General features: G+C 69.9%; 421 protein-coding genes, 3 tRNA genes, 1 other RNA gene and 3 riboswitches (2 of these 428 running past the window's edge). Of the genes, 184 read left to right on the forward strand and 241 right to left on the reverse strand.

Features of this window, described 5'->3' with window-relative positions:
* The 20 genes from flhA to flgB (A4W93_RS15985) form a co-directional block, all read right to left on the reverse strand.
* A protein-coding gene (gene flhA, locus A4W93_RS15890) for a flagellar biosynthesis protein FlhA (protein WP_085751535.1) crosses the window boundary here: on the reverse strand, nucleotides 1-553 show its start. The gene continues 1535 nt to the left of window position 1, outside the view; only the first 553 of its 2088 coding nucleotides appear in the window; the start codon lies at nucleotides 551-553; its stop codon lies off the left edge, out of view.
* On the reverse strand, nucleotides 550-1698 hold the full coding sequence (locus tag A4W93_RS15895) for an EscU/YscU/HrcU family type III secretion system export apparatus switch protein (protein WP_085751536.1): 1149 nt from the start codon (nucleotides 1696-1698) through the stop codon (nucleotides 550-552). Before A4W93_RS15895 ends, flhA begins: the two co-directional genes overlap by 4 nt.
* Complete coding sequence (locus A4W93_RS15900) at nucleotides 1691-2473, reverse strand: flagellar biosynthetic protein FliR (protein ID WP_085751537.1); 783 nt, start codon at nucleotides 2471-2473, stop codon at nucleotides 1691-1693. The genes A4W93_RS15895 and A4W93_RS15900 overlap by 8 nt, the downstream gene beginning before the upstream one ends.
* Nucleotides 2474-2746 (reverse strand): flagellar biosynthetic protein FliQ, encoded by a 273-nt coding sequence (locus A4W93_RS15905; RefSeq protein WP_085751538.1) that lies wholly within the window; start codon nucleotides 2744-2746, stop codon nucleotides 2474-2476.
* A 10-nt stretch (nucleotides 2747-2756) separates the two neighbouring features.
* Nucleotides 2757-3530 carry a flagellar type III secretion system pore protein FliP gene (gene fliP / locus A4W93_RS15910; protein WP_085751539.1) on the reverse strand — a complete coding sequence of 258 codons (774 nt, stop codon included), beginning with the start codon at nucleotides 3528-3530 and terminating at the stop codon, nucleotides 2757-2759.
* Entirely contained in the window at nucleotides 3527-3886 is a 360-nt protein-coding gene (locus A4W93_RS15915; RefSeq protein WP_085751540.1) for a FliM/FliN family flagellar motor switch protein, read from the reverse strand. The genes fliP and A4W93_RS15915 overlap by 4 nt, the downstream gene beginning before the upstream one ends.
* A gap of 4 nt (nucleotides 3887-3890) precedes the next feature.
* Nucleotides 3891-4751 (reverse strand): FliM/FliN family flagellar motor switch protein, encoded by an 861-nt coding sequence (locus A4W93_RS15920; protein ID WP_085751541.1) that lies wholly within the window; start codon nucleotides 4749-4751, stop codon nucleotides 3891-3893.
* A gap of 196 nt (nucleotides 4752-4947) precedes the next feature.
* Nucleotides 4948-5601 (reverse strand): TetR/AcrR family transcriptional regulator, encoded by a 654-nt coding sequence (locus tag A4W93_RS15925; protein WP_169726549.1) that lies wholly within the window; start codon nucleotides 5599-5601, stop codon nucleotides 4948-4950.
* A 149-nt stretch (nucleotides 5602-5750) separates the two neighbouring features.
* Nucleotides 5751-6773: a hypothetical protein gene (locus A4W93_RS15930; RefSeq protein WP_085751543.1), complete on the reverse strand. Its 1023-nt coding sequence runs from the start codon at nucleotides 6771-6773 to the stop codon at nucleotides 5751-5753.
* A 7-nt stretch (nucleotides 6774-6780) separates the two neighbouring features.
* Nucleotides 6781-7692: a flagellar hook-associated protein FlgL gene (flgL, locus tag A4W93_RS15935; protein WP_085751544.1), complete on the reverse strand. Its 912-nt coding sequence runs from the start codon at nucleotides 7690-7692 to the stop codon at nucleotides 6781-6783.
* 10 nt (nucleotides 7693-7702) lie between these two features.
* Nucleotides 7703-9103, reverse strand: a complete 1401-nt coding sequence (gene flgK, locus A4W93_RS15940; RefSeq protein WP_085751545.1) for a flagellar hook-associated protein FlgK — start codon at nucleotides 9101-9103, stop codon at nucleotides 7703-7705.
* A gap of 18 nt (nucleotides 9104-9121) precedes the next feature.
* Nucleotides 9122-9502: a rod-binding protein gene (locus A4W93_RS15945; protein ID WP_085751546.1), complete on the reverse strand. Its 381-nt coding sequence runs from the start codon at nucleotides 9500-9502 to the stop codon at nucleotides 9122-9124.
* A gap of 3 nt (nucleotides 9503-9505) precedes the next feature.
* The gene (locus A4W93_RS15950; RefSeq protein WP_085751547.1) at nucleotides 9506-10603 is read right to left on the reverse strand and encodes a flagellar basal body P-ring protein FlgI; all 1098 of its coding nucleotides are present in this window, start codon (nucleotides 10601-10603) and stop codon (nucleotides 9506-9508) included.
* Nucleotides 10604-10614: 11 nt separating this feature from the next.
* Nucleotides 10615-11283, reverse strand: coding sequence for a flagellar basal body L-ring protein FlgH (gene flgH / locus A4W93_RS15955; RefSeq protein WP_085751548.1), 669 nt, complete (start codon nucleotides 11281-11283; stop codon nucleotides 10615-10617).
* A gap of 2 nt (nucleotides 11284-11285) precedes the next feature.
* Nucleotides 11286-12074: a flagellar basal-body rod protein FlgG gene (gene flgG, locus A4W93_RS15960; protein ID WP_085751549.1), complete on the reverse strand. Its 789-nt coding sequence runs from the start codon at nucleotides 12072-12074 to the stop codon at nucleotides 11286-11288.
* A 42-nt stretch (nucleotides 12075-12116) separates the two neighbouring features.
* A complete protein-coding gene (locus tag A4W93_RS15965) occupies nucleotides 12117-12845 on the reverse strand; it encodes a flagellar basal body rod protein FlgF (RefSeq protein WP_085751550.1) in 729 nt (242 codons plus the stop codon).
* A 1-nt stretch (nucleotide 12846) separates the two neighbouring features.
* Nucleotides 12847-14034 (reverse strand): flagellar hook protein FlgE, encoded by a 1188-nt coding sequence (locus A4W93_RS15970; RefSeq protein ID WP_085751551.1) that lies wholly within the window; start codon nucleotides 14032-14034, stop codon nucleotides 12847-12849.
* Nucleotides 14035-14045: 11 nt separating this feature from the next.
* Complete coding sequence (locus A4W93_RS15975) at nucleotides 14046-14714, reverse strand: flagellar hook capping FlgD N-terminal domain-containing protein (RefSeq protein WP_085751552.1); 669 nt, start codon at nucleotides 14712-14714, stop codon at nucleotides 14046-14048.
* Nucleotides 14715-14718: 4 nt separating this feature from the next.
* Nucleotides 14719-15129 (reverse strand): flagellar basal body rod protein FlgC, encoded by a 411-nt coding sequence (flgC, locus tag A4W93_RS15980; protein ID WP_085751553.1) that lies wholly within the window; start codon nucleotides 15127-15129, stop codon nucleotides 14719-14721.
* Nucleotides 15130-15133: 4 nt separating this feature from the next.
* A complete protein-coding gene (flgB, locus tag A4W93_RS15985; RefSeq protein ID WP_085751554.1) occupies nucleotides 15134-15502 on the reverse strand; it encodes a flagellar basal body rod protein FlgB in 369 nt (122 codons plus the stop codon).
* On the opposite strand from flgB (A4W93_RS15985), the gene flgA (A4W93_RS15990) reads away from it, so the two are divergent.
* Complete coding sequence (gene flgA, locus A4W93_RS15990; protein ID WP_085751555.1) at nucleotides 15501-16208, forward strand: flagellar basal body P-ring formation chaperone FlgA; 708 nt, start codon at nucleotides 15501-15503, stop codon at nucleotides 16206-16208. The genes flgB (A4W93_RS15985) and flgA (A4W93_RS15990) overlap by 2 nt on opposite strands.
* A gap of 4 nt (nucleotides 16209-16212) precedes the next feature.
* Here the strand turns inward: flgA (A4W93_RS15990) and A4W93_RS15995 are convergent, their stop codons facing one another.
* The 17 genes from A4W93_RS15995 to A4W93_RS16075 all read right to left on the reverse strand — a co-directional run bounded on the left by A4W93_RS15995 (nucleotide 16213) and on the right by A4W93_RS16075 (nucleotide 29476).
* Entirely contained in the window at nucleotides 16213-16911 is a 699-nt protein-coding gene (locus A4W93_RS15995; RefSeq protein WP_085751556.1) for a glycoside hydrolase family 73 protein, read from the reverse strand.
* Nucleotides 16898-17317, reverse strand: a complete 420-nt coding sequence (locus tag A4W93_RS16000) for a flagellar protein FlgN (RefSeq protein ID WP_085751557.1) — start codon at nucleotides 17315-17317, stop codon at nucleotides 16898-16900. Before A4W93_RS16000 ends, A4W93_RS15995 begins: the two co-directional genes overlap by 14 nt.
* Nucleotides 17314-17592, reverse strand: a complete 279-nt coding sequence (flgM, locus tag A4W93_RS16005) for a flagellar biosynthesis anti-sigma factor FlgM (RefSeq protein ID WP_085751558.1) — start codon at nucleotides 17590-17592, stop codon at nucleotides 17314-17316. Before flgM (A4W93_RS16005) ends, A4W93_RS16000 begins: the two co-directional genes overlap by 4 nt.
* A gap of 45 nt (nucleotides 17593-17637) precedes the next feature.
* Nucleotides 17638-18654 carry a flagellar motor protein MotB gene (locus A4W93_RS16010; RefSeq protein ID WP_085751559.1) on the reverse strand — a complete coding sequence of 339 codons (1017 nt, stop codon included), beginning with the start codon at nucleotides 18652-18654 and terminating at the stop codon, nucleotides 17638-17640.
* Entirely contained in the window at nucleotides 18638-19567 is a 930-nt protein-coding gene (gene motA, locus A4W93_RS16015) for a flagellar motor stator protein MotA (protein ID WP_085751560.1), read from the reverse strand. Before motA (A4W93_RS16015) ends, A4W93_RS16010 begins: the two co-directional genes overlap by 17 nt.
* Nucleotides 19568-19587: 20 nt before the next feature.
* Nucleotides 19588-20310, reverse strand: coding sequence for an RNA polymerase sigma factor FliA (locus tag A4W93_RS16020; protein ID WP_085751561.1), 723 nt, complete (start codon nucleotides 20308-20310; stop codon nucleotides 19588-19590).
* Nucleotides 20311-20314: 4 nt separating this feature from the next.
* Nucleotides 20315-20785, reverse strand: a complete 471-nt coding sequence (locus tag A4W93_RS16025; RefSeq protein ID WP_085751562.1) for a flagellar basal body-associated FliL family protein — start codon at nucleotides 20783-20785, stop codon at nucleotides 20315-20317.
* Nucleotides 20782-21828 (reverse strand): flagellar hook-length control protein FliK, encoded by a 1047-nt coding sequence (locus A4W93_RS30280; RefSeq protein WP_085751563.1) that lies wholly within the window; start codon nucleotides 21826-21828, stop codon nucleotides 20782-20784. The genes A4W93_RS16025 and A4W93_RS30280 overlap by 4 nt, the downstream gene beginning before the upstream one ends.
* Nucleotides 21825-22136, reverse strand: a complete 312-nt coding sequence (locus A4W93_RS16035; RefSeq protein WP_085751564.1) for a hypothetical protein — start codon at nucleotides 22134-22136, stop codon at nucleotides 21825-21827. Before A4W93_RS16035 ends, A4W93_RS30280 begins: the two co-directional genes overlap by 4 nt.
* A complete protein-coding gene (gene fliS, locus A4W93_RS16040) occupies nucleotides 22133-22516 on the reverse strand; it encodes a flagellar export chaperone FliS (protein ID WP_085751565.1) in 384 nt (127 codons plus the stop codon). The genes A4W93_RS16035 and fliS (A4W93_RS16040) overlap by 4 nt, the downstream gene beginning before the upstream one ends.
* Nucleotides 22517-22535: 19 nt before the next feature.
* Nucleotides 22536-23903 carry a flagellar filament capping protein FliD gene (gene fliD / locus A4W93_RS16045; RefSeq protein WP_085751566.1) on the reverse strand — a complete coding sequence of 456 codons (1368 nt, stop codon included), beginning with the start codon at nucleotides 23901-23903 and terminating at the stop codon, nucleotides 22536-22538.
* An 81-nt stretch (nucleotides 23904-23984) separates the two neighbouring features.
* A complete protein-coding gene (fliJ, locus tag A4W93_RS16050; RefSeq protein ID WP_085751567.1) occupies nucleotides 23985-24434 on the reverse strand; it encodes a flagellar export protein FliJ in 450 nt (149 codons plus the stop codon).
* Nucleotides 24431-25741 (reverse strand): flagellar protein export ATPase FliI, encoded by a 1311-nt coding sequence (fliI, locus tag A4W93_RS16055; protein ID WP_085751568.1) that lies wholly within the window; start codon nucleotides 25739-25741, stop codon nucleotides 24431-24433. Before fliI ends, fliJ begins: the two co-directional genes overlap by 4 nt.
* A complete protein-coding gene (fliH, locus tag A4W93_RS16060; RefSeq protein WP_085751569.1) occupies nucleotides 25738-26439 on the reverse strand; it encodes a flagellar assembly protein FliH in 702 nt (233 codons plus the stop codon). The genes fliI and fliH overlap by 4 nt, the downstream gene beginning before the upstream one ends.
* Nucleotides 26436-27473 carry a flagellar motor switch protein FliG gene (locus A4W93_RS16065; protein ID WP_085751570.1) on the reverse strand — a complete coding sequence of 346 codons (1038 nt, stop codon included), beginning with the start codon at nucleotides 27471-27473 and terminating at the stop codon, nucleotides 26436-26438. Before A4W93_RS16065 ends, fliH begins: the two co-directional genes overlap by 4 nt.
* Nucleotides 27466-29133, reverse strand: a complete 1668-nt coding sequence (gene fliF, locus A4W93_RS16070) for a flagellar basal-body MS-ring/collar protein FliF (RefSeq protein WP_085751571.1) — start codon at nucleotides 29131-29133, stop codon at nucleotides 27466-27468. Before fliF ends, A4W93_RS16065 begins: the two co-directional genes overlap by 8 nt.
* 7 nt (nucleotides 29134-29140) lie before the next feature.
* On the reverse strand, nucleotides 29141-29476 hold the full coding sequence (locus tag A4W93_RS16075) for a flagellar hook-basal body complex protein FliE (RefSeq protein ID WP_085751572.1): 336 nt from the start codon (nucleotides 29474-29476) through the stop codon (nucleotides 29141-29143).
* A gap of 326 nt (nucleotides 29477-29802) precedes the next feature.
* A riboswitch (cyclic di-GMP riboswitch) is annotated at nucleotides 29803-29897 on the reverse strand.
* Nucleotides 29898-30164: 267 nt separating this feature from the next.
* Here A4W93_RS16075 and A4W93_RS16080 point away from each other — a divergent pair.
* Nucleotides 30165-30629, forward strand: coding sequence for a DUF2262 domain-containing protein (locus tag A4W93_RS16080; protein WP_157782172.1), 465 nt, complete (start codon nucleotides 30165-30167; stop codon nucleotides 30627-30629).
* A 4-nt stretch (nucleotides 30630-30633) separates the two neighbouring features.
* Here the strand turns inward: A4W93_RS16080 and A4W93_RS16085 are convergent, their stop codons facing one another.
* From A4W93_RS16085 to A4W93_RS16095, 3 genes are all read right to left on the reverse strand, one after another.
* A complete protein-coding gene (locus A4W93_RS16085; RefSeq protein WP_085751574.1) occupies nucleotides 30634-30969 on the reverse strand; it encodes a hypothetical protein in 336 nt (111 codons plus the stop codon).
* A gap of 207 nt (nucleotides 30970-31176) precedes the next feature.
* Nucleotides 31177-31359 carry a hypothetical protein gene (locus A4W93_RS16090; RefSeq protein WP_085751575.1) on the reverse strand — a complete coding sequence of 61 codons (183 nt, stop codon included), beginning with the start codon at nucleotides 31357-31359 and terminating at the stop codon, nucleotides 31177-31179.
* Nucleotides 31360-31445: 86 nt separating this feature from the next.
* Complete coding sequence (locus A4W93_RS16095) at nucleotides 31446-33344, reverse strand: propionate--CoA ligase (protein WP_085751576.1); 1899 nt, start codon at nucleotides 33342-33344, stop codon at nucleotides 31446-31448.
* A 262-nt stretch (nucleotides 33345-33606) separates the two neighbouring features.
* Here A4W93_RS16095 and A4W93_RS16100 point away from each other — a divergent pair, with 262 nt between their 5' ends.
* Genes A4W93_RS16100 through mobA form a run of 3 tightly spaced genes read left to right on the forward strand, consistent with a single transcriptional unit; the run spans nucleotide 33607 to nucleotide 36084 of the window.
* Entirely contained in the window at nucleotides 33607-34341 is a 735-nt protein-coding gene (locus A4W93_RS16100; protein WP_407081687.1) for a C40 family peptidase, read from the forward strand.
* A 46-nt stretch (nucleotides 34342-34387) separates the two neighbouring features.
* Nucleotides 34388-35497, forward strand: a complete 1110-nt coding sequence (gene moaA, locus A4W93_RS16105) for a GTP 3',8-cyclase MoaA (RefSeq protein WP_085751578.1) — start codon at nucleotides 34388-34390, stop codon at nucleotides 35495-35497.
* On the forward strand, nucleotides 35494-36084 hold the full coding sequence (gene mobA, locus A4W93_RS16110; RefSeq protein WP_085751579.1) for a molybdenum cofactor guanylyltransferase MobA: 591 nt from the start codon (nucleotides 35494-35496) through the stop codon (nucleotides 36082-36084). The genes moaA and mobA overlap by 4 nt, the downstream gene beginning before the upstream one ends.
* 4 nt (nucleotides 36085-36088) lie before the next feature.
* Here the strand turns inward: mobA and A4W93_RS16115 are convergent, their stop codons facing one another.
* The 4 genes from A4W93_RS16115 to A4W93_RS16130 form a co-directional block, all read right to left on the reverse strand.
* The gene (locus A4W93_RS16115; RefSeq protein ID WP_085751580.1) at nucleotides 36089-39163 is read right to left on the reverse strand and encodes an efflux RND transporter permease subunit; all 3075 of its coding nucleotides are present in this window, start codon (nucleotides 39161-39163) and stop codon (nucleotides 36089-36091) included.
* Nucleotides 39164-39182: 19 nt separating this feature from the next.
* A complete protein-coding gene (locus A4W93_RS16120; RefSeq protein ID WP_085751581.1) occupies nucleotides 39183-40355 on the reverse strand; it encodes an efflux RND transporter periplasmic adaptor subunit in 1173 nt (390 codons plus the stop codon).
* Between the two features lie 68 nt (nucleotides 40356-40423).
* The gene (locus A4W93_RS16125; RefSeq protein ID WP_085751582.1) at nucleotides 40424-40873 is read right to left on the reverse strand and encodes a ribonuclease H family protein; all 450 of its coding nucleotides are present in this window, start codon (nucleotides 40871-40873) and stop codon (nucleotides 40424-40426) included.
* A gap of 60 nt (nucleotides 40874-40933) precedes the next feature.
* A complete protein-coding gene (locus tag A4W93_RS16130) occupies nucleotides 40934-41776 on the reverse strand; it encodes a class I SAM-dependent methyltransferase (RefSeq protein ID WP_085751583.1) in 843 nt (280 codons plus the stop codon).
* On the opposite strand from A4W93_RS16130, the gene gloB reads away from it, so the two are divergent.
* From gloB to A4W93_RS29695, 4 genes are all read left to right on the forward strand, one after another.
* Complete coding sequence (gene gloB, locus A4W93_RS16135; RefSeq protein ID WP_085751584.1) at nucleotides 41775-42548, forward strand: hydroxyacylglutathione hydrolase; 774 nt, start codon at nucleotides 41775-41777, stop codon at nucleotides 42546-42548. The two genes, A4W93_RS16130 and gloB, sit on opposite strands and share 2 nt — an antisense overlap.
* Nucleotides 42545-44158, forward strand: coding sequence for a transglycosylase SLT domain-containing protein (locus tag A4W93_RS16140; RefSeq protein ID WP_085751585.1), 1614 nt, complete (start codon nucleotides 42545-42547; stop codon nucleotides 44156-44158). Before gloB ends, A4W93_RS16140 begins: the two co-directional genes overlap by 4 nt.
* Nucleotides 44159-44556: 398 nt before the next feature.
* A complete protein-coding gene (locus A4W93_RS16145) occupies nucleotides 44557-45390 on the forward strand; it encodes a universal stress protein (protein ID WP_085751586.1) in 834 nt (277 codons plus the stop codon).
* A gap of 5 nt (nucleotides 45391-45395) precedes the next feature.
* Nucleotides 45396-45965, forward strand: coding sequence for an N-acetyltransferase (locus A4W93_RS29695; RefSeq protein ID WP_099959919.1), 570 nt, complete (start codon nucleotides 45396-45398; stop codon nucleotides 45963-45965).
* Here the strand turns inward: A4W93_RS29695 and A4W93_RS16150 are convergent.
* Entirely contained in the window at nucleotides 45929-46333 is a 405-nt protein-coding gene (locus tag A4W93_RS16150) for a DUF3224 domain-containing protein (protein WP_085751587.1), read from the reverse strand. The two genes, A4W93_RS29695 and A4W93_RS16150, sit on opposite strands and share 37 nt — an antisense overlap.
* A gap of 55 nt (nucleotides 46334-46388) precedes the next feature.
* Nucleotides 46389-47720 (reverse strand): amidohydrolase, encoded by a 1332-nt coding sequence (locus A4W93_RS16155; protein WP_085751588.1) that lies wholly within the window; start codon nucleotides 47718-47720, stop codon nucleotides 46389-46391.
* Between the two features lie 70 nt (nucleotides 47721-47790).
* Here A4W93_RS16155 and A4W93_RS16160 point away from each other — a divergent pair, with 70 nt between their 5' ends.
* Nucleotides 47791-48870 carry a GlxA family transcriptional regulator gene (locus tag A4W93_RS16160; RefSeq protein ID WP_169726550.1) on the forward strand — a complete coding sequence of 360 codons (1080 nt, stop codon included), beginning with the start codon at nucleotides 47791-47793 and terminating at the stop codon, nucleotides 48868-48870.
* 7 nt (nucleotides 48871-48877) lie between these two features.
* Here A4W93_RS16160 and recR read toward each other — a convergent pair whose 3' ends face one another.
* Genes recR through dnaX form a run of 3 tightly spaced genes read right to left on the reverse strand, consistent with a single transcriptional unit; the run spans nucleotide 48878 to nucleotide 51785 of the window.
* A complete protein-coding gene (gene recR, locus A4W93_RS16165) occupies nucleotides 48878-49465 on the reverse strand; it encodes a recombination mediator RecR (protein ID WP_085751590.1) in 588 nt (195 codons plus the stop codon).
* Nucleotides 49466-49469: 4 nt separating this feature from the next.
* The gene (locus A4W93_RS16170) at nucleotides 49470-49796 is read right to left on the reverse strand and encodes a YbaB/EbfC family nucleoid-associated protein (RefSeq protein ID WP_085751591.1); all 327 of its coding nucleotides are present in this window, start codon (nucleotides 49794-49796) and stop codon (nucleotides 49470-49472) included.
* A 24-nt stretch (nucleotides 49797-49820) separates the two neighbouring features.
* Nucleotides 49821-51785 (reverse strand): DNA polymerase III subunit gamma/tau, encoded by a 1965-nt coding sequence (gene dnaX / locus A4W93_RS16175; protein ID WP_085751592.1) that lies wholly within the window; start codon nucleotides 51783-51785, stop codon nucleotides 49821-49823.
* A gap of 104 nt (nucleotides 51786-51889) precedes the next feature.
* On the opposite strand from dnaX, the gene A4W93_RS16180 reads away from it, so the two are divergent.
* Nucleotides 51890-53020 (forward strand): AIR synthase-related protein, encoded by a 1131-nt coding sequence (locus A4W93_RS16180; protein ID WP_085751593.1) that lies wholly within the window; start codon nucleotides 51890-51892, stop codon nucleotides 53018-53020.
* Between the two features lie 44 nt (nucleotides 53021-53064).
* Nucleotides 53065-53161: signal recognition particle sRNA small type (gene ffs / locus A4W93_RS16185), an RNA gene on the forward strand.
* Between the two features lie 117 nt (nucleotides 53162-53278).
* Here ffs and A4W93_RS16190 read toward each other — a convergent pair.
* Nucleotides 53279-54406, reverse strand: a complete 1128-nt coding sequence (locus A4W93_RS16190; RefSeq protein WP_085751594.1) for an IS481 family transposase — start codon at nucleotides 54404-54406, stop codon at nucleotides 53279-53281.
* Nucleotides 54407-54925: 519 nt separating this feature from the next.
* Here A4W93_RS16190 and A4W93_RS16195 point away from each other — a divergent pair.
* Genes A4W93_RS16195 through A4W93_RS16215 form a run of 5 tightly spaced genes read left to right on the forward strand, consistent with a single transcriptional unit; the run spans nucleotide 54926 to nucleotide 60346 of the window.
* Nucleotides 54926-55696: an ABC transporter ATP-binding protein gene (locus A4W93_RS16195; RefSeq protein ID WP_237357552.1), complete on the forward strand. Its 771-nt coding sequence runs from the start codon at nucleotides 54926-54928 to the stop codon at nucleotides 55694-55696.
* Between the two features lie 30 nt (nucleotides 55697-55726).
* Nucleotides 55727-56704 (forward strand): ABC transporter substrate-binding protein, encoded by a 978-nt coding sequence (locus tag A4W93_RS16200; protein ID WP_237357553.1) that lies wholly within the window; start codon nucleotides 55727-55729, stop codon nucleotides 56702-56704.
* Nucleotides 56701-57447: an ABC transporter permease gene (locus tag A4W93_RS16205; RefSeq protein ID WP_099959920.1), complete on the forward strand. Its 747-nt coding sequence runs from the start codon at nucleotides 56701-56703 to the stop codon at nucleotides 57445-57447. The genes A4W93_RS16200 and A4W93_RS16205 overlap by 4 nt, the downstream gene beginning before the upstream one ends.
* Nucleotides 57444-58853 (forward strand): allophanate hydrolase, encoded by a 1410-nt coding sequence (locus A4W93_RS16210; protein WP_085751596.1) that lies wholly within the window; start codon nucleotides 57444-57446, stop codon nucleotides 58851-58853. The genes A4W93_RS16205 and A4W93_RS16210 overlap by 4 nt, the downstream gene beginning before the upstream one ends.
* Entirely contained in the window at nucleotides 58850-60346 is a 1497-nt protein-coding gene (locus A4W93_RS16215) for an amidase (protein WP_085751597.1), read from the forward strand. Before A4W93_RS16210 ends, A4W93_RS16215 begins: the two co-directional genes overlap by 4 nt.
* 3 nt (nucleotides 60347-60349) lie before the next feature.
* On the opposite strand, the gene A4W93_RS16220 is transcribed toward A4W93_RS16215, so the two are convergent.
* From A4W93_RS16220 to A4W93_RS16250, 7 genes are all read right to left on the reverse strand, one after another.
* Nucleotides 60350-60754, reverse strand: coding sequence for a DUF2177 family protein (locus A4W93_RS16220; protein WP_085751598.1), 405 nt, complete (start codon nucleotides 60752-60754; stop codon nucleotides 60350-60352).
* A 13-nt stretch (nucleotides 60755-60767) separates the two neighbouring features.
* The gene (locus A4W93_RS16225; RefSeq protein WP_085751599.1) at nucleotides 60768-61022 is read right to left on the reverse strand and encodes a hypothetical protein; all 255 of its coding nucleotides are present in this window, start codon (nucleotides 61020-61022) and stop codon (nucleotides 60768-60770) included.
* A gap of 109 nt (nucleotides 61023-61131) precedes the next feature.
* Complete coding sequence (locus A4W93_RS16230) at nucleotides 61132-61377, reverse strand: hypothetical protein (protein ID WP_085751600.1); 246 nt, start codon at nucleotides 61375-61377, stop codon at nucleotides 61132-61134.
* On the reverse strand, nucleotides 61367-61579 hold the full coding sequence (locus A4W93_RS16235) for a hypothetical protein (RefSeq protein WP_085751601.1): 213 nt from the start codon (nucleotides 61577-61579) through the stop codon (nucleotides 61367-61369). The genes A4W93_RS16230 and A4W93_RS16235 overlap by 11 nt, the downstream gene beginning before the upstream one ends.
* A gap of 236 nt (nucleotides 61580-61815) precedes the next feature.
* On the reverse strand, nucleotides 61816-62964 hold the full coding sequence (locus A4W93_RS16240; RefSeq protein WP_099959921.1) for an ABC transporter substrate-binding protein: 1149 nt from the start codon (nucleotides 62962-62964) through the stop codon (nucleotides 61816-61818).
* Nucleotides 62965-63136: 172 nt separating this feature from the next.
* Nucleotides 63137-65548 carry a serine/threonine protein kinase gene (locus A4W93_RS16245; RefSeq protein ID WP_085751603.1) on the reverse strand — a complete coding sequence of 804 codons (2412 nt, stop codon included), beginning with the start codon at nucleotides 65546-65548 and terminating at the stop codon, nucleotides 63137-63139.
* Between the two features lie 13 nt (nucleotides 65549-65561).
* On the reverse strand, nucleotides 65562-67409 hold the full coding sequence (locus A4W93_RS16250) for a serine/threonine protein kinase (protein ID WP_085751604.1): 1848 nt from the start codon (nucleotides 67407-67409) through the stop codon (nucleotides 65562-65564).
* 263 nt (nucleotides 67410-67672) lie between these two features.
* Here A4W93_RS16250 and trxA point away from each other — a divergent pair, with 263 nt between their 5' ends.
* From trxA to A4W93_RS16270, 4 genes are all read left to right on the forward strand, one after another.
* A complete protein-coding gene (gene trxA, locus A4W93_RS16255) occupies nucleotides 67673-68002 on the forward strand; it encodes a thioredoxin TrxA (protein ID WP_056658703.1) in 330 nt (109 codons plus the stop codon).
* Nucleotides 68003-68229: 227 nt separating this feature from the next.
* Nucleotides 68230-69492: a transcription termination factor Rho gene (rho, locus tag A4W93_RS16260; RefSeq protein WP_085751605.1), complete on the forward strand. Its 1263-nt coding sequence runs from the start codon at nucleotides 68230-68232 to the stop codon at nucleotides 69490-69492.
* A 144-nt stretch (nucleotides 69493-69636) separates the two neighbouring features.
* Nucleotides 69637-69891 (forward strand): type B 50S ribosomal protein L31, encoded by a 255-nt coding sequence (locus tag A4W93_RS16265; protein WP_085751606.1) that lies wholly within the window; start codon nucleotides 69637-69639, stop codon nucleotides 69889-69891.
* 170 nt (nucleotides 69892-70061) lie between these two features.
* Nucleotides 70062-71732 (forward strand): hypothetical protein, encoded by a 1671-nt coding sequence (locus A4W93_RS16270; RefSeq protein WP_085751607.1) that lies wholly within the window; start codon nucleotides 70062-70064, stop codon nucleotides 71730-71732.
* Between the two features lie 85 nt (nucleotides 71733-71817).
* Here the strand turns inward: A4W93_RS16270 and phoR are convergent, their stop codons facing one another.
* From phoR to pstS, 7 genes are all read right to left on the reverse strand, one after another.
* A complete protein-coding gene (phoR, locus tag A4W93_RS16275) occupies nucleotides 71818-73164 on the reverse strand; it encodes a phosphate regulon sensor histidine kinase PhoR (protein WP_085751608.1) in 1347 nt (448 codons plus the stop codon).
* Nucleotides 73165-73191: 27 nt separating this feature from the next.
* Complete coding sequence (phoB, locus tag A4W93_RS16280; protein WP_085751609.1) at nucleotides 73192-73893, reverse strand: phosphate regulon transcriptional regulator PhoB; 702 nt, start codon at nucleotides 73891-73893, stop codon at nucleotides 73192-73194.
* A 22-nt stretch (nucleotides 73894-73915) separates the two neighbouring features.
* Complete coding sequence (gene phoU / locus A4W93_RS16285; protein ID WP_085751610.1) at nucleotides 73916-74623, reverse strand: phosphate signaling complex protein PhoU; 708 nt, start codon at nucleotides 74621-74623, stop codon at nucleotides 73916-73918.
* 23 nt (nucleotides 74624-74646) lie between these two features.
* Nucleotides 74647-75432, reverse strand: coding sequence for a phosphate ABC transporter ATP-binding protein PstB (gene pstB, locus A4W93_RS16290; RefSeq protein ID WP_085751611.1), 786 nt, complete (start codon nucleotides 75430-75432; stop codon nucleotides 74647-74649).
* Nucleotides 75433-75452: 20 nt separating this feature from the next.
* Nucleotides 75453-76304 (reverse strand): phosphate ABC transporter permease PstA, encoded by an 852-nt coding sequence (gene pstA, locus A4W93_RS16295; RefSeq protein WP_085754194.1) that lies wholly within the window; start codon nucleotides 76302-76304, stop codon nucleotides 75453-75455.
* A gap of 32 nt (nucleotides 76305-76336) precedes the next feature.
* Nucleotides 76337-77314 carry a phosphate ABC transporter permease PstC gene (gene pstC / locus A4W93_RS16300; RefSeq protein ID WP_085751612.1) on the reverse strand — a complete coding sequence of 326 codons (978 nt, stop codon included), beginning with the start codon at nucleotides 77312-77314 and terminating at the stop codon, nucleotides 76337-76339.
* 105 nt (nucleotides 77315-77419) lie between these two features.
* The gene (gene pstS, locus A4W93_RS16305) at nucleotides 77420-78454 is read right to left on the reverse strand and encodes a phosphate ABC transporter substrate-binding protein PstS (RefSeq protein WP_085751613.1); all 1035 of its coding nucleotides are present in this window, start codon (nucleotides 78452-78454) and stop codon (nucleotides 77420-77422) included.
* 229 nt (nucleotides 78455-78683) lie between these two features.
* On the opposite strand from pstS, the gene A4W93_RS16310 reads away from it, so the two are divergent.
* Nucleotides 78684-79175 carry a fasciclin domain-containing protein gene (locus A4W93_RS16310; protein WP_085751614.1) on the forward strand — a complete coding sequence of 164 codons (492 nt, stop codon included), beginning with the start codon at nucleotides 78684-78686 and terminating at the stop codon, nucleotides 79173-79175.
* A 106-nt stretch (nucleotides 79176-79281) separates the two neighbouring features.
* Here the strand turns inward: A4W93_RS16310 and glmM are convergent, their stop codons facing one another.
* The 4 genes from glmM to A4W93_RS16330 form a co-directional block, all read right to left on the reverse strand.
* Nucleotides 79282-80613, reverse strand: a complete 1332-nt coding sequence (gene glmM / locus A4W93_RS16315; protein WP_085751615.1) for a phosphoglucosamine mutase — start codon at nucleotides 80611-80613, stop codon at nucleotides 79282-79284.
* Nucleotides 80614-80675: 62 nt separating this feature from the next.
* A complete protein-coding gene (gene folP, locus A4W93_RS16320; protein ID WP_085751616.1) occupies nucleotides 80676-81521 on the reverse strand; it encodes a dihydropteroate synthase in 846 nt (281 codons plus the stop codon).
* A 94-nt stretch (nucleotides 81522-81615) separates the two neighbouring features.
* On the reverse strand, nucleotides 81616-83517 hold the full coding sequence (gene ftsH / locus A4W93_RS16325; RefSeq protein WP_085751617.1) for an ATP-dependent zinc metalloprotease FtsH: 1902 nt from the start codon (nucleotides 83515-83517) through the stop codon (nucleotides 81616-81618).
* A 152-nt stretch (nucleotides 83518-83669) separates the two neighbouring features.
* Nucleotides 83670-84368, reverse strand: a complete 699-nt coding sequence (locus A4W93_RS16330; RefSeq protein ID WP_085751618.1) for an RlmE family RNA methyltransferase — start codon at nucleotides 84366-84368, stop codon at nucleotides 83670-83672.
* Nucleotides 84369-84400: 32 nt separating this feature from the next.
* Here A4W93_RS16330 and A4W93_RS16335 point away from each other — a divergent pair, with 32 nt between their 5' ends.
* Nucleotides 84401-84874 carry a YhbY family RNA-binding protein gene (locus A4W93_RS16335; RefSeq protein ID WP_085751619.1) on the forward strand — a complete coding sequence of 158 codons (474 nt, stop codon included), beginning with the start codon at nucleotides 84401-84403 and terminating at the stop codon, nucleotides 84872-84874.
* A 31-nt stretch (nucleotides 84875-84905) separates the two neighbouring features.
* Here A4W93_RS16335 and A4W93_RS16340 read toward each other — a convergent pair whose 3' ends face one another.
* The 4 genes from A4W93_RS16340 to carA form a co-directional block, all read right to left on the reverse strand.
* Entirely contained in the window at nucleotides 84906-85355 is a 450-nt protein-coding gene (locus tag A4W93_RS16340; RefSeq protein WP_085751620.1) for a DUF4149 domain-containing protein, read from the reverse strand.
* A 2-nt stretch (nucleotides 85356-85357) separates the two neighbouring features.
* On the reverse strand, nucleotides 85358-85834 hold the full coding sequence (greA, locus tag A4W93_RS16345; protein WP_085751621.1) for a transcription elongation factor GreA: 477 nt from the start codon (nucleotides 85832-85834) through the stop codon (nucleotides 85358-85360).
* Nucleotides 85835-85939: 105 nt separating this feature from the next.
* Complete coding sequence (carB, locus tag A4W93_RS16350; RefSeq protein ID WP_085751622.1) at nucleotides 85940-89194, reverse strand: carbamoyl-phosphate synthase large subunit; 3255 nt, start codon at nucleotides 89192-89194, stop codon at nucleotides 85940-85942.
* The gene (carA, locus tag A4W93_RS16355; protein ID WP_085754195.1) at nucleotides 89187-90344 is read right to left on the reverse strand and encodes a glutamine-hydrolyzing carbamoyl-phosphate synthase small subunit; all 1158 of its coding nucleotides are present in this window, start codon (nucleotides 90342-90344) and stop codon (nucleotides 89187-89189) included. Before carA ends, carB begins: the two co-directional genes overlap by 8 nt.
* A gap of 296 nt (nucleotides 90345-90640) precedes the next feature.
* On the opposite strand from carA, the gene bfr reads away from it, so the two are divergent.
* From bfr to A4W93_RS16370, 3 genes are all read left to right on the forward strand, one after another.
* On the forward strand, nucleotides 90641-91117 hold the full coding sequence (bfr, locus tag A4W93_RS16360) for a bacterioferritin (RefSeq protein WP_085751623.1): 477 nt from the start codon (nucleotides 90641-90643) through the stop codon (nucleotides 91115-91117).
* Between the two features lie 146 nt (nucleotides 91118-91263).
* Complete coding sequence (locus tag A4W93_RS16365; RefSeq protein WP_085754196.1) at nucleotides 91264-91476, forward strand: (2Fe-2S)-binding protein; 213 nt, start codon at nucleotides 91264-91266, stop codon at nucleotides 91474-91476.
* A gap of 110 nt (nucleotides 91477-91586) precedes the next feature.
* Nucleotides 91587-92288, forward strand: a complete 702-nt coding sequence (locus A4W93_RS16370) for a Bax inhibitor-1/YccA family protein (RefSeq protein ID WP_085751624.1) — start codon at nucleotides 91587-91589, stop codon at nucleotides 92286-92288.
* Between the two features lie 51 nt (nucleotides 92289-92339).
* Here the strand turns inward: A4W93_RS16370 and rlmD are convergent, their stop codons facing one another.
* The 5 genes from rlmD to surE form a co-directional block, all read right to left on the reverse strand.
* The gene (gene rlmD / locus A4W93_RS16375; protein WP_085751625.1) at nucleotides 92340-93692 is read right to left on the reverse strand and encodes a 23S rRNA (uracil(1939)-C(5))-methyltransferase RlmD; all 1353 of its coding nucleotides are present in this window, start codon (nucleotides 93690-93692) and stop codon (nucleotides 92340-92342) included.
* 51 nt (nucleotides 93693-93743) lie between these two features.
* Nucleotides 93744-94748, reverse strand: coding sequence for an RNA polymerase sigma factor RpoS (rpoS, locus tag A4W93_RS16380; protein WP_085751626.1), 1005 nt, complete (start codon nucleotides 94746-94748; stop codon nucleotides 93744-93746).
* A gap of 46 nt (nucleotides 94749-94794) precedes the next feature.
* Nucleotides 94795-95658 carry a peptidoglycan DD-metalloendopeptidase family protein gene (locus A4W93_RS16385; RefSeq protein ID WP_099960068.1) on the reverse strand — a complete coding sequence of 288 codons (864 nt, stop codon included), beginning with the start codon at nucleotides 95656-95658 and terminating at the stop codon, nucleotides 94795-94797.
* A gap of 98 nt (nucleotides 95659-95756) precedes the next feature.
* Nucleotides 95757-96638 (reverse strand): protein-L-isoaspartate(D-aspartate) O-methyltransferase, encoded by an 882-nt coding sequence (locus A4W93_RS16390; RefSeq protein WP_085754197.1) that lies wholly within the window; start codon nucleotides 96636-96638, stop codon nucleotides 95757-95759.
* Nucleotides 96635-97393, reverse strand: a complete 759-nt coding sequence (gene surE, locus A4W93_RS16395; protein WP_085751628.1) for a 5'/3'-nucleotidase SurE — start codon at nucleotides 97391-97393, stop codon at nucleotides 96635-96637. The genes A4W93_RS16390 and surE overlap by 4 nt, the downstream gene beginning before the upstream one ends.
* A gap of 96 nt (nucleotides 97394-97489) precedes the next feature.
* On the opposite strand from surE, the gene A4W93_RS16400 reads away from it, so the two are divergent.
* The 3 genes from A4W93_RS16400 (at nucleotide 97490) to A4W93_RS16410 (ending at nucleotide 101673) form a co-directional block, all read left to right on the forward strand.
* Nucleotides 97490-98467, forward strand: coding sequence for an NADPH:quinone oxidoreductase family protein (locus tag A4W93_RS16400; RefSeq protein WP_085751629.1), 978 nt, complete (start codon nucleotides 97490-97492; stop codon nucleotides 98465-98467).
* 142 nt (nucleotides 98468-98609) lie between these two features.
* Complete coding sequence (locus A4W93_RS16405; RefSeq protein WP_085751630.1) at nucleotides 98610-99362, forward strand: LuxR C-terminal-related transcriptional regulator; 753 nt, start codon at nucleotides 98610-98612, stop codon at nucleotides 99360-99362.
* Between the two features lie 19 nt (nucleotides 99363-99381).
* Complete coding sequence (locus A4W93_RS16410; RefSeq protein WP_085751631.1) at nucleotides 99382-101673, forward strand: ATP-binding protein; 2292 nt, start codon at nucleotides 99382-99384, stop codon at nucleotides 101671-101673.
* On the opposite strand, the gene A4W93_RS16415 is transcribed toward A4W93_RS16410, so the two are convergent.
* From A4W93_RS16415 to A4W93_RS16425, 3 genes are read right to left on the reverse strand one after another with little or no spacing between them, the layout of a single operon-like run.
* A complete protein-coding gene (locus A4W93_RS16415; protein ID WP_085751632.1) occupies nucleotides 101645-103363 on the reverse strand; it encodes a RecQ family ATP-dependent DNA helicase in 1719 nt (572 codons plus the stop codon). The two genes, A4W93_RS16410 and A4W93_RS16415, sit on opposite strands and share 29 nt — an antisense overlap.
* A 5-nt stretch (nucleotides 103364-103368) precedes the next feature.
* Nucleotides 103369-103743: a hypothetical protein gene (locus A4W93_RS16420; RefSeq protein WP_085751633.1), complete on the reverse strand. Its 375-nt coding sequence runs from the start codon at nucleotides 103741-103743 to the stop codon at nucleotides 103369-103371.
* 11 nt (nucleotides 103744-103754) lie between these two features.
* On the reverse strand, nucleotides 103755-104099 hold the full coding sequence (locus A4W93_RS16425; protein WP_085751634.1) for a hypothetical protein: 345 nt from the start codon (nucleotides 104097-104099) through the stop codon (nucleotides 103755-103757).
* Between the two features lie 292 nt (nucleotides 104100-104391).
* Here A4W93_RS16425 and A4W93_RS16430 point away from each other — a divergent pair, with 292 nt between their 5' ends.
* Entirely contained in the window at nucleotides 104392-104865 is a 474-nt protein-coding gene (locus tag A4W93_RS16430) for a hypothetical protein (protein ID WP_085751635.1), read from the forward strand.
* On the opposite strand, the gene A4W93_RS16435 is transcribed toward A4W93_RS16430, so the two are convergent.
* Complete coding sequence (locus tag A4W93_RS16435; RefSeq protein ID WP_085751636.1) at nucleotides 104855-106327, reverse strand: flavin-containing monooxygenase; 1473 nt, start codon at nucleotides 106325-106327, stop codon at nucleotides 104855-104857. The genes A4W93_RS16430 and A4W93_RS16435 overlap by 11 nt on opposite strands.
* A 148-nt stretch (nucleotides 106328-106475) precedes the next feature.
* The gene (locus A4W93_RS29700; RefSeq protein ID WP_157131671.1) at nucleotides 106476-106625 is read right to left on the reverse strand and encodes a hypothetical protein; all 150 of its coding nucleotides are present in this window, start codon (nucleotides 106623-106625) and stop codon (nucleotides 106476-106478) included.
* Between the two features lie 71 nt (nucleotides 106626-106696).
* On the opposite strand from A4W93_RS29700, the gene A4W93_RS16440 reads away from it, so the two are divergent.
* Nucleotides 106697-107719: a M14 family zinc carboxypeptidase gene (locus tag A4W93_RS16440; RefSeq protein ID WP_085751637.1), complete on the forward strand. Its 1023-nt coding sequence runs from the start codon at nucleotides 106697-106699 to the stop codon at nucleotides 107717-107719.
* 9 nt (nucleotides 107720-107728) lie between these two features.
* Here A4W93_RS16440 and A4W93_RS16445 read toward each other — a convergent pair whose 3' ends face one another.
* The 3 genes from A4W93_RS16445 to A4W93_RS16455 are packed head-to-tail and all read right to left on the reverse strand — an operon-like array spanning nucleotide 107729 to nucleotide 111350.
* Nucleotides 107729-108631: a serine hydrolase gene (locus A4W93_RS16445; protein WP_085751638.1), complete on the reverse strand. Its 903-nt coding sequence runs from the start codon at nucleotides 108629-108631 to the stop codon at nucleotides 107729-107731.
* Nucleotides 108632-108691: 60 nt separating this feature from the next.
* Nucleotides 108692-109144 (reverse strand): Cu(I)-responsive transcriptional regulator, encoded by a 453-nt coding sequence (gene cueR / locus A4W93_RS16450; RefSeq protein WP_085754198.1) that lies wholly within the window; start codon nucleotides 109142-109144, stop codon nucleotides 108692-108694.
* 19 nt (nucleotides 109145-109163) lie between these two features.
* Nucleotides 109164-111350 carry a heavy metal translocating P-type ATPase gene (locus A4W93_RS16455; RefSeq protein WP_085751639.1) on the reverse strand — a complete coding sequence of 729 codons (2187 nt, stop codon included), beginning with the start codon at nucleotides 111348-111350 and terminating at the stop codon, nucleotides 109164-109166.
* A gap of 137 nt (nucleotides 111351-111487) precedes the next feature.
* On the opposite strand from A4W93_RS16455, the gene A4W93_RS16460 reads away from it, so the two are divergent.
* Both A4W93_RS16460 and A4W93_RS16465 read left to right on the forward strand, forming a co-directional pair.
* Nucleotides 111488-111694 (forward strand): heavy-metal-associated domain-containing protein, encoded by a 207-nt coding sequence (locus tag A4W93_RS16460; protein ID WP_085751640.1) that lies wholly within the window; start codon nucleotides 111488-111490, stop codon nucleotides 111692-111694.
* A 394-nt stretch (nucleotides 111695-112088) separates the two neighbouring features.
* Entirely contained in the window at nucleotides 112089-114269 is a 2181-nt protein-coding gene (locus A4W93_RS16465; protein WP_085751641.1) for a mechanosensitive ion channel domain-containing protein, read from the forward strand.
* Nucleotides 114270-114285: 16 nt separating this feature from the next.
* On the opposite strand, the gene A4W93_RS16470 is transcribed toward A4W93_RS16465, so the two are convergent.
* Nucleotides 114286-114444 carry a hypothetical protein gene (locus A4W93_RS16470; RefSeq protein ID WP_169726551.1) on the reverse strand — a complete coding sequence of 53 codons (159 nt, stop codon included), beginning with the start codon at nucleotides 114442-114444 and terminating at the stop codon, nucleotides 114286-114288.
* Between the two features lie 234 nt (nucleotides 114445-114678).
* On the opposite strand from A4W93_RS16470, the gene A4W93_RS16475 reads away from it, so the two are divergent.
* Nucleotides 114679-116130, forward strand: a complete 1452-nt coding sequence (locus A4W93_RS16475; protein WP_085751643.1) for a patatin-like phospholipase family protein — start codon at nucleotides 114679-114681, stop codon at nucleotides 116128-116130.
* Between the two features lie 5 nt (nucleotides 116131-116135).
* Here the strand turns inward: A4W93_RS16475 and A4W93_RS16480 are convergent, their stop codons facing one another.
* A complete protein-coding gene (locus tag A4W93_RS16480) occupies nucleotides 116136-116597 on the reverse strand; it encodes an Lrp/AsnC family transcriptional regulator (protein ID WP_407081688.1) in 462 nt (153 codons plus the stop codon).
* Nucleotides 116598-116743: 146 nt separating this feature from the next.
* Between A4W93_RS16480 and A4W93_RS16485 the strand changes: the two genes are divergently transcribed.
* Together A4W93_RS16485 and amaB are read left to right on the forward strand one after the other, a co-directional pair.
* The gene (locus A4W93_RS16485) at nucleotides 116744-117835 is read left to right on the forward strand and encodes a saccharopine dehydrogenase family protein (protein WP_085751644.1); all 1092 of its coding nucleotides are present in this window, start codon (nucleotides 116744-116746) and stop codon (nucleotides 117833-117835) included.
* Nucleotides 117836-117853: 18 nt separating this feature from the next.
* Nucleotides 117854-119356, forward strand: a complete 1503-nt coding sequence (amaB, locus tag A4W93_RS16490) for an L-piperidine-6-carboxylate dehydrogenase (RefSeq protein WP_085751645.1) — start codon at nucleotides 117854-117856, stop codon at nucleotides 119354-119356.
* Here amaB and A4W93_RS16495 read toward each other — a convergent pair whose 3' ends face one another.
* Complete coding sequence (locus A4W93_RS16495; RefSeq protein ID WP_085751646.1) at nucleotides 119357-119977, reverse strand: TetR/AcrR family transcriptional regulator; 621 nt, start codon at nucleotides 119975-119977, stop codon at nucleotides 119357-119359.
* Nucleotides 119978-120117: 140 nt separating this feature from the next.
* On the opposite strand from A4W93_RS16495, the gene A4W93_RS16500 reads away from it, so the two are divergent.
* Nucleotides 120118-121143 carry an MBL fold metallo-hydrolase gene (locus A4W93_RS16500; RefSeq protein WP_085754200.1) on the forward strand — a complete coding sequence of 342 codons (1026 nt, stop codon included), beginning with the start codon at nucleotides 120118-120120 and terminating at the stop codon, nucleotides 121141-121143.
* Here the strand turns inward: A4W93_RS16500 and rbsD are convergent, their stop codons facing one another.
* From rbsD to A4W93_RS16530, 6 genes are read right to left on the reverse strand one after another with little or no spacing between them, the layout of a single operon-like run.
* Nucleotides 121144-121539: a D-ribose pyranase gene (rbsD, locus tag A4W93_RS16505; protein ID WP_085751647.1), complete on the reverse strand. Its 396-nt coding sequence runs from the start codon at nucleotides 121537-121539 to the stop codon at nucleotides 121144-121146.
* Nucleotides 121536-122435, reverse strand: coding sequence for a ribokinase (gene rbsK / locus A4W93_RS16510; RefSeq protein ID WP_237357554.1), 900 nt, complete (start codon nucleotides 122433-122435; stop codon nucleotides 121536-121538). The genes rbsD and rbsK overlap by 4 nt, the downstream gene beginning before the upstream one ends.
* Nucleotides 122432-123445, reverse strand: coding sequence for a LacI family DNA-binding transcriptional regulator (locus A4W93_RS16515; protein ID WP_085751648.1), 1014 nt, complete (start codon nucleotides 123443-123445; stop codon nucleotides 122432-122434). Before A4W93_RS16515 ends, rbsK begins: the two co-directional genes overlap by 4 nt.
* A 44-nt stretch (nucleotides 123446-123489) precedes the next feature.
* The gene (locus tag A4W93_RS16520; RefSeq protein WP_085751649.1) at nucleotides 123490-124500 is read right to left on the reverse strand and encodes an ABC transporter permease; all 1011 of its coding nucleotides are present in this window, start codon (nucleotides 124498-124500) and stop codon (nucleotides 123490-123492) included.
* Nucleotides 124497-126059 carry a sugar ABC transporter ATP-binding protein gene (locus A4W93_RS16525; RefSeq protein ID WP_085751650.1) on the reverse strand — a complete coding sequence of 521 codons (1563 nt, stop codon included), beginning with the start codon at nucleotides 126057-126059 and terminating at the stop codon, nucleotides 124497-124499. Before A4W93_RS16525 ends, A4W93_RS16520 begins: the two co-directional genes overlap by 4 nt.
* A gap of 43 nt (nucleotides 126060-126102) precedes the next feature.
* Complete coding sequence (locus A4W93_RS16530) at nucleotides 126103-127056, reverse strand: sugar ABC transporter substrate-binding protein (RefSeq protein ID WP_085751651.1); 954 nt, start codon at nucleotides 127054-127056, stop codon at nucleotides 126103-126105.
* Nucleotides 127057-127316: 260 nt separating this feature from the next.
* Here A4W93_RS16530 and A4W93_RS16535 point away from each other — a divergent pair, with 260 nt between their 5' ends.
* Entirely contained in the window at nucleotides 127317-128489 is a 1173-nt protein-coding gene (locus A4W93_RS16535) for a benzoate/H(+) symporter BenE family transporter (protein WP_099959923.1), read from the forward strand.
* On the opposite strand, the gene A4W93_RS16540 is transcribed toward A4W93_RS16535, so the two are convergent.
* From A4W93_RS16540 to A4W93_RS16550, 3 genes are all read right to left on the reverse strand, one after another.
* Nucleotides 128480-129397, reverse strand: coding sequence for a 3-hydroxyacyl-CoA dehydrogenase family protein (locus tag A4W93_RS16540; RefSeq protein ID WP_085751652.1), 918 nt, complete (start codon nucleotides 129395-129397; stop codon nucleotides 128480-128482). The genes A4W93_RS16535 and A4W93_RS16540 overlap by 10 nt on opposite strands.
* Nucleotides 129398-129438: 41 nt before the next feature.
* Nucleotides 129439-130869 (reverse strand): DUF3237 domain-containing protein, encoded by a 1431-nt coding sequence (locus tag A4W93_RS16545; protein ID WP_085751653.1) that lies wholly within the window; start codon nucleotides 130867-130869, stop codon nucleotides 129439-129441.
* A gap of 78 nt (nucleotides 130870-130947) precedes the next feature.
* Entirely contained in the window at nucleotides 130948-132180 is a 1233-nt protein-coding gene (locus tag A4W93_RS16550) for a poly(ethylene terephthalate) hydrolase family protein (protein ID WP_085751654.1), read from the reverse strand.
* A 271-nt stretch (nucleotides 132181-132451) separates the two neighbouring features.
* Here A4W93_RS16550 and A4W93_RS16555 point away from each other — a divergent pair, with 271 nt between their 5' ends.
* From A4W93_RS16555 to A4W93_RS16565, 3 genes are all read left to right on the forward strand, one after another.
* On the forward strand, nucleotides 132452-132874 hold the full coding sequence (locus A4W93_RS16555; RefSeq protein WP_085751655.1) for a hypothetical protein: 423 nt from the start codon (nucleotides 132452-132454) through the stop codon (nucleotides 132872-132874).
* A 121-nt stretch (nucleotides 132875-132995) separates the two neighbouring features.
* Nucleotides 132996-133643: a CoA transferase subunit A gene (locus A4W93_RS16560; protein WP_085751656.1), complete on the forward strand. Its 648-nt coding sequence runs from the start codon at nucleotides 132996-132998 to the stop codon at nucleotides 133641-133643.
* A 1-nt stretch (nucleotide 133644) separates the two neighbouring features.
* The gene (locus tag A4W93_RS16565; protein ID WP_085751657.1) at nucleotides 133645-134298 is read left to right on the forward strand and encodes a 3-oxoacid CoA-transferase subunit B; all 654 of its coding nucleotides are present in this window, start codon (nucleotides 133645-133647) and stop codon (nucleotides 134296-134298) included.
* 14 nt (nucleotides 134299-134312) lie between these two features.
* Here the strand turns inward: A4W93_RS16565 and A4W93_RS30065 are convergent, their stop codons facing one another.
* Entirely contained in the window at nucleotides 134313-134516 is a 204-nt protein-coding gene (locus tag A4W93_RS30065) for a DUF3606 domain-containing protein (protein ID WP_157782173.1), read from the reverse strand.
* 147 nt (nucleotides 134517-134663) lie between these two features.
* Between A4W93_RS30065 and A4W93_RS16575 the strand changes: the two genes are divergently transcribed.
* Together A4W93_RS16575 and A4W93_RS16580 are read left to right on the forward strand one after the other, a co-directional pair.
* Nucleotides 134664-134867 carry a hypothetical protein gene (locus A4W93_RS16575; RefSeq protein WP_085751659.1) on the forward strand — a complete coding sequence of 68 codons (204 nt, stop codon included), beginning with the start codon at nucleotides 134664-134666 and terminating at the stop codon, nucleotides 134865-134867.
* Nucleotides 134868-134886: 19 nt separating this feature from the next.
* The gene (locus A4W93_RS16580; protein WP_085751660.1) at nucleotides 134887-135189 is read left to right on the forward strand and encodes a hypothetical protein; all 303 of its coding nucleotides are present in this window, start codon (nucleotides 134887-134889) and stop codon (nucleotides 135187-135189) included.
* Nucleotides 135190-135238: 49 nt separating this feature from the next.
* Here A4W93_RS16580 and A4W93_RS16585 read toward each other — a convergent pair whose 3' ends face one another.
* The 9 genes from A4W93_RS16585 to uvrC all read right to left on the reverse strand — a co-directional run bounded on the left by A4W93_RS16585 (nucleotide 135239) and on the right by uvrC (nucleotide 142395).
* Complete coding sequence (locus A4W93_RS16585; RefSeq protein WP_085751661.1) at nucleotides 135239-135508, reverse strand: hypothetical protein; 270 nt, start codon at nucleotides 135506-135508, stop codon at nucleotides 135239-135241.
* 94 nt (nucleotides 135509-135602) lie between these two features.
* Nucleotides 135603-135678: transfer RNA gene (locus tag A4W93_RS16590), tRNA-His, on the reverse strand.
* Between the two features lie 31 nt (nucleotides 135679-135709).
* The gene (locus tag A4W93_RS16595; protein WP_085751662.1) at nucleotides 135710-137656 is read right to left on the reverse strand and encodes a SurA N-terminal domain-containing protein; all 1947 of its coding nucleotides are present in this window, start codon (nucleotides 137654-137656) and stop codon (nucleotides 135710-135712) included.
* A gap of 207 nt (nucleotides 137657-137863) precedes the next feature.
* A tRNA-Val gene (locus tag A4W93_RS16600) sits at nucleotides 137864-137939 on the reverse strand.
* A gap of 74 nt (nucleotides 137940-138013) precedes the next feature.
* Nucleotides 138014-138286: an HU family DNA-binding protein gene (locus A4W93_RS16605; RefSeq protein WP_085751663.1), complete on the reverse strand. Its 273-nt coding sequence runs from the start codon at nucleotides 138284-138286 to the stop codon at nucleotides 138014-138016.
* A gap of 203 nt (nucleotides 138287-138489) precedes the next feature.
* Complete coding sequence (locus A4W93_RS16610) at nucleotides 138490-139392, reverse strand: DMT family transporter (protein ID WP_237357555.1); 903 nt, start codon at nucleotides 139390-139392, stop codon at nucleotides 138490-138492.
* 13 nt (nucleotides 139393-139405) lie between these two features.
* The gene (pgsA, locus tag A4W93_RS16615) at nucleotides 139406-139975 is read right to left on the reverse strand and encodes a CDP-diacylglycerol--glycerol-3-phosphate 3-phosphatidyltransferase (RefSeq protein WP_085751664.1); all 570 of its coding nucleotides are present in this window, start codon (nucleotides 139973-139975) and stop codon (nucleotides 139406-139408) included.
* Nucleotides 139976-140018: 43 nt separating this feature from the next.
* Nucleotides 140019-140477: a hypothetical protein gene (locus A4W93_RS16620; RefSeq protein ID WP_237357556.1), complete on the reverse strand. Its 459-nt coding sequence runs from the start codon at nucleotides 140475-140477 to the stop codon at nucleotides 140019-140021.
* Complete coding sequence (gene uvrC, locus A4W93_RS16625) at nucleotides 140464-142395, reverse strand: excinuclease ABC subunit UvrC (RefSeq protein WP_085751666.1); 1932 nt, start codon at nucleotides 142393-142395, stop codon at nucleotides 140464-140466. The genes A4W93_RS16620 and uvrC overlap by 14 nt, the downstream gene beginning before the upstream one ends.
* Nucleotides 142396-142431: 36 nt before the next feature.
* Between uvrC and earP the strand changes: the two genes are divergently transcribed.
* The 3 genes from earP to mnmC all read left to right on the forward strand — a co-directional run bounded on the left by earP (nucleotide 142432) and on the right by mnmC (nucleotide 146013).
* On the forward strand, nucleotides 142432-143472 hold the full coding sequence (gene earP, locus A4W93_RS16630; RefSeq protein WP_085751667.1) for an elongation factor P maturation arginine rhamnosyltransferase EarP: 1041 nt from the start codon (nucleotides 142432-142434) through the stop codon (nucleotides 143470-143472).
* 106 nt (nucleotides 143473-143578) lie between these two features.
* Entirely contained in the window at nucleotides 143579-144133 is a 555-nt protein-coding gene (gene efp, locus A4W93_RS16635) for an elongation factor P (protein WP_085751668.1), read from the forward strand.
* 71 nt (nucleotides 144134-144204) lie between these two features.
* Nucleotides 144205-146013, forward strand: a complete 1809-nt coding sequence (gene mnmC, locus A4W93_RS16640; RefSeq protein ID WP_085751669.1) for an FAD-dependent 5-carboxymethylaminomethyl-2-thiouridine(34) oxidoreductase MnmC1 — start codon at nucleotides 144205-144207, stop codon at nucleotides 146011-146013.
* Here the strand turns inward: mnmC and A4W93_RS16645 are convergent.
* Both A4W93_RS16645 and rpiA read right to left on the reverse strand, forming a co-directional pair.
* Nucleotides 145998-146195 (reverse strand): hypothetical protein, encoded by a 198-nt coding sequence (locus A4W93_RS16645; RefSeq protein ID WP_085751670.1) that lies wholly within the window; start codon nucleotides 146193-146195, stop codon nucleotides 145998-146000. The two genes, mnmC and A4W93_RS16645, sit on opposite strands and share 16 nt — an antisense overlap.
* Before the next feature lie 84 nt (nucleotides 146196-146279).
* The gene (rpiA, locus tag A4W93_RS16650; RefSeq protein ID WP_085751671.1) at nucleotides 146280-146939 is read right to left on the reverse strand and encodes a ribose-5-phosphate isomerase RpiA; all 660 of its coding nucleotides are present in this window, start codon (nucleotides 146937-146939) and stop codon (nucleotides 146280-146282) included.
* A gap of 52 nt (nucleotides 146940-146991) precedes the next feature.
* On the opposite strand from rpiA, the gene A4W93_RS16655 reads away from it, so the two are divergent.
* Genes A4W93_RS16655 through A4W93_RS16665 form a run of 3 tightly spaced genes read left to right on the forward strand, consistent with a single transcriptional unit; the run spans nucleotide 146992 to nucleotide 150378 of the window.
* Nucleotides 146992-148032: a quinone-dependent dihydroorotate dehydrogenase gene (locus A4W93_RS16655; protein WP_085751672.1), complete on the forward strand. Its 1041-nt coding sequence runs from the start codon at nucleotides 146992-146994 to the stop codon at nucleotides 148030-148032.
* Nucleotides 148033-148088: 56 nt separating this feature from the next.
* Complete coding sequence (cls, locus tag A4W93_RS16660) at nucleotides 148089-149477, forward strand: cardiolipin synthase (protein ID WP_085751673.1); 1389 nt, start codon at nucleotides 148089-148091, stop codon at nucleotides 149475-149477.
* 34 nt (nucleotides 149478-149511) lie between these two features.
* Nucleotides 149512-150378, forward strand: coding sequence for a hypothetical protein (locus tag A4W93_RS16665; protein ID WP_085751674.1), 867 nt, complete (start codon nucleotides 149512-149514; stop codon nucleotides 150376-150378).
* Nucleotides 150379-150384: 6 nt separating this feature from the next.
* Here the strand turns inward: A4W93_RS16665 and A4W93_RS16670 are convergent, their stop codons facing one another.
* Genes A4W93_RS16670 through A4W93_RS16680 form a run of 3 tightly spaced genes read right to left on the reverse strand, consistent with a single transcriptional unit; the run spans nucleotide 150385 to nucleotide 152436 of the window.
* On the reverse strand, nucleotides 150385-151035 hold the full coding sequence (locus A4W93_RS16670) for a LysE family translocator (protein ID WP_085751675.1): 651 nt from the start codon (nucleotides 151033-151035) through the stop codon (nucleotides 150385-150387).
* Between the two features lie 43 nt (nucleotides 151036-151078).
* Complete coding sequence (locus A4W93_RS16675) at nucleotides 151079-151717, reverse strand: 3-oxoacid CoA-transferase subunit B (RefSeq protein WP_085751676.1); 639 nt, start codon at nucleotides 151715-151717, stop codon at nucleotides 151079-151081.
* 2 nt (nucleotides 151718-151719) lie between these two features.
* On the reverse strand, nucleotides 151720-152436 hold the full coding sequence (locus tag A4W93_RS16680; protein WP_085751677.1) for a CoA transferase subunit A: 717 nt from the start codon (nucleotides 152434-152436) through the stop codon (nucleotides 151720-151722).
* A gap of 95 nt (nucleotides 152437-152531) precedes the next feature.
* On the opposite strand from A4W93_RS16680, the gene A4W93_RS16685 reads away from it, so the two are divergent.
* From A4W93_RS16685 to A4W93_RS16695, 3 genes are all read left to right on the forward strand, one after another.
* Nucleotides 152532-153095 (forward strand): PAS and helix-turn-helix domain-containing protein, encoded by a 564-nt coding sequence (locus A4W93_RS16685; protein WP_085751678.1) that lies wholly within the window; start codon nucleotides 152532-152534, stop codon nucleotides 153093-153095.
* A gap of 77 nt (nucleotides 153096-153172) precedes the next feature.
* The gene (locus A4W93_RS16690) at nucleotides 153173-154561 is read left to right on the forward strand and encodes an MATE family efflux transporter (RefSeq protein WP_085751679.1); all 1389 of its coding nucleotides are present in this window, start codon (nucleotides 153173-153175) and stop codon (nucleotides 154559-154561) included.
* Between the two features lie 47 nt (nucleotides 154562-154608).
* Nucleotides 154609-154935: a thioredoxin family protein gene (locus A4W93_RS16695; RefSeq protein WP_085751680.1), complete on the forward strand. Its 327-nt coding sequence runs from the start codon at nucleotides 154609-154611 to the stop codon at nucleotides 154933-154935.
* Here the strand turns inward: A4W93_RS16695 and A4W93_RS16700 are convergent.
* On the reverse strand, nucleotides 154920-155963 hold the full coding sequence (locus tag A4W93_RS16700; RefSeq protein ID WP_085751681.1) for an RNA methyltransferase: 1044 nt from the start codon (nucleotides 155961-155963) through the stop codon (nucleotides 154920-154922). The two genes, A4W93_RS16695 and A4W93_RS16700, sit on opposite strands and share 16 nt — an antisense overlap.
* Before the next feature lie 133 nt (nucleotides 155964-156096).
* Here A4W93_RS16700 and A4W93_RS16705 point away from each other — a divergent pair, with 133 nt between their 5' ends.
* A complete protein-coding gene (locus tag A4W93_RS16705; RefSeq protein ID WP_157782174.1) occupies nucleotides 156097-156624 on the forward strand; it encodes a PEP-CTERM sorting domain-containing protein in 528 nt (175 codons plus the stop codon).
* Nucleotide 156625: 1 nt separating this feature from the next.
* On the opposite strand, the gene A4W93_RS16710 is transcribed toward A4W93_RS16705, so the two are convergent.
* From A4W93_RS16710 to A4W93_RS16730, 5 genes are read right to left on the reverse strand one after another with little or no spacing between them, the layout of a single operon-like run.
* Complete coding sequence (locus tag A4W93_RS16710) at nucleotides 156626-156979, reverse strand: SRPBCC family protein (RefSeq protein WP_407081717.1); 354 nt, start codon at nucleotides 156977-156979, stop codon at nucleotides 156626-156628.
* On the reverse strand, nucleotides 156976-157434 hold the full coding sequence (locus A4W93_RS16715) for an ArsR/SmtB family transcription factor (protein WP_157131812.1): 459 nt from the start codon (nucleotides 157432-157434) through the stop codon (nucleotides 156976-156978). Before A4W93_RS16715 ends, A4W93_RS16710 begins: the two co-directional genes overlap by 4 nt.
* Nucleotides 157435-157487: 53 nt before the next feature.
* A complete protein-coding gene (locus tag A4W93_RS16720; RefSeq protein WP_085751684.1) occupies nucleotides 157488-159956 on the reverse strand; it encodes an ATP-binding protein in 2469 nt (822 codons plus the stop codon).
* A 45-nt stretch (nucleotides 159957-160001) separates the two neighbouring features.
* Nucleotides 160002-160667, reverse strand: coding sequence for a YceH family protein (locus tag A4W93_RS16725; protein ID WP_085751685.1), 666 nt, complete (start codon nucleotides 160665-160667; stop codon nucleotides 160002-160004).
* Nucleotides 160667-161449: an SDR family oxidoreductase gene (locus tag A4W93_RS16730; protein WP_085751686.1), complete on the reverse strand. Its 783-nt coding sequence runs from the start codon at nucleotides 161447-161449 to the stop codon at nucleotides 160667-160669. Before A4W93_RS16730 ends, A4W93_RS16725 begins: the two co-directional genes overlap by 1 nt.
* Nucleotides 161450-161615: 166 nt before the next feature.
* On the opposite strand from A4W93_RS16730, the gene A4W93_RS16735 reads away from it, so the two are divergent.
* Nucleotides 161616-163301 (forward strand): electron transfer flavoprotein-ubiquinone oxidoreductase, encoded by a 1686-nt coding sequence (locus A4W93_RS16735; protein ID WP_085751687.1) that lies wholly within the window; start codon nucleotides 161616-161618, stop codon nucleotides 163299-163301.
* 40 nt (nucleotides 163302-163341) lie between these two features.
* Here the strand turns inward: A4W93_RS16735 and A4W93_RS16740 are convergent, their stop codons facing one another.
* Entirely contained in the window at nucleotides 163342-164778 is a 1437-nt protein-coding gene (locus tag A4W93_RS16740) for a glycoside hydrolase family 16 protein (protein WP_085751688.1), read from the reverse strand.
* Between the two features lie 192 nt (nucleotides 164779-164970).
* A riboswitch (glycine riboswitch) is annotated at nucleotides 164971-165085 on the forward strand.
* Between the two features lie 10 nt (nucleotides 165086-165095).
* A riboswitch (glycine riboswitch) is annotated at nucleotides 165096-165220 on the forward strand.
* Nucleotides 165221-165265: 45 nt separating this feature from the next.
* Here A4W93_RS16740 and gcvT point away from each other — a divergent pair.
* The 5 genes from gcvT to A4W93_RS16765 all read left to right on the forward strand — a co-directional run bounded on the left by gcvT (nucleotide 165266) and on the right by A4W93_RS16765 (nucleotide 171697).
* Nucleotides 165266-166387, forward strand: coding sequence for a glycine cleavage system aminomethyltransferase GcvT (gene gcvT / locus A4W93_RS16745; RefSeq protein WP_085754203.1), 1122 nt, complete (start codon nucleotides 165266-165268; stop codon nucleotides 166385-166387).
* An 86-nt stretch (nucleotides 166388-166473) separates the two neighbouring features.
* Entirely contained in the window at nucleotides 166474-166848 is a 375-nt protein-coding gene (gcvH, locus tag A4W93_RS16750; protein ID WP_085751689.1) for a glycine cleavage system protein GcvH, read from the forward strand.
* Nucleotides 166849-166906: 58 nt separating this feature from the next.
* Entirely contained in the window at nucleotides 166907-169816 is a 2910-nt protein-coding gene (gene gcvP, locus A4W93_RS16755; RefSeq protein ID WP_174694889.1) for an aminomethyl-transferring glycine dehydrogenase, read from the forward strand.
* Nucleotides 169817-169820: 4 nt separating this feature from the next.
* Nucleotides 169821-170747 carry an alpha/beta hydrolase gene (locus A4W93_RS16760; RefSeq protein WP_085751690.1) on the forward strand — a complete coding sequence of 309 codons (927 nt, stop codon included), beginning with the start codon at nucleotides 169821-169823 and terminating at the stop codon, nucleotides 170745-170747.
* Between the two features lie 11 nt (nucleotides 170748-170758).
* A complete protein-coding gene (locus A4W93_RS16765) occupies nucleotides 170759-171697 on the forward strand; it encodes a TIGR03571 family LLM class oxidoreductase (protein WP_085751691.1) in 939 nt (312 codons plus the stop codon).
* Between the two features lie 4 nt (nucleotides 171698-171701).
* Here A4W93_RS16765 and A4W93_RS16770 read toward each other — a convergent pair whose 3' ends face one another.
* Complete coding sequence (locus A4W93_RS16770) at nucleotides 171702-173153, reverse strand: SulP family inorganic anion transporter (RefSeq protein ID WP_085751692.1); 1452 nt, start codon at nucleotides 173151-173153, stop codon at nucleotides 171702-171704.
* Between the two features lie 254 nt (nucleotides 173154-173407).
* Here A4W93_RS16770 and A4W93_RS16775 point away from each other — a divergent pair, with 254 nt between their 5' ends.
* Nucleotides 173408-174124: a YebC/PmpR family DNA-binding transcriptional regulator gene (locus A4W93_RS16775; RefSeq protein ID WP_085751693.1), complete on the forward strand. Its 717-nt coding sequence runs from the start codon at nucleotides 173408-173410 to the stop codon at nucleotides 174122-174124.
* Nucleotides 174125-174154: 30 nt separating this feature from the next.
* Here A4W93_RS16775 and A4W93_RS16780 read toward each other — a convergent pair whose 3' ends face one another.
* The 14 genes from A4W93_RS16780 to A4W93_RS30085 form a co-directional block, all read right to left on the reverse strand.
* Nucleotides 174155-174376: a hypothetical protein gene (locus tag A4W93_RS16780; RefSeq protein WP_085754205.1), complete on the reverse strand. Its 222-nt coding sequence runs from the start codon at nucleotides 174374-174376 to the stop codon at nucleotides 174155-174157.
* Nucleotides 174377-174420: 44 nt separating this feature from the next.
* The gene (locus A4W93_RS16785; protein WP_085751694.1) at nucleotides 174421-175056 is read right to left on the reverse strand and encodes a LysE family translocator; all 636 of its coding nucleotides are present in this window, start codon (nucleotides 175054-175056) and stop codon (nucleotides 174421-174423) included.
* Between the two features lie 22 nt (nucleotides 175057-175078).
* Nucleotides 175079-176062 carry a quinone oxidoreductase family protein gene (locus tag A4W93_RS16790; protein ID WP_085751695.1) on the reverse strand — a complete coding sequence of 328 codons (984 nt, stop codon included), beginning with the start codon at nucleotides 176060-176062 and terminating at the stop codon, nucleotides 175079-175081.
* 107 nt (nucleotides 176063-176169) lie between these two features.
* A complete protein-coding gene (locus A4W93_RS16795; protein WP_085751696.1) occupies nucleotides 176170-176451 on the reverse strand; it encodes a hypothetical protein in 282 nt (93 codons plus the stop codon).
* Complete coding sequence (locus A4W93_RS16800; RefSeq protein ID WP_085751697.1) at nucleotides 176448-177914, reverse strand: type IV secretion system protein; 1467 nt, start codon at nucleotides 177912-177914, stop codon at nucleotides 176448-176450. Before A4W93_RS16800 ends, A4W93_RS16795 begins: the two co-directional genes overlap by 4 nt.
* Entirely contained in the window at nucleotides 177911-178687 is a 777-nt protein-coding gene (locus A4W93_RS16805) for a hypothetical protein (protein WP_085751698.1), read from the reverse strand. Before A4W93_RS16805 ends, A4W93_RS16800 begins: the two co-directional genes overlap by 4 nt.
* Nucleotides 178680-181187 (reverse strand): VirB4 family type IV secretion system protein, encoded by a 2508-nt coding sequence (locus A4W93_RS16810; protein ID WP_157131674.1) that lies wholly within the window; start codon nucleotides 181185-181187, stop codon nucleotides 178680-178682. The genes A4W93_RS16805 and A4W93_RS16810 overlap by 8 nt, the downstream gene beginning before the upstream one ends.
* Entirely contained in the window at nucleotides 181181-181486 is a 306-nt protein-coding gene (locus A4W93_RS30070; RefSeq protein WP_157782175.1) for a VirB3 family type IV secretion system protein, read from the reverse strand. Before A4W93_RS30070 ends, A4W93_RS16810 begins: the two co-directional genes overlap by 7 nt.
* Nucleotides 181483-181857, reverse strand: a complete 375-nt coding sequence (locus A4W93_RS30075; protein ID WP_157782176.1) for a hypothetical protein — start codon at nucleotides 181855-181857, stop codon at nucleotides 181483-181485. The genes A4W93_RS30070 and A4W93_RS30075 overlap by 4 nt, the downstream gene beginning before the upstream one ends.
* Entirely contained in the window at nucleotides 181854-182831 is a 978-nt protein-coding gene (locus tag A4W93_RS16820) for a TadA family conjugal transfer-associated ATPase (RefSeq protein WP_085751701.1), read from the reverse strand. The genes A4W93_RS30075 and A4W93_RS16820 overlap by 4 nt, the downstream gene beginning before the upstream one ends.
* Nucleotides 182832-182928: 97 nt before the next feature.
* Entirely contained in the window at nucleotides 182929-183546 is a 618-nt protein-coding gene (locus tag A4W93_RS16825) for an IncC plasmid conjugative DNA transfer DtrJ family protein (protein WP_085751702.1), read from the reverse strand.
* Nucleotides 183543-185426, reverse strand: coding sequence for a conjugative transfer system coupling protein TraD (gene traD / locus A4W93_RS16830; RefSeq protein WP_157782177.1), 1884 nt, complete (start codon nucleotides 185424-185426; stop codon nucleotides 183543-183545). The genes A4W93_RS16825 and traD overlap by 4 nt, the downstream gene beginning before the upstream one ends.
* Nucleotides 185423-187006, reverse strand: coding sequence for a MobH family relaxase (gene mobH, locus A4W93_RS30080; protein WP_157782178.1), 1584 nt, complete (start codon nucleotides 187004-187006; stop codon nucleotides 185423-185425). Before mobH ends, traD begins: the two co-directional genes overlap by 4 nt.
* 44 nt (nucleotides 187007-187050) lie before the next feature.
* Nucleotides 187051-188346: a hypothetical protein gene (locus A4W93_RS30085; RefSeq protein WP_157782179.1), complete on the reverse strand. Its 1296-nt coding sequence runs from the start codon at nucleotides 188344-188346 to the stop codon at nucleotides 187051-187053.
* Nucleotides 188347-188557: 211 nt separating this feature from the next.
* On the opposite strand from A4W93_RS30085, the gene A4W93_RS16840 reads away from it, so the two are divergent.
* Nucleotides 188558-189442, forward strand: a complete 885-nt coding sequence (locus tag A4W93_RS16840; protein ID WP_169726552.1) for a helix-turn-helix domain-containing protein — start codon at nucleotides 188558-188560, stop codon at nucleotides 189440-189442.
* Between the two features lie 12 nt (nucleotides 189443-189454).
* Here the strand turns inward: A4W93_RS16840 and A4W93_RS16845 are convergent, their stop codons facing one another.
* The 5 genes from A4W93_RS16845 to A4W93_RS16865 form a co-directional block, all read right to left on the reverse strand.
* Nucleotides 189455-190873, reverse strand: a complete 1419-nt coding sequence (locus A4W93_RS16845; protein WP_085751706.1) for a YncE family protein — start codon at nucleotides 190871-190873, stop codon at nucleotides 189455-189457.
* A gap of 164 nt (nucleotides 190874-191037) precedes the next feature.
* The gene (locus tag A4W93_RS16850) at nucleotides 191038-191601 is read right to left on the reverse strand and encodes a bactofilin family protein (RefSeq protein WP_085751707.1); all 564 of its coding nucleotides are present in this window, start codon (nucleotides 191599-191601) and stop codon (nucleotides 191038-191040) included.
* Between the two features lie 4 nt (nucleotides 191602-191605).
* Nucleotides 191606-192286, reverse strand: a complete 681-nt coding sequence (locus A4W93_RS16855) for a hypothetical protein (RefSeq protein ID WP_085751708.1) — start codon at nucleotides 192284-192286, stop codon at nucleotides 191606-191608.
* Between the two features lie 112 nt (nucleotides 192287-192398).
* Entirely contained in the window at nucleotides 192399-193316 is a 918-nt protein-coding gene (ppk2, locus tag A4W93_RS16860; RefSeq protein ID WP_085751709.1) for a polyphosphate kinase 2, read from the reverse strand.
* A gap of 54 nt (nucleotides 193317-193370) precedes the next feature.
* Entirely contained in the window at nucleotides 193371-194963 is a 1593-nt protein-coding gene (locus A4W93_RS16865; protein ID WP_169726553.1) for a M14 family metallopeptidase, read from the reverse strand.
* A gap of 319 nt (nucleotides 194964-195282) precedes the next feature.
* On the opposite strand from A4W93_RS16865, the gene A4W93_RS16870 reads away from it, so the two are divergent.
* The 3 genes from A4W93_RS16870 to A4W93_RS16880 are packed head-to-tail and all read left to right on the forward strand — an operon-like array spanning nucleotide 195283 to nucleotide 197661.
* Nucleotides 195283-195807: a DUF6622 family protein gene (locus tag A4W93_RS16870; protein WP_085751711.1), complete on the forward strand. Its 525-nt coding sequence runs from the start codon at nucleotides 195283-195285 to the stop codon at nucleotides 195805-195807.
* A 16-nt stretch (nucleotides 195808-195823) separates the two neighbouring features.
* Nucleotides 195824-196879 (forward strand): sensor histidine kinase, encoded by a 1056-nt coding sequence (locus A4W93_RS16875; protein ID WP_085751712.1) that lies wholly within the window; start codon nucleotides 195824-195826, stop codon nucleotides 196877-196879.
* Nucleotides 196879-197661: a LytR/AlgR family response regulator transcription factor gene (locus A4W93_RS16880; protein WP_085751713.1), complete on the forward strand. Its 783-nt coding sequence runs from the start codon at nucleotides 196879-196881 to the stop codon at nucleotides 197659-197661. The genes A4W93_RS16875 and A4W93_RS16880 overlap by 1 nt, the downstream gene beginning before the upstream one ends.
* A 1-nt stretch (nucleotide 197662) precedes the next feature.
* On the opposite strand, the gene A4W93_RS16885 is transcribed toward A4W93_RS16880, so the two are convergent.
* Nucleotides 197663-198052, reverse strand: a complete 390-nt coding sequence (locus A4W93_RS16885; RefSeq protein WP_085754206.1) for a hypothetical protein — start codon at nucleotides 198050-198052, stop codon at nucleotides 197663-197665.
* A 109-nt stretch (nucleotides 198053-198161) separates the two neighbouring features.
* Nucleotides 198162-198560, reverse strand: a complete 399-nt coding sequence (locus A4W93_RS16890; RefSeq protein ID WP_085751714.1) for a hypothetical protein — start codon at nucleotides 198558-198560, stop codon at nucleotides 198162-198164.
* Between the two features lie 246 nt (nucleotides 198561-198806).
* Here A4W93_RS16890 and A4W93_RS16895 point away from each other — a divergent pair, with 246 nt between their 5' ends.
* The 6 genes from A4W93_RS16895 (at nucleotide 198807) to A4W93_RS16920 (ending at nucleotide 204917) form a co-directional block, all read left to right on the forward strand.
* On the forward strand, nucleotides 198807-199361 hold the full coding sequence (locus A4W93_RS16895; RefSeq protein ID WP_085751715.1) for a hypothetical protein: 555 nt from the start codon (nucleotides 198807-198809) through the stop codon (nucleotides 199359-199361).
* Nucleotides 199358-200032 carry an ABC transporter ATP-binding protein gene (locus tag A4W93_RS16900; protein WP_085751716.1) on the forward strand — a complete coding sequence of 225 codons (675 nt, stop codon included), beginning with the start codon at nucleotides 199358-199360 and terminating at the stop codon, nucleotides 200030-200032. Before A4W93_RS16895 ends, A4W93_RS16900 begins: the two co-directional genes overlap by 4 nt.
* Complete coding sequence (locus A4W93_RS16905) at nucleotides 200029-201258, forward strand: ABC transporter permease (RefSeq protein ID WP_085751717.1); 1230 nt, start codon at nucleotides 200029-200031, stop codon at nucleotides 201256-201258. Before A4W93_RS16900 ends, A4W93_RS16905 begins: the two co-directional genes overlap by 4 nt.
* A gap of 14 nt (nucleotides 201259-201272) precedes the next feature.
* Nucleotides 201273-202016, forward strand: coding sequence for an outer membrane lipoprotein-sorting protein (locus A4W93_RS16910; RefSeq protein ID WP_085751718.1), 744 nt, complete (start codon nucleotides 201273-201275; stop codon nucleotides 202014-202016).
* Nucleotides 202013-203047 carry a hypothetical protein gene (locus A4W93_RS16915; RefSeq protein ID WP_085751719.1) on the forward strand — a complete coding sequence of 345 codons (1035 nt, stop codon included), beginning with the start codon at nucleotides 202013-202015 and terminating at the stop codon, nucleotides 203045-203047. The genes A4W93_RS16910 and A4W93_RS16915 overlap by 4 nt, the downstream gene beginning before the upstream one ends.
* 73 nt (nucleotides 203048-203120) lie before the next feature.
* A complete protein-coding gene (locus A4W93_RS16920; RefSeq protein ID WP_085751720.1) occupies nucleotides 203121-204917 on the forward strand; it encodes a glutamine--tRNA ligase/YqeY domain fusion protein in 1797 nt (598 codons plus the stop codon).
* A gap of 110 nt (nucleotides 204918-205027) precedes the next feature.
* Here A4W93_RS16920 and A4W93_RS16925 read toward each other — a convergent pair whose 3' ends face one another.
* Nucleotides 205028-205510, reverse strand: a complete 483-nt coding sequence (locus A4W93_RS16925; RefSeq protein ID WP_085751721.1) for an RDD family protein — start codon at nucleotides 205508-205510, stop codon at nucleotides 205028-205030.
* Nucleotides 205507-205734 carry a hypothetical protein gene (locus tag A4W93_RS16930; protein WP_085751722.1) on the reverse strand — a complete coding sequence of 76 codons (228 nt, stop codon included), beginning with the start codon at nucleotides 205732-205734 and terminating at the stop codon, nucleotides 205507-205509. The genes A4W93_RS16925 and A4W93_RS16930 overlap by 4 nt, the downstream gene beginning before the upstream one ends.
* 143 nt (nucleotides 205735-205877) lie before the next feature.
* On the opposite strand from A4W93_RS16930, the gene A4W93_RS16935 reads away from it, so the two are divergent.
* Nucleotides 205878-207005, forward strand: coding sequence for an ABC transporter substrate-binding protein (locus A4W93_RS16935; RefSeq protein WP_085751723.1), 1128 nt, complete (start codon nucleotides 205878-205880; stop codon nucleotides 207003-207005).
* On the opposite strand, the gene A4W93_RS16940 is transcribed toward A4W93_RS16935, so the two are convergent.
* A complete protein-coding gene (locus A4W93_RS16940) occupies nucleotides 207002-207949 on the reverse strand; it encodes a tRNA dihydrouridine synthase (protein ID WP_085751724.1) in 948 nt (315 codons plus the stop codon). The two genes, A4W93_RS16935 and A4W93_RS16940, sit on opposite strands and share 4 nt — an antisense overlap.
* A gap of 110 nt (nucleotides 207950-208059) precedes the next feature.
* Between A4W93_RS16940 and A4W93_RS16945 the strand changes: the two genes are divergently transcribed.
* The 4 genes from A4W93_RS16945 to A4W93_RS16960 all read left to right on the forward strand — a co-directional run bounded on the left by A4W93_RS16945 (nucleotide 208060) and on the right by A4W93_RS16960 (nucleotide 214659).
* Nucleotides 208060-208500 (forward strand): FKBP-type peptidyl-prolyl cis-trans isomerase, encoded by a 441-nt coding sequence (locus A4W93_RS16945; RefSeq protein ID WP_085751725.1) that lies wholly within the window; start codon nucleotides 208060-208062, stop codon nucleotides 208498-208500.
* A gap of 133 nt (nucleotides 208501-208633) precedes the next feature.
* Nucleotides 208634-210763, forward strand: coding sequence for an Ig-like domain-containing protein (locus tag A4W93_RS16950; RefSeq protein ID WP_085751726.1), 2130 nt, complete (start codon nucleotides 208634-208636; stop codon nucleotides 210761-210763).
* 44 nt (nucleotides 210764-210807) lie between these two features.
* Nucleotides 210808-213204: a penicillin-binding protein 1A gene (locus A4W93_RS16955; RefSeq protein WP_284293490.1), complete on the forward strand. Its 2397-nt coding sequence runs from the start codon at nucleotides 210808-210810 to the stop codon at nucleotides 213202-213204.
* 249 nt (nucleotides 213205-213453) lie between these two features.
* Nucleotides 213454-214659, forward strand: coding sequence for an acetylornithine transaminase (locus A4W93_RS16960; RefSeq protein ID WP_085751728.1), 1206 nt, complete (start codon nucleotides 213454-213456; stop codon nucleotides 214657-214659).
* Nucleotides 214660-214674: 15 nt separating this feature from the next.
* Here A4W93_RS16960 and A4W93_RS16965 read toward each other — a convergent pair whose 3' ends face one another.
* Nucleotides 214675-215217: a GNAT family N-acetyltransferase gene (locus tag A4W93_RS16965; RefSeq protein ID WP_157782180.1), complete on the reverse strand. Its 543-nt coding sequence runs from the start codon at nucleotides 215215-215217 to the stop codon at nucleotides 214675-214677.
* A gap of 107 nt (nucleotides 215218-215324) precedes the next feature.
* The gene (locus A4W93_RS16970; RefSeq protein ID WP_085751730.1) at nucleotides 215325-217973 is read right to left on the reverse strand and encodes a carbohydrate binding domain-containing protein; all 2649 of its coding nucleotides are present in this window, start codon (nucleotides 217971-217973) and stop codon (nucleotides 215325-215327) included.
* Nucleotides 217974-218180: 207 nt separating this feature from the next.
* Here A4W93_RS16970 and A4W93_RS16975 point away from each other — a divergent pair, with 207 nt between their 5' ends.
* A complete protein-coding gene (locus tag A4W93_RS16975) occupies nucleotides 218181-218795 on the forward strand; it encodes a DUF1349 domain-containing protein (protein WP_237357558.1) in 615 nt (204 codons plus the stop codon).
* On the opposite strand, the gene A4W93_RS16980 is transcribed toward A4W93_RS16975, so the two are convergent.
* From A4W93_RS16980 to A4W93_RS16995, 4 genes are all read right to left on the reverse strand, one after another.
* The gene (locus A4W93_RS16980) at nucleotides 218796-219719 is read right to left on the reverse strand and encodes a DUF808 domain-containing protein (RefSeq protein WP_085751731.1); all 924 of its coding nucleotides are present in this window, start codon (nucleotides 219717-219719) and stop codon (nucleotides 218796-218798) included.
* A gap of 68 nt (nucleotides 219720-219787) precedes the next feature.
* Nucleotides 219788-220192 (reverse strand): VOC family protein, encoded by a 405-nt coding sequence (locus A4W93_RS16985; protein WP_085751732.1) that lies wholly within the window; start codon nucleotides 220190-220192, stop codon nucleotides 219788-219790.
* A gap of 52 nt (nucleotides 220193-220244) precedes the next feature.
* Nucleotides 220245-221558, reverse strand: a complete 1314-nt coding sequence (locus A4W93_RS16990; protein ID WP_237357559.1) for an ATP-binding protein — start codon at nucleotides 221556-221558, stop codon at nucleotides 220245-220247.
* Nucleotides 221555-222256, reverse strand: a complete 702-nt coding sequence (locus A4W93_RS16995) for a response regulator (protein ID WP_085751733.1) — start codon at nucleotides 222254-222256, stop codon at nucleotides 221555-221557. The genes A4W93_RS16990 and A4W93_RS16995 overlap by 4 nt, the downstream gene beginning before the upstream one ends.
* Before the next feature lie 103 nt (nucleotides 222257-222359).
* Between A4W93_RS16995 and A4W93_RS17000 the strand changes: the two genes are divergently transcribed.
* Nucleotides 222360-223706 (forward strand): TAXI family TRAP transporter solute-binding subunit, encoded by a 1347-nt coding sequence (locus A4W93_RS17000; protein ID WP_085754209.1) that lies wholly within the window; start codon nucleotides 222360-222362, stop codon nucleotides 223704-223706.
* Between the two features lie 23 nt (nucleotides 223707-223729).
* Nucleotides 223730-225547, forward strand: coding sequence for an aminopeptidase P family protein (locus A4W93_RS17005; RefSeq protein ID WP_085751734.1), 1818 nt, complete (start codon nucleotides 223730-223732; stop codon nucleotides 225545-225547).
* A gap of 3 nt (nucleotides 225548-225550) precedes the next feature.
* On the opposite strand, the gene A4W93_RS17010 is transcribed toward A4W93_RS17005, so the two are convergent.
* The gene (locus A4W93_RS17010; protein WP_085751735.1) at nucleotides 225551-226834 is read right to left on the reverse strand and encodes a hypothetical protein; all 1284 of its coding nucleotides are present in this window, start codon (nucleotides 226832-226834) and stop codon (nucleotides 225551-225553) included.
* A 125-nt stretch (nucleotides 226835-226959) separates the two neighbouring features.
* Here A4W93_RS17010 and A4W93_RS17015 point away from each other — a divergent pair, with 125 nt between their 5' ends.
* Nucleotides 226960-227637, forward strand: coding sequence for a hypothetical protein (locus tag A4W93_RS17015; protein ID WP_085751736.1), 678 nt, complete (start codon nucleotides 226960-226962; stop codon nucleotides 227635-227637).
* Here the strand turns inward: A4W93_RS17015 and A4W93_RS17020 are convergent.
* The gene (locus A4W93_RS17020; protein WP_085751737.1) at nucleotides 227556-228479 is read right to left on the reverse strand and encodes a histone deacetylase family protein; all 924 of its coding nucleotides are present in this window, start codon (nucleotides 228477-228479) and stop codon (nucleotides 227556-227558) included. The two genes, A4W93_RS17015 and A4W93_RS17020, sit on opposite strands and share 82 nt — an antisense overlap.
* 38 nt (nucleotides 228480-228517) lie before the next feature.
* On the opposite strand from A4W93_RS17020, the gene phhA reads away from it, so the two are divergent.
* The 3 genes from phhA to A4W93_RS17035 all read left to right on the forward strand — a co-directional run bounded on the left by phhA (nucleotide 228518) and on the right by A4W93_RS17035 (nucleotide 231080).
* Nucleotides 228518-229399, forward strand: a complete 882-nt coding sequence (gene phhA / locus A4W93_RS17025; protein WP_085751738.1) for a phenylalanine 4-monooxygenase — start codon at nucleotides 228518-228520, stop codon at nucleotides 229397-229399.
* A gap of 2 nt (nucleotides 229400-229401) precedes the next feature.
* Entirely contained in the window at nucleotides 229402-230019 is a 618-nt protein-coding gene (locus tag A4W93_RS17030; protein WP_085751739.1) for a LysE family translocator, read from the forward strand.
* A gap of 71 nt (nucleotides 230020-230090) precedes the next feature.
* Complete coding sequence (locus A4W93_RS17035) at nucleotides 230091-231080, forward strand: GGDEF domain-containing response regulator (RefSeq protein ID WP_237357560.1); 990 nt, start codon at nucleotides 230091-230093, stop codon at nucleotides 231078-231080.
* Here A4W93_RS17035 and A4W93_RS17040 read toward each other — a convergent pair.
* From A4W93_RS17040 to A4W93_RS17050, 3 genes are read right to left on the reverse strand one after another with little or no spacing between them, the layout of a single operon-like run.
* The gene (locus A4W93_RS17040) at nucleotides 231077-232576 is read right to left on the reverse strand and encodes a tripartite tricarboxylate transporter permease (RefSeq protein WP_085751740.1); all 1500 of its coding nucleotides are present in this window, start codon (nucleotides 232574-232576) and stop codon (nucleotides 231077-231079) included. The genes A4W93_RS17035 and A4W93_RS17040 overlap by 4 nt on opposite strands.
* A 16-nt stretch (nucleotides 232577-232592) precedes the next feature.
* Nucleotides 232593-233075, reverse strand: a complete 483-nt coding sequence (locus tag A4W93_RS17045; protein WP_157782181.1) for a tripartite tricarboxylate transporter TctB family protein — start codon at nucleotides 233073-233075, stop codon at nucleotides 232593-232595.
* 8 nt (nucleotides 233076-233083) lie between these two features.
* Nucleotides 233084-234067, reverse strand: a complete 984-nt coding sequence (locus A4W93_RS17050) for a Bug family tripartite tricarboxylate transporter substrate binding protein (protein ID WP_085751742.1) — start codon at nucleotides 234065-234067, stop codon at nucleotides 233084-233086.
* A 143-nt stretch (nucleotides 234068-234210) separates the two neighbouring features.
* On the opposite strand from A4W93_RS17050, the gene acnA reads away from it, so the two are divergent.
* Genes acnA through A4W93_RS17065 form a run of 3 tightly spaced genes read left to right on the forward strand, consistent with a single transcriptional unit; the run spans nucleotide 234211 to nucleotide 238405 of the window.
* Nucleotides 234211-236778 carry an aconitate hydratase AcnA gene (acnA, locus tag A4W93_RS17055; RefSeq protein ID WP_085751743.1) on the forward strand — a complete coding sequence of 856 codons (2568 nt, stop codon included), beginning with the start codon at nucleotides 234211-234213 and terminating at the stop codon, nucleotides 236776-236778.
* A complete protein-coding gene (locus tag A4W93_RS17060) occupies nucleotides 236775-237674 on the forward strand; it encodes a GntR family transcriptional regulator (RefSeq protein WP_085751744.1) in 900 nt (299 codons plus the stop codon). Before acnA ends, A4W93_RS17060 begins: the two co-directional genes overlap by 4 nt.
* Nucleotides 237671-238405, forward strand: coding sequence for an ABC transporter substrate-binding protein (locus A4W93_RS17065; RefSeq protein WP_085751745.1), 735 nt, complete (start codon nucleotides 237671-237673; stop codon nucleotides 238403-238405). The genes A4W93_RS17060 and A4W93_RS17065 overlap by 4 nt, the downstream gene beginning before the upstream one ends.
* Here the strand turns inward: A4W93_RS17065 and A4W93_RS17070 are convergent.
* Nucleotides 238389-239516 (reverse strand): pyridoxal-phosphate-dependent aminotransferase family protein, encoded by a 1128-nt coding sequence (locus A4W93_RS17070; protein ID WP_085751746.1) that lies wholly within the window; start codon nucleotides 239514-239516, stop codon nucleotides 238389-238391. The genes A4W93_RS17065 and A4W93_RS17070 overlap by 17 nt on opposite strands.
* 145 nt (nucleotides 239517-239661) lie before the next feature.
* On the opposite strand from A4W93_RS17070, the gene A4W93_RS17075 reads away from it, so the two are divergent.
* Nucleotides 239662-239910, forward strand: a complete 249-nt coding sequence (locus tag A4W93_RS17075; RefSeq protein WP_085751747.1) for a hypothetical protein — start codon at nucleotides 239662-239664, stop codon at nucleotides 239908-239910.
* Between the two features lie 16 nt (nucleotides 239911-239926).
* On the opposite strand, the gene A4W93_RS17080 is transcribed toward A4W93_RS17075, so the two are convergent.
* Nucleotides 239927-241621 carry a sensor domain-containing diguanylate cyclase gene (locus A4W93_RS17080; RefSeq protein WP_085751748.1) on the reverse strand — a complete coding sequence of 565 codons (1695 nt, stop codon included), beginning with the start codon at nucleotides 241619-241621 and terminating at the stop codon, nucleotides 239927-239929.
* Nucleotides 241622-241765: 144 nt separating this feature from the next.
* Here A4W93_RS17080 and A4W93_RS30705 point away from each other — a divergent pair, with 144 nt between their 5' ends.
* Complete coding sequence (locus A4W93_RS30705; protein WP_085751749.1) at nucleotides 241766-243532, forward strand: methyl-accepting chemotaxis protein; 1767 nt, start codon at nucleotides 241766-241768, stop codon at nucleotides 243530-243532.
* A 7-nt stretch (nucleotides 243533-243539) separates the two neighbouring features.
* Here A4W93_RS30705 and A4W93_RS17090 read toward each other — a convergent pair whose 3' ends face one another.
* The 3 genes from A4W93_RS17090 to A4W93_RS17100 are packed head-to-tail and all read right to left on the reverse strand — an operon-like array spanning nucleotide 243540 to nucleotide 245787.
* On the reverse strand, nucleotides 243540-243830 hold the full coding sequence (locus A4W93_RS17090) for a DUF3325 domain-containing protein (RefSeq protein ID WP_157782182.1): 291 nt from the start codon (nucleotides 243828-243830) through the stop codon (nucleotides 243540-243542).
* On the reverse strand, nucleotides 243827-245464 hold the full coding sequence (locus tag A4W93_RS17095) for a PepSY-associated TM helix domain-containing protein (protein WP_085751751.1): 1638 nt from the start codon (nucleotides 245462-245464) through the stop codon (nucleotides 243827-243829). The genes A4W93_RS17090 and A4W93_RS17095 overlap by 4 nt, the downstream gene beginning before the upstream one ends.
* A complete protein-coding gene (locus A4W93_RS17100; protein ID WP_085751752.1) occupies nucleotides 245461-245787 on the reverse strand; it encodes a hypothetical protein in 327 nt (108 codons plus the stop codon). Before A4W93_RS17100 ends, A4W93_RS17095 begins: the two co-directional genes overlap by 4 nt.
* Nucleotides 245788-245928: 141 nt before the next feature.
* On the opposite strand from A4W93_RS17100, the gene A4W93_RS17105 reads away from it, so the two are divergent.
* From A4W93_RS17105 to A4W93_RS17125, 5 genes are all read left to right on the forward strand, one after another.
* The gene (locus tag A4W93_RS17105; protein ID WP_085751753.1) at nucleotides 245929-246273 is read left to right on the forward strand and encodes a hypothetical protein; all 345 of its coding nucleotides are present in this window, start codon (nucleotides 245929-245931) and stop codon (nucleotides 246271-246273) included.
* 52 nt (nucleotides 246274-246325) lie between these two features.
* Nucleotides 246326-246979: a TetR/AcrR family transcriptional regulator gene (locus A4W93_RS17110; RefSeq protein ID WP_085751754.1), complete on the forward strand. Its 654-nt coding sequence runs from the start codon at nucleotides 246326-246328 to the stop codon at nucleotides 246977-246979.
* Nucleotides 246980-247058: 79 nt separating this feature from the next.
* Nucleotides 247059-248537, forward strand: coding sequence for an AMP-binding protein (locus tag A4W93_RS17115; protein WP_237357561.1), 1479 nt, complete (start codon nucleotides 247059-247061; stop codon nucleotides 248535-248537).
* A 22-nt stretch (nucleotides 248538-248559) separates the two neighbouring features.
* A complete protein-coding gene (locus tag A4W93_RS17120; RefSeq protein ID WP_085751756.1) occupies nucleotides 248560-249531 on the forward strand; it encodes an NAD(P)H-dependent flavin oxidoreductase in 972 nt (323 codons plus the stop codon).
* A gap of 1 nt (nucleotide 249532) precedes the next feature.
* Nucleotides 249533-250423 carry an alpha/beta fold hydrolase gene (locus A4W93_RS17125; RefSeq protein ID WP_085751757.1) on the forward strand — a complete coding sequence of 297 codons (891 nt, stop codon included), beginning with the start codon at nucleotides 249533-249535 and terminating at the stop codon, nucleotides 250421-250423.
* Here A4W93_RS17125 and A4W93_RS17130 read toward each other — a convergent pair whose 3' ends face one another.
* Together A4W93_RS17130 and A4W93_RS17135 are read right to left on the reverse strand one after the other, a co-directional pair.
* Nucleotides 250424-251446, reverse strand: a complete 1023-nt coding sequence (locus tag A4W93_RS17130; protein WP_085751758.1) for a porin — start codon at nucleotides 251444-251446, stop codon at nucleotides 250424-250426.
* A 150-nt stretch (nucleotides 251447-251596) separates the two neighbouring features.
* Entirely contained in the window at nucleotides 251597-252337 is a 741-nt protein-coding gene (locus A4W93_RS17135) for a FadR/GntR family transcriptional regulator (RefSeq protein WP_085751759.1), read from the reverse strand.
* A gap of 146 nt (nucleotides 252338-252483) precedes the next feature.
* Here A4W93_RS17135 and A4W93_RS17140 point away from each other — a divergent pair, with 146 nt between their 5' ends.
* The 9 genes from A4W93_RS17140 (at nucleotide 252484) to A4W93_RS17180 (ending at nucleotide 261048) form a co-directional block, all read left to right on the forward strand.
* Nucleotides 252484-253638: a mandelate racemase family protein gene (locus A4W93_RS17140; RefSeq protein WP_085751760.1), complete on the forward strand. Its 1155-nt coding sequence runs from the start codon at nucleotides 252484-252486 to the stop codon at nucleotides 253636-253638.
* Nucleotides 253639-253651: 13 nt separating this feature from the next.
* On the forward strand, nucleotides 253652-255268 hold the full coding sequence (locus A4W93_RS17145) for an ABC transporter substrate-binding protein (RefSeq protein ID WP_085751761.1): 1617 nt from the start codon (nucleotides 253652-253654) through the stop codon (nucleotides 255266-255268).
* A gap of 18 nt (nucleotides 255269-255286) precedes the next feature.
* Nucleotides 255287-256354: an ABC transporter permease gene (locus A4W93_RS17150; RefSeq protein WP_085751762.1), complete on the forward strand. Its 1068-nt coding sequence runs from the start codon at nucleotides 255287-255289 to the stop codon at nucleotides 256352-256354.
* 5 nt (nucleotides 256355-256359) lie between these two features.
* Nucleotides 256360-257277 carry an ABC transporter permease gene (locus tag A4W93_RS17155; protein ID WP_085754211.1) on the forward strand — a complete coding sequence of 306 codons (918 nt, stop codon included), beginning with the start codon at nucleotides 256360-256362 and terminating at the stop codon, nucleotides 257275-257277.
* A gap of 14 nt (nucleotides 257278-257291) precedes the next feature.
* Nucleotides 257292-258140, forward strand: a complete 849-nt coding sequence (locus tag A4W93_RS17160) for an ABC transporter ATP-binding protein (RefSeq protein WP_218919151.1) — start codon at nucleotides 257292-257294, stop codon at nucleotides 258138-258140.
* Between the two features lie 15 nt (nucleotides 258141-258155).
* Nucleotides 258156-258932, forward strand: a complete 777-nt coding sequence (locus A4W93_RS17165) for an ABC transporter ATP-binding protein (RefSeq protein ID WP_085751763.1) — start codon at nucleotides 258156-258158, stop codon at nucleotides 258930-258932.
* 60 nt (nucleotides 258933-258992) lie between these two features.
* Entirely contained in the window at nucleotides 258993-260093 is a 1101-nt protein-coding gene (locus tag A4W93_RS17170; RefSeq protein ID WP_085751764.1) for a GTP pyrophosphokinase, read from the forward strand.
* A 120-nt stretch (nucleotides 260094-260213) separates the two neighbouring features.
* Nucleotides 260214-260558, forward strand: a complete 345-nt coding sequence (locus A4W93_RS17175; RefSeq protein ID WP_085751765.1) for an ArsR/SmtB family transcription factor — start codon at nucleotides 260214-260216, stop codon at nucleotides 260556-260558.
* Nucleotides 260548-261048: an SRPBCC family protein gene (locus A4W93_RS17180; protein WP_085751766.1), complete on the forward strand. Its 501-nt coding sequence runs from the start codon at nucleotides 260548-260550 to the stop codon at nucleotides 261046-261048. Before A4W93_RS17175 ends, A4W93_RS17180 begins: the two co-directional genes overlap by 11 nt.
* A gap of 9 nt (nucleotides 261049-261057) precedes the next feature.
* Here the strand turns inward: A4W93_RS17180 and A4W93_RS17185 are convergent, their stop codons facing one another.
* Nucleotides 261058-262044, reverse strand: a complete 987-nt coding sequence (locus tag A4W93_RS17185) for a DUF72 domain-containing protein (protein ID WP_085751767.1) — start codon at nucleotides 262042-262044, stop codon at nucleotides 261058-261060.
* 79 nt (nucleotides 262045-262123) lie between these two features.
* Between A4W93_RS17185 and A4W93_RS17190 the strand changes: the two genes are divergently transcribed.
* Complete coding sequence (locus A4W93_RS17190; protein ID WP_085751768.1) at nucleotides 262124-264211, forward strand: ATP-dependent helicase; 2088 nt, start codon at nucleotides 262124-262126, stop codon at nucleotides 264209-264211.
* 8 nt (nucleotides 264212-264219) lie between these two features.
* Here A4W93_RS17190 and A4W93_RS17195 read toward each other — a convergent pair whose 3' ends face one another.
* The 7 genes from A4W93_RS17195 to A4W93_RS17225 all read right to left on the reverse strand — a co-directional run bounded on the left by A4W93_RS17195 (nucleotide 264220) and on the right by A4W93_RS17225 (nucleotide 272002).
* The gene (locus A4W93_RS17195; protein WP_085751769.1) at nucleotides 264220-265359 is read right to left on the reverse strand and encodes a phosphatidylinositol-specific phospholipase C domain-containing protein; all 1140 of its coding nucleotides are present in this window, start codon (nucleotides 265357-265359) and stop codon (nucleotides 264220-264222) included.
* Between the two features lie 124 nt (nucleotides 265360-265483).
* Nucleotides 265484-266473, reverse strand: a complete 990-nt coding sequence (acuI, locus tag A4W93_RS17200; protein ID WP_085751770.1) for an acrylyl-CoA reductase (NADPH) — start codon at nucleotides 266471-266473, stop codon at nucleotides 265484-265486.
* A gap of 10 nt (nucleotides 266474-266483) precedes the next feature.
* On the reverse strand, nucleotides 266484-267806 hold the full coding sequence (locus tag A4W93_RS17205; protein ID WP_085751771.1) for a TRAP transporter large permease: 1323 nt from the start codon (nucleotides 267804-267806) through the stop codon (nucleotides 266484-266486).
* Nucleotides 267803-268297 (reverse strand): TRAP transporter small permease, encoded by a 495-nt coding sequence (locus A4W93_RS17210; RefSeq protein ID WP_085751772.1) that lies wholly within the window; start codon nucleotides 268295-268297, stop codon nucleotides 267803-267805. The genes A4W93_RS17205 and A4W93_RS17210 overlap by 4 nt, the downstream gene beginning before the upstream one ends.
* 49 nt (nucleotides 268298-268346) lie before the next feature.
* Nucleotides 268347-269375, reverse strand: a complete 1029-nt coding sequence (locus A4W93_RS17215) for a TRAP transporter substrate-binding protein (protein ID WP_085751773.1) — start codon at nucleotides 269373-269375, stop codon at nucleotides 268347-268349.
* A 200-nt stretch (nucleotides 269376-269575) separates the two neighbouring features.
* Nucleotides 269576-271300: a gamma-glutamyltransferase gene (ggt, locus tag A4W93_RS17220; protein WP_085751774.1), complete on the reverse strand. Its 1725-nt coding sequence runs from the start codon at nucleotides 271298-271300 to the stop codon at nucleotides 269576-269578.
* A gap of 63 nt (nucleotides 271301-271363) precedes the next feature.
* Complete coding sequence (locus A4W93_RS17225) at nucleotides 271364-272002, reverse strand: TetR/AcrR family transcriptional regulator (protein ID WP_085751775.1); 639 nt, start codon at nucleotides 272000-272002, stop codon at nucleotides 271364-271366.
* A gap of 106 nt (nucleotides 272003-272108) precedes the next feature.
* On the opposite strand from A4W93_RS17225, the gene A4W93_RS17230 reads away from it, so the two are divergent.
* Nucleotides 272109-272645, forward strand: coding sequence for a hypothetical protein (locus A4W93_RS17230; RefSeq protein ID WP_085751776.1), 537 nt, complete (start codon nucleotides 272109-272111; stop codon nucleotides 272643-272645).
* A 3-nt stretch (nucleotides 272646-272648) separates the two neighbouring features.
* Here the strand turns inward: A4W93_RS17230 and A4W93_RS17235 are convergent, their stop codons facing one another.
* On the reverse strand, nucleotides 272649-272954 hold the full coding sequence (locus A4W93_RS17235) for a hypothetical protein (protein WP_085751777.1): 306 nt from the start codon (nucleotides 272952-272954) through the stop codon (nucleotides 272649-272651).
* 73 nt (nucleotides 272955-273027) lie between these two features.
* Here A4W93_RS17235 and soxR point away from each other — a divergent pair, with 73 nt between their 5' ends.
* The 3 genes from soxR (at nucleotide 273028) to A4W93_RS17250 (ending at nucleotide 275748) form a co-directional block, all read left to right on the forward strand.
* Nucleotides 273028-273498 carry a redox-sensitive transcriptional activator SoxR gene (gene soxR / locus A4W93_RS17240; RefSeq protein ID WP_085751778.1) on the forward strand — a complete coding sequence of 157 codons (471 nt, stop codon included), beginning with the start codon at nucleotides 273028-273030 and terminating at the stop codon, nucleotides 273496-273498.
* A gap of 77 nt (nucleotides 273499-273575) precedes the next feature.
* Entirely contained in the window at nucleotides 273576-273851 is a 276-nt protein-coding gene (locus A4W93_RS17245; RefSeq protein WP_085751779.1) for a DUF4242 domain-containing protein, read from the forward strand.
* 55 nt (nucleotides 273852-273906) lie between these two features.
* Nucleotides 273907-275748 carry an AfsR/SARP family transcriptional regulator gene (locus tag A4W93_RS17250; protein WP_085751780.1) on the forward strand — a complete coding sequence of 614 codons (1842 nt, stop codon included), beginning with the start codon at nucleotides 273907-273909 and terminating at the stop codon, nucleotides 275746-275748.
* A gap of 34 nt (nucleotides 275749-275782) precedes the next feature.
* On the opposite strand, the gene A4W93_RS17255 is transcribed toward A4W93_RS17250, so the two are convergent.
* Nucleotides 275783-277399 (reverse strand): ATP-binding protein, encoded by a 1617-nt coding sequence (locus A4W93_RS17255; protein WP_169726555.1) that lies wholly within the window; start codon nucleotides 277397-277399, stop codon nucleotides 275783-275785.
* A gap of 244 nt (nucleotides 277400-277643) precedes the next feature.
* Here A4W93_RS17255 and A4W93_RS17260 point away from each other — a divergent pair, with 244 nt between their 5' ends.
* The 3 genes from A4W93_RS17260 to A4W93_RS17270 all read left to right on the forward strand — a co-directional run bounded on the left by A4W93_RS17260 (nucleotide 277644) and on the right by A4W93_RS17270 (nucleotide 282350).
* Nucleotides 277644-278267 carry a GAF domain-containing protein gene (locus tag A4W93_RS17260; protein WP_157131677.1) on the forward strand — a complete coding sequence of 208 codons (624 nt, stop codon included), beginning with the start codon at nucleotides 277644-277646 and terminating at the stop codon, nucleotides 278265-278267.
* Nucleotides 278268-278386: 119 nt separating this feature from the next.
* Nucleotides 278387-279814, forward strand: a complete 1428-nt coding sequence (locus A4W93_RS17265) for an ATP-binding protein (protein WP_099959926.1) — start codon at nucleotides 278387-278389, stop codon at nucleotides 279812-279814.
* Nucleotides 279815-279899: 85 nt separating this feature from the next.
* Nucleotides 279900-282350, forward strand: a complete 2451-nt coding sequence (locus tag A4W93_RS17270; RefSeq protein WP_085751784.1) for an ATP-binding protein — start codon at nucleotides 279900-279902, stop codon at nucleotides 282348-282350.
* Nucleotides 282351-282372: 22 nt separating this feature from the next.
* Here A4W93_RS17270 and A4W93_RS17275 read toward each other — a convergent pair whose 3' ends face one another.
* Nucleotides 282373-283020, reverse strand: coding sequence for a hydrolase (locus tag A4W93_RS17275; protein WP_085751785.1), 648 nt, complete (start codon nucleotides 283018-283020; stop codon nucleotides 282373-282375).
* 332 nt (nucleotides 283021-283352) lie between these two features.
* Between A4W93_RS17275 and A4W93_RS17280 the strand changes: the two genes are divergently transcribed.
* Together A4W93_RS17280 and A4W93_RS17285 are read left to right on the forward strand one after the other, a co-directional pair.
* Entirely contained in the window at nucleotides 283353-284333 is a 981-nt protein-coding gene (locus tag A4W93_RS17280; RefSeq protein ID WP_085751786.1) for an alpha/beta fold hydrolase, read from the forward strand.
* Between the two features lie 104 nt (nucleotides 284334-284437).
* Nucleotides 284438-285409: an alpha/beta fold hydrolase gene (locus tag A4W93_RS17285; protein WP_085751787.1), complete on the forward strand. Its 972-nt coding sequence runs from the start codon at nucleotides 284438-284440 to the stop codon at nucleotides 285407-285409.
* Nucleotides 285410-285435: 26 nt separating this feature from the next.
* Here A4W93_RS17285 and A4W93_RS17290 read toward each other — a convergent pair whose 3' ends face one another.
* The 3 genes from A4W93_RS17290 to A4W93_RS17300 all read right to left on the reverse strand — a co-directional run bounded on the left by A4W93_RS17290 (nucleotide 285436) and on the right by A4W93_RS17300 (nucleotide 288377).
* The gene (locus A4W93_RS17290; protein WP_085751788.1) at nucleotides 285436-287031 is read right to left on the reverse strand and encodes a 2Fe-2S iron-sulfur cluster-binding protein; all 1596 of its coding nucleotides are present in this window, start codon (nucleotides 287029-287031) and stop codon (nucleotides 285436-285438) included.
* Between the two features lie 78 nt (nucleotides 287032-287109).
* Nucleotides 287110-287652, reverse strand: coding sequence for a carboxymuconolactone decarboxylase family protein (locus A4W93_RS17295; protein WP_085751789.1), 543 nt, complete (start codon nucleotides 287650-287652; stop codon nucleotides 287110-287112).
* 83 nt (nucleotides 287653-287735) lie between these two features.
* On the reverse strand, nucleotides 287736-288377 hold the full coding sequence (locus A4W93_RS17300) for a response regulator transcription factor (RefSeq protein ID WP_085751790.1): 642 nt from the start codon (nucleotides 288375-288377) through the stop codon (nucleotides 287736-287738).
* Between the two features lie 190 nt (nucleotides 288378-288567).
* Between A4W93_RS17300 and A4W93_RS17305 the strand changes: the two genes are divergently transcribed.
* Nucleotides 288568-291414, forward strand: a complete 2847-nt coding sequence (locus A4W93_RS17305) for an ATP-binding protein (protein ID WP_085751791.1) — start codon at nucleotides 288568-288570, stop codon at nucleotides 291412-291414.
* A 5-nt stretch (nucleotides 291415-291419) separates the two neighbouring features.
* Here the strand turns inward: A4W93_RS17305 and A4W93_RS17310 are convergent, their stop codons facing one another.
* Nucleotides 291420-291992 carry a cupin domain-containing protein gene (locus A4W93_RS17310; protein WP_085751792.1) on the reverse strand — a complete coding sequence of 191 codons (573 nt, stop codon included), beginning with the start codon at nucleotides 291990-291992 and terminating at the stop codon, nucleotides 291420-291422.
* A 213-nt stretch (nucleotides 291993-292205) separates the two neighbouring features.
* Between A4W93_RS17310 and A4W93_RS17315 the strand changes: the two genes are divergently transcribed.
* Entirely contained in the window at nucleotides 292206-295052 is a 2847-nt protein-coding gene (locus A4W93_RS17315; RefSeq protein ID WP_099959927.1) for an ATP-binding protein, read from the forward strand.
* A gap of 130 nt (nucleotides 295053-295182) precedes the next feature.
* Here the strand turns inward: A4W93_RS17315 and A4W93_RS17320 are convergent, their stop codons facing one another.
* The 3 genes from A4W93_RS17320 to ettA form a co-directional block, all read right to left on the reverse strand.
* The gene (locus tag A4W93_RS17320) at nucleotides 295183-295551 is read right to left on the reverse strand and encodes a DUF2314 domain-containing protein (RefSeq protein ID WP_085751794.1); all 369 of its coding nucleotides are present in this window, start codon (nucleotides 295549-295551) and stop codon (nucleotides 295183-295185) included.
* Nucleotides 295552-295640: 89 nt separating this feature from the next.
* On the reverse strand, nucleotides 295641-297638 hold the full coding sequence (locus A4W93_RS17325; protein WP_085751795.1) for a C1 family peptidase: 1998 nt from the start codon (nucleotides 297636-297638) through the stop codon (nucleotides 295641-295643).
* Nucleotides 297639-297762: 124 nt separating this feature from the next.
* Nucleotides 297763-299427: an energy-dependent translational throttle protein EttA gene (gene ettA / locus A4W93_RS17330; protein WP_085751796.1), complete on the reverse strand. Its 1665-nt coding sequence runs from the start codon at nucleotides 299425-299427 to the stop codon at nucleotides 297763-297765.
* Nucleotides 299428-299803: 376 nt separating this feature from the next.
* Here ettA and A4W93_RS17335 point away from each other — a divergent pair, with 376 nt between their 5' ends.
* The 12 genes from A4W93_RS17335 to A4W93_RS17390 all read left to right on the forward strand — a co-directional run bounded on the left by A4W93_RS17335 (nucleotide 299804) and on the right by A4W93_RS17390 (nucleotide 317039).
* Complete coding sequence (locus A4W93_RS17335) at nucleotides 299804-301207, forward strand: DEAD/DEAH box helicase (RefSeq protein WP_085751797.1); 1404 nt, start codon at nucleotides 299804-299806, stop codon at nucleotides 301205-301207.
* A gap of 736 nt (nucleotides 301208-301943) precedes the next feature.
* Complete coding sequence (locus A4W93_RS17340; protein WP_169726556.1) at nucleotides 301944-303623, forward strand: DUF1592 domain-containing protein; 1680 nt, start codon at nucleotides 301944-301946, stop codon at nucleotides 303621-303623.
* Nucleotides 303620-305101, forward strand: coding sequence for a DUF1552 domain-containing protein (locus A4W93_RS17345; RefSeq protein WP_085751799.1), 1482 nt, complete (start codon nucleotides 303620-303622; stop codon nucleotides 305099-305101). Before A4W93_RS17340 ends, A4W93_RS17345 begins: the two co-directional genes overlap by 4 nt.
* Nucleotides 305098-308265, forward strand: a complete 3168-nt coding sequence (locus A4W93_RS17350; protein ID WP_085751800.1) for a choice-of-anchor D domain-containing protein — start codon at nucleotides 305098-305100, stop codon at nucleotides 308263-308265. Before A4W93_RS17345 ends, A4W93_RS17350 begins: the two co-directional genes overlap by 4 nt.
* A 16-nt stretch (nucleotides 308266-308281) precedes the next feature.
* Nucleotides 308282-308773: a TlpA family protein disulfide reductase gene (locus A4W93_RS17355; protein WP_085751801.1), complete on the forward strand. Its 492-nt coding sequence runs from the start codon at nucleotides 308282-308284 to the stop codon at nucleotides 308771-308773.
* 17 nt (nucleotides 308774-308790) lie between these two features.
* A complete protein-coding gene (locus A4W93_RS17360) occupies nucleotides 308791-309015 on the forward strand; it encodes a DUF4266 domain-containing protein (protein WP_085754213.1) in 225 nt (74 codons plus the stop codon).
* Entirely contained in the window at nucleotides 309002-310189 is a 1188-nt protein-coding gene (locus A4W93_RS17365) for a DUF3570 domain-containing protein (protein WP_157131679.1), read from the forward strand. Before A4W93_RS17360 ends, A4W93_RS17365 begins: the two co-directional genes overlap by 14 nt.
* Nucleotides 310190-310199: 10 nt before the next feature.
* Complete coding sequence (gene dsbD / locus A4W93_RS17370) at nucleotides 310200-312023, forward strand: protein-disulfide reductase DsbD (RefSeq protein WP_085751803.1); 1824 nt, start codon at nucleotides 310200-310202, stop codon at nucleotides 312021-312023.
* Nucleotides 312024-312050: 27 nt separating this feature from the next.
* A complete protein-coding gene (locus A4W93_RS30430; RefSeq protein WP_237357562.1) occupies nucleotides 312051-314048 on the forward strand; it encodes a glycoside hydrolase family 5 protein in 1998 nt (665 codons plus the stop codon).
* 16 nt (nucleotides 314049-314064) lie between these two features.
* On the forward strand, nucleotides 314065-315693 hold the full coding sequence (locus A4W93_RS17380) for a glycoside hydrolase family 6 protein (RefSeq protein ID WP_085751804.1): 1629 nt from the start codon (nucleotides 314065-314067) through the stop codon (nucleotides 315691-315693).
* A 38-nt stretch (nucleotides 315694-315731) separates the two neighbouring features.
* Nucleotides 315732-316403, forward strand: coding sequence for an NAD(P)H-binding protein (locus A4W93_RS17385; RefSeq protein WP_085754215.1), 672 nt, complete (start codon nucleotides 315732-315734; stop codon nucleotides 316401-316403).
* A gap of 126 nt (nucleotides 316404-316529) precedes the next feature.
* On the forward strand, nucleotides 316530-317039 hold the full coding sequence (locus A4W93_RS17390; RefSeq protein WP_157131680.1) for a hypothetical protein: 510 nt from the start codon (nucleotides 316530-316532) through the stop codon (nucleotides 317037-317039).
* 104 nt (nucleotides 317040-317143) lie between these two features.
* Here the strand turns inward: A4W93_RS17390 and A4W93_RS17395 are convergent, their stop codons facing one another.
* On the reverse strand, nucleotides 317144-317353 hold the full coding sequence (locus A4W93_RS17395) for a hypothetical protein (RefSeq protein ID WP_085751806.1): 210 nt from the start codon (nucleotides 317351-317353) through the stop codon (nucleotides 317144-317146).
* Nucleotides 317354-317438: 85 nt separating this feature from the next.
* A complete protein-coding gene (locus A4W93_RS17400) occupies nucleotides 317439-318848 on the reverse strand; it encodes an aminotransferase-like domain-containing protein (RefSeq protein ID WP_085754216.1) in 1410 nt (469 codons plus the stop codon).
* A 101-nt stretch (nucleotides 318849-318949) separates the two neighbouring features.
* Here A4W93_RS17400 and A4W93_RS17405 point away from each other — a divergent pair, with 101 nt between their 5' ends.
* Nucleotides 318950-319813 carry a DMT family transporter gene (locus tag A4W93_RS17405; protein WP_085751807.1) on the forward strand — a complete coding sequence of 288 codons (864 nt, stop codon included), beginning with the start codon at nucleotides 318950-318952 and terminating at the stop codon, nucleotides 319811-319813.
* Between the two features lie 6 nt (nucleotides 319814-319819).
* Here the strand turns inward: A4W93_RS17405 and A4W93_RS17410 are convergent, their stop codons facing one another.
* Both A4W93_RS17410 and yaaA read right to left on the reverse strand, forming a co-directional pair.
* Complete coding sequence (locus A4W93_RS17410; protein ID WP_085751808.1) at nucleotides 319820-320671, reverse strand: 2OG-Fe(II) oxygenase; 852 nt, start codon at nucleotides 320669-320671, stop codon at nucleotides 319820-319822.
* A 58-nt stretch (nucleotides 320672-320729) separates the two neighbouring features.
* Nucleotides 320730-321512, reverse strand: a complete 783-nt coding sequence (yaaA, locus tag A4W93_RS17415) for a peroxide stress protein YaaA (RefSeq protein ID WP_085751809.1) — start codon at nucleotides 321510-321512, stop codon at nucleotides 320730-320732.
* Between the two features lie 129 nt (nucleotides 321513-321641).
* Here yaaA and A4W93_RS17420 point away from each other — a divergent pair, with 129 nt between their 5' ends.
* Entirely contained in the window at nucleotides 321642-322277 is a 636-nt protein-coding gene (locus A4W93_RS17420; protein ID WP_085751810.1) for a hypothetical protein, read from the forward strand.
* 22 nt (nucleotides 322278-322299) lie between these two features.
* Here A4W93_RS17420 and A4W93_RS17425 read toward each other — a convergent pair whose 3' ends face one another.
* Both A4W93_RS17425 and A4W93_RS17430 read right to left on the reverse strand, forming a co-directional pair.
* On the reverse strand, nucleotides 322300-322482 hold the full coding sequence (locus A4W93_RS17425) for a hypothetical protein (protein WP_085751811.1): 183 nt from the start codon (nucleotides 322480-322482) through the stop codon (nucleotides 322300-322302).
* A gap of 130 nt (nucleotides 322483-322612) precedes the next feature.
* Nucleotides 322613-325828 carry an error-prone DNA polymerase gene (locus A4W93_RS17430; protein WP_085751812.1) on the reverse strand — a complete coding sequence of 1072 codons (3216 nt, stop codon included), beginning with the start codon at nucleotides 325826-325828 and terminating at the stop codon, nucleotides 322613-322615.
* A 61-nt stretch (nucleotides 325829-325889) separates the two neighbouring features.
* On the opposite strand from A4W93_RS17430, the gene A4W93_RS17435 reads away from it, so the two are divergent.
* The 8 genes from A4W93_RS17435 to A4W93_RS17470 all read left to right on the forward strand — a co-directional run bounded on the left by A4W93_RS17435 (nucleotide 325890) and on the right by A4W93_RS17470 (nucleotide 330218).
* Nucleotides 325890-326522, forward strand: a complete 633-nt coding sequence (locus tag A4W93_RS17435; protein ID WP_157782183.1) for a hypothetical protein — start codon at nucleotides 325890-325892, stop codon at nucleotides 326520-326522.
* A 35-nt stretch (nucleotides 326523-326557) separates the two neighbouring features.
* Complete coding sequence (locus A4W93_RS17440) at nucleotides 326558-326947, forward strand: PH domain-containing protein (RefSeq protein ID WP_085751814.1); 390 nt, start codon at nucleotides 326558-326560, stop codon at nucleotides 326945-326947.
* A 206-nt stretch (nucleotides 326948-327153) separates the two neighbouring features.
* Entirely contained in the window at nucleotides 327154-327417 is a 264-nt protein-coding gene (locus A4W93_RS17445; protein WP_085751815.1) for a hypothetical protein, read from the forward strand.
* A gap of 109 nt (nucleotides 327418-327526) precedes the next feature.
* Entirely contained in the window at nucleotides 327527-327808 is a 282-nt protein-coding gene (locus A4W93_RS17450; protein ID WP_085751816.1) for a hypothetical protein, read from the forward strand.
* 317 nt (nucleotides 327809-328125) lie between these two features.
* Nucleotides 328126-328410 carry a hypothetical protein gene (locus tag A4W93_RS17455; protein WP_085751817.1) on the forward strand — a complete coding sequence of 95 codons (285 nt, stop codon included), beginning with the start codon at nucleotides 328126-328128 and terminating at the stop codon, nucleotides 328408-328410.
* Nucleotides 328411-328418: 8 nt separating this feature from the next.
* On the forward strand, nucleotides 328419-328898 hold the full coding sequence (locus A4W93_RS17460) for a hypothetical protein (protein WP_157131681.1): 480 nt from the start codon (nucleotides 328419-328421) through the stop codon (nucleotides 328896-328898).
* A gap of 1 nt (nucleotide 328899) precedes the next feature.
* Nucleotides 328900-329205: a hypothetical protein gene (locus A4W93_RS17465; RefSeq protein ID WP_085751819.1), complete on the forward strand. Its 306-nt coding sequence runs from the start codon at nucleotides 328900-328902 to the stop codon at nucleotides 329203-329205.
* 107 nt (nucleotides 329206-329312) lie between these two features.
* Nucleotides 329313-330218 carry a hypothetical protein gene (locus tag A4W93_RS17470; RefSeq protein WP_085751820.1) on the forward strand — a complete coding sequence of 302 codons (906 nt, stop codon included), beginning with the start codon at nucleotides 329313-329315 and terminating at the stop codon, nucleotides 330216-330218.
* 162 nt (nucleotides 330219-330380) lie between these two features.
* On the opposite strand, the gene A4W93_RS29710 is transcribed toward A4W93_RS17470, so the two are convergent.
* Entirely contained in the window at nucleotides 330381-330863 is a 483-nt protein-coding gene (locus A4W93_RS29710) for a hypothetical protein (RefSeq protein ID WP_157131682.1), read from the reverse strand.
* Between the two features lie 509 nt (nucleotides 330864-331372).
* On the opposite strand from A4W93_RS29710, the gene A4W93_RS17480 reads away from it, so the two are divergent.
* Entirely contained in the window at nucleotides 331373-332551 is a 1179-nt protein-coding gene (locus A4W93_RS17480) for an IS4 family transposase (protein WP_085749227.1), read from the forward strand.
* Nucleotides 332552-332832: 281 nt separating this feature from the next.
* Here the strand turns inward: A4W93_RS17480 and A4W93_RS17485 are convergent, their stop codons facing one another.
* The gene (locus A4W93_RS17485; protein WP_085751822.1) at nucleotides 332833-333447 is read right to left on the reverse strand and encodes a PEP-CTERM sorting domain-containing protein; all 615 of its coding nucleotides are present in this window, start codon (nucleotides 333445-333447) and stop codon (nucleotides 332833-332835) included.
* 350 nt (nucleotides 333448-333797) lie between these two features.
* Between A4W93_RS17485 and A4W93_RS17490 the strand changes: the two genes are divergently transcribed.
* The 5 genes from A4W93_RS17490 (at nucleotide 333798) to A4W93_RS17510 (ending at nucleotide 339216) form a co-directional block, all read left to right on the forward strand.
* Nucleotides 333798-334529, forward strand: a complete 732-nt coding sequence (locus A4W93_RS17490; RefSeq protein ID WP_157782184.1) for a type 1 glutamine amidotransferase — start codon at nucleotides 333798-333800, stop codon at nucleotides 334527-334529.
* Between the two features lie 34 nt (nucleotides 334530-334563).
* Nucleotides 334564-336219, forward strand: coding sequence for a hypothetical protein (locus A4W93_RS17495; RefSeq protein ID WP_157131683.1), 1656 nt, complete (start codon nucleotides 334564-334566; stop codon nucleotides 336217-336219).
* Between the two features lie 108 nt (nucleotides 336220-336327).
* Entirely contained in the window at nucleotides 336328-336849 is a 522-nt protein-coding gene (locus A4W93_RS17500; protein WP_085751825.1) for a TRAP transporter small permease, read from the forward strand.
* Complete coding sequence (locus tag A4W93_RS17505; RefSeq protein WP_085751826.1) at nucleotides 336846-338144, forward strand: TRAP transporter large permease; 1299 nt, start codon at nucleotides 336846-336848, stop codon at nucleotides 338142-338144. Before A4W93_RS17500 ends, A4W93_RS17505 begins: the two co-directional genes overlap by 4 nt.
* A 34-nt stretch (nucleotides 338145-338178) precedes the next feature.
* Nucleotides 338179-339216 (forward strand): DctP family TRAP transporter solute-binding subunit, encoded by a 1038-nt coding sequence (locus A4W93_RS17510; RefSeq protein ID WP_085751827.1) that lies wholly within the window; start codon nucleotides 338179-338181, stop codon nucleotides 339214-339216.
* 5 nt (nucleotides 339217-339221) lie between these two features.
* On the opposite strand, the gene A4W93_RS17515 is transcribed toward A4W93_RS17510, so the two are convergent.
* Nucleotides 339222-340826 (reverse strand): bifunctional AfsR/SARP family transcriptional regulator/alpha/beta hydrolase, encoded by a 1605-nt coding sequence (locus A4W93_RS17515; RefSeq protein WP_169726557.1) that lies wholly within the window; start codon nucleotides 340824-340826, stop codon nucleotides 339222-339224.
* A 103-nt stretch (nucleotides 340827-340929) separates the two neighbouring features.
* On the opposite strand from A4W93_RS17515, the gene mddA reads away from it, so the two are divergent.
* Complete coding sequence (gene mddA, locus A4W93_RS17520) at nucleotides 340930-341712, forward strand: methanethiol S-methyltransferase (RefSeq protein ID WP_085751829.1); 783 nt, start codon at nucleotides 340930-340932, stop codon at nucleotides 341710-341712.
* Between the two features lies 1 nt (nucleotide 341713).
* Complete coding sequence (locus A4W93_RS17525; protein ID WP_085751830.1) at nucleotides 341714-342700, forward strand: NADPH:quinone oxidoreductase family protein; 987 nt, start codon at nucleotides 341714-341716, stop codon at nucleotides 342698-342700.
* A gap of 14 nt (nucleotides 342701-342714) precedes the next feature.
* Here A4W93_RS17525 and A4W93_RS17530 read toward each other — a convergent pair whose 3' ends face one another.
* The 5 genes from A4W93_RS17530 to A4W93_RS17550 form a co-directional block, all read right to left on the reverse strand.
* Nucleotides 342715-343554 carry an SGNH/GDSL hydrolase family protein gene (locus A4W93_RS17530; protein ID WP_085751831.1) on the reverse strand — a complete coding sequence of 280 codons (840 nt, stop codon included), beginning with the start codon at nucleotides 343552-343554 and terminating at the stop codon, nucleotides 342715-342717.
* 95 nt (nucleotides 343555-343649) lie between these two features.
* Nucleotides 343650-344549, reverse strand: a complete 900-nt coding sequence (locus A4W93_RS17535; protein WP_099960072.1) for a hydroxymethylglutaryl-CoA lyase — start codon at nucleotides 344547-344549, stop codon at nucleotides 343650-343652.
* Between the two features lie 8 nt (nucleotides 344550-344557).
* Complete coding sequence (locus A4W93_RS17540) at nucleotides 344558-345943, reverse strand: tripartite tricarboxylate transporter permease (RefSeq protein ID WP_085751833.1); 1386 nt, start codon at nucleotides 345941-345943, stop codon at nucleotides 344558-344560.
* A complete protein-coding gene (locus tag A4W93_RS17545; protein WP_085751834.1) occupies nucleotides 345943-346440 on the reverse strand; it encodes a hypothetical protein in 498 nt (165 codons plus the stop codon). Before A4W93_RS17545 ends, A4W93_RS17540 begins: the two co-directional genes overlap by 1 nt.
* A gap of 56 nt (nucleotides 346441-346496) precedes the next feature.
* Complete coding sequence (locus A4W93_RS17550) at nucleotides 346497-347783, reverse strand: hydroxymethylglutaryl-CoA reductase, degradative (protein WP_085751835.1); 1287 nt, start codon at nucleotides 347781-347783, stop codon at nucleotides 346497-346499.
* A 129-nt stretch (nucleotides 347784-347912) separates the two neighbouring features.
* Between A4W93_RS17550 and A4W93_RS17555 the strand changes: the two genes are divergently transcribed.
* Together A4W93_RS17555 and A4W93_RS17560 are read left to right on the forward strand one after the other, a co-directional pair.
* Nucleotides 347913-349316: an aminotransferase-like domain-containing protein gene (locus A4W93_RS17555; RefSeq protein ID WP_085751836.1), complete on the forward strand. Its 1404-nt coding sequence runs from the start codon at nucleotides 347913-347915 to the stop codon at nucleotides 349314-349316.
* 157 nt (nucleotides 349317-349473) lie between these two features.
* The gene (locus tag A4W93_RS17560) at nucleotides 349474-350001 is read left to right on the forward strand and encodes a HEAT repeat domain-containing protein (protein ID WP_085751837.1); all 528 of its coding nucleotides are present in this window, start codon (nucleotides 349474-349476) and stop codon (nucleotides 349999-350001) included.
* Between the two features lie 10 nt (nucleotides 350002-350011).
* Here A4W93_RS17560 and A4W93_RS17565 read toward each other — a convergent pair whose 3' ends face one another.
* The 3 genes from A4W93_RS17565 to A4W93_RS17575 form a co-directional block, all read right to left on the reverse strand.
* A complete protein-coding gene (locus A4W93_RS17565) occupies nucleotides 350012-351208 on the reverse strand; it encodes a GGDEF domain-containing protein (protein ID WP_237357563.1) in 1197 nt (398 codons plus the stop codon).
* 85 nt (nucleotides 351209-351293) lie between these two features.
* The gene (locus A4W93_RS17570; protein ID WP_085751839.1) at nucleotides 351294-352058 is read right to left on the reverse strand and encodes a SapC family protein; all 765 of its coding nucleotides are present in this window, start codon (nucleotides 352056-352058) and stop codon (nucleotides 351294-351296) included.
* Complete coding sequence (locus tag A4W93_RS17575) at nucleotides 352055-353350, reverse strand: hemolysin family protein (protein WP_085751840.1); 1296 nt, start codon at nucleotides 353348-353350, stop codon at nucleotides 352055-352057. The genes A4W93_RS17570 and A4W93_RS17575 overlap by 4 nt, the downstream gene beginning before the upstream one ends.
* 107 nt (nucleotides 353351-353457) lie before the next feature.
* Here A4W93_RS17575 and A4W93_RS17580 point away from each other — a divergent pair, with 107 nt between their 5' ends.
* The 5 genes from A4W93_RS17580 to A4W93_RS17600 all read left to right on the forward strand — a co-directional run bounded on the left by A4W93_RS17580 (nucleotide 353458) and on the right by A4W93_RS17600 (nucleotide 362233).
* The gene (locus A4W93_RS17580; RefSeq protein ID WP_085751841.1) at nucleotides 353458-354285 is read left to right on the forward strand and encodes a symmetrical bis(5'-nucleosyl)-tetraphosphatase; all 828 of its coding nucleotides are present in this window, start codon (nucleotides 353458-353460) and stop codon (nucleotides 354283-354285) included.
* Between the two features lies 1 nt (nucleotide 354286).
* The gene (locus tag A4W93_RS17585) at nucleotides 354287-355186 is read left to right on the forward strand and encodes an alpha/beta hydrolase family protein (RefSeq protein WP_085751842.1); all 900 of its coding nucleotides are present in this window, start codon (nucleotides 354287-354289) and stop codon (nucleotides 355184-355186) included.
* An 87-nt stretch (nucleotides 355187-355273) separates the two neighbouring features.
* Nucleotides 355274-358390, forward strand: a complete 3117-nt coding sequence (locus A4W93_RS17590) for a hypothetical protein (RefSeq protein WP_157131684.1) — start codon at nucleotides 355274-355276, stop codon at nucleotides 358388-358390.
* A gap of 5 nt (nucleotides 358391-358395) precedes the next feature.
* On the forward strand, nucleotides 358396-360084 hold the full coding sequence (locus A4W93_RS17595) for a hypothetical protein (protein WP_085754217.1): 1689 nt from the start codon (nucleotides 358396-358398) through the stop codon (nucleotides 360082-360084).
* Between the two features lie 283 nt (nucleotides 360085-360367).
* Nucleotides 360368-362233 (forward strand): reverse transcriptase family protein, encoded by a 1866-nt coding sequence (locus A4W93_RS17600; RefSeq protein WP_085751844.1) that lies wholly within the window; start codon nucleotides 360368-360370, stop codon nucleotides 362231-362233.
* 213 nt (nucleotides 362234-362446) lie between these two features.
* Here the strand turns inward: A4W93_RS17600 and A4W93_RS17605 are convergent, their stop codons facing one another.
* On the reverse strand, nucleotides 362447-363403 hold the full coding sequence (locus A4W93_RS17605; RefSeq protein ID WP_085751845.1) for a LysR family transcriptional regulator: 957 nt from the start codon (nucleotides 363401-363403) through the stop codon (nucleotides 362447-362449).
* Nucleotides 363404-363510: 107 nt separating this feature from the next.
* Here A4W93_RS17605 and uraD point away from each other — a divergent pair, with 107 nt between their 5' ends.
* Both uraD and A4W93_RS17615 read left to right on the forward strand, forming a co-directional pair.
* Nucleotides 363511-364086 carry a 2-oxo-4-hydroxy-4-carboxy-5-ureidoimidazoline decarboxylase gene (gene uraD, locus A4W93_RS17610; RefSeq protein ID WP_085751846.1) on the forward strand — a complete coding sequence of 192 codons (576 nt, stop codon included), beginning with the start codon at nucleotides 363511-363513 and terminating at the stop codon, nucleotides 364084-364086.
* The gene (locus A4W93_RS17615; protein WP_085751847.1) at nucleotides 364083-365063 is read left to right on the forward strand and encodes a Bug family tripartite tricarboxylate transporter substrate binding protein; all 981 of its coding nucleotides are present in this window, start codon (nucleotides 364083-364085) and stop codon (nucleotides 365061-365063) included. The genes uraD and A4W93_RS17615 overlap by 4 nt, the downstream gene beginning before the upstream one ends.
* Before the next feature lie 39 nt (nucleotides 365064-365102).
* Here the strand turns inward: A4W93_RS17615 and A4W93_RS17620 are convergent, their stop codons facing one another.
* From A4W93_RS17620 to mdcA, 8 genes are all read right to left on the reverse strand, one after another.
* A complete protein-coding gene (locus A4W93_RS17620; protein ID WP_085751848.1) occupies nucleotides 365103-366203 on the reverse strand; it encodes an ABC transporter substrate-binding protein in 1101 nt (366 codons plus the stop codon).
* Between the two features lie 185 nt (nucleotides 366204-366388).
* Nucleotides 366389-367315, reverse strand: a complete 927-nt coding sequence (locus A4W93_RS17625; RefSeq protein WP_085751849.1) for an ACP S-malonyltransferase — start codon at nucleotides 367313-367315, stop codon at nucleotides 366389-366391.
* A complete protein-coding gene (gene mdcB / locus A4W93_RS17630; RefSeq protein ID WP_085751850.1) occupies nucleotides 367312-368160 on the reverse strand; it encodes a triphosphoribosyl-dephospho-CoA synthase MdcB in 849 nt (282 codons plus the stop codon). Before mdcB ends, A4W93_RS17625 begins: the two co-directional genes overlap by 4 nt.
* A complete protein-coding gene (gene mdcG, locus A4W93_RS17635) occupies nucleotides 368157-368804 on the reverse strand; it encodes a malonate decarboxylase holo-[acyl-carrier-protein] synthase (protein ID WP_085751851.1) in 648 nt (215 codons plus the stop codon). Before mdcG ends, mdcB begins: the two co-directional genes overlap by 4 nt.
* Nucleotides 368805-368807: 3 nt before the next feature.
* Nucleotides 368808-369506 carry a biotin-independent malonate decarboxylase subunit gamma gene (locus tag A4W93_RS17640; RefSeq protein ID WP_085751852.1) on the reverse strand — a complete coding sequence of 233 codons (699 nt, stop codon included), beginning with the start codon at nucleotides 369504-369506 and terminating at the stop codon, nucleotides 368808-368810.
* Nucleotides 369503-370381, reverse strand: a complete 879-nt coding sequence (locus A4W93_RS17645; RefSeq protein WP_085751853.1) for a biotin-independent malonate decarboxylase subunit beta — start codon at nucleotides 370379-370381, stop codon at nucleotides 369503-369505. Before A4W93_RS17645 ends, A4W93_RS17640 begins: the two co-directional genes overlap by 4 nt.
* A complete protein-coding gene (gene mdcC, locus A4W93_RS17650; RefSeq protein WP_085751854.1) occupies nucleotides 370378-370707 on the reverse strand; it encodes a malonate decarboxylase acyl carrier protein in 330 nt (109 codons plus the stop codon). The genes A4W93_RS17645 and mdcC overlap by 4 nt, the downstream gene beginning before the upstream one ends.
* A gap of 10 nt (nucleotides 370708-370717) precedes the next feature.
* Complete coding sequence (gene mdcA / locus A4W93_RS17655) at nucleotides 370718-372391, reverse strand: malonate decarboxylase subunit alpha (RefSeq protein ID WP_085754218.1); 1674 nt, start codon at nucleotides 372389-372391, stop codon at nucleotides 370718-370720.
* A 138-nt stretch (nucleotides 372392-372529) separates the two neighbouring features.
* Between mdcA and A4W93_RS17660 the strand changes: the two genes are divergently transcribed.
* From A4W93_RS17660 to A4W93_RS17695, 8 genes are all read left to right on the forward strand, one after another.
* Nucleotides 372530-373201 (forward strand): GntR family transcriptional regulator, encoded by a 672-nt coding sequence (locus tag A4W93_RS17660; protein ID WP_085751855.1) that lies wholly within the window; start codon nucleotides 372530-372532, stop codon nucleotides 373199-373201.
* 5 nt (nucleotides 373202-373206) lie between these two features.
* A complete protein-coding gene (locus tag A4W93_RS17665; RefSeq protein ID WP_237357564.1) occupies nucleotides 373207-374169 on the forward strand; it encodes a LysR family transcriptional regulator in 963 nt (320 codons plus the stop codon).
* 156 nt (nucleotides 374170-374325) lie between these two features.
* Complete coding sequence (locus A4W93_RS17670; RefSeq protein WP_085751856.1) at nucleotides 374326-375678, forward strand: MFS transporter; 1353 nt, start codon at nucleotides 374326-374328, stop codon at nucleotides 375676-375678.
* Nucleotides 375679-375862: 184 nt separating this feature from the next.
* Complete coding sequence (locus A4W93_RS17675) at nucleotides 375863-376294, forward strand: YciI family protein (protein ID WP_085751857.1); 432 nt, start codon at nucleotides 375863-375865, stop codon at nucleotides 376292-376294.
* Nucleotides 376295-376354: 60 nt separating this feature from the next.
* Nucleotides 376355-377038: a YciI family protein gene (locus A4W93_RS17680; protein WP_085751858.1), complete on the forward strand. Its 684-nt coding sequence runs from the start codon at nucleotides 376355-376357 to the stop codon at nucleotides 377036-377038.
* A 5-nt stretch (nucleotides 377039-377043) separates the two neighbouring features.
* Complete coding sequence (locus A4W93_RS17685; RefSeq protein WP_085751859.1) at nucleotides 377044-378333, forward strand: RNA polymerase sigma factor; 1290 nt, start codon at nucleotides 377044-377046, stop codon at nucleotides 378331-378333.
* A gap of 77 nt (nucleotides 378334-378410) precedes the next feature.
* Complete coding sequence (locus A4W93_RS30710; protein ID WP_085751860.1) at nucleotides 378411-379958, forward strand: methyl-accepting chemotaxis protein; 1548 nt, start codon at nucleotides 378411-378413, stop codon at nucleotides 379956-379958.
* Between the two features lie 259 nt (nucleotides 379959-380217).
* Nucleotides 380218-381594, forward strand: coding sequence for an MFS transporter (locus tag A4W93_RS17695; RefSeq protein ID WP_085751861.1), 1377 nt, complete (start codon nucleotides 380218-380220; stop codon nucleotides 381592-381594).
* A gap of 37 nt (nucleotides 381595-381631) precedes the next feature.
* On the opposite strand, the gene A4W93_RS17700 is transcribed toward A4W93_RS17695, so the two are convergent.
* On the reverse strand, nucleotides 381632-382627 hold the full coding sequence (locus A4W93_RS17700; protein WP_085751862.1) for a Bug family tripartite tricarboxylate transporter substrate binding protein: 996 nt from the start codon (nucleotides 382625-382627) through the stop codon (nucleotides 381632-381634).
* A 292-nt stretch (nucleotides 382628-382919) separates the two neighbouring features.
* Between A4W93_RS17700 and A4W93_RS17705 the strand changes: the two genes are divergently transcribed.
* Nucleotides 382920-383993: a lactonase family protein gene (locus A4W93_RS17705; protein WP_085751863.1), complete on the forward strand. Its 1074-nt coding sequence runs from the start codon at nucleotides 382920-382922 to the stop codon at nucleotides 383991-383993.
* 33 nt (nucleotides 383994-384026) lie between these two features.
* Nucleotides 384027-385007: a Bug family tripartite tricarboxylate transporter substrate binding protein gene (locus A4W93_RS17710; RefSeq protein WP_085751864.1), complete on the forward strand. Its 981-nt coding sequence runs from the start codon at nucleotides 384027-384029 to the stop codon at nucleotides 385005-385007.
* 10 nt (nucleotides 385008-385017) lie between these two features.
* Here A4W93_RS17710 and A4W93_RS17715 read toward each other — a convergent pair whose 3' ends face one another.
* The gene (locus A4W93_RS17715) at nucleotides 385018-386184 is read right to left on the reverse strand and encodes an acetyl-CoA acetyltransferase (RefSeq protein ID WP_085751865.1); all 1167 of its coding nucleotides are present in this window, start codon (nucleotides 386182-386184) and stop codon (nucleotides 385018-385020) included.
* 199 nt (nucleotides 386185-386383) lie between these two features.
* On the opposite strand from A4W93_RS17715, the gene A4W93_RS17720 reads away from it, so the two are divergent.
* The 5 genes from A4W93_RS17720 (at nucleotide 386384) to A4W93_RS17740 (ending at nucleotide 389873) form a co-directional block, all read left to right on the forward strand.
* On the forward strand, nucleotides 386384-387781 hold the full coding sequence (locus tag A4W93_RS17720) for a M35 family metalloendopeptidase (RefSeq protein WP_085751866.1): 1398 nt from the start codon (nucleotides 386384-386386) through the stop codon (nucleotides 387779-387781).
* Nucleotides 387782-387825: 44 nt separating this feature from the next.
* A tRNA-Ser gene (locus tag A4W93_RS17725) sits at nucleotides 387826-387915 on the forward strand.
* An 80-nt stretch (nucleotides 387916-387995) separates the two neighbouring features.
* Nucleotides 387996-388424, forward strand: coding sequence for a VOC family protein (locus tag A4W93_RS17730; RefSeq protein ID WP_085751867.1), 429 nt, complete (start codon nucleotides 387996-387998; stop codon nucleotides 388422-388424).
* 78 nt (nucleotides 388425-388502) lie between these two features.
* The gene (locus A4W93_RS17735; protein WP_085751868.1) at nucleotides 388503-389081 is read left to right on the forward strand and encodes a TetR/AcrR family transcriptional regulator; all 579 of its coding nucleotides are present in this window, start codon (nucleotides 388503-388505) and stop codon (nucleotides 389079-389081) included.
* Between the two features lie 63 nt (nucleotides 389082-389144).
* Entirely contained in the window at nucleotides 389145-389873 is a 729-nt protein-coding gene (locus A4W93_RS17740; protein WP_085751869.1) for an SDR family oxidoreductase, read from the forward strand.
* Here the strand turns inward: A4W93_RS17740 and A4W93_RS17745 are convergent.
* A complete protein-coding gene (locus A4W93_RS17745) occupies nucleotides 389861-390757 on the reverse strand; it encodes a LysR family transcriptional regulator (protein WP_085751870.1) in 897 nt (298 codons plus the stop codon). The two genes, A4W93_RS17740 and A4W93_RS17745, sit on opposite strands and share 13 nt — an antisense overlap.
* Nucleotides 390758-390864: 107 nt before the next feature.
* Between A4W93_RS17745 and A4W93_RS17750 the strand changes: the two genes are divergently transcribed.
* Nucleotides 390865-392034 (forward strand): SMP-30/gluconolactonase/LRE family protein, encoded by a 1170-nt coding sequence (locus A4W93_RS17750; protein WP_085751871.1) that lies wholly within the window; start codon nucleotides 390865-390867, stop codon nucleotides 392032-392034.
* 13 nt (nucleotides 392035-392047) lie between these two features.
* Here A4W93_RS17750 and A4W93_RS17755 read toward each other — a convergent pair whose 3' ends face one another.
* On the reverse strand, nucleotides 392048-393118 hold the full coding sequence (locus A4W93_RS17755) for a class I SAM-dependent methyltransferase (RefSeq protein WP_085751872.1): 1071 nt from the start codon (nucleotides 393116-393118) through the stop codon (nucleotides 392048-392050).
* A 32-nt stretch (nucleotides 393119-393150) separates the two neighbouring features.
* Entirely contained in the window at nucleotides 393151-393348 is a 198-nt protein-coding gene (locus A4W93_RS17760; RefSeq protein WP_085751873.1) for a hypothetical protein, read from the reverse strand.
* Nucleotides 393349-393472: 124 nt separating this feature from the next.
* On the opposite strand from A4W93_RS17760, the gene A4W93_RS17765 reads away from it, so the two are divergent.
* From A4W93_RS17765 to A4W93_RS17775, 4 genes are all read left to right on the forward strand, one after another.
* Nucleotides 393473-394507, forward strand: coding sequence for a GlxA family transcriptional regulator (locus tag A4W93_RS17765; RefSeq protein ID WP_085751874.1), 1035 nt, complete (start codon nucleotides 393473-393475; stop codon nucleotides 394505-394507).
* A gap of 35 nt (nucleotides 394508-394542) precedes the next feature.
* A complete protein-coding gene (locus tag A4W93_RS17770) occupies nucleotides 394543-395670 on the forward strand; it encodes a DNA alkylation repair protein (protein ID WP_085751875.1) in 1128 nt (375 codons plus the stop codon).
* Between the two features lie 78 nt (nucleotides 395671-395748).
* Nucleotides 395749-395898, forward strand: a complete 150-nt coding sequence (locus A4W93_RS29715) for a hypothetical protein (RefSeq protein ID WP_157131685.1) — start codon at nucleotides 395749-395751, stop codon at nucleotides 395896-395898.
* A 47-nt stretch (nucleotides 395899-395945) separates the two neighbouring features.
* Entirely contained in the window at nucleotides 395946-396521 is a 576-nt protein-coding gene (locus A4W93_RS17775) for a histidine phosphatase family protein (RefSeq protein WP_085751876.1), read from the forward strand.
* A 97-nt stretch (nucleotides 396522-396618) separates the two neighbouring features.
* On the opposite strand, the gene A4W93_RS17780 is transcribed toward A4W93_RS17775, so the two are convergent.
* From A4W93_RS17780 to A4W93_RS17800, 5 genes are all read right to left on the reverse strand, one after another.
* Entirely contained in the window at nucleotides 396619-397155 is a 537-nt protein-coding gene (locus tag A4W93_RS17780; protein ID WP_085751877.1) for a hypothetical protein, read from the reverse strand.
* Nucleotides 397152-397595 (reverse strand): hypothetical protein, encoded by a 444-nt coding sequence (locus A4W93_RS17785; RefSeq protein ID WP_237357565.1) that lies wholly within the window; start codon nucleotides 397593-397595, stop codon nucleotides 397152-397154. Before A4W93_RS17785 ends, A4W93_RS17780 begins: the two co-directional genes overlap by 4 nt.
* 149 nt (nucleotides 397596-397744) lie before the next feature.
* Entirely contained in the window at nucleotides 397745-399565 is a 1821-nt protein-coding gene (locus tag A4W93_RS17790) for a sensor domain-containing diguanylate cyclase (protein ID WP_085751878.1), read from the reverse strand.
* 63 nt (nucleotides 399566-399628) lie between these two features.
* Nucleotides 399629-401893, reverse strand: coding sequence for a putative bifunctional diguanylate cyclase/phosphodiesterase (locus A4W93_RS17795; RefSeq protein WP_085751879.1), 2265 nt, complete (start codon nucleotides 401891-401893; stop codon nucleotides 399629-399631).
* 1 nt (nucleotide 401894) lies between these two features.
* Nucleotides 401895-405143, reverse strand: coding sequence for a hybrid sensor histidine kinase/response regulator (locus A4W93_RS17800; protein WP_085751880.1), 3249 nt, complete (start codon nucleotides 405141-405143; stop codon nucleotides 401895-401897).
* A gap of 149 nt (nucleotides 405144-405292) precedes the next feature.
* Between A4W93_RS17800 and A4W93_RS17805 the strand changes: the two genes are divergently transcribed.
* Nucleotides 405293-406894: a sensor histidine kinase gene (locus A4W93_RS17805; protein WP_157131687.1), complete on the forward strand. Its 1602-nt coding sequence runs from the start codon at nucleotides 405293-405295 to the stop codon at nucleotides 406892-406894.
* 160 nt (nucleotides 406895-407054) lie between these two features.
* On the opposite strand, the gene A4W93_RS17810 is transcribed toward A4W93_RS17805, so the two are convergent.
* The 14 genes from A4W93_RS17810 to flgB (A4W93_RS17875) all read right to left on the reverse strand — a co-directional run bounded on the left by A4W93_RS17810 (nucleotide 407055) and on the right by flgB (A4W93_RS17875) (nucleotide 423334).
* A complete protein-coding gene (locus tag A4W93_RS17810; RefSeq protein WP_085754220.1) occupies nucleotides 407055-407645 on the reverse strand; it encodes a response regulator in 591 nt (196 codons plus the stop codon).
* A 97-nt stretch (nucleotides 407646-407742) separates the two neighbouring features.
* Complete coding sequence (locus A4W93_RS17815) at nucleotides 407743-411360, reverse strand: PAS domain S-box protein (RefSeq protein ID WP_085751882.1); 3618 nt, start codon at nucleotides 411358-411360, stop codon at nucleotides 407743-407745.
* A 94-nt stretch (nucleotides 411361-411454) separates the two neighbouring features.
* On the reverse strand, nucleotides 411455-412660 hold the full coding sequence (locus tag A4W93_RS17820) for an EAL and HDOD domain-containing protein (protein WP_085751883.1): 1206 nt from the start codon (nucleotides 412658-412660) through the stop codon (nucleotides 411455-411457).
* Nucleotides 412661-412759: 99 nt separating this feature from the next.
* A complete protein-coding gene (gene flgL / locus A4W93_RS17825; protein ID WP_085751884.1) occupies nucleotides 412760-413956 on the reverse strand; it encodes a flagellar hook-associated protein FlgL in 1197 nt (398 codons plus the stop codon).
* Nucleotides 413957-413990: 34 nt separating this feature from the next.
* Entirely contained in the window at nucleotides 413991-415949 is a 1959-nt protein-coding gene (gene flgK, locus A4W93_RS17830) for a flagellar hook-associated protein FlgK (protein WP_085751885.1), read from the reverse strand.
* A gap of 13 nt (nucleotides 415950-415962) precedes the next feature.
* Entirely contained in the window at nucleotides 415963-416898 is a 936-nt protein-coding gene (gene flgJ / locus A4W93_RS17835; protein WP_085751886.1) for a flagellar assembly peptidoglycan hydrolase FlgJ, read from the reverse strand.
* Nucleotide 416899: 1 nt separating this feature from the next.
* Nucleotides 416900-418045 (reverse strand): flagellar basal body P-ring protein FlgI, encoded by a 1146-nt coding sequence (locus A4W93_RS17840; RefSeq protein WP_085751887.1) that lies wholly within the window; start codon nucleotides 418043-418045, stop codon nucleotides 416900-416902.
* A gap of 54 nt (nucleotides 418046-418099) precedes the next feature.
* Complete coding sequence (locus A4W93_RS17845; RefSeq protein ID WP_085751888.1) at nucleotides 418100-418780, reverse strand: flagellar basal body L-ring protein FlgH; 681 nt, start codon at nucleotides 418778-418780, stop codon at nucleotides 418100-418102.
* Nucleotides 418781-418859: 79 nt separating this feature from the next.
* Entirely contained in the window at nucleotides 418860-419642 is a 783-nt protein-coding gene (gene flgG / locus A4W93_RS17850; RefSeq protein WP_085751889.1) for a flagellar basal-body rod protein FlgG, read from the reverse strand.
* 60 nt (nucleotides 419643-419702) lie between these two features.
* On the reverse strand, nucleotides 419703-420437 hold the full coding sequence (flgF, locus tag A4W93_RS17855) for a flagellar basal-body rod protein FlgF (protein WP_085751890.1): 735 nt from the start codon (nucleotides 420435-420437) through the stop codon (nucleotides 419703-419705).
* Nucleotides 420438-420503: 66 nt separating this feature from the next.
* The gene (gene flgE, locus A4W93_RS17860) at nucleotides 420504-421769 is read right to left on the reverse strand and encodes a flagellar hook protein FlgE (RefSeq protein WP_085751891.1); all 1266 of its coding nucleotides are present in this window, start codon (nucleotides 421767-421769) and stop codon (nucleotides 420504-420506) included.
* 52 nt (nucleotides 421770-421821) lie between these two features.
* On the reverse strand, nucleotides 421822-422469 hold the full coding sequence (locus A4W93_RS17865; RefSeq protein WP_085751892.1) for a flagellar hook assembly protein FlgD: 648 nt from the start codon (nucleotides 422467-422469) through the stop codon (nucleotides 421822-421824).
* Nucleotides 422470-422513: 44 nt separating this feature from the next.
* Complete coding sequence (flgC, locus tag A4W93_RS17870; protein ID WP_085754221.1) at nucleotides 422514-422930, reverse strand: flagellar basal body rod protein FlgC; 417 nt, start codon at nucleotides 422928-422930, stop codon at nucleotides 422514-422516.
* Between the two features lie 2 nt (nucleotides 422931-422932).
* Nucleotides 422933-423334: a flagellar basal body rod protein FlgB gene (gene flgB, locus A4W93_RS17875; protein WP_085751893.1), complete on the reverse strand. Its 402-nt coding sequence runs from the start codon at nucleotides 423332-423334 to the stop codon at nucleotides 422933-422935.
* A 140-nt stretch (nucleotides 423335-423474) separates the two neighbouring features.
* Here flgB (A4W93_RS17875) and flgA (A4W93_RS17880) point away from each other — a divergent pair, with 140 nt between their 5' ends.
* The 4 genes from flgA (A4W93_RS17880) to A4W93_RS17895 all read left to right on the forward strand — a co-directional run bounded on the left by flgA (A4W93_RS17880) (nucleotide 423475) and on the right by A4W93_RS17895 (nucleotide 426972).
* The gene (gene flgA, locus A4W93_RS17880) at nucleotides 423475-424221 is read left to right on the forward strand and encodes a flagellar basal body P-ring formation chaperone FlgA (protein ID WP_237357566.1); all 747 of its coding nucleotides are present in this window, start codon (nucleotides 423475-423477) and stop codon (nucleotides 424219-424221) included.
* Nucleotides 424222-424337: 116 nt separating this feature from the next.
* Nucleotides 424338-424661 carry a flagellar biosynthesis anti-sigma factor FlgM gene (gene flgM, locus A4W93_RS17885; RefSeq protein WP_085751895.1) on the forward strand — a complete coding sequence of 108 codons (324 nt, stop codon included), beginning with the start codon at nucleotides 424338-424340 and terminating at the stop codon, nucleotides 424659-424661.
* A gap of 126 nt (nucleotides 424662-424787) precedes the next feature.
* Entirely contained in the window at nucleotides 424788-425165 is a 378-nt protein-coding gene (locus A4W93_RS17890) for a hypothetical protein (protein WP_237357567.1), read from the forward strand.
* 811 nt (nucleotides 425166-425976) lie between these two features.
* Nucleotides 425977-426972 carry an IS110 family RNA-guided transposase gene (locus tag A4W93_RS17895; protein WP_085749163.1) on the forward strand — a complete coding sequence of 332 codons (996 nt, stop codon included), beginning with the start codon at nucleotides 425977-425979 and terminating at the stop codon, nucleotides 426970-426972.
* Between the two features lie 49 nt (nucleotides 426973-427021).
* Here A4W93_RS17895 and A4W93_RS17900 read toward each other — a convergent pair whose 3' ends face one another.
* The 10 genes from A4W93_RS17900 to A4W93_RS17945 all read right to left on the reverse strand — a co-directional run bounded on the left by A4W93_RS17900 (nucleotide 427022) and on the right by A4W93_RS17945 (nucleotide 437039).
* Nucleotides 427022-427786, reverse strand: coding sequence for a flagellar brake protein (locus A4W93_RS17900; protein ID WP_237357568.1), 765 nt, complete (start codon nucleotides 427784-427786; stop codon nucleotides 427022-427024).
* Between the two features lie 47 nt (nucleotides 427787-427833).
* Entirely contained in the window at nucleotides 427834-428133 is a 300-nt protein-coding gene (locus A4W93_RS17905) for a flagellar protein FliT (protein WP_085754223.1), read from the reverse strand.
* A 50-nt stretch (nucleotides 428134-428183) separates the two neighbouring features.
* Nucleotides 428184-428603: a flagellar export chaperone FliS gene (gene fliS, locus A4W93_RS17910; RefSeq protein ID WP_237357569.1), complete on the reverse strand. Its 420-nt coding sequence runs from the start codon at nucleotides 428601-428603 to the stop codon at nucleotides 428184-428186.
* Between the two features lie 149 nt (nucleotides 428604-428752).
* Nucleotides 428753-430027: a CDP-glycerol glycerophosphotransferase family protein gene (locus A4W93_RS17915; protein ID WP_085751898.1), complete on the reverse strand. Its 1275-nt coding sequence runs from the start codon at nucleotides 430025-430027 to the stop codon at nucleotides 428753-428755.
* Between the two features lie 133 nt (nucleotides 430028-430160).
* Nucleotides 430161-430649 (reverse strand): adenylyltransferase/cytidyltransferase family protein, encoded by a 489-nt coding sequence (locus A4W93_RS17920; RefSeq protein WP_320409199.1) that lies wholly within the window; start codon nucleotides 430647-430649, stop codon nucleotides 430161-430163.
* Nucleotides 430646-432139 (reverse strand): CDP-glycerol glycerophosphotransferase family protein, encoded by a 1494-nt coding sequence (locus A4W93_RS17925; protein WP_085751899.1) that lies wholly within the window; start codon nucleotides 432137-432139, stop codon nucleotides 430646-430648. Before A4W93_RS17925 ends, A4W93_RS17920 begins: the two co-directional genes overlap by 4 nt.
* 128 nt (nucleotides 432140-432267) lie before the next feature.
* Entirely contained in the window at nucleotides 432268-433695 is a 1428-nt protein-coding gene (fliD, locus tag A4W93_RS17930) for a flagellar filament capping protein FliD (RefSeq protein WP_085751900.1), read from the reverse strand.
* Nucleotides 433696-433813: 118 nt separating this feature from the next.
* Complete coding sequence (locus A4W93_RS17935) at nucleotides 433814-434665, reverse strand: flagellin domain-containing protein (protein WP_085751901.1); 852 nt, start codon at nucleotides 434663-434665, stop codon at nucleotides 433814-433816.
* A gap of 240 nt (nucleotides 434666-434905) precedes the next feature.
* On the reverse strand, nucleotides 434906-435751 hold the full coding sequence (locus A4W93_RS17940; RefSeq protein ID WP_085751902.1) for a flagellin N-terminal helical domain-containing protein: 846 nt from the start codon (nucleotides 435749-435751) through the stop codon (nucleotides 434906-434908).
* A gap of 442 nt (nucleotides 435752-436193) precedes the next feature.
* Nucleotides 436194-437039 carry a flagellin N-terminal helical domain-containing protein gene (locus tag A4W93_RS17945; protein WP_085751903.1) on the reverse strand — a complete coding sequence of 282 codons (846 nt, stop codon included), beginning with the start codon at nucleotides 437037-437039 and terminating at the stop codon, nucleotides 436194-436196.
* A gap of 279 nt (nucleotides 437040-437318) precedes the next feature.
* Between A4W93_RS17945 and A4W93_RS17950 the strand changes: the two genes are divergently transcribed.
* From A4W93_RS17950 to A4W93_RS17980, 7 genes are all read left to right on the forward strand, one after another.
* Nucleotides 437319-439238 carry an O-linked N-acetylglucosamine transferase, SPINDLY family protein gene (locus tag A4W93_RS17950; RefSeq protein ID WP_085751904.1) on the forward strand — a complete coding sequence of 640 codons (1920 nt, stop codon included), beginning with the start codon at nucleotides 437319-437321 and terminating at the stop codon, nucleotides 439236-439238.
* Nucleotides 439239-439535: 297 nt separating this feature from the next.
* A complete protein-coding gene (gene flhD / locus A4W93_RS17955; protein ID WP_085751905.1) occupies nucleotides 439536-439859 on the forward strand; it encodes a flagellar transcriptional regulator FlhD in 324 nt (107 codons plus the stop codon).
* Nucleotides 439860-439916: 57 nt separating this feature from the next.
* Nucleotides 439917-440456 carry a flagellar transcriptional regulator FlhC gene (gene flhC, locus A4W93_RS17960; RefSeq protein ID WP_085751906.1) on the forward strand — a complete coding sequence of 180 codons (540 nt, stop codon included), beginning with the start codon at nucleotides 439917-439919 and terminating at the stop codon, nucleotides 440454-440456.
* Between the two features lie 284 nt (nucleotides 440457-440740).
* Nucleotides 440741-441601: a flagellar motor stator protein MotA gene (gene motA / locus A4W93_RS17965; RefSeq protein WP_085751907.1), complete on the forward strand. Its 861-nt coding sequence runs from the start codon at nucleotides 440741-440743 to the stop codon at nucleotides 441599-441601.
* A gap of 33 nt (nucleotides 441602-441634) precedes the next feature.
* Entirely contained in the window at nucleotides 441635-442609 is a 975-nt protein-coding gene (gene motB / locus A4W93_RS17970; protein ID WP_085751908.1) for a flagellar motor protein MotB, read from the forward strand.
* Nucleotides 442610-442636: 27 nt separating this feature from the next.
* Nucleotides 442637-443029, forward strand: a complete 393-nt coding sequence (gene cheY, locus A4W93_RS17975) for a chemotaxis response regulator CheY (RefSeq protein WP_085751909.1) — start codon at nucleotides 442637-442639, stop codon at nucleotides 443027-443029.
* Nucleotides 443030-443040: 11 nt separating this feature from the next.
* A complete protein-coding gene (locus tag A4W93_RS17980) occupies nucleotides 443041-443667 on the forward strand; it encodes a protein phosphatase CheZ (protein ID WP_085751910.1) in 627 nt (208 codons plus the stop codon).
* Between the two features lie 60 nt (nucleotides 443668-443727).
* Here the strand turns inward: A4W93_RS17980 and A4W93_RS17985 are convergent, their stop codons facing one another.
* Nucleotides 443728-444898 carry the 3' portion of a dicarboxylate/amino acid:cation symporter gene (locus tag A4W93_RS17985; protein WP_085751911.1) on the reverse strand. It continues 179 nt past the right edge of the window, so only the last 1171 of its 1350 coding nucleotides appear in the window; the start codon falls outside the window, past its right edge; the stop codon is at nucleotides 443728-443730.

Consider the following 444898-nt stretch of genomic DNA (forward strand, 5'->3'; position numbering starts at 1 on the left):
CGGCGGCCACCTCCTGGCGGCGCACCTGGGCCTTCTCCTGGTTGATGAGGCCGGCGTTGAGGTCGGCGTCGATGGCCATCTGCTTGCCGGGCAGCGCGTCCAGCGTGAACCGCGCCGACACCTCGGAGATGCGCTCGGCGCCCTTCGTCACCACGACGAAGTTGATGATCATCAGGATGATGAAGACCACGAGACCCACGACGAAGTTGCCGCCGATCACGACGTTGCCGAACGCCTCGATCACCTTGCCCGCGGCGTGGGTGCCTTCGTGGCCGTGCAGCAGCACGACGCGGGTGGACGCCACGTTCAGCGTGAGCCGCAGCATCGTGGTGGCCAGGATGACCGTCGGGAACACCGAGAAGTCGAGCGGCCGCTTGGCCGAGACGCTGACCAGGATCACGATCAGCGCGAGCACGATGTTGAACGTGAACAGGATGTCCAGCACCACCGGCGGCAGCGGCAGGATGATCATCGCCAGCACCACCATCAGGAACAGCGGGGTGGCGTACTTGTGGCGCAGGGCCTCGGCCTTGAGTCGGTTCAGGAAGTTCATGCGGGGGTCCCCTCGCTCGGGTCACTCAGGTGTTCGGGAACGGCCAGGTCGGTGGGCAGCGACGGCTCGCGCACGCGCTGGCCGGTGCGGAAGGCCTTGAGCTGCAGCACGTAGGTCAGCACCTGGGCCACCGCGTGGTACAGCGGCATCGGGATCTGCTGGTTCACCTGGCTCGTGTGGTAGATCGCTCGGGCGAGCGGCGGCAGCGCCACCGTCTCGATGCCGTGTTCGGCCGCGATCCTGCGGATGTAGAAGGCCATCTCGTCGATGCCCTTGGCAACGACGTACGGGGCTTCGGCGCGGCGGTCGTCGTACTTGAGCGCGACCGAGAAGTGTTCGGGGTTGACGATGATCACGTCGGCCGTGGGCACCGACTTGCGCACGCCGCGCTGCGCCATCTGGCGCTGCAGCTGGCGGATGCGCGACTTCACCTCGGGCCGCCCTTCGTTGCTCTTGTGCTCCTCCTTGACCTCCTGCTTGGTCATGCGCTGGCCGCGCTGGAAGAAGAAGGCCTGCACCGGCACGTCGATCACCGCGAAGATGATGAAGACCACCACCATCGCCATCACGCCGTCGAGCAGCAGGCCGGCGCCGGCGGCGATGGCGCGGTCGAGCGTCATCGCCTGCAGCGCGACGTGTTCCGCCGCGGTGCTGCGCCCCACGTGCCACAGCACGGCCAGGATCGTGCAGGCCTTCAGCACCGACACCGCGGTGTCGGACAGATGCTTCGGCGTCACGATGCGGCCGAGGTTCTTCGCCGGACTGAGGCGATCCATGCGCGGCATCCAGTGCTTGGTGGTGACCGACCAGCCGCCGGGGATCATGCTGCCGATGATGGCCGCGAGCGGGACGACCAGCAGCGGCACCATCATCTTGACGATGAGCATCATCGTCATCGTGAAGGTCTGCGACCAGACGTTGTCGATGGCGCCCTCGCTGCCGTACAGCGCGAAGCCCTGCGAGAAGAGCGCGCGGAAGTCGTCGAGGTACTGGGGCACCAGGAACACCACCAGCTTCAGGCTCACGATGATGCCGATGGCCGTGGCGAGGTCGCGGGAACGGACGATCTGCCCTTCCTCGCGCGCCTTGCGCAGCTTCTGCTGCGATGGCTTTTCGCTCTTGTCGCCGGACGACGAGTCAGACACCCGCGCCTCCCTGCATCTGCGACTGCAGCAGGTCGAGCACCCGCTCGGTCATGCGCACGTAGTGGTCCGGCACGAACTTCACCACCATCGACAGCATGAAGAGGCCGAAGACGGTGATCAGCGAGAAGCCGAGCGAGAAGAGGTTCAACGCCGGCGCCACGCGGTTCAGGAAGCCGAAGCCGATCTGCACCACCATCGTGGAGAAGATCATCGGGAGGGCCAGCAGCAGCGCGGCCGAGAAGATCCAGGCCACGTGCATCGCGAGGCCGTGCAGGTCGAGGCCGCCGTGCCCTCCCCCGACCGGCCAGGCCTTCAGGCTCGCGGCGAGCACGCCGGTGAGCACGAGGTGGCCGTCCACCGAGAAGAACACGATGATGCACATGATCGACAGCAGCGTGGACACCACGTCGGACGACATGCCGTTCATCGGGTCGTTCATGACCGCCATCGACAGGCCGATCTGCGAGGACAGCATGAAGCCGAGCACCGTGACGATCGACATCGTGAAGTGGAACGCGAGGCCCATCGCGCCGCCGATGATGGCCTGCTCGAGGGTCGCCACCACGCCGGCGAGCGAGAACGGGTCGATCGACGCGCCCGCCTGCGAAACCGGCAGCAGCACGAAGGACAGCACGAGCGACAGCAGCAGCCGCACCGTCACGGGCACCATGCCGTCGCCCAGGATGGGCGTGGCCGACAGCATCGCCATCGTGCGCACGAACGGCCACCAGAGCGCGAACAGCATCGCGAGCAGCTGGCTGAAGACGAGCTCCATCTACCCCACCAGGCGTGCGGCCCGCTCGAAGACCGACACGCAGTAGTCCATCAGGTAACCCACCATCCACCGCCCCATCACGCTGACGACGATCAGCGTGACGAGCAGCCGCGGCAGGAAACTCAGCGTCTGTTCGTTGATCTGCGTGGCGGCCTGGAACAGGGCGACGATCAGGCCCATGATGAGGCCGGGCACGACCAGCAGCACGACCAGCAGCATCGTGACGTTCAGGCTCTCGGCGATCAGGTCGACCGCGACTTCGGGCGTCAGCATCGCGATCCTCCTAGTACGCCTGCACGCTGGTCACGAGCGTGTTCACCGTGAGCGTCCAGCCGTCCACCAGCACGAACAGCAGCAGCTTGAGCGGCAGCGAGATGACGAGCGGCGACAGCATCATCATGCCCATCGCCATCAGCACCGACGACACCACGAGGTCGATCACCAGGAACGGGATGAACAGCAGGCACCCGATCTGGAACGCGGTCTTCAGCTCGCTCAGCACGAAGGCGGCGAGCTTGACAGTGAAGGCATGGTCCTGCGGGCGGGCGACGTCCTTCTCGCCGGCCAGGCGCGACATCTGCGCCAGTGCGGCCTTGTTCGTCTGCGCGAGCATGAACTTCGTCAGCGGCTCCTCGGCCTTCAGCAGCGCCTGCTGCAGCGTGATGCGGTCCTCGTCGAACGGCACGAAGGCGTCCGTCCAGATCTTGTCGCCCACCGGGCGCATCACGAGCAGCGTGAGGATCAGCGCGATGCCGGTGACGATGCGGTTGGGCAGTCCCTGCTGCAGGCCGAGTGCCTGGCGCAGCAGCGAGAGGACGATCACGAAGCGGGTGAAGCTCGTCATCATCATCACCATCACGGGCAGCAGCCCGAGCAGCGACATGATGATGAGGACCTGCGTCTTGACGGTGAACTCCGTCTTGGCGCCGCCCGCGGTCTGGCTCAGCAGTTCCACCGTGTTGGCCGCGAACGCGCCCTTCGAACAGGCGAGCAGGGCCACGCCGGCCAGCGTGGCCGCCGCCAGCGCGAGCCGGCGGTTCGGAGTCGCGGGGGTCATGACGCCAGGCTGTTGAGGTCCAGGCCGTCGAGGTCGATCACCTTCAGGCCGTGGTTCTCGCCGGAGACCACCACCTCGGCGTGGCCGATCGGCGTGCCGTTGACCTTGATCACCAGCGGTTCGCCGGCGAGGGAGTCGAGTTCGACGACGCTGTCGGCGCCGATGTCCATCAGGTCCTGTAGCGAGATGCGGGCCGAGCCCACCTCGAGGGTCAGCGTGACCGGGATCTTGCGCATCATCTGGGAGAGGTCGCGGCGGCGCGGGGCTGGGGCGACGGGGGTTTCGGTGATGCCGGCTTCGGGTTCGGCGCCTTCGGCGAGCAGGGTTTCGAGGGCCAGCTTGTCGTTCATGTCCATGGTGTCATTCCGCATCGTCGAAGGAGGTCAGGCACAACTTGCCCTTGTGTTCGGTCACGGCCGCCGTGAAAAGGCGCGAGTCGTCGACCAGCACGTCGGCCAGGCCCAGGCTCACGGGGATCACGTCGCCCGGGCGCAGGTCCAGCACGTCCCCCAGCGGGAGTTCCTTTTCCAGCAGCCGGCCCGTCAGCACGAGGGGCAGGCGCGCGGCGACCGGCAGCGCCTGCTGGGAGGCCGGCTTGGCTTTCTCGCGGGACGGGGCGATGCTGCGCAGCAGCCGGCCCATCGCCGCATCGTCGAGCACGAACCACAGCGACGCGGGTTCGGCCAGGCGCGTCTCGGCGAGGCGCACCGTCATCGTCCAGCCGCCCGGCGCGGGCGCCGCGCCGGCGGAGGCCGTCAGGTCACCGGCCTGGCCGGGTTCGATGCTGTCGAGCAGGATCTCGGTCCAGCGGGCGCACAGCGTGGCGGCGAGGCGCTCCTCGGTGGCGGTCTCGCGGACGGCATCGGTGGCCGGGGCATCGGCCGCGGCGCGCACCGGCGCGCCGTAGCGGTAGTCGAGCACGGACAGCAGCAGCGCGCGGTCCATCGAGGCGGTCACACGGCCGAACGGCGTCGCGCAACCGAACCAGCGGCCGCGCGGCGGCGTGCCGGCGGCGCGGGCGATGTCGACCGACTCGACGCGGTAATCGGCGCCGTAGCGGCGGTTCAGGCCGGTACGGAACGATTCGGCGAGCGCGGTCTTGAACTGCGACGTGAAGCTGCCCAGCAGGTGCATCGGGCGGCCGAGTGTCCCCGGATCGAGCACGACATGCGTCCCGGCGGCGGCCGGCCGCAGGGAGGAGCTCGTGGCGGAGTTCTTCATGGGTGTCTGTCGTTCGGCGTTTCAGGAGGAATTCCGGGCGCGGGAATCCCGTCGACCTGCGTGGGATGTCGGCTGCAACCGCGCCAACTTGAGCCGTGCTGACCCCCAGGGAGGGATGTTTACCGTACGCGTAGAGCGCGCAGGGAATCCGCGTGAAGAATGTCACGCGCGCCGGCCTCCCGGCCGGCCAGGACAGTCACTCGTCGGAGGCCTCGACCACCGTGTTGACGATGTCCTTGACCATGGCCTTCTTGAAGGCCTCGCGGTCGGCGATGGCGTAGCGGCGCATCGCGATGACGGTGTGGAGGTAGCCCACCGCCTTGGCGAGCATCAGGTCGCACTGCAGCCGCACCGTGCGTTCGGCCACCGGCTTGCCGTACGCACAGGCCACCACCCGCTCGCGCGCCAGGACGGCGAGCTGCTTGTAGACCGGATGGTCCCCCACCTTGATCATCGAGGCCTGGTCGGCCTCGGTGCGCAGGTCCGCCATGTAGACCATGCGGTAGCGGTCGGGGTGGCTCTCCCAGTAGGCGATGAAGGTGTGGACGTGGGCGCTCAGCACCTGCACCGGCGACCGCTTGCCCTGCCCCGCGGCCAGCAGTTCGCCCAGCAGCTCCTGGAAGAAGTCGATCCAGATGTGCCGGGCGAGGTCGTGCTTGCTCTCGAAGTACCCGTAGAACGACATGGGCGACATCGAGAACGCCTCGGTCAGCGCGCGGATGGACATGCCCTCGAAGCCCTTTTCGAGATACAGCTGCTTCGCGTAGGCCAGCAATTGCTGCTTGAAGTCGGCCTGGCTTTCCGGCGACCGGTGGCGGGCGCGCTTGGTCTGGCTGATCGAATGGGTCATCGAAGAAGGAGGGTCCTTGGGCATCCCGATGCTGGGGCGATGAAGCGCCGTTCAGTAGAAGGGAAAGTCAGGATACCCAGCAACCCCCTTCAGGCACCATGCGCCGAGCGCCGGTCCCGGCGTAGGACGGGGAGCCGAGCGCTCGGGGGTCAGCGCGCCCGGAGCACGGACTGCACGCGCGGCCGGTTCAGGCCGTCGACGGCGGACACCAGCGCGGCCCGGGTGGCATAGCCCCCGTCCGCGCCCGCGGCCTCGAAGGCTTCGGCCGCCGTGGCGGCCCAGGCCGCGCCCTGCGCGGGGCGGGTGGCCTCCACTGCGGCGGACGCGTTCGCCAGGGCCCGGCCCACGGCGGACTGGGCGTCGCGCACCCGGTCCAGCGAGCCCAGCACGCCCTGGAGCGTGGCCTTGCGCTCGTCCACGGTCCCGGTCTTCCAGCCGGCGACCGGCACGGCGTCGGCCTCGGGTTCGGCCCGGATCCGGTGGAACTGGCCGGTGGGAAAGCGCTTGCCGCCCCCCTTGACGGCCAGGGTGTCGCGCACGGCCGGCCACTGGTCCTCGGGCACCGCGAAGGTCAGTTGGCCTTCGTCGTCGCGTTGCACCGACACCCGGGCGGGCGACAAGGCCTGGCCCAGGCGCTGCACGATGGCGCGCTCCGACAGTCCGGGTTCGATGACCACGGGCATGGGGCGCTGCCCGGCGGGCCCCACCGACAGGGCCAGGGTTTCGCGGTCACCCTGCTGCAGGGACGGGAAATCGAGGCCCCGCACCGTGAAACGCCGGGAGGCGGTGGCCGGCCCCGTGTAGCGCAGCTGCGGGTCGAGCGCCCCGCCGCTGGCCGCGGGCCGGTCGGCCCAGGTGGATTCGAGTGCCGACAGCGTGTCTTCGACGCGGGTGCCGGCGGCCGAACGCCCGGCGAGGCTCGCGCTCAAGCCCGCCTTGAGCGACTGCAGTTGGCCCGCCACCCCGTCCAGGAACTCGCGCGACTGCTGCGCCTGCGCCACCGACCGGTTCAGCTCGGGCAGCCAGCCTCGCAGGCCACCGGACAGCGCCGAGCCGGCCGCCTCGACCTGGACGCGCGCGGCCGGGGCGACCGACGTCGCGCGCACGGCGCTGGCCGACGTGGTGCGGCCGGCGCCGACGGCGGTCGGCTGGAGCGTGGACGAGACCTGCATCGAGCGATCAGATCATGTCGAAGAGGGACAGCGCGCTCACCTTCGCGTAGGCCTTCTGCGTGGCCTGCACCGCGGTGGTGTAGCCGTTGAGCTTCACCGCCGCGTCGCCGTAGTCGAGCTGGCCGAGGGTCAGCGCCGCCTGGCGGTTCGACAGGCTCACGTTGCCGTGGTTGTCCTCGAGCGTCTGCAGCGTGTTCTGGGCGCCGCCGAGGGTCGCGATCTTCGTGTTGATGCTGTTGAGGCCCGTGTCGAGGCCGTCCAGCGTGGCCACCAGCACGGCCTGCACGGCCGGGTCGTTGACCTTCACGCCAGGGGTCCGCAGCGTGTCGATGGTCCGGTCGAGCAGGTTCAGCAGCGGGGCCATCTCCTGCAGCGTGGAGTTGGCGGTCTGCGTGACGCCGTTGCCCACCACGACCTTCTGCGCGTCGGCGTTGCCGGTGGCCGTGTAGCGGGCACCGGAGGCCGCGGCTGGATCGAGGGTGATGGTTTTCGTGGCGGTGGCCGTGCCCGAGAACAGGAAGCGGCCCTCCTGGTCGACGCTGTTGCTCGAATAGAAGAGGCTGTCGCGCAGCGCGGCCAGCGAGTTGGCCATCGCGCCCACGTCTTCCGTCGTGTTGCCGCCGTCGTTGGCCCAGACCAGCAGGTCGCGGGCCTGGAGGATGTCGCTCACGGAACCGTCGAGCAGCGCCTCGTTCTGCTGGAGCCGGCTGCGCAGCGCGCCGATGTTCTCCTTGTACTGGTCGAGCGCCGCTTCCTCGCGGTTCAGCCGCGCGAGGCGCACGCTGGTCACGGGGTCGTCGGACGGCACCATGATGCGGTTGCCCGAGGCCATCTGCTGCATGACGTGCTCGAGGCGGTACGACGCGTTCTGCAACGCGGTGTTCATCGTGGTGTGGTACTGGGTGCTGGCGACGCGCATCTCGATCTCCTCAGCCCGCCATCATGGCGAGGGTGCTGTCGAACAGCTGGTTGGCCACGGCGATCACCTTCAGGTTCGCCTGGTACATCTGCTGGTACTGCATGAGGCTCACCGCCTCCTCGTCCTGGTTCACGCCGCTCGTGGACTTCCAGCTCTCCTCGGACTGGTTGCGCACCGTCTCGGCGGTGGCCAGCGAGGCCTGGTTCTGCTGGCTCTGCATCGCGAGGCGCCCCACCATCTGGGTGTTGGCGTCGCCCATGCGCACCGAACCGAGCGTGCCCACCGTCACCGACAGGTTCTTGACGTCGATGACCTTCAGCAGGTTGTCGCTGTTGCCCGGTTTCGTCGGGTCGCTGGAAAAGGCGAGGTCCGCGGCGAGCACACCGTCCACCACCCGCAGCACGCCGCTCGAGCCCGAGGCGTCGAACGTGAACAGCGGGCCGTTGGGCGGTGCCGGCGTGGGCGTGGCGCCGCTCATCGTGTAGCCGGCGGCGAGCTGGGTGTTGACCCTGTCGGCCACCGAGCCCGCGAGGTCGGACACCGACTTGCGCAGCGGGTTCAGCACGTCGCGCTCGTAGTCGTCGAGGCCACCCAGCTGGCCGCCGAGGCGGGTGCTGGTGATCGTGAACGACTCGGCCGCGAACGCGAGCTTGAGCGTCTGCGAGCCGTCCGGGTTCGCCTGCACGCTCAGGCTCGACGAGCGCGACCCCACCACGAGCGGCTGGCCGTCGCGCAGCGAGACGCTGCGGGTGCCGTCGGGCTGCTCCACCACCTGCACGGCCACGAGGGAGGCCAGCGCGTCGATCTTCTGGTCGCGGGCGTCGATCAGCGACGAGGGATTGGTGCCGGTGGCCTGCGCGATGGCGATGTCGCTGTTGAGTTCGGCGATCGACTTCGAGACCGAGTTGATCTGGTCGATCGTGCTGGTGCGCTGCTGGGCGATGGACGCCTGCTGGTTCGACAGCACCTGGTTCAGGCTGTTGAACCGCTGGGCCAGCGCCTCGGCGGCGGTGATGACCTGCTGGCGCAGCGGCAGCGAGGTGGGCTCCACGCTCGCGGCGTTCAGCGCGCCGAAGAAGCCGTCGAGGCCGCTGTTGATGCTCGACTCGTCGTCGCCCATCACCTGCTCCAGCTGGGTCAGGTACGGCTGAGGGATGGCGCGCTGCGACAGCTCGGACGCGGCCTGCCACATCTGCTGGCTCTTGTACGAATCGCTGAAGCGGATCAGCGACGGCACCTTCACGCCGTCGCCCGGCGACACCGTCCCGGCCTGCGTGGCGCGCTGCGACACCATCAGCGTGCCCTGGCGGGTGTAGCCCGGCGTCATCAGGTTGGCGATGTTCTGGCTGACGGTGTTCAGCGCGATCTGGGACGCGGCCGCCCCGGTCAGCGCGTTGTTGATGATGCTCATGGAGGGAATCCGGTGGTGTTACTCGCTCTTGGCGACCGGCGGGGTCACGGCGTTAAGCGGTCTGGCCGGTGCAGTGGACGCGGCCGAGGGGAGCACCTGGCGCAGGATCACGTCGGCGATGCCGAACGCGCGCTGGCTGGCCATCTGGTCGGCCACCATCGTGTCGGCCATGTCCAGCATGTCGTCGTTCGTGCGGTCGCGGTACACACCCTCCTCGCCCGCGATCTCGCGCGACATGCTGCGCATCTGCCGCATCATCTGGGCGATGAAAAAACCCTCGAACTTCTCGGCAGCGGCCTTGGCCTGGCGTTCGAGTTCCGGGGAGACGGCCGGGGCCACCGGCGCCGCGGCGTCCGCCTCGAGGGGCTGGGCGGTGGAGAGCGAAGAAACGCGATTCATGGGTCAGAGCACCTCGAGTTCGCCGTCGATCGCGCCGGCCCGGTCCAGGGCCTGCAGGATCGCCATGATGTCGTCGGGCGTGGCGCCCGTGCTGTTGACCACGTCGATGATGGCCTGCAGGCTCGCGCCCTTCGGCCACTTGAACATCTTGGGCGCGGGCTGGTCCACCTGCACGCGGGACTGCGGCGTGACGGCGGTATCGCCCCGGCCGAAGGCATTGGGCTGGCTCACCTGCGAGCTCTCGGAGATCACCACCTTGAGCCCGGCGTGCGACACCGCGGCGGGCCGCACCGACACACCCTCGGCGATCACGACCGTGCCGGTGCGCGAATTGAAGATCACCTTCGGCGAATCGACCCCCACGTCGACCGACAGCGATTCGAGCTTGGCGACGAAGGCCACGCGCTGGGTCGGGTTCTCGGGGGCGACCACGGCGACGCTGGTCGCGTCGCGGGTGGTGGCCACGTCGCCGAAGCGGCGGTTGATGGTCTCGACGATGTTCGTCGCCGTCTGGAAATGGGGGCGCTTGAGGCTCAGCGTCACGGTGGGACTGGTCTCGAAGTCGGAGACGATCTCGCGTTCGACCTGGGCGCCGTTCGGGATGCGGCCGGTGGTGGGGGTGTTCACGGTCACGCTGGAGCCGCTCTTGCCCTGGGCGCTCAGGCCGCCCACGACCAGATTGCCCTGTGCCAGCGCGTACACCTCGTTGTCGGCCGCGCGCAGCGGCGTGAGCAGCAGCACGCCACCGCGCAGGCTCTTCGCGTCGCCCAGCGACGAGACCGTCACGTCGATGCTCTGCCCCTTGCGGTAGCCGGGCGGGAACACGGCGCTGACCATCACGGTCGCGACGTTCTTGCTCTTGGCCTCCTGGCCTTCGGGCATCTTGACGCCGAACTGCTTCAGCAGGTTGGCGACCGACTGGCCGGACGCCTTCACCTGCGTGCTGTCGCCGCTGCCGTTCAGGCCCACGACGAGGCCGTAGCCCACGAGCGGGTTGTCGCGAACGCCCTCGACGCTCACGAGGTTGCGCAACGCGGTGGCGGCATGGGCCGGCAACGCCAGGGACAGCGCCAGCGCGGCGATGGAAACGAGAAAGCGCATCGGGCGGGTCCTCAGAAGGGCATCAGCGGGCTGCTGAAGAAGCGCACGAGCCAGCCCGGGTCGTTCGCGTCGGCGAGCGCGCCGCGGCCCGAATACCCGATGCGGGCGTTGGCCACGCGCTGCGACGACACGCGGTTGTCGGACGAGACGTCCTCGGCCCGCAGGTACCCCTGCAGCCGCACGAACTCCTCGCCCTGGTTCAGCGTGAGGCTCTTCTCGCCCCCCACGCGCAGCAGGCCGTTGGGCAGCACCTCGAGCACCACCACGGTGATCGCGCCCTGCAGTGTGTTGGCCTGCGAGCTCGACGACGTGCCGGTGAAGTCGCGGCCGGCCCCGACGCCCACCTCGGTCTTCGGGTACAGCTTGCCGAGCATCACGGTCGGGTCGATGGAGATCGAGTTCTCCTTCCCGAACTTCGTGTCGGCCTTTTTCGTGGCCTGGGTGGTTTCCTGCAGCACGACGGTCACGACGTCGCCCGGGCGGAAGGCGCGACTGTCGGAGGTCAGCGACCACGGCGAATCGACGCGGTAGACCCCGCCCCCCTGCCCCTTGCGCGCCGCCTGCACGGGCACCGGTGGCGGCTCGCCCGCGGGCTGCCGGTGGTCGGGCTCGGGCTGCACGTAGGCGCAACCGCCGAGCAGCAGCGCCACGAGGGAGAGGACGAGGGTCGCACCGCGCATGGTCAACGCACCGCTTGCGAGAGGTACTGCATCATGCTGTCGGCGGCCGACAGCACCTTCGTGTTCATCTCGTACGTGCGCTGGGCGGCGATCATGTCGACCATCTCCTCCACCACCTGCACGTTCGACCCCTCGAGCGCGCCCTGCTTGAGCTTGCCGAGCGGACCCTCGCCCGGGTTGCCTTCGGTGGGCGCGCCGCTCGCGGCCGTCTCGAGGTAGAGGTTGTCGCCCACGGCGAGCAGCCCCGGCGGGTTCATGAAGCTGGCGAGCGTGAGCTGGCCCACTTCGGTGAGCTCGGTGTTGCCGGCCGTCTTGACGGACACCACACCGTTTTCGCCGATGGTCACCGAGATGGCGTTCGCCGGGATGGTGATCTCGGGAACGATGCTCAGGCCCTGCGCGGTCACGAGGCGGCCCTGGGCGTTCACGTCCAGGGCCCCGGCACGGGTGTACGCCGTGTCGCCGTTCGGGCGCTGCACCTGCAGGAACCCGGAACCCACGATGGCCACGTCCAGCGGCTGGCTCGTCGTCTGCACGTTGCCGGTGGAGAACACCTTCTGCGTGCCGACGAGGCGGGTGCCGTTGCCGAGCTGCACGCCGGTGGGCGAGACGGTGTTGTCGTCGCGCTGGGCCCCCGGCTGTTCGTTGACCTGGTAGAAGAGGTCTTCGAACATCACGCGGTCCCGCTTGAAACCGGTCGTGTTGACGTTGGCGAGGTTGTTGGCGATGGCCTGCAGCTTGGCGTCCTGCGCCTGCACGCCGGTCTTGCTGATCCAGAGGGCGGGGTTCATCGAATTCTCCTTGTTCGGTCGGGGGCGAGGGTCACTCGCGCGTCATTCGCGGATGAGGCGGTTGCCCGCCTCGGCCATGCCGTCGGCGGCCTTGTAGAGCTTCATCTGCACCTCGAAGTCGCGGGTCAGGCTCATCGTGGCCACCATCTCCTCGACGGCCGACACGTTGCTGCCTTCGAGGAAACCGCCACGCACCCCCACCGTGTCATCGGCAGGAAGTTCGTCGCCTGTACGGCTGACGATCAACCCGGCCTCGTTTTTTGTCAGATCGGCCGCATCCGCGCGCACGAGCTTGAGCTTGTCGATGACCTGCATCTGCGTCTGGCCGTCGATCTGGACCGAGATCGTGCCGTCGGCGCCGATGGACAGCGCCGTGTACGGCGGCAGCACGATCGGGCCGCCCTCGCCCAGCACCGGATGGCCCGACACGGTCAGCGCGCCGTCGGCGTCGATGGCCATCGACCCCGAACGGGTGTAGGCCTCGCCGTCCTGCCACTGCACGGTCAGGTAGCCGGGGCCGGCCAGCGCGACGTCGAGGTCGCGCCCGGTCTGGCGCACCGCCCCCTCGCGGCCGGAGATGGCGTTGGCCTGCAGTGCGCCGAGATGGCGCGCGTCGTACCCGTAGCCCCCCTTCACGGCCTGGCTCGTGGCCAGTTCCATGTTCGCGCGGAAGCCGGGCGTGTCGAGGTTCGCGAGGTTGTTCGCGTGCACCTGCTGGGCGTGCAGCGCCCGCTCGGCGCCGCTCATCGCGGTGTAGATCAGGGCGTCCATGTCAGACCGCTTGCATCAGGGCCTGGACCATCTGGTTCTCGGTCGAGATGACCTTCGCGTTGGCCTGGTAGTTGCGCTGCGCCGACATCAGGCCCACGAGTTCCGCGGTGATGTCCACGTTCGACTGCTCCACCGCGCCCGAGGTCAGCGTGCCGGCCATGCCGCTGCCGGGGGCGAAGTACAGCGGTGTGCCCGACGCGTTCGACGTGGTCCAGCTCGTGCCGCTCACGGCGATCAGCGCGCCTTCGTCGGGGAACGTGGCGAGGGCCAGGGTGCCCACGACCTGCTTCTCGTTGTTGCTGTACTTGGCCACGACCTGGCCCTCGTCGTTGATCTCCACGTCGATCAGGGTGCCGGAGGCATAGCCGTTGGCGCTGTTGGCGGACGTGGTGGCCTCGCCCGAGTAGCTCGTGCTGCCGGCGTAGTCCATCGTGACGGCGAACGGCGCGGCGCCGGCCGGGGTGGGCAGCGCCACGGCCACCGGCGCGGCGGGCGTCGAGAGCTTGCCGTCGGTGCCGAAGTTCAGCGTGCTGGTGCCGGGCACCGCGGCGCCGTCCATCGTGTAGTGCACCGTGACCTGGTTCGTGCCGGTCTTGACGAAGTACTGGGTGACGCTGTGCTGGGCGCCCAGCGAGTCGTACACCACCGACACCATCGAGCCGTTGAAGCTGCGCGGCTCGGCCGGATCGAACACCGCGACGGTCGGGGTGGTCCAGTCGGACGACAGGTTGCCGGTGTACTTCATCTGCGTGGAGGCCTGCGCGGCGATCTGGCCCGTCGGGACCTGCAGGTCGCCCATCGGGCCGAGGGCCGTGCTGCCCGGGATGGCGGCGAAGCCCTGGGCGCGGCGGCCGAGGCTGTCGATGATGTAGCCTTCCTTGTCCTTCGAGAAGATGCCGACGCGGTGGTACAGCGTGTTGCCGGCGCTGTCGCGGCTCGTGAAGAAGCCGCGGCCCTGGATGGACGCATCCATGCCCCGGCCGGTCGTCAGCACGCTGCCACCGGCGCTGATGCTCTGCGTGAGCGAACCCACTTCCGAACCCGTGCTCTGCGTGCCGGCGTACGTCGACGTGAAGTTCACGCGGCTCGACTTGAAGCCGTAGGTGCCGGAGTTGGCGATGTTGTTCGAGATGGTGTCGAGCTGGGCGTTGACCGAGTTGATGCCGGACAGGGCGATGTCGAAGCTCATGGGATTTCCCTTCAGTTGGTGGCGGCCTGCAGGCGGCCATTGAAACGGGTGACGGAGTCGGGAGCGACTTCGCCGAGGTGGCTGACGTTCAGCACGACGCCGCCGGCCATCGAGAGCTTGACGCTCTCGAGCGTGCCGGCGATCTCGATGCGGGGTTTCTGTTCGGCCGAGGTCTCGACCTTCATCGTGTAGCTGCCGGGCTTCAAGCCCAGCTTGGCCGGGTCGATCGAGAAGGCGGCTTCGCCGGGGGGGAGCGTGCCGAGGGTGATGCGGGTCTCGGCCCCGTCGGCGGCCTTGAGCACCACGGCGGTGGTGGCGCTCGCGTTCTCGAGCGTGACGACGCCGTCGATCTTCTCGGTGCCGACGGTGACCTTGTCGGTGTTGATCATCAACTGCGAGCCCACCTGCGAACCGAGGGACAGCACCTGCATGCTTTCCATCATCGAGGCCGAGGCGGCGCCCTGGCGGGCCAGGTTCTGAAGCGACTCGGTCTGGCTCAGCTGCGTGAGCTGGTTGACGAAGGCGCTCGGGTCCTGCGGTTCGAGCGGGTTCTGGTTGCGGATCTGGGCCACGAGCAGCGTGGTGAACAGCGTGGAGAGCTCGCCGTTGCCGCTGATGGCGTTGGAAACCGCGCCCGAGGAGCCGGACGTGTTGGTCGTGCCGTTGAGCAAGGTGGTCATGGGGTCAGCCTTCGCCGAGTTTCAGCAGCGATTGCTGCATGGTTTTCACACGGCTCATCACCTCGACGTTCGTCTCGAACGCACGCGATGCGGCCATCATGTCGGTCATCTCCGCCACGGGATTGACGTTGGGGTAGAACACGGTGCCGTCCTCGTTGGCGAGCGGATGGCCCGGCTCGTGCGCGCGGCGCACGGGCTCGGTGCTCTGCACCACGTCGAGCACCTGCACGCCGGCGCCGGCGCCCGTGGTGTCGCCCATCACGGCGGCGAACACGGGCTTGCGGGCGCGGTAGGCGTCGCCTTCCACGCCGGAGGCGGACTGGGCGTTCGCGAGGTTGCTCGCGATGGTGTTGAGGCGGACCGACTGGGCGTTCATGGCCGAGCCGGCGATCTGGGCGATGTTGCGGAAGGTCATGGGGTCACTGTCCGTTGATGGCTTTCGCCAGGCCGCGGAGCTTCATGTTGACGAACGTGAGGCTCGTCTGAAAATCCGACGAGTTCTGGGAGAACGCGGCCTGTTCGCTGCCGAGTTCGACGGTGTTGCCATCCTGCGAGGCGTGGTTCGGGACGCGGTAGAGCGCCTCGGCGTCGCCGTCGGTGTCCAGGCTCAGGCCGGTGGCGTCGTCGGCCATCGAGCGCTTCAGGGCCGAGGCGAAGTCGATGTCGCGCGCCTGGTAACCCGGGGTGCTCTCGTTGGCGATGTTCGCGGCGAGAATCCGGGTGCGTTCCGCCCGCAGCCGCAGCGCGTCGGGATGCACACCCAAAGCCTTGTCAAAATCGATGCCCATGGATCACCTCCGGTTCAAGTTTTCAATCGGCGCCGCGCTCGGCGCCGTCGTGTTGCAGGTGGCGGCCGCCGAGCCGCGCGGCGTGGAGCCGCAGCTGCTCGACGCGGCGCGCGAGGTGCTCGACACCCGGGCCGACCGCGAGGGCTGGCTCGAGCCGCAGTTCGAAGTGGTGCTGCAGCGGCCGCGCACGCCGCTGCTGCCGTGCCGCAAGCCGCTCGCCATCGAGCCCGTCGACACGCGGCAGGCGAGCCGGCTGCGCCTGGCGGCGCGCTGTCCCGACGCCGAGGGCTGGGAGCAGACGTTCACGCTGAAGGCCACCGTGTCGGCCAAGGTCGCCATCGCGGCCACGGCGGTGCCGTCGGGCAAGGCGCTTTCGGACGCCGACGTGGCCACCGAACGGCGCGACATCACGTCGCTGCCCGACGCGATCTCCGACCCGGCCACGGCCGTGGGGCAGTCGAGCCGGCGCGCCTTGCGCAGCGGCGACGTCCTGCGGGCGGCCTGGCTGTCGGCGCCGGTGCTGGTCAAGCGGGGCGACAGCGTGCGGATCGTCGCGCAGCGCGACGGCATCACGGTCACCGTGGCCGGCGAGGCCCAGGAAAGCGGCGCGCGCGGCGCCGTCGTGCGGGTGCGCAACAGCGGCAACGGGAAGGTGATCCGCGCGCGGGTCGTCGACGAGGGCACGGTGCAGCCGGCCGACTTGTAGCCGTTCATCGCTTGCCCCCCATCACGGACCGGGCCACGCCGGTCAGTTTGTCCGCATAGGCCGGGTCGGTGGCGTAGCCGCCGCGGGCCAGCCCCTCGGCGAACGCGCGGGCATCGCTGCCGGTGTTGAGGGCGCCGCGGTAGCGCGGGTTGTCGAGCAGCACCTGGGCGTAGTCGCGGAAGGCGGCCGTCGCGTCCGGGTAGCTGCGGAACCGTTCGGTGCGGGGCACGGCCACGCCGTCTTCCACCTCGGTGGTGCGGGCGGCGGCCACGTCGCCGGTCCAGCCACCGGTGGCCTTGATGCCGAACACGTTGTGCGTGGTGGAGCCGTCGGCCTGCAGCAGCGGCTTGCGGCCCCAGCCCGACTCCAGCGCGGCGTGGGCCACCACCAGCTCGGGGGCCACGCCGAGCTGGCGGGCGGCTTCCTCGGCGGCGGGTGTCACGCCGGCCACGAAGGCGGCCTGGTCGCCGCTGAAGGACGGCGACGCGGCGGCCGTGACCGCGTCGCGCACGCGCTGGCCTTCGAGGGTCAGCATCGGGGCGGCGGGCATCGACGGGCCGGAGCCGTTCGCGATGAAGTCCTCGACCTCGCCGCGCACGTCACCGTACAGCGCGCCGAAGCCGCGGCCGCCACCGGCCGCGGCCAGGGGTGTCGTGGCCGCGGTGGGGGCCGTGGGGCGGATCGCGAGGTCAGGCCGGATCATAGGTCGTGGCCTCGCCGTGCATCACGCGCTGCATCAGGCTGTGCTGGTCCATCATCAGCTGGCAGTTGCGCGCGTTCAGGCGCTTGCTTTCGCGCACCAGGTCCTCGAGCGCGTGCCAGCCCGATTCGAGCGCCTCGCGGCGCGCACCGTCGAGCAGCTTGAACACGCCGGTCATCGGCACGCCGTCGCCCAGCATCCCGCGCACCAGCGTGTTCCGCTCGCGCCGGCTGGCGTCGAGCGTGACGACCAGTTCGGTCACGCCGTTGGCGAGTTCGGACAGCTCCACCGCGTCGTGCTGCAGGGCCGCCTTGAACTGCGACTCCAGCAGGCGCACCAGCTCGCGGTAGCGCTGGATGTCCGCACCGACCCCCTGCATCAGCCGGGTCAGCGCCGGGCCGTGGCTCATCGCGAACCTCCGTGGAAGCGCTCGATCAGGCCGGCGAGGCGGGCCGGGTTGAACGGCAGCTCGCCCTTGGCCAGTGCATCGCGCAGCGCGGCGACCTTGGCCTCGTCGATCTCGGGCATGTCGCGCATCGCGGCGAGCGCCGGCTGCAGCGTGCTGCTCTGCAGCGCGGCGGCGGACGGCTTCGCGGCGACCGGGGCGGTCTCGGCGACCGACGTGTCGGCCACGGCCGGGGCGGCGACGCCCTGGGGCTGGAGGGGGGAGCCTGAAATTCTCATGCGAGAGCCTCTGGGTCTGGTTTGCATGGGGGATGCACTCGCGGGTCACTGCGTGACCGGCGCGCGCCCTTTCGTGTCGGTCAGCTGCGAGCGCAGGGCCCGGAGCGCGTCGGTGTCGGGGGACGTCACCGTCACGCCGTCGGCGAGGGCCACCTGGTCGGTCGGCATGCCGAACATCGAGGAGACGAGGCCGGCCTGCTGGCTGGTCAGGATGAGCAGTTCGATGCGGCGGTTGATGCCGGCGGCCGCGTCGCGGGTGTCGAGCGGCGCGCGGTCGGCCATGCCCACCACCTGCAGGATGCTGCGGGCGGGCATGCCGCCTTCCTGCAGCTGCGTGCGGGCGGCCATCGCGCGGTTGCTCGACAGCGTCCAGTTCGAGAAGGCCGAGTGGCTGCGGTCCGCGTACTGGAGCGAATCGGTGTGGCCGACGATCAGCATCTGGTTCTCCATCTGCGCGAACAGCGGCCCGAGGTTGCGCAGCAGCTTGCGGAAGCGCTCGCTCAGCATCGCGCTGCCACGGGCGAACATGCCCTGCCCTTCGGTGTCGTGCAGCATCACGCGCAGGCCGTACGGGGTCACGACGGCCTGCATGTTGTTCGCGAGACCGGCTTCCTCGCTCATGCGCGCGAGCACGCGCGACAGCGCCTGCAGGTCGCTCGGGCTCTCGTACCGCGTGCGGTCCACGTGCTGCTTGTCGGTCGGGTCCGGCACGTCGACGTCGTTGTTGCCGGGCTTGGCCGAGCCGGTCTGGCGCGGCATCGGCTCCCGGGCGATCAGGCTGCCGCGGGGGCCGCCCATCGTCTCGGGCATCACGCCCTGCCCTTCGTCCATCAGGCTGCCACCCGGGGCGCGCATGACTTCCTGAATGAGTTCCTGCTGGCGCGCGGCCATCAGCCACAGCACGAGGAACAGGCACATCAGTGCCAGGCAGAAGTCCGCGAACGCGACCTTCCACGCACCACCGTGCTCGTCGTGCTCGTGGCGCTTGCCGCCACGTTTCACGATCTGCTCGTGGTGCGCGTCGTCGCGCTTGCCCTTGGCTTTGTCAGGCTTGTTGAGCACGCTGGTCTCCGGCCCTGCGGCGCGGGGTGTCGGCGTCCGCCCCGGCGTCGTCGCCACCACCCATCGAATTGATCCACGACTCGAGCTGCGCGAAGCTCGGCTTGATGTTCAGCTGCACGAGGCGGCGGCCCGCGTCGATCGCGAGCAGCGCGGGCTTGCCCGCCACGTGCGTGACCAGCACGACCTTGACGCTCTCGAACGTCGACAGCTCCTGCTTCACGAGCTGCTTCATCACGTTGGCGATGGGGTCCAGCACGCCGTAGCAGAAGAAGATGCCGATGAACGTGCCCACCATCGCGGCGCCTACGCGCTCGGCGATCTCGGCGGAGCTGGCGCCCTCGCCCACGGTGTTCATGGTCATCACGATGCCCAGCACCGCAGCCAGGATGCCGAAGCCCGGCATCGCCTCGCCGATCTTCTGGAGCGACTTGGCCGGCTGCTGCAGTTCCTCGAAGATGGCCTCGATCTCCTGCTCCAGCACACCTTCGAGTTCGTGCGCGCTGATCTTGCCCATGGCCATCAGGCGGAAGTTGTCGACGATGAAGGCGATCAGCTTCGGCTCCTCGAGCACCAGCGGGTACCGCAGGAACAGCTCGCTCTCGTGCGGCGCCTCGACGTGGGCGTCGAGCGCCTTCAGGCCGCCGGCGGCCGTCTGCAGCAGCTCGTACATGAGCAGCAGCAACTGGCGCTGGAACTCCGAGCCCTGCAGCTTGCGCTTCATGATCTGGCGGAACTGGACGATCATCTCGCTCAGCACGTGGCGCGGGTTGCCGATGATCAGCGCGCCGAAGCCGGCACCCGCGATGATCAGCAGTTCCACGGGTTCCCAGATCAGGCGGATGCTGCCGCCCATGAGCAGCAGCCCGCCGAAGACGCAGGACAGCACGATGCCGATGCCGATGAAGAGTTGCATGGTTCCAGTCCGTCCGGGGTTCAGTTCTTTTCGAGCAGCGCCTTCATCTTCTTGAGCGCTCCCTTGTTGAGTTGACACACGCGGGCGTCGGTCAGGCCGAGCACCGCGGCGATTTCCTTGTAGCTGAGCTCATGCTCGTAATAGAGCTGGATCACGCGCTGCTCGCGTTCGTCCAGCGCCTTCAGGCCCTGCTCGATCGAGCGGCGGACCGTCATCTGTTCTTCCGGGTTCGCGCCATGCGAGGGCATCTGCACCAGGTCGCTCACGAGTTCGTCGAAGCTCGCGATGGTTTCGGCGTTCTCGGCCAGGAGGTGTTCCTGGTAGGCGTCGGCGGACAGGCCGAGGGCCGTGCGGATCTCCGCCTCGGACGGCTCGCGGCCCAGGCGGCGCGTGAGTTCGCGCACGGCGTCGCGCACGCGGTGGCTTTCCTGGCGCACGGCGCGCGGGCGCCAGTCCTGGCGGCGCAGCTCGTCGAGGATGGCGCCGCGGATCCGCAGCGCGGCAAAACCGCCGAACTGCGCGTCGGGTTCGCCGTAGCGGCGAAGCGCCTCGAGCAGGCCCATCAGGCCGATCTGCTCCATGTCGTCGCGGTCCATCGCGCCGGAGGCCTGCGAGTTGAGCTGCCGGGCGATGCGCTTGACCAGGGGCGCGTACGCGAGCAGGTGCCGCTGCTCGTCGGCAGGGCTCAGCCCCGCGTGAGCGGCGACGTCCTGGACTTCAGCGTAACCGGCGTGCAGGTCCATGCCGTCACTCGATGATGAGCTTGCCGATCATGACTTCCGAGAACGGCTTGTCGCGCTTCTCGGCTTCATAACTGTCGGCGTAGGCCTTGTTCACCTCTTCGGCGAACTGGTCGATCGACATGCCGCCCGCGGTCGCCGGCGTCAGGGCCGACAGCGAACGCACGGCGACGCTGCGCAGCATCGGCAGGTGCTCGCGGGTGACCTTCTCGTCCTTCTCGTTCGTCTTGAAGACGAGGTCGACCGCCATGTAGTGCGAGCCCGTGTCGCCGTTCTCGCGGCGCAGCATCACGATGACCTTCTCGAGGCTCACGTACTTCGGCGGGTGCTTGCGCGCCTCTTCCGCGGCCTTCTCGGCCAGCATCTCGGGGGTCGGCTCGACCTTCGGGCGCAGCGTGTACCAGGCGGCCGCTCCGCCGACCGCGGTCAGCAGCACGCCGGTCACCACCGCGGCAATGATCAGGGGCATCTTCTTCATCGCGTCTCGCTCGTGTTGTCACCCAGGCGGAAGGCCTTGGCGAGGCCGACCTCGGCCTCGGCCAGCGCCCGGTTCGGGTCTGTGTTGTCCTGCTCGGGCTGGCGGCCGCGCGAACGGCCATCGGCGTCACGCCCCATTGCCCCGGCATCGCTCACCACGACCGACACGTCGCCGTACTGGCGCTGTCCCAGGTCCTGGCGCAGCGAATCGCCGATCGTGTTCAGCTGGCGCACCACCTCGTGGTGGGTCGCGCTCAGGTGCACCTGCAGCGCACCCGCCTCATGGCGGATCGCGATCTCGATGCGGCCCAGCTGCGGCGGCTCGAGTCGGATCACCGCCTGGTCGCTGCCGCGCTGCAGGTTCAGCTGCAGGCGGTCGCCGAGCGCCTCGGCGAGCGGCTGGCGCCACTGGGTCGGGGTGGTGGGCGACAGCTTGACGGCGGGCAGGCCGTCGTCGGCCGCCTGCGGGCGCGACGCCGCACCCGCCACGGGCGCGCGGGTGTCGTCGAGGTGGAATTCGGTGGTCTTGCCCTGCTCGGCCGGGGCCACCGCCGCCGCGCGCACCGGGGTGGCAGCCGCCGGTTCCTCGGCCGGGGCGGCGGGTTCGGCGCGCACCGGGCGCACGGCCGGGTCGACGGCGACCGGCACGGGCAGCGCAGCCTGCGGCAGCGGCGCGCGGCGCGGGGCATCGAGGGCCACGCCCTCGAGCGGGGCCGATTCGGCGGCGCCGTCGGTCTCGGCCGGCTCGGCGGCAGCGGCGTCCACGGGCGCCACGGGCAGCGGCATCGCCATCACGAACGGGTTCGGCGCGGGGGCCATGGCCGGCATGGCCGGGGCCTCGTCGGAGGTGGCCTCCTCCGCGTCGACCTCTTCGGGTGCGGCATCGAGTTGCTCCTGCGGCACGGCGGCGCCGTTCAGCAGGCCCAGCATGTCGAGGAAGGCCGACACGCCTTCCGCGCCAGCGGGCGTTCCGGCCTGCGGCAGGAGCGCGTCGAGCGCGCCGGGTTGGGACGGGGCCGGGCCGGCCGCGGTACCGATGTTCATGCGAGGAGGTCCTCCGACGTGCCGCTGGCCGCGTACGCGAGCCAGCCGTCCTTGTGGTTGTTCATGTCGTTGAGGCGCACGGCCATCGCATCCGAGCTGCGCGTGCAGAACTCGAACGCGGCGCGGTGGCTCTGGCGAAGCCGCGCGAAGGCGACCTGCTCCGGGGACGACCAATTGCCGGCCGCCTGCCACACGGGCAGCGCGGCGGCGATGTCACGGTCGGCCGCGGCCAGGGCCTCCCAGTCCGACGCGAGGCACGCGTCGTCCAGGCGGTCCTTCAGCAGGGTCATCGCGCGGTGCCGGTTCATGCGCGTTCCTGAACGCCGATCCAGCCGGAGCGCAGCGTCGTCAGCAGGCGCGTCACCTCGTCGAGGATCGAGGTGTCGAGCTGCAGGCCGACGGTGTAGAGCCGGTGGGCGCAGTAGTCGTAGAGGCGGCCGAGGTTCGCGACCACCTCGCCGCCCGATTCCTCGTCGAGCGAGCTCGAGAGACCGTTGAGGATCTCGACGCACTTGTCGAGGCTCGCCGCCTTCAGCTCGTACCGCCCCGCCTCGATGTGGCCGCGGGCGCGGGCGAGTTCCTCCAGCAGGCCGTCCATCAGGATCAGCACGAGCTGCACGGGGGTCGCCCGGGCCGTCTGGGCCTCGAGGTTGACGGCGTGGTAGTTGCTGTAGGCGTCGTAGTCCAAGGTGGTCTCTCTCGTTCGGTCAGCTGCCCGTGCTCATCGCATCGAACATGTTGGTCGTCTGTTCCATCTGCGCCTGGATGGACTGGAGCACCGTGAACTGCTTGAGGTAGCGGTTGTAGGCGCTCTCGTACTGGGCATCGAGGCGGGTCTGGCGGGTGGTCTGGGCGGCCTGCGCGGACTGCACCGAGTCCTGGCGGCGCTTGATCTGGCCGTTCAGGCTGTTGAGCCAGACGTCCAGGTACTTGTCGGTGGCGCCGAGCAGGCCGGAGCTGGTGGTCAGCGTCGCGGTGCCGAACACGGTGTCCAGGGCGTCGGGCGATGCAGCGAGCTTCTTCTCGAGTTTGGTGTTGTCGAGGGTCAGCTTGCCGTCGCGGTCGGAGCTCACGCCGAAGTCGGTCAGCTTCACGCCGCCGAAGTCCTGGCGCACGATGTCGTTGAGCTTGTTGCGCAGCGAGCGGATGCTCGAGTCCGACGAGAAGACGCCGGCGGCCGTGCCGTCCTTGACGCTGCCGGCGGTGGTCAGCGCGTCCAGCGCGGTCTTGAGCGTGTTGAACGCGTCGACGAAGGTCTTCACGTTGTTGGCGGTGCCGCTCGTGTCGTTCGCCACCGTCAGGTTGATCGGCGAGCCGCCCGAGGCCTGGGCCTGCGTGAGCGTGACCGACACGCCTTCGATGCCGGTGTAGGTGTTCGAGGCCTGCTTGACCTTGACGCCGGTGTCCTTGGCGCCGAGCCACAGGATCGCGTCCTTGCCCTGCACGAGCGTCGTGCCGGCGGAGAGGTTGGACTTCAGCGCGGCGTTGCTGATCGTGGAGGCGTTCACCGTGATCTCGCCGGCCTCGCCGGTGGCGGCGGAGGTCAGCACGAGCTGGGTGGTGTTGCCGGTCGTCAGCACCGAGGCCGTGACCTTGCCCTTGTTGTCGGCGGCCGAGTTGATCGCGCGGGCCATCTCGGCCTGCGACAGCGTGCCGTTGCCGTCGATGTCGGCCGTGGAGAAGTCCACGTCGAACGCGGCGATGCCGCCCTGGCTGATCGACAGCGTGCCGGTCACCGGCACCGGCACGGCCGGCAGGTCGGTGAAGACGACCTGGCTGGCGGTGGCGACCTGCTCGATGAAGAGCGGGTACGTGCCGGGCGTGGCCTTGGTCGTCGTGGTCGCCGTGGCGAAGCCGGTGCTGCTGAACGTGGCCGAGCTCGCGACCATCGTCTTCTTGTTCGACAGGCCGGCGACGGCCGTGTCGAACGCCTTGAGCGCCGACTGCAGCTTGGTCAGGCCCGTGGCCTGGGCCTGGGAGCGCTGGGTCTGCGTCGTCAGCTGCGTCTGCGCGGCCTGGACGTAGGCGTTCGCCAGCGCGGTGGCGGTGGATGCGGGGTCAAACGAGGTGGCCATGGGGTGCTCCCGGTGGGTGGTAGACGAGGGTTTCCTCGTTCAAGGCGACCGGAATCGCCCCCATGTGAAATTGGCGGCCGTTCATCGGGTCAGCCCCCGCGCCCAGACCTGGGTCGCCATGTCGTCCAGGCGCTTCTGGTCCTGGCGGTCCCGCGCCTGGCGGATCCGTGCGGACTGCTCGTCCAGCACCTGGCCCAGCACCTCGCGCTTGAGCGAGGCGGTGTTCAGCGCGCGCTGGGTCACGGCCATGTCGGCCTCGTGCAGCGCCAGGTCCTGGCGGTGCGTGTCGACCATCGCCAGCACCGTCTGCTTGTAGCCTGCATGGTTCATCGACAGCATGGGCGACAGCGCACCCGGGCGCGTGTCGCCGCTGCTGCCGGCGCACAGGCGCTCCAGGCGGTCGAGGTTCTTCTGGTAGCGGTCGCGCACGGCCTGCTTTTCGGCCATCGTGGCGGCGAGGCGGTCGACCTCGCGGCCGCGGAGGTCCACGAGCGTCGACAGGCTGCGGGTGGTGTCGGTGGCTCCGCTCATGCCATCAGGTCCTCGAGGTGGGTCACGCAGGTGTCCATGGGAGCGGCTTCGTTGGTGCCCTGGCGCAGGAACGCGTCCATGCGGGGCGACAGTTCGACGGCGCGGTCGGTGACCGGGTCCGCGCCCGGCACGTAGGCGCCGAGCGGGATCAGGTCGCGCACGCGGGCGTGGCGGGCGGCCATTTCCTTCAGCGCGCGGGCGGCGTTCAGGTGCGGCTTGTCGACCACCTGGGCCATGCAGCGGCTGATGGACTGGGCGATGTCGATGGCCGGGTAGTGGCCGCGCTCGGCGAGTTCGCGGGTCAGCACGATGTGGCCGTCGAGGATGGCGCGGGCGGTGTCGACCACCGGGTCCTGCTGGTCGTCGCCTTCGGCGAGCACGGTGTAGATGGCGCTCATGCTGCCGGTCTCGCCCTCGCCGTTGCCGGCGCTCTCGACCAGCTGCGGCAGCAGCGAGAACACCGACGGCGGATAGCCCTTGGTGGCCGGCGGCTCGCCGAGGGCCAGCGCGACCTCGCGGCGGGCCATCGCGTAGCGGGTGAGCGAGTCCACGAGCAGCAGCACGTCCTTGCCCTGGTCGCGGAAGTGGGCGGCGATGGCGTGGCACAGGTCGGTGGCCATCAGGCGCATCAGCGGCGATTCGTCGGCCGGGGCCACGACCACCACGGCCTTGCGCAGGCCCGCCTCGCCGAGCGACAGCTCGACGAACTCGCGCACCTCGCGGCCGCGTTCGCCGATCAGGCCCACCACCACCACGTCGACCACGGTCTGGCGGGTGATCAGGCCGAGCAGCACGCTCTTGCCCACGCCGCTGCCGGCCATCAGACCCACGCGCTGGCCCTTGCCGAGCGTCAGCATGCCGTTGATGGCGCGCACGCCCACGTCGAGGCGTTCTTCCACGCGGCGCTTCTTCAGCGGGTTGACCTTCGGCGGCACGGGCTCCAGCACGTGGTCGCCACCCAGGCGGCCCCGATCGTCGATGGGCTCGCCGAGCCCATTGACCATCCGGCCGAGCCACGACGTGCCGATCATCAGCGGCGCGCGGTCCGAGATCGGCAGCACCCGTGCGCCGGCCGCGAGACCCGTGGGGCTCTTGAACGGCATCAGGAACGACGTCTTGTCGCGGAAGCCCACGACCTGCGCGTCGATCCAGCCGCCGGCGGCAGTCTCGATCTGGCAGCGCTGGCCGGTCGACAGCTGGCAGCCGACGCTCTCCAGCAGCAGGCCGGACGCGCCGACGAGGCGCCCCGTCGGCGTCGCGACCGGCACGTCACCGAGTTCGAGGCGGCGGAGCGCGGCGCCGATCATGCGGCCTCCTGCAGCGGTTGCGGCACGACCTGCAGGTGCGAGCCCTGCCCGTCCACCAGCTGCGACGCCACCTGCTGCATGCACGCGGCCAGGCGCTGCTGGCAGCCGGCATCGGCTTCGTGGTCGCCGGCGCGCACGTGGCACTCGCCGGTCTCCAGGCGGGCATCGGGCAGCAGCGACCAGCGCTGGGCGCGTTCCGGGTCCAGGTCGCGGATGCGCTGCAGGTCCTCGGGGTTCAGGAACACCTCGATCTGCTCGCGCGTGGGCGGCATGGCCGCGAGCGCCTCGTCGACGAGGGTCAGCAGCTGCGTGGGCTGCAGCGTCAGTTCGCAGCGGATCACCTGGCGCGCGACACGCGCCACGAGGTCCACCACCTCCTTGCGCTGCGCGAGCTGGTACTCGGCGTGCAGGCGGTTCAGTTCGGCGAGCACGGCGTCCACCGGGCGGGCCGCGTTTTCGAAAGACTGCTCCGCGGCGCGACGGCCTTCGTCGGCGCCCTGGCGCAGGCCTTCGCTGCGGCCCTCACCCAGGCCCTGGTTGCGGCCGTCGGTGAGGCCTGCGGCATGGCCCTCGGCATACCCCTGCGCCATGCCCTGCTGGAAGCCGTCGGCGACGGAGGCCTGCATCGGCGCGAGCGCGCTCGACGAGGCGGTCGAGACCGACAGCGGCGGGAAACGGTGGGGGCGGTAGGTCTTCATTCGACGGTGGCCTCGGCGAACAGCTGAACCTCGATCTCGCCGGCATCGGCGAGGGCCTTGACCTCGGCCATGATCTCGGCGCGGGCCTGTTCGATGCGGCTGATGGGCACGGGGCCCGAACGGCGCATCGTGTCCTCGAAGCCCTGGGCCTGGCGGCGCGGCATCGACTGCAGCACGGCGTTGCGGATCGCGGGCTCGGCGCCCTTGAGCGCAAGGGCCCACTGCTCGATGGGCACCGCCTCGATGATCCGCTGCAGCACCGCTTCGGACTGGCGCGACAGGATGAAGAAGTCGTACATGCGCAGCTCGATCTCGGACACGACGTTCGGATCGTGCGCGCGCAGCAGCTCGACGATCTGCTCGCGGTCGCCCGGCAGGCGGTTCAGGATCTCGGCGGCCTGGCGGATGCCCTCGACGTTGGCGCTCTGGTTGCCGAGGCTGCCGAGGCAGCGGGCCACCAGTTCCTCGAGCTCCATCAGCAGCTCGTGGTCGATCTCGTTCAGGCGGGCCACGTTGAGCAGCACCAGGTCACGGCCCTCGGCGGGCAGCGCGTCGATCACGCTGCCGGCCAGCGCCGGCGGCAGGAAGGCGAGGAAGACGGCCTGCATGCGCACGTGTTCGTGCGCGATGTGTTCGGCCAGCCACTTCGGCGAAGCCCATTGCAGGCGGGCCATCTTCGGGCGGATGGCGTCGCCGTAGATGCTGTTGAGCACGCTGCCGGCGATGTCGCCGCCGAGCGCGAGGTCCAGCGAACGCTTGAGGTACGCGCGCGACGCGCCGTGCACGCCGCTCTGCTCGCGGTAGTCGTCGAAGAAGCGCTGCATCGCGGTCTTCACCGCCTCGACCTTGATGCCGCTCATGCGCGACATCACCTGCGTCACCTCCAGCAGCTCCTCGCGCGAGAGGCAGCGCAACACGGCCGCGGCCGGCTCCTCACCCATGCTGAGCAGCACGATGGCGGCCTGCTCGACCGGGGTCATCGCGGAGCCGCTCACCACGGCGAGGTCGGTGGACTTGGAAGTCGCTTCAGGCATTTTTCTGCACCCATTGCTTCACGACCTCGGCGACCCGTTCGGGCTCCTTGCTCGCGAGGACCTTGAGGTGGTCGACCATCACGTCGACCGGCGAACCTGCCGGCGGCAGGTCGTAGTTCTCGAGCAGCGGCACCACCGGCATCGCGGCGGAGCCCGTGGCGACCGGCTGGGCCGCGTTCGGGAGGGCGATGGCCGAGGCGCCGGCGTCCACCGGGGCGGCCAGGGCCGGCGCATCGGCGACGGCCAGCGTGGCCGGGGCCACCGGCAGCATCCGGTTCGTCAGCAGCTTCATCAGCGGGCGCACGACCAGCAGGAACGCGAGGATCGCGCCCACCACGTAGACGAGCTTGCTGCCGATGTCGATGATGTTGTCGCGCTCCTGCCACCACGGGCCGGCCACGGGGCGCGACGGGAACGGCATCGCGGAGACCACGAGGTTGTCGCCGCGGTCGGCGTCCACGCCCAGGCCGTTGCGCAGCAGGCGGTCGATGTTGGCGATCTCGGCCGGCGTCCAGCCCGTCTCGGGCTTCGGCGCGGCGGCGGTGTTGAGCACCACGGCGACGCTCAGCTTGTGCAGGCGGCCGCGGCTGCGCTTGATCTGCGTGATGCTGCGGTCGTAGGCGTACTGGCGCGACGTGGCGTTCTTGTGGCCCACACTGCCTTCGGCGCCCGAAGCGGCACCCGCGGCAGCCACGGCCACCGGGCGGTTGCTGAGCGACCCCGGCACCCCGAGGGCCATGCGGTTCTGGTCCTGTTCGTTGCGCAGGGCTTCGTTCGTGACCTTCGGATCGTCGCCGTACTTCTCGTGCGTCTCCTCCACGCGGTCGTTGTCGACGGCGGCGGTGACGCTCAGCTTGAAGTTGTCCTCGCCGAGCACCGGGGCCAGCAGGTCGTGCACGTTCTTGCGGGCTTCGTCCTGGAAGCGGCGCGCGGCGTCGTTGCCGCCCTGCGCATCGAAGCCTTCGGTCAGGTCCACGCGGGACGACAGCAGGTTGCCCGCCTGGTCGACGAGGCTCACGCGCTGCGGCGACAGGCTCGCGACGCTGCCCGCCACGAGGTTGACCATCGCGGCGATCTGTTCGGCGCTCAGCGTGCGGCCCGGCTTCATCGCCAGCACCACGGAGGCCGAGCTCTTCTCGCCGTCGCTCGCGACGAACGACGACGACTTCGCGATCGACAGGTGCACGCGGGCGCTGTCGACGGCGTCGAGGGTCATGATGCTCTGCGCGAGTTCACCTTCGAGGCCGCGGCGGAAACGCACGTCCTGCACGAACTGGCTCACACCCAGCGGGTCGTTGCGGTCCATCAGGTCGAGGCCCGCGGGCAGCTTGGCGGTGACCCCCTTGGCCGCGAGCAGCATGCGCACCTTGCCCAGCTGGGCCTCGGGCACGAGCACCTGGCCGGTGTCGGGGTGCAGGCGGTAGCCGATCTTCTCGGCGTCGAGCACCGCCATCATGTCGTTGGCCGCGACCTTCTCGCGGGCGCCGAACACCGGCTTGTACGAGGCCTGGTCCTGCCACAGGTACATCAGCACGAGCGCGGTGATGCCGATGGCCAGCACCACGAGCGGGCCGAGGCTGCGCAGCAGCGCGGGCGGGATCGCCGGCGCCGACGGGTTGCCCCGGAAACGCTCGAAGCCGGACTTGAGGGACGCGATCATCGTGTTCTTACAGCGGGAGCTTGATGAGGTCTTCCACAGCACCCATCACCTTGTTGCGGACCTGCATCAGCATCGAGAACGAGAGGCTGGCTTCCTGGCTCGCGAGCATCGCGCCCACGAGGTCGTCGCTGCGGCCGGCATCGACATCGGCCATCTTTTCGCCGGCGGCACGGTCCTGCGCGTCGACGCGGTAGACCGCATCGCGCATCGAGCTCGCGAAGCCGCCCGCCGAGGCGGACTCACCCGCGGCCGGGGCCACCGCGACGCTGTCGGCCAGGCCCTGCGCGCTGGCGCGGATCAGTGCCAGATCCGCCTGGATGCCGCTTGCGACTTCGTACCCCATCGTTTCCCCTTCGTTTCCGTTCCACGTAACCGTACGCGTACATATCGGCGACCGGCAGTGTCGGCTTGAGGTGGAATCGCGGATCGTTTGGAAAGAGGGGTTAGTCCCGACCTGTTCCGGCTTGATGTCCGTGCGGTTTTGGTCGCATGGCATGTTGACCGGGCAGATTCACCCTCGATCCACGATCCGCGCAGGCCCGACCGCTCCAGTGCGCGCGATGTCACTGCGGGGGGCAGACTGTCGAGGGGAGAGGTCGTGAAGCGCCCGAAAAATCGGGGCCGCCTGGCGGCAGGGCACGGCCGCCCCGTGGGGCGACGAGCCTTGTTTCTGGCGGCCCCGCTGTCGTGGGCAACGTGTGGACGTTGCCGTTAGACCGGAAGCTTTGCGACCCCGCCTTTCAACGGGTGTGCCTTTGGCAGTGATTAGATTACTTGTATGGTAGACCGGACACTTCGTGACCTGCATGACATCTCGCTACACCTTGGAGCGTCACGTGCGGAAGTTCACGCAAGTTGTTTTCGGCATTGAGATTTAGAACGATCGTTCGCGTCTTGCGCACCACGTTCCGAAGCATCGGTCTGCGGCTACGATCCTCCCCACCGCGGCCGACGACCGCGGGCAGCAAGGGGGCGGACTCATGGGGTTCGGACTGTTCAGGAAGAAGCGTCCATTCGTTCGACTGGATCCCGTGGACCATCCGGTGCTCGGGCGGCTCGAACCGGACCCGCAAATCTCAGGCGAGTTGGCAGGCTCCGTCACGCTGAATGGCGCGACGATCGAACTCCGCATCGAACCCGGCGAAGACACGCTGGAGGCCACGCTCGCATCGGCGTCGCATGCCGTCACCAGCCTTGCGGACCTCGATGCCCGATGCCGGGCACTCGCCGCGGCCGAATTCCTGGGGTCGTACAACAGCGACTGGCGCTTCGGCGCGAGGGACCAAGCCGACGGCACCACGGAGACATTCGAGAAACCGCTCCTCGACGCGGCCGGGTTCGCTGCCGCCCTCCAACCCGTGGCACTCGACGTCCGGGGCGCCCGGTCGCTCGGCCTGTCGTACGGCGATGGGGACATGTTCTGGGGCCACTGGGTCCGGGTCGGTTCGTTCGATGGACCGGGCTTCGAGGACACGCACGTCAGCCTTGAAGGCTGATCGCTCACACCGGCACGCCAGTGCCGTGAACGTGGTCGATCAGCCCTGCCGCCATGTGCCCATACATCGCCGGGGTCCCGTTGTCGTCTTGGACGCATCGGATATGCGTGACGGTGTAGCGGGAGACAAGACGACAGTTCGCCTCATCCACGGCGGCCAGCACCTGGGCCGTGATCGCAGCCTGATCGAGGCAGCAACGCGCATCGCTGCCGACAGGAGGCAACTGTTCCCAGACAGGCTGGACTGGCTCTCCCCGCCCGATCCGGATCTGCAGCAGGGCGTGCCGCGGCCCCGTGATCATGGAAACGGAGAACCAAGGGTCCAGCTGGCTGAATTGCATGTGCGCCTTCGGGGTCAAGACTCTCGATGCCCGTGAAGGTAGGCGACCTCGGAGGCTGACCGCCGCAGGAGTATGGCGCCACTGCGGCGACGACATGCGTCCACCATCGGCTCATCCCGCGGCGGAAGTCTTGGTCCACACGCGCGATGGCGCGGCGCATGCGAGATCTTCGGAGTCAGGACTCCCGACAAGCCTTCGCGCGCCCTGTCACTGCGCCTGATCCATGTGCGCGTTCCAAACCTTGACACCTTCCGCATGGCTGTCTACCCCGGCAAAGAATCTGTCCGCGAGTTTCGAATAGTCCGGTTCGGCGCCGTCCACGATGATGAATTTCGGGCGGTACACAGTGAAGCTCACATCGGGTGACTTCGGCTTGTACGGGACCGCCATCTCGAAGCGCTCCGTGCCCTGGCCATACAGGCGCCCCTCAAGAATGATTGCGTCCGATCGAGGGCCGCACCGAGACGAGACCCGCGTCAGGCCACATCCAGCTGATCCCTGATCTGCTGCAACGCCGTCGGATCCTCCATCGTCGTGAGGTCCCCCGGATCGCGCCGTTCGCACACCGCCTGGATCGCGCGCCGCAGCAGCTTGCCCGACCGCGTCTTCGGCAACGCAGTGACGAAGCGCACACGCGCCGGACGAGCGAGTGAACCCAACTGCTGGTCGACGGTCTTCATCACGTCGGCCTCGAGCCCGGCGGCGCCCTCCTTCGTTCCAGCGAGCGCCGGGTCCTTCAGCACGACGAACGCGAGCGCGACCTGGCCCTTCACCGCATCGGCCACGCCCACCACCGCGACCTCGGCCACGGCCGCATGGCCCGAGATGGCTTCCTCGATCTCGCGGGTGCCGAGCCGGTGGCCCGCGACGTTGATGACGTCGTCGGTGCGGCCGAGGATGTAGTAGTAGCCTTCCTCGTCGCGCACGCCCCAGTCGAAGGTGCTGTAGACGAGGCGGCCCGGGACGGTCTTCCAGTAGGTGTTGACGAAGCGCGCGTCGTCGCGCCACACGGTCTGCATGCAGCCCGGCGGCAGCGGGCCCTCGATGGCGATCACGCCCTTCTGGTTCGCGCCGGTGAGTTCGGCGCCGGTGTTCTCGTCGAGCAGCTTCACGTCGTAGCCGTACATGGCCATGCCGGGGCTGCCGAACTTGCCCGCGGCGGGTTCGACGCCGTTGGCGATGGAGAGGATGGGCCAGCCGGTCTCGGTCTGCCAGTAGTTGTCGATCACGGGCTTGCCGATCGCGTCGGCGATCCAGCGGGCCGTGGGTTCGTCGAGCGGCTCGCCGGCGAGGAACAGCGAACGCAGCGACGAGAGGTCGTGCGCGGTGAGGTGCGCGGGGTCGTGTTTCTTCAGCACCCGCACCGCGGTGGGCGCCGTGAACATCACGGTGACCTTGTACTTCTCGACCAGCTGCCACCAGATGCCCGCGTCCGGCCGCACGGGCAGGCCTTCGTACATCAGCGTGGCCATGCCGGCGATCAGCGGGCCGTAGATGATGTAGCTGTGGCCCACGACCCAGCCGATGTCGCTCGTGGAGAAGTAGGTCTCGCCCGCGTTCCCCTGGTAGATGTGTTTCATGCTGGCGGCCAGCGCCACCGCGTAGCCGCCGGTGTCGCGCTGCACACCCTTCGGCTTGCCCGTGGTGCCGCTCGTGTAGAGCGTGTAGCTCGGGTGGGTGGCGTCGACCCAGGTGCACGGCACCTGTGCGTCGAGGTGGCGCTGCCGGCACGTGGCGTAGTCCTCGTCGCGGCCCTCCACACGGGACGCGGGCGCGAGGCCGCGGTCGACGATCAGCACGCGCGACGGCTTGTGTTCGGCGAGCCGGATGGCTTCATCGAGCAGCGGCTTGTACGGGATCACCTTGCCGCCCCGGCTGCCCGCGTCGGCGCTGACGATCACGCGGGGCACCGCGTCGTCGATGCGGTTGGCGAGGCTGCCGCTCGCGAAGCCGCCGAACACCACCGAGTGGATGGCACCGATGCGCACGCAGGCCAGCATCGCGAACGCGGCCTCGGGGATCATCGGCATGTAGATCAGCACCCGGTCGCCCTTGCGCACGCCCAGCTCGTTGAGCACCGCGGCCATCCGCTGCACCTCGGCATGCAGCTCGCGGAAGCTGTAGACGCGTTCCTCGTCCGTTTCAGTGGACACCCAGATCAGCGCGTTCTGGTCCGCCCGGGCCGCGAGGTGCCGATCCACCGCGTTGTGGCACAGGTTGATCTCGCCGCCCACGAACCAGCGGGCCATCGGCGGCTGGCTGTAGTCGCAGACCTGGTTGAACGGCCGGTGCCAGTCGACCAGGGCGGCCTGTTCGGTCCAGAACCCCTCCCGGTCGGTGATCGAGCGCTGGTGGAAATCGGCATACCGGGTCATCGGGGTCCCTCCTGGCGGAACGAAATTGCGTTCATTTGTGTCGCGCGGAAACGCGTCCGGCGCCCATTGCAGGCCGGCCGACTGACGAGCCACTGACGGCAAACACTGGGGAAAACACGGTACGAACACGTGGCGATGCATCAAATAGGCGTGCTAAGTCCCCGTTTCTGAACGCTTTTCCGGGTTGACGCGGGCAGATCGCTTCCCTATCCTCCCGGCCATGCTGTTGCTAGACCCGTCCATTCGCCGTTCCGCGAGCGCCTTGCTCACCGGAGCCCTCTTCTGCCTCGCCGCCCACGCGTCGCCGCAGCAGCCCACGGACGCCGTCTCGAAACTGATCCAGGACAAGGGCCTCGCTCCCACGTTCCTCGCGAACCCGAACCCCGGCCCGGTGGTCAACCCGTCGGCCGCCAACGCGCCTGCCACCCACGCCCCGAGCTTCGTCGAGAAGGTCCGCGACTCTGCCTCGGGCATGGTGGTCAGCGCCATGAACTTCCTGGGCGTGCGCTACGTCCGCGGCGGCAACAGCGCGGAGGAAGGTTTCGACTGCAGCGGCTTCACCCGCTACATCTTCGAGAACAGCCTCGGCCTGATCCTCCCCCGCCGCGCCGACGAACAGGCCACCGCACCGGGCCTCGTGAAGGTCAAGCGCGACGAACTGCAGCCCGGCGACCTGGTGTTCTTCAACACGCTGCGCCGCACCTTCTCCCACGTGGGCATCTACGTGGGCGACAACAAGTTCATCCATGCCCCGCGCACCGGCGGCAACGTCCGCGTGGAAGACATGCAGGTGAAGTACTGGTCCAAGCGGTTCACGGGCGCGCGCCGTCCGGCCGAAGGCCACCTGAAGACGGTCGCCTACACGCCCGCCTCTACCGGCACCCCCGCGGCCGTCGCCGCACCCGCCCTCCAGCCGGCCCCCGTGTCCGTTCCGGCCACCACCGCCTCGCCGGCACCCGCGGCCTTCCCGCTGCCGAGCGACAACGCCATCAATTGACACAACGCCTGCGCCGCGCCCCGGCGGCAGGCACAATGCGGTGATCATGGTCGCCAAAGTGATTCCGCTCGCGGACCACCGCAGTCTCTCCGGCCTCGCCGCCTATCCCGACGCCCCGGCCTCCGGCCCGCTGGCCGACACCCTCGGCCGGCCGCTGCACGACCTGCGCATCTCCGTCACCGACCGCTGCAACTTCCGCTGCGGCTACTGCATGCCGAAGGAGATCTTCGACAAGCACTACCGCTTCCTGCCGCACGACGCACTGCTGAGCTTCGAGGAGATCGCCCGCGTGGCCGGTGTGTTCACCGGCCTCGGCGTGCGCAAGATCCGGCTCACGGGCGGCGAGCCGCTGCTGCGCAAGAACCTGGAGCGGCTCGTGGAGATGCTGGCCGCCCAGCGCGCCGTCGACGGCCGCCCACTCGACCTCACGCTCACCACCAACGCGTCGCTGCTGCAGCGCAAGGCCCGTGCCCTGAAGGACGCGGGCCTGCAGCGCATCACCGTGAGCCTCGACGCGCTCGACGACACCGTCTTCCGCCGCATGAACGACGCCGACTTCCCTGTCGCCGACGTGCTCGCCGGCATCGACGAGGCGCTGCGCGTCGGCCTGGGCCCGGTCAAGGTCAACATGGTGGTCAAGCGCGGCACGAACGACCACGAGATCGTCCCGATGGCCCGCCACTTCCGCGGCATGCCGGTGACGCTGCGCTTCATCGAGTACATGGACGTGGGCGCCACCAACGGCTGGCGCATGGACGAGGTGCTGCCGTCCGACGACGTGATCGCCCGGCTGGATGCCGAGTTCCCGCTCGAACCCCTGCCCGCCCACCAGCCCGGTGAAACCGCCTCGCGCTGGCGCTACCGGGACGGCCAGGGCGAGGTGGGGGTCATCTCCAGCGTGACGAAGGCTTTCTGCCACGACTGCAACCGGGCGCGCCTCACCACCGAGGGCAAGCTGTTCACGTGCCTGTTCGGCACCCAGGGCCACGACCTGCGTTCGCTGCTGCGCGGCGGCGCCTCCGACACGCAGCTGGCCGGTGCCATCGACCACCTCTGGCGCCAGCGCACCGACCGGTACTCCGAACTGCGTGCGGCCCTGCCGCCCGCCCCGGCCGACGGGGCGCGGCGGGTCGAGATGCACTACATCGGCGGATGATCGGCCGCGCCGACATCACGGGGCTCGTGCTGGCCGGCGGCCGCGGGCAACGGATGGGTGGCGTGGACAAGGGCCTGCAGCTGCTGCGCGGCACGCCGCTCGCCCTGGTCGCCCTCGAACGCCTGCGCCCCCAGGTGGCCGGACTGATGGTCTCGGCCAATCGCCACCTCGACACCTACCGCGGCTTCGGTGCGCCCGTGCTGATGGACGAGGCGCCGGACCATCCCGGCCCGCTCGCCGGCATGCTCGCCGGCCTTCGGCACGCGTCCACCGCCTGGCTGCTGACCGTGCCCTGCGACACCCCGGCCTTCCCGCCCGACCTCGCCGACCGCCTGGCCCGTGCCGTCACGGAGCAAGGCGCCGACGTCGCGATGGCGGCGACCCTGGAAGCGGGCCGCGTTCAGCCGCAGCCGGTGTTCTGCCTCGTGCGCCGCACGCTCGAAGCCGACCTCGCCGCGTTCATCGCCGAGGGCGGTGCGAGCCCGCGGGCCTGGGCCGCGCGCCATCGCACGACCCTGGTTCCGTTCGACGATGCCGGGGCGTTCGCCAACGCCAACACCCTCGCCGACCTGCAGCGCCTGCAGTGATCGATCAGTGCGCGTGCGCCGGGTCGTCCATCGACGGCTCGGCGATCTCGCCCGGCACCTGCTTGCGCGCGAGCAGCATGTACATCGTGGGCACCACGAAGATGGTGAGCAGCGTGCCCACGGACATGCCGCCCACGATCACCCAGCCGATCTGCTGGCGGCTCTCGGCGCCCGCGCCGCTCGCGAGCGCGAGCGGCAGCGCGCCGAGCACCATGGCGCCGGTGGTCATCAGGATGGGGCGCAGGCGCAGCGAGGCGCCCTGCACCACCGCCTCGAGCGTGTCGAGGCCCTGCTGGCGCATCTGGTTCGCGAACTCGACGATCAGGATGCCGTGTTTCGTGATCAGGCCCACGAGCGTGATGAGGCCGATCTGGGAGTACACGTTCAGCGTGCCGCCGGACCACTGCAATGCACCGAGCGCCCCGAGCATCGACAAGGGCACGCTCAGCATGATCACGAACGGGTCCACGAAGCTCTCGAACTGGGCCGACAGCACCAGGAAGATGAACACGAGCGCCAGCACGAACACGAGGCCCAGCGCGCCGCTGGACGAGCGGTACTCGCGTGAGACGCCGTTGAGTTCGGTGGAATAGCCGGGCTTCAGCACCTTGGCCGCCGTGGCGTCCATGAAGTCGAGCGCCTCGCCGAGCGAGTAGCCCGGCGCCAGGTTGGCCGTGAGCGACACCGAACGCCGCTGGTTGAAGTGGTTCAGCTCGCGCGGGCTCACCGACTCGCGCACGTTGACGAGCGACGACAGCGGGATCATCGCGTCGCCGCGTCCGCGCACGAAGATGCGGTCGATGTCCTCCGGCGTGGTGCGGCCGCGGCTCTCGGTCTGCACGATCACGTCGTACTGCTCGCTCTCGCGCTTGTAGCGTGTCACGTTGCGCCCGCCCAGCATGGTCTCGATGGCGCGGGCCACCTGGTCCACGGCCACGCCGGCGTCGGCCGCGCGCTGGCGGTCCACCTGGATGAAGATCTCGGGCTTGTTCAGGCGCAGGTCGGTGTCGGGCTGCACGAGGCCGGGGTTCTTCTGCATCTCGGCCATGACCTGCTGCGACACCTTGGCGAGGTTCGCGTACGAGTCGGACGACACGATCACGAAGTTGACCGCCCGCTCGCGGAAGCCCTGGCCGAGCGACGGCGGCGTGATCGGGAACGCGTTCACCCCCGGCAGGTTCGAGAACTTCGGCTGCAGGTCGCGCGCGAGGAACTGCGTGCTGCGCGTGCGTTCGGTCCAGTCCTTCGTGCGCATGAAGGCCACGCCCTGCGACACCGTGGGGTTGCCGGTCACGACGAACACGCGATCGAACTCGGGGTACGTGAGGCCGATCTTCTCGATCTCGCGCATGTAGCGCTCGGTGTAGGCCATCGTGGCGCCGTCGGGCGCGTTGACGTTGGCCAGCACCACGCCTCGGTCCTCCATGGGTGCGAGTTCGCTCTTCGTGGTCTTGAAGAGCCACCAGCTGGCCCCGGCGGACACGACCATCACCGCCAGCACGAGCCAGCGGCGGCCGAGCGTCCAGCGCAGCACGGTCTCGTAGCGCCGGGTGATGCCCACGAGCCACGACTCCATCAGCCGGTCGAACCGGTTGGGGTTCGCGTTGTGCTTGAGCATCTTGCTGCACATCATGGGCGTGAGCGTGAGCGCGGTGAACCCGGACACGATCACGGCACCCGCCAGCGTCAGCGCGAACTCGACGAACAGCCGCCCGGTGCGGCCCGGCGTGAACGCGAGCGGGGCGAACACCGCGGCGAGCGTCATCGTCATCGCGAGCACCGCGAACGCCACCTCGCGCGCGCCCTTGAGCGAGGCCTGGAACGGCGACAGCCCCTCCTCGATGTGGCGGAAGATGTTCTCCAGCATCACGATGGCGTCGTCCACCACGAGGCCGATGGCCAGCACGAGCGCGAGCAGCGTGAGCGTGTTGACGGTGAACCCGGCCAGCGCCATCAGGCCGAACACACCGATCAGGCTCACCGGGATCGTCACGAGCGGGATGATCGACGCGCGCAGCGTGCGCAGGAACACGAACACCACCAGCGCCACGAGCACCACGGCTTCGAAGATGGTGTGGTAGACCGACTTCACCGAGCGGTCGATGAAGATCGAGTTGTCGTTGGCCTGCTGGACCGTCACCCCCGGGGGCAGGTCCTGCTGCAGCTTGGGCAGCACCTCGTACACGCCCGCCGACACCTCGAGCGGGTTGGCCGTGGCCTGGCGAATCACGCCCATCGAGACGGCCGGGCGGCCGTTCAGGCGCACGCTGGAGCGTTCGCTGGCGGCGGCCTCCTCCAGGCGCGCCACGTCGCGCAGGCGCACCGAGAACCCGTTGACGGTCTTCACGGTCACGTCGCCGAACTGGGCGGGCGTCGTGAGGTCGGTCTGGGCGGTGACGCTGAACTCGCGCTGCTGGCTCTCGATGCGCCCGGCGGGCACCTCGAGGTTCTGGCGGCGCAGCGCGTCCTCCACGTCCTGCACGGTGAGGCGGTACGCGGCGAGCTTGTCGGGGTCGACCCACACGCGCATCGAGAACTTGCGGTCGCCGTTGATCTGCACGTCGGCCACGCCGGGGACGGTCTGCAGCCGCGGCTTGACGATGCGGTTGATCAGGTCGGTGATGACCAGCGGCGACAGCGTGTCGCTGCTGAACGCGAGCCAGATGGTGGGCGTGGCGTCGGCCTCCACCTTCGCGATCACCGGCTCGTCGATGGCGTCGGGCAGCCGGGCGCGCACGCGCGAGACGCGGTCGCGCACGTCGGCCGCGGCGTCCTCCGGGCTCTTCGTGAGCTTGAAGCGCGCGGTGATCTGGCTCTGCTCGGCGCGGGACACCGAGGTGATGATGTCCACGCCCTCGATGCCGGCGATGGAGTCTTCGAGCGTCTTGGTCACCTGCGACTCGATCACCTCGGACGAGGCGCCGGTGAGCTTGGTGGTGACGTTGACGACCGGTTCGTCGATGCGCGGGTACTCGCGCACCTGCAGGCGCGAGAACGACACCGCGCCCACGAGGATGATCAGCAGCGACATCACGGTCGCGAAGACCGGCCGCCGGATCGAGGTCTCGGAAATCTTCATGTCAACACTCCGGCCGCGTTCAGCGCTGCGCCGCGCTGCCGGCCGACGCGACGCGTTCGGCCGCCTGCGGCGCCGAGGCGGCGGCTTCGCCGAACTGCACGACCTTCACCGGCAGGCCGTCGGCCCGCATCAGCCGGGCCTGGCCCGCGGTGACGACGAGGTCGCCGACCTTCAGGCCGTCCATGATCTCCACCTTGCCGGGCACGCGCAAGCCCATGCGGGCCTCGAGCCGCTCGGTGGCGGGGCCCTGGGGGCCCTCCACCACCTTGACGACGAACTGGCGGCCGCCCTGGGGCACGAGGGCCTCCTCGGGCACCACCACCGCGTCGTCGCGGGTGGAGAACACGAGCCGGGCGCGGGCGAACATGCCGGGGCGCAGCAGGCCCTCGTCGTTGGCGAGGCTGGCCCGCACGAGCAGGGAGCGGCCGTTGGCGTCGAGCTGGGAGTCGAACGCGTCGACACGGCCCTTGAACGCCTTGCCCGGCAGGCCATCGAGCGTGACGTCGACCACCTGCCCCACCTTCAGGCGGGACAGCACGCCTTCGGGCAGCCGGAAGTCCACGAGCATGCCGGCCACGTCGTCGATGCTGACGAGGTCGGCGCCGTCCTTGACGTAGTCGCCGACGTTGACGAGGCGGATGCCCGCCACGCCGTCGAACGGGGCCAGCACGCGCATGCGCACGAGCTGGGCATCGGCCAGGGCCACCTGGGCCTCGGCCACCTCCAGTGCCGCGGCGGACTGGTCGACCGCGCTCTGGCTCACGAAGTTCTGCGACGCGAGGTCGCGGTTGCGCTGCAGGTTCGTGCGGGCGATGCTGGCCTGCGCCTTGGCCTGCGCGAGCTGGGCGCGCTGGAGCGTGTCGTCCAGCTGCACGAGCAGCTGGCCGCGGCGCACGCGGGCGCCGTCGCTGAAACCCAGCTTGTCGATGCGCCCGCTGGCCTCGGGGCGCAGCATCACGCCCTGGCGCGAGCGCAGCGAGCCCACGGTGGAGGTTTCGTCCCGCAAGCGCATGGCGCCGGCGCGGGCGACTTCCACCGCCGCGGGCCCGTCGGAGCCCGCGGGGCGGCCCGCGGCCGGCGGCGCCGAGGCGGTGTCCTTTCCGCGCGAGCCGTCCTGCCGCTGGTACACGTAGGCCGCGACACTGATGCTCGCGAGCCCGACCACCGCCACGAGGGCGTGCAACTTCTTCATCGTCTTCGACCCAATGTGGCGGCCTGTGCCCGGGCCGGGGCCCGTGGTGCCGCAGGAAAACGGCGCGCTCAGCGCGCGCTGGCGGACCTCGTCGCGAGCGCCTTGTTGGCCAGCGCATCGGCCCGCTCGTTGTACACGTCCCCGTTGTGCCCGCGAACCCAGCGTGTCGTGACTTTTCTGGCATCCGCCGCCGCGAAGAGCTGTTTCCAGAGCGCGAGGTTGGCCACCTGCTCGCCCTTGGAGTTCCGGAAGCCCTTGCGCTCCCAGCCCGCGCGCCATTCGCCCAGGCCCTTGAGCACGTACTGGCTGTCGGACACCAGCTCCACCACGCCGCCCACCGGCACCCGGTTCAGACCCTCCAGCGCGGCGGTGAGTTCAGCGATCTGGTTGGTGCCGGGACCGATGAAACCGAAATGATCGGTTTCGGTGGTGTCCGGGGCGATCAGCACGCAGCCCCAGCCGGCCGGGCCGGGATTGGAAGGCGCGCAGGCCCCGTCGGTGTAAGCAACCCATTTCATGGCGTGGTGTGTCCTGTCTCGGTCAACTGCAAAAACCACACATGATGCCGTGAAAACGGGTCATTCCCGCGACTGCCGATGGCTCACCACCGCCCGCGCCGCCTTGGCCGCCTGCCGCTGCTGCCTCGCCAGCCCCACGAGCCGCATGCCACGCACCCGCTTGACCGCCACGACGAGGTACACGGCCCCGAACACCGGCCACCAGCGTTCGCCCACCCGCTCGGCCCAGTCGAAGCGCTGCAGCCAGCGTTCCGACCGCAGCGGCGGCGCGTAGCAGCCGAAACGGGCCGCCTCGACCTCGAAGCTCAGCAGGCGCAGCCAGTCGCGCATGCGCCGGTAGCCGATGAAGTCGCCGCCGCTCGGCAGGAACAGCCCGGCCCGGGGCTTGAACCCCATCTGGCGCCACAGCTGGCCGCACCGCTGGCGCACGCCCCACAGGCTGCGCGGGTTGAAACCGAGGATCACGGCCTTGCCCTCGGGCATCAGCACCCGCTCCACCTCGCGCAGTGCGAGGTGGGGATCCCGGGCCAGTTCCAGGGCGTGGGGCAGCACGATCAGGTCGAGGCTCTGGCTGTCGAAGGGCAAAGCGTCGAAATCGCACTGGAGCACCACCTGCGCCCTGGAGTAACCTCGGCGGGTTTCCTCGTCCGGAACTTCGCCGCCGGGCGGTGACTCCACCGTGTCCCCCCCCCGGTGCGGCGGCTGGTCCGTCGCCAGCCAGCGGTGGGGCATGCGGTTGTCCCGCAGCGCATCCAGTTCGGGCAGCCCGAGCTGCAGGGCGTGGAAACCGAACACGTCGGCCACGCTCCGGTCGAGCTGGGCCTGCTCCCAGGCCAGCAGGTAGCGGCCGGGGGGCGTCTCGAGCCATTCCGCCAAACTTATAATGCCGACGACTTGTGTCATGAACCTGCTTGCACTGCCTGCCTTTGCCGACAACTACATCTGGATGCTCCACGATGGCCGGCAGGCACTCGTCGTCGATCCGGGTGATGCCGCCCCGGTGCTCCAGGCGCTCGAGGCCCACGGGTTGTCGCTCGCAGCGATTCTAGTGACTCACCACCACAACGATCATGTCGGCGGGCTCGCCGCCCTGCGGCCCCGGCTGCAGGGGCCCGTGTTCGGCCCGGCCCGGGAGAGCATCCCCGGCCCGATCACGCCCGTTTCGGGCGGCGACACCGTCACCGCCCTCGGCCTGTCGTTCGAGGTGATCGACGTGCCCGGCCACACCGCGGGGCACATCGCGTTCTTCCACACGCCGCCGGACGGCAGCGCACCGCTGCTCTTCTGCGGCGACACGCTCTTTTCAGGCGGCTGCGGCCGCCTTTTCGAAGGCACGCCGGCGCAGATGCACCAATCGCTGTCCCGGCTGGCGGACTTGGCCGGCGACACCCGCGTCTGCTGCGCCCACGAATACACCCTGTCCAACCTGAAGTTCGCCCGCGCCGTCGAGCCCGGCAACACCGACCTGCTCGACTACTCGGCCCGCTGCGAGGACCTCCGCGCCCGCGGCCTGCCCACCCTGCCCGGCGCCATCGGGCAGGAGCGCCTGATCAACCCGTTCCTCCGCTGCGGCGTCCCCGCCGTCGCAGAGGCCGCCCAGCGCCATGGCGCCGGCAGCCGCGACGAAGTCGACGTGCTGGCTGCCCTCCGCCAATGGAAAAACGAATTCCGATGATCCAACCCTCCTCCCTGCGGCGCGCCGCCGCGGCCGCCGCCCTCCTGCTCTCGGCGTGGCTGGCCGGCTGCTCCACCGTCGCCCCGAACGGCGGCGCCGACGCGGCCGACGACGACGTCTCCGACATCGTCCGCGCCGCCCAGTCGGCCGCCAGCGCCGCCACGCCCGCCTCGGCCCCCCGCACGATCGACCCGAACCAGGCCGTCGCCGCCCCCATCGACCCGTTGCGCCCGAACGAGGCCGTCGACCTCAACGCCGCGGCCGCCACCGTCGACCTGTGGGACCGCCTGCGCCGTGGGTTCGCCATCCCCGACCTCGACACGCCGCTCGTCCAGAAGGGCGAACAGTGGTACTCCTCGCGCCCCGACTACGTCCAGCGCATGACCACGCGCGGCAGCCGCTACCTGTTCCACATCGTCGAGGAGGTGGAACGCCGCGGCATGCCCACCGAACTGGCCCTGCTGCCGTTCATCGAGAGCGCGTTCAACCCGCAGGCCGTGTCGTCCGCGAAGGCGTCGGGCATGTGGCAGTTCATGCCGGCCACCGGCAAGTACTTCGAGCTGCGCCAGAACGTGTTCCGCGACGACCGCCGCGACGTGCTCGCGTCCACGCGCGCCGCGCTCGACTACCTGGGCAAGCTGTACGGCATGTTCGGCGACTGGCAGCTCGCGCTGGCCGCCTACAACTGGGGCGAGGGCAGCGTGCAGCGCGCCATCAAGCGCAACCAGCGCCTGGGCCTGCCCACCGACTACCTGAGCCTCAAGATGCCGGACGAGACGCAGTACTACGTCCCGAAGCTGCAGGCGGTGAAGAACATCATCGCGCGCCCGGCCGACTTCGGCATCAGGCTGCCGCCGCTCGAGAACCACCCGTACTTCCTGAGCGTGCCCATCGAGCGCGACATCGACGTGTCCCTCGCCATCGCGCTCGCCGGCGTCTCGCGCGACGAGTTCCACACGCTGAACCCGCAGATGAACAAGCCGGTGATCCTCGCTGCCGGCACGCCGCAGCTGCTGCTGCCGTACGACAACGCGAGCCAGTTCATCCGCAACATCTCGCTGCACCAGGGGCCGCTGGCCACGTGGACGGCCTGGGTCGCCCCCACCACGCTGCACCCGGCCGAGGCCGCCAAGCGCGTGGGCATGCCCGAGTCCGACCTGCGCGAGGTCAACAAGATCCCGCCGTCGATGCTCGTGAAGGCGGGCTCGACGCTGCTCGTGCCGCGCGCGCAGACCTCGCAGCGCGACGTGTCGCCCGAACTGGCCGACAACGCCGTCATGGCCCTCACGCCCGACGTGCCGCCGCTGCGGCGCGTGACGCTCAAGGCCGGCAAGCGCGACTCCGTCGCCACCGTGGCCAAGCGCTACCGCGTGACGCCGCACCAGGTGGCGGAGTGGAACAAGACCAGTGCGAGCGCCAGGTTCAAGCCGGGCGAGACCATTGTGGTCTACCTTGCATCGAAGGCCGCGCGCGGCAGCAGCAAGGCCTCCGCGAAGGCCAGCCACGGCAGCGTGAAGGCGGGCAAGTCCACGAAGGCCGCGCCGTCGAAGAAGACGTCGGGCACGAAGAAGTCGGCACCGGCGAAGAAGACGGTCAAGAAGAAGCACTGACCAACCCTCGCGGGCATCCGGCCTACAATCGCCGCATGCCCGCCACCCTCGCCCTCCTCGACACCTCCGCCCCCGCGGCAGGCCGTGCCGTGGTGGCGACCGGTCCCCTCCCCCGCACCACGCGTCCCCCGCGGCGCCAGGGCCTGGCCGCACATCCCTAGGCCCGGCCCCTCCGGTTCACCACCGCAGGCCGCCGGGCTCTCACTGCACGACCGGAACGGTCAGGTGAGACACCTCCTCCCTCGGGCGCACTCGCGCACCGGCTCCCACCCCGCCCTCTCCGGTCGACACCCCATGTCGCCGGAATCGGCCGCGCCTGCCCTCGTGGGCTCGCGGCCGGCGCCGGCCATCGCTTTCCGCCGGTGCATCGCACCGTGCGGGCAACCGGAGTGCAGGGAATGCGCAAACTTCTTCGAACGATCGCGGTGCTGGCCGAAGGCACCGCCGGCAGCGCCATCCGCCGTGCGGCGCGGCTCGCGACGCGTGACGACGCGGCCATCGTGCTGGTGTCCGTGGGCGACGGTTCGTCCCCCGTCGCGCTGGCCGACGTGCTCGTGCAGGCCGACTGGCTTCGCACGCAACACGGCCTGACCCGCGTGCTCGTGTGCGCGGTCGCCGTGGACGACCTCGCCGCGGCCAATGCCGCCTGGGACCTGCTGGTGATGGACGGCCTGCCGCCCGGCCTGCGGGCCTGGTTCGGCACGCCCGCCGAGGTGCTCCGCACCTGTGTCTGTCCCGTGCTGCTGTCGACTCGCCGCGGCGGCGTGCGCTACACGCGCGCGCTCGCGCCGGTGGGCCTCGAAAGCCACATCGCCCCCATCGCCGAAGCGGCGACGGGCCTCACCGGCGCGGCCGAAGTGCACGCGCTGCACGTGATGCAGACGAGCGAGGAGCAGTTGATGCAGGCGCTCGGGGTGCCGCAGCACATCGTCGCCCGCCACTGGCGCGACCGCGTCGAGGCCACGCGCCGCCGGCTCGAGGCCCGCTTCCCCGACGACGGACCGAGCCGCCCGGCCCGGCTGCACGTGCGCCCGAGTGGCGCCATGGCCGCCCACCTCGTCTCGGCCACCCGCACCTTCGGCGTCGACCTCGTCGCGCTTCGGGCCTGGCGCTCTCGCCTCCCCGTGGGGCGGCTGCACCTGGGCGTGGCGCGCCGCCTGATGGCCGAGGCCGGCTGCGACGTGCTCGTCGTCCCGCCGCCCGCACATCCGCCCTGGCCGCGGGAGGGCTGAGGACCATGCGCATCGACGTCCGGCTGCCCCCGGGACAGATCGAGCTCGACCTCGCCGCGCTCGCGCGGCGCCTGCCCACGCTGCCCGGCCCGCTGAGGGCCTGGCGGCCGGCGGACCCGTCGACCGCAACCCTCCTCTGGCGGTCGGCCCCGTCGGGGGTGTACGTCTACGTCGTTCCGGCGGACCGGCCGGGCCTCGCGGGGTACGTGGCCTTCGCGCGGGTGCCAGCGCCGCAGGGCGAGGTCTTCTCGCCCCACGCGAAGTTCGCCGCGGACCACCAGCGCCTGGGCCTCGCCACACGCATCTACCAGTGGATGCTCGACGGCGGCGCCTGCCTGCTGAGCGGGGCCCGCCAGTCCGAGGCGTCGCATCGGCTGTGGCGGTCGCTTGGACGGAGCCGGCCGCTCCGATTCGCCCAGGTGACACCACGGGCGCTGCACGACCTCGGCACGGAGGCGCCGGACAACGCCTTCGTCGACCTGGACACGCGCCTGCTGCTGCTCGGCCGCGGGCGCACGGTCGACAGCGTGGTGCGCCGTCAGTCGCCGGCCGGCAGCGTGTACTCGAACTCGTAGAAGTGCTGCCCGTCCGCGATGCGGATGCGCAGGGCGCCGGTGATGCCGGCCAGGTCTCCCGTCCCCGAATCGGGCACCACCGTGATCGAGAGCTGTTGCGCGCCCTTGTCCATGGTGCCCGTGTGCTGCAGCACGAACGCGCCGGCGCGGCCCGACAAGGCGCCGGTGACGCGCTCGATGGCGACGTAGCCGGCCGAACCCTTGACCGGGGTCATCGCGGTGAGCATCTGGCCCTCGCCGGTGGCGTCGAGGTCGCCCTCGAAGCGCTTGCGCAGCGACAGGCGGCCAAGGCTCACGCCGTCGCGGGTGTCGGCCTCGCCCTGCGGGCTCATGTCGACGGTGAACGAACCTCTCGCGATCGTGGCCATGCGGCGTCCTCCTCGGGATGGAACCCCGGAGTATCGCCGCAGGTCTCGGGCCCTGTCAGGGTTTCGCGAGGTAGTCGAGGGCCAGCACGGCCAGCGTGCGCGCGCCCATCGGCAGCGCCGCCTCGTCGAAGTCGAACATCGGCGAGTGATTGGCCGGGGCGGTGGCCGCATCCTTGCCCTTCGGGGCCGCGCCCATGAAGTAGAAGAAGCCCGGCACCACCTTCTGGAACTCGGAGAAGTCCTCCGAACCGCTGACCTTCGGGATGACCGCCACCTTGCCGTTCGCGGCCTGCTTCAGCGCGGGCAGAGAAGCCTCGGTCAGCGCGGCCGGGTTCGAGGTCACGGGGTAGGCCGTGGGGCCGAAGCTCACGTCCGCCTTCGCGCCGGAGGACGCGGCGATGGACTGGGCCGTCGTCACGATGCGCTGTTTCGCCTCCGTGCGCATGGTCTCGTCGAACGTGCGCAGCGTGCCCTGCATCTCGACGAAATCCGGAATGATGTTGTCGCGGTTGCCGCCGTGGATGGACCCGATCGACAGCACGGCCGGCTCCTTCGTGATGTTGAGCTGGCGGCTGACGATGCTCTGCAGGCCCACCACGACCTGCGACGCGGCGAAGATCGGGTCCACGCCCGTCCACGGCGACGAGCCGTGCGTGCCCCGGCCGGACACCTTGATCTGCACGCCGTCCGAGCCCGCCATCAGCGGGCCCGAGCGGTAGCCCACCACGCCCAGCGGGATGTTCGACGTGAGGTGCAGGCCGAAGATGGCCTGCACGTCCTTCAGCGCGCCCTGGGCCACCATGGCCTTGGCGCCCCAGGCCTCGTCGTCGTGCGCGTGGCCGTCGCCGCTGTCGGGCTTGCCCTCCTCGGCGGGCTGGAACACGAACTTGATGGTGCCCGGCACCTGCTCGCGCAGGCCGGCCAGCACCTCGGCCACGCCCATCAGGATCGCCACGTGGCCGTCGTGGCCGCAGGCGTGCATCACCGGCGTTTCCTTGCCCTGGTACCGCGCCTTCACGGTCGACGCGAACGGGAGCCCGGTGGCCTCGGCCACCGGCAGCGCGTCCATGTCGGCGCGCAACGCCACCACCTTGCCCGGCAGGCCGCCCCTGAGCGTGCCCACGACGCCTGTGCCGCCCACACCGGTCTGCACGTCGAGGCCCAGCGCGCGCAGGTGGTCGGCCACGGTCTTCGCGGTGCGCTTCTCCTGGCCCGACAGCTCGGGGTGCGCGTGGATGTCGCGCCGCCACGCGGTGAGCTTCGGCGTCACCGCGGCGATGCGCTCGTCGAGCGTGGACAGCGTGGCCGGCGCCACCTGGGCCTGCACGTGGCAGACGGACAGCAGCAGGGACACGGCGGCAGCGGTGTGGCGGAGGGTGGCGTTCATCGGGGTCCGGTGGGAGTGGATGGAGTGCGGGTCATCGTAGTGACACCCCGCCCCGGCAGGCAGAGCGAGAATGGCCAACCACCGAGCCGATCCCGCCACCCGGATGTCCACCCCCACCCTCGCCGCCCACGTCGACGTGATGGTCTGCCCGCACGCGCTGGCCGGCGCCGCGCTGTCGTTCGTCGACGTGCTGCGCTCGGCCAACACCATCTCGACGCTGCAGCACGGCGACGCCGCGCCCCACATCGGCTGGCGGCTCGTCGACGCGGCCGGCCGGCCGTTGCGGGGGCTGCCGGCCGAGCTTCGCGGGTATGCCGACGCAGGCCTGCGGAGCGAGCGCCACCCGCGCCGGGCGCTGTTCGTGCCATCGCTGCTGGCCCGCGACATGCCATCGCTCCGCCACACGCTCGACGGGCTCGACGCGGCCGTCAAGCGCATCGCCGCGGCCTTCGACGACAGCGCACTCGTGGTCACCCTCGGGGCCGCGACGTGGCTCGCGGCCCGCACCGGCCGCATCGACGGCCTGCGCGTCGCGCTCGCCTGGTACCAGTCGGGCGGCTTCCGCCAGGACTTCCCTCACGTCGCCGTGGCACCGGGCAGTGCCTGGCTGCACGACGGACCGCTGCTGAGCGGGGCCGAGTCTGCCACGCTGATCCCCGTCGCACTCGAACTCGTTCGCCTGGCCGTGGGCCCGGAGCTGGCCCAGGCCTGCGCGAACGTGCACCAGCACGACCCCGACCGCCAGCATGCCGCCGTGCGCGCCGCCGCGCAGGCGCACCTCGGCACCACGCGTGGCAGCCCGGTGGCGCTGGCCGTCGCGTGGATGGGCGAACACCTCGACCGCCCGTACCGGCTGCGCGAGGTGGCCGACGCCGCCGCGGTCAGCCCGCGCACGCTGCTGCGCCACTTCCAGGAGGCCCTGGGTCACTCGCCACTCGACCACCTGCACGGCCTGCGGTGCCAGCGGGCGCGGGTGCTGCTCGAACTGTCACTCGACGGGGTGCCGGCCATCGGCGAGGCGTGCGGGTATGCGGACCCGGCGGCGTTCCGGCGGGTATTCCGCCGCGAGGCGGGGGTGTCGCCCGCGCAGTACCGGCAACGCTATGCGCTCCGGTCACCGCGGGTGCGGTGGAAGGTGGACGCGACCTGAAGGGGGGTCAGCGCCGCGCCACGAGCGCGTGTGCGATGGTGCCCAGGTCCACGTGTTCGAGTTCGCTGCCGATGGGCACGCCGCGCGCGAGCCGGGTCACCCGCACCTCGCGCGACTTGAGCGCCTCGGCGATCACGTGGGACGTGGCCTCGCCCTCGGCGGTGAAGTTGGTGGCGACGATGACCTCGTCGACCACGCCGTCGGCCGTGCGGTCCATCAGGGCCTGCAGCCCGATGTCGGACACGCCGATGCCGTCGAGCGGGCTCAGCCGCCCCATCAGCACGAAGTAGAGGCCCTTGTAGCTGCCGGTGCGTTCCATCGCGGCCTGGTCGGCGGGGGTTTCCACCACACAGAGCAGCTTCGGATCGCGTTCGGGGTCGAGGCAGGTGCTGCACACCGGCGCCTCGGTGAACGTGTGGCACCGCTCGCAGTGCCGCACGTCGTGCAGCGCCGTGTCGAGCGCATCCGCCAGCGTCTGCGCACCGACCCGGTCGTGCTGCAGGAGGTGGAACGCCATGCGCTGCGCCGACTTCTGCCCCACGCCCGGGAGCAGGTGCAGGGCGTCGATCAGCGCCTCGAGGGCGGATGCGGCCACGGACTCAGAACGGGAACTTCATGCCGCCGGGCAGCGGCATGCCGGCGGTGAGCTTGCCCATCTTCTCCTGGGAGACCTCTTCCGCGCGGCGCAGGCCGTCGTTGAAGGCGGCGGCCACGAGGTCTTCCAGCATGTCCTTGTCGTCGGCCAGCAGGCTCGGGTCGATCACGACGCGCTTGACGTCGTGCTTGCAGGTCATGGTCACCTTCACGAGGCCGGCGCCGGACTGGCCTTCCACCTCGATGGTGGCCAGTTCGTCCTGGGCCTTCTTGAGGTTTTCCTGCATCTGCTGCGCCTGCTTCATCAAGCCGGCGATCTGGTTCTTCATCATGGTGTGATCCTTTTGGACTGGACTTCAGTGGAATTTGACGGACCCCGGCACGATGCGCGCCGTCTTGAACTGCTGCATCAGCGACTGCACCAGCGGGTCGTTGGAAATGATCTGTTCGGCCTCCGCCTGGCGGCGGTTGCGCTCGGCCGAGGCGCGCAGGGAGGGCGTGTCCGTGGCCTGGCCGCTCTCGAACTCGAAGCGCACCGGCTGCTTCAACAGCTCCGACAGCGCGCTCTGCACCTTGTTGCACTGGGCCGGCGCGCGCAGCATCTCGCGCTCGACGATCAGGCGCCACACCATCGTGCCGTCGCGGGTCTCGACGGCCAGGCAATGCGCCTGCATCGCCATCTCGCGGGCCAGCGCCGAGATGGCGCCCGCGGCGTTGAGCTGCATCACGACGTCGTTCCAGCGCGCGCCCATCTGGGTGGGCACGTGGAGGGTCGGCGCGGGATCGGCCGGCAGCGGACGGCGCGCCACCGGGGCCACCACCGGCTCGGACGGTTCGCCGCGGTCGGGTTCGAAGTCGTCCAGGCTCATGGGCGCCTCGTTCGACGGTTCGCCGTCGAACGGCTGCTCGTCGAGCCAGGCCGGAGGTTCGTCGTCGCGCACCGGGACCGGCACACGCACGGCCGGGGCCTGGGCGACCGCCGCGGGGCGCATGGGTTCGCGGGGTGCGGGCGCCGGGACGGGCACCGGGGCCGGTGCGGCCGCGCGAACTGGCGCAGGCGCAGGCACGGGAGCGGGCATCGGCGGACGGACCGGCACGGGCGCGGCCACGGAGACCGGAGCGGACACCGGCGCCACCACGGGCGCGGCGACCGGCGCCGGCGCCGGTGACGACGCGGCTGGAGCGGAGGCCGGACGCGCCGGTGCGGGCGCGGGCGCACCACCTGCCGGACGGAACGCCAGCATGCGCAGCAGCACCATCACGAGGCCGCTGTATTCGTCGGGCGCGAGGTTCAGCTCGGCACGGCCGTGCAGCACGATGCTGTAGAGCAGCTGGATCTCGTCGGCCGGCAGCAGCGCCGAGAGGCGCACGGGCGCGGCGCTGTCGGGATCGGCCGGGTCCAGCGCGTCGGGCACGGCCTGCACCACCGCCATCTGCTGCAGCAGCGACGCCATCTCCTCGAGCGTGCCGGTGGCCGACAGGCCCAGGCCGCGCAGGTCGTTGACGGCGGCCACCACCTCGGCGCCCTGCCCCGCGGCCAGCGCGTCGATCAGGCGCACGGCGTGCGAACGGTCCACCGCGCCGAGCATCTGGCGCACGCCCGCCTCGGTGAGCGAACCGGCGCCGAACGCGATGGCCTGGTCGGTGAGGGACAGTGCGTCGCGCATCGAGCCGCGCGCGGCGCGCGACAGCAGGCGCAGCGCGCCGGGTTCGGCCTGGATCTGTTCGGCGCCCAGCACGTTGCCGAGGTGCTCCAGCACCGTCTGCGGCGCCATGGGCCGCAGGTTGAACTGCAGGCAGCGCGACAGCACCGTGGGCGGCACCTTCTGCGGGTCGGTGGTGGCCAGCACGAACTTGAGGTACTCGGGCGGCTCCTCGAGCGTCTTGAGCATCGCGTTGAACGCGGTGTTCGACAGCATGTGCACTTCGTCGATCATGTAGACCTTGAAGCGCCCCATCACCGGCTTGTAGACGGCCTGGTCGAGCAGCTGGGAGATTTCTTCCACGCCGCGGTTCGACGCCGCGTCGAGTTCGACGTAGTCGACGAAGCGGCCGGCGTCGATGTCGCGGCAGGCATCGCACACGCCGCACGGGTGGGCGGTGATGCCGCCCTGGCCGTCGGCCCCGGTGCAGTTGAGCGCCTTCGCGAGGATGCGCGACACGGAGGTCTTGCCGACGCCCCGGGTGCCGGTGAACAGGTAGGCGTGGTGCAGGCGCTGCTGCGTGAGCGCGTTGCCCAGCGCCTGCACGACGTGCTCCTGCCCCACGAGCGATTCGAAATCGCGGGAGCGGTACTTGCGAGCCAGGACGAGGTAGGACATCCGGGCATTCTACGGTCGCCGTCGGGTGCAACACGACGCGGATCGTCACCTGCCCGATAATCCGGGTTTGGCCCCTCCGCCGGCACCGACGTCCGAACCCGCTCATGAACACCAAGTCCACCCCGCCCACCGCCAACGACACCCTCAGCTACGAACAGGCCGGCGTCAACTACGACCTGATCGACCCGCTGAAGGTCGCCGCCCAGCGCGCGGCCAAGGCCACCGGCGCCCACCTGGCGACGCATGGGTTCACCGAGGTCGAGGCGTCGCGCGGCGAATCGGCCTACGTCGTCGACGTGGGCCCGTTCTACATCGCCTCCATCGTCGAATGCCTCGGCTCGAAAGCGCTCGTCGCCGACGAGATGAAGGCACTGACCGGCAAGAGCTACTACGACGGCATCGCGCAGGACACCATCGCGATGGCCATCAACGACCTGATCACCGTGGGCGCCACCCCGCTCGTCGTGCAGGCCTACTGGGCCGCCGGCGGCTCCGACTGGTTCGGCGACGCGCAGCGCGCCCAGGCCCTCGTGGCCGGCTGGAAGCGCGCCTGCGACGTCTGCAGCGTGGCCTGGGGCGGCGGTGAAACGCCCGCGCTGGCCGGCATCGTGGCCGATGGCCGCATCGACCTCGCCGCCAGCTGCACGGGCCTCATCAACCCGAAGGAACGCCTGTCGGTGGGCGACAAGCTCGGCGCGGGCGACGCCATCGTGCTGCTGGCCTCGAGCGGCATCCACGCCAACGGCCTGAGCCTCGCGCGCAAGCTGGTCGAGCGCCTGCCGAACGGCTACCTGACCGAGGTGGAACCGGGCCTCACCTACGGCGAGGCCCTGCTCGCGCCCACCGTGCTGTACTCGCCCGTCACCGAGGCGCTCTACAAGGCCGGCATCATTCCGAACTACTGCGCGAACATCACGGGCCACGGCTGGCGCAAGCTGCTGCGCCACCCGGCCGTTCACACGTACCGCATCCACACCGTGCCGCCGGTCACGCCGGTGCTGAAGTTCATCCAGCAGCACGCGAAGCAGGACGACTTCGAGGCCTACGGCACGCTCAACATGGGCGCCGGCTTCGCGCTGTTCGTGAAGGCGGAGGACGCCGAGCGCACCGTCGCCGTCGCGAAGGCCCAGGGCATCGACGCCTGGGTCGCAGGTAGCGTCGAAGCGGGCCCCAAGAAACTCGTGATCGAACCGCTGAACATCGAGTTCGGCGACGACGCCCTGCAACTTCGTTGACCTTTTTCGGGGAGAGCCCTCCGATCGACGTTACAATCGTCGGTGACGGGCCTCCCCGCATGGAAGCGCGGCCAACCGGGTCAGGTCGGGAACGAAGCAGCCCTAACCGCTGTGACCAGTGCCGGGGTCGGGCTCGTCACCCTCCGTTGAGCCCCCTACGGCGCTTCGCGCCGGTCCCCCCGAGGGGGAGCCACGGGTGTATAGACCGGGGACCTGGGTAACAGGCGTGCGAGGACCTGGGTAACAGGTTCAAGGGTATCAGGGCAGGCTTAGATCGATGCGTCCGAAGTGGTGGTGGCAGTAGTACAGGTCGTACGAGCCATCGCGATCGGACCGCGGCCTCAGTCCAATCTGCTCGCCCCGCAGGCTTTCGTAGATCCGGATCTGCCGTCCCTTGACGTCAATCCAGCCGCCTGACTGCACGCGCCTGACCAAGTCGTCGGGACCATATTCCACAGGAGGAAGCTCTGTTGGCATGGGGAGTCGGCTCGCCTGGTAGCGCTGGCTGGGCGTTTGCATGCCGATGCCTTCATGGGGCCGCACATGGTTGTAGATGTGCCTCCAGGAGTCGAAGTGCCGCTGGGCGTGAGGCATGTCAGCGAAGTTGCGGCAGCTGATCACCTCGGCTTTGAGTGAGCGGTGGAATCGCTCATCTTTGCCATTTGTCTGGGGATGGAACGGGCGACTGTGCGTCAGAGCGATGCCCAGCCGAATGAACCAAACGCCTAACCGTGTAAAGCCTTCCTGACCGGGCGCTCGCCAAGGGGAGCCGTTGTCCGTGTTGATTCGTCGCGGTAGCCCGTACTTCTCGAACGTACGCTTCAAGGTCGCTTGCACGAACTCGAAGCTCTCGGTCTCCGAGGCCTCCAGCGTCAAGTTGTAGCGGGAGTAATCGTCGAGGACTGTGAGCGGGTGGCAGCGCTGGCCGCTCACCGGAAAGTGCCCCTTGAAGTCCATCTGCCACATGTCGTTGGGCGCTTCGTGTTCGAAGCGTTGCCAAGGCTGAGCTGCCGCACTGGCCGTTGGTGAGATACAGCCGTGACGACGCAGAATCGAATTGGCGGTGCTGGGAGCCAGCTCGATGCCGTGGTCACGCTGCAGCACATGAGCGATCTTGCGCCCGCCCCAGGCAGGGTGGGCCGCTCGCATCTGAAGCACCTGCTCCTCGATGGAGGTGGGGGTTCTAGCTGGTGAACTTCCAGGTCGCGTGGACTGGTTGTCCAGCCCCGCTCTCCCTTCCTGCCGCCAGCGCTCCAGCCACTTGTAGCCCGTCTTGCGGCTGATTTGGAAACGGCGACAAAGCTCGCTCACATTGGCCGACTCTGCGCCGGCCAACCGAACAAACTCCTCACGTAGGTCTGTCACGGCAGCGGTTCTCCAGGGCACGATTGCTCCCGATGTCGCATCGGGCAAAAGTGTTACCTAGGTCCTCGCACACCTGTTACCTATGTCCCCGGTCTATACACACGGGTCGCCCGGGGGACCCGGGCTCGCGTGTGGCTTGATCTGTCGGCTTGCTTCGCTCGCCTCCCCGCATTCGCGTTTTCGCTTCAGGGCATTGCTCGCCTTGCTCGCTCGCCCTTGACGTGCTGTCGGGGGTTCTTCTCCCATTCTTCCGTCGCTGAATATCCAGCACCTCGTCTGCGTGCTGTATGGAATCGTTCATCGGTCCGTTCGGCTTCTGCTGTCTTTTCACCGATTTCGGCCGTCATGACCAGTGGCGGGCGTGGCATGGATCCTGAGTAGGAAGGGCATTGCCGGCCTCTTCCGTTGGGGCCGGTTCCTTCCGGATTCCGTGCCATGCCGTCTTCTGCCGCCGTTCGCGAGTTGCTTCCCCGCGCCTCCGCTCCTCCACTCGCCGCCGTGCCCGCGACGCCTCGGCCTGCGCCGACTGGTCAGGTCAGGTTGGAACAGATCGGCATCCGGTTCGGGGCCGGTGCGAAGGCCGTGGACGCGGTGCGGGGCGTCGACCTGTCGCTCGCGGCCGGGGAGTTCGTCTCGATCGTGGGCCCCTCGGGCTGCGGCAAGTCCACCCTGCTGAACGTGGTCGCGGGATTCACGCGACCGACCGAAGGGCGGGCCTTGCTCGACGGCGAGGCGATCACCGGGCCCGGGCCCGACCGCGGGGTCGTGTTCCAGCAGTACTCGCTCTTTCCGTGGCTCACGGTGCGGGGCAACGTGGAGTACGGGCTGCGCGTGCGCGGGCTGCCGCGGGCCGAACGCGCGGCCATGGCCTACGACCTGCTCGCGCGATGCGGGCTCTCGGCGTTCGCCTCGCACCATCCCGAGCAGCTGTCGGGTGGCATGCGGCAGCGGGTCGGCATCGTGCGCGCACTCGCGAACGAGCCGCGCGTGCTGCTGCTCGACGAACCCTTCGGGGCGCTCGACGCGCAGACGCGCGAGGTGATGCAGGCGCTGCTGCTCGACATCTGGCAACGCTTCCGCACCACGGTGCTGTTCATCACCCACGACATCGAGGAAGCCGTGTTCCTGTCCGACCGCGTGTGCGCGATGTCGGCCCGGCCGGGCCGCATCCTCGCCGACCTGCCGGTCCCCCTGCCCCGCCCCCGCGACCACGGCATGACCCGCACCAGCGACGGCGCGCGGCTCGTGGGCGAGTTGCGTTCGCTCATTCGCGCGCAGAGCCTCGCGGCGTTCGATTCCACGCTCGCCTGATTCGTTTCCCCCTCACCACCCCGGTTCCCCATGACTCGCCTCCCGCTCCGCCACCTCGCCGCCGCCCTGACCGCCGCGGCCCTGTTCACCACCACGTCCGCGTCGTTCGCTGCCGACAAGGTGCGCCTCGCCATCAACCTCTCGCCGATCTCGGCGCTGCCGCTGATCGCCCAGCAGAAGGGCTACTTCACCCAGCAGGGCCTGGACGTGACGATCCAGAACTTCACGTCGGGCCGGCAGGCGCTGGAGACGGTGCTCGGCGGCGGCGCCGAGATCGCCACCGCGGCCGAGTCGCCCGTCACGGCGGCCACGTTCGCGAACCAGAAGGTGGCCCTGCTCGCGCGCATGGAGTATTCGGAACTGAAGACGCTCGTGGCCACGCCCGGCGTCGCCAAGGTCGCCGACCTCAAGGGCAAGCGCATCGGCTACGCATCGGGCACCGGCAGCGAGGTCTACACGTTCGAGCTGCTGAAGAAGGCCGGCCTCACGAAGGCCGACGTGACGCTGGTGAACCTGCGTCCGCAGGACATGATCGCGGCCGCGGCCTCCGGCAGCATCGACGCGTACAACATCTGGGAGCCGCACGTGGCGAACGGCCGCAAGGCGCTCGGCGCGAAGGCCTCGCTGCTCGACTCGCGCGACGTGTACTCCGAGACGTTCAACGTGGTCACCACCGACACCTGGGCGCGCGACAACCCGAAGGCGGCACAGGCCTTCCTGCGCGCGCTGCTGCAGGCCGAGCAGTGGCTGAAGGCCAACCGCGACGACGCCATCACGCTGGTGGGCACCGCGGTCAACCTGAAGAAGGAAGAACTGGCCGAGGTCTGGAACGACTACATCTTCGAGCTGGTGCTCGACGACCGCACCGTGCGCGCACTGAAGAACCACGCCCAGTGGCGCCTCGACACCGGCAATGCCGCCGGCGGTGCCACGGCCCTGCCCGACTTCGGGAAGGTGATCGTGAGCGGGCCGCTGAAGGCCATCGCGCCGGAGCGGGTCAAGCTGTGACCTCCGCGGCCCTCGCGCGCTGGGCCTCGATCCCGCTGCTGCTCGCGCTCTGGCAGGGCGTGTGTTCGCTCGGGGTCGTGAACCCGGTGCTGTTCCCTTCGCCGTGGGTCGTGCTGACCGCGCTCACGGACTACGTGGCGAAGGGCGACGGCATCGCCGACCTCGCCGCGAGCCTCGGCCGCGTGGGCATCGGCTACCTGGCCGGCGCAGGCGTCGGCCTCGTCACGGGCCTCTACACCGGCACGCGGCCGGTCGTGTCGGGGCTGCTGTCGCCCGCCTTCCAGCTGCTTCGCCCGATCCCGCCCATCGCCTTCGTGCCGGTCGTGATCGTCTGGTTCGGCCTCACGGAGTGGGGCAAGTGGTTCCTGATCTTCTGGGGCGTGTTCTTCGCCGTGTGGATGGCCACGCACATGGGCGTGCAGCGCGTGAACGAGAACCTCGTGCGCGCCGCGCTGAGCCTCGGCGAGCGGCCGCACCGGCTGCTGTGGTCGGTGCAGCTGCCGGCGGCCGCGCCCACCATCCTCGTCGGGCTGCGCACCGCCGTCAGCATCGCCTTCTACACCCTCGTGGCCGCCGAACTCGCCGGCGCCTACGCGGGCATCGCCTACCGCATGGAACTCACGCAGCAGAACATGCAGATCGGCCACACCCTCGCGGGCCTCGTGCTGCTGGGCGTCGTGTCGGCCCTCGCCGACCGGCTGTTCACGTGGGGCTCCCGCCAACTCGTCCACTGGTCCTCATGAGTGCACTCCACTCCCTCAGCCTCGACGCCGCCACGCTGTCCCGCGGGTACCGCGAGGGGCGCTTCACACCCGCCGACGTCGTCGAGGAGGCCTACCGGCGCATCGCCGCCGGCGGCGACCACCACGCGTGGCTGCACCTCGCGCCGCGCGAGGAGGCGCTGGCGCGGGCCGCGGCCGTGTCCGCACGCTCGCTCGACGACCAGCCGCTGTTCGGGCTGCCCTACGGCGTCAAGGACAACATCGACGTGGCCGGCTGGCCCACCACGGCCGGCTGCGAAGCCCTGCAGTACGTACCGCAGCGCAGCGCCGCGGTGGTGGAGCGGCTCGACGCGGCCGGGGCCATCAACCTCGGCAAGCAGAACATGGACCAGTTCGCCACAGGCCTCGTGGGCGTGCGCACGGTGACGCCGGCGGCCCGCAACGCGCTCGACGCGCGGCTCGTGCCGGGCGGGTCGAGTTCCGGGTCCGCGGTGGCCGTGGCCGCCGGGTTCACGACGTTCTCGATCGGATCGGACACGGGCGGCTCCGGCCGCGTGCCGGCGGCGTACAACAACATCGTCGGGCTGAAGCCCACTCCGGGGCTCGTCAGCACACGCGGGTTCCTCTACTGCAACCGGACCTTCGACGTGCCCCCGGTCTTCGCGCTCACCGTGCGGGACGCGCAGGCGGTGTTCGACGCGATCGCCGGTCCCGATTCCGAGGACGCCGGCACGGTGCAGCGGCCGGCGGGCGAACACCGCTGGGGACTCGCCTCGCCGCCCGGCCTGTTCCGCTTCGCGCTGCCTCGGCCGGACCAGCTCGACTTCTTCGGCGACGACACGATGCGCCGCCGCTTCGACGCGGTCGTCGATCTGCTGAACGGCCTCGGCGGCACGCCGGTCGTCATCGACCTCGACCCCTTCCTCGAGGCCGGCCGCCTCGTGTTCGACAGCCCGCTGGTGGCCGAACGCTGGCTCACGTACGGCGAGACGCTCGAGCGCCACCCGGAGGCCGTCCACCCGGCCGTGGCGCAAGCCATCGGCAACGCGAAACACTACACCGCCAGCGACACGTTCCGGGCGCTGTACCGCCTGCAGGGGCTCCAGGCGCTCACGCACCGGGTGCTGGCCGACGTGGACGCCCTGGTGCTGCCGACCGTGGGCACCCTGCTGACGGTGGCGGAGGTGGAGGCCGACCCGGCGCTCAACACGCACATGGGCCGCTACACCTACTTCGCGAACCCGCTCCGCCTGCCCGCGCTCAGCGTGCCCGCCGGGTTCCGCGCGGACGGCCGGCCCTTCGGGCTGAGCCTGGTCGGCGCCCCCTTCACCGATGCGCGCCTCGGCGCCCTCGCCCACGCGCTGCAGGCCCGCGTCGGCGGTCGCCTGGGTGCCACCTCCACGTCCTTCGAGGAGATTTCCGCATGACCCGCCCGCTGCCGTTCAGCTGGGAAACCTGGGGCCGCCTCGGCGCGGTCGAACTCGCCGAACACGTGCGCCGCCGCGACGTCGCGCCGGAGGAAGTCGCCGCGCAGGCGCATGCGGCCGCGGCCGCCACGCACGAGCCGCTGCAGGCCCTCGTCGAACTCTTCGACACCCCGGCCGAGGCGCCCGACCTCGCGCTGCCCGACGGCCACCGCACCCGCGGCCTGCTGGCCGGCGTGCCGCTGTTCCTCAAGGACCTCGGTTCGTCGGTGGCCGGTGTGCTGCGCGAGAACGGCTCGGCGCTGCACCGCGGCGAACGCACCAACCGCACCGACCCGCTGATCGCCGCGTGGCTGCGAGAAGGCGCCCAGGTGCCCGGGCGCACCACGACCGCCGAACTGGGCATGGCGTACGACACCACGACGGTCTACAACGGGCTGCAGGTCACCCGCAACCCGTGGGACGTGTCGCGCACGGCGGGCGGTTCGTCGGGCGGCAGCGGCGCGCTGGTGGCCGCGGGCGTGACGCCGCTCGCGCACGCCACCGACGGGGCGGGCTCCATCCGCATTCCCGCCGCGTTCAACGGCCTGGTGGGGCTCAAGGTCACCCGCGGCCGCTCGCCGCTGCCCTGGCATGTGAACGAGTTGCTCAACACGTCGATGGTCGAAGGCGTGATCGCGCGCCACCTCGCCGACGCAGCGCTCGCGCTCGACGCGGCCACGCGCCACCGCGCCCCGGCCGGCAAGCAGTTCCTCGCGGCCGGCTTCGATCCCACGGACGCGGTCGCCGCACTGCGCGACGTGCCGCGGCGCCTGCGCATCGGCGTGACCACCGACGGCCTCGGCCGGCCCACCGCACCCGACGCCGCGGTGATCGCCCGCGTGCGGCGCGTGGCCGAGACGCTGGCCCGCGCGGGCCACGACGTCGAGGAGATTCCGTCGGCTCACCTGCCGGACTGGGGCAGCGTGTGGCGCAGCTTCGAGACCTTCTGGGCCGGCATGCGTGCCGCCTCATGGGAGGTGGCCAAGGGCGTGCCCGGTGCCGAGTTGCGTGCCGCGCTGTCGCCGATGGTGCGGGCGTACTGGGATGCGTCCGCCCGCTACGACAAGGGCGACGTGATGCGCTACCAGGCCGCGAACGTCTCGCACACGCTCGCGTTCGCGACCCTGCTGGAGCGGCACGACGTCCTGCTGATGCCCGCGTTCCCGTATGCGACGCCGCCCGCGAACGGCGACTGGTCGCCGGCCCTCGCGCACGACTTCGACACGTTCCTGCAGCGGTTCCTCGACAGCGGCCGCTACACCATTCCGGCCAACGAGACGGGGCTGCCCGCCCTCGTGCTGCCGACGGGGCCGGGGGACGACGGCCTACCCATCGGGGTCCAGCTGTACGGGCGCTGGCGGGAGGAGACTGAACTGCTGCGCGCGGGCGCGGCCGTGCAGGCCGCGATCGGCACGCCGGACGGCGTGCCGCGGGTGCACGTCAGCCGCCTGTAGCGGTCACCCCACGTGCGGGGCCACCCACCGCCCCGCGGTGGCGGCCACCGCGCTGGCGAACGTGCCCCATGCCACGTCGGCCGCGGCCAGGCCCAGCGGCCAGCCCTTGAGCGTGGCGAGGTTCGTGAGGTCGTAAGTCGCATACGCGAAGAAGCCGAAGGCGGCGCCCAGCGCGGCAGTGCGCCACAGCGGGGCGTCGGCGCCCGGGCCCACGGCGAACAGCACGAGCCCCACCGGGTACAGGAGGTAGAAGAGTCCGGCGGCCCAGAGCTTCACGTCGGCGGTCATCAGATGGCCGATGCCCTGCTGGTACCAGTTCATCGCGATCACGCGCAGCCACACCATGTCGATGGCGAACAGGACGATCGCGGTGACGGCGTACGCCGTCAGGGTCTTGGTGAGGGTCATGGGCGGGGTGCTGTCAGCCGAGGGCGAAACAGCGTACCGCATCCGGGTTGACGGCGGCCGGGGCCGGGCGCACGTCATCGAACATCAGGTCGGCCGGCTTCGGGCAGACCGTGCTGCACCGGACGAGCTGGTCGACGACCATGCCGTCGTCGTCGAACACCTCGGCGAGGTAGTGGCACTCGCCGTTGAACAGCAGCGCGCGGGGTGCGTCGGAGGGGCCCAGCAGGACCATGTAGTGGGCGCAGTGGGCCCGGGGGTTCGCTTGCATCGCGTGTCTCGAATCGCTTTTCATGATGGTCCTCATCGTAAGAACGAGGACCTTCGAGACGTAGCAGCGGCGAGCTTGTCGTGGTGTCGGAGGCCGCTGACAGAAAGCGTCACGGCCGCTTCTGCTTCTGGTACGCCTCGTTCGACGGCGTGCCCCGGTCGGTGTCGACCTTGCCGGACACCACGTCGTCGTGCGCCTGGCGCATCTCGGGACGCGGTTCGCTCTGCTGGCTGTCGGACGATTCGTCGTGCTCGTGCGGGAGGCGGGGCGCGGACTCGTCCATCGGGTCGCGGTCCTTGCCCTGGGGCTGGTGCACCGGGCGGGTCTGGCCACCCGGCTTGCGGTCATCGGCCATGGCGCCCTCCGTTGCCCTGGCGGCGCACGCTGCGGGACACCCGGGAGCCGTCGCGCCCGCCGTCACCGCCCTGTCGGCGCTGGCGGATCACCTTCGCGCGCAGTTCGTGGCGGGCCTCGTCGATGGCGGCCTCGTCGTACAGGTTGAAGGCCTCGATGTCGCTGTCGTCGCGCACACGGCCATTCCCGATGTTCAGCTTCATGCCCTGGGCTCCCGTCGTTGCAGGGGCGACGCCCCTGATGGCGCAACGATAGGCCGCAGGCGCCGGGGCGGACCAGGGGCCGCGGGGCCACGCGCGTGTAGGACATCGCCGCGTCCACCCTGCACGGACGCACGAATAAGGAGCGCCCGGCCACCGCGAGGCGGCCGGGCGCGTCCTTTCTCTTCTCCTGGGGCTCTCTCTCTACCTGCCCTCTCCTCCTCGCAAACCTGGTCAGGTCACCGCATGTACTTCCCGTTCGGACCCACGATCGTGATCTCCACGAAGTTCGAGCCGTGGTGGCGCGTGGGGCCGAAGTTGAGCGGGAAACCGCCCATGTCGAACTTGCCGATGGACTCCATGCCCGACGTCACGCCCGCCGACGTCAGGGCCTTGTTGGCCGCCGCGCGCTTGAGGCCTTCGAGGAGCACGCGCGCGTTCAGGTAGCCGTAGAAGTGGTCGTAGTCGACGTCGATGTTCGCGGTCTTCATCACCGCGTTGAAGTCGCGCGTGACGGCGCTGGTCTGGCGCCACGGGTACGGGATGATCTGCGTGTAGGCCATGCCGCGGCCGTCTTCGCCGAGGGCCGCCACGAGCTGCTTCGCATTGGCGATGGACAGCGCGTACACCGGCACGCCCACGTAGTTGCGCAGGGCCTTGATCATCGGCACGGTGGACGGACCGAAGGCCAGCAGCAGCACGGCCTGCGGCTTCGAGGCCGCGAGGGCCTGGGCCGACGCCGCGGCATCCGCGCCGCTCACCTCGAGCGACTGCTTGCCGACGATGGTGGCGCCCAGCTCCTTGGCAACTTCCTCCACCACCGGCAGCATCAGCTGGCCGAAGGCATGGTTCTGGTAGATGACGCCGATCTGGGTCTTCAGCGTGGTCACGAGGTTGCGGATCATCTGCACCACCTCGTCGCGATAGCTCGCCATCGTGGTGAAGAAGTACGGGTGCTGCTTGGCGCGCAGCACCGGCGAGCCGCCGTAGGCGCCGATCATCGGCACCTTCTTCTCGGCCAGCATGGGCAGCACCGCGGCCACGTTGGCCGTGCTGGCGTAACCGAAGAGCGCGACGCACTTCTCATCGTCGATCAGCTTGGCGGTGTTTTCCACGGCCTTCTTCGGGTCGTATGCGTCGTCCAGCGTGATCAGGCGCACCGGCTTGCCCCCGATGCCGCCCTTCTTGTTCACCTCGTCGAACGCGAGTTGCTGGCCCTTCAGGGGCAGCAACAGCGTGGGGGCCAGCGGGCCCGTCAGGTGGCAGCTCTGGCCGATGCGGATCTCCTTCGCGTCCTGCGCCCACGAGGAGCCCCAGGCCAGGGAGCCGGCGGCAGCGGCGGCGGTGGATTGAAGTGCGCGGCGGCGCGTCCAGGTCGGATGTGTCATCAACTCTCTCCGGTTGTCTGCGGTGGTCTTCGGGTTCTTGGGGTGCGGGACGGAGTGGATTCTCACAATGCTGCACACCCGTTTACCAAGGGGAATACCCGCGTTCGACCCGGCCGCGAAGGCCATAGCGTGACCGGCATCACGCGCAGTGCATGCGCGTGCAGAAAGGCGGTCAGCTCGACTGCTTGAAGGCCATCACGGCCTGGTTGCGCAAGGTGCGCAGCAGCGAGAGTTCCTTCTCGCCGAGCTCGATGCCACCGGGGGCGGACTTGTCGGCGTAGATGAGCGCGAACGGCGCGCCCTTCATCAGCAGCGGCAGCAGCAGGAAGGCCGGCGCGTTGACGGACTTGGCGTACCACGCCGGAAGGCGCGATGCGATGGAGCCCACGGAGGTGTCGGAGATGAGGGTGTCGGCGCCCTTCAGGCACACCGCGGAGAAGAGATCGGGCGGCGAGCCGGGCGCGGGCTTGAGCGCGACCTTGAAGATCGGCGACACGTTCTCGACCCCGTGCCCGAGGCCGAAGCGGCCCGTGAGCGTCTCGGTCTTCGGGTCGCGCAGGCAGAAGACGATGCGCTGGAAGCCGAGTGCGCGCAGCATGGTCTCGAGGATCATGCGCAGCACTTCGTTGAGGCGGAAGTCCTCCACCATCGTGTTCGTGATGTCCTGGATGCCGGCGGCCAGCATCTCGGCGGCGCCCTCGCCCGTGGCCATGGTGCCGGCCTGCGGCGCGGTGCCGTCGGCGGGCATCGTGGCGTGCAGCGCGTGTTCGGTGATCGTGTCGTGTGGCGCCGGCGACCCGGTGCCGTTGCCGTGCGTGGCGAGCAGGCGTCGCATGGGCGAGCCCGGCTGCACCTGCAGGCCCATCGCCCGCGCGAGGTCGGCCACGCGCTGCTGCGCGAGCGCGGCGGCGGCCTGCATGTCGCGCGCGCCGATGCCCAGCACGCGCATGTACTTTTCGGCGACCCGGGCGATGGCGGCGCTGGCCTGGCCGGCATCGGCCTGCAGCAGCACGTCGGTGACCTCGTTCGAGACGAAGGCGATCCAGCGCAGGCGCTCGCCGGGTTTGTCGCCCGCCCGCGACGGCACCTCGGCGCCCGGCTTGCGCATGCAGCGCTGCAGGCCTTCCGGCAGGCCCCAGGCCTTCGCGACACCGACCCCGAGCTCCTCGAAGCTCAGGCCCAGCACCTTGAACGACGCCGCGTCCTCGGACTCGGCGGGCAGGCCCGGCCGCGGGGGCGCGGCGCGCAGGCTGCGCACCTGGCGGGCTTCCTCGGGGAAGTAGAACTCGGTCAGCAGGCGGCCGAGGTTCTGGAACATCGCGCCGATGAACGCTTCCTCGCCGTCACGGCCGCCGCTGCTCAGCTCGTTGGCGAGCGAACCCGCCATCAGAGAGCGGAGGAACTCCTCCTTGAGCTGGTTCGCGTGCGCCTTGTCGTGCATGTGCTCCAGCAGCACGAGGCTCAGCGCCATGTTGCGGATGCCGGCGAACCCGATCAGGGCCACCGCGCGCGAGACCGTGCTGATGCTGCCGCCGCCCGCCTGGCTGTAGTGCGCGGTGTTGACCATGCGCAGCAGCTTGTTGGTGAGCGCGACGTCCTTCAGGATCTCGCCGGACAGGCTGGCGAGGCTCTCGTTCTCGGAGTTCGCGACGCGCTGGATGCGCCCCACCGAGTCGGACAGCGCGGGGAAGTCGGTCTTGTGCCGCATGCGGCGCAGCAGGAACTCGAGCGTGCCGCTGCTGCCCGCGGCCGCGTCGGTCACGGCGGCGGGGTTCAACCACTGCAGCAGTGCGTCGCGCAGCTCGGCCGCGCTGGCGTGGCGGCTCGCCGCGTCGCGCGCGATGCTGCGCTGGACGATGGCGCGCAGCGCGTCGTCCACGTCGGCGCCCATGGGTTCGGGCAGGCGCAGGTCTTCGTGGGCCACGCGGTACATCGCGCGGAACGGGTCGCGTTCGGCGATCACCGGCCGGCCCGACAGCAGTTCGGCGAGCACGAGGCCGGCCGAGAACACGTCCATGGCCGGCGACGGCTTGACGCCGTGCGTGGCCTCCGGCGACATGTAGCCGGGCGTGCCGACCACCTGCTGCTTCGCGGCGTCGGTGACCCGGGCGGCGATGCCGAAGTCCATCACGCGGGCGCGGGACTGGTCGTCGAGCAGGATGTTCGACGGCTTGAGGTCGCGGTGCACGACACCGGCGGCGTGAGCGGTCTGCAGCGCGTCGAGCACGTTGACCATCAACTGCGCCGCCTCGCGCGCGGGCATGGGGCCCTTCGACTTCAGCCGCTCGGCGAGGGTCTGCCCCGCGACGTACTCGAAGACGAGGTAGGCCTGCTGCTCGTGCATGTCCGCCTCGAAGAGCGGCACGATGTGCGGATGGTTCAGGCGGCTGACGCTGCGCGCCTCCTGCAGCCACGGGCTGGCGGCGTTGACGGTGGCGCCCACGTGCATCAGCTTGACGGCCACCTCGCGCTCCAGGCGGGGGTCGAACGCGAGCCACACGGTGGCCTGGGCACCTCGCCCGAGCTGGCGGCGCAGCTCGAAGCGGCCCAGCTGGGCAACGGGCGCGGGCGCGAGAAGAGCCATGGGAATCGGTCGATCAGTGGGCGTTGCGCGCAGCCATCGTGCGCGCGAATTCGGACGGTGCCGCCGGCGCGGCCACCGGTTCGGGCGCGAGTCCCCGGGTGCTGGCGACGGCCGGGCCGGTGCCGCCCTTCATCGCGTTGCGGGCGGCCTGCAAGGCTTCACCGATGTCGCGCGCGGTCACCTCGAGCACACGCGCATGGCGCTGCGCGACGGCGGCCAGCGCGGCGCCCACCTTCGTGGGTGGCAGCGTGGTGACGAGGTCGACCACTTCGTTGGCCAGGCTGCCGGTCAGGCGCAGCACGTCGCCGTCGCTGTCGGCACCCCGCACCGGGCGGCCGGCGGGCAGGCGGCGCACCATGTGGAGCACCTCGTCGTTGAGGCCCCAGTGGCGTGCGACGGCGGCGCCCAGTTGTTCGGTGTCGACGCCCAGCACGGCGAACGAGGCGGCTTCCTCGGTCATGCCGGCCAGTTCCGGTTCGCCCGGCGCGGGCGGCGGCAGCGTCTGCATCAGTTCGCGGATCTGCTCGGCCTCGTCCGGGAAGTGGTACTGCACGAGCAGGCGGCCGAGGTTCTGCAGGATGGTGACGAGGTAGACGACCTCGGGGTCGTAGCCCGGGGGCCGCAGCAGTTGCGCGGCGTGGCCGGCCAGGCGGACGCGGTCCATCAGGCGTTCGAGCGCGGCCGCGTTCGTCTCGTTCAGCGGCCCCGGCCACGCGCGCAGCGCGGAGGCGGCCTGGCGCAGGCCCTTGAGGCCCACGAGCGCGATGGCGCGGCGCAGCGTCAGCACGGGCGCGCCGCCGGAGGCCTGGGTGCCCTGCACCTGGGCGGAGTTCACGTGGCGCAGCAGTTCGAAGCTCAGGGCCATGTCCTGGAGCACCTGCGCGGCCATCTCGTCGGTGCGCTGGCCTTCGGCCATCGCGAGGCGGGCGACGCGGGCGCCCACACCCGGCGAGGCCGGCAGGTGGCCCACGGTGTGGAGGCGGTCGAGCAGCAGCGCGAGGGGGCCGCCCGAATCGTTCGCGGCGGCCTCGCGCCAGCCGTTGAGCGCGGTGAGCAGCGTGCGGGCGTTGTGGTAACGCTGGCGTTCCTGGCGGTCCGTCGCGCGGTTGGCGATGGCGCGCAGGCCTTCGGCCACCGGCTGCGGCGTGGTCCACGGCAGGCGGATGATGTCGCGGCCCACGGGCGGCAGGCGGTCGACCACGCGGGCGGTGTCGGGTTCGTCGAGGGCGGGCTGGCCGCTCAGCATCAGGTGCAGCAGCAGGCCCGCGGTGAGCACGTCGCGCTGCGCGGCCGCGCGGCCGGCCTGCAGGCCGTTGGCATCCACCGGGGTCGAGCGGCCACCGGGCTCGGCGGCGTAGGTGACGCCGCAGGCGGCGAGGCCCATCACGCGCACGACACCCTGGTCGCTCACGATCACCTGGTGCGGCTGGATGTCGCCGTGGGCGAGGCCGGCCTGATGCGCGAAGGCGAGGCCTTCGAGCAGCTGGATGGTCCAGTCGACCGCGTCGCCCGGGGCGAGGTTGCGCTGGGCTTCCAGGCGCTCGCCGAGGGTCTCGCCCAGCTGGCGGTCGACCGAGACGTACGGCCAGTGCTCGTGCACGCCGATCTCGACGACGTGCGCGAGGTTCGGGTGGTTCAGCCGAGAGGCACGCTCCGTCTCGCCCTTCCACACCTGCAGCGCGGCCTCGTCGGCGGGCTGCGTGCGCGGCATCGTGAGCATGACTTCCTGCTGCGCACGCGGATCGAACGCGAGCCACGACATGCTGCGCACGCTCTTGCCCAGCAGCCGGCGCAGTTCGAAGCGGCCGAACGCCCGTGTAGGGGCCGGCTTGGCAGCAGCAGTGGTTTCGGGAGCGGACATCGGGCGCAGCGGACGAATTCGAAATCTGAGGGACTGGCCTATTGGACCCCGGCTGCCGGGTGAGCAAGCGCAAATGAACTGCGTGAAACCGGCCCTAATTCCCGTTCCGACCGACCGCACGGCCGTGCTGCGAAGCCCGCGCTATCGCCACCATAGGCACGCCGCCGGGGTCGCCCGGATACGGCGGGTGAACCTTTGTGTCAAAATTGCCCAACCGTTCCACTTGGCCTCTCGCCAGGTGGCCCATGCTTTAGGACATGACCATGAGCAGCGAACTGATCAAACACACCACGGACGCTTCCTTCGACAGCGACGTGCTCCAGGCCGGCCAACCCGTGCTGGTCGACTACTGGGCCGAGTGGTGCGGCCCCTGCAAGATGATCGCCCCGATCCTCGACGAAGTGTCGAAGGACTACGACGGTCGGCTGAAGATCGCCAAGATGAACGTCGACGAGAACCGCGACGTCCCGGCGAAGTTCGGCATCCGTGGCATCCCCACGCTGATGCTGTTCAAGGACGGTCAGCTGGCCGCCACGAAAGTCGGCGCCCTGTCGAAAGCCCAGTTGACGGCCTTCCTCGACGGTCATCTATAATCCTCCCAACCGCGATGGAGCCGGGGCCCGCTGAAGCCGGCGCGCCCCTCTTCATCGCCTGAAGTTCTGCCACCCGGCCCGCCAGGCATCGATCCACGGATCACGCGGCGTTCGGGTTCGGCCCCCCTCCCCAGCTTTTCCGTTCGCCCGGGCGTTTGCCCGGAACCTTTCACCGGGCCGCGCCTGTGCGCATCCGCCCGACTGGCTTCACCCCAGGGTCCCCACCCATGCACCTGTCAGAACTGAAAGCCCTCCACGTTTCCGCGCTCATCAAGATGGGCGAGGAACTGGAAATCGACGCCGTCACGCGCATGCGCAAGCAGGAGCTGATGTTCGCGATCATGAAAAAGCGCGCCAAGGGGGGCGAGCAGGTCTTCGGCGACGGTGTGCTCGAAGTGCTGCCCGACGGCTTCGGCTTCCTGCGCGCGCCGGACGCGAGCTACATGGCGTCCACCGACGACATCTACCTGTCGCCCAGCCAGATCCGCCGCTTCAACCTCCACACCGGCGATGCCATCGAAGGTGAAGTGCGGGTACCGAAGGACGGCGAGCGCTACTTCGCCCTCGTGAAGGTCGACCGTGTCAACGGCCTGACCCCGGAGGAAAGCAAGCACAAGATCATGTTCGAGAACCTGACGCCGCTGTTCCCGAAGGAACAGTTCCGTCTCGAGCGTGACATCAAGGCCGAGGAAAACATCACCGGCCGCATCGTCGACCTCATCGCCCCGCTGGGCAAGGGCCAGCGCGCGCTGCTCGTCGCCCCGCCCAAGAGCGGCAAGACGGTGATGATGCAGAACCTGGCCCATGCCATCACGGCCAACTACCCCGACGTCTACCTGATCGTGCTGCTCGTCGACGAGCGCCCGGAAGAAGTCACGGAAATGCAGCGCACCGTGCGCGGCGAGGTCATCAGCTCCACCTTCGACGAACCCGCGGCCCGCCACGTGCAGGTGGCCGAGATGGTGATCGAGCGCGCCAAGCGCCTGGTCGAGATGAAGAAGGACGTGGTCATCCTCCTCGACTCCATCACCCGCCTCGCCCGCGCGTACAACAACGTGCTGCCGTCTTCGGGCAAGGTGCTCACCGGCGGTGTCGACTCCAACGCGCTGCAGCGCCCCAAGCGCTTCTTCGGCGCGGCGCGCAACATCGAGGAAGGCGGCTCGCTCACCATCATCGGCACCGCGCTGGTCGACACCGGCAGCCGGATGGACGAAGTCATCTACGAAGAGTTCAAGGGCACCGGCAACTGCGAAATCCACCTGGATCGCCGCATGGCCGAGAAGCGGGTCTACCCGTCGATCCTTCTGAACAAGTCGGGCACGCGCCGCGAGGAACTGCTGCTGAAGCCGGAAATCCTCCAGAAGACCTGGATCCTGCGCAAGCTGCTGTACTCGATGGACGAGATCGAGGCGATGGAGTTCATCCTCGACAAGATGAAGTCGACGAAGACCAACCTGGACTTCTTCGACATGATGCGCCGCGGCGGCTGACGCCCGCGCATCGAGGCCCCTCGCCTGCAAATAGTGGCGCGAGGCGGTTTTGTGACGCTATAATCTGCGGTTTCCCGCATTCTGGAAAGTGCGCCGAACGGTTCGGCGTGGCTTCCGGGTTCACCAGCGATAAAAGGTTTTCCGATGAAAGAAGGCATTCACCCCAACTACCGCGACGTCTGCTTCGTGGACCTGTCGAACGGTTTCAAGTTCGTGACGCGCTCGTGCGCCCAGACGAAGGAAACCATCAAGCTCGACGACGGCCGTGAAGTGCCGCTGTTCAAGCTCGAAACCACGAGCGAATCGCACCCCTTCTACACCGGCACGCAGAAGAGCGTGGACTCGCTGGGCGGCCGCGTCGAGAAGTTCCGCAACAAGTTCGCCCACCTGAAGAAGTGATTCTTCGGGCTGCGATGCAGCTTGCGGCAAAACGGAAAAGGCAGCTCAGGCTGCCTTTTTTGTTGTCCGGCGCCTGTTGCTGCTTCGCATCCGCCGTATTTCCGCATCGGCATCCGGGCCCTCCCCGCCGGCTTGCGGCATCATCACGACCTTTGTGACACGCTGACTCCTTGAACTCGCCGAACCCCGCCCTCGTCACCGAACGCGCGGCCACGCGCCTGCCGCGGGTCGCGCTGCTGCTGTTGTGCGCGGCCTACCTGCTGCCGGGCCTGTTCGGCCGCGACCCCTGGAAAAGCGCCGACATCACCGCGTTCGGCTACATGATGAGCCTCGCCAAGGGCCACGGCTCCTGGCTGATGCCCACCATCGGCGGCCTGCCGGCCGACGGCGCCCTGCTGCCGTACTGGGTGGGCGCGGGATTCATCGAACTGCTGGGGCCGTGGATCGGTGCACCGCTGGCGGCCCGCATTCCCTTCGCCCTGCTGCTCGGCATCGTGATGATGCTGACCTGGTACAGCACCTTCCACCTCGCCCGCACCGAAGCCGCCCAGCCGCTGCCGTTCGCCTTCGGCGGCGAGGCCAAACCGGTCGACTACGCCCGGGCGCTGGCCGACGGCGCCCTGCTCGCCCTGATCGCGTCGCTCGGCCTGCTGCAACTCGGCCACGAGACCACGCCCGAGCTCGGGCAGCTGGCCGGGGTCGCGCTGTTCCTCTACGCCATGGCCGCTGCGCCGTTCCGCTCGTGGGAACCCCGGGTCGCCGCACTGTGCTCGCTGCCAGTGATGGCCGCCAGCGGCGCGCCCACCATCGCCATCACGCTGGGCGTCGCCGGCATCGTGCTGTGCCGCCGGTCCAGCTACGAGTCGGTGCGGCGCCTGGTCGTCTGGCTGGTCGTCGCGCTGGTGCTCGCCGCGCTGGCCGCCACGGTGTTCGGCGCCTGGGGCCTGCGGCTCAAGGGCTACGACCGCCTCGGGTCCATCGGCTCGCTGCTGCGCCAGTTCCTGTGGTTCCTCTGGCCCACCTGGCCGCTCGCGCTGTGGACGCTGTGGCGCTGGCGCAAGCACCTGCTGAACCGGCACATCTCGGTGCCCCTCAGCAGCGCCCTGGTCGCGCTGGTGGCCTGCCTGTCGATGGGCGGCTCCGACCGCGCCCTGATGCTCGCCCTGCCCCCGCTGGCCGTGCTGGCCGCGTTCATCCTGCCCACGCTCCAGCGCAGCACCGCGGCAGCCCTCGACTGGTTCTCGGTGTTCTTCTTCACCATCAGCGCGCTGTTCGTCTGGGTCATGTACCTGGCCATGCAGACGGGCTGGCCGGCGAAGCAGGCGGCGAACATCGCCAAGCTGGCGCCGGGCTTCACGCCGTCGTTCTCCTGGATCGCGCTGGTGCTCGCGCTGCTCGGCACGGCCGCCTGGCTGTGGCTCGTGCAATGGCGCACGGGCCGCAACCGCCATCCGCTGTGGAAGAGCCTCGTGCTGCCGGCGAGCGGCGTGGCCCTGTGCTGGCTGCTGGCCATGACGCTGTGGCTACCCGCGCTCGACTACGCCCGCAGCTACCAGCCGCTCGTGAGCCGCGTCTCGCAGCACGTGCCGCCAGGGGCCTGCATCATCGCGCCGGGCATGAACCGCGGCCTGATCGCGGCCGTCGAGTACTTCGGCGGCTTCGACGTGGATGCGGTGAACAACGAGCAGTCGTCCGACTGCGAGGTGCTGTTCGTCTCGGAGACCCGCACGGACCGGCCGGCGGTCAGCGCCGGCTGGACGCTGGTGGCCCGGGAGGTGCGGCCGACGGATCGGGACACCATCGTGGCGGTCTACAGGCGCACGCGGCTCGCGGCGCGCTGACACCCCGAAATGAGTCATCCCGGCGAAGGCCGGGCCCTACCGCATCGGCCCGGGGTCCCGGCCTTCGCCGGGATGACGACAGCGTTCAAGCCGCCGCGCGTTCGCCGGCCTGCGTGCGCGGTGCCGGCACCCGGACGCGCGCCGCCGGCAGCAGCAGCGCGAACCGCGAGCCCTTGCCGATCTCGCTCGTCACTTCCAGTTCGCCGCCATGGCGCTGGATCACGTGCTTGACGATCGACAGGCCGAGGCCGGTGCCGCCCGTGTCCCGCGAACGGCTGCCGTCGACGCGGTAGAAGCGTTCGGTGAGGCGCGGGATGTGTTCGCGTTCGACACCGATGCCCGTGTCGGTCACGGCCACCTCGCCGGAGCCGTCGTCGCGGCTGCGCCAGGTCACGGTGATGCGACCGCCCTCCGGCGTGTAGCGCACGGCGTTGTTCACGATGTTGGTGAGCGCGCTGAGCAGTTCGGGCTCGTTGCCGGCGACCTGCACCGGGCAGTCGGACGGGAAGGTCAGCACGTGGCGGCCGGCCGACAGCGCGGTGGCGTCGGCCTGCGACTGGGCCAGCAGCTTCGACAGCGGCACCCAGCGGTCGCTGGGCGGGCGCGGGCTGCCTTCGAGCTGCGCGAGTGTCAGCAGGTCGGCCACCAGCGTCTGCATGCGCTGGGTCTGCTGCCCCATCAGCATCAGCACCCGCTTGCGCTCGACTTCGGTGAGCGGCAGGCTGCCCATGGTCTCGATGAAGCCGGCCACCACGGTCAGCGGTGATCGGATCTCGTGGGACACGTTCGCGACGAAGTCGCGGCGCATCGCGTCGGCACGCTCGCGCTGGGTCACGTCCTGCGACAGCACCAGGCGCAAGCCCTCGCCGTACGTTCGGATGGCAATCGACAGCGTGCTGCGCGCCCGCAGGTCGTTCACCGTGATGGGCTCGGCCGTGTCGGGCCGCTGCAGGGCCGCCACGAAACCGGGGGCCCGCACGAGGTTGGTGACGGGCTGCAGGCGGTCGCGCTCGGGGTGAAGGCCGAAATGGTCCGCGGCCACCGAGTTGCACCAGGTGATCTGGTCGTTGCTGTCCAGCAGCAGGATGCCGTTGGGCGAGGCCTCCATGGCCGACAGGAACTGCTCGAGTCGCACGCGCTCCTGCTCGGTGCCACGCTCGCGGCTGCGGATGGAGCGCTCCACCCGGTAGCCGATCTCGCCCCAGAAGCCGGTGTCGCGCGGCGCGGCCTCTTCCTGCGAGCCGGCCAGCCAGTGGATCAGCCGGTAGCCGCGGATGGTGTCGATCAGCGCGATCACGCCGACCCCCACCGCACCGCCCAGCAACGCGCCGATGAGCGGCGCATGGACGTGATCCCCCGAGAGGTAGCCGATCACGCCGCCCACCACCATGGCCAACACGCTGGCCAGGAATCGGGGAAACAACCAGGTCATCGGGTCCCGCTCGAAAAAGGAGGCATGTCAGGCCGACACGGGCTGGAGCTGCTGGGTCAGGCGGTAGCCGGCACCGCGGACCGTCTCGATCATGTTGGCGCAGTTCACCGGCGACAGCGCTTCGCGCAGCCGCTTCACGTGGACGTCCACGGTGCGTTCCTCGATGAACACGTGGTCGCCCCACACCCGGTCGAGCAACTGCGAACGGCTGTGGACCCGCTCCGGATGGGTCATGAAGAAGTGCAGCAGCCGGAACTCCGTAGGGCCCAGGCGCACTTCCTGAGATTCGCGCGACACCCGGCGCGTGGCCGGGTCGAGGCGCAGCGCGCCCACTTCCACCGCGGCGTCGAGGGCCTCGGGGGCCTTGCGGCGCAGCACGGCGCGGATGCGCGCCATCAGCTCGTGCGTGGAGAACGGCTTGGTCAGGTAGTCGTCCGCACCGGCGTCGAGACCGGAGATCTTGTCGGACTCCTCGGCCCGCGCCGTCAGCATGATGATGGGCAGGTCGCGCGTGCGCGCCTGGGAACGCCACCGCTTCGCGAGCGACAGGCCGGACTGGCCCGGCAGCATCCAGTCGAGGACGATCAGGTCGGGCAGCACGCGGTCGACCTGCAGCAGTGCCTCGTCGGCCGTGGTGGCGATGACCACCTCGTAGCCGGCGTGGCGCAGGTTGATGGACATCAGTTCGGCAATCGCCGACTCGTCTTCGACAACCAGGACTTGGCTCATGCGAAGTTTCTCCCGCGTCCGGTCATTTCACCATGGACTCGACGGCTGCCACGGTGTTGTGACGGACGTCGGTGCCCTTGACGATGTAGATGATGACTTCGGCGAGGTTCTTCGCGTGGTCGCCCACACGCTCGATGGCCTTCGCGACGAACACCAGGTCGATGCTGGAGGAGATCGTGCGCGGGTCTTCCATCATGTACGTGATGAGCTTGCGCATCAGGCCGTCGAACTCCTGGTCGATCTGGTCGTCCTGCTTGAGCACTTCGACCGCCTTCTGCGTGTCGAGGCGCGCGAAGGCGTCGAGCGCCTTGCGCAGCTGGGAGATGGCCAGCTCGGCTTCGTACGCCAGGTCGTTGACCGGGAGGCGGAGGCGGCTCGAGACGCCAGTGTTGATCAGGCGCTGCACCGTGCGGGCGATGCGGGCGGCTTCGTCGCCCACGCGCTCGAGGTTCGCGATGGTCTTCGAGATGGCGATCAGCAGGCGCAGGTCGCGCGCGGTGGGCTGGCGCCGGGCGATGATGGTCGAGAGGTCGTGGTCGATCTCGACTTCCATCGTGTTGACGCGCTCTTCGTTGCGCAGCACTTCGCTCGCGATGTCGCCGCTGAAGTGCGAGAGCGCGTAGACCGCCTGCGCCACCTGGGATTCGACCAGGCCGCCCATCTCGAGCACCCGCGTGGAGATGCCGCTCAGTTCGCTGTCGAATTGCGTGGAAAGGTGTTTGTCCGTCATGTCCGTTGCCTCCTGGTCCGGGGTCAGCCGAAGCGACCCGTGATGTAGTCCTCGGTGTCCTTCTTCTTCGGCTTCATGAAGAGTTCGGAGGTGGGACCGAACTCGATCAGGTCACCGAGGTACATGTACGCGGTGTAGTCCGAGCAGCGGGCCGCCTGCTGCATGTTGTGCGTCACGATGACGACCGTGTAGTCGTCCTTCAGCTCGTGGATCAGTTCCTCGATCTTGCCGGTGGAGATGGGGTCCAGCGCCGAGCACGGCTCGTCGAGCAGGAGCACCTCGGGCTTGATCGCGATGCCGCGCGCGATGCACAGGCGCTGCTGCTGGCCGCCCGACAGGCCCGAACCGCTCTGGTTCAGCTTGTCCTTCACCTCGTTCCACAGCGCGGCCTTCTTCAGGGCCCACTCGACACGTTCGTCCATCTCGACACGCGGCAGCGTCTCGAACAGGCGCACGCCGAAGGCGATGTTGTCGTAGATCGACATCGGGAACGGCGTGGGCTTCTGGAAGACCATGCCGATCTTGGCGCGGATCAGCGACACGTCCTGGCGGCTCTTGAGGATGTTCTCGCCGTCGATGGTGATGGAGCCTTCGGCGCGCTGTTCGGGGTAGAGCTCGAACATGCGGTTGAAGGTGCGCAGCAGCGTCGACTTGCCGCAGCCCGACGGGCCGATGAAGGCGGTGACCTTCTTCTCGGGGATGTCGAGGTTGATGTGCTTGAGCGCGTGGAAGGCGCCGTAATAGAAGTTCAGATCACGGACCGACAGCTTCGGCGCGTCGGTGACGGGGAATTCGACTTTGGTGTCCATGGAAGGTGTTCCCTCGGAAATCAGTTCTTGTGACGGAAGAGCACGCGCGCCAGGATGTTGAGCGCGAGCACACCGACCGTGATCAGGAAGACGCCGGCCCAGGCGAGCTTCTGCCAGTTTTCATACGGGCTCATGGCGAACTTGAAGATCGTCACGGGCAGGCTGGCCATCGGCTCGGTCAGGCTCGAGGTCCAGAACTGGTTCGACAGCGCGGTGAACAGCAGCGGCGCGGTTTCGCCGGCGATGCGGGCCAGGGCCAGCAGGATGCCGGTGATGACGCCGGCGCGGGCCGACTTCAGCGTGATGGTCAGGATGACGCGCCACTTGGGCGTGCCGAGCGCGTAGGCGGCTTCGCGCAGCGCGTTGGGCACCAGCGTCAGCATGTTCTCGGTGGTGCGGATGACGACCGGGATCACGATCAGGGCCAGGGCCAGGATGCCGGCGATGGCCGAGAAGGACTTGAACTGCGACACGACCACCGTGTAGATGAACAGGCCGATCACGATGCTCGGTGCCGACAGCAGGATGTCGTTGATGAAACGCACCGTGCCGCCGAGCCAGGTCTTCTGGCCGTACTCGCCGAGGTAGATGCCGGCCAGCACGCCGATCGGGGCGCCCACGAAGGTGGCGAGGCCGACCATCACGAGCGAGCCGAAGATCGCGTTGGCGAGGCCGCCGCTGTCGGCCATCGGGGGCGGGGTCATCTCGGTGAACGTCGACAGGTTCAGGCCGCCGATGCCGAGGCCGATGGTCTCGAACAGGATCCAGAACAGCCAGAAGATCCCGAAGGCCATCGCACCCATCGACAGGGTCAGCGCGACGCCGTTGACGGCCTTGCGGCGGCGGTGCTTCGAGAGCCGCGCTTCGTCCATGCGGATGAAGCCGTCGGTGGAGGGGGTGGCGCTCACGTGCGGGCTCCTTCGTTCTTCTTGAGGCGGGCCAGCAGCAGGCGCGACAGCGACAGCACCACGAAGGTGATGAAGAACAGCACGAGACCCAGGTAGATCAGCGAGGCCTGGTGCAGGCCTTCACCCGCTTCGGCGAACTCGTTGGCCAGGGCGGAGGAGATGCTGTTGGCGGCCTCGAACAGCGACAGGCTGTTGAGCTGGTTGAAGTTGCCGATCACGAACGTGACGGCCATGGTTTCGCCGAGGGCGCGGCCGAGGCCGAGCATGATGCCGCCGATGACACCGGTCTTGGTGTACGGCAGCACGACCTTGAACACGACTTCCCAGGTGGTGGACCCGAGGGCGTACGACGATTCCTTCAGCATCGGGGGGGTGACGGCGAACACGTCGCGCATCACCGACGCGATGAAGGGGATGATCATGATGGCGAGGATGATGCCGGCCGACAGGATGCCGATGCCCACGGGGGCGCCGGACACGAGGGTCGACAGCACCGGCACGCCGGCGAACAGCGATTGCAGCGGCTGCTGCACGTAGGTGGCCAGCACCGGGCTGAACACCAGCAGGCCCCACATGCCATACACGATGGACGGCACGGCGGCGAGCAGTTCGACGGCGATGCCCAGCGGGCGGCGGAGCCAGTTGGGCGAGAGTTCGGTGAGGAAGAGCGCGATGCCGAAGCTGACCGGCACGGCGATGAGCAGCGCGATGAACGAGGTCATCAGCGTGCCGTAGATCATGACCAGGCCGCCGTACTTGTTCTGGACGGGATCCCAGTCGCTGGTCCAGAGGAAGCTCAGGCCGTAGGCCTTGATGGACGGCGCGGCGCCGACCAGCAGCGACACGATGATGCCGGCGAGCAGCAGCAGCGTGAGGATGGCTGCGCCATGGGCGAGTGCCGAAAAGACCGTGTCAGCCCACGGGGCCGACTTGCGGGTCTCGGGGGGCCGCCCCGTGGGTTCGGAACGGGACATCTTGTCGTTGTCGTAATGCGATGCGGGGAGTGTAGCGGCCACGGCGCCTCCGGTATTCGGTTGTCAGGGCGCCGGACCCCCAACGGATCCGGCGCCCCGGGTCGATCACTTGAACGCGATGGCCTTGCCGTCGGCGCCCTTGATGTCGCCCCACTGCTTGCGCACCAGGTTCTTCACGGCTTCCGGCAGCGCGACGTACTCGAGGTCGCCGGCGGACTTGTCGCCGTTGGCGTACGCCCACTCGAAGAACTTCAGGGCTGCGGAGGCCGAAGCCGGCTTGTCCTGCGCCTTGTGCATCATGATGAACGTGGCGCCGGTGATGGGCCACGAATCCTTGCCCGGCTGCTCGGTCAGCACCTGGTAGAACGACTTGGCCCAGTCGGCACCGGCGGCGGCCGACTTGAAGGCGGCGTCGTCCGGCGAGGCGAAGTTGCCGTCCTTGTTCTTCAGCTGGGTGTACGTCATCTTGTTCTGCTTGACGTAGGCGTACTCGACGTAGCCGATCGAGTTCGGCAGGCGCTGCACGAAGGCCGACACGCCTTCGTTGCCCTTGCCGCCCGCGCCGGTGGGCCAGTTCACGGCGGTGCCTTCGCCGACCTTGGCCTTCCACTCGGCGTTCACCTTCGACAGGTAGTTCGTGAAGATGAAGCTGGTGCCCGAGCCGTCGGCGCGGCGGACCACGGAGATGGTGGCATCCGGCAGCGGCACGCCCGGGTTCAGCGCGGTCAGCGCCGGGTCGTTCCACTTGGTGATCTTGCCGAGGTAGATGTCGCCGAGGGCCTGGCCCGTCAGCTTGATCTGGCCGGCAGCGATGCCCTTGATGTTCACGACGGGGATCACGCCACCGATGACGGTGGGGAACTGCACGAGGCCGTCCTTGGCCAGCTCGTCGTCCTTCAGGGGGGCGTCGGAAGCGCCGAAGTCGACCGTCTTGCCACGGATCTGCTTCATGCCGGCACCAGAGCCGACGGATTGGTAGTTGATGCGGGCGCCGGTGGCCTTGTTGTACGAATCAGCCCACTTGGCATACAGGGGAGCCGGGAAGCTCGCGCCGGCGCCGGTCACGTCCTGGGCCATGGCCGCGCTGGCACCCACGGTCATTGCCAGTGCCACGGCGGTTCGGATCAGGGGAAAGTTCATTTGCATACCTTTCATGCATACTGACTGAGGGGGATGCAGCGAACTGTAAAAGTCCTCTGTGACAATGAAATGACAACTCGGATCCTCAATTGTCATAAAGCACCGGACCTTGATTGTCATTCGACATTCACGGAGTTGTCACATGGCATCCATAAGCTCCATCACAGTCCCGGGAATGAGCGTCGGGGATGGCGCCGGCCCGGGTTCTTTACCCTTAGGAGTTCCTGACATGATGAAAAAACGCTCCTGGCTCCTCGCCAGCACGGCCGCCGCTGCCCTGTTCCTCGTGGGCTGCGCCTCGACCCCCGCTCCGAAGACCGTGGCGCAGACCATCGCCGAAACCCCGCAGCTGTCCACCCTGAACAAGCTCATCGTCGACAACGGCCTGACCGACGCGCTCAACGCCGCCGGCCCGTTCACGGTGTTCGCCCCGACGGACGACGCGTTCAAGGCCGTTCCGGCCAAGGCGTGGGAATCCCTGTCGAAGGACAAGGCCCGCGTTGTCGCCCTGCTCAAGTTCCACGTGGTGCCGGGCACCATGACGTCCGACAACGTGCGCAACGGCAACGCCCCGACCCTGAATGGCGCCAACGTGGCCCTCTCCAAGTCCGGTACTTTCATCACGATCGAAGACGCTGTCGTGACGACGCCCGACCTGAAGGCCACCAACGGTGTCGTGCACGTGATCGACCGCGTGCTGACCCCGCCGGCGGCGAAGTAAGCAGAACCGAAGGACATCGGGCCGCTCCCGCGGCCCGCTTCCCTCCCCGGCCGCCTCGTGCGGCCGGTTTCGTTTCCGGCCTGCCGCCGAAGCGGCAGGCGCCGCGTCAGGCGCGCAGCAGGTTGGCCAGGCGCTCGGCGCTGGCCTGCGCCACCTTCGGGTCGCGCGCCTCCACCATCACGCGCACCAGGGGCTCCGTGCCCGACGGCCGGATCAGCAGGCGGCCGTTGTTGCCCAGTTCCTTCTCCACCGCGGCCTGCTCGGCGGCGAGGCCCGGCGTGGCCTTCCAGTCCTGGCCCGGCTTCAGGCGCACGTTGACGAGCGTCTGCGGGAACAGCGTCACACCGTCCAGCAGCTGGGCCAGCGTCTTGCCGCTGCGGGCCACGGCCTGCAGGATCTGCAGGGAGCTCACGATGCCGTCGCCGGTGGTGTGGCGGTCCAGGGCCAGCAGGTGGCCGGAGCCCTCCCCGCCCAGCAGCCAGCCGCGGCTGGCCAGCTCCTCCAGCACGTAGCGGTCGCCGACCTTCGCGCGCACGAATTCGACGTCGCGCGCCTTCAGGGCCACCTCGACGGCCATGTTGGTCATCAGCGTGCCCACGGCGCCCGGAACCCGCTGCCCCTGGAGCAGCCGGTCGGCCACCATCACGTACAGCAGCTCGTCGCCGTTGTAGAGGCGGCCCTCGCCGTCCACCATCTGCAGGCGGTCGGCGTCGCCGTCGAGCGCCACGCCGTAGTGGGCCTTGTGTTCCTTGACGGCCGCCACGAGCGCCGCCGGCGATGTGGCCCCGCAGTTGGCGTTGATGTTGACGCCGTCCGGGCTGCAGCCGATGCAGATCACCTCGGCGCCCAGCTCGTGGAACACCTCGGGGGCCGTCTGGTACGCCGCGCCATGGGCGGCGTCGACGACGATCTTCAGGCCCTTCAGGGACAGGTCGTTCGCGAAGGTGCTCTTGCAGAACTCCACGTAGCGGCCGCGGGCGGCCTCCAGGCGGCGCGCCTTGCCGAGCTGGGCCGACGCGACCCATTCGGGTTCCTGCTTCAGCGCGGCTTCGACCTGGATCTCCCATTCATCGGGCAGCTTTTCACCGCTGGCGGAGAAGAACTTGATGCCGTTGTCCGGGTACGCGTTGTGCGAGGCGCTGATCACCACGCCCAGGTCCAGACGCAGCGCGCGCGTCAGGTAGGCCACGCCCGGGGTGGGCAGCGGACCGGTCAGCAGCACATCGACCCCTGCCGAGGCGAAACCGGCCTCGAGCGACGATTCGATCATGTAGCCGGAAATGCGCGTGTCCTTGCCGATCAGCACGGTGGGACGGTCGATGCTGGATTTCAGCACCCGGCCGACGGCATTGCCGAGGCGGAGCATGAAATCGGGGGTGATGGGGGACTGGCCCACCGTGCCACGGATGCCGTCGGTGCCGAAATAGGTTCTGCTCATCTTGTGTTGTCCGCTGAAGAGTCTGGAGGCGTGGGGCGCCGTGGGCGTGGATTGTGCGGCACTCAGGAGGCCGCAGCATCCCCCGAACCGGCGGCCCCCCACACCTTGAGGGCGTCGGCCGTGGCGGCCACGTCGTGGACGCGGACGATGCGGGCCCCGTGGTTCACGCTGGCCAGGGCGGCCGCGACACTGGCGGCCACACGATCGCCCACCGGGCGGCCGGTCACCTCACCGAGGGTACGCTTGCGCGACCAGCCCACCAGCAGCGGATACCCGAGGGGCAGCAGTTCCCGCTGGCGGGCGAGCAGCGCCAGGTTGTGGGCGGACGTCTTGCCGAAGCCAATGCCCGGGTCGAGGGTGATGCGCTCCGCGGCCACCCCGGCCGCCCGCACGGCATCGGCCCGCTCCCGCAGGAACGCCGCCACCTCGGCCACGACGTCGCCGTAGACCGGCTCCTCGGCCTGCATGGTCTTGGGCTCGCCCCGCATGTGCATCAGGCACACACCACAGGACGGGTGCGAGGCCACCACCTCCAGGGCGCCCGGCTGGCCGAGCGCCGCGATGTCGTTGACGATGTCCACGCCCAGGTCGAGCGCCGCGCGCATCACGCCGGGCTTGTAGGTGTCGATGGACAGCGGCACGCCGAGCCGGGCGGCGTCGCGCAGCACCGGCAGCACGCGGGCCAGTTCGTCCTCGAGCGAGACCGGGTCCGAACCCGGGCGGCTGGATTCCCCGCCGATGTCGAGGATGTCGGCCCCCTCCTCGATCAGCCGCTCGCAATGGCGCAGCGCGGCGGCCGTGGAGGCATGCTGCCCGCCGTCGGAGAACGAGTCCGGGGTGATGTTGACGATGCCCATCACCCGGGGTCGGCCCAGGTCGATGCGAAAACGAGTGGTTTGCCAGAACATCGGGCGGAAGAAGCGAAGAGAAAACAGGGGCCGCAATGAACAACGGGGCCGAAGCCCCGTTGTGGTCAAGCGATCAGGATCGCCGTGGTCGCGCTCAGGCCGCGGCCGGGGCGCTGCCCGGGTTCACCGGCGGCGTGGGGCCGCTCGGCTTGCTCGAGCCGGTGCTCCAGTCCTTCGGCGGACGCGGCGGACGGTCGTTCATGATGTCGTCGATCTGGTCGGCGTCGATGGTTTCCCATTCGAGGAGCGCCTTGGCCATCGCGTGCATCTTGTCCTGGTTGTCCTCGATGAGCTTGCGGGCGATGCCGTACTGCTCGTCGATGATGCGGCGGATCACGCCGTCGACCTTCTGCATCGTCTGCTCGGACACGTTGACCTGCTTGGTCACCGAACGGCCGAGGAAGACCTCGCCCTCGTTCTCGGCGTAGACCATGGGGCCCAGCTCGTCGGTCATGCCGTAGCGGGTGACCATGTCGCGGGCGATCTGCGTGGCACGCTCGAAGTCGTTGCTGGCACCGGTGGTCATCTGGTTCATGAACACTTCCTCGGCGATGCGGCCGCCGAACAGCACGGAGATGGTGCTGAGCATGCGTTCCTTGTCGAGGCTGTAGCGGTCGCCTTCCGGCAGCTGCATGGTGACACCCAGGGCACGGCCGCGCGGGATCACGGTGACCTTGTGGACCGGGTCGGTCTTCGGCAGCAGGCGCGCCACCAGGGCGTGGCCGGCTTCGTGGTACGCGGTGTTGCGGCGCTCTTCCTCGGGCATGACCATGGACTTCCGCTCGGGGCCCATCATGATCTTGTCCTTGGCGCGCTCGAAGTCGACCATGTCGACCACCCGGCCGTTGCGGCGGGCGGCGAACAGGGCGGCCTCGTTCACCAGGTTGGCGAGGTCGGCACCCGAGAAGCCCGGGGTGCCGCGCGCCAGGATGTCGGCGCGGATGTCCTGGCCGACCGGCACCTTGCGCATGTGCACGGTGAGGATCTGCTCGCGGCCGCGCACGTCGGGCAGCGTCACGTAGACCTGGCGGTCGAAGCGGCCCGGGCGCAGCAGCGCGGGGTCGAGGATGTCCGGGCGGTTCGTGGCCGCCATGACGATCACGCCGAGGTTGGTCTCGAAACCGTCCATCTCGACGAGCATCTGGTTCAGCGTCTGCTCGCGTTCGTCGTTGCCGCCGCCGAGGCCCGCGCCACGATGGCGGCCGACCGCGTCGATTTCGTCGACGAAGATGATGCAGGGGGCGCTCTTCTTGGCCTGCTCGAACATGTCGCGCACGCGGGCCGCGCCCACGCCGACGAACATCTCGACGAAGTCGGAGCCGGAGATGCTGAAGAACGGGACCTTGGCCTCACCGGCGATGGCCTTGGCGAGCAGGGTCTTGCCGGTGCCCGGAGGGCCGACCAGCAGCACGCCGCGGGGGATGCGGCCGCCGAGTTTCTGGAAGCGCTGCGGGTCCTTCAGGAAGTCGACCAGCTCGCGCACTTCCTCCTTCGCCTCGTCGCAACCGGCGACATCCGCGAAGGTGGTGGTGTTGTTGGCTTCGTCGAGCATGCGCGCCTTCGATTTGCCGAAGCTGAACGCACCGCCCTTGCCGCCGCCCTGCATCTGGCGCATGAAGTAGATCCAGACGCCGATCAGCAGCATCATGGGACCCCAGTTCAGCAGGATGCTCATCAGCACCGACTGCTCTTCACGGGGCTTCACGTCGAACTTGACGCCGCTGGCGATCAGGTCGCCGACGAGGCCGCGGTCGAGGTACGTGACCGTGCTGCGCAGGCGTTTGTCGTCGGTCGTGATGGCGGTGATGTCACCACCGACCGGACCTTCCGGCAGGATCACGGACTTGATGCGCTTGGCGCGCACTTCCTCGAGGAACTCCGAGTAAGCGATCTGCTGGCCCTGTGTTCCGCTCTTGTCGAACTGCTTGAACACGGTGAACAGCACGAGCGCGATCACCAGCCAGACAGCGACTTTAGAGAACCATTGATTGTTCACCGCGTTTCCTTCATGCCATCAGTATCTTCGTCGCCGGCACACGATGTGCCACGCATCCACGGCAGATGGGGACCATTCTAGTCCAGTCAAGGGCCACGCCTGCCGTGCATGTATCACCTTCCCGCACGGCTATTCCGGCCATTCGACGGAACTCAGCCAGCCTTCCCTGCCGCCCTTCCACCCGATTTCAGACCGATTCCCACCAGAAAGGTTTCAGACGATTTGTCCCGGGAGGCCTTCGGCTTGATGGCCTTGACCACGCGGAAGGTCTTCTTGAACAGGTCGACCAGGGGGTTGTAACTGGCGCCGTGGAACACCTTGGCCACCAGCGCCCCGTTCGGCACCAGGTGGTCCTGGGCGAAATCGACGGCCAGTTCGACCAGGCCCTCGATGCGGGCGGCATCGGCGCTGCCGATGCCCGACAGGTTGGGCGCCATGTCGGACACCACCAGGTCGACCGGGCGGCCATCCACGGCGGCGTCCAGTTCGGCCAGCACGGCGTCCTCGCGGAAGTCGCCCTGGATGAAGTGCACGCCCTCGATGGGCTCGAACGGGAGCAGGTCCAGCGCGATGATGGTGCCGTTGAGCTGGCCGACGGCCGCCCCGCCCGTGCCGGCGTCCTTCGGGGCGAACTTGCGCCGGAGGTACTGGCTCCAGGCGCCCGGCACGGCGCCCAGGTCGACCACCAGCTGGCCGGGCTTCACGAGGCCCAGCTGCTCGTCGATCTCCTTGAGCTTGTAGGCGGCGCGGGCCCGGTAGCCCTCTTTCTGGGCGAGCTTGACGTACGTGTCGTTCACGTGGTCGTTGAGCCACGCCTTGTTGACCTTCTTGCTTTTTGTCTGCGTCTTCATCGAGATTCCCGTACGGCAACGATAATAGCGGCATGCCTGCCATTGAACTCACCCCCGCCCAGCGCAAGGAACAGCGCTCGGCCGCCCATCACCTCGACCCGGTCGTCCTGATCGGCGGCGATGGGCTCACGCCTGCCGTCATCAAGGAAGTCGACCTCGCCCTGAGCTCCCACGGGCTCATCAAGGTGCGCGTCTTCTCCGACGACCGGGCCGCCCGCGAGGGCATGCTCGCCAAGCTCGCCCACGACCTGAACGCCGCCCCCATCCAGCACATCGGCAAGCTCCTGCTGCTGTGGCGCCCGCCGGTCGAGAAGGAAAAAGCCGAACGGGAAGGCCGCATGGCCGGCCCGAAGGTGGTCAAGATCCTGAAGTTCTCGAAGAGCGGCAACCACCGCCCGCAGGTCAAGAAGATCACGGTGCTGGGCAACCAGCGCATCGCCGCCGGCGGCCAGGTCAAGCGCGCGCACAAGCGCGTGACCAGCGTGAAGAAGACCCAGACCGATTGAAGTCCGACCCCGACCGGGCCGCGCGGCCCGGTCAGCGCGGCGCCGTGAGGCGCCAGGCCAGGGCCAGCACGAGCAGGCCCTTCAGCCCGAAGACGGCGACCGAAATGCCATGCAGGGCGCCGAACGACAGCGCACCCTTGCCCTCCCGGGCCGCGTCCATCGCCGACCCGATGCCGAAGTGGCCGAACACGGTGCAGAACAGCGCGCCCATCACCAGCAGCACATTGGCACTCAGCACGGAGCCCTGCTTCAACCGGGCCGCCGCACGGGCCTCGGCCCGCACCACCAGGAACAGCACCACGCTCATCGCGATGCTCAGGTAGGCCTCGCGCGTCAGCATGAAGCCGGCGAGCTTGCCGGCCACGTCGCGCGGCACCAGGGCGAAGCCGGCGGGCGTGCCGATGAAGGCCACGGCCAGCACGGCACCGGCCCAGAGGCCAGCCAGCACGGCGGCGACACGCCGGGGGTCGGGGCGCGCCACGGTCAGATGTAGCGGACTTCGATGATCTCGTAGCTCTTGAGGCCGCCCGGAGCGTTCACCTCGGCCACGGCGCCGGCTTCCTTGCCGATCAGCGCACGCGCGATGGGCGAGTTGATCGAGATGCGGCCTTCCTTCAGGTCGGCTTCGTCCTCGCCCACGATCTGGTACGTGACCGCCTTGCCCGAGTCCTCGTCTTCCAGGTCGACCGTGGCACCGAAGACCACGCGGCCTTCCGCGTTCAGCGCGGCCGGGTCGATGATCTGGGCGGCGGCCAGCTTGCCGTCGATCTCGAGGATGCGGCCCTCGATGAAGCCCTGCTTGTCCTTGGCGGCCTCGTACTCGGCGTTTTCGGAGAGGTCACCCTGCGCGCGCGCTTCGGCAATGGCCTGCACGACGGCGTGGCGTTCGACGGTCTTCAGGCGATGGAGCTCTTCCTTGAGCTTCTCGGCGCCGCGTTTGGTGAGGGGAATGGTAGCCATGGTTCAACCCTGGATCACGAAGATGTGAAGCTGAAAAGAAACCGCCGCCCTCTCCCTCGCGGGAGGCCGGCGGCGGCCGACATGCAAACTGAGTGTCGGATGAGTTTAGTGCAGTTCCGCGTGCAGCTCTTGCAGGGACAACACCACCAGGTCATCCTGGTGTTTCATGCCCTCCACCGCCGCTTCGCAGCCCGCCATGCTCGTGTAGTACGTGATGCGGTTCGCGAGCGCCGCCTGGCGGATGTGGCGCGAGTCGGCGATGGCCGTGCGCGTTTCGTCGACCGTGGTGAACACGAGCTGGATCTCGCCCGCCTTCAGCATGTCGACGATGTGCGGACGGCCGTCCTTCACCTTGTTGACCACGCGCACCGGCACACCACCTTCGGTGATGGCCGCGGCCGTGCCCTTGGTGGCCACGACCTGGAAGCCGAGCTGGTGCAGTTCGCGGGCCAGCACGACGGCACGTGCCTTGTCGTTGTTCTTCACGGTGATGCAGACCGTGCCCTTCGTGGGCAGGCGCGAGCCGGCGCCGAGCTGGCTCTTGAGCATGGCCTCGCCGAAGGTGCGGCCGGCGCCCATCACTTCACCCGTGGAACGCATCTCGGGGCCGAGGATGGGGTCCACGCCCGGGAACTTGTTGAACGGGAAGACGGCTTCCTTGACCGAGAAGTACGGCGGGATCACCTCGCGCGGCGGCTTGCCGTCGCTCGAACGCTGCTCCGAGAGCTTCTGGCCGACCATGCAGCGGGCGGCGATCTTCGCGAGCGCCTGGCCGGTGGCCTTCGAGACGAACGGCACCGTGCGCGACGCGCGAGGGTTCACCTCGAGCACGTACACGATGGCGTCGGCGCCCTCGCCCTGGATGGCGAACTGCACGTTCATCAGGCCCTTGACGTTCAGGGCCTTGGCCATCAGCACCGTCTGGCGGCGCAGTTCATCCTGCAGCGACTTCGGCAGCGAGTACGGCGGCAGCGAGCAGGCGGAGTCGCCCGAGTGGATGCCGGCCTGCTCCACGTGTTCCATGATGCCGCCGATCATGCAGTCGGTGCCGTCGCTGATGCAGTCGACGTCCACCTCGATCGCGTCGTCGAGGAAGCGGTCGAGCAGCACGGGCGACTTCTCGGAGACCTTCACGGCCTCGCGCATGTAGCGCTCCAGGTCCTTGTCGCCGTGCACGATTTCCATCGCGCGGCCGCCGAGCACGTAGCTCGGGCGCACCACGAGCGGGTAGCCGATCTCACCGGCGAGTTGCAGCGCCTGCTCCTCGGTGCGGGCGGTGCGGTTCGGCGGCTGCTTGAGGCCCAGCGTGTTCAGCAGGGCCTGGAAGCGCTCGCGGTCTTCGGCGATGTCGATGCTGTCCGGGGTGGTGCCCACGATGGGCACGCCGGCGCGCTCCAGGTCGAGCGCGAGCTTCAGCGGGGTCTGGCCGCCGTACTGCACGATCACGCCGACCGGCTTTTCCTTGTCGACGATCTCGAGCACGTCTTCGAGCGTCACCGGCTCGAAGTACAGGCGGTCGGACGTGTCGTAGTCGGTGGACACGGTTTCGGGGTTGCAGTTGACCATGATGGTCTCGTAGCCGTCTTCGCGCATCGCGAGGGCGGCGTGGACGCAGCAGTAGTCGAACTCGATGCCCTGGCCGATGCGGTTCGGGCCACCGCCCAGCACCACGATCTTCTTGTTCGTGGTGGGCGCGGCTTCGCACTCGGCGTCGTACGTCGAGTACATGTAGGCCGTCTGCGTGGCGAATTCGGCGGCGCAGGTGTCCACGCGCTTGTAGACCGGGCGCACGTTCTGGGCCCAGCGGGCTTCACGCACGGCGTGCTGGTTCGTGCCCAGCAGCTTGGCGAGGCGACGGTCCGAGAAGCCCTTCTGCTTCAGGAAACGCAGCTCGGCGGCCGACAGGCTTTCGAGGGCGCGGCCCTGCAGGGCGCTCTCGGTCTGGATGAGTTGCTCGATCTGGGCGAGGAACCATGGATCGATCGAGGTTTCCTCGTGGATCTCGTCGAGCGTCATGCCGATGCGGAAGGCATCGCCCACGTAGAGGATGCGCTCGGGGCCGGCTTCGCCGATCTCCTCGATGATCTCGTCGCGGTCGGTGCTGCGTTCCGTCAGGCCGTCGATGCCGGTCTCGAGGCCGCGCAGCGCCTTCTGGAAGCTTTCCTGGAAGGTGCGGCCCATGGCCATCACCTCGCCCACCGACTTCATCTGCGTGGTCAGGTGCGAATCGGCGGCCGGGAACTTCTCGAACGCGAAACGCGGGATCTTCGTGACGACGTAGTCGATGCTGGGCTCGAACGACACGGGCGTGGCACCGCCGGTGATGTCGTTGCGCAGTTCGTCGAGCGTGTAGCCCACGGCCAGCTTCGCCGCCACCTTGGCGATGGGGAAGCCCGTGGCCTTCGACGCGAGGGCCGACGAGCGGCTCACGCGCGGGTTCATCTCGATGACGACCATGCGGCCGTCCTTCGGGTTGATGGAGAACTGGACGTTCGAGCCGCCGGTGTCGACGCCGATCTCGCGCAAGATGGCGATGGAGGCGTTGCGCAGCAGCTGGTATTCGCGATCCGTGAGGGTCTGGGCCGGCGCCACGGTGATCGAGTCACCAGTGTGGATGCCCATGGGGTCCAGGTTCTCGATGGCGCAGACGATGATGCAGTTGTCCTTGCTGTCGCGGACCACTTCCATCTCGTACTCCTTCCACCCGATCAGGCTTTCCTCGATGAGGAGTTCCTTCGTGGGGGACAGGTCGAGGCCGCGCTTGCAGATCTCTTCGAACTCTTCGGGGTTGTAGGCGATGCCGCCGCCGGTGCCGCCGAGCGTGAAGCTCGGGCGGATCACCATCGGGAAGCCCGTGCCGCCGATCTCCTGCATGATGCGCCGCTGCACCGCGAGCGCCTCTTCCATCGAGTGGGCGATGCCCGAGCGCGCGGAGCCGAGGCCGATGCCGGTCATGGCGTCCTTGAACTTCAGGCGGTCTTCCGCCTTCTCGATGGCCTTCTCGTTCGCGCCGATCATCTCGACGTCGTACTTGGCCAGCACGCCGTGCTTGTGCAGGTCGAGCGCGCAGTTCAGCGCCGTCTGGCCACCCATGGTGGGCAGCACCGCGTCGGGGCGTTCCTTGGCGATGATCTTCTCGACCACCTGCCAGGTGATGGGTTCGATGTAGGTCACATCGGCCATCTCCGGGTCGGTCATGATGGTCGCCGGGTTGCTGTTGACCAGGATGACCTTGTAGCCCTCTTCGCGCAGGGCCTTGCAGGCCTGGGCGCCGGAGTAGTCGAATTCGCAGGCCTGGCCGATGATGATCGGGCCGGCGCCGATGATGAGGATCGATTTGAGGTCGTCGCGCTTAGGCATTCTTCTTCTCCATCAGCGCGGTGAAGCGGTCGAAAAGGTACGCAATGTCATGGGGACCGGGAGAGGCCTCGGGGTGGCCCTGGAAACAGAAAGCGGGTTTGTCGGTGCGGGCCAGGCCCTGCAGCGTGCCGTCGAACAGGCTGATGTGCGTGGGGCGCAGGTTGGCCGGCAGCGACTTCTCGTCCACCGCGAAGCCGTGGTTCTGGCTGGTGATGCTGACCTGGTTGGTGTCCAGGTCCTTCACGGGGTGGTTGCCGCCGTGGTGGCCGAACTTCATCTTGAACGTGCGGGCGCCCGAGGCGAGCGCCATGATCTGGTGGCCGAGGCAGATGCCGAACGTGGGCACGCCCGTCTCGATGATCTGGCGGGTGGACTCGATGGCGTAGTCGCACGGCTCCGGGTCGCCGGGGCCGTTGCTGAGGAACACGCCGTCCGGGTTCATGGCCAGCACGTCGGCGGCGGGCGTCTTCGCCGGCACCACCGTCACGCGGCAGCCGCGGCTCGCCAGCATGCGCAGGATGTTGCGCTTGACGCCGTAGTCGTAGGCCACCACGTGGTACTTGGCGTCCTTGACCTCGCCGAAGCCGGTGCCGAGGGCCCATTCGGTCTCGGTCCACTCGGTGATGCCACCCTGCGTGACCACCTGGGCCAGGTCGAGGCCGGCCATGCTCGGGGCGGCCTGGGCCAGCTCGATGGCTCGGTCGCGGTCGGCCTGGGTGATGGATTCACCGGCGGGCAGCGTCAGGATGCAGCCGTTCTGGGCGCCCTTCGTGCGCAGCAGGCGGGTGAGCTGGCGGGTGTCGATGTTGGCGATAGCGACGGTGCCCTCGCGCTGCAGGTACTGCGACAGCGTCATCGTCTCGCGGAAGTTCGAGGCGCGGATCGGCAGGTCCTTGATGATCAGGCCGGCGGCATGGACCTTGCGAGCCTCGACGTCTTCGGCGTTCACGCCGTAGCTGCCGATGTGCGGGTAGGTCAGCGTGACGATCTGGCGGGCATAGCTCGGGTCGGTGAGGATCTCCTGGTACCCGGTGAGCGACGTGTTGAACACGACTTCGCCGACCGTGTGCCCCACTGCGCCGATGGAGATGCCTTGGAAGACTGTTCCGTCCGCGAGAGCGAGAAGAGCCTGTTCTTGTATGGGCAGCAGTGGCGCGGGCACGCGATTCTCCGATTCTGTGCGCGCCCAGCTCCGCTCGAGGAGCGAAGGTCCGGTGGAGAAAACTGGGGGAGTTTTCAGCAGGAAAACCGCGAGGGTTTTGCTGGGCGAGATGGTTGCAGGTAAACCCTCGCATTGTACTCGACATGCGACCCTTTTTTGACACTCGGTCAGGAGCAAGAACGGTTATCGTTTCTAGAGCCCTGGCTTGCCGATCCGGCTTCACCCCCGATGAACGCATCGGCGGGACAATGCCCGTCTGATCCCAACCATAAGAAGGAAAAGCCATGAAGGGCGACCCGAAAGTCATCGAGCATCTGAACGCGCAGCTGAAGAACGAGCTGACCGCGATCAACCAGTACTTCCTGCATTACCGGATGCTCAAGCACTGGGGCTTCGACAAGCTGGCCAAGAAGGAATACGAGGAGTCGATCGGCGAGATGAAACACGCCGACATCCTCATGAGCCGCATCTTCACGCTCGACGGTCTGCCCAACCTCCAGGACCTGGGCAAGCTGCTGGTCGGCGAGGACACCGTCGAGATCCTGAACTGCGACCTGAAGTCCGAGCGCGGCGCGCAGGCCACCATCAAGGACGGCATCGCCTACTGCGAAAGCGTGCGCGACTACGTCTCCCGTGACCTGCTCCAGGGCATCCTCGACGACACCGAGGAACACATCGACTTCCTCGAGACCCAGATCGACCTCGTCGACAAGGTCGGCCTGCAGAACTACCTGCAATCCCAGATGGGCGACGCCGAGTAAACGGTCCCCGCACCACCCCGGATCGGGGGCGCACCCAAAAAAGACACACTTTTGGGGCGCCCCTTTTTCATGGGGGCTTGAAGTGGGAATCATTCCTATTTATGATCACGTCCAGTGGCCAGCTGAACAGGCCCGGAGCTGAGACGATGATTGTTTGTGTCTGCCGACGCGTTTCCGACCGTGACATCGAGCGCCACGCCAAGGGTGGTTGCGCGAGCTTCGACGAACTCCAGATGGACACCGGCGTGGCGACCTGCTGCGGCAACTGCGCAGACTGCGCCCGCGAAACGTTCGAATCCGCCCGCGCCGGCGCCGTTCCGGTGCACTTCCTCCCCATCCGCGTCGCCCTCGCCGCCTGATGCCCTCCTGATCCCCCCTCGGGACGGCCGGCCAACTCGCCGGCCTGGCACGGAACCTGTAACCTCTTGTCGGGTCTGACCCAACGTTGGTTTCCACGACTGGAGGTTCCATGAACGACAACCTGCAAACCGCCTACGGCGCGTATGCCACTTCCGGCACCGCCGTGGCCGAACGCAACCGCGTGTTGCGCAACACCTACTGGCTGCTGGCCCTCTCGATGGTGCCCACGGTGCTGGGCGCCTGGGTCGGCGTCGCCACCGGCTTCAACTTCTTCGCCGCGAACCCGTTCATCGGTTTCATCGCCTTCATGGCGATCGCCTTCGGCTTCTTCTACGCGATCGAGAAGTTCAAGAACTCGGGCGTGGGCGTGGCCCTGCTGCTCGGCTTCACGTTCTTCATGGGGCTGATGCTGTCGCGCCTGATCGGCGCGGTGCTGGGCTTCAGCAACGGCAGCCAGCTCATCATGATGGCCTTCGGTGGCACCGCCCTGGTGTTCATCGGCATGGCCTCGCTCGCCTCCACGCTCAAGCGCGACATCTCCGGGCTGGGCAAGTGGCTGATGGTGGGCGTGATCGGCCTGATCGTCGCGAGCGTCGCGAACATCTGGCTGCAGCTGCCCGCGCTGATGCTCACGGTCTCGGTGCTGGCCATCGTGATCTTCTCGGCCTTCATGCTGTACGACCTCAAGCGCGTGATCGACGGCGGTGAAACGAACTACATCACCGCCACGCTCGCGATCTACCTCGACGTCTACAACGTGTTCGTCAACCTGCTGAGCATCCTCGGCATCTTCGGCGGCGACTCCGACTGAGTCGGCGACGCCGGATGAAACAACGGGGCCCGCGGGCCCCGTTGTCGTTGGTCACACCGCGTCGTCGCGCTCGAACACCGCGATGCTCTCGACGTGGGCCGTGTGCGGGAACATGTTCACCGCCCCCGCCGCGGCGGCCCGGTAGCCGCCCTGGTGCACGAGCAGGCCCGCGTCGCGCGCCAGCGTGGCCGGGTTGCAGCTCACGTAGACGATCCGGCGAGGCAGCACGAAGCCCGGTGCCAGCGACGGATCCTGGTGCAGGTCGGCCACGGCCTTGGCGAGGGCGAATGCGCCTTCGCGGGGCGGGTCCACCAGCCACTTGTCCGCGGCGCCGTACGTCACGAGGTCGGACGGCGCGATCTCGAACAGGTTGCGCGCCTCGAACGACGTCTTGGCCGCCAGCCCGTTGGCCGACGCGTTTTCGCGCGAGCGGGCCACCAGCGCCTCGCTGCCCTCGATGCCCAGCACCTCGCGCGCCTGCGTCGCGATGGGCAACGTGAAGTTGCCGAGGCCGCAGAACCAATCGATGACCCGCTCGCCGCGCTGCGCGTCGAGCAGCCGCAGCGCGCGACCCACCAGCACGCGGTTGATCTGATGGTTCACCTGCGTGAAGTCGGTGGGCTTGAACGGCATCGACAGCCCGAACTCGGGCAGTGTGTAGTTCAGCGGCGCCCCGCCCTCGTCGAGGCGGTGCACGGTGTCCGGCCCCTTGGGCTGCAGCCACCACTGGACGCCGCGCTCGGCGGCGAAGGCCCGCAGCTTCTCGACGTCGCCGGCACTGAGCGGCTCCAGGTGCCGCAGCACCAGCGCCGTGGTCTCGGCGCCCACCGCCACCTCGATCTGCGGGCAGCGGTCGCGCCCGTCCATCGACATCACGAGGTCGGCCAGCGGTTTGAGCATGTCGCTCAGGTGCTTCGGCAGCACCTCGCAGCTGTCCATGTCGGCGACGAACGTGGACTTGCGCTCGTGGAAACCCACCAGCACCTTGCCCTTCTTCGCGACGTGGCGCACCGACAGGCGCGCACGGAAACGGTAGCCCCACGCCGGGCCCTCGATGGGGCGCATCAGCCGCTCGGCCTTGACCTTGCCGAGGTGCCACAGCGCGTCTTCGAGCGCGCGCTGCTTGGTCGCCACCTGAGCGCCCACGTGGAAGTGCTGCAGCTTGCAGCCCCCGCAGGTGCCGAAGTGCTTGCACTGCGGCGTCACCCGCTGCGAGCTCTCGCTGCGCAGCGCCGCGATCGACGCCTGCTCCCAGTTGTTCTTGCGGCGGCCCACGGTGACCTGCACCTCCTCGCCGGGCAGGGCCCCGTCGATGAACACCACCTTGCCTTCTTCGTTGTGGGCCACGCCCTGGCCTTCGAGGTCGAGGGACTCGACCTTGAGCCATTCACTTGCTTGAGTCATCCCGCGATTATCCCGCGACGGCGGGAGGGTGTCCGAGCAGCCGACTCGGAATCAGAAGAGCGAGTCGCGATCCACCCCGCTGCGCGCCATGCGCCGGCGCAGCTTCACGAGCGCCTCCTGCTGGATCTGGCGGATGCGCTCGCGGGTCAGGCCCAGCCGTTCGGCCAGCACCTCCAGCGTCTCGGGCTCGCGGTCGCGCAGCCCGTAGCGGCCCGACAGCACCTCGCGCTCGCGGTCGTTCAGTTCCTCGAGGCCGTGCTGCAGCAGCACGTCGACCTCGTGGCTCAGGGTGTGGCTCATGGGATCGAGCGCGGCCTCGTCGGCCACGCCATCGAGCATGGAATCGGTGCTCTCGCGGTCGACGGGCGCATCGAGCGACGTGGGCAGCTCGGAGAAGCGCAGCAGCTCGCTCACCTCCTCCACCGGCCGCCCCACCCGCGCGGCGATGTCCTCCACCCGCACGTGGTTCTCGGCCCCGTCGACGGGCTGCCGCGACTCGAGGGCTCGGCGCGCCTTCAGCACCTGGTTGAGCTCGCGCACCACATGCACGGGCAGCCGCACGAGGCGGGCCTGGTGCATGATGGCCCGCTCGACGCTCTGGCGGATCCACCACGACGCGTACGTCGAGAAGCGGAAACCGCGCTCGGGCTCGAACTTGCCGATCGCGTGCATCAGCCCCAGGTTGCCCTCCTCGATGAGGTCGGTGAGCGGCAGGCCGCGGCCCAGGTAGTTCTTCGCGATGCTGACGACGAGGCGCAGGTTGCGCTCGATCATCTCCTGCCGCGCGGCGAAGTCGCCATCGCGGGCGCGCACCGCCGCCGCGTACTCCTCCTCGGGCGTGAAGAGCGGCGCGCGGCGGATCTCCCGCAGGTAGGTCTGCAAGGTGTTGCCCACCTCGCCCTCGCCGGCCGGCAGGCCGGCGGCGGGCACCACGATGGCGGCGTCGTCGAGATCGGGCGTGTCCGCGGGCACCTCGGCGGACGAGGTCCCGGACAGCGGCAACCCGGCCGGCTCGGCCGCGTTGCCGTTCAAACCTTCGCCGTGCTTCTTTGCCATGGTGTTGCCTGTGACAGGAAACGAGGCGAGCGCGGCGAGGTGCGCGTCAGCGCGACGGGAGCAGCTTCTCCGGGTCGACCGGCTTGCCTTGTTTGCGGATCTCGAAGTGCAGTTTCACGCGGTCCGAATCGGTGGCGCCCATCTCGGCGATCTTCTGGCCGCGCTTGACAGTCTGCTCCTCCTTCACGAGCAGAGCCTGATTGTGCGCGTATGCGGTCAGGTAGGTGTTGTTGTGCTTGAGGATGACGAGGTTGCCGTACCCGCGCAAACCCGAACCCGCGTAGACGACACGCCCGTCGGCGGCCGCGAGCACCGGATCACCGGCCTTGCCGGCGATGCCGAGGCCCTTGCTGCGGACTTCATCGAAGCGCGACACCACCTGGCCCGACGCGGGCCACAACCAATTGACGTCGTCGTCGCCGCCGTTCGAGGCGGCCGGTGCCGGTGCCGGGGTCGGCGCAGTGGCCACCGGCGGCGTGGCCGGAGCGGACGCCGCGCTGGCCGCCTTCGCGGGTTCCTTCGGCGCGTCGAGCGGACGGGCCTCGACCTTGCCGGACGTGACCGGCCGCGTCGCGGTGGCCGACGGATCGACGCCCGGCGCCACCACCCGCAGCACCTGGCCCACTTCGAGCACGTTCGGATTCTCGAGGTTGTTCCACTTGACCAGGTCCTTCCAGTTCTGCCCCGTCTCGAGGCCCACGCGGATCAGCGTGTCACCAGGGCGGACCGTGAAGTAGCCGGGTTTGCCCGCATTCTCGGCGCCCGGCGGCAGCTTGACCGGCTCGGCGGGTGCGGAGGCGGCGGCCGACGGGGCCGAGGCGGCGTTCGTCTTGCCGACCGTGCGCTCTTCCACCGGCGCGCGGCTCGTGCGCGGCGCCGCGCAGGCGGCCATCAGCGCCACCAAGGCCATGGCGCCGGCGATGCGGCACCACGATGCCGTGCGTCCCGACGAAACGTTGCGGGCGTTCTGCGCCCTGTCGAATGAGGAAACCATCGATACCAATGCCATCAATCCAATCCTGATTTTAATGGGACGAAATGCACCGCCTCGTGAACCGAGCGCGTGAATCCTTCGTCCGTCCTGTCCACCACCACGAGCACCTGGCGGGCCCCCGATGCGTCGTGCACCGGTGCCACGAGGCGCCCGCCCACGGCGAGCTGCGCGAGCCATGCGTCCGGGAGCGCCTCGCCGCCGGCCGCAGAGATGATGCTGTCGTAGGGGGCGTTGGGAGGATGCCCCCGCATCCCGTCACCATACACCAGCCGGATGTTCATCTGCCGCAAGGGCGCGAGGTTCTCGCGGGCCTTGTCGTGCAGCGGGCGCAGCCGCTCGATGCTCATCACCTGCCGCGACAGCCGTGCGAGCACCGCGGCCTGGTAGCCGCAGCCCGTGCCGATCTCGAGCGCCTGGCCGAGCGAGCGCTTCGTCCGCGCGTTCGCGCCGGCCATCAGCAACTCGATCATGCGAGCCACCACCGACGGCTTCGAGATCGTCTGGCCGAGGCCGATCGGCAGGCTCGTGTCCTCGTAGGCCTGGTTCACGAGCGCGGTGTCGACGAACACGTGGCGCGGCACCTGCGACATCGCGTCCTTGACGAGCTCGTCGCGCAGGCCGGCCGCCACGAGGCGGTCGACCATGCGCTTGCGGATGCCCGCGGAGTCCAGCCCGAGGCCGGACGGCGCGACACGGCGCGCCGAATCGAGCGCGGCCTGCTGCAGCGGCTGCTGGGGCCGCAGCACGGGCCGCGGCTCCACGCGCGGGATGGCCCCGGCCACCGGCGTGGCCACCGGCTTCGGCGACGCGACGGGCACCGACGTGGGACGCCGCACGGGCCGGTCGAGGCCCTCGAGCTGCAGTGGGAACTTGGGGCGTTGCGGGGGCTGGCTCATCGGCCGGCCCCGCGGCTCGCCCACTGGCGCCAGGCCGGTACGGCCTCGTGGTCGGTGAGGTCCACCTGCAGCGGCGTGATCGACACGCGGCCGTTCGCGGTCGCGTGGAAGTCGGTGCCCTCCCCCGCCAGGCGCGCATCTCCCGGCGGGCCGATCCAGTAGATCGGGTCGCCCTGAGGGTTCGTCTGCCGGATGACGGGCTCGCTCGCATGGCGGCGGCCGAGGCGCGTGACCTCGCGCGGCAGCTGGTCGGCGTCGGCCCGGTTCGGGATGTTCACGTTGAGCAGCCACGGGCCCGGCGCGGGCGGCGAGGCCAGCACCTGCTCGATGATCGACCGCGCGGTGCGCGCGGCGGCGTCGAGGTGGGCCCACCCCTTGGTCACCTGGGAGAACGCGATGGCCGGCACACCGAAGAGGTAGCCTTCCATGGCCGCGGCCACGGTGCCGGAGTACAGCGTGTCGTCGCCCATGTTGGCGCCCTGGTTGATGCCCGACACCACCAGGTCGGGCCGCTGGGGCAGCCAGCCGGTCAGGGCCACGTGCACGCAGTCGGAGGGCGTGCCGTTGATGTAGCGGAAGCCGTTCGGGGCGGTGTAGGCCGACAGCGGCCGGTGCAGGGTCAGCGAGTTCGAGGTGCCGCTCGCGTTCTGCTCCGGGGCCACCACATCGAGTTCGCCGAGCCCTTCGCAGGCCTGGACCAGGGCGGCGAGCCCGGGGGCGAGGTAACCATCGTCGTTGGCGATCAGGATGCGCATCCGGCGATTGTAAGGACTCGTCACCTGCGGGACGCCGGCGCGCGATGGCCGTGCTTATGATCGCCGACGCCTTCGAAACACCTCATGGAGACACACATGCAAGTCTGGTTGTGCGAAAACCCGATCGGCCCGGAAGCCCTGGTCTGGACCACCCTGCCCACGCCCGAGCCCAAGGAGGGCGAAGTGCGCGTCGCCATCAAGGCGGCGAGCCTGAACTTCCCCGACCTGCTCATCGTTCAGAACAAGTACCAGATGAAGCCGCCCCTGCCCTTCGTGCCCGGCTCGGAGTACTCGGGCATCGTCGAGGCCGTCGGCGAGGGCGTCACCGGCTTCAAGGTCGGCGACCGCGTCGTCACGTTCGGCGGCGGCGGCGGCTTCGGCACGCACGTGATCACGAAGGCCGCGCAGCTGATGCCGCTGCCCGAAGGTTTCGCGTTCGACGACGCTGCGGCCTTCCTGTGCACGTACGGCACCACCCACCACGCGCTGATCGACCGCGGCCAGCTCAAGGCCGGTGAAACCGTGCTCGTGCTCGGCGCCGCCGGCGGCGTGGGCACGGCCGCCATCCAGATCGCCAAGGCCGCGGGCGCCAAGGTGATCGCCGCCGCGTCCAGCGACGAGAAGTGTGCGCTCTGCAAGGAGCTGGGCGCCGACGCCACCATCAACTACACCACCGGCAACCTGCGCGACGAGATCAAGGCCCTCACCGGCGGCAAGGGCCCCGACGTGGTCTACGACCCCGTGGGAGGCGACCTCGCCGAGCCGGTCTTCCGTTCGATCGGCTGGCGCGGCCGCTACCTCGTGATCGGCTTCGCGCAAGGCGGCATTCCCGCGCTGCCGCTGAACCTCGCGCTGCTCAAGGGCGCGTCCATCGTCGGCGTGTTCTGGGGCGAATTCGCGCGCCGCGAACCGAAGAACAGCGCCGCGGGCCTGGCCGAGCTGGCCGCGTGGTACGCCCAGGGCAAGATCAAGCCCGTGATCGACCAGCGTCTGCCCATGAGCGCCCTGAAGGACGCGTTCGCCCGCATGAGCACCCGCAAGGTCCACGGCAAACTGGTGCTGACCAACGACTGAACGGTCGTCCACTAGCAGAAAACGAGGCCTCCGAACGCCAACCCGGCGCCCCCCTGTCAACTTTGACAGGGGGGCGTTTCCCTGTCGTTTTAGGGGCCCCGCATGCGATACGATGCAAGCCCTTACGGAACAGCATCCTGGCATGGCCATCAAGGTTCTGATCGTTGAAGACAACCCCGTCGCGCGCAGCTTCCTGTGCCGCGTCGTGCGCGAGAGTTTCAGCGACGCCATCATCATCACCGAAGCCGGCGACCTCGAAACCGCGCGTCGCCAGGTCGGTGCGATCGATCCCGACCATGTCGAGCCCACGGCGGACACGTTCAAGCTGATCCTGGTCGACCTGGAACTGCCGGACGGCAACGGCATGGAGCTGCTCACCGAACTGGTGCGCTACCCGGCCACGAAGATCGTCACCACGCTGTACTCCGACGACGACCACCTCTTCCCGGCCCTGCAGTGCGGCGCCGACGGCTACCTGCTGAAGGAAGTCCGCTTCGAGGTGCTGGTCGAGGAACTGCAGAAAATCGTGCGCGGCCAGCCGCCGCTGTCACCCGCCATCGCACGCCGGCTGCTCAGCCACTTCCGCCAGGGTCCCGGCGGCATGGGCGCGCTCGCCGGCCTCGGCGAACCCGCGCTGGTGAGCGGCGCCGGCTTCCAGAGCAGCCGCCCGCTGCCGCTCGGCCGCGGTGCACCGCTCGACCACGAACGCCTCACCCCCCGCGAGAGCGAGGTGCTCACGTACCTGAGCAAGGGCTTCACGATCAAGGAGATCGCGAACCTGATGGGCATCAAGTGGTTCACGGTCAACGACCACATCAAGTCGATCTACAAGAAGCTGAACGTCTCGAGCCGCGCCGAAGCCGCGGTGCTGGCCAGCAAGCACGGGCTGGTCTGAACGACCGCCCGGCCGGACGGTGGACTCCTCTCCGCGCCCGCACGGCGCCCCGGCGGACACGCACTCCACCCGGCGCCGCCGCAACTCCTCCCCCGATTCGCTGCTCGACTCGCGCCTGATCGAGCAGACGCTCGGGCGCGTCGAGCACCTCGCCCGCTGGATGGGCTGGCGCCTGCGCCTGCTCGTGGTCGCCGCGCTGCTGGGCTGCCTCGGCGTGCTGCTGTTCTCGAGGTGGATGGCCAACACGCCCGAACTGGCCGCCGAATGGCGCACGAACGCCGTGGGCCAGCTGATCCTCGCATCCACCACCGACCCGGCGCTGCGCCCGCACGTCGGCCGCGTGCTCGTGAGTCTCGGCCGCCCCGGGCGCCCGCCCCTGACCGCCGACTCGCTCGCCATCGCGCCGTCGGCGCGCTGGATCATCGACGACATCGACCGGGCCCGCCAGCAGCACGTGCACGGCCAGATCGACATCCTGCTGAACCAGCCCTCGGTGCGGCTGACCTTCGCGGGCGGCACCGTGGTCGACGTCGAGCCCCATCCGCGGGGCCTCGCGAGCCTCGGCGCGCTGTACTGGCTGCTGATGGCGCTCGCGCTGGTCGTCTACATGGTCGGCATGGTCGTGGTGCTCGCGAGCCCCTCGATGCGCACGCTGCTCTACGCCGCGATGTGTTCGAGCCAGGCCGGCAACCTCGTCTTCATCGCCGCCGAATCCACCATCGTGCTGGGCCTGCCCGGCCACCTTTCCCAGCTCGAACTGCCGCTGCGCGTGGCGTTCGACCTGGTGACGTGCGCGGCCATCGTCCACGCGGCGGCGCTGCACCCGCGCAAGGTGCCCGGTTTCCGCCCGATCGCCGTCTGCGCCTGGGCGGCCATGGGCCTGCTCGGCGTGGCCGCCATCTCCGGTCACCTGCCCGAGGGCTGGTGGTGGCTGCAGGGTGCGGTCGCGGTGATGGGCATCGTCACGGTCGCGCTGCTCGTGTGGTCGTACCGGTTGCTGCGCCATCCGTTCGCCATCGTGATGCGCCGGTTCGGCCTGATGGCGGTCAGCACCTGGATCCTGCTCACCTGCGCGGTGGCACTCGCATCGGCCGACCGCGTGCCGTCCGTGCAGCTGCAGGTGGCCGAGATCGGGCCCGTGATCTGGTACGTGTTCCTCGCGTCGCTGCTGCTCCTGATGCCGTTCCTGTCGAAGTCGCAGCAGGTGATGCGCGAGTTCTCGCTGCTGGCGGCCATCAGCACGGTGGCCACGTCACTCGACCTGCTCTTCGTCGCGGTGTTCTCGTTCGGCCAGTTCGCTTCCGTGACCCTGGCGCTCTTCCTGTCGCTGGGCCTGTACGCGGGCACGCGGCAGTGGATCCTGAACCGCGTGCTCAGCCGCAACATGCTCACCACGGAGCGCATGTTCGAGAAGCTCTACCGCATCGCCCGCGAGGTGGAGGCCCACCCGGACCGCACGTCGACGCTGCTCGTGCAACTGCTGCAGGAGCTCTTCGAGCCGCTGGAGGCCGTGGTGGTCGAGAAGCGCAGCCCCACGGTGCGTGTGGTCAGCGACGGCTCCACGCTGATGCTGCCGGTGCCCGCGCTGACCGACAAGCAGGCGAGCGCCCCCACGTCCATCGTGCTGCGCTTCGCCAACCGCGGCCAGCGGCTCTTCACGTCCGACGACGCCCGCCTCACCGACCGCATCGTCGAGCAGCTGTGCCGCGCCGTGGCCTTCGACCGCGCCGTCGAGCAGGGCCGCAGCGAGGAGCGCCTGCGCATCGCCCAGGACCTGCACGACGACATCGGCGCGCGCCTGCTGACGCTCATGTACAAGGCCCAGTCGCCCGAGATGGAAGACTACGTGCGGCACACGCTCCAGGACCTGAAGACCCTGACGCGTGGCCTCGCCGCACCGAACCACCCGCTGTCGCATGCCGAAGGCGAGTGGAAGGCCGACCTGACCCAGCGCCTGACCGCCGCGCAGATCCAGCTGGGCTGGAACCTCACCTTCGACCGCGACGTCTCGCTCACGGTCGTGCAGTGGTCGGGCCTCACCCGCGTGCTGCGCGAACTCGTGAGCAACGCCATCGCCCACGCGGGTGCCACCGTGCTCGACATCGAGTTCCACCTGGCCGACGACCGGCTCGATCTCTCCGTCACCGACAACGGCCACGGCCGCAACCCGCGCGCCTGGGCGCACGGCCTCGGCCTCGGCGGGGTCCGCAAGCGGGTCAAGCAGCTGGGGGGCGAGGTGGAGTGGCGTGAGGTGATGCCGCGGGGCATCTGCTGCCAGGTGGTCATTCCACGGTTGTCGGAGCGGCCCTGACCGCCGCCCGCGTGCGGCGCGGCACCACGCGGGTCACGAACTCGGCGAGGAACTCACGCTGCTTGCCTTCGGGGAACGCCACCGTCACGGAACCATTCCCCGTGGTCACGACGGTGCCGGTGCCGTAGCGGCGCACCTTCACGGCGGCCCCCACATCGAACGTCACGGGCGTCAAGACCACCGCTTCGGCTTCGGGCCCGGCCTCGACAAGCACGCTGCACACCCCCGCCAGGCGCACGCAGTTGTCGCACGTCCCGCAGGTGTCGAACGGCGCCGCCTCCCCGAAGTGTTCCAGCAACGTCCGCCACCGGCAGCGGCCGGTCAGCGCGTACGCCACCATGCGCTCGAGCGTGTCCTGCGCCTGCTCTCGCTTGCGCACGTAGCGGACCTGCAACTCCGCCAGCTCGTCCGCCACCAGGTCCGGCCGCGCCAGCCGCAACCGCCCTGCCCGGTCGACGGCGAGCACGCGGGCCTGCTTGAGCAGGCTCAGCACGGCCGTCACCTTGGTGCGAGGCCGGCGCACCGCGTCCGCGAGCGATTCGGCGGTCCACCCCTCGGGCGCCTCGTGGTGCAGCGCCTGGTAGATGGCCTCCAGGTCGGCCGCGGCGGGGTACCGTCCGGCCAGGAAGAACTGCTGCACCGACTTGTCCCCACGCAGGAACAGCAGCGTACAGTCGGCGGGTTCGCCATCGCGTCCGGCGCGGCCCGACTCCTGGTAGTAGGCATCGAGGCTGCCGGGCATCTGGTAGTGCACGACGAAGCGGGTGTCCGGCTTGTCGATGCCGAGGCCGAAGGCGTTGGTGGCCACCACCACCCGCAGCGTGCCGGCCATGTAGGCGTCCTGCACGTCGTGGCGTTCGGCCGCGGCCATCCGCCCGTGATAGCAGCGCGCGGAGATGCCCGCCACTTCCAGCGCGCGCGCCACGTCCTCGGCCGCCTTGACCGTGGCGGTGTAGACCAGGCCCGAGCCCTCCGACGCGGCCACCAGCGCCAGCAGGCGATCGAGCTTGCCGGCGTCGTCGCCCAGGTGCTCGACGCGGTACAGCAGGTTCGGACGCCACGAGCCGCTCGACAGCACACCGTCCGCCGGAATGCCGAGCTGGCCGCACACGTCCGCGATCGTGTCGGGCGACGCCGTGGCCGTCAGTGCCAGCACCGTCGGGCGCCCGAGCGAGGCGCGGGCCAGGCCGATGTCGAGGAACGCCGGGCGGAAGTCGTGCCCCCATTGGGCGATGCAGTGCGCCTCGTCCACCACCAGCATCTCCACGGGCCGCGACGCGAGCAGCCGGCGGAAGTCCGGATCGGCGATGCGCTCGGGTGTCACGAAGACGAAGGCCGCGGCACCGTCGGCCACCGCGGCGAGGGCCGCATCGCGTTCCTCGGCCGGCAGCGCCGCGTGCACGCTCACGGCGGCGAGGCCCAGCGCCGACAGCTTGTCGCACTGGTCCTTCATCAGCGAGATGAGCGGCGACACCACCACCGTGCGGCCGCCGAGCGCCACGGCCGGCAGCTGGTAGCAGAGGGACTTGCCGGCACCCGTCGGCATCACGGCGAGCGTGTCGCGGCCGGACAGCACCCGGTCGATGACGGCTCGCTGGCCTTCACGCAGCGACGGCAGCCCGAAGGTGGTGCGGAGGAGCCGCTGCAGCCGGGACGCCAGCGCGCCCTCCCCGATCGATGCGCGAACCACGCGGTTCAGCGCGAGGCCGGTTCGTCGGCGTCTTCCTCGGCCTCGTCGAGCGCGATGTCGCCGAGTTCGTCGATGTCGAGGGTGTCGGTGTCGAGCGCGTCGGCGACGTTGCCCTCGACACGGTCGGGCAGGATGTCCGCCCCGTCGTCGATGTCGTCACCGACCGCGGCGCCACGTTCACCGGTGCCCGAGGCATCGGTGTCGCTGGCCAGGTCCGCGGGGATGGCGCCGGCGTCACCGGTCTCTCCGGCGATGTGGGCGCGTTCGCCCTGCACGTCGCTGCCGCTGTCGGAGCTGTCGCTCGGGCCGAGGGCGTCGGCGTCCTTGCCGCGCGCGTGGGCGGGCGCACGCTGCCCGCCGAGAATGCTGCTTTGTGCCATGGAAGGCGCTCCTAGTTGCCGGGCTGCGCGGGTCGTCGCACGGGATCTTCGTGCGGCAGCATCGTCAGCATGCCGGGCATGGTTTCGGAAGTTTCCGAGAGGCGCCCCTGGGCGAGGTCGGCCATCACGGAATCGAGCCAGGCCGACTCGGTGTCGGTGGCGTAGACACGTTCCTCGCCGGTGGACCGCCGGCGCACGATCAGCAGGCCGCCGGCCAGCTTGAACAGCCCCGCCAGCGGCGAGCTGCGGTCCACCTCGATCTCGAAGTCCTTCGGGTCCTGCCCCTGCGCGCCGAGGGCGCGCCGGAGGGCCACGAGCTTGTCCTGGAACGTGGAGCGACGGGGTTCGAGCGGCATGGAAGTCTCCCTGGCGGCCTGGCGATGTGCCATGGTCGCAAAGGCTGCCAGCCGGACCTGTAGGACATCAGGCGATCCGAAAGTCGGGCGGCTTCGTGAGGTGCCCGGAGCGGCCGCTTCGGCCATCGCGTGCACAAGCGCACGGTGATTCGCACACAGCTGAATCATCCCGTCACCGCCTGCTCGCCCGTTTGGTGTTTTGTTCTCGGCCCGCCTCAGCACGACGTCTCGCACCCCCCTGTTCAAGGGGGTTCGTCGCATCATGCCGTCACCGATTCATCCGAGGGCCCCCATGAAGATGCTGTCCGACAAAGAGTACGAGACCCTGCTCGCCAAGGCGCGCGAGTGCGATCGACTCCACACCCTGATCAACACGCCGGAGCTGGTGGCCTTCCCCGAGGCCGTGCACCTCGAGGCCATCCACCAGGAGGAGCGCTGGGGCCGCAAGGACCGCGAGACCAAGGCGGCGATCGATTGGTTCTGGCTCGTGGGCTACCTCGCGGGCCGCGCGCTCGAGCACGACAAGGAGGCCGAGCGCCTCGCCAACATGGCCGCCGCCGAGGACAGCGACGCCGGCCGGGCCTTCTACGCGAAACACATCGCGCTGCACCGCGAGAAGGCCGTGCACCACACGATCACGACGGCGGCCGCGCTGAACCACTGGCACGCGAGCATGCTGCGCAAGGCACGCCACCAGCCGGACGAACGCGCCGCGAACAGCGACGTGGCGCCGCTCGCGACGATGCCGATGCAGCTCAGCGGCTGACCGCCCCCTCCGGGCGGGTGAACCGCAGCGCGCCGTCGTCGAGGCGGCCGCGCCGGAGCATCAGCCAGTCGAGCACGTAGTTCTGGTACAGGCGCCACGGCTTGCGCGTCCCCTGGCGGGGCAGGTCCGCGGCGGCACGCTGCACGTAGCCGGACGTGAACTCGAACAGCGGCTGCGCGTCGACGGGTCCGTCGAACCGCGGCGTGGCGACCGGCAGGCCTTCGCGGTCCATGTGCGCCAGCAGCCGGCACAGGAAGGCCGAGGTCAGGTCGGCCTTCAGCGTCCACGACGCGTTCGTGTAGCCGAAGGTCAGCATCAGGTTCGGCACGCCGTCGAGCATCATGCCCTTGTAGACGAGGTGCCGCGGCAGGTCGATGGCCTTCCCGTCCACGGACAGTTGGACCCCGTCGAACACCTTCATCCGCAGCCCCGTCGCCGTGACGACGATGTCGGCCTGGAGGTGCTCGCCCGACACGAGGCGGATGCCGTCCGCCGTGAAGGTCTCGATCTCGTCGGTGGCCACCGAGGCCGTGCCGGCCTTCAGCGCCTCGAAGAGGTCCCCGTCGGGAACGAGGCACAGGCGCTGGTCCCACGGGTTGTAGCGCGGGGTGAAGTGCTTTTGCACGTCCACCCCGGGTCCGAGCGCCTTCGCCGCCTCGCCGATCAGCCACCGGCGCACCCCGTCGGGCCGGCGTCGCGACAGCGTGAAGAACAACGCCCCGATGCCGATGTTCTTGGCACGCACCAGCTGGTACGCCACCATCGACGGCAGCCAGCGCCGCAGGGCGTTGGCGATGCCGTCCTCGGCGGGCCGCGAGAACACGTAGGTCGGCGACCGCTGCAGCATCGTCACGTGGGCCGCGGTACGCGCCATCGCGGGCACCAGCGTGACGGCGGTGGCGCCGCTGCCGATCACCACGACCCGTTTGCCGCGGTAGTCGAGGTCGTCCGGCCAGGCCTGGGGATGCACGAACCGGCCCCGGTAGTCGCCCTCGCCGGGCCAACGCGGCCGGTGGCCCTCGCCGTACGCGTAGTAGCCGCTGCAGAAGTCGAGCACGCTGCACGTGAAGGCGAGGCGTTCGCCCTGGTGTTCCGCCTCGAGTGTCCACAGCCCCTGCGCCGACGACCAGCGCGCGGCCACCACGCGGTGGCCGAAGTGGATCGTCTTGTCGAGCCCGCGCTCGCGGGCCGTCTCGGCGATGTACGCGAGGATGGCCAGCCCGTCGGCGATCGCCTTCGGATCGGTCCACGGCTTGAAGGCGTAGCCCAGCGTGTACATGTCCGAGTCGGAGCGCACACCCGGGTAGCGGAACAGGTCCCAGGTGCCGCCGAGGACGTCGCGCGCCTCGAGGATCAGGAAGGTCTTGCCGGGACAACGGTCCTGCAGGTGGGCCGCGGCGCCGATGCCGGACAGGCCGGCGCCCACGATGATGACGTCCGCGTGCCTGGGTGCCGTGGCCATGCTGTCTCCCGTCGGGGTTCTGGGTGTTCTGGCACCCATTCTGCTCCCATGGCGACCACGTCCCGGTCACGAAACCGTCAGCGGCGTTTCACGGCCTTTTCATCACACGTGCACAGCATGTGCGGGCGCCGTACCATGCCCCGATGCCTCACGCCCCCGTCCGCGACCCGCGCTGCAGCCAGCGCGCACGGAAGAGTGCCGCCAGTTCGATCGCGCCCCACAGCCACGCCTGCAGGTGCAGGCGTTTGGGCGGATGTCTGGGCGGGTGCCAGGGAGAAGGCGTGGGGGCGGTGGTCATGGGCGTGTCCGGTGGCGGAGTGCCACCACGCTAGCGGCCCTTTGTGACGGAACGATGGCACTGCCCGCACCATGCCGCTGATCGAGCCGCCGCAACTCGCCGACCTGCAGGAACTCGTCGACACCGCCGCCGGCCTCGTGGAGGTGTCGGTGCCCTGCCGCGTGGAGGCCGCCGGCCGCGACTTTCCCGTCTACGCCATCGCCGTGGGCAACCCGTCGCCCGACGTGCCCGCGGTGGGCTTCTTCGGCGGCGTGCACGGGCTGGAACGGGTGGGCGCCGACGTGGTGATCGGCTACCTGCGCAACATCGTCAACCGGCTGCCGTGGGACACGCTGCTCCAGCTGCAGCTCGAACGGCTGCGGATGGTGTTCATGCCCATCGTGAACCCGGGCGGCCTGTGGCTCGGCACCCGCGCGAACCCGCGCGGCGTCGACCTGATGCGCAACGCCCCCATCGATTCGGCCGAGCCCCTGCCCAACCTGCTCGCCGGCCAGCGCCTGAGCGCGCGGCTGCCGTGGTACCGCGGCGAGGCGGGCGCCCCCATGGAGCCGGAGAACCAGGCCGTGTGCCGGTTCGTCGAGGCCGAACTGCTGCCCCACCGGTTCAGCCTGAGCGTCGACTGCCACTCGGGCTTCGGCGTGCGCGACCGCATCTGGTTCCCGTACGCCCACACGGCCGCGCCCATCGAGCACATCGGCGAACTGCACGCGATGTCACGCCTGCTGGACCTCGGCCACCCGCACCACCGCTACGTGTTCGAGCCGCAGAGCCACCAGTACCTCGCCAACGGCGACCTGTGGGACCACCTGTACGCCACCACCCGAGACCGGCCGGACGCGCTGTTCCTGCCGCTGACGCTGGAGATGGGCTCGTGGCTGTGGGTGCGCAAGAACCCGCGGCAGTTCCTGTCGCGGCACGGGTTCTTCAATCCGCTGATCCAGCACCGCCTGGAGCGGGCGCTGCGCCGCCACATCGCGTGGCTGGACTTCGTGGCCCGCCTGGCCTACAGCCACGGGCGGTGGCTGCCCACCGGCGCGGCGCGAGACTGGCACCGCCAGCGGGCGATGGCGCGCTGGTACGCGCCCCGCCGCTGAACGCGGGGGTCAGCGCGACGCGACGTGCGTGGCGGACGGCACGCCCATCACGAGGTCGTGCAGCCGGGGCGCCAGGCGCACCAGCCAGTCGCCCCCGTGGGCGTTGTGGGCCAGGCCCACCATGATGTACTTGCGGCCGTTGGCTTCCACGAGGGCGCTGTCGGCATGGGTGTCCTGCCAGCTGCCCGACTTGCGGAACATCGCCACGCCGGGCCGCTCGAGCATGCCCTTGACGAACTTGTGGACGATGCCGGGATGCGACATCACGTCCTTCATCTTCGCGGTCAGCTCGGGGTTCACGAGCGCGTTGGCGTCGAGCATCTGGTAGAAGCGGGCCACCTGGAAGGCCGTGGCGCCGTGCGACAGGTTGTGCAGCGGGTCGCGGCGGTAGGCGCCGCCCGGGCCATAGGGCTTGCCCACCCACAGGCCACCGGCGCCGCGGGCGTCGTAGAAGCCGAACTTCGGGGACTGCAGGATGTCGATCAGGCGCTCCCCACCCACCCAGCCCAGCACCGTGGTGGCGGCCTGGTTGCTCGACACGCGGATCATCTGCGTGATGGTGGCCATGCGCTCGGCATCGAGCACGAGGCGGCCGCGTTCGGCTTCGACGAAGGCGCCGAGCAGGATCGCGATCTTCGGCAGGCTGGCGGCGTAGAGCATCTCGTCGCCGTTGAGCATCGCCAAACGCGGGTGCTGGGCGTCGGTGATGTCGACGAGGCTCAGGGCCAGGTCGCCGCGTTGCACGTCGGACGTGAGGCCGAGGTCGGCCACGACGTGTTCGAGCCCTCGCTGGAGCACGGGGTCGCCGGCCTGGCGCAGGTCGGGAAGGTCGGCCGCATGGAGGGGCCAGGCCGCCAGCGCGAGCAACGCAGGGACGGTGCGGCGCAGGGCCGCGAGCAGAACTTGGAACATCGGGGTGCGGCCTGCCGGGTCAGGAGCACCCTCGAGGCCGGAAACGAGCAGGCGCCGATTCTAGCGGCCGGGCATCTCCCCGTGCACCCGTACGGCTTCACCGGCCGACCCGGCGGGCGCGGTGGCCTCCCCGGCCAGCCCCGCGAGGATCGGGCAATCCGGCCGGTCGTCCCCATGGCAGCAGTGCACCAGTTGCTCGAGCGTGGCCTTCATCGCCACCAGGTCGTCGAGCTTGCGCTGCAGCTCGGCGATGTGCGCCTCGGCCAGCGACTTCACCATGCGGCTCGGCCGGCGGCGGTCCTGCCACAGCGCCAGCAACTCGCCGATCTGGGCGATGGAAAAGCCGAGGTCGCGCGCGTGCCGCACGAAGCGCAGCACGTGAACGTCCTTCGCGCCGTACTGCCGGTACCCCGCCTCGGTGCGGCTCGCACCGGGCAGCAGGCCCACCGACTCGTAGTGCCGGATCATCTTCGCGGAGACGCCCGAGGCCTTCGCCGCGTCGCCGATGTTCATCGCCTTGTCGTCCATGCCGTCACTCCTTCCGTGCATCCGCCGAGGCCCGCCACCGCCGCAGCAGCAGCGCGTTGCCCACCACGCTGACGCTGCTGAGCGCCATCGCACCGCCCGCCACCACCGGGCTCAGCAGCCCGAACGCGGCCAGCGGAATGCCCACCACGTTGTAGACGAACGCCCAGAACAGGCCTCGCCGGATCGTCGCGTACGTGCGGCGGGACACGTCGAGCGCGTCGGCGACCAGCCGCACGTCGCCGCGCATCAGCGTGAGGCCCGCCGTTTCCATCGCGACGTCGGTGCCGGTGGCCATCGCGATGCCCACGTCGGCCGCGGCCAGGGCCGGCGCGTCGTTGATGCCATCGCCCACCATCGCCACCACCTGACCCTCTGCCCGCAGGGCCTGCACGGCGGCGGCCTTGTCGGCGGGCAGCACCTCCGCCCGCACGGTGTCGATGCCCAGTTGCCGGGCCACCGCCTCGGCGCTGCCGCGGTTGTCGCCGGAGAGCATCACGGTGCGGATGCCCAGGTCGTGCAGTCGGCGCACCGCGGCGGGGGCCGAGGCCTTCAATGCGTCGCCGAAGGCCAGCAGGCCGAGCACCGCGGCGGTATTCCCGTCGCGGCGCAGCAGCCAGGAGACCGTGCGACCGTCGTTCGCCAGCCGCTCGGCCTCGCCCGCCAGCGCGCCGGCATCGGCGCCCAGTTCCTTCAGCAGGCGGCTGCTGCCCAGCGCGAGGCGCATGTCGCCCACCCGCGCTTCGACACCCCGGCCGGGCAAGGCGCTCGCCGCCGTCGCCTCCGGCACCGGCATGCCTTCCGCCCGGTCCAGCACCGCCACCGCGAGCGGATGACTGCTCGACCGCTGCAGCGCAGCGGACAGGCGCACCACCTCATCCTCGGTCCCCCCCGGCGCCGGCACCACGGCCACCACCGCCGGACGCCCTTCGGTGAGCGTGCCGGTCTTGTCGAAGGCGACGGTGGTGACGTTGCGGGCCACCTCCAGCGCATCGGCATCCTGGATCAGGATGCCGTGGCGCGCAGCGACGCCCGTGCCGGCCATGATCGCCGTGGGCGTGGCCAGTCCGAGCGCACATGGGCACGCGATGACGAGCACCGTCACCGCGTTGATCAGCGCCTGTTCCCAGTCCCCCGACACCACGAGCCAGCCCGCCAGCGTGACGAGGGCGATGACGAGCACCACCGGCACGAAGACCGCGCTCACGCGGTCGACGAGGCGCTGGATGGGCGCCTTCCCGGCCTGGGCCGATTCGACGAGGCGGATGATGCGTGCGAGCGTGGTCTCGGCGCCCACCGCCAGCGTGCGCACGGTCAGCACCCCCTCGGAGTTGACGGCACCGCCGGTGACCCGGTCGCCCTCGCCCTTGGCCACCGGCAGGCTCTCGCCCGTGAGGGCCGATTCGTCGACGTGGCTGCTGCCCGCGACCACCTCGCCGTCCACCGCGATGCGCTCGCCCGGGCGCACCCGCACGAGGTCGCCCACGGCGAGCTGACCGACGGGCACGTCGACCTCGGTGTCACCGCGCACGACCCGGGCGGTCGCCGGCCGCAGCGCGTTCAGCGCGCGGATGGCTTCCGTGGTGCGCCGCTTCGCCCGCCCTTCCAGCCACTTGCCCAGCAGCACGAGCGTGATCACCGCGGCCGAGGCCTCGAAGTAGAGGTGTTCGTGCCCGGGGTGTCGGAACATCAGGTAGACCGACAGCCCGAACGCCGCCGAGGTGCCGAGCGCGACCAGCAGGTCCATGTTCCCGGCCCCCGCCCGCACCGCTTTCCAGCCCGCGCGGTAGAAGCGTGCGCCGAAGAAGAACTGCACGGGCGCGGCCAGGCCCAGCTGCACCCAGGCCGACGGCATCCACGCCACCCCCGCGAGCGACAGCACCATGGGCGCGACGAGCGGCAACGTCAGCAGCGCGCTCAGCACGACGTGCCAGCCGGCCGAGTGATCCGCCTCCGGCGCGGGCTGCTCCACGCCGCTGGCGGTGTAGCCCGATTTCTCGACGGCCGCGGTCAGCTCGGCCAGCGGCAGCCCCGCGCGAGCATGGACGGTGGCCGTCTCCGTCGCGAGGTTGACCGAGGCCGACGTGACACCGGGCACCTTCATCAGGGCCTTTTCGACACGCGAGACACACGATGCGCAGCTCATGCCGCCGATGCGGAGCTGCACGCCAGGAAGGGTGTGGGAGGTGGTCATGGGATCAGCTTGAGGCTTCCCATTGTGTCAAGGTCAAGTCCTTCGTGCAGCATCGATGGAAGAAGGGCCTCACAATGGGCTTGACCTTGACACCGTAGCAAGGACCACACTGGTGTCCCCAACGAAGCTTGTCGACCATGATCACCTTCCAAGTCCAGGACATGACCTGCGGCCACTGCGTCGCCACCCTCACCCGTGCCGTGACGGCCGCCGACCCGGGCGCCACCGTCACAGTGGACCTCGCCGCCCACCGCATCGCCATCGCGCCCGTCCGTGCCGACGTCCCGGTGCTCGCACGCGCCATCGAGGAAGCGGGCTACACGCCGGTGGTCCTCCCCGGCTGAGCCGCGGCCCTGCCCTTTCGGGCAATTGACAGAAGCCGGCCCGGCCCGTTGAATCGCCGGGACCGGCGTCCGCCGGAGGGGAGCAGAGGTCCTGAGCCGCAGCACCGATCCAGCGCCGCGTTCGACGGCCGCCCGGCACCGGGGCCTCGCCCTCTGCCTGTTCGTCCTCCACGTCCCGGCCGACGCGGCGATCAACCTGCCCTCGCTGCTGCGCCCTCCCGCGCCGGCGGCGTCGGCGGCCTCGTCGCCGTCCGACACCCAGATCATTTCGCTCGGCGACATCGTCGATGCACTGGGCGCCCTCGATGCGCTCGGCGCCCGTGCGAACCAGGCGCAGGAGGCCGGCGCACGCGTCGAGTCGATCACCCCGTTCATCGCCCGCCAGGAAGAAGCGATGAACACGGCCGTGGCCGACCTCTCGCGTGCGGGGCTGCGCCTGGCGACGAGCGAACGCCTGGTCGACCTCGACACGCAGATCCTCGGCCGCCAGGGCCAACTCGACGACCAGATCGAACGGCTGAAGGACGACACCCGGACCCTCGAGACCCTGCTGAACGACCTGCGGCGCGAACGCGCGCTGTGGATCTTCCGTGCCGAGGCGGCGCGAAGCCGGGACGCCGCACCCGAGTTCCTGGCCCGGGTCGACGAGGCCCCGGAGACCCTCGACGCGCTGGCCGCCCAGGTGCGCCCGCTGCGCGACGAGACCGTCGCGCTGCTCGAACGCGCCGTGCGGCTGCGGTCCCACAGCCACGACCTGCGCGACGAACTGCGCACGCGGCGCAGCCGCATCGAGACCCGCCTGCGCGAGGCCGAGGAGGAGCCTCTGTGGACGCTCATCGGCGGCGGCCGGCACGACGTCTTCGAGTTCGTCAATGAAGTGAAGACCGAGTGGAAATCGATCTTCGCCTACTTCGCCTCCCAGGCCCCCCGCCTGGCGCTGCTGCTGGTCGTGCTGTTCGGCGGGAGTTTCGGGGCACTGCGGGTCGCGCGCCGGGCCTTGGCGGAGACCACGCTCACCAGTTCCGTGGACGCCTCGCGGGCACTGCGCGTGCTCGACCGCTCGGGCTGGGCCGCGCTTCTGCTCGGGCTGCTGGGGACCCTGCTGCTGGCCCCACGAGGACCTTTCGCGTTCTATGACCTGGTGTGGCTCTTCGTGCCGTTGCCGGCCGCGGTACTCACCCTCGCGGCGATCGGCCCGGCCTGGCGCACCACGGTGTTCGCGGTGGCCGGCGCCCTGCTGCTCCTGCCGTTCCGCTCCGTCCTCGAACTGCTGCCGGTCATCGACCGGCTCGCTGCGCTCGCCCAGTGCGCGGTCGTGATCGCCGCGGCCGCGTGGGACGTCCGCCGGGCCCACCGGGCCGGCCTCCCGACGCCGCTGCGCCTCACCCGGATCCATGTCGTGCTGCTCCTCGTCGTCCTGCTGCTCGTGGCCGCGGCACATGCGGTGGTCATCGGGCACGTGGGGACCTCCCGAACGCTGCGCAACGGCGTGCTGGTCACGCTGGGCCTCGCGATGGTCACGATGGCGGCCTACCAGGCCCTGCTGGGTCTCGGCCTGATCGCGCTGGGCAGCCGGTGGTTCGCCGGGTCGCGCGCGGTCCAGCGCCGCCGGGACGTGCTCGAACACGCCTGGCGCACGGTGCTGCGCTGGGGCGGCTGGGCGATGATGCTCGCGGCCCCGGTCTTCGCGTTCGGGGTCGCGGCACGAGCCCCCATGGCCGTGCAGGAGGTGTTGAACTCCCGCCTGACGGTGGGCGAGGCCGGCATCGCCGTGGGATCGCTGGCCGCCGCGGCGGGCTGCCTGCTGGCGACGTGGCTCATCGTCAAGGTGATCCGCTTCCTGCTGGAGGACGAGTTCCTGCCCCGGCTGAACCTCGGCCAGGGCCTGCCGTTCGCGATCTCGGCGCTGACGCGCTACGTGGTGGCGCTCGTGGGCCTCTTCTTCGCGTTCGCGGCGGCGGGCCTCGACCTCTCCAAGATGGCCCTGCTCGTGGGTGCCATCGGCGTGGGCATCGGCTTCGGCATGCAGAACATCATCAACAACTTCGTCTCGGGCCTCGTGCTGCTGGTGGAGCGGCCCATGCACGTGGGCGACCTCGTCGAGACCCCCACCGCCACGGGCTTCGTGCAGCGCATCGGCTTCCGCGCCAGCACCATCCGCACCACCGACGGCGCGGACATCGTGGTGCCGAATGGCGACCTGCTGTCGAAGGAACTGCTCAACTGGACGCTCTCGAGCCGGGAGCGGCGCATCAGCATCGACGTGGGCGTGGCCTACGGCACGGACGCCGACAAGGTGATCGAGATGCTCACGGAGGTGGCCACCGTGCACCCGGCCGTGCTGGCGAACCCGCCGCCCTTCGCCCTGTTCATCGGCTTTGGCGAGCAGACGCTCAACTTCCGGCTGCGCGCCTGGGTGGGGGACGCCACCGAGGCCGGCGCCATCGAGAGCGACGTGCGCGGGCGGGTGCTCAAGCGGCTGATCGACGCCGGCGTCACCATCCCGCTGCCACAGCGGGAAGTGAGGCTGAAAGACCCGGCCGGGACGGGCAGGCCGTCACTGCCGGCGCCCTGACGGCGGTGCCGTCAGGTCAGACGAGGAACCAGGGCGCCACCGCGGCCACGGCCAGCACCACCCCGACCAGCACCGCGGCGACGCGGCGTTCGCTTCGCTCCGCGCAGGAGGACATGGGCTCCTGCAGGTGCTGCGCATCGCGCAGGGCATCGACCGGAAGGGTCAGGAGAGACATGGGATTCATGGGGCACCTCTGCTGGACGCCGAAGGACGCCACAACGATGCCAGTGTCTCGCTTCCGTGTTTCATGCGTGCGTCGAAAAGAACCGTTTCCGTGTTTCATTTGCTACACCGATCGCCCGGAACCCCGATGAACAGCCGCTTCCCGGCCATCGGGGTGTGCCATCGCCGACAGCCGGACGGCCCCGTCGCGAACCGGTGACACGAACTCCCGGTATCGTCGAGCCTCATGCGACCGCTTTCCTTCCCCGCCTCACCCGCCCGCCTCCTCGGCGCCGTCCTGCTGGCCGTGCTGGCCGGCTGCAGCACCCCCGCTCCGGTCAACCCCCCCATCACGCGGGTCTCGCCCGACAGCGGCTACCGGGCCGCGCGGCTGCTGCGCCCCGAAACCACCCGCGTCAACGACCCGCACACCCTCGTGATGCTGGCGTTCTCCGGCGGCGGCACACGCGCCGCGGCGCTGTCGTACGGCGTGCTGGAGGAACTCCGCCGCACGCGCATCACCCTCGGCGGCGTCGAACACGCGGCCCTCGACCAGGTCGACGTGATCACGGGCGTGTCGGGCGGCAGCTTCACCGCGCTGTCGTACGCCTTGCTGGGGGACCGGCTGTTCACCGAGTTCGAGCCCCGCTTCCTCAAGCGCGACGTGCAGGGCGAGCTGCTGTCCCGCACGTTGAGCCCGTCGTCGTGGGGGCGCCTGGCCAGTGCGTCCTATGGCCGCTCGGAGCTGGCGGCCGACTACTACGACGAGATCCTCTTCGGCGGCGCCACCTACGACGACCTGCTGAAGATCGACACACCGCTCGCCATCGTCACGGGCACCGACCTGTCGACCGGCGCCCGCTTCGAGTTCACGCAGGACCACTTCGACCTGATCTGCTCCGACCTCGGCAAGGTGCGCCTCGCCCGGGCCGCGGCCACGTCGTCGGCCGTGCCGGTGGTGCTGACCCCGGTCACCTACCGCAACTACGGCGGCCAGTGCCAGGCGCCCCACCCGGCCTGGGTCGCGGACGTGGCCCGGATGGACAAGCCCAACCGCCCGGCCGGCCGGGCGCTGCTGCGCTACCGCGACATCCAGTCCCTCGAGGACAGCGCCAACCGCCCGTACCTGCACATCGTCGACGGTGGCGTCTCCGACAACCTGGGCCTGCGCGGCATGCTGGAGGCATTCGAGGAAATCGAGGCCAGCCCGCGCTTCCAGGAGGCCATCGACTTCCAGTCGCTGCGGCACATCGTGGTCATCGCCGTGAACTCCCGCTCGGCGCCCAGCACCGACTGGGACCGCAGCCCCACCCCGCCCGGCCTCGTGGCCGAGCTGCTGCAGTCGTCGAGCGTGCCCATCGACCACTTCTCGTACGAGTCGGTCGAGCTGCTGAAGGACATCGCCTACCGCTGGGCGCAGGTGCGCAAGCTGAAGATCGCCGAGGCGCAGCTCGCCGGGATGTCGAAGCCCGCGGCCGAGGCGTCGGTGCCGCACCTCTCGTTCGACACCATCGACATCAGCTTCGATGCCCTCGCCGACGAGACCGAGCGCACGTACTTCATGAACCTGCCCACGTCCTTCAGCCTGCCCGAAGAGGCCGTCGACCGGCTGCGCGAGCTGGCCGGACGGCTGCTGCGCGAATCGCCGAAGGTACAGGCGCTGCTGCGCCAGATCGACCGCGCGAACGCCCCACGCTGATCAGATCACCCCGTGCGATCGGTGCGCACCGCCAGCACCACCGACGTGGTGGTCTTCGTGACCCCGTCGATCTCGCCGATCTCGTCGAGCAGCGCGTCCAGCCGCGACATCGAGTCGGCCCGCAGCTGCGCGATGTAGTCGAACTCGCCGCTCACCGAACTCAGCTGGCGCAGCTCGGGCAGCCGCGACAGGCGCCGCGTGACCTCGCGCGCCGACTTGGGGCTGATGGTGACCCCCACGTAGGCCGACACCCCGCGGTCGGCCACGTCCTGCCCCAGCCGCACCGTGTAGCCCACGATGACCCCGTCCCGCTCGAGCCGGGCCAGGCGCGCGAGCACCGTGGTACGAGCCACGCCGAGGCGGCGCGCGAGGTTGGCGGTGCTCTCGCGGGCGTTGGCCTGCAGCAGCGCGAGCAGGTCGCGGTCGAGCTGGTCCTTCACGAACGGCATTGCGGCGGGGTCGGCCATGGCGTTTCTCCGGCGTTTCGACGATTTGCATCGTAGAGCGCGACATTCCGTCCGGCAAGCTGTCGATCTCGACGAACTCACGCTACCAATCGTCGGAGGGCGTTCCTAGACTGGATCGCAGGTCCAACCCCTTCCGGAGAAAGAAAATGCGTGTCGTGCTGCTGGGTGCAGGTCACATCGGTCAGGTCATCACCCGCCTGCTCGCCGACAGCGGCGACTACACCGTGACGGTGGCGGACCGCAGCGCCGAGGCGCTGTCGCGGCTGCCCGAGGGGGTGGCCACGCGGGTGGTCGACACGTCGGACGCCCGCCAGCTGCTGGGCGTGCTGCGCGGCCACGACGCGGTGATCAACGCGCTGCCCTACCACCTGGCCACCCTCGCCGCCACGCAGGCCCGCGAGGCGGGCTGCCACTACTTCGACCTGACCGAGGACGTGGCCGCCACCCGGGCGATCAAGCAGCTCGCGGACGGCGCGCCCACCGCGTTCATGCCCCAGTGCGGCCTCGCGCCCGGATTCGTCGGCATCGTGGCGCACCACCTCGCGCGCCAGTTCGACACGCTGCACGACGTGAAGATGCGGGTGGGCGCCCTGCCCGCCTTCCCCACCAACGCGCTGAAGTACAACCTGACCTGGAGCGTCGACGGGCTGATCAACGAGTACTGCCACCCGTGCGAGGCCATCCGCGACGGCCGTTCGCTCGAGATGCTGCCGCTCGAAGGGCTGGAGCACTTCTCGCTCGACGGCGTCGAGTACGAGGCGTTCAATACGTCCGGCGGCCTCGGCACGCTGTGCGAGACGCTCGACGGCCGCGTGCGCACGCTCGACTACAAGTCGGTGCGCTACCCCGGCCACCGCGACCTGATGAAGCTGCTGTTCGAGGAGCTGCAATTGAAGGACGACCCGGACACGCTGAAGGCGATGCTGCGCAAGTCGGTGCCCAGCACGATGCAGGACGTGGTGCTGGTGTTCGTCACCGCCAGCGGCATGCGCCACGGCACGCTGGTGCAGGACGTGTTCGCCCGCAAGGTCTTCGCCGACCGCGACGAGGCCCGGCCGCTGTCGGCCATCCAGATCACCACCGCCGCCGGCATCTGCGCCGCGCTCGACCTCTTCCGCGAGGGGCGGCTGCCCCAGCGCGGGTTCATCCGCCAGGAACAGGTGGCGCTGCCCGAGTTCCTCGCGAACCGGTTCGGCCGCGCCTACCAGCAGTCGCGCCACATCGAATCGATCGGCTGACACCCCAGGGAGACCGCCATGACCCACCCCGCCCACGACCTGCTCACGGCCCTCGGCGTGTCCCTCCCCGACGGAGGCGACCTGCCCGTCCACTCGCCCATCGACGGCGCCCGCCTCGCCATGCTGCGGTCCGCCACCCCGGACGACGCGCGCGCCGCCATCACCACCGCACACCATGCCTTCCTCGTGTGGCGCGACGTTCCCGCCCCGCGGCGCGGTGAACTCGTGCGGCTGCTGGGCGACGAGCTGCGCCGCCACAAGGCCGAGCTGGGCCGGCTCGTGTCCCTCGAGACCGGCAAGATCCTGAGCGAGGGCGAAGGCGAAGTGCAGGAGATGATCGACATCTGCGACTTCGCCACGGGCCTGTCGCGGCAGCTGCATGGCCTCACCATCGCGTCCGAACGCCCGGGCCACCGGATGATGGAGCAGTGGCACCCGCTCGGCGTGGTCGGTGTGATCAGCGCGTTCAACTTCCCCGTGGCCGTCTGGGCGTGGAACGCCGCGCTCGCCCTGGTGTGCGGTGACCCGGTCGTCTGGAAGCCTTCGGAGAAGACCCCGCTCACGGCGCTGGCCACGCAGTCGCTGCTGGCGCGTGCCCTCGCCCGGTTCGGCAGCGACGCGCCCGAAGGCCTGTCGCAGGTGCTCGTCGGCGGCGCGGCGCTGGGCGAGGTGCTGGCGGACGATCCGCGCGTGGCGCTCGTCTCGGCGACGGGCAGCACCCGCATGGGCCGACTCGTGGCGCCCCGCGTCGCGGCACGGTTCGGGCGGGCCCTGCTGGAGCTGGGTGGCAACAACGCCGTCATCGTGGCGCCCACGGCCGACCTCGATCTCGCGGTGCGCGGCCTCGTGTTCGGTGCGTACGGCACGGCCGGCCAGCGCTGCACGACCACGCGGCGGCTCTTCGTGCACGAGTCGGTGGCCGACGCGCTGCTGACCCGCCTCGACCGCGCCCGTGCGAGCCTGTCCATCGGGGACCCGCTCGCCACCGGCACGCTCGTGGGTCCGCTGGTCGACGAAGCGGCGTTCGGACGCATGCAGGCCGCGCTGTCGCGGGCCCGCGGCGACGGTGGCGAGGTGAGCGGCGGCCGGCGCATGCTCGCCGACCGGCATCCCCACGCGTGGTACGCCGAACCGGCGCTCGTGCGCATGCCCGGGCAGACGGCGGTGGTGCGCGAGGAGACTTTCGCCCCGATCCTCTACGCCATGCGCTACCGGGACTTCGACGAGGCCCTCGCGCTGCAGAACGACGTGCCGCAGGGCCTGTCGTCCGCGGTCTTCACGAACGACCTGCGCGAGGCCGAGGCCTTCGTGGCCGCGAGCGGCTCCGATTGCGGCATCGCCAACGTCAACATCGGCACGTCGGGCGCCGAGATCGGCGGGGCGTTCGGGGGCGAGAAGGAGACGGGCGGCGGCCGCGAGTCGGGCTCGGACGCCTGGCGCCACTACATGCGCCGCGCCACCAACACGGTGAACCGCTCGCGCGCGCTGCCGCTCGCGCAGGGCGTGCGCTTCGACGTGTGATCAGGTGGCGTAGAAGCCGAGGAACAGGTCGACGCTGTCGGCCAGCACCTGCTGCTGCCGCGCCGGATCGAGCGGCGGCTGCCCCATCGCCAGTTGCGGCCAGAACGCAAACGACTTGATCAGGCCCTGCAGCTGCTGCGCGGCATAGGCCGGGTCGACCCCGGCGCGCAGCCGCCCGTCGCGCTGCGCCTCGCGCACCCAGGTGGCGAGACCCTCTTCCTTCTCGGGCAGGCGCGCCACCATGTCCTGCGCCCGCTCGGGCGTGTGCATCATCTCCGCCATCGCCACGCGCGACAGGTCGATGAAGCTCGGGTCGTTGAGCAGTTGCATCTTCTGGCCGAGGAGTTCCAGCAGCTGCGCCCGCAGCGGCTGCTTCGGTGCGTACGCCACCCCCGCGAGCCCCTGGCTGCGTTCCCACAGCTGCGACAGGATCGCGGCGAACAGCTCGTCCTTGCTCGGGAAGTGGTTGTAGACGGTGCGCTTGGACACCTCCGCCGCAGCCGCGATGCGGTCCATGCTGGTGCCGGCGAACCCGTGTTCGCGGAACTCGGCGATGGCGGCGACCACGATGGCGTCGCGCTTGCGGTCGGTGAGGCGGGTGGGCACGGGTTGTGAACTCATGCCCGAATTTTACACTGCGCAGTTTACTTTTCCAAAAAGCGCACTACACTGTGCAGTGTACTTTTGATGAAGGCACGCCCATGCTGAGCCGCCTGCCACGGATCGCCCTCTACCTCTTCTTCTTCGCCGCCCTGACCGCCATGACCTGCACCCTCCTCGCCCGAGCCGCCGTCCCGGCGGCCTCCCGTGCCACGTCGCCGCAGTACGCGGACGGCAAGTTCCACAACGTCGTCCCCCACGAGGACCCCGGCTTCTTCAAGACACTGGAGATCATGTGGCGCGTGCTCACCACGAAGCGCACCGACGCCACGCCCAGCAAACCCATCCCGGTGCTGGCCCTGACCCGTGCCGACCTCGTCAACGCCCCCGACCGCAGCCTGTGGCGCCTGGGCCATTCGACGATGCTGCTCAAGCTCGACGGGAAGTTCTTCCTGACCGACCCGGTGTTCTCCGAGCGCGCCTCGCCCATGTCCTTCGCCGGCCCGAAGCGTTTCCACGCGCCGCCGCTGCGCATCGAGGACCTGCCCGACATCGAGGCCGTGGTCCTGTCCCACGACCACTACGACCACCTCGACCACGACGCGGTGCTGGCCCTCGCGCCGAAGGTCGGCCAGTTCCTCGCGCCGCTGGGCGTGGGCGACCGGCTCGTCGAATGGGGCGTGCCCGCCGCGAAGGTGCAGCAGTTCGACTGGTGGCAGGGCACGTCCATCGGCGGCGTGCGTTTCGTCGCCACGCCGGCCCAGCACTTCTCGGGCCGCAGCCTGAGCGACCGCAACACCACGCTGTGGGCCTCGTGGGTGCTGATGACCGACGACACCCGCATCTTCTTCAGCGGCGACACCGGCTACCACGCCGGCTTCAAGACCATCGGCGAACGTTTCGGCCCGTTCGACCTGACGATGATCGAGACCGGCGCCTACGATGCCCAGTGGCCCGACGTGCACATGCAGCCCGAGCAGAGCCTGCAGGCACACCTCGACGTGAACGGCAAGGTGATGATGCCCATCCACAACGGCACCTTCGACCTGGCGCTGCACCCGTGGACGGAACCCTTCGAGCGCATCACCGCGCTGGCCGAGGCCGCGAAGGTGCCGCTGACGGCGCCGCAGATGGGCGAACGGCTGGACGTGCTGGCGCCCTCGCCGTCCACCCACTGGTGGCGTTGATCAGAACACCACGCCGGCCGAGAGGATCACGTTCGCATACGGCGTGAACTCGCCGGTGCGCACGATGGCCCGGGCGCCGGCCGAGCGCGCCTTGAAGGTGCCGTGGTCGACGTGGGCCAGCGGGATGGCGCCGAGCCGCGCGCGCAACACGCCGGCCAGCGCCGGGGACCGGTCGAGCATCTCGCCCGCCGCCACGGCGCTTTCCACCTGCAACTCCGACAGCACCGCCAGCAGCACCTGATCGAACGACGGCACGCCGCCGCTCACCGCGAGGTCGATGCAGCGCGTGCCGGGCGGCACCGGCAGGCCGGCGTCGGCGATCACGAGCTGGTCGCCATGCCCCATCGCCGCGATCAGCTGAGACAGCTCGGCGTTCAGCAGCATCGTCTTTTTCATGGGTTCCCCACTTCGTGGCGGTACGGCATGCCGCCCACCGCGCCCGCCCGCGTCACGCTGAGCGCGGCGGCCTTCTGGGCGAACGCGGCCGCGGCCGCGACGGAGGCGCCTTCGACCCGCGCCGCGGCGAAGGCGCCGATGAAGGTGTCGCCGGCGCCGGTGGTGTCGACGACCGGGCCGGTGGCCGGCGCCGGGACCCGCTGGACGAGACCATCCGCGTCGATCTGCAGGCCGTCGGCGCCGAGCGTGAGCAGCACGGTGGCCGGCCCCATCGCCCGCAGGTGCGCGGCGGCAGCCGCCGCGTCGAGGTCGGAACCCGCGAGCAGGGCCGCCTCGGTTTCGTTGGGCACCAGCACGTCCACATCTGCCAGCAGCGCCGCGGGCAGGGCCTGCGCCGGTGCCGGGTTGAGCAGCACCGGCACGCCAGCCGCGCGGGCCCGGCCGATCGCATGCCGCACCACGTCCAGTGGCGACTCCAGCTGGCACACGAACAGGGCCGCGCCCGCGAACAGGGGTGCCGCGGCATCGACGTGGTCCGTGGTGAGCGCCGCATTGGCCCCGGCCGCGAGCGCGATGCTGTTCTGGCCGGCGTCGTCCACCAGGATCATCGCGACGCCGGTGGCAGTGCCCGCGACGACGTGCAGGTGGGTGGTGTCGATGCCCTCGCCCGCCAGCACGGACTGCGCGGTGCGGCCGAAGTCGTCGTCGCCCACGCAGCCGATGAACGCGACGGAAGCGCCCAGCCGCGCCGCGGCGATGGCCTGGTTCGCGCCCTTGCCGCCGGGCAGCGTGCGGAAGTCGCGGCCGTGCACGGTCTCGCCGGGCAGCGGCAGCGCCGCGCAGCGCAGCACCAGGTCGGCATTGACGCTGCCGAGCACGACGACCCGGCCCGTCACCGCGCCGCCTCCGGCACGGGCCCCGACGACTGGCGCACCAGCAGCGAGGGTTGGAGGATCGTGCGCTGCAGCGCACGCGACGGATCGGCGATGCGCTCGAGCAGCAGCTGCGCGGCGAGCTGCCCCGTCTGGTGCTTGGGCTGCACCACGCTCGTGAGCGGCGGGTTGCTGTGGGCCGCGAGCGCGATGTCGTCGAAGCCCACCACCGACACGTCCTGCGGGATGCGCAGCCCGCGCTGAGCCGCCGCGCAGATCGCGCCGATGGCCATCAGGTCGTTCGACGCGAACACCGCGGTGGGCCGGCGGGCCGAGTCGAGCAGCGAGGTCATCGCGGCCAGGCCGCCGGCGCTCGTGAAGTCGGCGCCGCGGATCAGCCGGTCGTCCACCGTGACACCGCCCTCGCCCAGCGCCCGGCGGTAGCCCTGCACCCGCTCGCGCGCGGACGACAGGCCGAGCGGCCCGGCGATGCAGCCGATGCGCCGGTGCCCGAGCTTGAGCAGGTGCTGCGTGGCGAGGAATCCCCCGGCCTCGTGGTTCACCTCGACCAGGTCGGCCGCCAGGTCGTCGATCTCGCGGTCCACCACCACCTGTGGCATGCGCGCGGCGCGCAGCGTGTCGAGCAGCTCGACGTCGCTGCCCGAGGACATCACGATCAGGCCGTCCACCTGCTTCTCCGTGAGCAGCCGCACGTAGTTGCCCTGCTTGATCGGGTCGTCGTCGGAGTTGCAGAGGATGACGTTGAACCCCGCCTCGTAGAACGTGTCCTCGATGCCGCGGATGATCTCGGCGAAGTACGGGTTCGAGCTGTTGGGGATCATCATCCCCACGGTGTGGGTCCGGTTGCTCTTGAGGCTGCGGGCGAGCGCGCTGGGCACGTAGCGCAGCGCCTCGATGGCCTCCTGCACGCGCACGCGGGTGGCCTCGCTCACGAAGCGGGTGTCGTTGATGACGTGCGACACGGTGGCCACCGACACCTGGGCATGCTGGGCCACGTCCTTGATCGTGCTCATCGGGTCGGTCTCGTCGTTCTCGTGCGGGGTGCGGCCATCATCGGTCAGTCGGCCGCGCGGGTCAGGCGCGCCCGGTACACGTCGAGCACCACCGCCAGAATGATCACGAAACCCGTGACCATCTGCCGCAGGAAGTCGCTCATGCCGATCAGGATCAGGCCGTTGGCCAGCACGCCGATGATGCAGGCGCCCAGCAGCGTGCCCACGATGGAGCCGCGCCCGCCGCTCAGGCTCGTGCCGCCGATGATCACCGCCGCGATGGCGTTGAGCTCGAAGCCGATGCCCGAGATGGGGCTCGCGATGGTCAGGCGGGTCATGTAGATCACGGCGCCCACGCCCACCGCCGCGCCGCAGATCACGAACGCGGCGATCTTCACGGCCCGCACGCTGTGCCCGGCCAGGCGCACCGCCTCCTCGTTGTTGCCGATGGCGTAGACGAGCCGGCCGAACACGGTGCGGTTCAGCACGAACCAGCCCAGGGCCACCAGGGCCAGGGCCACGAGGAAGATCGCCGGCAGGCCCAGCACGGTGGCGCTGCCGAAGTCGTTGAACGCGTCGGGGAACTCGTAGATCGAGCGGGCCTGGGTCCACTGCAGCGCCGCGCCCCGCGCGATGTTGAGCATGCCCAGCGTGACGATGAACGACGGGATGGCCCAGTACGCCGAGATCGCGCCGTTGGCCAGGCCGCACACCGCGCCCACCGCGACGCTCGCGAGCAGCGCGAGCGCGATGGCGGGCCCGACCGACAGCCCCTCGAGCTTGAGCACCGTGCCGGCCACCACCGCACAGAAGGCCATCACCGAGCCCACCGACAGGTCGATGCCGCCGATCAGGATCACGAAGGTCATGCCCACGGCCAGGATCACGTTGATCGAGATCTGCGTGAAGATGTTCGTGATGTTCGTCGACGTGAGGAAGATGGGCGACAGCATCGCGAACACCCCGACGAGCGCGACGAGGGCGACACCGATGCCGGCTTCGCGCAGCACGGCACGGGTGCGGTGGCGCAGCGAGGTGCGGGACGGGGCCGCGAGGGAGTTGGAAGGGTTGCTCATGATTGAACCGTCGCGGTCTCGCGGGCCGCGGCCCGCGTGTATTCCTGGTACGCCATCGCGAGGATGGCCTCTTCGTCGAACTGCGCGCGCGGCACCTCGCCGGTGATCACGCCGCGGCTCATCACCATCATCCGGTCGCACAGGCCCATCAGCTCGCGCAGGTCGGACGACACCACCAGCACGGCCAGGCCGCCCGCGGCCAAACGCTCGAGCAGCGCGTGGATCTCGGCCTTCGCGCCCACGTCCACGCCCCGCGTGGGTTCGTCGAGCAGCAGCACCTTCGGCTGGCGCAGCAGCCACTTGCCGAGCACCACCTTCTGCTGGTTGCCACCGGACAGCTCGCGCACCGGCTGGTCGATGGACGCGAGCCGCACCTGCAGGTCGGCCACCATGCGGCGCGCGGCGTCGGCCTCGGCGCCGGCCTGCATCAGGCCCGAGCGCGAGACGGCGGGGAGGTTCGCGAGCGACACGTTCGCGCGGATCGGCATGTCGAGGATCAGGCCCTCGTCCTTGCGGTTCTCGGTGAGCAGGCAGATGCCTTCGGCGAGCGCGCGGTCCGGGGTGTCGGTGCGCACGGGGCGGCCGTCGCGGAACACCTGGCCGGCCACCGGCGGGTCGGCCCCGAAGATCGCACGCACGGTTTCGGTCCGGCCCGAGCCCACGAGCCCGGCAAGGCCGACGATCTCGCCGTAGCGCAGGCTGAACGACAGCGGGACGGAACCCCGTTGCCCGCGGAAGCGCAGGCCCTCGACCCGCAGCGCCGGCTCGCGCGTGGTGTCGAGCACGGGGGCCTGGCGGGACGACGGACCGGCGAGGTCGCGGCCCACCATCAGCCGCACGAGGTCGTCCGTCGTGGTGCCGGCAATGGGACGCGTGTCGACCTTGCGGCCGTTGCGCAGCACCGTGACCCGGTCGCACACGTCGAACAGTTCCTGCAGGTGGTGCGAGACGAACACCACGGTCACCCCGCGGTCGCGCAGCTGGCGGATCAGCTGCAGCAGCCGGTCGGTCTCGCGCGGCGTCAGCGTGGCCGTGGGTTCGTCCATGATGACGATGCGGCTGTCGCCCGACAGCGCCTTCGCGATCTCGATCAGCTGGCGCTGCGCCATGCCGAGCGTGGCCACGCGGGTGGACGGGTCCAGGTCGTCGAGGCCCACGAGCGCGAGCAGCTCCGTCGCGCGGCGGCGCAGCGCGCCGCGGTCGAGCAGGCCCAGGCGGGTGCGCGGCAGGCGTTCGAACAGCAGGTTCTCGGCCACCGACAGCTGGTCGAGCATGTGCAGTTCCTGGTGCACCACGCGGATGCCCGCGCGCATCGCGTCGAGCGGGTTGTGGGGCGCGTAGGTCTCGCCGAACAGCACCATGCGGCCGCCGTTCGCGCGGTCGGCGCCACACAGGATCTTGATGAGGCTCGACTTCCCCGCGCCGTTTTCGCCGGCGAGCGCATGCACCTCGCCGCGCTGCAGCGTGAGGTCCACGCTGTCGAGCGCGAGCACGCCCGGATGGCGGCGCGTGATCCCGTGAAGTTCAAGGGCGGGTGCGAGGGCGGGTGTGTCGGCCATGATGATGGATCGGGTGGGCGGCCCGCGGGCCGCCCTGCCCTCGTCACTTCACGTTCTTCGCGGTCACGAGTTCGATGGGCGTCTTGACCCAGCCCTTCAGCGGCTGCTTGTCCTTGCGCGACTTGATCCCGTAGTCGATGGCGTTGGCGGCCATCTCGGAGCCGAACTGGTCGACGGTGGCGAGCACCTTGCCCTGCTTGATCAGCGGGCGGATGGCGGGGATGTTGTCGAAGCCCACCACCTTGATCTTGCCCGTCTTGCCGGCGGCATCGATGGCCTTGGCCACGCCCACCGCCATCGAGTCGTTGGCCACCATCACGCCCTGGATGTCGGGATTGGCGGTCAGGATGTTCGTGAACACCGCGTTGGCTTCCTCGGTCTCCCAGTGGGCCGTCTGCGAGGTCACGACCTTGAGCTTGCCGGCCTTGGCCGCGTCCTCGAAGCCGAGCTTGCGCTGCGTGGCGTTGTCGGCACCGGGGTTGCCTTCGATGATCGCGATCTTCGCGCCCGGGCCGAGCGCCTTGGCGAGTTCGTCGCCGGCCATCTTCGCGCCGGCGCGGTTGTCGGGGCCCACGAAGGCGAGGTCGAGGTTCGCCTTCTTCAGCGCGGCCGGGTCGAGCGCCACGTCGAAGTTCACCACCGTGATGCCGGCCTTCAGGGCCTTGGCGACGGGTGCCACCATCGCGCGCGAGTCGGCCGGGGCGATCACGATCACGTCGTACTTCTGCGTGATGAAGTTCTCCACCGCGGCGGTCTGGGCGTCGAAGTCCGTCTCGGACTGCATGCCCACGGCCTTCAGCTCGAAATCGCCGCGCTTCTTCTCGTGGGCGATGGCGCCCTCGGTCATGTTCTTGAAGAACTCGTTCGCCAGCGACTTCATCACCAGGCCCACCCGCGGCTTGGCGGTCTGGGCGTGGACGGCGGGAACCAGCGCGGGGCCCGCGAGGACCAGGGCGGCGGCCACCGCGGCGGCGCGGCGGGTGAAACGGATCGTCATGTCATGTGCTCCTCAGGAGGTGGGTCGTGACCGGACGGCGTTTCGCAATGCTGGCCGGTGGAAGCAAACGTTTGCGTAAACGTTTACGTCGATCGGCATTTCAGTCCAACGCGCCGCGGGTGAACAGGGGGATTACCCGCAAGGAAGCTGTCGTCCCGGCGGAGGCCGGGACCCCGGGCGCAGGCCGAAGGCCCCGGCCTCCGCCGGGCTGACGGGTTGTATGAAACACTCACGATCGCCCTCCCCCACGCCAGCCCACCTTGTCCCGCTCCCTCCTCACCGACCTCTCCGTCTCCGCCACCGTAGCAGGCCTCGTCGCCGTCCTGGTCGGCTTCACGAGTTCGATCGCGTTGATCTTCGCGGCCACCCAGGCCCTCGGTGCCACGCCGTCGCAGACGGCCTCGTGGATCTGGGCGCTGGGCCTCGGCACCGGCCTCACGAGCCTCGGGCTGTCGCTGTGGTACCGCAAGCCCGTCCTCACGGCCTGGTCCACGCCGGGTGCGGCGCTCATCGCCGCGACGCAAGGCGTGCCGATGGCCGAGGCCGTGGGCGCGTTCATCGTCTGCGCGGTGCTGATCGCCGCGGTGGGCTACAGCGGCCTCTTCGAGCGGGCGATGGACCACATCCCGGTCGCCATCGCGTCCGCGCTGCTCGCCGGCGTGCTGGCCCGGTTCGCACTCGAGGCGGTGGTGGCGAGCCGCACGCAGCCCCTGATCGTGTTCGGCATGACGGCCGCGTTCCTCGCGGGGCGCCGCTGGTGGCCGCGCTACGCCGTGCCGGTCGTGCTGCTGGCGGGCATCGTGATCGCCTCGGTGTCGGGCCAGCTGCGGCCCGGTCCGGTGGACTGGGGCTGGGCGCATCCGGAATGGACCACGCCCGAGTTCTCGGTGCGCGCGCTCGTGGGCATCGCGCTGCCGCTGTTCCTCGTCACCATGGCCTCGCAGAACCTGCCGGGGGTGGCCGCGCAGCGCACCGCGGGCTACGACATCCCCGTGTCCCCCACGGTCGGCGCCACCGGCCTCGCCTCGCTGCTGCTGGCGCCGTTCGGGGGCTACGCGCTGAACCTCGCCGCCATCACGGCGGCCATCTGCCTCGGCCGTGAAGCCCACGAGGACCCGGCGCGGCGCTACACCGCCTCGGTGGCCGCCGGCGTGTTCTACATCGCGGTGGGCCTGGCCGGCGGCGCGGTGGCGGGCCTGCTGGCCGCGTTGCCCAAGGAGCTGGTGATCGCGGTGGCCGGGCTCGCGCTGCTGAGCACCATCGGCAGCGGCCTCGCGAGCGCGCTGCGCGACGAACACCACCGCGACGCGGCGCTGCTGACCTTCCTCGTCACGCTGTCGGGCGTGAGTTTCCTCGGCATCGGCTCGGCGTTCTGGGGCGTGGTGGCCGGGGCCGTGGCGTCACTGGCGACCGCCCGCCGCCGTCACGGCTGACCCAGCAGCCTCAGGCGCACCTGGCGCAGCCACTCCTCCCGCGCCGCGTCCCAGGTGTAGAAGCCCTGCCCGCTCGCGCGGCCACGCTCGCCGCGGTCCGTGTGGCCCTGCAGCACGTCGAGCACGTCCTCGGACTTCGCGAGTTCGGGCATCAGGTAGCGCGAGATCGTCAGGAAGGTCTCCAGCCCGCCCACGTCGGCGCCTTCGAGCGGGCCGATGGCGGCGTACCGCCTGCCGATCGACAGCTTCATCACGCGGTCGATGGTCTCGGCGTCTGCCACGCCTTCGCGCAGCAGGTGCAACGCCTCGCGCAGCACCGCGAACTGCAGCCGGTTGCCGATGAAACCCGGCACCGCCTTCTTCAGCCGGACCGGCTCGCAGCCGGCCTGGCGCAGCAGCGATTCCACCCCGTCGAGCACGTCGGGCCGTGTCGTGGCGGTCGTCAGCACCTCGACCAGCGGCACGATGTGCGGCGGGTTCCAGAAGTGCGCCACGAGGAACCGGTCGGGACGCACCAGGGGGCGTGCCAGGTCCTCCGGCGTGAAGCCGCTGGTGGTGCTGGCGAGCGTGGTGCCGGGCGCGAGCACGGGCTCCAGCCGCGCATACAGCGCATGTTTCTCGGGCAGCACCTCGCGGATGGCCTCGAAGACGGTGCCGCAGTCCGCGAGCGCGGCAACGTCCCGCGTGACCTCGACCCGCACCAGCACGTCGCGCGCCTCGGCTTCGCCGAGCGCCCGCGCGGCCACCAGCTCGTCGAGGATGGCCGCGCAGCGGGCCGGCACACGGCCCGCCGCGGCCTCGTCGGTCTCGAACACCCGCACCGCATGACCCGCGGCCGCCATCTGCGTGGCGATGCCACAGCCCATCAGCCCGCCGCCGGCCACGCCGATCCGAACCCGATCCGTCATGAGGGAGCACTCCTTGTCGATGAGCCGACAAGGGTACCCGCTCAGCGCCGTTCGTAGACCGTGATGGTCACCCGCCCGAGGCCCGGCGTGATCGTGCCGACGTAGTTGCCGTTGTTCATCGCCGCGAACGCGCCGCCGGTCGGGGCCTCGAAGGTCACCGCCGTGAGGTCCGCCGAACCGAAGTCGCCGCAGTTGCGCACGACGATCGTCTCGCCGTTGGCGGCCTTCAGCGTGTAGCGGGCCTCGACCTGCAGGCCGCCCGACACCGTCAGTTGGTGGTCCGCGCCGCCGGGGTTCACCGAACCCGATCCGAACGAGCCGCTGTACGTGCCGCCGGTGATGGGGATGATGTTGCGGCGTCCGCGCTTGGACGTGCCCACCGCCTGCGAGCTGCCGATGTTCACGCGTGCGACGAGCACCTGCGCGCCTTGCGCTGCCGATGCCGGCGCCACCGCGCAGTTGAAGGGCTGCTGTTTCAGCGCGGCGTCGGCCGGCACACGCGTCACGGGATCCGCGGGGTTCGGCGTCGCCGAGACCGCGTTCACCGACAGGCGGATGCCCGAGGCCGTGACCTCGCGGCGACCCACGTAGGTGCCGCTGTTGAGCCACTGCCACGTGCTGCTGGTCGGTGCCTCGAAGTCGGCGACGACCCGCTGGCCCGTGCCGTCGGCCACGCCGCACAGCCGCACGTAGATCAGCGTGCCATCGGTGGCGCGCAGCGTGTAGCGCGACTCGTGCTCCTGCGCGCCGCTGGGCAGTTGCAGGTCGAAGTCGAGCGCGCCGCTGAGCACCGTCCCGCCGAGCGACCCACCCGACAGCGTGCCGCCGGTGGTGCGGATCACGCGGCGTTGCCCGTAGGGCGTGGCGCCGACGACGATGGGTGCGTCGGCCGCCAGCGTGGTGTTGAACACGGGCGTGCCGGTCGCGGGGTCGGGGATGCCGCCGGGCAGGCCGCAGGTCCACGACGCATCGGGCACGATCGTGCCGGTGCGCACCGGCGGTTCGGTGGACGTGGGCTCACCTTCCACCCGCACGCTGGCGACCGTGTACGACTCCAGCAGGCTGCTGGCGGCCACGGCGAACTGCAGCGTCACGCGGCCCGGGTTGTCGCCGAGGTCGAACGTGGCGGCGCCGCTCGCCGAACGCGCGGACTCGAGCGTGCGCGACTGGCCGTTGACCACCGCCACGATCGTGCCGGCCTCGCCGGCGTCGAGCCCCGTGGTCGAGCGGTTCACGGTGACCTTCACCTGGCGGTGCCCCGCGGTGTCGATGGCAGCGCTGGTGAGCCGGCCGGGGCTCGACCCGCCGGAGAGCCGCGCCCCGGTGCTGCCGGTCGACACGCTGCCGGTCGCGCTGAACGACCCGAGGCCCGAGGAGAACACCTGGTCCGCGAGCACCGCGGCCAGGGGCGAGGACGAGTGGAAGACCAGGGCGAGCACGGTGCAGGCCGGGGCCAGGAAGCGGTTCTTCATCGAAGGAATTCCTGAAAGGGAAATGGGAAACGCCCTGGCCGTCGGGCCAGGGCGGAGGTCAGGCCACGAGGGCGCGGACTACCAGTTCTTCTGCTGCGAGACCCACTTGCCGGTGGTGAACGCCCCACCCGGGGTCAGGAAGCTCGCGCGGCGGTCGTCCTCGTCGGCGAGGTGCCAGCGCAGCCACGCCACGATGCCCGGCAGGGCCTCGCGCGCCGCGTTGATGTGCGTGGCGCCCGTGATCACCGAGAAGAACACCGGCGTCGTGGTGGCCGTGTAGTCGCGGCGGCAGTTCGGCGTCGCCGTGGTGTCCTCCGAACCGCAGAAGTAGGCCGCGGGCTGGCGCAGGTTGCGGGAGCCCTGCCCGTCGAACGAGCCGCCGGCCACATGGATCGTGGTGGACAGGCGCGGGTCGCTCGCGATCGCGAACGTGCCCACCGAACCGCGCGAGTGGCCGCCCGCCGCGATGCGGGTGGTGTCGATCTTCTGGTAGTACGGGCTCGCGGGGCGGCCGTTCTCGGCGATCAGCCAGTCGATGGCCGACTTCATCTCGCTGCCGCTGCTGGTCGACGTCTCGGAGTACACGATGAAGCCGTGCGAGGCGATGCGGCGCAGGTGGAAGTCGTACTCGGCCGGCCCCGTCCCGGCACCCGGCCCCCAGATGAACACGGGGTGCTTCAGGCCGTTGGCGCCGAGCGTGGTGGGACGCACCACCCAGCCGTTGCGGCCGGGGCCGGTCGACGTGGTGGCCGTGGTGGCGAACGGCCCGTCGGCGTCGACGCTGCTCACCGGCGGCAGCGTGCCGCCACCTCCGGGCGGCGGGTCGCCCGCACGCTGGCCCGACAGCACGACCTCGTCGACCGTGTAGCTCTCGAGCGCGCTGTTGGCCGACACCGCGAAGCGCAGGCGCACGTCGGCCTGGTTCGACGCGCTGTCGGGCAGCGCGATCGACGTGCTGCCCGAGGCCGTGCGCGTCGACTCCAGTGTCGTGTAGGCCCCGCCGTTGACGGAGACCGAGGCCACGCCGGCCTCGCCGGTGTCGAGGCCGCTCGTGCTGCGCGTGAAGGTCAGCGTCAGCTTCGAGACGTTCGTGGTGGCGATGGGGCCCGACGTGATCACGCCCTTGCCCGATCCGATCGAGCCCGCGAGGCGGATGCCGGCGCTCGACGTGTAGACGCTGCCGGTGCCGGCGAACTGCCCGAGGCCGTTGGTGAAGCGTTCCTCGAACACGACGGTCTGCGCGCCGGCCGCGGCCGACACGAGGGCCACGCCGATGCCGACCAGCAGCCTCCTGGTGAATGCGATGTTCATGCTTGTCTCCTGTGGGTGTTGTGGTGGCAGGAATCGTTTTGCCGTTCACGCCCGCCTGCCTCGGCGCGCGAGCAGACTCTAGGAACGCGGGGATGGCCCGTCTTTCAGGATCGTGCGGCGCGTGGCGCAAGAACCCCGGCCCGGATTCCCCCGTGTGGATCGGGTCGTCCTGCCCGGCAGGAACATCGGCGCCGACGTGTCGGCAGGTGGACCGCCGGTCATGCTGCAGAATGGGCGCCCTCCCTCACTGGACCCGAACCGGAAGCTCCCCATGCGCGACGTGAACATCAAGGCCGTGACCCTCGGGGTGCTCGTGTCGCTCGCCGTGGTGCTGGTGCTCTCGGTCATCCTCTTCGCCGTCTTCGGCGGACACCTGCTCGACACCGAGATGGGCGACGCCGAGTTCGAGGCCGCCGTGAACGCGCTCGTGCTCACCCCGGCCGTGATGTTCTGGACCTTCGCCGCGAGCGCGGTCGCCACGGTGCTCGGGGCCTTCACCACCACCCGCATCGCGCAGCGGGCACTGTTCCCGAACATCGTCGCCTTCCTCGTGGTCTCGGTCGTGCTCAGCCTGCTGGTGTCCGACAACATCTACCCGCTGTGGGCCGAGGTGGTCAGCTATGTGCTGATGCTGCCCTCGGCGTACGCCGGCGTGTACCTCGCCAGCCGCCCGGGCGCGGCACGCCGCAGCTGACCGCCGCGCTTGCGCTCGACGGAGCGCGCCCGTAGGATCCACGCGAAGTCGCGGCATCCGCGTTGCTCGTTTCCAGGACCGGGATCGATGCCCGAAGCGACGCTTCTCCTGGAGGCCTGTCATGCGCACGACGAAGGTGGAGGAAGCCGCCGCCCTGGTCCCCGACGGGGCGACCGTGATGGTGGGCGGTTTCATGGGAGTCGGTTCCCCCGAGGGCCTGATCGACGAACTGGTGCGCCAGGGCCGGCGCGACCTCACGGTGATCGCCAACGACTCGGCCCAGCCCGGCGTGGGCATCGGCAAGCTGGTCACCGCCGGCGCGCTGCGCCGGCTGATCGCGAGCCACATCGGCCTGAATCCCGAAACGCAGCAGCTGATGAACAGCGGCAAGCTGCAGGTGGACCTCGTGCCGCAGGGCACGCTCATCGAACGCATCCGCGCGGCGGGCCACGGGCTCGGCGGCGTGCTCACCCCCACCGGCGTGGGCACCCTCGTCGAGGAGGGCAAGCAGAAGATCGAGGTCGACGGCCGCCCCTACCTGCTCGAGACCGCGCTGCACGCCGACTTCGCCCTGGTGCAGGCCTTCATGGCCGACTACCTCGGCAACCTCGTCTACGCGCTGACCGCGCGCAACTTCAACCCCGTGATCGCGATGGCCGGCCAGACCGTGATCGCCGAGGTCGAGCAGATCGTGCCGGTCGGCATGATCTCGCCCGACCACGTGGTCACGCCCGCGGTGCTCGTCGACTACCTGGTGGGGAGGTGCTGAGATGGATGCCCAGACGATCATCGCGCGGCGCATCGCCCTCGAACTGAAGGAAGGCATGCTGGTCAACCTCGGCATCGGCATCCCGACGCTCGTCGCGAACTACGTGCCGCCCGGCATGCACGTGTACTTCCAATCCGAGAACGGGCTGATCGGCACCGGCCCGGTCCCCGACGTCGACCTCGTGCAGGCCCGCCTCACCGACGCCGGTGGCCGCCCCGTCACCGCCATCCCCGGCGCCAGCACCTTCGACAGTTCGATCTCCTTCGGCCTCATCCGCGGCGGCCACGTCGACATGACCGTGCTCGGCGGCCTGCAGGTGGACGCACAGGGCCGGCTGGCCAACTGGATGATTCCCGGGAAGATGGTGCCCGGCATGGGCGGCGCGATGGACCTCGTCACCGGCGCCAAGCGCGTGGTGGTCGCGATGCAGCACACCGCGAAGGGTGCGCCCAAGATCGTCGAGCGCTGTGCCCTGCCCCTCACGTCGGCCCGCCCCATCGACCTGATCGTCACGGAGCTGGCCGTCATCGCCCAGGAAGGCGGGCGGCTGCGGCTGCTGGAAACGGCGCCGGGGGTCAGCGTCGAGCAGGTACTGGCGGCGACCGAGGCGACGCTGGAGGTCGCCGAAAACGTCCGCGCGATGGCGCTCGGCTGACCATCCGGCGGCCCTCAGTGGTCGCTGCCGTTGCTGGCGTGGTGCGAGTGCAGGTACTCCTGCACGTCCACCACGAGATCGCCGGCCGCCTTGACCGCGGCACGGACATCGTCGGGGGTGACGCCGAGCCGGGCGGCCCAGCGGTGCACCGCCTCGTCGTCGATCACGCGGATGCGCTCGTGATGTCGGCCACCGGTGTCAGGGGCGAGTTCTGGCATGGCGATCTCCTTCGGACTGGGCTCCCGAAGACCGGCAAGCGCCATGCCCGCCCGGCAGGGAGGCAGGCACACCAGCACAAGGGTTGTCCGGAGACGGTCCGCTGGCGACGGGGCCATACTCGCCGTCTCGCGGCAAAGGAACACGCCATGGAAAACGACGAGCAGTACGGTCTCGACCTGTCCCGCGAGGACGTCGACATCCTCCGCCGCATTGCCGAGAACGGGTCTGGCGGCTACCAGGGCCCCACGCTCGAGCGACTCGAGCGCCTGGGCTACCTCACCCACGCCGACCTCACCGGGGGCCGCCGCCTCACGCCCAAAGGCGAGATGACCCTCGCGCTCGTGCGCTGACCCGGGCGACCGAAGCTTCGTGAGCAGGCACGACCTCGACCGCCCCTACATCGACCAGGTGTCGATGCAACGCTACGAGGCGATCGACGACACGACGGCGGACGCGTACGGCAGGTTCGTGCTATCGACCGCGCTGTCGAACATGGAGTACGAACTGCGATTCCAGCGCCTGAACGCCACGCGCGCGATGAAAGCACCGCCGAGCGCGAAGCGCGTGCTTCCCGGCCACCTCGTCGTGCGGCATCCGGGGCAGCCGGACCAGTACGAGACGTGGATGCCCGAGCATGTGTTCGCGGACCTGTACCGGCCCGCGAAGGCCTGAGCGTGAAGCTGCGATTTCGCGGATGGCATCGGGCCAGGCGGCCCGGGGCTCATCGTTTGATGCCCCGCCAGCAGGCGACCGCCAGCCACATGAACCACGCCCCGCAGACCACGAACAGCGAGAGCGAGACCCAGAAGACCACGGGGTTCAGGCTGCGATGGGCCACGAACGAGGCCGCCCTGCTCGCCACGCGGATCTGCCCGGAGACGATGGCTTCCACGCCCTGGAAGATCATGTCGCAGCCCAGCGGGAAGATGCACAGCGCCGACACCCGGCACACCAGGAACAACCAGGTCGGCAGTTGCGGGGTGTGCGACATCGGGTGACCTTGCTGGAACCATCGGGGCAGGCGGCGGCACGCGGCACCTGGAAATGAAAACAGGCGCCGAAGCGCCTGTTTTCCTAACGTTGGGTGGGGTGGCTGACGGGACTCGAACCCGCGACAACAGGAATCACAATCCTGGACTCTACCAACTGAGCTACAGCCACCGCAGAGCCAATCATTATAGCCTGAGAAATCTCACTTCGACGCGACGGTGTCCGTGGTTTTTTCTTCGGCGGTGGCAGCCGGGGCCATCACCTTCACCTTGAAGCGCGACTTGAGGGCTTCGTAGTAGGCATCGGACTCGGCCGCGCCCCAGGCCTGCGCGTACTGGGCGCTCGCCTGTTTCGGGTCGGCCACGACCGGGTCGCGGCCCAGCACCTTGGTGATGCGCACCACGGCATAGCCCTGGTCGCCGAGGTCCACGCCCACCACCGCCGGCAGCGAGGCGGACGGTGCCTTCAGCGTGGCGTCGACCACGTCGCGCGGCAGGTCGCCCGGCTTGGCGCGCGACAGGGTCACGGCGGGCTTGTCGAACGCGGTGGCCGGTGCGGCCTTCGCGGCGGCGAGGCGGGCCTCGCCTTCCTTGCGGGCGAGCGCCGCGGCCTGCTGGGCCACGAGGCGGGCCTTCACCTGGTCACGCACTTCGGCGAGCGGGCGCACGGCGGCCGGATGGTAGGCGGTGACGCGGGCGGCGGTGAGCTGGTTGGCCTTCGTCTCGACAGCTTCGGTGTTGCGCTTGTTCTGCAGCGAGTCGGACGAGAACACCGCCTCCAGCAGCTTGGCCGAGGCGAGCGGGCCGTCGGCGCCCTGCTGCGGCGTACGCAGCACGCCCTTGGCGGTCTTGACCTCGAGCTTGAGCTTCTCGGCCACGGGCTTCAGGCTGTCGGACTGTTCGTAGACGGTGTTCGTGAACTCGTTGGCCGCCTCGGCGTAGCGGGACTGGGCCAGTTGCTTCTTCACTTCGTCTTCGATTTCGGCACGGACCGATTCGAAGCTGCGGACGTCGCCGCCCTTCACGGCCTGCAGCTGCAGGATGTAGAAGCCTTCGGGCGTGACGACCACCGGGCTGACCTCGTTGGGCTTGAGCGCGAAGAGCGCCGTCTCGTAGGCCGGGTCGGTGTCGCCCTTCGCGATGAAGGCATCGACGTCACCGCCGCGTTCGGCCGTGCCGGCGTCCTGCGAGTTCTTGCGCGCCACGTCGGCGAACGTGGCCGGCGCCTTCACGAGCTCGGCCTGCAGGGCCTCGGCCTTCGTGCGGGCGGCGGTGCGCTCGGCCTCGGGCGCGGACGTGCCGGCCTTGATCAGGATGTGGCGCACCTTGCGTTCCTCGGCCACGGTGTAGCGCTTGACGTTCTCGGTGTAGTACTTCTTCAGGTCGTCTTCGGAGACCGTGATGCCCTTCTTCACCGCGTCGAGGTCGAGCACGACGTATTCGATGTCGGCCTGTTCGATGGAGCGGAACTGGGCCTGGTGGGCGGCGTCCTTGTAGTAGGCCTCGATGTCGGCGTCGGTGGGGTTCACCTTCGTGGCATAGGCCTTGGCATCGAAGCGCTCGACCTGCGCCTCGCGCTGCTGGAACAGCGCGTCGAGGGCGGTGGACGTGGTGGCGTCGGGTGCGGTGACCGAACCGGTGAGGCCCAGCGTGACCTGGCGCAGCGCCAGCATCTCGCGCATGCGCTGCTCGAGGCCCTTCACGGACATGCCTTGCGCGGCCACGGCCATCTCGAGGCGGGCGCGGTCGATGGTGCCGTCCGGGCCGCGGAACGGCGCGAACTGCGGGTCGTTGCGGTAGAAGGCCAGCAGGCGCTCGTCGCTCGTGTTGTAGCCGCCCTTGTCGGCCGCCGCGCGCATCACGCGCTCGCGCACCAGCTCGTCGAGGGCCTGGCGCTTCATCTCGGGCGTTTCCAGCATGCGCAGGTCGACGTTCGGAGCCTGGGCGCGGAACTGCTCGATCTGCTGGCGGAACCACGCGTCCCATTCGCTCTGCTTGATGTCGTGGCCGTCGACCTTCGCCACCGCGTGGTTCGCCCCGTCACGCAGGTTGAAGTAGCTGTCGACACCGACCAGGACGAACGAGCCGATGATCAGCGGCACGAGCACATACATCAGTACGCGCGAATAGGAGCGGATGGTTTCGAACATCAAGACCTCGAACGGTGGGCGTCATGTCGAAGGGGGCGGCCCCTTCTGTTGTTGTTGGCGCGGCGTCTTTCCAAATGCGACAAAGGCGAACCGGGGTTCGCCCGCGGTTCGCCTTTTTGCAGAGATACGCTTGTGTGCGGCAGGGAAAACTTTTTGATTTTAGTCTACTGGCGAGGGCCGCCTGGCAGAACCGGGTGTTGACCCGAGTGGTGGGTGCTGAGGGGCTCGAACCCCCGACCTACGCCTTGTAAGGGCGCCGCTCTACCAACTGAGCTAAGCACCCCGGAGAACAACAACATCAAACCAGACCGCACAGCGAGGGGACCCGACCGCTGCGCGGTGAATTCACCTGAAGGATCAGTTCAGCGCGTCCTTGAGGGCCTTGCCCGGACGGAACTTCGGCACCTTGGCTGCCTTGATCTTGATGGCGGCACCCGTGCGCGGGTTGCGGCCGGCGCGCGCGGCGCGCTTCGTGACGCTGAAGGTTCCGAAACCCACCAGCGAGACGCTGTTGTTTTTCTTGAGTGTTGATTTCACACCACCGATCAGGGCTTCCAGCGCGCGCGTTGCCGCAGCTTTCGAAATGTCGGCTTGCTTGGCAATGTGCTCAATCAATTCGGATTTGTTCACGTAGGTACCTCGTCTTTAAGGGTGTCTCACAACAAGTCGGGCGGATCTCGCGGGCCCCGAGGCCATCCGGTCCAGCATCAGGGCGGCTCGAACGATTACAGCCGTCGGCAAACCCAGTGTCAAGCGCGGAAGGGGCATTCTATGCGTAATCACTTGCATCCGCGGGCCCTGGCGGCTCGCGCTTTCACGCTTGACAACGGGACTCACGCGGAGGTGTCCGGCCCTCTCGCCGGCGCCCTCACCACGAGCGCCACGGCCGCGGCGATCAGCACCATGCCGCACAGCATCACGGCCGTCAGGGGTTCCCCGAACAGCGCCCACGCCATCAGCGCGGTGCACGGCGGCACGAGGTACATGAGGCTCGTGACCTGCGTCGCCGCGCCACGCTGGATCAGCAGGTAGAGCAGCGAACTGCCGCCCACCGTGAGGCCCACCACCGACCACGCCATCGCACCGAGGAGGTGCGGGTGCAGGTCGATCGCACCGGCCTCGAACGGCACGAACGGCAACGTGACCACGAGGGCCGCACACAGCTGGATCGCATTCGCGGTACGCACATCGCACGGTTGCACATGCCGCTTCTGGTAGAGCGTGCCCGCGGTGATGGACAGCAGCGCGGCCAGCGCGAGCGCCAGGTTCCACGCCGTCACCTCACCCGCGCCGAGCTTGTGCCACACCACGAGCAGCAGGCCCACGAGGCCGAGCACGAGGCCGGCCCACTGCCGCGGTGAGACCCGGTGCGATTCACCCTGCCGGCTCAGCCACACCGCGGTGAGCACCGGCTGCAGGCCCACGAGCAGCGCGATGGTGCCCGCCCCCATGCCGAACCGCACCGCGGCCCACACGCCGCCGAGGTAGCCCGCATGCATCAGGATGCCGGTGGCGGCAAGGTGGCCCCACTGCGCGCGGTCGCGCGGCCAGGCCGGACGGGCCCAGGCGATCCACACGAGGAAACACAGGACCGACAGCGCGTAGCGCAGGCTCAGGAACGCGAGCGGCGGCGCATGCGGCATGCCGTAGCGCGCCACGATGAACCCCGTGCTCCACACCGGGATGAACACCGCGGGCATCGCGCGGACGAGCCAGGACCCGGCGGACGAGGACATCGCGGCCGGGGCGTCAGCGGGCCTTGTCGCGGATCTCCGGCAGCGCCTTCTGCAGGTAGTACACCATCGACCAGATCGTCAGCACCGCGGAGATCCAGATCAGTACCGATCCCCACAACTGCGTATCGATCACGCCGAACAGCGTGCCGTGGTACAGCAGGAACGGGATGGCCGTCATCTGCACCGCGGTCTTGAGCTTGCCCACCATGTGCACGGCCACGCTGCGCGATGCGCCGATCTGGGCCATCCACTCCCGCAGCGCGGAGATGGCGATCTCGCGGCCGATGATGATCAGCGCGACGAGCGCATGCACGCGCCCCAGGTGCACGAGCACCAGCAACGCCGCGCACACGAGGAACTTGTCCGCGACCGGATCGAGGAACGCGCCGAACGACGACGTGAGCTTCATGCGCCGGGCGAGGTAGCCATCGGCCCAGTCGGTCAATGCGAACACGACGAAGAGGATCGTGGCGGTGATGTTGCGGACGGGCTCCGACAGCATCTCCAGGTAGAACACCCCGACGATCAGCGGAATGGCGACGATGCGCGCCCAGGTCAACAGGGTGGGAAGATTGAAAAACATGAGGGCATTGTGCCGAAGTTCTCCGCCACGGGCGGACCGCCGGTCAGTGATCGAGGGTGCGGGGCTTGAAGCGCAGGTCCTCCTGGAACAGGAACACCTCGACGAACTTCCACGGCTTGGGCAGGTGGCTCACGTCGCCGAACGGCGCCGCGCGGTGCACCGCGTCGATGGCCATCTGGGTGGTCTCGGGCGCCTGGCCGGGGTAGCGCAAGACCGTGATGCGCCGCACCGAGCCGTTGCCGTTCAGCTCGATCTCGAGCACCGGGATGGCGAGCAGCTCGTCGGGCGGATCGGTGTCGTACGTGCCGTTCGGGTTGGCCTCGACGAGGCGCAGCGCGGCCTGCACCTGCACCTCCTTCATGGAGCGCAGCCGCGCTGGCGCCGGCAGGCGCACGGCCGGTTCGGCGATCACGGGCGGCTTGCCGGACGGCGCGCCCTCGCGGCTGGCGCAGGCGGCGAGCACCATGCACCCGACGACCACGGCCCACTCAATGCAACGCACGGTAGATCTCCTCCGCCAGGTCCCTCGAAATGCCATCGACGCTGAGCAGGTCCTCGACGCTCGCGTCCCCCACCCCCTTCACGCCGCCGAAACGCTGCAGCAGCTTCGCACGCTTCTTCGGCCCCACGCCCGCGATGTCCTCCAGCCGGCTGCCGCTCGTGCGCACGCTGGCGCGCTTCGCCCGCATGCCGGTGATGGCGAAGCGGTGCGCCTCGTCGCGGATCTGCGCCACGAGCATCAACGCGGCCGAATCGTGGCCCAGGTACACCTTGTCGCGCCCGTCGGCGAACACCAGTTCCTCCAGGCCCACCTTGCGGCCCTCGCCCTTCTCCACCCCGACGATCAGGCGCAGGTCGATGCCCAGCTCGGCGAACACCTCGCGCGCCATGCTGACCTGCCCCTTGCCACCGTCGACCAGCACCAGGTCGGGCATCCGGCCGGTGCCGGCCTCCACGGCCGCCACCATCTTGCTGTAGCGGCGCGTGAGCACCTGGCGCATCGCGGCGTAGTCGTCGCCGCCCGTGATGCCCTCGATGTTGTAGCGGCGGTACTGGCTGCTCTGCATCTTGTGGCCCTCGAAGACCACGCACGATGCCTGCGTCGCCTCGCCGGCGGTATGGCTGATGTCGAAACACTCGATGCGAAAGGTGTCGAGGTTCTCGGCCTCGAGGTCGAGCGCGTCCACCAGCGCGCGCGTGCGCGCCTGCTGCGAGCCCTCCTCCGACAGCAGCCGGGTGAGCTTCAGGTCGGCGCCCTTGATGCACATGTCGAGCCACGCGCGGCGCGGCTCACGCGGCATGGTCTGCGCCGTGACCTTGATGCCGCTCTGGTCCGACAGCGCCTCGATCAGCGCCTTGTCGACCCCATGGCTCAACACGAGCAGCGGCGGCACCGAGCTGTCGAGGTAGTGCTGCGCGATGAAGGCCTCGAGCACCTGCACCTCGGGTGCCGGCTGGGTCTCGCGGCCCGCCATCTCCTCGGCGGACATCGCGGTGGCGTCCTCCACATGCGTGGGGAAGTACGGCCGGTCGCCGAGGTGGCGCCCACCGCGCACCATCGCGAGGTTCACGCAGGCGCGACCGCCCTGCACCTTCACGGCCAGGATGTCGGCGTCCTTCGTGTCGCCGCCCCGGTTGTCCTCGACCGACTGCTGGTGCAGCACGAGGGACAGCGCCGAGAGCTGGTCGCGGATCTCGGCCGCCTTCTCGTAGGCCATGGCCTCGGCGTGTTCCATCATCTGCGCCTGCAGCTGCTCCATCACCTCGGCCTGGTCGCCCAGCAGGAAGCGTTCGGCGTTCGCGACGTCGCGGGCGTAGTCCTCCTTCGAGATGAAGTCCACGCACGGGCCGGTGCAGCGCTTGATCTGGTACAGCAGGCACGGGCGCGTGCGGTTGTTGAAGACCGTGTCCTCGCACGTGCGCAGCCGGAACACCTTCTGAAGCAGCTGGATGGACTCCTTCACCGCCCACGCGCTGGGGTACGGGCCGAAGTAGCGGTGGCGGCGGTCCACCGAACCGCGGTAGTACGCCATGCGCGGGAAGTCGTGCGACGCGATCTTCAGGTACGGGTAGCTCTTGTCGTCGCGGAACAGGATGTTGTAGCGCGGGTTGAGCGTCTTGATCAGGTTGTTCTCGAGCAGCAGCGCTTCCGCCTCGGAACGCACGACCGTCGTTTCCATCCGCACGATCTTGCTCACCATGTGGCCGATGCGCGTGCCGCCATGGTTCTTCTGGAAGTAGCTCGACACGCGCTTCTTCAGGTCGCGCGCCTTGCCCACGTACAGCACGTGGTCCTGCGCGTCGAAGTAGCGGTAGACGCCGGGAAGGCCCGGCAGCGCGGCCACGTCGCCCAGCAGCTGGCGACGCGCGGGGTCGAGGGCCGGATCGTCGGATGCCGGGAGGTCGTTCGGTTCGGTCATGAGAGCCCCATTTTGCCGCCCTCCGATAATCCGGGCATGGGCCTGCATTGGGATGTGTTCTGCCGCGTCATCGACAACCATGGAGACATCGGCGTCTGCTGGCGGCTGGCCGCCGACCTCGCGTCCCGCGGCGACACCGTGCGGCTGTGGACCGACGACGCGTCCGCCCTCGCGTGGATGGCCCCCGGTGGCGCACCCGGCGTGACGGTGCGGCCGTGGCCCGCCGAGCCCGACCCGGGTGAACCCGGCGACGTGGTCGTCGAGGCCTTCGGCTGCGAACTGCCCGACGGCTTCGTGGCCGCGATGGCCGCGCGCCCCACGCCTCCCGTGTGGATCAACCTCGAATACCTGAGCGCCGAGGACTACGTCGAACGTTCGCACCGACTGCAGTCGCCCCGCATGCGCGACCCCGGCCGCGGCCTCGTCAAGTGGTTCTACTACCCCGGCTTCACTGCGGCCACCGGCGGATTGCTGCGGGAACCGCCGCTGGCCGCCGAGCGCGAGCGGTTCGACCGCGCCGCGTGGCTCGCATCCGAGGGCATCGCCGTGCGCCCGGGCGAGCGCCTGGCCAGTGTCTTCTGCTACCCGAACCCGGCCCTGGCCGAACTGCCCGCGCGGCTGGCCGACCGGCCGACGCTGCTGCTGCTCACGCCGGGCATCCGCCTCGAGGGCCCGTTGCCCGACGGCGTGCGCACCCACGCCCTGCCCTGGCTGCCCCAGCCCGGCTACGACCGCCTGCTGTGGTCGTGCGACCTGAACTTCGTGCGGGGCGAGGATTCCTTCGTGCGGGCCCAGTGGGCGGGCAGGCCCTTCGTGTGGCACATCTACCCGCAGGACGACGGCGCCCACGTCGAGAAGCTGCAGGCCTTCCTGGACCGGTTCCTCGCCGGCGCCGACGAGGCGACCGCGGCCGGCGTGCGTGCCTGGTGGGCCGGCTGGAACGGCCTCGCGCCCCTGCCGGCCACGTTGCCATCCCTGGCGGGCTGGGGCGCCCGGTGCGAAAGTTGGCGCTCGGGCCTGGAGGCCCGCGAGGACCTCGTCACGGGTTTGCGCCAATTCGCCATCGAATCGAGCTAAAATCCAAGGCTTTGCGCGTTCCGACAGATCCGGGCCGCGCACAGAACCGCGTCAAGACCGCCAGGCATCGTGCCTGCACCCGACGCTCCCGAACACGGAAATCGCCATGAAGATCGCACAGGAAATTCGCGCCGGCAACGTCATCATGCACGGCAAGGACCCCATGGTCGTGCTGAAGACGGAATACAGCCGCGGTGGCCGCAATGCCGCCACGGTGCGCATGAAACTCAAGAGCCTGCTGAACAACTCCGGCACCGAAGTCGTCTTCAAGGCCGACGACAAGATGGACCAGATCATCCTCGAGAAGAAGGAGTGCACCTACTCCTACTTCGCCGACCCGATGTACGCGTTCATGGACGCCGAGTACAACCAGTTCGAGGTCGAGTCCGAGAACATGGGCGATGCCATCCAGTACCTCGAAGACCAGATGCCGGTCGAAGTGGTGTTCTACGACGGCAAGGCCATCTCGGTCGAACTGCCCACCAGCCTGATCCGCGAAGTCACCTACACCGAACCCGCGGTCAAGGGCGACACGTCGGGCAAGGTGCTGAAGCCCGCCAAGCTGGCCACCGGCTTCGAGATCTCGGTGCCGCTGTTCGTGGAAACCGGCGACAAGATCGAAATCGACACCCGCACGCACGAGTACCGCAAGCGCGTCTGAGCCCCGGCTCCGATGCCCGCTGCTGGCACTCTCGAAAAGGGCACTTCGGTGCCCTTTTTCTTTTTCACCTGATGGCCCACGACTCCGCCCTCGACCTGCTGCCCGCCCGCTGGGCCGGCCACGACCGCTTCACCGTGCTGCTCGACACGTTCGGGCGCGGCGAGGGTTTCGCCGCGCTGTGGGCGGCCTGGCGCGCGGATCCCGCGCGTTGCGGCACGCTGCACGTGGTCGCGCAGGGCCCCGTCGACGACGCGGCCCTGCGGGCGACGTGCGCGGCGCACGGCCTGCCGGCCACCTGGCCCGGCGAATGGCCCCCGGCCACGCCGGACTTCCACACCCTCGTGCGGGAGGGCGGGCGCGTGCGGCTGCTGCTCGCGCTCGGCGAACCGCGCCGCTTCTGGCGTGAACTCGTCGCGCGGGTCGATGCCTTCCAGCTCGAGTCGCCCGACCTCGACCCGGTGGGCCTGCCGAAGGCGCTGGTGCGGCTCTCGGCCCCCGAGGCCACGGTGAGCTCCCCCGGCGCCGCGCCGGCCTTCCGCGCCGCGTTGCGCTCGCGGGGCTTCGTGTTGGCCGACGATCCGCAGGCCGCCGTCACGGCGCAGTACCGCCCGGCTTTCACGCCCAGCCGCGCACCGGTGCGCCAGGTGGCCGCCGCGTCGACCGGGAAACACGCGCTGATCGTCGGCGCGGGCCTGGCCGGTGCTTCCACGGCCCTCGCGCTCGCCCGTCAGGGCTGGCGCTGCACGCTGATCGACCGGCACGCCGAACCCGCCACCGAGGCCTCGGGCAATCCCGCCGGGCTCTTCCACGGCATCGTCACCGCCGACGACGGGCCACACGCACGGTTCAATCGCGCCGCGTCCTTCGAGGCGCACCGTGCGGTGTCACGGGCCATCGAGGCCGACGGCCGCCTCGGCGGTGCGCAGGGCCTGATCCGTCTGGAGGACGCCGCCACGCCGGTTGCATCGATGCGGGCCCTGCTCGCCCGCCTCGGGCTCGGTCCCGGCTACGTGCAGGCGCTGGACACGGACGCCGCGAGCGCCACCACAGGCATCGCACTCCACCAGCCCGCGTGGTTCTACCCGAACGGCGGCTGGGTGCGGCCGGGCCACCTCGTGCGCTGGATGCTGGCCGAGGCCGGTGAGCGGTGCGAGTTCCGCGGCGGCATCGATGCCCGGCGCATCGAACGCAGCGGCAACCGCTGGCGCGTGTTCGATGCCGACGACACCGTCGTCGCCGAGTCGGAGGTGCTGGTGATCGCCAACGCCATCGACGCGCTGCGCCTGCTGGGCGGCCCCGCCTGGCCGCTGCAGCCGGTGCGGGGACAGATCAGCACCGCGGACGCGGCCCTCGCGGGCACGCTGCCCGCCGTGCCCATCGCGGGCGGTGGCTACGTGATGCCGCCCGTGGACGGCCGCGCGGTGTTCGGCGCCACGGCGCAGGCCGGCGACCCCGATCCCGCGCTGCGCGACGAGGACCACGCCCACAACCTCGCCCAGCTCGCCCGGCTGCTGGGCCATGGGGTGCCGCTGGCACCCGGGGCGCTCGACGGCCGCACCGCCTGGCGCTGCGTGAGCGACGACCGCCTGCCATTGATCGGAGAGGTGCCCGACGTGGCGATGGGCGCGGGCGACGCGGCGCCCACCCTGGATCAGGTGCGCTTCGTGCCCCGTCGCCAGGGCTTGTTCGTGTTCACGGGGTTGGGCTCGCGTGGCATCACGTGGAGCACGCTCGGCGGCGAGGTGCTCGCGGCCGCCATCGCTGGGGCGCCCTCTCCGCTGCCGTCCAGCCTGCTCGACGCGGTGGATCCGGCGCGATTCTTCACCCGGGCCGCGCGGCGCGCGGCGGCTCCGGGCGCGGGCGGTCAGCCCGCGGACTGATTTTCGGCCGACGGGGCCGCGGGTTCGCCGTCCTCGCCAGCAGCTTCCGCTGCCTCGTCGTCGGCAGCCGGCGCGTCGCCGTGCAACTTGCGGTCGGCCTTTTCCTTCAGCTTTTCTTCCTTCTTCTTTTTCTTGGCCAGCTCGCGCTGGCGCTTCTCGAACGAATAGTTGGGTTTGGCCATGGGCACATCCTTCCAGCAGGTTGCAAAACGGGCAACGACAACGCGAGGGTACGCGCTTTTCGCACGCGTTGCCCGATCCCGAGACTAGAAAGTCAGCGTCTTGACACCTTGCGCGGTGCCGAGCAGGCACACGCTGGCGCGGTTGCGCGCGAAGATGCCCACCGTGACCACGCCGGGCCACTGGTTGATGTCGCGCTCCATGGCCGCCGGGTCGGTGATGCGCAGGCCGCGCACGTCGAGGATGTGGCAGCCGTTGTCGGTGACCACGCCGGCGCGCAGCGTGGGCTGGCCGCCGAGGGCTTCGAGGCGGCGCGCCACCTGGGCCGCGGCCATGGGGATCACCTCGACCGGCAGCGGGAAGGCACCCAGCACGTCGACGAGCTTCGATTCGTCGGCGATGCAGACGAAGCGCTCGGCCGTGTCGGCCACGATCTTCTCGCGCGTGAGCGCCGCGCCGCCGCCCTTGACCATGTGGCCGCGGTGGTCGATCTCGTCGGCGCCATCGATGTAGACGGGGATGCTGGGCACCGTGTTGCTGTCGAGCACGGTGATGCCGTGGGCGCGCAGGCGCTCGGTGCTCTTCTCGCTGCTGGAGACGGCGCCGGCGATGCGGTCCTTCATCGTGGCGAGGGCGTCGATGAAGCAGTTCACGGTGGAGCCGGTGCCGACCCCCACCACGGTGCCGGGCACCACGTAGGCCAGCGCGGCCTCGCCAACCAGCTTCTTCAGTTCGTCTTGGGTCATGGGTCCACTCGGGTTTGAGACAATGCCGTCATTATCCAAGACCCTCGCCCGCATGGCCCTCGTTCCCTACGCCCTTACCCGCCCGGTTCTCTTCGGACTCGACCCTGAACACGCGCACGAGGTCACGCTCGGCACCCTCGCCCGCATCCAGCACACCCCGCTGATGTGCGCCGTGGCGCAACGCCGCATCGACAGCCCGGTCACCGTGGCCGGCCTGAACTTCCCGAACCGCATCGGCATGGCCGCCGGCGTCGACAAGAACGGCCGCTGCATCGACGGCTTCGGCGCCCTGGGCTTCGGTTTCATCGAGGTGGGCACCGTCACGCCGAAGGGCCAGCCGGGCAACCCCAAGCCCCGCATCTTCCGCCTGCCCGAGGTCAACGGGCTGATCAACCGCCTCGGGTTCAACAACGACGGCCTCGACGTGTTCGTCGCGAACGTCCAGCGCAGCCGCACATTCCGCCAGAAGGGCGGCATCCTCGGCCTGAACATCGGCAAGAACGCGGCCACGCCCATCGAGAACGCGCTCGACGACTACCTGATCTGCCTCGACGGCGTGTACCCGCATGCGGACTACGTCACCGTCAACATCTCGTCGCCCAACACGAAGAACCTGCGCGCGCTGCAGTCCGACGAGGCGCTCGACGCCCTGCTGACCGCCATCGAGGCCCGCGCCCGCGTGCTCGCCGGCCAGCATGGCCGCCGCGTGCCGCTGTTCGTGAAGATCGCCCCCGACCTCGACGAGACCCAGGTGCAGGTGATCGCCCGCACGCTGAAGAAGACCGGCATGGACGGGGTCATCGCCACCAACACCACCATCTCCCGCGACGCGGTGCGCCACCTGCCGCACGGTGAAGAGACCGGTGGCCTGTCGGGCGGCCCGGTGTTCGAGGCCAGCAACCGCGTGATCGCGCAACTGCGCGCCGAACTGGGCAGCGGCTTCCCCATCATCGGTGCCGGCGGCGTGATGAGCGGTGCCGACGCGAAGGCCAAGCTCGCGGCCGGCGCCGACCTCGTGCAGATCTACACCGGCTTCATCTACAAGGGCCCGGAGCTGGTCTCCGAGATTGCCCGGGCCACGTCCCGCGCCTGATTCTGCGAGACTCGGCGGGGTGCGCCGGCAGGTGCCGGCGCCTGGAGTACGCGTTCATGTCCCTGTCCCGCTGGCTCGCGCCGGGCCTCCTGCTGCTTCTGGGTGCCTGCAACACCCTCCCCACCATCGTTCCCGACATGGCCCGCAAGCCGCCCACCGTGCAGGTGGAAGGTGCCGCGGGGCCGCTCACCAAGGCCCAGAGCCAGGCGGTGCTGGACCGCCTCAAGGCGAGCGGCAAGCCCACCAGCATCTTCGACCGCCACCTGGCGTTCGAGGAAGCCGTCACCGGCACGCCGCTCGTGACCGGCAACAAGGTCACGCTGCTCGTCGACGGCCCCAACACCTACAAGGCGATGTTCGCGGCCATCCAGGCCGCGCGCGACCACATCAACCTCGAGACCTACATCCTCGAGGACGACGACGTGGGGCAGCAGTTCGCCAACGCCCTCATCGTGAAGCAGCGCGCGGGCGTGCAGGTCAACGTGATGTACGACAGCGTCGGCACGCTCGGCACGAAGAAGGAGTTCTTCCAGCAGCTGCGCGACGCCGGCATCCGCACGCTCGAATACAACCCGGTCAACCCGCTGACCGCGAAGGCCGGCTGGGACGTCAACGAACGCGACCACCGCAAGCTGCTGGTGGTGGACGGCCGCACGGCCTTCCTGGGCGGCATCAACATCAGCAGCGTCTACGAGGGCGGCTCGTTCAGCAAGCGGTCCGGGCGAAGCACCCGCACGGACGGCAAGGACGATGCGCTGCCCTGGCGCGACACCCACCTCCAGATCGATGGTCCGGTGGTCGCCGACCTGCAACGCCTTTTTCTGGAGACGTGGGCCCAGCAGAAGGGAGAGCCGCTGCCCTCCCGGAAGTACTTCCCCGACCTCCCGAAGGTGGGGGATGACGTGGTGCGCGCGATCGGCAGTTCGCCGAAGGACCCGTACAGCCTGATCTACGCGACGCTGATCTCGGCCATCGACAGCGCCGAGTCGGAGATCCTCATCACCAACGCGTACTTCGTGCCGGACCCGCAGCTGATGGCCGCGCTCAAGGCCGCCGTGGCGCGCGGCGTGAAGGTGTCGCTGGTGCTCCCGAGCAAGACCGATTCGGGCCTCGTCTTCCACGCCGGCCGCGCCTCGTACACCGAGCTGCTCGAGGCAGGCGTGCGCCTGTACGAGCGCAAGGGCGCGCTGCTGCATTCGAAGACGGCGCTGATCGACGGCGTGTGGTCCACCATCGGTTCCACCAACCTCGACTGGCGCAGCTTCCTGCACAACCTCGAAGTGAACGCCGTGATCCTCGGCCCCACGTTCGGACGACAGCTGAAAGTGCTGTTCGACCGCGACCTCGCCGAGTCGTCCGAGATCACGCTGGAGGCCTGGAACCACCGCGGCATCGGGCCCCGCGTCCGAGAAACGCTCAGCAAGGCGTGGGAATACTGGCTCTGATACAAGCGACGAACCCGTTGCCGGAGCCCTGCCGATGAAACTGTCACCGCCCGCCCGATCCCTCGCCGTCCTGTCGGCCGCCCTGCTGGCCACCGGCCTGTGCGTCGCCCAGGGCAACCCCGCCGCGCTGAAGTCGCGCCACGCCGCGCTGCAGCCCCAGCTCGCCCAGAACGCCTACGGCCGGCCGCTGCACATCGAATCGTTCGAGAGCGGCGACACGCTGCGCGGCGAGGTGCATGCCGTCGTGGACCACCCGTTCCCGGAAGTGCTCGACATGCTGAAGTCGCGCGACAACTGGTGCGACATCCTGATCCTGCCGTTCAACGTGAAGCAGTGCCTCGCGCCGAAGGACTCGTCCACCATCTCGCTGCGCGTGGGCCGCAAGTCCGACCAGCCCGTCGAGGACGCCCACCTCGTCGCGTTCACCTACAAGCTCGCGGCCAGCAGCGCGAGCCACCTCCAGGTGCAGTTGAGCGCCGAGGAAGGCCCGCTCGGCACCCACGACTACCGCATCGTCGTCGAGGCCATTCCCATCGACGCGAAGCGTTCGTTCATCCACCTCTCCTACTCGTACGGCTACGGCCTCGCCGCCAGGGTGGCGATGAAGGCCTACCTCGCCACCACCGGCAGCGACAAGGTGGGCTTCAGCATCGCGGAACGCGGCGCCAAGGGCGAGCCGGTCTACGTGAAGGGCGTGCGCGGCGTGGTCGAGCGCAACGCGATGCGCTACTTCCTGGCGGTGGACGCCTACCTGGGCGCGCCGGAGCAGACCGACCGCCGCCTGCGCGACTGGTTCAAGGCGAGCGAGCAGTACGCCGTGCAGCTGCACGAGATGGACCTGCCCGAGTACCTCTCGATGAAGACGCGGGAGATCAACCGCCAGGCGAAGGTGGGATCCTGACGAGGCTCAGGCGCCCTTGCGCGGCCCGCCCAGCGCGGTGAAGAGCCCGAGGCCGAAGTACACGCCGGCCGAGGTGTAGCGCCCCACCCGCTTCGCGCCCTGGTGGCGCGACAGCAGCGGCGCCGCGACGGACGCCGCCAGCACCCACAGCGTGTCGGTGGTGCCGGCCACCGCGACGAACAGCGCGCCGAACAGCACGCTCTGGCCCAGCGCGGAATGGGTGGGGTCGATGAACTGCGGCAGGAAGGCGGCGAAGAAGATGGCCGTCTTCGGGTTCAGCAGCGCGACGAAGAAGCCGTCGCGGAAGATGCGGCGGGCGGCGTCGCGCGGCACCTCGGCCACGTCGGCCCCCTGGCCGGAGGAGCGCAGCGCCTGGATGCCCAGCCACACGAGGTAGGCCGCGCCTGCGAACTTCAGCACCGTGAACGCGACCGCCGACACCGCCAGCAGCGCGGCCAGGCCCAGCGACGCACCGATGGCGTTGCCGAGGTTTCCGAGCGCCACCCCGCCCACGGAGGCGAGCCCGGCGGGCCGCCCCTGCGTGACGGTGCGGGTCAGGATGTAGACCACCGCGGGCCCCGGCGTGATGGCGAGCACGAGGCTCGCCAGCACGAAGGTCGCGAAGGTGGCGCCGGAGGTCGTCAGGTCGAAGGGCATGGCGGCGGTCCCGTCAGGAAGGTGCCGCCATTCTGCGCCGGGATCAGATCAACGGCACGCCCGTCTTGGCCTGCAGCTCCTCGCGGGTCACGCCCGGGGCGATCTCGACCACCTTCAGGCCCTGCGGGGTGACGTCCAGCACGGCGAGGTCGGTGATGATGCGGTCGACCACGCCCACGCCCGTGAGCGGCAGCGTGCAGGCCGGGATGATCTTCAGGTCCTCGGTGCCGTCCTTCTTCTTCGCGACGTGCTCCATCAGCACGAGCACGCGGCCGACACCGGCCACGAGGTCCATCGCGCCGCCCATGCCCTTGACCATCTTGCCGGGGATCATCCAGTTGGCGAGGTCGCCCTTGGCGCTCACCTGCATGGCCCCGAGGATGCTCAGGTTGATCTTGCCGCCGCGGATCATCGCGAAGCTGTCGTGCGACCCGAAGATCGACGAGCCGGGCAAGGTGGTGACGGTCTGCTTGCCGGCGTTGATCAAGTCGGCATCGACTTCGTCTTCCGTGGGGAACGGGCCGATGCCCAGCATGCCGTTCTCGCTCTGCAGCCACACCTCGACGTCCGAAGGGACGTGGTTGGCCACGAGGGTGGGCAGGCCGATGCCCAGGTTCACGTAGAAGCCGTCCTGCAGCTCGCTCGCGGCACGTGCCGCCATCTGGTCGTGGGTCCAGGCCATGGTCAGGCTCCTGCTTTGGCGGTGGTTTCGCGGAGGGTGCGCTTCTCGATGCGCTTCTCGGGGGTGGCGTTCAGCACGATGCGGTGCACGTAGATGCCCGGCAGGTGAACGTCGTCCGGATCGATGGAGCCGGTGGGCACGATCTCCTCGACCTCCACGATGGTGACCTTGCCGGCCATGGCGACGGCCGGATTGAAGTTGCGCGCGGTGCGGCGGAACACGAGGTTGCCGCTGCGGTCGGCCTTGTGCGCCTTCACGAGGCTCACCTCGGGCAGCAGCGCCCGCTCCATCACGTACACCTGGCCGTCGAACTCGCGGGTTTCCTTGCCTTCGGCCACCAGCGTGCCCACGCCGGTCTTCGTGAAGAAGGCCGGGATGCCGGCGCCACCGGCGCGCAGCTTCTCGGCGAGCGTGCCCTGCGGCGTGAATTCCAGTTCCAGTTCACCGGCGAGGTACTGGCGCTCGAACTCCTTGTTCTCGCCCACGTAGCTCGAGATCATCTTCTTGATCTGGCGGGTTTCCAGGAGCTGGCCGAGGCCGAAGCCGTCGACGCCCGCGTTGTTCGAGATCACGGACAGGTTCTTGCGGCCCGTGTCGCGCAGCGCCGCGATCAGCGCCTCGGGAATGCCGCACAGGCCGAAGCCTCCCACCGCGAGCAGTTGCCCGTCGCGCACGACACCGTCGAGTGCCGCTGCCGCGCTGGGGTAGACCTTGTTCATCGCCGCCTCCTGGAACGAAAAAACCAAAAAAAATCGGATGGCGGAGCGTACTACGTAACGGATTAAGTAATCAGTACGTAGAATTCAGTAAGCACATGCCCACCATCGACCTCGATTACCGCACCGCGTTCGACCTGGCCCCCGTGGGTCTGGTGATCTCGCGCAACCGCCTCATGATCGACTGCAACCAGCAGGTGCTGGCGATGTTCGGGGCCGCGCGAGAGCAGCTGGTGGGCCAGAGCTTCGAGTTGCTGTACCCCACCCACGCCGAGTTCGAACGCACCGGCGAACGCATCACCGCCAGCCTCGACGCGCAAGGATGGTATGCCGACGAGCGCGTCATGAAACGGGTGGACGGGCCGCAACGAGGGGAATTGTTCTGGTGCCACGTGTCCGGCCGGGCGCTGGACCCGGGCGAACCCCACGCAGCGGGCATCTGGTCCTTCGAGGACCTGTCGGCCCAGCGCCAGCTCAAGGCCGACCTGACCCCGCGCGAGCGCGAGATCGCCGCCCTGCTGATCGACGGCCTGACCAGCAAGCTGATCGGCAAGCGGCTCAACATCAGCCCGCGCACCGTGGACGTGTACCGGGCGCGGCTGATGCGCAAGTACGCGGCGGTGACGACGCACGAGCTGGTGCACAAGCTGCTGAGCGGCTGACCGGCGCATCGCCGTCCGGAATGACGGCTCTATTTCGGGCCCGCGAACATCCCCTTCGTGCCAAAATCCCGAACGGAATGGAACCGATCCCAAAACGCGCTCCGGCCGCGCCCCGCCCCGCCCTTTTCTCCCTCACCTGGCCGCTGTTCGCCGAATTCGGCCTGGGCATGCTGGTCGCCGTCGTGGGGCTCTGGCTCGCATCGCGCACGTCCGACGCCTCGTCGGCCGCGTTTTCGGTGGCCAACCACGTGCAGGCCACCTTCTTCCTGCTCTTCCGGGTCATCAGCCTCGGCCTGAGCGTCGTCATCACGCAGAACCTCGGGGCGGGCAACCGCCAGGGGGCCGACGAAACCGCCCGGGCCGCGCTGGGCGCCAGCGCCTGGATGGGGCTGCTCACCGGCATCCTGGTCCTCGCGCTGGCCAGCCCGCTGCTGGGCCTGCTCAACGCCCCGGCCGAGGTGATGCCGCAGGCCCTGCCCTACCTGCGCATCCTCGCGTTCGCCCTCGCGCTGGACGCCTGCAACGCCAGCATGGCCGCCGTGATGCGCGCGCACATGCACACCCGCGACGCGCTCTACAACATGCTCGCGATGCACACCGTGCACCTCGTGGTGTGCTGGCCGCTGATGAACGGCTTCGGCCCCATCCCGGCGCTGGGCCTGCCGGGCTTCGCGCTGGCGATGGTCGCCAGCCGCGCCTTCGGCATCGCCTTCCACCTGGCGCTGTGGCGCAACCGGCTGAGCCTCGTGCCGCGGCGCTCGGACTGGTGGACCATGCACTGGAAGCGCCTCGCCCCCGTGCTGCACATCGGCCTGCCCGGCGCGGCCGAGAACATCGCCTACCGCCTGGCGCTCGTCTTCACCGTCGCGATGGTCGCGAAGATGGGCACCACGGCGCTCGCCACCCACACCTACACCATGCAGGTGATGTACCTCGTGCTGCTGGCCGGCCTGGCCGTCGGTTTCGCGAGCGAGATCCTCGTGGGCCACATGGTCGGCGCGGGCCACCTGCACGACGCCCACCAGCTCGTGCGCAAGAGCCTTCGCTGGGGCCTCGCCACCTCGTTCTGCTTCGCGCTGGTCGCGGCGATCTGTGCGCCCTGGGTGCTGACCTTCTTCACGCACGACCCGGCGGTGATCTCGATGGCGAGCACGCTGCTGTGGATCACCGTGCTGCTGGAACCCGGCCGCACCTTCAACCTCGTCGTCATCAACTCGCTGCGCGCGACGGGCGACGCCCGCTTCCCGGTGATGGCCGGCATCGCCTCGATGGTGATCGTGATGGCCGGCGGCGCCTGGTTCCTCGGCGTGCACCTGGGCATGGGCCTCGTGGGCGTGTGGATCGCCTACGCGGCCGACGAATGGATCCGCGGCCTGACCATGGCGGCCCGCTGGTACCGCCGCGGCTGGGTGCCGCACGCGCGGCGCACCCACCGGCGCGTGACGGCTCAGCGCCGCCTGGCCTGATCGGCCCTTCCGGACCGCGGGTACGCGGTTTGCCGGAAGATGCCACCATGACGATGAACACCACCTACGCCGCGAGCGAGCCGTCCCGGGCCGACGTCGACGCCTTGACGGGCCCCGCGCTCGTCGAGTTCGGCGCCCCCTGGTGCGGCTACTGCCAGGCGGCCCAACCCGCGCTCGCCGCGGCCCTCGCCGACCAGCCCGGCTTCCGCCACCTCAAGATCGAGGACGGGCGGGGCCGCCGCCTCGGGCGCTCCTACGGCATCAAGCTGTGGCCCACGCTGGTGGTGCTGCGCGACGGCCGCGAGGTGGCCCGGGTCGTGCGGCCCACGGCCCAGCGCGAGATTGCGGACGCCCTGGCTCAGGCCGCTGGCTGAATCGCGATGTTCCGATGGCCGCCGCCGGCCGGCGGTTCCATGCGTGCGCGCAACTGCCCGCAGCCGCCGTCCACCTCCTGCCCGGCCGACTGCCGCAGCCGCGCCAGCACGCCGCGCCGGTTGAGGTAGTTCGACATCGCCGCCGCCCGCTCGCCCGGCGGCCGGCTGTAGCCGGTGCCTTCGGTGGTGTTGTACGGGATCATGTTCATGATCGCGTACTTGCCCGACAGCAGGCGCACCATGCCTTCGAGCTCCTCGTCGGTGTCGTTGACCCCCTCCAGCAGCGTCCACTGGTACTGGATCGGGTAGCCGGTGGCGCGGGCGTACCGTTCACCCGCCTCCACGAGGTCGGCCGGATCGAAGCGCGGCGCGCGCGGCAGCAGGTGCGCGCGCAGGTCCGCTCGCGTGGTGTGCAGCGACAGCGCCAGCGCCGGCTTCACCTTGGCGAGCGGCAGCCGCTCGAACACGCGGGGGTCGCCCACCGTCGAGAAGACCAGCTGCTTGTGCCCGATGCCCCCCTCGACACCGAGCAGCTCGATGGCCTCGAGCACGTTGTCGAGGTTGTGCGCCGGCTCGCCCATGCCCATGAACACCACCTTGCGCACCGGTCGCCGCCGGCGCGCCAGCACCACCTGGGCGACGATCTCGGCGCTGCCCACCTGGCGCAGCAGCCCGTCGCGGCCCGTCATGCAGAACAGGCAGCCGACGGCGCAGCCCACCTGCGTGGAGACACACACCCCGTCGCGCGGCAGCAGCACACTCTCCACCGTGTGGCCGCCGGCCAGCTCGACGAGCAGCCGCGCCGACCCGTCCTCGGCCGGGTGTTCCGAGCGAACCCGCGCCAGGCCGTCGAACTCGGCCATCAGCTCGGGCAGCAGCGCACGCACCGAGGCCGGCAGGAAATCCTCGGGCTTGCGGCGCCCGCTCGATTGGTCCTGCGCGGTGGACCACAACCGCAGCACACGGTGTTCGTGGCACGGCTTCGCGCCGTGCGCGCGCAGGTGGTCTCGGAAGTGGACGATGCGCATGGGAAATCGATGGAAGCGGTTTACAAGTGTAGACAACTGGCACTCGAACGCGGGGGGTGTCCGTGCAGATGTCACACCTAGACTCGGATGGAGTCGTGCCGTCAGTGCACCACCATCATCCGGGAGAGACCTCATGAACACCCTCGGCCGCGCCCTGGCCGCCGTCACGCTGTGTGCCTGCGCAGCGTCCGCTTCCGCCATGCAGTGGCAACTGCAGTCGTTCAACTACGCGATGGCGAACGAGCCCGCCACGGGCACGTTCTTCTTCGACGGCGTCACGTTCTCCGACTGGGACATCCAGACGCCGTTCTCGATGGACTACCAGCCGTACCACTACACCTCGGCGAACTCGAAGATCGACATCCGGGAAGACGGCTACCTCGTGATCGGCCTGAACATCGGCAACGGGACCTGCCTGGAGCGCGGGAACGCGCCGTTCGGCCTCGCCACGACCTGCCTGTACCTCTCGCTGCCCACGCTGTTCGACGGCACCTCCGTGAGCGGCAGCTTCATGGAGTACCGCACCACGTACGGCGGCTACACCGAAGGCCGTGGCTACGGCGGCACCTACGCCCCCATCCCCGAACCCGCCACCGCGGCCATGCTGCTGGCCGGCGCCGGCCTCGTCGGCTGGACGGCCCGCCGGCGGCGCCGCGCCTGAGTCAGGCGCCCAGGGCCAGGAAGGCGCCCAGTTTCACGAACGTGGCCGTCCAGCCGCGTTCATGGCCCTCGCGGGCGGCCTGGTCGTAGAACCGGTCCTGCAGGAACACGAGGTCGGTGCCGCTGCCGGCCGGCTGCAGCTCGATGGACACGCGCGACACCCGCTCCGGTGTGCTCTTCCAGGCCCAGCTGAACACCAGCCGGCGCGGCGGGTCCACCGTGTCGTAGTGGCCCGAGACGTCGTGCTGCTCACCGTCCTGCGTGGTGAAGCCGATGTGGTACCGGCCACCCACCCGCAGGTCGATGTCGGCCACCACCACCGAGTTGACTTCCCCCGGGCCGAACCAGTGGCTCAGCGCTTGCGGGTCGGTCCACGCCCGCCAGACTTTTTCGGGGCTGACCGGGTAGTGGCGGCGGAGCTGGAGCTGGAGGTTCGGCGCGCCGGCGTCGACGGGGGACTGGGGCTGCTGGGGGGGCATGGATTCGTTTCCTCCTGGTGGTACAGGTAGCGCCCGAGCGCATCGAGCCGGTCGTTCCAGAACGCCTCGTAGCGCGTGAGCCAGCCGGCCGCATCGCGCATGGGGGCGGCCGTCAGCTCGCACCGTACCACGCGCCCTTCCTTGACGCGGGAGATCAGGCCGGCCGTCTCCAGCACCGCCAGGTGTTTCATGAACCCCGGCAAGGACATGTCGTGGGGTTCCGCCAGTTCGCCGACGCTGCGCGCGCCGGAGCCGAGGGTGTTCAGCACCTCGCGCCGCGTGGGGTCGGCCAACGCGGCGAACACCAGGTCGAGGTCGTTTCGTTTAACCATGGAGTTAAGTCTGAAGCGCTCAGGGGAAGCTGTCAACTGCCTGCGACCATCCGTCAGGCCGGGGCCAGCGAGGGAGCGCCACCGGGGGCGGGCTCCAGCACCAGGGGCACCGAGACGGTGAAGCGGGCGCCCGACGGCAGGCACTCGGCGCCGATCTCGCCGCCCATCGCATCGACGATCTGCCGCGAGATCGCGAGGCCGAGCCCCGCCCCCTGCCGCAACCGCTGGCCGGCATGGCCCTGGGCGTACGGCTGGAACAGCGCGGCGAGGTCGTCCGCGGTCAGGCCCGGTCCGGTGTCGTCCACCACCAGCTCGAACCGGCGGCGGTCGGCCGCACCGGTCACCCGGCCGGTGACGGACACCTGCCCCTGGCGCGTGAACTTCACGGCGTTTCCCACCAGGTTGTTGACCACCTGGCGCAGCCGGGAGACATCGAGCGAGACCCGCGGCAGGTCGTCCGCGCCGTGGAGCGCCGAGACCAGCATCAGGCCCTTCGCCCGGGCGCTGAGCTCGAACGGTGCGAGCATCTGCGCCCACTGCGCACCGAGGTCCACCGACGACGGCTGCAGCACCAGCGGCCGCTCGATCTGCTGCTCGTACTGCAGCGTGGTCTCGAGCAGGGTCTGGAAACCTTCGGCGGACGACTGGATGGCGCCCAGCAGCCGTTCGCGCTGCGGCGCGTCCGTCTCCGCCTTCGCCATCCCCGCCCCCGACGCGATGGCACCGAGCGTGCCGCGCAGTTCGTGCGACAGGTAACCGAGGAACCGCCCGCGCGATGCCGTGGTGGCCTCGGCGAGGTGCCGCGCGTCGAGTTCGATCTGGCGCGCCGCCCGCAGGCGGCGGTTGCCCCGGCGCAGCAGGTACGCCCAGGTGCCCAGCCACAGCACCACGGCCGACCCCACCGCGACGATGCGCAGCACCTGCAGCACGGCCACGCCCGACTCCGGCTGGATGACGAGCCAGCGCCGCTCGATCTCGCGCGCCTCCTCGTCGGTCACCGCGTCGAGGCCCTTGCGCAACAACCGCGTGAGCTCGGGCCGGTCGCGGCGCACCGCGAAGTACAGCTCGCTGTCGGCGTCCGGCACCGTGCCGGTGACCTTCACCCGCCCGGTGAAGCGGTCGTTGATCAGCTGGTTGACCACCTTCAGGTTGCCGATGGCCGCATCGGCGCTGCCGTCGGCCACCGCCTCGAGCACGGCTTCCTGCGTCGGGAAGGTCAGCAGCTGCAGCGACGGGTAGCGCGTGCGCAGCTGCGGGATCAGGAAATGCGCCTCGAGCAGCGCGAGGCGCCTGCGCCCCAGCTCGTCGAGCCGGGTGGCGAGCAGGCCGTGCTCGGTGGCGGTGACGATGCCCGTGGGCACGCGGAGGAACGGCCCGACGAAGTCGTAGTGGGCCCGGCGGGTGCTGGTGCGGGCGGCGCCCACCAGCACGTCGAGGTCGCCGTCGATGCCGCGCTGGTAGATGTCGGCGAAGGTGCCGCCGCTTTCGCTCTCGATCACGAGGCCCACCTTGCCCGCGGCCAGCCGCATGAAGTCGGCACCGAGGCCGCGCATCTCGGTCATGTCGGTCTGCAGCGTGATGGGCGCGAAGGCCGTGTCGTAGCCCACGCGGATGCGGCCGTGGTTGTCGACCCAGTCGCGTTCGGCGGGGATCAGCGAGGCCTTCGGGCGTTCGCCGTCGAACTCGATGTCGGGCGGCAGCCAGCGCGACGCGAGGAACGCGCGGTCGCGCAGCGTGATGCGCGCGAGCGCCTTGTCGAGCACCGACTGCAGGATGGGCTCGCCGCGGGGCACCGCGGGCCCGAGCGACGACAGCCCCGGCCCGAGCGTGCCGCGCACCTGCACGTTGGCCATCAGGAGCGACTCGATGTAGTGCACCGCCACATGGCGGAAGCCGATGAAGAGGTCCGCATCGCCCGAGGCCACCGCGCGCAGCGCGAGTTCGGGGGTGTCGTGGCGAACGACCTTCGCGTTCGGGAAGCGCCGGCGCAGCAGCTGGTCGGCGCCCGACCCGGTCTCGACCGAGATCCGGTAGCCCCCGAAGTTCGAAGCCGGGGAGATGTCGGGGATGTCGCGGCGCACCGCGAGCACCATGTTCGCGGAGATCATGGGCCGGGTGGCGAGCAGGTCCGACGGGTCCTTGTCGACGGGCGCGGACACGAAGGCCACGCCGGACACCTCGCCCCGCCGCACGGCGTCGTGCACGGCCGGCAGGTTCGGGTAGCGCCGGTGCGCCACGTGGAAGCCGGCACGTTCGGCCGCCTGCACGAGCATCTCGGCGGCGAAGCCCTGGGGCTCGGGGGCATCGGGGTCGAACGTGAAGTACGGCGGCAGGCCGCCGGTCCAGCCGAACGTGACGACCGGGTGCGCGGCGACCCAGGCGGTCTCTTCGGGCGTGAACGTGGTGTCCTCGGCGAGGGCCACGACGGGCCCGGCCAGCGCCAGGCACCCGACCACGCCGGCGCGCAGCCTGCGGACGGCCCGCCCCATCAGATCCCCGAACCACCCTGCCCCAAGCTGCATGTCCAGCCTCTCGTTGTGCGGGGCACTTTAGCCGAAGGTCGAGGCTCAGGACTCCTTCGAAACCCCGAGTTCGGCATACAGGCGCTCGACCAGCGCCTGAAGCGTCTGGATTTCACGCTGCATGGTGGCCTGCTGGGCCTTCAGGGTGGCCAGCTCGCTCGCCGCGACGAAGTCGGCCGACTCGGCGGCCACGGGCAACGCACTCACGTCGACCTCGCCGGACAGCAGGTGCGTCCAGCGCGACTCGCGGGCGCCGGGGGCACGGGGCAGCTTGACGACCAGCGGGCCGCCCTTCTCTTCGGACCGTTCCGCCAGCTCGTCGAGGAAGGCCTCCACCGACCCGGTGTCGGCGAACTTGTGCAGCCGCTCGCTGTTCCCGCGCAGCTCCGACGAGGTCTGCGGACCGCGCAGCATCAGCACGGCCAGCAGCGCCACCGAGGCGGACGGCAGGTTCATCGCCCGCCCGAGGTTGTGCTCGTAGCGGGACACGCGCGAGCCGCTCGCCTCGAACACGAGGTGCAGCACCTTCAGCGCGTCCACCGTGGCCTGCACCTCGGACTCCGAGGCGTTCAGCACCGGATCGCGCGCCGTCTTCTGGTTGCACCCGCCCACGAGCGAGTTCAGCGACAGCGGATAGCTGTCGGGCACCGTGTGGGCCTTCTCGATCAGGACCCCGAGCACGCGGGTCTCGAGGAGGGACAGCGCCCGCATCAGATGGCGAACCCGTCGTCGGCCTGGATCACCGCGCCGTTGATGAAGTGGCTCTCGTTCGAGCACAGCAGCATCAGCACGGCGTCGAGGTCCTTCGGCTGGCCGATGCGCTTGCGCGGCATCATCGCGATCAGCTTCTGGCCCTGTTCGGTGCCCCAGTGGTGGTGGTTGATCTCGGTGTCGATGTAGCCCGGGCAGATGGCGTTGACGTTGATGCCGAAGCGGCCCCACTCGAGCGCCATCGCGCGGGTCATGTGCACCACGGCGGCCTTGCTCATCGCGTACACGCCGATCTGGCTCAGAGGCTTCAAGCCGGCCATCGACGCGATGTTGACGATGCGCCCGCCCGTGAAGGTGCCCGGCGCCGCGCCGCGGGCGCGGGCGAGCATGCGCTTGCCCACCTCCTGGGCCACGAAGAAGGCGCCCTTCGTGTTGGTGTCCATCACGTAGTCGTAATCCTCCTCGGACACGTCGACCAGCTTCTGCGTGGTGCTGACGCCCGAGTTGTTCACGAGGATGTCGATCGTGCCCATCTCGGTTTCGGCGTGGGCGACGGCGGCCTTGATGCTGTCGTGGTCGGTGACGTCGAGCGTCACCACGTGGGCGTCGCCGCCCGACGCCTCGATTTCGGCGCGCAGCGTCTTCAGCCGCTCGACGCGGCGGCCCGCCAGCACCACGGCGGCGCCGGCGCCGGCCAGCGTCTTGGCGAATTGGGTGCCCAGCCCGCTCGACGCGCCGGTGACCAGCGCGACGCGCCCGGACAGATCGATGCTGTAGCTCATTCGGTTCTCCTGGTTCATCAACTTCGACTTCGGGTGAGCGATGAAGATAGCACGCTCCCCTCGTGAAGAAGACACGTTGCTTGGATCGAACGACCGTTCGTTTTCGCCTTCTGCAACATTTAGAATGCGCGACAAAGTGAATTCGAGCCCGATTCAAGGAGACTGCATGACCCCCTCGGAAATTCTTGCCCAGTACGGCCCACGCGAGGCCATGGAATACGACGTCGTGATCGTCGGTGGCGGCCCCGGCGGCCTCGCCACGGCCATCAAGCTGAAGCAGCTCGCTGCCGCGCAGGAGAAGGAAATCTCCGTCGTCGTGCTCGAGAAGGGCTCGGAACCCGGCGCCCACATCCTGAGCGGCGCGGTGATGGACCCCAGGGCCCTCACCGAACTGATCCCCGACTGGAAGGAACAGGGCGCGCCCCTGAACCAGCCCGTCACGGACGACAAGGTCATGTGGCTCACGAAGACCGGTGCGATCGACTTCCCGAAGTTCATGATCCCCGACAACTTCCACAACGAGGGCAACTACGCCATCAGCCTCGGCAACGTGGTGCGCTGGCTGGCGCAGCAGGCCGAAGCCCTCGGTGTGGAGATCTTCCCCGGCTTCCCCGCCGCCGAAGTGCTCTTCAACGACGACGGCAGCGTCAAGGGTGTCGCCACCGGCAACCTCGGCATCGGCAAGGACGGCCAGCCGAACGAGAACTTCCAGCTGGGCATGGAACTGCACGGCAAGTACACCGTGTTCGCCGAAGGCGCCCGCGGCCACCTCGGCAAGCAGGTCATCGGGAAGTTCAAGCTCGACGAGGGCAAGGACCCGCAGGCCTACGCCATCGGCGTGAAGGAACTGTGGGAGATCGACCCCGCCAAGCACAAGGCGGGTCTGGTCATCCACACCGCCGGCTTCCCGATGGACGACAGCACCTACGGCGGCGGCTTCATGTACCACCTCGAGGACAACAAGGTCACGCTCGGCCTCGTCACCGGCCTCGACTACGCCAACCCGTGGATCAGCCCGTTCGAGGAAATGCAGCGGTGGAAGACCCACCCGGCCATCCTCAAGTACCTCGAAGGCGGCAAGCGCCTGAGCTACGGCGCGCGCGCCATCACCACCGGCGGCCTGCTGAGCCTGCCGAAGGTCGTGTTCCCGGGCGGCTGCCTCGTGGGCTGCGACGCCGGTTTCCTGAACGGCGCCCGCATCAAGGGCAGCCATGCCGCGATCAAGAGCGGCATGCTCGCCGCCGACGCGCTGTTCGCCGCCGTCACCGGCGGCCGCCAGCACGACGAACTGTCGGCCTTCCCGGAAGCCTTCGAGAAGAGCTGGCTGCGCGACGAACTGCACCAGTCGCGCAACTTCAAGGCCTGGTTCAAGCTGGGCAACATGGTGGGCGGCCTGATGAACGGCATCGAGTACTGGCTGCTGCCGAAGCTCGGCTTCAAGACCCCGCCCTGGACGAAGCGCCGCACGATCCCCGACCACGCCATGCTGCGCCCGGCCTCCGAGTTCCCGCAGATCGTGTACCCGAAGCCGGACGGCAAGATCACCTTCGACCGCCTGAGCAGCGTGTTCGTGAGCAACACGAACCACGAGGAACACCAGCCGGCGCACCTGACGCTCAAGGACGACTCGGTGCCGGTCAAGGTCAACCTCGCGAAGTACGCCGGCCCCGAGTCGCGCTACTGCCCGGCCGGCGTGTACGAGTTCGTCAAGAACGAGGACAACACCGACCGCCTGCAGATCAACGCGCAGAACTGCGTGCACTGCAAGACCTGCGACATCAAGGACCCCACGCAGAACATCGTGTGGGTGACGCCTGAAGGTGGCGGCGGTCCGAACTACTCCGGCATGTAAGAGACAAACGGCCCCCGCGGGGGCCGTTTCTCATGGTGCGTCAGTTCTTGCGATAGGCCCGCACCCAGTCGATGTTCAGCGCCTGCGGGAACGCCGTGTCGTCGATGCCGTTGCGGCCCGCCCACGCCCCGCCGATGCCGAGGTTCAGCAGGATGTGCGCCGGCCCGCCGGCCGTGCCGTCGTCGTAGGTCCACGTCGCGGCACGCGTGTAGATCTTCTTGCCGTCGATGTACATCGTGACGGAGGTCGGCGTCCATTCGGCACCGATCACGTGGTAGCCCTCGGTGAAGTTGAACGGGGCCTTCCAGAACGTGTACTGCAGATTGAACGCCGGGTCGGCGTACGAGACCGAGGACGGCTGGCGGTCGCGGGTCACGACGTTCGAGTGGAGCATGTCCGGCAGGTCCTCCACGCCGTTGTTCACGAACTCGAAGATGTCGATCTCGGGCGGCCACGACAGGCGACCGGTCTCGGAGACATCGGAGTTGAGCCAGAACGCCGGCCACACGCCCTTGCCCGGCGGCATCTTCACGCGGGCCTCGAAGTAGCCGTAGCGCGTGGTCCAGTCGGAGCGGATCATCCCCGACTCGTAGTTGATGCCGTTCGCGTCCGTGGTCGACACCTTGCGCGCGACGAGGCTCAGCACGCCGTTGCCCACCTGGTGGTTGTCGTTGTCGCGGTACCGCTGCTTCTCGTCGTGCAGGCGGTCCGTGGTGCCGTTGTTGTAGATCATGCGCGTGTGCCACTTCGCGCGGTTCAGCGTGGTGCCGTTGAACTCGTCGTTGAACGCGAGCGTGTAGCCGGCGGGCACGAACGAGTTCGACGGGGACGTGATCGGCTCGGTCACGGCGATGGGCGTGCGCATCTTCATCGAGACGGTGTCGACGACCGCGCGCGAGCCGTTCGCCAGCACGCTCAGTTCGCCCTTCGTGTAGGCCGGTGCGGTGAACTCGAACGTGTAGTCCGTCCACGCCGTGCCCTTCACCTGCGTCTGGAACGTGCGGAAGTTCTCGTTGTACGGCGGGATCTGGAACTTCATCGCGACGGTGGTGGTGCCGGTCGCGTTTTCGTTGCGGGCGCGGAACTTCACGGTGTACGAGGCGCCCGCGACGAGCTGGGCCGGCGCGAACGTCTGCAGCGCGCGCCAGCCGACGTTGAGCGCCTTGCCGCCGGGACGCTGCGAGCTGTTGACGAGCACGGCATCGCCCACGTTCCAGTTGTTGAGGCCGTCGGCGAAGAGATTGTTGAGCACCATTTCGTCGGGCACGACGGTGTAGGACGTGTCGTCCCCGACGTCGCCTTCGTCGGCATCGGTCGTGGCCGCGATCAGCTTGGTGCCGTCGGCCGGTGCCAGGGCGGCCGGGGTCGAAAGCGTGGTGTTCGTGTCGTCGGCGCCACCGCCGCAGGCGGCGAGCAGGCAGGCCAGGGTGAGCGCGGAAAGCAGGGGCGCCGGGGTCGGCACGTGGAGCGATTTCATGGAGCGGTTCCCGAGTCGTTTGACAAGCTGGCCACCCGTTCGCACCGGGCGTCGAGGTGGCCTCTGCCTCTCGTTTCGGCAGGCCACCTCACGTCAACACCGGAAATCCGTAAGCGATTGCGACGACACGCGACGACACGAAACGTTCGGGGTTCACGTGATGGATGCCACACGCACGCCGCGGGGGTACACTACGAGCCGTCAGGAGAGAGTGCCCGCAAGGGCGCCGCCGAAGGCGAGCCGAGGGTCGGGGTGCAAGCACCGGCCGGAGGCAGAAACGCTCAGGCAAAAGGACTGGCACACGCTTCGGTAACGGGGCGTTCCTCACTGGAGAGAGGCTGGTGACCCGCACGCGGGTGAGCCGGTCCACCGAAGGGGCAAGCGGCAGGTGTCGGCACGAACCCCCGCCAATCTCTCAGGTAAAGCGGACAGCGAGGGCATCCCCACCGAAGTCGGTGGTTGCACGATTGCCCTGCCGGAGAAACGCATGTCCCTGCCCGCCGCCCTGCTGAAGACGCCGCTCCACGCGTTGCACCTCGAACTCGGTGCCAAGATGGTCCCCTTCGCCGGCTACGAGATGCCGGTCAACTACCCCGGCGGCATCATCGCCGAACACAAGCACTGCCGAGAGGCCGCCGCGCTGTTCGACGTGTCCCACATGGGCCAGTGCCGCCTCATCGGCGACGACGCCGCGAAGGCCCTCGAATCGCTGATCCCGGTCGACGTGATCGGCCTCGGCGTCGGCAAGCAGCGTTACGGCTTCTTCACCAACAAGTCCGGCGGCATCCTCGACGACCTGATGATCACCCGGCGCGAACACGACTTGCTGCTGGTCGTCAACGCCGCGTGCAAGAAGGCCGACCTCACCCACCTCGTCACCCACATCGGCCACCGCTGCACCGTGCAGCCCCTGCCCGACCAGGCGCTGCTCGCGCTGCAGGGCCCGAAGGCGGTCGATGCGCTGCGCCGACTCAACCCCGAGGTCGCCACGCTCGTCTTCATGACCGGCAAGGCCTTCTCGCTCGACGGCATCAACTGCTACGTCACCCGCTCCGGGTACACGGGCGAGGACGGCTTCGAGATCTCGGTCGCCAATGAACACGTCGAAGCCCTCGCCCGCAAGCTGCTGGCCCAGCCGGAGGTGCGCCCCGTGGGCCTCGGCGCACGCGACACGCTGCGCCTCGAGGCGGGCCTGTGCCTGTACGGCCACGACATCAACGAGAACACCACCCCGGTCGAGGCCGGCCTCACCTGGGCCATCCAGAAGGTCCGCCGCGTCGGTGGTGCACGCCACGGCGGCTACCCCGGCGCCGCGGCCATCGACGCCCAGCTCGCCACGGGCACCACCAACAAGCGCGTGGGCCTGCTGGGCCTCGAGCGGGTGCCGGTGCGCGAAGGCGCCACCATCGTCGACGCACGGGGCCACAAGCTCGGCCACGTCACCAGCGGCACGCTCGCGCCGTCGGTGAACCAGGCCATCGCGATGGCGTACCTCGCCAGCAACCACGCCCTCCCGCACCACGAGCTGTTCGCGGAGGTGCGCGGCAAGCGCCAGCCCATGCGGGTGGCGCCCACCCCGTTCGTGCCGCACCGCTACGTGCGCGGCTGAACGCGGTCCTGTTTTCCCCCGTTCGTTCCTTTTCCCACAGACCCCGCCCGCCGCGCGAAGCGGCCGGGCCACCCAGGAGTTGACCGATGACGACCCTCTACACGGCCGAACACGAGTGGATCACCACCGACACGCCCGCTTCCGCCACCGTTGGCATCACCGTGCATGCGCAGGACGCCCTCGGTGACGTCGTGTTCGTCGACCTGCCCGCCGTGGGCGCCACGTTCAACCAGGGCGACGTCGCCGGCGTCGTCGAATCCGTGAAGGCCGCGGCCGACCTCTACATGCCGGTGACCGGCGAGATCGTCGAGGTCAACGAGGCGCTGCGCGCCGACCCGTCGCTCGCCAACAGCGACCCGCTGAACACCGGCTGGTTCTTCAAGGTGAAGGTGGCCGACGCCGGCCAGTTCGCCAAGCTGCTCGACGCCACCGCGTACGACGACCTCGTCAAGAACAGCTGACCCCGCCTACGCCCTGCCCACTCCACCCGTCACACCCCTCTTCCTGGATCCGTCCGCCATGTTGATGTCCGCCCTCAAGCCGCTCGGAGAGCTCGAGAACGCCGCCGAATTCGTCGCCCGCCACATCGGCATCGAGGACAGCGACGAACGGCACATGCTGTCGGTCATCGGGGCGGCCTCGCGCCGCGCGCTGATCGACGCCATCGTGCCGCGTGCCATCGCCCGGCCCGCGCCCATGGCGCTGCCCGCGCCGCTCACCGAAGCGCGCGCGCTGGCGGACCTGAAGCGCATCGCCGGCAAGAACCGGGTGCTGAAGAGTTTCATCGGGCAGGGCTACCACGGCACCCTCACGCCGGGCGTCATCCTGCGCAACATCCTCGAGAACCCGGCGTGGTACACGGCCTACACGCCGTACCAGGCCGAGATCTCGCAGGGCCGCATGGAGGCGCTCGTCAACTTCCAGACGATGGTGTGCGACCTCACGGGCCTCGCCATCGCCGGCTCGTCGATGCTGGACGAAGCCACGGCCGCCGCCGAGGCCATGACCCTCGCGATGCGCGTGGGCAAGAGCAAGAGCACCGTGTTCTTCGTCGCCGACGACGTGCTGCCGCAGACGCTCGAGGTGGTGCAGACGCGCGCCCGCCCGCTGGGCATCACGGTCGCGACCGGCCCGGCCGAGCAGGCCGGCACCGCGGGGGCCTTCGGCGCCCTCTTCCAGTACCCCGGCGTGGGCGGCGCGGTGCGTGACCTCGGCCCGCTGATCGACGCCGTGCACGCGGCCGGCGGCCTCGCCATCGTCGCGGCCGACCTGCTGGCCCTCACGCTGCTCAAGTCGCCCGGCGAGATGGGCGCCGACATCGCGGTGGGCAACACCCAGCGCTTCGGCATGCCCATGGGCAACGGCGGCCCGCACGCCGCCTACATGGCCACGAAGGACGAGCACAAGCGCTCGATGCCGGGCCGCCTCGTCGGCGTCAGCGTCGACAGCCACGGCAACCCGGCCTACCGCCTCGCGCTGCAGACGCGCGAGCAGCACATCCGCCGCGAGAAGGCCACGTCGAACATCTGCACCGCCCAGGTGCTGCCCGCGGTGGTGGCCAGCATGTACGCCGTGTACCACGGCCCGGCCGGCCTGCAGCGCATCGCGCGCCGCGTGGCCAGCTACACGGCCATCCTCGCCGAGGGTGTCAAGGGCCTGGGCGCGAAGGTGCTCAACGCACACGCCTTCGACACGCTCGAGGTGCACACCGCCGACACCACCGAGCAGGTGCTGGCCGCCGCGCGCGCCGCGGGCCTGAACCTGCGCCGCGCCTCGGCCGCGTCGGTGGGCATCACGCTCGACGAGACCACGTCGCGCGGCTGCCTGGAAGCGCTGTGGACGCTGTTCGCACACGGCCGCCCGCTGCCGTCGTTCGACGCGTTCGAGAAGGGCATCGTCTCGCTGCTGCCCGACGCGCTGGTGCGCACCAGTGCGTACCTCACGCACCCGGTCTTCAACATGCACCACTCCGAGACCGAGATGCTGCGCTACATCCGCAGCCTCTCCGACAAGGACCTGGCGCTCGACCGCAGCATGATCCCGCTGGGCTCGTGCACGATGAAGCTCAACGCCACGAGCGAGATGATCCCCATCACGTGGCCCGAGTTCGCGAACCTGCACCCGTTCGCCCCGGCCGACCAGCTGGCCGGCTACGCCGAACTCGACGAGCAGCTGCGCGAATGGCTGTGCCAGGCCACCGGCTACGCCGGCATCAGCCTGCAGCCCAATGCCGGCTCCCAGGGCGAATACGCCGGCCTCCTCGCCATCAAGGCCTTCCACGAGGCCCGCGGCGAAGGCCGGCGCGACATCTGCCTGATCCCCGAATCCGCCCACGGCACCAACCCCGCCAGCGCGCAGATGGCCGGCCTGCAGGTGGTGGTGACCAAGTGCGACGCCGACGGCAACGTCGACATCGACGACCTGAAGGCCAAGTGCGAACAGCACTCGGCCCGCCTGTCGTGCGTGATGATCACCTACCCGTCCACCTACGGCGTGTTCGAGACGCGCGTGAAGGAACTCTGCGCCCTCGTGCACCAGCACGGCGGCCGGGTCTACGTCGACGGCGCCAACATGAACGCGCTGGTGGGCGTGGCCGCTCCCGGCGAGTTCGGCGGCGACGTGAGCCACCTGAACCTCCACAAGACCTTCTGCATCCCGCACGGCGGCGGTGGCCCCGGCGTGGGCCCCGTGTGCGTGGTGGAAGACCTCGTGCCCTACCTGCCCGCCCACCGCGCGGCCGGCATCGGCGTGGGCACGCCGCGCGTGGGCGCCGTCTCGGCCGCGCCGCTCGGCAACGCCGCGGTGCTGCCCATCAGCTGGATGTACGTGCGCATGATGGGCGCCGACGGCCTCAAGGCCGCCACCGAAACCGCGATCCTGAGCGCCAACTACGTGGCCGCGCGCCTGGCCGACCACTACGACATCCACTACAGCGGCAACATCGCCGGCGTGAAGGGTGGCGGCGTGGCCCACGAGTGCATCCTCGACCTGCGCCCGCTCAAGGACTCGTCCGGCGTCACCGCGGAAGACGTGGCCAAGCGCCTGATCGACTACGGCTTCCACGCCCCCACGCTGAGCTTCCCGGTGGCCGGCACGCTGATGGTCGAGCCCACCGAAAGCGAACCGCTGAAGGAGCTGGACCGCTTCTGCGACGCGATGATCGCCATCCGCGGCGAGATCGCGAAGGTGGAGTCGGGCACGTGGCCGCGCGAGGACAACCCGCTGAAGGCCGCCCCCCACACCACCGAGGCGCTGCTGAAGGCCGACTGGCCGCACCCGTACACCCGCGAGGAAGCGGCGTACCCGGTGAAGAGCCTGCGGCAGCAGAAATACTGGTCGCCCGTGGGCCGGGTCGACAACGTCTACGGCGACCGCAACCTGTTCTGCAGCTGCGTGCCCCTCAGCGCCTACGACAACGCCCAGGACTGACCGCTTGAACGCTGCACGCCATCGCACACGCCGCGGGTCGGGCGTGGCGAGGGCCGTGGCGGCCGCCTGCGCAAGCGTGCTGCTGCTCGGCGGCTGTGTCCGCGCCCTCTTCTTCCATCCGAACGACCGCGAGTACTCGGAGCCCGAGAAGCTGGGCCTCGTCTCCCACGACATCGAGTTCCGCGCGGAGGACCGCTCGCCGCTGGACGGCTGGTGGCTGCCGGCCGACCCGAAGGCCGGCCCGCCCATCTGCACCGTGGTGCACGCCCACGGCAACGCGGCCAACATCTCGCGGCACCTCGAGGCCGTGGCGTGGCTGCCGCCGCTCGGGGTCAACGTGCTGATGTTCGACTACCGGGGCTTCGGGCTGTCGCTCGGCAAACCGTCGCTCGACGGGGTCGTGGCCGACACCGAGGCCGCCGTGCACACCGCGCTGCAGATGCCCGGCGCCACCCCGGGCCGGCTCTTCGTGTTCGGCCAGAGCCTGGGCGGCGCCACGGCGATCCGCGCGGTCGCCGAACTCCCGCCGGGCCTCGTGCAGGGCCTGATCGTCGACTCCGGCTTCGCCCGCTACCGCGACGTGGCCCACCACGTCGCCAACGAGATCAAGGTGCTCAAGCTCTTCGCCCCCATCGTGCGCGAGACCCTGCCGGGCAGCGAGGACGACCCGGTCACGGCGATCCCGAACGTCCACGTGCCCGTGTGGATCATTCAGGGTGATGCCGACCGCACCGTGCCGTTCTTCCAGGGCGTGGACCTCTTCGAGGCCGCGCGCGAGCCCAAGACCTGGGTGCGGGTGGTCGGCGGCGAACACCTCGACGCAATGACCCGGCCGGAGGTGCGCGCCATCGTCTGGCAGGCGCTGCGCGAGGTGTGCGGCACGGCGCCGGTGGCGTCCGCCGCATCGGCGCCGGACGGCGCGGGCCACTGAGGGCACGTCCCATGGCACGTTTCAACCTCGCCTTCGACCGCGTGTTCGTGCCAGGGCGCCTGACCCTGGGCCTCATGACACCGTTCGGCGGCCCGCCCGCGCCGATGGCCGAGCTCGGCGAAACGGCCCGGCTCGCCGCGCAGGCCGACGGCCTCGGCTTCGCGGCGCTGTGGACCCGCGACGTGCCGCTGATGGTGCCGCAGGGCCCAGACAACACCGCGACCGCGCTCGACGATCCGTTCCTGTGGCTGCTGGCCCTGGCCGGCGCCACCCGCCGCATCGCCCTCGGCGCCGCGGCCATCGTGCTGCCGCTGCGCCATCCGCTGCACGTCGCCAAGGCCGCGCTGAGCCTCGACCGGCTGAGCGGCGGCCGCTTCATCCTCGGTGCCGGCTCGGGCGACCGGCCGGACGAGTTCGCGTCCTTCGGCGCCGAACTCGACGCCCGCGCGGAGACCTTCCGCACCCATTGGGCACTCGTGCGCTCGGCGCTCTCCTCCGATCCCGAGGCACGCCGGCACCTGCTCGCCCACACCGGCGGCCACGAGCTGATGGCCGTGCCGCAGGCCGACATCCCGATGCTGGTCGTGGGGTCCGCGCGCCAGTCGCTGCAGTGGACGGCGTCGAACGCGGACGGCTGGGCCACGTACCACCGCGAGGAAGCCCGGCAGGAGGGTCGCATCCAGCTGTGGCGCCAGGCGCTGGCCCAGAAGGTCGCCGGCCAGCCGAAACCCTTCGTGCAGTCCGTCCAGCTGGACCTGCTGGACGATCCCGCGGCACCGGCCACGCCGCTCGAGCTGGGCCTGCGCACCGGCCGGCATGCGCTGCTCGCCTACCTGCACCACATGCACGGCCTGGGCGTGGCGCACGTGCTGTTCAACCTGGCCCGCGGCGCGCGTCCGCTGGACGACGTGATCCGGGAACTCGGCGAGGACGTGCTGCCGCAGTTGTAGCCCGTCAGTCCCCGTGCGGCAGGCCACCGGCCCGCCGCAGCAGCTGCCGGCAACGCTCGGACAGGTGCACCACCCGCAGGTGCTTGCCCGCCTTCTCGTAGCGCTCGCGCAGGGTCTTGAGCGCCTCGATGGCCGAGTAGTCGACGAAGCTCAGGTGCCGGCAGTCGAGGGTCACCACGGCCGGGTCGCCCGCGGCATCGAACTGGCCCAGGAAGGGTTTGACCGACGCGAAGAACAGCGTGCCGTGCACCGTGTAGAGCTTGCTGCCATCGGGCTCCGCGTGGGGCTCGGCGTACAGGTCGCGCGCGTGGTGCCACGCGAAGTTCAGCGCGGCGATCACGATGCCGCACAGCACGGCCGTCGCCAGGTCCGTCAGCACGGTGATCACCGTGACGGCCGCGATCACCACCACGTCGCTGCGCGGCACCTTGTTCAGCACGCGCAGCGAACCCCACGCGAAGGTCTGCTGCGCCACGACGAACATCACGCCCACCAGCGCCGCCAGCGGGATGCGCTCGATCAGCGGCGACAGGAACAGCACGAACATCAGGATCAGCACGCCGGCCACGACCCCGGAGAGCCGCCCGCGCCCGCCGGAGTTGAGGTTGATCACCGTCTGGCCGATCATCGCGCAGCCGCCCATGCCGCCGGCCAGCCCCGAGGCCACGTTCGCCACGCCGAGTGCCACGCACTCGCGGTTCGTGCGGCCGCGGCTCTGCGTGATCTCGTCGGTGAGGTTGAGCGTCAGCAGCGTCTCGAGCAGGCCCACGAGGGCCATCAGCGCCGCATAGGGCGCGACGATGCGCAGGGTCTCGAGGTTCCACGGCACGTCCGGCAGCGACAGCGACGGCAGGCCGCCCGCGATGTGCGCCATGTCGCCCAGGGTGCGCGTGGGCAGGTCCAGCACGTTGGTCAGCACACCCACCCCGAGGATCGCCACCAGCGCCGGCGGCACGCTGCGCGTGAGCCTGGGCAGCACGTAGACGATGGCCATGGTCAGCGCCACGAGGCCCGCCATGAGCCACAGCGCCGGACCCTGCAGCCACGCGTGCCCGTCCCTGAAGTGTTCCAGCTGCGCCATCGCGATGATGATGGCCAGCCCGTTGACGAAACCGAGCATCACCGGGTGCGGCACCATGCGCACCAGCTTGCCCAGCCGCAGCACGCCGAACAGCACCATCAGCAGCCCGCCGAGCAGCACGGTCGCGAGCAGGTAGGCCACGCCGTGCTGCACGACGAGCGCCACGATCACCACGGCCATCGACCCGGCGGCGCCCGAGATCATCCCCGGCCGCCCGCCGAACAGGGCCGTGACCGTGCAGATGATGAAGGCCCCGTACAGGCCCATCAGCGGATTGAGGTGGGCGACGAGGGCGAACGCGATGCACTCGGGGACGAGGGCGAACGACGTGGTGAGTCCGGCGAGGACGTCGGCGCGAAGGCGGGGGAAGGTCATGCGGGGCAACAGACGGCGAGGAAGGGGCGTATTGTTCTACGTCTCGGTCGCCATTCCCTCGCCGGGGGCGACGAAGGCGCCGAATCCGCCTTTCAGGGACCGAGGCACGATCCGATCATGCAGATCGCATGAACCAGGGCCGCACCGCTCCAACCACCGCCCCGACACTAGAATCCTGGGCTCGCGGTCGCGCCGCCGAAACGCGCACCCGTCCCGCCGACATCCCGCCTCGGCCATTTCAGGAATTCAACACCATGGGCGCTCAGTGGAAAGCCAAGCACAAGGACGCCGCCGCGAACGCGCGCGGCCGGCTCTTCGGCAAACTCTCGAAGGACATCATGATCGCCGCGCGCGGCGGCCCCGACCCGGCGGCCAACGCGAAGCTTCGCCTCGTGGTGGAGCAGGCCCGCAAGGTGTCGATGCCGAAGGACACGCTGGAGCGAGCCATCAAGAAGGGCGCAGGCCTCACCGGTGAAACCGTGCACTTCGAGTACGCACTGTACGAAGGCTTCGCGCCGCACCGCGTGCCGGTGATGGTCGAGTGCCTGACCGACAACCTCAACCGCGCCGCGTCCGAGATGCGCGTGCTGTTCCGCAAGGGCCAGCTCGGCACGTCCGGCTCGGTCGCGTGGGACTTCGACCACCTCGGCATGATCGAGGCCGAACCCGCGGCCAAGGGCACCGACCCCGAACTCGCCGCCATCGAGGCCGGCGCGCAGGACTTCGAGCCGACTGACGAGGAAACCGGCACCACCGTGTTCCTGACCGACCCCACCGACCTCGACGTGGTCAGCCGCGCCCTGCCCGCCCAGGGCTTCACGGTGCTGTCCGCGAAGCTCGGCTACAAGGCGAAGAATCCTGTCTCGGCGTCCACCCTCACGGCCGAGCAGCTGGAGGAAGTGGAGACGTTCCTCGCGGCGCTCGACGAGAACGAGGACGTGCAGAACGTGTTTGCCGGACTGCAGGGCTGATTCGACCCGGGCGCAGGACCCTCTGGCGGCTCAATCGAGGTGGCGAATGGCGGTGGGGGTGTCCTGGCAGTTCTGCAAGGTCGCGTAAGGCTTCCCCTCGCAGAAGCTCTTGCAGACCAGCGAGATCGGAAGCGAGGTCGCCCCATCGTCGAACGAGATCCTGACTTCCAGGGTCTGATCTTCAAATGACCGGAGTTCCTCGATCAACCCGGCAATCGTTTTGCCTTTGCTCGTCCAATCCGGATGGGTCATGAATTCCCTCATTGAGTGTTCGATGCCGCCGGGGTGACTGGGTTTCAGCGGTTGGCCACTGCGAGCGCCCCACCAGCCACCACGAACGCGCCCCCGGTGATGCGGTTGAACGCCTTGCCCAGCCGGCTGCCCTTCAGGCGTTTCGCCAGGGCCGCGCCGCCCTTGGCATAGGCCATCATCACGGTGCCGTCCACCACGAGCCAGGTCGCGCCCAGGACCAGCAGCTGGGCCACGAGGGGCCGGCCCGGGTCGATGAACTGGGGGAACAGCGAGCTGAAGAACAGCAGGTCCTTCGGGTTGCCGATGCCGACGAGGAAACCCTTGCGGAACAGCCCCCGGCCCGTGGCCGAGGCGCCGCTTCGCGCGGCAGCGTCCGCGGGGAGGTCGAACGCCTGCGGCGGTGCACGCCACGTCGACACCCCCAGGTACACGAGGTACGCGGCCCCGAGGTACTTGATGACCTGGAACAGCGTGTCGGACGCCGCGATGACGGCGCCCAACCCCAGGGCCGACAGCATCATCAGCGTCAGGGAGGCGCTCATGCCACCCACGATCGTCGACAGGGTGCGCATCGCACCATGGGCCACGCCATGGCTCACGCACAGGATGGCCGAGGGGCCCGGCGCCACGATGACGGCGAGCACGACGGACACGTAGATCAGCCAGTGATGCAGGGACATGGGGCGGTCTTCGCGTTGGCGCTCACGGAAGGATCACGATGGCGCCCGCCTGCGAGCGGGCCTCGGCCGCGCGGTGCGCGTCGGCCACCTGGTCCAGCCGGAAACGCGCGCCGATGGCCGCACGCACCGCGCCGGAGGCCATCGCGTCGAACACGTCCTTCGCGTTCGCGCGGAAGGTGGCGGTGTCGGCGTTGTGCGGGAACACCGACGGGCGGGTGAGGAACAGGCAGCCCTTCTTGTTCAGGATCTCGGGCTCGATCATCGGGGCCGGGCCCGACGCGGCGCCGAACAGCACCACCATGCCGAACGGCGCGGTGCAGTCGAGCGAACCCAGGAAGGTGTCCTTCGCCACCGAGTCGTACACCACGCGGGCCTTGCGGCCGCCGGTGGCGGCGATCACCTGCTCGACCCAGTCGGCCTGCGTGTAGTCGACGGCCACGTCGCAGCCGGCCGCCCGTGCGGCCTCGCACTTCGCGGCCGACCCGGCCGTGCCGATCACCGTCGCGCCGAGGGCCTTCGCCCAGCGGCTGAGGATCTGCCCCACCCCGCCGGCCGCGGCGTGCACCACCACGATGTCGCCCGGCTGCACGGCGTACGTCTTGCGCACGAGGAACTGCGCGGTCATCGCCTTGAAGAACACCGCGGCGGCGTCCTCGTCGGAGATGCCCGCGGGAATCACGACCACCTTGTCGGCCGGCACGTTGCGGCGGTCGGCATAGGCCCCGACGCCGCCAGCGTTCATGTAGACCACGCGGTCACCCGGCTTCAGGTCGGTCACGCCCGCCCCCACCGCTTCCACCACGCCGGCCGCCTCGAAGCCGAGGCCCGTGGGCGACGGCAGCGGGTACCGGCCCATGCGCTGGTACACGTCGATGTAGTTGAAACCCATCGCGGTCTGGCGCAGCTGGACCTCGCCGGCCGCAGGCGGCGGCACGTCGACGGTTTCCAGGCGCATGACGTCGGGGTTGCCGAATTCGGTGAGGCGGATGGCGCGGGCGGTGGTCATGGCGGCGGGGTGGGTCAGGGAACGCGAAGTCCGGAACGAACGACTGTACAGCGGCCGCGCCGGGCGTGCAGGCCGCCGCCCTCTCCCGCAGCGCCCCATCGCCCATGTCAGCCGGCCCGTGCACATCGCACCAGCATCGACACCACCGCGAGCCCCAGCAGCCACGCCACCGGACGCTGCAGCGGCAAGGGTTGCCCGAGCAAAGTCACCAGCAGGTCGAGCAGCGTGTGCCTGAGGCGCAGCACCGCGACCCGGTCCTCGACGGCCTGGAGGCCGACCCGCAGCGTGGTTTCGTCGATGCGTCCCACGATGAACCAGCGCAGCAGCCGGCGCGACCACACGAAATGCCGGACGATCTCCACGGCATCGCGCCACAGCCCGGCGTTCATGATGCCCCCGCCTTCGGACGGTTGACGGGCCGTGTGCCCGGTCTGGGCCGGAACGGCTGGTGCGGTGGCTTGGCCGAGCCCGGGGCCCCACCCGCCGGCCCGCTGGACGTGCCGCCCGTGGCGGGAGATGCCGGATACGGCTTGGGTGAACCACCCTGCATCGCACGGGCTGCGGCACCTGCGGCCATGCCGGCGCCTCGCCCGAGCGCGGCGGCCATCCCGGGCGTGTGGCGGGACGTGGGGGTCGACGCGCCGCCGCCCGAGGTGGCCGAGCCACCCCGGCCCGGTCCCGATGTGAGGCCACCCGCAGCGCCACCAGCGGCACTCCCCGCCAGCCCCCCGGCCGCCCCACCCCCGCCCCGGCCCAGGCGACCGAAGCCCTCCACCGCGCCGCGCCCGAACTTGTAGGCCTCCTTCATGACCGTGCCGGCACCGGCGCCCGCGGTGGCCAGGCCGTTGCCCGTGGCATGGCCCACGGCCGACCAGCGGTCCAGGTTCAGCGACGCGCCGCCGACGAGGCCACTCGCCAGCGAGGGCACCTTCATGAAGAGGAACCCGACCGTCACGGCCATCAGCAGCAGCACGCAGCACGTCACGAAAGACATGCCGTCGGACGGCCCCATGGCCCTCGCGACAACGACCACCTTGTCGATCGCCTGGATCGACATGGCCGCCACCGCCGCCGCCATGACCCCCTGCATGGCACCGGTCACGAGAAAGCCGAGCCACGCGTTGAACACGAACGCCGACGGCGCCCACATCGCCCAGGGAATCATCACCGGAGCGAACAGGATGGCCAGCGAGGTCTGCACCTTCGCCATCAGCATCACGCCCGCGGCGAGCGCCCCGGACACCAGCAGCACGGCAGCCGCCAGCAGCCGGAACAGCCGCCCGAGCGTCTGGTTCGCCACGGCGTTGATGACGTTCCCCCATTCGCTGCCGGGGCCCGACGGCGCCGCCGTGGCGACATCGAACGCGGCGACCGCCATGCGGTCGATGACGTCCAGCTCGGTGGGCGCTCCGGGCAGGCTCAGCGTGCCCGCGAACACCTGGGCCAGGCCGGCGACGGAGTCCTTGACCACCGGCCCCAGGTGGTCGACGGCCCAGAGCGCCAGCCCGAAGATCACGAGCGGCTGCAGGAACTCGGGCAGCAGCTGAGCCATGCCCTTGCCGAGGATCCACGACTTGACGATGCCCCATACCAGCAGCACGCCGAACAAGGTCACGGCCGTGCGCCGCCCCACGGCGACCAGCGACGCGTTGCCGGCACCGAACGCCTCGATCGATTCGGTGATCCCGGCGAACAGCGCGCGCAGCTGTCCCACGGCCGCAACCGGGTCAGCAGGCGGGACCGGCGCAGCTTCCGCCTGCGCATGGGCCAGGCCGGCTCCCAGGCACAGAAACAGGCACAGAGACAGGCACAGCGACACGCCGAACGCGAGCCGCACGATGCGGGGGCTCATGGCCGACGTCCCCGGTTCCAGGCGTCGATGGCCTGGCGGTCGGCCCGGCGGGCCGCCTCGACGGCCGCCCGCCAGGCATCTTCCTGCGCCTTGGCGCGCGCCGAGTCCTCGGCCTCCTGCATCTCGCGTTCGGCCGTGGCGCGGCCCATCGCGGTGGAGAACTGCCGCAGCAGTTCCGCGTTCTGCTGGATCACGCGGTTCATCTGCACGTTCATCTGCTGCACCGCCTCGTGGGTGCCCGAACTCTGCGGGATCTTCTGCGCCTGCTCCCGAGCGAAGTCGTAGTCGGCCTCGATGCGTTTCATCGCATGGGCCTCGGCCTGCACCCGCGCCAGCGCCGACTCCTCCTTGCGGGCGATGCGGTTGCGTTCCCACGCCACGTACTCGTGCCATGTGAGCTTCATCAACCGCGCGGTGTCGAGCCGCTCGTCGAAGCCCTGTCGGATGGTGTTCAGCGAACCGATCAGGTCGCGGTTCGCGGCGAGCGCCCGTTCCAACCGCAGCAGTTCCTCGCGGCCGGTGATGTCGCCGAGGACCCCGGCGATCTGGGACGGGTCCATCGACTTCAATTGACGCGCCATGGCCTGGGCCTGCTGCACCTGAACCTGGATCTGCGTGTAGGTGGCATGGACCTGCTCGATGGCCTCCATCGCGCTGATGATGTTCTGGATCAGGTTGACCGGGTCGATGAACACGATGGCTCGCACGGGCGGCGCCCCGAGCCCGAGCGCGAGCACCAGCGCGGCGATCACCGCGCGCTTGAGTTCAACCATGGATCACCTCCTGCATGTACCGCGCGAGCCAGTGCTCCCCGCCCCGGGCCAGCTCGCGGTGGAAGATGGCCTTCGCGCGGGCGTCGGAGCGCGTGAGGGCGAGGATCTCGGGCGGGAGCTGCACGTCGACGAGGCGCCGGCGCGTGTCCTGCACGACGTAGTAGTCGCGCTTCTGGCGCGCGCTCCGGATCACCTCGATCTCGGCGTCGCGCAGGCCCAGCATGTCGCGGTAGACGTCGCGGCTGTCGAAGGCCTGCAGGTTCGGCAGGAAGATGCGCGTCTTGATGTTGTCGTTCAGCGTGGCGCTGATGGGGCTGTCACGCACGTCCTTCAGGGACTGCGTGGCGATGCCGACGCTGGCGTTGCGCTTGCGCATGGTCTTGATCCAGTCCTCGAACATGTGCCGGAACGCCGGGTTCTGCAGCAGGTACCAGGCCTCCTCGAGGTAGATGAGCGTGGGGCGCGAGGCGTCGTCGACCTTCTCCTCCACCACCTCGAACAGGTAGGCGAGCATGGCCGGTGCGAGGCTCGTGTCGGCCAGCAGCCCGCCCACCTCGATGCCGGTGATGTCGGACAGCACGAAGCGGTCTTCCGGGTTGTCGAAGTACACGCCGTAGCGGTCCGAGGCGCGCGTCCACGCATGCAGCCGGCTCGCGAGCGCCTTGTCCTGCCCCGCGATCAGCATGTAGAGCTTCGACAGCGTGTGCGCCCCGCCCTGCCCGGCCGCCAGCTGGATGGCCTTGTCGAGCACCTGCACGTTCTCGGGTGTGAGGGGCTGAGGATCGAAGGCCCGCAGCGCCAGCTCCACCCAGCGGCGGAACTTCGGCACGGTGTCGGGGCGGGCGATCCAGCGGGCCGGGTTCATCGCGGCGTCGACCTGCCCGTCGCCCAGGCTGATGTACTCGCCGCCCAGGGCCTTGAGCGTGATGTAGTTCGAGAAGCCCTTGTCGACCACGATCACGCGGCACGGCGCGTACCGCTGCCAGTGCGTGATCAGGAAGTTCATCAGCGTGGTCTTGCCCGCGCCCGCGGGCCCCACCACCATGAAGTGGCCCACATCACCCACGTGCAGCGAGAACCGCTCGGGCACGTCGGTGCGCGTGGGCAGCAGCACCAGCGGTTCGGTGGGCACGCCGCGCTGTTCGGTGAGGTGGGGGTTGTCGAGCCGGCCGCTGTCGAGCGTGCGCACGATGGTGAGGTCGGAGAGGTTGCGGCTGCTGACGAGGCTGGTGCGCAGCACCGCGTCGGCCGCCCCCGGCACGGTGGCGGCGAAGGCCGACAGCACGTTGACGTTCTCCTTCACGAGCCCGTAGCCGGCGTTGGCCAGGATCGCATGGATGTGCTGGCACGACTGCTGATTCTCCTCGCGCGTGTCGGCGATGACCTGGACCGCCAGCGTGTGGTACCCGTACCCGACGGCATCGCGGGTGAGCTCCACCAGCGCGGCCTGCGCGTCGTCGGCCAGCGCGGCCATGCCCAGGTCGACCCGTTCGGAGACGATGCCCGTGAGCTTCTCGATGGCCTGCACCAGCGGGCCCTTCACGTTGGACCGGTAGTGCTGCTCCTGGTCCTGGATCAGCTTGCGGGCGCGAGCGGTGTCGACGAAACGGAACATGCTGACGAGCGTGAAGTCGCTCGCCACACCCAGCAGCTGTTCGATGGGTGCGTTGTCGGCCTCGCCGGGATAGGCCTTGACGCTGTGCATCGACACGTGGCGCGAACCCGCGGGCGACTCGAAACGCAGCCCGCCGCCGGACTCGCGGTAGAGGGTGTCGGTGGGCAGCAGCGTGTTCAGGAAGTAGAGGTCGTCGGGTGGCACCCCGACCGTCGGCCGGGGCGACGCGATGTTCACCCGGTTCGACAGTTCGGCCCGCAGCTCGTCGCGCAGCAGCCGCTTGAGGGACAAGTGGGCCGACAAGGTGTTGAAGAACTGGGTGAGCTGTGCCTCGAACGCCTCGACGGTGGCCACCAGGCGCCCTTCGAGGCGTTCGACCTGCGTCTTGCGCGAGAGGCGCTGCCGGGCGATGCCGGCCACGGCGGCGGCGAAGGACTGGCGGCGCGACACCACCCGGTCGCCCACCTCGTCGAAAAACCCGCCGGCGCCCGCGAACGGCTGGTAGGCGATGCACAGCACGTGCCGCACCGCGCCCAGCTGGCCGTTGTCGATGCGGGCCCGCCACGTGTCGTCGACGAAACGGGCCACGGGGTTCGCGATGCTGCTGGTGCCGCCGTACTGCTTGCGGCGCTTGTCCAGGAAGGTCCACACCGTGTTGTGCTCGTCGAACGCCCGCCATGCGATGTCGACGGCATCGAGGCACACGCCGCGTTCGTCGTCGTTCGAGCTTTCGACGTCGTGCCCCTGGTACTCGAACACGGCCAGCAGGCTGCCGTCGAGGTTCAGCACCAGGCCGGGGGTGACGTCCTTGAACCACGGCAGCAGTTCGGCGTAGCTGCGCGTGCGGTCGTTGTAGGCGGACGCGAGGTGGCGCAGGTTCAGCAAAACAGCCCCCTTCCGAACCCTTCGGGCCGTTTCGCCAGCACCGGCAGTCGCACCCACGGGTCGTAGAGGTCGGCCTGCTTCAGGTAGGCCAGGAAGGCCTTCAGCAACACCGGGTCCTTGCGGTACACCCAGCGCAGGAACAGGAACAGCGGCGGCACCGCCAGCGCGATGGGCACGCTGCGCAGGTTCAGCGCGAGCACCCCCAGCACCACCAGCAACCCGAAGGCCTCGGAGCCGATGCCGGCCACCAGCCGCGGCCGGTTGAGGCTCATGTGGAACGTGGACCCGCTGCGGATCATGATGCGATGCAGCTGGCGGCCACGCCGGTGTACGACGCGAGGGCCGAGCCGGCCCCGAGGACGATGCCCAGGCCCAGGCCGACGTAGAGCATGGTGCTCCACATCTTGCCGCTGCCGAGCCAGTGGCCCACCACCGAGAACACGAGCACGATGCCGGCGATCATGGGGGCGAGCTTGGTGCGGCTGTACGCGAAGAAGCCGCACAGCACATCGTCGACGAGCGGGAAGCCGTTGAAGACGGAGGCCGCATGGGCCTGCACGGGCCAGGCGAGGAGCAGCAGGAAGGCGGCGGCCACGAGCCATGGCAGCGCGCCGCCCGGCAGGCGCAGCGGGATCGGCGGGACGGAATGGGATTTCGGCGAAACGGTCATGCGGGCTCCTGGGTGAAGACGGATCGGGTGCGGTAGCGTTGGGTGGCGAGGTCGTAGGACTGCAGTTCGAGCACCTCGCCCAGGCCCCGGGCCCAGCGACCCTCGACGCGCCGGCGCTGCATGTGGACGATGAGGTGGAAGGTCTGGGCGATGCGGGACTTGATGGCCGCGAGCGGCATCGCGGGCCGGCCCTCGAGCACGAGGTTCTCGAGCCGGTCGATCGCTTCGAGGGCCGAGTTGGCGTGGACCGTGCCCATCGCGCCCGGGTGGCCGGTGTTGGCCGCATCCATGAAGTCGAAGGCCTCGCCACCGCGCACCTCGCCGACCAGGATGCGGTCGGGCCGGCTGCGCAGCGCCGACTTCAGCAGCCGGTGCACCGGGTAGCCCTGCTCGTCGTCGGCCTCCAGGCGCACGACGTTGCGGTGCGGCACCACGAGCTCGGGGATGGTTTCGATCAGCACGAGGCGCTCGTCGCGGTCGATCTCGTGGATGAGCGCGTTCAGGAAGGTGGTCTTGCCGGTGCTGGTGCCCCCCGCCACCAGCAGCGTGCGGTGCGCGCGCACGGCGTCGCGGAGGAACAGCGCGTGGGACGCGGCGAGGTGGCCGGCCTCGACGTGCTGGTCGAGCGTGAACGCGTGGGCGTTGTGCCGGCGGATCGAGACGTACGGGCCGTCGACCGCGACTGGCGACAGCTGGGCCTCGATGCGGTAGCCGGGCAGCCGCGCGGAGACGATGGCGAGCTTGCCGCCGTCGTGCAGGTCGACCTCGCGGCGCGAGATGTTCGCGAGGTTGACGATCATTCCGGCGAGCTGGACGGGTTCGAGCCAGAGACCGGTGAGTTCGGGGGAACGGCCCAGGCGTTCGACCCACACCTCGCCGGCGTTGATGGAGATCTCGATGACGTCGGGGTCCTGCATCAGCGGACGCAGGGGTTCGACGGACATCAGCGCGAAGGACAGGCCAGGGTGTTCCATGCGAAGAATTCTTGGGCCGGACCGCGTGGAGACTCCCTGCACACCGAGCCCCTTTCGCCGCCGGTGGGAGGCGGCCGGATGCGCGAACGGCGCGGATTCAGCGCGTGAAGACGGGCTGCATGTGGGCGAGCGTGGCCCGCAGCGGGAGCAGCACCGCGAGCAGCCAGGTGGGGGTGAGCCACGGCGGCGGGCTCACCGGCGCGACCAGCGCCAGCAGCGGGAGCATCGCGCAGGCGATCAGCGCGTGGCCCGCCAGCGAAAAGGCCGCGGGGTTCTGGTAGCCGAAGGTGTCGAACTTGATGGCGCGTTCGGCCAGCCCGTCGAACGCGGCGGCCAGCGCCAGCGGCATCAGCAGCACCCACCACGCGACCAGCGTGGCGGCCCGCAGCACGGTGCCGTGCACCTGCAGGCTCAGGGCCTCCAGGTACCGGTCGGCCTGGTCCACGGCCCGGTCCGCCAGGGTCGAACGGCCGCGAAGGGAACGATCGCCACGGGAAGGAACGCCCTCGGGGCCCGTCCGCCCGACGGCCCGCCGGGACTCGTCCGCCAGACGGGCCAGGGGCACGGCGATGCGAGGCCCGAACGTGCGGTGCAGCGTCGCCACGTCATCGCGCGCCCGCTGCGCCAGGCGCTCCGGGCCACACCACGCGGGCCAGGCGAGCAGGCCCAGGAGCCACAGCAGCAGCCAGGCGGCCAGGTGCGAGCGCCGGGTCATGGGGCCGGGGACGGCGCGGCCAGGTCCAGCACCGGGATGCGTCCCTTGAAGACCTGCGCCCGGTTGACGATGGCCACGTAGTGCAGGTCGGGCAGGCCCGCCAGCACCTGCGGGGGCACCAGCGCCAGCGCCTGTTCCGTGACACTCGCCTGCCGCGTGGCCGCGTACTCGAGGCCCGCGTCCTCGGTCTTCTGTCCGGCCCCCTGCGACACCGTGACCCGCCGCACCACCGTCTCGCCGAGCTTGCGCGTGACGAAGTCGAGGGTGTCGCTGTCGGAGGTGGCGCCCACGATCACGTTGTTCATGTTGCCCAGCACACGCCGGGCCCGGGCCTCGTCGCCGAGCTTGACGACGAGGTCGGAGACGGTCTGCCCGAACAGGTACAGCACGATGCCCGCGCCACGGCCTTTGTTCGCGAGCTGCACGACGGGCTCGCAGACCAGGTCGCCCCATTCGTCGCACAGCACGTGGACGCGCCTCGGCGCCACGCCATCGGCCGGGCCGTGGTTGTAGAGGTCCCCGGCGGTGGCGGCGAGGTCGGACAGGAACAGGGCCGCAAGGCCCTCGGCCACGGACGTGTCGGACAAGGCATCGAGCCCGAAGTACACCACCCGCCGTCCCTCGACCAGCTGGCGCGTGGTGTGGACCGGGCGCGGGTCGGCCAGGTCCGTGTGGTCGGGCGACAGCAGCGGGCCGAGGTCACCGGCCGTCAGGCGCATGAGGACCGGCGTGAGCCCCACCACCATCTTCGCGAACCAGCCCCGGTCCGCCTCGAGGGCCGCGAGGAGGCTGGTGATGTCGGGCGGCCGCTCGTGTGGCGGCACCTCGGTGCGGAAACGGTGCGCCCAATGCACGAGCCGCGGGTTGTTGAAGGGGCCGCCGCGTGCTGAAGGCGGCCTGCGAGCCGGGGACGCCGCCGCGGCCACATCGGCTTGCCCGAACCAGGCCTGCAGCACCTCCTCGGCGAGCGCCTCCGCCGCATCCTGCGAACGGACCGTGTCCAGCAGCGACTGCAGCGTCACCCGGCGCCCGAGCCGTTTCATCGCCCGCACGACGTCGGTGACCGTGGCCCAGACGAACGCGTTGAACGGATCGTCCGGCTGGCCGCCCATCAGCAGGCGGATGCGAGACGCCACCTGGGTCTCGCGGTCCCAGTTGGCCAGCGCGTCGAAGCGGAAGCTCCGCGAGGGAAACGCCGCATGGAACCGGGCGAAGCGCGACGGATCGCCCAGGCGGGCCGCCACGTCCCGGCAGACCTGCTCCAGGCCCTTGTCGCCCTTCGGGTCCAGCACGAACACCGCATCGCCACGGCTGGCCAGCTGGTACACGAGCAGGCGCGCCAGCACGGTCTTGAGTGCACCGGTCACGGCCAGCACCGCGGTGTGGCCTTCCAGCGCCGCCATCGGCACGACGACGTCGCGTTCGGGGGCCAGTCCCTGCACCCAGCCGAGGCCTTTGGCTTCGTGGGGATCGTCGTGCCGGCCGTGCAGCCGCAGCACCCAGCGCGGCGGGTACACCTCGTGCAGCGAACGCTTCAGCAGGTCGTGGCACAGCTGGGTGTGTTCGGGCTGCCAGCGAAAGCCCCAGCCCAGCCACAGCCGCCCGTCGAGCGAACGTCTCACGCGGTCGAAGCGGTCGCACGGCAGCCGAACCACGCGGCTGCCCGCGAGCCCCAGCTTGAAGCGCCAGAGGGACCGGGCCTGCGCGCCCCGCCAGAATGCCATCGCGGCGGCCCCCGCAGCGATCGCCAGGCACACCCGCCCGTCGACTCCCACGAGCAACGCGAGCGCCACGGCATGGCACGCCGCGAGGCACCACGCGGCGGCGGCCCGTGCCTCGTGCACCGGCCGGAACGCATTGAAGATGCGGGCCGGGGTCACGCGGCACGGGGCGCCAGGCCCAGCTGGACCACACCCGCGTCGTTGAGCACCAGCCCCGGCTTGACCGCACCGTCGAACACCAGCAGGCCCGCCCGCGCCGAGGACGACGGCCAGTCGCCCCGCCCGAGCCAGCGGCGGCGTTCGAGGACGGCCGCGGCCGCCGCCACGTCGTGGCCCGAGAGGGACAGCAGGTCCTGCGACAGCGCGAGCCGCCGGCCGGGCAGCCATGCGATGAGGTCGGTGCGGCCGCCTTCGAGACAACGGCGCCAGGTGTCGGCCATGGTGGCCTCGTCCGTCGCCAGATCGGTGGACGCGGGACGAGGGGCGACCGAGCGTCGCCCGGGCTCCGCAGCAGGGGCATCGTCGTCGACCCCGACGGGCCGGGTGAGGGGGCGTTCGAGCCGGGCTGCGTCGGCATGGCCGAGGAGCGCACGAGGCTCGGTCACCTTGACCGCGGTCCGCTCCTCCCCGGTGCCTGTGTGGATGCGCCAGAGCCACTGGCCCGGTGCCGACGGCGCCAGGAAGTCGGCCTGACCCAGCAGCTCGGCCAAAGTGAACGCACTCAGCGGCACACCCCGGACGCCGTTGCGGATCACATCGTGCCGTACGGCGTCGGCCGCGGCGGGCCATTCGATGAACAAGCCGTCGAGGCCGAACCACAACGGCCCCTGCCCGCACACCCACTGCCCTGTGGCCGCGCGGTGGCGCAGCGCGTCGACCAGGTGCAGTTCGAGGTGGTGGCCGATGCGCAGGTGACCGTAGCGCGAGCGCCTCGTGACCGCCTCGACCGCGAGCACCCGGGCCCGCGTGGCCAGCACCAGCGGGGCCAGTTCGTCGCCCTCGGGTGCCGCCTGGCCCAGCGCGGCACGGAACATCGAAGGCACCACCGACGGTGCGCCTTCGTTCAACCAGGCGAGCGTGGCCTTCGGGACGAGGTCACCCAGGACCCCGGCGGCCTCCGCCCCACCCGGCCCCGCCCCGTCACGCCACACGACATGGCAGCGGTCCGCCTGAACCCGTTGGAGCCACGCGTCGAGTCCGCCCAGGCAGGCGGGCCACTCGCGGCCGGCCTCGTCGGTGACGGTCAGGGAGGACAGCGTGCGGGGCAGCTCGCAGAGCAGCCCCGCCAGCAGGCAGGCGTGCCGCCAGCGGGGCTCGGCCGCGCGGCGCACCTCGGCCGGCGCCATGGGCTCGACCACGCGGGACTGCGCGGCCTGGCGGCAGAACAACGCCATCTCGAGGCACAGCCGGAACAGCCCGCCCGGGCCGGCGAAGTGTTCGTGCGAGGAGGCGGGCAGCAGCAGGATGCAGCGTGCGACCGCCTCGACCGGTGCGAGGACGTGGGCGCGGAAACCAACCTCGTCGAAGCCGCAGGATTCGCGCAGCCGTTCGATGAGTTCGCGCTGGGACGCCATGACCGCAGCAGCGGACACCACCGGCAGGCCGGGATCGACCGGCGGGTAGCGGGGCAGCTCGACCTGGGCGGGTGCGGCAGACAGAAACGCATCGAGGCTGGCGGGCGCCAGGCCGGAGGTGCCGCGAGCGCGTGGCACGAGGGTCCGTTTGAGGAAGTTCAGCATGAGGTCATCTTCCTGCCGTCCCTCCGGCGGACCACCCGCACGCCTCACGCCATAAGGGCCTCGCCCGACCGGGCCCGGGGCGCGCTGCCCCAGTTGCCGGTGCGAAACGACGACGGCCGCCCCAGCTTGTTGAACTTCGCCAGCGCACACACGGGGCATTCGATGCCGTTGTGGTGGCCGTCGTGGGAGAGGTGCATCGTGTTGCACTCGCTGCAATGCCCGAGGTGGACCAGCCCGTCCTGCAGCGGCGTGAAGACGGCACTGATCAGGCGCGACAGCGACAGCGGGTTGGCCGGGTCGCGGTGGTGGGTCGCGTAGAACTCGTAGGCCTCGACGAACGCGGCATGGGGTGGCAGCCCCAGCGAGACGAGCACCCGCTGGTGCGCGAAGATGGACGTGACGAGCAGGCGCCGCACCGCGCTGCCCCACACCGCCGCATTGCTGTCGTGGGTGCGCGGCAGCGAAGGATCGACCACGTCGTCGTCCGCCGGCTCGGGCCGCTGGTCGTCGCTCGCCTTGCGCAGGCGGCGCACCTGGGCCGAGTTGACCTCCGACCGCGTGAACTGGAGGATGGCCTTCGTGCTGACGCCGTGGGCGATCAGCTGCCGGATGGTGTCGGCCTCGCCCGGCGGCAGGAACACGGCGGTGGGGCGGCCGATCTTGGTGACCCGGACGGGTCGGGGCGCGGCGAGCTCGCGGTCCAGTGCCTCGCTGATCTCCACGCAGTCTTCCCAGCTGCACAGCGTGCGCGCCACCAGGGAACGCAGGACGGGATCGACGGGCAGGCCGCTCAGCGTGGAGAACACCCGGTCGAGGTACACCTCGTTGAGCGTGAGCGACACGAGCGGATGGGCGAGGTGCCCGGCCGACTGGACCAGCGTGCTGCACCCGGCCGACGACATGGCCTCCATGACCTCGCGGCTGCCCAGGCCGCTCATCAGGGCCGCGAGCCTCGGCTGCGTGGCGTACCGCAGCAGCATCAGCACCACCTGCTCGTTCAGGCCCTTCAGCACCGGGCGGTAGCGCTCGAGGTGCGGTGGCATGGGGGCGGCGCGGCCTCGCTGCATCTGGGTGACGTCGTCGAGGGTCATGTGCACGCGCCACAGCGCGGTGGGCGTGGTGGCCAGGTCCGCGAGCGGGTCGACCTCGCTGCGGCGGTCCTCGCCCTGCAGGGCCATCGAGGCGAAGCGCTGCGCGAGGCGCACCGTGATGCCGAAGAGCTCGGCGCAGTCGTGGAGGCTCTGGCGGGCGACCGCCGCGACGGCACCCACGACGGTTTCGTTGAGGTCCTTCTGGTCGACGACACAGGCGGCGTGGAGGCTGTTCTGAAGGGATTCCATGGGTTCTCCGGGATGACGACGGTGGAACGACAAGGGACAAATCAGAACTGCAATTCGCCCGTTCGATGCGATTCTGATGCACACGCAATCGTTTCGCAATCAAATCACTGCGACAGATACAAAACGCAACCAATTGGCAGGCGCCGGACGTTTTTTGCATTTCTTTCGCAATCATTCCTATAATCCCGCCGTCCCGTTGCCCTTGAACGCCATGAACGACGACCATGACCTCGCCGGCTCCAGCCCCGATGCCACCTCCTTCGACGACGGCCCCTACCCCGCGCTCAAGGCCTTCCTGCTGTCACGCGGCGTGCCGCGGCACAAGCAGACGGCCGAGGTCGCCGGCCTGCTCGGACTCGCGAAGACCAGCGTGTTCCGCAAGTTCAAGGGCGAGTCGTCGTTCTCGCTGCCGGAGCTGAAGGTGATCGCCGACCACTTCGCCACGGACGTCGACACGCTGCGGGGGCTGGCCCCCGGTCATGCGGACCGCGGCACGGGGGGCGCCGCCACCGAGCCGGCACGGCTTCACCTGCCCGGCCTGCCGGCGCAGGGGCAGTTGCAGCCCGGCCCGGCGCTGGCCGCCGACGACGTGTGCGACCTGGTGGCGGTGCGCATCGGCGAGCAGTGGCATGTGCACGCGGGTTCGTCGCCCGAGGTGCGCGGGCACGTGCGCCACGGCATCGCGTCGTTGCGCCTCACGAGCGCGCCGCGGCCCCGCGTGGCGCTGCTGGAGGACGACGACAACGCCGCCGCCGTGGTCGCGATGGCGCTGGAAGGCGAAGGCATGGTGGTGCAGACGCACAAGACGTCCGCGGACCTGTCGGCGTCGCTCGCACGCCGCCCCTTCCAGGGCTACGTGATCGACTGGCTGCTGGGCGCCGGCACCGCCGAGGCGGCCATCCGCCAGATCCGCGCCGGACAGCCCTCCGCGCCCATCGCCATCACCACCGGGGCCCTGCACACCGGCGCCGAGACCGAAGGCTCGCTGATCCCGTTCGCGGAGCAGTTCTCCGTGGGCATCTTCGAGAAGCCGTTCCGCCAGGCCGTGCTGGCGAGCTACCTGCGGCGCGGGATGACCGATCCCTCGCCGCGGTGATCGGCTCGAGGGTCAGGGCTTCAGGGCCCCGGACGGAATCTCCACCACGTACGCATCCACGTCCGTCTCGCTCTTCACACCCCAGTTGGAGTTGAACACCACGCGCGTGAAGTCGCGGTTCACGCTGGCGACCGGCGAGGTCCAGTAGCTCTCGCGGGTGGCCCGGTGGTGGGCCAGCGTGTAGACGACGGGATCGGCCTGGAGCTGCACGGCCATCACCTTGCCGTGCAGCCAGGCGAGCGTGCCGCTTTCGGCGTACGTGCTGACGACCACCCAGCCCGGCCGGTCGAAGGCCTTGCCGGAGACGTGCAGCGCGGTGGTGGAGCCCGAGACGTACGTGGGGAACAGCACCGTGCGCACGCCGGTGCGCAGGTTGACCATGAAGACGTCCCCGCCGTTGGTGCCGTAGTCGACCGCGACGTAGGCATCGTCGCCGTTGGCGTCGAGGGCGATGTCGGAATGGTTGGAGTTTTTCTGCAGCTGGCGGCTGCTGCCGAAGTCGCGCGTGAACGCGGTGACGCCCATCGGGCCGTCGCTCGACACCACGCAGTGGCTGCCGCTCGGCGACATGCTCACGTGGTCGGGCTGCTCCGAGCCCAGGTCGCGCGTGCCGGTGATGGTGTCGGTGTCGCGGTCCCAGGTGAACACGCCGAGCGAGGCGCCGCCGGAGGCCGCCACGAGGAAACACCAGTAGCGGCCGTCCTTCGAGGGCGATCCCTCGGAGCGGGTCCACGCCGCCGCCGACGTGGGCCAGCGGGCCTTGAGGCGGGCGCCGAAGTCGCCCACCACACGCGTGGTGTTCGTGGCGACGTTCAGTTCGTGCAGGGTCATGCCGATGCCCTGCATCGGCAGCCGGTACAGCAGGTTCGGGTTCGTGGGATGCCAGTGGGGCTCGGCATCGCCCGCCAGGCCCGGCAGCACGCCGAGGCGCTGGTGCGTGTTGGCGTCGTACAGATGCCAGAAGCCATCCTCGGCGGCCACGACCTGGCGGGTGCTGTCGGCGTTGAAGGCCTGGCGGCGCGAGTAGTCGTTGCGGGCGAAGCCGGAGGTGCCGTCGGCCGCATGGTCGGTGGTGCGCACGAGGCAGGTCTTGAACGCGGGTTCGGTGACCGCCACGCCCTTCGCGGGTTTCGCGAGCACCGCGGGAGCCGCGGCGGTGCGGCTGCTGACGAGCGCGAAGCTGCTGCCGTAGAACGTGCTGCACGCCGGGCTCAGACCCACCGCGGGCGGCGACGGCACCGAAGCCGGCGGCGATGGGGTCACCGGCACGGATGCCGCGGGTGCGGCCGGCGTGGGCGAGGATGCGGCAGGCGCCGTGGCGAGCGGCGCTTCCGCGCCGCTGTTGCCGCCACCACCGCCACACGCGGCCATCACGAGGCAGGTCAGCGCCTGCAGTCCAGCCAGCGCGTGGCGCTTGCGAAGGGGGGTCATGCCAAGGTTCTCCGACGATGTTCCGACCATGACCCGCTCGCACGGGGTCATCCGGGGCGGCAGGTCTTGCGCCGCCGGCCTCCCCGCCCGCGTGCGCGCCCCGGCCGGGAGCCTACCAGCGTCCGGACGAGGTCACGTCACAGGACGCAACCGGCCGCGGGCATTCATCGGCCCCGGTGCCGGCGGTCGAGGGCACGCAACACACCGGTGACCCGCGCACCGTCGTAGATCGCCACGACCTCGTGGCACACGGCCCCCACCACGCGGGCCGAACACGCGAGGTCGAGGCGGCCATGGGCCACCACCGCATCGTGCCCCCGGGCCGCCTGCACGAGCCCCGCGATCACCACCGGCCCGTGCCCCTCGACACCCCCGCGCACCCGTGCACCCGGTGCCACCAGCAGCAGCCCCTGCGTGGCCCGCACGCGCCCGAGCACCTCGCCGTGGACGTGGACGCTCTCCGCGTGGCAGTCGCCCCGGACGCGGGCGCCGGCGGGCACCACCAGCGTGTCGGCCCCGGCGGAATCCACCGTGAACCAGCAGGGCTGGGGTGTGCCGGCCGGGGCCGCGACCGCCTGCAGCAGCACGGGCACGTCCACCGGCTCGCGGCGTCGGCCGCGCGGAGGGACCGGGCCGGGGCGGACTTCGTCGGCCACGGGCAGCGGGTCGACAGGGGGGTTCGCATGGGCCGGCGAACCCCGCCCATCGAGATCGAGGAGGAATTTCACGGGCTCACTCCAGGCGGATCACGCCGCGATCGGTCTGGGCTTCACCCGACCGCGCGTCGACCCGCAGCAGCCGCGCCCCGGATGGCAGCAGCTCGCCCACCCGGAACGGTACCGGCAGCCCGCGGGGATCGGGCGCCACGATGGTCTGGCCGTCCTGGATGGCGACGAGCACGTCCCGCGGACGGGGCTTCGGTTCGGCGGTCGGAGGGTCGTTGAACACGACAGGCGCCACCGACTCGGAAGCAGGCCGCCGGGGCGCGGACGCGGCCGCACGCGCCGGCCGGCGCGAGGGCACGGCGACCGGGGCCGGCCGCCCGGTTGCGGCAAGTTCGACGGGCGGAGCCGGCAACGGCAACGGCAACGGCAACGGCAACGGCGGCAACGCGGCGGGTGGCACGACCACCGACGGCACCACCACAACCAGGTCCGAGGGCACCGAGGCAGGCCCCGACGGAGGAATCACTCCCATCCCGACATGGCGCGGCACCAGCAAACCGAAGAGCACTCCGAGCGGCAACAGGCAGGTCACCCACAGGGGCAACCAGCGGATGCGCCAGGGCCGCTCGGCCTCGGGCACCCAGCCCCGCATGGGGTGGTGCACCAGCCGGCGCCCCGGCACGCCCACGTCGGCATGCGCGAGTTCGCCGAGCTTCACCAGCAGCGGGGCAGAAGTCGGGATGGACACGTGTCACCTCGTGGACCGATGGCATGAGCGCCATCATCCCGCGGGGCATCCCTCCACCCCCTCCACACCCCAGGCCGAAACGCCCGTCACGGACAGGCGATGCAGCAAGGCCTCAGTAGATCTCCGGCACGATGATGTCCTGGGGCACCGGCTGACGCTGGTAGTCCTCGTGGCGCTCGCGCTTCGGCAGCTCGATGGCCGGGTGTTCGGTGGCCTCGTACGGCATCTGGCCCAGCAGGTGGTGGATGCAGTTGAGGCGGGCCTTCTTCTTGTCGACGGCCTGCACCACCCACCACGGCGCCTCGGGGATGTGCGTGCGTTCGAGCATCACTTCCTTGGCCTTCGTGTAGTCCTCCCAGCGGCGGCGCGACTCCAGGTCCATCGGGCTCAGCTTCCACTGCTTGAGCGGGTCCTGGATGCGGCCGAGGAAGCGCGAGTGCTGCTCCTCGTCGGAGATGGAGAACCAGTACTTGATCACCTGGATGCCCGAACGCACCAGCATGCGTTCGAACTCGGGCACCGAGCGGAAGAACTCCTCGTACTGCTCGTCGGTGCAGAAGCCCATCACGCGCTCGACGCCGGCGCGGTTGTACCAGCTGCGGTCGAACAGCACCATCTCGCCGGCGGCGGGCAGGTGCGACACGTAGCGCTGGAAGTACCACTGCGTGCGTTCGCGGTCGTTGGGCGCGGGCAGCGCGGCCACGCGGCACACGCGCGGATTCAGTCGCTGCGTGATGCGCTTGATGACCCCGCCCTTGCCCGCGGCGTCGCGGCCCTCGAACAGGATCACGACCTTGTGGCGGCTCGACACCACCCAGTCCTGAAGCTTGACCAGTTCGCCCTGCAGGCGGAACAGCTCGCGGAAGTACAGGCGGCGGGCCGCCTTGTGTTCGGCGTCGAAGACACCGCCACCCTCGCCGGCATACGCCTCGAGCGCACGGTCGTCCAGCTCCAGTTCCAGTTCCTCGTCGAAGCTGTCGATCAGGTCGTGGTGCATGCGCTGAAGCAGCGCGTCATCGGTCTTTTCCATGGGCGCCACCCTAGCGGACGCCCATGGCAGTTTGATGAAGGCGATCGGGTCGCCTCAGGGCACCAGGGTCCGGCGCACCTTCGGAATGACCGCCACCTTGCGCAGCTTGTTCGGCGCCGTGACCACCTTGGCGGCCAGGAACCCCTGGGCCGCGTCGGCCTCGAGGGCCGCGACCACCAGGTTGCCCCAGGGCTGGCTCAACGGCACGTAGTAGCTGCCGGCCGGTGCGGCGAACTCGATGAACTCGCGTTCGCCGGCCACCGGCGTGCCCGAGTTGGCATCGGCCTGCATGTCGAACGCCTCGCTGAGCTGCTCCACGCGCAGGCCCAGCGCGCGCAGTCGGCCCACCGCATCGGACTGGTCGGCGGCCAGCCAGTACCCACAGGGGCGGCTGCGCTGCTTGCCGTCGCGCAGCACCAGCGACGAATCCCAGTTCACGGTGACGGACTTGTCGGCGCCGGTGGCGGGGTCGAGAAGGGACAGCGTGTGTTCGGTGGCCGACGGGCGCGGGTCGATCAGCATCTGGCTGTTGCACAGGTCGGCTCGCACCGAGGCGTCGACGTACTTGCGCAGCTTGACGAGGTCGTCGGCCCGCTGGGCGCTGGTGCGCAGCACGTCGGAGATGACGGCCACCTGGCTCGCCACGCGGCGCTTGAGGTGCACGCGGCCGAGGTTGCCGCCGCGGGATTCGACGACGAAGCTGACGGCGTTGCGCAGGCCGTTCACGTTGCGTGCGCTGTCGGGGCGCGGCGAGCCCATCGCGAGCCGCTGGCCTTCGCCGGGGCGGTGCACCCATTCGCTGGTGTAGCCCGCCTCCTTCAGTGCCGCGAGCATCGGCTGGCGGAACCACTCCTCGGAGGCCTTCGAGATGAACTCGGGCAGGCGCGCCGTGGCGGCGTACTGCAGTTGCAGGTCGGCCCGCTGGGCGCCGCCGAAGCGGGTGGCGAACGAGGCGTCGAGCGGGTACTCGTGCGCGTCCACCACCACCAGCGGGCGGTAGTCGCGGGCCAGCTTCGCGAGGGCCTTCGCCTCGGGCGTGGTGAGCAGCAGGTGGTCGGTGTCGAGGTCGGTGCCGAGGGTGGTGACGGCCTGGTTGCGGCCGGCACCGTCCGGGTTGGCGCGGGGCAGGATCACCACGTTGATGCGGTCGAGCAGGCCCTGCAGGCTGCCCGTGGCGAGTTCGTCGGCCACGGCCAGCAGCGCCTCGGCGCCCGCGGGTTCGTCGCCGTGCTGCTGGCCCACCAGCAGCACCGTGGGCCGGCCGCCCCGCACGATCACCGCGGCGGACGGAGACGGGTGGCGCGTGAACAGCAGTGCCTGCAGCGGCGTGCTGTCCTGCGAATTGCCGAGCGGCACCAGCGTGATGCTGGTCGGGTTCTCGGACGGGGCCGCCGGCTGGGTGGCGGCCAGCGCGCGCAGCTTGGCGTCGAGTTCGGCGGCGGTGGTGAAGTCGGTGCGGCCGTCCTGCAGCGAGGGCAGCGAGAACGTGACGGCGGGATCCGGGAAGCGGGCCGCGACGGCCGGCGTCTCCAGCGGGCTCACTGCCGCGGGCGCCACCACCACCGGCGCGGACGCCACGGGGGCGACCGCCGGTGCGCTGGCCGGAACGGCCGCCTGCGCCGGGCGCGAGGGCACCAGAGGCGGCATCTTGGGCATCGGGCTCGACCCGCAGGCGGACAACAGCACCGCGGCGGCACACCCGAGCGCCACGGGCGCCAACGGAAGGGTGAAGGATCGGGCGGTGGAACAACGGCGAAACATGCAGGGACTCTCCGGGTTGGCCGCCGACTATAGACGCCCCCTCCCGCCCGTGCCATTCCCTCCTTCGGAGGTTGGGCGGACATCGTTCACACCCTCCGGACGGCGTTTCGCGCCGTGCCCGTGCAGCCCGTCGCGTTCCCGTCGCGCGCCATCCGGCCGCGGCGGACCATGCGTCCATCGCGTCACCGTTGCAAGGAGCCCACACATGCACGCCACCTCCACCCAGATCGTCACCCAGGCCCCCACCTGGGTCTGGTTCCTGCTGACCGGGCTGCTCGCCATCGGCCTGATGCAGGCCCGCGACCGCCTCGTGAGCCTGCGGCTCGCCACCGTGCTGCCGCTCGTCATGCTCGTGCTGTCGTTCCGCGCCGTGGTCAGCACGTTCGTGCCCTCGGCCGACAACGTGATGGCCTGGTTCATGGGCGTCGTGGTGGCCGTCGCGGTGACGCACCTGTCCGGCTGGCCCCGCGGCATCGAATGGGATGCCCGCCACCAGCGGATCGCCGTGCCCGGCAGCTGGGTGCCGCTGATGCTGTTCCTGGCGATCTTCGCGCTCAAGTTCGCGGTGGGCGCGGCGATGGCCACCCACGCGGCGATCACCGGTGACCCGGCCTTCGCCCCGGCCGTGGCCCTGGCGTACGGCGCCTTCAGCGGCATCTTCCTGCGCCGCGGCATCGCGATGTGGCGCGCGGTGCCCTCGCGCATCGGTAGACTGCAGCCGACCGCCTGAGCCCCCGACCTCGCCCATGAGCAACGACGCCTCGCCCCGCCACTTCCTCCGCCACGCGGGGCTGGTGATCTGCATCAACACGCTCATCGCGGCCTGCCTCGTGGTGTCGGACGCCGGCAAGACCTTCCTCAGCCAGTTCATCTACGCCCAGTCCATCGGGCTCGTGACCTGGGCGCTGATCGACTTCGGCCGCTTCGCCATCCAGCGCGACCCGGACAGCGGCTGGCCCAAGGGCTGGCGGGCCATCGCCCTGCCCGCCTTCGGCGTGACGGTGGGCAACATCGTCGGCAGCGTGATCGGAGACCTGCTCACGGGCCTGGACCGCATGAGCGTGCTGCACCACCACAGCACCCGCGAGATGCTGGGCCACCTGCTCTACTTCGGCACCATCGGCGGGGTCGTGGCGTACTTCTTCTGGGCCACGGGCCGCGCGAAACACTTCGCCGAGGTCATCGCCACCACCCGGCGGGAGGCCGCCGAGACCCAGCTGATGCTGCTGCAGTCGCAGCTCGAACCGCACATGCTGTTCAACACGCTCGCGAACCTGCGGGCGCTGATCTCGGCCGACCCGAACCGCGCGCAGGAGATGCTCGACCACCTGATCGCGTTCCTGCGCTCGACGCTGTCGGCCTCCCGCACGGTGCAGCACCCGCTGTCCACCGAGTTCGAGCGCACCGCCGACTACCTCGCGCTGATGAAGATCCGCATGGGCGAGCGCCTCGCCACCGACCTCGACCTGCCCGGTGACCTCGCAGGCGCGATGGTGCCCACGCTGCTGCTGCAGCCGCTGGTGGAAAACGCGATCAAGCACGGCCTCGAGCCGCACATCGCGGGCGGGCGCATCTCGGTGCATGCCCGGCGCGACGGGCGGCACCTCGTGATCGACGTGCGCGACACCGGCGTGGGCCTCGACGCCGCCGCGTCCGCCCAGGGCACGCAGTTCGGGCTCGAACAGGTGCGCAAGCGCCTGAGCACCCGGCACGGCGACCTGGCCACGCTGACCCTCTCGGCCGCCACCGACGCCGCCGGCGGCACCCTCGCCTCCGTCCGCCTTCCGCTGGAGACCCCGTGATGAACGCCACCGCCCTGATCGCCGAGGACGAACCCCTGCTCGCCGCCAGCCTGCAGGCCGAGTTGCGCGGGCAATGGCCCGAGCTGGCCGTGGCCGGCATCGCGCCCAATGGGCCCGCCGCCGTGGCGATGGCGCTCGAGCACCGGCCCGACGTGCTGTTCCTCGACGTGCGCATGCCGGGCCGGACCGGCATCGAGGCGGCCCAGGAGCTGGCGGAGGAATGGCCGGAGGGCACGCCGCTGCCACTCATCGTGTTCGTGACGGCCTACGACGAATACGCGCTGCGGGCCTTCGACCTCGCGGCGGTGGACTACGTGCTCAAGCCCGTGCGGGCGGACCGCCTCGCGCTGACCTGCACGCGGCTGAAGGAAGGCCTCGCGAAACGCCGGGGCGGTGCGTCGGACACGCTCGACCAGCTGCGCCAGCTGCTGGGCGGCGCGGTGCCGGCCGCGTCGACGCGCCTGACCGTGATCCAGGCGAGCGCGGGCAACGCGATCCACATGGTGCGCGTGGACGACGTGATCTATTTCGAGGCGGCGGACAAGTACGTGCGGCTCGTCACCGCCGAACGCGAGCACCTGATCCGCACGTCACTGCGTGAGCTGCTCCCGCAGCTCGACACGCAGCGCTTCTGGCAGGTCCACCGGGGCACGGTGGTGCGGGCGGACGCCATCGCCACGGCCACGCGCGACGAGAGCGGCAAGCTCACGCTGAGCCTGCGCGGCCACACCGACAAGCTGCCGGTGAGCCGCCTCTACAGCCACCTCTTCAAGGGAATGTGATTCACCAGCCGCCGCCGCGGCCGCCCTGCCCGTAGTGGCCGCCGCGGTCGTGGCGATCACCACCACGCCAGTGGCCGTGACCGTGGCCATGACGGTGGCGTTCCCACGAACCGCCCACGATGGCGGCACCCGGGCGGTACACCACGGCCGGCGGATACACCACCACCGGACGCGGACGGTAGTACACCGGCGGCGGGGGCGCGTAGTACACCGGCGGAGGCGGTGCGTAATAGACGGGCGGCGGGGGGGCGTAGTACACCGGCTCGGCGTACACCGGGCCCGGGACGTTGATGTTGACGGACCAGTTCACGCGGCCGGCATGGGCCGTACCGGCGAACAGGCCGCCGGCCAGGGCCAGCGCGACGATCACGGGGGACTTGCGTTCGAACATCTTCTGCTCCTTCACGGCAACGCGTTTCAGCGGCCATGGAAGGTGAACGACCGGCCGCCCCGGTTGGTGGACAGAAGCAGGCGATGGATTCCGCCTGTTACATCCGAGGTCAGTGCGCCTTGGGGTTCTGGGCCTGCGACTGCAGGTCGAACAGTTCCGTGAGCACGTCGAACGAGAAACCTTGCCGGTCCTCGCGCCCACTCAGCAGCAGGTCGGCAAAATATGCCGACAACGCCTCGGACTGACCCCACAGTTCCGCCATGCGGTTCACGATGTGCGGATGGCGGCGCGCGGTGGCGAAGGGCTGGAAACGCGGCGGGAGCCGCGCGAGCCACACATGGGCCTCGTCGGTGAGCGAGCGGCGCTGCGGTGCACGCGCGGGACGCTGCGGGCCCGGCGGGTACGACGGCGCCGGCACACCGGCTCCCGCGACATCCGGGGTGGTGGGCTGCCAGCCCGGCACGCTGCTGTGCTGGAACCGTGAATCTTCGAAGGTCGAGCGGGTCATGGCGCCATTGTTCCCGCGCGGAACCGCACCGCCCAGGGGGGCTCCCCCTCCAGGCGCGGGATAGGCAAGTGACTTCGGCCACACGGGTTCGGCCCTCCCGTGAGAAGTGTCACGGGCGCCGTCCACGCCCCCGCGGCGGCGCTTGGCGACGCCGGCGCGCCGCCCGTCGCAAACGCGGTGCCTTCCGGGAGGCGGGTCCCTAGCCTGACGGTGTTGTCCCCCTCCATCCACTCCCAGGAGCCCGACATGATCCTCCGCACGATCTCCCTCGCCGCCATCGGCCTGTGCCTGATGCACGGCGCCGCGCACGCCCTCACCGACGCCGAGTTCCAGCCCGCGAACCAGACTTTCCGCGCCGCCGCCGCCGGAGACAACGGCGCACTCGACCAGGCCGCCGCCACGTTCGCCGCGCTCCAGAAGGCCGAGCCGGCGAACCCGGTGCCGGTCGCGTACGGCGGCGCGCTGGAGGCGATGCGCGCCCGCACCACGATGCTGCCGTGGCGCAAGGTCGCCCACGCCGAGGACGGCATGGCCGCGCTCGACAAGGCGCTGTCGATGCTGACCCCGGCCCACGACACCGAACGCCTCAACGGCACGCCGCCCGCCCTGCTCGTGAAGTTCACCGCGGCCAACACCTTCCTCGCCGTACCCGCCCTGATGAACCGCGGCAGCCGCGGCCGCAAGCTGCTGGACGAGGTGCAGGCCCACCCGGCGTTCGCGACCGCACCGGCCGGCTTCCGCGACGCCGTGGCCCGCGTGGCCGAGAAGCAGGCCGAGCAGGCGAACCGGAGCGCCCCGTGAACGGCGCCGTCGTCGAACTCCGCGGCGTGACCAAGACGTACCGCCTCGACCGCCACGTGGTGCCCGCGCTGCGCGGCGTCGACCTCGCCGTGCGCGCCGGCGAGCTGCTCGCGCTGACCGGCCCGTCCGGGAGCGGCAAGAGCACCATCCTCAACCTGTGCGGCCTGATCGACACGCCCGACGAAGGCGCCGTGCACCTCGGCGGGGTCGAGGTGCCGCCGGGCGACGAGGCCGAGCGCACGCGGCTGCGCCGCGATGCGCTGGGCTTCGTGTTCCAGAGCTTCAACCTCGTGCCGGTGATGACGGTGGCCGAGAACGTCGACTACCCGCTGTTCCTCGCGGGGGTCGGGGCGAAGGAGCGGCGCGCGCGCGTGGCCGCGCAGCTGGAGGCGGTGGGCCTGCAGGACCACGCCGACCACCGGCCCGACGCGCTGTCGGGCGGCCAGCGGCAGCGGGCCGCCATCGCGCGGGCGCTCGTCAAGCGCCCTCGCCTCGTGATCGCCGACGAACCCACCGCGAGCCTCGACTCGGTCACCGCCACGCAGGTGCTCGACCTGATGCGCGAACGCGGCCACGCCGAAGGCGCGGCCTTCGTGATCGCCACGCACGACAGCCGCCTCACCGACCGCTGCGACCGTGTGCTGGCCCTGCGCGACGGGAGGCTGCAATGAGCCTCGGCACCACCTGGCGCTGGTTCGACTTCGCGGTGCGCAACACCTTGCGCAACCGGCGGCGTTCGCTCGTGACCGTGTCCGTCGCCGCGCTCGGCACCGCGGCCATCCTGGTCGCGGGCGGGTTCGCGCTGTCCACCTACGAATCGCTCGCGCAGATGTCCGCGCGCCTCTCGGGCCACCTGGTCCTCGGCCAGCCCGCGCAGTTCGAGCAGGACGAGGACACGCCGCTGCAGCACGGCCTCGACGATCCCGCGGCGCTCGGCAAGGCGTTGCGCGCCGATCCGGACGTGCGCTTCGTGCTGCCGCGCATCACGTTCAGCGGCCTGATCAGCAACGGCGACAAGTCGACCGTGATGCTCGCCTCCGGCATCGACCCCGACAGCGAGTTCGCCGTCAAGGGCCCGTTCCTGAAGGTGGTGGCCGGCGACGTGCTGTCGTCGGGTTCGAAGGACGCCGAGGTGATGCTGGGCGAGGCGCTGGCGAAGAGCCTGAAGGCCGAGCCGGGCACGAGCCTCACGATGCTCGCGAGCACCACCGAGGGTGCGCTCAACGCGATCGACGTGCGGGTGAAGGGCATCTTCGCCACCGGCACACCCGAGATCGACAGGCGCGCGGTGATGACCGACATCGCCACCGCGCAGCGCCTGCTCGTCACCGAACGGGTGTCGACGCTCGGGGTGTACCTGAACCGCATGACGGACACCCCCGGCGCGCAGGCCCGCCTGGCCGCCGCGTTCCCGACGCTCACGGTGCAGACCTGGCTGGACCAGGCCGCGATGTACAAGTCGGTGCGAGCCCTCTACAACATCATCTTCGGCGCGCTCGGGGCCATCATCGGCGTGATCGTGGTGTTCGTCGTCGCCAACGCGATGGCCGCCTCCATCGTCGAACGCACACGGGAGATCGGCACGCTGCGCACGCTCGGCACGCTGCCGTCGCAGCTGCTGCGTTCCCTCTCGCTCGAAGGCCTGGTGCTCGGCGGCTGCGGGGCGCTGATCGGCGCGGCCGTCGCCGCCGGCATCTCGGTCTTCCTGTACCTCGTGCCCGTGCAGATGCCCCCGCCCCCGGGACGTTCCACCGGCTACCCGCTCGTCGTGTCCATCGACGCGGGCCTGTACGCCGCGGTGGCCGTCGCGATGGTGGTGCTGGCGATGCTCGCCTCCGCCTGGATCGCCCGCCGCACCGTGAACCGGCCGCTCGTGGCCGCCCTCGCCCACACCTGACCCCGGAGACCGCCATGACCTCCCTCCTCCGCGCCCTCGCGGCCGCGTGCCTCGCGCTGTGCGCCTGGCACGCGCAGGCCGCCGACGCCACCGCCCTGCTCAAGGCCGCCGACCGCTACCGCGTCGCGAGCGACGACGTGCAGGTCGAGGTGCAGATCGACACGACGAAGTCCGACGGTTCGCCGGACAAGCAGCGCCGCTACACCACGTTCTCGCAGTCGGGCCACCGCTCGCTCGTGCTGATGCGCAGCCCCGCCGAACGCGGCCAGAAGGTGTTGATGCTGAGCGATGACTTCTGGCTGCTGATGCCGTCGAGCCAGCGGCCGCTGCGCATCACGCCCACGCAGAAGCTGCTGGGCGATGCCTCGACCGGCGACGTCGCGACGATGCGCTGGTCCGACGACTACACGGCCGAGGTCGTGGGCGAGGAGCGGTGCGGCGAGGTGGCCTGCATCCACCTCGCGCTCACCGCGGCGCGCAGGGGCGTCACGTACCAGCGCATCGGCCTGTGGATCGGCGCGGCGCGGCACGAGCCGCTGCGCGCGGACCTCTACGTGCAGTCCGAGAAGCTCGCCAAGCAGGCGCGGTTCGTGATGGACCGGCCCGAGGCGCCCACGACGATGACCGGCATGGTGCTGACGGACCAGCTCGCCAACGGCCGCGAGACACGCGTGCAGTACCTGTCGCGCAAGACGCGGTCGGTGCCCGAGGCGTGGCTGAACCCGATGTACCTCGCCCGCAACCCGGAACTCGAATGAACCGCGCGACGACGCTGATCGCCGCCGGCCTGCTCGCGGCCTCGGCCGCGCAGGCGGAGGCCGACTTCGGCGGCCAGGTGCGGCTGCGGGTCGACGACCAGACCACCGGCCGCAACGCCACCGCCGAGGCCGAGCTGCGCGGGCGCTGGCGGGCCGTCACCGCGTCCGGCACCCTCGCCCACGCCTGGACCGAACATGCGGGCGACACCGACCTGTCGCGGGTCAACGAGCTGTACGCCGCGGGCGAGGCGGCGGGCTGGTCGTTCGCCGCGGGCCGCCGCATCGTCTCGTGGGACGTGGGTTACGGCTTCCGCCCGAACGACGTGGTGCAGCAGGAGCGGCGGCGCACGCTGCTGCCCGTGCTGCTGCAGGGCAAGGCGGTGCTGCAGGCCGAGCGGTTCGGCACCGACGAGGCCTGGTCGCTGGTGGCCGTGGACCCCACGTCGTCGTCGAAGGAACACGCCTTCGCCGCGCGCGCCTGGCGGCGCGTGGGGTCCGCCGACTGGCACGCATTCGCACGCCAGGGCGAGGACACCGGTCCGAGCCTGGGCACGGCGGTGTCGTGGGTCGCCACCGACGCCACGGAAATCCACGCCTCGGTGCGGTACGCCCACGAGGTCAACGGCCGCTTCCACGTGCCGCAGGCCCTCGCGGGCTTCACGTGGACCGGAGAGAACAAGGTCGGCGTGATCGGCGAGGTCTGGTACGACGGCAGCGCGCCGTCGGACGCCGAATGGGCCGACCCGCGGTCGGTGCGCGGACTCTTCACCCAGGCGTCCGCACTGCAGAACCTGCGCCGGCGCAGCGTCTTCGTGCGGGTGTCGTGGACGCACGAGGGGTGGGAGCCGTCGCTCGACCACCTGTGGCTGCCGTCCGACCGCAGCCACACGACCACGGCCGCCCTCGGGTGGCAGGGCGACCGGGTGCGCGTGGACGTGGGCCTGCGCCGCCTGGGAGGACCCGCCGGGTCGGTGATGGCGGCCAGCCCCATCAACCACATCGGCTACGCGGCCGCCACGTGGTCGTTCTGAAGGAGGCCGGCGTCTACAATGGTTTTCCCATGGGCCCGGACGGGTCCGGCCCCTCGAATCACCAGCGCAATTCATGAGCGACGACAAGAGCACCTCCACTGGCGCGGACCACAAGCCGAGCAACTTCCTGCGGCAGATCATCGAACGCGACCTGAGCCAGGGAACCTACGCCTCGCGCCGCTTCGGAGGCAGCCCCGGCGACGCCGCCCACCATGCCGCCGGCCAGCCGGACCCGGCCCGCATCCGCACGCGGTTCCCCCCCGAGCCGAACGGCTACCTGCACATCGGCCACGCCAAGAGCATCTGCCTGAACTTCGGCCTCGCCCGCGAGTACGGCGGCGCCTGCCACCTCCGCTTCGACGACACGAACCCGGAGAAGGAAGAGCAGGAGTACGTCGACTCCATCCGCGATTCGGTGCAGTGGCTCGGCTTCGACTGGCACAGCTTCGGTGACGACAACCTGTACCACGCCAGCAACTACTTCGACTTCATGTACCGCGGCGCCGAGGCGCTGATCGGCGCGGGCCTCGCGTACGTGGACGAGCAGACCGCGGAAGAGATGCGCGCGAACCGCGGCGACTTCGGCCACCCCGGCGTCGACAGCCCGTTCCGCGGCCGCACGCCCGAGGAGAACCTCGCGCGCTTCCGCGAGATGCGCGACGGCAAGCACCCCGACGGCTCGATGGTGCTGCGCGCGAAGATCGACATGGCGAGCCCGAACATCAACCTGCGCGACCCGGCCATCTACCGCATCCGCCGCGCCACGCACCACAACACGGGCGACACGTGGTGCATCTACCCGATGTACACGTACGCGCACCCCATCGAGGACGCGCTCGAGAACATCACGCACAGCATCTGCACGCTCGAGTTCGAGGACCAGCGCCCGTTCTACGACTGGGTGCTCGACCACCTGTGCGAACTCGGCCTGCTGTCGCAGCCGCGCCCGCACCAGTACGAGTTCGCGCGGCTGAACCTCACGTACATCGTCACCAGCAAGCGCAAGCTGCGCCAGCTCGTGGCCGACAAGCACGTCGACGGCTGGGACGACCCGCGCCTGCCCACCATCGTGGGCCTGCGCCGCCGCGGCTACACGCCCGAGAGCCTGCAGCTGCTGGCCGAACGCAGCGGCGTCAGCAAGGCCGGCGGCTGGCTCGACTACAGCTCGCTCGAGATCGCGCTGCGCGACGACCTCGACGCGAAGGCCCCGCGCGCGAGCGCCGTGCTCGACCCGGTCAAGCTCAAGCTCACCAACTTCGCCGAGGTGTTCGGCAGCGAGTCGCACCAGGAGCCGGCGCACGCGCCCGTGCACCCGGCGCACCCGGAGCGCGGCCACCGCGACTTCGTGCTGACGAACGAGGTGTGGATCGAGCGCGAGGACTTCCTCGAGGTGCCGGTGAAGGGCTACCACCGCCTGTACCCGGGCAACAAGGCGCGCCTGAAGTACGGCTACGTCATCGAGTGCACCGGCTGCGAGAAGGACGCCGACGGCCGCATCACCGCCGTGCTGGCCACCGTCGTGCCCGACACCAAGAGCGGCACGCCGGGCGCCGACGCGGTCAAGGTCAAGGGCGTGATCACCTGGGTCAGCGTGGCCACCGGTGTGCCCGCCGAGGTGCGCCTGTTCGACCGCCTGTTCACCGTGCCGCAGCCGGACGCAGGCGGCACCGACTTCCTGACGGTGCTGAACCCGGACAGCAAGAAGGTGGTGCAGGCCGTCGTGGAGTCACCCCTCGCGCAGGCGCAGGGCGACGACAAGTTCCAGTTCGAACGCCACGGCTACTTCGTGGCCGACCGGCACGACAGCCAGCCGGGCAAGCTGGTGTTCAACCGCACCACGACGCTCAAGGACACCTGGGCGGCGAAATAACACCTCCCAGTCATCCCGGCGCAGGCCGGGACCTTGGGCGGTGGCTCACGCAGCAGCTTGCTCGGTGAACGCCGAGGGTCCCGGCCTGCGCCGGGACGACGCGCTCTTGCTCAGTTGCCGTCCGTGTCCTCGAACCGCACCGGCTCCACGCCGCGGTGCTTCGGGCGCACGACCACCGTGCCGGCGATCTTGTCGTGCCAGCCCTGCTTGCGTGCGTCGATGCCCACCCAGATCAGCCCCAGGGCGAACGGGATCGTCGACACGAAGTACCCGAGGTAACGCAGCACCGACTGGTTGAACGACGGCGGCTGCCCCGTGCGGGCGTCCACCACGCGTGCGCCGATGGCCATCTTGCCCGGCGTGGCTGCGCGGAACAGCCAGAAGAGCACCGTCGCGATGGCCGGGAACACCCAGGTCACGAGCAGGTCGGCGGGACCGGCGACCCAGCCCGTGCGGGCGGGGTCCCAGTAGGCCCAGCCATAGAACCCGTGGAGCACCGGGATCACGATCACCAGCAGCAGCAGGGTGTCGATCAGCACCGCGCCCAAGCGGGCCCAGAACCCGACGTACTCGAGTTCCTCGTCCGCGTTCATGAGCGGCGGCTGCGCGGCTTGGTCTTGTCGATCTCGGCGAACTGCTGCTTGAGCAGCGCCATCAGCACGCGCGCGTTTTCCTCGGTCATGCTGAGCCAGCTGGTGGGGGTGCGGTCCTCCGTGGGCTTCAAGGGCATCACGAGGGCGTCGACCTGGGCGTTGATCAGGCCGTTGCTGTGCGAGATGGCCTTGAACCGCTGGATTTCGATGTTGTGGGTCTTCATGGCCGAAGCGTACAGCAGCCCAAGCCCGTCGTTTATTTGCACAGCCGTGCACAAATGAGGTCCTTTGGGGTAGATTTCCCGGGTCGGACGCCCTCGACGGCATCCGGAGATCTGCACATAAAAACCCCGGGGACTTCCTTTCCATGAGCCACACCTTGAACCGGCGCGGCCTGCTGGCCGGCGCCGCCGCGCTCGCGGGCGCGCGATTCGCCACACCCGCCCTCGCCCAGCCCGCGCCCATCCTGATCGGCCAGAGCCTTCCGCTGTCGGGGCCCGTCGCGCCCGCCCTCGCCCCCATCGTGCAGGGCCAGAACCTCGCGCTGGAGCAACTCAACCGCAAGGGGGGCATCACCGGCCGGCCGGTGCAGCTCGTGCAACTGGACGACGCATACGACCCGCGCCGCACCGTGGAGAACGTGCACACGCTGATCGAACGCGACAAGGTGGTGGCCCTCACGGGCCTGGCCAGCACGCCGGGCGTGGCCGCGGTGCTGCCGCTGATCGCCGAGCGCAAGGTGCCGCTGTTCGGGGTCTACACGGGTTCGCACCTGCTGCGCCTGGCCCCGAACCCGTACTTCTACACGACCACGGCCACCTACGTGGACGAGGTGAACGAATGCGTTCGGCACCTGCTGACGCTCAAGCGGGAACGCATCGCCGTCGTGTGGCAGAACAACGAGTTCGGCAAGCTGATGCTGCCGCTCGCCGAGAAAGCCATCAAGGACCAAGGCGGCGCGCTGGTGGCCTCGGTGCCGGTGGCCGTGGACGCGTCCGACGCGCTGGCCGCCGCCGCGGCCGTCAACGCGAAGCAGCCGCAAGCGGTGCTGATGCTGTCCATCGCCGGCCCCACCGTGGTGGGCTACGTGAAGGCGCAGCGGGCCATGGGCGCCGCGCCCATCTACACGATCAGCACCGCCCTCGGCGCCCTGCCCGCGCTGGGCGACGAGGCGCGCGGCGTGGCCGTCACGCAGATCGTGCCGTACTGGCGGCAGACCGACCCGCTCGCGCGCGACTACATGGCCGAGACCCAACGCGCGAAGCAGACGCCCAGCTACGGCCACTACGGCGCGTACCTGATGTTCCGCATGCTGTTCGAGGGCCTGCGCCGTGCGGGGCCCGTGGTCACGCCGCAGACGGTGAACCGCGGCATCGAGGGCATCCGCCAGATGAAGGTCGCGACCGGCGACATCTCGTTCAGCCCCACGAACCACCACCCGGGCCGGTTCGTCGAGATGACGATCGTGGGCCCGCGCGGCGTGTTCATCCGCTAGGCGGGCACCAGGGCCTCGCCGAAGAAGGCCTCGGCGAGTTGCACCGGGTCGTTGATGGTGCGCACCCGCAGGTAGGCCTCGCCCGCCTCGGGATAGTGCCGGCGCAGGTAGTTCAGCCACTGCTTGAGCCGCCCCGCGCGGGCGCGCGGTTCGATCTTGCGGCTCACGAGGTCCCAGAACTCGGCCATCAGCGGCATCAGCGCGTCCCACTCGAGCGGCGGGCGCGAGGGGTCGAGGATCGCGAGCGCGAGACCGGGGTACGAGACCATGCCGCGCCCCACCATCAGGTCGTCACAGCCCGACTCGCGCCGGCACGCGGCGGCGTCCGCCGCGTTCCAGATCTCGCCGTTGGCCACCACCGGCACCTTCACCGCCTCGCGGATGCCGGCGATGCACTCCCAGCGTGCGGGCGGCTTGTAGCCGTCTGCCTTCGTGCGGGCGTGCACCACCAGCTCGTCGGCGCCCGCGTCGGCGATGGCCTGGGCGCATTCGACGGCGCGGGCCGTGTCGGCGATGCCCAGCCGCATCTTGGCCGAGACCGGCATCTCCGGCGGCACCGCGCGGCGCACGGCCGAGACGATGCGCGCGAGCAGCTCGGGATCGGCGAGCAGCGCCGCTCCGCCGCCGTGCCGGTTCACCACCTTGGCCGGGCAGCCGAAGTTGAGGTCGACACCGGCCGGGCCCAGCGAGGCCAGGCGCGCGGCGTTTTCGGCGAGGCACACCGCGTCGGACCCCATCAGCTGCGCTCGCACCGGCACACCGGCGGACGTGCGCCCGCCGTGCTCGAGTTCGGGCACCACGCGCGTGAACACCCGCTCGGGCAGCAACGTGCCCGTGACCCGGATGAACTCGGAAACACAGCGGTCGATGCCGCCGACCCGGGTGAGGATGTCGCGCAGCGTGAAGTCGAGCAGCCCTTCCATGGGCGCGAGCAGGATGGTCATGGGACAACGGAGCGAAGCCCGCCATTGTCCCCGATCCGGTGCCGGGCCTCCATTTGCACGAAGGGCCGTGAACGGAGATCATGGCGGCCCCTCAGGAACGGAGACATCCGATGAAAAAACTGCTCTGCCTCGCCGCCCTCGCCTGCACCCTGCCGTTCGCCTCCGCGCAGACCGCCAACGGCACGCCGGCCGCCGTCGCGAAGGACAAGGGCGCCGTCACCACGGCCAGCGGCCTCGTGTACGCCTCGATCAAGGAGGGCAAGGGCCCGAGCCCGGCCGCCACCGACACGGTCAAGGTGCACTACCGCGGCACCTTCCTCGACGGCAAGGAGTTCGACAGCTCGTACAAGCGCAACGAACCCACCAGCTTCCCGCTGAACCGCGTGATCCCCTGCTGGACCGAGGGCGTGCAGCGCATGAAGGTGGGCGGCAAGGCCAAGCTCACCTGCCCGCCGTCCATCGCCTACGGCGAACGCGGCGCCGGTGGCGTGATCCCGCCGAACGCCACGCTGCAGTTCGAGATCGAACTGCTCGAGGTCGCCGGCAAGTAAGCCGTGTGACACCGGGAGGCGGGGAAACCCCTGCCTCCGCCCGGTGGCGTCTCTTCGCGGGATGGGGAACAATCAATTCTGCACAGTTGTGCATTTTGAGGCTCGTGCTTCCCCATACCAACGAAAGAGACACATGACCTTCAAACGAATCCTCACGACCTCGGTCGTGCTGGCGGCGCCTGCGTTCGCCCTGGCGGCGGGCGTCAGCCCCCGCTTCGACCTCGCGTCGCCCGCCGGCAGCCCGTTCCCCAGCGACCGCTTCACGGTCGCCGACTTCGGCCAGAAGACCCTGCGCCGCGTGAAGCTGCCGCTGCCCGACTGCACCCAGCTGCCGTCCGACTGCGCCGACGTCCACGTGATCAACACGCTGGACGGCTTCAACGTGCAGCCGCGCCTCACGGTGCCGTTCACCGGCGCCATCGACCCCGCCACCGTCACCAGCCAGACCGTGTGGCTGCTCAACCTCGGCGACACGCTGACCGGCCACGGCTTCGGCCAGAAGGTGGGCATCAACCAGGTGGTGTGGGACGTCGCCACGCAGGTGCTGTCGTTCGAGTCGGACGAACAACTCCAGGAACACACCCGCTACGTGCTCGTGGTGACCAATGGCGTGCGCGACACGTCGGGCGCCCCCATCGAATCGGGCGCGTTCGGCAAGTTCGAGGCGGCGCTGGACGCCGCGCAGGCCCGCAACGCCGACCTCGCCGCGTACCGCAAGCTGCTGGTCGACGCGCTGCGCTCGTGCGGCACGGGCCCGCGCATCGTCGCGGCGAGCCTGTTCACCACGCAGAGCACCACGTCCGACCTCGAGAAGATCCGCCGGCAGATCCAGCGCACGAAACCGGCGCCCGTCGATTTCCAGGTCGGCCAGTCGGCCGCCGGCCCGGTGCGCGCGAACTTCGCGGTGGCCGACGTTGCCGCCATCCAGTGGGTTCGCCAGACCGGCACCGCGCCCGCCTTCACCACATCCTTCGTGCCCACGCCCGCGCTGGCCGTGGTGCCCGGCGTCGTCGGGCAGGTCGCCTACGGCACGTTCCGCAGCCCGAACTACCTGAACGCCGACATCGTGCTGCCGGCCACGCCCACGCTCACCGGCGAACCCCAGCCGCTGGGCGCGAACACGCTCACCGCGCAGGTCTTCCTGCCCGCCGGCCCGCGCCCGGCCGCGGGCTGGCCGGTCGCCATCTTCGGGCACGGGTTCAGCGACAGCGTCTACGGCGGTCCGTGGACCCTGGCCGCGGTGCTGGCCTCGAAGGGCATCGCCTCCATCGGCATCAACGCGGTGGGCCACGGAGGCGGGCCGCTCGGCACGCTCAACGTCGTGCGCAACAGCGCGGGTCCGGTGTCCGTGCCCGCGGGCGGCCGCGGCATCGACCAGGACCACAACGGCACCATCGACGCCACCGAGGGCCTGAGCGCCGTCGGCGTCAACAGCATCGTCAGCAACCGCGACGGCCTGCGCCAGACGGTCGTGGACCTGCTGCAGCTCGTGCGCCAGGTGCAGGTGGGTGTGGACGTCGACGGCGACGGCGCCCCGGACCTGGATGCCAACCGCATCTACTACACGGGCCAGTCCCTCGGCGGCATCTACGGCACGGCGCTGCTCGCCATCGAGCCCGCGCTGAAGGCGGGTGTGCCCAACGTCGCGGGCGGCTCGCTCACCGAGGTCTCGCGCCTGGGCCTCTTCCGCCCGCTCGCCGGCGCCTACCTCGCGGGCCGCAAGCCCTCGCTGATCAACCTGCCCGACCCGAGCGGCATCGCGTTCTTCGAGAACATCCCGCTGCGCAACCTGGCGCCGGTGGTGAACCAGGTCCCGGGCGCCATCGCGATCCAGCAGGTGTTCGACCGCAACGAATGGGTGCAGCAGTCGGGCAACCCGGTGGCGTACGCGGCGGCGCTGCGCAAGCGGCCGCTGGCGGGCAACGCCGCGAAACCCGTGATCGTGCAGTTCGCGCTGGGCGACGTCGTGGTGCCGAACCCGGCCAACACCGCCCTCGTGCGCGCGGGGGGTCTCGCCGACCGCACCACGATGTTCCGCAACGACCTGGCGTACGGGGCCAACCCGGCGGTCGGCAAGGCGGGCCACACGTTCCTGACGAACCTCGCCGTGCCGGCGGCCGCACCCTTCGCGCTGGCGGCGCAGGCCCAGATCGCCACGTTCTTCGCATCGAACGGGGCCACGTTCATCGACCCGGACGGTGCGGGGCCGTTCTTCGAGACCCCGGCGTCGACGCTGCCCGAGGGGCTGAACTTCATCCCCTGACGGCCGTCTTCGTTTCGTTACACGGGGATCGCGATAATCGGCGGGTGAGATTGTCCTTTCCCCTTTCCCGGCGGCGCCAGCGGGGTGTCGCCGTCCGCAGTGTCCTGCTGGCCCTCGTGGCCTTGTGCGTGGCGGTCGTGATGACCGCCGTGGTCGGCGCCACCCTGCTGTACCAGCGGCAACCCGACCTCACGGCCCTGACCGACTACCGGCCGAAGCAGCCGCTGCGCATCTACACCGAGGACGGCGCCGAGATCGGCCAGTTCGGCTCCGAGCGGCGCTACCTCGTGCCCATCTCGCAGATCCCGAAGCAGATGCAGGACGCCGTGCTCGCGATCGAGGACGTGCGCTTTCGCGAACACATCGGCGTCGACGCCCGGGGCGTGGTGCGCGCGGTGCTGACGAACCTTTGGCGCTCGCGCCGCAGCCAGGGCGCGTCCACCATCACGCAGCAGGTGGCCCGCACGTTCTACCTCTCGTCGCGCAAGACCTACATGCGCAAGATCAACGAGATGCTGCTCGCGGTGAAGATCGAGCGCCAGCTGGGCAAGGACCAGGTGCTCGGGCTCTACATGAACCAGATCTTCCTCGGGCACCGCGCGTACGGGTTCGAGGCGGCGGCCCAGGCGTACTTCGGCAAGACGATGTCGGCGCTGTCGCTCGCGGAATGCGCGATGCTGGCCGGCCTGCCGCAGAACCCGATCTACGCGAACCCGGTCGCCAACTTCGAGCGCGCGCGCCAGCGGCAGCGGCAGGTGCTCGACCGCATGCGCCAGGCCGGCATGATCACCGCCGAGGAGGAGCAGGCCGCGCGCGACGAGGTGCTGCACATCCGCACCGAGCGCGACACGCAGCTGCACGCCGAACACGTCGCCGAGATGGCCCGGCAGATCGTCTTCTCGCGCTACGGCGAGGCGGCCTACACGCTGGGCCTGAAGGTCACCACCACGCTGCGGTCCGACCACCAGCAGGCCGCCTACCGTGCGCTGCGCAAGGGCATGCTCGACTTCGAGCGCCGCCAGCCGTACCGCGGCCCGGAAGACCAGGAAGACATCCCCGCCGGCCTGGGTGCCACGGATGCGGCGGTGGTCCAGCTGCTCGGCGACTACCGCGACGACGACGACCTGCGCGTGGCCATCGTCACCGAGGCGAGCCCGCAGCAGGTGGTGGCCACGCTCGCCACCGGCGAGGTGATCCAGGTGCGCGGCGAGGGGCTGCGGGCCGTGCAGGCGGCGCTGTCGTCGCGGGCCCGCGCGTCCGAATCGATCCGCCGCGGGTCGGTGATCCGGGTGGCGCAGGACCTCGCCACGAGCGGCCAGTGGGCGGTGCGCCAGTGGCCCGACGTGGAAGGCGCCTTCGTCGCCGTGGCCCCGGGCACGGGCCGCGTGCGGGCGCTGGTGGGCGGCTTCGACTTCAACCGCAACCAGTTCAACCACGCGAGCCAGGCCTGGCGCCAGCCCGGGTCCACGTTCAAGCCCTTCCTGTACTCGGCCGCGCTGGAACACGGCGTGATGCCCGCGACACTGATCAACGATGCGCCGCTCTCGCTGCCGGGCGACGTGGCCTCGTCCGGCTGGGACCCGAAGAACTCCGACGGCGCCTACGAGGGTCCGATGACGATGCGCCAGGCGCTCGCGAAGTCGAAGAACCTCGTGACCATCCGGCTCGTGAAGCTCATGGGCCCCGAAGCGGCGCGCAACTGGACCGGCCGCTTCGGCTTCGACCCCGCCCAGCAGCCCGACAACCTCACGCTGGCCCTCGGCGCCGGGCAGACCACCCCGCTGCAACTGGCCGCGGCCTACGGCACGCTCGCCAACGGCGGCTACCGCGTGGAGCCGATGCTGATCCAGCGCATCACCGACGCCCAGGGCAACGTGCTGTTCGAAGCCCCGCCGGTCGAGATCGACGAGAGCCAGCGGTCGGTGCCCGCACGCAACGTGTTCATCACGAACAGCCTGCTCAACGAGGTGACCCGCACCGGCAGCGCGTCCCGCACCCAGGCCCAGCTCAAGCGGCCGGACCTGTACGGCAAGACCGGCACCACCAACGACGCGGTGGACACCTGGTTCGCCGGCTTCCAGCCGAGCTTGGTGGCCGTGGTGTGGATGGGCCACGACAACCCGCGCAGCCTCGGCGCGCGCGAGTACGGGGCGACGCTGTCGATGCCCGTCTGGATCGACTTCATGTCGCAGGCCCTCAAGGGCGTGCCGGTGGAAACACCCGCGGCGCCCGAGGACGTGATCAAGATCGGTGGCGACTGGACCTACATCGAGTGGGCCTTCGGCGGCGCGAAGACGAACGTGGGCTTCGACGACGCGACCGAATCGCTCGATGCGCCGCCGTCGTCACCCGCACCGGCCTCGGCGCCCTTGCCCGCCCCGGCCCCACCGCCGCAGCCGGTTCATCCCACGCGTGCGCCGTTCCAGACCGATCCCACGTGATCGCGCGACTGCGTTATGCTGTGCCCGTGAACGCACAGTCCCATCCCCAGCTTCGGGTGACCACCCGACGACCCGCTCGACGTCGACGTTGAGCGGTTTCGTCCTGCCCGAACGCCCCCGCGTTCACACGCCAAGGCCACGAGACCCCTCGTGGCCTTTGTTGTTTCTGGGAGCCGCCCGTCCGGGACTCCCGGGCCCGAGCGGTTCTCCGTGACCTTGTTCCCCCCCCACCTCACCAGGAACCAAGGCATGAAAGACCACCCTCCCCCCGCCTCCGCGCCGTCCCCATTCGCCGCGCTGATGACCGTAACGAACCGCCCTGACACCGTCTTCATGCGCGGTGAAGGCAGCTGGCTGTGGGACGACACCGGCCGCCGGCACCTCGACGTCGTGCAAGGCTGGGCCGTCAACACGCTGGGCCACGCGCCCCCCGTGATCGCCGAGGCGCTGCGCGCGCAGGCGGACCGGGTGCTGCACATCGGCCCCGGCTTCCACAACGACCAGGCCGTCGCGCTCGCGAACCGGCTCGTGGCCCTGTCGGGCCTCGACCGCTGCTTCTTCACGAACAGCGGGGCCGAGGCCAACGAGGGGGCCATCAAGCTCGCGCGCAAGTACGGGCGGATCCACCGGGACGGTGCCTACGAGATCATCACGTTCACGAACAGCTTCCACGGCCGCACGCTCGCGACGATGAGCGCGAGCGGCAAACCGGGCTTCGACACGCTGTTCGCGCCGCAGGTGCCCGGCTTCCCGAAGGCGCGGCTGAACGACCTCGCGAGCGTCGAGGCACTCGTGGGCCCCGGCACGGTGGCCGTGATGCTCGAACCCATCCAGGGCGAGGCCGGTGTCGTCGAGGCCACGCCGGCGTTCCTTCAGGGGCTGCGCGCGCTATGCGACCACCACGGCCTGCTGCTGATGTTCGACGAGGTGCAGACGGGCGTGGGCCGCACGGGCGACTGGTGGGGGCACACCGCACCGGGCGTGCGGCCGGACGTCATGACCCTCGGCAAGGGGCTGGGCGGCGGCGTGCCGATCGGGGCGCTGCTCGCGCGCGAGGCCGTCTGCTGCTTCGCGCCCGGCGACCAGGGCGGCACCTACAACGGCAACGCGCTCGTGTGTGCGGTGGCGTCCGCGGTGCTCGGGGCCGTCGCGGCGCCCGGCTTCCTCGAGAACGTGCACGCGCGCGGCCAGCAGCTGCGCGAGGGCCTCGAACGGATCGGCGCGCGGCTGGGCAGCGGTCCGGTGCGCGGGCGCGGCCTGCTGCTCGCGCTGGACCTGCCCGGTGCCGGCCAGGCTTCGCACGTCGCGGAGGTGCTGCGCACGCGGCCCGGGGACGGGGTGCTCGTCAACGCGGTGCAGCCGCAGCGGTTGCGCTTCGTGCCGGCGCTCAACGTGAGCGGGGACGAGGTGGCGCTGCTGCTGGACGCACTGGACGAGGTGCTGCCGGGCGCCTGACGGCGGCCGCGGGATTCAGGCCGCGGCGGGCGACAGGCGCAGCACCTGCCGCACCTCCCGCAACTGGACCCCGCCCACGTTGACGACCTTGCGCGGACCGGCGTCGGCCTCGAAGCCCGCGCGGCGGTAGAACCTCAGCGCGCGTTCGTTGTGCTCGATGACCCACAGCGTGACGGACCGCGCGCCGTCGTCGGCCATGCGCTCGAGGGCCTCGTTCCACAAGGCGAGGCCCACGCCGCGCGACCAGTAGGCCGGCTCCACGTAGAACGCCCAGACTTCGGCGGCGCCGTCGTCGGCATCGCCGTCGCGGGACGGGCCGAAGGCCACGAACCCGACGAGGTCGGGCCCCTCGTGGGCCACCACCAGTTCGGGACGCCGCTGGGTCATGGACGCGAGCCACATGGCCTCGCGGCGCTCGACCGACAGCAGCGACAGGTAGTTGGACGGCAGCATGTGCCGGTAGGCCTGCTGCCACGAGCGCACGTGCACCTCCGCGATGGCGCGGGCGTCGCCCAGGCAGGCCGGGCCGATGTGGAGGGGCAGGCTGGTGTCGGACATGGTTCCTGCAATGCTGACGAAACAACGAAAAATGCGCCCCCCTATGGTGTGGGGGGCGCATCGGGGGCCGGCGGCCACGTTGGCCGCCAGCATGCCGCTTGCCGCGGTCAGTTCACCGCTTCGAGCAGCACCACGCCGGCGCTGCCCACGTCGACGCTGGCCTTGCCGCCGGAGACGGAGGCGAGGGCGCCTGTGTACGCGTCACGCACCTGCTGGCCGTCGGCGAAGACGCCGCTGACCGTGATGGCCGCGCGGCCACCGGCACCGATCGCCACGACCACCTTGTCGGCATCCTTCACGCGCGAGAACGTGAAGGGCGCGTCGGCGAGCTTCGTGTGCGACCCCGCGCCCACGGCGACGTGGTTGTTGCGGAACTGGCCGAGCTTCTTCGCATGGGCGAGCAGCGCGGTGTTCGTGCTGCTCCAGTTCATGTCGCCGCGCCAGGCGTGGTCGCCGGTCCAGTTGCCCATCAGCGGACGCGCGCTCTCGTCGCCGTAGAAGAGCTGCACGCCGCCCGGGGCCAGCAGCAGGCTCGTGAGGCCGGTCTGCAGGTTGTTTCGGTCGAACAGGCCCTTGTCGTGGCTCGAGATGTACGACAGCACGTTGAACGGGATGCTGTTGTTGGCGTTCACCGTGGCGAGTTCGGTGTACGTGGCGTTGAGGCTGCCCACGTTGCCGGCCGCGCCCTGGAAGTTGAAGTTGATGATCGAGTCGAAGCCGTTGTCGAAGTAGGCGGAGCGGCCCACGCCGTGACCCCACACCTCGCCGGTCATCCAGAACGACTTGTCGCCGGACAGCACCGCGGCCTTGGCCGGGTTCTGCGCGATCCAGGCCGCACGGGCCTTCACGGCCTCGGCCTTCAGGTCCTTCAGCACGTTCATGTCCACGTGCTTGGCGGTGTCGACGCGGAAGCCGTCGATGCCGAACTCGCTCACGTAGTCGGTCAGCCACTTGATGATGTGGTTGGCCGGCGAGCGCGCCTTGCCGTTGGACGCGAACCAGGCGTCGAGCTTCTGCTGCTCTGCGGCCATGCGGCCTTCGCGGTTCCACTTCACCGACAGGATGGACGGGATGCCCACGCTGTTCGCGACCTCGGTCTTGATGTCCGGCAGGAAGCCCACGCAGCCCTTGAGGCCGTCGGTGCCTTCGCACTGGTCATAGCCCGCGACGTTGTTCAGACGCACCCAGTCGCGCGTCCAGAACGTGTTCGCCCAGTTGCTGCTCGTGTAGTCGATGAACCGGCCGATGTCGTTGTTCCAGTCGGTCAGCACGTCGGCCGACTTGTACGCCGTGGATTCCCAGCCGCTGTTGAGCTTGCCGTAGCCGTACTCGGCCATGTCCTTGATGGTCTCGTAGCCGGTGTGGTTGACGACGATGTCCATCACGACGCGGATGCCCTGGGCGTGTGCGGTGTCGACCAGTTCCTGCAGGTCGGCGCGCGTGCCCATGTTCTTGTCGATCGCGGTCCAGTCGAGCGTGTAGTAGCCGTGGTAGCCGTAGTGCTTGGCCCCGTTGCCGCCGAACACGAACCCGTGGATCTGCTCGTACGGCGCGGTGATCCACAGCGCGTTGACGCCCAGGTCCTTGAAGTAGTTCGCCTTCAGCTTCGCGGTGATGCCCTTCAGGTCGCCGCCGTGGAAGCCGCTCGGCATCTGCGTGAGGTCGTTGCCGAAGGAGACGCAGGCCTGGTTCGACTCGCGGCAGTAGCTGCGGTCGTTCGACGTGTCGCCGTTGGCGAAGCGGTCGTTCAGCAGGAAGTAGACCGTGGCGTTGTCCCACGAGAAGACGGTCGACGAGACGGTCACCTCACCGGTCTTGATCGGCGGGCTGGCGGCCGCGCCGGACGTCAGGGGCACCGTGTTGCGTGCCACCACCGAGTAGTTGTAGACGGTGTTGGGTGCGCCGGTGGTGTCGACGTAGCTGTTGGTGGCCGACGTGAAGGTCACCGTGCCACTGGTGCCGCCGGTGCGGGTGATGATGTACGAGAAGGTGCTCTTGTCCTCCGTCGACGCGGTCCACGTCAGGCTGACCGTGGTGCCGTTGACGGTGCCCACCAGGTTCGCGGGGTCGGTCGGCGGCGTGGTGTCGGGCTCGCCGCACGGGCTCGCCGCGTTGCCGGTCACGACGCCGTTGACCACGGTGGTGGTACCGGTGCCGAGCGCGTAGTTGCGGCCGCTGTTGTTGTCCCAGGTGGAGCCGTTGTTGAACGTGACGGCGAGGCCCGTGGCCTGGCCGAGCGACACCGTCTTCTTGCGCCAGCCCGTGCAGGCCGTGTCCATCGCGATGCCCGGCGGCGTGGTCCACGCGGCGCCGTTCGGGGCGTAGTGGATGTTGACGGTGGTCCACGACGTGTTCGGCTTGTAGAAGATCGTCGCGGTCTGTTCCGGCAGCACGACGCACGGGTCGCCCGCGTTCGCGGTGAGCACGCCGTTCTTCACACGGTGCACGCCCGCCGGCACGGTGTAGTTGCCGCCGCCGTTCGGGTTGTCCCAGGCGGAACCGTTGCCGTTGTTGAACACGGTCTGGAAGCTCGACCCGCCGAAGTCGAGCGTCTTCTTCGTCCAGTCCTTGCACGCGGCGTCCATCGGCACGCCGGGCACGGCGGTCCAGGTGCCGCTCGCGTTGTGGTGGATGTTCGGGCTGGTCCAGCCCTTGTACGGGGTGTAGTAGTACACGGTCGCGGTGGCCGCGAGGACCCCCGGTGCGGCGCCGGCGATCAGCAGGCCGGCCAGCGCGTGAAAGCGCCACTGTTTCATTGCGAACTCCCTTGCAGGCGCAGCCCGTCCTCGCGGTGATGCACCTCTCTGGTTGGCGAGCGCGAGCGGGTGCCTGTCCTGGCGCCTGGACGTCGCGGATCCTCGAGCGCCACGCCGTGAAGAACTGCACGGCCGGGGGGCTCGACGGAGCGCATTCTGAATTGATTCAGAATCGGTGGATGCCTGGGAGTTTCCCGGGGTGCGCTCGTGACGTATCGTCACGTGATCGCCATCGACGAGACCCGCATGTCCGAACACTTCACCTGGCTCAACGAACCCGCCCACTGGGCGTTCGAGGGCGGCCGGCTCACCGTCACCACCGGCCGCGACACCGATTTCTGGCAGGACACCTGGTACGGCTTCCAGCACGCCAACGGGCACTTCTTCGGCACGCCGGTTTCCGGCGACTTCACGTTCCAGGTGAAGGTGGAAGGTGCGTTCGACACGCTCTACGACCAGGCCGGCGTGATGCTCCACGCGGACGACCGGCACTGGCTGAAGGCCGGCATCGAGTTCAGCGACGACCAGCCGGCCATCGGCAGCGTGCTGACCGCGGGCCGCTCCGACTGGGCCACCGGCGCCTTCCAGGGCGACCCGCGCCGCTTCTGGATGCGCCTCACGCGCCGCGGCGACGCGCTGCGCCTGCAGTACTCGGCCGACGGGCGCACGTGGCCGCTGCTGCGGCTCGCGGCCATCGACACCGCCCTGCCCTGGCACGTGGGCGTGATGTGCTGTTCACCGACCCGCGCGGGGCTGTCGGTGACGTTCAGCGAGATGACGCTGTCCCCGCCGAACGGCAAGGACCTGCACGACCTGAGCTGATCAGGCCGCGGCCGGCGTGCGCTTGCGCAGCTTCGACACGACCGTGACCACGGCCACGACGATGCCGCCCGCCACCACGCCGACCGCCGCGTTCGCGAGCGCCTCGACGAGCCAGCCCACCGAACCGCCCGCCGCCTCCACGACGTGCTGGACCGCATGGTGCAGCGCCGGCACGCCGTGCACGAGGATGCCGCCGCCCACGAGGAACATCGCGGCGGTGCCGGCCACGGACAGGAACTTCATCAGCCAGGGCGCCGCGGCGAGGATGGCGCGGCCGACGGCCTGCGTGGCCGCGCCCGCGCGCTTCGTCATGTAGAGGCCCAGGTCGTCGAGCTTCACGATGCCGCCCACGAGGCCGTACACACCGATGGTCATGACGGCCGCGATGCCGGACACCACCACCACCTGCGTCATGAAGGGCTGCGACGACACGGTGCCGAGCGTGATGGCGACGATCTCGGCGGAGAGGATGAAGTCGGTGCGCACGGCGCCCTTGATCTTCTCCTTCTCGAACGCGACGAGGTCGACCGAGGGATCGTTCAGCGCGGTGGTGAGTTCGTCGTGGTGCGCGTCGTCCTCGTGTTTCGAATGCAGGAACTTGTGCGCGAGCTTCTCGAAGCCCTCGAAGCAGAGGAACGCGCCGCCCACCATCAGCAGCGGCACCACGGCCCACGGGATGAAGGCGCTGATGGCCAGCGCCGCGGGCACGAGGATGACCTTGTTCAGCACGGAGCCCTTGAACACGGCCCACACCACCGGCAGCTCGCGGTCGGCGGTGACACCCGTGACCTGCTGCGCGTTGAGCGCGAGGTCGTCGCCCAGCACGCCCGCGGTCTTCTTCGCCGCCACCTTGCTCAGCACCGCGACGTCGTCGAGGACGGTGGTGATGTCGTCGAGAAGGGCTAGCAGGTTGGCTCCGGCCATGGCGAAAGGTCCTCCGTGAATGTGGTTGTGGCCCGCATCGTAGCGGAAGCCACCCCCATGCCCCGGACTCACGCCACCGAAAGGAACTCCACCCAGTTGCCGTCCGGGTCGGCCACGATGCCGATCTGGACGCCCGGACGCAGCTCGCGCGCCTTGACCACGACCTTGTGGCCGGCGGCCTCCACCTTCGCCAGCACGTCGGCGAGGTTGTCGATGGTGATGGTCCAGTAACGGTAGCCCGTGGCGCCCTGGATGCCGCCCTTCGGGGCCACGTCGGGCGTGCTGTCGGCCACCACCAGCTTGACCATGCTGTCGCCGCACATCAGCTGGTGCATCACGCCGGCGCCGCCGGGCATGGGCATCTCGCGCAGGTAGGCGAGGCCGATCACGTCGCGGTAGAACGCCAGCATCGCCGGGCCGTTGGTGGTGACGATGCCGAGGTCGATGGCCTGTTTCTTCAGTTGCACGCCCATGTCGGTTCCAGGTGGGAGAGTGGGAAGGTGCCCACCCTAGCAGAGCCCCCGGTCAGGCGCTGTCGCCAAAGCGCACCGTGGCGCGCAGGCCACCGAGCGGCGACTCGGCGAGGTCCACCACCGCCCCGTGCCGCCGCGCCACGCTCGCGACGATGGCCAGGCCCAGGCCGCTGCCGCCCTCGTCGCCGCCGCCGTTCTGGCGGCGGTAGAAGCGGTCGAACACGCGGCTGCGTTCCGCGGGCGGGATGCCCGGGCCGTTGTCGTCGACCTGCAGCACGGGGACACCCCCTTCGCTGGCGACCCGCGCCACCACGTGCGCCCCCGGCGGCGCGTACCGCAGCGCGTTGTCGACGAGGTTGCGCGCGAGCACGCCCAGGGCCGTGCGGTCGCCCGTCATCGGCACCGGGTCGTCGGCCAGCAGCTCCAGTTCCGAGCCGCGGGCCAGCGCGAACGGCACGGTGTCGACCAGGGCCTCGCGCACCACCTCGGCGAGGTCCAGCCGCACCGGCGGCGCCGCGGCGGCACCCGGTTCGCTGCGGGCCAGCGTGAGCAGCTGGCCGACCAGGCGCGTCGACCGCTCGATGCCCTCGCCCAGCGCGGCGATGGCCGCCGCGCGGCTCGCCTCGTCGGGCGCGCGCTGCAGCAGGCGCAGCTGCAATGTGAGCGCCGTGAGCGGCGAGCGCAGTTCGTGCGCGGCGTCGGCCACGAACGCCCGCTGCGTGTCGAAGGATTCGCCCAGTCGCACGAGCAGCCCGTTCATCGCGGAGACGAGCGGTTCCACCTCCACCGGCAGGCCCTCGGTGGGCAGCGGCGACAGGCCGTGCCCGTCGCGCTCGCGCACGCCCGCCACCACGCGGTTCAACGGCAGGAGCGAGCGCGACACCACCCACGCGCCGAACAGCGCGAGCACCGGCGCCACGAACAGCAGCGGCAGCACGCTGCGCAGCGCCGCGCCCGCGGCGAGGCGCTTGCGGATCACGACCGGCTGCGCCACCTGGATGACCCGGTCGCGCGTGGCCGTGCTGAAGGTGCGCCAGACCTGGTTGCCCACCTTCACCTCGGCCAGGCCGATCAGCGCGCGCGACGGCAGCTCGGGGTGGTCGCGGGTCGCGTAGATGGTGCGGCCGTCGACGCTCCAGATCTGCACCACGAAGTCGAGCTGGCCGTCGGCCAGCGCCTGCGCCTGGCTGGGCGCGATCTCGCCCTGGTCGCGCAGGGAGAGCGCCATCTGGCGCAGCTGGTAGTCGAACAGGGCCTCGGTCTCGATCAGCACGTTGCGGTACGTGAAGCCGCCCAGCACCGCGGCCGCCGCCACGAGGATGGCGACGAGCGCGAGCACGAGCCGCCAGCGCAGCGAATTCATCATGCCCTGGACCCCGGCGCCGGGCCCACGAAGTAGCCCACGCCGCGCATGTTCCCGATGAAGTCGGCGCCGAGCTTGCGGCGCAGCTGGTGCACGTAGACGGACACCGCGTTGCTCTCGATCTCCTCGCCCCAGCCGTACAGCCGATCTTCCAGCTGCGCGCGCGACAGCAGCGCGCCGGGGCGCAGCATCAGCGCCTCCAGCACCGCGAACTCACGCGCGGACAGCAGCACCGGCACGCCGTCGCGGGTCACCTGGCGCGTGGCCGGGTCCAGCGTCACGCCCCCGTGGGACAGCACCGGCTGGGCGCGTCCGCCATGGCGGCGCAGCACCGCCCGCAGCCGCGCACACAGTTCGTCGAGCTCGAAGGGCTTGACGAGGTAGTCGTCGGCGCCGGCGTCGAGGCCCTTCACGCGGTCGCCCAGCGCGTCGCGGGCCGTCAGCACGATGACGGGCGTGGGGTCTTCGCGCGAGCGCAGCTCCCGCAGCACGGCCAGCCCGCCCTCCTCCGCCGTGCCGCCGGCGCCGGTGCCCGGTGGCAGCCCGAGGTCGAGCAGCACGCCGTCGAACCGTTCGGTGGCCAGCGTGGCGCGGGCGGAGGCCACGTCGCGCACCCAGTCGACGGCATAGCCTTCGAGGCGCAGCGCGCCGCGCAGGCTCTCGCCGATCATCCGGTCGTCTTCCACCAGCAGCAGGCGCATCGGGGCCGTCGGGGTTGTTTCAGTCTGAAAAGCATACCGCGCCCGGCCCCGCCCGTTGTATCGTGGCGAGCCGTGCCGTTGTGCGCCACCCGCCATGACCCTGATGCCCCAAGCCCTGCGCAACACCCTGCTGTCGTTCCGGGATGTCCTGGCCACCGCCGGCCCTTTCATCCTGATCACCGTGGTGCTGCTGGCCATCGCCTACTGGGTGCTCGACCCCACGCCGCCCCGCAAGGTGGTGCTCGCCACGGGCGTCGAGCAAGGCGCCTACGCCGAGTTCGGCCGCCGCTACGCCGAGATCCTCAAGACCCACGGCATCACGGTGGAGCTGCGCAACACCCAGGGCGCCGCCGAGAACCTGCAGCTGCTGCGCGACCCCGACTCGGGCGTCGACCTCGCGTTCGTGCAGGGCGGCGCCGATGCCGAACGCCCCGGCGAGGCGCCCGAGGAAGACCTGGTGTCCCTCGGCAGCCTGTTCTACGAGCCGCTGTGGGTGTTCTACCGGGAAGACTCCGCGCAGCGCCTCATCAAGGCGCCGCTGGTCAACGGCCTGTCGCAGCTCCACGGCTGGAAGATCAACTTCGGCGCGCCGGGCAGCGGCGTGCCGAACCTGATGGCGCGCCTGATCGATGCCAACCGCATCGACCCGGCGGCACTGACTCAGATGAAGATGACGCAGACCCCGGCCGTGGTCGCGTTGCTGGAAGGCCAGATCGACGCCGTCGCCCTCGCCTCGGCCCCCGAGTCGGTGATGGTGCAGATGCTGCTGCAGACCCCCGGCATCAAGCTGCTGGACGTGGCCCAGGCCGACGCCTACTCCCGCCGCTTCTCGTTCCTGACCCCCGTGATGCTGCCGCGCGGCGTGGTCGACCTCGCGTCCGACCTGCCGTCCACCGACGTGCACCTGATCGCCCCTACCGCGTCGCTGGTGGCCCGCGAGAGCACCCACCCGGCGCTGATCCAGCTGTTCCTGCAGGCCGCGCAGAAGGTGCATGGCGGCGCGGGCTGGTTCCAGCGCAAGGGCGACTTCCCGAACGCGCGCGGCGACGAACGGCCGCTCGCCGCCGAGGCCCAGCGCTACTACCGCAACGGGCCGCCGTACCTGCAGCGCTACCTGCCGTTCTGGCTCGGCAACCTGATCGACCGCATGTGGGTGGCGCTGGCGTCCATCATCGTGATCCTGATCCCCCTGTCGCGCGTGATCCCGCCGCTCTACGAGTTCCGCATCCGCTCGCGCGTGTTCCGGTGGTACGGCCAGCTGCGCGCCGTCGAGAACGCGATGGGCCGCCGTCCGGGCGACGAACTCAGCCGCGAGCTCGACGACATCGAGCACAAGGTCGAGCGCGTGAGCGTGCCGCTCAGCTACGCCGACGAGCTGTACGCGCTGCGCAGCCACATCGACATGGTGCGCCGCAAGCTCTCCGGAGCATCCGCCCCCGCCGAGGGGTGAACCGCCGAGCCTAGAATTTGCCCATGGACCAACGCACCTCCCCCATCCGGCTCCGCCTCCAGCGCGTGCGCGACACCCTCAACTCGCTCGAGGTGGCCGCGGTGCTGGTGCCGTCGAGCGACCCGCACCTGTCCGAGTACCTGCCGGAGCGCTGGCAAGGCCGGCAATGGCTGTCCGGCTTCACCGGGTCGATGGCCACGCTCGTGGTCACCACCGACCGCGCCGCGCTGTTCGCCGACAGCCGCTACTGGGTGCAGGCCGAGGCCGAACTGGCGGGCACGGGCATCGACCTCGTGCGCATCCCCACCGGCGCGGCCGTTCACCACATCGACTGGATCGTCGCCAACGTGCCGCGCGGCGCCTCGCTCGCGGTGGACGGCAACGTGCTGGGCCTCGCGGCGGCGCAGGCGCTGCACGCCGGCGTCGACAAGGCGGGCATCTCGCTGCGCACCGACATCGACGTGTTCGACACCGCCTGGCCCGACCGCCCCGCCCTGCCCGACGCGCCGGTCTACCAGCACGTCGCGCCCCACGCCCCGCTCGCCCGCGCCGAGAAGCTGCGCCTCGTGCGCGAGGCCATGGCGGCCCACGGGGCGGCGCACCACTTCGTCTCGACGGTGGACGACATCGCCTGGCTGCTCAACCTGCGCGGCTCGGACGTTTCGTACAACCCGGTGTTCCTCGCCCACCTGCTGGTGCACCCCGAACTCGCCACGCTGTTCGTCGCCGACGGCAAGGTGCCGGCCGACGTGGTCGCGGCCCTCGAAGCCGACGGCGTCGCGGTCAAGCCGTACGACGCGGCCGGCCCGGCGCTGGCCTCGCTGCCCGCCGGCGCCACGCTGCTGGTCGACCCGCGGCGCGTGACCCTCGGCCTGCGCGAACACGTGGGCGGGTCCACCGCGGTCATCGAGGCCATCAATCCCAGCACCCTCTTCAAGAGCCGCAAGAGCGCCGAAGAAGCCGCCCACGTGCGCGAGGCCATGGCGCAGGACGGCGCCGCGATGTGCGAGTTCTACGCGTGGTTCGAGAAGGCGCTGGCCGACACGAAGCGCACCGAACCCCTCACCGAGATCACCGTCGACGAACACCTCACGGCGGCGCGTGCGCGCCGGCCCGGCTTCGTGGGCCTGAGCTTCCCCACCATCGCCGGCTTCAACTCGAACGGCGCGATGCCGCACTACCGCGCCACGGCCGCGTCGCACGCCACCATCACGGGCAACGGCCTGCTGCTGATCGACTCCGGCGGCCAGTACGTGGGCGGCACCACCGACATCACGCGCGTGTGGCCCATCGGCACGGTGTCGGCCGAACAGAAGCGCGACTACACCCTGGTGCTCAAGGGCACGATGGCGCTCAGCCGCACGCGCTTCCCGCGCGGCACGCTGTCGCCCATGCTCGACGCCATCGCGCGCGCGCCGCTGTGGGAACAAGGCCTCGACTACGGCCACGGCACCGGCCACGGCGTGGGCTACTTCCTCAACGTGCACGAAGGGCCGCAGAGCATCTCGAAGGCCGTGCCCGAGCCGCACATGGCCATGGTGCCCGGCATGATCACCAGCATCGAGCCGGGGCTGTACCGGCCGGGCCAGTGGGGCATTCGCATCGAGAACCTGGTGCTGAACGTGGCCGCGCCCGGCCTGCCCGTGGAGTTCGCCGAGTTCCTCGAGTTCGAGACGCTCACGCTGTGCCCCATCGACACCCGCTGCATCGACCGTTCGCTGCTGCGCGCCGACGAGGTGGACTGGCTGAACCGCTACCACGCCACCGTGCGCGAGCGGCTGTCGCCGCTGGTGACCGGCGAGGCGCTCGCGTGGCTCGTGGAACGCACCGCGCCCCTCTGAACGTCAGGACTTGAGACTGTACCAGGTGCCACCGACGTTGATGCCGGTGCCCGAATGGAAAAACAGCTTGCGGGTGGTCTTGCCGTTGTCGATCTGGAACTCGATGGTCCAGCCGTCCAGCCGATAGTTGCCCGCATAGTCCGAGCCGTCGTTGCGCGTCTGCGTGGAGCCGCTGGACACCGTGCCGCCGGGGCCCGTCTGGGACCCCGAGCCGGAACTCCAGCTGCCCTGCTTGCTGCTGCCCCGGCTGCTGCCGCCGGTGTAGCCGTTGCCGGCCTGCACGGTGCCCGTGCCCTGGATGCCGTAGCTCGACTCCTCGTAGCGGCCGTCGCCGCGGAAGAAGATCGTCCACTGGTTGGCCGACCCGCCCAACCCGCCCCGGTTGGCGAACTTCGAGTGCACGTAGGCCTTCGAGAGCCGCTCGTCGCGCCGGGCCGGCGTGCCGAGCGTCGCCTGAGACAGCCGGCGCCACGAGTCCTTCTCGCTGCCGCGCAGCTCGTAGGCGCCGTTCCGGTACCGCCATTGCTGCCAGCGGCCGGGCTGCAGCTTGCGTGACGCGGCCACGTCGAAGTCCTCCGGCGGCAGCCACACGTCCGAGTAGGCGGTGCCGTCCTTCAGCAACAGGTACAGCGTCTCGTGGTACTGCAGGCCGCTGATCTCGTAGACCTGGCGCCAATCGTTCAGCACCCCTTCCACCTCGTCGGACCGCAAGCCCTTGCCGGGCGCGGTGCGGATGGCTTCCGCGATGGCGTTGCGCGCCTCGGCGCGGGCCTTCGCCTCCAGGTCCTTCTTCGAGGGCTCGGGCGGCGCGGGCTTGCCGCCCGCCGACGCCTTCCAGGCCTGGGTCTGCGCCTGCATCACCGCCGAGAAGCCGTCCTTGTGCGGCCGCAGCGCCGCCTCGTCGCCCTGCAGTGCCATGCGCATCAGGTGGGCCTGTCCGCCGCGCACCGGCAATTGCACGAAGGTCACGTCGAGCACGCCGTTCGAGCCGCTGCAGCGCTGGGTCACGGCACCGTTCTCCTGCTGCGGGGCGCGGCACTGCAGGGCCTCCGGCGGCATCGCGCGGGCCTTCGCCTGCTCGAACGCGGCGGACGTGGTGGCGTTGCCCACACCCACCGTCACGGCGAACAGGCTGAACTGCATGCCCGCCGGCAGCTGCGCCGGGCTGTAAAGAATGCCGCCGTCCACCTCGCGCGAGGTCCAACCCTCCGGCAAGGATTGCGCGACGGCGAGTGAGGCACCGCAGGCCAGGACCACGCAGGCGGCCCGCATCGGGAACAAGGTCATCTCGAACGCTCCATCGAAGGAGCGTCGAGGCTACACAAGGCCCCTGTCCGGTTCCACCCTCCGCGGGCTTGCAAGTTAGGGATGGCGCCTTGAAGGGTCGGCCGTCACCACCTAGGCTGCTTGCGATGAAACACCCCCACTTCGCACTCGCCCTGCTGCTGCCACTGCCGGCCGCCGCCCTCACGTTCAGCGGCACCTTCAACGGGGTGATGGCGAACGCGCAGTGGATCCCGACCAACCCGGCCACGCCCTACAGCCCCGAGGACTTCATCGGTGCCCCGGTGACCGGCGGCTTCGACGTCGACATCCCCGACGCCTGGCTCGCGATCCACCCCTTCGACACCTACGTGCCCATCGCCGAGGGCCACGCCTCGTTCAACGCCACCGTGCGCGGCCTCGACTTCTCGTACACCGCGGGCCTGCTGATGCCCGGGTCCACCGGCACGCAGCTCACCTTCTGGACCGACTACCGGCCCCGCTTCGAGGGCGGCATCCTGGAGTTCCAGTCGGACGCCGGATCACTGGTGACCGGCACGACACCCGCATCGCTGCGCGTCGACGGCACCACGGTCAGCGGCATGAGCCTCGGCTTCGCCGACCAGCACGTGTCGCTCTCCTTCCACGTGGACATCACGTCGTTCCGCTTCGACCCGGTGGCCGCGCCCGTGCCGGAGCCGCCGCTGGCCGTGCTGATGGCGCTGGGCGTGCTGGGGCTGGGCCTTCACCACAGGCGGTGGCTGCGCACCGCCTCGCGCAAGGTGCCGATCTGCACGGCCACCGTGTCGTCGATCACCCGGCCGTAGCCGCCCCCCATCGTCAGCACCGTGGGAATGCGCCGCTCGCGCGTCGCCGCGAACACGCGGCGGTCGCGTTCGGCCATGCCCGCGGTGGTGAGCTTCAGGCGCCCGAGGCGGTCGCCCTCGTGGGCATCGGCCCCGGCGAGGTAGATCACGAGGCCCGGAAGCCTGGTCTCGTGACGGTGCCACAGTTGCGCGAGTGCGCCCTCGAGGGCCTCGAGGTACGGGTCGTCGGTGCAGCCGTCGGGCAGCGGCACGTCGAGGTCGCCCGGTTCCTTGCGGAACGGGAAGTTGTGTTCGCCGTGCAGCGACAGCGTGAACACCGTGGGGTCGTCTCGGAAGATGGCGGCCGTGCCGTTGCCCTGGTGCACGTCGAGGTCGATCACCGCGACACGCAGCAGCTGCCGGTGGTGCCGGTGCCATTCGGCCTGCATCAGGCGCGAGGCCACCGCGATGTCGTTGAAGACGCAGAAGCCCCCACCCTTCGACGCGCTCGCGTGGTGGGTGCCGCCCGCGAGGTTGGCCGCCACGCCCTGCGTCAGCGCCACGCGGGCCGCCGCGATGGTGGCCCCGACGGAACGGCGCGAGCGCTCCACCATCTCGGGCGACCATGGGAAACCGATCTCGCGCTGGCGCGCGTCGTCGAGCCGGCCCTCGGCCACGTCGGTCACGTAGTCGGGCGTGTGGGCCAGCGCCAGTTCACCGTCGGTGGCCGCGGGCGCCACCTCCAGTTCGATGCCGGGCACCTCGGCGACCACCCGTTCGCGCAGGCGGCGGTACTTCTCCTGGGGAAAGCGGTGGCCCGGGGGCAGCGGAAGGCGGAACTGATCGGTGTGGAAAGCCAGCATCGCCCCATTCTCTGCCAACGCGCCACAATGGAGCCACCATGAAACGCCAACTGGACGCCCTCGCGAAACACGGGCTGGCCGCGGGCGACGCCGTCCGCCCGCAGCGGGCCGACTGGACCATCGACCAGGGGTGGGCCGACTACACCGCGGCCGACCACACCACCTGGCGCACGCTCTTCGAGCGCCAGCGCCGGCTGCTGCCGGGCCGCGCCTGCGACGAATTCCTGCAGGGCATGCGCGACCTGCCCATCGCCGCCGACCGCATCCCCGACTTCCTCGAACTCAGCGACGTGCTCAAGGGCCGCACCGGCTGGCAGGTGGTGGCCGTGCCGGGCCTCGTGCCCGACGAGGTGTTCTTCGACCACCTCGCGAACCGGCGTTTCCCCGCCGGCAACTTCATCCGCCGCCCCGACCAGCTCGACTACCTGGAAGAGCCCGACGTCTTCCACGACGTGTTCGGCCACGTGCCGATGCTGGTGAACCCGGTCATCGCCGACTACCTGCAGGCCTACGGCGAAGGGGGCCTGCGCGCGCAGCGCCTGGGCACCCTCGCGCAGCTGGCCCGCGTGTACTGGTACACCATCGAGTTCGGCCTGCTGCGCCAGGCCGACGGGCTGCGGCTGTACGGCGCGGGCATCGCCTCGTCGTTCAGCGAAACCACCTTCTCGCTCGACGACCCGTCGCCGAACCGCGTGCGCTTCGACCTCGAACGCGTCATGCGCACGCAGTACCGCATCGACGACTTCCAGGAAACCTACTTCGTGATCGACGGGTTCGAGCAGCTGCTGGAACTCGCCCGCATCGACTTCGGCCCGCTGTACGACCACGTGCGCGGCCAGCCCGAGTTCGCCCCCGGCGACGTGCTGCCGGACGACACCGTGCTCCACCGCGGCACCGGCCGCCACCACCAGCCAGGCTGACCATGGACCTCGCCACCTTCGGATTTTTCATCCCCGCCTGCTTCGCACTCAACATGGCGCCGGGCCCGAACAACCTGCTGTCGCTCGGCAACGCCACCCGGCACGGGTTCGGCACCGCGTGCCTCGCCGGCGCCGGCCGCCTGCTCGCGTTCGGCGGGATGATCGCGCTGGCCTCGGCGGGCCTGGCCGCGGTGCTGCACACGTCGGAGCTGCTGTTCCATGCCATCAAGATCGCGGGGGCGCTGTACCTGTTCTGGATCTCGTGGCAGCTGTGGCGCGCGCCCGTCGACACGGCCGAATCGGCCGAACGCCCGCCCGCGAGCCTCGTGGCCCTCGCCCGCCAGGAGTTCCTCGTCGCCGCCGGCAATCCCAAGGCGATCTTGATCTTCACGGCCTTCCTGCCGCAGTTCGTGGACCCGGCGGGTGACGTCGCGGCGCAGTTCACGGTGCTGGGCGCCTCGTTCCTGCTGCTCGAAGTCGTGGCCATCGCGATCTACGCCTGGATGGGTCGCCACCTGCGCCGCTGGTTCGCGTCGCCGCGCGGCAAGCGTGTGTTCAATCGCACGAGTGCGGCGCTGCTGGGCGGCGCGGGCGTGGGGTTGCTCCTCGCCCGCCGCTGAGGGGCCCTCAATTCCGGGCGGCTTCGGCCGAAAACGGGGGTGACGCTCCGTCCGCTCCACCCCCGAAGCCCGTGATCGACCCCTCCAACTCCCTGTCCATCCTCGTGGTGGACGACCAGCCCGACGTGCGCGTCGCCATGGCCGCCCAGCTCGACGCGATGGGCCACCGCGTGTTCGAAGCCGGGGACGCCCACTGGGGCCTGGAACTCTTCCACCGCCACAAGCCCGACCTCGTGCTGCTCGACGTGATGATGCCGGGCCACGATGGCTACTGGCTCGCCCGCGAGATCCGCGCGGCGGAGGCGGGACACTGGACGCCCATCATCTTCCTGTCCGCGATGGACCAGGCGCAGGACCTCTCGCGCGGCATCGAGGCCGGTGGCGACGACTACCTCGTCAAGCCGGTCTCGGTGGTGGTGCTGGCCGCGAAGCTGCGCGCGATGATCCGGCTCAAGGGCATGCAGGCGCGGCTCATGTCGATGTCGTCGGACCTGCGCGAGGCCAACGAACGCCTGCAGCACCTGACCGAACACGACGACCTCACCGGCCTCGTCAACCGCCGCGGCTTCGACCGCCTGCTGCACGACGAGATCGGCTCGGCCCGCCGCGAGCAGGAGCCGCTGACCCTCGTGTTCTGCGACCTCGACCATTTCAAGCGCTACAACGACACGCTGGGCCACGTGGAGGGCGACCAGTGCCTGCGCCGCGTGGGCAAGCTGCTCAACGACGCGTGCCACCGCCCGCGCGACCGCGCCGCCCGCTACGGCGGCGAGGAGTTCGCGCTGATCCTGCCGAACACGCCCAAGTCGGGCGCGATGACCTTCGCACGCGCCTTGCGCCGCATGCTGTCGACCCTGGCCCTGCCCCACCCCGCCTCGCTGGTGGCGCCCTTCGTGACCCTCACGGGCGGCATCACCACCTGCGTGCCCGACGCCACCACCACCGCCGAAGGCATGGTGACCCGGGCCGACGAGGCGCTGTACGCCGCGAAGGCCCGGGGGCGTGACCGCTTCTTCAGCTTCGAGATGCAGCTGGACACGGTCGAACAGCGCGCCCTCTAAGCGTCGTCACCCTTGAACTTGCGCAGCCCCTTGAACACCAGGGGCGCGACCAGCGCGATGACCGCCAGCGCCAGCAGCAGCGCCGAACTCGGGTGCTTGAAGAACACGAGGCCGTCGCCCAGGCTGATCTGCAGCGCGCGGCGGAACTGGTTCTCCGCCATCGGCCCGAGGATCAGGCCCACGATCATCGGCGCCACGGGGTAGTCCCAGCACCGCATCAGGTAGCCCATCGCGCCGAACACCACCAGCATGACGAGCTCGACCGGCGACGGGTTCGCGGCCAGCGTGCCCATCGCGGCGAACAGCAGGATGCCCGCGTAGAGCCACGGCTGCGGCACCTTCAGCAACTGCACCCACAGGCCCACGAGCGGCAGGTTCAGCACCAGCAGCATCAGGTTGCCGATGAAGAAGCTGGCGATCAGGCCCCACACGAGGTCGGCGTTCGACACGAACAGCAGCGGTCCCGGCACAAGGCCGTACTGCTGGAAGCCGGCGAGCAGCATGGCCGCGGTGGCCGACGTGGGCAGACCCAGCGCCAGCAGCGGCACCAGCGTGCCGGTGGCGGCCGCGTTGTTCGCGGCTTCCGGTCCGGCCACGCCCTCGATGGCACCCTCGCCGAACTGGTCGGGCTTCTTCGCGAGCTTGCGTTCGAGCGTGTACGACAGCAGCGTGGGCACCTCGGCGCCCCCCGCCGGCAACGCGCCGATGGGGAAACCGAGGCCGAAGCCGCGCAGCCACGGCTTCCATGAGCGCTTCCAGTCGTCGAGGGTCATCCACAGCGAACCGCGCACGGCCTCGATGCTTTCCTGCACACCCTTGAAGCGCGACGCGGTGTGCAGCGTCTCGCCCATCGCGAAGAGGCCCACGGCGAGTGTCGTGATGGACACGCCGTCCAGCAGCGACGGCACGCCGAAGGCGAGCCGCGACTGGCCGGTGAGCTTGTCGATGCCGACCAGGCCCAGCACCAGCCCGAGCACGAGGCTCGTCATGCCGCGCAGCACCGAGGTGCCGAACGTGGCCGACACGGTGACGAAGGCCAGCACCATCAGCGCGAAGTAGTCCCACGGGCCGAACTGCACGGCCAGGTCGACGAGCCACGGCGCGAGCGCCGCGAGGCCGATGGTGGCGAGCGTGCCCGCGGCGAACGAGCCGATGGCGGCCGTGGCCAGCGCGGGCCCGCCGCGCCCGGCGCGGGCCATCTTGTGGCCCTCGATGGCGGTGGCGATGGACGCGGCCTCGCCCGGCGTGTTCAGCAGGATGGCCGTGGTGGAACTGCCGTACATGCCGCCGAAGTAGATGCCGGCGAACATGATGATCGACCCGGTGGGGTCGAGCTTGAAGGTCAGCGGCAGCAGCAGCGCCACCGTGAGCGACGGGCTGATGCCGGGCAGGATGCCCACGAGCGTGCCGAGGATGACGCCGATGCCGGCGAACAGCAGGTTGCCCGGCTGCAGCGCGACACCGAGGCCCTGGAGGAGCAGCGAGAAGATTTCCATGGGGATGCTCCCGGGATCAGCCGCCGAACAGCGCGCGTTCGAGCGGGCCGGCCGGCAGCGACAGCGTCAGCACCTGCGTGAAGAACGCGTAGACCAGCAGCGCGAGCACGAGCCCGATCAGTGGGGCCTTGATGCGCAAAGGCTGGCCGAACGCGGTGGCGGTGGCCGCGAACAGCCACGTGGCGCCGAGGATGAAGCCCCCACCGACCTGCAGCCACACGATCAGGCCGACGAGCCCCCCGAACACCCACGCGAGCGCGACGCGGTTGGCCTTTTCGCCCGGCGTGAACGGCACGCCGCGCGCCTTCCACGCGGCCACGAAGTGCCCCGCCGACAGGACGATCAGCAGCACCGACACCACGCGCATCGCCGCGGTGGGGCCCACGCCCACCGCTTGCGGCGGCGGCAGGTTCGTCGCGTCGACCAGCAGCGCCACCGCGAGCGCGAGCAGGAAGGCCCCGACGCCGGCCAGCGCGCGCCAGCCGGGGCCGGAGGACACCTCGGCGTTCACTTGACGAGCCCGATCGTGGTCAGCACGTCCTTGACCCGTGCCTGGTCGGCCTTGAGGAACGCCGCGAACTGGTCGGCGTTCAGGTACGCGTCGTCCCAGCCGCGGGCCGTGAGCACCTTGGCCCACTCGGGCGACTTGACCGCCTTCTCGACGGCGGCCGCGAACGCGGTCTTCTGGGCCGGCGTGATGCCGGGGCCCGCGACGATGCCCCGCCAGTTCACCAGTTCCACGTCCATGCCCTGCTCCTTCAGCGTGGGCACGTCCTTGCCCTGCATGCGGGCGGCGGTGGACACGCCCAGCGCGCGCAGCTTGCCGGCCTTGATCTGGCTCTCGAACTCGTTGTAGCCCGACACCCCGGCGGAGACGCGACCGCCCAGCATCTCGGCGAGCGCCTCGCCGCCGCCCGAGAACGGCACGTAGTTCAGCTTCGTGGCGTCGCCGCCCGCGGCCTTCGAGACCAGGCCCGCGAGGATGTGGTCGGCGCCGCCGGCCGAGCCGCCCGCCCACACCACCTTCGACGTGTCGGCCTTCAGCGCGGCCGCGAGGTCCTTCAGGGTCTTGTACGGCGAGCTGGCCGGCACCACCACGACGAGCGGGTCGCCGGTCAGGCGGGCGATGGGGGTCACGGCATCGAGCCCCACCGGCGCCTTGTTGGTGAGCACCGCGCCCACCATCGTGATGCCCATCACCATCAGCGTGTGGCCGTCGCCCTTCGCGGTGTTGACGAACTGGGCCAGGCCCACGGTGCCGCCGGCGCCGGGCACGTTGACCACCTGCACGTTCTTCACGGCGCCGGTGGCCGTGAGCGTCTGCTGGAGCATGCGCGAGGCGCTGTCCCAGCCGCCGCCGGGCGCGGCGGGCGCGATGATCTTCAGGTCGGTGAGCCCCTGCGCGGCGGCGGGGGTGCCCCAGGCGGCGGCGAGGGCCAGCGCGGCAGCGGTGAACGAACGTCGGGCGAGGCGGAAGTCGGTACGGGACATGGCGATCTCTTTCGAAGGTTGTGCCGTTCGTGGCGGTGGGCCATTCTGTCGGACAGCGTGAATTTTTCTCATTGCGGGAACTACGGTCCAGCCGAGAGATGCCCCGATTGCACTTTTCACATGCAAAGTGCAAAATTGCGAAAATGAACACCCCCCTGGACATCGGCGGCCGGTCTTTGCGTTTCGTGGACCTGCCGGGCCTCTTCGGCGATCGCCTCGCCGAACTCCCGGTGGTGCTGCGCCTGCTGCTCGAGAACGCCGTGCGCCACCTCGACGGCCCGGCGCGCGACGAGGCCGTCGCCGCCGTGTTCGGCTGGCTCGCCCACGGCACCAGCGAGGCCGAGATCCCGTTCCAGCCTGGCCGCGTGCTGATGCACGACACCACGAGCACCCCCGCCCTCGTCGACATCGCCGCGATGCGTGACACGCTCGCCGAAGCCGGGTCCGACCCCGAACGCCTGAACCCGCGGCTGCCCGTCGACGTGTCGGTGGACCACTCGCTCGCGGTCGAGGTCTCGGCGCGGCCCGACGCGGCCGTGATCAACATGCAGCACGAGATCCGCCGCAACGCCGAGCGCTACCGCTTCCTCCGCTGGGCCTCGAAGGCGCTCGAAGGCGTGCGCATCCATCCACCGGGCACGGGGATCATGCACACGCTGAACCTCGAGCAGCTCGCCACCGTCTTCACCACGCAGGAGCGCGATGGCGAGACGTGGGCCGTGCCCGACACGATGATCGGCACCGACAGCCACACGCCCATGGTCAACGGCCTCGGCGTGCTGGGCTGGGGCGTGGGCGGACTCGAGGCCCAGATGGTGATGTTCGGGCTGCCCACGCCGCTCCGCGTGCCCGACGTGATCGGTGTGCGCCTGTCGGGCTCGCTGCCTCCCGGCGTGCTGGCCACCGACCTCGCGCTCGTCGTGACCCAGCGGCTGCGCGCCATCGGCGTCTCGGGCGAGTTCGTCGAGTTCTTCGGTCCCGGCGTCAGCACCCTCACGGCCGGCGAACGCGCCGTGGTCGCGAACATGGCCCCCGAGTACGGCGCCACCACCGGTTTCTTCCCGGTCGACCGCCACACCGTGCGCTACCTGGTCGACACCGGCCGCACCCGCGAGCACGCCGACTTCGTCGAGGCCTGCGCCCGGCACATGGGCCTGTGGTTCGACGCGCTGGCCGAGCCCCGCTACACCCGCCGCATCGACATCCACCTCGACACGCTCGGCCTGCAGGTGGCCGGCCCGCGCCGCCCGCAGGACCTGCTGGACCACCGCCAGACGCGGGAGGCGCTGGCCGCGCTGAGGTTCACACCGCGCGTGCCGCCGGCCGGTTTGCCCCGGCACCCCGTCGCCATCGCCGCGATCACGAGCTGCACCAACACCACCGACCCGCGCCTGCTGGTGGCCGCCGGCCTGCTCGCCCGCCGCGCCCGCGCGCTCGGGCTGTCGGTGCCGGCCTGGGTCAAGACGTCGCTCGCGCCGGGCTCGCCCGCCGCCGCGTCGTACCTGCGCCGTGCGGGCCTGCTCGACGACCTCGCCGCGGTGGGCTTCGACATCGTGGGCCAGGGCTGCACCACCTGCATCGGCAACTCCGGCCCGCTGCCGGCGCCCATCCGCGAGGGCCTCGCGAACGGCAGCATCCAGCCGGTGGCCGTGCTGTCGGGCAACCGCAACTTCCCCGGCCGCGTGCACCCCGACCTGGAACTGGGTTTCCTGATGTCGCCCCCGCTCGTGGTGGCCTTCGCGCTGGCGGGGGATGCCGAGCGTGACCTCGGCGTGGAGCCCGTGGCGGGCGACGTGCGCCTGCGCGACCTGTGGCCCACCCGCGAGGAGATCGACACCCACCTGGCCCGGGCCCTCGACCGCGACGACTTCCAGCGCGACTTCGCCGAGGCCGGCCGCAACCCCTTGTGGCACGCGCTCGACGCCCCGGACGGACCGCTGTTCCCGTGGAACCCGACCTCGACCGCGCTGCGCCGACCGCCGTTCGCGGTCGCCGACGAACCCTCGCTGCTGGGCCACTACACCGCCGACCCGCTGCTCGTGGTGGGCGACGACGTCACCACCGACCACATCTCGCCCGCGAGTGCCATCCCGCCGGACAGCCGGGTCGCCGACTTCCTCGTCGAGCGGGGCGACGACCGCCACGACCTCAATGTGTTCGCGTCCCGCCGCGGCAACTGGGAGGTGATGCTGCGCGCGGCGTTCCACAGCAAGACGCTGCGCAACGCCCTCGCGCCGCACGCGCCGGTGGCCCACACGGTGCACGTGCCGAGCGGCGACGTGATGCCGCTGTGGGAGGCCGCCGCGCGCTACCGCGCCGAAGGCCGTTCCGTCGTGCTGGTGGCGGGCGAACGTTACGGCACGGGCTCGTCGCGCGACTGGGCCGCGAAAGGCCAGCGCCTGCTGGGCATCCGGGCGGTGCTGGCGCGCAGCTTCGAGCGCATCCACCGCTCGAACCTGGTCGGCATGGGGATCCTGCCCTTGCGGCTGGACGAGTCGGTGTCCGTCGAGGCGGGCGACCGCATCGAGATCGATGCCCTGCCGGAGAATTTGACCCCTCGGGCCCGCATTCCCGTGCGCATCGTCCGCGCGAGCGGCGACACTGTGCACCTCGACGCCACCGCCGCCGTCGAGACCCGCCTCGACGTGCGCCTGCTTCAGCACGGCGGGGTGATCCCGATGATCCTGCACGAAATGCTGTCCGCTCGATGAAATCGATCAACGCTCCCCTCGCCGCCCAGGTGCTCGAACTCCTCGCCAACGACCGGGTCGCGGTCGGCAGCCACCTCGCGGCCCAGAACCTGGCCGACCGGCTGGGCGTGTCGCGTTCCCCGGTGAACGATGCGCTGCGCCTGCTGCAGGCCAAGGGCCTGCTGACCCGCGAGCCGAACCGGGGCTATTTCCTCGCCCAGCCGGTGGCGCTCGAGGTCTCCCGGCTGCGCGACGAGCTGGCCCGAGACGAACCCGACGTGGTCACGCGCTCGTACTTCCAGCTGGCCGACGACCGCCTGCGCGGCGAGGTGCCCGACGCCTTCTCCGAGGTGTGGCTGAAGAACCGCTACGGCCTCACGCCCGCGCAGGTCACCGCGCTGCTCGGCCGCATGACCCAGGAGGGCTGGGTGCAGAAGAAGGCCGGCTACGGCTGGGCGTTCTCGCCCATGCTGACCACGCCCGACAGCCTGCTGCAGTCGTACCGCCTGCGCCTCGCGCTGGAGCCGGCCGCGCTGCTGGAGCCCGGCTACCGGCTCGACCCCGACCTGCTCGCCCGCTGCCGCACCGCCGAACACCACCTGCTCGACGGCGGCATCGAGACCGACACCCCCGACCAGCTGCACGATCGCGGGGTTCGTTTCCACGAATCGATCGTCGAGGGTTCGGGCAACCCGTTTTTCATCGACACCATCCGCCGCGTGAACCGCGTGCGGCGGCTGCTGTCGTACCGCTCGATGAAGGACCGGGCCCGCTACGAGCAGCACTGCCGGCAGCACCTGCACGTGCTCGACCTGATCGAGCAGCAGCGGCTGCAGGACGCAGCCGAGGCGCTGCGCGAGCACCTGGGCCACACGCTCGACAACCTCGGGCGCATCCGCAACATCCTCACGCCATGAGCCTGCTCGCCGCCTTCTGCCCCACCGGACGGCTGCGCGCCTCCATCAACCTGGGCAACCCGATCCTCGCCGGACGCGACACCGCGGGTGCACCGTGTGGCGTGTCGGTGGACCTCGCCCGTGCCCTCGCGGCCCAGCTCGGCGCCGAACTCGACCTGGTGGTGTTCGACAGCGCCGGCAAGTCGGTCGAGGCCGTCGCGAACGAACAGGCCGACGTGGGCTTCTTCGCGGTGGACCCGAAACGCGGCGAGGCCATCGCGTTCACGAAGCCCTATGTGCTGATCGAGGGCAGCTACCTCGTGCGGGAGGATTCCCCGCTGCGCGACAACGCCGAGGTGGATGCGCCGGGCCACGACGTGGTCGTGGGCCTCGGAAGTGCCTACGACCTGTACCTGACCCGCGAACTGAAGCGGGCCACGATCGTGCGCGCGCCCACGTCACCGGCGGTGGTCGACACCTTCATCTCGGGTGACCATGCCGTGGCGGCGGGCGTGCGCCAGCAGCTGGAGGCCGACGTCCGCCGCGTGGCAGGCCTGCGGCTGCTGCCCGGACGGTTCATGACGATCGGCCAGGCGATGGGACTGCCGAAGGGCCGCCCGGCCGAGGCCGCGGCGTACCTCTCGGCGTTCGTCGAGGCACGCAAGGCCGACGGCTTCGTGGCCGAGGCCCTGCGGCGGCACGGGATCGACGGAGCCTCGGTGGCCCCGCCGGCGGTCACACCAGGCGGTTGAGCGCGTCGTCCAGCTGACGCACCGTGCGATCGACGTTGCGCAGCTTCTCGAGGCCGAAGAGGCCCAGTCGGAACGTGCGGAAGTCCGGACCTTCGTCGCACTGCAGCGGCACGCCCGCGGCGGTCTGCAGGCCGAGGCCGATGAACTTCTTCGCGCTCTGGATCTCCGGGTCCGTGGTGTAGCTCACCACCACACCCGGCGCCTCGAAGCCCGACGCGGCCACCGACTTGAAGCCCTTGCGCGCGAGCAGCGCACGCACCTCGCTGCCCAGGCGCTGCTGGGCCGCGCGCAGCGTGTCGAAGCCGTCGGACTGCGTCTCGCGCATCGTGTCGCGCAGGCGCACGAGCGCGTCGGTGGGCATCGTCGTGTGGTACGCGTGGCCGCCCGATTCGTAGGTTTCCATGATCTGGAGCCACTTGCGCAGGTCGGCGGCGAAGCTCGTGCTGGTGGTGCCGTCGATGCGCTGGCGGGCCAGCTCGCTCAGCACGACCAGCGCGCAGCAGGGCGACGAGCTCCAGCCTTTCTGCGGCGCGCTGATGAGCACGTCGACGCCAGTGGCGCGCAGGTCGACCCACATGGCGCCGGAGGCGATGCAATCGAGCACGAACAGGCCACCCACCTCGTGCACCGCATCGGCCACGGCCTTCAGGTAGCCGTCGGGCAGCAGGATGCCGGACGCGGTCTCGACATGGGGCGCAAACACCACCTCGGGACGTTCGGCGCGGATGGCGGCCACCACCTCGTCGACGGGCGGCGGCGCGAACGGCGCCTGCGGACCTTCGCCCACGCGGCGCGCCTTCAGCACGATGGCTTCGGAGGGGATGTTCCCCATCTCGAAGATCTGCGTCCAGCGGTAGCTGAACCAGCCGTTGCGCACCACGAGCACCTTGCGGCCGCTGGCGAACTGGCGGGCCACGGCCTCCATGCCGAACGAACCACTGCCCGGGACCACGAGGGCCGAATGGGCGCCGTACACGGTCTTGAGCATGCTGGAGATGTCGCGCATCACCCCCTGGAAGGACTGCGACATGTGGTTGAGCGCGCGGTCGGTGTAGACCACCGAGAACTCGAGCAGTCCGTCGGGATCGATGTGGGGCAGCAGTCCGGGCATCACGGGCTCCGTGGAGAAAGAGAATCAGGGTCGGACATCCTAACGGTTCGAGGTGACACCGTCGCCCCCGGACTTGCCCACGCCGTGGTCAGGGGGGTGGCGAGCGGCGTAGAGTGGGCCGCCCACGTCGAAGAAGGAGCCCTCCATGGAAAAGCGCATCCGCCGCCTGGAAACGTTCACCGCCCGCGGCAGCGACGGCAACACGTACTCGGTGCACGGCTACGAACACCAGCGCCGGGTCGACGCGTTCGGCACGTCGCCGGACCAGTGGGAACCCACCGGGGTCGCCGAATACAAGCTGCCGGACGGCCGGCATGTGGACCTCGATGCCGACGGCACGCTCGTCGTGGCCGGATCGGACCTGCGCCTGAAGCGCGACAGCACGGTCCATTGACCGCGCCGGCGGCCATTCAGGCCGCCTGCTCGTCCTGCCACACGGCCCGGTTGCGGCCCGAGGCCTTCGCGCGGTAGAGGCCCTCGTCGGCCCGCCGCAGCGCGTCGGTGCCGTCGTCGGCGCCCACCTCGACCGCACTCACGCCGCAGCTGATCGTGATGCGGCCCACGGTGGGCACCGTCATCGCGGCGACGGCCTCGACGAGGTCCTCGGCCACGCCCCGCGCGCGGTCACCCGCCGTGTCGGGCAGCAGCGCGACGAACTCCTCCCCGCCCAGGCGTGCCACCACGTCCGACTCGCGCAGGCGCTGCTTCAGCGCGTTCGCGATCATCGTCAGCGTGAGGTCGCCGGCCTCGTGGCCGTGGGTGTCGTTGACCCGCTTGAAGTGGTCGGCATCCACCACGATCAGGCTGACCGGGGCGTTGCGGCGCAACGCGGAGGACAGCGTGGCCTTCAGGCGTTCATTGAAGCCGCGGCGGTTGAGCAGGCCGGTCAGCGGGTCGTGGCGCGCGAGCCGGTTGAGTTCGAGGTTCGCATGTTCGAGTTCCGAGGTGCGTTCGGCCACCCGCTGCTCGAGTTCGCTGTTGGCTTCGAGCAGCCGGCGGGTCATCGCGGAGAGCGCACCCGCGAGGTCGCGCACCTCCGAGCTGCCTTCCACCTGCGGGATCTCGGCGCCCGGCGTGCCCTGCCCCACGTCGCGCGCGGCACGGGCGATGTCGCGCAGCGGGCGCGCGACGCGGCCGGAGAGCCGCCAGGCCACCGCGGCGGCCAGCAGCGCGAACACGACCCCGATCATCAGGGCCTGGGCCGCGGCACGGTGGGCCTCGGCGAACGCGAGCTCGGTGGGCTCGCGGGTCACCACCGTCCAGCCGAGGTCGCTGATGCGGCTGCGAGGCTGGACCTTCGCGACGGCCGTGAGGTAGTCGGCGCCGTCCTGCCAGGGCAGCACCACCGCGTGCACACCCTTCGGCAGGGTCGCGGGCACGGCGGGCAGGCCCTGGCCGGCGGCCAGGTGGGTGTCGAGGGTGCGGCCGGGGGCGTAGATCATCTTGCCGTCGCGGTCGAAGATGAAGGATTCGAGGTGGCGCTCGGCGGCGTTGGCCGGCGCGAGCTTCTCGATCACCGAATGGGCCCAGCGCCAGGTGCCGTGGGCGACGAGTACGCCGACGGTCTGCCCGCCGACGCGCACGGGCGCGGAGAAATCGACGAAGCGCAGCGGCTCGCCGTTGTCGGTGGGCGGCAGCATGCTCGCGAGCATCTTGGCCGAGTGCACGTCGCCGACATGGAGCCCCTTCAGGCCCGGCGCGAACCAGGGCCGTTCCTTCGCGTTGCGCCCCACCATCAAGCCGCCGGTGGCCGACTGGATGACCCCGTCGGTGTCCGTCACGCCGATCCACGTGTTGTCGGGCTGGATGCCCTTGGCTCGCTCCAGCAGGCGGCCCGCCGGGCCGGAGCCCAGGCCCTGGGCCCAGATGTCCTCGGCGCCGGACAGCACCTCGATCTCCCGGGCACGGTGGAACAGGTTGTCGGCCAGCACCTGGGCGACGTTGCCGGCCAGCGTGCGCAGCTGGTGCCCTTCCTCGCGTTCGATGCGCTGCTTCAGCAACGCCGCGAGGGACAGCGCGAGTGTCACCGCCACCGCGACGACCAGGACACCGAACACCAGGGCGAGTTGGGACCGGAGGCTGCGCGAACGGAAGCTCAAGGGCATGGGCACGGAAGGCGAGTGACGTCCGCCCGGATATCGGCAGGATTCACGGAAAGTTGAGGCGGCCGCGACGGGGCCGGGTAAGCCCGCATCCGGTCGGCCGGACGCCCGTCCGAAACCGGGGGATCACTCCTCATCGGATTTGTCATGCGCCTTCAATACCTGGGCATCCGCTCCAAACTGCTGGCCGGCTTCGGGATCGTGCTGGTGATCGCCGCGCTGCAGAGCCTGCTGTCGCTGCAGCGCCTCTCGGCGGTGGACGCCGAATCGACCACCGTCGTGAACAAGTGGGTGGCCGGCATGAAGGTGCTCGGCGACCTGGAGCAGGACCTCGGCCGATCGCGCGCGGCCCGCCTGCGCCTGCTGCTCACCGACAGCGACGACCAGGTGGTGGCCCTCGAGAAGGAGCTCGCCACCATCGCCCAGCGCGTGGACACGAACCGCGCGGCCTACGCGGCGCTGATCGCGAGCCCCGAGGAGAAGGCGCTCTTCGAGCCGTACGAGAAAGGCTGGGGCGAGTTCCAGGCCGTGCTGCCGGGTGTCATGAAGATGGTCAAGGACGTCGACATGTCGGGCGCGAAGGCCGTGCTCGCCGGCCCCGGCACCCAGACCTTCAACGCGGCCGAGGAGGCCCTCGGCCGCCTGATCGACTACAACACCGCCGGCACGGCCGCCGCCGGTGACCGCGTGAAGTCGCTCTACAGGCAGTCGCTGGGCATGCTGCTCGCCACACTCGGGCTGATGGTGGCCCTCGGCGTCGGCATCGCGCTCTTCAGCGCGCGGCGCCTCGCCGCGGGTGTGCTCGACGCGGTGCGCGACGCCGACCGCATCGCCGACGGCGACCTGAGCGTCCCCATCGTGGCCCGCAGCCGCGACGAGATGGGCCGGCTGAGCGAATCGCTCGCCCGCATGCAGGACCGCCTGCGCACCATCGTCGGCGGCGTGCGCGGCAACGCCGAAGGCGTGGCCACCGCCAGCGCCCAGATCGCCTCGGGCAACAACGACCTGAGCAACCGCACCGAACAGCAGGCCAGCGCGCTCGAAGAGACCGCCGCCTCGATGGAAGAACTGTCGAGCACCGTCAAGCAGAACGCCGACAACGCCCGCCAGGCCAACCAGCTCGCGATGGGCGCGTCCACCGTGGCCGTGCAGGGTGGCGAGGTCGTGAGCCGCGTGGTCGAGACCATGAAGGGCATCAACGACAGCTCGAAGAAGATCGTCGACATCATCAGCGTCATCGACGGCATCGCCTTCCAGACCAACATCCTCGCGCTGAACGCCGCGGTGGAAGCCGCCCGTGCCGGCGAACAGGGCCGCGGTTTCGCGGTGGTGGCCGGCGAAGTGCGTTCGCTCGCGCAGCGCAGCGCCGAAGCGGCGAAGGAGATCAAGACCCTCATCAGCGACAGCGTCGAACGCGTCGAGCAAGGCACCACGCTCGTGGACCAGGCCGGCACCACGATGCAGGAAGTGGTGGGCGCCATCCGCCGCGTGACCGACATCATGGGCGAGATCAGCGCGGCCAGCACCGAGCAGAGCAGCGGTGTCGCGCAGGTCGGCGAAGCCGTCACGCAGATGGACCAGGCGACTCAGCAGAACGCCGCGCTCGTCGAGGAATCGGCGGCCGCCGCCGAAAGCCTCAAGGTGCAGGCGGCGGCGCTGCTGACCGCGGTGTCCGTCTTCAAGCTGGGTCAAGGCGAGGTGCGCCCGGCCGCGCCGGTGCTGGCCACCCCTGCGCCGGTTGCAGCCCCCGTCGCCGCACCGAAGGTCGAGCGCCGGGGCCCGAACCGCGCGACGAACGTCGTGCGCCCGGCCTTCGCGAAGACCGAACCGAAGCCCCTGCCCGCCCCGGCGCCCATCGCACCGAAGCCCGCCGCCGCATCCAGCACCGGCACGGACGACTGGGAATCCTTCTGACGACCGGTCAGGCGTGTGGCGCGTAGGTCAGCGCCAGCACCTGGCCCACGGCCGCGACGGTCAGCACGCCGCACCACAGCACCCATCCCTGGGTGGGGCCCTGGGCGGCCAGCGAGGCGGCGAGGGACACCCCCAAGGCGCCCGTGCCCGTGAGGCGCAGCGCCCAGCGCCGCCGCCGCGGCAGGTCCGCGCCGCGGCCGAAGACCTGCTCGTGATGGCGGTCCATCGCGAGACTCAGCGCCACGAAACCGCCGAACGCGGCGACGAGCGAGACCACGGCCCACACGACCGCGCTCACCGCACGCCCTCCGCCATCTCGCCCACCACGGCCGGCGCCGGGCGCGGCGCGGCCGCCTTCCTGGTGGCACGGCGGCCCACGAACCAGGCGGCCCACAGCAGCGACAGCCCGAGCGCGCACACGACGAGATCGAAGCCCGCGATGGCCCATTGGCCGGCCGGCAACGTCACGCCGAGGTGCGTGGCCGTGGTCGCGGCGTTCAGCAGCGGGATGGTGGCCAGCAGCGTGCCGCCGACCACCAGGAGCAGTTGCCAGAGGCGACGCGTGGGCCACGCGAGGCCCAGGACCGCGGCCACGGCCCAGGCGATGAAGAAGCAGCGGATCTCCACGTCGGCGCGCGCCTCCAGGCCCACCGGCAGCAGCCGGTTCGCCCAGAAGTACGCGGCGAAGGCGATCGGCAGGCCACCGATGGCCGCCACGTTGAGGCCGTCGACGAGGCGCACCCCGAAGCCCACGCGCCCGCCCTTCGCGACCGCCTTCGCGTACTTCTGCCGTTCCTTCACGGCCCACAGCAGCACGCCCGTCGCCACCATCAGGCAGCCGGCGATGCCGGACAGGAAGAACAGGCCGCGCAGGAACGGAGACGAGAAGCGGGCGATGTGCAGCCCGTACAGCACGCCGCGGGTTTCCGATGCCGCACTGGGTTCGTCGCCGATGGTCTTCACCTGGCGGCCGCTCGCGCCGTCGAAGAACACCGTGGGCGTGTTGTAGGACATCGAGGGCGTGGCCTGCCCGATCTGCCGCGTGATGGCGATGTTGGCACGAGCGTCGTTCGGGTGGTTCACCGTGATGCGCCCCACGGGTGCGCCCTCCCAGTGCGCGCGGGTCGCCGTCACCAGGGGTTCGATGGCCGCGAGCGGCGCGGCCACGCCCGACGGCTTGGCGTTGCGCTCACCGCCCGACGGGAACGCCTCGGCGAAGAACGTGTCCTGGTCGCCCTTGTAGACGGCCTGCACGCCGGCCGGGAAGTACATGAACATCAGCGTCACGAGGCCCGTGTACGTGATCATCAGGTGGAACGGCAGCGCGAGCACCGCGGTGGCGTTGTGCGCGTCGAGCCACGAGCGCTGGCCCTTCTTCGGGCGGAAGGTGAAGAAGTCCTTGAAGATGCGGCGGTGGGTGACGATGCCGGAGAGGATCGCGATGAGCATGAACATCGCGCACACGCCCACGATCCAGCGCGCCCAGAACGCCGGCATGTAGTGCAGGTCGAAATGAAGCCGGTAGAAGAATTCGCCACCGCGCGTGGCGCGGGCCTCGCTGATCTCCTCGCCCGTGGCCGGGTCCACCATGGCCGACGAGAAGCGCCCGCGCCCGCCCGGCGACTTGGATGCGCCCGGCGGGTTGGCCCACGACACGCGCACGCCGGGTTCACGCTCGGTGGGCAGGGTGATGAACCAGCGGGGGCTGTCGGCTGCGCGTTTCTGCAGCAGGGCCACGGCGTGCGCGGCGGCCACGTCCTGCGGCACCTCCTGGTGTTGCGCCTGGTGCAGCTCCGGCTTCATCCAGAGCGTGATCTCGTCGCGGAAGTAGCTGGCGGTGCCGGCCACGAACACGAGGAACAGCACCCATCCGACCAGCAGGCCCGACCAGGTGTGCAGCCAGGCCATCGATTGGCGGAAGCCTTCCTTCATGCCGCGAACCACTGGAACGCGAACACCGCGCCGAGCACGAAGATGGGCACGGCCAGCCCGGCCCAGGCCCGCGCGGCCGAACGCGCCGCGAACGACCACATCACCGCGCACGGGAACACCAGGAGCGCGACCATCGTGCCGGTCATCACGGCGTCCACCCGTTCCATCGGCAGCATCGTTCCGAGCAGCGCGGCGGCCAGCGACGCGAGCACGTAGCCGCCGATCACGGCCGCGAGGGTGCGCATCGCCACGCCGACCCGCATGCGCGACGGTTCGTTGCGGGGCCGGAAACGGCCCGTGGGAAGGAAAACGGCTCGGCTCATGGGGGACGGTTCGCCGGTGCAACCGGGCGGTGGATTTTGCAAATGAGAATGTTTCGCATTGTAGACGAGGCCCTGTCCACCCGGCGGGAACATCCCTTGCCACCTCCAGGGCGTGGGCACACCCGCCCCGAAGGAGCCGACATGCAAGACGTCCACGCCCGCAAGAAGGAATCCCGCCGCCTCGAAGGCAAGGGGGAACACCCCGCCGAAAAGGTGCCCACCTACCAGGAGCTGCTCGACGAATCGCTCGACGAGACCTTCCCGGCCAGCGACCCCATCTCGCCCAGCGCGGCGATGCACGCCGACCGCGAGATCTCCACCGGCAAGGACCGCAAGGACTGGACGCTGAAGCCGGGCCAGTGCGGCCCGGCGAAGTCGCGGTCGGCGACCGACCGCCAGCCGAGCGGCATCGACATGGAAAGCGAATCGGCGGCCGGCGAGGAAGACCCGGGCGCCGCAATCGAGGACATGCCGCGCCGCCGGTGAGGCACGGCCGGGGCCCTATCATCGCGATCACGCCCCGCGACCCGGACCCCTCTTGAGCGACACCGCCCCGACCAGCCCGCCCGCCGTCAAGCCCGCCGGCCGCTACCACCATGGCAGCCTGCGCGACTCGCTCGTCGAATGGGGCACGCACCTGCTCGACACCGAGGGCATCGACGCGATGAGCCTGCGCGCGGCCGCCAAGGCGGCCGGCGTGTCTCCCGCCGCGCCCTCGCGCCACTTCGGCGACAAGAACGGGCTGCTCGCGGCCATCGCCGCCCAGGGCTTCCGCGACCTCGTCGCGCTCCGCCAGCAGCGGCTCGACGCCGTGCCGCCGCACGACACCCAGGCCCGCCTGCGCGCGGTGATGAGCGGCTACCTCGACTTCGCGGTGGCCCACCCCGCGCGCTTCCAGCTGATGTTCGGCCCGCAGGTCCCCCGCCAGGACCATCCCGAACTGCAGCAGGCCGCCGAAGTGTCGTTCGACCTGCTGCGCCAGTGCGTTCGTCCCCTCGTCGGCGACGCCCGCGCCGATGGCCTGAGCGCCGACGACCTCGCCTTCCTCGTCTGGGCCAGCACCCACGGCCTCGCGATGCTCCGCGTGAACCGCCAGCGCCTGCCCGTGCCCACCCGTGACAAGGACGGCGACAGGCTCACCGAGCTGATGGTCACGTTCGTCACCACCGCGCTGCAGGCTTCTTCTCGGTAGTAACCCTGGTTGCGGCGCCCGCCGAAGCCTTCAGAATCGCATCGAAGTTAACGCTGTTCACATGAACGGAGGAACACCGGTGTATCCGAACCTTCACTTCCAGGGCCGCCTGTACCCGGCCGACCACGTCGCCGCCGAAACCGCCCGCGTGTGCGCGGGCCTCGCCGCACTCGGCGTGACCGACGGCATGAGCGTCGCGGTCATGCTGCGCAACTCGCCGGCCTGCGTCACGGCCGTGCTGGCCTGCCGCCAGTCGGGGCTCTACGTCGTGCCGCTCAACTGGCACTTCAAGGCCGCCGAGGCGGGCCACGTGCTCGCCGACAGCGGCGCCCACGTGCTGTTCGTGCACCACGACCTGCTGCCGCAGATCGCGGCGGGCATCCCGGCCAACGTGAAGGTCATCCCCGTGGACGAGTCGGGCGACACCTCGCCCTGGTCCAGCTTCGGCGTGGGCGCCCCGCCCGCCCCTGCCTACACGGGCCCGCCGCGCGGCATGGTGCCGTACACATCGGGCACCACCGGCAAGCCCAAGGGCGTGCGCCGCCTGCCCGCCAAGCCCGAGCAGCGCCCGCTGGCCGAGGCGCTGATGGCCACCGTGTTCGGCGTCACGCCCGCGTCGCGCGTGCTGCTGAGCGCCCCGGTCTACCACAGCGCCCCGATGTCGTACCTGATGAACGCGTGCGCCCACGGTGCCGAACTGGTGCTCGAGTCGTCGTTCGATGCGAAGCGCACGCTGCAGCTGATCGAGCAGCACCGCATCACGCACGCCTACCTCGTGCCCACGATGTACCAGCGCCTGCTGCGCCACCGTGCCGAGGGCGGCGAGCTGTTCGACACCTCGTCCATCGTGCAGGTGGGCTCCACCGGCTCGCCCTGCGCACCCGACATCAAGCGCGCGATGATCGAATGGTGGGGGCCGGTGATCACCGAGGCCTACGCGTCCAGCGAGACCGGCTACATCACCTTCGTCGACTCGAAGACCTGGCTCGAACGCCCCGGCACCGCGGGCCGCCCCGTCAACGGCGCGGGCCTGCGCATCCTCGACGACGACGGCCGCGAACTGCCCACGGGCCAGACCGGCCTCATCTACGGCCGCCAGCCCGCGTACCCCGACTTCACGTACATCAACAACGACGGCGCGCGGAAGTCGCTCGAGCGCGACGGCCTCTTCACGCTCGGCGACATGGGCTACGTGGACGCCGAGGGCTACCTGTTCATCAACGACCGCAAGTCCGACATGGTGATCTCCGGCGGCGTGAACATCTACCCTGCGGAGATCGAGTCGGTGCTGCAGACCATGCCCGGCGTGACCGACTGCGCCGTGTTCGGCATCCCCGACGCCGAGTTCGGCGAGGCCCTCGGCGCGGCCGTGCAGCCGGCACCGGGCGTGTCGCTCGACGCCGACGCGGTCAAGGCCTTCCTGCGCGAGCGCATCGCCAACTACAAGGTGCCGCGTTCGATCGAGTTCCACGCCGCCCTGCCCCGCGAGGACACCGGCAAGATCTTCAAGCGCCTGCTGCGCGAACCGCATTGGCGCGACCAGCGCCGTTCGATCTGACGATTCCCTCGGAGACAAGAAAATGACCCTGCCCCGCATCCTGCAAGACCGCCTGCGCCTGCCCGTCGTCGCCTCGCCGCTGTTCATCATCTCGGGCCCCGACCTCGTGATCGCGCAGTGCAAGGCCGGCATCGTCGGTTCGTTCCCGGCGCTCAACGCACGGCCGGCCGCCGAACTGGAGGTCTGGCTCGAACGCATCACCCGCGAACTCGCCGAACACGACCGCCTCCATCCGGACCGTCCCTCCGCCCCGTTCGCGGTGAACCAGATCGTGCACCGCTCGAACGACCGCCTGCAGCACGACCTCGACCTGTGCGTGAAGTACAAGGTGCCCATCGTGATCACCTCGCTGGGCGCACGACCCGAGGTCAACGAGGCGGTGCACAGCTACGGCGGCATCGTGCTGCACGACGTGATCGACAACGCGTTCGCGAAGAAAGCCATCGAAAAAGGCGCCGACGGCCTGATCGCCGTCGCGGCCGGTGCGGGCGGCCACGCGGGCAAGCAGTCGCCGTTCGCCCTCATCCAGGAGATCCGCGAGTGGTTCGACGGCCCGCTGCTGCTGTCGGGGTCCATCGCCTCGGGCCGATCGATCCTGGGCGCGCTCGCGATGGGCGCCGACCTCGCCTACATCGGCTCGGCCTTCATCGCCACGCAGGAAGCGAACGCGGTGCCCGGCTACAAGGAGATGATCACGCAGTCCGCCGCGAAGGACATCGTGCACACCAACCTCTTCACCGGCGTGCACGGCAACTACCTGAAGCCCTCGATCGTCGCGGCCGGCATGGACCCCGACAACCTGCCCGAGGGCGACGTGTCCACGATGAACTTCGGCTCCGACCGCCAGAAGCCCAAGGCGTGGAAGGAGATCTGGGGCTGCGGCCAGGGCATCGGCGTGTTGAAGGACGTGCCGCCGGCCGGCGAACTCGTGGCCCGCCTCGCGTCCGAGTACGAGACGGCGCGCCGCGCCCTCGTCGACCGCGTGGCCGCCTGACATGGGCGCCTGGTTCGACGGCTTCGACGCCGGCTTCCACCCGGCCAACGGCCAGCACCTGTTCGTGCGCACCGGTGGCCGCCGCGACGGCCCGCCGCTGCTGCTGTTGCACGGCTTCCCGCAGACCCACGCGATCTGGCACCGGGTGGCGGTGCAGCTGGCCGACCGCTTCTTCCTCGTGATGCCCGACCTGCGCGGCTACGGCGCCTCGTCGAAGCCCGCGGGCGGCGGCGACCATGCGGACTACTCGAAGCGGGCGATGGCCCGCGACGTCGTCGAACTCATGCGCCAGCTCGGCCACACCACCTTCGCGGTGTGCGGCCACGACCGCGGCGGCCGCGTGGCGCACCGCCTCGCGATCGACCACCCCGGCGCCGTCACGCAGCTGTGCCTGCTGGACATCGCCCCCACGCTCGACATGTACGCCGCCACCGACATGGCCTTCGCGAAGGCGTACTACCACTGGTTCCACCTGATCCAGCCCGAGCCGCTGCCCGAACGCATGATCGGCGGCGACCCGCTCGGCTACCTGCGCGCCAAGCTCGGCGGCTGGGGCTCCGCGGGCGCGGCATTCATGGAACCCGAAGCCGTGGCCGCGTACGAGGCCGCCTTCGTGCCCGCCACCATCCATGCGATGTGCGAGGACTACCGCGCCGCCGCCGGCATCGACCTGGACCACGACCGTGCATCCCGCAGTGCCGGTGAAAAGATCCGCTGCGACCTGCACCTGCTGTGGGGCGAACGCGGCGTGGTGCACAAGCTGTTCGACCCGATGGCGCTGTGGCAGGCGCAGTGCGCCGGCACGGTCAGCGGCCGGGCCGTGCCGTCCGGGCACTACATCCCGGAAGAGCGACCCGACGACGTGGCCGCGGTGCTGCGGGCCTTCGGCTGATCAGAAGATCTGCCGCAGCGTCAGCTCGAAGCCGCTGCCGGTGCGGTCCGACTTCGTCGACCCGTCCGCGTTGAACGTCTCGTACTGCTCGCGCACGAGCGACAGGTTGAGCGACGTGAGCTTGCTCAGCAGGTACTGGTAGCCGAGGCCCACACGGTCCGACGACACGTCGGCCGTCCGGTCCACACCGTTGAGGCGGTCGTCACGCAGGCGGCGCAGCGACACGCGGATCTCGCCCGGCCCCGCCGGAACGCGCGCCCCCACGGTCAGCACACGCTCGCGCCCCTCATCGCTGGCCCCGGTGTCGTCGCTCTGGCCGTACGTGAACATCGGCTTGACCACGCCGAAGTCGTAGTACCCCGCGAGCGTGCCCGTGCGAACCGCGTTGCCCACGGGGGCGCCGGCCAGCGGATCCTGTTCGACGGCGTAGGTCATCGCCAGCAGCAGCGGGCCGCGGGCGTACTCGAGCATCCCGCCCTCGGCGCGGCGGCGCAGACCTTCGCCCGCGGCGGCAGCGAGGTGGACGGTGAATCCCCCCCGCTTCGGCGAGATGTAGAACAGGCTGTTGTCCCACTTCGCCGCGGCCTTCGCGCCCCGCGTCACGCTGGCCGCGTAGGTGTCGCCGTCGAAGGCCTCGAAGCGGCCGCTGACGCCCAGGTAGTCCTGCGGAGACATCATCCGGCCCACGAACAGCGTGCCGTACGCCTTGCTCGTCAGGCCCACGGTGGCCACCTGCTTCCAGAACGGCGAGCCGTCGACCTGGCCCGTGTCCGCCTTGAAGCGGTGCTCGAAGCGGAAGTTGGCGGAGAGGTCGGCACTCAGCGGCTCCTCGCCGCGGAAGCCGATGCGGGCGGTGGACCCGCTGGAGACGGTGCGGTCGCGCTCGTCGGACACGGCGAGGTTCTCGGGAGCGTAGCGGACGCCCAGGTCCATGCGGCCGTACACGACCGACCGGGACTGGGCGCACGCGCCTGCGGACAGTGTCAGCAGGGACAGCGCGAACGGGAGACAGAAGGTTTTCATCGGGCGACGAAGGAAGTGGCAAGGGATGTGGAAGACATCCGACGCCCTCTGCAGCGAGTCATCATATGTCGTCAGACATCATATGATTCACTGTGCGCCACCGATGTACAGTGGAAACCCTCTAACCCTTCCCGCCGAAACCGCTGTGGCTCAGCGAACGGCCGGCGACCCGACCAGGCGCCGCAGCCGCTCCCGGCTGTTGTTCAGGTGCATGAACATGGCCGCACGGGCGGCGGCGGCATCGCCCCGCCGGATGGCCTCGACGATGGCCAGGTGCTCCTGGTGCGCGAGCTCCTTGCGCTGCCCGGCGCTCGCGGGCTGGGACTCGCCCGCATCGGCCTTCGGCCGCGAGATGGTGGCCTTGCCCAGGCCCCGCAGCACGTCACCGAAGTAGCGGTTGCCCGACGCCTCGGCGATCTGCAGGTGGAACCGGTAGTCGTCCTCGACGGTGCTGGCACCCGCCTTCCAGTGCGACTCGAAGTCGTCGAGCGCCTGCTGCATGCCGGCGAGGTGCTCGTCGGTGCGGCGCGACGCGGCGAGCGCCGCCCCCTCCGACTCGACCGTGATGCGCAACTCCAGCATCTCGAGCAGCTCGGCGAAGCTGACCTCCTTGCCGCCGAGCGCGAGCAGCGTGACCGCCGCCGACGGCGCGAGCACGAACGTGCCCACGCCGTGCTGCGTTTCCACGAGCCCGGCGGCCTGCAGGCGCTGCATGGCCTCGCGGACCACGGTGCGGCTGACGCTGAACTCGCGCACCAGCTCAGGCTCGGGCGGCACGCGGTCGCCCGCGCGCAGGACACCCTGCCGGATGCGCGCCGACAGGTCGTCGACCAGGCGCTGGGTCAGGCTCTTGGCCCGGACGGGCCGCTCATCCGTGGAGGCAGGTTGCATGACGTCGATTCTACAGGTATGACGACTGATGGCCGATTCGGTTCATCATCGCAGAAATCACGAAATCCAAGGGTAAATACCAACGCAGACATCACACCTCAAGCCTAGGATGAGCCATCTCATATGATGACTGACAACGGGCTCTCATGAAAATCGAACACATTCGCGGCACCGAGTTCACGTTCCCGACCCGCCGGTCGGTCGATGCCGCCGGCCACTCCCACCCCGGCCCCGAAACCCTCGGACGCATGGCCATGATCACCGTCACGACCGACGACGGCCACCAGGGCCATGCCTTCGGCGCCCCCGAGGTGGTCCGCAAGTACGTGCTGGACGCCTACGCACGCAAGGTGCTCGTCGGCCGCGACCCGCTGCAGCGCGAACAGCTGTGGCACGACCTCGAGCACTGGCAGCGCGGCAGTGCCGGCCAGCTCACCGACCGCGCGCTCGCCGTGTTCGAGCAGGCCCTCTGGGACCTCGCCGGCCGCGCGCTGAACACCCCGGTGTACAAGCTGATCGGCGGCTACCGCGACAAGGTGCCCGCCTACGGCAGCACGATGTGCGGCGACGAACTGAAGGGAGGCCTCTCCACCCCCGACGAGTACGCCACCTTCGCCCGCAAGCTCGTGGACCGCGGCTACAAGGCCATCAAGCTGCACACCTGGATGCCGCCCGTGTCGTTCGCGCCGGACCCCGGCATGGACATCAAGGCCTGCGCCGCGGTGCGCGAGGCCGTGGGTCCGGACATCGAGCTGATGCTCGACGGCTATCACAACTACAGCCGCACCGACGCCTTGCGCATCGGCCGCGCCCTCGAGAAACTGGGCTTCTCGTGGTTCGAGGAAATGATGAACGAGCAGAGCATGGCCTCGTACACCTGGCTGTCCGGCCAGCTCGACATCCCCGTGATCGGACCGGAAAGCCTCTCGGGCAAGCACCACAGCCGCGCCGACTGGGTCCAGGCCGGCGCCTGCGACATCCTGCGCGCCGGCGTCGCCGGTTCGGGCGGCATCGGCCCCACGCTGAAGGTGGCGCACCTCGCCGAATCCTTCGGCATGAACTGCGAGGTGCACGGCAACGGCGCCGCCAACCTCGCGGTGTGCGCCGCCATCAAGAACTGCCGCTGGTACGAACGCGGCCTGCTCCACCCGTTCCTCGAGTACGACGACGTGCCGGCCTACCTCCGCAGCCTGCCGGACCCGATGGACAGCGACGGCTACGTCCACCTGTCGCAGCAGCCCGGCCTGGGCGAGGACATCGACTTCGACTACATCGCCGCCCACACGGTGTCGTCGTACTGACCGGAGGCCGCGCATGAACCCGTCCCGCACGCTGCGCGCCTGCGCGCTCGCCACCGCCCTCGCGGCCGCCCTGGTGTCCCTCGGCGCCCAGGCCCGAACGCCGAACGACCAGCTCGTCATCGGCGTCAGCATGAACAACCTGCTCTCGCTCGACCCCGCCGGCGCCACCGGCAACGACGTGGTCGAGATCGCCTGCAACGTCTACGACTACCTGGTCGAGCTGGATCCGCTCCAGACCACCACCGTGAAGCCCGGCCTCGCCGAGAGCTGGGCCATCGCGCCCGATGGCCGCCGCATCACGTTCACGCTGCGCCAGGGCGCCAAGTTCCACTCCGGCAACCCGGTGACGGCGGAGGACGCGGCCTGGTCGCTGCAGCGCGTGCTCAAGCTGAACCTCGCGCTGGCCTCGCCGTGGAAGAGCTACGGCTTCACGGCCCAGAACGTGGTCGGGCTCGTGCGGGCCACCGACGCGCGCACGCTCGTGATCGACCTGCCGGTCGCCACCGATCCGAAGATGGTGCTCTACACCCTCGGCACGTCGGTGAGCGCCGTGGTGCTCGACCGCAAGACGGTGCTGGCCAACGAGAAGAACGGCGACCTCGGCGCGGCCTGGCTCACCACCCACGCCGCGGGTTCCGGCCCGTTCAAGCTCGACGAATGGCGCGCGAAGGAAGTGCTCTTCATGAGCCGCTTCGACGGCCACTGGCGCGGCCCGGCCAAGCTGCGCCGCGTGGTGATGCGGCACATGACCGAATCGCAGTCGCTGCGCCTGATGCTCGGCCGCGGCGACATCGACATCGCGACGGGCATGTCGGTGCCCGACATCGAGGCGATGAAGGCCACGCCCGACACCGAGGTGCACTCGGTGAACCGCGGCACGCTGTACTACGTCGCCGTCAGCGCGAAGGACCCGAAATTCGCCGACAAGCGCGTGCGCGCGGCGGTGCTGCGCCACCTCGTCGACTACGACGGCATCAACAAGACCGTCATGCCGTACTACGGCGTCTACCACCAGCGCCCCGTGCCGCTGGGCCTGCCGGCCACGCTGCCCGAACCCGGCTACAAGCTCGACGTGGCCGGCGCGCGCAAGCTGCTGGCCGAGGCGGGGTATGCCGACGGTTTCAAGACCACGATCCGCGTGGTGGCCGAATCGCCGTTCACCAACATCGCCACCAACCTGCAGGCCACGCTGGCGCAGGCCGGCATCGTCGCGAGCATCCTGCCCGGCACCGGCAACCAGGTGTACGGCGCGATGCGCGAGCGCAACTTCGAGATCATCGTGGGCCGCGGCGGCGGCGGTGCCGAGCCGCACCCGCATTCGAGCCTGCGCGCCCTGGTCTACAACCCGGACAACAGCGACCAGGCCCGCCTCACCAACTTCCAGGGCTGGCGCACCTCGTTCGCCGATCCGAAGGTGAACCAGTTGATTGAGGGCGCCCTGCTCCTCACCGACCCGGCGAAGCAGACCGCCGCCTACCAGGAGGTGCAGCGCCGCTTCGACAGCGAGGTGCCGGCCATCCAGCCCATCTCGCAGATGGTCGACACCGTGGTGATGCGCAAGGATGTGCGCGACTATGTGGGCCACCCGTCGGTCACCACGCGCCTGCGCGACGTCCACAAGCAACGCTGATCAGTCGAGGAGCCTCCCGTGTCCACCGCCTCCGTCCCTGTTCCACCCGCCCCCACCGCGTCCGGCCAGACCGCGCGGCGGCTGCGCCACGCGGGGCAGCGCCTCGCCACGGTGCTGCTGACGCTGCTGGGCCTGCTGTTCCTCACCTTCGTGATCGGCCGGGTCATGCCGCTCGATCCGGTGCTGTCCATCGTCGGCCCGGACGCCGACCGGTCCACGTACGAGCAGGTGCGGCAGCAGCTGGGCCTCGACCGGCCCCTGGCCGTGCAGTTCGGCTACTACCTGCGCGACCTCTCGCACGGCGACCTGGGCAAGGCGCTGCTGACCGGCCACCCGGTGCGCGACGACCTGGCCCGCGTGCTGCCGGCCACCGTCGAACTCGCCACGCTCGCGATCCTGATCGGCACGCTGGTGGGGGTGCCGCTGGGCGTGTACGCGGCCACGCGGCGCGGCCGGCTCGGCGACCACGTGGTGCGCCTGATCAGCCTGTTCGGCCACTCCACCCCGATCTTCTGGTTCGGGATGATGGGCCTGCTCGTGTTCTACGCGTGGCTCGGCTGGGCGGGGGGCGGTGGCCGCATCGACCTCGCCTACGACGGCCTCGTCCAGTCCCGCACCGGCCTGCTGCTGGTCGACTCGGCCATGGCCGGCGAGTGGGAGGTGTTCCAGAGCGCCCTCCGCTTCATCGCGCTGCCCGCCGGCATCCTCGGGCTGCACGCGGTCGCGTACATCAGCCGCATGACCCGCAGCTTCATGCTCGCGCAGCTCTCGCAGGAGTACATCCTCACCGCCCGGGTGAAGGGCCTCTCCGAGACCGCCGTGGTGTGGCGCCACGCGTTCCGCAACATCCTCGTGCAGCTGCTGACCATCGTCGCCCTCGCCTACGGCGGCCTGCTGGAAGGCGCCGTGCTGATCGAGACCGTCTTCGGCTGGCCCGGCTTCGGCCAGTACCTCACCAGCAGCCTGCTGCTCGGCGACATGAACGCGGTGATGGGTTCGGTGCTCGTGGTGGGCATCGTGTTCGTCGCGCTGAACCTGCTCTCCGACGCGCTCTACCAAGTCTTCGACCCCCGGACCCGCTCATGACCCCGATGGCCTCCACCCTGCCCCCGCCCGCCCGCGCCGGCCGCGACCGGCACACCCACGAACCCCGCTCGGCGTTCCGCGCGCTGCTGCAGGACAGCCGCCGCGGCCTCGCGAAGCTGCTCGCGAACCCGCTGACCTTCGGCGGCGTGATGGTGATCGGCTTCCTGCTGCTCGTCGCGCTGTTCGCGCCGTGGATCGCGACCCACGACCCGTTCGCCCAGAACCTCGCCGAGACGCTGAGGGCGCCGAGCGCCGCGCACTGGTTCGGCACCGACGAGTTCGGCCGCGACATCTTCAGCCGGCTGGTGCACGGCTCGCGCATCACGCTCTACATCGTGGCGCTCGTCACCGTCGTGGTCGGGCCCATCGGCCTGGCCGTGGGCGTGACCTCCGGCTACTTCGGCGGCTGGGTCGACACCGCCTTCATGCGCATCACCGACATCTTCATCTCGTTCCCGAGCCTGGTCCTCGCGCTGGCCTTCGTCGCCGCGCTGGGCCCGGGCCTCGACCACGCGGTGATCGCCATCGCCCTCACCGCGTGGCCGCCCATCGCCCGCCTGGCGCGGGCCGAGACACTGTCGCTGCGCAAGGCCGACTTCATCGTCGTGGCCCGGCTGCAGGGCGCCTCGGCGCTGCGCATCATCGTTCGCCACATCGTGCCGCTGTGCCTGTCATCGGTGGTCGTGCGGCTGACGATGAACATGGCCTCCATCATCCTGACCGCCGCCGGCCTCGGTTTCCTGGGCCTCGGCGCGCAGGCCCCGCTGCCCGAATGGGGCGCGATGATCTCCGAAGGCCGCCGCTACATGATGGACAGCTGGTGGATGGTGGCGATCCCCGGCGGCGCCATCCTGCTCGTGAGCCTCGCGTTCAACCTGCTCGGCGACGGCCTGCACGACGTGCTGGACCCCCGCAGCGAATGATGAAGGAGCCCACCATGACCTCCCCCACCCCGCCGAAGCTCGACGTGCGCAACCTCGACGTGGGCTTCCCCGCCGGCGCGACGGTGATCCCCGCGGTGCGCGGCGTCTCGTTCCAGCTGACCCGCGAGAAGCTCGCCATCGTCGGTGAGTCCGGCTCGGGCAAGTCCACCGTGGGCCGCTCGCTGCTCAAGCTGCACCCGCGCAGCGCGCGCATCGCCGCCGACACGCTGTCGTTCGGCGGCATCGACCTGCTGACCGCCGACGAACGCACGATGCGCGGCATCCGCGGCCGCCGCATGTCGATGATCATGCAGGACCCCAAGTACTCGCTGAACCCGGTGATGCGCCTGGGCGACCAGATCGCCGAGGCCTACCTCGCCCACCACAAGGCGTCCCGCGCCGAGGCACGCGACCGCGTGCTGGCGATGCTGGAGTCGGTGCGCATCCGCGACCCGCAGCGGGTGTTCCGCCAGTACCCGCACGAGGTCTCGGGCGGCATGGGCCAGCGCATCATGATCGCGATGATGCTGATCCAGGAGCCCGAGATCGTCATCGCCGACGAACCCACCTCGGCCCTCGACATCTCGGTGCGCCTGCAGGTGCTGTCGGTGCTCGACGAACTGGTCAACGAACGCGGCCTCGGCCTGCTGTTCATCAGCCACGACCTGAACCTCGTGCGCCACTTCTGCGACCGCGTGCTCGTGATGTACGCCGGCCGGGTCGTCGAGTCCATCGCCGCCGCGGACCTGCACCGCGCCGAACACCCCTACACCCGCGGCCTGCTGGACGCACTCCCGAGCCTCGACCAGCGCCGCCGCACGCTCCCGGTGCTGCAGCGCGATGCGGCCTGGCTCACGGCCTGAACCCAAGGAAACGCCATGTCCCACATCGAAGTGAACTCCCTGTCGCTGTCCTTCGGCCACGGTCCGGCCGCGAACCAGGTGCTCGACCGCGTGTCGTTCGACGTCGCCGCGGGCGAGTCGTTCGGCCTCGTCGGCGAGTCCGGCTCGGGCAAGACCACGGTGCTGCGGTGCCTCGCCGGCCAGTACCACCACTGGCGCGGCCAGCTGCACATCGGCGGCAAGCCGCTCACCGGCAAGCTCGACCGCGAACGCTGCCGCCAGGTGCAGATGGTGTTCCAGGACCCGTACGGCTCGCTGCACCCGCGGCAGACGGTCTACACGGCGCTGGCCGAGCCGCTGCGCATCCACGGCATCGACCACGAGCCCGAACGCATCGACGCCATCCTCGACAAGGTGGGCCTCAACACCGACTTCCGCTTCCGCTACCCGCACCAACTGTCGGGCGGCCAGCGGCAACGCGTGGCCATCGCCCGGGCGCTGATCCTGCAGCCCCGCATCCTGCTGCTCGACGAACCCACGTCGGCGCTCGACGTGTCGGTGCAGGCCGAGATCCTGAACCTGCTGCAGTCGCTGCGCGAACGCGACGGCCTCACCTACCTGATGGTGAGCCACGACCTCGGCGTGGTCGCCCACCTGTGCGACCGGCTGGCGGTGATGCAGCAGGGGCGCATCGTGGAGTGCCTCACCGTGGACGCGCTGTGCAACGACGGCGCGCGCGACCCGTACACGCGCATGCTGGTGGCGTCGAGCCGGTCGCACACGCCGGACGGTGCGGTGGCCGAACCCGCCTGAGCGCTACGGCGCTACCATCGATCGTTCCGCGGCCACGGCGCCGCACCTGGAGACGGATGGATGGGTTCGGGTGATTTCGAAACGGAGAAGGCCGCGTTCCGCAAGTTCCACGGCCGCAACCTGCGACAGCTGGAAGAAGCGAAGGACGCGTTCTCCGCGCTCGTGCGCGCGCTGGTGATGCACGACGGCCAGATCGCCGTCTCGAAGGTCGAGGGGCGCATCAAGGACCCCGAGGAGTGCATCAACAAGTTCGACCTCAAGTACCGCGCCGAGCTGGAACGCAACGGCACGGCGTACGCGATCCGGGACCACGTCACCGACCTGATCGGCCTGCGCATCGTGTGCCTGTACGAGGACGACATCGAGAAGCTGCGCGACCAGCTCGCGAGCCACTTCGAGGTGATCGAGGTCACCGACAAGATCGCCTCGCTCGAGAACACCGAGAGTTCGTTCGGCTACAAGGGCCTGCACCTCGACCTTCGCCTCGGCGCCGACCGCCGCGCCCTGCCCGAGCACCGCGCCTACGCGGACCTGCAGTTCGAGGTGCAGATCCGCACGATCATCCAGGACTCCTGGAGCGTGCTGGACCACAAGATCAAGTACAAGAAGTCCATCCCGAACCACCTCAAGCGCCGCATCAACACCCTCGCCGCGCTGTTCGAACTCGCCGACCGCGAGTTCCGCGAGATCCGCGACGCCACCGACGAGGAACTCGCGCGCGTGGAGTCGGAAGTGGCCGCCGAGATCGCGGGCGAGGACCAGGCCGAGGCCACCGACGTGAAGACCGCCACGGGCAGCGGCCGCAAGAACGTGGCGCTCGACGCCTTCGCCTTCCTGCGCATCGCCCGGCACTTCTTCCGCAACGAGGAGTTCGAACCGCAGAAGGTCGACCAGTTCACCGAACGCATCGTCTCGCTCGACCCCGGCATCACGCGCAGCCGCTTCAACACGCTGCTCAAGTCCACGCTGTCACGCGTGCGCCGCTACCAGGCCCACTTCGAATCGCAGGACCGTGCCGGCCGGCTCAGCCCCTTCACGCTGATCCGCCACTGCCTGTTCCTGGGCGACCCGACGCACTTCGTCGGGCTGCTGACCAACTCGGCGCGCACCAACTTCGAGGCGTGGCTGGCGGCGAATCCGGTGGGAGAGACCAACACCTGACGGGCGCCGCCTCGGGGCGGTGAAAGCGCGGCAGGGGGCGTGAGTCCATGACCCCGGGCTCGTGGGGACTTTGCTCAAATAGTTTCCCATACGGAGAACTATCGCCCTATAGTTCGCCACATGGAGAACCATTCCCTCGCGCTCAACAACGTGTTCCATGCCCTCGCCGACCCCACGAGGCGATCCGTGATCGCACGACTCGGCCGGGGCTCCGCGTCCATCAAGGACCTGGCCGAACCCTTCGGCCTGGGCCTGCCCTCGTTCCTGAAGCACATCAAGGTGCTCGAGCTCAGCGGCCTCATCGCCTCGGAGAAGGTGGGCCGGGTGCGCACCTGCACGCTGAAACGCGAGAACCTGGCCGCGGCCGAGACGTGGTTCGAACAACAACGTCTGGCCTGGCAAAGCCGCTACGACAACCTCGATGACCTGTTGACCAACCTGAAAGGTGAAGAAAGTGAAAACTGACGCGCTGTTCGATTTCCTTGTCGACAAGGAAAAAAGCACCATCACGATCCAGAGGAAGTTCGCGGCCAGACGGCAGCTGGTCTGGGACTGCTACACGAAGAGCGAGCTCCTCGACCGCTGGTTCGCACCGAAACCCCTGACCACGAAAACCAGGTCCATGGACTTCCGGGAGGGTGGCCACTGGCTGTACGCGATGGTCGAGCCCAGCGGGCAGGAATACTGGGGCCGCATGGACTACCAGACGATCCGGCCCATCGACCACTACACCGCGCTGGACGGCTTCTGCGACAACACCGGCGCGCTGAACCCCGCGCTGCCCCGATCCACCTGGAATGTCACCTTCCTGGACGTCGGGACGCAAACCCGCGTGGAGACGGTCGTGTCCTATGCGTCGGCCGAAGCCCTCGAGCAGGTCATCCAGATGGGCCTGCAGGACGGCCTGACGTCGACGCTGGAGCGCCTCGACGAACTGCTCGCGACCTTGAACTGAGCGGCCGCATCAGGCGAACAGCGGGCTTTGCGTTTCCCCGCGGGGCCCCTGCGCAGGGGCTGCCGCCTCCGGCGCGTGCGGGGGCACCACGTCCGCCTGCAGGTCCTCCAGGGTGCGGAACAGCGTGCGTCCGTTGCGCTGCGCCTGGTCCTCGGCGTTGTTGTTCAACACGACGTGGATCTCGAGGGCCGGGCGATCGAGCGCCATCAGCTGGTGAGCGATGCCTTCGAGTTCCGCGTCGTCGTAGTCGTAGTTGAACCGGCCACCCGAGTGCCCCGAGCGGTCGTTCCACGTTGCGGCGTTGCGGCCGTGCAGACGGACGAGCGCGCGTTGCGCGTGCGTGGTCTCCCACAGGGCCGGCACGCTGTTGCTGAAGCCCTGGGGTTCGTCGACGACGGTGTGAACCACGCCCAGCTCCCGTTCGAAGGCCAGCGTCTCGTCCGCATGGCCACCCTCGAACCAATGGGCGTTCCGGAACTCGACACTCACCGTGTGGCCGGCCATGCGCTCGGCGCAATGGGCCACGTGGGCACGACCCGCGCGGTTGCGCACCAGCCACGGGGGGAACTGGAAGTGCACGAGGCCGAGGCGGCCCGCCTCGCGCAAGGGCCGCAGCGACGCGGTGAATCGCGCCCACAGTTCGGTGCGCAGTTCTTCCGGCACGTCGCGGTGGTACAGCACGGCCTTGCGCTTCAGCTCATCGGGCAGCGCGTCGCGCACGTCGGCCGGCAGCGCGCCCGGCGCCGTCTGGTGACCCGTGAACAGCCGGAATGCCTTCACGTTGACCGCGAAGCCCTGGGGCGTGCGGCGCGCCCACTGCTCCGCCGTGGCGGGCGATGGCAGCGCGTAGTAGCTCGAATCGACCTCCACGAGCGGGAAGCAGGAAGCGTAGAAACGCAGCCGCGCCTCGGGCGTGGTGACGTGCGGCGGGTAGAAGCGCCCGGTGTCGATCAGGTTCTTGTCGGCCCAGGACGCCGTTCCGATCCAGATGCTCATGAGCCGAGGTCATCCTCTACAATGGCTGTTGATTCATACAGTATATTGGCCACGGCGGCTCGTGTCAGCGAGCATTTCAATGGATGAGCCCGACACCCCTGAATCCCCCGCGCGCGGCACCACCCCGCCCTTCGCGGACCTGAACGACCGCCAGCGCGAGGCGGTCGAACACGGCCTCGCCACGGGCGGCGCAGGCCCGCTGCTGGTCATCGCGGGCGCGGGCTCCGGCAAGACCAAGACCCTGGCCAGCCGGGTCGCCCGGCTCGTCCAGGCGGGCGCCGACCCGAATCGCATCCTCCTGCTGACCTTCTCGCGGCGGGCCGCCGGCGAGATGGCGCAGCGCGTGGGCCGCGTGCTGCACCGCGTCCTGGGCCAGGCCACCACGCAGGCCCCGCCCACCTTCCCCTGGGCCGGCACGTTCCACGGCGTGGGCGCGCGGCTGCTGCGCGACTACGCCGACCGCATCGGCCTCGCCCCCAACTTCACCATCCTCGACCGCGCCGACGCGGAGGACCTGATGGGCATGCAGCGCCAGGCGCTCGGCCTGGCCGACAAGGTCGAGCGCTTCCCGCTGAAGGGCAGCTGCCTGGCCATCTACTCCCGCGTCGTCAACTCGCAGCAGCGGCTCGACCAGGTGCTGCAGCAGTCCTACCCCTGGTGCTTCGGTGCACTGCTGGAGCTGAAACAGCTCTTCAAGGCCTATGCCGAGGCCAAGCACCAGCAGCACGTGCTCGACTACGACGACCTGCTGCTCTTCTGGTCGCACATGGCCGCCGACGCCGCCATCGCCGCCGACCTCGGCCAGCGTTTCGACCACGTCCTCGTCGACGAGTACCAGGACACCAACAAGCTGCAGGCCGCCATCCTCCGGGCCCTCAAGCCGACGGGGCGGAACCTCACCGTGGTGGGTGACGACGCGCAGGCCATCTACTCGTTCCGCGCGGCCGAGGTGCGCAACATCCTCGACTTCCCCGCGCAGTTCGATCCGCCCGCCCGCATCGTCACGCTGGAGCAGAACTACCGCTCGACGCAGCCCATCCTCGCGGTCTCCAACGCCGTCATCGCGCTCGCGAAGGACCGCCACGCGAAGGACCTCTGGTCCGACAAGGCCTCCAGCGAACGGCCCCGCCTCGTCGCGTTGAAGGACGAAGCCGCCCAGGCGAACTGGGTCGCCGACGACGTGCTGCGCAAGCGCGAGGAAGGCATCAAGCTCACGCGCCAGGCCGTGCTTTTCCGCACTGCCAGCCACAGCGCTCCGCTGGAACTCGAACTGACCCGCCGCAACATCCCATTCAAGAAGTTCGGCGGGTTGAAGTTCCTCGAGAGCACCCACGTGAAGGACGTGCTCAGCGTGCTGCGCTGGGCGCAGAACCCGCGCGGCCGCCTGGCCGGCTTCCGGGTGTCACAGCTGCTGCCCGGCTTCGGTCCGGCCAGCGCCCGGCGGCTGCTCGATGCCATCGAGGCGCAGCCCGACCCACTGGCCGCGCTGAAGGCATTCAAGGCCCCGCCCGCCGCGGCCGGCGAGTGGTCGACCCTCTGCGCCCTGCTCATGGACCTGGCCGCGAACAGCGAATGGCCGTCGGACCTCGAACGTGTGGTCGAGTGGTACCAGCCGCACCTCGAACGGCTGCACGACGACGCGCCGGTGCGCCTGGCCGACCTGGACCAGATCTGCCGCATCGCCCAGGGCTACGGCAACCGCGAGCGTTTCCTGACGGAACTCACGCTCGACCCGCCGAACGCGAGCAGCGACGAATCCGGCGTGCCCTCGCTCGACGACGACTACCTCATCCTCTCCACCATCCACTCGGCCAAGGGACAGGAGTGGCAGTCGGTGCACGTGCTGAACGTCGTCGACGGGTGCATCCCGTCGGACATGAGCACCGGCACGTCCGAGCAGATCGAGGAAGAGCGCCGGCTGCTCTACGTGGCGATGACCCGCGCGAAGCAGCACCTCGCGCTGCTCACGCCGCAGCGCTACTACATCCGCCAGCAGCACCGCACGGGCGACGCGCACGTGTACGCCACACCCAGCCGCTTCATTCCCGGCCGCGTGGCGCGGATGTTCGAGCAGGTGGTGCCGGCCATGGCGGCGAGCCACGGCCTCCCCGCGTCCACGGAACCGCAAATCGACGTGGGCGCGAAGGTTCGCGGCATGTGGGACTGATCCCGGGCCTAGAACAAGCCCTTCAACGCACCTCGTTTCGGCTGACGCGCCGCGGCGATTTTCCGCGCGGCGTCGGTCAGCATCGTGGTGGCCGTGGTGTTCAATCCGTGGATGAAGGTGCCCTTCTGGATGTCGGCGAAGTCGACCATCACGATGTTGGGCATGAACGCCTTCAGCACCGCACCGTTGGCATGCGCCGTGGGTGACATGTGGGCGGGCAGCCGCTCCTCGATGGCGTCCCCGAAGCCGTCCGCCCAGAGCTGGGCCAGCAGCGACGGCTGCTTGTTCACGCCCCACATGGTCTGGTCCCGGGCGTGGATGCTTCGCTTCAGGCCCGTGGTGGTCCAGTACAGCATCCCCATCACCTCCGGGTCCGTCCCCCTGGCGCCGATGCGCATCAGCTTGCTCTGCTTGGCGATGTTGGCCGCGATCTTGCCCATGTCGCTCTTGCCGTCCAGCGGGTTGGTGCCCCCCTTGCCGATGTACTGCAGGCCGTCGTAGGTGCTGCTGTAGCTGCCGCCCTTGGTCAGGCTCTTGCAGCCCCAGATGCCCGTGGCCGCCGTGTAGCCTTGGCTCGAGACGGCATCGAGGCCGGCCTGGGTGAACAGGACCACGACCTTCTGCTTGAGGTCGTCGAGCGTCTTTTCGTTCAGGCTGCCCATGCCGGTGTAGAGGTAGCCCCCCAGCCTGCTCACGCAGATCTCGGCGATCAGCGGCCAGTTCTTGCACTTGTCGAACTTCAGGATCAGGAATTCGGTCGTGTTGTACTTGAGGAAGTCGCACGCCTGGTCGAGCATGTCCGGCAGGCCCATGCCGAAGGTGCCCCCGAGCGGCAGCTTGGTGGTCGTCACGTTGCCCTGGCGGCCATTCAAGTCGGCGAGGGTCTTGCCCGTCTTGTCCCGGTTGAACATCAGCTTCGGATCGGCATGGAAGGCCTTGAGGTGCACCGGAGCCGACGAACTGCTGGACGCCTTCGTGGCGGCGATCCGCAGGTCGAAGACCCGGACACCCGCCCGGGCCTGATCGAAGATGTCGAGGTTCTGCGTCTGCTCGTTGGCACCGCCGCTGGTGATGCCGGCGTCGTGGCTGCCGGCGACGACGATGTCGCAGAGCCGCTTGTTCCCGCCCAACTGGTAGTAGTTGATCATCGCGCGCGAATCTCCCTGGGCATGTGGGCCGTGAGCCGGCCGGCCCGGTGCGACCGTCCTCGCCCGGGACGGTCCTGGCGCGACATTCTGGCGCAGTCCTCGCCGGAAACAAAGCGGTCGCCGGTCAGGCCGTGCGCACCACCACCCGCCCCCGCACCTGCCCCGCCATCAGCCGCTGCGCCTCGCCGATCGCGTCGTCCAGGCCCACTTCGGTGGTGATGGACTCCAGCAACCGCGGATCGAGGTCGGTGGCCAGGCGCGCCCACGCGGCCTCGCGCGCCGCCTTCGGCGCCATCACGCTGTCGACACCCAGCAGCGCGACGCCGCGCAGGATGAACGGCATCACGGTGGCCGGCAGGTCGAAGCCCTGGGCCAGGCCGCACGCGGCCACGGCGCCGCCGTAGCGCACCTGCGCGCAGGCGTTGACCAGGGTGTGGCTGCCCACGGCGTCGATGACCGCGGACCAGCGCTCCTTCTGCAGCGGCTTGCCCGATGCGGACAGTTCCGCGCGGTCGATCACGGTCGTGGCACCGAGCGATTTCAGGTAGTCGGCCTCGGACGCCTTGCCGGTGGCGGCCGTCACGACGTGCCCGAGTTTCGCGAGCAGCGCGACGGCGACGGAGCCCACGCCGCCGGTGGCCCCGGTGACGAGCACCTCGCCACCGCGAGACAGGGCGCCATGGCGCTCCAGCGCCAGCACGCACAGCATCGCGGTGTAGCCGGCCGTGCCGATGGCCATGGCCTGCCGCGTGGAGAACGCCTCGGGCAGCCGCACGAGCCAGTCGCCATGCAGCCGCGCGCGACCGGCGAGGCACCCCTTGTGCGTCTCGCCGACACCCCAGCCGTTGTTCACCACGCGGTCACCCGGCTTCCATGCGGGATGGTCGCTGGCGACGACCACCCCCGCGCCGTCGACACCGGCCACCATGGGCCACGCGCGCACGACCGGCGAGCGGTTGGTGATGGCGAGGCCGTCCTTGTAGTTGAGCGTGGAGTGCGCGATGTCGATCGTCACGCCGCCACCGTCCGGCAGCGTGGGCAGGAACGTGTCGTCGACCTCGCGGACCGCGGCGGTAAAGTCGGGTGACTTCTCGAGCACCAGTGCCTTGAACATGTCGTGATCCCTAGAAGAAGGCCCTGACGAGGCCGAGGCTCAGCACCGGGAAGAACAGCAGCGCGATCACGCGCAGCACGTCGCTCGCGAGGAACGGGAACACGCCCTTGTAGGTCTCGTTCATCGACACGTCCTTCGCCAGGCTGTTGACCACGTACACGTTGAGGCCCACGGGTGGCGCGATGAGCCCGATGCCCACCGTCATCAGCACGAGGATACCGAACCAGATGGCCTTGTGCTCGGGCGTGAGGCCCCACAGGTCGAGCGCCATGATGGTGGGGAAGATCACGGGGATGGTCAGCAGCAGCATCGACAGCTCGTCCATCACGCAGCCGAGCACCACGTACGACACCAGCACCGCCACCACGATCCACAGCGGCCCCACCTGCAGGTGGCCCACCCAGTCGGCGAGCGCCGTGGGCATCTGCGTGAGCGCGAGGGCCGCGTTCATCATGTCCGCGCCGATGAAGATCATGAACACCATGGCCGTGGTCTCGGCGGTGCCCAGGAAGCTGCGTTTGAGGCCGTCGAGCTTCAGTTCGCCGCGGACCGCGCCCGCCACGAAGGTGCCGAGCGCCCCCACCGCGGCACCTTCCGTGGGCGAGAACCAGCCGCCGTAGATGCCGCCGAACACCACGACGAAGATCGCCGCGATGGGCCACACGCCCACCAGCGCACGCCAGCGGGCAGACCAGGGCAAGGGCGCCGACGGCGTCGCCAGCTGCGGGCGCAGCTTGCAGGTGATGGCGACCACGATGACGTAGCCGAGGGTGGCGATGATGCCGGGCACGAGGGCCGCGGCGAACAGCTTCGCGATGTTCTGCTCCGTGAGGATCGCGTAGACCACGAGCGGCACCGACGGAGGGATCAGGATGCCCAACGTGCCGCCGGTGGCCAGCGCCGCGGTGGACAGGCGCCCGTGGTAGCCGTGCGCGCGCATCTCCGGGTATGCCACCTGGGTGATGGTGGCCGACGTGGCCACCGACGAACCGCACACCGCGCCGAACGCCGCGGCCGACAGGATCGCGGCCATCGCGAGGCCGCCGCGCACGTGCCCGACGAAGGCGGCGGCCGCACGGAACAGGTCACGGCTCAGGCCGCCCTGCGTGGCGAACTGCCCCATCAGCAGGAACAGCGGGATCACGCTCAGGTCGTACACGGTGAGCCGCGCGACCGCGCTGCCCTTGAGCGAGTTCAGCAGCGCGAGGTCGTTCGTCATGGCCCAGTAGCCGATGGCCCCGGGCACGAACATCGCCGCGGTGATGGGCACGCGCAGCGCCATCATCAGCAGCATGCCGCCGAACATCAGCAAACCGATCGTGGTGCCGGTCATGCGGACACCTCCGGCACCGCCGCACGGCCGGTCGCATGGCACCACGCCTGCATCGCCGCCACCACCGCGGTGAGCGCGAGACCCGGCACCAGCACCGCGTAGCTCCACCACATCGGCAGGTCGAGGATCATCGTGGTTTCCATCGCCTCGCGCACCGAGACCGCGCCCACGCCCGTGCGCCACGCGAGCACCGCGGTGAACAACGCCACCAGCGCCGCGCCCGCGGCGTCGAGCCGGCGCAGCGTTCCGGCCGAGGCGTTCTGGGTGAAGAAGTCCACGATGATGTTGCCGCCGCGCATCTGGCACCACGGCAGGCACAGCGAGATGCACAGCGCGATGCCGAACTGGGTCAGTTCGACGTCGCCGGACACCGGCCGCGACAGGGCATTGCGCCCGATGATGCTGACGACGACCATCAGCGCCACCACACAGGCCGCGACACAACCGGCCACGGCGAACAGCGCCGCGAGGCGGCGCAGGAAAACTGGCATCAGGGGCTCCCCGGAATCCGCGCCCGTCCCGCGGGCGCGGACGTTGTCGTCACTTCTTGTTCTGGTCCAGCAGGTCTCGGGCGTCCTGCAGCATCTTCTTGCCGGGCAGGCCGCGCTTGTCCATGTCGGCGACCCATTCGTCGTACAGCGGGTGGCTGGCCTTGATCCACTGGTCCACCTCGGCGGCCGGCAGCGTGTAGAACGTGTTGCCGCGGTCCATGGCGGGCTTGCGGCCCACGGCCTGGCTCTCGTCCCAGATGCGGCCGGCGTTGGCCGACAGCGCGGCGCCGCTGTTCTTGTCGATCACGGCCTTGAGGTCGGCGGGCAGGCTGTCGTACCTGGCCTGGTTCATCGCGATGACGAACAGCGCCGAGTACAGCGACGGCCGCGACGGGTCGGTCTCGGTGTGGTACTTCACCATCTCCTGGAGCTTCACCGACGGGATCACTTCCCACGGCAGCAGGAAGCCGTCGATGGTGCCCTTCGTGATGGCGTCGGCCACGGCGGGCAGCGGCAGGCCCACCGGCGTGGCGCCGAGCGAGGCGAGCAGCTTGTTCGTCTGCCGTGTGGGGGCGCGCATCTTCAGGCCCTTGAGGTCGGCGAGCGTCTTGACCTGCTTGTCGCGGGTGTGCACGTAGCCCTCGTCGTGCACGCTCAGCATCAGCGGCTTCAGGCCCGGGAATTCCTTCGTGCCGTACTTCTGGTAGTACGCCCACGCGGCCTTCGCGCCGGCCTCGGCCGAGTTCGTCATGAACGGCAGCTCGAACACTTCCATGATGGGGAAGCGGCCGGCGGTGTAGCCGGGCAGCGTGAACACCATGTCGACGACGCCGTCGCGGGCCTGGTCGATCAGCTGCGGCGGCGTGCCGCCGAGCTGCATCGACGGGAAGATCTGGCACTTGATGCGGTTGTTGGAGTCGGCCGCGAGCTTGTCGCAGAACGGGGCCAGGATGCGCGTGGGCGGCATCGCACCCGGGGCCCAGAAGTGATGCACCTTGAGCGTGACTTCCTGGGCGCCGGCCTGGAAGGCGCAGGCGGCCAGGGCCGCGGCGAGGAGGGATGGCAACCTGAACTTCATTCGGCTCACTCCATGGGATGGGGGAAAAGTTGACACAAGTCTGCGTTGCGTCAACCGCGACGTCATCAGGGTTGTGCCCGAAGCGGCGCGGTTCTGGTCCGCAGATCGCCCGGATGATCCGCCCGCCGCACGGAACGGCGCCGTTCCTGCTCCGGCACGGTCGCGGGAGGCGTGGCGGGACCTCCCCGTGTCGCCGCCGCTCAGGGCCCCTTGGCGAGCCCTGAACGCCGCCGCGGATCGTTGGCGCCGTAGAAGCGCACGGGCCCGTCGCCGCCGAGGCGCGGCGAGGGGCCGATCAGGATCGCGGCGACGTGGTTCGCCTCGTGCGGCTTGCCGAGCTGGTGGCCCATGCCGGCCAGCAGCCGCTGGGTGTCGGGACTGATCGCGTACGGCTCCACGCTCGTCACGTCGGGCAGCCACTGCTGGTGGAAGCGCGGCGCGTCCACGGCCTCCTGCACGTCCATGCCGTAGTCGACGACGTTGAGGATTGTGTGGACCACCGTGGTGATGATGCGGCTGCCGCCCGGCGTGCCCAGCACCATCACCGGCTTGCCGTCCTTCGACACGACGGTGGGGCTCATCGAGCTGAGCGGCCGCTTGCCAGGCGCGATGGCGTTGGCCTCGCCCTGCACGAGGCCGTACGCGTTGGGCACGCCGCGCTTCGACGTGAAGTCGTCCATCTCGTTGTTGAGCAGCACGCCGGTGCCGGCCGCGGTCACCTTCGCGCCGAACCACTCGTTGAGCGTGTAGGTGACCCCCACCGCGTTGCCGAAGCGGTCGGCGATGGAGTAGTGCGTGGTGTTGACGCCCTCGTGCGGCGGCACGCCGGGGCGCAGGTCCTTCGACACCCCGGCCTTCGCCGGATCGATGGCCTCGCGCACCTTCGCCGCATAGCCCTTGTCGAGCAGGCGCGCCACAGGGTTCGTGACGAAGTCGGGGTCCCCGAGGTAGCTGTTGCGGTCGACGTACGCGTGGCGCATCGCCTCGATCTGGTAGTGCACCGACTGCGCCGAGCGGTAGCCCAGGTCCTTCAGCGGGTAGCCCTCGAGCACGTTGAGGATCTCGCAGACGATCACCCCGCCGGAACTGGGCGGCGGCGCGGAGACGATGCGGTAGCCGCGGTAGTCGCACGCCACCGGCTCCCGCTCCACCGCTCTGTAGGCCACGAGGTCGGCATGGCGGATCAGCCCGCCGCCGGCCTGGCTCGACGCCACCAGCAGATCGGCCGTGCGGCCGCGGTAGAAGCCGTCGTTGCCGTGGGCGGCGATGCGCTTGAGCGTCGCCGCGAGGTCCTTCTGCACGAGGCGTTCGCCGGCCTTCGGCACACGGCCGTCCTTCAGGAAGGCGGCCGCGGTGGCGTCATCGGCCTTCAGCGCGTCGCCCACCACCTCGAACATGCGGGCGTCGCCCGCGTCGAGCACGAAGCCGCGTTCGGCGAGCCCGATGGCCGGGGCCACGAGGGCCCGGCGCGGCATCGTGCCGAACTTCGCGCGAGCGAGTTCCAGCCCCGCCACCGTGCCCGGCACGCCCACCGCGAGGTGGCCCACCGTGCTGCGGCCCTTGACCACGTTGCCGTCGGCGCCCAGGTACATGTCGGCGGTGGCGGCGAGCGGGGCCTTCTCGCGGAAGTCGATGAAGGTCTCGCGGCCGTCGGCGAGGTGCAGCGTCATGAAGCCGCCGCCGCCGAGGTTGCCCGCGGCGGGATACACCACGGCCAGCGCATAGCCCACCGCCACGGCCGCGTCCACCGCGTTGCCGCCACGCCGCAGCACGTCGGCGCCCACCTCGGTCGCGAGGTGCTGGGCGGTGACGACCATGCCGCGGTCGGACACCACCGGGGCCACCGAGGCCGACCAGGAGACGGTCGACTGGAACGACAGGACGGCCGCGGTGAGGCACCAGCGGCGAACGGAACGGAGGGACATGCGGGGCTCCTGCGGCGCGTGAACGGTGCCGCGCATCTTAGGCCCCGGGGTCGCGCCTCCGGGTCAGAGCCCCTGCTCCACCATGTCGAGCAGGCGTTGCCCCAATTGCGCGGTGAACGGCGCGGGCACATGGCGCAGCGGACCGTCGATGGCGAGCAGCGCGAGGCCGTGCACCGCGGACCACGCGAGGAACTCGGCGCCTGGCCGGCGCTCGGCGGGCAGCACACCCGCCGCCACGAGCCGGTCGAGGGCCAGGCCCAGCAGCTGGAACGGGTTCAGGCCACCCGGGCCGGCCTTGGCAGGGTCGGCCTCGCCACGCGGGTCGTTCGGAAACGGGAAGGTGACCTGGAAGAGGCCGGTCTGCTCGCGGGCGAACCGGAGGTAGCCCGCCCCCACCGCACGCAGCCCGGCGCGCGCGGCCTCGGCCGGCACCGATCCGGCGGGCACGGCGGCCATCTCGGCCTCCATCGCCTGCGCCAGTTCGGCGAGCGCGGCCGCGCGCACCGCGTCGATCAGGTCCTGGCGGCTCGCGAAGTGGCGGTACGCGGCGTTGGGCACCACCCCGGCGCGGCGGGTGGCCTCGCGCAGCACGATGGCGTCGCGGCCCCCCTCGCGCGCGAGCGCGATGCCGGCCTGCAACAGCGCATTGCGCAGGTCGCCATGCCGGTAGGTCTCACGCTCCCGCCCCGCCTTCGCTGCCATCGTGCCTCCATGTGGACGCTGTCCATTATGAACGGCCGCGAAGTTCTGCTTCATTTCCAGCCGGACCGGCCGATAACCCGTCGAAACCCATTCCAAGGAGGCGCGTGTGTCAGGTTCCCAGAAGCCCAACGGCACGGTGACAACCGGCTTCCGTGCCCCCGCCGACGACCAGCGCTGGGACCGGCAGCCGATCTACCGGATCGTGGAGGTGTCGCGCGACGCCGAGGGGCGCCTGCGCCGCGAAGGCCGGGTCTGGCACAACGACCTCGAGATGCTGCGCAAGTTCGGCCGCGCCGTCGCCGCCAACACGTCGTCGCACCGGGTCATGATCACCGACTCCCTCGGCGAGGTCATCGAGGAACTGCCGGTCGCACCTCCCGACGCGCGCCACTCGGCCTGGGACACCTGGGGTGGACTCGACGTGCCGCCCGCGCCGCGCCGCAAGCCGAAGGTGGCCAGCACACCGAAGCCCGCGCCCGCGATGCACGGCTGGGCCGACCCGCCCGCCTCCACCCCGGCGCCCGCCGCGGCTGCGGCCACGCCGCCGCGCGACATTCCCAAGCTGCCGATCGACCAGGCCGCCCCGTCCTCGCCCGACGAACCGTTCAACCCGCTGCCCGAACACGAGCAGACGCTGCCCTGACCTTCACGCGCGGCTCACGCGTGCCGCGTGGGTGCCCGCGGCGTCGATGTCGACGTCGCAGCCCCCGGACGTCCCCGGGTGCGGCAGCCGCCGCCCCGCCTGCTGCAGGCGCACGAACAGCGCCCGGTGCGCCACGGCGTCCACCGGCAAGGGGTCGTGGGCCGCGGCGTACGACACCGTCGTGCTGAAGCAACCGCCGTCCCACGCGAACCGCACCGTGGCCCGCCGCCACGCTGGCGCGATCGCCTGCATCGCGACCCGCACCAGCAGCGCCACCTCCTCGGCCAGCGCGTCCTCCCGCTCCGTCATCCGCGTCCCCTCTTGCACTTCGATGGAATTCAGCTTAAAACCTCAAGCAAACTTGAGGTCAAGGCAATCCCCCATGGGCAAACTGGATCCGGCGGACATCGGCAAGACCCTCACCGTGGGGCAACTCGCCGAGCGCAGCGGCGTCGCGGTGTCGGCGCTGCATTTCTACGAATCGAAGGGGCTGATCCACAGCCACCGCAACGCGGGCAACCAGCGGCGCTACGCGCGCGAGGTGCTGCGCCGGGTCGCGATCATCAAGGTGGCCCAGCGCGTGGGCGTGCCGCTGGCCGCCATCGGCGAGGCACTGAAGGCGCTGCCCGAAAGCCGCACGCCCACCGTGGCGGACTGGTCGCGCCTGTCGGCCCGCTGGCACGCCGACCTCACCGAACGCATCGAACAGCTGACCCGGCTGCGCGACCAACTCGACGGGTGCATCGGGTGCGGGTGCCTCTCGGTCAGCGCGTGTCCGCTGCGCAATCCGCTGGACGAGCTGTCGGAGCGCGGGCCGGGGCCGCAATTGCTCGACCGCGGCGGCTGCGGCTGATCCGTCAAACGCCGGCTCACACGCCGGCTGCGCACCATGGGGCTCCCTTCACCCGAAACCACTGACAGGAGTTCACCATGCCCAAGTACGTCATCGAACGCAACATCCCGCGCCTCGGCGCCCTCAGCCCGGCCGAACTGCAGGCCGCCTCCCGCCGCTCGAACGGCGTGCTGCGCGACCTGGGACCGCAGGTCCAGTGGGTCCAGAGCTTCGTGACCGGCGACAAGATGTACTGCGTCTACAACGCCGCCGATGAAGAGGTCGTGCGCGAGCACGCCCGCCGCGGCGGCTTCCCGGCCGACAGCGTGGCGCGGGTCGTCACGATGATCGACCCCACCACGGCCGAGGCCTGAGGCCCCTCCCCCGGGGGCATCGTCCTCCGGGGACTCCCATGCCACACTCGCGCCCATGAGCGTTTCGCTGCACCTGCTGGGTCCTCCACGCATCGAACGCGGCGACGGACAACCGGTCGCGCTGCGCGGCCGCAAGGCCTGGGCGCTGCTCGCCTACCTGGCCCTGCGCCCGGCCGGCGCCAGCCGCAGCCACCTCGCGGGCCTGCTCTTCGCCGACGCCGAGGATCCGCTCGCGGCACTCCGCTGGAACCTGCGCGAGCTGCGCCGCGGCCTCGGCGACGAGGTGCTGCGCGGCGATCCCCTCACCCTGCCTCGCGACGTGCTCGCACTCGTGGACGTCGACGTGGTCGCGCACGGCCACTGGCGCGAGGCGCTCGACCTGCCCGGCCTCGGCGGCGAACTGCTCGAAGGCCTGGCGTTCAGCGGGAGCCCGTCGTTCGAAGTCTGGCTCGATGGACAACGCCGTCATGCCGCGTCGCTGACGACGGCCCTGCTGCGCGAAGCCGCGCTCGCACGGCTGGCGGAAGGCGCCGCGGCCGACGCCGCGACCCTCGCGCGCCGCCTCGTCGCCCTCGAACCGCTCGACGAGAACTTCCAGGTGCTGCTCGTGCGCTGCCTGGGCGCCGCCGGCGACGGCATCGCTGCCGCCCGCCAGGCGGCGGCCTGCCGCGCCCTCTTCGACCGCGAACTCGGCATCGCCCCCGGCCCCGCGCTGGACGACGCGCTCGCGACGGCGACGTCGCGGCCCACACAGGCACCGGCCGTCGGCCGTGGCGCCGTGCTCGCGCAACTCGAAGCCGGCGAGGCCGCGCTGCGTGCCGGGGTGCTCGAACCCGGCCTGCAATGCCTGCGCCGCGCCATGGCCGATGCCGATGCCCTCGGCGACGTGCCCCTGCGCAAGCGCACCCGCGTGGCGCTGGGCGGCGCCCTCGTGCACGCCGCACGCGGACGCGACGAGGAAGGCGCGGCCGCGTTGCACGAGGCGCTGGGCATCGGCAATGGAGACGCGCCCGCAACGGACGCCGCCGCCTGCCGCGAGCTGGGCTACGTCGAGTTCCTGGCCGGGCGCTACGAACGTGCATCGACCTGGCTGATGCGCGCGGAGCCGCTCGCCGAAGGCGAGCCCGCCGAACTGGCGCGCATCGCCACCGTCCATGGCGCCGTGCTGTCCGACCAGGCGCGCTACGGCGATTCCCTCGTGCAACTGCGCCTCGCTGCCGACCTCGCCCGCCAGGCCGGCGAACGCCGCCAGACCCTGTACGCCGAATCCATGACCGGCCGCGTCCTGCTCCTCACCGGCGACCACGGCGCCGCCGAGCCCCTGCTCGAACGCACGGTGACCCAGGCGAGGCAATCGTGGACGGCCTTCCTACCGTGGCCCCAGGCCCTCGCGGCGGAACTCCAGCTGCAACGCGGGTGCACGGACGAAGCCGCCGCCCAGTTCGAAGAGGCCTTCGCACTCGGCTGCCACCTTGGTGATCCGTGCTGGGAAGGTCTGGCCGGCCGCGGCCTCGGACTGGTGGCGGCCACCCGGGGCGAACCCGAGCGGGCCCGCACCCTGCTGCTCGATGCGATCCGGCGCTGCATGCGCTTCCCGGACACCTACCTCTGGGCCCGCGTCCACGCCCTCGAATCCCTCTGCGGGTTGGCGGTCGCCCAGGCCTGGCCGGAGGCCCACGCATGGGTGGACGAGCTGCTCGTGCTGTCACAGCGCAGCGGCATGCAGGAACTGGCTGCCAGGGCGCACCTGCACAGCGGGCACCTGGGCCGGCGTGCGGCACTGGCCGTGGCCGCCGAGCTGGCGCGCGGCATCGACAATCCGTCGCTGGCACGTTTCGTCGACACGGCGTGGGCGGAGTTCACGCAAGGTCCCGGTGCGAGTCCGACGCCGGACTGAGCCCGCCCTCCTCCCTGGGACTGCGGGTGCTGGCTCAACGACAGGGAATCCCCGCCAGCGTCAGCCGGATGCGCAGCGGCCGGCTCGACGCGTCACGGGACGTCCAGTCCAGCGCGCCGCGCAGGTCGTCGATCACACGGCCGTACGATGCGCCCCACTCGCTGGCGGGCCGCTGTACCCACTCCGACTTCGCGTGCTCCAGCACGGCGCAGATGTGCTCGGCGTGCCGCCGCCGCACCGTGGCATGGTCGCCACTTTCCATGAGCCATTCGAGGCAATAGCTGCGGGTCGTGTTCATGAGGCGGTAGATGACGCGTTCACCATCGATCTCGGCGGAGATCAGCGACTTGTCCACCAGCAGGGCCAGGTTGGCCATGGCCTCGGTGCGCGTCGTGGCGCTCACGGCCCGCGCACCCTCGGCGTCGAAGGCCCCGGGGAATACGGCCAGGGCTCGCAGGAACGCCGCCTCCGCGGGCGACAACAGGCCGAAGCTCCACGCGATGGCCGCCGCCAGGGTTCGGTGACGCTCCGGCCCCGCCCGCCGTTCGGCAAGGATGGAGAACCGGTCGTTCAACGCGGCGAGCAGTCCGGCCACCCCGAACACGTCGACGCGGGTCGCGGCCAGCTCGATCGCGAGCACCATGCCGTCGAGGCGGCGGCAGATGTCGCCCACGAGGCGCGCGTCGGCATCGGACAACCGGAAGTTCTCGACGCGCTCGCTGGCGCGCTCGACGAACACCTGGATGGCCGGATACTGCAGCGCCGCCTCGGCATCCAGCGTGGCCCCTTCCGGCGGGGACGACAGCCCCAGCAGCCGCCGGACACGCTCGCGATGAACCATGAGCGGCTCGCGGCTGGTGGCGAGGATGTGCACGCCGGGAGCGCACGCCATCAACACCTGGACGCAGTCCGCGATGGCATCGATCAAGTGCTCGCAGCTGTCGAGCACCAGCAGCGCCCGGCGGTCGCGCAGTTGCCGCCACATCGATCCGGTCCCCTCGGAGGGTGTGCCGCCCGGGCCGATGGCCGCCGCGATGGCACCGGGAACACCGCCGGGCTCGGTCAACGTGGAGAGGTCGACCAGCCACACGCCGTCGGGGAACCTGTCGAAGCACCGCTCGGCGACCGCCAATGCGACGGTCGTCTTGCCGATTCCGCCGGGGCCGACGATCGTCACCATGCGCGCGGCATCCACCTCGTCGGTGAGCGATTCGATCACTTCGGTCCGACCGAAGATGCGGATCGTGCCGATGGGCAGGTTGTGGGGGACGCGGGGCCGCCGCGACCGCGAGGCGGTCACCGCGGACAGCCCGACCGACTCGACGGCCGCGACGAACCGGTACCCACGCCCCGTCACGGTGGCGATGCACGACGCGGCGGCGTCTCCGGCGCCATCGCCCAGCGCCCGTCGCAGCGCTGCCATGTTCACCTTGAGGTTGCTCTCGTCGACGACGACGTCGGGCCACACACGGGCCATCAGCTCACGTTTTCCGATCAACTCGCCCGGGCGCTCCACCAGCATCGTCAGGAGGTCCAGGGCTCGGGCGCCGATGCGGACCGCCCCGCCCTCCCGCAGCAGCAACTGCCGCTCCGGCATGAGCACGAAAGGACCGAATCGGTAGGAGCGGGTTGGTTGGCAGTCGTCGGTCACCTCGGAATCCTTGGCAGCGGGCATGCCGCACGGGATGTGCGGGCGGTGGGAACGCCGATCTTATGAGGTACCGCAGCCGGTGCAAGGTGCGAGCCTGGCCGGTGCCGCCTTGCACACCTCCGGTTAACCGCAATTAACTGAACACGGCCTGGGAGGCTGCGCCGGGACTCAGGACGGAATGCCTGGGCAGAGACAGCAGGACACTAGAATTGTTCGATCACCCCGAGGTCAGCAACGCGTTCCCATGCCCCCCACCCACGACGACCGATCAGTGCCCACCGCGCAGGACCTGCGGTCCGCCGTCGCAACGGGCCTGACCCTGGCCGGCCAGGCGCCACGCGTGGCCAGCACGTGTGCCGCGTCGTCCCATGGTGACGTCGACGACTCTCTGGCCGCGTTCAACACCTTCTCGACCCTGCTGGCAACGGAGGGCATCCGCGCCGCGCTGTACTCCGTGCTGCGCAAGTCCGACTACCGTTTCATCGGCATCTTCCGGTTCCGCAACGGCAAGGCCACGTCCACCGTGCATGTCGACCGGATGGACCTGAACGACCTGCAGGCCGCCACGGTGGACGAAGCGGCGACCTACTGCACCCTGGTGCGCGACGGCAAGGCGCCGTTCGTCACGGCCGATGCCACGCTCGACCCCCGCACGGCGCTGCACGAGGCCCGCGACGTGGTGCGCGCCTACGCCGGCATCCCCATCGTGGCCCGCGACGGCGAATTCATCGGCACGCTGTGCCACTACGACCTGGAGCCGCGCAGCCCCGAGCAGCTCGACCTGTCGCTGCTGCTGAGGGTGGCCACGGCCCTCGGCCAATCGGGCCAGGTGCCGCCCTATCCGGGCGCGGGGAGCTGCACGGGGTGACGAAGGCCGCGGCGACGGCCCGGGTCCTGGAACCCGACCCCATTTACCGAAATTAACTGGCACCGAAGCCGCCCAGGCGGTACACCTGCGCCATCGCACATTTCCCGGATGGAGTTCGCTTGAAGGCCCTGATTTCCGAAGCGCCGAAGGCGTTCGCATTCGGACCGTTCCAGTTGATCCCCGACCAGCAGTCGCTGCTGGACGGGGACCAGCCGGTTCGCATCGGCGGAAGGGCCTTCGACCTGCTCACCGTGCTGGTCGAGCGCCATGGCGAGGTGGTCTCCCGATCCGAGCTGATGTCCCGGGTGTGGCCGGGCCTGGTCGTGGAAGAGACGAACCTCAAGGTCAACATCGCGGCCATCCGCCGCCTTCTCGGCGATGGCCCCGGCCCGCCGCGCTACATCGCGACCGTGGTCGGCACGGGCTACCAGTTCATCGGGGACGTTCGCGCCACGACCGCCTCCGCTCAGCCGCTTCGTGGCGCGAAGCTCCCGCGCCTGGGCAACCTGCCTCCGCTGAACCGGCGCATCTTCGGCCGGGACGACACCATCGAAGCGATCCTCCGCGACCTGGCGCAGGCCCGGCTGGTCACCCTCGTCGGGCCCGGAGGCGTGGGCAAGACGACCGTGGCCCTCGCCATCGCGGACCAGGCGGCCGCCGCGTTCCCCGGCGGCGCCTGGTTCGTCGACCTGGCCGTGCTGCGGGACCCGTCCGACGTCTCCGGGGCCATCGCCAGCATGTTGCGATCCAGCCGGGGCAACGGCGACAAGCCGCACTGGCCCGACGCCTCCCCGCAGGACCACGGCGTGCTGCTCGTCCTCGACAACTGCGAGCACCTCATCGACGCGGTCGCCTTGTGCGCGGAACAGTGGCTCAGGAACACGGCGAAGGTGACGCTGCTCGCCACCAGCCGGGAGCCGCTCTGCATCCGGGGCGAACGCGTGCGGCGCCTGCCCGGTCTGGGCCTGCCGCCCGACCCGGAGCGACTCGGTGCCGCGGCTGCGCTCGCCTTCCCGGCCGTGCAACTGTTCGCGGCGCGGGCGGCTGAACACTCGACGGACTTCCGGCTGGACGACACGAACGCGCCCCACGTCGCCGCCATCTGCCACCGGCTCGACGGCCATGCCCTGGCGATCGAGCGTGTGGCCGGGCGCGTGGGGCCCCTGGGCGTCGCGGGCACGCTGGACCACCTCGACCGGCGCTTCCACATGTTCGACGGTTGCCACGAGGGCCCCGCCCGTCACCGGACCCTCACCGCTTCCGTCGAGTCGAGCTACAGCATCCTGTCGCCGGGCGAGCAAGCGGTGATGCGCCGGCTGTCGACGTTCCCCGGGGCCTTCAGCCTGGCGTCGGCGTGCGCGGTCAGTGGCGCCTGCGGCATGGATCCCGCGGCCGTGGTCGACCATCTCGCCAGGCTGATCGCGAAGTCACTCGTGCTGGCCGAGATGCGGGATCACGAGATGCGGTACCGCCTGACCCACGTCGCGCGCGCCTTCGCGGCTGAAAAACTGATCGAGCATGGAGAGCAGGACCCGCATGAGTCATGAGCATGAGGCCGGGCGCCCCCCCTCCGTGTCGGCGAAGTTGCTGGACTTTCCCTCCGTTCCGAGACGCCGGCACAACCTGCCGGCGATGACGACGCGGGTGGTCGGTCGCGGCGACACGATCGAGCAGTTGCGGCAGGCGGTGCAACGACATCGGCTCGTGTCCATCGTGGGCGCCGGCGGCATCGGCAAGACCACGGTCGCCGTCTCCGTGGCGGAGCGGGCGACCGATGCGTTCCCGGATGGCGTCTGGCTCGTCGACTTCGCGACCCTGCGCGACAGCGCCCTGGTGCCTCATTCGATCGCGGGTGCGACGGGCCTCGCCGTGCATTCGGCGAACATCATGCCGGCCCTCTGCAGGTTCCTCCGCGACCGCCGGATGCTGCTCGTGCTCGACAACTGCGAACACATGGCCGCGGCCATCGGCGACTGCGTGCGGCAGCTGCTGCAGGAAGCGCCCGACGTCCACGTCATGGCGACCAGCCGCGCGGCCCTGCACGTGGGCGGAGAGCACGAACACCGCCTTCCGGGCCTGGCCGTCCCGGTGGCGTCGACCGGGCTGAACGCCGAGGCCGCGCTGGGCTACCCGGCCATCGAGTTGTTCGTCGACCGCGCCACGGATCGCCTGGAGACCTTCGTGTTCGACGACGCCGCGGCCCCCACCGTGGCCGACATCTGCCGGAGCCTCGACGGCATCGCCCTCGCGATCGAACTGGCCGCCATGCGCGTCGACGTGTTCGACGTGAAGGGCCTGCAGAAGCAACTCAGCGATCGATTCCGGTTGCTCTCGGGAACGCGTGCCGGCCTCGAACGACACCGCACCCTCGCGGCCACGCTCGACTGGAGCTACGGCCTGCTCCCGCCGGACGAGGCCCGCCTGCTGCGCACGATCTCGGTCTTTGCCGGGGCCTTCCGGGCGGAGGGCGCCGCCACCGTGGGCGACACCGCCACGGGTCCAGCCCGGCGCATGGTGGCCGAGCTGGCATCGAAATCACTGCTGTCCGTCGAGACGGATGCGAGCGGGATGTCCTACCGCCTGCTCGAGACGACCCGGGCCTATGGCCTCGAGCGACTCGCGGAGGCCGGCGAGGACGCGCCGGTGCGCCGGCGTCATGCGGAACATGTGTGCGGCGTGCTGGAGCGGGCCGCCAGCGAATGGGGGCAGCAGCCGTCACGCGACTGGGGCGCCACCTACGGGTCCCAACTCGGCGACCTGCGGGCGGCCCTCGCCTGGGCGGGCGCGGAGCCGGAACAGCAGTCCCTGATGATCCGGCTGACGTCGGTCGGCGTCCTGCTGTGGAACCACTTCTCCCTCACCGACGAGAGCCGTGCGCATCTCACGCGCGCCATCGCCGCCCTGCGCGAGGCCGGCCGGGAAGGCTCGGCGGTCGAGATGAACCTGCAGTTCGCACTGGCCGGCGCCATCCTCTACACACGCGGGGTGACCTCCGACGCACGGCTGGCCATCGCCCACGCGCTGCGTCTTTCCATGACGCTGGACGACACCGATTTCCACCTGCGTTGCCTGCGGCTGATCGGCACCATGGAACTCTTCTTCGGCCACCACGACGCCGCCATCCGCACGCTGGAGTCGTTCCTGGCCATCGCCACCGCCGAAGACCCGTCGGCCCTGGCCGAGGGCGAGAGCCACCTCGGCGTCGGAGAGACTTTCGTGGGCCGGATCGAGGACGCCCGGCTTCGCATGGCCCGCCTCCACGCGAAACACGCCCAGGACTTCAACGACACCCGCTTCGCCCGCTTCCAGTACAGCAACAGCGTCAACACCCTGGTGGTGATGTGCCACGCCGAGTGGTTGACGGGGCGCCCGGATGCCGCCGCGCGCACCGCGGAGACGATCCTCGTGTACGGACACCAGGCGGCGCATGAACTGTCGTTGAGCATCGCGCTCGCGTGGAACAGCCTCGTCTACCTGTGGCTGGGCAACGTGGAGGAGAGCCGCCGCCATGCGGCCATGCTCGACGAACTCGTCGAACGGCACGGCATCGTCACCTGGACGCCCATCGTCACGTTCTGCCGCGGCGCGGTCGCGGCCATGGAACAACCGGGGCGGCCCGAAGCGATCACCCTGCTCACGCGCGCGGTCGCGCAGTTCCGGACCCACGGGCACATGGCGAGGTTGCCCTGGTACTCCGCCGTGCTGGCGGAAGTGCTCGGCCAGGCCGGACGATTCGAGGAAGCGGAAGCGGTGGTCGGCGAGGCGAGGTCGCTGGCCACGAGCCAGAACGAGAAGTGGTGCGAGCCGGAAGTCCTGCGCATCCAGGCGTCCATCGCCACGGCCCGGGGGCGGCCGGAGGAGGCCGAACCCCTGCTCCATGCGGCCATCCACCTGTCGCAGGAGATCGGCGCGCTGTCCTGGCAGTTGCGGGCCACGCACGACCTCGCCCGGTTGTGGAGAGCACGGTCCCGCCCCGTGGAGGCGGCGGATCTGTTGACGTCCGTCCTCGCCCGCTTCAGCGAGGGTTTCGGCACACCCGACCTTCGCGCCGCCACCGGGCTGCTGGCCGAACTGCAGCGCTGAGCCGCAGTGCGGCCGCGACGACTCAACCGCCCGTCCCGCCGAACATCGCCTTGGCGTACTGGATGCCCAGACCGTAGCCCCCAGCCGTCCGCTCGGCGATGCCCGTGGTGAGGCCATAGGTCTCGCCGCGCCCCCAGTCGCGCTGGAGTTCGAGCAGGTACTGCAGCGCGGTCATGGGCTGCGCGCCCGCCTGCACCATGCGCGCGACGGCACGCTCGTGGGCCTCGGTCGACACGTCGCCGCAGGCGTCCGTCAGCACGAACACCTCGGCCCCCTGCTCCAGCGCCGACAACGCCGGCCCCACGATGCACACCGAGGTCCACAGGCCCGCCAGGACGAATCGCCGCTTGCCGATGGCGTTGACGACACGGACGACGTTCTCGTCCTCCCAGAAGTTCATCGTGGTCCGGTCGAGCAGTTCCTGGCCCGGGAAGGCCCCGGTGACTTCCTCGAACATCGGGCCCGAGAAACTGCGGGCCGCCACCGTGGTGAGGATCGTGGCCACCTCGAACCCCGCCGCCGCCTGCGCCGCAATGGCGGCATTGTTGCGCAGGCTCACGCCGTCGATGGAGTGGGTGGCGAAGGCCATCTGCGCCTGGAAGTCGATCAGCACCAGGGTGTGGTCGGACGGGGTGAGCAGCCGCGAGGCGGGTCGTGCGGTGAAGGTCATGGGATCTCCTTGGGGAAACGTTGGGGGACGAGCGAGACCCATTCTTCGAACGCCGGCGCACGCCCACCACCCGCTTGCGACCTACGGGTCCTCTCCCCTTCGAACAAGCGCACCCGTCGCAAACGTCGCTGGTGCGCCGGTGCCGGAAGGCCCTCGAAAGCGGGGCGGCGAGAACACCCTGCGCCGAAGCGGGTACGCCGTCTCTCCCGCCCGGGAGAAGTCCCCTCCAGGCTTCACCACGTTTAACCCGCGAGCCCTGTTGCCGCCGGCGCGGTCGAACTACCTTGAGGACCTGGCCGCATGTCGCGTGCCGTGACCTCGAGGAGATCTTCATGCGCGTGTTCCTTCAACGGCTGCTCGGCCTCGTGCCACTGCTGCCGATCCTGTGGCTGCTGTCCGGACCGGCCGCCGCCTCACCGCGCGCGAACGACACGACCACGGTGCGACACGCGTTCGTGGACGTCGACGGCCACCGCGTCTTCTACCGCGAGGCCGGTCCGGCGAACGCGCCGGCAATCCTGCTGCTGCACGGCTTTCCCACGTCCTCGCACCTGTTCCGAGACCTGATCCCGAAGCTCGCCACGCGCTACCACGTGGTCGCGCCCGACCTGCCCGGCTTCGGCCTGACCGAGCTGAAGGCCGGCACGTCGTTCGGCTACACCTTCGACGAGTTGACCGCCGTGGTCGACGGGTTCACCGCCGCGAAACACCTCACACGCTACGCGATGTACGTGTTCGACATCGGCGCCCCCATCGGCTGGCGGCTCGCGGTGGCGCACCCGGAGCGGATCACCGCGATCGTGTCCCAGAACGGCAACGGCTACGAAGAGGGGCTGAGCCCGGGCTGGGCCCCGATGCGCGCGTTCTGGGCCGACCCGTCGCCCGCGAACCGCGACGGCCTGCGCAAGCTGTTCACGCTCGAGACGACGACGTGGCAGTACCTCGCCGGCGTGAAGGAACCCGCCCGCATCGCGCCCGACCGCTGGCTGCTCGACCAGTTTTTCCTCGACCGGCCGGGACAGCAGGACATCCAGCTCGCGATCCTGCTCGACTACCGGACCAACCTCGCGCAGTACGACGCGCTGCACGCGTACTTCCGCCGGCATCGTCCGCCGTTGCTGGCCGTGTGGGGCGCCAACGATCCCTTCTTCGTGCCCGCCGGTGCACGGGCCTTCCAGCGCGACATGCCCCGCGCCGAAGTGCACCTGATCGACGGTGCGGGCCACTTCGCCCTCGCCTCCCATGGCGACGAGATCGCTGCACGGATGCTCGATTTCCTCGGTCGCCACCTCCGGCCGCCAGCCTCGCGCTGACGGTCGGCCCTCCCTCGTTCCCCCCGTGGTCCCGGGCCGAAGGTCCGGGGCCGTGTCCGCCCGCGCGTCGGGCATTTCCGTTCGTCCCTCCACAGGAGTTCTTCATGTTCAAGCTCTGCCAGGCCACCCTCTGGGCGGCCGCCACCGTCCTCTCGCTCGCCCCCCACGTGTCCCACGCGCAGGCCGCGGCGGCCACCCACGTCGCGAGCACCGCGGCCGTCGAGTACCGCTCCGTCAAGGTCGACGGCCTGAACATCTTCTACCGCGAGGCGGGCCCGAAGAACGCACCGACGGTGCTGCTGCTCCACGGCTTCCCCACCTCGTCGCAGATGTTCCGCAACCTGATCCCGCGCCTGGCCGACCGCTACCGCGTGATCGCGCCCGACTACCCGGGCTACGGCCAGAGCGACATGCCGCCGATGGACCAGTTCAAGTACAGCTTCGACAACCTCGCGAACGTGATCGACAAGTTCACGGTGGCGGTGGGCGCCACGCGCTTCGCGATGTACGTGCAGGACTACGGCGCACCGATCGGCTACCGCATCGCGGCCGCGCATCCGGAGCGCATCAGTGCCATCGTCGTGCAGAACGGCAACGCGTACGACGAAGGCCTCGACAACCCGTTCTGGGTGCCGGCCAAGGCGTACTGGGCGGACAAGTCGCAGGCGAACGGCGACAAGCTGCGGCCGCTGTTCGAGCTCACCGCGACGAAGTGGCAGTACAGCGAGGGCTACCGCGACCTGAAGCACATCAGTCCCGATGCGCCGTACCTCGACCAGGCCTACATGGACCGCCCGGGCAACAAGGACATCCAGCTCGAGATGTTCTACAGCTACGGCACGAATCCGCCGCTGTACCCGAGCTGGCAGGCGTACTTCCGCAAGCACCAGCCGCCGATGCTGATCGTCTGGGGCAAGAACGACAAGATCTTCCCGCCCGCCGGCGCCCACCCGTACCTGCGCGACCTGCCGAAGGCCGAGCTGCACCTGCTCGACACCGGCCACTTCGCCCTCGAGGAGGACGGCGCGCGCATCGCCGACCTGATGCGCGGTTTCCTCGGGCGCCACCTGAAGTAGGCGGCAGCGCCCGTGCCGGGCCCGCCTCAGTAGTCGAGGCGGAGCCCGGTTCCCTCGGCACGCGACACGCAGATGCACATGAGGTGCTGCACCTGGCGCTGTTCCGCGGTCAGCACCGCGTCGCGGTGCAGCGGGTCGCCGCCCACCACGCGCATCGCGCAGGTGCCGCAGGTGCCGATGCGGCACGAGGCGGGGGGACGGAAGCCCCGGGCTTCGAGGGCCTCCAGGATCGAACAGCCCGGCGGCACCACCACGTCCACTTCGCTGCGCACCAGGCGCACCGTGAACCCTTGCGCATCGGTGTCGTCACGCGGTGCGACGAATCGCTCGAAGTGCACGCGCCGGGGGTCGATGCCGGCTTCGTCGGCCCCGGTCCGGACGGCATCGATCAGGCCGGACGGACCGCAGACGTACACGTGCGCCGAGAAGCCGATCGAACGCAGCAGCGCGGGCACGTCGAGCCGCTGGCCCTCGTCCGTGGCATGCACCCGCACGCGGGCGCCGAACTGCTCGACCAGCTGCCCGAGGAACGGCGCCTGCGCCCGTGACCGGCACGCGAAGTGGAGCTCGAACTCGCGACCGGCCGCGGCCAGCGCATGCGCCATCGCCTTGATCGGCGTGATGCCGATGCCACCCGCAACCAGCACCGCGTGATGCGGTGCGGCTTCGAGCGCGAAGGCATTCACCGGCGGCGCGCAGTTCAGGCGCAGGCCGATCGCGAAGGCCTCGTGCACGGCGGCCGATCCGCCGCGGCCCTCCGGCTCGCGAAGCACCGCGATCTCGTAGGCATCGGTGCGCAGCGGGCTCGAGGCGATCGAGTACGACCGCGTGGAAACGGTGCCGTCGCCCAGCCGCACGGGCACGTCGAGGTGCGCCCCGGCCTGCACCGTCGGCAGCGGCGTGCCGTCGGCCGCGACCAGTTCGTACGCACGCACCGTCGCGGTCAGCTGCCGCACGCCGGCGACGCGCAGCGCGAGCGGTCCGTCCCCGAGGTTCTCCGCGATCCGCGGCGCGGCGGCCTTCGCGGCGGCGAGCTGGGTGCGCATCTTCTGCACCTGCGCCCTCAGCGGCGAGACAATCGTGCCCACCTCGGCCTCGGTCAGCCGCGTGGTGATGTGCTGCGGGCAATTCCAGTCCCAGCCCTCGAGATGGATGACGAAGGCGCGTTCGACGGTCGCGCCGTAGGCCTCGTCGCGCACGGCGGCGAGCAGCACCGGATCATCCTCGGCGTTCACCAGCGTGACCCGCCCCAGCAGCTTGAGCCTGCGGCGGTTGAGGTAGTCCATGACGATCAGAGAAATGCGATCGTCCTGGCGGAGGTTGCCCACGCTCAGGTACTGCACGTTGCCGCGGAAGTCGGCGAACGCGAGCGTCCTCGGGTCCAGCACCTTGAGGAAGCCCTTGGGCCCGCCGCGGTGCTGCACGTACGGCCAGCCCGTCTCGCCGACGGTGGCCTGGAAGAAATGATCGGCCTCGGCGACGAACTCCGCCTCCCGCGGCGTCAGCGTGTCTCCGCGATCGGGGTGGGCGTCCAGGAAGGCGTATTGCTCCCGGCTGCCCAGTTCGGTCTGGACCTCGCGGACGGTGGGCGTGAAGGTGATGTCTGAGTAGGCGCGTCCCATGGGGATCTCCGGCGGATGCAAGGGGCGCCCGCCGGAGACGGCGTCGAACCGCCGCGGCGGACGGAAGGGTTCGGAAAGTCAGGCGAGTTCGAGCTTCACGCTCGGGAAGTCGATCTCGACGAGGCTGGCCTTGCCGAGGATGTTCGTCAGGAAGTTCATCCCGACATGGGTGATCACCTCGACGATCTGCGCCTCGTCGACCCCCGCGCTGCGGACCTCGGTCAGTTCCAGCGCCGAGACCTCGCCGTGGCGGGCCATCAGGCTGCGCGCGAACTTCAGGATCGCGGCCGAGGTCGGGTCGTCGCTCGTGCCCTCGCGCGCCGCGGCCATCTCCTCGTCGGAGAGGCCGGTCTTGCGTCCGATCGCCGTGTGCGCCGAGACGCAGTACTGGCACCCGTTCTGCTGCGCGAGCGTGAGCGCGATGCGCTCACGGTCGAGGGGGTCCAGGCTGCCGGCGCCGGCGACGCCGTGCAGCCCGAGGAAGGCCTGCAGCGCCACAGGCGAGTTGGCGAAGACCTTGAGGAAATTGGGCACCATGCCCAGCTGCTTCTGGATGGCTTCCAGCAGCACCTTCTGCTCGGGCGTGGCGGTGGAAAGTTCGACGACGTGGATGCGACTCATGGGATGTTTCTCCGTGATGGAAGAAGCTCTTGCCTTGGTCGCCAAGGGAAGCGGGCGGCCCGGACACCGCCGGTGAAATCCGGTCAGGACAGGGCAAGGGCCTCGCGCGGCGCGACGCCGGGAATCGCGATGATTCCCAGCTCGGTCGCGATGCTGGCGGCCTCGGTGCGGGAAGACGCTTCGAGCTTCCCGAAGATGGACTTGACGTGGGCCTTGACGGTGCCCACCGCGATGCCCAACCGGCCCGCGATGGACTTGTTGCACAGGCCACGGGCGAGCAGTTGCAGCACGTCCTCCTCGCGGGTCGTCAGCGGCTCGCGGGCGAAGTCGGCGGCGATGCGTTGCGCCACCTCGGCACAGATGTAGCCGTGGCCGCCAGCGAGCGCATGCACCGCGGCCACCAGTTCGGACTCGTTGCACGAGGCCAGCACCAGCCCCCCCAGCCCGCGGCGCATCGCCGACACCAGCGGCTGCTGCCGCACCTGTGCGGCGATGACCAGCACGCACGGCGCGCAGGACCACGGGCCGCGCGGGGCGAGCAGCAGCCGCTCGGCCTGCGCCCAGTCCGTGACGACGACGTGCACGCGCTCTCCGGGTCGTGCGCCGCCGGCCTCCACGATCTGGATGCCCGGCGCGCCGGTCAGGGCGGAATGCACCCCGCGGGCCAGCAGCGGCTCGAGGTGCTGGATCGCGACGTTCACGTGCTGGGGCTTGATCTGGACCATGGCGGCCTCCTCGACATCGACGGATGTCACTGGTCCGAATGCTCGGTGCGCGCCCCGCCGCAGTCGAGTTAGGCGCGGTTAAATGTGGGGAGGCGCGGGGTCCCCGCCCTTGCTCGGCTGGCACCGCGCGGGCCTAATTCCGGTCACCCGCCCGCCTCTTCCCGCCACCTTTTCCTGAACGGACCTCGAGGTGAATGACCTCAGCGCCCCCCTCCTCCGGTCGTTTCTCTTCGGCCCTTTCGTCCTGGTGCCGGAGCAGCAGTCGCTCGTCCGGGACGGCGAGCCCGTGCGCCTCGGCACACGGGCGCTCGCGCTGCTCTCGGTGCTGGTCGAACAGGCTGGCGAGCTGGTCGGCAAGCAGGCGCTGATCGCCCGGGTGTGGCCCGGCGCGGAGGTCGACGAGAGCAACCTGAAGGTCAACATGGCCGCGCTGCGGCGCGCGCTCGGCGACGCGGACCGGTACATCGCCACCGTGACGGGCCGGGGCTACCGGTTCGTCGCGCCCGTCCGGGCCGGAACCTCGCCTCGCCGCCCCACGCGCGACGCGCCTCGCGCCGCGCACAATCTCCCGATCGGGAGCACCCGCGTCTTCGGCCGCGCCGACGCCATCGCGTCGATCGCGGACGCCCTGGAGACGGCTCGCCTGGTCTCGGTCGTCGGCCCGGGCGGGATCGGCAAGACGACGGTCGCCCTCGCCGCTGCCGAACGCATCGTGGGCCGGTTCACCGACGGGGTGTGGCTCATCGACCTCGCCCCGCTGAAGGACCCGCTGCTCGTGCCCCACGCGATCGCGGCGGCCATCGGGGTGGGGGTCACCTCCGCCGACCTGCTCGCGACGACCTGCGAGTTCCTGCTGGACCGTCGCATGCTCCTCGTCCTCGACAGCTGCGAGCACGTGCTCGAGGCCGCCACCCGCTGCGCCGAGCGAATCCTCGCGGGCGCCGTGGACGTGCGGATCCTCGCAACCAGCCGCGAGCCGCTGATGGCGGACCAAGAGCAGGTGCAGCGACTGCCCGGCCTGGCGTCACCACCCGAGGGTTCGGGCCTGAACGCCGGCGATGCGTTGCGCTGGCCGGCCGTCGAGTTGTTCGCCGAACGCGCGAGCGAACGGCTGGAGCACTACCGGCTGTCGGATGCCGATGCGCCGCTCGTGGCGGACATCTGCCGCCGGCTCGACGGCATGGCACTCGCGATCGAGCTCGCGGCCACCCGCGTCGACGTCTTCGGCGTGGCAGGACTCTTCGCGCAGCTGTCCGACCGCGTCGCGGTGCCCGCCGGGCGGCGCGCGGGCCCCGAGCGGCACCGCACGCTGGCGGCCACCATCGACTGGAGCATCGGCCTGCTGTCGCCGGAGGACGCGAGGTTCCTTCGGGCCCTCGCCGTGTTTTCCGGGCCCTTCGACGCCGCCGGCGCAGGCGCCGTCGCGGCCGCGTCGACCGCCGAGGCCCTGGCCATCCTCACGTTGCTCGCGGACAAGTCGCTCGTCGCGACGGACATCGACGACGTCCACATCACCTACCGGCTGCTCGAGACCACCCGCAGCCACTGCCTGGATCAGCTGCTCGCCCACGGCGAAACGCCCATGGCCCGACAGCGCCACGCCGAGCACGTCTGCCTCGTGCTGGAACGCGCCGCGGCGGAGCTGGCACGCCGGCCGGCGAGCGACTGGGGTGCCGCGTACGGCCGGATGATCGACGACCTGCGCGGCGCGCTCGACTGGACCGGCGGGCACGCCCGGAACCGCACGCTGCGCATCCGGCTGACACTGGCCGGCATCTCGCTCTGGAACCATTTCTCGTTGATGGAGGAGTGCCGCGTGCGGGTGTCTCAGGTGGCCGGAGAACTCGAGTCCGCCGGACTCGCGGGCACCGGCTTCGACATGAAACTCAAGCTCTGGCTGGCCGGCACGACGATGTTCACCGAAGGCCTGAAGCCGGTCGCGATGGACACGCTGCAGCAGGCGCTCCGCATCGCCGAACAGACCGGCGACACCGACTGCCGGCTCCGTTGCCTGATGATGATCGGCGTCTACGAGTTCTTCACCGGGGAACACGAGGCCGGCCTGCGCACGATCGAGGCCTTCTCGGCGCTGGCCTGTGCCGAGGACCCGACGATCCTGCCGGAGGGCGAAGTCCACCTGGGCATCGGCGAGCTGTTCCTGGGACGGCTTCCGAACGCACGCCAGCGGCTGGAAGCCCTCCGCCGCCGTGACCTCCGGTACTTCGCCAGCCACGGCGTGCGCTACCACTCCGACCCGAAGATCAGCCTCGCGTCGGTCCTCACCCAGGTGCAATGGTTGACCGGGTCGCCCGACGAAGCCCGCCGGACCGCCGAGGAGGCGATCGACGCGGCGAGGCGCGGCGGGCATCACCTCTCGCTGAACAACATCCTCTCGTATGCCTGTCCGGTGTACTACTGGTCCGGTGATTTCGATGCGTGCGCGCAGGTGGTGGCGCAACTCGAGGAGCACGTCGTCCGGCACGGCATCGCATCGCGCCGGCCGCTCGCGACCTTCTACCGGGCCGCGCTCGACGGCGCCCGCCAGGGACCGTCGGCGGGCGTGCTGGACCGGCTGCGGGCGTCCATCGACGACTTCACGCGCACCAACCACCTCGCGCGCCTGCCCTACTACCTGAGCGTCCTCGCCGAGACACGCCTGCGCGCCGGCCTCGTGGGCGAAGCGGACGCGGCCATCCAGCGTGCACTGGCCGTGGCCCATGAACACAACGAAGGGTGGGCACTGCCGGAGGTGCTGCGCGTCCACGCAGCCATCCTGCTGGCTCAGGACCGGCGGCACGAGGCCGGCCAGCGGCTGCTGAAGTCGATGGCCAAGGCCCAGGGGGCGGGCACGCTGTCGTGGCGCCTGCGGGCCGCCATCGACCTGGCGACGCTCTGGCGTTGCGGCGACAAGGAAACGGTCGCCACCGCCATCCTGCAGGCGGTGGTCGACCAGTTCACCGAAGGTTCCGGCACGCGTGACCTCCGCACCGCCACCACGCTGCTGGACACCCTCGCGGCGACCGCGCGGCCCGGCTGAGCCGTTCAGCGCCCGGCGATCAACGCCGCGATGGCCGGGTCGTACTCCCCGTCGATCTGCACGTACAGCATGCGGCAGCGCTTGCCGGAGCGGTTCGCCCAGGCATGGTTGGTGCCCCGCTGCACCACGACGCTGCCCGGGCGGAGCACCACCTCGGAATCGTCCAGCACGAGCACCAGCTCGCCCTCGATCAACACGCCGTAGTCGAACGACTCGGTGCGGTGCATCATCGGGTGCGGGGAATCGTCGCGGGTGGTGAAGCCCTTGGCCTCGTCCATCTCGTCGAACAGCTTCTTCATCTGCTGCGAGTTGGTGAACGCCGCGGAATCCGGCGGGAAGTCGACGAAGCGGATGCGCGTGCCATGTTTCGGGGCGTTGTGCATGAACGGCCCGAGGGTCGGGTCGGGACCGTTGCCCACGCGGGGCGGCGTGCCCTGGGTTTCCCACACTTCGTGGAACACCATCCCCGGCATCTCCTGGAAATCCCGGACGGTGGGCAGCGGGCCGTTCTCGACGGCAATGGCCTTGCCTTGCGCATCGTGGCCGGTGACGACACGGTGGATCGGGGGAAGGGACATGGTCGCTGGCGCTCTGGTGGAAGGGTCGGGGGAACACGGCCCGAAGGGCCACGGGCCCCCATGCTCCAGCCGCGCGCGTCGGAGGTCCAGTTAAATCCGGTAAAGCAGCGCGGCGACCGGTCGCGTGGGCGCTTGCAAATCGCGGCATCGGGAGTGCCTAATCCGAAAGGCCGCCGAGCCCCCTTCCCCCACTTCGCTTCCGAGGATCTCGAGGTGACCAACCTCCCCCACGTCCAACCGCGGTCCTATCGCTTCGGGCCGTTCGTCCTGGTGCCGGAACGGCAGCAGCTGCTGCTGGAGGGCTCGCCCGTCCGCATCGGCGGCCGCGCGCTCGACATCCTGACGGCGCTGGTCGAGCGTCCCGGCGAGGTGGTGGGCAAGCGGGCGCTGATGGACCGGGTGTGGCCCGACGTGGTGGTCGACGAAGGCAACCTCAAGGTGAACATGGCGGCGCTGCGCCGCGCGCTCGGCGACGGCTCGGGCACACCCACCGACGCCTACATCGCCACGGTGACCGGCCGGGGCTACCGGTTCGTCGCGCCGGTCGAGTCGCTCGGCGAGTCCGCGCCGCATTCGCCCGCGGCGCCCCGGCCCGGCCACAACCTTCCGATCGGCACCACGCGCATCTTCGGCCGCACCGACGTGATCGAGTCGCTCTCGGCGGAACTGGAGACGGGCCGGCTGGTCTCGATCGTCGGTCCGGGAGGCATCGGCAAGACGACCGTGGCCCTCGCCGTGGCCGAGCGGTCGCTCGACGAGTTTCCCGAGGGCGTGTGGCTGATCGACCTCGCCACCCTGACGGACCCCGAACTGGTGCCGAACGCCATCGCGGCGGCCATCGGCGTGGGAGTGACCTCCGCCGACATGCTCGGGTCCACCTGCGACTTCCTGCAGGGCCGCCGCACGCTCCTGCTGCTCGACAGTTGCGAACACGTCATCGACGCCGTGGCCGGCTGCGCCGAGCGCATCCTCGCGCGAGCCCCGGGCGTGCGCATCCTCGCGACCAGCCGCGAGCCGCTGATGGTGAACCGCGAGCGCGTGCGCCGGCTGCTGGGCCTCAGTTCTCCACCCGAGGGCGCGACGGTGGATGCGGGGGACGCCCTCCGGTATCCCGCGATCCAGCTGTTCGTCGAGCGCGCGCGCGAGCGGGTCGACTCGTACAACCTGTCGGACGCAGACGCACCCGTGGTGGCCGACATCTGCCGGCGTCTCGACGGCATGGCCCTCGCGATCGAGCTGGCCGCCACGCGCGTCGACGTCTTCGGCGTCGCCGGACTGCTGTCCCAGCTCAACGACCGTTTCTCGGTGCTGACCGGCCGCCGTGCCGGGCCGGAGCGGCATCGCACGCTGGCGGCCACGCTCGAATGGAGCTTCGGACTGCTGTCGCCGGACGAGGCTGCGTTCCTGCAGGCCATGGCCGTCTTCTCGGGATCGTTCGACCCGGAGGGCGCCCTGGCCGTATCCGCCACGGCGCGCCCGGAAGCAATGGCCCGTCTGGCGCTCCTCGCCGACAAGTCGCTCATCTCGACGGACATCGACGGCGACCGCATCGCCTACCGGCTGATGGACACGACCCGCAGCCATTGCCGGGAGCGCATGCAGTCGAACGGCGACCTCGCCGCGGTGCAGCAGCGGCACGCCGAACACATCTGCGCCGTCCTCGAACGCGCCACGGTGGAATGGGAACAGCGCCCCGCCAACGAATGGGGCGCCTCGTATGGCCGGTTCATCGACGATCTTCGCGGCGCGCTCGAATGGACGTCCCGGGACGACACGAACCGGGTGCTGCGCATCCGGCTGACCCTCGCCGGCATCCTCCTGTGGAACCACTTCTCGCTCACGGAGGAATGCCGCGTCCAGGTGTCGAGGGCGGTCCGCGAGCTGGACGCGACCGGCCTCTCCGGCACCGAACTCGAGATGAAGCTCAAGCTCTGGCTGGGGGGCTCGTCGATGTTCACCGAAGGCCTGAAGCCCGTCTCGATGGACACGCTGCGCCGGGCGCTCGAGATCGCCGAGCGGACCGGCAACGGCGACTACCGCATGCGCTGCCTGATCATGATCGGGATCTACCAGCTGTTCACCGGGGAACACGAGGCCGGGGTGCACACGGTCGAGGCCTTCGCCATCCAGGCCTCGGCGGAGGACCCGTCGGTGCTGCCGGAGGGCGAAGTGCACTTCGGCATCGGCGAGCTGTTCCTCGGTCGGCTCCGCAACGCCCGACACCGCCTCGAGACGCTGCAACGCCGCGACCTCCGGGACGGTGTGCGCTACCTGTCCGACCCGAAGGTCATGGTAGGCAGCGTGCTCACGCAGGTCCAGTGGCTGACCGGGTCACCCGACACGGCGATGCGCACGGCGGCCCAGGTGGTGGAGGTCGCGCAGCGCACACGGCACCACCTGTCGCTGAACAACATCCTCTCGTACGCCTGCCCCGTGTACTACTGGAGCGGCTGCTTCGACGCGTGCGACCGCACCGTGGGCCTGCTCGAGGAGCACGTGATGCGCCACGGCATCGTGGCCCGGCGCCCGCTCGCGCTGTTCTACCGGGCAGCGCTCGACCTGGCCGCCCAGGGGGCGTCGGCCGGCGTGGTCGAGCGGCTGCGCCTGTCGATCGAGGACTTCCGCCGCACCAACCACCTCGCGCGGATGCCGTACTACCTGGGTGTCCTCGCCGACGCGCAGCGCGCCGCGGGCGACCTGGACGACGCCGACGCGACGATCCGCCAGGCCCTCGACGTCGCACACGAGCAGAACGAGGGCTGGATCCTGCCGGAGGTGCTTCGGCTGCAGGCCGCGATCCTCCAGGACCGGGGCCACCCGCGGGACGCAGAGCAACGGCTGCTGGAATCGATGACGAAGGCCCAGATGGTCAATGCGCTGTCGTGGCGGCTGCGGGCGGCGACGGACCTTGCCACGCTGTGGCGCCACGGCCCGAAGGCCGGGAGCGCGCGGCCCATGCTCCAGGCCGTGGTCGACGAGTTCACCGAAGGGTTCGCGACACGGGACCTGGCCCGCGCGGTCCGCCTGCTGGACGACTTGCCCGCACCGCCGTCGCCCTGACCCTTCACGCCCCGGTGGGCACGCGGTGCGCCAGCACGGCGCCCTGCTCGAACGCCTTGATGCTCTCGATGGTGGTCGCCACGATCTGCCCGATGGCCTCCAACCTGGAACCGGAACTCGACGAGCTCCCTCACTCGAGTTGGGCAACGTGTTTCCACTCGAACTCGATGACGTCTCCAGGTGAGAGTGCTCCGATGAACTGCGGCTCGTTGGTCAGGTGTCCGAGGAAGGCGCCCGGTTCCATGGCGCAGATTTCGACCCACATGCGCTCCGCCCTGGGGTTCTCGGACTGCGAAGTCATCTGCGGATCGGCGAGGAGGAAATGGAGCCTCACCAGATCCCCGACGGCGAGCTTCGGAGCGCGGGACGCGGCCGGGCGCTTGAACGTCTTCGGATGGGCCCGAGCCGCCGCCTCGCAGTCTTCCAGCAGCCATCCCGGACCGGCAAAGCCTCGCCACACCGGGAAATCGTCAAATCGTTCGTCGGACTGGTTGCTCATGGGGAGGCCGCTGCGGACAAGTGTTGCTGTTCAAGCGGCTTCTGGAACCGCCGGGACGCTCGCCCGGAACACGGCCGCCCACCGCGGCATCACGCCCGTCCGAGGATGAAGTCGACGATGTGCCGCTGCGTCAGCCGGTCATTGTCGAACCCGCCATGGCTCGTGCTCGCGGTCTCCGGCCCGGGTGCGACCCGCACCGTGGTGTTCGGCAGCGACGGCCCGTAGGCCTCGAAGAACTTCTGCATCCCGAGGATCGGCGTGGTGGTGCCGCCTTCGAACGACTGGCTCACGAGGTACAGCAGCGAGCGACGGTACGGGCCGCAGGTGTGGTCGTCCTCCTCCGCGCGGTCGGTGAGGTGGAACTGCTGGTAGCGCTTCACCGTGCCGTCGGCCAGGTGGGGCCGGACCTGCTCGTCGAACGCCTTCACCGTCACGGCCGGCGCCATGAAGCTCACCGACTCGAAGCGCAGGCCGTCCTGCGCGAGCCGGTCGATCATCGCGCTGGCGACGATGGAGCCGGCCGAGTGGCCCACGAAGTGCAGGCGGATCTTCTTGTTGGCCACGCCGTGCTTGAAGTGGCGGTACAGCAGCACGCCGCCGGCCTGTTCGTCGTCGGACGCATCGGGGCGGTAGGCGCTCAGCAGGTCGGCGTTTTCCTTCATCTCGCCCCAGATCAGCGTGCCCGGGCGCGCCAGCAGCCGCTCGAGGCGTTCGTTCCACCAGCGCTCGAACGAGAAACCGCCGCCCACGGTGCGCGGGATGCCCTTGATCGCGTCCTCGATGCAGTTGAGCGCGGTGGTGAAGAAGTCGGTCTCCCACATCAGGAAGACGGGGAAGATGCGCGCGTCGTAGAGCAGCGGGATCCACTGCGCGGCGATGTCGGCCGCGGCCTCCTCGCCCACCAGGCCGCCGTGCGCGAAGATGCAGACGTCGACGGTGTCGTCGTCCTTCAAGCCCCATCGCTTGCGGGCCTCGGCCAGGTGCACGTCGACGATGGCGCGCACGTCGTCGGGCTTCGTGCGGAACACGCCGCTGTTGCTCAGCGCGCCGTTGTTGCCCATGTTGACGATGAAGGGCGAGATCTCGCGGTTGCGCAGCACCTTGTCGGCGGCGAGCGCCACCTTGCCGGTCGCGCCCGTGCGCAACGTGATCGCCTGGGAGATCGCCGTGTGCTCGTGGGTCACCACGCCCAGCTGCGCCACCCAGCAGTCCATCGCGTTGTGCAGCCAGTCGTCGTAGGTGAGCAGCGCGTAGCCGTACGAGCCCCAGTCGGTGCCCCAGGAGTTCTGGATCAGGAAGCCGCGCTCGTTGTAGCCGACGATCGCGAAGGCGTGTCCCGCGTGGGCCGCCTCGCCGGGCAGCACGGGAATCTCCCAGATGTCCTTGAACGACGTGGGGCGCTTGCGGCGCGTCGGGGCGTTGATGCCCTCGTCCCAGCCCGAGTGGCAACCGGCGCTCACGAACAGGATGCCCACCTCGTTGAGTGCCGCGTGCAGGTCGGTGATGGCCTGCGGGTCGAGGCGGTAGTACGCGCCGAGCGGACGGCGCACGGCGTCGGCCCACCAGTCGTCCTTCAGCGAGCTGCTGGCCGCGGGCATGTCGAGGCCGGGGAACAGCACGTCACGGCAGGCGCCGTGCTTGAACCAGCCCTTGAGCGCGCCGCGCGTGCTGGAGCCCTCGTCCTCGGTGGACCCCGGGAACTCGTCGTACCGCCGCGCCATCGAGTACAGCATGAACGGCGAGATCGACGGCTTGGCCTCGCGGCCGGCCGAGCGCAGCAGGTGCTCGACCACGAGCGACAGGCCGAAACCGGTGCAGGCGTTGGTGCTGCCCTGGTGACGGACGGGCAGGCCGTCCTTCGGGAACAGCGTGGGCGCCGGCGCGCGGCCGACCGACGGGCGGAACCAGCGGTCGCGGTAATCGAGCGCATCGGGGCGCGCCATGCGCAGGAAACGCGTGTCGGCCACGGGGTCCGCGGTGGGTGCGGCCACCTTCTTCGGCGCAGCCGCCTTGCGGGCGGGGGACTTTGCAGCCGCCTTCCTGGCGGACGGGGTCGAGCGCTTGGACGAACGGGAGGCGGTGGCCATGCGGGGTCCTCGGAAGACGAAGGCCGCATCGTCGGTGCCCCGCCCGGGGCCCGTCAATCCACCCGGATGAGGAGGGGTGCGCAACATCTCACGATGCGCGCACCTCCGCACCTCGGTCCGGGGCTTACTTCAGTGCCTTGTAGCGCAGGCGCTTCGGCTTGGCACCCTCTTCGCCCAGGCGCTTCTTCTTGTCGGCCTCGTACTCCTGGTAGTTGCCGTCGAAGAACACCCACTTCGAATCGCCTTCGGCGGCGAGGATGTGCGTGGCGATGCGGTCGAGGAACCAGCGGTCGTGGGAGATCACGAGCAGCGAGCCGGCGAACTCGAGCAGCGCGTCTTCCAGCGCGCGCAGGGTTTCGACGTCCAGGTCGTTCGACGGTTCGTCGAGCAGCAGCACGTTGCCGCCGGCGATCAGCGTCTTGGCCAGGTGCAGGCGGCCGCGTTCACCACCGGACAGGCTGCCGACGAGCTTCTGCTGGTCGTTGCCCTTGAAGTTGAAGCGGCCGAGGTAGGCCCGCGACGGCATCACGAACTTGCCGACGACGAGGTTGTCGAGGCCGCCGGAGACGTCCTGCCACACGGTCTTGTCGCCTTCGAGCGATTCGCGGCTCTGGTCGACGAAGGCCATCTTGACGGTCGGGCCGATCTTCACGGTGCCGCTGTCGGGCTGCTCCTTGCCGGAGATCATGCGGAACAGCGTCGACTTGCCGGCGCCGTTCGGGCCGATGATGCCGACGATGGCGCCCGCGGGGATCTTGAAGCTCAGGTCGTCGATGAGCACGCGGTCGCCGAAGCTCTTGCTGACGTTCTCGAACTCGATGACTTCATGGCCCAGGCGGTCGGCCACGGGAATGAAGATTTCCTGGGTCTCGTTGCGCTTCTGGTATTCGAAGTCGCTCAGTTCCTCGAAGCGTGCGATGCGCGCCTTGCTCTTGGCCTGGCGGCCCTTGGGGTTCTGGCGCACCCACTCCAGTTCCTTCTTCATCGCCTTCATGCGGGCGTCTTCGGTGCGCTGTTCCTGCTCGAGGCGCGCTTCCTTCTGCTCCAGCCAGGTGCTGTAGTTGCCCTTGTACGGGATGCCGTGGCCGCGGTCGAGTTCGAGGATCCACTCGGCCGCGTTGTCGAGGAAGTAGCGATCGTGGGTGATGGCCACCACGGTGCCCGGGAAACGCTGCAGGTACTGCTCCAGCCAGTCGACCGATTCGGCGTCCAGGTGGTTGGTGGGTTCGTCGAGCAGCAGCATGTCGGGCTTGGACAGCAGCATGCGGCACAGCGCGACGCGGCGCTTCTCGCCGCCCGACAGCTTGCCGATCACGGCGTCCCACGGCGGCAGGCGCAGCGCGTCGGCGGCGATCTCGAGCTGCAGGTCGGCGTTTTCACTGCCGGCGGCCGCGATGATGGCTTCGAGCTCGGCCTGTTCGGCGGCCAGCTTGTCGAAGTCGGCATCGGGTTCGGCGTACTCGGCGTACACCTCGTCGAGGCGCTTCTTCGCGGCCAGCGCGCCGCCGATGCCTTCCTCGACCGCCTCGCGGACGGTCTGCTCGGGCGTCATCACCGGCTCCTGCGGCAGGTAGCCGATCTTCAGGTCGGGCATCGGGACGGCTTCGCCCTCGATGTCCTTGTCGATGCCGGCCATGATCTTGAGCAGCGTGCTCTTGCCCGAGCCGTTCAGGCCCAGCACGCCGATCTTGGCGCCCGGGAAGAAGCTCAGCGAGATGTCCTTGAGGATCTGACGCTTCGGCGGGACGATCTTGCCGACGCGGTTCATCGTGAAAACGTATTGCGCCATGGTTTACCGTGAGAGAAGTTGGGGGGTGCCGGGAGGGCGATCCCCCGGGCGGCGCGGGCCGCTGGCGCGCGCGTGGGGATCTGGGTCGGGACCGGAAACCCGCCATTATCCCGGACAAATGCCACGATCCGGCGGCCGGACCCCATTCACCTGCACCGTTTCGCCTGTGACACGGGGCGAACAAATGGCGATATCCCATGCATTCGAAGGGGCGGGTCACTAACTCTGCCCTGTAGAATGTTCATCAGCGCAAACCCTAATGCCGTCCGGACGTTTGCAACCTTTTGGCCCGAGCCTCGCTCAATCCAGCCCCTCGACGCGTCGGATCCCCAGGGATTTCCCTCGCCACGGCAGCCGGATTTCTTGATCGCCCTTCATGTCCTTTGCTTCCCTCGGCTTGGCCGAGCCCCTGCTGCGCGCCGTTGAAGAGTACGGCTACACGACCCCCACCCCGATCCAGACGCAGGCCATTCCCGTCGTGATGTCCGGGGCCGACCTGCTGGGCGGCGCCCAGACCGGCACGGGCAAGACGGCCGGGTTCACGCTGCCCACGCTGCACCGCCTGATGGAAAAGCCCGCCGTGCGCGACGCCCGCGGCCGCCTCCCCATCCGCGCCCTGATCCTCACGCCCACCCGCGAACTGGCCGCCCAGGTCGAGGAAAGCGTGCGCACGTACGGCAAGCACACCAAGCTCACCTCCATGGTGATGTTCGGCGGCGTCGGCATGCAGCCCCAGATCGACAAGCTCCGCAAGGGCGTCGACATCCTGGTGGCCACCCCCGGCCGCCTGCTCGACCACCACCAGCAGGGCACGCTCGACCTGAGCCACGTCGAGATCTTCGTGCTCGACGAAGCCGACCGCATGCTCGACATGGGCTTCATCCACGACATCAAGAAGGTGCTCGCGGTGCTGCCGGCCAAGAAGCAGAGCCTGCTGTTCTCGGCCACCTTCAGCGACGAGATCAAGGCGCTCGCCGACCGCCTGCTCAACAAGCCGGCCCTGATCGAGGTCGCCCGCCGCAACACCACGGCCGAAACCATCGCGCAGAAGGTCCACCCGGTGGGCCGCGAGATGAAGAAGGACCTGCTGTGCCACCTCATCAAGGAGAACGACTGGCACCAGGTGCTCGTGTTCACCCGCATGAAACACGGCGCCAACCGCCTCGTCGAACACCTCGAGAAGCAGGGCATCAGTGCCATGGCCATCCATGGCAACAAGAGCCAGAGCGCCCGCACCAAGGCCCTCGCCGAGTTCAAGACCGGTGAACTGCAGGTGCTGGTCGCGACGGACATCGCCGCCCGCGGCATCGACATCGACCAGCTCCCGCACGTCGTGAACTACGAGCTGCCGAACGTGCCGGAAGACTACGTGCACCGCATCGGCCGCACGGGCCGCGCCGGCGCGCAGGGCGAGGCGGTTTCGCTCGTCTGCGTCGACGAGAACGGCTTCCTGCGCGACATCGAGAAGCTCATCAAGCGCGAGATCCCGAAGGAAATCATCCCCGGCTTCGCGCCCCCGGCCGGTGAAAAGCCGGAACCCATCGTGCTCGGCCGCATGACCATCGGCGAAGGCGCTGGCCGCGGTGGCAACCGTGGCAGCCGCCACGGCGGCGGCGGCGGCGGCGGTGGTGGTGGACGCGGCGGCAACAACGGCGGCCGCTCCGGCAACGGTGGCGGTGGTGGTGGCGCCCGCCCGCCCCGCCAAGGTGGCGGCCCGGCCCGGCCGGCCGGTGCTGCGCCGCGGCAGGATGGCCGCCGTCCGGCCCCGCCCAAGCGCTGACCCTCTCCGCACGAGGCGCCCAACCGGGCGCCTTTTTTTTGGCCCGACACCATCGCACCGGTCTCGTGCGCGAGCCTCTCGCACGTTCGTGCGACACATGATTGCTGGATTGTTAACGTGCACATCGCCGCATCTCGGGCGACATCTTGCCGAACGAACAGCGATGTAGGCGGAAGTTGAAGTCGACTTGAGCAACGAAGTTCAAGTTTCGATGATTCCGAAGCCCAACCATGCGACTGCCCGTTCGGACACGACTTTTCATGTTGTCATACGTCTTAACAGGCCAAATCCAGCCAAGGTTCGGTCACGGGAATTCGTGATTTATTCACGAACGACCCCCTAACCTAGGGGATAAGAGCCCCAAAACTGCCCAAACTTGCTCAAAACAGGGCGTTCATGGCCGATTGTGTCGAACCGAAACAATGTTTCCGGCCTGCGCCTTGAAAACGTTGTCAAGAAACCCCTCTGTGACAGAGGTCGTACAACGATCCTCAACCCGTCCCGAGCCACAAAACCCGGATACGTTCAGACACGGCACGATCGTGCGTGCTGCCGATGATCCGCCCCCATCAATCACGGCTCGGGGAAATCGAACATGGGTGTCAGGCTCGGATGGGGAGCGCTGGTGCTTGCGCTCGCGTTGCAAGGATGCAATTCGGACGACAAGCCCGGTGGTGGCGGAACGTCGGGGACGAATGCGGGCGGAGGGAACCGTGCGCCGGATGCGGCGCCGACCTTGTCGCTGCCGGTGGATCCGCATGCGCAGGGTCCGGGGGTCACCGCCCTGGCCGCGGACTCGGGCACGAACCCGGGCTGTTTCACCGCGGTGCTGCCGCGGCGGTTGACCCGCACGCAGTTCATCAACGCGCTCACCGACTGGTCGGCGACGCTCGTCACCGACGCCGGGCTTCCGGCGCGCATCCGCACGCTGGTGATCGACACCGCCCAGTTCCCCCAGGACGCGTCGATCAACCCCGAGACCACGCGCCACCAGGGGTACTGGCGCCTGGACCCCACGGTGACCACGCGCCAGGTGGGTGGCATCAACACGGTGGCGCAGGCTCTCGCCGCCGATCTCGCCAGTTCCGACACCCGCGCCGCGAGCATCCTCGGCAACTGCTCGGGTGACGCCTGCCTCACCGCGTTCATCCGCAAGGCCGGCCGCACCCTGTTCCGCCAGCCGCTGACGGACGCCGAGGTCGCGGTGTACCGCAAGGTGGCGAACGGCGCCACCGACCGCGCCGCGCTCGTGAAGGTGCTGGCCACGATGATCGCGTCGCCGCAGACCTACTTCATCGTCGAGCGTGGCAACGGCAGCGGCTCGGGCGCCTGCGTGCCGCTCTCGGCCCACGAACTCGCGGCCCGGCTGTCGCTGCACCTGTGGGACACCCTGCCCGACGCCACGCTCGCCGCGCGGGCCGACGACGGCACGCTGATGCAGCCGGCCGTCTACCAGGCCCAGGTCACGCGCCTGATGGGTGACGCCCGCGCCGACCTCGCGCTGCGCAGCTTCTTCCGGCAGTGGTTCCGCCTCGACGACCTCGTCGCCATGAACGGCAAGGTGGGCAACGCCCGCTTCGACAAGTTCGCCGGCGACTACAAGCCGCTCGCGACCACCCGCGACGCGGCCATCGACGAAGTGCTCGACATGGTCTCGTACGTGGCCTCGAACAACGGCTCGCTGCAGCAGGTGCTGACCGACCGCCATTCGTTCGCCCGCACCGCGGACATCGCCTCGCTCTACAAGACCCCGGTGTGGAACGGCAGCAACACCCCCCCCGTGTTCACCGAAGCCGACCGGGTCGGCCTGCTGACCCGCATCGCCGTGGTCGCGAACGGCTCGTCCGACACCACGCTCCCGATCTCGCGCGGCGCGAAGGTCCTCAGCGCCCTCACCTGCCAGGCGCTGCCCCCGCCGGCCATGAACCAGACGAACGCGGGCGCGGACCTGTCCGGCGTGCTCACCACCCGCGAGCGCACCACACGCGTGACCGAGATGGAAGGCACGGCCTGCGTGGCCTGCCACAAGACCGTGCTCAACCCGTGGGGCTTCGTGCACGAGCGCTTCGACGCGCTGGGCCGCGTGCGTGCCTCCGAGGTAGTGCGCAACGATGCGGGCGACGTGCTCGGCGACAAGCCGCTCGACACCGCCGTGGTCGCCAAGCTCGACGGCATCGCGAGCCGGGCCATCTCGACTCCTGCGCAGGCGCAGCAGTACGTGCTCGACAGCGGCGCCTTCGAGGCGTGTTTCGCCCGCAACTACTTCCGCTACGCGTTCGGCCGCGCCGACGGCGCCGCCGACGCGCCGGTGGTCGAGGAAGTGCGGCAGCAGGCCGCCAACGGCGCCAACCTGCGCAGCCTGTTCGCATCCATCGTGACGCGCGACGAGTTCAAGACGATCCAGAGGCCGCAATGAAACCCAAATTCGATCCGGTCTCGCGCCGGCAATTCCTCGTCGGCGCCGGTGGCGTCGCCCTGTCCCTGCCCCTGCTGCCGTCGCTGCTGCCGCGTGAGGCGGAGGCGCAGACCGTGGCCGCCGCGTCGGCCGAGCGCTACTTCGCCCACATGACGACGTGGCACGGCGTGCTGCAGGCCCAGTTCTACGGCACGCTGCTCGACCTGCCGGCCACGGCCACCACCACCCACGCCGGCGTCGGCGTGCGCAGCGCGCCGCTGCCCACCGCGGTGACCAACGGCCGTGTCGTGCTCAGCGAGATCCTGAACGCCTCGTCGGCGAACCTGACGCCGCGGATGCTGTCGATGATGAACGTCATCAACGGCATCGACATCCCCGCGGGCCCGGGCCACAACCGCGGCGGCCCGCTCGGCGGCGACGCCGCGAACCCGAGCATCGACCAGGTGCTCGCGGGATCGGCGAAGTTCTACCCGAACGGTGCGCTGCAGCCGGCCATCGTGCGCAACCTGGTGTCGCTCTCGAAGACCTCGTCGGGCATCGTGCAGACCCAGGAAACGGCGGACAGCAACGTCAAGCTCTTCGACCGCCTGTTCAAGACCACGACGACGCCCGACACCGGTGCGCCCGCGCAGCCCGTGCTGGTCGACAGCGTGCGCGAACACGCGGCGCTGGTGAAGTCGGACCCGCGCTGCTCGGCGGACTGCCGCACGCGCCTCGACGAGTACCTGACGATGCTGTCGGAGGTGCAGGGCAAGGTGCAGCAGGGTGCGAACAGCAACTTCCCCCGCCCCACCGTCGACACCCGCGCGGTCGAGAACACGGCCGGCTTCTATGGCGAGCCCCAGAACCACGCGAAGTGCGAGCAGCTGTGGAACGACATCGTCGTGGCCGCGTTCACCGCCGGCATCACCCGCGTGTACGTGTGCGGTCCCACCTCGTACACCTTCGGCCCCGAGCCCGAGCACGCGTGGCACAACAACTACGCCCACAACATCGAGGCCGAGGCCTCGAAGCGCGCGGGCTTCAGCGCCGCGGTGCAACTGCAGTTCGAGTCGGCCCAGTTGGACCTCGCCCGCAAGATGGACGCGGTGCGCACGGCCGACGGCAGCACGCTGCTCGACAAGGGCTTCGTCTTCAGCGGCCATGAACTCGGCTCGGGTGGCAGCCCCGGCAACCACCACAACCGCTGCATCCCGATCGTGTCCTTCGGCAGCGCGGGCGGCTTCTTCAAGACCGGCCTGTCGCTCGACTACCGCGACATGAACTCGTTCCTGTGGTCCATCAGCCCGACCTCGCCGCGCTGGTTCTCCGGCCTCACCAACAACCAGCTGATGGGCATGGTGCTGCGCGCGATGGGCCTCTCGCCGGCCGACTACGGCGGCGGCACGTACGGCTATCCGAACGTGAAGGGCTCGAACAGCTACACCGACGCCATCTGGGCGGCCGGCGCCGAAAACCTGCCGTGGCTCAAGGCATGAACGCACTCCTCCGACGGGCCTTCGCCCGCTTCGCCGCGCTGGCCCTCGCCGGCACGGCCCTCGCCCCCGCGTTCGCGCAGGACGCCGCGACCGGCAAGGCGCTCTACAACAAGACCTTCGTCACCGGGGTCAAGAGCTGCCAGGCCTGCCACTTCGCACCGCGCAACGCGGCCGTGATGATCCGCGGCGCGGATGCCGCGCGCATCAAGGGCGCCTCGACGACGCAGTCCGACATGGCCCCGCTGCGCGGTGTCATCACCGACGCCGAGTACAACCACATGGCCAAGTACATCGCCGACGAGTACGGCGTGACACCGACCTACCTGTCGGCGTCCGCGGCCCCGTCGGTGTCGGTGTCGGCCACCTCGCTCTCGTTCGCGAGCCAGCGCGTGGGCACCACCGGCACGGCACAGACCCTGACCGTGACCAACGCGGCCGGCGCCACCGCCACGCTCGCCCTCAGCGCGATCGGCACCGGCAACGGGTCCGACTTCGTCGTGACCGGCGGCACCTGCGCCGTCGGGATGGCCGTCGCCGCGGGCAGCAGCTGCACCGTGAGCGTCGCCTTCAAGCCGGTGGCCACCGGCGCACGCACCGGCACCCTGACGCTGGCGCACAACGGCCCCACCGGGAAGGTGGACGTGGCGCTGTCCGGCACCGCGGTGGACACCACCCCCGTGGCCGCGCTGTCGCCCACCACGCTCTCGTTCTCGAGCGTCGTGGGGGTCGACTCGACCGTGATGCGCACGACGCTCAGCAACACCGGCAACGCCCCGCTCGTGCTGTCGTCCCTCGCCGTGGCCGGCACCCATGCGAGCGACTTCCGCGTCGCCTCCAGCACCACCTGCGCCACCAGCGCCAGCGTGGCCGGCGGGAGCAGCTGCGTGGTCGACGTGGTGTTCAAGCCGACGGCCGCCGGCGCCCGCAGCGCGTCGCTCGCGATCGCACACAACGCGACTGGCGGCCCCACCTCCGTCACCCTCGGCGGCACCGGCACCCTCACGCCGGAGCCGGGCATCGCCTTCGACGCCGTCGACGTGGACCTGGGCGCGGTGCCCGTCGCCACCACAGGCACCGCGCGCACCGTGACACTGACGAACACAGGCGCCGCCGCCCTCGTGCTGTCGGACCTCACCGTCACCGGCACGGACGCCGACGACTTCGTGCGCGGGGGCACCTGCGCCAAGGGCGGCTCGGTGGCCTCGCGCGCCACCTGCACGATCACCTTCGCGCTCAAGCCCGTGACCCTCGGCGCCAAGACGGCCACGCTGACCGTCGCCAGCAACGCGCCCGGCAGCGCGGCCACGCTCGCGCTGCGCGGCACCGCGGTGCGCACGCCGGCACCCCTCGTCAGCCTGTCGCAGGCGTCCCTCGGGTTCGGCACCGTGACGTTCGGCACCACCTCGGTGGTCCGCAGCGTCGTGCTGACGAACGACGGCACCGCGCCGCTGACCGTGAGCAAGGTCGCGAGCAGTTCCACCGAATACGTCGCCTCCCACGACTGCCCGGCCACGCTCGCCACCGGCGCCTCGTGCCTGATCTCGGTCTCGTACAAGCCGACCGAGGCGGTGTCCGCCGAAGCGGTCGTGATCACGACGAACGCGCTCAGTTCGCCGAACTCGATCGTGGTGACGGGCGAAGGCTCCAGCCAGGCGCTGTCGGTGGTGGTGTGGCAAGGCAACAGCACGGCGCTGAACTTCGCCTCGACCATCGTGGGCGAGACCACCGCGTCGCAGACGCTCACGCTCGTCAACCAGGGGCCGTCCGCGGTCACGCTGACGACCCTCGGCATCGCCGGCGCGTCGGCCTCGTCGTACGCCATCGCGGGCACGTCGACCTGCAAGCTCGGGCTGTCGCTGGCCGTCAACGGCACGTGCACCACCATCGTGAACTTCGTGCCCGGCCAAGCCGGCAAACACGTCGCCAGCCTGCAGGTGGCCGGCACCGGCACCCTGCCGGGCGACATCACGCTGACCGGTGTCGCAACCGCCAAGAGCACCCCGAACGGCGCGCTGTCCGCCAGCAGCCTCGCGCTGGACTTCAGCGGCACCGTCGTCGCGCCGGGCAGCTCGTCGGCCGCGCAGGTCGTGACGGTGACGAACACCGGCACGGGCGCGGCCGCCCTCACCGGCGTGCAGGTCGCGGCGCCGTTCGCCATCGCGTCCGGCACCTCCGGAGCCTGCCCGGCCGGTGCCTCGTCGCTGGCCGCGGGCGCTTCGTGCAAGGTCGCGGTGGTCTACTCGCCCACCGTGGCCGGCACCCACACGGGGTCGCTCACCATCGGCAGCACGGCCTCGAGCCTGACGGTGACACTCAAGGGCCTGTCGCTGCCCTCCTCGGCCGGCGTGCTCACCGCCAGCACGGCCCAGCTGGACTTCACGTCGCCGATCACGCCGCCGGGCCAGGTGTCGGAAGCGAAGTCGGTCACGCTGTCGAACGGCGCCGTGGCGCCCATCTCGATCACGAAGACCGAGGCCAGCCTCCCGTTCAAGGTGACGGCCACCACCTGCGGCACCACGCTCGCGGTCAACAGCAGCTGCACGGTGTCCGTGGCCTTCGCGCCCACCGCCGCCGGCGCATCGTCGGGTTCGCTGTCGGTGACCACCGGTGCCGGCCAGGTGCTGCAGGTGAACCTCGCCGGTGCGTCGTCCACCGGTGGCGACACACCCGGCACGCCGCCCGACGGCAACAGCAGCGTGCTTGCGGCCGACATGAAGTCGCAAGGCTTCATCGGCGCGCTGGGCGTGCTGTCGGAAGCCAAGGCCACGACGTTCAGCAACACGGGCAGCACCGCCCTCGTGATCCGCGACGTCAACACCTCCGGCCCGTTCGAGGTCGTCAACGGCGCGGCCGACGCGTGCCGAACCGCGCAGACGCTGGCCGCGGGCGCCTCGTGCTCCGTCGCCGTGGCCTTCCGCGCACCGATGAGCACCGGCGACACGAGCGGCGCGCTCACCGTCACCGCCGCGGCCAGCGGCAGCAGCACGGTCGAGTCCCGCACCGTGCGCCTCGACGGCCGCGCCATGGCCACCAACGCGGGTGGCCGCAGCGACGACCCGCAAACCGGCGGCGGCGCCGCCGGCCTCGACACCCTCCTGCTGCTCGCACTGGCGGTGCTGCTTGCCACCGTCGCCCGTGCGCGCCGCGCCTCCGACTTCCACTGACTCCAAGGACATCCCGATGAAGTTCCGCTCCCTCCTCCTCGCCGCCCTCGTGGCGTTCACCGGTTCCGCCATGGCCCTCGAGGCCGGCCAGGCCGCGCCCGCGCTCGACGTGGCCGGTGCCAAGGACCCGGTCAGCCTCTCCGCCCTGAAGGGCAAGGTCGTGTACGTCGACTTCTGGGCGTCGTGGTGCGCGCCCTGCAAGCAGTCGTTCCCGTGGATGAACGAGATGCAGGCGAAGTACGGCAACCGCGGCTTGCAGATCGTGGCCGTCAACGTCGACGCGAAGCGCGAGGACGCCGACCGCTTCCTCGCCGAAGTGCCCGCGAATTTCGTGATCGGCTACGACGCCAAGGGCGACAGCCCGAAGCGCTTCCAGATCAAGGGCATGCCCAGCTCGGTGCTCGTGGGTCCCGACGGCCAGGTCATCAAGGTCCACGCCGGCTTCCGTCCGGACGAACGCAAGGCGCAGGAAGACGCGATCGTCGCGGCCCTCGCCCAGATCAAGTGACCCGCGGAGAACCCCTCGTGAGAATCCACCTCCTGATCGCCGGCCTCGCGGTGTCGGCCGGCCTGGCCGGCTGCGGCACCTTCGCGCTGCCGCAGCCCTGGGAAAAGGGCAACCTCGCCCGGCCCGAGATGACCCTCGGCGGCGACCCGCTCGAACAGCGCTACCAGCAGCACATCTACACCAGCAAGGAAGCGGCCAGCGGCGGCTACGGCGTCGGAGGAGGTGGCTGTGGCTGCAACTGACCGCAATGGCGCCGTCGCGTACGGCAACGTCGTGATGGCCGCGCTGGCCCTCCACACCGGGCTCGCGCCCGCGACGGCCCAGGCCGAGACCGCGCCCGAACACGGCGTGATCGCCCTGCGCTACCTGCACTACAAGGACCAGCAGGACGTCAAGGTCCAGTACCCCAACTACAGCGGCACCGAAGGCTCGTCGTTCAAGCGCATCACCGCCAAGTCGCCGTCGGTGTACGTGATGGCGCCCATCGGGTCCGACTGGACGATCGAGGCCTCGGCCGTGATCGACGAGGTGTCGGGCGCCACGCCGCGCAACTACTCGGACGTGTCCGGCGCGACGCCCAAGCCCGGCATGAACGACTACCGCAAGGCCGGCGACGTGCGGGTCTCTCGGCACTTCTCGCGCGGCGGCGTCAGCATCGGCGCGAGCCATTCGGAGGAGCACGACTACCGCTCCACGGCGGTGTCGGTCGAGGGGCGGGTCTCCACCCCCGACAACAACACGACGCTGACGGTCGGCCTGGCGCACGCGGAGGACGCGATCAACCCGGTCAACCAGATCGTGGTCAACGAGGCCAAGCGCACCAACGAGCTGATCGTCGGCGTGACCCAGGCCCTCACGGCGAACGACCTCGTGCAGGTCAACGCCACCTACGCCTCCGGCGAGGGCTACTACTCCGACCCGTACAAGAACAACGACCGCCGGCCCGATCGCCGCAAGCAGGCCGCGGGCCTGCTGCGCTGGAACCACTTCGTCGACACGCTGAACGCCACGGCCCGCACCAGCTACCGCTACTACCAGGACTCGTTCGGCATCGCGGCCCACACCGTCGAGGCGGCGTGGGTGCAGCCGGTGACCCGCTGGCTGTCGGTGACACCGTCCGCCCGCTACTACACGCAGAGCTCGGCCGACTTCTACTACGACCCGGTGATGGACTCGGCGTACTACCCGGGCCCGATCGTCCCGCAGATGTTCTCCACCACCGACCAGCGCATGTCGGCGTTCGGCGCCATCACGCTCGGCCTGAAGGCCGAGCTGCGGTGGGCCGACTGGACCACCGACGTGAAGTACGAACGCTACGAGCAGCGCAGCAACTGGCGCAGCTTCGGCAACGGGTCGCCCAACGTCGACAACTTCCAGGCCGACTCGGTGCAGGTCGGCGTGAGCCGCAAGTTCTGAGGACCGGACCATGCGACTTCCACGTCCCCCCGCGCTGCTCCGGGTCGCCGCCGTCCTCGCGGCCTGGGCCGCGCTGACCTCACCCGTGCGGGCCGCCGATGCCGAGTTCCTCGACCCGGAACAGGCGTTCGTGCTGTCCGCGTCGGCGCCGGCGCCCGAGGTCGTCTCGGTGCGGTTCGACATCGCGCCGGGCTACCGGATGTACCGCGAACGCTTCGCCTTCGAGGCCGATGGCGGATCCGCCGCGGTGCAGGCCGAACTGCCCGCGGGCGAACGCAAGTTCGACGAGACCTTCCAGAAGGACGTCGAGGTGCACCGCGGCACGCTCGACATCCCGGTGCGCGTGGCCGGTGCCACCGCACCGTTCACGCTGAAGGTCACGAGCCAGGGCTGCGCCGACGCCGGCCTGTGCTACCCGCCGCAGCAGCAGGCGCTGCACGTGCAGGTGGCCGACGGCCGGGTCGTGGCCGTCTCGCTCGGCTCCGGTACTGCACCGTCCGCGCCTTCCGCCACCCCCGACTCGCTTCCGGTCCAGGCCGCGCCCGCCGGGCGCATCGAATCGGCCCTGCAGTCGGGCAACCTCGTGGTCGTCGCCGGCGTGTTCCTGCTGGCCGGGCTGCTGCTGTCGTTCACGCCGTGCGTGCTGCCGATGGTGCCCATCCTGTCGTCGATCATCGTCGGCCAGGGCGCGCCGGTCTCCCGCGCACGCGGCTTCGCGCTCGCGGCCAGCTACTGCCTCGGCATGGCGCTCGTCTACACCGCGTTCGGCGTGGTGGCGGGCCTGCTCGGCGAGGGCCTCGCCGCGTCCATGCAGAACCCGTGGGTGCTCGGCGCGTTCGCATCGCTGCTCGCGCTGCTCTCGCTGTCGATGTTCGGGTTCTACGAACTGCAGATGCCGGGCTTCGTGCAGAACAAAGTCAGCGAAGCCTCCGGCCGGCTGAGCGGAGGCAAGTTCGCAGGCGTGTTCGTGATGGGCGGGCTGTCGGCGCTCATCGTCGGCCCGTGCGTGGCCGCGCCGCTCGCGGGCGCCCTCGTCTACATCAGCCGCACGCACGACGTCGTGATCGGCGGCGTCGCGCTGTTCTCGCTGGCCTGCGGCATGAGCGCGCCGCTGCTGCTCGTGGGCCTGTCCGCGGGGTCGCTGCTGCCGCGCACCGGCGCGTGGATGGAGCGTGTCAAGCACGTCTTCGGCGTGCTGCTGCTCGCCGTGGCGCTGTGGCTCGTGTCGCCGGTGCTCCCCGCGTGGGCCCTGATGTCGCTGACCGGCGCCCTGCTCACCGTCACCGCCGTCTACCTCGGCGCATTCGATCGCCTGCGCGACGGTGCGTCCGGCATGACGCAGCTGTTCAAGGGCGTCGGGGTCGTGATGGCGCTGGTCGGGGCCGCGCAGTTCGTCGGCGCGCTTTCGGGCGGCCGCGACACGTTCCAGCCGCTCGCGCACCTCGCATCGCGCGGGGGCGGCGCGGCCCTCGTCGCGGAAGGCCCGGCCTTCCGCCGGGTGAGCACCGTGGCCGAGCTGGAACAGGCGGTCGCCGCCGCCGGCCGGCCGGTGATGCTCGACTTCTATGCCGACTGGTGCGTGTCGTGCAAGGAGTACGAGCGTTTCGTGTTCACCGACGAGCAGGTGCGCAAGCGCCTCGGCGACTTCACGCTGCTGCAGGTCGACGTGACCGCGAACAACACCCACGACAAGACCCTCCTCAAGCGCTTCGGCCTCTTCGGCCCGCCGGGCATCGTGTTCTTCGGCGCCGACGGGCGCGAGAACACCGCGACCCGCGTGGTCGGCTACCAGCCGAGCCACGAGTTCGTCCGCACCCTCGACGCGGCCCTCTGACCTGATCGACCTGTTCCCCGTCCCGCCATGTCCACCTTCCTTCCCGACGAGCGCCAGCGGCTGCGTTCCGCCTGCGCCCTGCTGAGCACCGCGGTCTTCCTCGTCGCGTGCGGCGGCGGCGGCGACACCGTCAGCGGTCCCGTGCCGGCCCCCGTGGCGGCAACGCCCACGTCGCCTTCGCCTGCCACGCCCTCACCGTCGCCTGCGACGCCGACGCCTGCGCCTGCGCCCGTCGACAACGGCACCCCGTCGCCCGCCCCGGCGACACCGTCACCAGCGCCGGCGACCCCATCGCCCGCCCCCGCCACCCCGTCCCCCGCACCGACACCGTCCCCGACGCCATCCCCGTCCCCCACGCCGAGCCCCGCGCCAGCGTGTGGCGGCTCGCTGCTGTTCTGCGAGGACTTCGAATCGTCCGCGGCCGGCACCGCGACCAGCACGAAGTGGACGATCGACAGCCGCGCCGCCACCGCGGCCATCGACACGGTGCACGCCCGCGGCAAGCAGGCCCTGCACCTGACCATGACCGACAACGGCATGGCCTTCGTGGTGCCGAGCAGCTTCGCCCCCACGGGCAACAGCTTCTTCGGCCGCATGTGGGCCTGGGTCGACGCGTTCCCGGTGAGGCCGGACTACGCGCACTTCACGATGGTCGAGGCATCGGGCAGCGGCAACGGCACGCAGGTGCGCCCGGTGGGCGGCCAGTTCATCCCGGGCCAGGGCAACGGCAAGGCACTGTGGGGCGTGGGCGCCGATGGCGGGCCCACCGGCGACTGGACCGCGTGGCAGCCCACCACGCCCACCGCGGGCGGACGCTGGACCTGCATCGAATGGCAGATGGACGCCACCGACAACCGCGTGGACGTGTGGATCGACGGCGTGGCCAAGCCCGAGATGACCGTCTCCACGAAGAAGCACACCGGCACGAGCGGCGTCGACTTCGTCTTCCCCTCGTTCAACCGCATCAAGCTCGGGTGGCAGCTGTACCAGGGCGGCGCCACGCCGTCGAAGTACGACGTGTGGCTCGACGACCTGGCGCTCGGCTCCGCGCGCATCGGCTGTGGCGACGGCGTGTCGCCGCTGCCCGCCACGCTGCGCTGGCGCGGCGTCAACCTGGCCAGCGCCGAGTTCGCGCCCGAGAAGCTGCCCGGCACGTACGACACCGACTTCACCTACCCCACCGTGGCGAGCGTCGCGTACTACAAGGCCAAGGGCATGAACACGGTGCGGCTGCCGTTCCTGTGGGAGCGCCTGCAGCCGGTGCTGAACCAGGGCTTCGACGGCGCCGAGCTGGGCCGGCTGTCGAACTTCGTCGGCCAGGTGACGTCCACCGGCATGACCGTGCTGCTCGACCCGCACAACTACGCGCGCTACCGCGGCCAGCTGATCGGTTCGGCGGCCGTGCCGAACACGGCGTTCGCGGACCTGTGGACACGGCTCGCCAACCAGTTCAAGGCCAACGACAAGGTGGTGTTCGGCCTGATGAACGAACCGCACACGATGCCCACCGAACAGTGGGTCGCGGCCGCGAACGCGGGCATCGCCGCGATCCGCGCGACCGGCGCCACCCAGGTGATCACGGTGCCGGGCAACGCGTGGACAGGCGCCCACAGCTGGAACGACTCGTTCTACGGCACGCCCAACGGCACCGCGATGAAGAACATCGTCGACCCGGGACGCAACATGGTGTTCGAGGTACACCAGTACCTCGATGCCGATTCGTCCGGCAAGTCGTCGTCCTGCACGAGCGCGACGATCGGCAGCCAGCGGGTCGCCGCCTTCACCGCGTGGCTGCGCGCCAACGGCCACCGCGCGCTGCTCGGCGAGTTCGCCGGCGGCACGGACACCACCTGCCAGCAGGCCATCGGCGACCTGCTGTCCCACCTCGAAGCCAACGGCGACGTGTGGGCGGGCTGGACCTGGTGGGCCGCGGGGCCGTGGTGGGGCAACTACATGTACTCGATCGAACCCGCGAACAGCACCGACAAGCCGCAGATGACGGTCTTGCAGCAGCACCTCAAGTAACCCCAGGGAGAACAACATGACCCACCTCACCCCGCGCGCGGGCGCCCGCGCGCCGGCCTCGCTCGCCCTGCTCTTCTCGCTCGTGCTGACCGCCTGCGGCGGCGGCGGCGACAACGCCGTGCAGTCGAACTCGCCGGCACCGGCGCCCGTGGCCTCGTCGCCGACGGCTCCGACGCCCGAGCCCGGCCCGTCGGCCAGCTCGCCCTCACCCGCAGCACCGAGCCCGTCGGCCGGTTCGCCCTCGCCCGCACCGAGCCCCTCGGCAGGCACACCCTCGCCGTCCCCCACGCCGACGCCGTCGCCGTCTCCGTCCCCCGTGGAGACACCGGCCCCACCTCCGCCGCCCGCCAGCGGCGCGGCCCTCGTCACGACCGGCAACCCGTTCGCGGACGCCGCGCTCTACACGGACCCCGACTACGGGAAGAAGGTGGCGCAGTCGCTGACCCGCGTCACCGCCGGATCCGCCGACGCGACCCTGGTGAAGGCCGCCGCGGCGTTCCCGACCGCCGTGTGGCTCGACCGCCTCGCGGCGATCGACGGTGCCAAGGCGAGCGGCGGTGCGATGGGCCTCGCCGACCACCTCGACGCGGCCGTCGCGCAGCAGAAAGCCGCCAGCGGCACGGGCGCGCTGATGCCGCTCGCGATCACGATCGTCGTCTACGACCTGCCCGACCGCGACTGCGCCGCGTACGCCTCGAACGGCGAACTCAGCTCCGCGAACAACGGCCTCGCGACCTACAAGACCCAGTACATCGACCGCATCGCCGAGATCGTCGCCCGGCCGGCCTACGCGGGCCTGCGCATCGTGGCCGTGGTCGAGCCCGACTCGTACCCGAACATGATCACGAACCTGTCGGTGCCGGCGTGCGCGAACGTGAACCAGAAGCAGGTGTACGTGCAGGGCATCCAGTACGCCCTCGCCAAGCTGTCGGCCACGAAAAACGTGTACCTGTACCTCGACATCGCCCACTCGGGCTGGTTGGGCTGGGATGACAACCGGCAGAAGGCGGTGCAGGGGTTCAAGGCCCTGGTGCAAGGCGCCACGCCGTCGGGCCGGCTCGACATCATCCGCGGCTTCGCGAGCAACACCGCGAACTACACGCCGCTCGACGAACCGTTCTTCAACGGCGACGACCCCATCGTCGACCCGTCGAAGACCACCGGCTTCTACGAGTGGAACCGCGGTGTCGACGAACTGACCTTCATCGACAAGCTGCGCACCGAGTTCACCGCCGCCGGCTTCCCCTCCACGCTGTCGTTCATCGTCGACACCTCGCGCAACGGCTGGGGCGGCCCGGCACGCCCCACCGGAGCGGCTCCCGACGTGGACGACATGCGCATCGACCGCCGCGCCCACCGCGGCAACTGGTGCAACGTGAAGGACACCGGCATCGGCGAACGTCCGCGCGCGAACCCGGACGCCTCGCGCAGCTACCTCGACGCGTACGTGTTCATCAAGCCGCCAGGCGATTCCGACGGCACGAGCGACAGCACGGCCAACACGCCGAACGCCGAGGGCAAGCGCTTCGACATGAAGTGCGGCAGCACCATCGTCGACTCGCTGCCCAACGCGCCGCACGCGGGTCAGTGGTTCCACGACCAGTTCCTGATGCTGCTGCGCAATGCCCATCCGGTGCTGAAGTGATCGGCGCGGAGGCGGGCCGCGCGGCGTACATTCCGCGCATGACCGCCCCCGCCTCCGCCCCCCGCACCGCCTGGCTCGCCGGGGCCTCCGGCCTCGTCGGCTCCCTCCTCCTCGCGCGCCTGCTCGACGCGTCCGTCACCGTGCACGCCCTCGTGCGCCGGCTGCCGGACGTGCCGCGCACGGACCCGCGCCTGCACTACCACCCGGTGGACTTCGAGCACCTGCCGGAGCTGCCCACGGCGGACGACCTCTACATCGCGCTCGGCACCACCATCAAGGTGGCGGGCTCGCGCCCCGCGTTCCGCCGGGTCGACTTCGACGCGGTGGTGCGCACGGCCGAAGCCGCACGTGCCGCGGGCATCCGCCGCGTGGGGCTCGTGTCGGCGGTGGGCGCCGACCCGAAGTCCACCGTGTTCTACAACCAGGTCAAGGGCGAAGCTGAGCAGGCCCTCGCGGCACTGGGCTTCGAGGTCACCGTGTTCGCGCGTCCCGCGCTGCTGCTGGGCGATCGCACGGCCCTGGGCCAGCCCGCCCGGTTCGGCGAACAGCTCGCCGAACGCCTGATGCTGCCGCTCGGCGCCCTGATGCCGAAGGCCATCCGTCCCATCCGGGCCGACGCGGTGGCCGAGGCGCTGATGGCCGCCGTCCCGACCCGGCCCGCCGGCCTGCACATCCTCAGTTCACAGTCCATGCAACGCCGCCCCGCTTGACGCCCGGAATGTGTGCAAGTGTTTCAATAACCACTCGAAGCGAGTAGGCGCTTGCCAATTGACGCGGGTGGACACATCCTGCGCCTTCCGCCGCGTTAACGTGGTCGAAACTGTGGAGTACCTCACATGAAAACACCCTGGCATACCGCCTGGCAAGGCGCCGACGTGGTCGTCTTCCGCGACGACGTCGAGGTGGACCGTTTCACCGCCGACCAGGTCGAGCGCGTCATCTTCGTCCACCGCGGCAGCGGCGAAACGCCGGGCGACCTGTCGTTCGCCGTCGTCGAACTGCCCGAAGACACCATCATCTTCCCCGCCGACACCGGCTTCGCCGGCCGCGTGCACTTCGAGCGCACGCAGTTCTGGGAAGAAAAGCAATGCGTCTACTGGGTGCCCGAATCGCAGGCCCCGCTGCCGGGGCGCCTGCGCCGCGGCCTGTGGCTGCTGCGCCCCGGCACCCCCGCGTACCGCCGCCTGCCGCGCACGGAACTGGCATCCACCCTCGAACGCTGGGTCGTCACCGGCCCGCAGACGTGGGAACAGCGCAAGTGGCTGCGCATCGAACGCAGCCGCCCCTTCGGCAGTACCACGCAGCCGGCCGCGCTCGACAGCACGCACCAGCGCAAGCGCGCCTGAGCGCACCTTCATCCGCACCATGAAGAAGGCCCGGTCGAACCGGGCCGTCGTTGTCGCGCGCGCCTCACGGCGCGGCGCAGGTCGGGCGTCAAGCGCCTTCAGGTTCAGGTCTTGGCCGGCGTGGCAGCGGGCGCGGCTTCGGTCTTCGCCTTCTTCGCGTGCGCGTGCTTCTTCGCGGGCGCCTTCTTCGCCGGCGCTTCCTTGGCGGTGGCAGCGGAAGCGGCGGGGGCTGCCGCAGGGGCTGCGGCCGGCGCCGCAGCGAACGCACCCAGCGAGAACGTGGCAGCGATCAGGGCGGCAAACATCTTGTTCATGGGAGGTCTTTCATTCGGTTGTCGAGCAGGTCGCTCTCCTCCACAACGAGGCCTCCGGAAGCCGCGTTGACCCCCTCGAGTTTCTTTACGTTCGAGCCTTCGAACCCCGTCCGGCGGTCGAGAGCGCCCTTTCCAGCACCTCGAAAATCCGCGTGTCACGCGACTGCGCCACGTTGAACCGCAGGTAGTCCCCCGCACTCGCCGACTGGCTGAACGCGTTGCCCGGTGCGAGCACCACGCCGTCCTGAAGACACGCCCGCGCCACCGCCGCGGCATCGACCCCATCGGGCAAGCGGCACCAGAGGAACATGCCCGCCTGCGGCACGATCCACGGTGTGATGCCGAGCGTGGCGAGGCGAGTCACGGCCTTGTCCATCGCCTCCGCGAGCCGCACGCGCACCGCCTCCATGTGCTTGCGGTAACCGCTGTCGGTGATGGCGGACAGCACCACCTCCGCGCCCAGGCGCCCGCCGCCGAAGTTGGTGGCGATCTTCAGGTCGGTGAGACCGTCGATCCACTCGGGCTTCGCGGCGATGTGGCCGCAGCGCAGCGACGCCGACACCGTCTTCGAGAAGCTGCCGATCTGGATCACGCGCGAGAGGCCGTCGAAGGCCGCGAGCCGGGGGGCGGGCGTCGCCTCGAAGTCCGCGAAGATGTCGTCCTCGACAATCACGAGCCCCGCGCGGTCGGCGAGCTTGAGCAGGCGGTGGGCCACCAGCGGCGACAGCACGGCGCCCGTGGGGTTGTGGATGCCCGAGTTGGTGATGTAGAGCCGCGGCGCGTGTTCGCCGAGCGCCGCGTCGAACGCGTCGAGGTCGGGGCCCTGCGGCGTGTACGGCACGCCCACGACGTGCACGCGGTGGGCCTTCAGCAGCGCGTGGAAGTTGAAGTAGCACGGGTCGTCCACCAGCACGGTGTCGCCCGGCTCCAGCAGGAAGCGGCAGACGAGGTCGATGGCCTGCGTGCCGGACTCGGTGAGCAGCACCTGCTCGGGCGACGCATCGATGCCCGCGGCGGCCAAACGGCGCGCGAGGAACTGGCGCAACCCGGGGTGGCCCTGAGGCGTCGCGTACTCGGCCAGCTCGAGGGTGTCGGCCCGTGCGAGCGAACGCAGCGCGCGGCGCACGCCGGCCTCGTACATCCACGACGCGGGCAGCCAGCCGCAGCCGGGCTTCAGCACGCGGGCGTCGGACTCCAGCGACTGGCGCGAGACCCACAGCGGGTCCACGGCGCGGTCGACCTTCGGCCCCATCTCGGCGAGGGCGAGCGGCGCCACGGGCCCGGCCACGTAGAAGCCCGAGCCCGGCCGGGCCGTGAGCAGGCCCTCTGCCACGAGGCGTTCGTACGCCTCGACGACCGTGGAGACCGACACGCGCAAGGCCCCCGCCTGCGCGCGCACGGACGGCAGCCGTGCGCCAGGCAGCGCCGCGCGCGAGGTGATCCGGGACCGGATCTCCGACATCACCGCCTCGATGCGGGTTCCCTCACGAGCCATCGCGTCCTCCGAACCGTACTGGCCAAACATGCAACACAGTTCTTGGAAATTGTATTGGACTGTCCCTGGTGACGTCGACCCGATGCGGGTCCACTGCATCCATGGAAAAGACAACGAGCGGCTGGGTCAACGGGTTCATCGGCGTGGCGATCTTCGCGGGATCGCTGCCCGCGACCCGCGTGGCGGTCGCCGACTTCGACCCGGCCTTCCTCACCTGCGCCCGCGCCACCGTCGCCGCGGTGCTGGGCCTCGCGCTGCTGATGCTGCTCGGCGAACGCCGGCCCCGCCGCGCCGACCTGCCCTCGCTCGCGCTGGCCGCCCTGGGCGTGGTGGTCGGCTTCCCGCTGCTGACGGCGCTGGCCCTGCAGCACGTGACGTCGGCGCACGCCATCGTGTTCGTGGGGCTGCTGCCGCTGTCCACGGCCCTGTTCGCCGTGCTGCGCGGGGGCGAACGGCCGCGCCCGGCCTTCTGGCTGTTCTCGGTGGCGGGCGCCTCGCTGGTGGCGGGCTACACCGCCTGGGGCGGACTCGAGGTGTCGCTGGTGGGAGACCTGCTGATGCTGGGCGCCATCGCCGTGTGTGGCATGGGCTATGCCGAAGGGGCGCGCCTCGCGCGCACGCTGGGCGGGTGGCAGGTCATCAGCTGGGCGCTGGCCCTGTCGCTGCCGGTGATGCTGCCGGGGGCGCTGCTGACGCGGCCCGAGTCGTTCGGCCACGTGGGCGGCCCGGCCTGGATGGGCTTCGCCTACGTGTCGCTCTTCAGCATGCTGATCGGCTTCGTGTTCTGGTACCGGGGCCTGGCCCAGGGCGGCATCGCGGCCGTGGGGCAGTTGCAGCTGCTCCAGCCGTTCATGGGCCTGGGCCTCGCCGCGCTGCTGCTGCACGAGACGGTGAGCTGGAGCATGCTGCTCGTCACGCTGGCGGCCGTGGTGTGCGTGGCCGGTGCGCGGCGCTACGCCCGGTGAAGCACGTCAGTCGAAGCGCCCCTGGCGCAGCCACTTCGTGGCGACCCACTTCTCCCCCTCGATCACCGGCGCGCCGCCGTGCAGCGTGCGAGTCATGGGGTGCGGCCGGTCGTAGCTGAAGAACACGGCGTTGCCCTTCACCGGGGCCACCTCGAGGTGGACGTCGGGGAAGGTGGTGGCGCCACCCAGCGTAGGCGTGTTGAGGTACGTGACGAGCGTGCCCACGCGCTGGCCGCCGCGCTTGAGGATGTTGGGCGTGCCCGCGTGGGCCGGGTCGAAGTAGTCGTAGTGCGGCTTGTATTCCGCCCCCGGGCGGTAACGCAGGATCTGCAGGCCTTCGCCGTTCTCGATGGGCCAGTTGAGCAGCGCGGCGATGCGCGCCTCGAACCGCGCGCAGACGGCGTTCTCGCCGCGCGAGAAGAACATGCCGTCGCTGGTGCGCGCGACGTTGACCTCGCTGGAGCCCGTGCTGGTGACGACGGTCTCGGACCGTGCGAGCCGCTGGCGCGAGAGCGCGACGAGTTCGTCGCATTCGTCGTCCGTCAGCATGTTGCCGAAGACCACCACGCGCGGGTTGCGCAGGGTCATCACGATGCGGATCTCGTGGCCGTCGACGACGAGGGTCGAGGGCGAGTCGAAGAGCTCGGGCTCGGGCACGCGCACCGGCACCGGCAGGCCGTTGGCCTCGGCGTGTTCCTTCAGGAAGCCGGACAGGGTGTCTTCCAGGGCGACGAGCGCGACGTCCTCGTTCCAGCCGCTGTCCATCATCGACTTGAGCACGGCGTCGGGGTCGCGGCCGGCCTTCGCCTGGTCGACGATCCACTGCCGCAGTTCGGGGGTGACTTGCTGTTCGCTCATGCTGCCATTGTGCCGTTCATGCCGTGACCGTTCGCGTGCTGCCCCTTCTCCGCGTGTATCAAGCCGCGTCGGGCAGGCGCCGGCGGAACACCAGCCGGTCGGGTTCGGAGACCGAGGGTTCGAAGGCGTACCCGTCGGACGCGAAGGATTCCAGGTCCTTCGGCGTGGTGAGCCGCTGCGTGATGGCGTGCCGGGCCATCAGGCCGCGGGCACGCTTCGCGAAGAAGCTGATGATCTTGTATTTTCCACCCTTCCAGTCCTCGAACACACACTCGATGACCCGGGGTTTGAGCACCTTGCGGTCGGCGGCCTTGAAGTACTCGTTCGACGCGAGGTTCACGATGACCGGCACCGGGTCCGCGGCCACGCGGCGGTTGAGGTAGCGCGCCAGCGTGTCGCCCCAATACGCGTAGAGGTTCTTGCCGTGCGGGTTCTCGAGCGCCGTGCCCATCTCGAGGCGGTACGGCTGCATGCGGTCGAGCGGACGCAGCACGCCGTAGAGGCCGCTCAGGATGCTGACGTGCTGCTGGGCCCAGTCGAGGTCCGCGGCCGACAGCGAGGGCGCCTGCAGGCCGTCGTACACGTCGCCGTTGAACGCGAGCACGGCCGGCTTGCTGTTGCGCGCGGTGAAACGCTTCGACCATGCCCCGTACCGCGCCACGTTGAGCGCGGCCAGGCTGTCGGACAGGTCCATCAGGGAGGCGATCTCCTGCGGGCTCTTCGGGCGCAGCAGGTCGATGAGTTCCGCCGACTGCGGCAGGAATTGCGGCAGCGTCGGGCTGTCGATGGTCGAGGGGGTGTCGAAATCGAGCGACTTGGCAGGCGAAAGGAGGAAGTGCATCGCCGCATTTTCGTCCAGGAGTCCGCGGGTTTTCCATGAACGGCCGAAACGTGCATTCCTACCGCCTCGGCAGGCCCGCCCTTTGCCAGAATCGGCGAAGCTGTCCCTTCTCCCGCCGTCTGTTTTTCCATGCGCCACAGTCCCTTCATCAACTGGCTCGCCCGGATCCTCCTCGGTCTCGGTCTCGCGGCCATCAGCATTCAAGTGGGACTGATCTTCTGGCGGAGCTGGTGGCAGGTGGGCGCCGTGTGCGCGGTGGTGGCGGTGGGCGGCTTCGCGCTCGCCGTGCATGCCGAACTGCGCGAACGCCGCCGGCGGCTGCTCAAGCGCGCCTGCGGGGAACTGTCGCTGCCCACGCAGTGGTCCGTGAAGTTCGACAAGCGCCTGCCCGGCGGCTGGACCGCCCCCATCGCGGTGATGCGCGACGACGGCATGCGCTTCGTGGTCGACATCCAGCCGTTCCGTTCGGCCACCTGGTCGTCCGCGCCGCGCAAGGCGGGCGTGGCACCGTGGCTGGTCGACGCGAAGGACAAGCCGCTGCGCCCCGATCCGGTGACCGCGCTGGCCAAGGGTGGCCTGGCGGCCAGCGCCGCGCCGGTGCTGTGGCTGCCCCGCGCCGAGGAGGCCGGCACGTCGCGGCATCCCGACACGAACCTCGTGGTGGTGTCCGGCTCCGCGCGCGACCTCAAGCTGTGGCTCCAGAGCGCGCGCCGCGTGACGGCGAACGCCACGCCGCCGATGGACACGGTGTCCCAGGAAGCCTGACGGCGCCGGCCTCGCCGCACCGTCACTTCTTCGCGGCATCCTCGATCTTCTCGCCCGCGTTCTCGATCTTCTGGCCGGCCTTCTCGGCCGCGTTGTCGATCGACTTGCCCGCGCGTTCGGCGGGGCCCTCGTGGGGTTGGCAGGCGGCCATCGCGAGCGACAGGGCGGCGACGAAGGCGAAGAGCGAAGTCTTGAAGGTGGTCATGGTGTTGTCTCCTGACAGGGTCGGGACCGGGCACACCGTGTGCCCCGGCTGAGCGCACTGTAGAAAACGCCGCACGCCGCGTCGTTCGGCGGAAGCCGGTTCGCAGCGTGCGCGGCGTCCTACCCTGCTGTCAGCGGAAATCCCGGCTGCGCGACACCAGCCCCTGCAGCAGCGGGGTGTGGTCGATCACCTTCGTGGCCACGAGGTGCATCACCGATTCCTCGCCCTCCCCTTGCCGCTGCCACTGCCCGAACACCGTCATCAGCGTGGCGCCCAGCAGCGGCTTGCGCTGCGTCTCCACCACCTTCGGCCACACGATCACGTTGACCGCGCCGGTGTCGTCCTCCAGCGTGACGAACATCGTGCCCTTCGCGGTGGGCGGCCGCTGGCGGTGCGTCACGAGGCCGCTCGCGCGGGCGAGCCGGCCGTGCGGATGGTTCCGCAGCACGGCGGCCGGCAGCACCTTGAACGCATCGAGCTGCTCGCGCAGCAGCGCGAGCGGATGGGTCTTCAGCGTGAGGCCCACGGACCGGTAGTCGGCCAGCGTGTCCTCGACGGCGGCGGGCGCGGCGAGCTCGGCCGACGCTTCGTGCACGCGCGTGGCCCGCAGCAGTTCGGTGGGCCGGGTGTCGATGCCCGCGACCACCCACGCGGCCTGGTGTCGGTGGCCCGCGATGCCGGGCAGCGTGCGCAGCGCGTCGGCCTGTGCCAGCGCTTCCAGGTCGCCGGCGTCCAGGTGGGCGCGGCGGGCGAGGTCTTCGGCGCTGGCGAAGGGCCGCTCCGCGCGCGCGTCGACGAGGCGCCTCGCGGTCTCGCCCTTCAGCCCCTTCACGAGCTGCAGGCCGAGCCGCACCGCGCGCTGCGGCTCGCCCTCGCCTTCGAGGGCGCTGTCCCACGCGCTCACGGTGACGTCGACGGGCCGCACCTCGACGCCGTGCGCACGCGCGTCGCGCACCAGTTGCGCAGGCGCGTAGAAGCCCATCGGCTGGCTGTTGAGCAGGCCCGTGAGGAACACGTCGGGGTGGTGGCACTTGAGCCAGCTGCTGGCGTACGCGAGCAGCGCGAAGCCGGCCGCATGGCTCTCGGGGAAGCCGTATTCGCCGAAGCCCTCGATCTGCCGGAAGATGCGATCGGCGTACTCCTTCTCGTACCCCTTCTCGACCATGCGGCCCACGAGCTTCTTCTCGAACGGCCCGAGCCCGCCCTTGCGTTTCCACGCGGCCATCGCGCGGCGCAGCTGGTCGGCCTCCCCGCCGGTGAAGTCGGCCGCGAGCATCGCGATCTGCATCACCTGTTCCTGGAAGATGGGCACACCCAGCGTTCGCTTCAACGCGGGCTCGATCTCCTTGCTCGGGTACGTGATCTCCTTCGGGTCCTTCTCGCGGTTGAGCAGGTACGGGTGCACCATGCCGCCCTGGATCGGGCCGGGCCGCACGATGGCCACCTCCACCACCAGGTCGTAGTAAGTCTTCGGCTTCAGCCGCGGCAGCATGCTCATCTGCGCGCGGCTCTCGATCTGGAACACGCCCACGGTGTCGGCGCGGCAGATCATCTCGTAGGTGGCTTCGTCCTCGTTGGGGATGTCCTGCATCTCCATCGGCCGGCCGAGCTTGTCCGACAGGTATTGGAGCGACCGCCGCAGCGCACTCAGCATCCCGAGCGCGAGGATGTCCACCTTGATGAGCCCGAGCGCATCGAGGTCGTCCTTGTCCCACTGCACGATGCTGCGCCCTTCCATCGCGGCGTTTTCCACGGGCACGAGCTGCTCGATGCGGTCCTTCGCGATCACGAAGCCGCCCGGGTGCTGGCTCAGGTGGCGCGGGAAGCCGATGAGCTGGCCGGTGAGTTCGATCCAGCGGCGCGTGACCGGCGCCTCGGGGTCGAAGCCCAGTTCACCCAGGCGCGCGGGGTCGACGCTGCGGCCGTCGAACCACTGCTGGCTCTTCGCCACGAGGTCGATGGCCGCTTCGTCGATGCCGAGCGCGCGGCCCACGTCGCGCAGCGCCGAACGCGGCCGGTAGCTGATCACCACCGCGGTGAGCGCCGCGCGGTGGCGGCCGTACTTGCGGTAGAGGTACTGGATCACCTCCTCGCGGCGCTGGTGCTCGAAGTCGATGTCGATGTCGGGCGGCTCGTTGCGTTCAGCGCTGATGAAACGCTCGAACAGCATGGTGGACAGCTCGGGGCTCACCTCCGTCACCTGCAGGCAGTAGCAGACGAGCGAGTTCGCCGCGCTGCCGCGGCCCTGGCACAGGATGCCCTGCGCACGGGCCCACGAGACGATGTCGGCCACGGTGAGGAAGTAGGCCTCGTACTTCAGCTGCTCGATCAGCCCGAGTTCCTTCTCGATCTGTTCCGCGTGTTCGGTCTTCAGGCCCTCCGGGAAGCGCTTCGGCACCCCGGCGTAGGTGAGCGCGCGCAGGTGGCTGATGGGCGTCATGCCCGGCGGCACCAGCTCCTGCGGGTACTCGTACTTCAGCTCCTTCAGCGAGAACGTGCAGCGCTCCGCGAGCACCAGCGACTGGTCGAGCCATGCCGGGTCGTACAGCGCGGCGAGCCGCGCGCGCGACCGCAGGTGCTGCTCGGCATTGGGCTCGAGCTGCCAGCCGCACGCGGACACCGGGCGGTTGACGCGCGTGGCGGTGAGCGTGTCCTGCAGAGCCTTGCGCGAGCGCACGTGCATCAGCACGTCGCCCGCGGCCACGATGGGCAGGCCGGTGAGCGCGGCCACCCGCTCCACGCACGCGAGCAGGTCGTCGTCGCCGGCCCGGTGCAGCAGTTCGAGCGCGAGCACGGCGCGGTCGCGAAACCAGGTCTTGAGCCACACCGCCTGCGCGAACACGAGGTCGAACGGCTGGTCGGCGCTGACCACGAGCAAGCCCAGGCAGTCGGGCAGCCCTGCCAGCATGGGCGCCGCGGGCACGTGCCCTTCGAGGTCGGTGGCGTGCGCGAGGTAGTTGCCCTTCGTCGCCCGCCGGCGCGCCACGGTGATCCACTGCGACAGGTTGCCGTAGCCGCGCCGCGTTTGCGCGAGCAGCACGAGGCGCATCGGGTGCGTGTGAACCAACTCCTCTGGCGGATCGTCCTGCGGCGACAGCCGCATCTCCGCCCCGACGATCAGGTGCAGCGGCCGGTCCCGCGCGGCCACGTGGGCGCGCACGACACCCGCGAGCGAACACTCATCGGTGATGGCGAGCGCCGTGTACCCGAGGTCGATGGCCCGCTCGACGAGTTCCTCGGGGTGCGACGCGCCGGTCAGGAAGCTGAAGTTGCTACGGCAGTGGAGTTCGGCGTAGTCGGGGAGCGCGAAACGCGGTGCCGCTGCGTTTCGGGTGACACTGTTCATTCATACAGTATGATGCGATCCGGGCCGGTGTCAATGGTGCCGTCGGGTAAGCTCCCGCTGCATGAAAACAGGCGCCTACACAGCCGAGGCCATCTGCCGGTGCATGGGCATCGTCTCCTTCGAGCACGACCCCGCATGCACCCGTGCGGTGGAAGCGGTTCGCCTGCTGCTCAAGCCCTCGTTCCATCCCGAGATCTGCATCACGTTCGCGGACGGCATCGTCTCGGTCGCCAGTGCGCGGGGCATGATCTGGCACCAGTACGAGCCCGCGCCCATGCTGGCCGACCGAAGTGAAGCCGTCGTGGCCCAGGGGGCATTCGCCAGCCTGCTGGCGTCGATGGTGCCGGCAACCACGGCACCCGATGCGGTCCCGGGCTTCGTCATCGACGGCATGCCGACCGAGTTGCTGCACTTCAAGGCCGGCGCCCTCGCCTCGAAGGTCGGAGGAAACGGCGGCAGGAAGGGGGACTTCTCTGCCTTCATCGGGCACGCACTGGCCTTGGCCTGGGAACTCGTTCCCAGTCCGTACTGCCGCAATGCGCTCGCGGATGCCGCCGAGTACGTGGACAGGCGTTTCCCCCGCGTGCCGGAACCACCGCGCAAGCCTGTCGCCGAAACCGTGGTGCTGGGGTTGGAGGAAGACCGAGCCCAATTGATGGCGGCGCTGCGACAGCAAGATGGCCGCTCCATGTGACGGGTGGGGCCCGTCGCGGAAAGGGAAAACTCGACATGGGTGTTTCGCTCGATGAGTTCCCCTTCGACCGGCTGCGCCTGCATCCCGATGAACAAGCGCAGTGGAAAGCGCTGGGCTGGGCCGCCCATCGGAGCACCCAATACGCCATCCTCCTGACCGACCGCGCGCTCCACCTGCGTTCAGCGATCTGGTTCGCCCGCTGGCGAAGCATCCCGTTGGCCCAGGTCCGGGACGCTGTGTTCAACGACTCGTGGTGGGGCCCGAGTCTGCGTGTCGAAACGACGGCGGGGAACCAGGTCCTTCGAACGCCGTGGGACGTCCGGGTTGAAATGGACATCGACCGGGAGAACTTGAGGACGGCTGCAGTTCGGGTGCGCCACGCGCTGGCCGGCACAGCCGATGTGGTGCAGTCGCATCGAAGCTGAAGCGGTCCACGCGCCCGGCACCTCCCCCGCCCGAAAACACCGGTCAGGGGGCGATCCACTGGGAGCCCTGGCTGATCCACGGGGGCGCGGGTCTTGCGTTCGGGCTCGTGATGGGTGCCACGCTTTCGCTACCGATGTTCCTCGTGTGCACGCTTCTGCTCGGCCGTCACAGCACGGGCAGCAGGGCTGCGCCGACAATGCCGCGCATGAACAACACGCGCAGGCTGTCGATGAGCAAGGCACGCTCGCTCGCCATGCAGGTCGCCGAGGACTTCGCGCGGCACGGCGGCTGGGAAGGCGCGCTGCTCAGCGCCGAGCCGGACGCCCGCGCCGCGGACCACCGCGGGCGCACGCCAGTCCAGTGGATGGTGGCGTTCTCGACCGTGCTCCGCGGCGTGGAATACGATGGCCCGCGGCTCGTTCGAGTCGACATCGAAAATGGAACGGCCCACGAGACTCCTGACCCCTGACGAAGGCGCCGTACCTGCTTCCAGCCTGGGCGGTCGCGCTCCAGACACGGCCACCATCCCTTGGCGTTCAGTAGGATGATGGCAATTCAACTTTCCCAGCCATGACGCCATGACTGCCCTCGACCCCGATTCGGTCGTCGACCGCGCCAGCTTCTTCCGCTTCGCCGAGGCACTCGTCGCTGAGCGCGTGAGCGCTGAAGAACTGGAGCGGAGGCATCCGCAACGCTACTGCCTGGGTGGCGCGGAAGATTGGCAGAACAGCACGATCTCGAGCTACCTCGAATGTGCGCTGGCGGGCGCCGGCGCCCAAGCGGACTGGGGCACATCGTCGACGGGGCCGACGTGGCGCGACCTCGCCGTGTTCCTCTGGCTGGGCAAGATCTACGAGTAGCCGGCCGGCCCGAGCGAACGTGGACTCTCCCCAGAACGTTGTTCCCCTCGAGCGCCCGTTCGCCGAGTTTCCCGCAGGTCCTTCCGATGCGAAAGCAGTCCTCCTTGCCGGCCTGCGCTGGCCGACGGAGTACTGGGTCGAGTTGGCACTGCGATGGGTGGAGCAAGGTGTCCCGGTGGACGCAGAGGTGGCGGCGGCCTTGCAGTCGATCCCGTCCAGCCGGTTCTCCCAGAGCGTCCGGCACCGGGCTAGAGCCGCGATGAACCGCTGGAAAACGGAAAACGCCGCTCGTTGAGCGCACGACTGGAACACGGACGATGCTTCATACCATCACGCTGAACATCCGCCATGACGGGCCTGACTCGGATTGGCAAACGATCCTGGCGGTCTACCAGTCGATGCCCGGGTGGCAAGGAACTCGGCAGATCGCCTCGTGGTTCGGCCTTCACGGCGACGCGCAATACATCGTCGCCTCCGTTGAACCCTCCGGCGCCGTCTTCGAGGGGCAGGTGGATGCGGGACTCTGGACCGGATGGTTGACGATGCTCTGCGCACGCCTGTCGCTCGCCTTGAACCGAGAGATTCACGACGCAGAGATGTGATGAGTCCCATGCCATCAGACGCCTTGCCCGACATGCCTGCGACGCGCAAGCGCGCCTTGCGAGCCATCGATCCCGATGAGGCCGCCCGTCATCACGAGCTGCTGCGCGGCCTGTTCGCCGCCGAAGTCGAGTTCCGCCGACGCCTGGCCCATGACGACCTCGGCGATGCGGACTGGGACCCGGCATGGGGAGAAGACGACGACTACTTCGAGAACGTGTACTGGTGCGCCTGGCTGCTGTTTCTCGTCGGCAACCCCGCGGACGTCCCCGCCATGTGGCGTGCGAAGTACGATGTGGAATTCGACCTGCAATGCGGTTTCGACATCGAGAACATGCTCGGTGCCGGCCCGGGCCGCACCGTCGCATGGCTACGCGATCAAGGATTTCAGGAGATGGCGGATGGGCTCGCTCACTGGTGCGAGGACGATTCCACTGAACGTCTCGCCCGCTGGTCCGACGAGCGCCGCCGCTACTTTCTCGGCAGTTGAGATGGACGTCATCCACCACGGCCCCCACGCCTGGTTCCTGGTCAAGGACGGCGATGCGCTCCTGCTCGACGCGCGTTGCAGCCACGGCCCGGCCGAGTACAGCGTGGTCATCGAACTCGACGAAGCCGAACGGCAGGCGTACGCGGCGAGGTCGAGGGCCTACCTGGATCAGCTGGCCCAAGCCATCCACGAGTCCGCGCCCGGTGTGCGGGGCAGCACGTCGCCGTATCGGAGCCGGGTCCTCGGCCCTGCTCGCACGAACCAGGTCCAGCAAGCCATCCTGGCGTGGTTGCAGGCGCATCGATGAAGTCCGCCCGGCCAAGCGGAAGCGGACCTCGGCTCGGCCACGAGACCGACCGTCAGGTCCATATGATGCAGGTACGAGAGACTCCGCCGGCCTGAGCCGGTCAACCCATGCAAGACGTGATCGATGAGCTCCTTGGGCGCGGAGACGTCGCCCGGTCCGACCCGGCCTCGCAAGAGGCGATCCGCGCAGTTGCCCGCCGATGCGATGCCCCTCTGCCAGAAGCACTCGTCAAGTTGTGGTTGGTGTCTGACGGCCTCGAGATGGATTCCCTTGACGCGAGCGTTCTCGGTCCCACGCAGGTGATGGCGTGGCTTGACGCCGTCCCCTCATTGGCCGAGCGGGCCCTGGTGCCGGTGCTGGACGACCACCAGTCGAATTGCCTCGCCGTGTGCGTACAGGGCCCACTTGCATTTCGTGTTCTTCATCTGCCGCATGACGATGGTGCACGAGTCCTGTATCGCGACGTCGAGTCATGCGTTCGCTCACTCGTCGAGGCGGCCAGCCTGTGCACCAGCGCTGACTCGTTCTTGTCCGAGACAGAGGGCGACTACGCGCCAGAGGGGCCTCGTACCGCAGCGGACCAAACAGCAGCGAAAGTCCTGCTGACAGGCGCCGATGAAGGCGACGCGTGGAACCACGCGACAACGTTGCTGGACGCGACCCAGCTGGATGAGTGGGCGCGGCTGCTGGAGACGGACCACTTCGTCCGTCGCGATGTCCGCGCCCGAATGCAGAGGATGTCTTCGCCGGACATCCGGGAACTGCTTCGGAAAGATGAACAGGCCTTCGAGGCGTTCGTCTCGCATTTCATCGCAAGCGTTCGTGGTGCCGGTCGACAGGTGGGAACACGCGATGGGACGAGCTTGCGTGTGGGGAACAAGTGGTACGAACTGGAGACCTTCTTCCACCGTCGGAACGTGCCCGACGCGACAGAGCGCACGCTTGCGTGGATCAATGATCAGCTGGCTGGCAGGGACCCGCGCGGTCGATCTGACAATCTGATGGTGGATTGAGTCGCGCCGCGCGGGCCTGAAACCAGGGCAACCACGCGACAGCGCGCTGCGGCCTCACTGGATCCCGGCGTTCGCCCACTGCTGTCCGGGGAAAATCGGCGCGGTCAAGGAAGGGCTCGATGAACAGGGCGATCCGGCAGGATCAGGTCTGCGTCGACTCGATCAGCAGTTGCCACCCGCCCACCTCGTACCCGACCGCGGCTGCACATCGCCGAAGGCGATGTGCAGCTCCTCCAGCACGATGCGAAGCGAGCCGGTGCTCTTGAATCCCCCGTTGGAGGCGTCGAGAAGCGCAGCGGCGGTCGAGCCCACTTGTTTGAGCCCGAAGGGCGAGTTGTGGGCGAAGCCCCAAGCCGCGAGCATCGCAGAGCAGTCCTGACCGGCGAAGCCGGGCAGGACCGCCGGATCGGGGGCGCTCTTTGCCCACGTTCTCGCGTGAGAAAGTGGGTCGGCTGCCGGGCCGAGACCCGGCGCGGCCTCACCCGAAGAGCAAACGCCACGCCAGATCGCTCGATGCCGCGCACGTCCGGCGCCCGCGATGGGTCCCGGCTTTCGCCGGGACGACAAGTGTTTTGAGGGCGTCTCGATTTTCCCCGGACAGCAATGGGCGCAGGCCGGGACCCTGAGCAGGTTGTCCGCGCGCATGTCCGAGTCCTTGCTGGCCGTGCCGGCTGCGCGCGCCACCGTTCCCCTCGTGAGTGAGACCGCGCCGGGAGTTCGCCCCGGCGGGCGAGTCACTTATTTGCTGGTGCAAATAAGTAACCAACAAAGCACCTGAACACCAGCTTCGGCTTATTCGGCTCTGCTGCTCCTGCTCCGCGGGACTCGCGCGTCGAACGCCGAGAACTCGATGACGCCAGGACTTCTCGCCAGGCTCTGACTCGCGGGGTCTGCCTTCGCGAACGCTCGGTTCAATCGAGCCACTCGCGTCGTTCCGCGCAGGGCGGAACATCCTGCTGAGCGCAGGCGCTGGCGCCTGCACGCGGTGGCATCGGGTTCTGCGATGACGCTGTGTTCGCGCGCCAGGCCCAGGGTCCCGGCCTGCGCCCATTGCTGTCCGGGGAAAGTTTGAGTGCTGAGCGGTAAGTTGTTGCGAGGGTTGGTGATTTGGGATAAATCCCAGAGCGCCAACTCGATCAACAAACCCCCGCAACATGCAAAGCATAAGCCGGTTCCACCAGTTCCTGAAGCTGCTCCCACGCGGGGCGTTCGACAAGGCAGTCGAGAGATACGACGCTGATCGATACTGCAAGAGCTTCGACAGCTGGGGGCACTTGGTGGCGATGGTCTATGCCCAGGTGTCCAAGTCGAGTTCGCTGCGGGACATCGCGACCGGCTTCAACGCTCAGAGCAACCACCACTACCACTTGGGCGCGGGACGCCTGACGCACTCGACGCTGGGCGACGCCAACAAGCGCCGTGACTGGCGAGTGTTCGGCGACACGGCTCGAGCGTTGATGAACATGCTCAAGCCGAAGGTGCGCAGGGAGTACAGCGACCTGCTGTTCCTGATCGACTCGACGACGGTGAGCCTGAAGGGACGCGGCTTCGACGAGTGGGCGGCTCCGACGAAGGTGCGCTCCACGCAGGGCCTGAAGCTGCACATGGTGTACGAGCACGGGAGTGCAACGCCCTGGTGGCAGAGCATGACGGCCACCAACGTCAACGATCTGACGGCGGCGCTGCCCGTACCGATCGAGCGGGACGCCACCTACGTCTTCGACAAGGGGTACTACGACTTCAATTGGTGGCACGACATCGACGCTGAGGGCGCGCGGTTCGTGACCCGGTTCAAGATGAACGTGAAGTTGGAGGTGGTGGCGGAGCGGGAGATCGTAGAGGCAGACGAGGGCGTCATCCTCAAGGATCAAGTTGTTCGATTGACCAACCGCAGGCCCGGCGGTGGCCGATACAACCGCTACGTCGAACCGCTGCGTCGGATCGAAGTGCACCGGCCCGGCGACACGCCGCTGGTGTTCGCCAGCAACGATCTGAACGCACCCGCCGCAGAGATCGCAGCGCTCTACAAGGAGCGCTGGGCGGTGGAACTGTTCTTCAAGTGGATCAAGCAGAACCTGAACATCAAGAAGTTCTGCGCGCGAACAGAGAATGCTGTTCGGATCCAGGTGATGACGGCACTGATCACCTACCTGCTCCTGGTGCTGGAGCAGGCAGGAAAGCAGGGCGAGAGCAGCTTGCGAACGCGGTTGAACGAGTTGACAGCAACACTGTTCGAGCGAGTCGGGCGGCGCGAGAAAACCACCGAGAGCCGACGACGACGAACCGAGCTACGAGCCTTCAAGGCGGGCCAGATGGATCTGGCCTTTGCTTGATACAAGTTCCCCGGACAGCAATGGGCCTGCGCCGGGACGACAGTTTTGTTCTTTGCGGCGCGATCGAGTCGGGAGACCGGCAGCTTCGTTGCAGTCCGCTTCAGAGCGGGTCAATCAGTCGATGCCTCGATTTTCCCCGAGCAGCAATGGGCGAACGCCGGGATCCGCTGCATTCAGGTTCGCACATGGCTCGCATGGGTCCCGGCGTTCGCCGGGATGACGAGTCGATGGGCACTGGAGGAGCGCTTCCGCCTGAAGCAGCCGCGCCTCCGCCCGCCTCCTCAGCGGTGCCTGCGGCGCATGGCGGCGACAAGCCCCAGGCCGGCGAACATCATCGCAACGGCCGCCGGTTCCGGCACCGGCGCGGCAACCCGCACGACCAGCGTGTCCGACCACGTCTGCGACCCAGGCTGCCCCCACCACGGCGACGATTGGTAGCCCGGAACGTTCAGGCCGGGCCCGTTGGCGTAGTTGCAGGTGGTGGCCCATGCGCTGAAGTACGCGGCGGCGCAGGCCATGTCCATGCCGTTGCGTCCGGGGACGTTGACCCATGAGCCGCTGACCGGGTCCTTCGCGCCCGGCTCACCGGGCACGTTCGCCCCCTCGAACAGGAACTGCGATGCGAGCGGAGCGAACGCGAGTTCCTCGACCGTCGCCAGGCGCCAGCCGAACTGGGACTGGTAGCTGAGGTCGATGCCGGTGTAGAGCGTGGGCGCCGCGTATTCGACGAAGCTGCCGTCCGCGGCCACGGGGTTCGCCCAGGCCCAGTCGAAACCGTTGTAGGTGATGTACGCGTTGGCCGCGACGGGGGCGTCGTAGCGTGCGGCCTGGGCGCCGGCGCAGGCCAGCACGAGCGCCGCTGCGACCAGCGGCCGCAGCGAGGTGCGAATCGTCATGTCTCTCTCCGTGGGTGAATGGAACCCGGGGGTCGTCGCCCCCGTAGGCCGGATTGTGAGGTCTCGCACGCTCGGCGCCCCTCCACGACCGCGGGGGCGCGCAACAGGCACCGATGACCCACCAGGCGCAGGCCAGCGGTCCGACGACCGCGGCCAGCGCCAGCACGATGCCCGGCCCATCGAACATGTCACCCTCCCCTCGAAGCAAACCCCGCATCGTAGGCAGGCGCGCATCAAGATCGTGTCAATTCACGGGCCCCATCGAATTGACGCCGTCTTGACACGCCCGACCCTAGATTGATCGCTCCTCCACAGCCGGCGCGCCGCAACGCGCCCCATCCATGAGACCCGTGGCGATCCTTCAGCACGACCCGACCCAGCGCGGCGGCTTCCTCGTCCGCTGCCTCGAACAATGCGGCATGGAGACGAAGGTCTTCTGTCCCGACGAGGGCGACAGCCTCCCTCGCAGCGCCCCCGACTACAGCGGCATCGTGCTGCTCGGCAGCAACCGCAGCGTCAACGACCCGGTCGACTGGATCGCCGAGGAACTGCACTTCGTGCGCAGCGCCATGCACCTCGACGTGCCCGTGCTGGGCCACTGCTTCGGGGCGCAGATGATGGCGAAGTCGCTCGGGGCGCACGTGTGCCGCAACGCGTGGGCCAACATCGGCTGGAGCCGGCTGCACGTGACACCCCACGGCACCGCCCTCTTCGGCGCCGACGAGGTCGTCGGCTTCAACTGGCACTACGAGACCTTCGCCATCCCGACCGGCGCGCGCCGCCTGCTGTACGGCACCCACTGCCTCAACAAGGCGTTCGCGATCGGCCGGCACATGGCGTTCCAGTGCCACTTCGAGGTCACCGAGGACATCGTCTCGGAGTGGTGCGAGCACGCCCGCGCCGAGCTGTCCGTGGCCGGCGGGCCCGCGGTGCAGAGCCGCGCCCGGATCCTCGCGGACATGCACTCGAACCTCCCGGCCCTGCAGGCGACGGCCCGCCGCATCTACCGGCAATGGGCCCGCTCGCTGACACCGCCCGCGCGCCGTCGAACCGCCCGTGAAGGAGCCGGTGCCGCCGGGTGACAATCCCGGCGACGAACAAAAGAGGGAGGACCTGATGGAGTGGTTGAAGCGCCTGCTCGGAGGCAATGGACGCGGCGAAGGCAAGTTGGCCCCGCCGCCACCCCCGACGATGGTGAACGGCTTCCCAGCGCCCTGGGTCGACGGCCGCCCGAGCCTCTTCGGGTACCTCGCCAGCTTCCCGCTGGAGCCCGGCGGCCGACTGCCGGAGGCCGCAGCCACGCTGCCCGATGAGGAGGCGGTGGTCAGCCGCAGCGGCTCCGACCTCCGCTGGGCGGCCGGTGCCGCGGACGGGGTCCTCAGCCATCACGTGGGGCACGCGGAGCCGGATTCGGCGGACAAGGTCCTGCACATGCTGGAAGCGGCATTGAACACGCCGACGCCCGAACACGTGAAGGACTTCTACGACTTCGTGACCGAGGGCGAGGTGATGCGGCTCGCCGACGCGCTGCTGACCGCCGTCCGCGGCTCCCGCGAGATCGATGCCGGGCGGCTCCATGCCTTCGCGCGCTGGCTGGTGTGCGAAAGCCCGGACCGTGGCCCCGTCAAGATGGGCATCGCGCTGCTGGGCCTCATCCGCCCGCCGCAGGAAACCGAGGTGCTGCTGCGCCTCGGCCTGCACGACGAGTTCACGCTCTATGCATCGGTCGCGCTGAGCAACACGCTGCCGCCCGCCGAAGGGGAAGAGGCCCTGTGGAACCTCGCCCGGCGCGTGGACGGCTGGGGCCGCATCCACCTCGTGGAACGGCTGGCCGGGACGGCGCAGCCCGCGATCCGCGCCTGGCTGCTGCGCGAGGGCTACAGGAACTCGGTGATGAACGAGTACCTCGCGCATGCCTGCGCGACCGGCGGCGGCCTGCTGGCGGCGCTTCAGGCCGCGGAGGTGGATGCGCCCCTGCTCGCCGGCGCGGGCGAACTGATCCAGGCGCTGCTGCGCGGTGGCCCGGCCGCGGACATCTCCGACTACGACGACGGGGCGCAGGCCGTGGTGCGGTATCTCGCGCACGTGGCCTCGCAGGCCTCACCTCCGCTGGCGACCTACCTCGCCGTGGCCGACATCGCCGACTTCGTGGACGATGCGGAACGCACCTGGGAGCCCCTCGAAGCCATCGGGTGGACGCCCGCCCACCGCGAGCGCGTGCGCGATGCCGCCGCGCGGATCCTGTCCGCACCGCACTGGCCGGAGCTGGTGCGGGCGGCCCTCGGCGACACGGACCCGGACGCCTTCTGGGTCGCCAGCACCGCCGCGGAACGCATGGGCCTGGACATCTGGGAGACGCGCTTCGCCCGGCAGCGCGATGGCACGGGCGAACAGTGGTTCGAACTGATGCGCACGAACGACGCGGAACGGGTCGAGCGCGTCGTCGCGCTGGCGCGGGAGCGGCTCGACCTCCCCGCGATCGCCACGGGCCCCGCGAACGAGATGGGCTTCGGCGCCGCGTTCGAGAACCATCGGGCGCTGGACTTCGTGCTGCAGGCACTCGGTGTCTTCCCGGGCCAAGGCTGGCCGCTCGTGGAAGCGGGCCTGCGCAGCCCGGTCATCCGCAACCGCCACATGGCGGTCGGCGCCCTGGAGGGCTGGGGGCGCGCGCAGTGGCCCGACGCGGCGCCGGCCCTGCTGTCACAGGCGCAGCGCGAGGAGCCCGATGACCGCGTCCGCGAGCGCATGACGGCGTTGCTGGCGGCGTCCTGAACCGACGGGCCTGCCCGCGGCGACTAGGGCATGCCCTCATGGTCCCCCGCACCGCCGGGCGACAAGATCCGGGTTGACCCGAATCGCCCCCTGGCCCCCGCGCTGTCCATGTCCTCCCCCGCTCCCGGCACCGAACCGTCCCCCGCCCCCGAACCCCGATCCCTCCGCCTGGAAGACTGGCTCATCGTCCTGACGATGGCGGCCCTCGCGCTGATCACCTTCGCCAACGTGATCGTGCGCTACTTCACCAGCGCCTCGTTCGCCTGGACCGAGGAGATCTCGGTCTTCCTGATGATCGTGCTGGCCCTGGTGGGCGGCTCGGCCGCCGTGGCGCGCCAACTGCACATCCGCATCGAGTTCTTCGCCGACGGCGGCTCCGAGCGCCGGAAGCGGGTGCTGGCCGAGTTCGGCGCCGTGATGGTGGCGCTGCTGTTCGGGCTCATCACCGTGCTGAGCGTGCGCGTGGTGTGGGACGACTACCGCTTCGAGGAAACCTCGCCCGGCATCGGCGTGCCGCAGTGGTGGTACTCCATCTGGATGCCCGTGCTGTGCGCCCTGACGACCGCCCGCGCCGTGCAGGTGTTCGTGCGCCTGCGTCGCGGGCGCGCCACGCCGGGAGCCGGTGCATGATCGCCGCGCTGCTGTTCATCGCCTTCCTGGGCATGATGTTCCTCGGGGTGCCCATCGGCGCCGCGCTGGGCCTGGCCGGCGCCGCCGCCATCGCGCTGGCCAATGCCGACGCGTCCTGGTTCGGGCTGCTGGCCGTGCCGCAGAACTTCTACGCGGGCCTCGGCAAGTACCCGCTGCTGGCCATTCCGATGTTCGTGCTGGTGGGCGCCATCTTCGACCGGTCCGGCGTGGCCCTGCGGCTGGTGAACTTCGCCGTCGCCATCGTGGGCCGCGGGCCCGGCATGCTGCCGCTGGTGGCCATCGCCGTGGCGATGTTCCTCGGCGGCATCTCGGGCTCGGGCCCGGCCACCGCGGCCGCCGTGGGCGGCGTGATGATCGCCGCCATGGCCCGCGCGGGCTACCCCGCCGCGTACTCCGCCAGCGTGGTCGCGAGCGCGGCGGCCACCGACATCCTGATCCCTCCGTCGGTCGCCTTCATCGTGTACTCGGTGCTGGTGCCCGGGGCCTCCGTGCCCGCGCTGTTCTCGGCGGGCATGATCCCCGGCATCCTCGCCGGCATCGCGCTGATCGTGCCCGCCGTGTGGCTGGCCCGCCGCCACCAGATGGGTGCGGCGGAGGCCGACATGCCCCGTCCGCCCTTCTGGCGCAGCCTGCGCGAAGCCTCGTGGGGACTGGCCGCGCCCGTGGTCATCCTGGGCGGCATGCGCGCGGGCTGGTTCACGCCCACCGAGGCCGCCGTGGTCGCGGTGTTCTACGGCCTGTTCGTGGGCATGGTCATCCACCGCACGATCCAGGTGCGCGACCTGTTCGTCATCCTGCGCGAGGCGGGCGAGCTGTCGGCCGTGATCCTCGTCGTGGTGTCGCTCGCGGGCATCTTCGCGTTCTCGCTGTCCACGCTGGGTGTCATCGACCCGGTCACGCAGGCCATCGTCGGATCCGGCCTCGGCGAGAAGGGCGTGCTCGCGCTGCTGATCGTGCTGCTGCTGATCGCCGGCATGTTCCTCGACGGCATCTCCATCTTCCTGATCTTCGTGCCGCTGCTGATGCCCATCATGGCCCACTACCAGTGGGACGTGGTGTGGTTCGGCGTCGTGCTCACGCTCACCGTGGCCATCGGCCAGTTCACCCCGCCCATGGCCGTGAACCTGATGGTGGCGAGCAAGATCGCCGGCGTGCGCATGGAACACACCACGCGCTGGGTTCTCTGGTTCGTGCTGGCCATGACCCTCGCCATGCTGCTGGTGGTGGCCTTCCCGTCCCTGGCGCTCTGGCTGCCCCACCAGCTCGGCTACTGAACCCGCCCTCCCTTTCTCCAACCGGATGCAAACCATGAAACTGCGCACCTTCCTCGCCACCGCCGCCGCCACGGCCGCCGCGCTGGCCTTCACCTCGCCGGCCGCCCTCGCGCAGACCGCGTACAAGAGCGAGTACCGCATGTCGCTCGTGCTGGGCACGGCCTTCCCCTGGGGCAAGGGCGGCGAGCTGTGGGCGAACAAGGTCCGCGAACGCACGCAGGGCCGCATCAACATCAAGCTGTACCCGGGCGTCTCGCTGATCCAGGGCGACCAGACGCGCGAGTTCTCCGCGCTGCGCCAGGGCGTGATCGACATGGCCGTCGGCTCCACCATCAACTGGTCGCCGCAGGTCAAGCAGCTCAACCTGTTCTCGCTGCCCTTCCTGTTCCCCGACTACGCCGCGGTGGACGCCGTGACCCAGGGCGAGGTGGGCCAGAAGATCTTCCAGACGCTGGACAAGGCCGGCGTGGTGCCGCTCGCCTGGGGCGAGAACGGCTACCGCGAGATCTCCAACTCCAAGGTGGCGATCAAGTCGCCGGCCGAACTCAAGGGCCTGAAGATCCGCGTCGTGGGCTCGCCCCTGTTCCTCGACACCTTCACCGCCCTGGGCGCCAACCCCACGCAGATGAGCTGGGCCGACGCCCAGCCCGCATTCGCCAGCGGCGCCGTCGACGGCCAGGAGAACCCCATCGCCGTGTACCAGGCCGCCAAGCTCCACAGCGTGGCGCAGAAGCACATCACGATGTGGGGCTACGTGAACGACCCGCTGATCTTCGTCGTGAACAAGGACATCTGGAACAGCTGGACCCCCGCCGACCGCGAGATCGTCAAGCAGGCCGCCATCGACGCCGGCAAGGAAGAGATCGCCATCGCGCGCAAGGGCCTGGTCGAGGCCGACAAGCCGCTGCTGAAGGAGATCGCCGCGCACGGCGTGACCGTCACCCAGCTCAGCCCGGCCGAGCGCGAGGCCTTCGTGAAGGCCACGCGGCCCGTCTACGAGAAGTGGAAGGGGCAGATCGGTGCCGACCTGGTGAACGGGGCCGAGAAAGCCATCGCGGCGCGCAAGAAGTGACGTGATCAGCGTGCGGTGAACCGCAGGATCGCTTCGGTGACGCGGGCGCTGTCCCCGCACCACCAGAAGTGGTCCTCGCCTTCCAGTGGCTGCCAGGCCGCGCCGGGGATGTGCTTCGCGAGGTGCTCGCCCGCCTCGAAGCGCACCGCCCGGTCGCCCCGCCGGTGCATCACGAGCGTGGGCACGGCGATGCGGGACAGGTCGGCGCGCAGGTCGGCATCGCGCAGGCCGCCCAGGATCGTCTCCAGGCCGCCGGGCGAGGCCGCGTGCCGCACGATGCGCGCCCACCAGGCCCGCCACGCGGGATCGTCCACCCGGCTGGGCGCGAACGTCTCGATTCCGGCCGGGCCGCCCCACGCCGCGACGAGCCGCTGCAGCCACACGTCGTACGCGGGCGCGGGCAGCGCCCAGGGGTAATCGGGGGCGGCCGAGCCCCGGGCCAGCGAGCCGAACAGGCACAGGCCCTCGACATGGCCGGGATGGTCGATGGCGAGGCGCATCGCACCCAACCCGCCCTCGGACGACCCGAAGATCCACGCGCGCGGCACCCCGGCATGCGCGAGGATCGCCGCGACGTCGCCCGCCAGCGCGGCCGGCGTGCTCGTCGCGCGCAGCCGCTCGGACAGGCCCACGCCGCGCCGGTCGAACAGGATCACCCGGAAGCGGTCCGCCAGGGCCTCGACACACTCGCGGAACGGCGGGTGCTCCAGCGCGATCTCGATGTGGCCGACGAACCCGGGGCAGACCACCAGGGCCTGCTCGCCCGCCCCGAGCGTCGTGTAGGCGATCGCACCCGCGCCGCCTTCGGCGAAACGCACGGCTGGCCGCTCCACCCGGTTCGACAGCAGGCGCTTCAGGTCGTCCGTCAGCCGCAGGTACGCCCGCTCGGTCTGCGGTCCGGGCGGAATGCCGAACTCCGCGCGCAGCAGCTCAGCACAGCGCGTGTAGGCCGCCTCCACGCCGGCACTGTGGCCCTGGCGCGCGTGCAGCTGCATCAGCAGCACGTGGCTCGGCTCGCGGTACGGGTCGAGTGCGACCAGCCCCTCCGCGAGGGCCACCGCCGCCGCGAACTCCCCACGCTGGCCGAGCGCGTCGGCCAGGCGCTCCAGCAGCCGCGCGAGAAGGTGCTCGTGCTCCAGCGACACCGCCTTGAGCCAGTCGTCGAAAACCCCGGAACCGAAGGCGATGCCCTGCAGCATCGGGCGCCGCGCCCGCTCGATCCACTGGCGAGCTTCCGCGAGGGTGGCCTCGTCGAACGCCGCGGACGCCACCGCACGGCGGGCGAACCGCGCGAAGCGGAGGGCGTCGATTCCGACGTGCCCGGCGTCCAGGGCGAGGCCATCGCCGTCGGCCGACAGGACCGGGCTGCCGAGCGCCTCCTCGATCGTGTAGACCAGCCTGCGCAGGCGGGTGCGTCCCTGCGACTCATCCGCGTCCGGCCACAGCAGGGTCGCGAGGTGCGCCCTCGGCACGACCCCGGCATCGAAACCCAGGTACGCCAGCAGCGCGATGGCGCGCTTCAGCGGCAGCCGTGTCTCGCGCCCGGCCACCACGGCGACGGGTGTGCCGAACACCTGCAGTTCCAGCGGAGATGGCGGGGTGGACGTCATCGGGCGTTTATAGCCGGGCACGAGGCCGTTGCCCAGGGACGCTGAAGGGACGCCCGGTGCCCACGATCCTCCCATCGCTCAACCACCGGACCAGGAGATCGCCATGCGCCGATTGCTTTCGTTCCTCTACGGCGTGGCCGCCTACGCGGCAGGCCTCGCCACCCTCACCTACTTCGTGGGTTTCAGCGCCAACCTGGTCGTGCCGAAGTCGGTCGACATCGGCGCGGGTGCCCCATGGACACAGGCCCTGGGTACCAACCTCCTGCTGCTCGCCGTGTTCGGCATCCAGCACAGCCTGATGGCCCGCCACAGCTTCAAGCAATGGTGGAGCCGGATCGTTCCGCCGGTCGTGGAGCGCAGCACCTTCCTGGTCGCCAGTTGCCTCGCCCTGCTGCTGATGTTCCGGTTCTGGTTGCCGATCGACACGCCAGTCCTCTGGCAGGTCGACGACCGCGTCGGCGCCGCACTCCTGTGGAGCGTGTTCGCACTCGGCTGGTTGCTGCTGCTGGCCAGCACCTTCCAGATCGACCACTTCGAGCTGTTCGGGCTGCGGCAGGTCTTCTCCCGGCTCACCGGGCGCCCGCTGCCCGAAGCACGGTTCCGCACGCCGCTGCTCTACCGCTGGGTGCGCCACCCCCTGTACCTGGGCTTCCTGCTGACCTTCTGGTCGGTGCCGGTGATGACCGCCGGCCGGCTGCTGTTCGCCGCGGGGTTCACGGTCTACATCCTCATCGGCATTGCGTTCGAGGAGCGGGACCTCGTGCGGCAGTTCGGCGAGCGCTACCGCGCCTACCGCCGGCAGGTCGGCATGCTGATCCCCTGCCCGGGATGGCTGCGGCGGTCCGCGAACCGCACCGGCGCGGCATCCCGCTCGGTGGAGAACTGACATGCGCGCCGTCATCTGCAGCCGCTTCGACGGCATCGAGGCGCTCGAACTCGGCGAGCTGCCGGACCCGGTCCCCGCCCCGGGGGAGGTGGTGGTCGACGTGCACACGACCGCACCGAGTTTCATGGACACGCTGATGGTCGCCGGCCGCTACCAGATGAAGCCCGCCCTGCCCTTCGTGCCGGGCAGCGACGCCGCGGGTGTCGTGCTGGCCGTCGGCGACGGCGTGCGGCACGTGCGCGTGGGCGACCGCGTGGCCTGCAGCCACTGGTACGGCGGCTGGGCCGAGCGCTGGGCCGTGCCCGCCGCGAGCGTCGTGCCGCTGCCCGACCGCGTGGGCTTCGAGGTCGGCACCACCGTGCGCCATGCCTACGGCACGGCACGCTACGCGCTGGTCACCCGGGCGCAATTGCAGCCGGGGGAAACCGTGTTCGTGAGCGGGGCCGCGGGCGGGGTCGGCCTGGCGGCCGTCGACGTGGCGCGCGTGGCGGGCGCCACCGTCATCGCAGGCGCCAGCTCGGCCGCGCGGTGCGACGTGGCACGCCGCCAGGGCGCCGCCCATGCGATCGACTGCAGCAGCGAGCCGGTGCGCGAGCGCCTGCTCGAACTGACCAGCGGCCGGGGCGTGGACGTGTTCTTCGACAACGTCGGCGGTCCGCTGTTCGGCACCGTGTCGCGAGCGATGGCCTGGGGTGGCCGCGTGCTGCCGATCGGGTTCACGAGCGGCGAGATCCCGAGCCTCGCGATGAACCTGCCGCTGCTGAAGAACTACAGCGTGGTGGGGTGCTTCTGGGGGCCCTGGATGGCCCGAGAGCCACACGCCAGCCGCGCCGCCGACGAGGCCCTCTTCGCGGCGGTGGCCGCGGGGACACTCCGGCCGCAGGTGTCGGACGTGCTTCCGCTGTCGTCGTTCGCCGAGGGTCTGCGGCGCCTGGCGAACCGCGAGGTGACGGGGCGCCTGGTGCTGCGCGTCGGGCAGCGTCCCTGAAGCCCTGCCATGCCTCAGGCCGGCAGCACCGCACGCCACGCCTTGACCTGCTTGCGCCAGCCCGACGGGTTCGGGTGGATCTCGTTGACCCAGTCGCCGCTGTCACCGGTGGACGCCGGATCGGCGGGCGTGAGCAAGCCGGTGGTGGCCACCAGTTGCACGCCGCTGTGCCCGGCGGCCCAGCCCTGGATCGTCTCCTTGATCCTGGCGAACAGCAGGGCCGTCAGGTCGGCCCACAGGTGACGCGGGATGCCGTTCTTGACGTACGCGGTGAAGAGCCACGGGCCGGAGAGGTTCCGGATGGCGGGGGCGTCCCGCGCGGTGGCCGTGTCGTAGCAGTTCAGGTAGATCGTCGTGGCCTTGTTCTTCCCGCTGGTGCGGACGGCCCGGTGGATCGCGCCGAAGTTGGTGTTCAGGTAGCCGATCAGGTTCGCCAGGGCGCCGGGGCGGATGCAGGCCGCGGCATCGGCGGGCGGTGCGATCGAGCGGCAGTCCACCAGGAGACCCTGGCCCGGTGCCGGATCGAGGGCGGCGTCGATGAAGTCGTTGCCACCCGCGCTGAAGAGGATGCCGTCGTACGTGTCCTGCCGGAGCCACCAGACCAGGTCGTCGTTCATCATGTCCACGATCCGGGTCAGCGTGTGGCCGGACGTGGCGATGTTGACGATGAGGTTGTTCTTCCCGTCCCGGTTGAAGTCCCTGGCGAGGTACTCCGGCAGGGAACCCTGGTTCCAGGCGCTCATGTCCATCCACGAGTCGCCCTCGGCCAGGTAGGTTCTCTGGAACGGCCCGTTGCGCTGGACCTCCCGGTCGTTGACGCGCAGCCGCGCGCCCGAGATCGCGATGGAACCCATGCTGTCCCCTGGAAACGCGGGCCGCGCCCGCAAGGACGCACAGCATGAACGACGGCCCGCGCCGCAGGCATCCCCAAGAATGGGGAACGCCTGCGTCAGGCGCAGGACGCGGCCAGCGCCTTCGCCACCCGAGACGAGGTGGGCCGCCCCAGCGCCTCGCCGATGTACCGCCCGGCCTCGGCGAGCTTGCCGAGGTCGATGCCGGTGTCGTACCCCATGCCGTGCAGCAGGTACACCGCGTCCTCGGTCGCCACGTTGCCCGTGGCCCCCGGCGCATAGGGACAGCCCCCCAGCCCCGACACCGAGCTGTCGAAGGTGCGCACGCCCATCTCCAGCGACGCGGCGATGTTGGCCACGGCCATGCCCCAGGTGTCGTGGTAGTGGCCGGCGAGCCGCTCGATGCCCAGCCGGCGGGCCGTGGCTTCCAGCATGCGGCGTGCGCCGTCGGGCGTGCCGCGGCCGATGGTGTCGCCGAGCGAGATCTCGCCGCAGCCCATCTCGGCGAGCGCCACGGCCACGCCGGCCACCTGCTCGGGGTCGATGGCGCCCTCGAACGGGCAGCCGAGCACACACGACACGTAGCCGCGCACGCGCACGCCCTGCGCGCGCGCCGTGTCGACCACCGAGCGGAAGCGCTCGAGGCTCTCGCGGATGGAGCAGTTGATGTTCCGCTGCGAGAAGGTCTCGGACGCCGCCGCGAAGACGGCCACTTCCTCGCAGCCGGCGGCCAGCGCCGACTCCAGCCCCTGCAGGTTCGGGACCAGCGCGCTGTAGTGCACCCCGGGCACCTTCGGCACCCGCGCCATCACCTCCGCGCTGCCGGCCATCTGCGGCACCCACTTCGGCGACACGAACGACGCGGCCTCGATGTGGGTCACGCCGGCGGCCACCAGCCGTTCGACGAGCCCCACCTTCGTGTCCACGGAGATCGGCTGCTTCTCGTTCTGCAGGCCATCGCGCGGCCCCACCTCGACGATCTTGACGGAGGGTTTCACCGCGGACCTCACGCGAACAGCTTCAGCAGCGCCGGCACGGTCAGCACGGCGGTGTAGTAGCCCATGAACTGCACGCCCGCGTTGAAGCCGAGGATGCGCGACAGCAGGCCACCGGCCAGGCCCATCGTCAGGATGACGAACAGGCCGAGCAGGCCGCCCTCCCAGACGCTGATCACGATGATCAGGCCGACGAACGTGGCGATGATGGCCTCGTGGCTGATGCGGCGCGACACGAACAGCGCGGCGCGGCGGGCGAAGTTCATCGCGAACGGGTACGACACCAGGCCGGCGATCAGCACCGACAGCATGCCGTAGCCGAGGAACTCCCAGTTGTTCAGCAGCGTGTGCAGGTTGTTCACCGTGCCGGACGCGGCATCCACCGTGAAGCGCGGCGGCGCGTTGAACAGCGGCGCGGCGGGGCCGGCGGCGACCGGGCTCAGCGGCAGGCCGAACGCGATCAGCGGGATCAGGGCTTCGGCGATGTAGGTGGCTTCGGTCACGCCGTTGCGCGCGCTCAGCACCGTGGTCATGCGGTGGTAGGCGTGCTTGATGCGCGAGCCGACCACCTCGCCGAGCACCACGGTCATCGCGACGGGGCTGAACACGAAGGTCGCGCTCGAGATGCCGGCGGTGGCGAGGGTCCACTTCGTCTGCGCGATGTCCAGCACCTTCAGCGGGTTCGGGAAGTAGCCGGACCAGCCCTTCACGTCCGGCGCGAGCTGGAACGTGCGCACGCTGTCGCGCGCCATGCGCTTGCGGTCGTGCGGCGACATCACCGAGAACAGGTCGGCCACGAGCGGGCCGATGGCGATGCCGAGGAAGTAGCTGATGCTGAGCTTCACGTCGTACTTCGCGGTGAGCGTCTGCAGCGCGATGATCAGCACGACGAACGGCACCAGCACCGCCACCGAGGCCCAGCGGCCCGGCGAGAAGTAGGCGATCAGCACGGCGGCGGCCACGAAGATCCACGGCGCGGCCTTCGTGATCGTGGGGCCGAACGGCGCGATCAGCACGGCGAACAGCACCGCGAGCGGCACGGCCACGAACGCGGCGATGATGCCGCCCGACACCATCTTGCGCAACGCGATGTGCGGCACGCCGAGGTTGCGCAGCGCGTTCGCGTCCTGCATCAGCGGAGTCGCCATCGTGTCGCCGGGGATGCCCAGCAGCGCAGTGGGGATGGCGTGGGTCATGTGCTTGGCCACGGCCCCGGCGAGGAAGAACGTGAAGACGCCGGCGGGTGGCACGCCGAGCAGCACCACGAGCAGCGTGAGCGGTGCGAGCGTCGTGGTCTCGTCGGTGCCGGAGACGAGGCCGATCGCGGCGAACACGACGGCGCCCAGCAGGCCCATCGCGATCGCGACGTAGATGTCGTTGAGCAGGGAGGTGTCCATCAGGCTTTCCTCGCGGTGAGGGTCGGGGCGGCCACCGGCGTGGCGGCGGCGCGCGGCGTGCGTTGCGCCGGAGCGTTCTTCTCGTGAGCGGCGAAGAGGTCGTAGAGGCCGAGCTCCTTCATCTCGGCCACCACCACCGGCGGCAGGTCGGCGAGCTGGCCGAGCCCGCCGTGCTCCTCGTCGAGCCGCGCCAGCACTTCCAGACGCCACGTCGGGTCGACGACGGCGTCACCCTCGACCACCTCGCGCTTCGGCGGGAAGATCCGGGCGCAGATCACGCCCGACAGCACGCAGCCGGCGAGGCCCGCGAGCATCGCGTAGGCCCGCGCCAGCTCGGGCGTGGCCACGGCCGACACGAGCAGCCGGCGCGCGATCAGGAAGCCGGCCAGGCTCACGCCGAGCCCGATGGCGATGGACCAGGCGAGGTGCCGGGTGTCCACGGTGTCGCCCCACACTTCGACCAGGCGCCAGGGCCGGGTCGATGTTCTTTCTGTCATGGTGTTCTCCAGGGGTGGATCGTTCGGATGCGCCCTCCGGGGCGCACGGGCGGGCCTCAACGGCGCCGCAGTTCCTCGAGCAGCGCGACGGCGCGGTCGGTGCGCACGTCGTGTTCGCTCGCCATGCGGCGGGCGACGATGTCGATCTCCTCGCCGGTGGCACCCGCCACCAGTGCGATGTTGCGCGCATGCAGGGCCATGTGGCCGCGCTGGATGCCTTCGGTGGCCAGGGCCCGCAGCGCGCCCATGTTCTGGGCCAGGCCCACGGCCGCGGCCACCTCGCCCAGCTGCTGGGCCGACTCGACGGCCATGATCTTCAGCGACAGCTTCGCGAGCGGGTGCGTCTTCGTCGCGCCGCCCACGAGGCCCACCGGCATCGGCAGCTCGATGGTGCCCACGAGGGCGCCCGAGGTGTCCTTCTCCCACGTGGTGAGCGAGGTGTAGCGGCCGCTGCGGCAGGCGTAGGCATGGGCGCCGGCCTCCACCGCGCGCCAGTCGTTGCCGGTCGCGACGATCACGGGGTCGATGCCGTTCATGATGCCCTTGTTGTGCGTGGCCGCGCGGTACGGGTCCACGGCGGCGAAGGTGTACGCGTCGATGATGCCCTCGATGATCTCCTCGCCGCTGCGCTCGGCGGTCTTCAGGGCCTCGGGCGTCACGCGCAGCCGGGCCCGTGCCAGCCGCAGGTCGGCGAGGTTCGACAGGATGCGCAGGCGCACCGTGCCGCCGGTGAGCTTCTCGACCAGCGGCGACACCGCCTCGGCCATCGTGTTGACGGTGTTGGCGCCCATCGCGTCGCGCACGTCGACGATCAGGTGCATCACGATCATCGCGCCGCGCGCGGTGTCAGGGAACACGTGCACCTCGATGTCGCGGCAGCCGCCGCCCAGGCCGATCAGCACCTTGTCGCGGCTGTTGGCCACCGCGAGGATCTCGTCGCGGTGCTTCAGCAGCGCGAGGCGCGCGCCGTACGGGTCGGTGATGCCGAGCACCTGCACCTGGGCGCGCATGATCGGGCCGGTGCTGGACGTCTCGAAGCCGCCGCAGCCACGCACGATCTTCGCCATGAACGAGGCGGCGGCCACGACGGACGGCTCCTCGACGGCCATCGGCACGAGCACGTCGCGCCCGTTCACCTGGAAGTTGCCGGCCACGCCGAACGGCAGTTCGAACGTGCCGATGACGTTCTCGATCATGCCGTCGGCACGGGCGGTGGTGAGCGCGCCGGGCGCCGTCACCAGCGCCTTGTCCTCGGCGGACAGGCCCACGGCCGTGGCGATGTGCTCGAAGCGCTGGGTGGGCGTGAGGGCGCGGAAGTTGGGGAGTCGCGAGTCGATCGTCATCGGGGGTCCTGCAGGCAAGTTGAAGCGGTGCCGAACTGTAGGTCGGCTGTACCAGGACTGAAAGGTACAGTTCTTCGGGACAGTTGAGGAACCGAACCCACGGGTGTTCCCGCGTGTCATGATGCGGGCATGACGGCCCCGACCCGCGCCAACCCCCTTCCGGTGACCCTCGCCGACGCGATCGAGCGCCAGATCCGCGACGGCGCGTTCAAGGCCGGCGACCGCCTGCCGTCGCTGCGCGAGATGGCCGCGCTGCACAAGTACGCGAAGAACACCGTGGTGGCCGCGTTCGAGCTGCTGGTGTCCCGCGGGCTGATCGAGCCGCGCCGCGGCTCGGGCTACTTCGTGCTGCCGCAGCAAGTGCGCAAGCCCACCGACGAGGAGGCCGGCAACCTCGGCCGGGCCATGGACATCGTGTGGCTGATGCGCGAGCAACTGAAGACCGAACCCGATGCGCTGGCCGTGGGCGACGGCTTCCCGCCGGTCGAATGGCTCGCCGACGTGCGGCTCGACAAGTACCACCAGAAGGTGGTGCGCACCGGCCTCGGCGCCCTCTTCCGCTACGGCAGCCGCTATGGCTACGCGCCGCTGCGCGAGCACCTCGTGCGCAAGCTCGCCGACTTCGGCATCGGCGCCGAGCCGCGCCAGATCGTGCTGACCCAGGGCGCGAACGAGGCGCTGGACATGGTGATCCGCTACTTCGTGCCGCCCGGCGGCAAGGTGCTGGTGGACGACCCGGGCTACTACCCGCTCTTCGGCAAGCTCAAGATCCAGAGCGCGCAGGTGTTCGGCGTGCCGCGGCAGGCCGACGGCCCCGACCTCGAGGTGCTGGAACAGCTGCTGATCACCCACCGGCCGCGCCTGTTCTTCACGCAGTCGCTCGCGCAGAACCCCACCGGCTCGGACCTGTCGGCCGCCAAGGCCTTCCGCGTGCTGCAGCTGGCGCAGAAGTACAACCTGCTGCTCGTCGAGAACGACCCGCTGGCCGACTTCAAGGCCACCTCGTCGCCGCGCCTGTCCGCGCTCGACCAGCTCGAACGCACGATCTACATCGGCAGCTTCTCGAAGTCGTTCTCGGCGGCGCTGCGCGTGGGCTTCCTCGCCTGCAGCCCCGACCTGGCGAGCGACCTCGCCGACCTGAAGGCGCTGGTCCACGTGAGCAGTTCCGAGTACTGCGAGCGCACCATCGACGTGATGCTCACCGAAGGCCACTATCAGCGCCACCTGAACCGCCTGCGCACGCGGCTGCAGCAGGCCAACGAAAAGGCCGTGGCCCTCTTCGAGTCCGTGGGCGCCGAGATCTTCACGCGCCAGACGCAGTCGCTGTACCTCTGGTCGGCCCTGCCCGGCGTCGACGACTCGCTGACCCTCGCGAAGGCCTTGCTGCCCCAGAAGATCGTGCTGGCGCCGGGACGCATCTTCAGCGTCGACTCGTCGGCGGTGACACCCTGGTCGCGCTTCAACGTGGGCGCAGTCGGCGACCCGCGGTTCGCGAAGGCGCTGCGGGCGGGGTTGCGCAGCCTCGCGCGCTGACGGCGCGGCGGGTACGATCGACGGCAACACACTCGAACGTTCCCGGGAGGCCCTCATCGCCACCGAACTCCACCTCGAAGTCCGGAAGCTCAAGGCTTGGCTGGCGGCCACCGGCGCGTCCGTCGACGCGTATCCGGCGTGGTGGGCCGTCGACGGCGTGATCGCTGCACTGGACGACTTCGTCACCCGCGTGTCCCACGACACCTGGACGAACGACAACGTCGACGACCTTCTCTGCGTCCTCGAACACTCGACCACGGACCATCCGGTCGGGTTGCTCACCCGCATCGAGCCGATGGCCCTGGCCATCGCCAGGCACGCGCTCGCGCGAGGCGGCGTGGCAGGCGACGACATCGCCGAACAGCTCGGCGGTTGCGTCCGGCATCGCGAAGAGGCCGAGTCGCTCCTGATGGCGTTCGTCAAGGATCGGCACGAGCGGACACGGCGCATCGCGCTGCTGTCGCTGGCGCGATTGCAGTCGGCCGCCGTTCCATCGCTGGCCGCTGCGGCATGGGACACCGGCGACGAGTACCAACGCATCGGTGCGTTGGAAGCCCTCCGGATCGTGGGTTCGGACCTGCTGCCCGAATATGTGTCGAAGGCCGTCGAGGACGGACGGCCCCACCTGCTCGCGAACGTGCACCGACTCGCCCCGGACGCGGTTCGCCCGTCCGACCGGGCGTAGGCGGCACGCCTCAGGCCGGCAGCATCAACGGCATGTGCGCATCGAGCGTGCGCGCCCTTCCCTGCGCCTTCGCCACGTACAGCGTCGCATCGGCCCGGCGCAGCATCGCGTCCAGCGTGTCGTCGCGCGAGGCGCGCATGGCGATGCCCGCGCTGTACGTGAGGTCGTGGCCCAGCTCGCGGGGGCCGGCCTCGGCGAGGTGGCTGCGCAGGCGGCGGTCGAAGGCCTTGGCCGCGTCGTGGTCCGCGTGGTTCATCAGCACGCAGAACTCCTCGCCGCCGTAGCGGCCCACCACGTCGCCGGCCCTCACCGCGGTGCGCAAGGCCTCGGCGACGAAGCACAGGGCGCGGTCGCCGGCCTCGTGGCCGCGGGTGTCGTTGATCTGCTTGAAGTGGTCGAGGTCGATCATCAGCACGGCCAGCGGATGGTCGTAGCGCACGCTGACCGCGAGTTCGGTTTCGGCCTGCACGAGCCACGCGCGCCGGTTGAACACCCCCGTGAGACCGTCGAGCGCGGCCAGACGCTCCAGCGCGCGGGCCGCCTCGTCGCGGTGGGCGAGCAGGATGCCCACGAGCGACAGCACGGCCGTGGCGTTGGCCACCAGTGCGAAGGCGAGGTTCACGGGGTGCGGCGCCAGGAAGGTCGGGTACAGCTCGGTGTAGAACGCCCCGAGCACACCGCGCCACACGGTGACGATCATCTGCAGCACGAGCGACACCACCAGCAGCCAGCGCCAGCGCCCCACGGGCAGCGGCGGGCGGCGTGCGAGGGCCGCCGCCATCAGCGCCATCTGCAGGCCCAGCAGGAAGTTGGCCCAGCCCACGCGGAACGGGTAGCTCGCGAAGCCCATGCCGTACCCGGTCGTCATCAGCACGGCCAGCAGCACCTGCACCCGCGCGCGCACCGTGTGGCCGCACCAGAGGTCGAACGCCGTGGCGTTGAGGGCGAGCCCGCCGGAGATGCCCGCCATCGACAGCGTGGAGCTGAGGCGGTCGGACCAGGAGCCGGGCGGGAACAGCCCGGAGAGCAGCAGCAGCCCCCAGCCCACGCCCTGCAGGATGACGCCCAGCTGCGCGCGGCGGGCGGCATCGTTCACCTTGCCCATCACCGCGGGCAAGGCCACGGCCATCGTCAGCATGCTGATGGTCAGGCCGATGTGGAGGGAGGCGATGTCGATGGGCATGGGCCGCAGGGCGGAAAAATCCATTCTGCGGTACGGGGGACACCCCGGCCGTGACCGCGGGCGGGCATCCGCACCCGCCCCGGGAAAAAATCACGGGATAACCCGGAGATCAGCGGCGCCGGGCGGACTTCAGGTCGACCAGCTTCGACAGGTTGCTGAGCGACACCAGGTGCGAGTGCACCAGCGCCAGCAGGCCGCCGCGGTGCAGCTGCACCACCACCTCGTCGGGCAGCGCGCGGAGCTTCTCCTCGTCGACGACGAAGAAGCCGTCCACCGAGAACTTCTCGCCATTGGCGAGCGTGCCCTCTGCGCGCATGTCCTTCAGCAGGCCCAGCGACTGCAGGTGCGCGCCGATGGGGCGGGTGACCGCCACGGCCGACTCGAAGTCGTTCAGGAAACCGAGCACGTGCTCGAGGTACGGCGTGGGTTCGCCGTTGTCGCCGAAGAGCCGTTCGCCAGCGCCGTCCTCGGCGAGGCCCTCGAACGCACCGTCGACGGCCACGGCCTGCGTGGACGTGCCGTCCTCCTGGCGCGCCGACACCAGCGCGAACGGGTAGCGGCGCAGGAAGGCGGGTTCGTACGGCGCGGTCCAGCGGCCGCCGTCGACGAAGAGGTTCTCGCCGTCGGTCAGGCCCAGCAGGCACACCGGCGTGATCACCGGCTGGCCCTTGTCGTCGGTCTCGCCGCTGCGGATGAACAGCAGCGGGAAGGCCTTGCACGCCTCGGCGAACTCGGCCGCGGCGCAGAACACCGCGTTGAGGCCGGACGCCGCCCGGCGGTCGGTCCACTCGCGCACGCGGGTGGTCCGGTGCTTCTGGCGGTCGAGCAGCGAGAGCTGGGTGTAGAGGGTGGTGGGCGCGGTGCTCATCGTCATTCGTCTTCCGTCTGGAGGGCCGAGGCCAGCACCTTGTCGACCCGCTTGCCGTCGAGGTCGATCACCTCGAAGCGCCAGCCTTCCCACTCGACCGAGTCGGTGGTCTGCGGCAGGCGGCCGAGCAGGAGCATGACCATGCCGGCCAGCGTGTTGTAGCGCCCGCGGTCTTCCTCGGGCAGGTCCTTGAGGTCGAGGCGGTCCTTGAGTTCGGGCACCGGGATCAGGCCGTCGAACAGCCACGAGCCATCCTCGCGCTGGATGGCCCAGGCGTCGCCGTCGGCGGGGGTGGTGAACTCGCCGGTGATGGCCTCGAGCACGTCGCGCACGGTGATCACGCCCTGCACCTCGCCGTACTCGTCCACCACGAACACGAGCTGGGCGCTGGTGGCACGGAACTGGTCGAGCAGTTCCATGCCAGACAGCGTCTCCGGCACGAACACCGGCGGCTGCAGGTGGTCGGTGAGCGAGAGCGGCAGGCCCTGCAGCTGCTGCTGCAGCAGGCTCTGGGCACTGACGATGCCCAGCACGTCGTTCAGGCCGCCGCGGCACACCGGGTAGCGCGAATGCTCCTGTTCGGCCATGGCCTCGCGGATCTCGTCGGCCGTGGCCGTGACGTCGAGCCACACGATTTCCGTGCGGGGGATCATCATCGAGCCCACCTCGCGGTCGTCGAGGCGGAACACGTTGCGCACCATCTGGTGCTCCTGCGCCTCGATGATGCCGGCGTCGAGGCCTTCTTCCAGGCTGGCGGCGATCTCCTCCTCGGTCACCGACCGGGACGGCCCGCCGCGGATGCCCAGCAGGCCCAGCGTGGCCTCGGTGCACCACGACAGCAGCTTCACGAACGGCCGCGTGACGAGGGACATGATCTCCATGGGCGGCGCCACGAGGCGGGCCACGGCCTCGGGGAACATCTGGCCCAGGCGCTTGGGCACCAGTTCGCCGAAGATGATGGTCACGAAGGTGATGCACACCACCACGAAGCCGGTGGCCGTGATGCTGGCCGCGTGCTGGTGCATCTGGAAGGTGCCGACCAGCCAGACGGCCAGCGGGTCGGCGAAGGCGGCCTCGCCGACGATGCCGTTCAGGATGCCGATGGACGTGATGCCGATCTGCACCGTGGACAGGAACTTCGTGGGGTTCTCGTGCAGGTCCATCGCCGCCTGGGCGCCCGATTCCCCGGTTTCCACCATCACCTGCAGCCGCGCCTTGCGGCTGGCCGTGAGCGCCATCTCGGACATGGCGAACAGGCCGTTCAGAACGACCAGGAAAACGAGTAGGGCGATGTCCATGCGGGGCGCGTCCCGGGTACAGCCGGACGCACACGATACGAAGAGGGGGTCTAGGGTATCAGACGATGGTGACATTCCGTTTCCGACCCTGACGGTACGATGCGGGCATGAACTACCTGATCGGCGACCTCCAGGGGTGCTGCGATGCCTTCGAACGCCTGCTGGAGCGGGTCGACTTCTCGCCGTCGCGCGACCGCCTGTTCCTGCTCGGCGACCTCGCCAACCGCGGTCCGGCCACCCTCGCCACGCTGCGCCGCCTGATCGGCCTGGGCGACTCGGCCACCTGCCTGCTCGGCAACCACGACCTGCACCTGCTCGCGGTGGCCCACGGCACGCGCAAGCCCTCCAAGGGCGACACGCTCGGCGACGTGCTCGAGGCCGCCGACCGCCCCGCCATCGTCGACTGGCTGCGCCACCAGCGCCTGGCCGTGCACGAACACGGGTGGCTGATGGTGCACGCCGGGGTCGTGCCCCAGTGGGACCTCGCCACCACGCTCGCGCTCGCCGGGGAGATCGAAGCCCGGCTGCAGGCCCCCGACCTCGCCGAGTTCCTCGCCGTGATGTACGGCAACGACCCGTCACGCTGGGACGATGGCCTCCGCGGCAACGACCGCCTCCGTTTCGCCGTCAACGTGCTCACCCGCATGCGCTTCTGCTCCGCCGACGGCACGCTCGACCTCAAGACCAAGGACGGCCAGGGCGATCCCCCGCCGGGCATGCACCGCTGGTTCGAGGCCCCCGGGCGCCGCACCGCGGGCCAGCCCATCGCCTTCGGGCACTGGTCCACCCTCGGCCTGATGGACCGGCCGGACCTGCTCGCGCTCGACACCGGCTGCGTGTGGGGCGGCCAGCTCACCGCGATGCGGATCGGCCCCACGGGCCACCGCGAAGGCCTGGTGCAGGTCGACTGCGACCAGGCCCAGTCGCCGCACTGAGATGCCGGCGCCGCTGCTGGTGCATGCCCGCGACGGCGTGCCGATCCGGGGGTTCGTGCGGGCCGCGGCCGACCCGGCACCGGACCGCCCCGTCGTCATCGTCAACTGCGCCACCTCCGTGCGCTGCCGCTACTACGAGCGCTTCGCCGACGACCTGCATGCCCGCGGCGCCGACGTCGTCACCTGGGACTACCGCGGCATCGGCGAATCGAAGCCCGCCTCCTGGCGCGGCTTCGATGCCTCGTGGACCGACTGGGGCGCGCTCGACTTCGAGGCCGTGCTGTCCCACGTGATCGCCACCTTCCCCGGCCGCCCGGTCGACGTCGTGGGCCACAGCTTCGGCGGCTGCGCCATCGGCCTCGCCCCGTCGGCGCACCGCGTGCGCCGCATCGTCACCGTGGGCGCGCAGTTCGCCTACTGGCGCGACTACGCCCCGGCGCACCGCTGGCCCATGGCACTCAAGTGGCACCTGGCCATGCCGCTGCTGGCAGCACTGCTGGGCCACGTCCCGGCCAAGCGGCTCGGCTGGATGGAGGACACGCCACGCGGCGTCGCGCTCGACTGGGCCGTCTCGTGGCCCCGGCTGGAACATCGCAGGAGCCTGCGGGCGACCGGCCTGCCGCCCACCTTCGCCGCGGTGGGCGCCGACGTGCTGGCCATCGGCCTCGACGACGACCCGTTCGGCACCGAACCCGCGCTCGACCGGCTGCTGGGTTACTTCACCGGCAGCCGCCGCACGCACTGGCGCATCGCGCCGAAGGACATCGGCGTCGACGCCATCGGGCACTTCGCGTTTTTCCACAGCCGGTTCCAGAACACGCTGTGGCCCGTGGCGCGGACGTGGCTGGCCGACGGCGTGCTGCCCCCCGGTACACCCGGAAGGGTGCACGCGGCCACCTGACGGAGCACCGGAGGCAGAATGGCCCCCGGGCGCCATGGCGCCTCCCCCGGTCGGACCTTGTCGGGGACCTGACCCGGGAGAAACCCCTTGAGGAAAATCGCATCCGCCACGCTGGTGCGCGATCATCCGCGTGACCGCCAGACCACCGTCGACCTGGTCGAACTCGACCTGCCCGACGGCTCGCGCTGCATCGTCACCGTTCGCCAGGGCACGTCGGAATCCTCGCTGACGGCCGCCCCCACGTCGCGCGACGAAGCCGAACGGAAGGCCCTCGACTACCTGCGCCGCCGCCTCGCCGCGGGTGACCGGCTGGTGCGGCGCGACGGCTTCGACGCGCTCGACGTTCCGGAGGCCGCCCGGCCCACAGGAGCCAAGTCGCCGGCCGCGCCCCAGGCCGTGCCCTCCGCCATCGTCGCCCTCGCCGCCCGCTTCCACCCCGCGCCGTGGAAGCTCGAATCACCCGAACGCCGCGCCCGCGCGGCCTGGCGCGTGGCCGAGTGCAGCGTCGCCGACGACACGCCGGCCCAGCGAACGCTGCGCGCCCTCGTGCCCCGGCTCGTCGACCTGCTCGGCAGCGGCGACGACCTGCTCGACCTGTGCCTGGCCGCCGCCATCGGCCGGCTCGGCGACCCGGGCGCCGCCGAGGCGATGCGGGAACTCTCGCAACGTGGCCGCAGTGCCGCCACGCAACGCTTCGCCCACCAGGCCTGGCTCATGCTGCAGGCGCCCGAGGCCCTGCGGGCCCACACCGACGCCGTGGCCGCCGAGTGGCAGGACACGCTCGACCTCACCGACAACGGCGGCGACCTCGCCGACCGGCTCGGCGAGAAGCTCGATGCGAACCGCCGCACCTGGGCCCACCTGCTGCCGGCCTGGTACGACATCGCCCTGGTGCGCCCAGACGTGCGTGTGCGGCTGCTCGACGTGCTGCGTGCCCTGCCCCTCGAAGCGGGCACGTTCCAGGGCGTTCGCTACGTCTACAAGACCGCCGAACTCCGGCGCGACACCGAGGTGGTGGGTGTGCTGCACGCCCGCTTCGAGAACACCGGCCCGGGTGCCAGGCCCACGTCGCAGCGCCGCAAGCGCATCCGCGCCTACGGCCCGCGCACCCGCGACTACCTGCGGCTGCGCGGCTGGCGCCACCTGCGGCGCCTCGCCGCGATCGAACACCCGGCGGCCCCGGACCTCGCCGTGCAGCTGCTGCTGGGCCTCGCCGACGGCGACCAGCCCGAGGCCCGCGACGAACATCGCTGGGCGTACGTCGACGGCCGCTACCAGCGCACGCTGCGGCACCACCACGCGGGCGCCGGCTGGCTGATCGTGCCGAAGCTGCTGCTGCCCGAGATGCCGGGCCTGCAAGCGGGCGCCCGCGGCAAGCGCTGGTGGACGCAGATGCCGCTCGACGTCACCCGCCCGATGCCCGAGCGCACCGAGGGCCTGCGTGCGATGTGGGACCGCCATCCCGACGCGCTGCTGCGCCTCGCGATGGGCAGCCGCAGCGCGCTCGTGCACGCCGTGGTGGCCCGCGCGCTGCAGGACCACGCCGGCTTCGTGCGCGAACAGCCCGAACCCGTGCTCGCCGCATTGCTCCGCAGTGCCTACGACCCCACCGCCGCCATCGGCTTCGACGCGGCACGCGCCCGGGTCGAGGCCACCACCGACACGGCCGCACAGGTGCCCTGGCTGCGCCTGATGGTCACGGGCCCGCACGCCGCCGCGCGCGACTACGCGCTGCTGCACCTGGCCAGCCACCCCGCCGCGTTCGCCCGGCACACCGACCTCGTGGTCGCGATGCTGCTCGCCGCCGATGACCGCACGCGCCGCCAGGGTGGCGGCCTCGCGCTGCTGGCGCCCGCCGCGGAGCTGCTCGTCGAACTGCAGTCCGCGCTGCTGGCCGCCGATGCCGCGGCGCCCGGCCTCGCCGAAGGCGCGGCGGCCATCGAGGCGCTGCTGAAAGGATCGCTCGCCACCGCCGCGGCCGACGCCGTGCTGGCGCACCCGGGCGCGCTGCTGCCGCTGCTGGACCATCCCGCCGCGGCCGTCGTGGGGGTGGGCACCACGTGGCTGCTGCTGCACCCGGCCGGCACGGCGCTGCTGCCACCGCCACTGCTCACGCGGCTGCTGTCCGCCGACGACCTCGACCGCCGCGCCTGCGGCGTGCGCCTGCTGGCCGCGCTGCCCGACAACGTGCTGCGCGGCCAAGTGGGCCTGCTCGGCGACCTCGCCGTGCACGAACACGCCGGCATCCGCGCGGCCATCGGCCCGGCGCTGCGCCGCGTGGCCGCAGCCGACACGGAAGCCGCCCAGGCCCTCGCCCACCGCCTGCACCAGGCCCTGTTCCAGGCCGAACCCGGCGAAGGCGTGCACGACGACGCCCTCGCCTGGCTCACGCAGGACCTCGCCGCGTTCGCCCCGGCCCGCGACCCGTCGGGCACCTGGCGCGCACTGCAGGCCCGCAGCACCGGGGCCCAGCGCTACGGCGCGTGGGCGCTGGGCTCGCTGCAGCCCGCCGACTACTCGCTGCGCCAGCAGGCCACGCTCGTGAGGCATGCCGACGTGACCGTGCGCGACTGGGGCCGGCGCGCGATCGACACCACGCTGCCGGCCGTGCCCACGTCCGAGCAGTCGGCCGACCTGCTGCCGCTCGCCGACAGCACCTTCGACGATGCCGTGGCCTACACGCAGGCCCTGTTCGGCGAACGCCTGCCCGACGACGCGCTCGGCACCGAGCTGCTGATCGCGTGGGTGGACCATCCCCAGGCGTGGGTGCAGGCGCTCGGCCGGGCCCGCCTCGTGCGCCGGATGAGCGCCACCGAGGCCAGCCTGTGCCTGATGCGCCTGAGCCAGCATCCGAGCCCGCAGGTGCAGCTGTTCGTCACGCAGTGGCTGCTGGAACTGCCCGTCGACGATCCGGTGCAGCTCGCGCAGCAGATGCGCGCGCTCACGCCGTACTTCCTCGCCGTGCTGAGCCAGGTGCACCGCGGCCGGGTCGCGAAATCGCGCATCACCGCCTTCCTGCGCGCGCAGACGCAGGCGCCCGAGACCGCCGCCGTGGTAGCCGAGATCTTCGCGCGCCAGGTCGTCACCGCGAGCCTGACCGACAAACCGCAGTACATCGCGGGCCTGCGCGACATCGCCGCGAAACATCCGCAGGTCGACCTGCCCTTCCTGTCGTGGAAGGCCCCCGCCATCCGCACCGCCTGACCGCCATGCAATTCCGCTACAAGTACTACGGCAGCACCACGGTCGACGACACCGCCGCCTCGCAGGCCTTCAGCTTCGCGCCGGACACGCTGCGCCCGCCCGTGTCGTTCCGCGGCGAGCTGCGGCGCGACGCGCACGCGCACCTCGTCTTCCGCGAGGCGCTCTCCGCGCTGCACTCGGTGGTGGTGAGCGACCTGCGCTACCGCGTCCGCGACGCCACGGCCTACAAGCAGTGGCTCGCCGAGAACGAACAGGGCCTGCTCGCACAGTTCATGCAGCAGGCGCGTGACCTGAAGTCCCAGGCGGCCACGCTGTCAGCCGAGCTGAAGGAGCTGCGCAACCGCAAGGTCTCGCTGCTGGCCCCGTTCTACAAGGCACGCCAGGCCTACTTCTCGTGGCTGTACCAGGCCAACCGCGACGCGTGGTTCGTGCTGGACCCGGTCATCACCGTGCACCCCGAGCGCCTGCTGTTCGAGGCCTTCAGCCAGGACGAATCGACCTACTGCGCCGTGAGCGTGCGCCACGACTTGTTCGAACGCAGCGGCGAGATGGCCTGCGGCACCACGAACATCGACTACTCCGCGAGCCTGTACGACGAGTTCCAGAAGATCCGCGACTACAAGGCCACGTCGTTCCAGGTGGACCCCGCGGGTTTCACCGTGAAGACCGGCGACGACCCGGCCTTCGTCGAGGAAAAGATCGACCTGCCCGACAGCTGGGTGCGCGGCTTCCTGCAGGTGTCCAGCGCGATGACACTCCCGGCCACCGTGGTGGAGCTGCACCCGATGGACCTGCACAACCTGTGCAGCGCGCTGCGCGGCCGCAAGGAACGCGCGGGCCCTCGTTCGCTGCGCTTCGAGCTGGCGCCGAACCAGCCCGCGCGCCTCGTGCTCGAACCGTGGAACCTCGAACTCGTCGCACGCCGCAGCGCCATCGTGGGCGCGCCGCTCACCGACCCCCGCACCGTGCGCGTCTGGGGCCGCCGGCGCCTGCTCACGCTCGAACGGCTGATCGCGCTCGCCACCCGCGTGCGCGTTCACCTGCTGGGCTCGGGGCAACCGAGCTTCTGGGTCGTCGAGATGGGCGACGTCACGGTGACGCTGGGCCTGTCGGGCTGGACCGCGAACGACTGGTCCGCCGCCGGCCGCTTCGACCTGCTGCAGCCGCGGCACGAGGTGAGCGACACCACGAAGCAGGCGGTGGCCACCGCGCTGCAGGCGTCGTGGATGGCCTCGTCCGCCGACCTCGCCACACGCACCGGCTTGCCCAAGGCCGACGTGGACGCGGCGCTGCAGCTGTGGGTGCAGGCCGGCCGCGCGGTGATGGACCTGCCGTCGGGCCGGCACGCGTGGCGCGAACTCTCGCGCGAACCGCTGCCGCTCGACACCCTGCGCTTCGCCAGCCCCGAGGAGGAAGCCGCGCTGGCGCTCGTGCACACGAAGGCCGCGAAGCTCGAGGACATCGTGCCGCAGGGCAGCGGCGTCGTGGTCACCGGCACCGTGAAGGACCGCAGCCGCACGCTGGAGCCGCGCCTCGTGCTGAACGCCGACCAGCAGCTGCAGGACGGCCACTGCGGCTGCAACTTCTTCAGCCAGAACAAGCTGCGGCGCGGCCCGTGCGCCCACCTGCTGGCGCTGCGGCAGCTCGCGCAACCGAAACTCACACAAACGATCACGCAACGGGAGGCCGCATGACGCTGGCCGCGGTTAAACTGCCCGCGAGTGCGGTGCGCTGGCTCTTGCAACCCGGACGGTGTTTCGCCGTCCTTGCCCACTGCCGTTCCATGCGCCACGGGCGCCGTCTTCACTGTGCCGCACTGACACATGGTGCGCAATGCCGATGTGGCTCCCCGGGAGCGCATTGGCGCACCATGTGTCGTGCGGCGTCGAGTGGACGTCCCCCGTCCCGGGAGCCTTCCAGGCTCTTCGACGAGAAGCGCGCCGCACTCACCTTCTCCTCCGCCGCGGAGGCACTCGCATGAGCGAACGTGTGCCCACCCGCGCGGAACTCCTCGCCCGCATCCAGGCCTCCAGCAAGGACGCCGTCGTCCTCGCCGAGATGCAGCGGCTGGGCTTCTGGCCCGCCGGCAGCGGCACCCCGACACTCGAAGCCGCGCTGATCGAACGCGAGGTCGAACTCACGAAGGCCCTCGACGGACTGCACGCCGAACTGCGCGTGAAGGGCGACCCCGAGGCCGCGCTGCTGGCGATGCGCAAGGAGCGCATGGCCCAGGCCCGCGAACGCCGCGAGGCCACCGCGCAGGCGCGCGAACAGCGGCGCTTCGAACGCGCGCAGCGCTGGCACGAAGCGCGCAAGACCGATGCGGGCTACCTCGGCGCCGGGGTGTCCGCCGGCCTGCAGGCACCGGCCGCCGAAGGCCGCGCGCTCGCGCCCGGCCTGCCGCCCCTCGCCTCGCCGCTCGCACTGGCGCAGGCCATGGGCATCGCCCTGCCCGAACTCAAGTTCCTCTGCTTCCACCGCGAGGTGGCGCGTACCACCCACTACCGCCGCTTCACGCTGCCGAAGAAGACCGGGGGCGAACGCACGATCTCGGCTCCCATGCCGCGGCTCAAGCGCGCGCAGTACTGGGTGCTCGACAACGTGCTCGCGAAGGTGCCGCTGCACGGGGCGGCGCACGGCTTCGTGCCGGGCCGCAGCATCGTCTCGAACGCGGCGCCGCACACCGGCAAGGCCGTCGTGATCAACCTCGACCTGAAGGACTTCTTCCCGAGCGTCACCTACCCGCGCATCAAGGGCGTGTTCCGCGCGCTCGGGTACGGCGAACACGTCGCCACGACGCTCGCGCTGCTGTGCAGCGAGAACGCGGCCGACGAACTCGAGGTGGACGGCGAGCGCTTCTTCGTGGGCGGCAAGGGTCGCGACCGCGTGCTGCCGCAGGGCGCCCCCACGAGCCCGATGCTCACGAACATCCTGTGCCGCCGGCTCGACCGCCGGCTGAAGGGTCTCGCCGCGAAGCTCGGCTTCACGTACACGCGCTATGCGGACGACCTCACGTTCTCGGCTGCGCCCGAAGGCACCACACAGGTGGGCCAGTTGCTGCGCCGGGTGCACCACGTGCTGCGCGACGAAGGGTTCACCCCCCACCCCGACAAGCAACGCGTGATGCGCGCCTCGTCGCGGCAGGAGGTGACGGGCATCGTCGTCAACGAGAAGCCGTCGGTGTCCCGCACCGAACGCCGCCGCTTGCGCGCGGCGCTGCACACCGCGCAGCGCAAGGGCCTGGAGGCCGCCACGTGGCAGGGGCAGCCGGCCACGCGGGACACGCTGGTGGGGTACGCGCGCTTCGTGCAGATGGTGGATGCACGCCAGGGCGCCGCCCTGCTGCCGCGCGCGCTGGCCTTGCCGGGCTCGGCGGCCGCGGTGTCACCCTTCCCGTCGCGCTTCCGCCGCCAGGCCGCGAAGGGCGAGGCGCCCACGCTCGCGAGCGGCACCTGGTGGCAGCCGGCCGAACCGGCGGCGCCCACGCTCGCACTGACCGCGGGCCAGGTGAAGGCCGCGCGGCAGGAGCGCCTCAACGCGGAACGCGCGGCGCGGCGGGCCGATGCGGAAGCCGAGGTCGAGCGAATGTCAGCGACCGAGGACGTGGCTCACGGCGAAGATGCGGACGACACGCCGACCACGGCCCAGCCCCCCATCCGCTGGTGGTCGCTGGCGATCCAGTTCTTCCTCGTCGTCCAGTTGGCCTCCGGCGCGAAGAGCGCAATCGTGTTCACGCTGGGCATCGCGTGGCTGGTCTTCTCGCTGGTCACGCGCAAGACCGGGTGGTGGCGTTTCGTGTTCGCGATGATGTGCATCCTGGCGATCGTGGCGGGGTTGAAGTGATGCCCGACGATCGACAGGTCGGCGTAGGCGTGCCCCGAGTGGTCGCCGGGGCTGAATGTCTCGAGCGCCTCGCGCAGCTTGTCGCGGTGGACTGCGGGCTCGCGCGGCGGCGGTGCCGTTCGCCCCGCGAAAGACCGTCTCGGGTCTTGCCTGACGCGTCCTCTCAGTCGCACCCGAGGCACCACACGCAGCGGCAGCAGTCTTTTCCACTCGCTAGGAGTCGGCCCCACCCCCGCCACCGACAGCCGGTGAACGCGCTGCCACCAGGCTGGCCTCCAGCGCCACGATCAGTCGTTCGGCCACCAGCTTCACGATCGGTCCGGGAGGCCGTGCCGCGTCCACCGCCACACTGATGCCCTGCGGCTCGGCGCCACGGTCCCGTACGGGCACGAAGACCAGGCGGCCGCTCGCCAGCTCGGACGCCACATCCAGCTCGGACGTGAACACCACATGCCGGCCGCCCAGTGCCAACTGCTTGACCAGTTGCAGCGAGTTGGTCTCGATGTAGCTGCGCGAGTCCTTGAACAGCCAGCTGTACTGGGCTTCCAGGTACCGCCGGATGGTCAGTGCCCTGCTCTGCAGTGCGATGGGGTGAACGGTGGCCTCCTGGAAACTCACCGTCTGCTGGCGGGCGAGGGGGTGGCCGGATGCCACCACACAACCCAGTGGCAGTTCGCTTTTCCAAAGTGCGAACAGCTCGCGCCGGGGCGCCAGGTTGAAGATGGCCCCCAGGTCCGCACGGCCGTTCAGCAGCGCGGTTTCGGCGTCGTCGGGCGTGGCCAGCTCGATGGACAGGCTGATCTGGGGATGCTGCGCATTGAGGTCGGCCACCAAGGCGGGAAGGAAGCTGGTCGCGTGGCTGTCCATGGCCACCAGCGACACATGCCCCTGGTGTATGCCCTGGATGCGCCGCAGCTCGGCCACGACCTGGCGCTCGTCCTGCCGCCAGCGGCGCGCCAGCGTGATGATGGCGTCGCCCGAAGGCGTCAAGCGCATGCCACGCGGCAGCCGCTCGAACAGCGGAACACCCAGTTCATCCTCCAGCTGCAGGATCTGCCGGTTGATGGCCGAGGCCGCCACATGCAATTCCCGCGCGGCCTTCTGGATGGAGCCCGAGCGGGCGACCTGGTCGGCGTAGCGCAGCCCTGCGGGGACGAGTGAGTGGCGCATGATGCCTCTTCGGGGCGAGTGGAAGCCAAAGCATACTGATTTTGCGCACGCAAGATTGCCAAAGCTGAAATGGACGGCAATGGATACGCTGCCTACGATGCGTCTCCATGACGGAACGATTCAGCCTCCAACACCTCGACACCTGCGAGCCCGAGGTCTTCTGCGCGGCGCTGGCCGACATCTGGGAGCACGCGCCCTGGGTGGCTCGCAAGGTGGTCCACCAGCGCCCGTTCACGAGCATCGAGGCCTTGCACCGCGCGATGGTGACCGCGGTGGCCGCGCTGGACGAGGCCGAGCGCGTCGCGCTGTATGCGGGCCACCCGGATCTCGCCGGCGAGGCCGCCCGCCGAGGCACCATGACCGCCTCCTCCGTGGACGAGCAGAGCACGCTGGACCTGGGTCACCTGGACCTGCAGGAGGCAAGTCGGTGGGACGAGCTCAACCGCGCCTACCGCACGCGCTTCGGCTTTCCATTCATTCTCTGCATTCGCCGCCACACGCGAGCCTCGGCCCTTCACGCGTTCCTTCGACGCCTGGAAAACGACCGTGGCACCGAGCTGAACCATGCGCTCGACGAGATCGCCGCCATCACGCGGATGCGGCTGGATCGCCTGATTTCGGAGCCGACCGAACCGTCCACATCCGTTCCCGTTCAGCCCTCCACCCTGGAATCGCCACCATGAACCATCGACGCAGACTTTCGCTCCTGGCCTGTGCACTCGGCCTGTTGACCGCGGCGGGGCCCGCCAGCGCCCAGGGCGCCTACCCCAATCGGCTCGTCACGGTCATGGTGGCACTGCCCGCCGGGGGTGGCGTGGACATGATCGCCCGGCTGGTGGGACAGAAGCTGGCGGCCGTCACCGGCCAGCCCTTCGTGGTGGACAACCGCGCCGGCGCCTCCGGCCGCATCGGCCTGCCGGTGGTGGCCAAGGCCCCGCCGGACGGCTACATGCTGATGGCCTCCCCGGCCTCGTTCCTGACCACCAACAAGGCCATCTTCAAGGAGATGCCCTACGACCCGCAGGCCGACTTCGCTCCCATCACCAAGCTGGCCAACCAGGCCATGGTGCTGGTGGTGAAGGACAAGCAGAAATTCGCGACCGCCGCGGCCGTGCTCGCCGCCGCCAGGGCCAACCCCGGCGCCTTGAACTACGCCACGTCCGGTGATGGCAGCCCGCAGCACCTGGCCGCGCTGATGTTCGAGAGCCGGGCCCAGGTGCACATGACCCACATCCCCTACAAGGGCGGCGCACTGGCCATCAATGACCTGCTGGGCGGCAACGTGGACCTGCTGTTCGCACCGCTGCCCGAAGCCCTGCCGCACATCCGGGCGGGCAAGCTCAGCGCGCTGGCGCTGATGAGCGAGAAGCGTTCTCCCCTGATCGCCGACGTGCCCACCATGCGCGAGGCCGGCATTCCGAACATGGTCATGCAGACCTGGATCGGACTGCTGGCGCCCGCGCGCACGCCGCGTCCCATCATCGAACAGCTCAACCGGCAAGTGCACGCCATCCTGCAGAACGAGGACGTGAAGAACCAGCTCCTGGCATCCGGCATGGACGTGGCACCGACCACTCCCGAGCAGTTCCAGCAGATCATCGCGCAAGAAATCGCCCTGCACGCCGAACTGGTGAAAGCCTCGGGCCTGGTTCCGCAGTGAGCGCCCGGTCGTGGAACTCCGGGACGCGACGGCAATGCCTCAGCGCCGGAACCGCCCGTCCGGCCCCACGATCGACAGGTCGGCGTAGTCGAGCCCCGAGTGGTCGCTCGGGCTGAAGCTCACCTCGATGCCACCGAGGTCGTAGCGGCTGAACGTCTCGAGCGCCTTGCGGAGCTTGTCGCGCGTGGGCTGCGGGCTCGCGCGGCGCAGGCCTTCGACCAGCACCTTCGCGGACACGTAGCCTTCGAGCATGCTCGGCGTCAGGTCCACCTTGGCGGCCTTCGCGAGTTCGATCGCTTCCTTCACGAGCGGCGATGCGATGGAGCGTTCGTACGGGAACACCTGGCTCACGACCACGCCGTGGGCGACGTCGCCCAGGTCCTTGATGAAGCCGGACGACGCGTTGTTCGACAGGGTGACCATCTGCGCCCGCGAGCCGGTGGCGCGCAGCGCCTTCATGCCGTCGACGATGGCCTGGCCGGAGCCGATGAACAGCACGGCCTGCGGGTCGGCCGCGGTGATCTTCGGCATGATGGGTGCGAAGTCGGGCTTCGCGCGGTCGTACTTCTCGTGCGCGAGCGGCTGCTTGTTGACGGACGACAGGCCCTTGAGCGCGCCCACCACGGCATCCGAACCGAACGAGTCGTCCACCTGCACGATGGCGATGCGGTCCACGCCGATCAGGCTCAGGTGGGCGATGAGGCGCTCGGCCTCGCGGCGGTACGTGGCGCGCACGTTGAAGAGCCACGGGTGCACCGGGTTGTGCAGCACCATCGCGCCGGTGGACGGGCCCACGAGCGGCACCTTGTACTGGTCCAGCAGCGGCATGATGGCCTGCGTGTGCGGCGTGCCGCGGTTCAGGAACAGCGCCACCACGCCCTGGTCGATCAGCTGCTTCGCGTTCTCGGCGGCCAGCTTCGGATCGAACTTGTCGTCGAGCGACACGAGCTGGATGGGCTGCCCGCCGATGCCGCCGCGTGCATTGACGGCATCGAAGTAGAGCTTCGCGCCCGTCGTGGCTTCACCCACGCTCGCGGCCACGGCGCCGGTCCTGCCGGCGGTCTGGCCGATCTTGATCTCGGCCCAGGCGGCACCGGAAATGCCGGCCCAGAGAACACACCCCAACACAAACTGCTTCATGACGCTGCTCGTCGCCGTGGCGACGTCCCTTCGATGATGAATGACGCGATGGATGCTCGCTCTCTGGCGAGGCGACGCATTCTCTCCACTCATCGGCCGCGGGAGGTTGTATTTGCACCAGCGTCCACGTAATCAGTCGTAAGGGCCACGAAGAGCGTGATTTCCGTCTCTGGAACCGGATTCATTCAGAAGGCACGATCCAGTTGCGTCGATACCCACTTGACCACGGCCGATACGCTGTTGAACTCGTCCACCGACCGCACGGGAATGTCGGGTCGGTGGGTTCGCCACAGGCGGGACAGCGCACTGCCCGCCCCCACTTCCAGCACACATCGGGGGCCTCGTTCGGCGAGGGTCTCCATGGCCTCGCGCCAGCGCACGGTCGCGGCGATCTGCCCGACCAGCGCCCGCTTGAGCGGCGTCACGGCCCGCTGCGCGGAACCGTCGAGGTTCGTCACCACCCACGTGCCGGCAGGTCGCCACGACATCGGTGCGATCCGCGCTGCGAAGGTGTCGCTCGCGGCCTGCATCCAGCGCGTGTGCGACACGACCCGCACCTTGAGCGGCACCACGTCAGCCCCCGTCGAACGCAACTCGGCGGTGGCGTCGGCCAGCGCGTCCATCGCACCGCCGAGCACCACCCGGTCGGGGGCGACGTCGATGGCGACGGCGAGGTCCAGGCGCTCGCACAGTGCCGCCACCGCGGCCGGCGCCACGCCGCTCGCGGACAGCAAGCCGCCCTCGTGCCCCGCCGCGCACGCATCCATCGCCTGGCTCCGCGCCTCGGCCAGGGACAACGCCGTCTCGTCGTCGTACACGCCCGCGGCTCCGAAGGCGGCCAGCTCGCCGACGCTGTAGCCCGCCACGGCCACCGGCGACGGCAGATGCACCGCCAGCGCACGCCAAGCGGCGAGGCTCGTGCCGGTCATCAGGCACTGGGCGACGCGGTTGGACGTGGCCCAGGTGTCGTCGGCCAGGTGCGCGCGCCAGTCGGGCCCCAGCCGCGCCGCCATCGCGGACAGCGGTCCCGCGGCCTCGGGATGCTCGTCGATCCAGCGCAGCATGTCCGGGTGCTGCACGCCCTGCCCCGGGAACAGCAGCGCGAGGGTCATGGCCGTTCGCAGGTGCGGTCGAGCAGGCAGGCGGCGGCCAGCACGTCGGCCGCGCCACCCGGCGACAGGCGCCGCGCCACGAAGGCCTCGTGGATCGCGCGGGCATGGCCCGTGCCGTCGGGGCGGGCCGCACCACCCGCATCGAGGAAACCGCGTGCGGCGCGCTGCACGTAGCGCAGGCCCTCGAGGCCGCCGCGGTGGGCGACGGTCGTGTCGTCGAGCACGGCCATCGTGTGGAACAAGGCCTGCAGGCGGGCGGCCGGACCCGTGAGCCCCGGCGTCCTCAGCGCCGGCAATGCCGTGTCGAACAGCACCGGGAACCCCGCCGCGGCTTCGTCGCCGGCGGAACGCAAGCCATGGCGGCGGGCCGCACGCTGGCCGTTCGAATCACCGCCGCGGGACAGGCGCGCGTGCAGCGCGCCGCCCCAGTCCTCCGCGATGGCCTCGCGCACCCGATGGGCCGACAACGCCCCGCCCTGCGCGGTCACGCGGCCGAGCCCCGCACACAGCAGGCCCAGCAGGAAGATCGCCCCCCGGTGCGTGTTGATGCCGCCGGTCGCGCGCAGCATGCGGCGCTCCGCGGCAACCCCCAGCACCTCCAGCACCGGGAACCGGGCCCCGGCCGCGCCCGCCGCCGCGATCTGCGGGAAGTAGTGGCGCAGCGCGAAGAGGCTGCGCATGAAGGTGCCCGCGTCCATGTCGGTGTGACTGCCGGCGTTGGCGAACGACACGAGGCCCGGCTTCGGTTCGAGCGCGAGTTCGTCGTGCAGCGCCGCGGTGGCGGCGTGGCCGATGGACCGCGCGCGCCCGTGATGCGGCTGGGCCGAGGCGGACGCGGCGATCATGCGGGCACCGCCGGCGTCCCCGGCCGTTCGAGCGCCACGCCGTGCAGCCGCTTGACCATCACTTCGGCCACCTCGCCGCGCCGCCACTGCGCCCACTCGCGCCAGGGAACGTCGCCGCCGTCCGGGAACTGCAGTTCACCATCGATCGTCGGTGCCCACGCCGCCGCGGCCTCGAGGCACTCGACCACCGCGTCGGCGGCCCCCACGCTGCCCACGGCGATGTGCAGGTCGATGTCGGAACCGGCCCGCACATGGCGCTCGCCGGTGATCACCTCCCAGCCATGGCTGCCATGGACGCGGGTCACGACCGACAGCCGCATCAAGGTGTTGCACAAAAGCACCCACGGCTCGCGGGCGTGGACCGGCAGCATTGGCACGATCTCCCGCGCGAGCGGGAACGCGCCCAGCGTGGCGACGTGGTCGCGTGGCACCGACAGCGCGAAGCGGCGCCGGTGCCACCGCGCGGGCGCGGGCAGGCCCAGCGCGAGCTGGCTGGCATCGGGTCCCTGGCGGGTGACCACCAGCGGCAGGTGCTGGTCGGCCCAGTGCGCGACGCATTCGGCCGCCTCGGGGTCGCGCGGCTGCGACCGCACGGCCGCCCAACCCTCCGCGTCGAGCCACACCAGCTGGTGACGGCGCAGCATCGGTCAGGCGTCCAGCACGCGGTCGGCCACGGCCGCGGCCAGACGCCGCCCGCCGCGCGCCGCACCGTCGCGGTCGCGCTCGTCCTGTTGCGGCGACGACCGCAGCGCCTCGGCCAGCGCGGCACGCAGGTCGCCGTCCCACACGCTGCGCACGCCGCCCATCGCCACGTAGTTCGCGACGCCCGGGGCGAACACCGGGTTGTCCGCCGACAGTTCGGCCAGCCGCGCCTCGGGGATCTTCGTGACCCGGGCCATCGCGGGCAGGCGCATCACGCGGATCTCGGCCTCGGGCAGCGCGTGGCACGCGTCGGCGATCAGGCCCGACGTGATGAAGCCCCCCGACAGTGCCTGGTCGTACACGAGGCCGACCACGCGGTGGCCCTGGCGCCGCGCCAGGTCGACGCAGCAGCCGAGGTGGGCCATCGCGCGGTTGATGCCCAGCAGTTCGTCGCGCAGGCGCAGTTGTTGGCCCTGGGTGTCGATCAGCAGCAGGATCGGGCGGCCCGGGTGGGCGGTGACGGTGTCGAGCACCGCCCTCGCCTGCGCGAGCGCGAGGGCCACGCCGATGGGCGCGTGTCCCGTCGTGCCGATGACCTTGAGCGGCGTGCCTTCGAAGGACACGGTGCCGTCGAGGAACAGGTCCTGCTCGGTGATGCCGTGGCCGGCCCCGAACAGCGTGTCGGCGAGGTCGCGCCAGTTCATGCGGTCCTCCCGGCCACCGCGTGCACGGCCGCCACGTCGAGGTCGGGCACGCGGCGCGGGTCGGCGACGCCGAGGCCCCGCCACACCGAAAACGCATCGGCGTCCGATGGTGCCGCGGCCAGCCGGCCGGACAGCAGCGCGTGCTCGGCTTCCAGCGACGCGAGGGTCACCGGCCGCGATGCGCCCGACAGCGAGCGCACGGCCGCCGCGCGGAACGCGGCCACGTCGTCCTCGACCAGCTCGTCGCAGTCCCCCGTGAGGAAGCGGTGCTTGCCCCCGGTGGTGCGCCACACGAGCGCCCGGTCGCGCGCGTCGAACTCCTCGACGCCATGCGACGCCTCGATCACCTCGGGCCCCGACATCGACAGCCGCGCCACGTCGCTCATCACCACGCGGTCCGCGCAGCGCGCGACGATGCCCATGCCACCGAAGCAGCCGTTGGCCCCGCCGATCAGCACGACCACCGGGATGCCGGCGGCGCGCACGTCGAGCACCGCACGCATCACCTCCGACACACCGATCAATCCTGCATTGGCCTCGTGCAGGCGCACACCGCCGGACTCGGCGAGCAGCAGCACCACCTCCGGCCGCTCGCGCAGCGCACGCCGCAGCCAGCCGGTGAGCTTGGCGCCATGCACCTCGCCCACGCCGCCGCCCATGAACGCGCCTTCCTGCGCCGCGATGAAGACCGCGTGGCCATCCAGCCGGCCGCGGCCCACCGCCACGCCGTCGTCGAACGCCGACGGCACGCCGAGCTGGCCGAGGTGCGGGCTCATCACCCGCTCTGCGGGCGGCAACCACTCCTCGAACGACCCGGCGTCGAGCAGCGCGTCGATGCGCTCACGAGCCGAACACTCCGCGAAACTCGTGCTCATGGTTGCACTCCGGGAATGCCGCGCGCCGCCTGGTCCAGCCGCAGGCTGACCACCGCGGGCGTGGCGCCCATGTCGTGGATGGACACCGCGGCGTCCGCGAAGCCGTGGCGGGTGTGGAAGTCGCGCACGACGGCTTCCCAGATGGCGCCGAAGCCGCGCGCCGACGTCTCGATGCGGAAGGTGCAGCGGCCGGACCCGGGTGCGGGTTCCAGCAGCACCTCCAGGTTGCCCGACGACACCACGCCGACCAGCACCGGCGCGAACGCCGGGGGCGCGTGGTGTCCGGGAAATTCGTACTGCAGGGTTTCGATGCCCGAGGAACTCATCGCCCTCTCCTCACCAGTTGCGGAAACGGCTCGGCGGCTCGTAGAGCCCGCCCGACGCACGCACGAGGTCGCGCATGGACCGCGCCGCGAGCAGGTTGCGCGTGGCGTCGCGCACGTCGATGCCGAGGTCGGCGGGCCGGCGGATCACGCCGCGGTCGCGCAGGTTCTCGACCATGCGGTGGTCGCGCGCCAGGCCCACCGGGGTGTAGCCGGACACCCCGCGGATCGCCTGCTCGCGTTCCCCGTCGGTGCGGCACAGCAGCAGGTTCGCGAGGCCCTCCTCGGTCAGCACGTGGGTCACGTCCTCGCCGTAGATCATGATCGGCGGCAGCGCCATGCCGGCCTGCTCGGCGAGCTGCCACGCGTCGAGCCGCTCGACGAACGCGGGCTGCATGTGCTCGCGGAAGGTCTCCACCATCTGCACGACGAGCTTCTGGCCGCGCGGCGTGCCGCGCGCGCCGCCGAGGCCCGTGCGGGCTTCGCGCCCGGCCTTCAGCCAGGCCTCGCTCGCGTGGCGCCGGCCGCGTGCGTCGGCGCCCATGTTCGGCGCGCCACCGAAGCCGGCGATGCGGCCGAGCGTCGCGGTGGAGCTGTTGCCGGCGAGGTCCATCTGCAGCGTCGAGCCGATGAACAGGTCGCAGGCGTAGTGCCCCGCGGCCTGCGAGAACGCGCGGTTGCTGCGCATCGAGCCGTCGGCGCCGGTGAAGAACAGGTCGGAGCGCGCGCGGATGTAGCGCTCCATGCCCAGCTCGGAGCCGAACGAATGGATGGACTTCACCCAGCCCGCCTCGATGGCCGGGATCAGCGCCGGGTGCGGGTTGAGCGCCCAGTGCGAGCAGATCTTCCCCTTGAGCCCCAGCGACTCGCCGTAGGTGGGCAGCAGCAGCTCGATGGCCGCGGTGTCGAAGCCGATGCCGTGGTTCAGGCGCTGCACGCCGTACTCGGCGTAGATGCCCTTGATGGCCATCATCGCCATCAGCACCTGGATCTCGCTGATCTGGGCCGGGTCGCGCGTGAACAGCGGCTCGATCAGATGCGGCGTGGGCGCGGGCACCACGAAGTCGACCCAGTCGGCGGGGATGTCGACACGCGGCAGTGTGTCCACCACCTCGTTGACCTGCGCGATCACGAGGCCGCCGCTGAAGGCCGTGGCTTCGACGATCGCCGGCGTGTCCTCGGTGTTCGGGCCGGTGTAGAGGTTGCCGTGGCGGTCCGCCGCCAGCGCGGCCACGAGCGCCACCTTCGGCGTCAGGTCGACGAAGTAGCGGCCGAACAGTTCCAGGTAGGTGTGGATGGCGCCGACGCGCAGCTGCCCGCCCTGCACCAGCTTCGCGAGCCGCGCGGCCTGGGGCCCCGAGAACGAGAAATCGAGCCGCGAGGCGATGCCCAGTTCGAACACGTCCAGGTGTTCCGGCAGGGACAGCACCGACTGCACCATGTGCAGGTCGTGCACCCGCGCCGTGTCCACCTGCACCAGCGCGCGGGCGAGGAAGTCGGCCTGCTTCTGGTTGTTGCCTTCCAGTGCCACGCGGTCGCCCGGCTCCAGCGCCGCGTCGAGCAGTGCGACCGCCTTCGCGGTGTCCACCTGCTTGCCCGCCAGCGCGGGGCCCAGCTCGCGGGCGACGCGCGCCAGTCGGTCGCGGCGGTTGGTGGCGCGGGTGTTCCAGTCGCGGGGCGCGTTCATCGTGTCGGCGGCCGTTGGTTGCAGGTTCATGCAATGTAGAGCCATCTTGTATAACAAGCAAGATGTTCTGCATCACAAGGAATCCGTCGAACGCACACGCCAGGCAGCGTTTCATACAAACATCGCTAAACTTCCTCCATGAACCGACTGTCCGAAAGCCTGCGTGAGGCCATCGAAGAAGAAGTCGCGACGGGCAAGCTGTTGCCCGGCACCCACCTGGACGAGATCGAACTCGCGAAGCGGTTCGGTGTCTCGCGCACCCCCATCCGTGAAGCGCTGAGCCTGCTGGCCGGCGAAGGCCTCGTCGAGATCCGCCCGCGCCGCGGCGCCGTGGTGGCGCAGGTCACCCCGCAGCGCCTCGTCGAGATGTTCGAGGTGATGGCCGAGCTGGAGGCCATGTGCGCCCGCCTCGCGGCGCGCCGCATCACCGACGCGGAACTGGCCACCCTCGAAGCCGCCCACGAGCGCTGCCGCGAAGCCGCCGCGGGCCGCGATTCCGACGCCTACTTCTACGCCAACGAACACTTCCACCAGGCCATCTACCAGGCCGGACACAACGCTTTCCTCGCCGAGCAGGCCGTGGCGCTGCAGCGCAAGGTGCGCCCGTACCGGCGGCTGCAGCTGCGCGTGCGCAACCGGGTCAACCGCTCCTTCGAGGAGCACCAGGAGATCCTCGACGCGCTGAAGGCGGGCGATGCCGAGAAGGCCGTCACGGCCATCCGTGCCCACGTCGTCGTGCAGGGCGAACGCTTCGCCGACCTGGTGGCCGGCCTCGCGCGGCTCGAGAACGAGGCGGCGCTCGCCAAGTAGCCGCCGTGACGTCCCCCGACCCCCGGCCCGCGCCGCTCGACCTGAACCTGCTGCACATCGTGCTGGCGCTCCACGAGGAGCGCAGCGTGAGCCGCGCGGCAGAACGGCTGGGCATGAGCCAGTCCACCCTGAGCGGCGCGCTCGCGAAGCTGCGGGCCTCGCTGAACGACCCGCTGTTCATCCGCGCGGGCGGCGAGATGCGGGCCACCGACAAGGCGCTCGCCCTGCTCGGCCCCATCCAGTCGATGCTGGCCACCGTGCGCGACGACATCCTCGCCGAGGGCGAGTTCTCGCCCGCCGGGCAGACGGGCACGATCACGGTGGCGCTGTCCGACGCCGGCGAGGTGGTGTTCCTGCCGCGCCTGCTGGAGGCCGTGCGCGCAGAGGCGCCGGGCCTCGCGATCCGCTCCGAGGACATCCCGCACGAGGAGCTGGAGGCCGCCCTCGAATCGGCCCGCGTCGACCTCGCGATCGGCTACTTCCCCGACCTCGCCCGCGCCAACATCGTGCAGCAGCTGCTGATGCGCCACCACGACGTGTGCCTGCTGCGCGCCGACCACCCGATGGCCGTGGGCGACACGCTGACCCGCGCCCAGTTCCTCGAACTCGAACACGCCGTGGTGCGGCCGCGCGGGCGCAGCCAGGAGATCTTCGAGCAGCACCTGAAGCAGCAGCGCATCGAGCGCAAGGTGGTGCTGACCACGCCGCACTTCATGAGCATCCCGGCCATCATCGCCCGCTCGGACCTCGTGGCCACCGTGCCGCACGCGATCGGCCTCGTGTACGGCCGACCGGAACACGGGCTGAAGGCCGTGCGCGCCCCGTTCCAGCCGGCCCCCACGGAGCTGCGGCAGCACTGGCACCGCAAGTTCAACAAGTCGCCGCGCACGCTGTGGCTGCGGCGGATCGTCGCCGGGCTCTTCAACGAGGCGCAGGACGAGTGGAAAGAGGGCTGGGTCGCCACCTAGGTGTTTTCCCTAGACGCCTGCAGGGCGGTATCGCCGATTTACCTGGGAAGTCACCGCACTATCGAGATTCCCGATTCTGCGTATCCCGGCGTCCGTATTGATCGCCCCTACACCGGACCGGACACTCGCGGCTTGACCGATCTCAAGCACCGTCCGATGAGCTCCAAGCAACACCGCGTGAACGTCCAGACCTTCCTGGACGACCATCCCTTCTCCCCGTTCCAGTGGCTGGTCTTCGCGATGTGTTTCATCGTCGTGCTGCTGGACGGGTTCGACACCGCCGCGATCGGCTACATCGCGCCCTCGCTGCTCGGCGAATGGGGCATCCAGAAATCCGCGCTGGCGCCGGTGCTGAGCGCCGCCCTGTTCGGTCTGGCCGCCGGCGCCCTGGCCTCCGGCCCGCTCGCCGACCGCTTCGGCCGCCGCCTCGTGCTGACGGCCTCGGTGTTCGTGTTCGGTGCCGCGAGCCTCGCCTCGGCCTGGTCGGGTTCGCTGCAGACCCTCGTCGAGCTGCGCTTCGTCACCGGCCTGGGCCTCGGCGCCGCGATGCCCAACGCCGTGACGCTGATCAGTGAGTTCTGCCCCGAGAAGAAGCGCGCGCTGATCACCAACGCGATGTTCTGCGGCTTCCCGCTCGGTGCCGCGTTCGGCGGGTTCCTCGCCGCCTGGATGATCCCGCACTTCGGCTGGCGCAGCGTGCTGGTGCTCGGCGGCATCGCCCCGCTGCTGCTGGGTGCGCTGCTGCTGTGGAAGCTGCCGGAGTCGGTGCGCTACCTGGTGGCCAAGCGCCGCGGCGCGAACGACATCAAGCGCGTGCTGTCGCGCGTGCACGCCGATGCCCGCGTGATCGAGTCGATCGACATGGGTGAGTCGGCCTCGCAGGCCAAGCCCCAGAGCGGCCTGGGCGTCGTGCTGTCCAAGCGCTACGTCACCGGCACCGTGATGCTGTGGCTCGCCTACTTCATGGGCCTCGTGATCTTCTACGCGCTCATCAACTGGATGCCGATCCTGTTCCGCGAAGCCGGCCTGCAGCCCGGCACGGCGACGCTCATCGCCGCCCTCTTCCCGCTCGGCGGCGTGGGCGCGGTGTTCTTCGGCTGGCTGATGGACCGCTACAACGCGAACCTGATCATCGCGGCCGGCTACCTGCTGACCGCCGCCACCGTCTGGCTGATCGGCCAGTCGGCCGGCAACCTGGGCACGCTGATGGCCGCCGTGTTCGTCGCGGGCACCGTGATGAACACCGCGCAGTCGTCGATGCCGGCGCTGGCTGCCGCGTACTACCCGACGGCCGGCCGCGCCACCGGGGTCTCGTGGATGCTGGGCATCGGCCGCTTCGGCGGCATCGCCGGGTCCTTCCTCGTGGCCGAGCTGTCGGTGCGCCACCTGGCCTTCGGCGAGATCTTCACCGTGGTCGCGGTGCCGGCGCTGATCGCCACCGTGGCGCTGCTGGTCAAGCAGGGTTCGAGCGGCAGCTCGGGCCGCCTGCAGCCCGCGGCCGCGCACTGAGCACCACGTCCCAACTCCCGGCCCCGCAGCGGCCGCCCTGCCCGGGCGGTTCGATGCGGGGCCGGATCGCATTCTGAAACGCCTTGTTTCATTTCTCCGCGATGCGGATGTCGATCGGCGGCACGCTGCTTCGACGTCCCTTCAGAGCCCGCACTTCCGCGGCCTCCCCACTCAGGAGAAGCACATGCGTTTCATGGTCATCGTCAAGGCGAACAAGGATTCCGAAGCGGGCGTGATGCCCAGCGAAGCCATGCTCACGCGCATGGGGGCGTACAACGAGGAACTGGTGAAGGCCGGCGTGATGCTGGCCGGCGACGGGCTGCACCCGTCGTCCCGCGGCGCGCGGGTGCGTTTCGGCGGCGCGGCGCCCACCGTGATCGACGGCCCCTTCGCCGAAACGAAGGAGCTGATCGCGGGCTTCTGGCTGTGGCAGGTGCGCTCGCGCGAGGAGGCCATCGAATGGCTCAAGCGCGCCCCGTTCGAGCCGGGCGACGAGGTGGAGCTGCGCCAGGTGTTCGAGATGGAGGACTTCGGCACCGAACTCACGCCCGAACTGCGCGAGCAGGAAAGCCGCCTGCGCGCCGAGGTCGAAGCCCGCACCGCGGCGACGAAGTGAAACGGCCGCGGGCGTTGGACTATCCTTGCAGCCCCACCCCTTTCACCAGGACTGCAACGGATGAGATTCGTGATCCTGCGGCAGGCCGACGCCGGTGGCCCCGCCGGCCCGGCCCCCGCCCTGACGCCCTCGCCCGCCGTCACCATCCATGAGGCGGCCGACCTCGCGCCCCCGGGCGACGCCGTGCGCATCGTCTTCACCGGCGACGGCACGCGCGAGGAGGCCGGCTCGATCCTGCGCGACGGCCCGGCGCTGACCGGCATCGCGGTGATCGAGGCGCCGTCGCGCGAAGACGCGGTCGCGTGGCTCTCGCTGCAGCCCGAGGGCACCGCGTTCGAACTGCGGGAGACCGGCTGCGCGGCCGGCCTCGAAGGTGTCGAGCCCGGTGCGAAGGCCTCGCGCCCCCGCTTCCTCGTGGTCGTCCGCGCCGATGCCGACACCGAGGCCGAACGGGCGCCCCCGGCCGAACGCCTGCAGCGCATGGGCCAGCGCAACGACGAGGCCGTGCGCGACGGCCTGCTGCTGGCGGCCGACGGGCTGCGGTCCTCCGCGAACGGCGTGCGGGTGAGTGTCCGCTCGGGCCGCGCGCGGGTGGTGGACGGGCCGTTCACCGAGGCCAAGGAACTGGTGGCAGGCTTCTGGCTCGTGCAGGCCGACACGATCGGCGAGGTCGTGGCCTGGGTGCGCCGCTACCCCTACGCGATGGACCTCCCCGAGGTCGAGGTGCGGCCCGTGGTCGGCTGAGCCCGATGTCGGTCGCCGACACCCACCGCACCATCAACGCCGTCTGGCGCATCGAGTCGGCCAAGGTGATCGGCGCGCTCGCGCGGATGACCCGCGACGTGGGCGTGGCCGAGGAGCTGGCCCAGGACGCGCTGCTCGCCGCGCTCGAGCAGTGGCCCCGCGACGGGCTGCCCGACAACCCCGCCGCCTGGCTGATGGCCACCGCGAAGCACCGCGCGCTCGACCTGCTGCGCCGGCGAAAGCTGCATGCGGCCAAGGAGGGCGAGATCAGCCACGAGATCGACACCGCCCACGCGATGCGCGCGGCCGACCTCGCCGAGGCCGTGGACGCCGCCCTCGACGACGACGTGGGCGACGACCTGCTGCGCCTCGTGTTCATCGCGTGCCACCCGGTGCTGTCGCCCGAGGCGCGCGTGGCGCTGACGCTGCGGATGCTGGGCGGCCTCACCACCGACGAGATCGCCCGCTCGTTCCTCGTGCCCGAGGCCACCATCGCGCAGCGCATCGTGCGGGCCAAGCGCACGCTGTCGAACGCGAACGTGCCGTTCGAGGCACCGCGTGCGCACGAACTGGCGGAGCGGCTGTCGTCGGTGCTCGAGGTGATCTACCTCGTCTTCAACGAAGGTTACTCGGCCACCGCGGGGCAGGACTGGATGCGGCCGGCGCTGTGCGACGAGGCGCTGCGCCTGGGCCGCATCCTCGCGGGTCTGGTGCCCGCCGAGCCCGAGGTGCACGGGCTCGTCGCGCTGATGGAGATCCAGGCCTCGCGGGCGGCCGCCCGGGTGAACGCGGACGGCGAGCCCGTGCTGCTGCTGGACCAGAACCGCGCCCGCTGGGACCCCCTGCTGATCCGCCGGGGCCTAGCCGCGCTGGACAAGGCGGAAGCCCTCGGCGGCGCCGAGGGCCCGTACGCGCTGCAGGCCGCCATCGCCGCCTGCCACGCGCGGGCCCGCACCGCGGACGCGACGGACTGGCCCCGCATCGCCGCGCTGTACGCCACGCTGGCCGAGGTCACGCCCTCGCCCATCGTCGAACTCAATCGCGCCGTGGCCGAATCGATGGCCTTCGGGCCGGCCGCGGGTCTCGCCCGCGTGGACACGCTCGCCGACGAGCCCGCGCTGCAGGGCTACCACCTGCTGCCGGCCGTGCGGGGTGACCTGCTCGCGAAGCTCGGGCGCCGCAGCGAAGCGGCCGCGGCCTTCCGCCAGGCGGCGGCGCTCGCCCGCAACGAACGGGAGCGCAAGCTGCTGCTGATGCGGGCGTTGACCTGTTCGTCGAATCCGGACGCTTCGTGACGTGATCGGCTCAAGTTACCGTTAACGGCGACGAAGACCTGGGGGACTTCGACACGCCGGTCACCGGCCCTCCCCCGATGAAACTGAACCACTACCCCCTCGCCGTTCGACTGGGCGGCGGCTACGCCGTGATCCTGGCGCTGATCGCCGTCATGGTGCTCTCCGGCATGTGGCGGCTCCAGGCCGTCAACCGCGACACCCAGGCCATGATGGCCGTGCCGCTCGCGAAGGAACGCCTGTTCGAGGAGTGGTACCGCAACATCGCCGTGGGCGTGATGCGCTACACCGCCATCGCCAAGAGCCCGGACGAAAGCCTGGAGAAGAGCTTTGCGCCCGAGGTGAAGATCACGACGGCCCGCGGCAACGAGATCGCCAAGCTGCTGGAGGCCATGCCGCAGACCCCGGAAGAGAAGGCGCTGATCGACGACGTCTACGCCCACCGCAAGCTCTACATCGCCGCGCGCGACCAGGTGGCGAAGGCCAAGCGGGAGGGACGTGGCGCCGACGCGGAGAAGGTCCTCGCCGAGGAGTTCCGCCCGGCCGCGGCCGTCTACATGGCGCGCATGCAGGCGCTGCTCGACTTCCAGCGCAAGGCCATCGACACCACGGCGGCCCAGATCGCCGCCGCGTCCAGCGAAGGCCAGTGGCACCTGGGCGTGTTCGGCGCCGCGGCGCTGCTGCTCGGCGCCGTGTTCGCGTGGATGCTGACCCGCTCCATCACGGTCCCGATCGCCGGCGCGGTGCGCGTGGCCGACGCCGTCGCCAACGGCGACCTGACCACCCACGCGCAGGCGGCCGGCAAGGACGAGATCGCCCGCCTGATGGGTTCGCTGGAACTGATGACCGGCAACCTGCGCCAGCTGGTGAGCCAGGTGCGCGGGGCCACCGACAGCATCGGCACCGCCAGCACCGAGATCGCCAGCGGCAACATGGACCTGAGCGCCCGCACCGAACAGACCGCCTCGAACCTGCAGCAGACGGCGGCCTCGATGGAGCAGCTCACGGTGACCGTGCGCCAGTCCGCCGCATCCGCCGAGCAGGCGAACACGCTGGCCGGGACGGCCGCGCAGGTCGCTGCCCGCGGCGGCAGCGTCGTGGGCGAGGTGGTGGCCACGATGGAGGCGATCACGACCAGCTCGCGCAAGATCTCCGACATCATCGGCACCATCGACGGCATCGCCTTCCAGACCAACATCCTCGCGTTGAACGCCGCCGTGGAAGCGGCCCGCGCGGGCGAACAGGGCCGCGGCTTCGCCGTGGTGGCGGGCGAGGTGCGCACCCTGGCGCAACGCAGCGCCCAGGCTGCCCGCGAGATCAAGACGCTGATCGGCGACTCGGTCGAGAAGGTGGAATGCGGCTCGCGCCTCGTGAGCGATGCCGGCGCCACGATGTCCGAGATCGTCGCGTCGGTGCGCCGCGTGACCGACATCATGGGCGAGATCACGACGGCGGCGGCCGAGCAGAGCGACGGCATCGGCCAGGTCAACGGCGCCGTCGCCCAGCTCGACCAGATGACCCAGCAGAACGCGGCCTTGGTCGAGGAGTCCGCGGCCGCCGCGGAGAGCCTCAAGGTGCAGGCCTCGAGCCTGTCGACGCTGGTGGGCCGGTTCCGTCTGGCGGCCTGAGTGCGGAGCGGATGCGACTGCGGCTCGCATCCGTGGAACCACCAAGTTGTCCGACAACACAACCTGGACTACGCACTCCTCGCCGACGCCTTGCGGGCCGTCGCCGACGGATTGTTTACCTCTGTAAAGAAGCATTGCCTTAGGTGGAAACCCTAGGGTTCTTGGCTTGACGCTGCCAGGCTCCGCGCCGACCATCCGGGAACAGTTGTAGGACAACTGATGTCCTCGGTTTTCAGATCGTTTCGCACGCGGAGCCCCCATGACGTCCACCACCCATCCGGCCAGCCCGGCCACGGCCCGCGCCGTGCCCGCGGCCCGCCAGGCCACCAAGGTCCGCTACGGCATCCTCGCGCTGCTGTTCATCATCACGACCATCAACTACGCCGACCGCGCGACGCTGTCGATCACCGGCCCCGCGCTGCGCGGCGAGTTCGGTTTCGACGCCGTGCAGATGGGCTACATCTTCTCGGCCTTCAGCTGGGCCTACGTCGCCGCGCAGATCCCGGGCGGCTGGCTGCTCGACCGCTATGGCGCGCGCCGCGTGTACGCCGCGAGCATCTGCCTGTGGTCGGTGTTCACCGCGCTGCAGGCCACCGTGGGCCTCTACGCCGGCATGGTGAGCGCCGTGGTCTCGCTGTTCGTGCTGCGCTTCTGCGTGGGCCTCGCCGAATCGCCGGCGTTCCCGGCGAACGCCAAGGTGGTCGCGAGCTGGTTCCCCACGAAGGAACGCGGCACGGCCTCGGCCATCTTCAACTCCGCGCAGTACTTCGCCGCGGTGGTCTTCACGCCGATCATGGCCGGGCTCACGCACTGGCTCGGCTGGCACCACGTGTACCTGTGGATGGGCGCGCTCGGCATCGTGCTGGCGGCCGTCTGGATGAAGGTGATCCGCAGCCCGGCGAAACACCCGTCGGTCAACGCCGCGGAACTCGCCCACATCGCCGACGGCGGCGGCCTCGTGCACATGGGCGAAGGCGAGGAGGCGCGGGAGGCCGCCAAGGCCAAGCAGGACACGCGCGCCCACCTGCGCCAGCTGCTCACCGACCGCATGATGGTGGGCGTCTACCTGGGCCAGTTCTCCATCAACGTGCTCACGTACTTCTTCCTGACCTGGTTCCCGGTGTACCTGGTGCAGGAGCGCCACATGTCGATCCTGAAGGCGGGCTTCATGGCCTCGCTGCCGGCGCTGTGCGGCTTCCTCGGTGGCGTGCTCGGCGGGGTGATCTCCGACTGGATGATCCGCCGCGGCCACAGCCTGACCGTGGCGCGCAAGACGCCGATCGTGGCGGGCATGCTGCTGTCGGTGTCGATGATCTTCTGCAACTACGTCGACAGCGAGTGGCTGGTCGTGGGCCTGATGGCGCTCGCCTTCTTCGGCAAGGGCATCGGCGCGCTGGGCTGGGCGGTGGTGGCGGACACGGCGCCGAAGGAGATCATCGGCCTGTCCGGCAGCCTGTTCAACATGTTCGGCAACGCCGCGGGCATCGTGACGCCCATCGTCATCGGCTACATCCTGAAGACCACGGGCTCGTTCAACGGCGCGCTGCTCTTCGTGGGCCTGAACGCGCTGGTCACCGTCGTCGCCTACCTGTTCATCGTGCCCGAGATCAAGCGGATCGTGCTCAAGACGGCCTGATCGAAAAAGCGGGCCCTCTCCCGAGGGCCCGCACCGTTCACTCGATCTTCAGTCCCGTGCGCTTCACCAGCGCATCCCAGGTCTTGCGCTCGTTGTCGATGAACTTGGCCATCTCGGGCACGTTCATCGTCGACACCTCGGCGCCCTGTCCCACCAGCATCTCGCGCACGGCCGGCAGGCGGATGATGCGCAGCAGTTCGTCGGAGATGCGCTTCAGCACCGCGGGCGGCATGCCGGCCGGCGCCATCACGCCCTGCCATGTGCCGGATTCGAAGCCGGGGATGGTCTCGGCGATGGTGGGCACGTTGGGCAGCAGCGCCACACGCGTGGGCTTCGACACCGCGATCACCTTGAGGCGCTTGGCCTGCACGAACGGCAGCGTGGCCAGCATGCCGTTGACGAGCATGTCGGTCTGGCCGGCGATGGTGTCGTTGATGGCCTGCGAGCCGCCCTTGTACGGCACGTAGTCCCACTTGCCGCCGGTCTTCTCCTCGAGCAGCTTGCCCGTGAGGTGCGCCGTGCTGCCCATCGCCGTGACGGCGAAGTTCAGCGGCTTCTTCTTCGACAGCGCGATGAGTTCGGGCAGCGTGTTCGCCGGCACCGACGGGTGCACCACGACCAGGTGCGGCGAGTACGCGAGCATCGCCACGCCCTGCAGGTTCTTGGCGAGGTCGAACGGCAGCTTGTAGAGCGACGGGCTGATCGAGAGGGCCCGCACGTCGCACAGCAGCAGCGTGTGGCCGTCGGCCGGCGACTTCGCGACGAAGTCGGCACCGATGTTGCCGTTCGCACCCACCTTGTTCTCGACGATCACGTTCGTGCCGAGCGCTTCCGACAGCGGGTTCGAGATGGCGCGGGCGATGATGTCCGACGAACCGCCCGGGGTGTACGGGACGATGAGCTTGATGGGCGACCCGGCAAGCGACGGCGCGGGATCGGCCGCCCAGGCCGTGGAAGCGCCGAGCGAGGTCAGGACGGGGGCGGCGGCCAGCGCGCGCAGCGTGTCGCGGCGGCCGGAGTTGAAGCGGGTCATGGGGAAACCTTCCGGGGATCGGGTGTGTCGCTCATGGCTCGACCATCGACCCATGTTGTACGACAACGTATCTGTCCTGGCAGGTTAGCGGCCATGCCGCCACATGCACCTAGGGCAAACACGGAGGGCACCCCACCCCGGAACAGTCTCCGACCAATGGCCCGCAGGCCGCATGGCCTGTACGTGAAACCACGATCACGGGATTCACCCGAGTTGACCGGACGGGGCCATCGGCAGATTCTGCCGGTTGTTGTCCGACAACCTACAACAACCCCAAATCGGAGTTTCGGTCATGCGCTTTTCCCTCCGCCGCGTCGCCGCGGCCCTCTGCGTCACCGCCGCCTTGCCGGCCACCGCAGCCACCTTCGTCTACGTCTCCAACGCCGACAGCCAGGAGATCTCGGTGCTGGAACTCGACCGGACCGCCGGTCGCCTCAAGCCTGTCGATACCGTGGCCGTGGGCGGCACCGTGATGCCGCTGGCGGTGAGCCCCGACAAGCGCGTGCTCCATGCCGCGCTGCGCTCGCAGCCCTTCCGCGTGGTGAGCCTGTCCATCGACCCGGCCACCGGCAAGCTCGCGAAGCTGGGCGAGGCGCCGCTGGCCGACAGCATGGCCAACATCGACGTGGACGCGAGCGGCCGCTGGCTGTTCGCCGCGTCGTACCCGGGCCACAAGATCACCGTCAACAGCATCGACGCCCAAGGCAAGGTGGGTGCGATCCAGCAGTTGATCCCGATGGAGCCGAACGCCCACGCGATCCACGCCGACGCGACGAACCGCCTCGTGGTGTCGACGAGCCTCGGCGGCGACCACGTCGCGGTGTGGAAGTTCGACCCGGCCACCGGCCGCCTCACCGCGAACGACCCGGCCCGGGTGACGAACGCGCCGAAATCGGGCGCCCGCCACTTCGTCTGGGACAAGGCCCAGCGCCACGTCTACCTGCTCAACGAGGTGGACGCCTCGCTCTACGTCTACGCGTGGGACGCCACGAAGGGCACGCTCAAGGAACTGCAGCGCACCACCACGCTGCCCACCGGCTTCACCGGCAAGCCCTGGGCCGCCGACCTGCACCTCACGCCCGACGGCAAGTTCCTCTACGCGTCGGAACGCACGTCGAGCACGATCGCCACGTTCCGCGTGGCGGCCGACACCGGCCTGCTGCAGCCGCTGGGCAACACGCCCACCGAGGCCTCGCCGCGCGGCTTCGCGATCGACTCGACGGGCCGCTTCCTCGTGGCCGCGGGCCAGGAGTCGCACAGCGTGTCGGTGCACCCCATCGACCCGGCCACCGGCGCGCTCGGCACCCCGGCGCGGCTCGCGGTGGGCAAGAACCCGAACTGGGTCGAGATCGTCGACCTGCCCTGACCGATCGCCCCCAAACGTCCCGAGGAGGTTCCCATGAAGTTCCATCGCCGCACGCTCCTGGCGTTCGCCGCCACCGCCCTGCCCTTCGCCGCCGCCCACGCCCAGCAGGGCGAGCCGTGGCCGAAGCAGCAGCCCATCAAGATCATCGTGCCGTTCGCCGCGGGCGGCACGTCCGACGCGCTCGCGCGCCTGCTGGGCCAGCGCCTGTCGGAAGGCCTGAAGCAGACCGTCATCGTCGAGAACCGCGCGGGCGCGGGGGGCATGATCGGCGCCGACGCGGCGGCGAAGTCGCCCGGCGACGGCTACACCATCGTGCTCGGCACGATCTCGTCGCACGCCATCATCCCGGCGCTGCAGCGCAAGGTGCCCTACGACGCGACGAAGGACTTCGCGCCGGTCTTCTTCATCGGCAACGTGCCGAACGTGCTGCTCGTCAACGCCGAGCAGCCGATGAAGAGCGTGAAGGACCTGATCGCCGCCGCCAAGGCCAAGCCCGGTTCGCTGTCGTTCGGCACGGCCGGCGCCGGCAGTTCGCAGCACCTCTCCGGCGAGAAGTTCAAGCTCGAGGCCGGCGTCGACATCACGCACGTGCCCTACAAGGGCAGCGGCCCGTCGATGCAGGACCTGATCGCGAACCAGATCCCGATGAGCTTCGACACCGCGCTGGTGGCGCTGCCCCACATCAAGACGGGCAAGGTGCGCGCGCTGGCCGTGACCTCGGGCAAGCGCGCGAAGGCCCTGCCCGACGTGCCCACGCTCGCCGAGTCGGGCCTCAAGGGCTTCGACGTCAGCTCGTGGCAGGCCTTCTTCGCACCGGCCTCCATGCCGGCGCCGATCATCGCGCGCTTCCACGAGGAGTTCACGAAGATGGCGGGTGAAACCGCCATCGCCGCCCGCCTCCAGGCGATGGGCGTCGAGCCCGCGCCGATGACGCCGGCCCAGCTCGGCGCGTTCCAGCGCGCCGAGATCGCGAAGTGGGGCGAAGTCGCGAAGAAGGCGAAGCTCGAAATGTGAGGTCGCGGGTTCAGCGGGTGCGCTCGAGGATGCTGACGTAGTTGGCCACCGCGGCGCCCCCCATGTTGAACACGCCGGCGAGCGTGGCGCCCGGCACCTGCATGTCGCCCGCCTCGCCGCACAGCTGCATGGCCGACACCGCGTGCATCGACACGCCGGTCGCGCCGATCGGGTGGCCCTTGGCCTTCAGCCCGCCCGACGCGTTGACGGGCAGGCGCCCGCCCCGCATCACCACGCCTTCCTCCAGCAGCCGATGGCCCTGCCCCGGCGCCGCCAGGCCCATGGCCTCGTAGCTCAACAGCTCGGCGATGGTGAAGCAGTCGTGCACCTCGGCGAGCGACAGGTCGTTGACCGTGCAGCCGGCCGCCTGCAGCGACTGCGTCCACGCGCGACGCGGGCCTTCGAAGCTCGCGGCCTTGCGCGAACCAAGCGGCAACCAGTCGTTGACCTGCGCACGGGCGCGCACGGCCACCGCCCGCGGGAAGTCGGCCGCGCGGCCGTCGTCCACGATCACGAGCGCGGCGGCGCCATCGGAGACCAGCGAACAATCGGTCTTGCGCAGCGGCGCCGCGATCATCGGGTTCTTGTCGCTCACCGTGTTGCAGAACTCGAAGCCGAGGTCGCGCCGCATGTGGGCCCACGGGTTGGCGACGCCGTTGGCGTGGTTCTTCGCGGCGATGCGGGCGAGCGTGGCCGAGTGGTCGCCGAACTCCGCGAAGTACGACTTGGCGATCTCGCCGAAGATGCCCGGAAAGCCGCCGGGCGGGTTGCCGTCCTCGCCCGAATAGGCGCACTGGCCGAGGATGCGCGTCACGTCGGCACCGCTCACGGCCGTCATCTTCTCGGCACCGATCACGAGTGCCACGCGCGCGCGGCCCGCCTCGATGGCGTCGCACGCGCCGTACACCGCGGCCGAGCCCGAGGCACAGGCGTTCTCGAGCCGCACCGCGGGTTTCCAGCGCAGCGCCGGGTCGGCGTGCAACGCCAGCGACGACGCGAAGATGTCCGGCGTGAACCCGCCGTTGAGGTTGCCGAGCCAGATCCCATCGACCTGGTCGGCCGACACCCCGGCATGGTCCATCGCCTCGCGCGCGGCACGCACGATCAGGTCTTCGAGCGAGAGGCCGTCCAGGCGGCCGAACGGGAGGTGGGCCCAGCCCACGATGGAGACGCTCACGGTGAACTCCTGGGTTGTGAGGGCACCATCTTGGACCTTCCGCGCGGTCGTGGACAGTTCGCGCGAATACGCTAGGGTTTCCACCAGACCGCGTCCCCCTCGTTTGAAGCCCCCGGTCCGCAAAGCAGGCGCGCATACTTCCTTGCTCCCTGCCTGCCCGACGCATGGCCGATGCGTCCCCCACCCGGAGGTGGATGCGATGCCCTACATGCTCGAGAGCCACACGAAGCTCGCGGCCGACGAACGCCTGAAGAAGGACTCGCGGCTCCTCGGGAAGCTCGCCCAGGACATCGCCCGGGTCATCCGGGAACTCCATGCGCTCGGCAACAACGTCGTTCCCACCTCTTCCTACATGGTGCAGTTGATGTCGGACCTGCGGGCCACCAGCACCAGCACCCTCGCCACCCGCGACAACCTCATCGGCTTGGTAGAGGTGATCGGGCAGCAGTTCCCGAAACGCATCCAGCAACCCAACGCCAACCCCAACGACCTTGCCTCCACGCAGAAGGTGACCCGGGCGCGGACGCTCTGCGGGCAGGCGGCGCAGGCGATCCGGACCACGATCAGCCCGGACAACGACGCGCTCACCCGTGTCTTCGGTGCGGACCACGTCGGCACCGCCCGCAACGTGCTCCTGGCCGCAGCCACCAGCCTCGATCAGCTGGCGGTCGTGACCCCAGGCTGGGACCTCGTCTACGACACCACCCTCACGTCGGCCGACATGGCGGCCACGGGAACGCCGAAGTGCATCCGGTTCAGCGACGTCCTGTTCGAGAACGGTCGCGCGCCGCTCACGCTGCTGCTGCACGAGGCCACACACACCCTCGAATCCCACGCCTTGCAGACCCGGGACTACATCTACCGGGACCACAAGGGTTTTCTCACAGCGCCCGCCGAGATGAAACTGAAGAACGCCGCGCACTTCGAGGAGCTCGGCTGGCAGCTGCTCGAGAACAAGGATCACCGGACCTTCGTGCCGGTCACCGACATCATGGCGATCGTGACGATGACCGTCACCACGGCCTGGATCATGTCCACCTGGCTCGCCAACAAGGTGAAGGGAATCAAGGGCCAGTACGCGGGCGACTCGGAATTCAAGCGCAACGCCTCCCGAATCCTGGGATTGACTCTCCACAAGCACGCCAAGGAGACGGGATGGCCCTGGACCCTCGGCGTTCCCGAGGTCGAGTTCTCGGTCGTGGACGAGATCACGGCGACGCAGCGCAGCATGGCGCTGTCCAGTTGCATGACCGCGCTCAAGCAAAACGCCCTCGACGGGTTCGATCCAGACCCCACCTCGGTCGAGACGGCCGTCGACAGCGCCTTGCTGCGCCTGATCGGGCACGTGGGGGCGGACGCCGGGCTGAGAAAGAGCCACGACAAGTCGCTCCGCATGATCAAGGCGCTGTCGGCGCTCTACCTGCTCGACGTCAAGCACTACCTGTTGGGTCCGCAGGAGGCGTCGGAGCCGCAGGACGAGGGCCAGAGAATGCAAGAACTGCGCATGCACATGAGCAGCGGGGACGGGCCCGACGCCGTCATGGACCGCTACAACCGCCTGCTCGAGGGACACGTCCGGCGCGTCGTCGGGACCTGAGGCGCACGGGATGCCCGTGCCGGCCGCGTTACACTCGCCCCTCCGGAAGGCTGGCCGAGCGGTTTAAGGCAGCAGTCTTGAAAACTGCCGAGGGTTTACGCCCTCCGTGGGTTCGAATCCCACGCCTTCCACCAGTCACGTCGATCACCCTCCCCGGGTCCTTCCGATTCGCCGCTGACTACGATGCGCGGTCTGCCCCATCCAAGGAGACCGCATGGAAACCCAGGAACTGCACCGAGGCCGCCTGATCGACCACCTCCAGCTCGTCGTGCGCGACCTGCCCGCGAGCCGCCGGTTCTACGAGGCCGTGTTCAAGACGCTCGACATCCCGATCGGCGGCGCGGCGGAGGAGTACTTCTGGGCCGACGAGCTGTTCGTGTCGACGGCCACCAGCCAGGCCGCCCAGGGCCACCTCACGGGCCGCGTCCACCTCGCGTTCCAGGCCAAGGACCGCGCCACGGTCGACGCCTTCCACAAGGCCGCGCTGGAGAGCGGCGGCAAGGACAACGGCAAGCCGGGCGAGCGTCCGTACCACCCCGGCTACTACGCCGCCTTCGTGCTGGACCCGGACGGCAACAACATCGAGGCGGTGTTCCACGGCGAAGCGAAGCGCAGTTCGCCGTCGGTGAAGATCACGTTCTGAGCGCCGCCCGCGGCCCGTGGGCCCCCGAAAGACCCCACGATTCCAGATCGATCGTTCCAGATATGCTAAAGTGCCGCCATGGCACGCACCAAGGAATTCGATCGCGACGTGGCGCTGAACCAGGCCATCGCCACGTTCGCGCAGCACGGTTACGACGGCACGTCGATGGAGGCGCTGCTCTCGGCGATGAACATCCGCCGGCAGAGCCTCTACGACACGTTCGGGGACAAGTGGCGCCTCTACCTCGAGGCCCTGCAGCGCTACTCGTCGGACAGCATCGGCGCGCAGCTCGTGGCGCTCGAGCGCGCGCCCACCGGCGAGGCGGGCCTCGAGGCGCTGCTCGAACACGCCATCCAGCGCGCCCTCGCCGATCCCGAGCCGGCGTGCCTGGGCGTCGCGGCCATCTGCGAGTTCGGGCGCAGCGAGGCCGAGATCGTGACCCTCACCGAGGCCATGGGCCGGCTGCTGACGGGCGCCGTCGAACGCCGTGTGGCGGAGGCCGTCGCATCGGGGGCCTTCGCCAAGGACCTCGATGTCGCTACCGCCGGGCCTTTCATCCTGTCCACGCTCACCGGTCTCAAGGTGGCCGCGCGCCAGGGCGCGTCCGCCGACCTGCTGCGCGCCATCGCCCGCATGGCGCTGCGGAGTTTTCGCTGAGGGGTGTGCCCGCCCCTTTTTCTCGTCAATTCTGGATCATTCATTCCAGTAAAGGAGTTTTCCATGTCCCTGCCTCTCGCCCATCGCCGCGCGGTCGTCACCGGTGGTTCCCGCGGCATCGGCGCCGCCATCGTGCGCCGCCTCGTCGCCGACGGTGCCCAGGTCGTCTTCACCTACGCCGCATCCGCGGAGCGGGCGCACGCCCTGGCCGCCGAACTCGACGGCCGCGCCATCGCCGTGCAGGCCGACAGCGGCGACCCGGCCGCGCTGCGCGCCGCGATCTCGCGGGCCGCCGAACAGCTCGGCGGCATCGACATCCTCGTCAACAGCGCCGGCATCCTCAAGGGCGGCGACGTGGCCACCTACCCGCAGGCCGACTTCGACCGCATGCTCGACGTCAACGTGCGCGCGGTGTTCGTCGGCATCCAGGCCGCCCTCGCCCACATGGGCCCGGGCGGCCGCATCGTCACGATCGGCAGCATGGTGGGCGACGTCGTGCGCTTCCCCGGCAGCTCGGTCTATGCACTGACCAAGGGCGCGGTCGCGTCGTTCACGCGCGGCCTGGCCCACGACCTGGGCCCCCGCGGCATCACGGTCAACAACGTGCAGCCCGGGCCCACCGTCACGGAGATCGTCTCTCCCGACGTGCACGAGATGATCCGCCCGATGGTGCCCATCGGGCGCCTGGGCCACGACCGCGAGATCGGCGCGCTGGTGGCCTGGCTGTGCCGCGAGGAAGCCGCGTTCGTGACCGGCGCGTCGATCACCGCCGACGGCGGCTACTCGGCCTGACGCGCGCCGAACCAGTCCCGCAGGAAGGCCACGCAGGCCGTGACCTTCCGGGGAGCGAACCGGCGTTCCGGGTAGACGGCGTACAGCACCAGCGGCGGCCGCTCCACCCCTGGGAACAGCTCGACGAGCGCGCCCGTTCCGATCTCGGGCCGCGCCACGAAACCCGGCAGCACCGCGATGCCGAGGTCGGCCAGCACCAGCCGTTTCAGGAACACCGTGTTGTTGGCGCGGCCCTTCGGGGTCACGGCCACGTGGGTCTGGCCCTCGAAGCGCAGCGGCCAGCGCGCACCGGCCGTCGCGTAGGCGTACGCGAAGCAGTCGTGGCGGGCCAGCTCCGCGGGCGATGACGGGTGCCCCCGCCGTTCGAGGTACGCCGGCGTGGCGCACACGTGCAGCGGGAAGCTCGCGATGCGCTGGGCCGTGTAGCTCGAGTCCTTCGGGTCCGTGGTGGCCCGCAGGCCGAGGTCGAAGCCCTCGCTGAGCAGGTCGACGTGGCGGTCGCCGAGTTCGACGTCGAGTTCGATGCGCGGGTGGACCGCGGCGAAGGCAGCCAGCGCGTCTCCCAGGTCGGTGAGGCCGAGCGCCATCGGCGCGTTGATGCGCAGCCGGCCGGCCGCCTCGGACACCCCGCCACCCGCCTCCGCATCCGCCTCGTCGACGGCACCGAGGATGCCCTTGCACCGCTCGAGGTACCGCACGCCCACGTCGGTCAGCGAGACGCGCCGCGTGGTGCGGTGGATCAGCTTCGCGCCCAGCGAGGCCTCCAGTTCGGCCAGCGCCTTGCTGGCCGCCGACGCGGAGATCCCGAGTTCGGCCGCCGCGGCGGTGAAGCTCTGCAGTTCGGCGAGGCGGACGAACAGTCGGAGGGTGTGGATGCGGTCCATGCGGGGTCGATTCTTTCCTTGGCGTGGATTGTCATCGCACGCGCGGCGTCTTTTTCCGCGGGGCGCGGCTCCCTATCGTGACGGCCATCGCTTCTTCATTCGTCACCATGAAACTCAGACTGCTTCCCTGGCTGGCCGCTGCCTCGATGGCCCTCGCTGCAACCGCCCATGCCCAGCCCGCCTTCGAACGCTGGCGTGCGTACACCGGCGTGACCTGGCACACCGACGGCACCGCGCCCTTCTCCGGCTCCGTCACCGCCCCCATCGCCGGCCTGCACTTCGACGCCGCCGGCCAGGCCTACGTGAGCACGCCGCGCGTGCTGTCGGCCGGTTCCCCCGCCACCCTCAGCCGCCTCGACACGTCCCGCACCGAAGGCCCGGCACGCCTGACCGCGTTCCCGTCGACGCAAGGCAACGACGTGGCCGCCGACCCGGCGACGTCGCTGCGCTCCGTGCTCGGTTTCCACGTCGACCACCGCAACGGCTGGCTGTGGGCGCTGGACATGGGCTGGGTCGCCGGCGAGAAGGAAGCACCCGCGGGCGCACAGAAGCTCGCCGTGTACGACCTGCGCTCCGGCCGCCTGCTCAAGCACATCGGCCTCGACGGCGTGGCCGACCGCGCCGGAAGCTTCCTCAACGACGTGGTGGTCGACGAGGTGCGACGCGTGGCCTACGTCTCCGACAGCGGCCTGCGCAGCGCGCCCGACAACCGGGTGGGCATCCTCGTCGTGGACTACGCGACGGGCACCGCGCGCCGCGTGCTCGACGGCCATCCGTCGGTGCAGGTGGAACCGGGCGTGAAGGTGACCGTGCGCGGCGCCGAGGTGTGGCCGGGCAACCCGCTGCGCCTGGGCATCAACGGCATCGGCCTCTCGCCCGACGGCGCGACGCTGTACTGGACCGTCACCACCGGCACGCGCCTCCATGCCTTGCCGACGCGGCTGCTGCGCGACCCCGAGGTGTCCGCCCCCACGCTGGCCGCCGCGGTGCGGGACCTGGGCGCTGTCGGCGGCAACACCGACGGCATCGTGACCGACGCACGGGGCCGCCTCTACATCACCGACGTCACCCGCAACGGCATCGCCTCGTTCGACCCGAAGGCGAAGCGCCTGACGCTGCTGGCGAACGACGACCGCGTCCACTGGCCCGACACCCCGGCCATCGGCCCCGGCGGCGACCTCTACGTCACCGCCAGCGCGCTGAACGACCACTTCGCCGGGGCCGTGCGCGCGGGCAGCGAACGCTACGAGATCTGGCGCCTGCGGCTGCCCCGCTGATCCCCTCGGGCCCTCATCGCCGCACCTCGAACACCTGGTTGAACGGGGACGTGGCGACGGACCGGAAGTGCGAGAAGCCTGCCTTGCGGAAGACCTCGGCCAGGCGCTTCGGACCGGCCTGCGCGCCGAGCACCATCCGGCCCCCTTCGGAGATCGCGTGCGCGCAGCACATGACGGCCGACCCCGCGTAGTACAGCTGCCCCACCGGGGACAGGTTGTCCTCCAGGTGGTCGTGCGCGAAGGGCTCGACCAGCATCACCGTGCCGCCCGGGGCCAGCACCTCGGCGGCACGCCGCGCGGCGGCCACGGGGTCGCCCAGGTCGTGCAGCGTGTCGAAGAAGCAGACGAGGCCGTAGCCCTGGTCGGGCAGGTCGACGGCCCGCGCCACCGAAAACGACGTGCGCCCCGCCACGCCCGCGGCCGAGGCGTTCCGCCCGGCGGCCTCGACCGACGCCGCGTGGGTGTCGATGCCGTGGAAGCGCGAGTTCGGGAACGCTTCGGCCATCATCACCGTGGTGTGGCCGTGGCCGCAGCCGACGTCGGCTACCGAGATGCCGGCCTCGAGCCGGGCCATCACCCCGTCGAGCGCTGGCAGCCACTGCGGCACGAGGCTCGCCCGGTAGCCGTTGCGGTAGAACGCGGCGACGCCGCACGCGAGGCGCGCATCGTGGTCGCCCCAGGCCACGCCGCGGCCCGTGCGAAACGCCTCGAGGGCCTTCGGCTCGTCGGCCCACATCGCGGCCGGCACGTTCCACGCGGGCGGGATGAAGGCCGCGCTCTCCTCGTCGGCCAGCACCAGCGCGTGTTCGGGCGACAGCTCGTAGGTGTCGCTGGCCGCGTGATACCCGAGGTAGCCGCCCGCGGCCTGAGAGTTCAGCCACTCGCGCACGTAACGCTCGGCGCAGCCGGCGCGGCCCGCGACCTCGCGCGCGCTGAGCGGCCCGGCGCCGTGCAGCGCGCGGTACAGGCCCAGCTTGTGGCCGAGGCTGACCATCACGCCGGTGTAGGCGGCGGTCACGTCGGCGATGGTGCGCATCGCGAAGGCTTCGACCTTGTCCGGGTCGATGAGGGTGGAGGTGTCCATGGGAATGTTCCTTTCGAAGGGGGTCGGGGAAGTCAGCGGTGCGGGGTGCCGGGTGACGGCGCCACGCAGGCCGGCGGGCTACGCGCGGCGCCGCGGGTGTCGTCGTGCACCGCCGCGAAGTTCGTGGCGGACAGCGTGATCGCGGCCCGCGCCAGCGCCGCGGCGCTCACCGCACGCACGACGAACGATCGCCGCGGAGGATTGAGAAAGAACGGGAAGAAGGAGGTCATGGCTTAGGATTCCTTGCCTGCGTGGAAGCGGTTGAAGGTGCCGCCATGGTCGCGGGCCGGGCCGTTCCGGGGCAGTGCCGGAATCGCCCGGAAACGGTCCGTTCATGCCACGAGGATTCCCGCCATGCCCAGCGCCCCGCCCGCCTCCGGTCCCGCGCCGCGCCACGTCGCGCTGGTCGCGATCCCCGATGCCGTGGTGTCCACCCTTGCCGGCATCTATGACGCGATGACGGTGCGCGTCGGCCAACCGGGCATTGCCGCGCGCTCGCCGTTCCACGTCGAGATCGTCGGCGAGGCCACCGGCTCCATCGACCTCGCGAGCGGCCTCGCCTTCCCGGTCCAGCGCGCCATCGACACGCTGGCCGCCACCGACATCGTCATCGTCCCGTCGGTGCTGCTGCGCGACCCGGGCTGGGCGCTCGGCCGCTACCCGCGCCTCGTCGACTGGTTGCGCCGCATGCACGCGGGCGGTGCCGTGCTCTGCTCGGCCTGCTCGGGCGTCTTCCTGCTTGCCGAGACCGGCCTGTTCGACGGCCGCGACGCCACCGTGCACTACGCCTACGCCCGCGCGTTCTCGGCGGTGCACCCGGACGTCGTGGTCCATCCCGAACGTGTGCTCGTCATCTCGGGCCAGCGCGAGGACCTCGTCAGCTCCGGCGCCTCGACGACGTGGCACGACATGGTGCTGTACCTGATCGCGCGGTTCGCCGGCGCCACCGACGCGCAGGAGGTGGCACGGATGCTCGCGCTGCAGTGGCACCAGGACGGCCTCACGCCGTACATGACGTTCGAGGGCGCACGCGACCACGGCGACGCCGAGATCGAAGGCGCGCAGCGCTGGCTCGGCACGCACTTCTCGGTGGCGAACCCGGTGGACGAGATGATCAAGCGGTCGGCGCTGGCCGAGCGCACGTTCAAGCGCCGCTTCACCGCGGCCACCGGCCTCACCCCCATCGACTATGTGCAGCGGCTGCGCGTGGAGGACGCCAAGCGCCGCCTCGAACGCACCGACGCGTCGGTGGACGAGATCAGCTGGCGCGTGGGCTACGAGGACGCGGCGTTCTTCCGCCGGCTGTTCAAGCGCACGACCGGCCTGCCGCCCGGGGCGTACCGCAGGCGTTTCCGCATCCCCGACTTCGCCAGGCCGGACGGCCCCTGACAACCCCTGTCACCGGCCTGCCGCATGATGCCGGCATGGACCCCACACCCGCCCCCGCCCTAAAGGACGGCTTCGCCCAGGCCACGGTCGACTGGACCGCACGCACCGTGGCCGCCGCCCACCCCGCATTCGACACGAAACGCTTCCGCCAGATCGTGCGCGCCGGCTTCGATGACCTGAGCCTGATGGCCCGCGTGCGCCGCGTGGCCGAAGCGCTGGCCGCCACGCTGCCGGCCGACTTCGCGCAGGCCGATGCCGTCGTCGAACGGGCCCTCGGCGAGCCGCCGGAGGAATGGATCGAGGGCGAAGGCATCTCCGCCTTCCGGCTCGCGCCGTTCCTCGAATGGGTGTCCATCGCCGGGCTCGCCACCCCGGCCCTCGCATTGCCGGCCCTCGCGAGCCTCACGCGCCACTTCACCGCCGAGTTCGCGATCCGCCCGTTCCTCGCCGACCACCTCGACCTGACCTTCGAGCACGTCGCCCGCTGGGTGACCGACGGCGACGCCCGCGTGCGGCGCCTCGCGAGCGAAGGCACGCGGCCGCTGCTGCCCTGGGGCCGGCACGTGGCCGCGTTGAAGTCGCACCCCGAACGTGCCCTCGCGCTGATCGAGCCGCTCGCGGCCGATGCGTCCGAGGTCGTGCGCCGTTCGGCCGCGAACCACCTGAACGACGTCAGCCGCCTCGACCCCGACCTCGCGCTGGCCCACGCGGCTCGCTGGGCCCGCGGCCACGGCGAGGCCGGCCGCGGCGCGGTGCGGCACGCGGTGCGCACGCTCGTCAAGAAGGGCCACCCGGAGGCGCTGAAGCTGCTCGGCTTCGACGTGCACGCCACGGTGGGCCTGCGCCGGCTGCGCCTGAGCGCGAAGGCCGTGCCCATCGGCGGCGACCTCGAACTGACGGCCGACCTGCACGCCGAAGGCGACGCCCCGGTGACCGCGTGCGTGGACTTCGCCGTGCGCTACGCGAGCGCCCGCGGCGCCGAGCGCTGGAAGGTGTTCAAGGGCACCACCGTGACCATCGCACCGGGCGAGACCTGCCCCGTGCGCTTTCGCCGCGACTTCGTGCCGCGCACGACCCGGGTGCTGTATCCCGGCCCGCACGCGGTGCACGTCAGGGTCAACGGCGTGACCGTGGGCGAGAAGGCGTTCGAACTCGTCGCCTGACGCCACGGCGCAATTCCTCCGCGGCCACTCGGTCTTGCCTCGGGGTATGCTCGACGTTTTCACTCGAAAGGATCGAACATGGCACTCGCCAAGAAGAAACGCGTCGGCAAGCGAACCATCGCCGCCACCCAGGTGCGCAAGACCGCGAGCGGCCGCAAGCGCCGCAAGGCCGACGGCACCCAGCCGCGCAAGGTGGTGTTCCCGAACCCGGCACCGGCCGCGGCCTGAGCCTTCAGGCCGGCAGGGCATCGCCCTGCCGAATGAACGAGCCTGTGATGCGGGGCCTCGCCTTGCGAGCGCTGTGGCTGCTGGCCGCCTGGCTGGCGCCGGCCCTGGCCCACGCCGCCGACGAGGCGGTGTGGCGGCTGCTGCAGGGCGGTGGCCAGGTGGTGCTGATCCGCCATGCCCTCACCACTCCCGGCGTCGGTGACCCGGAGGGCATGACCCTCTCGGACTGCACGACCCAGCGCAACCTGAGCGACCAGGGTCGTGCCCATGCACGCACGCTGGGCGACGCACTGCGCACGCGCAGGGTGCCGGTGGGTGAGGTGCTCTCGAGTCCGTGGTGCCGCTGCATCGAGACCTCGAAGCTCGTGCTGGGCCGCGACCCGGTGATCGAACCCTCGCTCGGCAACCTGTTCGGACGCCCCGAGCGCTCGGATGCACAGGTGGCGGACCTCCGCCCGCGGGTGTCGCGCCAGCCCGCCGAGGGCAACACGGTGATGTTCTCGCACGGCTCCACGATCCTCGCGCTGACGGGCGTTTCGCCGGACACGTCGGAGATGGTGGTGCTGACGCCGTCGGGCGATGGACGCTTCGCACTGGCCGGGCGACTGCGCGTGCGGCCGTGAGGTCGCGCGGAACGCGTTCGAGGGCACTCCGCCAATGAGAACGGGCGCCGCGGCGCCCGTTCTTTCCGATGGCCCGCCTGCGGTCAGGCGGCCCGGGTCAGAGGTTCTGCTTGGAGACCGCCGACAGCCCCTGCGAGATGTTCTCGCGGATCGAGCGCTCGATCGCCATCTTCGCCCGCTCGGTGCCCACGAAGGCTTCGCCCGCGCCGGCCGTGCCCTGGCTCTTGATGACTTCCTGCCAGGCGGCGCTGCCATCGGCGCGCTTGAGGGCCCAGGCCATCTCCGTCTTGCAGGTGAACGACGCCCCGAAGCTGGGCATGTCGAGCGACATCAGCGTCACGGTCAGCTGATAGTCCGCGCCGGCACCCTGGATCACCTTCGAGAACGTCTTGTTCTTCTCGATGGCGGCCGTCACGGCATCGGCCATCGCGGCGTCCGTCGCCACGCCCTTGCCACCGGTGGCGGTGACCGACGTGGTCTTCGGCGACTGCTTGGCGGTCACGATGGTGTCCGGGGTCATCGAGGCCGGGGTGGACGGCGCGACGGCACAGCCGGTCATCAACGCGGCCGTGCAAGCGAAGAGGGCCACCAGGCCGCGGGAGACGAGGTTGTTCATGGTCGACAGGGGCTTCATTTCTTGGCGTTCTGGATGTTGGTCAGGACTTCGTCGACCATTTCCTCGGGCGACTTGCGGGTCAGCGACGTGTGCAGCGAGTTGCCGGTGGCCAGGGGGAAGTTGGCCGGGTCACGCACCGTGATGGTCAGCTCGATCATGTACATCGTGATGTCCCACATCCACTTGTCGATGTAGGTCACCACGGCATCGCTCTTGTACGGCGGCGTCTGTTCGGCGCCGCCCTCGACCTGGTAGCCGCGCTTGGCCAGGTCCTTCTTGATCAACTCGTCGATGCCACGGCCGTCTTGCGGCGCCTTGACCACGTAGACGGACTTGACCTTCGTCAGATCGGCATCCGGCATCAGGGTCGCGGTGGCGCGGTTGACGGCGCAGCCGGTGGTCGCCGCCAGCGTCGCGCAGGCGAAAGCCAGCGACAGCAGTCGCTTCAAGTTCAGCATCTTTCCTCCTCCCCGTTTTGAGGGATTTTTATGACCGGCACGTCGCCGGCGTCGGGGATTGTATGAAGGAAGCCCGAGCCGGCAAGGGGGTGAGCCCGAGAGAGCGAGCAACACGTCACAGTCACCTCTGCAGGGTGACCGGCGAGCGGTCACCCCACGCAGGTCTTGTTCTTCCCGGTGCGCTTGGCTTCGTAGAGCGCCTCGTCGGCCCGCTCGAGCGCCACCTCGATGCGCTCGCCCACGCGGTAGGCCGTCACGCCCGCCGAGAAGGTGACGAACACCTGCTTGGACTCGTGCATGAACAGGCTGCCGGTCAGCGAACGCTGCAGGCGGGTGAGGATCTGTTCGCCCTCGTCGAGCGGGGTGTCGGGCAGCAGCACGACGAACTCCTCGCCACCGTAGCGCGCGACGAGGTCGGTGGGGCGCAGGGCCTTGCTGACGGCGGCGGCGAGCGACTTCAGGGCCATGTCGCCGGCCGCGTGGCCCAGGTCGTCGTTCAGGCGCTTGAAGTTGTCGACGTCGAGCAGGCCGATGGACAGCGGCGCGCCCGAGCGTTCGAGGCGCGCGCGTTCGGCGTCGAACGCCTGCATCAGGCCACGCCGGTTGGCGATCTGCGTGAGCTGGTCGGTGGAGACCTCCTGCGAGAGGCGGCGCAGTTCGGTCTCGAGTTCCACCACCCGCTCGGACAGGCCGGTGGCCCGCGCATGTTCGTACTGCAGTCGACCCTGGGCCTGCTGCACGAGGGTCTGCACGGTGCGGCTCTCGGAGACCATCTCACGCACCACACCCGCCAGGCTCTCCAGCGAGTCGGCCTTCTCGATCACGCCGGCGTACTTGCCGAGGCTCTCATGGAAGCGGCCGGTCTGCGAGCCCAGTTCGCCCAGCTCGCTGAGCATCTGGTTGATGAGCGCCTTCAGCGCGTCGCGGGCCTGGCCGCGCTCCACGCGCAGCGCCTGCTGGCGTTCGCGGGTGTTGTCGAGCATCTCGCTCACCGAGCGGATGCTGCGCGCGGTGAGGCCGAACTCGATCTCCTGCGACATCGCGTCGACCTGGCCCTGCGCCCAGCTGTCATCCTCGGCGAGTTCGGCGAGGCTCGACGTGAGCTGCTTGCACAGGCCCGAGAGCTGGTCGATCAGGTGGTGGCGGTGCTGCAGCACGCGGTTGGCGCGGGCGCACAGCTGGTCCATCGCATCGGACTGCGCGGGCGTGGGGCCCTGCTCGAAGATGCGGCCGGTGAGCTGCAGCAGTTCCTCGGACAGTTCGATGCTGGGCGAAGGCGGGGGTGGCAGGGCCTGCAGCACGCTGCCGCCGAGGCTGCCGACGAGGCGCTGCCAGATGGGCGCGGTGTCGTCGGCGACCACGTCTCGGCCGAGGTGGATGGGTTCGAACGCCGGCGCGTCGAGCTGCGACGGCACGGTACGCGGGTGGTCGTCGAGCGGGGCGGCGTCGGTCTCGACGTTCTCGTCGGGCGTGTCGGTCTCCCAGCCGATCACCAGCTGGCCGAGGCGCTGCTGCAGCCGGCGCGGGTCGCTGCGGGTGCTCGACAGCACGCGGGCGAGGCTGTCCTTCTTGCGGGCGCTGGTCCACTGGCGGCCGCCCTGCTGGACACCGCGCACGATGCGGTCGATCAGGTCGGCGAGCGCCCCCCCCTGCTGCGCCAGGCCGGGCTGCTGGCCCACGAGGCGTTCGGCGTCCTCCCACAGCCCGTGCTGCAGGGCGTTCTTGAGTTCGCCGCGGGTCTCGGCCTCGCTCGCGGGCAGGGCCCGGGCGAGCAGCGCGTCGATCGCCGGCAAGGCTGCGACGGGCAGCACGGCCGGGGCGGCGCCGCCGGCTTCCAGCTGGTAGGCCCGGGCGTAGTTCTCGGGGGTGGGTTCGAGCTTCTCGAGGGCCAGGCGGCGCAACGCGGCCTTGGCCAGTTGCGGGGCATCGGGTTGTGCGGCTCGCGGGGAGGCTGCGCGGGTCGAGTCCATCGGGGCGGGAGGTGTCGCAGGAGCGCGCTTTCGCGCGGGGTGGAACGGTGTCGGTGGAGCGGATCAGCCCGGCGGGTTGTTGAAGCGGGCGCTGCGGGCCTCCGCGATGGAACGGAGGGCGTCGGCGGCCTCCGCTTCGTCGACGTTGACGATCCAGGGCGCCTTGCGCGGCAGCACGGTCTGCTGCAACCACTGCTCGAGCACGTCGGGCGGCTGGGCCTTGCTGAACAGGAAGCCCTGCATCACCCCGCAGCCGAGGCGGTGCAGCACTTCCATCTGGCGCATGTTCTCGACGCCCTCGGCGATCACCCGCAGGCCGAGCGAGCGGGCGAGCGCGATGATGGCGGTGACCACGGCCGAACTCTGCGGCGTCATGCCGAGGTCGCGCACGAAGGAGCGGTCGATCTTGAGTTCGCTGATGGGCAGCGTGGTGAGGTACGCGAGCGACGAGTAGCCGGTGCCGAAGTCGTCGATGGAGATTTCCACGCCGATCTCGTTCAGGCGGTGCAGCGACGGGATGACGTTCTGCAGGTCCTTCATCAGGCCCGTCTCGGTGATCTCGAGTTCGATCACGCGGTGCGGCACGCCGTACGTGGTCACGGCCTGGTGGATGTTCTCGACGAGGTCGGTGCGCTCGAACAGCCGGTTGGGCAGGTTGACGGCGATGGAGTCGGAGAACCCGAAGTTGTCCTGCCAGATGCGCGCCTGGCGGGCGGCCTCGCGGATGGCCCATTCGCTCAGCGGGATGATGAGGCCGGTTTCCTCGGCGAGCGGGATGAAGTCGCCCGGGGGCACCAGCGTGTTGCCACGCTGCCAGCGCATCAGCGCCTCGACGCCCACCATGCGCGCGCCGCGCACGTCGATCTTGGGCTGGTAGTGCAGCACCATCTCGTTGCGTTCGATGGCCTTGTGCAGCGCGCTCTCGAGTTCGAGCTTCTCGCGGCCCTTGCCGGCCAGCGCCGGCCGGTACAGCAGCGCCGCGTTGCGCCCCTGCGCCTTGACCGAGTACATGGCCACGTCGGAGTTGCGCATCAGGTCGGCGACGGAGTTGCCGTCGCGCGGGAACATCGCGATGCCCACGCTGGCCGTGACGAAACACTCCTGGCCGCCCACGAAGATGGGTTCGCGCATCACGTCGAGGATGCGGTCGGCCACGCGTTCGGCGTCGGTCTCGTCGGTGACCTCGGGCAGCAGCGCCACGAACTCGTCGCCGCCCAGCCGGCCCACGGCCTCGAGCGTGCGGTGCGAGCGCGAGCCCATGGCCTCGATGGAGCTTTCCATCACCTGGTCGGAGTGGCGCACGCACGAGCGCAGGCGGCGCGACACTTCCATCAGCAGCTCGTCGCCGGCGCCGTGGCCCAGGGTGTCGTTGATGATCTTGAAGCGGTCCAGGTCGATCAGCAGCAGCGCGACCGGGTGGTTCAGGCGGCGCGCGTGTTCGAGGGCCCGCTCGGCGCGCCAGATCAGCTGGCGGCGGTTGGGCAGGCCGGTGAGCGCGTCGAAGTTGGCGAGGTGCCTGATCTTGTCTTCGGCCATGCGCCGGTCGGTCACGTCCTGCACGATGCCGGTGTAGCCCGACATGTTCCCGTGTTCGTTGAACTCGGGCTCGGCCTCGACGTGGATGATGCGCTGCTGCCGGCCGTCGGGCAGCGTGACCGGGATGTCGGTGGCCAGCACCGAGCTGTGCCGCAGCACCTCGTGCACCACCATCATGAAGCCGTCGCGGTCGTCGGGCGGGATCATGCGCAGCACCTCGCGCATGCTCGGCGAGTCGCCGGCGCCCATGCCGAAGACGCGAAGGCCTTCCAGCGAGAAGATGGGGCTGCCCTGCCCGCGGCGCCAGTCGAAGCTGCCCATGCGCGCCAGGTCCTGCGCGCGGGCGAGCTTGCTCTTGCTGCGTTCCAGTTCGAGGCGGGTGCGGGAGGAGCGAAGCAGGTAGCGCAGGCGCCCGGCCAGCAGGCTCCACTGGGTGGACTTGACGAAGAAGTCGGTGGCGCCGGCCTCGTACGCGCGGGTGATGGAGGCGTCGTCGTCGAGGCCCGTGAGCATCAGCACCGGCAGGGACTCGAAGCCCGGCAGGTTGCGCAGTTCGTGACAGGTCTGGAAGCCGTCGAGGCCCGGCATCAGGGCGTCGAGCACGACGACGTCGGGCAGCCAGTCGGCGAGGAGCTGGATGGCCCGCTCGCCACTGGTGGCTTCGGTAATGGAAAACCCTCGCTCGCGCAGCGCGATGGCGGTCAGCAGGAGGTTGACTTCGTCGTCGTCGACCAGCAGCACGCGCGGCTGGACCAACGGATCGTCATCCACCAACGCGGCGCTGGAGGTCATGTCAGGCATTCAGCATGCGTTTCAGTGCGGCGCGGACGACCTCGACCTCGGCCGTGAGCTGGGCCACTCGTTCGTCCATGCCATCGGACAGACCCTGTCGGGCCATGGTTTCGATTTCGGCGCACATCTTCGACAGCTTAACGGCTCCCATGCTGGCTGACGAAGATTTTAAGGTGTGGGAAACGTGGCGAATGCCCGCCAGTTCGTTCGATTGCAACGCTTCCTGCAGTTGGGGCATCAGCCGGGCGACCGACGTCTCGAAGGCGGACACCACCCGCTCCATCAGGCGGTTCTCGCCGGTGGGGTCGAGTTCGCGCAACCGCTCGAGGGCCTGGGCGTCGAGCACGTCCGTCCCCGCGGCCGCGGCGGGGGCCGGCGCGGCGCCTCCGCCCGAGGGGGCGGATTCGGCGGGTGCCGAAGGTCTGAGGTGTTGGATCAGCATGGCGAGCAGTTGACTTTGACGAAACGGTTTGGACAGATAGCCATCGAACCCCAGCCCGAGAAAGCGCGCTTCGTCGCCTTCCAGGGCGTTGGCCGTGACCGCGATCACCGGCGTGCCCGTCGGTGTGACAAACGAGAACCTCCGGGTCTTGCCCTGGCGGAACCAGCTGAGCGCCTCGACCCCGTCCATCCCGGGCATCTGGATGTCCATCAGCACGAGGTCGAAGCGGGTCTCGCACAGGGCACGCAGCCCCGCCAGTCCGCTGGCACACACCTGGACACGGCAACCGAGCGCCCGCAACATCTGCCCGATCACCTCCTGGTTCACCACATTGTCCTCGACGACGAGGATGTGGGCATTCAGCCGGGGCGTCAACCGGGGCACGTCGGCCCGGCCGGCCGACACGGCGAGCACGCTCTGCCGCAATTCAGCCTTGCGCACGGGCTTCGAGAGGAAGCGGTCGTAGCCGCATTCGTAGGCCACACGCACGTCGTCGGGCGACGAGGTGGACGACAGCAGGATCAGCTTGAGGTCGGGGTGCCGGCCGTCGGCCCGCACGGCGCGGGCGAGCCCGAGGCCGTCGACGCGGGGCATGTGCATGTCGACCAGGGCCAGGTCGAAGCGCGGGTCCACGGCGGTGTGACCGCCCAGGATGTCGAGCGCCTGGCGGCCGTCGGTGGCGATGATCACCTGCATGCCCCACGCGCGCAGCATGTTGTCGAGCACGACCCGGTTGGTCTCGAGGTCGTCGACCACCAGCACGCGCAGCGCCGGCATGGTCACGAGGTCGGCATGGTGCGACGCGGCCTCGCCCTCGACGACGCCGAAGGGCAGCGCGAAGATGAACTGCGAGCCCTGCCCCGGCCGGCTCTGCACCTCGATGTGCCCGCCCATCAGTTCGACGAGCTGCTTGCTGATCGTGAGCCCGAGTCCCGTGCCGCCGTAACGGCGGGACATGCCCATGCTGCCCTGCATGAAGGCGCTGAACAGGCGCGGCAGCATGTCGGCCTCGATGCCGATGCCGGTGTCGCGCACGATGAACTCGAAGAGGTTGTCGGGGCCGTCGGCGCGGCGGCGCACCTCCACGGCCACCTCGCCCTGTTCGGTGAACTTGATGGCGTTGGCGACGAGGTTGGTCAGCACCTGGCGCAGCCGCAGCGGGTCGCCGTTGAGCACGGACGGCAGGCCGTCGGCCTCGCGGAAGCTCAGTTCGAGGCCCTTTTCATGCGCGCGGGGCGCCAGCAGCTCCAGCGTGTCCTCGACGACGCCCCGCATCTCGAAGTCGATGTGGGCGACGTCGAGCCGGCCGGCCTCGATCTTCGAGAAGTCGAGGATGTCGTTGATGATCTCGAGCAGCGACTCGCCCGAGCGGTACACCGCCTGCACGAAGCGCCGCTGCTTGTCCGACAGCGCCGTGCCCAGCAGCAGCTCGGTCATGCCGAGGATGCCGTTCATCGGCGTGCGGATCTCGTGGCTCATGTTCGCCATGAACTGGCTCTTGGCCTGGCTCGCCGACTCGGCGGCGTCGCGCGCGGACTGCAGTTCGAGCTGCCGCAGGCGTTCGTCGGTGACGTCGGAGATCAGGCCGTACACGCGGATCTCGCCGTCGGGCATGCGCCGCGAGCGCGTGCGCGCGCGCAGCCAGCGCAGGCCCTTGGTCGGGTGTTCGGCGCGGTAGCTGATGTCGGTGGGTTCCAGGCGCTCCTCGGCGGTGAAGCGCTGGCGCATCAGCACCATGTCGTCCGGGTGCATGTTCTGCAGGAACGTGCGGGTGCCGTTCACGAGGCCCTCGCGGGTCGCGTCCCAGCCGTCGTCGCGGCCGCGGGTGGAGAGGAAGTGGAACTTCGTGCGCTGCGTGTTCGTCACGAACAGCACGTCGTCCATCGATTCGGCGAACTCGCGGAAGCGGCGCTCGGACTCCTGCAGGTCGCGGTCGGCCCGTCGCTCGAGGGTGATGTCGCGGGCGAGCGCGATCAGCCAGCGCGGCGTGCCGTCGGGCCGCCGCAGCGCGACGTGGCGCAGGTTGATGATGCGGCGGGTGTCGCCCGCTTCGAGTTCCAGGTCGGCCTCGACCGAGACGGGCTCGGCCAGCGCCCGGTCCATCGCCGCGGCGCCGAGGTCGGCGGGGGCGCCGGGGAACGCCTCGGCCATGGTCTTGCCGCGCACGTCGTCGCGGCGCAGGCCCAGTTCCTGTTCGGCGCGCAGGTTCAGGTGGAGGATGCGGCGCTCGACGGCGTCGAACACGAACAGGCCCACCGGCAGCTGCTCGACCAGCGCGTGAAGGAATTCACGCTCGGCATCGGTCTCGGGTGGCGACGCCCAGCCATCGGCATGGCGGTCGGCCACCGCGCCCAGGTGCAGGCGGATCGTCTCGAGTACCTCGGACAGGCCACCGGCACCGGGGTCCGGCGCGACACCCGACACCACCAGGACCGCCATCGCGTGCCCGTGGTGGGCCACGGGCAGGTGCAGCACGTGGCGGCCCTCGCCCTCGGATTCGGTCACGATCTTCAGGTCGCAGAGCGCACGGCCGGCCGCGCTGCGGCGGTCGAGCGGCTGGCACTCGGCGGACGCCGGGTCGGCGGGATCGGCCGCGAAGTCGAGGCAGTCGATGCGGTCGGCCTCGAACCGGCGCACGCGCAGCACACGGACGTGCCGCGCCGGCAGGTGCTGCACCAGCAGCCGTCCCGCCTCGCCCAGCAGTTCGCCCGGGTCGGTGAGGCGGGCAGCGGCACGCACCACGTCATGCAACAGCGCCAGCCACCGGCTGGCATCGTCCTCGACGGTTCGGAACGGGGATTCGGACATCGGGGACTCTGGACGGGGGATTCGATGGTGGCCCGGGCGCGCCTGGGACGCGTTCTTCGTACTGTATTCGGTCGTACGCACGAAAACTTGAGTCCAACGTCACGCCCGCGGCCATCGAAGGTGTGCAGCAGGTACTTACAATCGATTCGATGACTCGCGCCTCGCTGCCTCCTGCGGTACCACGCGCCAGCCCGCTGCGGCTGGCGGGCGCCGCGACGGCCTTGGTGTTGGCGTGCGGTTCGGTCCACGCGCAGTCCGCCCCGGCCCCCTCGCCGTCGGTCGCACCCCTCGTCGCGCTGCTGGCCCTCGTGCTCGCCCTCGCGCTCCTGCTGTGGGGCCTGCGCGCCCACCGGCGCACGGCCGCCCTCGCCGACGACCTGCAGCGCAGCCGCGCCGAGCAGCACGCGATGCGCGGCGTGCTCGACGTGTGGCAGTGGCGCAGCGACGCCCAGCACCGCCTCGTCGAATGGCGCGCGCCCGCACTGCCCTCGGCCCACGGCCCGGCGCTGCGCCTGGGTGCCAGGCTGACCGACCTCTTCGCCGGCGGGTCGACGATGGCCTCGCTGCAGTCCCGCCTCGACCTGCAGGCGCCGATGCAGGGCTACCGTGTGAACCTCGCCCCGGGCGCCGCCGCACAGGCCGCGTCGTACCTGCTGCATGCCCAGCCGTTGCTCGATCCGTCGGGCCAGTTCGCCGGCTACGTCGGCACCGCGCGCTCAGTCAACGACGGCGTGACCTCGCTGCTGACCGACGTGCTGATGGCCCTGCCCTCCCCCGTGCTTCGCGTCGCGTTGCCCACCCGCGGCCAGCCGCCGCGGCTCCTGAAGCACAACCCGGCGAGCCAGGCGTGGATCCTGCCGCCGCCGCCCGAACGCGAACCCGACTGGGACGACGTGCTCAAGGGCGTGCCCGGCGCGCTCAAGCCCGTGCTGGAACAGGCCGTCGCCCGGCCGCCCGACACGCCCGTCGACGCGCCCGAGGGCTGGAACCTGCGCGTGCACCGCATCCCCTGCGCCCAGCCCGGGTTGCCCGAGGAAGTGCTGCTCGTGTTCCAGCGCGCTTCCGCCCCGGCCCCGGTGGAGCCGCCGTCGGACGATTCGGAGTCGTTCAGCTACACCGTCTCGCACGACCTGCGTGCGCCCATCCGCGTGGTCGAGGGCTTCACGAAGATCGTCAAGGAAGACTACGGCCACGCCCTCGACCGCGTGGGCAACGACCACCTCGACCGCGTGCTGGGCGCCGCCGCGCGCATGAACAGCATGATCGACTCGCTGCTCGCGCTGTCGCAGCTGTCGTCGCGGCCCCTCTCGCGCCAGCCGGTGAACATGTCGATGCTGGCCGGCTACATCATCGACGACCTGCGCCGCCAGTCGCCCGACCGCGACGTCGAGGTGCACATCGAGCCCGGCCTGCAGTGCCACGGCGATGCCACGCTGCTGCGCGTGGTGCTCGAGAACCTGCTCGGCAACGCGTGGAAGTACACCGGCAAATGCCGCGTGGGGCGCATCTGGATGGAACGCAGCGAACACGAGGGCCGCCCGGCCATCACGGTGCGTGACAACGGGGCCGGGTTCGACATGCGCTTCGCCGACCGGCTGTTCGGGGTGTTCCAGCGGCTGCACAGTGCCAATGACTTCCAGGGCACCGGGATCGGCCTGGCGTCGGTGCGGCGCATCGTGCGCCGGCATGGCGGGGACATCTGGGCGGAAGCGGAAGTGGACCGCGGCGCCCGATTCCAGTTCTGGATTTGATGTTGGCCCCCCAGTCGCTTGCGCTCCTGCCCCCGAGGGGCGCCACGGGTCGCCCGGGAGACCCGGGCTCGCGTGTGGCTTGAAGGGTCGGCGCCGCTACGCGCGCCTCTCCGCTTTCGCGTCCGCACTTCGGGGCATCGCTTCGCTCGCCCCGCGTCGTTCAGCTGCTCAGAAGCTCGACCGCCTGCAGCAGGCGCTCGGCCTGTTCCTGGATGGAGCGCCCATCCGCCACCGCCAACCGCTGCAACCGCTCGTACGCCACCTTGCGCGACAGCGAATAGCGGTGCATCAGCACCCCCACCGCCATGGGCACGGCCTGGGCCAGCACGTCGGCATCGGACGGCGCTGCCGGCTTCTCGGGGGCCGCGGGTGCCGCGCGCCCGCCGATCTTCGTGAAGGCGGCCTCGACCACCGGCACGATCTCGCGCACGTCGAGCGGCTTCACGAGGTAGGCCACGGCGCCGAGCGCCTTGACCTGGTTCACGGTGGCCTCGTCGGCGAAGGCCGAGAGGAACATGAAGGGCATCTGGCAGTAGTCGCGCAGGTACTCGGCCACGTCGAAGCCACTCATGCCTTCCATGCGGATGTCGAGCAGCGCCAGGTCGGGACGGTGCTGGCGCGCGAGAAGGATGGCGTCGTCGCCGTTGTCGGCGTCGAGGATTTCATACCCCGCTTGCGAAAGGCCGTGCGTGAGCGTGGCCAGCACGAGCCGGTCATCGTCGACCACGAGGATCTTGCCTTTGGGGCTCACGGAAGCATTCTCGGCGAGGAAGGAATGGGAAGGCAGCACCCCGGCATTGTGGCCCGGATGGCCCGCCCCAGGGGTCTCAAGGTGTGTGCGCCCCGCGTCATGCCGCGCCTTCCAGGCGCGTCACGCCCGGCGGCACGATGGTCACGGTCGCCACCACCCGATTGTCCTCCTGCGCCACGGTCAGGCTGGCGCTGCGTCGCGGCAATAGTGCACGGATCAGCCCCAGTCCCGACACCCCGCCGGGGTACCGGGCCAGGTTGAAGCCCTCCGGCAGCCGCCCGAGGTTGGCGATCACGATCTGCACGCTGCCCTGCCCGCTCGTCAGCCGGCAGGCCACTTCCGAGGTGGCGTCGATGGCCGCGCTGTGCTTGATGGCATTGGTCAGCAGCTCGTTCAGGGTCAGTGCGATCGGAATGGACTCGGCCTCCGGCAGTCCCCAGGCCTCGGGCGACGGGCCGTCCACCTTCAGCGTGATCGTGCGGCCGAAGGTGCGCTGCACCGACCCGGTGATGGCCTCCAGCACGCTGCGCAGCCGCAGCGGTCCGGACACGCCGACCTGCAATCCGTACACCTGCGCGATGGCCTGCACCTGCCCGCCCACCTCGGCCATCGCGTCGGCCATCTCGGGCTTGCGGGCGCCGATCTGCTGGAGCAGCCCGGCCACACCCTGCAGGTTGTTCTTGATGCGGTGGTGCACTTCCTTCACCAGCATCTCGCGCTGCGCGATGGCGGCCTCGAAGCGGGCCTCCTGGGCGGCGCGCTGCTCGGTCACGTCGGTGGCCACCAGCAGCAGCTGGTCGGGCGCCTGGCCGGGCGCGGCCAGCGGCAGGTAGCGGGCGTCCCACAGGCGCGTCTCGCCGAGCGTGGTCACGCGGTACTCGCGTTGCATCACGTTGAGGGACACGAGCGCCTGCCCCATGTCGTCGCGTCGCGCGGCGGCCACGTCCGGCGGGAAGATGTCCTCCGGCGAGCGGCCGATCATCTGGTGCGGCACCAGCTCGGCGCTGCGCGCGGCCACCTCGTTGACCTCGAGGATGCGCAGCGTGTGGGCGTCGAACAGCGTGATGGCGAGCGGCGCGGTCTCGATGATGCGCTGCAGCGACGACTGCGCCTGGGCGGTGCGGGCCTCGGCCTGGCGGCGCCGTTCGATGTCGAGCAGCGCGTAGGTCAGCTGCCGGCCGGTGCTCTCGCGCCCCGTGGCCACGGCGTTGCCCACCACCCAGAACTCGCGGCCGTCACGCGCCTTGACGCGGCACTCGAAGGTCTCGGCCTGGCCCTCGACCAGCTCGTTGAGGTACTGGGCACGGCGGAACGGATGGTCGGGGTCGGGCGTGGCCACCGTGCTGATGGACTGGTTGACGAAGTCCGCCAGGTCGCCGCCGAACATGCGGCGGGCCGAGCGGTTCATCCACTCGATCCCCGACGGGCCGACGGTGACGATGCCCACCAGCACCGAGTCGAGAATGGCCCGCGTGCGCTCGGCCTGCAGGCCCACGGCCTGCTGGGCGCGGTGCCGGTCGTCGACGTTGACGTACGATGCGATGAAGCCGCCCGCCGGGTCACCGTCGGTCACGAGGCGCTGGCTCGCCTGAACCCACACGAGCGAGCCGTCGCGCCGGCGCAGCGGATGTTCACCGCTCCAGCGGCCGGCCTGTTGAAGCCCGTGTTCGGAGAGCTGCTTGAGCCGCCGGTACTCGTGGGCGTTGACGAAGAGTTCGGACAGCGGCGCGAGCCCGAGCTGCGTCGGCTCGTAGCCGGTCAGGCGGCTGAGCGCCTCGTTGGCGCGCTGGATGCGGTCGCCGCGCACGAAGGCGATGCCCACGTCGGACACGCTGAACATCAGCTCGCGGTCCCGCGCCAGCGCCTCGAGTTCGAGCTGCTGGGCCTTGAGGCGCGTGATGTCGTTGAGCACCGCGATCACCTCGGGCGCGGCCTCGGTGCCGCCCACGCGGCGCACGGTCAGCGCGCACCACTGGCCGGGGCGTCCCGGCAGGTCCACCGGCACCTCGGTCTCGAAGGCCTCGCCGTCGGCCACCGCCTGGGCGATGCCGTCGATCCAGCGGCCCGACTCGGGCCGTCCGGAGAAGAGTTCCTGCAGCCCGCTGCCCAGCGTCTCGCCCGGCCGGAAGCCGAGCAGCGCCTCGAAGCGGCGGTTGCACCGCACCAGCCGGTTGCCGCGCAGGTAGGCGATGCCCACCGTGGTGCTCTCGAGGATGGTGGTCATCTCGCGCAGCAGCAGTTCGCTGCGCTGGTGCGACTGCTGCTGGTCCGTCACGTCGAGCGTGACGACGGACAGGGTCTGCTTGCCCGACGCCAACCGCGCCGGCGCCACCCGCGTGAGCAGCCAGCGCTGGCCCAGTTCGGGATGGCGGATGGCGTAGCGCACCTCGGCGCGCTCGGCGTGGCGCAGCGCCTGCTGCAGCCGGTCGTACTCGGGCAGCGAATCGGGCAGCACCACCTCGCGGCGGATGGACTGCAGGGCGGCCGCCGACAGCACCGCCCCACCCTCGTCCGTCCCGTCCGGGGCCCCGCCGAACGCGCTGCCGTGCTGCACCCAGCCGGCCGCCTCGTCGTAGGTCGCCAGGCCGACGCCCGCGGTGTCCATCAGCGCGCCGAGTTGCACCTGGGCGAGGTCGCGCTCCTCCTCCGCGCTGTGGTCCTCCACCACCGCCATGTAGCGGCGCTGGCCACCGGCGCTCAGGTAGCAGCGGACGAGCGAGCGCAGCCGCACCACGCTGCCGTCCGGCTGCGGGAACCACGCGAGCGACTCGACCGGCGCTGCGCCCGGGCGCAGCGCGGGCGACGGCTGGCCGTCCGCCCACGCGAGCAGCTGCTGCATCTGCGGATCGGCCTCGGCCATCACGACCGGCACTTGGCCGGCGAGGGCCTCGAACGCGGGGTTGGTGCGCACGACCAGCCCGTGTTCGTCGAACAGCACCATCGCCACCGGGCTCAGGTCGAACCAGTCGTCGAGTTCGCGCACGGACAGGTCGGCGCGGTGGCGGGCGACGTGTTCCGCAGTGCTGTCCTGCAGGACGCTGACGAGGCGGGGTTCGCCGTCGCCATCGGTGATCAGGCGCCGCGCGGCGCGGAACCAGCGTTCGCGCCCGGAGGCGTCGACGATGCGGCGCTCGATCAGCGGCTCGCGGGCAGCAGGGTCCAGCAGCCGCTGGCGCACCGAGCGGTTGGCTTCGCGGTCCTCCTCGGGCTGCAGGTCGAGCGGGTCGCGGCCGATCAGCTGGTCGGGGCGGAAACCGGTGAACTCGACGTAGGCCGGGTTCACGTGGGTGGTGCGGAACTCCCGGTCCTGCACGATCACCGGCAGCGGGGAATCCCAAAAGAGGCCCAGCAGTTCGCCCGCCCCCGGGCTGTCCGCCGACACGCCGGCCGGCGCCAGGCGCAGCGCCCAGCGTTCGCCCTCGAAGGGCACGAAGGCCACGTCGTAAGCCCGCCCGTCGGGCAGCACGAGGCGTTCGGGCACGGGCGGTTTCGGGGCCCCCAGGCGCGGCACGCCGCGGGACAGGGTCTGGGTCACGGCGTCCACCACGGGGGCGCCGAGGGCGGGCGTCAGTTCACGCAGCGGGGTGCCGGGCACGCAGCCCAGCAGGCGCACGGCGGCGGCGTTGGCGAAGTGGACCAGCGCGCCCCGGTCGAGCACGACCACGGCGTCTGACACCACATCGAGGAATTGACGCAACGCCTTGGGGTCGGCCATGGTCCGGGCATCGAGTGACAGGGAATGGGCGGACCGGCCGTCTCCGGCCGGGGAACCCACCAGTGTACGCAGGGGCGCCGATCGGCGCCCAGCGTCACTCGATCTGGGACGCGGAGGTCAGCGCGGTCAGCACCGAACGGTTGATCTCGCTCACGCTCAGCATCAGCGCGTCGGCCGCGGCGCGGAAGTCGAACAGCGATTCGTTCTCGACCGCCTGCACCACGTTGAAGTACGGCTGGTACGGGCCGGTGTTGTCCACCAGCGCCTGGTAGACGCGCTCGGGCACGGGAATGGTCTTGAGCAGTTCCGAGAACGGCTGCTGGAACATGCGGTCGAGCAGCGAGAACACGCCGCAGATGAACATCTCGTTGCGCATCTCCTCGTCGCCCGAGGAGCGCACCAGCTCTTCCATCAGCAGGCCGCGGCGCACGGCGGCGAACATCACCGGCTTCATGTTGCTGTCCTTGCCCGCGGTGGACAGCAGCAGCGCGAGCCAGCGCTTGAGGCGCTGGTAGCCGAGCATCATGATGGCGTGGCGGAACGAGCTGATCTCGACGCGCAGGCCAAAGGCCGGCGAGTTGATGTAGCGCATCAGCTTGAAGGCGAGCGACGGGTCGCGCTTGAGCGTGGCCTCGAGGCGTTCGATGGGTTCCTGGGCGTCGACGCGCTGGATCAGCTCGACGATGACCTGCAGGTCCGCCGAGGCGGCCTTGCCCTTGCTCTGGGATTCGTTGATGGCGTCATCGATGGGCCAGCCGAGCACCGCGGCCGCACCGCGGTTGAAGCTGCCCTCCATCTCGACCAGCGTGCGCACGCCCGACTGCACGTGCGGAATGCTGCGGCCCATGTTGGTGGGTGCGGTGGCGGCGGTTTCGTTGATCCGGCGGTCTTCCGACAGGTCGACGATGGAGTACGTGAAGCAGTGCAGCACCTCGCGCGGCACTTCCTTGACGGGGCGCCCCTTGATCAGCAGCGTGTTGCCGGCCTTGTGCAGCGCCTGCAGCGCCTCGACGTTCGCCGGGTCGGATGCCATGAACGACGGCACCTCGACCATCAGGTTCGGCGACGGCTCGGCCTTCATCAGGTCGCCGAGCAGGCCTTCGTTGAGCACGTTGAGCGACGCGCGGCCGCCGTCGGCGGGCCAGACGTTGCCGACCGCACCCAGCAGCTGGGCCACGTCCGGGGGGGATTCGGGGCGGAGCGGGAACACCGTCAGGCGCGTGGCCGAGACCGCACGGCTCTTGTCGATGAAGGGCGAGTAACCCAGGGCCACCTGGCCGAGGATGTTGGTGTCGTTCACGCGGACGCTCCGGAATTCGAGGAAAGAAGACTCACGCAGGGGGCCTGGAAGAGGTCACTGAGGGTACCAGCGGGTACCCTGCCTGAGGAAGCAGGCGACTCAACTCACGTAATTGAAAAGCGAAATCTTCTGCACCATCGCGTAACTCTTGAGCGCTGCATCGTAGCCGGTTTGCTTGTTCTGGAACTCGGAGATCGCCTTGACCATGTCAAGTCCTTCCGCCGCCTGGCGCTCCGTCTGGCTCGCCAGCCGGGAATCCTCGAGGCGGCCGGTCACGCTCTCGATGCGGTTCAGGGTCTCGCCCACCTTGCTGCGCGCCCCGGCCAGCTGGCTCATGGAGGCGTCGAGCGCGGCGAGGTTCGTCGAGTTCGACTGGGCGATCTGCCCGGCCGTGCGCATCGGGGTGTAGAGGTCGGCGATGGCGCGGTCCAGCACGTCGAAGGTGCTCTGGTCGGGGCGGGACGGGCTCATCGAGAAGCTGTCGCCGTGGGCCGGGTTGCCGGAGATGTTGGCCGAGATGCCCTCGAACTCGATGGCCTGGCCCGGCTTGAACGGCGCGCCGCTCACCGAGGTGGGCGCTCCGTCCTTCAGGATGGAGTACGTGGTGACACCCGCCGTCACGTCGAAGCTGATGCTGTAGGTGCTGCCCGTGACCTGGGCCGGGTCGGTCACGCGGCCGCTGTCGATCCAGGCGGTGCCACTGTTGGTGGCGGTGCCCGCGGTCTCGAACACACCGTTGCCGCTGCGCGCACGCATCCAGGCGTTCTGGCCGTCGATGGTCAACGGCAGCGATTCGCCGGAGACCGATTCCGCCTCGCCGCTGGACCCGCGGTACTGCACACCGCCCGGGGCGTCGAGGAACGGGGGCTGGTTCGTGCCCTGCCCGCCGAAGAGGTAGGTGCCCGCGCCGTCGGTGCGGTTGGAGACGGCCAGCAGCTGCTTGCGCAGGCCCGCCAGTTCGTCGGCCAGCGACTTGCGTTCGGCGTCGCTGTAGCTCGCGTTGCCCGCCTTCACGATCACGTCGCGCGCCTGCTGCAGCAGGTCGCTCGCGTCGCCCATCGCGCTTTCGGTCAGCGTCATGGCGTTCTGGCTCGCGTCGACGGCGCGCTGGTTGGCGTCCACGCGCTTCTCGTTGGCCAGGGCCCGTTCGGCCCGGGCCGCGCCCGCGGGGTCGTCGCTCGCGCGGTTGATGCGCTTGGTGGTCGACAGCTGCTCCTGGACCGAGGCCAGGTCCGTCTGCCGTTTGCTCAGGGCGTCGATCGACAGGTCGTAGGCGTTGGCGGTGGCGATGCGCATGGTGGAGTCCGGAAAGAAGGGTCGTCAGGACGGGTCACTGCCCGGCGGCTTGCAGCAGCGTGTCGAACAGCGTCTGCGCGACTTGCAGCACCTTGGCCGAGGCCTGGTAGGCCTGCTGGAACTGGATCAGGCGGGCGGCTTCCTCGTCGAGGTTCACGCCGGCCTTGTTGACACGGGCCGATTCGGCGGCTGCGGCGAACGAGCTGGAAATGTTCGACGCCGAGTTGGCGCTCTGCACGCGCACGCCGATGTTCGAGACGGCGGAGGCGTAGGCATCGGTGATGCTCTTGCCGGGCACGAGGGTGCCGTCGGCCAGCGTTTCCGCGCCCACGAAGGCCACCTTGTCGAGGTTGGCGAGGGCCAGCGCGTTGCCGTTGTTGGCGCTCGTCGCGATGGTGGGCTTGACGCTGATCGTGTCGTTGTTCTTCGGCACGCCGTTCAGCTTCAGCTCGAACCCGTTCAGCGAGATGGGCGAGCCCGGCGTCCAGGTGCCGGTGCCGGAGGCGGTCACGGTGCCGCTCGCGTCCACCGTCTCCCAGTTGTAGTCCCCGTTGTCGGACGTGAACGAGAAGTTCGCGGTGAGCGTGCGGTCGATCGACGGGTCCACCGCACCCAGCGACGCGACGGTGGCGGTGCCGGTGTTCGTGACGCCGAAGCTCGCCGACACGGGCGACGCGGCGGCGAGGCCCTTCGGGTCGGTGAGGACGGTGCGCATGTCCTGCGCGGCGTTGGTCACGGTCTGCAGCAGGAAGCGGTCGCCCGCGGCCGGCGTGCCGGCGTTCAGCTGGATCGTCAGGCCCTCGACATCGATGCCCGCGGCCAGGTCGGCGCCGGAGAACGGGCTGCCGGTGACGGGCTTGTCGTCGGACAGGCGGACGATCGAATAGTTGCTGCCGTCGTAGCGCACCTCGTAGTCGCTCGCCTGCGCGTGCGTGAAGTCGCTGATCGTGACACCGATGGACGCGTTGCCGGCGTTGGAGTTGGCCGGCAGCGTCTTGGGGGCGCCCACGGCAAAGAGCGCCGAGCCCATCGACGCGGGGGTGCCGAGGTCGAGGCCCAGGGCCTGCTGCTGGTTCAGCGCGCCACTGATGGCCACGGCCATCTGGCCGAGCAGGTTGCGGGCGTCGGTCAGGTCCTCGTTCTGGAACTTCATCAGCCCCGCGATGGAGCCGCCGGAGATGGCGTCGCCGGGCACGAGGCGGTCCACCCCGCCCTCCTGCAGCGCGAGCTGCAGCTTCGCCGGGTCGTACGGGTCGGTGGCGGCTTTCAGCGTGTTGGCGTTCGCGCCGAGCACGAGCGACATGCCGCCGCCCACGAACAGGCCCACCGAGCCGTCGCTCGCGGGGATGGTGGTGACGTTGATGTAGCTGCTGATCTGGGCGACGAGCTGGTCGCGCTGGTCGAGCAGGTCGTTCGGCGAGTGCGCCGTGCCGTTGAGCGCGGAGATCTGCTTGTTGAGGCCGGCCACCTGCTGGGCCAGGCTGTTGACCGTCTTGACGGACGTCTTCATGTCCAGCGACACGCCGCCCTGCAGCGAATCGAGCTGCTCGCCGGCCGCCTTGAAGCGCGCCGAGAGTTCCTGCGCGCGGGTCAGCACCACCTGGCGCGCCGAGGTGTCGCCGGGGTTGTTGGCCACGTCGACGAACGCGTTCAGCAGCTGGCTGGCGGCCTGGCCCAGGCCCTTCTCGCCGAGTGTGAAGACGTTCTCGAGCTGCTTGAGCTGGCTGGCGCGCGTCGCATCGTACGAGGCGACGGACTGGGCCGCGGCGGACTGCGTCGTGAGGAAGCGGTCGTACGACCGCGAGATGGTCGTGATGTTGACGCCCTGGCCGAAGAAGCCGGCGCCGGTGAACTGGCCACCGGCGGTCTCGAGCTGGGTCTCCTGCCGCGAATACCCCTTGGTGTTCGCGTTGGCGATGTTGTTGCCGATGCTCTGCAGCGTCGCCATGTTGGCGAACATCGCGCGAGTGCCGAGCCCCATCAAGCTGGACATGGTCGTTCCCCGATCAGGCGGTGGCGCGCTGCAGGCGCAGCGTGGTGTTGATCATCCGCGTCAGCTTGTCGGCGTACTGCGGGTCGGTGGCGTAGCCCGCGCGCTGCAGGCCCTTCGCGAACCCGTGCACCGACTCGCTGTTCTCGACGACCTTCGCGTACCGCGGGTTGTTCTTCATCATGTTCGCGTAGTCCTTGAAGGACTCCTCGTAGCTCGCGTAGGCGCGGAACTTCGCGACCACCTTGCGGGCCTGCCCGCCGATCACCTCGGTGGTGACCACGTCGGTGGTGGCGCCCTTCCAGCCCGGGCCGGCCTTGATGCCGAACACGTTGTGGGCGGTGCTGCCGTCGGCGTTCTTGATCTCGCGGCGGCCCCAGCCCGACTCGTGGGCGGCCTGGGCCATCATGAAGGTGGCGGGGATGCCGGTGCTGGCCTCGGCGGCCTTCGCGGCGTCCTCGTGGCGTTTCAGGAAGTCGACCTGCTTCTCGCGGCCTTCGAGCGAAATGGGCTTCTCGGCCGCCTTCGCCGCGGCCTTGTCGCTCGAGAACATGCGGCCGAGGAAGGACGTGGCCTTCGGCTCCGGCTTGGCCGGGTTCGCGGCGGCCTCGCTCGCCATCGTCGACACCGGGTCGCCCATCTGGCGGGACAGCTGCTTCTCGATCAGTTCGGCGAGCCCCCCGGCGCGGCCGGTCATCTCCTTGGCGAACTGCTGGTCCAGCATCTCGGTGCCCATCTTCGTGCCGGCGTTGTCCAGCGTGCCGGGCGACATCGTGGCGTTCGCGTCGCGCATGCCCTTGAGCATCTGCTGCATGAAGATGGCCTCGAACTGCTTCGAGGCTTCCTTGACCGCCGCGCGCGGGTCGTTCGACGCGCTGCTCCGCAGGCGGGCGATCTGGCCGAGGTCGCCGGCCAGCGCGTTGGTGGTGTTGCCGCTGCTGTTGATGGTCATGTCAGATCACCTCGATCTCGGCATTGAGCGCACCGGCGCTCTTCATCGCCTGGAGGATGGCGATCAGGTCCTGGGGCGTGGCGCCCAGCGCGCTCAGCGCCTTGACCACGTCGGCGAGCTTCGTGCTCGCAGGCATCTGGATCAGCGGACCCGGCTCCTGCTTGATGGTGATGTCGGCCTTCTCGCGCGACACGGTCTGGCCGTTCGAGAACGGGGCCGGCTGGCTGATCACCGGGGTCGAGTTGATGGTCACGGACAGGTTGCCGTGTGCCACGGCGCAGGCGTTGAGCGTGACGGCCTGGTTCATCACGACCGAGCCGGTGCGGGCGTTGATCACGACCTTGGCGGCTGCGGGGGCGAGTTCGAGCGCGAGGTTCTCGACGTCGGCGAGGAAACCCACGCGAGCGTCGAGCGACGACGGCATGCGCACGCGCACCGTGCGGCCGCTCAGCGGCAGGGCCGTGCCATCGCCCATCTTCCTGTTGATGGCGCGCGCGACCTCGCGGGCGGTGTTGTAGTCGTTGGCGTTCAGGTCGAACTGCAGGAACTCGCCCTGCATCAGGGGCGTGGGCACCGAACGCTCCACCGTGGCGCCTTCCGGGATGCGGCCGCTCGCGAGCTGGTTGACCTGGACCTTGGAACCACCCGCCGAAGCGCCGGCGCCGCTGATGACCAGGTTGCCCTGCGCGAGGCCGTACACCTGGCCGTCGGCACCCTTCAGGGGCGTGGCGATCAGGGTGCCGCCACGCAGCGACTTGGCGTTGCCCATCGACGACACGTTGACGTCGATCAGCTGGCCCGGCTGGGCGAAGGGGGGCAGTTGCGCGGTCACCATCACGGCGGCCACGTTCTTGACCTGCATGTTGGTGCCCGGGGGCACCGTGACGCCCATCTGCTGGAGCAGTGCGGCGAGGGTCTGGCCGGTGAACGGGGACGAGGTGACCTGGTCACCGGTGCCGTCGAGGCCCACGACGAGGCCGTAGCCCACCAGCTGGTTGGTGCGCACCCCCTGCACGGAGGCCACTTCCTTGATGCGCATCGCGTTCGCATCGAGCGGCCACCAGAACACCCCGCTCAGGATCACGAAGATCAGGCCGATGAGGCCTTGCAGGAGGGTCTTTCGCAGGTTGTCGGACGTCGTTTCCATGTGGTGCACCTCGGGGGCGGCAAACACCCCCCATGCACCGTATTCTGGAAAACTTTAGAACGGCAGAACGTTCAAAAAGAAGCGTCCGACCCACCCAATTCCCTGGGCATCGGCCTGGGCGCCCCGGCCCTTGTGCTCCACGCGCACGTTCGCGATCTGGGCGGACGCCACGCTGTTGCCCGGCTGGATGGACTTCGGATCCACCTGGCCGGAGAAACGCAGCACGTCCACGTTCTGGTTCACGCCGATCTGCTTTTCACCCACGATCACCAGGTGGCCGTTCGGCAGCACCTCGGTCACGACGGCGGTGATCACCCCGGAGAAGTCGTTCGTGTTCTCGGTGCTGCCCTTGCCCTGGAAGTCGTTCGTGGACGACCCGGAGGCGCTGGCGCGGGTCAGCGCCGTGGCCTTCAGCATGGGCAGCGCGGTCACGCCCGCCTCCACCGACCCCGACTTGTTGATCGAGCTGGTGCTCTTCTGGCTGGCGCTCACCTTCTCGACGATCTGGATGTTCACCACGTCGCCGACGAGGCGGGCGCGGTGGTCCTCGAACAGGGGCCGGTACTGGCTGGCCTGGTAGATGGAGCCGTTCGCGTACGTCTGCGGCGGCACCGGCAGCGGGCGGGTGTCGGCCCCCGGGGCCACCGACACCTCGGGCACCGGGTACGGGGTGGCGCAGCCGGTCAGCGCCGCGAGGGCGGCCACGGCGAGGCAGGTGAAGGCGGAGGTTTTCATCGGGCGGTCACTCAAAAATCACGACTGAGGGGGCCTGGGGTGGCGGGGGCCCGGGAGCGGGCACCCACCGTGTCATTCATCACAGCTGCGTCAGGCGCTGCAGCATCTGGTCGGAGGTCTGGATGGCCTTCGAGTTGAGTTCGTAGGCGCGCTGCGTCTGGATCATGCCCACCAGCTCCTCGACGACGTTCACGTTCGAGGTTTCGAGGGCGCCCTGCTGGAGCTGGCCGAAGCTGTCCTGGCCCGGCGTGCCGGTGTTGGGCGTGCCGGAGGCGGCCGTCTCGGTGTAGAGGTTCTGGCCGCGCGGCTCGAGGCCGGCCGGGTTGATGAAGTTGGTCAGCTGCAGCTGGCCCACCTGCTGGGGCTGGGCGTTGCCCGGCACCACCACGCTCACGAGGCCTTCCTGGCTCACGGTGATGCTGGTGGCGTTGGCGGGGATGGTGATGCCCGGCTGCACGGGGAAGCCGTTGTTCGTGACCATCTGGCCCTGCGAGTTCACCTGGAACGACCCGTCGCGGGTGTAGCCGGTGGTGCCGTCGGGCATCTGGATCTCGAAGAAGCCGTTGCCGCGGATGGCGACGTCGAGCGAACGTTCGGTGGTCTGCAGGTTGCCCTGGGTGAAGCTGCGCGACGTGGCGACGGCCCGGGTGCCGAGGCCCACCTGCAGCCCGGTGGGCAGCTGGTTCTGCTCGGTGCTGTTGGCGCCGGTCTGCCGCAGGTTCTGGTACATCAGGTCCTCGAACACCGCGTGCGACTTCTTGTAGCCGTTGGTGGCCGAGTTGGCCAGGTTGTGCGAGATGTGGTCCAGCTGGGTCTGCTGGGCTTCCATGCCGGTCTTGGCGATGAACAGGGAACGCATCATGGTTCGGTACCTCGGTGTCTCTGGGGCCTGTCGGGTGGCGCTGTGGGTGCGGCGGCGGGATCAGCGCGGCGCGTTGGAGAGCAGCTGCGACGCGGCGCGTTCGTCCTGCTCGGCGGTCTGGACCATCTTCATCTGGGCCTCGAACTGGCGGGCGGCGGCGATCATGGAGACCATGGTCTCGATGGCGCTGACGTTGGAGCCTTCGAGCGCGCCGTCCTGCACGCGAGCGTTCGCGTCGGCGTCGAGCGGGTCGCCGCCCTCGGCGCGGAACAGGCCGTCCTCGCCCCGTTCCAGCTTGGTTTCGGGCGTGACGAGCTTGAGCTTGCCGAGCGACGTGGTGCGGCCGTTGCGGTCCTTCGCGCTGACCGTGCCGTCGCCGCCGATGCTGATTTCGGTGTCCTGGGGCACCTGGATCGGGCCGCCGTCGCCCAGCACCTGCAGGCCGCTGCGGGTGACGAGGGTGCCGTCGGCCGTGATGTCGAGCGCCCCGCCCCGCGTGTAGGCCTCGCTGCCGTCGAGCGCCTGCACCGACAGCCAGCTGTTGCCCTGCACGGCCACGTCGAGGTTGCGGCCGGTGCTGGTGATGGGGCCCGAGGCGTCGTTGTAGCCCGGCGTGGATTCGAGCGCGTACACCCGCGTGCTGGCCCCGCTGCCCTGCACCGGCACCGCCCGGAAGGCCTGCAGCTCGGCGCGGAAGCCGGGCGTGGACACGTTCGCCAGGTTGTTGGCGAGCGTGTCCTGCCGCTGCATGCTGGCCTTGGCGCCGGACATCGACAGGTAGATCATGCGGTCCATGGGGAGGCTCCGGGAGGGGCGTTCAGGGGACGGGGGTCGTCAGTTCAGCTCAGGCGTCCGCGGTCATCAGCGCAGGTTCACCAGGGTCTGCATGACCTGGTCCTGCGTCTTGATGGTCTGCGAGTTGGCCTGGTAGAAGCGCTGGGCGGTGATCATGTTCACCAGCTCGGCGGTCAGGTCGACGTTCGACTCCTCGAGGGCACCGGACTGCAGCACCCCCAGGTTGCCCTGGCCCGGCGTGCCCACGATCGGGTCGCCCGACTCGAAGGTGCGCGCCCAGTTGTTGCCGCCCAGCGGTTTCAGGCCCTGGGTGTTGCGGAACGTGGCGAGTTCGATCTGGCCGGCCGGCTTCGACTGGCCGTTCGAGTACGTGGCCATCACGATGCCGTTCTTCTCGATGGACAGGCCCGACAGCTGGCCCGGCGCGTACCCGTTCTGGGCCATGTCGGTGACGCCGAACGTGGCGCCGTACTGCGTGGCGCCCGACAGGTCGAGCTGGATGCCGGCGATGGCCAGCGTCTCGGCACCGGAGGCGTTGGTGCCCGCGGGGATGTCGAGCGTGATGGGCCCGGACGGCGCCGTGGGCGTGCCGCCGTTGGCCGGGAAGTTCATGGTGGTCAGCGGCTGGGGCTGCCCCGTGCCGTCGACGTTGACCGGCGCGCCGTTGGCGGTGACGTAGACGTTCCAGGTGTCGGTGCCGGCCTTCTGGAAGTAGTACGTGAGGGCGACGTCCTGGCCCTTGTCGTCGAACACGGTGACCGACGTGGCGTTGTTGTACGTGGACGCGTCGTTGAAGTTGATCATGGGCGCGGTGGCCGGCAGCGTGGAGCCCACCCGCGAATCGAGGTTCATCTCGATGTTCATCTCGGTGGTGCGCGCCGGGTCGATGCCGGCCGTGGGCAGCTGCAGCGGACGGGCCTGGCCCGGCTGGATGTTGCCCTGGCCGTCGGCCGGGTAGCCGAGGAGCTTCATGCCGCCGCTGGTCTGCAGGTAGCCTTCCTTGTTGACCTGGAACTGGCCGTTGCGCGAGTACAGCGTCTGGCCGTCCGGGGACTGCACCTCGAAGAAGCCCTGGCCGTTGATGGCGAGGTCGAGCGAGTTCGCGGTGGTGGTGATGTTGCCCTGCGTGAACTGCTGCGTGACCGCGGCCAGGTTCACGCCGATGCCGATGTTGCTGCCGCCGCCCCCGGTCATGGCCGTGGCGTACATGTCGGCGAATTCGGCGCGCGACGCCTTGGCGCCGTAGGTGCCGGCGTTGGCGATGTTGTTGCCGATGACGTCGAGGTTCTTGCTCGATGCGTTGAGACCGGAGAGACCTTGTTGGAAGCTCATGGCGGTGTTCCTGGGGTGTTCGGGGGAAAGACGGTGGCGGTGGGGGCGGAGGTCAGGTGAACGAACGCACGTCGCTGTACGCCACGTTGCCGCCGTTCTTCAGGGTGAGGGTGAGCTGGTTGTTCGCCGTGCTGATGGACCGCACGGTGTCGCGCACGAGTTCCGTGGGGGTCAGCGTGGCGCCGTCGGCCTTGGCCGAGACGCGGAAGGACACGGCGCCGGCGGTGGAGTTGGGCTTCCAGTCGAAGTCGTTCACGCCGGCGGCGCGGGCGCCCAGCTTGAACTTCTCGATGACGTTGTTCTGCTTGTCGAGGATCTCGACCTGGACCTCGTCGGCGGCCGAGCTGAGCTCGAAGGTGCCCGTGCCCACGCCGTCCTTGATGGCGAGCGTGTTGCCCGGCACCACCACCTCGCGGCCCACCAGGGCGGCGCCCTGCAGCGCCTGCATCTGCCCGAACTGGGTGGACAGGCCACCCACGGAGGTGTTGAGCTTCTCGATGCCGCTCACGGTGTTGATCTGGGCGATCTGGCTCGTGACCTGCGCGTTGTCCATGGGACTGAGCGGGTCCTGGTTCTGCATCTGCGCGACGAGCAGCTTCAGGAACCGGTCGGCGCTGCCGGCCTCGTTCGCCGTCTGCGTCTTCGTGGTGCCGTTGATGTCGGCGAGCGTTTGCGTGTTGATGTTGCTGACGGCGGCCATGGCGGCTCCTCGGGTTCAGGGAAACGGGGGGCGGACGCGGCGCGTCAGCCCTGGCCCATCTGGAGCGTCTTGAGCAGCAGGCTCTTGGCCGTGTTCATGACTTCGATGTTGTTCTGGTACGAGCGCGAGGCGGAGATCATGTTGACCATCTCCTCCACCGGGTTGACGTTGCTGTACGTGACGTAGCCTTCGGCGTCGGCCGACGGGTGCTTCGGGTCGTGGACGCGGCGGCCGGGGGTCTGGTCTTCGGTGATGTTGCTGACCTTGACGCCGGTGCTGGCCGCGTCGCCCATCTGGCCCATGAGCTCGGACTGGAAGGTGACCTGGCGGGCCTTGTAGGCGGAACCGTCGGGACCGGCGACCGTGTCGGCGTTCGCGAGGTTGGACGCGACGACGTTCAGCCGCTGCGACTGCGCGCTGATGGCGCTGCCGGTGACGTTGAAGACCTGGAACATGCTCATGGTCATTGACCCTTGATGGCGTCGAGCGTGGTGCGCACGTTGCTGTTGATGAAGCGCAGCGTGGCCTCGAACCGGACCGAGTTGTCGGCGAAGTTGGCGCGTTCGCGGTCCATGTCGACCGAGTTGCGGTCGAGGTTGGTCTGGCTGGCGACGGCGTATTCGAGGTTGGCTTCGGCGCGGGCGCCGCCCGGCGTGGCGATGTGGCCCGGGCGGGACGCCTGCATGGCGGTGGTGGAGACCATGCCGGTGGCTTCCTTCAGCGCCTGCGAGAAGTTCATGTCGCGGGCGATGTAGCCCGGCGTGTCGGCGTTGGCGATGTTGCTGGCGATCAGGCGCTGGCGCTCGGAACGCAGGCTGAGGGCCTGTCCGTGGAAGTCGAGCGAGTCGGTGAGTCGGTTCAGCATGCTGCGTCCCTGGCGGGCACCCGGAATGGGCGATGGGACGAATTGTGGGCAGCAGGGCCCGAAACATTAGCGCGAATAACAGGCCCTTTCCTGCCCTTTTCGGAGCCCGTCCGGTCCGCCTCCCGGCCTACAGTGCGGGTGTGAACTCTCCCCTGCCCTCCGTCCGTCCTCTCCCCCGCCGCGCGCCCGCAAGCGCCGCGCTGGCGGTGCTCGCGTGCCTCGCGGCGCCGGGCGTCCGGGCTCAGGCGGCCGAGGTGCCCTCGCTGGCCGAGCCCCTGGCCAGCCAGGTCCGCCAGCTGTTCCTCGAGCGCGTCGTCGGCCCCGCCAGCCCGCGGGCCGAGGTGGTGCTGGGCCGGCTCGACCCCCGGCTGCGCCTCGCGGCCTGCCAGAAGGTCGAGGCCTACATCCCCACGGGCACGCGCGTGTGGGGCGCCAGCCGGGCCGGGCTCCGCTGTGTCGACGGCCCCACGCCGTGGAACGTGTACCTCCCGGTCACGGTCCACGTGTACGGTCCCGGCCTGGTCGCCGCCGGCCCGCTGCCCGCGGGCCACGTGCTGGCTCAAGCCGACCTCCGTCAGGCCGAAATCAACCTGAGCGAACACCGCAGCCCGGCCGTCACCGACGCCTCGGCCGTGGTGGGCCGCACGCTGACGGCGGCTCTGGCCGCCGGCCAGGGCCTTCGCGAGGCGGGCTTGAAGAGCCGCCAATGGTTCGGTCCGGGCGAAACGGTGCAGGTCCGGGCCGTGGGTGGCGGTTTCGCCATCGAAGGAACCGGCGAGGCCATGATGGCCGGCATGGAAGGCCAGCCCGTCCGCGTCAAGACGGAAAATGGCAAGATTGTCAGCGGCATGCCCGTCGGAGACCGTCTGGTGGAGATCACATTATGAAATTCGAGCCTTTCGAGAAGCTTCTGGCAAAAAATCCTAAAGTTGCCGCAGGACGGGTCGAAATACCGTTCATGTTGAAAGGATGGGGGCTCTGAACCCCTCCCAAGGAGCACACCATGAAGATTGGCAACCCTACCGACAAACCCGTCGCCGCCCCGGCACCGGTCGCGTCCGGCCAGACCGCCTCCACCGCGGCCGGCAAGACCCAGACCGCCGCCAAGCAGGAAGTCGCCGCCGAGGCCAGCACGCAGGTCGCGCTGTCCAGCGCCGCGACCCAGCTGATGTCGGGCACCGAAGGCGTCTCGGGCGATTTCGACACCGAAAAGGTGGCGCGCATCGCCCAGGCCATCGCCGACGGCAAGTTCGAGGTCAACCCCGGCGCCATCGCCGACAAGCTGCTGGCCAACGCCCGCGAAGTGCTGGGTGGTCCGCAACACTGATCCGGCGCCCCGCGCCGGCGGTGCTGCGCCCGCCCTTCCCTGACCCCGCGCTGATCCGTCCATTACCGCGTCCCTCTACTGCTTTACGCCAGGCCCCTCATGCCGAATCCGGTGAACCCGACCTCCGTGCAAACGACCACTGGTGCCGGGCTCGAGCTCGAGACCACGCTGTCCGCGGTCGAGAGCCAGCTGAGTTCCCTCGGCGATTCGCTGCGCGCGAACGACATGACGGCGGTCGATCACCATGCCACGGAACTGCACCGCGCCCTCGCGCGTGCCGTCGACCACTTCACGCACGCCGCCCGTTCCGGCCCGGTGCCCCCCGCCCTGCGCGACCGCCTGATGCGCGCGAGCGGCCTGGTCGCCTCCCAGCGCGAATCGCTGGCCCGCGCCACCGCCGCCCTGGACCGCGCCATCGACGTCCTGATGCCGCGCAGCGCGCCAGCCTCCGTCTACGGCGCCGGCAACAACGACCGCGGCTCCCGCACGAACCTGCAAGCGTAGGCCCCCCCAGTCGCCCTTCGGGCTCCTGCCCGCAAGGGGCGCCCCGGGTCGGCCGGGAGACCCGTCCTCGCGGGTGGCTTGATCGGTCGGCTTCGCTTCGCTCGCCTCTCCGCGTTCGCGTTCTCGATTCGGGGCATTGCTCGCTTCGCGTCGCTCGCCCCTCGCTGTCCGCGGCTTCCCCCTCCGCCGCGGCTCCCCCTCTACCGCGCCTTCCCCCCCTCCACCACGCCGTCATCCCGGCGAACGCCGGGATCCACTGCGGAGCGCACGAGAACGCCACTCCATCGACGACCCAAATACGTCGCGTGCAGGCGTGACCGCCTGCGCCCAGCCGGATGTTCCGCCTTCCGCGGAACGACGCGAGTGGCGCGAAGAATCTCGAACGTCCACGACGGCAGCCGCTGAGAGTCCGAGCCTGGCGCCCAAGCTTGCCCCCTCCCGTTCGCCACGGACGAAGAAGAGCGGTCACGCGAGAAGGGAGCGTCGGGCGAGCGAGCGAAGCGAGCAATGCCCCGAATCGAGAACGCGAACGCGGAGAGGCGAGCGAAGCGAAGCCGACCGATCAAGCAACCCGCGAGGACGGGTCTCCCGGCCGACCCGGGGCGCCCCTTGTATGTTTGTCTTGAGGCTTGACTGCCGCACCGAGTCGGCAGAGAACCTCGATTGTGGAGGTTTGCAGCGCCGTGCATATCCAGTCGCCCCTCTGAGACCTTGATCTCGCCCCCAAGCAGTCGTGAGTGCACGGTTCTGCGTTTGTCTCCAAGCCCGAACAGTTACCTGAACGCACTTCGTATGTTGCAAGGATGGGACTATGACAAACGCTGCTGTTTCCGACACTCCGGCAGTCGCCGCAGGTGAGTTCATCGGCATCGATGTGGCCAAGGCCAAGTTCGACTGGAACACTCATGGCTCTGCCGTTTCTCACTCTGCCTGCAACGACTCTGTCGGATTCGAGTTGCTTTGGCAGGATTTGCGCGACCGACAGATCAACTTGATCGTGGTGGAAGCCACCGGGGGCCTTGAAAACGCCCTCATCGGCTTTCTCATCGGCCAAGGCTTGTCCGTGTCCCGCGTGAACCCGCGCGCGGCCAGGGAGTTCGCTCGCAGCCAGGGTCACCTGGCCAAGACGGATGCCATCGACGCCAGGGCGCTCTCGCATTACGCCCACACCCTGGCGCACAAGGCGAATCAGGCCGGCATTCGCTTCGTACCCGTGCCAGAGCAGGTCGAGGCCTTGCGGGTCCTGATTGTTCGCCGTCACCAGCTGCTGGACATGCGAACGGCCGAAAGGAATCGCCGCGCCGGGGCCATGCGCGTGCTACGCAAGAGCATCGATGCCGTGATCCTCACGCTCAACGAGCAGATCGCCGCGCTCAACGACGACATCCACACGCACCTGAAGGAACACTTCCAGGAGTTGGACGCACGGTTGGAGAGCATCAAGGGGGTTGCGCAGACCACCAGCGCGACGATGATCGCATTCATGCCCGAACTCGGCACCGTTGGTAGTCGCCGAGCAGCCAAGCTCGCCGGGCTGGCCCCGTTGAACAACGATTCGGGCAAGCAGCGGGGCAAGCGATCGATCTGGGGTGGTCGCAGCATCGTGCGCTGCGCCCTCTACATGGCCACCCTGGCGGCGGTCAGGTTCAATCCGGTGATCAAGGCCTTCTACGTTCGGCTCGTCGGGGCGGGGAAGCCCAAGAAGGTCGCCTTGACCGCCTGTTCCCACAAGCTGCTGCGCATCCTCAACGCCATGGCCCGTACCGGGCAGACCTGGAATCCGGAGATTCACGGCCTGCCGGCTTGACTTCGAACACAGTTGCTCGGGGGCAGGAGGCGCCAGCCGACTGGGGGGCCTACAAACTCAGCATGCGCTGGCGCTTCTGCGTCTGATCGATGTAGCGCTGCAACCCGCGCAGCACATCGCTGGCCGGATTCACCATCTCGCACCCCAGCCGCACCCCTTTCGAGTCGGGCTGGATGGACGTCACGTGCTGCAGGCGCAGCGCCGTGGTGATGCGGGTGTCGACGTCGAGGTCGATCTGCACGTTGTTGATGGTCACGCCCGGCTGCAGCGGGGGCACGTCGTTCGGCAGGAACAGTGCGCAGCCGCCGATGCTCACGTCGAGCACGCGCAGCGAGAGGGCCATGTCGGGGATCATGGGATGGCGCACGCGCGCCGTGGGTGTGGCACGCAGCAGCGGGCGCACACGGAAGCCGCCGCGGCGCTGGAAGCGGAACATCTCGCGCGGGATGGCGCAGTTCAGCGCGCTGGCGCGGCCGCCGCGCACGAGCACGAGGCCGCTCACGTCGAACTGCACCTTGATGCTGTCGAGGTAGGCCACCGCGACGGCGTCCTCGCCCTCGACCAGGGCCTGCAGCTGGTTGTCGTCGGCATCGGCCGAGAAGCTCAGCGTGCCGCGGCCGGCGTCGATGGCCCACACCGTGGTGGAGTAGACGCCGGAGCTGCCGTTGAGGTTGACGAGCACGTTGCCGTCGGACAACTGCTTGAGCATCGCCAACACCTCCGCCGGGGAGGTGATGCGGAAATCTTCGAGACCACCGTGCGACGCGGCGACGGCGTCGAGCGACATCGGCTGCGTATCGAGGGGCTGATCCAAGGAACCTCCGTGGGCTGAATCCAGGGGAGTCGGTGGCAGAAGGTTCCTCAGTGGATGGACTTCGGCTTGCCCGCGAGCAGGCCGTCCAGGTCCTCGAGCCAGGGTTCGGCGAGTTGCCGGATCTCGGCGTCGTTGATCAGGATGCGCTGCATGATGCGCGACTTCAGCTGGGACTCTTCCGTGCCCAGATTCTGCGCCGAGGCGGCGTGCTTGAGCTGTGAAATCAGCACGGCACAGGCGCCTTCCAGCTTCACGACCTGGTCCCAGTCGCCGTTGCGGGCTGCCGAGAGCATGTCGGCGCTGGCGCGCTCGATGGCTTCGTAGTAGTTCAGCAAGGCGGAGTTCATGGCGGCTCCCGGCGTGTAGAGGGGATGACGGACGTTGCGGAGTTTCTGGTTCATTTGCCGGCCTCGGCGATCTGCGGGCCGATGGCCACCCAGGCGGTGTGCAGCGGCTCGATGAGCGAACGGCATTCCTCGAGCAGCTTGGCGTCGTTGCGGAGGTTGGCCTGGGTCAGGCGCAGGATCACGTAGTCGTACAGGTCGCGCAGGTCGGTGGCCAGTTGCCCACCCTCCTTGACGTCGAGGCCGGCCTTCAGGCCTTCCTCGATGATGCGGACGGCCCGGCCGATCGCCTTGCCCTTCGCCTCGATGTTGCCCTGCGCCAGGGCGCCGCGGGCCTGTGCCACGGCATCCATGAAGCCCTGGAACAGCATGCCGACCAGCTGGTGCGGCGAGCCGGTGGTCACACCCGTCTCGACGCCGACCATGCGGTAGGCATTGGCGGGGTTGTGAGGGCGACCGAAGGGCGTGGACATGGATGCGTACATGGTGTGGAGTGATGTGTGCGTCTGCTGAAGTTATCGACGTGCGCACAGCGAACTTGAGCGAGCGACTGAACCGGGTTTCATCGTCTTTTCGGACCATGCCCCGGGGGCCCGCAGCCGAGCCCCCTGCCCCTGCGTCATCAGGCGGACGGCCCCGGCATCTCGACCGTGAAATCGTCGGCCACGGCCTCGTCGACCAGGCGGTCGATCAGCGTGAGCAGCTGCTCACTGGCGCGCGACGGGTCGGTCTCGAAGATCTTCCCGGCCATCTCGGCCCGCTTCGGGCCCAGGTCGTCGTCGTGCAGCGCCTTGCGCAGCTTCACCTCGAAGTCGGCCTTCGTGAACGTGTGGCGGAACGCCACGTCGGGCACGAGGGAGAAGTCGGGCTCGAAGCGGTGGTGTTCGTCGGGGCCGAGGTCGAGGCTCAGCACCGGTTTGCCGGTCAGCAGGAAGTCGAACATGATCGACGAGTAGTCGGTCAGCAGCAGGTCGAAGCGCCGCATCAGCGGGTACACGTCGACCCCGGGGCTCAACAGGTAGAAGCCGTCCGCCTTCCGCTTCGTGTCCATGTTGTGGATGAAGTAGGTCGGGTGCATCTTGAAGAAGAAGTTGATCTTGTCGCGCTTCGCGATGGCCATCAGCTTCGTGTAGAACTCGGGGTCGTTCAGGTAGGTGTTCTGCCCCCGCTGCCACGTGGGCACCAGCAGCACGTTCTTGCGGCCCGACGACAGCGCGGCCTCCACGTCGGCGTCGATCTCGCTGCCGATCGTCTCGTGCGGCAGCGGGTCGCGCAGCAGCACCTCGTTGCGCGGGAAACCCGCACGCACGAGGCGGCGGCAGCCGAAGCAGTCGCGCCAGAAGCGGTCGAACGTGGCCGCGGTGCTCAGCACCAGGTCGGCCTGCGAGGCCATGTAGAACGGTCGGCGGATCGAGAGGTCGCGCAGGCCCAGGTGCGGGATGAGGCGCAGCAGCAGGTGCTTGACCGACACCCCGTGCCACAGCTGCAGCTTCTTCGCGCCGGCCAGGCAGCCGTTCAGGCTGAACGAGCCCTTCAGGCTTTCCGCCGGGTTGACGCAGAAGACGGCCACGGCCGCATGCAGCAGCAGGTCGATGCTGTGGTCGATGTCGTCGGCCAGGTTCACGCACGGCAGCCCGGCCGCGCGCAGCGAATCGACCAGCGGCGCGTCGAAGCTGCACCAGTACACCTCGTGGTTCCGCTCGCGGGCGGCGTCGCGCAGGTACAGGTACTTGGTGTTGTCGGCGAACGTGGCCCGGCCGAAGTACAGCACCACGCGGCGCTTGCGCGTGTGCATCGAGATCGATTCGAACTCGGTGGACAGGCGCTGCTCCTCGAGCTGGGTGAGCGAACGCTGCACGCGGTCCGCGGCGGACGGCTGGGCCTGGGGGGTGGTCATGGCTGGGGCTCCTCTCGGGTGGGCGCGCGCAGGGGCCCGCCGACACGGTCTGGCAGTGTCGTGCAGGCGCAGGCCGGGGGGAAGCGTTTGTCCCCCGCCGGCGGCACGAAAATGGAAACAGGAAGAACGGCGTTCAGCGGACGTCGGACTGGATGTGGCGCTTGAGGTCGCTGCTGGAGACGCCCTCGGTGCGCGGCAGGTAGACCACGTCGCACAGGGACTTCAGCGAGTCGAAGTGCCCCGTCCAGTCGCTGCCCATCACCATCGCATCGGCGCCGTAGCGAACGATGTCGGTCTCCTTCTGCCCCCAGCCGGCCTCGGGGATCGCGAGGTCGACGTAGCGGCAGGACCGCACCAGTTCGACGCGGTCGGCATAGGGCACCGCGGAGCGCTTGCCCTTGATGGCGTTGAACTCGTCGGTCGAGACCGCCACCACCAGGATGTCGAAACGCTCCTTGATGCGGCGGAACAGGTTGACATGCCCGATGTGGAACAGGTCGTAGGTGCCGTAGGTGATCGCCACGCTCGGGGCCAGCGTGATGCCGCCGGTCTCGGCCAGCACGGCCGGCATGGCCCGCGCGCGCAGTTCGGCCGCGGCCGTGGTCAGGGGACTGGTTCTCATCGGGTCTCCTTCTTCGCCGCCGGAACGGCCAATGCGAGTTCCTCGGCCACCACCGAGACGAGCCGGTCGGCCGAGCCGCCGTCGCGCTGCTCGAACAGGTGCTCGAGCAGGCCCTGGCGGGCGCGCACGCTGGCGCCGTTCTCGGGCTTGCCGAGCAGGTCGACCAGCGCCTGGGCGCTGGTCACCACCGGGCCCGGCGGGGTGGACAGCTTCGCGTCGAACAGCTTGCGTGAACGCGTGGTGTAGGCCTCGTGGTCCGGGCGGAACAGCATCACCGGTCGGTCGAGGTGCAGGTAGTCGAACATGATCGACGAGTAGTCGGTGATCAGCGCCGAGGTCTGCGTCAGCAGCGGGTACACGTCCGTGCGCGGCTTGACGAACGTGACGTTCGGCAGCACCTTCGCGATCTCGGGCACCTGCGGCTGCTCCACCGGGTGCATGTTGACGATCAGGCAGTCGCCCGCGTCGGCGATGGCGCGCGCGATGCGTTCGAGGCCCGCCTTCAGGATCCATTGCCCGCGGTTCGCGTCGCGGAAGGTCGGTGCGTACAGGTAGACGCGCTTGCCGCGCTTCTGGAAGTCCTGGGCGCGGCGGTACGCGTCGAGGTCGACGTTGACGAGGTCGTGGCCCTTCGGCTCGCGGTGCAGCACGTCGTTGCGGGCGTAGCCGATGGGCGCGTAACCGTCGAACGCGAACCAGCGGCGCCACTCGGCTTCCTGGTGCGTGGCCGTGCCCACGAAGCGGCTGAACGGACCGCAGGTGCGCAGCACGCGTGCGAACTGCGGCGACATGCCCTTGAGCGGACCGAGGTTGCGGTAGCCGATCTCCTTGATCGACACACCGTGCCACATCTGCACCTGGCGCGCGCCGGCGAGCAGCGCGGCGGCGTACGGGTTCGCGCCCAGCAGGTGATCGCTGATGACGGCGACCGCGGCGGACAGCGCGACGTGCAGGTGCTCGGCGCTCCAGTCGTTGTGCGTGTGCGGCAGGCACTGGCCGCCGATGGCCTTGACCTGCTGCTCCTGCTCGGCGTTGAACGGCAGGAACCAGACCTGCGCCTCGAGCGCCCTGGCCTGCGCCTGCGCGGCGAGCCACGCGTACTTCACGTTGTCGCCGAAGTAGGTGCCGCCGACGAAAACGACGATGCGCTCCTTCGGGTGCACGCGGGAGACTTCGGCCAGGTCGCGGTTGCAGCGTTCGAGATGCAGTTGCTGCTCGAGCTCGTCCACGCGGGACTGCAGCTTCTGCACGTCGTGGTTGCGCACGTGCAGGATCGTGTCCACCAGGGACTCGACCATGCCGCTCAGGTGTTCGTTGAACCCCTCGATCTGCTGGAGGCGGGCCTCGACGGAACCCGGTTCGTACACGGGCTGATCGGGCACCTCGGGAAGTTCGGGCTCCGGTGCGGAGAAGAGCGCCGGCGCGCCCTGGGGCACCATGAAGGCATCGTCGTCCAACGACGAGATCTGTGGTGTGTAGGCGTTGATCACGGGGCGCTCCTGGAACTCGTTCGGTCGCGGCCCGGCGTGGACCGCTTCACGAAAAGTCTAAGGTTCGCCGCTCCGGGAGAACGCCTGAAGAACGGGCGGAAGCCCGCCCAGTTCAGGGCTCGGCAGCGTCAGCCCAGCGAACTGAGCTGCGTGCTGACGTAGCTGTTCAGCGCGCTCAGCTTGGCCATGTTCGAGTCGAGCGTCTGGTACTGCTTGCGGATGCGCTCTTCGGTGGCCGCCAGGCGCACCTCCATGTCGGCGACGCGGTCGTTGTTCCGCTTGATGCTCGCCTGGATGCCTTCCTGGCGCGTGGTCAGCGGACCTTCGGCGGCCAGCGCATTCGTGGCCATGCTGTTGAAGCGGGAGATGAGGCCCCAGGTCGATTCGTTCGCGCTGTCGCCGCTCATCATGAGCTTCTTCATCTCGGCCGGGTCGGCCAGCGCGGCGTTGAGCTTCTTCGAGTTCACGGCGATGGTGTAGCCGTCCTTCTGCACCTCGATGCCGGCGTCCGACAGCGTGCGCAGCGTCTTCGGCGACGAGTTGACGCCGCGGATGATCTCGCGCATCTGCGCCTGCAGGCCGATGACCGTGCGATCGCCCTGCAGCTTGCCGGCGGTCTTGCTGTCGGCGTTGTACTTGGTCTGGGTCTGGATGAACGACGAAAGGTCGTTGTAGGCCTTCACGAAGTCGTTCACCGCGGTCTTCATCGACTCGGTGTCCTGCGCCACCGACAGGTCGATGGGCGATTCGGACTTCTTCAGCAGCTTGATCGTCAGGCCGTCGGCCACGTCGCTCAGCGTGTTCGAGGCCGAGGTGATGTCCAGGCCATTGAGCTTGGCCTTGGCGTCCTGGGCCTTCATGTTCTCGGTCATGCCGCCGCTGCCGCTCGCCGGGTCGAACGCGAACATCGACAGGCTCGCACCGTCGTCGCCCGGCGCCGTCTCCTCGGCGGAGATGCGGAAGCCGTTGGCCACGCCGGTGTCGGTGGAACGGATCGACAGGCGGGCGCCGGTCGCGTCGTAGATGACGGTGGCCACCACGCCGGCACCGGCCGCATTGATCTTGTCACGCACGGCGGCCAGGCTCGATTCGCCCTCGCCGATGTCGACGGTCACCGAACTCGCCCCGGCCTTCAGGCCGAACGTGGCCGGGTCGCCGGTCCAGCTGCCGAGCTCGATCGTGAGCTTGCCCTGCCCCACGTTGTGGGTCTTCGCCGGGACGGCCGTGCTGCTGGCCGTCTGCGCGACGGCGAGCTGCGACACGGTCAGGCTGTAGCTGCCCGCGGCGGTGTTCGTGCCGGTCGTGACGGATGCCACGGTGGCGTCGCTCGACGTGGCGACCGTCTGGCTCCACAACGTGGTGGACGCCATGGCGCGCGACTTGTCCTGGAGCGCCGACACATAGCTCTGCAGCTGCCCGTACGTGGACAGTTGCGACTTCATCGTGGTGGTCGCGGCTTCGAGCAACGAGGCAGGCTTGCGCTCGACCGCCATCAGCTGCGTGACGATCGATTCCACGGGCAGGTTGCTGCCGATACCAGTCGAGGAGATTGCCATGGCGTACTCCGGTTAGCTCAGGACAAAAATAGAAAACGGATCACCCGGGGGTTTCCCAGATGATCCGTTTTCGACGGGCTCTGGAGTAACTTTAGGCCGCCGTCACAAATTTTTTCGATCAACCGCCGCGGAGCAGTGACAGGACTTGCTGCGGCAGCTGGTTCGCCTGGGCGACCATCGCGTTGCCGGCCTGCTGCAGGATCTGGGCCCGGGACATCGCCGCCGTTTCCGCCGCGAAGTCCGCATCCATGATCCGGCTGCGGGCGGCCGACTGGTTTTCCACCGCCTGCTGGAGGTTGGAGATCACCGCGTCGAAGCGCGACTGCGTGGCGCCGAAGGTGGCCCGCGTGTTGTTCACGGTGTCGAGCGCGTCGTCGATGCTGTTGATCACGTTGGCGATGGCGCCGGCGGTGGCCAGGTGGTCGATCGACGTGCTGGTGCCGGTGACGATCGAGATCGTCGTGTCGTTCGCCATGTTGTTCGTCGTCACCGTGATGGTGTCGTCGGCCGTGGTGTTCGCGCCGATCTGGAACGTCAGCGACGTGGCGTCCGCACCCAGGATGGTCTGGCCGTTGAACGTGGTGCCGCCGAGCACGCGGGCGATCTCGTGCTGCAGTTCCACGAATTCCTTGTTCAGCGAGTCCTTGTCGTCGTCGCTGTTGGTGGAGTTGCGGGCCTGGACCGCGAGTTCGCGCATGCGCTGCAGCGAGTCACCCACCTTGGAGAGCGCGCCTTCGGCCGTCTGCGACAGCGAGATGCCGTCGTTGGCGTTGCGGATCGCGACGTTCATGCCGCGCACCTGCGCGTTCATGCGTTCGGCGATCGCCAGGCCGGCCGCGTCGTCCTTGGCCGAGTTCACCCGGAGGCCGGACGACAGACGCTGCATCGACGTCGCCAGCGAGCCCTGGGAAGCATTGAGGTTCCGCTGCGCGTTCAGCGATGCGATGTTCGTATTGATCGTCTGTGGCATGAAAGCACTCCTTCAAGAATCGAATGACTCCCGGTTCGATGACCGGCATTGCGTTCCGCCGCATCGGGAAACTTCCCCCGTGTGACGGCGCACAAGGCCGGCAATTCGCACCGCAGACCCGTAGACCCGATTCTGAAAGCGCCCCACCAAGACAAAAGGCGGAAATGAAGGGAAAGCCCCCTCCATTTCCGCCTTCGGTGGTTTCGACCCGGCCGGCAGGCCGGGTCACCCCCGGGACGATCAGCGCAGCAGCGACAGCACTTGCTGCGGTGCCTGGTTCGCCTGGGCGATCATCGCGTTGCCCGCCTGCTGGAGGATCTGCGCTCGGGACAGGTTGGCCGTCTCCGAGGCGAAGTCGGCGTCCATGATGCGGCTGCGGGCGGCCGACTGGTTTTCCACCGACTGCTGCAGGTTGGCGATCACCGCGTCGAAGCGCGATTGCGTGGCACCGAAGGTGGCGCGCTTGTTGTTGATCGTGTCGATCGCGGTGTCGATGTCGTCGATCACGGTGGCGATGGCGCCGGCCGTGGCGGTGTTGTCGATCTTGGCGGTGTTGACCGTCACGGCGGTGATCGTCGTGTCCTGGGTCATGTCGGTCGTGTTGACCGTGATGACGTCGTCCGTCGTCGTGTTGGCACCGACCTGGAAGGTCAGGGCCGTGGCGTCGGAGCCGAGGATCTTCTTGCCGTTGAAGGCCGTGCCGCCCAGAACGCGCTTGATTTCCGACTGCAGCTCGACGAACTCCTTGTTCAGCGAGTCCTTGTCGTCGTCGCTGTTGGTCGAGTTGCGGGCCTGCACGGCGAGTTCACGCATGCGCTGCAGCGAGTCACCCACCTTCGAGAGCGCGCCTTCGGCGGTCTGCGCCAGCGAGATGCCGTCGTTGCTGTTGCGGATGGCCACGTTCATGCCGCGGACTTGCGCGTTCATGCGTTCGGCGATGGCGAGGCCGGCGGCGTCGTCCTTGGCCGAGTTGATGCGCAGGCCCGAGGACAGGCGCTGCATGGATTGGGACAGCGACGACTGCGACGACACCATGTTGCGTTGGGCGTTCAGCGAGGCGATGTTGGTGTTGATGACTTGTGCCATGACAATTTCTCCGTTGGTTTCCGATAACTCCCGGCAACAGCGCCGGACGGTTCAGCCACTGCCTCCGCGAGGCGTCGACTGCGACTGAGTGCCCGACGCTAGTCAACCGCTGAATCGAGGTACCGGTGGGGTTCCCTTCATCGGCCGGCTAACCGGACCACGTACTCGCTTGAATGAAAGTTGGCGAGCGCGTTGATGCAGTTATCGGGGGGGTGTGGGAGAACTTGAGGCCGACATGCCGCAGCGGAGCCCTGTCAAGGGGGTCTCGGGGCAAAGTCGTGACGGATTCGGCAGAAGAAACCGGATCCGGAAAATGAGCCCTACATCCATGGAAAAGCCCGCCGAGGGGCGGGCAATTCCGCGGACCACGACACCGGGCCACCCGGGGCGGGGGCCTGGCGTGGGGGGACCTCCGGCGTCTGCGCCGGAGGGTGGCCGTCGATCAGCGCAGCAGCGAGAGGACTTGCTGCGGAGCCTGGTTCGCCTGGGCGATCATCGCGTTGCCGGCCTGCTGCAGGATCTGCGAGCGGGACAGGTTCGCGGTTTCCGCCGCGAAGTCGGCGTCCATGATGCGGCTGCGGGCGGCCGACTGGTTTTCCACCGACTGCTGCAGGTTGGCGATCACCGCGTCGAAGCGCGATTGCGTGGCACCGAAGGTGGCGCGCTTGTTGTTGATCGTGTCGATCGCGGTGTCGATGTCGTCGATCACGGTGGCGATGGCGCCGGCCGTGGCCGAGCTGTCGATCTTGGCGGTGTTGACCGTCACGGCGGTGATCGTCGTGTCCTGGGTCATGTCGGTCGTGTTGACCGTGATGACGTCGTCCGTCGTCGTGTTGGCACCGACCTGGAAGGTCAGGGCCGTGGCGTCGGAGCCGAGGATCTTCTTGCCGTTGAAGGCCGTGCCGCCCAGAACGCGCTTGATTTCGTTCTGCAGCTCGAGGAATTCCTTGTTCAGCGAGTCCTTGTCGTCGTCGCTGTTGGTCGAGTTGCGCGATTGCACCGCCAGTTCACGCATGCGCTGCAGCGAGTCGCCCACCTTCGAGAGCGCGCCTTCAGCGGTCTGCGCCAGCGAGATGCCGTCGTTGCTGTTGCGGATGGCCACGTTCATGCCGCGGACTTGCGCGTTCATGCGTTCGGCGATCGCGAGGCCGGCGGCGTCGTCCTTCGCCGAGTTGATCCGCAGGCCCGACGACAGACGGGTCATCGATTGAGCCAGGGAGGATTGCGCTTGCACCATGTTGCGCTGAGCGTTCAGCGAACCGATGTTGGTGTTGATGACCTGTGCCATTTTGAAAGTCCTTCAATTCGGTAGAAACCCCGGCGGCATCTGCCTGACCGGACCATCGCCCCATACACGTGATTGCGAGGGCCGTGGTGTGAATTTCGGAGACCGATCGCTTTACTTGAGCGCTTTTTTGACCGCTTTTCAATCGATCACATTTCTCGCCACTTGATCCACGTGCCGCACCCGGGAACTGCTCGGCATTCCGGCGCCTTCTCCGGCCTTGACCGGGAGGGGGACTGCCTAGACTCCTCGCATCCGAAGATCTTTCGACGACGCCCCCGAATGGACGCACAACGCAGCACCCACCGCGCTCACAAGCACTGGCAGGCCGGCATGGCCCACGCCCAGGCCCGACGCTGGCCCGCGGCCGCGGAGGCCTTCGAGCGCGCCACGGCGCTGTCGCCGCTCGACGCACTGGTGTGGCTGAACCTCGCTCGCGCGCAGAGCCGCATCGGCAAGCTCGACGAGGCCATCGCCTCGGCCACGCGGGCCTTCGAACTGGATCCGGCCTCGCCGCTGGCGTGCCGGCTGCTCGCCGACTGCCTGACGCTGCAGCACCGCCACGCCGAGGCCGCGGACTGCTACGGCCGGCTCTCGCCGGACGCGGTGCGCGACCATGAGTTCTTGTCGGCACACGGCATCGCCCTCTTCAGTGCCGGGCGCCTCCGCGAGTCGATCGACGTGTTTTTTCTCTCGCTTGCGCAGAAGATCGACGCCCCGCTCGTGCACTACCGCCTGGGCCTCGCCTTCAAGGACCTGCTGATGAAGGAGGAGGCCTCCGAGTGCTTCCGCACCGCGGTGTTGCTGGACCAGGGCAGCGTGCGTGCGATGGCCCTCGCGCTGCTCGTGCACGAGAGCGCCCAGGCCTGCCAGTGGGAACACCTCGCCGAGGAGACCCGCCAGCTGCGCGAGGCCATGAACACCCTCCACCGGTCCGAGGGCAACCTGCTCTCGCCGTTCGCCTTCATCGCCATCGAATGCTCGCCCGCCGAGCAGCGCCAGGTGGGCATGCTGCGCGCGCAGGCGCTCGGTGCCGCGCTGCCGAAGCTGCCCGCGCTGCCGAAGCAGCGCCAGCCGGGCCGCATCCGCGTCGGCTACCTGTCGAGCGACTTCCACAACCACGCCACGGCACTGCTGATGGCCGAGCTGCTCGAGCAGCGTGACACGGAACGCTTCGAGGTCACGCTCTACTCCCACAGCCGCCACGACGGCTCCGCGCTGCAGCAGCGCGTGATGGCCGCCTGCGACCACTTCGTCGACGTCTCGTCGCTCGGCAACACCGCCGTGAGCGAGCGCATCCGCGCCGACGGCATCGACATCGCCGTGGACCTGAAAGGCCACACCCGCGACAGCCGCTTCGAGGTCCTCGCGGCCCGCCCCGCCCCCGTGCAGGTGAGCTACCTCGGCTACCCGGGCACCACCGGCGCCGACTACATCGACTACATCGTGGGCGACCCCGTGGTCACGCCCCTGTCCGCCGAGGCCGACTTCAGCGAAAAGATCGCCCAGATGCCCTGGTCGTACCAGCCCAACGACCGCCAGCGCGCGCTGCTGCCCTCCCCCGGGCGCGAGGCCTGCGGCCTGCCGGAAGACGCGCTGGTGCTCTGCTGCTTCAACCAGGCCTACAAGATCCTGCCCGACACGCTCGACGCGTGGGCTCGCATCCTCCACGGCGCCCCGCATGCGGTGCTGTGGCTCCTCGCCTGGAACGAGCAGGCCGAGCGCAACCTGCGCGAAGAACTCCGCCTGCGCGGCATCGACCCGTCGCGCCTGCATTTCGCCCCCAAGGTCGCGATGCAGGACCACGTCGCCCGCCTGCGCTGCGCCGACCTGTTCCTCGACACCTGGCCCTGCAACGCCCACACGACGGCCAGCGAGGCCCTCTGGGCCGGCGTGCCGGTGCTGACCTTCCCCGGGGCGACCTTCGCCTCCCGCGTGGCCGCGAGCCTCGCCCGCGCCACCCACACCGGCGAGCTGGTGTGCGACAGCGTGGACGCGTACGTGGCCAAGGCCCTGGAGCTGGCCGGCGACGGCCCGGCCCTGCAGGCCCTCCAGCAGACCCTCCAGGCGCAACGCCTGGAACTGCCCCTGTTCGACAGCCAGGCCACCACCCGCGCCCTGGAAGACCTGTTCGTGCGCATGCACGAGCGCCGCGAGGCCGGGCTCGCCCCCGACCACCTGCCCGCCAGCCTGTCAGCCTGACCGTGGCCTTGTAGGGCATGTCATCCGCCTGACCCGGGTCAACCCGGGTCCGCGGGCCCCAAGGGGCACCATCCGTGAACCAGTGCACGCCGCACCCCGAACCCTCCCTCCAAAAGGGCGGATCGGGATGACGGCGTGTAGGTGTTTCCCTGACACGACCCACGGAAGAAGCTGGACTCAAGCGACAGAACTGCCCTGATGTCGGGTTGCTTCTCCGAACTTCACAATTCGTTCCACGTTGAGACACAAACCCAACGACAGACAAGTCCGAAACACCTGCCGCCTTAGGAACCCAACATGAACGCCGACCAGATCCTCTCCGAAATCCGTGAAGCCAACCTGTCCTACCTGATGCTGGCCCAGAGCCTGATCCGCACGGACCGCGAGCAGGCCCTCTACCGCCTCGGCATCAGCGAGGAAAGCGCCTCGATGATCGCGCTGCTGAGCCCGGCCCAGATGATGAAGATCGCTTCGGGCAACACCCTGCTGTGCCGCTTCCGCATGGACGACGACCTGGTCTGGGGCCTGCTGACCAACCACGGCAAGACCGCGTCGAACGACACGACCAGCCGCCTGCACGCCAGCATCCTGATGGCCGGCCGCCATCAAGAAGCCGCCTGACAGACAGACCCCGATTTCCGCGACACCCCGTTCGACCCGAGACCAGGAGCAAAGACCATGACGCGCACCAAGAGCATCCTCACCGAAGCCAAGCAGATCGAACGCGCCGTCACGCTGATCAACCTGGGCGCCCGCCTGCAGGTGCTGGAATCGGAGACGGACCTGAGCTACGAGCGCCTGCTGCGCCTCTATAAAGAAGTCTCGGGCAAGTCCCCGAGCAAGGGCCAGCTGCCCTTCTCCACCGACTGGTTCATGACCTGGCAGCCGAACATCCACGCGTCGCTGTTCATGAACATCCACGAGTACCTGAACAAGGTCGCCGAGATGGACGAGATCGACACCGTCATCAAGGCCTACCAGCTGTACCAGGAACAGACCCAGGCCCAGGGCCTGGAAGCCCTGCTGTCCGTGACCCGCGCCTGGCGCCTGGTCAAGTTCGTCGACAACGGCATGCTCACCCTGACCGAATGCAACAAGTGCGGTGGCCGCTTCGTCACCCACCCGCACGAGATCGCCAAACACTACACCTGCGGCCTGTGCAACCCGCCCGCCCGCGCCGGCAAGGGCAAGGCCGCCGGCGGCATCCAGATGCACTGATCGAGGGCCGTCCTCGAGTCTCCTCAAGTTCTTCGTCCCCCTGCCGATACACAGGGGGACCGGCAACGGTTTCTTGCTTGTCTCCTCCTGGCACCCTGAAAAGTGCTTTGACGGGTCCCCTGCGGGACCCGTTTCTTTTTGTGGTGCCGCCCAGGGTCCCCGTTTCGTTTATGCGCCGGGATCGCCCCGCTGTTGCGGGGATCGGCACCCATCGCCCCGGGCGACACTCAAGACACTTGGAGCGACGCCGATAAAGGGCGTCAGGGACACGGACTTCCAACACCATGTTTGTTCTCATCGGCTACGCAGTCGCCCTCGGGTGCATCTTCGGCGCGTACATCATCCACGGCGGCAACATCTCCGTGATCATCCACGCCTTGCCGACGGAACTCATGGCCATCCTGGGCGGCGCGCTCGGCGCCTTCGTGGTGAACAACCAGCCGAAGGTGCTCAAGGCCACCATCGCCGCCCTCCCCACGCTGCTCAAGGGCTCGAAGTACTCGAAGGCCCGGTACATGGAGCTGCTCGCGCTCATGTACGACATCCTCCAGAAGGCCCGCAAGGAAGGCCTGATGTCCATCGAAAAGGACGTCGACGCCCCGCACGAGAGCGCGGTCTTCAAGAAATACCCGACGGTCGGCACCGACCACCACGTCGTCGAGTTCATCACCGACTACCTGCGCATGATGGTCTCGGGCAACCTGAACGCCCACGAGATCGAAAGCCTGATGGACAACGAGATCGACACCCACCACCACGAGGCGCACGCCGTCGTCTCCGCCATCGCCCGCCTCGCCGGCGCGCTGCCGGCCTTCGGCATCGTGGCCGCCGTGCTGGGCGTGGTGAACACCATGGGTTCGGTGGGCCAGCCCCCCGCGATCCTCGGCGGCATGATCGGCTCGGCCCTCGTCGGCACGTTCCTCGGGATCCTGATGGCCTACGGCGTGGTCGAACCGCTCGGCGGCCTGCTCGAGCAGAAGAACGACGAATCGCACAAGGAACTGCAGTGCATCAAGACCACGCTGCTCGCGAGCATGCAGGGCTATGCGCCGCAGGTGGCGGTGGAATTCGGCCGCAAGGTGCTGTACTCCACCGAGCGCCCGACGTTCTCCGAACTCGAAGGCCACGTGAAGGGCAAGAAGTGACCCCCTTCCCTGCCCGCCCCGCGGAGGTGAACCGTGGCCGGTGATTCCAAGAAACTCCAGCCCATCATCATCAAGCGGGTGAAGAAGGGCGGCCACGCGGCGCACGGCGGCGCGTGGAAGATCGCCTACGCCGACTTCGTGACCGCGATGATGGCGTTCTTCCTGCTCATGTGGCTGCTCGGCTCCACCACCGAGGGCGACAAGAAGGGCATCGCCGACTACTTCCAGAACCCGCTGAAGGTCGCGCTGCTCAACGGCGGCAGCGGCTCGGGCGATTCCTCCCACGTCATCAAGGGCGGCGGCACCGACCTCAGCCGCTCCGGCGGCCAGGTCAAGCGCGGCGACATCGACAACACCCGCAGCACCGTCAACCTCGCGGCGATGAAGGCCGAGCAGGCCGCGGCCGAGGCCGCCAAGCTCGAGGCCGTGCGCCAGCGGGTGCAGCAGGTGATCGACAACCACCCGAAGCTCTCGGGCATGAAGTCGCAGATCCTGCTCGACATGACCAAGGACGGGCTGCGCATCCAGATCGTGGACGACCAGAACCGCCCGATGTTCGACAGCGGCAGCGCGGTCGTGAAGCCGTACATGCGCGAGCTGCTGCGCGAGATCGGCGGCGTGCTCGACGAGGTGCCCAACCGGCTCACGCTGGAAGGCCACACCGACTCCACCCCGTTCGGCTCCGGCGTGACCGGCTACAGCAACTGGGAACTCTCGGCCGACCGGGCGAACGCATCTCGCCGCGAACTGCTGGCCGGCGGCCTGCCCGACGCCCGGGTGCTGCGCGTGCAGGGCCTCGCCTCCAGTACACCCTTCGACAAGAAAGACCCCTCCAGCCCCTCCAACCGGCGCATCAGCATCATCGTGATGAACCGCGACGCCGAGGACCGCCTGTTCCACGCCGAACAGCTCGCGGATGTGGAAAGTGTCACGCCCGACCCGAAAACAGACGATTCCAACGACAACCAGCGCGCGGAGGCCTCAACCTCCGGCACCGTTTCCCGATAAACCCAGCGGACACCAGCGAGGTACGCCATGAGCACCGATATGAAATTTCTGATCGTCGACGACTTCTCGACCATGCGGCGCATCGTGCGCGGCCTGCTCAAGGAGATCGGCTACAACAACGCCGAAGAAGCCGAAGACGGCGCCGTCGCCCTGAACATGCTGAAGAACGCGAAGTTCGACTTCGTGGTCTCGGACATCAACATGCCCAACATGAACGGCTTCGAGCTCCTCGCCGCCGTGAAGGCCGACGCGAGCCTGAAGCACCTGCCGGTGCTGATGGTCACGGCCGAAGCCCGCAAGGAAGACATCGTGCGCGCCGCGCAGGATGGCGCCGCCGGCTACATCGTCAAGCCCTTCACCAAGGCCACCTTGGAAGAGAAGGTCCAGAAGATCATGCAGAAGCTGGCCACGGCCGCCTGAGGAATCGCCACATGAAAATGGAATCTGCGGCGACCCTGACGCCTGCCGCTGCGTCACCCGAAGTCTTCCAGCAACTGGGTGCCATCACCCGCCAGCTGCACGACGCCCTCACCCAGCTGGGCGTGATGCCCAAGCTCGCGAAGACGGCCGAAGGCCTGCCCGACGCGCGCAGCCGCCTGAACTACATCGCCGAGAAGACCGGCGCGGCCGCCAACAAGGTGCTGAACTCCGTCGACCAGGCCAAGGCCGAACACGCCTCGATCTCGGAAGACACCCGCCGCATGGCCGCCGCCATCGTCGCCGACCCGGTCAAGGCCGTGGCCACCGGCGCCGTGATGAACTTCGTGGGCGACGTCGAGGCCGCCACCGCGCGCATCGACCAGCACCTGACGGACATCATGATGGCCCAGGACTTCCACGACCTGACCGGCCAGGTGGTCGCCAAGGTGGTGGCCCTGGCCTCCGACCTGGAAGACAGCCTCGTCAAGCTGCTCGTGCAGGCCGCCCCGCCGGAAGCCCAGAAGGTGGTCGAACACGCGAACGTGCTGAACGGCCCGGTGGTGAACCCCGAAGGCCGCACGGACGTGGTCTCGAACCAGGGCGAAGTGGACGACCTGCTGGCCTCGCTCGGCTTCTGACCGTCCCCTTTCGGAACCTCGCAGGAAAGGCGGCCCTCGGGCCGCCTTTTTGCATTCCATTCAGGCGGACTTCGTGTGTTCCACCGGCATGTGCTGCTCGGTGGCGTCCAGCACCACCTCCGGCTCGTCCGAGGTGAGCGGCAGGCGGTTGTCGAGCACGGCCAGCAGGCGGGCGTTGTCGACGTCGCCCGTCCACTTGCCCACCACCACGGTCGCCACGCCGTTGCCGATCAGGTTGGTGAGCGCCCTCGCCTCCGACATGAACCGGTCGATGCCCAGGATCAGCGCCAGGCCCGCGACCGGCACGCCGCCCACGGCCGACAGCGTGCTCGCGAGCACGATGAAGCCGCTGCCGGTGATGCCCGCCGCGCCCTTCGACGTGAGCAGCAGCACGGCCAGCAGTGTCAGCTGCTGCGTGAGGGTCATGGGTGTGTTCGTGGCCTGGGCGATGAACACCGCGGCCATCGTCAGGTAGATGGACGTGCCGTCGAGGTTGAACGAGTAGCCCGTGGGGATCACGAGGCCCACCACCGACTTGCGCACGCCGAGGTTCTCCATCTTGGCCATCATGCGCGGCAGCACCGACTCGGAGGACGACGTGCCCAGCACGATCAGCAGCTCCTCCTTGATGTACTTGACGAACTTCCACACCGAGAAGCCGTGGAAGCGGGCGATCAGCCCCAGCACCACGAAGATGAAGAACAGGCACGTGAAGTAGAACGTGCCCATCAGCTTGCCGAGCGACAGCAGCGAGCCCGCCCCGTACTTGCCGATGGTGAACGCCATCGCGCCGAAGGCGCCGATGGGGGCGGCCTTCATGATGATGCCCACCACGGCGAACAGCACGTGCGAGGTCTTCTCGATCAGGTCGAACACGAGGGTGCCGCGTCCGCCGAACTTGTGCAGCGCGAAGCCGAACAGCACCGAGAACAGCAGCACCTGCAGGATCTCGCCCTTCGCAAAGGCGTCCACCACGGTGTTCGGGATGATGTTCAGCAGGAACTCGGTGGTCGACTGCATCTTGCCCGGCCCCGTGTAGGCCGCGATGGCCTTGGTGTCGAGCGTGGCCGGGTCGACGTTCATGCCGTGGCCCGGCTGCAGCAGGTTGATCATCACGAGCCCGACGATGAGCGCCAGGGTGCTGACCACCTCGAAGTACAGCAGCGCCAGGCCCCCGGTGCGGCCCACCTTCTTCATGTCCTCCATGCCGGCGATGCCGAGGACGACGGTG

Origin of the sequence: Piscinibacter gummiphilus, from assembly GCF_002116905.1 — a bacterium.
GTDB classification, from domain to species: domain Bacteria; phylum Pseudomonadota; class Gammaproteobacteria; order Burkholderiales; family Burkholderiaceae_C; genus Rhizobacter; species Rhizobacter gummiphilus.

Excerpts from the sequence above, each read along its gene's own strand:
- A4W93_RS16965 (WP_157782180.1), bottom strand. The coding sequence starts at position 215,217 with ATGTCCGACACCAGCCTGCCCCTCCACATCGGCCCGGCCTGCCTGGGC.
- A4W93_RS16840 (WP_169726552.1), top strand. The coding sequence starts at position 188,558 with ATGAACGACGACCATGACCTCGCCGGCTCCAGCCCCGATGCCACCTCC.
- A4W93_RS17070 (WP_085751746.1), bottom strand. The coding sequence starts at position 239,516 with ATGCCCGGACTGCTGCCCCACATCGATCCCGACGGACTGCTCGAGTTC.
- A4W93_RS30705 (WP_085751749.1), top strand. The coding sequence starts at position 241,766 with ATGCGCCTTCAATACCTGGGCATCCGCTCCAAACTGCTGGCCGGCTTC.
- A4W93_RS16530 (WP_085751651.1), bottom strand. The coding sequence starts at position 127,056 with ATGACGATCCGTTTCACCCGCCGCGCCGCCGCGGTGGCCGCCGCCCTG.
- A4W93_RS16805 (WP_085751698.1), bottom strand. The coding sequence starts at position 178,687 with ATGGTTGAACTCAAGCGCGCGGTGATCGCCGCGCTGGTGCTCGCGCTC.
- A4W93_RS17540 (WP_085751833.1), bottom strand. The coding sequence starts at position 345,943 with ATGGACACCTCCCTGCTCAACGACATCTACGTCGCGATCGCGATGGGC.
- fliD (WP_085751566.1), bottom strand. The coding sequence starts at position 23,903 with ATGGCCACCTCGTTTGACCCCGCATCCACCGCCACCGCGCTGGCGAAC.
- A4W93_RS16035 (WP_085751564.1), bottom strand. The coding sequence starts at position 22,136 with ATGAACCGGCACCGCGCGATGACCCTGCTGAAGGACCGCCTGGACGAC.
- A4W93_RS17980 (WP_085751910.1), top strand. The coding sequence starts at position 443,041 with ATGAAAATGGAATCTGCGGCGACCCTGACGCCTGCCGCTGCGTCACCC.
- A4W93_RS16025 (WP_085751562.1), bottom strand. The coding sequence starts at position 20,785 with ATGAAGAAGATGCCCCTGATCATTGCCGCGGTGGTGACCGGCGTGCTG.
- dnaX (WP_085751592.1), bottom strand. The coding sequence starts at position 51,785 with ATGTCCTACCTCGTCCTGGCTCGCAAGTACCGCTCCCGCGATTTCGAA.
- A4W93_RS15995 (WP_085751556.1), bottom strand. The coding sequence starts at position 16,911 with ATGATCCGGCCTGACCTCGCGATCCGCCCCACGGCCCCCACCGCGGCC.
- A4W93_RS17710 (WP_085751864.1), top strand. The coding sequence starts at position 384,027 with ATGAAGTTCCATCGCCGCACGCTCCTGGCGTTCGCCGCCACCGCCCTG.
- earP (WP_085751667.1), top strand. The coding sequence starts at position 142,432 with ATGGGCCTGCATTGGGATGTGTTCTGCCGCGTCATCGACAACCATGGA.
- A4W93_RS17745 (WP_085751870.1), bottom strand. The coding sequence starts at position 390,757 with ATGGACCGCATCCACACCCTCCGACTGTTCGTCCGCCTCGCCGAACTG.
- A4W93_RS17000 (WP_085754209.1), top strand. The coding sequence starts at position 222,360 with ATGCCCCAAGCCCTGCGCAACACCCTGCTGTCGTTCCGGGATGTCCTG.
- A4W93_RS17385 (WP_085754215.1), top strand. The coding sequence starts at position 315,732 with ATGACCGCCCCCGCCTCCGCCCCCCGCACCGCCTGGCTCGCCGGGGCC.
- A4W93_RS17065 (WP_085751745.1), top strand. The coding sequence starts at position 237,671 with ATGAGCCTGCTCGCCGCCTTCTGCCCCACCGGACGGCTGCGCGCCTCC.
- A4W93_RS17210 (WP_085751772.1), bottom strand. The coding sequence starts at position 268,297 with ATGCCAGTTTTCCTGCGCCGCCTCGCGGCGCTGTTCGCCGTGGCCGGT.
- A4W93_RS17280 (WP_085751786.1), top strand. The coding sequence starts at position 283,353 with ATGCGCGTGTTCCTTCAACGGCTGCTCGGCCTCGTGCCACTGCTGCCG.
- A4W93_RS16995 (WP_085751733.1), bottom strand. The coding sequence starts at position 222,256 with ATGCGCCTGCTGCTGGTGGAAGACGACCGGATGATCGGCGAGAGCCTG.
- A4W93_RS17425 (WP_085751811.1), bottom strand. The coding sequence starts at position 322,482 with ATGACCACCTTCAAGACTTCGCTCTTCGCCTTCGTCGCCGCCCTGTCG.
- A4W93_RS16865 (WP_169726553.1), bottom strand. The coding sequence starts at position 194,963 with ATGCCGCCTCTGGTGCCCTCGCGCCCGGCGCAGGCGGCCGTTCCGGCC.
- A4W93_RS16130 (WP_085751583.1), bottom strand. The coding sequence starts at position 41,776 with ATGACACAAGTCGTCGGCATTATAAGTTTGGCGGAATGGCTCGAGACG.
- A4W93_RS16675 (WP_085751676.1), bottom strand. The coding sequence starts at position 151,717 with ATGGCCTGGACCCACGACCAGATGGCGGCACGTGCCGCGAGCGAGCTG.
- A4W93_RS17625 (WP_085751849.1), bottom strand. The coding sequence starts at position 367,315 with ATGACCCTCGCGCTGCTGTTCCCGGGGCAGGGCGTGCAGCACCCGGAC.
- gcvH (WP_085751689.1), top strand. The coding sequence starts at position 166,474 with ATGACGACCCTCTACACGGCCGAACACGAGTGGATCACCACCGACACG.
- phoB (WP_085751609.1), bottom strand. The coding sequence starts at position 73,893 with ATGAGCCAAGTCCTGGTTGTCGAAGACGAGTCGGCGATTGCCGAACTG.
- A4W93_RS17390 (WP_157131680.1), top strand. The coding sequence starts at position 316,530 with ATGAAAACACCCTGGCATACCGCCTGGCAAGGCGCCGACGTGGTCGTC.
- A4W93_RS16000 (WP_085751557.1), bottom strand. The coding sequence starts at position 17,317 with ATGAGCCACGGCCCGGCGCTGACCCGGCTGATGCAGGGGGTCGGTGCG.
- A4W93_RS17190 (WP_085751768.1), top strand. The coding sequence starts at position 262,124 with ATGGATGAGCCCGACACCCCTGAATCCCCCGCGCGCGGCACCACCCCG.
- A4W93_RS17440 (WP_085751814.1), top strand. The coding sequence starts at position 326,558 with ATGGGTGTTTCGCTCGATGAGTTCCCCTTCGACCGGCTGCGCCTGCAT.
- A4W93_RS17905 (WP_085754223.1), bottom strand. The coding sequence starts at position 428,133 with ATGAACTCCGCCTTGCTGAACTACTACGAAGCCATCGAGCGCGCCAGC.
- ppk2 (WP_085751709.1), bottom strand. The coding sequence starts at position 193,316 with ATGGAAAAGACCGATGACGCGCTGCTTCAGCGCATGCACCACGACCTG.
- A4W93_RS16230 (WP_085751600.1), bottom strand. The coding sequence starts at position 61,377 with ATGGCCGATGACCGCAAGCCGGGTGGCCAGACCCGCCCGGTGCACCAG.
- A4W93_RS17765 (WP_085751874.1), top strand. The coding sequence starts at position 393,473 with ATGCCCAGCGCCCCGCCCGCCTCCGGTCCCGCGCCGCGCCACGTCGCG.
- A4W93_RS16370 (WP_085751624.1), top strand. The coding sequence starts at position 91,587 with ATGAACGACAACCTGCAAACCGCCTACGGCGCGTATGCCACTTCCGGC.
- A4W93_RS17570 (WP_085751839.1), bottom strand. The coding sequence starts at position 352,058 with ATGACGATGAGCACCGCGCCCACCACCCTCTACACCCAGCTCTCGCTG.
- A4W93_RS16680 (WP_085751677.1), bottom strand. The coding sequence starts at position 152,436 with ATGAACAAGGTCTACCCCAGCGCGGCAGCGGCACTCGACGGTGTCGTG.
- A4W93_RS16430 (WP_085751635.1), top strand. The coding sequence starts at position 104,392 with ATGAAGATGCTGTCCGACAAAGAGTACGAGACCCTGCTCGCCAAGGCG.
- greA (WP_085751621.1), bottom strand. The coding sequence starts at position 85,834 with ATGGCTACCATTCCCCTCACCAAACGCGGCGCCGAGAAGCTCAAGGAA.
- A4W93_RS17430 (WP_085751812.1), bottom strand. The coding sequence starts at position 325,828 with ATGAACAGTGTCACCCGAAACGCAGCGGCACCGCGTTTCGCGCTCCCC.
- carB (WP_085751622.1), bottom strand. The coding sequence starts at position 89,194 with ATGCCTAAGCGCGACGACCTCAAATCGATCCTCATCATCGGCGCCGGC.
- soxR (WP_085751778.1), top strand. The coding sequence starts at position 273,028 with ATGGGCAAACTGGATCCGGCGGACATCGGCAAGACCCTCACCGTGGGG.
- A4W93_RS16250 (WP_085751604.1), bottom strand. The coding sequence starts at position 67,409 with ATGTCCGCTCCCGAAACCACTGCTGCTGCCAAGCCGGCCCCTACACGG.
- A4W93_RS17670 (WP_085751856.1), top strand. The coding sequence starts at position 374,326 with ATGAGCTCCAAGCAACACCGCGTGAACGTCCAGACCTTCCTGGACGAC.
- A4W93_RS17130 (WP_085751758.1), bottom strand. The coding sequence starts at position 251,446 with ATGAAAACCTTCTGTCTCCCGTTCGCGCTGTCCCTGCTGACACTGTCC.
- mnmC (WP_085751669.1), top strand. The coding sequence starts at position 144,205 with ATGGCCCACGACTCCGCCCTCGACCTGCTGCCCGCCCGCTGGGCCGGC.
- A4W93_RS17660 (WP_085751855.1), top strand. The coding sequence starts at position 372,530 with ATGAACCGACTGTCCGAAAGCCTGCGTGAGGCCATCGAAGAAGAAGTC.
- A4W93_RS16140 (WP_085751585.1), top strand. The coding sequence starts at position 42,545 with ATGATCCAACCCTCCTCCCTGCGGCGCGCCGCCGCGGCCGCCGCCCTC.
- A4W93_RS17400 (WP_085754216.1), bottom strand. The coding sequence starts at position 318,848 with ATGGCTCGTGAGGGAACCCGCATCGAGGCGGTGATGTCGGAGATCCGG.
- A4W93_RS17105 (WP_085751753.1), top strand. The coding sequence starts at position 245,929 with ATGCAAGACGTCCACGCCCGCAAGAAGGAATCCCGCCGCCTCGAAGGC.
- A4W93_RS17580 (WP_085751841.1), top strand. The coding sequence starts at position 353,458 with ATGAACTACCTGATCGGCGACCTCCAGGGGTGCTGCGATGCCTTCGAA.
- A4W93_RS16585 (WP_085751661.1), bottom strand. The coding sequence starts at position 135,508 with ATGTCGCACACCCCGCAACTGCCGACCTGGTTGTTCCTGGTGTGCCGG.
- A4W93_RS17695 (WP_085751861.1), top strand. The coding sequence starts at position 380,218 with ATGACGTCCACCACCCATCCGGCCAGCCCGGCCACGGCCCGCGCCGTG.
- A4W93_RS17680 (WP_085751858.1), top strand. The coding sequence starts at position 376,355 with ATGAGATTCGTGATCCTGCGGCAGGCCGACGCCGGTGGCCCCGCCGGC.
- A4W93_RS17040 (WP_085751740.1), bottom strand. The coding sequence starts at position 232,576 with ATGGAAATCTTCTCGCTGCTCCTCCAGGGCCTCGGTGTCGCGCTGCAG.
- A4W93_RS17165 (WP_085751763.1), top strand. The coding sequence starts at position 258,156 with ATGTCCCACATCGAAGTGAACTCCCTGTCGCTGTCCTTCGGCCACGGT.
- A4W93_RS17290 (WP_085751788.1), bottom strand. The coding sequence starts at position 287,031 with ATGGGACGCGCCTACTCAGACATCACCTTCACGCCCACCGTCCGCGAG.
- pstS (WP_085751613.1), bottom strand. The coding sequence starts at position 78,454 with ATGAACTTTCCCCTGATCCGAACCGCCGTGGCACTGGCAATGACCGTG.
- A4W93_RS16990 (WP_237357559.1), bottom strand. The coding sequence starts at position 221,558 with ATGATGAATTCGCTGCGCTGGCGGCTCGTGCTCGCGCTCGTCGCCATC.
- A4W93_RS17140 (WP_085751760.1), top strand. The coding sequence starts at position 252,484 with ATGAAAATCGAACACATTCGCGGCACCGAGTTCACGTTCCCGACCCGC.
- A4W93_RS30075 (WP_157782176.1), bottom strand. The coding sequence starts at position 181,857 with ATGACCGTTTCGCCGAAATCCCATTCCGTCCCGCCGATCCCGCTGCGC.
- A4W93_RS30070 (WP_157782175.1), bottom strand. The coding sequence starts at position 181,486 with ATGATCCGCAGCGGGTCCACGTTCCACATGAGCCTCAACCGGCCGCGG.
- fliP (WP_085751539.1), bottom strand. The coding sequence starts at position 3,530 with ATGACCCCCGCGACTCCGAACCGCCGGCTCGCGCTGGCGGCGGCCACG.
- A4W93_RS17790 (WP_085751878.1), bottom strand. The coding sequence starts at position 399,565 with ATGGACTCGACCCGCGCAGCCTCCCCGCGAGCCGCACAACCCGATGCC.
- A4W93_RS17640 (WP_085751852.1), bottom strand. The coding sequence starts at position 369,506 with ATGAACTGGCGCGACCTCGCCGACACGCTGTTCGGGGCCGGCCACGGC.
- flhC (WP_085751906.1), top strand. The coding sequence starts at position 439,917 with ATGACGCGCACCAAGAGCATCCTCACCGAAGCCAAGCAGATCGAACGC.
- A4W93_RS17780 (WP_085751877.1), bottom strand. The coding sequence starts at position 397,155 with ATGAAGCCCCTGTCGACCATGAACAACCTCGTCTCCCGCGGCCTGGTG.
- A4W93_RS17125 (WP_085751757.1), top strand. The coding sequence starts at position 249,533 with ATGGGCGCCTGGTTCGACGGCTTCGACGCCGGCTTCCACCCGGCCAAC.
- A4W93_RS16725 (WP_085751685.1), bottom strand. The coding sequence starts at position 160,667 with ATGCGGGCGCTGTCCCTCCTCGAGACCCGCGTGCTCGGGGTCCTGATC.
- A4W93_RS17605 (WP_085751845.1), bottom strand. The coding sequence starts at position 363,403 with ATGCGCCACTCACTCGTCCCCGCAGGGCTGCGCTACGCCGACCAGGTC.
- uraD (WP_085751846.1), top strand. The coding sequence starts at position 363,511 with ATGACGGAACGATTCAGCCTCCAACACCTCGACACCTGCGAGCCCGAG.
- A4W93_RS16385 (WP_099960068.1), bottom strand. The coding sequence starts at position 95,658 with ATGGCCTTGGTGGCGCTGATGGCCGCCTGCGCGGCGCCGCGCACGAGC.
- A4W93_RS16210 (WP_085751596.1), top strand. The coding sequence starts at position 57,444 with ATGAGTGCACTCCACTCCCTCAGCCTCGACGCCGCCACGCTGTCCCGC.
- A4W93_RS16915 (WP_085751719.1), top strand. The coding sequence starts at position 202,013 with ATGAACCGCGCGACGACGCTGATCGCCGCCGGCCTGCTCGCGGCCTCG.
- A4W93_RS17250 (WP_085751780.1), top strand. The coding sequence starts at position 273,907 with ATGAGCGTTTCGCTGCACCTGCTGGGTCCTCCACGCATCGAACGCGGC.
- A4W93_RS16455 (WP_085751639.1), bottom strand. The coding sequence starts at position 111,350 with ATGACCACCTCCCACACCCTTCCTGGCGTGCAGCTCCGCATCGGCGGC.
- A4W93_RS17615 (WP_085751847.1), top strand. The coding sequence starts at position 364,083 with ATGAACCATCGACGCAGACTTTCGCTCCTGGCCTGTGCACTCGGCCTG.
- A4W93_RS17705 (WP_085751863.1), top strand. The coding sequence starts at position 382,920 with ATGCGCTTTTCCCTCCGCCGCGTCGCCGCGGCCCTCTGCGTCACCGCC.
- mddA (WP_085751829.1), top strand. The coding sequence starts at position 340,930 with ATGCGCCGATTGCTTTCGTTCCTCTACGGCGTGGCCGCCTACGCGGCA.
- A4W93_RS17420 (WP_085751810.1), top strand. The coding sequence starts at position 321,642 with ATGCGCCACAGTCCCTTCATCAACTGGCTCGCCCGGATCCTCCTCGGT.
- A4W93_RS16445 (WP_085751638.1), bottom strand. The coding sequence starts at position 108,631 with ATGTTCCAAGTTCTGCTCGCGGCCCTGCGCCGCACCGTCCCTGCGTTG.
- A4W93_RS16265 (WP_085751606.1), top strand. The coding sequence starts at position 69,637 with ATGAAAGAAGGCATTCACCCCAACTACCGCGACGTCTGCTTCGTGGAC.
- A4W93_RS17720 (WP_085751866.1), top strand. The coding sequence starts at position 386,384 with ATGCCCTACATGCTCGAGAGCCACACGAAGCTCGCGGCCGACGAACGC.
- A4W93_RS17300 (WP_085751790.1), bottom strand. The coding sequence starts at position 288,377 with ATGGTCCAGATCAAGCCCCAGCACGTGAACGTCGCGATCCAGCACCTC.
- gcvT (WP_085754203.1), top strand. The coding sequence starts at position 165,266 with ATGTCCCTGCCCGCCGCCCTGCTGAAGACGCCGCTCCACGCGTTGCAC.
- A4W93_RS17145 (WP_085751761.1), top strand. The coding sequence starts at position 253,652 with ATGAACCCGTCCCGCACGCTGCGCGCCTGCGCGCTCGCCACCGCCCTC.
- A4W93_RS17405 (WP_085751807.1), top strand. The coding sequence starts at position 318,950 with ATGGAAAAGACAACGAGCGGCTGGGTCAACGGGTTCATCGGCGTGGCG.
- A4W93_RS16980 (WP_085751731.1), bottom strand. The coding sequence starts at position 219,719 with ATGGCCGGAGCCAACCTGCTAGCCCTTCTCGACGACATCACCACCGTC.
- A4W93_RS17555 (WP_085751836.1), top strand. The coding sequence starts at position 347,913 with ATGACGGCCCCGACCCGCGCCAACCCCCTTCCGGTGACCCTCGCCGAC.
- A4W93_RS16730 (WP_085751686.1), bottom strand. The coding sequence starts at position 161,449 with ATGAGCTACAGCATCGATCTGTCCGGGCGCGTCGCGCTGGTCACCGGC.
- flgG (WP_085751889.1), bottom strand. The coding sequence starts at position 419,642 with ATGATGCGTTCCCTGTTCATCGCCAAGACCGGCATGGAAGCCCAGCAG.
- A4W93_RS16075 (WP_085751572.1), bottom strand. The coding sequence starts at position 29,476 with ATGGGGTACGAAGTCGCAAGCGGCATCCAGGCGGATCTGGCACTGATC.
- A4W93_RS16970 (WP_085751730.1), bottom strand. The coding sequence starts at position 217,973 with ATGAAACAGTGGCGCTTTCACGCGCTGGCCGGCCTGCTGATCGCCGGC.
- A4W93_RS16800 (WP_085751697.1), bottom strand. The coding sequence starts at position 177,914 with ATGAGCCCCCGCATCGTGCGGCTCGCGTTCGGCGTGTCGCTGTGCCTG.
- A4W93_RS17460 (WP_157131681.1), top strand. The coding sequence starts at position 328,419 with ATGCCATCAGACGCCTTGCCCGACATGCCTGCGACGCGCAAGCGCGCC.
- A4W93_RS17940 (WP_085751902.1), bottom strand. The coding sequence starts at position 435,751 with ATGGCACAAGTCATCAACACCAACATCGCCTCGCTGAACGCCCAACGC.
- A4W93_RS16905 (WP_085751717.1), top strand. The coding sequence starts at position 200,029 with ATGAGCCTCGGCACCACCTGGCGCTGGTTCGACTTCGCGGTGCGCAAC.
- flgM (WP_085751558.1), bottom strand. The coding sequence starts at position 17,592 with ATGAGAATTTCAGGCTCCCCCCTCCAGCCCCAGGGCGTCGCCGCCCCG.
- phoU (WP_085751610.1), bottom strand. The coding sequence starts at position 74,623 with ATGACGGACAAACACCTTTCCACGCAATTCGACAGCGAACTGAGCGGC.
- flgE (WP_085751891.1), bottom strand. The coding sequence starts at position 421,769 with ATGAGCTTCCAACAAGGTCTCTCCGGTCTCAACGCATCGAGCAAGAAC.
- A4W93_RS16540 (WP_085751652.1), bottom strand. The coding sequence starts at position 129,397 with ATGACGGATCGGGTTCGGATCGGCGTGGCCGGCGGCGGGCTGATGGGC.
- A4W93_RS17450 (WP_085751816.1), top strand. The coding sequence starts at position 327,527 with ATGACTGCCCTCGACCCCGATTCGGTCGTCGACCGCGCCAGCTTCTTC.
- A4W93_RS17795 (WP_085751879.1), bottom strand. The coding sequence starts at position 401,893 with ATGACCTCCAGCGCCGCGTTGGTGGATGACGATCCGTTGGTCCAGCCG.
- A4W93_RS16420 (WP_085751633.1), bottom strand. The coding sequence starts at position 103,743 with ATGGCACAAAGCAGCATTCTCGGCGGGCAGCGTGCGCCCGCCCACGCG.
- A4W93_RS17020 (WP_085751737.1), bottom strand. The coding sequence starts at position 228,479 with ATGCTGGCTTTCCACACCGATCAGTTCCGCCTTCCGCTGCCCCCGGGC.
- A4W93_RS16085 (WP_085751574.1), bottom strand. The coding sequence starts at position 30,969 with ATGCAATTCAGCCAGCTGGACCCTTGGTTCTCCGTTTCCATGATCACG.
- folP (WP_085751616.1), bottom strand. The coding sequence starts at position 81,521 with ATGTTCTGGCAAACCACTCGTTTTCGCATCGACCTGGGCCGACCCCGG.
- A4W93_RS17395 (WP_085751806.1), bottom strand. The coding sequence starts at position 317,353 with ATGAACAAGATGTTTGCCGCCCTGATCGCTGCCACGTTCTCGCTGGGT.
- mdcB (WP_085751850.1), bottom strand. The coding sequence starts at position 368,160 with ATGATCGCCGCGTCCGCCTCGGCCCAGCCGCATCACGGGCGCGCGCGG.
- A4W93_RS17515 (WP_169726557.1), bottom strand. The coding sequence starts at position 340,826 with ATGACGTCCACCCCGCCATCTCCGCTGGAACTGCAGGTGTTCGGCACA.
- gloB (WP_085751584.1), top strand. The coding sequence starts at position 41,775 with ATGAACCTGCTTGCACTGCCTGCCTTTGCCGACAACTACATCTGGATG.
- A4W93_RS30430 (WP_237357562.1), top strand. The coding sequence starts at position 312,051 with ATGTCCACCTTCCTTCCCGACGAGCGCCAGCGGCTGCGTTCCGCCTGC.
- dsbD (WP_085751803.1), top strand. The coding sequence starts at position 310,200 with ATGCGACTTCCACGTCCCCCCGCGCTGCTCCGGGTCGCCGCCGTCCTC.
- A4W93_RS17550 (WP_085751835.1), bottom strand. The coding sequence starts at position 347,783 with ATGACGATCGACTCGCGACTCCCCAACTTCCGCGCCCTCACGCCCACC.
- A4W93_RS16475 (WP_085751643.1), top strand. The coding sequence starts at position 114,679 with ATGCGACCGCTTTCCTTCCCCGCCTCACCCGCCCGCCTCCTCGGCGCC.
- A4W93_RS16435 (WP_085751636.1), bottom strand. The coding sequence starts at position 106,327 with ATGGCCACGGCACCCAGGCACGCGGACGTCATCATCGTGGGCGCCGGC.
- uvrC (WP_085751666.1), bottom strand. The coding sequence starts at position 142,395 with ATGACCGAACCGAACGACCTCCCGGCATCCGACGATCCGGCCCTCGAC.
- A4W93_RS16945 (WP_085751725.1), top strand. The coding sequence starts at position 208,060 with ATGAAAAAACTGCTCTGCCTCGCCGCCCTCGCCTGCACCCTGCCGTTC.
- A4W93_RS17095 (WP_085751751.1), bottom strand. The coding sequence starts at position 245,464 with ATGAAGGAAGGCTTCCGCCAATCGATGGCCTGGCTGCACACCTGGTCG.
- A4W93_RS17155 (WP_085754211.1), top strand. The coding sequence starts at position 256,360 with ATGGCCTCCACCCTGCCCCCGCCCGCCCGCGCCGGCCGCGACCGGCAC.
- A4W93_RS17465 (WP_085751819.1), top strand. The coding sequence starts at position 328,900 with ATGGACGTCATCCACCACGGCCCCCACGCCTGGTTCCTGGTCAAGGAC.
- A4W93_RS17935 (WP_085751901.1), bottom strand. The coding sequence starts at position 434,665 with ATGCCACAGACGATCAATACGAACATCGCATCGCTGAACGCGCAGCGG.
- A4W93_RS15950 (WP_085751547.1), bottom strand. The coding sequence starts at position 10,603 with ATGCGCTTTCTCGTTTCCATCGCCGCGCTGGCGCTGTCCCTGGCGTTG.
- surE (WP_085751628.1), bottom strand. The coding sequence starts at position 97,393 with ATGCGCATCCTGATCGCCAACGACGATGGTTACCTCGCCCCCGGGCTC.
- A4W93_RS17260 (WP_157131677.1), top strand. The coding sequence starts at position 277,644 with ATGCCCCCCACCCACGACGACCGATCAGTGCCCACCGCGCAGGACCTG.
- A4W93_RS15915 (WP_085751540.1), bottom strand. The coding sequence starts at position 3,886 with ATGGACATGAACGACAAGCTGGCCCTCGAAACCCTGCTCGCCGAAGGC.
- A4W93_RS16425 (WP_085751634.1), bottom strand. The coding sequence starts at position 104,099 with ATGCCGCTCGAACCCCGTCGCTCCACGTTCCAGGACAAGCTCGTGGCC.
- flgH (WP_085751548.1), bottom strand. The coding sequence starts at position 11,283 with ATGCGCGGTGCGACCCTCGTCCTCTCCCTCGTGGCGCTGCTGCTCGGC.
- A4W93_RS16895 (WP_085751715.1), top strand. The coding sequence starts at position 198,807 with ATGATCCTCCGCACGATCTCCCTCGCCGCCATCGGCCTGTGCCTGATG.
- cheY (WP_085751909.1), top strand. The coding sequence starts at position 442,637 with ATGAGCACCGATATGAAATTTCTGATCGTCGACGACTTCTCGACCATG.
- gcvP (WP_174694889.1), top strand. The coding sequence starts at position 166,907 with ATGTTGATGTCCGCCCTCAAGCCGCTCGGAGAGCTCGAGAACGCCGCC.
- A4W93_RS17585 (WP_085751842.1), top strand. The coding sequence starts at position 354,287 with ATGCCGGCGCCGCTGCTGGTGCATGCCCGCGACGGCGTGCCGATCCGG.
- fliF (WP_085751571.1), bottom strand. The coding sequence starts at position 29,133 with ATGATCGCGTCCCTCAAGTCCGGCTTCGAGCGTTTCCGGGGCAACCCG.
- A4W93_RS17600 (WP_085751844.1), top strand. The coding sequence starts at position 360,368 with ATGAGCGAACGTGTGCCCACCCGCGCGGAACTCCTCGCCCGCATCCAG.
- A4W93_RS16610 (WP_237357555.1), bottom strand. The coding sequence starts at position 139,392 with ATGTCCTCGTCCGCCGGGTCCTGGCTCGTCCGCGCGATGCCCGCGGTG.
- A4W93_RS17915 (WP_085751898.1), bottom strand. The coding sequence starts at position 430,027 with ATGACCACCCCCCAGGCCCAGCCGTCCGCCGCGGACCGCGTGCAGCGT.
- flgB (WP_085751554.1), bottom strand. The coding sequence starts at position 15,502 with ATGGGCATCGATTTTGACAAGGCTTTGGGTGTGCATCCCGACGCGCTG.
- A4W93_RS16740 (WP_085751688.1), bottom strand. The coding sequence starts at position 164,778 with ATGAAATCGCTCCACGTGCCGACCCCGGCGCCCCTGCTTTCCGCGCTC.
- mdcA (WP_085754218.1), bottom strand. The coding sequence starts at position 372,391 with ATGAACGCGCCCCGCGACTGGAACACCCGCGCCACCAACCGCCGCGAC.
- mdcC (WP_085751854.1), bottom strand. The coding sequence starts at position 370,707 with ATGAGTTCCTCGGGCATCGAAACCCTGCAGTACGAATTTCCCGGACAC.
- flgB (WP_085751893.1), bottom strand. The coding sequence starts at position 423,334 with ATGCTGAACCGACTCACCGACTCGCTCGACTTCCACGGACAGGCCCTC.
- A4W93_RS16705 (WP_157782174.1), top strand. The coding sequence starts at position 156,097 with ATGAACACCCTCGGCCGCGCCCTGGCCGCCGTCACGCTGTGTGCCTGC.
- A4W93_RS29700 (WP_157131671.1), bottom strand. The coding sequence starts at position 106,625 with ATGACCACCGCCCCCACGCCTTCTCCCTGGCACCCGCCCAGACATCCG.
- A4W93_RS16470 (WP_169726551.1), bottom strand. The coding sequence starts at position 114,444 with ATGTCTCTCCTGACCCTTCCGGTCGATGCCCTGCGCGATGCGCAGCAC.
- A4W93_RS16365 (WP_085754196.1), top strand. The coding sequence starts at position 91,264 with ATGATTGTTTGTGTCTGCCGACGCGTTTCCGACCGTGACATCGAGCGC.
- A4W93_RS16480 (WP_407081688.1), bottom strand. The coding sequence starts at position 116,597 with ATGGCCGACCCCGCCGCAATGCCGTTCGTGAAGGACCAGCTCGACCGC.
- A4W93_RS16910 (WP_085751718.1), top strand. The coding sequence starts at position 201,273 with ATGACCTCCCTCCTCCGCGCCCTCGCGGCCGCGTGCCTCGCGCTGTGC.
- A4W93_RS17510 (WP_085751827.1), top strand. The coding sequence starts at position 338,179 with ATGAAACTGCGCACCTTCCTCGCCACCGCCGCCGCCACGGCCGCCGCG.
- A4W93_RS16790 (WP_085751695.1), bottom strand. The coding sequence starts at position 176,062 with ATGACCACCGCCCGCGCCATCCGCCTCACCGAATTCGGCAACCCCGAC.
- A4W93_RS17120 (WP_085751756.1), top strand. The coding sequence starts at position 248,560 with ATGACCCTGCCCCGCATCCTGCAAGACCGCCTGCGCCTGCCCGTCGTC.
- A4W93_RS16925 (WP_085751721.1), bottom strand. The coding sequence starts at position 205,510 with ATGAACGCGGACGAGGAACTCGAGTACGTCGGGTTCTGGGCCCGCTTG.
- flhD (WP_085751905.1), top strand. The coding sequence starts at position 439,536 with ATGAACGCCGACCAGATCCTCTCCGAAATCCGTGAAGCCAACCTGTCC.
- A4W93_RS16595 (WP_085751662.1), bottom strand. The coding sequence starts at position 137,656 with ATGTTCGAAACCATCCGCTCCTATTCGCGCGTACTGATGTATGTGCTC.
- A4W93_RS16330 (WP_085751618.1), bottom strand. The coding sequence starts at position 84,368 with ATGAAGACGCAGACAAAAAGCAAGAAGGTCAACAAGGCGTGGCTCAAC.
- A4W93_RS17480 (WP_085749227.1), top strand. The coding sequence starts at position 331,373 with ATGCAAAGCATAAGCCGGTTCCACCAGTTCCTGAAGCTGCTCCCACGC.
- A4W93_RS16500 (WP_085754200.1), top strand. The coding sequence starts at position 120,118 with ATGACCTGCACCCTCCTCGCCCGAGCCGCCGTCCCGGCGGCCTCCCGT.
- A4W93_RS17495 (WP_157131683.1), top strand. The coding sequence starts at position 334,564 with ATGGAGTGGTTGAAGCGCCTGCTCGGAGGCAATGGACGCGGCGAAGGC.
- A4W93_RS29710 (WP_157131682.1), bottom strand. The coding sequence starts at position 330,863 with ATGCGCGCGGACAACCTGCTCAGGGTCCCGGCCTGCGCCCATTGCTGT.
- A4W93_RS16825 (WP_085751702.1), bottom strand. The coding sequence starts at position 183,546 with ATGACCCGGCGCTCGCACCTGGCCGCCTGGCTGCTGCTGTGGCTCCTG.
- A4W93_RS16870 (WP_085751711.1), top strand. The coding sequence starts at position 195,283 with ATGCACGCCACCTCCACCCAGATCGTCACCCAGGCCCCCACCTGGGTC.
- flgM (WP_085751895.1), top strand. The coding sequence starts at position 424,338 with ATGAAGATTGGCAACCCTACCGACAAACCCGTCGCCGCCCCGGCACCG.
- A4W93_RS17805 (WP_157131687.1), top strand. The coding sequence starts at position 405,293 with ATGACTCGCGCCTCGCTGCCTCCTGCGGTACCACGCGCCAGCCCGCTG.
- A4W93_RS17325 (WP_085751795.1), bottom strand. The coding sequence starts at position 297,638 with ATGGCCACCGCCTCCCGTTCGTCCAAGCGCTCGACCCCGTCCGCCAGG.
- A4W93_RS16115 (WP_085751580.1), bottom strand. The coding sequence starts at position 39,163 with ATGAAGATTTCCGAGACCTCGATCCGGCGGCCGGTCTTCGCGACCGTG.
- A4W93_RS16550 (WP_085751654.1), bottom strand. The coding sequence starts at position 132,180 with ATGAACATCGCATTCACCAGGAGGCTGCTGGTCGGCATCGGCGTGGCC.
- A4W93_RS17800 (WP_085751880.1), bottom strand. The coding sequence starts at position 405,143 with ATGTCCGAATCCCCGTTCCGAACCGTCGAGGACGATGCCAGCCGGTGG.
- A4W93_RS16685 (WP_085751678.1), top strand. The coding sequence starts at position 152,532 with ATGCCCACCATCGACCTCGATTACCGCACCGCGTTCGACCTGGCCCCC.
- amaB (WP_085751645.1), top strand. The coding sequence starts at position 117,854 with ATGACCCACCCCGCCCACGACCTGCTCACGGCCCTCGGCGTGTCCCTC.
- A4W93_RS17505 (WP_085751826.1), top strand. The coding sequence starts at position 336,846 with ATGATCGCCGCGCTGCTGTTCATCGCCTTCCTGGGCATGATGTTCCTC.
- flgC (WP_085751553.1), bottom strand. The coding sequence starts at position 15,129 with ATGACCTTCCGCAACATCGCCCAGATCGCCGGCTCGGCCATGAACGCC.
- A4W93_RS16795 (WP_085751696.1), bottom strand. The coding sequence starts at position 176,451 with ATGAACGCCGGGCTGTGGCGCGATGCCGTGGAGATCGTCCGGCATTTC.
- A4W93_RS17170 (WP_085751764.1), top strand. The coding sequence starts at position 258,993 with ATGGGTTCGGGTGATTTCGAAACGGAGAAGGCCGCGTTCCGCAAGTTC.
- A4W93_RS17500 (WP_085751825.1), top strand. The coding sequence starts at position 336,328 with ATGTCCTCCCCCGCTCCCGGCACCGAACCGTCCCCCGCCCCCGAACCC.
- flgJ (WP_085751886.1), bottom strand. The coding sequence starts at position 416,898 with ATGACCATCAACAGCAGCGGCAACACCACCAACGCGCTGGCCGGCGAC.
- A4W93_RS17380 (WP_085751804.1), top strand. The coding sequence starts at position 314,065 with ATGACCCACCTCACCCCGCGCGCGGGCGCCCGCGCGCCGGCCTCGCTC.
- A4W93_RS15965 (WP_085751550.1), bottom strand. The coding sequence starts at position 12,845 with ATGGACGCCCTGATCTACACCGCGATGAGCGGCGCCGAGCGGGCGCTG.
- A4W93_RS17485 (WP_085751822.1), bottom strand. The coding sequence starts at position 333,447 with ATGACGATTCGCACCTCGCTGCGGCCGCTGGTCGCAGCGGCGCTCGTG.
- motA (WP_085751907.1), top strand. The coding sequence starts at position 440,741 with ATGTTTGTTCTCATCGGCTACGCAGTCGCCCTCGGGTGCATCTTCGGC.
- A4W93_RS16155 (WP_085751588.1), bottom strand. The coding sequence starts at position 47,720 with ATGAACGCCACCCTCCGCCACACCGCTGCCGCCGTGTCCCTGCTGCTG.
- A4W93_RS30710 (WP_085751860.1), top strand. The coding sequence starts at position 378,411 with ATGAAACTGAACCACTACCCCCTCGCCGTTCGACTGGGCGGCGGCTAC.
- fliI (WP_085751568.1), bottom strand. The coding sequence starts at position 25,741 with ATGATCGGCGCCGCGCTCCGCCGCCTCGAACTCGGTGACGTGCCGGTC.
- A4W93_RS15975 (WP_085751552.1), bottom strand. The coding sequence starts at position 14,714 with ATGACCACCTTGCTCAACGGCACGACCAACACGTCCGGCTCCTCGGGC.
- A4W93_RS16170 (WP_085751591.1), bottom strand. The coding sequence starts at position 49,796 with ATGATGAAGAACCAGATCGCCGGCTTGATGAAGCAGGCGCAGCAGATG.
- A4W93_RS17675 (WP_085751857.1), top strand. The coding sequence starts at position 375,863 with ATGCGTTTCATGGTCATCGTCAAGGCGAACAAGGATTCCGAAGCGGGC.
- A4W93_RS17275 (WP_085751785.1), bottom strand. The coding sequence starts at position 283,020 with ATGACCTTCACCGCACGACCCGCCTCGCGGCTGCTCACCCCGTCCGAC.
- A4W93_RS17185 (WP_085751767.1), bottom strand. The coding sequence starts at position 262,044 with ATGAGCATCTGGATCGGAACGGCGTCCTGGGCCGACAAGAACCTGATC.
- A4W93_RS17225 (WP_085751775.1), bottom strand. The coding sequence starts at position 272,002 with ATGGCAGCGAAGGCGGGGCGGGAGCGTGAGACCTACCGGCATGGCGAC.
- A4W93_RS16145 (WP_085751586.1), top strand. The coding sequence starts at position 44,557 with ATGCGCAAACTTCTTCGAACGATCGCGGTGCTGGCCGAAGGCACCGCC.
- A4W93_RS17595 (WP_085754217.1), top strand. The coding sequence starts at position 358,396 with ATGCAATTCCGCTACAAGTACTACGGCAGCACCACGGTCGACGACACC.
- A4W93_RS16215 (WP_085751597.1), top strand. The coding sequence starts at position 58,850 with ATGACCCGCCCGCTGCCGTTCAGCTGGGAAACCTGGGGCCGCCTCGGC.
- rpiA (WP_085751671.1), bottom strand. The coding sequence starts at position 146,939 with ATGACCCAAGACGAACTGAAGAAGCTGGTTGGCGAGGCCGCGCTGGCC.
- rho (WP_085751605.1), top strand. The coding sequence starts at position 68,230 with ATGCACCTGTCAGAACTGAAAGCCCTCCACGTTTCCGCGCTCATCAAG.
- A4W93_RS17320 (WP_085751794.1), bottom strand. The coding sequence starts at position 295,551 with ATGAGCAACCAGTCCGACGAACGATTTGACGATTTCCCGGTGTGGCGA.
- A4W93_RS16880 (WP_085751713.1), top strand. The coding sequence starts at position 196,879 with ATGAACGCCACCGCCCTGATCGCCGAGGACGAACCCCTGCTCGCCGCC.
- A4W93_RS16700 (WP_085751681.1), bottom strand. The coding sequence starts at position 155,963 with ATGCGCATCGTCCACTTCCGAGACCACCTGCGCGCGCACGGCGCGAAG.
- A4W93_RS16525 (WP_085751650.1), bottom strand. The coding sequence starts at position 126,059 with ATGGCCGACACACCCGCCCTCGCACCCGCCCTTGAACTTCACGGGATC.
- pstB (WP_085751611.1), bottom strand. The coding sequence starts at position 75,432 with ATGGACACCAAAGTCGAATTCCCCGTCACCGACGCGCCGAAGCTGTCG.
- A4W93_RS17410 (WP_085751808.1), bottom strand. The coding sequence starts at position 320,671 with ATGAGCGAACAGCAAGTCACCCCCGAACTGCGGCAGTGGATCGTCGAC.
- A4W93_RS15970 (WP_085751551.1), bottom strand. The coding sequence starts at position 14,034 with ATGAGCTTCGACATCGCCCTGTCCGGCATCAACTCGGTCAACGCCCAG.
- flgL (WP_085751544.1), bottom strand. The coding sequence starts at position 7,692 with ATGCGCGTCGCCAGCACCCAGTACCACACCACGATGAACACCGCGTTG.
- A4W93_RS30065 (WP_157782173.1), bottom strand. The coding sequence starts at position 134,516 with ATGCCAGAACTCGCCCCTGACACCGGTGGCCGACATCACGAGCGCATC.
- A4W93_RS17525 (WP_085751830.1), top strand. The coding sequence starts at position 341,714 with ATGCGCGCCGTCATCTGCAGCCGCTTCGACGGCATCGAGGCGCTCGAA.
- A4W93_RS17445 (WP_085751815.1), top strand. The coding sequence starts at position 327,154 with ATGAACAACACGCGCAGGCTGTCGATGAGCAAGGCACGCTCGCTCGCC.
- A4W93_RS16715 (WP_157131812.1), bottom strand. The coding sequence starts at position 157,434 with ATGGTTAAACGAAACGACCTCGACCTGGTGTTCGCCGCGTTGGCCGAC.
- A4W93_RS17435 (WP_157782183.1), top strand. The coding sequence starts at position 325,890 with ATGAAAACAGGCGCCTACACAGCCGAGGCCATCTGCCGGTGCATGGGC.
- A4W93_RS16520 (WP_085751649.1), bottom strand. The coding sequence starts at position 124,500 with ATGAGCAACCCTTCCAACTCCCTCGCGGCCCCGTCCCGCACCTCGCTG.
- phoR (WP_085751608.1), bottom strand. The coding sequence starts at position 73,164 with ATGACCTGGTTGTTTCCCCGATTCCTGGCCAGCGTGTTGGCCATGGTG.
- A4W93_RS16400 (WP_085751629.1), top strand. The coding sequence starts at position 97,490 with ATGCAAGTCTGGTTGTGCGAAAACCCGATCGGCCCGGAAGCCCTGGTC.
- rpoS (WP_085751626.1), bottom strand. The coding sequence starts at position 94,748 with ATGGCAAAGAAGCACGGCGAAGGTTTGAACGGCAACGCGGCCGAGCCG.
- A4W93_RS16095 (WP_085751576.1), bottom strand. The coding sequence starts at position 33,344 with ATGACCCGGTATGCCGATTTCCACCAGCGCTCGATCACCGACCGGGAG.
- acnA (WP_085751743.1), top strand. The coding sequence starts at position 234,211 with ATGAACACCCCCCTGGACATCGGCGGCCGGTCTTTGCGTTTCGTGGAC.
- A4W93_RS17785 (WP_237357565.1), bottom strand. The coding sequence starts at position 397,595 with ATGCTGAACTTGAAGCGACTGCTGTCGCTGGCTTTCGCCTGCGCGACG.
- cls (WP_085751673.1), top strand. The coding sequence starts at position 148,089 with ATGTCCCTGTCCCGCTGGCTCGCGCCGGGCCTCCTGCTGCTTCTGGGT.
- A4W93_RS16950 (WP_085751726.1), top strand. The coding sequence starts at position 208,634 with ATGACCTTCAAACGAATCCTCACGACCTCGGTCGTGCTGGCGGCGCCT.
- A4W93_RS17135 (WP_085751759.1), bottom strand. The coding sequence starts at position 252,337 with ATGCAACCTGCCTCCACGGATGAGCGGCCCGTCCGGGCCAAGAGCCTG.
- A4W93_RS17335 (WP_085751797.1), top strand. The coding sequence starts at position 299,804 with ATGTCCTTTGCTTCCCTCGGCTTGGCCGAGCCCCTGCTGCGCGCCGTT.
- A4W93_RS16885 (WP_085754206.1), bottom strand. The coding sequence starts at position 198,052 with ATGTTCGAACGCAAGTCCCCCGTGATCGTCGCGCTGGCCCTGGCCGGC.
- A4W93_RS29695 (WP_099959919.1), top strand. The coding sequence starts at position 45,396 with ATGCGCATCGACGTCCGGCTGCCCCCGGGACAGATCGAGCTCGACCTC.
- ggt (WP_085751774.1), bottom strand. The coding sequence starts at position 271,300 with ATGTCCCTCCGTTCCGTTCGCCGCTGGTGCCTCACCGCGGCCGTCCTG.
- A4W93_RS16545 (WP_085751653.1), bottom strand. The coding sequence starts at position 130,869 with ATGAAGAACCGCTTCCTGGCCCCGGCCTGCACCGTGCTCGCCCTGGTC.
- A4W93_RS17700 (WP_085751862.1), bottom strand. The coding sequence starts at position 382,627 with ATGACCCGCTTCAACTCCGGCCGCCGCGACACGCTGCGCGCGCTGGCC.
- A4W93_RS16020 (WP_085751561.1), bottom strand. The coding sequence starts at position 20,310 with ATGGACCTGCACGCCGGTTACGCTGAAGTCCAGGACGTCGCCGCTCAC.
- trxA (WP_056658703.1), top strand. The coding sequence starts at position 67,673 with ATGAGCAGCGAACTGATCAAACACACCACGGACGCTTCCTTCGACAGC.
- yaaA (WP_085751809.1), bottom strand. The coding sequence starts at position 321,512 with ATGCACTTCCTCCTTTCGCCTGCCAAGTCGCTCGATTTCGACACCCCC.
- A4W93_RS16495 (WP_085751646.1), bottom strand. The coding sequence starts at position 119,977 with ATGAGTTCACAACCCGTGCCCACCCGCCTCACCGACCGCAAGCGCGAC.
- A4W93_RS17950 (WP_085751904.1), top strand. The coding sequence starts at position 437,319 with ATGGACGCACAACGCAGCACCCACCGCGCTCACAAGCACTGGCAGGCC.
- glmM (WP_085751615.1), bottom strand. The coding sequence starts at position 80,613 with ATGAGCAGAACCTATTTCGGCACCGACGGCATCCGTGGCACGGTGGGC.
- A4W93_RS16695 (WP_085751680.1), top strand. The coding sequence starts at position 154,609 with ATGACGATGAACACCACCTACGCCGCGAGCGAGCCGTCCCGGGCCGAC.
- rbsD (WP_085751647.1), bottom strand. The coding sequence starts at position 121,539 with ATGAAAAAGACGATGCTGCTGAACGCCGAGCTGTCTCAGCTGATCGCG.
- A4W93_RS16125 (WP_085751582.1), bottom strand. The coding sequence starts at position 40,873 with ATGAAATGGGTTGCTTACACCGACGGGGCCTGCGCGCCTTCCAATCCC.
- A4W93_RS16485 (WP_085751644.1), top strand. The coding sequence starts at position 116,744 with ATGCGTGTCGTGCTGCTGGGTGCAGGTCACATCGGTCAGGTCATCACC.
- flgK (WP_085751885.1), bottom strand. The coding sequence starts at position 415,949 with ATGTCCAGCTTGATGGGGCTCGGCACTCGCGCGATGTTCGCCAACATG.
- A4W93_RS16160 (WP_169726550.1), top strand. The coding sequence starts at position 47,791 with ATGGCCAACCACCGAGCCGATCCCGCCACCCGGATGTCCACCCCCACC.
- A4W93_RS17080 (WP_085751748.1), bottom strand. The coding sequence starts at position 241,621 with ATGCCCTTGAGCTTCCGTTCGCGCAGCCTCCGGTCCCAACTCGCCCTG.
- A4W93_RS17285 (WP_085751787.1), top strand. The coding sequence starts at position 284,438 with ATGTTCAAGCTCTGCCAGGCCACCCTCTGGGCGGCCGCCACCGTCCTC.
- A4W93_RS16960 (WP_085751728.1), top strand. The coding sequence starts at position 213,454 with ATGAAAGACCACCCTCCCCCCGCCTCCGCGCCGTCCCCATTCGCCGCG.
- A4W93_RS17620 (WP_085751848.1), bottom strand. The coding sequence starts at position 366,203 with ATGAAGCAGTTTGTGTTGGGGTGTGTTCTCTGGGCCGGCATTTCCGGT.
- A4W93_RS17575 (WP_085751840.1), bottom strand. The coding sequence starts at position 353,350 with ATGGACATCGCCCTACTCGTTTTCCTGGTCGTTCTGAACGGCCTGTTC.
- A4W93_RS16940 (WP_085751724.1), bottom strand. The coding sequence starts at position 207,949 with ATGACCATCCTGCTCGCGCCCATGGAAGGGCTGCTCGACTTCACGCTG.
- A4W93_RS16845 (WP_085751706.1), bottom strand. The coding sequence starts at position 190,873 with ATGACCCCCCTTCGCAAGCGCCACGCGCTGGCTGGACTGCAGGCGCTG.
- A4W93_RS16770 (WP_085751692.1), bottom strand. The coding sequence starts at position 173,153 with ATGACCTTCCCCCGCCTTCGCGCCGACGTCCTCGCCGGACTCACCACG.
- A4W93_RS16565 (WP_085751657.1), top strand. The coding sequence starts at position 133,645 with ATGGATGCCCAGACGATCATCGCGCGGCGCATCGCCCTCGAACTGAAG.
- A4W93_RS17215 (WP_085751773.1), bottom strand. The coding sequence starts at position 269,375 with ATGAAGTTCAGGTTGCCATCCCTCCTCGCCGCGGCCCTGGCCGCCTGC.
- A4W93_RS17295 (WP_085751789.1), bottom strand. The coding sequence starts at position 287,652 with ATGAGTCGCATCCACGTCGTCGAACTTTCCACCGCCACGCCCGAGCAG.
- A4W93_RS17770 (WP_085751875.1), top strand. The coding sequence starts at position 394,543 with ATGGACCCCACACCCGCCCCCGCCCTAAAGGACGGCTTCGCCCAGGCC.
- A4W93_RS16310 (WP_085751614.1), top strand. The coding sequence starts at position 78,684 with ATGATGAAAAAACGCTCCTGGCTCCTCGCCAGCACGGCCGCCGCTGCC.
- A4W93_RS16575 (WP_085751659.1), top strand. The coding sequence starts at position 134,664 with ATGGAAAACGACGAGCAGTACGGTCTCGACCTGTCCCGCGAGGACGTC.
- A4W93_RS16655 (WP_085751672.1), top strand. The coding sequence starts at position 146,992 with ATGGCCCTCGTTCCCTACGCCCTTACCCGCCCGGTTCTCTTCGGACTC.
- flgL (WP_085751884.1), bottom strand. The coding sequence starts at position 413,956 with ATGCGCATCGCCACCGCCAACGCCTACGACCTGTCGATCGACGCCCTG.
- mobH (WP_157782178.1), bottom strand. The coding sequence starts at position 187,006 with ATGCTGAACTTCCTCAAACGGACCCTCGTGCCACGCGCTCGCGGCACC.
- A4W93_RS17030 (WP_085751739.1), top strand. The coding sequence starts at position 229,402 with ATGGACCTCGCCACCTTCGGATTTTTCATCCCCGCCTGCTTCGCACTC.
- A4W93_RS17245 (WP_085751779.1), top strand. The coding sequence starts at position 273,576 with ATGCCCAAGTACGTCATCGAACGCAACATCCCGCGCCTCGGCGCCCTC.
- A4W93_RS17920 (WP_320409199.1), bottom strand. The coding sequence starts at position 430,649 with ATGAGAACCAGTCCCCTGACCACGGCCGCGGCCGAACTGCGCGCGCGG.
- A4W93_RS17195 (WP_085751769.1), bottom strand. The coding sequence starts at position 265,359 with ATGATCAACTACTACCAGTTGGGCGGGAACAAGCGGCTCTGCGACATC.
- A4W93_RS16460 (WP_085751640.1), top strand. The coding sequence starts at position 111,488 with ATGATCACCTTCCAAGTCCAGGACATGACCTGCGGCCACTGCGTCGCC.
- pstC (WP_085751612.1), bottom strand. The coding sequence starts at position 77,314 with ATGTCCCGTTCCGAACCCACGGGGCGGCCCCCCGAGACCCGCAAGTCG.
- A4W93_RS15945 (WP_085751546.1), bottom strand. The coding sequence starts at position 9,502 with ATGAATCGCGTTTCTTCGCTCTCCACCGCCCAGCCCCTCGAGGCGGAC.
- A4W93_RS16225 (WP_085751599.1), bottom strand. The coding sequence starts at position 61,022 with ATGCAAGCGAACCCCCGGGCCCACTGCGCCCACTACATGGTCCTGCTG.
- A4W93_RS16930 (WP_085751722.1), bottom strand. The coding sequence starts at position 205,734 with ATGAAGACCCACAACATCGAAATCCAGCGGTTCAAGGCCATCTCGCAC.
- A4W93_RS16670 (WP_085751675.1), bottom strand. The coding sequence starts at position 151,035 with ATGCCCTTCGACCTGACGACCTCCGGCGCCACCTTCGCGACCTTCGTG.
- A4W93_RS17645 (WP_085751853.1), bottom strand. The coding sequence starts at position 370,381 with ATGAGCACGAGTTTCGCGGAGTGTTCGGCTCGTGAGCGCATCGACGCG.
- cueR (WP_085754198.1), bottom strand. The coding sequence starts at position 109,144 with ATGAACATCGGCGACGCGGCGAAGGCCTCGGGCGTCTCCGCGAAGATG.
- A4W93_RS17840 (WP_085751887.1), bottom strand. The coding sequence starts at position 418,045 with ATGGAAACGACGTCCGACAACCTGCGAAAGACCCTCCTGCAAGGCCTC.
- A4W93_RS16735 (WP_085751687.1), top strand. The coding sequence starts at position 161,616 with ATGACCCCCTCGGAAATTCTTGCCCAGTACGGCCCACGCGAGGCCATG.
- A4W93_RS17455 (WP_085751817.1), top strand. The coding sequence starts at position 328,126 with ATGCTTCATACCATCACGCTGAACATCCGCCATGACGGGCCTGACTCG.
- bfr (WP_085751623.1), top strand. The coding sequence starts at position 90,641 with ATGAAGGGCGACCCGAAAGTCATCGAGCATCTGAACGCGCAGCTGAAG.
- A4W93_RS17345 (WP_085751799.1), top strand. The coding sequence starts at position 303,620 with ATGAAACCCAAATTCGATCCGGTCTCGCGCCGGCAATTCCTCGTCGGC.
- A4W93_RS17010 (WP_085751735.1), bottom strand. The coding sequence starts at position 226,834 with ATGACCTTGTTCCCGATGCGGGCCGCCTGCGTGGTCCTGGCCTGCGGT.
- flgF (WP_085751890.1), bottom strand. The coding sequence starts at position 420,437 with ATGGACCGCATGATCTACCTGTCGATGTCCGGCGCCAAGGCCAGCATG.
- A4W93_RS16200 (WP_237357553.1), top strand. The coding sequence starts at position 55,727 with ATGACTCGCCTCCCGCTCCGCCACCTCGCCGCCGCCCTGACCGCCGCG.
- mobA (WP_085751579.1), top strand. The coding sequence starts at position 35,494 with ATGATCGGCCGCGCCGACATCACGGGGCTCGTGCTGGCCGGCGGCCGC.
- A4W93_RS15900 (WP_085751537.1), bottom strand. The coding sequence starts at position 2,473 with ATGGAGCTCGTCTTCAGCCAGCTGCTCGCGATGCTGTTCGCGCTCTGG.
- A4W93_RS17100 (WP_085751752.1), bottom strand. The coding sequence starts at position 245,787 with ATGAGCCGAGCCGTTTTCCTTCCCACGGGCCGTTTCCGGCCCCGCAAC.
- A4W93_RS16405 (WP_085751630.1), top strand. The coding sequence starts at position 98,610 with ATGGCCATCAAGGTTCTGATCGTTGAAGACAACCCCGTCGCGCGCAGC.
- A4W93_RS16875 (WP_085751712.1), top strand. The coding sequence starts at position 195,824 with ATGAGCAACGACGCCTCGCCCCGCCACTTCCTCCGCCACGCGGGGCTG.
- A4W93_RS15925 (WP_169726549.1), bottom strand. The coding sequence starts at position 5,601 with ATGACCCATTCGATCAGCCAGACCAAGCGCGCCCGCCACCGGTCGCCG.
- fliH (WP_085751569.1), bottom strand. The coding sequence starts at position 26,439 with ATGAAGACCTACCGCCCCCACCGTTTCCCGCCGCTGTCGGTCTCGACC.
- A4W93_RS29715 (WP_157131685.1), top strand. The coding sequence starts at position 395,749 with ATGGCACTCGCCAAGAAGAAACGCGTCGGCAAGCGAACCATCGCCGCC.
- A4W93_RS16515 (WP_085751648.1), bottom strand. The coding sequence starts at position 123,445 with ATGAGCACGATCAAGGACGTGGCCCAGCATGCCCAGGTGTCGGTGGCC.
- A4W93_RS16920 (WP_085751720.1), top strand. The coding sequence starts at position 203,121 with ATGAGCGACGACAAGAGCACCTCCACTGGCGCGGACCACAAGCCGAGC.
- A4W93_RS16065 (WP_085751570.1), bottom strand. The coding sequence starts at position 27,473 with ATGCCTGAAGCGACTTCCAAGTCCACCGACCTCGCCGTGGTGAGCGGC.
- A4W93_RS16220 (WP_085751598.1), bottom strand. The coding sequence starts at position 60,754 with ATGACCCTCACCAAGACCCTGACGGCGTACGCCGTCACCGCGATCGTC.
- A4W93_RS16390 (WP_085754197.1), bottom strand. The coding sequence starts at position 96,638 with ATGAGCCAGCCCCCGCAACGCCCCAAGTTCCCACTGCAGCTCGAGGGC.
- A4W93_RS17075 (WP_085751747.1), top strand. The coding sequence starts at position 239,662 with ATGGAAAAGCGCATCCGCCGCCTGGAAACGTTCACCGCCCGCGGCAGC.
- A4W93_RS17205 (WP_085751771.1), bottom strand. The coding sequence starts at position 267,806 with ATGACCGGCACCACGATCGGTTTGCTGATGTTCGGCGGCATGCTGCTG.
- A4W93_RS16820 (WP_085751701.1), bottom strand. The coding sequence starts at position 182,831 with ATGGAACACCCTGGCCTGTCCTTCGCGCTGATGTCCGTCGAACCCCTG.
- A4W93_RS17565 (WP_237357563.1), bottom strand. The coding sequence starts at position 351,208 with ATGGATTTTTCCGCCCTGCGGCCCATGCCCATCGACATCGCCTCCCTC.
- A4W93_RS16890 (WP_085751714.1), bottom strand. The coding sequence starts at position 198,560 with ATGACCCGCTCGACCTTCGAAGATTCACGGTTCCAGCACAGCAGCGTG.
- A4W93_RS17545 (WP_085751834.1), bottom strand. The coding sequence starts at position 346,440 with ATGACAGAAAGAACATCGACCCGGCCCTGGCGCCTGGTCGAAGTGTGG.
- A4W93_RS16120 (WP_085751581.1), bottom strand. The coding sequence starts at position 40,355 with ATGAAGAAGTTGCACGCCCTCGTGGCGGTGGTCGGGCTCGCGAGCATC.
- motA (WP_085751560.1), bottom strand. The coding sequence starts at position 19,567 with ATGCAACTCTTCATCGGCATCGGCATCGTGCTGTCCTGCGTCTTCGGC.
- A4W93_RS16335 (WP_085751619.1), top strand. The coding sequence starts at position 84,401 with ATGCCTGCCATTGAACTCACCCCCGCCCAGCGCAAGGAACAGCGCTCG.
- phhA (WP_085751738.1), top strand. The coding sequence starts at position 228,518 with ATGAAACGCCAACTGGACGCCCTCGCGAAACACGGGCTGGCCGCGGGC.
- A4W93_RS17735 (WP_085751868.1), top strand. The coding sequence starts at position 388,503 with ATGGCACGCACCAAGGAATTCGATCGCGACGTGGCGCTGAACCAGGCC.
- acuI (WP_085751770.1), bottom strand. The coding sequence starts at position 266,473 with ATGTTCAAGGCACTGGTGCTCGAGAAGTCACCCGACTTTACCGCCGCG.
- A4W93_RS16555 (WP_085751655.1), top strand. The coding sequence starts at position 132,452 with ATGCGCGACGTGAACATCAAGGCCGTGACCCTCGGGGTGCTCGTGTCG.
- A4W93_RS17730 (WP_085751867.1), top strand. The coding sequence starts at position 387,996 with ATGGAAACCCAGGAACTGCACCGAGGCCGCCTGATCGACCACCTCCAG.
- A4W93_RS17845 (WP_085751888.1), bottom strand. The coding sequence starts at position 418,780 with ATGAAAACCTCCGCCTTCACCTGCCTCGCCGTGGCCGCCCTCGCGGCG.
- A4W93_RS16645 (WP_085751670.1), bottom strand. The coding sequence starts at position 146,195 with ATGGCCAAACCCAACTATTCGTTCGAGAAGCGCCAGCGCGAGCTGGCC.
- A4W93_RS16720 (WP_085751684.1), bottom strand. The coding sequence starts at position 159,956 with ATGCAGCTTGGGGCAGGGTGGTTCGGGGATCTGATGGGGCGGGCCGTC.
- A4W93_RS17685 (WP_085751859.1), top strand. The coding sequence starts at position 377,044 with ATGTCGGTCGCCGACACCCACCGCACCATCAACGCCGTCTGGCGCATC.
- A4W93_RS17015 (WP_085751736.1), top strand. The coding sequence starts at position 226,960 with ATGAAACACCCCCACTTCGCACTCGCCCTGCTGCTGCCACTGCCGGCC.
- A4W93_RS17865 (WP_085751892.1), bottom strand. The coding sequence starts at position 422,469 with ATGGCCGCCGTCAGCAACATCAACACGCAAACGCTCGCCGACATCAAC.
- mdcG (WP_085751851.1), bottom strand. The coding sequence starts at position 368,804 with ATGCTGCGCCGTCACCAGCTGGTGTGGCTCGACGCGGAGGGTTGGGCG.
- A4W93_RS17235 (WP_085751777.1), bottom strand. The coding sequence starts at position 272,954 with ATGACGGAGCGGGAGGACGCGCTGGCCGAGGAGGTGGCGCTGCTGGTG.
- A4W93_RS17740 (WP_085751869.1), top strand. The coding sequence starts at position 389,145 with ATGTCCCTGCCTCTCGCCCATCGCCGCGCGGTCGTCACCGGTGGTTCC.
- flgC (WP_085754221.1), bottom strand. The coding sequence starts at position 422,930 with ATGAGCATGTTCCAGGTCTTCAACGTCACCGGCAGCGCCATCAGCGCG.
- A4W93_RS30280 (WP_085751563.1), bottom strand. The coding sequence starts at position 21,828 with ATGAACATCGGTACCGCGGCCGGCCCGGCCCCGTCCCAACCCGGCGCG.
- rlmD (WP_085751625.1), bottom strand. The coding sequence starts at position 93,692 with ATGACTCAAGCAAGTGAATGGCTCAAGGTCGAGTCCCTCGACCTCGAA.
- flgA (WP_085751555.1), top strand. The coding sequence starts at position 15,501 with ATGGATCACCTCCGGTTCAAGTTTTCAATCGGCGCCGCGCTCGGCGCC.
- A4W93_RS16560 (WP_085751656.1), top strand. The coding sequence starts at position 132,996 with ATGCGCACGACGAAGGTGGAGGAAGCCGCCGCCCTGGTCCCCGACGGG.
- A4W93_RS17895 (WP_085749163.1), top strand. The coding sequence starts at position 425,977 with ATGACAAACGCTGCTGTTTCCGACACTCCGGCAGTCGCCGCAGGTGAG.
- A4W93_RS16245 (WP_085751603.1), bottom strand. The coding sequence starts at position 65,548 with ATGGCTCTTCTCGCGCCCGCGCCCGTTGCCCAGCTGGGCCGCTTCGAG.
- A4W93_RS17470 (WP_085751820.1), top strand. The coding sequence starts at position 329,313 with ATGCAAGACGTGATCGATGAGCTCCTTGGGCGCGGAGACGTCGCCCGG.
- A4W93_RS17775 (WP_085751876.1), top strand. The coding sequence starts at position 395,946 with ATGCGGGGCCTCGCCTTGCGAGCGCTGTGGCTGCTGGCCGCCTGGCTG.
- fliJ (WP_085751567.1), bottom strand. The coding sequence starts at position 24,434 with ATGAGCGGAGCCACCGACACCACCCGCAGCCTGTCGACGCTCGTGGAC.
- A4W93_RS17760 (WP_085751873.1), bottom strand. The coding sequence starts at position 393,348 with ATGACCTCCTTCTTCCCGTTCTTTCTCAATCCTCCGCGGCGATCGTTC.
- A4W93_RS15920 (WP_085751541.1), bottom strand. The coding sequence starts at position 4,751 with ATGAAGAACTCCGCCACGAGCTCCTCCCTGCGGCCGGCCGCCGCCGGG.
- A4W93_RS16775 (WP_085751693.1), top strand. The coding sequence starts at position 173,408 with ATGGGCGCTCAGTGGAAAGCCAAGCACAAGGACGCCGCCGCGAACGCG.
- A4W93_RS16090 (WP_085751575.1), bottom strand. The coding sequence starts at position 31,359 with ATGGCGGTCCCGTACAAGCCGAAGTCACCCGATGTGAGCTTCACTGTG.
- A4W93_RS15905 (WP_085751538.1), bottom strand. The coding sequence starts at position 2,746 with ATGCTGACGCCCGAAGTCGCGGTCGACCTGATCGCCGAGAGCCTGAAC.
- pgsA (WP_085751664.1), bottom strand. The coding sequence starts at position 139,975 with ATGTTTTTCAATCTTCCCACCCTGTTGACCTGGGCGCGCATCGTCGCC.
- A4W93_RS16665 (WP_085751674.1), top strand. The coding sequence starts at position 149,512 with ATGAAACTGTCACCGCCCGCCCGATCCCTCGCCGTCCTGTCGGCCGCC.
- A4W93_RS16780 (WP_085754205.1), bottom strand. The coding sequence starts at position 174,376 with ATGACCCATCCGGATTGGACGAGCAAAGGCAAAACGATTGCCGGGTTG.
- A4W93_RS16180 (WP_085751593.1), top strand. The coding sequence starts at position 51,890 with ATGAACACCAAGTCCACCCCGCCCACCGCCAACGACACCCTCAGCTAC.
- flgG (WP_085751549.1), bottom strand. The coding sequence starts at position 12,074 with ATGAACCCCGCCCTCTGGATCAGCAAGACCGGCGTGCAGGCGCAGGAC.
- A4W93_RS17355 (WP_085751801.1), top strand. The coding sequence starts at position 308,282 with ATGAAGTTCCGCTCCCTCCTCCTCGCCGCCCTCGTGGCGTTCACCGGT.
- A4W93_RS30085 (WP_157782179.1), bottom strand. The coding sequence starts at position 188,346 with ATGGAATCCCTTCAGAACAGCCTCCACGCCGCCTGTGTCGTCGACCAG.
- A4W93_RS16985 (WP_085751732.1), bottom strand. The coding sequence starts at position 220,192 with ATGGGCGTGCAACTGAAGAAACAGGCCATCGACCTCGGCATCGTCACC.
- A4W93_RS17750 (WP_085751871.1), top strand. The coding sequence starts at position 390,865 with ATGAAACTCAGACTGCTTCCCTGGCTGGCCGCTGCCTCGATGGCCCTC.
- A4W93_RS17270 (WP_085751784.1), top strand. The coding sequence starts at position 279,900 with ATGACGACGCGGGTGGTCGGTCGCGGCGACACGATCGAGCAGTTGCGG.
- moaA (WP_085751578.1), top strand. The coding sequence starts at position 34,388 with ATGGTCGCCAAAGTGATTCCGCTCGCGGACCACCGCAGTCTCTCCGGC.
- A4W93_RS17160 (WP_218919151.1), top strand. The coding sequence starts at position 257,292 with ATGACCTCCCCCACCCCGCCGAAGCTCGACGTGCGCAACCTCGACGTG.
- flgK (WP_085751545.1), bottom strand. The coding sequence starts at position 9,103 with ATGAGCATCATCAACAACGCGCTGACCGGGGCGGCCGCGTCCCAGATC.
- A4W93_RS17530 (WP_085751831.1), bottom strand. The coding sequence starts at position 343,554 with ATGGGTTCCATCGCGATCTCGGGCGCGCGGCTGCGCGTCAACGACCGG.
- A4W93_RS16150 (WP_085751587.1), bottom strand. The coding sequence starts at position 46,333 with ATGGCCACGATCGCGAGAGGTTCGTTCACCGTCGACATGAGCCCGCAG.
- A4W93_RS17175 (WP_085751765.1), top strand. The coding sequence starts at position 260,214 with ATGGAGAACCATTCCCTCGCGCTCAACAACGTGTTCCATGCCCTCGCC.
- A4W93_RS16765 (WP_085751691.1), top strand. The coding sequence starts at position 170,759 with ATGGCACGTTTCAACCTCGCCTTCGACCGCGTGTTCGTGCCAGGGCGC.
- A4W93_RS17945 (WP_085751903.1), bottom strand. The coding sequence starts at position 437,039 with ATGGCACAGGTCATCAACACCAACATCGGTTCGCTGAACGCTCAGCGC.
- fliD (WP_085751900.1), bottom strand. The coding sequence starts at position 433,695 with ATGGCAATCTCCTCGACTGGTATCGGCAGCAACCTGCCCGTGGAATCG.
- A4W93_RS16690 (WP_085751679.1), top strand. The coding sequence starts at position 153,173 with ATGGAACCGATCCCAAAACGCGCTCCGGCCGCGCCCCGCCCCGCCCTT.
- efp (WP_085751668.1), top strand. The coding sequence starts at position 143,579 with ATGAAGATCGCACAGGAAATTCGCGCCGGCAACGTCATCATGCACGGC.
- A4W93_RS16240 (WP_099959921.1), bottom strand. The coding sequence starts at position 62,964 with ATGACACATCCGACCTGGACGCGCCGCCGCGCACTTCAATCCACCGCC.
- A4W93_RS17755 (WP_085751872.1), bottom strand. The coding sequence starts at position 393,118 with ATGGACACCTCCACCCTCATCGACCCGGACAAGGTCGAAGCCTTCGCG.
- A4W93_RS17060 (WP_085751744.1), top strand. The coding sequence starts at position 236,775 with ATGAAATCGATCAACGCTCCCCTCGCCGCCCAGGTGCTCGAACTCCTC.
- pstA (WP_085754194.1), bottom strand. The coding sequence starts at position 76,304 with ATGGACGAAGCGCGGCTCTCGAAGCACCGCCGCCGCAAGGCCGTCAAC.
- A4W93_RS16935 (WP_085751723.1), top strand. The coding sequence starts at position 205,878 with ATGAGCCACACCTTGAACCGGCGCGGCCTGCTGGCCGGCGCCGCCGCG.
- A4W93_RS17050 (WP_085751742.1), bottom strand. The coding sequence starts at position 234,067 with ATGTCCCGTACCGACTTCCGCCTCGCCCGACGTTCGTTCACCGCTGCC.
- A4W93_RS17350 (WP_085751800.1), top strand. The coding sequence starts at position 305,098 with ATGAACGCACTCCTCCGACGGGCCTTCGCCCGCTTCGCCGCGCTGGCC.
- A4W93_RS16235 (WP_085751601.1), bottom strand. The coding sequence starts at position 61,579 with ATGAAGCTGAACATCGGGAATGGCCGTGTGCGCGACGACAGCGACATC.
- ettA (WP_085751796.1), bottom strand. The coding sequence starts at position 299,427 with ATGGCGCAATACGTTTTCACGATGAACCGCGTCGGCAAGATCGTCCCG.
- A4W93_RS16465 (WP_085751641.1), top strand. The coding sequence starts at position 112,089 with ATGAACACGGCCGTGGCCGACCTCTCGCGTGCGGGGCTGCGCCTGGCG.
- A4W93_RS15930 (WP_085751543.1), bottom strand. The coding sequence starts at position 6,773 with ATGCAGGTCTCGTCCACGCTCCAGCCGACCGCCGTCGGCGCCGGCCGC.
- A4W93_RS16785 (WP_085751694.1), bottom strand. The coding sequence starts at position 175,056 with ATGTCCCTGCATCACTGGCTGATCTACGTGTCCGTCGTGCTCGCCGTC.
- A4W93_RS16440 (WP_085751637.1), top strand. The coding sequence starts at position 106,697 with ATGCCGCTGATCGAGCCGCCGCAACTCGCCGACCTGCAGGAACTCGTC.
- A4W93_RS17310 (WP_085751792.1), bottom strand. The coding sequence starts at position 291,992 with ATGTCCCTTCCCCCGATCCACCGTGTCGTCACCGGCCACGATGCGCAA.
- A4W93_RS17815 (WP_085751882.1), bottom strand. The coding sequence starts at position 411,360 with ATGGCCGACCCCAAGGCGTTGCGTCAATTCCTCGATGTGGTGTCAGAC.
- A4W93_RS17005 (WP_085751734.1), top strand. The coding sequence starts at position 223,730 with ATGGACCAACGCACCTCCCCCATCCGGCTCCGCCTCCAGCGCGTGCGC.
- fliS (WP_237357569.1), bottom strand. The coding sequence starts at position 428,603 with ATGTCCACGCCCTTCGGTCGCCCTCACAACCCCGCCAATGCCTACCGC.